Source organism: Paracoccus sp. Arc7-R13 (assembly GCF_004010775.1).
Classification (GTDB): Bacteria; Pseudomonadota; Alphaproteobacteria; order Rhodobacterales; family Rhodobacteraceae; genus Paracoccus; species Paracoccus marcusii.
In genome coordinates this window covers 1,793,140-2,236,443 of the sequence record NZ_CP034810.1, presented here as the reverse complement: position 1 = coordinate 2,236,443, position 443,304 = coordinate 1,793,140, and the positions used below count along the sequence as shown (strand labels likewise).

449 protein-coding genes, 10 tRNA genes and 1 pseudogene (2 of these 460 cut by a window edge) are annotated in these 443,304 nt (G+C 67.1%); 187 read left to right on the top strand and 273 right to left on the bottom strand.

Annotated features, from left to right (window positions below; translation table 11 throughout):
* From EOJ32_RS11180 to EOJ32_RS11165, 4 genes are all read right to left on the bottom strand, one after another.
* Window positions 1–540, bottom strand: partial view of a cell wall hydrolase gene (locus EOJ32_RS11180; protein WP_127898611.1) — the 5' portion only. The gene continues 111 nt to the left of window position 1, outside the view; the window shows 540 of its 651 coding nt (coding positions 1–540); it begins with the start codon at window positions 538–540; its stop codon lies off the left edge, out of view.
* 270 nt (window positions 541–810) lie between these two features.
* The gene (locus tag EOJ32_RS11175; RefSeq protein ID WP_127898610.1) at window positions 811–3,354 is read right to left on the bottom strand and encodes a putative PEP-binding protein; all 2,544 of its coding nucleotides are present in this window, start codon (window positions 3,352–3,354) and stop codon (window positions 811–813) included.
* 174 nt (window positions 3,355–3,528) lie between these two features.
* Window positions 3,529–4,206, bottom strand: coding sequence for a peptidylprolyl isomerase (locus EOJ32_RS11170; protein WP_127898609.1), 678 nt, complete (start codon window positions 4,204–4,206; stop codon window positions 3,529–3,531).
* Window positions 4,199–4,705 carry a peptidylprolyl isomerase gene (locus EOJ32_RS11165; protein ID WP_042251774.1) on the bottom strand — a complete coding sequence of 169 codons (507 nt, stop codon included), beginning with the start codon at window positions 4,703–4,705 and terminating at the stop codon, window positions 4,199–4,201. The genes EOJ32_RS11170 and EOJ32_RS11165 overlap by 8 nt, the downstream gene beginning before the upstream one ends.
* Before the next feature lie 176 nt (window positions 4,706–4,881).
* On the opposite strand from EOJ32_RS11165, the gene pgk reads away from it, so the two are divergent.
* Window positions 4,882–6,084 (top strand): phosphoglycerate kinase, encoded by a 1,203-nt coding sequence (gene pgk / locus EOJ32_RS11160; protein ID WP_127898608.1) that lies wholly within the window; start codon window positions 4,882–4,884, stop codon window positions 6,082–6,084.
* Window positions 6,085–6,098: 14 nt separating this feature from the next.
* On the opposite strand, the gene EOJ32_RS11155 is transcribed toward pgk, so the two are convergent.
* Window positions 6,099–6,359 carry a hypothetical protein gene (locus EOJ32_RS11155; RefSeq protein ID WP_127898607.1) on the bottom strand — a complete coding sequence of 87 codons (261 nt, stop codon included), beginning with the start codon at window positions 6,357–6,359 and terminating at the stop codon, window positions 6,099–6,101.
* A 204-nt stretch (window positions 6,360–6,563) separates the two neighbouring features.
* Between EOJ32_RS11155 and EOJ32_RS11150 the strand changes: the two genes are divergently transcribed.
* Window positions 6,564–7,496, top strand: a complete 933-nt coding sequence (locus EOJ32_RS11150; protein ID WP_045999101.1) for a class I fructose-bisphosphate aldolase — start codon at window positions 6,564–6,566, stop codon at window positions 7,494–7,496.
* 83 nt (window positions 7,497–7,579) lie between these two features.
* Here EOJ32_RS11150 and EOJ32_RS11145 read toward each other — a convergent pair whose 3' ends face one another.
* From EOJ32_RS11145 to scpA, 4 genes are all read right to left on the bottom strand, one after another.
* Window positions 7,580–8,869 (bottom strand): homoserine dehydrogenase, encoded by a 1,290-nt coding sequence (locus EOJ32_RS11145; protein ID WP_127898606.1) that lies wholly within the window; start codon window positions 8,867–8,869, stop codon window positions 7,580–7,582.
* Window positions 8,870–8,976: 107 nt separating this feature from the next.
* A complete protein-coding gene (locus tag EOJ32_RS11140) occupies window positions 8,977–9,495 on the bottom strand; it encodes a hypothetical protein (RefSeq protein WP_127898605.1) in 519 nt (172 codons plus the stop codon).
* The gene (locus EOJ32_RS11135; protein ID WP_127898604.1) at window positions 9,492–10,316 is read right to left on the bottom strand and encodes a glycosyl transferase; all 825 of its coding nucleotides are present in this window, start codon (window positions 10,314–10,316) and stop codon (window positions 9,492–9,494) included. Before EOJ32_RS11135 ends, EOJ32_RS11140 begins: the two co-directional genes overlap by 4 nt.
* 126 nt (window positions 10,317–10,442) lie before the next feature.
* On the bottom strand, window positions 10,443–12,575 hold the full coding sequence (scpA, locus tag EOJ32_RS11130) for a methylmalonyl-CoA mutase (RefSeq protein WP_127898603.1): 2,133 nt from the start codon (window positions 12,573–12,575) through the stop codon (window positions 10,443–10,445).
* 57 nt (window positions 12,576–12,632) lie between these two features.
* On the opposite strand from scpA, the gene EOJ32_RS11125 reads away from it, so the two are divergent.
* A complete protein-coding gene (locus tag EOJ32_RS11125; protein ID WP_240542412.1) occupies window positions 12,633–13,220 on the top strand; it encodes a DUF4174 domain-containing protein in 588 nt (195 codons plus the stop codon).
* Window positions 13,221–13,313: 93 nt separating this feature from the next.
* On the top strand, window positions 13,314–13,505 hold the full coding sequence (locus EOJ32_RS11120; RefSeq protein ID WP_045984253.1) for a hypothetical protein: 192 nt from the start codon (window positions 13,314–13,316) through the stop codon (window positions 13,503–13,505).
* On the opposite strand, the gene EOJ32_RS11115 is transcribed toward EOJ32_RS11120, so the two are convergent.
* A complete protein-coding gene (locus EOJ32_RS11115) occupies window positions 13,471–14,148 on the bottom strand; it encodes a hypothetical protein (RefSeq protein WP_127898602.1) in 678 nt (225 codons plus the stop codon). The two genes, EOJ32_RS11120 and EOJ32_RS11115, sit on opposite strands and share 35 nt — an antisense overlap.
* Before the next feature lie 47 nt (window positions 14,149–14,195).
* On the opposite strand from EOJ32_RS11115, the gene EOJ32_RS11110 reads away from it, so the two are divergent.
* Window positions 14,196–14,582, top strand: a complete 387-nt coding sequence (locus EOJ32_RS11110) for a DUF4174 domain-containing protein (protein ID WP_127898601.1) — start codon at window positions 14,196–14,198, stop codon at window positions 14,580–14,582.
* A gap of 10 nt (window positions 14,583–14,592) precedes the next feature.
* Here the strand turns inward: EOJ32_RS11110 and EOJ32_RS11105 are convergent, their stop codons facing one another.
* The 7 genes from EOJ32_RS11105 to EOJ32_RS11080 form a co-directional block, all read right to left on the bottom strand.
* Window positions 14,593–14,961 (bottom strand): hypothetical protein, encoded by a 369-nt coding sequence (locus EOJ32_RS11105; protein ID WP_127898600.1) that lies wholly within the window; start codon window positions 14,959–14,961, stop codon window positions 14,593–14,595.
* A complete protein-coding gene (locus tag EOJ32_RS11100; protein ID WP_127898599.1) occupies window positions 14,958–17,003 on the bottom strand; it encodes an acetyl/propionyl/methylcrotonyl-CoA carboxylase subunit alpha in 2,046 nt (681 codons plus the stop codon). Before EOJ32_RS11100 ends, EOJ32_RS11105 begins: the two co-directional genes overlap by 4 nt.
* 99 nt (window positions 17,004–17,102) lie before the next feature.
* The gene (locus tag EOJ32_RS11095) at window positions 17,103–17,315 is read right to left on the bottom strand and encodes a hypothetical protein (RefSeq protein ID WP_042246739.1); all 213 of its coding nucleotides are present in this window, start codon (window positions 17,313–17,315) and stop codon (window positions 17,103–17,105) included.
* 75 nt (window positions 17,316–17,390) lie between these two features.
* A complete protein-coding gene (locus EOJ32_RS11090; RefSeq protein ID WP_045999109.1) occupies window positions 17,391–17,633 on the bottom strand; it encodes a hypothetical protein in 243 nt (80 codons plus the stop codon).
* A 127-nt stretch (window positions 17,634–17,760) separates the two neighbouring features.
* Window positions 17,761–18,174 (bottom strand): hypothetical protein, encoded by a 414-nt coding sequence (locus tag EOJ32_RS11085; protein WP_045983965.1) that lies wholly within the window; start codon window positions 18,172–18,174, stop codon window positions 17,761–17,763.
* Window positions 18,175–18,261: 87 nt separating this feature from the next.
* Window positions 18,262–18,417, bottom strand: coding sequence for a hypothetical protein (locus EOJ32_RS20145; protein WP_157001723.1), 156 nt, complete (start codon window positions 18,415–18,417; stop codon window positions 18,262–18,264).
* A 205-nt stretch (window positions 18,418–18,622) separates the two neighbouring features.
* Window positions 18,623–20,155, bottom strand: coding sequence for an acyl-CoA carboxylase subunit beta (locus EOJ32_RS11080; protein WP_127898598.1), 1,533 nt, complete (start codon window positions 20,153–20,155; stop codon window positions 18,623–18,625).
* A gap of 119 nt (window positions 20,156–20,274) precedes the next feature.
* Between EOJ32_RS11080 and alr the strand changes: the two genes are divergently transcribed.
* The 6 genes from alr (at window position 20,275) to EOJ32_RS11050 (ending at window position 25,444) form a co-directional block, all read left to right on the top strand.
* Window positions 20,275–21,342 carry an alanine racemase gene (alr, locus tag EOJ32_RS11075; protein ID WP_240542411.1) on the top strand — a complete coding sequence of 356 codons (1,068 nt, stop codon included), beginning with the start codon at window positions 20,275–20,277 and terminating at the stop codon, window positions 21,340–21,342.
* Window positions 21,339–22,097 carry an ABC transporter permease gene (locus EOJ32_RS11070; protein WP_127898596.1) on the top strand — a complete coding sequence of 253 codons (759 nt, stop codon included), beginning with the start codon at window positions 21,339–21,341 and terminating at the stop codon, window positions 22,095–22,097. The genes alr and EOJ32_RS11070 overlap by 4 nt, the downstream gene beginning before the upstream one ends.
* Entirely contained in the window at window positions 22,094–22,816 is a 723-nt protein-coding gene (locus EOJ32_RS11065) for an ABC transporter ATP-binding protein (protein WP_127898595.1), read from the top strand. The genes EOJ32_RS11070 and EOJ32_RS11065 overlap by 4 nt, the downstream gene beginning before the upstream one ends.
* Before the next feature lie 135 nt (window positions 22,817–22,951).
* Window positions 22,952–24,028: a PhoH family protein gene (locus tag EOJ32_RS11060; protein WP_127898594.1), complete on the top strand. Its 1,077-nt coding sequence runs from the start codon at window positions 22,952–22,954 to the stop codon at window positions 24,026–24,028.
* Window positions 24,021–24,518 carry an rRNA maturation RNase YbeY gene (gene ybeY, locus EOJ32_RS11055; RefSeq protein WP_045983969.1) on the top strand — a complete coding sequence of 166 codons (498 nt, stop codon included), beginning with the start codon at window positions 24,021–24,023 and terminating at the stop codon, window positions 24,516–24,518. The genes EOJ32_RS11060 and ybeY overlap by 8 nt, the downstream gene beginning before the upstream one ends.
* Entirely contained in the window at window positions 24,515–25,444 is a 930-nt protein-coding gene (locus EOJ32_RS11050) for a hemolysin family protein (protein WP_084693645.1), read from the top strand. Before ybeY ends, EOJ32_RS11050 begins: the two co-directional genes overlap by 4 nt.
* Before the next feature lie 37 nt (window positions 25,445–25,481).
* Here EOJ32_RS11050 and EOJ32_RS11045 read toward each other — a convergent pair whose 3' ends face one another.
* Entirely contained in the window at window positions 25,482–26,420 is a 939-nt protein-coding gene (locus EOJ32_RS11045; RefSeq protein WP_127898593.1) for an alpha/beta fold hydrolase, read from the bottom strand.
* Window positions 26,421–26,428: 8 nt separating this feature from the next.
* Window positions 26,429–26,713 (bottom strand): SCP2 sterol-binding domain-containing protein, encoded by a 285-nt coding sequence (locus tag EOJ32_RS11040; RefSeq protein WP_042246766.1) that lies wholly within the window; start codon window positions 26,711–26,713, stop codon window positions 26,429–26,431.
* A gap of 130 nt (window positions 26,714–26,843) precedes the next feature.
* On the opposite strand from EOJ32_RS11040, the gene EOJ32_RS11035 reads away from it, so the two are divergent.
* From EOJ32_RS11035 to EOJ32_RS10985, 11 genes are all read left to right on the top strand, one after another.
* Complete coding sequence (locus tag EOJ32_RS11035) at window positions 26,844–27,356, top strand: tetratricopeptide repeat protein (protein WP_232303246.1); 513 nt, start codon at window positions 26,844–26,846, stop codon at window positions 27,354–27,356.
* 9 nt (window positions 27,357–27,365) lie between these two features.
* Window positions 27,366–30,296, top strand: coding sequence for a helicase-related protein (locus EOJ32_RS11030; protein ID WP_127898592.1), 2,931 nt, complete (start codon window positions 27,366–27,368; stop codon window positions 30,294–30,296).
* Window position 30,297: 1 nt separating this feature from the next.
* Window positions 30,298–30,591 carry an RNA-binding S4 domain-containing protein gene (locus EOJ32_RS11025; protein ID WP_127898591.1) on the top strand — a complete coding sequence of 98 codons (294 nt, stop codon included), beginning with the start codon at window positions 30,298–30,300 and terminating at the stop codon, window positions 30,589–30,591.
* 31 nt (window positions 30,592–30,622) lie between these two features.
* Window positions 30,623–30,961 (top strand): ferredoxin FdxA, encoded by a 339-nt coding sequence (gene fdxA, locus EOJ32_RS11020; RefSeq protein WP_045999118.1) that lies wholly within the window; start codon window positions 30,623–30,625, stop codon window positions 30,959–30,961.
* Between the two features lie 294 nt (window positions 30,962–31,255).
* Window positions 31,256–31,765 carry a CarD family transcriptional regulator gene (locus EOJ32_RS11015; protein ID WP_042246772.1) on the top strand — a complete coding sequence of 170 codons (510 nt, stop codon included), beginning with the start codon at window positions 31,256–31,258 and terminating at the stop codon, window positions 31,763–31,765.
* 138 nt (window positions 31,766–31,903) lie between these two features.
* On the top strand, window positions 31,904–32,821 hold the full coding sequence (locus EOJ32_RS11010; RefSeq protein WP_127898590.1) for a manganese-dependent inorganic pyrophosphatase: 918 nt from the start codon (window positions 31,904–31,906) through the stop codon (window positions 32,819–32,821).
* Window positions 32,821–33,690, top strand: coding sequence for a TIGR01459 family HAD-type hydrolase (locus EOJ32_RS11005; protein WP_127898589.1), 870 nt, complete (start codon window positions 32,821–32,823; stop codon window positions 33,688–33,690). The genes EOJ32_RS11010 and EOJ32_RS11005 overlap by 1 nt, the downstream gene beginning before the upstream one ends.
* Window positions 33,691–33,831: 141 nt before the next feature.
* The gene (locus EOJ32_RS11000; RefSeq protein ID WP_127898588.1) at window positions 33,832–34,275 is read left to right on the top strand and encodes a MaoC family dehydratase; all 444 of its coding nucleotides are present in this window, start codon (window positions 33,832–33,834) and stop codon (window positions 34,273–34,275) included.
* 29 nt (window positions 34,276–34,304) lie between these two features.
* A complete protein-coding gene (locus EOJ32_RS10995) occupies window positions 34,305–35,234 on the top strand; it encodes a bifunctional riboflavin kinase/FAD synthetase (protein ID WP_127898587.1) in 930 nt (309 codons plus the stop codon).
* Complete coding sequence (locus EOJ32_RS10990) at window positions 35,234–35,674, top strand: YcgN family cysteine cluster protein (RefSeq protein ID WP_045984124.1); 441 nt, start codon at window positions 35,234–35,236, stop codon at window positions 35,672–35,674. The genes EOJ32_RS10995 and EOJ32_RS10990 overlap by 1 nt, the downstream gene beginning before the upstream one ends.
* The gene (locus tag EOJ32_RS10985) at window positions 35,671–36,711 is read left to right on the top strand and encodes a low specificity L-threonine aldolase (RefSeq protein ID WP_127898586.1); all 1,041 of its coding nucleotides are present in this window, start codon (window positions 35,671–35,673) and stop codon (window positions 36,709–36,711) included. Before EOJ32_RS10990 ends, EOJ32_RS10985 begins: the two co-directional genes overlap by 4 nt.
* Here the strand turns inward: EOJ32_RS10985 and EOJ32_RS10980 are convergent.
* The 5 genes from EOJ32_RS10980 to EOJ32_RS10960 all read right to left on the bottom strand — a co-directional run bounded on the left by EOJ32_RS10980 (window position 36,708) and on the right by EOJ32_RS10960 (window position 42,197).
* Complete coding sequence (locus EOJ32_RS10980; protein WP_045983962.1) at window positions 36,708–37,130, bottom strand: CinA family protein; 423 nt, start codon at window positions 37,128–37,130, stop codon at window positions 36,708–36,710. The two genes, EOJ32_RS10985 and EOJ32_RS10980, sit on opposite strands and share 4 nt — an antisense overlap.
* A gap of 44 nt (window positions 37,131–37,174) precedes the next feature.
* The gene (locus EOJ32_RS10975; RefSeq protein WP_127898585.1) at window positions 37,175–37,672 is read right to left on the bottom strand and encodes a phosphatidylglycerophosphatase A; all 498 of its coding nucleotides are present in this window, start codon (window positions 37,670–37,672) and stop codon (window positions 37,175–37,177) included.
* On the bottom strand, window positions 37,669–38,811 hold the full coding sequence (locus EOJ32_RS10970) for a bifunctional 2-C-methyl-D-erythritol 4-phosphate cytidylyltransferase/2-C-methyl-D-erythritol 2,4-cyclodiphosphate synthase (RefSeq protein ID WP_127898584.1): 1,143 nt from the start codon (window positions 38,809–38,811) through the stop codon (window positions 37,669–37,671). The genes EOJ32_RS10975 and EOJ32_RS10970 overlap by 4 nt, the downstream gene beginning before the upstream one ends.
* Window positions 38,808–40,988, bottom strand: a complete 2,181-nt coding sequence (gene purL / locus EOJ32_RS10965; protein ID WP_127898583.1) for a phosphoribosylformylglycinamidine synthase subunit PurL — start codon at window positions 40,986–40,988, stop codon at window positions 38,808–38,810. Before purL ends, EOJ32_RS10970 begins: the two co-directional genes overlap by 4 nt.
* 303 nt (window positions 40,989–41,291) lie before the next feature.
* Complete coding sequence (locus EOJ32_RS10960) at window positions 41,292–42,197, bottom strand: LysR family transcriptional regulator (RefSeq protein WP_127898582.1); 906 nt, start codon at window positions 42,195–42,197, stop codon at window positions 41,292–41,294.
* A gap of 161 nt (window positions 42,198–42,358) precedes the next feature.
* Here EOJ32_RS10960 and EOJ32_RS10955 point away from each other — a divergent pair, with 161 nt between their 5' ends.
* From EOJ32_RS10955 to EOJ32_RS10920, 8 genes are all read left to right on the top strand, one after another.
* Complete coding sequence (locus EOJ32_RS10955; protein WP_127898581.1) at window positions 42,359–45,748, top strand: indolepyruvate ferredoxin oxidoreductase family protein; 3,390 nt, start codon at window positions 42,359–42,361, stop codon at window positions 45,746–45,748.
* A 67-nt stretch (window positions 45,749–45,815) separates the two neighbouring features.
* On the top strand, window positions 45,816–46,628 hold the full coding sequence (locus EOJ32_RS10950; protein WP_127898580.1) for a glutamate racemase: 813 nt from the start codon (window positions 45,816–45,818) through the stop codon (window positions 46,626–46,628).
* A gap of 18 nt (window positions 46,629–46,646) precedes the next feature.
* Window positions 46,647–47,096, top strand: coding sequence for a cytochrome c maturation protein CcmE (gene ccmE, locus EOJ32_RS10945; protein WP_045999619.1), 450 nt, complete (start codon window positions 46,647–46,649; stop codon window positions 47,094–47,096).
* Between the two features lie 96 nt (window positions 47,097–47,192).
* On the top strand, window positions 47,193–47,804 hold the full coding sequence (locus tag EOJ32_RS10940; protein WP_127898579.1) for a holin-associated N-acetylmuramidase: 612 nt from the start codon (window positions 47,193–47,195) through the stop codon (window positions 47,802–47,804).
* Window positions 47,795–48,322, top strand: coding sequence for a holin family protein (locus tag EOJ32_RS10935; protein WP_045984010.1), 528 nt, complete (start codon window positions 47,795–47,797; stop codon window positions 48,320–48,322). The genes EOJ32_RS10940 and EOJ32_RS10935 overlap by 10 nt, the downstream gene beginning before the upstream one ends.
* Before the next feature lie 102 nt (window positions 48,323–48,424).
* Window positions 48,425–50,389, top strand: coding sequence for a heme lyase CcmF/NrfE family subunit (locus EOJ32_RS10930; protein ID WP_127898578.1), 1,965 nt, complete (start codon window positions 48,425–48,427; stop codon window positions 50,387–50,389).
* Window positions 50,386–50,844, top strand: coding sequence for a cytochrome c-type biogenesis protein (locus EOJ32_RS10925; RefSeq protein ID WP_127898577.1), 459 nt, complete (start codon window positions 50,386–50,388; stop codon window positions 50,842–50,844). Before EOJ32_RS10930 ends, EOJ32_RS10925 begins: the two co-directional genes overlap by 4 nt.
* Before the next feature lie 62 nt (window positions 50,845–50,906).
* Complete coding sequence (locus tag EOJ32_RS10920; RefSeq protein WP_127898576.1) at window positions 50,907–51,677, top strand: enoyl-CoA hydratase-related protein; 771 nt, start codon at window positions 50,907–50,909, stop codon at window positions 51,675–51,677.
* Here the strand turns inward: EOJ32_RS10920 and EOJ32_RS10915 are convergent.
* The 3 genes from EOJ32_RS10915 to EOJ32_RS10905 form a co-directional block, all read right to left on the bottom strand.
* Window positions 51,674–52,345 carry a DNA mismatch repair protein MutT gene (locus EOJ32_RS10915; RefSeq protein ID WP_127898575.1) on the bottom strand — a complete coding sequence of 224 codons (672 nt, stop codon included), beginning with the start codon at window positions 52,343–52,345 and terminating at the stop codon, window positions 51,674–51,676. The two genes, EOJ32_RS10920 and EOJ32_RS10915, sit on opposite strands and share 4 nt — an antisense overlap.
* Window positions 52,342–52,740, bottom strand: a complete 399-nt coding sequence (locus EOJ32_RS10910; RefSeq protein WP_045984140.1) for a DUF983 domain-containing protein — start codon at window positions 52,738–52,740, stop codon at window positions 52,342–52,344. The genes EOJ32_RS10915 and EOJ32_RS10910 overlap by 4 nt, the downstream gene beginning before the upstream one ends.
* A gap of 63 nt (window positions 52,741–52,803) precedes the next feature.
* On the bottom strand, window positions 52,804–54,189 hold the full coding sequence (locus tag EOJ32_RS10905) for a diguanylate cyclase (protein WP_045999134.1): 1,386 nt from the start codon (window positions 54,187–54,189) through the stop codon (window positions 52,804–52,806).
* Between the two features lie 105 nt (window positions 54,190–54,294).
* Between EOJ32_RS10905 and EOJ32_RS10900 the strand changes: the two genes are divergently transcribed.
* From EOJ32_RS10900 to EOJ32_RS10875, 6 genes are all read left to right on the top strand, one after another.
* Window positions 54,295–54,585, top strand: a complete 291-nt coding sequence (locus EOJ32_RS10900) for a DUF3572 family protein (protein WP_045999135.1) — start codon at window positions 54,295–54,297, stop codon at window positions 54,583–54,585.
* Between the two features lie 70 nt (window positions 54,586–54,655).
* Window positions 54,656–55,225: a hypothetical protein gene (locus tag EOJ32_RS10895; RefSeq protein ID WP_052715087.1), complete on the top strand. Its 570-nt coding sequence runs from the start codon at window positions 54,656–54,658 to the stop codon at window positions 55,223–55,225.
* Window positions 55,226–55,236: 11 nt separating this feature from the next.
* The gene (locus EOJ32_RS10890) at window positions 55,237–56,208 is read left to right on the top strand and encodes a GGDEF domain-containing protein (RefSeq protein ID WP_127898574.1); all 972 of its coding nucleotides are present in this window, start codon (window positions 55,237–55,239) and stop codon (window positions 56,206–56,208) included.
* A gap of 276 nt (window positions 56,209–56,484) precedes the next feature.
* The gene (locus tag EOJ32_RS10885) at window positions 56,485–57,282 is read left to right on the top strand and encodes a Crp/Fnr family transcriptional regulator (RefSeq protein ID WP_127898573.1); all 798 of its coding nucleotides are present in this window, start codon (window positions 56,485–56,487) and stop codon (window positions 57,280–57,282) included.
* 83 nt (window positions 57,283–57,365) lie between these two features.
* Window positions 57,366–58,646, top strand: coding sequence for a hypothetical protein (locus EOJ32_RS10880; RefSeq protein ID WP_127898572.1), 1,281 nt, complete (start codon window positions 57,366–57,368; stop codon window positions 58,644–58,646).
* 3 nt (window positions 58,647–58,649) lie between these two features.
* A complete protein-coding gene (locus tag EOJ32_RS10875) occupies window positions 58,650–59,384 on the top strand; it encodes a hypothetical protein (protein ID WP_127898571.1) in 735 nt (244 codons plus the stop codon).
* 15 nt (window positions 59,385–59,399) lie between these two features.
* Here the strand turns inward: EOJ32_RS10875 and EOJ32_RS10870 are convergent.
* Both EOJ32_RS10870 and EOJ32_RS10865 read right to left on the bottom strand, forming a co-directional pair.
* A tRNA-Leu gene (locus EOJ32_RS10870) sits at window positions 59,400–59,484 on the bottom strand.
* Window positions 59,485–59,531: 47 nt separating this feature from the next.
* Window positions 59,532–61,121, bottom strand: a complete 1,590-nt coding sequence (locus EOJ32_RS10865) for an NAD(P)H-hydrate dehydratase (RefSeq protein ID WP_127898570.1) — start codon at window positions 61,119–61,121, stop codon at window positions 59,532–59,534.
* A 155-nt stretch (window positions 61,122–61,276) separates the two neighbouring features.
* Between EOJ32_RS10865 and EOJ32_RS10860 the strand changes: the two genes are divergently transcribed.
* From EOJ32_RS10860 to EOJ32_RS10850, 3 genes are all read left to right on the top strand, one after another.
* A complete protein-coding gene (locus tag EOJ32_RS10860; RefSeq protein ID WP_042248864.1) occupies window positions 61,277–61,615 on the top strand; it encodes a P-II family nitrogen regulator in 339 nt (112 codons plus the stop codon).
* Between the two features lie 75 nt (window positions 61,616–61,690).
* A complete protein-coding gene (gene glnA / locus EOJ32_RS10855; protein WP_127898569.1) occupies window positions 61,691–63,097 on the top strand; it encodes a type I glutamate--ammonia ligase in 1,407 nt (468 codons plus the stop codon).
* A 174-nt stretch (window positions 63,098–63,271) separates the two neighbouring features.
* On the top strand, window positions 63,272–63,541 hold the full coding sequence (locus EOJ32_RS10850; protein WP_127898568.1) for a hypothetical protein: 270 nt from the start codon (window positions 63,272–63,274) through the stop codon (window positions 63,539–63,541).
* 272 nt (window positions 63,542–63,813) lie between these two features.
* On the opposite strand, the gene EOJ32_RS10845 is transcribed toward EOJ32_RS10850, so the two are convergent.
* Both EOJ32_RS10845 and EOJ32_RS10840 read right to left on the bottom strand, forming a co-directional pair.
* A complete protein-coding gene (locus tag EOJ32_RS10845; RefSeq protein ID WP_127898567.1) occupies window positions 63,814–64,842 on the bottom strand; it encodes an IS110 family transposase in 1,029 nt (342 codons plus the stop codon).
* 118 nt (window positions 64,843–64,960) lie between these two features.
* The gene (locus EOJ32_RS10840) at window positions 64,961–66,028 is read right to left on the bottom strand and encodes an alkene reductase (RefSeq protein WP_127898566.1); all 1,068 of its coding nucleotides are present in this window, start codon (window positions 66,026–66,028) and stop codon (window positions 64,961–64,963) included.
* Between the two features lie 217 nt (window positions 66,029–66,245).
* Between EOJ32_RS10840 and EOJ32_RS10835 the strand changes: the two genes are divergently transcribed.
* The 5 genes from EOJ32_RS10835 to EOJ32_RS10815 all read left to right on the top strand — a co-directional run bounded on the left by EOJ32_RS10835 (window position 66,246) and on the right by EOJ32_RS10815 (window position 74,420).
* Window positions 66,246–68,795 carry a cation:proton antiporter gene (locus EOJ32_RS10835; RefSeq protein WP_127898565.1) on the top strand — a complete coding sequence of 850 codons (2,550 nt, stop codon included), beginning with the start codon at window positions 66,246–66,248 and terminating at the stop codon, window positions 68,793–68,795.
* Between the two features lie 40 nt (window positions 68,796–68,835).
* A complete protein-coding gene (locus EOJ32_RS10830) occupies window positions 68,836–71,127 on the top strand; it encodes a Tex family protein (RefSeq protein WP_127898564.1) in 2,292 nt (763 codons plus the stop codon).
* A gap of 10 nt (window positions 71,128–71,137) precedes the next feature.
* Complete coding sequence (locus EOJ32_RS10825) at window positions 71,138–72,361, top strand: AGE family epimerase/isomerase (protein WP_371705432.1); 1,224 nt, start codon at window positions 71,138–71,140, stop codon at window positions 72,359–72,361.
* Between the two features lie 106 nt (window positions 72,362–72,467).
* Window positions 72,468–73,541: a sensor histidine kinase gene (locus EOJ32_RS10820; protein WP_164871433.1), complete on the top strand. Its 1,074-nt coding sequence runs from the start codon at window positions 72,468–72,470 to the stop codon at window positions 73,539–73,541.
* 102 nt (window positions 73,542–73,643) lie between these two features.
* Window positions 73,644–74,420, top strand: a complete 777-nt coding sequence (locus tag EOJ32_RS10815) for a transglutaminase family protein (RefSeq protein ID WP_127898561.1) — start codon at window positions 73,644–73,646, stop codon at window positions 74,418–74,420.
* Between the two features lie 4 nt (window positions 74,421–74,424).
* Here the strand turns inward: EOJ32_RS10815 and cbiB are convergent, their stop codons facing one another.
* Together cbiB and EOJ32_RS10805 are read right to left on the bottom strand one after the other, a co-directional pair.
* Window positions 74,425–75,336 (bottom strand): adenosylcobinamide-phosphate synthase CbiB, encoded by a 912-nt coding sequence (cbiB, locus tag EOJ32_RS10810; RefSeq protein WP_127898560.1) that lies wholly within the window; start codon window positions 75,334–75,336, stop codon window positions 74,425–74,427.
* 1 nt (window position 75,337) lies between these two features.
* The gene (locus tag EOJ32_RS10805) at window positions 75,338–75,877 is read right to left on the bottom strand and encodes a histidine phosphatase family protein (RefSeq protein ID WP_127898559.1); all 540 of its coding nucleotides are present in this window, start codon (window positions 75,875–75,877) and stop codon (window positions 75,338–75,340) included.
* 144 nt (window positions 75,878–76,021) lie between these two features.
* Here EOJ32_RS10805 and EOJ32_RS10800 point away from each other — a divergent pair, with 144 nt between their 5' ends.
* Genes EOJ32_RS10800 through EOJ32_RS10770 form a run of 7 tightly spaced genes read left to right on the top strand, consistent with a single transcriptional unit; the run spans window position 76,022 to window position 84,387 of the window.
* Window positions 76,022–77,182: an isovaleryl-CoA dehydrogenase gene (locus EOJ32_RS10800; protein ID WP_045983020.1), complete on the top strand. Its 1,161-nt coding sequence runs from the start codon at window positions 76,022–76,024 to the stop codon at window positions 77,180–77,182.
* Window positions 77,182–77,670 carry a lysozyme inhibitor LprI family protein gene (locus EOJ32_RS10795; RefSeq protein ID WP_127898558.1) on the top strand — a complete coding sequence of 163 codons (489 nt, stop codon included), beginning with the start codon at window positions 77,182–77,184 and terminating at the stop codon, window positions 77,668–77,670. Before EOJ32_RS10800 ends, EOJ32_RS10795 begins: the two co-directional genes overlap by 1 nt.
* Before the next feature lies 1 nt (window position 77,671).
* A complete protein-coding gene (locus tag EOJ32_RS10790; RefSeq protein ID WP_127898557.1) occupies window positions 77,672–79,219 on the top strand; it encodes an AMP-binding protein in 1,548 nt (515 codons plus the stop codon).
* The gene (locus tag EOJ32_RS10785; RefSeq protein WP_045983023.1) at window positions 79,216–80,820 is read left to right on the top strand and encodes a carboxyl transferase domain-containing protein; all 1,605 of its coding nucleotides are present in this window, start codon (window positions 79,216–79,218) and stop codon (window positions 80,818–80,820) included. The genes EOJ32_RS10790 and EOJ32_RS10785 overlap by 4 nt, the downstream gene beginning before the upstream one ends.
* Before the next feature lie 10 nt (window positions 80,821–80,830).
* A complete protein-coding gene (locus EOJ32_RS10780) occupies window positions 80,831–82,756 on the top strand; it encodes a biotin carboxylase N-terminal domain-containing protein (RefSeq protein ID WP_127898556.1) in 1,926 nt (641 codons plus the stop codon).
* Window positions 82,749–83,612, top strand: a complete 864-nt coding sequence (locus EOJ32_RS10775; protein ID WP_127898555.1) for a hydroxymethylglutaryl-CoA lyase — start codon at window positions 82,749–82,751, stop codon at window positions 83,610–83,612. The genes EOJ32_RS10780 and EOJ32_RS10775 overlap by 8 nt, the downstream gene beginning before the upstream one ends.
* On the top strand, window positions 83,605–84,387 hold the full coding sequence (locus EOJ32_RS10770) for a crotonase/enoyl-CoA hydratase family protein (RefSeq protein WP_127898554.1): 783 nt from the start codon (window positions 83,605–83,607) through the stop codon (window positions 84,385–84,387). Before EOJ32_RS10775 ends, EOJ32_RS10770 begins: the two co-directional genes overlap by 8 nt.
* On the opposite strand, the gene EOJ32_RS10765 is transcribed toward EOJ32_RS10770, so the two are convergent.
* Window positions 84,384–85,640 (bottom strand): Nramp family divalent metal transporter, encoded by a 1,257-nt coding sequence (locus EOJ32_RS10765; protein ID WP_127898553.1) that lies wholly within the window; start codon window positions 85,638–85,640, stop codon window positions 84,384–84,386. The genes EOJ32_RS10770 and EOJ32_RS10765 overlap by 4 nt on opposite strands.
* 125 nt (window positions 85,641–85,765) lie before the next feature.
* Entirely contained in the window at window positions 85,766–87,061 is a 1,296-nt protein-coding gene (gene glyA / locus EOJ32_RS10760) for a serine hydroxymethyltransferase (RefSeq protein ID WP_045983028.1), read from the bottom strand.
* 146 nt (window positions 87,062–87,207) lie between these two features.
* On the opposite strand from glyA, the gene EOJ32_RS10755 reads away from it, so the two are divergent.
* Window positions 87,208–88,002, top strand: coding sequence for an NAD kinase (locus EOJ32_RS10755; protein ID WP_337960280.1), 795 nt, complete (start codon window positions 87,208–87,210; stop codon window positions 88,000–88,002).
* A 7-nt stretch (window positions 88,003–88,009) separates the two neighbouring features.
* On the opposite strand, the gene EOJ32_RS10750 is transcribed toward EOJ32_RS10755, so the two are convergent.
* The 3 genes from EOJ32_RS10750 to EOJ32_RS10740 all read right to left on the bottom strand — a co-directional run bounded on the left by EOJ32_RS10750 (window position 88,010) and on the right by EOJ32_RS10740 (window position 91,154).
* On the bottom strand, window positions 88,010–89,044 hold the full coding sequence (locus tag EOJ32_RS10750) for a hypothetical protein (RefSeq protein ID WP_240542409.1): 1,035 nt from the start codon (window positions 89,042–89,044) through the stop codon (window positions 88,010–88,012).
* A gap of 68 nt (window positions 89,045–89,112) precedes the next feature.
* Entirely contained in the window at window positions 89,113–90,021 is a 909-nt protein-coding gene (gene rpoH / locus EOJ32_RS10745; protein ID WP_127898551.1) for an RNA polymerase sigma factor RpoH, read from the bottom strand.
* 110 nt (window positions 90,022–90,131) lie between these two features.
* On the bottom strand, window positions 90,132–91,154 hold the full coding sequence (locus tag EOJ32_RS10740; RefSeq protein WP_127898550.1) for an RluA family pseudouridine synthase: 1,023 nt from the start codon (window positions 91,152–91,154) through the stop codon (window positions 90,132–90,134).
* Between EOJ32_RS10740 and EOJ32_RS10735 the strand changes: the two genes are divergently transcribed.
* Window positions 91,153–91,464, top strand: coding sequence for a DUF6476 family protein (locus EOJ32_RS10735; protein ID WP_127898549.1), 312 nt, complete (start codon window positions 91,153–91,155; stop codon window positions 91,462–91,464). The genes EOJ32_RS10740 and EOJ32_RS10735 overlap by 2 nt on opposite strands.
* Here the strand turns inward: EOJ32_RS10735 and EOJ32_RS10730 are convergent.
* Window positions 91,455–91,712 carry an accessory factor UbiK family protein gene (locus EOJ32_RS10730; protein WP_045983033.1) on the bottom strand — a complete coding sequence of 86 codons (258 nt, stop codon included), beginning with the start codon at window positions 91,710–91,712 and terminating at the stop codon, window positions 91,455–91,457. The two genes, EOJ32_RS10735 and EOJ32_RS10730, sit on opposite strands and share 10 nt — an antisense overlap.
* A gap of 119 nt (window positions 91,713–91,831) precedes the next feature.
* Between EOJ32_RS10730 and lgt the strand changes: the two genes are divergently transcribed.
* Genes lgt through pgeF form a run of 3 tightly spaced genes read left to right on the top strand, consistent with a single transcriptional unit; the run spans window position 91,832 to window position 94,522 of the window.
* On the top strand, window positions 91,832–92,713 hold the full coding sequence (lgt, locus tag EOJ32_RS10725) for a prolipoprotein diacylglyceryl transferase (RefSeq protein WP_045983034.1): 882 nt from the start codon (window positions 91,832–91,834) through the stop codon (window positions 92,711–92,713).
* Window positions 92,710–93,768, top strand: coding sequence for a class I SAM-dependent methyltransferase (locus EOJ32_RS10720; RefSeq protein WP_127898548.1), 1,059 nt, complete (start codon window positions 92,710–92,712; stop codon window positions 93,766–93,768). The genes lgt and EOJ32_RS10720 overlap by 4 nt, the downstream gene beginning before the upstream one ends.
* On the top strand, window positions 93,752–94,522 hold the full coding sequence (gene pgeF, locus EOJ32_RS10715) for a peptidoglycan editing factor PgeF (RefSeq protein WP_127898547.1): 771 nt from the start codon (window positions 93,752–93,754) through the stop codon (window positions 94,520–94,522). Before EOJ32_RS10720 ends, pgeF begins: the two co-directional genes overlap by 17 nt.
* On the opposite strand, the gene EOJ32_RS10710 is transcribed toward pgeF, so the two are convergent.
* Complete coding sequence (locus EOJ32_RS10710; RefSeq protein WP_127898546.1) at window positions 94,502–95,527, bottom strand: hypothetical protein; 1,026 nt, start codon at window positions 95,525–95,527, stop codon at window positions 94,502–94,504. The genes pgeF and EOJ32_RS10710 overlap by 21 nt on opposite strands.
* A gap of 3 nt (window positions 95,528–95,530) precedes the next feature.
* Entirely contained in the window at window positions 95,531–96,031 is a 501-nt protein-coding gene (locus EOJ32_RS10705) for an Lrp/AsnC family transcriptional regulator (RefSeq protein WP_045999164.1), read from the bottom strand.
* A 156-nt stretch (window positions 96,032–96,187) separates the two neighbouring features.
* Between EOJ32_RS10705 and trxB the strand changes: the two genes are divergently transcribed.
* Window positions 96,188–97,171: a thioredoxin-disulfide reductase gene (trxB, locus tag EOJ32_RS10700; protein ID WP_127899367.1), complete on the top strand. Its 984-nt coding sequence runs from the start codon at window positions 96,188–96,190 to the stop codon at window positions 97,169–97,171.
* Window positions 97,172–97,175: 4 nt separating this feature from the next.
* Here the strand turns inward: trxB and EOJ32_RS10695 are convergent, their stop codons facing one another.
* Window positions 97,176–97,718 carry a hypothetical protein gene (locus EOJ32_RS10695; protein WP_127898545.1) on the bottom strand — a complete coding sequence of 181 codons (543 nt, stop codon included), beginning with the start codon at window positions 97,716–97,718 and terminating at the stop codon, window positions 97,176–97,178.
* A gap of 191 nt (window positions 97,719–97,909) precedes the next feature.
* On the opposite strand from EOJ32_RS10695, the gene EOJ32_RS10690 reads away from it, so the two are divergent.
* The 3 genes from EOJ32_RS10690 (at window position 97,910) to EOJ32_RS10680 (ending at window position 101,954) form a co-directional block, all read left to right on the top strand.
* The gene (locus EOJ32_RS10690; protein WP_127898544.1) at window positions 97,910–99,619 is read left to right on the top strand and encodes a bifunctional sulfate adenylyltransferase/adenylylsulfate kinase; all 1,710 of its coding nucleotides are present in this window, start codon (window positions 97,910–97,912) and stop codon (window positions 99,617–99,619) included.
* Between the two features lie 110 nt (window positions 99,620–99,729).
* Complete coding sequence (locus tag EOJ32_RS10685) at window positions 99,730–101,157, top strand: MFS transporter (RefSeq protein WP_127898543.1); 1,428 nt, start codon at window positions 99,730–99,732, stop codon at window positions 101,155–101,157.
* A complete protein-coding gene (locus EOJ32_RS10680) occupies window positions 101,154–101,954 on the top strand; it encodes a hypothetical protein (protein WP_127898542.1) in 801 nt (266 codons plus the stop codon). Before EOJ32_RS10685 ends, EOJ32_RS10680 begins: the two co-directional genes overlap by 4 nt.
* Here EOJ32_RS10680 and EOJ32_RS10675 read toward each other — a convergent pair.
* From EOJ32_RS10675 to EOJ32_RS10665, 3 genes are all read right to left on the bottom strand, one after another.
* A complete protein-coding gene (locus tag EOJ32_RS10675) occupies window positions 101,951–102,178 on the bottom strand; it encodes a DUF1150 family protein (RefSeq protein WP_045999169.1) in 228 nt (75 codons plus the stop codon). The two genes, EOJ32_RS10680 and EOJ32_RS10675, sit on opposite strands and share 4 nt — an antisense overlap.
* A complete protein-coding gene (locus tag EOJ32_RS10670) occupies window positions 102,171–102,599 on the bottom strand; it encodes an Hsp20 family protein (protein ID WP_045983045.1) in 429 nt (142 codons plus the stop codon). The genes EOJ32_RS10675 and EOJ32_RS10670 overlap by 8 nt, the downstream gene beginning before the upstream one ends.
* Window positions 102,600–102,706: 107 nt before the next feature.
* Window positions 102,707–103,138, bottom strand: coding sequence for a hypothetical protein (locus EOJ32_RS10665; protein ID WP_045983046.1), 432 nt, complete (start codon window positions 103,136–103,138; stop codon window positions 102,707–102,709).
* A gap of 122 nt (window positions 103,139–103,260) precedes the next feature.
* Here EOJ32_RS10665 and EOJ32_RS10660 point away from each other — a divergent pair, with 122 nt between their 5' ends.
* The 4 genes from EOJ32_RS10660 to EOJ32_RS10645 are packed head-to-tail and all read left to right on the top strand — an operon-like array spanning window position 103,261 to window position 105,480.
* Window positions 103,261–103,476 (top strand): YdcH family protein, encoded by a 216-nt coding sequence (locus EOJ32_RS10660; protein ID WP_045983047.1) that lies wholly within the window; start codon window positions 103,261–103,263, stop codon window positions 103,474–103,476.
* A gap of 60 nt (window positions 103,477–103,536) precedes the next feature.
* Window positions 103,537–104,022, top strand: coding sequence for a 5-(carboxyamino)imidazole ribonucleotide mutase (gene purE / locus EOJ32_RS10655; RefSeq protein ID WP_127898541.1), 486 nt, complete (start codon window positions 103,537–103,539; stop codon window positions 104,020–104,022).
* Window positions 104,015–105,049, top strand: a complete 1,035-nt coding sequence (locus EOJ32_RS10650) for a 5-(carboxyamino)imidazole ribonucleotide synthase (protein ID WP_127898540.1) — start codon at window positions 104,015–104,017, stop codon at window positions 105,047–105,049. Before purE ends, EOJ32_RS10650 begins: the two co-directional genes overlap by 8 nt.
* Window positions 105,046–105,480: an NUDIX domain-containing protein gene (locus EOJ32_RS10645; RefSeq protein ID WP_045983050.1), complete on the top strand. Its 435-nt coding sequence runs from the start codon at window positions 105,046–105,048 to the stop codon at window positions 105,478–105,480. Before EOJ32_RS10650 ends, EOJ32_RS10645 begins: the two co-directional genes overlap by 4 nt.
* A 57-nt stretch (window positions 105,481–105,537) precedes the next feature.
* Here the strand turns inward: EOJ32_RS10645 and purF are convergent, their stop codons facing one another.
* From purF to radA, 3 genes are all read right to left on the bottom strand, one after another.
* Window positions 105,538–107,028 (bottom strand): amidophosphoribosyltransferase, encoded by a 1,491-nt coding sequence (gene purF, locus EOJ32_RS10640; RefSeq protein ID WP_045980781.1) that lies wholly within the window; start codon window positions 107,026–107,028, stop codon window positions 105,538–105,540.
* Window positions 107,029–107,158: 130 nt separating this feature from the next.
* Window positions 107,159–107,752, bottom strand: coding sequence for a CvpA family protein (locus EOJ32_RS10635; protein WP_127898539.1), 594 nt, complete (start codon window positions 107,750–107,752; stop codon window positions 107,159–107,161).
* 42 nt (window positions 107,753–107,794) lie between these two features.
* A complete protein-coding gene (radA, locus tag EOJ32_RS10630) occupies window positions 107,795–109,159 on the bottom strand; it encodes a DNA repair protein RadA (RefSeq protein WP_045999173.1) in 1,365 nt (454 codons plus the stop codon).
* A 135-nt stretch (window positions 109,160–109,294) separates the two neighbouring features.
* Here radA and EOJ32_RS10625 point away from each other — a divergent pair, with 135 nt between their 5' ends.
* From EOJ32_RS10625 to EOJ32_RS10610, 4 genes are all read left to right on the top strand, one after another.
* Entirely contained in the window at window positions 109,295–110,590 is a 1,296-nt protein-coding gene (locus EOJ32_RS10625; protein WP_240542408.1) for a lipoprotein-releasing ABC transporter permease subunit, read from the top strand.
* Window positions 110,583–111,248 carry an ABC transporter ATP-binding protein gene (locus EOJ32_RS10620; RefSeq protein ID WP_127898538.1) on the top strand — a complete coding sequence of 222 codons (666 nt, stop codon included), beginning with the start codon at window positions 110,583–110,585 and terminating at the stop codon, window positions 111,246–111,248. Before EOJ32_RS10625 ends, EOJ32_RS10620 begins: the two co-directional genes overlap by 8 nt.
* 64 nt (window positions 111,249–111,312) lie before the next feature.
* Window positions 111,313–111,720 (top strand): c-type cytochrome, encoded by a 408-nt coding sequence (locus EOJ32_RS10615; protein ID WP_045980776.1) that lies wholly within the window; start codon window positions 111,313–111,315, stop codon window positions 111,718–111,720.
* 4 nt (window positions 111,721–111,724) lie between these two features.
* On the top strand, window positions 111,725–112,222 hold the full coding sequence (locus EOJ32_RS10610) for a phosphatase PAP2 family protein (RefSeq protein WP_240542407.1): 498 nt from the start codon (window positions 111,725–111,727) through the stop codon (window positions 112,220–112,222).
* On the opposite strand, the gene selD is transcribed toward EOJ32_RS10610, so the two are convergent.
* A complete protein-coding gene (gene selD / locus EOJ32_RS10605; RefSeq protein ID WP_127898537.1) occupies window positions 112,219–113,280 on the bottom strand; it encodes a selenide, water dikinase SelD in 1,062 nt (353 codons plus the stop codon). The genes EOJ32_RS10610 and selD overlap by 4 nt on opposite strands.
* 156 nt (window positions 113,281–113,436) lie before the next feature.
* On the opposite strand from selD, the gene tig reads away from it, so the two are divergent.
* The 5 genes from tig (at window position 113,437) to EOJ32_RS10580 (ending at window position 116,088) form a co-directional block, all read left to right on the top strand.
* Entirely contained in the window at window positions 113,437–114,771 is a 1,335-nt protein-coding gene (gene tig / locus EOJ32_RS10600) for a trigger factor (protein WP_127899364.1), read from the top strand.
* Window positions 114,772–114,867: 96 nt separating this feature from the next.
* Window positions 114,868–115,287 carry a DUF1489 family protein gene (locus EOJ32_RS10595; protein WP_045980796.1) on the top strand — a complete coding sequence of 140 codons (420 nt, stop codon included), beginning with the start codon at window positions 114,868–114,870 and terminating at the stop codon, window positions 115,285–115,287.
* A 42-nt stretch (window positions 115,288–115,329) separates the two neighbouring features.
* A tRNA-Gly gene (locus EOJ32_RS10590) sits at window positions 115,330–115,403 on the top strand.
* 18 nt (window positions 115,404–115,421) lie between these two features.
* On the top strand, window positions 115,422–115,964 hold the full coding sequence (locus EOJ32_RS10585; protein WP_127898536.1) for a histidine phosphatase family protein: 543 nt from the start codon (window positions 115,422–115,424) through the stop codon (window positions 115,962–115,964).
* 49 nt (window positions 115,965–116,013) lie between these two features.
* Window positions 116,014–116,088: transfer RNA gene (locus EOJ32_RS10580), tRNA-Val, on the top strand.
* Window positions 116,089–116,287: 199 nt separating this feature from the next.
* Here the strand turns inward: EOJ32_RS10580 and EOJ32_RS10575 are convergent.
* The 4 genes from EOJ32_RS10575 to EOJ32_RS10560 all read right to left on the bottom strand — a co-directional run bounded on the left by EOJ32_RS10575 (window position 116,288) and on the right by EOJ32_RS10560 (window position 118,793).
* Window positions 116,288–117,220: a cation diffusion facilitator family transporter gene (locus EOJ32_RS10575; protein WP_089389211.1), complete on the bottom strand. Its 933-nt coding sequence runs from the start codon at window positions 117,218–117,220 to the stop codon at window positions 116,288–116,290.
* Window positions 117,221–117,231: 11 nt separating this feature from the next.
* Window positions 117,232–117,852 (bottom strand): cation transporter, encoded by a 621-nt coding sequence (locus tag EOJ32_RS10570; RefSeq protein WP_089389210.1) that lies wholly within the window; start codon window positions 117,850–117,852, stop codon window positions 117,232–117,234.
* Window positions 117,853–118,026: 174 nt separating this feature from the next.
* Window positions 118,027–118,362 carry a YnfA family protein gene (locus EOJ32_RS10565; RefSeq protein WP_127898535.1) on the bottom strand — a complete coding sequence of 112 codons (336 nt, stop codon included), beginning with the start codon at window positions 118,360–118,362 and terminating at the stop codon, window positions 118,027–118,029.
* A complete protein-coding gene (locus EOJ32_RS10560) occupies window positions 118,359–118,793 on the bottom strand; it encodes a helix-turn-helix domain-containing protein (protein WP_127898534.1) in 435 nt (144 codons plus the stop codon). The genes EOJ32_RS10565 and EOJ32_RS10560 overlap by 4 nt, the downstream gene beginning before the upstream one ends.
* Window positions 118,794–118,884: 91 nt before the next feature.
* Between EOJ32_RS10560 and EOJ32_RS10555 the strand changes: the two genes are divergently transcribed.
* The 6 genes from EOJ32_RS10555 (at window position 118,885) to EOJ32_RS10530 (ending at window position 124,026) form a co-directional block, all read left to right on the top strand.
* On the top strand, window positions 118,885–121,113 hold the full coding sequence (locus EOJ32_RS10555) for a heavy metal translocating P-type ATPase (RefSeq protein ID WP_240542406.1): 2,229 nt from the start codon (window positions 118,885–118,887) through the stop codon (window positions 121,111–121,113).
* 1 nt (window position 121,114) lies between these two features.
* Window positions 121,115–121,786 (top strand): isoprenylcysteine carboxylmethyltransferase family protein, encoded by a 672-nt coding sequence (locus tag EOJ32_RS10550; RefSeq protein WP_127898533.1) that lies wholly within the window; start codon window positions 121,115–121,117, stop codon window positions 121,784–121,786.
* A gap of 73 nt (window positions 121,787–121,859) precedes the next feature.
* Complete coding sequence (locus EOJ32_RS10545; RefSeq protein WP_127898532.1) at window positions 121,860–122,450, top strand: SCO family protein; 591 nt, start codon at window positions 121,860–121,862, stop codon at window positions 122,448–122,450.
* 8 nt (window positions 122,451–122,458) lie between these two features.
* Window positions 122,459–122,929, top strand: coding sequence for a copper chaperone PCu(A)C (locus EOJ32_RS10540; protein WP_127898531.1), 471 nt, complete (start codon window positions 122,459–122,461; stop codon window positions 122,927–122,929).
* Entirely contained in the window at window positions 122,911–123,516 is a 606-nt protein-coding gene (locus tag EOJ32_RS10535) for an SCO family protein (protein WP_127898530.1), read from the top strand. The genes EOJ32_RS10540 and EOJ32_RS10535 overlap by 19 nt, the downstream gene beginning before the upstream one ends.
* Window positions 123,517–123,552: 36 nt before the next feature.
* Entirely contained in the window at window positions 123,553–124,026 is a 474-nt protein-coding gene (locus tag EOJ32_RS10530; RefSeq protein ID WP_127898529.1) for a DUF411 domain-containing protein, read from the top strand.
* A gap of 74 nt (window positions 124,027–124,100) precedes the next feature.
* Here EOJ32_RS10530 and arsH read toward each other — a convergent pair whose 3' ends face one another.
* From arsH to EOJ32_RS10440, 18 genes are all read right to left on the bottom strand, one after another.
* Window positions 124,101–124,832: an arsenical resistance protein ArsH gene (arsH, locus tag EOJ32_RS10525; protein ID WP_127898528.1), complete on the bottom strand. Its 732-nt coding sequence runs from the start codon at window positions 124,830–124,832 to the stop codon at window positions 124,101–124,103.
* Complete coding sequence (arsB, locus tag EOJ32_RS10520) at window positions 124,825–125,937, bottom strand: ACR3 family arsenite efflux transporter (protein ID WP_127898527.1); 1,113 nt, start codon at window positions 125,935–125,937, stop codon at window positions 124,825–124,827. The genes arsH and arsB overlap by 8 nt, the downstream gene beginning before the upstream one ends.
* Window positions 125,934–126,371 carry an arsenate reductase (glutaredoxin) gene (arsC, locus tag EOJ32_RS10515; RefSeq protein WP_127898526.1) on the bottom strand — a complete coding sequence of 146 codons (438 nt, stop codon included), beginning with the start codon at window positions 126,369–126,371 and terminating at the stop codon, window positions 125,934–125,936. Before arsC ends, arsB begins: the two co-directional genes overlap by 4 nt.
* On the bottom strand, window positions 126,368–126,709 hold the full coding sequence (locus tag EOJ32_RS10510; RefSeq protein WP_127898525.1) for a helix-turn-helix transcriptional regulator: 342 nt from the start codon (window positions 126,707–126,709) through the stop codon (window positions 126,368–126,370). The genes arsC and EOJ32_RS10510 overlap by 4 nt, the downstream gene beginning before the upstream one ends.
* A 231-nt stretch (window positions 126,710–126,940) precedes the next feature.
* Window positions 126,941–127,198, bottom strand: a complete 258-nt coding sequence (locus EOJ32_RS10500; protein ID WP_127898523.1) for a hypothetical protein — start codon at window positions 127,196–127,198, stop codon at window positions 126,941–126,943.
* Window positions 127,195–127,869 (bottom strand): D-Ala-D-Ala carboxypeptidase family metallohydrolase, encoded by a 675-nt coding sequence (locus EOJ32_RS10495; RefSeq protein WP_127898522.1) that lies wholly within the window; start codon window positions 127,867–127,869, stop codon window positions 127,195–127,197. The genes EOJ32_RS10500 and EOJ32_RS10495 overlap by 4 nt, the downstream gene beginning before the upstream one ends.
* Before the next feature lie 160 nt (window positions 127,870–128,029).
* Window positions 128,030–128,317, bottom strand: a complete 288-nt coding sequence (locus EOJ32_RS10490; RefSeq protein ID WP_085378178.1) for a DUF6127 family protein — start codon at window positions 128,315–128,317, stop codon at window positions 128,030–128,032.
* A 19-nt stretch (window positions 128,318–128,336) separates the two neighbouring features.
* The gene (locus EOJ32_RS10485; RefSeq protein WP_127898521.1) at window positions 128,337–129,413 is read right to left on the bottom strand and encodes a DUF2793 domain-containing protein; all 1,077 of its coding nucleotides are present in this window, start codon (window positions 129,411–129,413) and stop codon (window positions 128,337–128,339) included.
* A 10-nt stretch (window positions 129,414–129,423) separates the two neighbouring features.
* Window positions 129,424–133,389: a glycoside hydrolase TIM-barrel-like domain-containing protein gene (locus EOJ32_RS10480; protein WP_127898520.1), complete on the bottom strand. Its 3,966-nt coding sequence runs from the start codon at window positions 133,387–133,389 to the stop codon at window positions 129,424–129,426.
* Window positions 133,390–133,398: 9 nt separating this feature from the next.
* Entirely contained in the window at window positions 133,399–133,845 is a 447-nt protein-coding gene (locus EOJ32_RS10475) for an NlpC/P60 family protein (RefSeq protein WP_093359544.1), read from the bottom strand.
* Complete coding sequence (locus tag EOJ32_RS10470; RefSeq protein WP_093359545.1) at window positions 133,842–134,726, bottom strand: DUF2163 domain-containing protein; 885 nt, start codon at window positions 134,724–134,726, stop codon at window positions 133,842–133,844. Before EOJ32_RS10470 ends, EOJ32_RS10475 begins: the two co-directional genes overlap by 4 nt.
* Window positions 134,723–135,349, bottom strand: coding sequence for a DUF2460 domain-containing protein (locus tag EOJ32_RS10465; RefSeq protein WP_083548837.1), 627 nt, complete (start codon window positions 135,347–135,349; stop codon window positions 134,723–134,725). The genes EOJ32_RS10470 and EOJ32_RS10465 overlap by 4 nt, the downstream gene beginning before the upstream one ends.
* Complete coding sequence (locus EOJ32_RS10460; protein ID WP_127898519.1) at window positions 135,349–137,766, bottom strand: phage tail tape measure C-terminal domain-containing protein; 2,418 nt, start codon at window positions 137,764–137,766, stop codon at window positions 135,349–135,351. The genes EOJ32_RS10465 and EOJ32_RS10460 overlap by 1 nt, the downstream gene beginning before the upstream one ends.
* Entirely contained in the window at window positions 137,759–137,923 is a 165-nt protein-coding gene (locus EOJ32_RS20140) for a hypothetical protein (protein ID WP_163464830.1), read from the bottom strand. Before EOJ32_RS20140 ends, EOJ32_RS10460 begins: the two co-directional genes overlap by 8 nt.
* 62 nt (window positions 137,924–137,985) lie before the next feature.
* Window positions 137,986–138,423, bottom strand: coding sequence for a hypothetical protein (locus EOJ32_RS10455; RefSeq protein ID WP_127898518.1), 438 nt, complete (start codon window positions 138,421–138,423; stop codon window positions 137,986–137,988).
* Window positions 138,423–139,364, bottom strand: coding sequence for a phage tail tube protein (locus EOJ32_RS10450; protein ID WP_083548834.1), 942 nt, complete (start codon window positions 139,362–139,364; stop codon window positions 138,423–138,425). Before EOJ32_RS10450 ends, EOJ32_RS10455 begins: the two co-directional genes overlap by 1 nt.
* 24 nt (window positions 139,365–139,388) lie before the next feature.
* A complete protein-coding gene (locus tag EOJ32_RS10445) occupies window positions 139,389–139,805 on the bottom strand; it encodes an acyl-CoA transferase (RefSeq protein WP_083548833.1) in 417 nt (138 codons plus the stop codon).
* Window positions 139,802–140,227: a helix-turn-helix domain-containing protein gene (locus EOJ32_RS10440; RefSeq protein ID WP_062563550.1), complete on the bottom strand. Its 426-nt coding sequence runs from the start codon at window positions 140,225–140,227 to the stop codon at window positions 139,802–139,804. The genes EOJ32_RS10445 and EOJ32_RS10440 overlap by 4 nt, the downstream gene beginning before the upstream one ends.
* Window positions 140,228–140,303: 76 nt before the next feature.
* Between EOJ32_RS10440 and EOJ32_RS10435 the strand changes: the two genes are divergently transcribed.
* Genes EOJ32_RS10435 through merA form a run of 4 tightly spaced genes read left to right on the top strand, consistent with a single transcriptional unit; the run spans window position 140,304 to window position 142,684 of the window.
* On the top strand, window positions 140,304–140,693 hold the full coding sequence (locus EOJ32_RS10435; protein ID WP_062563549.1) for a mercuric transporter MerT family protein: 390 nt from the start codon (window positions 140,304–140,306) through the stop codon (window positions 140,691–140,693).
* A gap of 18 nt (window positions 140,694–140,711) precedes the next feature.
* Window positions 140,712–141,017 carry a heavy-metal-associated domain-containing protein gene (locus tag EOJ32_RS10430; protein WP_062563548.1) on the top strand — a complete coding sequence of 102 codons (306 nt, stop codon included), beginning with the start codon at window positions 140,712–140,714 and terminating at the stop codon, window positions 141,015–141,017.
* Window positions 141,018–141,021: 4 nt separating this feature from the next.
* Entirely contained in the window at window positions 141,022–141,255 is a 234-nt protein-coding gene (merF, locus tag EOJ32_RS10425) for a mercury resistance system transport protein MerF (RefSeq protein ID WP_123644184.1), read from the top strand.
* Window positions 141,248–142,684: a mercury(II) reductase gene (gene merA, locus EOJ32_RS10420; protein ID WP_127898517.1), complete on the top strand. Its 1,437-nt coding sequence runs from the start codon at window positions 141,248–141,250 to the stop codon at window positions 142,682–142,684. Before merF ends, merA begins: the two co-directional genes overlap by 8 nt.
* Window positions 142,685–142,734: 50 nt before the next feature.
* Here merA and EOJ32_RS10415 read toward each other — a convergent pair whose 3' ends face one another.
* From EOJ32_RS10415 to EOJ32_RS10380, 8 genes are all read right to left on the bottom strand, one after another.
* Window positions 142,735–143,364, bottom strand: a complete 630-nt coding sequence (locus EOJ32_RS10415) for a DUF6441 family protein (RefSeq protein ID WP_062563545.1) — start codon at window positions 143,362–143,364, stop codon at window positions 142,735–142,737.
* Window positions 143,361–143,672 (bottom strand): hypothetical protein, encoded by a 312-nt coding sequence (locus tag EOJ32_RS10410; protein ID WP_062563544.1) that lies wholly within the window; start codon window positions 143,670–143,672, stop codon window positions 143,361–143,363. The genes EOJ32_RS10415 and EOJ32_RS10410 overlap by 4 nt, the downstream gene beginning before the upstream one ends.
* The gene (locus tag EOJ32_RS10405) at window positions 143,672–144,007 is read right to left on the bottom strand and encodes a DUF2190 family protein (RefSeq protein ID WP_062563543.1); all 336 of its coding nucleotides are present in this window, start codon (window positions 144,005–144,007) and stop codon (window positions 143,672–143,674) included. The genes EOJ32_RS10410 and EOJ32_RS10405 overlap by 1 nt, the downstream gene beginning before the upstream one ends.
* A 74-nt stretch (window positions 144,008–144,081) precedes the next feature.
* A complete protein-coding gene (locus tag EOJ32_RS10400) occupies window positions 144,082–146,136 on the bottom strand; it encodes a prohead protease/major capsid protein fusion protein (protein WP_127898516.1) in 2,055 nt (684 codons plus the stop codon).
* A 5-nt stretch (window positions 146,137–146,141) separates the two neighbouring features.
* Window positions 146,142–147,710 (bottom strand): phage portal protein, encoded by a 1,569-nt coding sequence (locus EOJ32_RS10395; RefSeq protein ID WP_127898515.1) that lies wholly within the window; start codon window positions 147,708–147,710, stop codon window positions 146,142–146,144.
* Window positions 147,710–147,931, bottom strand: a complete 222-nt coding sequence (locus EOJ32_RS10390; protein ID WP_221288083.1) for a phage head-tail joining protein — start codon at window positions 147,929–147,931, stop codon at window positions 147,710–147,712. The genes EOJ32_RS10395 and EOJ32_RS10390 overlap by 1 nt, the downstream gene beginning before the upstream one ends.
* Window positions 147,922–149,925 carry a phage terminase large subunit family protein gene (locus tag EOJ32_RS10385; protein WP_083548831.1) on the bottom strand — a complete coding sequence of 668 codons (2,004 nt, stop codon included), beginning with the start codon at window positions 149,923–149,925 and terminating at the stop codon, window positions 147,922–147,924. The genes EOJ32_RS10390 and EOJ32_RS10385 overlap by 10 nt, the downstream gene beginning before the upstream one ends.
* Entirely contained in the window at window positions 149,873–150,469 is a 597-nt protein-coding gene (locus EOJ32_RS10380) for a hypothetical protein (protein WP_028720223.1), read from the bottom strand. The genes EOJ32_RS10385 and EOJ32_RS10380 overlap by 53 nt, the downstream gene beginning before the upstream one ends.
* A 111-nt stretch (window positions 150,470–150,580) precedes the next feature.
* Here EOJ32_RS10380 and EOJ32_RS10375 point away from each other — a divergent pair, with 111 nt between their 5' ends.
* Window positions 150,581–150,853: a hypothetical protein gene (locus EOJ32_RS10375; protein WP_028720222.1), complete on the top strand. Its 273-nt coding sequence runs from the start codon at window positions 150,581–150,583 to the stop codon at window positions 150,851–150,853.
* A 95-nt stretch (window positions 150,854–150,948) separates the two neighbouring features.
* Entirely contained in the window at window positions 150,949–151,521 is a 573-nt protein-coding gene (locus EOJ32_RS10370) for a DUF3489 domain-containing protein (RefSeq protein WP_028720221.1), read from the top strand.
* A 53-nt stretch (window positions 151,522–151,574) separates the two neighbouring features.
* Here the strand turns inward: EOJ32_RS10370 and EOJ32_RS10365 are convergent, their stop codons facing one another.
* From EOJ32_RS10365 to EOJ32_RS10285, 18 genes and pseudogenes are all read right to left on the bottom strand, one after another.
* Window positions 151,575–151,799 carry a hypothetical protein gene (locus EOJ32_RS10365; protein ID WP_127898514.1) on the bottom strand — a complete coding sequence of 75 codons (225 nt, stop codon included), beginning with the start codon at window positions 151,797–151,799 and terminating at the stop codon, window positions 151,575–151,577.
* Complete coding sequence (locus EOJ32_RS20420; protein ID WP_240542558.1) at window positions 151,796–152,278, bottom strand: hypothetical protein; 483 nt, start codon at window positions 152,276–152,278, stop codon at window positions 151,796–151,798. Before EOJ32_RS20420 ends, EOJ32_RS10365 begins: the two co-directional genes overlap by 4 nt.
* 202 nt (window positions 152,279–152,480) lie before the next feature.
* Window positions 152,481–152,990: pseudogene (locus EOJ32_RS20415) on the bottom strand (DNA cytosine methyltransferase); the annotation flags it as partial.
* A gap of 1 nt (window position 152,991) precedes the next feature.
* Window positions 152,992–154,356 (bottom strand): site-specific DNA-methyltransferase, encoded by a 1,365-nt coding sequence (locus EOJ32_RS10355; protein ID WP_093359550.1) that lies wholly within the window; start codon window positions 154,354–154,356, stop codon window positions 152,992–152,994.
* A 416-nt stretch (window positions 154,357–154,772) separates the two neighbouring features.
* Window positions 154,773–155,153 carry a DUF6362 family protein gene (locus tag EOJ32_RS10350; protein ID WP_127898512.1) on the bottom strand — a complete coding sequence of 127 codons (381 nt, stop codon included), beginning with the start codon at window positions 155,151–155,153 and terminating at the stop codon, window positions 154,773–154,775.
* A complete protein-coding gene (locus tag EOJ32_RS10345) occupies window positions 155,146–155,346 on the bottom strand; it encodes a hypothetical protein (RefSeq protein ID WP_127898511.1) in 201 nt (66 codons plus the stop codon). Before EOJ32_RS10345 ends, EOJ32_RS10350 begins: the two co-directional genes overlap by 8 nt.
* Window positions 155,343–155,882 (bottom strand): hypothetical protein, encoded by a 540-nt coding sequence (locus EOJ32_RS10340; RefSeq protein WP_127898510.1) that lies wholly within the window; start codon window positions 155,880–155,882, stop codon window positions 155,343–155,345. Before EOJ32_RS10340 ends, EOJ32_RS10345 begins: the two co-directional genes overlap by 4 nt.
* Window positions 155,883–156,222: 340 nt before the next feature.
* Complete coding sequence (locus EOJ32_RS10335) at window positions 156,223–158,544, bottom strand: AAA family ATPase (protein WP_240542405.1); 2,322 nt, start codon at window positions 158,542–158,544, stop codon at window positions 156,223–156,225.
* Window positions 158,541–159,311 (bottom strand): hypothetical protein, encoded by a 771-nt coding sequence (locus EOJ32_RS10330; protein WP_127898508.1) that lies wholly within the window; start codon window positions 159,309–159,311, stop codon window positions 158,541–158,543. The genes EOJ32_RS10335 and EOJ32_RS10330 overlap by 4 nt, the downstream gene beginning before the upstream one ends.
* Entirely contained in the window at window positions 159,308–159,718 is a 411-nt protein-coding gene (locus EOJ32_RS20410) for a DUF6511 domain-containing protein (protein WP_240542404.1), read from the bottom strand. The genes EOJ32_RS10330 and EOJ32_RS20410 overlap by 4 nt, the downstream gene beginning before the upstream one ends.
* 3 nt (window positions 159,719–159,721) lie before the next feature.
* A complete protein-coding gene (locus EOJ32_RS10320) occupies window positions 159,722–161,410 on the bottom strand; it encodes a DEAD/DEAH box helicase (RefSeq protein WP_127898507.1) in 1,689 nt (562 codons plus the stop codon).
* Between the two features lie 13 nt (window positions 161,411–161,423).
* Window positions 161,424–162,047, bottom strand: coding sequence for a hypothetical protein (locus tag EOJ32_RS10315; protein ID WP_127898506.1), 624 nt, complete (start codon window positions 162,045–162,047; stop codon window positions 161,424–161,426).
* Window positions 162,048–162,148: 101 nt separating this feature from the next.
* Complete coding sequence (locus EOJ32_RS10310) at window positions 162,149–163,024, bottom strand: ATP-binding protein (RefSeq protein ID WP_127898505.1); 876 nt, start codon at window positions 163,022–163,024, stop codon at window positions 162,149–162,151.
* Window positions 163,024–163,359, bottom strand: a complete 336-nt coding sequence (locus EOJ32_RS10305) for a hypothetical protein (protein WP_127898504.1) — start codon at window positions 163,357–163,359, stop codon at window positions 163,024–163,026. The genes EOJ32_RS10310 and EOJ32_RS10305 overlap by 1 nt, the downstream gene beginning before the upstream one ends.
* Window positions 163,359–163,553: a hypothetical protein gene (locus EOJ32_RS10300; protein WP_018303655.1), complete on the bottom strand. Its 195-nt coding sequence runs from the start codon at window positions 163,551–163,553 to the stop codon at window positions 163,359–163,361. Before EOJ32_RS10300 ends, EOJ32_RS10305 begins: the two co-directional genes overlap by 1 nt.
* Before the next feature lie 84 nt (window positions 163,554–163,637).
* A complete protein-coding gene (locus tag EOJ32_RS10295; protein WP_127898503.1) occupies window positions 163,638–164,360 on the bottom strand; it encodes an RNA polymerase sigma factor in 723 nt (240 codons plus the stop codon).
* Between the two features lie 99 nt (window positions 164,361–164,459).
* Window positions 164,460–164,705 carry a hypothetical protein gene (locus EOJ32_RS10290; RefSeq protein ID WP_127898502.1) on the bottom strand — a complete coding sequence of 82 codons (246 nt, stop codon included), beginning with the start codon at window positions 164,703–164,705 and terminating at the stop codon, window positions 164,460–164,462.
* 93 nt (window positions 164,706–164,798) lie between these two features.
* Window positions 164,799–167,006 carry a hypothetical protein gene (locus EOJ32_RS10285; RefSeq protein ID WP_127898501.1) on the bottom strand — a complete coding sequence of 736 codons (2,208 nt, stop codon included), beginning with the start codon at window positions 167,004–167,006 and terminating at the stop codon, window positions 164,799–164,801.
* A gap of 592 nt (window positions 167,007–167,598) precedes the next feature.
* On the opposite strand from EOJ32_RS10285, the gene EOJ32_RS10275 reads away from it, so the two are divergent.
* The 6 genes from EOJ32_RS10275 (at window position 167,599) to EOJ32_RS10250 (ending at window position 175,038) form a co-directional block, all read left to right on the top strand.
* Window positions 167,599–168,054 (top strand): DUF2924 domain-containing protein, encoded by a 456-nt coding sequence (locus tag EOJ32_RS10275; RefSeq protein ID WP_127898499.1) that lies wholly within the window; start codon window positions 167,599–167,601, stop codon window positions 168,052–168,054.
* The gene (locus EOJ32_RS10270) at window positions 168,051–169,376 is read left to right on the top strand and encodes a recombinase family protein (RefSeq protein ID WP_127898498.1); all 1,326 of its coding nucleotides are present in this window, start codon (window positions 168,051–168,053) and stop codon (window positions 169,374–169,376) included. The genes EOJ32_RS10275 and EOJ32_RS10270 overlap by 4 nt, the downstream gene beginning before the upstream one ends.
* The gene (locus EOJ32_RS10265; protein ID WP_127898497.1) at window positions 169,373–169,768 is read left to right on the top strand and encodes a hypothetical protein; all 396 of its coding nucleotides are present in this window, start codon (window positions 169,373–169,375) and stop codon (window positions 169,766–169,768) included. The genes EOJ32_RS10270 and EOJ32_RS10265 overlap by 4 nt, the downstream gene beginning before the upstream one ends.
* Before the next feature lie 157 nt (window positions 169,769–169,925).
* Complete coding sequence (gene hsdR / locus EOJ32_RS10260) at window positions 169,926–172,304, top strand: EcoAI/FtnUII family type I restriction enzme subunit R (protein WP_205963146.1); 2,379 nt, start codon at window positions 169,926–169,928, stop codon at window positions 172,302–172,304.
* Window positions 172,305–172,321: 17 nt separating this feature from the next.
* Complete coding sequence (locus EOJ32_RS10255) at window positions 172,322–173,887, top strand: class I SAM-dependent DNA methyltransferase (RefSeq protein WP_205963145.1); 1,566 nt, start codon at window positions 172,322–172,324, stop codon at window positions 173,885–173,887.
* Entirely contained in the window at window positions 173,887–175,038 is a 1,152-nt protein-coding gene (locus EOJ32_RS10250) for a restriction endonuclease subunit S (protein WP_127898495.1), read from the top strand. The genes EOJ32_RS10255 and EOJ32_RS10250 overlap by 1 nt, the downstream gene beginning before the upstream one ends.
* A 12-nt stretch (window positions 175,039–175,050) precedes the next feature.
* Here EOJ32_RS10250 and tcmP read toward each other — a convergent pair whose 3' ends face one another.
* From tcmP to EOJ32_RS10235, 3 genes are all read right to left on the bottom strand, one after another.
* The gene (tcmP, locus tag EOJ32_RS10245; protein ID WP_127898494.1) at window positions 175,051–176,202 is read right to left on the bottom strand and encodes a three-Cys-motif partner protein TcmP; all 1,152 of its coding nucleotides are present in this window, start codon (window positions 176,200–176,202) and stop codon (window positions 175,051–175,053) included.
* Window positions 176,202–176,969 (bottom strand): DUF5131 family protein, encoded by a 768-nt coding sequence (locus EOJ32_RS10240; protein ID WP_127898493.1) that lies wholly within the window; start codon window positions 176,967–176,969, stop codon window positions 176,202–176,204. Before EOJ32_RS10240 ends, tcmP begins: the two co-directional genes overlap by 1 nt.
* Before the next feature lie 381 nt (window positions 176,970–177,350).
* Window positions 177,351–177,440: transfer RNA gene (locus EOJ32_RS10235), tRNA-Ser, on the bottom strand.
* A 108-nt stretch (window positions 177,441–177,548) separates the two neighbouring features.
* On the opposite strand from EOJ32_RS10235, the gene EOJ32_RS10230 reads away from it, so the two are divergent.
* The 4 genes from EOJ32_RS10230 (at window position 177,549) to EOJ32_RS10215 (ending at window position 183,051) form a co-directional block, all read left to right on the top strand.
* Entirely contained in the window at window positions 177,549–178,406 is an 858-nt protein-coding gene (locus EOJ32_RS10230; protein ID WP_127898492.1) for a hypothetical protein, read from the top strand.
* Window positions 178,403–179,464: an NUDIX domain-containing protein gene (locus EOJ32_RS10225; RefSeq protein WP_127898491.1), complete on the top strand. Its 1,062-nt coding sequence runs from the start codon at window positions 178,403–178,405 to the stop codon at window positions 179,462–179,464. Before EOJ32_RS10230 ends, EOJ32_RS10225 begins: the two co-directional genes overlap by 4 nt.
* Before the next feature lie 84 nt (window positions 179,465–179,548).
* Entirely contained in the window at window positions 179,549–180,580 is a 1,032-nt protein-coding gene (locus tag EOJ32_RS10220) for a cysteine synthase A (protein ID WP_127898490.1), read from the top strand.
* Between the two features lie 8 nt (window positions 180,581–180,588).
* A complete protein-coding gene (locus tag EOJ32_RS10215; RefSeq protein ID WP_127898489.1) occupies window positions 180,589–183,051 on the top strand; it encodes a DUF3772 domain-containing protein in 2,463 nt (820 codons plus the stop codon).
* Between the two features lie 42 nt (window positions 183,052–183,093).
* Here the strand turns inward: EOJ32_RS10215 and EOJ32_RS10210 are convergent, their stop codons facing one another.
* From EOJ32_RS10210 to EOJ32_RS10195, 4 genes are all read right to left on the bottom strand, one after another.
* A complete protein-coding gene (locus EOJ32_RS10210; RefSeq protein ID WP_240542403.1) occupies window positions 183,094–184,182 on the bottom strand; it encodes an AI-2E family transporter in 1,089 nt (362 codons plus the stop codon).
* Between the two features lie 59 nt (window positions 184,183–184,241).
* The gene (gene gyrA / locus EOJ32_RS10205; RefSeq protein ID WP_371705397.1) at window positions 184,242–187,019 is read right to left on the bottom strand and encodes a DNA gyrase subunit A; all 2,778 of its coding nucleotides are present in this window, start codon (window positions 187,017–187,019) and stop codon (window positions 184,242–184,244) included.
* A 103-nt stretch (window positions 187,020–187,122) separates the two neighbouring features.
* Window positions 187,123–187,590: a disulfide bond formation protein B gene (locus tag EOJ32_RS10200; protein ID WP_045980734.1), complete on the bottom strand. Its 468-nt coding sequence runs from the start codon at window positions 187,588–187,590 to the stop codon at window positions 187,123–187,125.
* Window positions 187,587–188,165, bottom strand: a complete 579-nt coding sequence (locus EOJ32_RS10195; RefSeq protein WP_045980733.1) for a YqaA family protein — start codon at window positions 188,163–188,165, stop codon at window positions 187,587–187,589. Before EOJ32_RS10195 ends, EOJ32_RS10200 begins: the two co-directional genes overlap by 4 nt.
* 147 nt (window positions 188,166–188,312) lie before the next feature.
* Between EOJ32_RS10195 and EOJ32_RS10190 the strand changes: the two genes are divergently transcribed.
* Complete coding sequence (locus EOJ32_RS10190; RefSeq protein WP_127898488.1) at window positions 188,313–189,149, top strand: neutral zinc metallopeptidase; 837 nt, start codon at window positions 188,313–188,315, stop codon at window positions 189,147–189,149.
* A 137-nt stretch (window positions 189,150–189,286) separates the two neighbouring features.
* On the opposite strand, the gene EOJ32_RS10185 is transcribed toward EOJ32_RS10190, so the two are convergent.
* Window positions 189,287–189,466, bottom strand: a complete 180-nt coding sequence (locus EOJ32_RS10185; RefSeq protein ID WP_127898487.1) for a hypothetical protein — start codon at window positions 189,464–189,466, stop codon at window positions 189,287–189,289.
* Window positions 189,467–189,537: 71 nt separating this feature from the next.
* Between EOJ32_RS10185 and EOJ32_RS10180 the strand changes: the two genes are divergently transcribed.
* Complete coding sequence (locus EOJ32_RS10180; protein ID WP_127898486.1) at window positions 189,538–189,996, top strand: type II toxin-antitoxin system RatA family toxin; 459 nt, start codon at window positions 189,538–189,540, stop codon at window positions 189,994–189,996.
* 38 nt (window positions 189,997–190,034) lie between these two features.
* Here EOJ32_RS10180 and metK read toward each other — a convergent pair whose 3' ends face one another.
* The 7 genes from metK to EOJ32_RS10145 all read right to left on the bottom strand — a co-directional run bounded on the left by metK (window position 190,035) and on the right by EOJ32_RS10145 (window position 198,190).
* Window positions 190,035–191,213: a methionine adenosyltransferase gene (gene metK, locus EOJ32_RS10175; protein ID WP_127898485.1), complete on the bottom strand. Its 1,179-nt coding sequence runs from the start codon at window positions 191,211–191,213 to the stop codon at window positions 190,035–190,037.
* Between the two features lie 4 nt (window positions 191,214–191,217).
* Window positions 191,218–192,603, bottom strand: coding sequence for an adenosylhomocysteinase (ahcY, locus tag EOJ32_RS10170; protein WP_127898484.1), 1,386 nt, complete (start codon window positions 192,601–192,603; stop codon window positions 191,218–191,220).
* A 75-nt stretch (window positions 192,604–192,678) separates the two neighbouring features.
* Complete coding sequence (locus EOJ32_RS10165; protein ID WP_167550349.1) at window positions 192,679–193,323, bottom strand: TetR/AcrR family transcriptional regulator; 645 nt, start codon at window positions 193,321–193,323, stop codon at window positions 192,679–192,681.
* Between the two features lie 257 nt (window positions 193,324–193,580).
* Complete coding sequence (gene typA, locus EOJ32_RS10160; RefSeq protein ID WP_045980726.1) at window positions 193,581–195,401, bottom strand: translational GTPase TypA; 1,821 nt, start codon at window positions 195,399–195,401, stop codon at window positions 193,581–193,583.
* A 141-nt stretch (window positions 195,402–195,542) separates the two neighbouring features.
* Window positions 195,543–196,667 (bottom strand): hypothetical protein, encoded by a 1,125-nt coding sequence (locus tag EOJ32_RS10155; RefSeq protein ID WP_240542402.1) that lies wholly within the window; start codon window positions 196,665–196,667, stop codon window positions 195,543–195,545.
* A 218-nt stretch (window positions 196,668–196,885) separates the two neighbouring features.
* Entirely contained in the window at window positions 196,886–197,644 is a 759-nt protein-coding gene (locus EOJ32_RS10150) for a hydroxypyruvate isomerase family protein (RefSeq protein ID WP_045980724.1), read from the bottom strand.
* A complete protein-coding gene (locus tag EOJ32_RS10145; protein WP_127898482.1) occupies window positions 197,645–198,190 on the bottom strand; it encodes a DUF1285 domain-containing protein in 546 nt (181 codons plus the stop codon).
* 63 nt (window positions 198,191–198,253) lie between these two features.
* On the opposite strand from EOJ32_RS10145, the gene EOJ32_RS10140 reads away from it, so the two are divergent.
* The 8 genes from EOJ32_RS10140 (at window position 198,254) to lpxB (ending at window position 208,297) form a co-directional block, all read left to right on the top strand.
* Entirely contained in the window at window positions 198,254–199,261 is a 1,008-nt protein-coding gene (locus tag EOJ32_RS10140; protein ID WP_045980722.1) for a MoxR family ATPase, read from the top strand.
* A complete protein-coding gene (locus EOJ32_RS10135; RefSeq protein ID WP_127898481.1) occupies window positions 199,258–200,121 on the top strand; it encodes a DUF58 domain-containing protein in 864 nt (287 codons plus the stop codon). Before EOJ32_RS10140 ends, EOJ32_RS10135 begins: the two co-directional genes overlap by 4 nt.
* A complete protein-coding gene (locus tag EOJ32_RS10130) occupies window positions 200,121–202,868 on the top strand; it encodes a DUF4159 domain-containing protein (RefSeq protein WP_127898480.1) in 2,748 nt (915 codons plus the stop codon). The genes EOJ32_RS10135 and EOJ32_RS10130 overlap by 1 nt, the downstream gene beginning before the upstream one ends.
* A complete protein-coding gene (locus EOJ32_RS10125; RefSeq protein ID WP_164871431.1) occupies window positions 202,865–204,955 on the top strand; it encodes a hypothetical protein in 2,091 nt (696 codons plus the stop codon). The genes EOJ32_RS10130 and EOJ32_RS10125 overlap by 4 nt, the downstream gene beginning before the upstream one ends.
* A gap of 60 nt (window positions 204,956–205,015) precedes the next feature.
* Window positions 205,016–205,492, top strand: a complete 477-nt coding sequence (gene fabZ, locus EOJ32_RS10120; protein WP_045981419.1) for a 3-hydroxyacyl-ACP dehydratase FabZ — start codon at window positions 205,016–205,018, stop codon at window positions 205,490–205,492.
* On the top strand, window positions 205,485–206,273 hold the full coding sequence (gene lpxA / locus EOJ32_RS10115; RefSeq protein ID WP_127898479.1) for an acyl-ACP--UDP-N-acetylglucosamine O-acyltransferase: 789 nt from the start codon (window positions 205,485–205,487) through the stop codon (window positions 206,271–206,273). Before fabZ ends, lpxA begins: the two co-directional genes overlap by 8 nt.
* Window positions 206,270–207,079, top strand: a complete 810-nt coding sequence (locus EOJ32_RS10110) for an LpxI family protein (RefSeq protein ID WP_127898478.1) — start codon at window positions 206,270–206,272, stop codon at window positions 207,077–207,079. Before lpxA ends, EOJ32_RS10110 begins: the two co-directional genes overlap by 4 nt.
* Before the next feature lie 63 nt (window positions 207,080–207,142).
* On the top strand, window positions 207,143–208,297 hold the full coding sequence (lpxB, locus tag EOJ32_RS10105; protein WP_127898477.1) for a lipid-A-disaccharide synthase: 1,155 nt from the start codon (window positions 207,143–207,145) through the stop codon (window positions 208,295–208,297).
* Here the strand turns inward: lpxB and EOJ32_RS10100 are convergent.
* Window positions 208,281–208,628 (bottom strand): RidA family protein, encoded by a 348-nt coding sequence (locus EOJ32_RS10100; protein WP_127898476.1) that lies wholly within the window; start codon window positions 208,626–208,628, stop codon window positions 208,281–208,283. The two genes, lpxB and EOJ32_RS10100, sit on opposite strands and share 17 nt — an antisense overlap.
* A 99-nt stretch (window positions 208,629–208,727) precedes the next feature.
* Between EOJ32_RS10100 and EOJ32_RS10095 the strand changes: the two genes are divergently transcribed.
* The gene (locus EOJ32_RS10095; RefSeq protein WP_127898475.1) at window positions 208,728–209,189 is read left to right on the top strand and encodes an MmcB family DNA repair protein; all 462 of its coding nucleotides are present in this window, start codon (window positions 208,728–208,730) and stop codon (window positions 209,187–209,189) included.
* On the opposite strand, the gene EOJ32_RS10090 is transcribed toward EOJ32_RS10095, so the two are convergent.
* Complete coding sequence (locus tag EOJ32_RS10090; RefSeq protein ID WP_045999198.1) at window positions 209,170–209,385, bottom strand: DUF6324 family protein; 216 nt, start codon at window positions 209,383–209,385, stop codon at window positions 209,170–209,172. The genes EOJ32_RS10095 and EOJ32_RS10090 overlap by 20 nt on opposite strands.
* A 100-nt stretch (window positions 209,386–209,485) precedes the next feature.
* On the opposite strand from EOJ32_RS10090, the gene EOJ32_RS10085 reads away from it, so the two are divergent.
* A tRNA-His gene (locus EOJ32_RS10085) sits at window positions 209,486–209,562 on the top strand.
* A gap of 97 nt (window positions 209,563–209,659) precedes the next feature.
* Here the strand turns inward: EOJ32_RS10085 and EOJ32_RS10080 are convergent.
* The 7 genes from EOJ32_RS10080 to EOJ32_RS10050 form a co-directional block, all read right to left on the bottom strand.
* Window positions 209,660–210,112, bottom strand: a complete 453-nt coding sequence (locus EOJ32_RS10080; protein WP_127898474.1) for a hypothetical protein — start codon at window positions 210,110–210,112, stop codon at window positions 209,660–209,662.
* The gene (locus EOJ32_RS10075) at window positions 210,112–211,173 is read right to left on the bottom strand and encodes a hypothetical protein (protein ID WP_127898473.1); all 1,062 of its coding nucleotides are present in this window, start codon (window positions 211,171–211,173) and stop codon (window positions 210,112–210,114) included. The genes EOJ32_RS10080 and EOJ32_RS10075 overlap by 1 nt, the downstream gene beginning before the upstream one ends.
* Window positions 211,170–211,733: a hypothetical protein gene (locus EOJ32_RS10070; protein ID WP_127898472.1), complete on the bottom strand. Its 564-nt coding sequence runs from the start codon at window positions 211,731–211,733 to the stop codon at window positions 211,170–211,172. The genes EOJ32_RS10075 and EOJ32_RS10070 overlap by 4 nt, the downstream gene beginning before the upstream one ends.
* Window positions 211,730–212,320 carry an HK97 family phage prohead protease gene (locus EOJ32_RS10065; RefSeq protein WP_127898471.1) on the bottom strand — a complete coding sequence of 197 codons (591 nt, stop codon included), beginning with the start codon at window positions 212,318–212,320 and terminating at the stop codon, window positions 211,730–211,732. Before EOJ32_RS10065 ends, EOJ32_RS10070 begins: the two co-directional genes overlap by 4 nt.
* 3 nt (window positions 212,321–212,323) lie before the next feature.
* Entirely contained in the window at window positions 212,324–213,553 is a 1,230-nt protein-coding gene (locus tag EOJ32_RS10060; protein ID WP_127898470.1) for a phage major capsid protein, read from the bottom strand.
* A 117-nt stretch (window positions 213,554–213,670) separates the two neighbouring features.
* Entirely contained in the window at window positions 213,671–214,075 is a 405-nt protein-coding gene (locus EOJ32_RS10055; protein ID WP_127898469.1) for an HNH endonuclease, read from the bottom strand.
* On the bottom strand, window positions 214,075–215,577 hold the full coding sequence (locus EOJ32_RS10050; RefSeq protein WP_164871430.1) for a hypothetical protein: 1,503 nt from the start codon (window positions 215,575–215,577) through the stop codon (window positions 214,075–214,077). Before EOJ32_RS10050 ends, EOJ32_RS10055 begins: the two co-directional genes overlap by 1 nt.
* A 579-nt stretch (window positions 215,578–216,156) precedes the next feature.
* On the opposite strand from EOJ32_RS10050, the gene EOJ32_RS10040 reads away from it, so the two are divergent.
* Window positions 216,157–216,735: an excalibur calcium-binding domain-containing protein gene (locus tag EOJ32_RS10040; RefSeq protein WP_127899356.1), complete on the top strand. Its 579-nt coding sequence runs from the start codon at window positions 216,157–216,159 to the stop codon at window positions 216,733–216,735.
* A 280-nt stretch (window positions 216,736–217,015) separates the two neighbouring features.
* Here the strand turns inward: EOJ32_RS10040 and EOJ32_RS10035 are convergent, their stop codons facing one another.
* The 3 genes from EOJ32_RS10035 to EOJ32_RS10025 form a co-directional block, all read right to left on the bottom strand.
* On the bottom strand, window positions 217,016–218,020 hold the full coding sequence (locus tag EOJ32_RS10035; RefSeq protein ID WP_127898466.1) for a hypothetical protein: 1,005 nt from the start codon (window positions 218,018–218,020) through the stop codon (window positions 217,016–217,018).
* Entirely contained in the window at window positions 218,017–218,634 is a 618-nt protein-coding gene (locus EOJ32_RS10030) for a hypothetical protein (RefSeq protein ID WP_127898465.1), read from the bottom strand. Before EOJ32_RS10030 ends, EOJ32_RS10035 begins: the two co-directional genes overlap by 4 nt.
* A gap of 328 nt (window positions 218,635–218,962) precedes the next feature.
* Window positions 218,963–220,216 (bottom strand): integrase family protein, encoded by a 1,254-nt coding sequence (locus EOJ32_RS10025; RefSeq protein WP_127898464.1) that lies wholly within the window; start codon window positions 220,214–220,216, stop codon window positions 218,963–218,965.
* 288 nt (window positions 220,217–220,504) lie between these two features.
* Here EOJ32_RS10025 and EOJ32_RS10020 point away from each other — a divergent pair, with 288 nt between their 5' ends.
* Window positions 220,505–221,881, top strand: coding sequence for a GntP family permease (locus EOJ32_RS10020; protein WP_127898463.1), 1,377 nt, complete (start codon window positions 220,505–220,507; stop codon window positions 221,879–221,881).
* On the opposite strand, the gene EOJ32_RS10015 is transcribed toward EOJ32_RS10020, so the two are convergent.
* From EOJ32_RS10015 to EOJ32_RS09990, 6 genes are all read right to left on the bottom strand, one after another.
* Window positions 221,878–223,728 (bottom strand): ABC transporter ATP-binding protein, encoded by a 1,851-nt coding sequence (locus EOJ32_RS10015; protein WP_127898462.1) that lies wholly within the window; start codon window positions 223,726–223,728, stop codon window positions 221,878–221,880. The two genes, EOJ32_RS10020 and EOJ32_RS10015, sit on opposite strands and share 4 nt — an antisense overlap.
* 1 nt (window position 223,729) lies before the next feature.
* A complete protein-coding gene (locus EOJ32_RS10010) occupies window positions 223,730–224,752 on the bottom strand; it encodes an oligopeptide/dipeptide ABC transporter ATP-binding protein (RefSeq protein ID WP_127898461.1) in 1,023 nt (340 codons plus the stop codon).
* Complete coding sequence (locus tag EOJ32_RS10005; protein ID WP_240542401.1) at window positions 224,749–225,861, bottom strand: oligopeptide/dipeptide ABC transporter ATP-binding protein; 1,113 nt, start codon at window positions 225,859–225,861, stop codon at window positions 224,749–224,751. Before EOJ32_RS10005 ends, EOJ32_RS10010 begins: the two co-directional genes overlap by 4 nt.
* 1 nt (window position 225,862) lies before the next feature.
* Entirely contained in the window at window positions 225,863–226,789 is a 927-nt protein-coding gene (locus EOJ32_RS10000) for an ABC transporter permease subunit (RefSeq protein WP_240542400.1), read from the bottom strand.
* A 3-nt stretch (window positions 226,790–226,792) separates the two neighbouring features.
* Entirely contained in the window at window positions 226,793–227,716 is a 924-nt protein-coding gene (gene oppB, locus EOJ32_RS09995) for an oligopeptide ABC transporter permease OppB (RefSeq protein WP_045981409.1), read from the bottom strand.
* Window positions 227,717–227,801: 85 nt separating this feature from the next.
* Complete coding sequence (locus tag EOJ32_RS09990; protein WP_045981408.1) at window positions 227,802–229,403, bottom strand: peptide ABC transporter substrate-binding protein; 1,602 nt, start codon at window positions 229,401–229,403, stop codon at window positions 227,802–227,804.
* 130 nt (window positions 229,404–229,533) lie between these two features.
* On the opposite strand from EOJ32_RS09990, the gene cobU reads away from it, so the two are divergent.
* The 5 genes from cobU (at window position 229,534) to EOJ32_RS09965 (ending at window position 234,337) form a co-directional block, all read left to right on the top strand.
* Window positions 229,534–230,064, top strand: a complete 531-nt coding sequence (gene cobU, locus EOJ32_RS09985) for a bifunctional adenosylcobinamide kinase/adenosylcobinamide-phosphate guanylyltransferase (RefSeq protein ID WP_045981407.1) — start codon at window positions 229,534–229,536, stop codon at window positions 230,062–230,064.
* On the top strand, window positions 230,051–231,004 hold the full coding sequence (cobT, locus tag EOJ32_RS09980; protein WP_127898459.1) for a nicotinate-nucleotide--dimethylbenzimidazole phosphoribosyltransferase: 954 nt from the start codon (window positions 230,051–230,053) through the stop codon (window positions 231,002–231,004). The genes cobU and cobT overlap by 14 nt, the downstream gene beginning before the upstream one ends.
* A complete protein-coding gene (cobS, locus tag EOJ32_RS09975) occupies window positions 230,997–231,719 on the top strand; it encodes an adenosylcobinamide-GDP ribazoletransferase (protein ID WP_052714609.1) in 723 nt (240 codons plus the stop codon). The genes cobT and cobS overlap by 8 nt, the downstream gene beginning before the upstream one ends.
* A gap of 117 nt (window positions 231,720–231,836) precedes the next feature.
* Window positions 231,837–232,448, top strand: coding sequence for a TRAP transporter small permease subunit (locus EOJ32_RS09970; protein ID WP_045981404.1), 612 nt, complete (start codon window positions 231,837–231,839; stop codon window positions 232,446–232,448).
* Window positions 232,445–234,337, top strand: a complete 1,893-nt coding sequence (locus EOJ32_RS09965) for a TRAP transporter large permease subunit (RefSeq protein WP_127898458.1) — start codon at window positions 232,445–232,447, stop codon at window positions 234,335–234,337. The genes EOJ32_RS09970 and EOJ32_RS09965 overlap by 4 nt, the downstream gene beginning before the upstream one ends.
* A 93-nt stretch (window positions 234,338–234,430) precedes the next feature.
* On the opposite strand, the gene EOJ32_RS09960 is transcribed toward EOJ32_RS09965, so the two are convergent.
* A complete protein-coding gene (locus tag EOJ32_RS09960) occupies window positions 234,431–235,549 on the bottom strand; it encodes a TRAP transporter substrate-binding protein (RefSeq protein WP_127899354.1) in 1,119 nt (372 codons plus the stop codon).
* Window positions 235,550–235,788: 239 nt separating this feature from the next.
* Here EOJ32_RS09960 and EOJ32_RS09955 point away from each other — a divergent pair, with 239 nt between their 5' ends.
* Window positions 235,789–237,204 carry a PLP-dependent aminotransferase family protein gene (locus EOJ32_RS09955; RefSeq protein ID WP_164871429.1) on the top strand — a complete coding sequence of 472 codons (1,416 nt, stop codon included), beginning with the start codon at window positions 235,789–235,791 and terminating at the stop codon, window positions 237,202–237,204.
* Window positions 237,205–237,207: 3 nt separating this feature from the next.
* Here EOJ32_RS09955 and eno read toward each other — a convergent pair whose 3' ends face one another.
* The 3 genes from eno to EOJ32_RS09940 all read right to left on the bottom strand — a co-directional run bounded on the left by eno (window position 237,208) and on the right by EOJ32_RS09940 (window position 240,690).
* The gene (gene eno, locus EOJ32_RS09950) at window positions 237,208–238,482 is read right to left on the bottom strand and encodes a phosphopyruvate hydratase (RefSeq protein WP_127898456.1); all 1,275 of its coding nucleotides are present in this window, start codon (window positions 238,480–238,482) and stop codon (window positions 237,208–237,210) included.
* A 60-nt stretch (window positions 238,483–238,542) separates the two neighbouring features.
* Window positions 238,543–239,223, bottom strand: coding sequence for an endonuclease/exonuclease/phosphatase family protein (locus tag EOJ32_RS09945; RefSeq protein WP_045981399.1), 681 nt, complete (start codon window positions 239,221–239,223; stop codon window positions 238,543–238,545).
* 78 nt (window positions 239,224–239,301) lie between these two features.
* Window positions 239,302–240,690 carry a YdiU family protein gene (locus tag EOJ32_RS09940; protein ID WP_127898455.1) on the bottom strand — a complete coding sequence of 463 codons (1,389 nt, stop codon included), beginning with the start codon at window positions 240,688–240,690 and terminating at the stop codon, window positions 239,302–239,304.
* 110 nt (window positions 240,691–240,800) lie between these two features.
* Between EOJ32_RS09940 and obgE the strand changes: the two genes are divergently transcribed.
* Together obgE and proB are read left to right on the top strand one after the other, a co-directional pair.
* Window positions 240,801–241,835 (top strand): GTPase ObgE, encoded by a 1,035-nt coding sequence (gene obgE, locus EOJ32_RS09935; protein WP_127898454.1) that lies wholly within the window; start codon window positions 240,801–240,803, stop codon window positions 241,833–241,835.
* Window positions 241,823–242,938, top strand: a complete 1,116-nt coding sequence (gene proB, locus EOJ32_RS09930; RefSeq protein WP_127898453.1) for a glutamate 5-kinase — start codon at window positions 241,823–241,825, stop codon at window positions 242,936–242,938. Before obgE ends, proB begins: the two co-directional genes overlap by 13 nt.
* Before the next feature lie 80 nt (window positions 242,939–243,018).
* Here the strand turns inward: proB and EOJ32_RS09925 are convergent, their stop codons facing one another.
* Together EOJ32_RS09925 and pepN are read right to left on the bottom strand one after the other, a co-directional pair.
* A complete protein-coding gene (locus EOJ32_RS09925) occupies window positions 243,019–243,930 on the bottom strand; it encodes a 1-acyl-sn-glycerol-3-phosphate acyltransferase (protein ID WP_240542399.1) in 912 nt (303 codons plus the stop codon).
* A gap of 10 nt (window positions 243,931–243,940) precedes the next feature.
* Entirely contained in the window at window positions 243,941–246,514 is a 2,574-nt protein-coding gene (gene pepN / locus EOJ32_RS09920) for an aminopeptidase N (protein WP_127898452.1), read from the bottom strand.
* Window positions 246,515–246,696: 182 nt separating this feature from the next.
* On the opposite strand from pepN, the gene EOJ32_RS09915 reads away from it, so the two are divergent.
* The 5 genes from EOJ32_RS09915 to EOJ32_RS09895 all read left to right on the top strand — a co-directional run bounded on the left by EOJ32_RS09915 (window position 246,697) and on the right by EOJ32_RS09895 (window position 252,493).
* Entirely contained in the window at window positions 246,697–247,350 is a 654-nt protein-coding gene (locus EOJ32_RS09915) for a hypothetical protein (RefSeq protein WP_127898451.1), read from the top strand.
* Window positions 247,351–247,545: 195 nt separating this feature from the next.
* Window positions 247,546–249,120 carry a Re/Si-specific NAD(P)(+) transhydrogenase subunit alpha gene (locus EOJ32_RS09910; RefSeq protein WP_127898450.1) on the top strand — a complete coding sequence of 525 codons (1,575 nt, stop codon included), beginning with the start codon at window positions 247,546–247,548 and terminating at the stop codon, window positions 249,118–249,120.
* Window positions 249,121–249,132: 12 nt separating this feature from the next.
* On the top strand, window positions 249,133–250,575 hold the full coding sequence (locus EOJ32_RS09905; RefSeq protein ID WP_127898449.1) for an NAD(P)(+) transhydrogenase (Re/Si-specific) subunit beta: 1,443 nt from the start codon (window positions 249,133–249,135) through the stop codon (window positions 250,573–250,575).
* Between the two features lie 123 nt (window positions 250,576–250,698).
* On the top strand, window positions 250,699–252,003 hold the full coding sequence (locus EOJ32_RS09900; RefSeq protein ID WP_045999217.1) for a DUF3422 family protein: 1,305 nt from the start codon (window positions 250,699–250,701) through the stop codon (window positions 252,001–252,003).
* A gap of 145 nt (window positions 252,004–252,148) precedes the next feature.
* On the top strand, window positions 252,149–252,493 hold the full coding sequence (locus tag EOJ32_RS09895; protein WP_240542398.1) for an arsenate reductase family protein: 345 nt from the start codon (window positions 252,149–252,151) through the stop codon (window positions 252,491–252,493).
* 38 nt (window positions 252,494–252,531) lie between these two features.
* On the opposite strand, the gene EOJ32_RS09890 is transcribed toward EOJ32_RS09895, so the two are convergent.
* From EOJ32_RS09890 to EOJ32_RS09880, 3 genes are all read right to left on the bottom strand, one after another.
* A complete protein-coding gene (locus EOJ32_RS09890) occupies window positions 252,532–252,963 on the bottom strand; it encodes a TIGR01244 family sulfur transferase (protein ID WP_337960259.1) in 432 nt (143 codons plus the stop codon).
* Between the two features lie 66 nt (window positions 252,964–253,029).
* Window positions 253,030–253,707, bottom strand: coding sequence for a phosphoglycolate phosphatase (gene gph, locus EOJ32_RS09885; RefSeq protein WP_164871428.1), 678 nt, complete (start codon window positions 253,705–253,707; stop codon window positions 253,030–253,032).
* Window positions 253,704–254,258 (bottom strand): thioredoxin family protein, encoded by a 555-nt coding sequence (locus tag EOJ32_RS09880; RefSeq protein WP_127898448.1) that lies wholly within the window; start codon window positions 254,256–254,258, stop codon window positions 253,704–253,706. The genes gph and EOJ32_RS09880 overlap by 4 nt, the downstream gene beginning before the upstream one ends.
* 222 nt (window positions 254,259–254,480) lie before the next feature.
* On the opposite strand from EOJ32_RS09880, the gene EOJ32_RS20135 reads away from it, so the two are divergent.
* The 3 genes from EOJ32_RS20135 (at window position 254,481) to grxD (ending at window position 255,405) form a co-directional block, all read left to right on the top strand.
* Window positions 254,481–254,648: a hypothetical protein gene (locus EOJ32_RS20135; RefSeq protein WP_164871427.1), complete on the top strand. Its 168-nt coding sequence runs from the start codon at window positions 254,481–254,483 to the stop codon at window positions 254,646–254,648.
* Window positions 254,649–254,767: 119 nt separating this feature from the next.
* Window positions 254,768–255,010: a BolA/IbaG family iron-sulfur metabolism protein gene (locus EOJ32_RS09875; RefSeq protein ID WP_045999221.1), complete on the top strand. Its 243-nt coding sequence runs from the start codon at window positions 254,768–254,770 to the stop codon at window positions 255,008–255,010.
* Window positions 255,011–255,042: 32 nt separating this feature from the next.
* Entirely contained in the window at window positions 255,043–255,405 is a 363-nt protein-coding gene (gene grxD, locus EOJ32_RS09870) for a Grx4 family monothiol glutaredoxin (protein ID WP_127898447.1), read from the top strand.
* A gap of 36 nt (window positions 255,406–255,441) precedes the next feature.
* On the opposite strand, the gene EOJ32_RS09865 is transcribed toward grxD, so the two are convergent.
* The 7 genes from EOJ32_RS09865 to EOJ32_RS09840 all read right to left on the bottom strand — a co-directional run bounded on the left by EOJ32_RS09865 (window position 255,442) and on the right by EOJ32_RS09840 (window position 259,666).
* On the bottom strand, window positions 255,442–256,101 hold the full coding sequence (locus EOJ32_RS09865) for a hypothetical protein (protein ID WP_127898446.1): 660 nt from the start codon (window positions 256,099–256,101) through the stop codon (window positions 255,442–255,444).
* A 10-nt stretch (window positions 256,102–256,111) separates the two neighbouring features.
* Window positions 256,112–256,543, bottom strand: a complete 432-nt coding sequence (locus tag EOJ32_RS09860) for a YqjD family protein (protein WP_045980861.1) — start codon at window positions 256,541–256,543, stop codon at window positions 256,112–256,114.
* Window positions 256,544–256,918: 375 nt separating this feature from the next.
* Entirely contained in the window at window positions 256,919–257,254 is a 336-nt protein-coding gene (locus tag EOJ32_RS09855; protein ID WP_164871426.1) for a hypothetical protein, read from the bottom strand.
* A 136-nt stretch (window positions 257,255–257,390) separates the two neighbouring features.
* Complete coding sequence (locus EOJ32_RS09850) at window positions 257,391–257,723, bottom strand: STAS-like domain-containing protein (RefSeq protein ID WP_164871425.1); 333 nt, start codon at window positions 257,721–257,723, stop codon at window positions 257,391–257,393.
* Window positions 257,716–258,927 carry an ATP-binding protein gene (locus EOJ32_RS20130; protein WP_164871424.1) on the bottom strand — a complete coding sequence of 404 codons (1,212 nt, stop codon included), beginning with the start codon at window positions 258,925–258,927 and terminating at the stop codon, window positions 257,716–257,718. Before EOJ32_RS20130 ends, EOJ32_RS09850 begins: the two co-directional genes overlap by 8 nt.
* Window positions 258,928–259,256: 329 nt before the next feature.
* Window positions 259,257–259,454 carry a hypothetical protein gene (locus EOJ32_RS09845; protein ID WP_127898443.1) on the bottom strand — a complete coding sequence of 66 codons (198 nt, stop codon included), beginning with the start codon at window positions 259,452–259,454 and terminating at the stop codon, window positions 259,257–259,259.
* Entirely contained in the window at window positions 259,451–259,666 is a 216-nt protein-coding gene (locus tag EOJ32_RS09840; RefSeq protein WP_127898442.1) for a hypothetical protein, read from the bottom strand. Before EOJ32_RS09840 ends, EOJ32_RS09845 begins: the two co-directional genes overlap by 4 nt.
* 144 nt (window positions 259,667–259,810) lie before the next feature.
* Here EOJ32_RS09840 and EOJ32_RS09835 point away from each other — a divergent pair, with 144 nt between their 5' ends.
* The 3 genes from EOJ32_RS09835 (at window position 259,811) to EOJ32_RS09825 (ending at window position 262,218) form a co-directional block, all read left to right on the top strand.
* Window positions 259,811–260,230 carry a transposase gene (locus EOJ32_RS09835; protein ID WP_205963144.1) on the top strand — a complete coding sequence of 140 codons (420 nt, stop codon included), beginning with the start codon at window positions 259,811–259,813 and terminating at the stop codon, window positions 260,228–260,230.
* Window positions 260,227–260,583, top strand: coding sequence for an IS66 family insertion sequence element accessory protein TnpB (tnpB, locus tag EOJ32_RS09830; protein ID WP_071209476.1), 357 nt, complete (start codon window positions 260,227–260,229; stop codon window positions 260,581–260,583). The genes EOJ32_RS09835 and tnpB overlap by 4 nt, the downstream gene beginning before the upstream one ends.
* 69 nt (window positions 260,584–260,652) lie before the next feature.
* Window positions 260,653–262,218, top strand: a complete 1,566-nt coding sequence (locus EOJ32_RS09825; protein ID WP_127897300.1) for an IS66 family transposase — start codon at window positions 260,653–260,655, stop codon at window positions 262,216–262,218.
* Between the two features lie 43 nt (window positions 262,219–262,261).
* On the opposite strand, the gene EOJ32_RS09820 is transcribed toward EOJ32_RS09825, so the two are convergent.
* The 12 genes from EOJ32_RS09820 to EOJ32_RS09765 form a co-directional block, all read right to left on the bottom strand.
* Window positions 262,262–262,639: a hypothetical protein gene (locus EOJ32_RS09820; RefSeq protein WP_127898441.1), complete on the bottom strand. Its 378-nt coding sequence runs from the start codon at window positions 262,637–262,639 to the stop codon at window positions 262,262–262,264.
* 2 nt (window positions 262,640–262,641) lie between these two features.
* The gene (locus EOJ32_RS09815) at window positions 262,642–263,208 is read right to left on the bottom strand and encodes an N-acetylmuramoyl-L-alanine amidase (RefSeq protein ID WP_127898440.1); all 567 of its coding nucleotides are present in this window, start codon (window positions 263,206–263,208) and stop codon (window positions 262,642–262,644) included.
* 278 nt (window positions 263,209–263,486) lie between these two features.
* Window positions 263,487–263,882, bottom strand: a complete 396-nt coding sequence (locus tag EOJ32_RS09810) for a hypothetical protein (RefSeq protein WP_127898439.1) — start codon at window positions 263,880–263,882, stop codon at window positions 263,487–263,489.
* Entirely contained in the window at window positions 263,873–264,052 is a 180-nt protein-coding gene (locus EOJ32_RS09805; protein ID WP_127898438.1) for a hypothetical protein, read from the bottom strand. Before EOJ32_RS09805 ends, EOJ32_RS09810 begins: the two co-directional genes overlap by 10 nt.
* Entirely contained in the window at window positions 264,049–264,282 is a 234-nt protein-coding gene (locus EOJ32_RS09800; protein ID WP_127898437.1) for a hypothetical protein, read from the bottom strand. The genes EOJ32_RS09805 and EOJ32_RS09800 overlap by 4 nt, the downstream gene beginning before the upstream one ends.
* Before the next feature lie 543 nt (window positions 264,283–264,825).
* Entirely contained in the window at window positions 264,826–267,351 is a 2,526-nt protein-coding gene (locus EOJ32_RS09795; protein WP_127898436.1) for a hypothetical protein, read from the bottom strand.
* A gap of 49 nt (window positions 267,352–267,400) precedes the next feature.
* The gene (locus EOJ32_RS09790; protein WP_127898435.1) at window positions 267,401–270,436 is read right to left on the bottom strand and encodes a putative Ig domain-containing protein; all 3,036 of its coding nucleotides are present in this window, start codon (window positions 270,434–270,436) and stop codon (window positions 267,401–267,403) included.
* 61 nt (window positions 270,437–270,497) lie between these two features.
* Window positions 270,498–270,875, bottom strand: coding sequence for a DUF4376 domain-containing protein (locus EOJ32_RS09785; protein WP_127898434.1), 378 nt, complete (start codon window positions 270,873–270,875; stop codon window positions 270,498–270,500).
* Complete coding sequence (locus EOJ32_RS09780) at window positions 270,872–271,186, bottom strand: hypothetical protein (protein WP_127898433.1); 315 nt, start codon at window positions 271,184–271,186, stop codon at window positions 270,872–270,874. The genes EOJ32_RS09785 and EOJ32_RS09780 overlap by 4 nt, the downstream gene beginning before the upstream one ends.
* 11 nt (window positions 271,187–271,197) lie before the next feature.
* Window positions 271,198–271,899 carry a hypothetical protein gene (locus EOJ32_RS09775; protein WP_127898432.1) on the bottom strand — a complete coding sequence of 234 codons (702 nt, stop codon included), beginning with the start codon at window positions 271,897–271,899 and terminating at the stop codon, window positions 271,198–271,200.
* Between the two features lie 48 nt (window positions 271,900–271,947).
* Entirely contained in the window at window positions 271,948–272,841 is an 894-nt protein-coding gene (locus EOJ32_RS09770; RefSeq protein ID WP_127898431.1) for a hypothetical protein, read from the bottom strand.
* On the bottom strand, window positions 272,838–277,550 hold the full coding sequence (locus EOJ32_RS09765; RefSeq protein ID WP_127898430.1) for a tape measure protein: 4,713 nt from the start codon (window positions 277,548–277,550) through the stop codon (window positions 272,838–272,840). The genes EOJ32_RS09770 and EOJ32_RS09765 overlap by 4 nt, the downstream gene beginning before the upstream one ends.
* A gap of 66 nt (window positions 277,551–277,616) precedes the next feature.
* Between EOJ32_RS09765 and EOJ32_RS09760 the strand changes: the two genes are divergently transcribed.
* Entirely contained in the window at window positions 277,617–277,979 is a 363-nt protein-coding gene (locus tag EOJ32_RS09760) for a hypothetical protein (RefSeq protein ID WP_127898429.1), read from the top strand.
* Window positions 277,980–278,007: 28 nt separating this feature from the next.
* Here the strand turns inward: EOJ32_RS09760 and EOJ32_RS09755 are convergent, their stop codons facing one another.
* The 7 genes from EOJ32_RS09755 to EOJ32_RS20125 all read right to left on the bottom strand — a co-directional run bounded on the left by EOJ32_RS09755 (window position 278,008) and on the right by EOJ32_RS20125 (window position 280,924).
* Complete coding sequence (locus EOJ32_RS09755; protein ID WP_127898428.1) at window positions 278,008–278,259, bottom strand: hypothetical protein; 252 nt, start codon at window positions 278,257–278,259, stop codon at window positions 278,008–278,010.
* 98 nt (window positions 278,260–278,357) lie between these two features.
* Window positions 278,358–278,858 carry a hypothetical protein gene (locus EOJ32_RS09750; protein ID WP_127898427.1) on the bottom strand — a complete coding sequence of 167 codons (501 nt, stop codon included), beginning with the start codon at window positions 278,856–278,858 and terminating at the stop codon, window positions 278,358–278,360.
* A gap of 92 nt (window positions 278,859–278,950) precedes the next feature.
* The gene (locus EOJ32_RS09745; protein ID WP_127898426.1) at window positions 278,951–279,388 is read right to left on the bottom strand and encodes a hypothetical protein; all 438 of its coding nucleotides are present in this window, start codon (window positions 279,386–279,388) and stop codon (window positions 278,951–278,953) included.
* Window positions 279,389–279,390: 2 nt separating this feature from the next.
* Window positions 279,391–279,693, bottom strand: coding sequence for a hypothetical protein (locus EOJ32_RS09740; protein WP_127898425.1), 303 nt, complete (start codon window positions 279,691–279,693; stop codon window positions 279,391–279,393).
* Between the two features lie 2 nt (window positions 279,694–279,695).
* Entirely contained in the window at window positions 279,696–280,040 is a 345-nt protein-coding gene (locus tag EOJ32_RS09735) for a hypothetical protein (RefSeq protein WP_127898424.1), read from the bottom strand.
* Between the two features lie 90 nt (window positions 280,041–280,130).
* Entirely contained in the window at window positions 280,131–280,508 is a 378-nt protein-coding gene (locus EOJ32_RS09730; protein ID WP_164871423.1) for a phage tail terminator-like protein, read from the bottom strand.
* The gene (locus tag EOJ32_RS20125) at window positions 280,505–280,924 is read right to left on the bottom strand and encodes a hypothetical protein (protein WP_164871422.1); all 420 of its coding nucleotides are present in this window, start codon (window positions 280,922–280,924) and stop codon (window positions 280,505–280,507) included. The genes EOJ32_RS09730 and EOJ32_RS20125 overlap by 4 nt, the downstream gene beginning before the upstream one ends.
* A 362-nt stretch (window positions 280,925–281,286) precedes the next feature.
* Between EOJ32_RS20125 and EOJ32_RS09725 the strand changes: the two genes are divergently transcribed.
* Complete coding sequence (locus tag EOJ32_RS09725) at window positions 281,287–282,138, top strand: tyrosine-type recombinase/integrase (RefSeq protein WP_240542544.1); 852 nt, start codon at window positions 281,287–281,289, stop codon at window positions 282,136–282,138.
* 51 nt (window positions 282,139–282,189) lie between these two features.
* On the opposite strand, the gene EOJ32_RS09720 is transcribed toward EOJ32_RS09725, so the two are convergent.
* The 4 genes from EOJ32_RS09720 to EOJ32_RS09705 form a co-directional block, all read right to left on the bottom strand.
* A tRNA-Leu gene (locus EOJ32_RS09720) sits at window positions 282,190–282,273 on the bottom strand.
* A gap of 110 nt (window positions 282,274–282,383) precedes the next feature.
* Window positions 282,384–283,340, bottom strand: a complete 957-nt coding sequence (gene lipA / locus EOJ32_RS09715) for a lipoyl synthase (RefSeq protein ID WP_127898421.1) — start codon at window positions 283,338–283,340, stop codon at window positions 282,384–282,386.
* A 93-nt stretch (window positions 283,341–283,433) separates the two neighbouring features.
* Entirely contained in the window at window positions 283,434–284,342 is a 909-nt protein-coding gene (locus EOJ32_RS09710) for a hydrogen peroxide-inducible genes activator (protein ID WP_127898420.1), read from the bottom strand.
* 74 nt (window positions 284,343–284,416) lie between these two features.
* The gene (locus EOJ32_RS09705; protein ID WP_127898419.1) at window positions 284,417–285,562 is read right to left on the bottom strand and encodes a DUF6456 domain-containing protein; all 1,146 of its coding nucleotides are present in this window, start codon (window positions 285,560–285,562) and stop codon (window positions 284,417–284,419) included.
* A gap of 216 nt (window positions 285,563–285,778) precedes the next feature.
* Between EOJ32_RS09705 and EOJ32_RS09700 the strand changes: the two genes are divergently transcribed.
* On the top strand, window positions 285,779–286,114 hold the full coding sequence (locus EOJ32_RS09700; protein WP_045980859.1) for a DUF6477 family protein: 336 nt from the start codon (window positions 285,779–285,781) through the stop codon (window positions 286,112–286,114).
* 3 nt (window positions 286,115–286,117) lie between these two features.
* Here EOJ32_RS09700 and EOJ32_RS09695 read toward each other — a convergent pair whose 3' ends face one another.
* On the bottom strand, window positions 286,118–287,668 hold the full coding sequence (locus EOJ32_RS09695; protein ID WP_127898418.1) for a helicase HerA-like domain-containing protein: 1,551 nt from the start codon (window positions 287,666–287,668) through the stop codon (window positions 286,118–286,120).
* Between the two features lie 465 nt (window positions 287,669–288,133).
* Between EOJ32_RS09695 and EOJ32_RS09690 the strand changes: the two genes are divergently transcribed.
* The gene (locus EOJ32_RS09690; protein ID WP_127898417.1) at window positions 288,134–288,934 is read left to right on the top strand and encodes an invasion associated locus B family protein; all 801 of its coding nucleotides are present in this window, start codon (window positions 288,134–288,136) and stop codon (window positions 288,932–288,934) included.
* 75 nt (window positions 288,935–289,009) lie between these two features.
* On the opposite strand, the gene EOJ32_RS09685 is transcribed toward EOJ32_RS09690, so the two are convergent.
* The 4 genes from EOJ32_RS09685 to EOJ32_RS09670 form a co-directional block, all read right to left on the bottom strand.
* Window positions 289,010–290,218: a beta-ketoacyl synthase gene (locus tag EOJ32_RS09685; RefSeq protein WP_045980892.1), complete on the bottom strand. Its 1,209-nt coding sequence runs from the start codon at window positions 290,216–290,218 to the stop codon at window positions 289,010–289,012.
* Window positions 290,219–290,304: 86 nt separating this feature from the next.
* Window positions 290,305–290,571 carry an acyl carrier protein gene (locus EOJ32_RS09680; protein WP_045980857.1) on the bottom strand — a complete coding sequence of 89 codons (267 nt, stop codon included), beginning with the start codon at window positions 290,569–290,571 and terminating at the stop codon, window positions 290,305–290,307.
* Between the two features lie 12 nt (window positions 290,572–290,583).
* Window positions 290,584–291,684, bottom strand: coding sequence for a UDP-3-O-(3-hydroxymyristoyl)glucosamine N-acyltransferase (lpxD, locus tag EOJ32_RS09675; RefSeq protein WP_045980856.1), 1,101 nt, complete (start codon window positions 291,682–291,684; stop codon window positions 290,584–290,586).
* Window positions 291,685–291,754: 70 nt separating this feature from the next.
* Window positions 291,755–293,410, bottom strand: coding sequence for a murein L,D-transpeptidase (locus EOJ32_RS09670; protein WP_240542397.1), 1,656 nt, complete (start codon window positions 293,408–293,410; stop codon window positions 291,755–291,757).
* 303 nt (window positions 293,411–293,713) lie between these two features.
* On the opposite strand from EOJ32_RS09670, the gene EOJ32_RS09665 reads away from it, so the two are divergent.
* The gene (locus EOJ32_RS09665; protein ID WP_045980855.1) at window positions 293,714–294,277 is read left to right on the top strand and encodes a DUF882 domain-containing protein; all 564 of its coding nucleotides are present in this window, start codon (window positions 293,714–293,716) and stop codon (window positions 294,275–294,277) included.
* Between the two features lie 133 nt (window positions 294,278–294,410).
* Entirely contained in the window at window positions 294,411–294,995 is a 585-nt protein-coding gene (locus EOJ32_RS09660; RefSeq protein ID WP_127898416.1) for a TetR/AcrR family transcriptional regulator, read from the top strand.
* Here the strand turns inward: EOJ32_RS09660 and EOJ32_RS09655 are convergent.
* Window positions 294,992–295,594: a TetR family transcriptional regulator C-terminal domain-containing protein gene (locus tag EOJ32_RS09655; RefSeq protein WP_127898415.1), complete on the bottom strand. Its 603-nt coding sequence runs from the start codon at window positions 295,592–295,594 to the stop codon at window positions 294,992–294,994. The two genes, EOJ32_RS09660 and EOJ32_RS09655, sit on opposite strands and share 4 nt — an antisense overlap.
* A 156-nt stretch (window positions 295,595–295,750) precedes the next feature.
* Between EOJ32_RS09655 and EOJ32_RS09650 the strand changes: the two genes are divergently transcribed.
* The 7 genes from EOJ32_RS09650 (at window position 295,751) to EOJ32_RS09620 (ending at window position 303,528) form a co-directional block, all read left to right on the top strand.
* On the top strand, window positions 295,751–297,076 hold the full coding sequence (locus tag EOJ32_RS09650; RefSeq protein ID WP_045980854.1) for an aspartate aminotransferase family protein: 1,326 nt from the start codon (window positions 295,751–295,753) through the stop codon (window positions 297,074–297,076).
* Between the two features lie 63 nt (window positions 297,077–297,139).
* On the top strand, window positions 297,140–298,405 hold the full coding sequence (locus tag EOJ32_RS09645; protein WP_371705367.1) for a Zn-dependent hydrolase: 1,266 nt from the start codon (window positions 297,140–297,142) through the stop codon (window positions 298,403–298,405).
* A 69-nt stretch (window positions 298,406–298,474) separates the two neighbouring features.
* On the top strand, window positions 298,475–299,926 hold the full coding sequence (gene hydA, locus EOJ32_RS09640; protein ID WP_127898414.1) for a dihydropyrimidinase: 1,452 nt from the start codon (window positions 298,475–298,477) through the stop codon (window positions 299,924–299,926).
* Between the two features lies 1 nt (window position 299,927).
* Entirely contained in the window at window positions 299,928–300,701 is a 774-nt protein-coding gene (locus EOJ32_RS09635; RefSeq protein ID WP_127898413.1) for an ABC transporter ATP-binding protein, read from the top strand.
* Window positions 300,694–301,563 (top strand): ABC transporter permease, encoded by an 870-nt coding sequence (locus tag EOJ32_RS09630; protein ID WP_127898412.1) that lies wholly within the window; start codon window positions 300,694–300,696, stop codon window positions 301,561–301,563. The genes EOJ32_RS09635 and EOJ32_RS09630 overlap by 8 nt, the downstream gene beginning before the upstream one ends.
* Complete coding sequence (locus EOJ32_RS09625) at window positions 301,560–302,492, top strand: ABC transporter permease (protein ID WP_127898411.1); 933 nt, start codon at window positions 301,560–301,562, stop codon at window positions 302,490–302,492. Before EOJ32_RS09630 ends, EOJ32_RS09625 begins: the two co-directional genes overlap by 4 nt.
* 52 nt (window positions 302,493–302,544) lie before the next feature.
* Complete coding sequence (locus EOJ32_RS09620) at window positions 302,545–303,528, top strand: ABC transporter substrate-binding protein (protein ID WP_127898410.1); 984 nt, start codon at window positions 302,545–302,547, stop codon at window positions 303,526–303,528.
* A gap of 34 nt (window positions 303,529–303,562) precedes the next feature.
* Here EOJ32_RS09620 and EOJ32_RS09615 read toward each other — a convergent pair whose 3' ends face one another.
* Together EOJ32_RS09615 and EOJ32_RS09610 are read right to left on the bottom strand one after the other, a co-directional pair.
* The gene (locus EOJ32_RS09615) at window positions 303,563–306,673 is read right to left on the bottom strand and encodes an efflux RND transporter permease subunit (RefSeq protein WP_127898409.1); all 3,111 of its coding nucleotides are present in this window, start codon (window positions 306,671–306,673) and stop codon (window positions 303,563–303,565) included.
* Window positions 306,670–307,821, bottom strand: a complete 1,152-nt coding sequence (locus EOJ32_RS09610; protein WP_127898408.1) for an efflux RND transporter periplasmic adaptor subunit — start codon at window positions 307,819–307,821, stop codon at window positions 306,670–306,672. The genes EOJ32_RS09615 and EOJ32_RS09610 overlap by 4 nt, the downstream gene beginning before the upstream one ends.
* A gap of 548 nt (window positions 307,822–308,369) precedes the next feature.
* Here EOJ32_RS09610 and EOJ32_RS09605 point away from each other — a divergent pair.
* The 3 genes from EOJ32_RS09605 (at window position 308,370) to EOJ32_RS20530 (ending at window position 309,643) form a co-directional block, all read left to right on the top strand.
* On the top strand, window positions 308,370–308,570 hold the full coding sequence (locus EOJ32_RS09605; RefSeq protein WP_127898407.1) for a hypothetical protein: 201 nt from the start codon (window positions 308,370–308,372) through the stop codon (window positions 308,568–308,570).
* Between the two features lie 91 nt (window positions 308,571–308,661).
* The gene (locus EOJ32_RS09600; protein ID WP_127898406.1) at window positions 308,662–309,204 is read left to right on the top strand and encodes a CAP domain-containing protein; all 543 of its coding nucleotides are present in this window, start codon (window positions 308,662–308,664) and stop codon (window positions 309,202–309,204) included.
* Window positions 309,205–309,514: 310 nt separating this feature from the next.
* Complete coding sequence (locus tag EOJ32_RS20530) at window positions 309,515–309,643, top strand: hypothetical protein (RefSeq protein ID WP_255352761.1); 129 nt, start codon at window positions 309,515–309,517, stop codon at window positions 309,641–309,643.
* A gap of 266 nt (window positions 309,644–309,909) precedes the next feature.
* On the opposite strand, the gene EOJ32_RS09595 is transcribed toward EOJ32_RS20530, so the two are convergent.
* From EOJ32_RS09595 to EOJ32_RS09580, 4 genes are all read right to left on the bottom strand, one after another.
* Window positions 309,910–312,174, bottom strand: coding sequence for an adenosylcobalamin-dependent ribonucleoside-diphosphate reductase (locus tag EOJ32_RS09595; RefSeq protein ID WP_127898405.1), 2,265 nt, complete (start codon window positions 312,172–312,174; stop codon window positions 309,910–309,912).
* A 93-nt stretch (window positions 312,175–312,267) separates the two neighbouring features.
* A complete protein-coding gene (locus EOJ32_RS09590) occupies window positions 312,268–313,101 on the bottom strand; it encodes a 1-acyl-sn-glycerol-3-phosphate acyltransferase (protein WP_127898404.1) in 834 nt (277 codons plus the stop codon).
* Window positions 313,098–313,823 carry a GNAT family N-acetyltransferase gene (locus tag EOJ32_RS09585; RefSeq protein WP_045999653.1) on the bottom strand — a complete coding sequence of 242 codons (726 nt, stop codon included), beginning with the start codon at window positions 313,821–313,823 and terminating at the stop codon, window positions 313,098–313,100. The genes EOJ32_RS09590 and EOJ32_RS09585 overlap by 4 nt, the downstream gene beginning before the upstream one ends.
* A 187-nt stretch (window positions 313,824–314,010) precedes the next feature.
* Complete coding sequence (locus EOJ32_RS09580) at window positions 314,011–314,190, bottom strand: DUF3553 domain-containing protein (protein WP_042249936.1); 180 nt, start codon at window positions 314,188–314,190, stop codon at window positions 314,011–314,013.
* A gap of 42 nt (window positions 314,191–314,232) precedes the next feature.
* Here EOJ32_RS09580 and EOJ32_RS09575 point away from each other — a divergent pair, with 42 nt between their 5' ends.
* Window positions 314,233–314,856, top strand: a complete 624-nt coding sequence (locus tag EOJ32_RS09575) for a histidine phosphotransferase family protein (RefSeq protein WP_127898403.1) — start codon at window positions 314,233–314,235, stop codon at window positions 314,854–314,856.
* Here EOJ32_RS09575 and EOJ32_RS09570 read toward each other — a convergent pair.
* The 5 genes from EOJ32_RS09570 to EOJ32_RS09550 form a co-directional block, all read right to left on the bottom strand.
* Complete coding sequence (locus EOJ32_RS09570) at window positions 314,853–316,109, bottom strand: glutamate-5-semialdehyde dehydrogenase (protein WP_371706138.1); 1,257 nt, start codon at window positions 316,107–316,109, stop codon at window positions 314,853–314,855. The genes EOJ32_RS09575 and EOJ32_RS09570 overlap by 4 nt on opposite strands.
* A 77-nt stretch (window positions 316,110–316,186) precedes the next feature.
* A tRNA-Asp gene (locus EOJ32_RS09565) sits at window positions 316,187–316,263 on the bottom strand.
* Window positions 316,264–316,291: 28 nt separating this feature from the next.
* Window positions 316,292–316,368 (bottom strand) — tRNA-Asp (locus EOJ32_RS09560).
* A gap of 194 nt (window positions 316,369–316,562) precedes the next feature.
* Window positions 316,563–317,117, bottom strand: coding sequence for a PRC-barrel domain-containing protein (locus tag EOJ32_RS09555; RefSeq protein ID WP_164871420.1), 555 nt, complete (start codon window positions 317,115–317,117; stop codon window positions 316,563–316,565).
* Window positions 317,118–317,232: 115 nt separating this feature from the next.
* Window positions 317,233–318,339, bottom strand: coding sequence for an anhydro-N-acetylmuramic acid kinase (locus EOJ32_RS09550; protein ID WP_127898400.1), 1,107 nt, complete (start codon window positions 318,337–318,339; stop codon window positions 317,233–317,235).
* Between the two features lie 57 nt (window positions 318,340–318,396).
* Here EOJ32_RS09550 and tyrS point away from each other — a divergent pair, with 57 nt between their 5' ends.
* The 3 genes from tyrS (at window position 318,397) to EOJ32_RS09540 (ending at window position 321,068) form a co-directional block, all read left to right on the top strand.
* On the top strand, window positions 318,397–319,638 hold the full coding sequence (gene tyrS / locus EOJ32_RS09545; protein WP_127898399.1) for a tyrosine--tRNA ligase: 1,242 nt from the start codon (window positions 318,397–318,399) through the stop codon (window positions 319,636–319,638).
* A gap of 121 nt (window positions 319,639–319,759) precedes the next feature.
* Entirely contained in the window at window positions 319,760–319,912 is a 153-nt protein-coding gene (locus EOJ32_RS20120) for a hypothetical protein (RefSeq protein ID WP_157001283.1), read from the top strand.
* 208 nt (window positions 319,913–320,120) lie between these two features.
* Window positions 320,121–321,068: a hypothetical protein gene (locus EOJ32_RS09540; protein WP_127898398.1), complete on the top strand. Its 948-nt coding sequence runs from the start codon at window positions 320,121–320,123 to the stop codon at window positions 321,066–321,068.
* Window positions 321,069–321,156: 88 nt separating this feature from the next.
* Here the strand turns inward: EOJ32_RS09540 and EOJ32_RS09535 are convergent.
* The 4 genes from EOJ32_RS09535 to pdxH all read right to left on the bottom strand — a co-directional run bounded on the left by EOJ32_RS09535 (window position 321,157) and on the right by pdxH (window position 323,120).
* Window positions 321,157–321,233 (bottom strand) — tRNA-Pro (locus EOJ32_RS09535).
* A 40-nt stretch (window positions 321,234–321,273) separates the two neighbouring features.
* On the bottom strand, window positions 321,274–321,600 hold the full coding sequence (locus EOJ32_RS20685) for a DUF192 domain-containing protein (protein ID WP_371706136.1): 327 nt from the start codon (window positions 321,598–321,600) through the stop codon (window positions 321,274–321,276).
* A 175-nt stretch (window positions 321,601–321,775) separates the two neighbouring features.
* The gene (locus EOJ32_RS09525) at window positions 321,776–322,357 is read right to left on the bottom strand and encodes a cold-shock protein (protein ID WP_127898397.1); all 582 of its coding nucleotides are present in this window, start codon (window positions 322,355–322,357) and stop codon (window positions 321,776–321,778) included.
* A 148-nt stretch (window positions 322,358–322,505) separates the two neighbouring features.
* Window positions 322,506–323,120, bottom strand: a complete 615-nt coding sequence (pdxH, locus tag EOJ32_RS09520; RefSeq protein ID WP_127898396.1) for a pyridoxamine 5'-phosphate oxidase — start codon at window positions 323,118–323,120, stop codon at window positions 322,506–322,508.
* Window positions 323,121–323,199: 79 nt separating this feature from the next.
* Between pdxH and fabI the strand changes: the two genes are divergently transcribed.
* From fabI to EOJ32_RS09500, 4 genes are all read left to right on the top strand, one after another.
* Window positions 323,200–324,027: an enoyl-ACP reductase FabI gene (gene fabI, locus EOJ32_RS09515; RefSeq protein ID WP_127898395.1), complete on the top strand. Its 828-nt coding sequence runs from the start codon at window positions 323,200–323,202 to the stop codon at window positions 324,025–324,027.
* Between the two features lie 16 nt (window positions 324,028–324,043).
* Window positions 324,044–324,652: a LysE family translocator gene (locus tag EOJ32_RS09510; protein ID WP_206692642.1), complete on the top strand. Its 609-nt coding sequence runs from the start codon at window positions 324,044–324,046 to the stop codon at window positions 324,650–324,652.
* 11 nt (window positions 324,653–324,663) lie between these two features.
* Window positions 324,664–325,164 (top strand): xanthine phosphoribosyltransferase, encoded by a 501-nt coding sequence (gene gpt / locus EOJ32_RS09505; RefSeq protein WP_045980835.1) that lies wholly within the window; start codon window positions 324,664–324,666, stop codon window positions 325,162–325,164.
* Window positions 325,165–325,301: 137 nt separating this feature from the next.
* Complete coding sequence (locus EOJ32_RS09500) at window positions 325,302–326,069, top strand: PRC-barrel domain-containing protein (RefSeq protein ID WP_127898394.1); 768 nt, start codon at window positions 325,302–325,304, stop codon at window positions 326,067–326,069.
* 54 nt (window positions 326,070–326,123) lie between these two features.
* On the opposite strand, the gene trpE is transcribed toward EOJ32_RS09500, so the two are convergent.
* The 4 genes from trpE to EOJ32_RS09480 all read right to left on the bottom strand — a co-directional run bounded on the left by trpE (window position 326,124) and on the right by EOJ32_RS09480 (window position 331,290).
* Entirely contained in the window at window positions 326,124–327,629 is a 1,506-nt protein-coding gene (trpE, locus tag EOJ32_RS09495; protein WP_127898393.1) for an anthranilate synthase component I, read from the bottom strand.
* Window positions 327,629–329,506, bottom strand: coding sequence for a SurA N-terminal domain-containing protein (locus tag EOJ32_RS09490; RefSeq protein ID WP_045980832.1), 1,878 nt, complete (start codon window positions 329,504–329,506; stop codon window positions 327,629–327,631). Before EOJ32_RS09490 ends, trpE begins: the two co-directional genes overlap by 1 nt.
* 67 nt (window positions 329,507–329,573) lie before the next feature.
* A complete protein-coding gene (locus tag EOJ32_RS09485) occupies window positions 329,574–330,749 on the bottom strand; it encodes an aminotransferase (RefSeq protein ID WP_045980831.1) in 1,176 nt (391 codons plus the stop codon).
* A gap of 1 nt (window position 330,750) precedes the next feature.
* Window positions 330,751–331,290: a hypothetical protein gene (locus tag EOJ32_RS09480; protein ID WP_127898392.1), complete on the bottom strand. Its 540-nt coding sequence runs from the start codon at window positions 331,288–331,290 to the stop codon at window positions 330,751–330,753.
* Between the two features lie 122 nt (window positions 331,291–331,412).
* Between EOJ32_RS09480 and EOJ32_RS09475 the strand changes: the two genes are divergently transcribed.
* The 7 genes from EOJ32_RS09475 (at window position 331,413) to lexA (ending at window position 336,945) form a co-directional block, all read left to right on the top strand.
* A complete protein-coding gene (locus tag EOJ32_RS09475; RefSeq protein ID WP_045980829.1) occupies window positions 331,413–332,003 on the top strand; it encodes an aminodeoxychorismate/anthranilate synthase component II in 591 nt (196 codons plus the stop codon).
* Entirely contained in the window at window positions 332,000–333,019 is a 1,020-nt protein-coding gene (trpD, locus tag EOJ32_RS09470) for an anthranilate phosphoribosyltransferase (RefSeq protein WP_127898391.1), read from the top strand. The genes EOJ32_RS09475 and trpD overlap by 4 nt, the downstream gene beginning before the upstream one ends.
* Window positions 333,016–333,651, top strand: a complete 636-nt coding sequence (locus EOJ32_RS09465) for a uracil-DNA glycosylase (protein WP_127898390.1) — start codon at window positions 333,016–333,018, stop codon at window positions 333,649–333,651. The genes trpD and EOJ32_RS09465 overlap by 4 nt, the downstream gene beginning before the upstream one ends.
* Before the next feature lie 48 nt (window positions 333,652–333,699).
* Window positions 333,700–334,491: an indole-3-glycerol phosphate synthase TrpC gene (gene trpC, locus EOJ32_RS09460; protein WP_127898389.1), complete on the top strand. Its 792-nt coding sequence runs from the start codon at window positions 333,700–333,702 to the stop codon at window positions 334,489–334,491.
* Complete coding sequence (gene moaC, locus EOJ32_RS09455) at window positions 334,488–334,961, top strand: cyclic pyranopterin monophosphate synthase MoaC (RefSeq protein ID WP_127898388.1); 474 nt, start codon at window positions 334,488–334,490, stop codon at window positions 334,959–334,961. Before trpC ends, moaC begins: the two co-directional genes overlap by 4 nt.
* Window positions 334,958–336,139: a gephyrin-like molybdotransferase Glp gene (gene glp / locus EOJ32_RS09450; protein ID WP_127898387.1), complete on the top strand. Its 1,182-nt coding sequence runs from the start codon at window positions 334,958–334,960 to the stop codon at window positions 336,137–336,139. The genes moaC and glp overlap by 4 nt, the downstream gene beginning before the upstream one ends.
* An 89-nt stretch (window positions 336,140–336,228) precedes the next feature.
* Complete coding sequence (gene lexA, locus EOJ32_RS09445; RefSeq protein ID WP_045980823.1) at window positions 336,229–336,945, top strand: transcriptional repressor LexA; 717 nt, start codon at window positions 336,229–336,231, stop codon at window positions 336,943–336,945.
* 32 nt (window positions 336,946–336,977) lie between these two features.
* On the opposite strand, the gene hemC is transcribed toward lexA, so the two are convergent.
* Window positions 336,978–337,916 (bottom strand): hydroxymethylbilane synthase, encoded by a 939-nt coding sequence (gene hemC, locus EOJ32_RS09440; RefSeq protein ID WP_127898386.1) that lies wholly within the window; start codon window positions 337,914–337,916, stop codon window positions 336,978–336,980.
* A 74-nt stretch (window positions 337,917–337,990) separates the two neighbouring features.
* Here hemC and hemE point away from each other — a divergent pair, with 74 nt between their 5' ends.
* Window positions 337,991–339,019: a uroporphyrinogen decarboxylase gene (gene hemE, locus EOJ32_RS09435; protein WP_127898385.1), complete on the top strand. Its 1,029-nt coding sequence runs from the start codon at window positions 337,991–337,993 to the stop codon at window positions 339,017–339,019.
* Here the strand turns inward: hemE and EOJ32_RS09430 are convergent.
* The 6 genes from EOJ32_RS09430 to EOJ32_RS09405 form a co-directional block, all read right to left on the bottom strand.
* Window positions 339,016–339,996, bottom strand: coding sequence for an SPOR domain-containing protein (locus EOJ32_RS09430; RefSeq protein ID WP_127898384.1), 981 nt, complete (start codon window positions 339,994–339,996; stop codon window positions 339,016–339,018). The two genes, hemE and EOJ32_RS09430, sit on opposite strands and share 4 nt — an antisense overlap.
* A 69-nt stretch (window positions 339,997–340,065) precedes the next feature.
* Window positions 340,066–340,695 carry a uracil phosphoribosyltransferase gene (gene upp / locus EOJ32_RS09425; RefSeq protein ID WP_176695016.1) on the bottom strand — a complete coding sequence of 210 codons (630 nt, stop codon included), beginning with the start codon at window positions 340,693–340,695 and terminating at the stop codon, window positions 340,066–340,068.
* Window positions 340,695–341,660: an adenosine deaminase gene (locus tag EOJ32_RS09420; RefSeq protein WP_205963214.1), complete on the bottom strand. Its 966-nt coding sequence runs from the start codon at window positions 341,658–341,660 to the stop codon at window positions 340,695–340,697. Before EOJ32_RS09420 ends, upp begins: the two co-directional genes overlap by 1 nt.
* The gene (locus EOJ32_RS09415) at window positions 341,651–342,829 is read right to left on the bottom strand and encodes a phosphopentomutase (protein WP_127898382.1); all 1,179 of its coding nucleotides are present in this window, start codon (window positions 342,827–342,829) and stop codon (window positions 341,651–341,653) included. The genes EOJ32_RS09420 and EOJ32_RS09415 overlap by 10 nt, the downstream gene beginning before the upstream one ends.
* Window positions 342,826–344,109 carry a thymidine phosphorylase gene (locus EOJ32_RS09410; protein WP_127898381.1) on the bottom strand — a complete coding sequence of 428 codons (1,284 nt, stop codon included), beginning with the start codon at window positions 344,107–344,109 and terminating at the stop codon, window positions 342,826–342,828. Before EOJ32_RS09410 ends, EOJ32_RS09415 begins: the two co-directional genes overlap by 4 nt.
* Complete coding sequence (locus EOJ32_RS09405) at window positions 344,106–344,504, bottom strand: cytidine deaminase (protein WP_045980818.1); 399 nt, start codon at window positions 344,502–344,504, stop codon at window positions 344,106–344,108. The genes EOJ32_RS09410 and EOJ32_RS09405 overlap by 4 nt, the downstream gene beginning before the upstream one ends.
* Window positions 344,505–344,646: 142 nt before the next feature.
* On the opposite strand from EOJ32_RS09405, the gene EOJ32_RS09400 reads away from it, so the two are divergent.
* Entirely contained in the window at window positions 344,647–346,926 is a 2,280-nt protein-coding gene (locus tag EOJ32_RS09400; RefSeq protein ID WP_127898380.1) for an NADP-dependent malic enzyme, read from the top strand.
* 174 nt (window positions 346,927–347,100) lie between these two features.
* Entirely contained in the window at window positions 347,101–348,987 is a 1,887-nt protein-coding gene (locus EOJ32_RS09395) for a propionyl-CoA synthetase (RefSeq protein WP_127898379.1), read from the top strand.
* Here EOJ32_RS09395 and aroA read toward each other — a convergent pair.
* A complete protein-coding gene (aroA, locus tag EOJ32_RS09390; RefSeq protein WP_127898378.1) occupies window positions 348,984–350,315 on the bottom strand; it encodes a 3-phosphoshikimate 1-carboxyvinyltransferase in 1,332 nt (443 codons plus the stop codon). The genes EOJ32_RS09395 and aroA overlap by 4 nt on opposite strands.
* Window positions 350,316–350,434: 119 nt before the next feature.
* Here aroA and EOJ32_RS09385 point away from each other — a divergent pair, with 119 nt between their 5' ends.
* On the top strand, window positions 350,435–351,148 hold the full coding sequence (locus EOJ32_RS09385) for a DNA alkylation repair protein (protein WP_127898377.1): 714 nt from the start codon (window positions 350,435–350,437) through the stop codon (window positions 351,146–351,148).
* Here the strand turns inward: EOJ32_RS09385 and EOJ32_RS09380 are convergent.
* Window positions 351,136–351,615 carry a hypothetical protein gene (locus EOJ32_RS09380; RefSeq protein ID WP_045999307.1) on the bottom strand — a complete coding sequence of 160 codons (480 nt, stop codon included), beginning with the start codon at window positions 351,613–351,615 and terminating at the stop codon, window positions 351,136–351,138. The genes EOJ32_RS09385 and EOJ32_RS09380 overlap by 13 nt on opposite strands.
* 117 nt (window positions 351,616–351,732) lie before the next feature.
* Between EOJ32_RS09380 and moaA the strand changes: the two genes are divergently transcribed.
* The gene (moaA, locus tag EOJ32_RS09375; RefSeq protein ID WP_127898376.1) at window positions 351,733–352,740 is read left to right on the top strand and encodes a GTP 3',8-cyclase MoaA; all 1,008 of its coding nucleotides are present in this window, start codon (window positions 351,733–351,735) and stop codon (window positions 352,738–352,740) included.
* 62 nt (window positions 352,741–352,802) lie between these two features.
* On the opposite strand, the gene ispG is transcribed toward moaA, so the two are convergent.
* The 5 genes from ispG to EOJ32_RS09350 form a co-directional block, all read right to left on the bottom strand.
* Window positions 352,803–353,936: a flavodoxin-dependent (E)-4-hydroxy-3-methylbut-2-enyl-diphosphate synthase gene (gene ispG / locus EOJ32_RS09370; protein ID WP_045980812.1), complete on the bottom strand. Its 1,134-nt coding sequence runs from the start codon at window positions 353,934–353,936 to the stop codon at window positions 352,803–352,805.
* Window positions 353,937–353,998: 62 nt separating this feature from the next.
* Complete coding sequence (locus EOJ32_RS09365; protein ID WP_045980811.1) at window positions 353,999–354,661, bottom strand: thiamine diphosphokinase; 663 nt, start codon at window positions 354,659–354,661, stop codon at window positions 353,999–354,001.
* Between the two features lie 8 nt (window positions 354,662–354,669).
* A complete protein-coding gene (locus tag EOJ32_RS09360) occupies window positions 354,670–354,879 on the bottom strand; it encodes a DUF2842 domain-containing protein (protein WP_045980810.1) in 210 nt (69 codons plus the stop codon).
* A gap of 87 nt (window positions 354,880–354,966) precedes the next feature.
* On the bottom strand, window positions 354,967–356,259 hold the full coding sequence (locus tag EOJ32_RS09355) for an adenylosuccinate synthase (protein ID WP_127898375.1): 1,293 nt from the start codon (window positions 356,257–356,259) through the stop codon (window positions 354,967–354,969).
* 163 nt (window positions 356,260–356,422) lie between these two features.
* Window positions 356,423–356,638, bottom strand: coding sequence for a SlyX family protein (locus EOJ32_RS09350; protein WP_127898374.1), 216 nt, complete (start codon window positions 356,636–356,638; stop codon window positions 356,423–356,425).
* 58 nt (window positions 356,639–356,696) lie between these two features.
* On the opposite strand from EOJ32_RS09350, the gene hisS reads away from it, so the two are divergent.
* The 3 genes from hisS to hisG are packed head-to-tail and all read left to right on the top strand — an operon-like array spanning window position 356,697 to window position 359,928.
* Window positions 356,697–358,178 (top strand): histidine--tRNA ligase, encoded by a 1,482-nt coding sequence (gene hisS, locus EOJ32_RS09345; RefSeq protein WP_127898373.1) that lies wholly within the window; start codon window positions 356,697–356,699, stop codon window positions 358,176–358,178.
* Window positions 358,175–359,236, top strand: a complete 1,062-nt coding sequence (locus tag EOJ32_RS09340; protein WP_371705350.1) for an ATP phosphoribosyltransferase regulatory subunit — start codon at window positions 358,175–358,177, stop codon at window positions 359,234–359,236. The genes hisS and EOJ32_RS09340 overlap by 4 nt, the downstream gene beginning before the upstream one ends.
* Entirely contained in the window at window positions 359,233–359,928 is a 696-nt protein-coding gene (gene hisG, locus EOJ32_RS09335; RefSeq protein ID WP_127898372.1) for an ATP phosphoribosyltransferase, read from the top strand. The genes EOJ32_RS09340 and hisG overlap by 4 nt, the downstream gene beginning before the upstream one ends.
* A gap of 16 nt (window positions 359,929–359,944) precedes the next feature.
* Here hisG and EOJ32_RS09330 read toward each other — a convergent pair whose 3' ends face one another.
* Window positions 359,945–360,853, bottom strand: coding sequence for a nickel/cobalt transporter (locus EOJ32_RS09330; RefSeq protein WP_127898371.1), 909 nt, complete (start codon window positions 360,851–360,853; stop codon window positions 359,945–359,947).
* Window positions 360,850–361,515: a DUF1007 family protein gene (locus EOJ32_RS09325; protein ID WP_240542396.1), complete on the bottom strand. Its 666-nt coding sequence runs from the start codon at window positions 361,513–361,515 to the stop codon at window positions 360,850–360,852. Before EOJ32_RS09325 ends, EOJ32_RS09330 begins: the two co-directional genes overlap by 4 nt.
* Before the next feature lie 154 nt (window positions 361,516–361,669).
* Between EOJ32_RS09325 and EOJ32_RS09320 the strand changes: the two genes are divergently transcribed.
* The 4 genes from EOJ32_RS09320 (at window position 361,670) to EOJ32_RS09305 (ending at window position 365,737) form a co-directional block, all read left to right on the top strand.
* Entirely contained in the window at window positions 361,670–362,629 is a 960-nt protein-coding gene (locus tag EOJ32_RS09320) for an alpha/beta fold hydrolase (RefSeq protein ID WP_127898370.1), read from the top strand.
* 63 nt (window positions 362,630–362,692) lie between these two features.
* Window positions 362,693–363,352 (top strand): glutathione S-transferase family protein, encoded by a 660-nt coding sequence (locus EOJ32_RS09315; protein ID WP_127898369.1) that lies wholly within the window; start codon window positions 362,693–362,695, stop codon window positions 363,350–363,352.
* A gap of 100 nt (window positions 363,353–363,452) precedes the next feature.
* Window positions 363,453–365,414 (top strand): DNA topoisomerase IV subunit B, encoded by a 1,962-nt coding sequence (gene parE / locus EOJ32_RS09310; protein WP_127898368.1) that lies wholly within the window; start codon window positions 363,453–363,455, stop codon window positions 365,412–365,414.
* A 32-nt stretch (window positions 365,415–365,446) separates the two neighbouring features.
* On the top strand, window positions 365,447–365,737 hold the full coding sequence (locus EOJ32_RS09305) for a YnfA family protein (RefSeq protein WP_232303272.1): 291 nt from the start codon (window positions 365,447–365,449) through the stop codon (window positions 365,735–365,737).
* Between the two features lie 11 nt (window positions 365,738–365,748).
* On the opposite strand, the gene hemF is transcribed toward EOJ32_RS09305, so the two are convergent.
* A complete protein-coding gene (hemF, locus tag EOJ32_RS09300) occupies window positions 365,749–366,615 on the bottom strand; it encodes an oxygen-dependent coproporphyrinogen oxidase (protein WP_127898367.1) in 867 nt (288 codons plus the stop codon).
* A gap of 62 nt (window positions 366,616–366,677) precedes the next feature.
* Here hemF and EOJ32_RS09295 point away from each other — a divergent pair, with 62 nt between their 5' ends.
* On the top strand, window positions 366,678–367,094 hold the full coding sequence (locus EOJ32_RS09295; protein ID WP_127898366.1) for a hypothetical protein: 417 nt from the start codon (window positions 366,678–366,680) through the stop codon (window positions 367,092–367,094).
* Here EOJ32_RS09295 and EOJ32_RS09290 read toward each other — a convergent pair.
* From EOJ32_RS09290 to clpS, 3 genes are read right to left on the bottom strand one after another with little or no spacing between them, the layout of a single operon-like run.
* Window positions 367,091–367,897 (bottom strand): SDR family NAD(P)-dependent oxidoreductase, encoded by an 807-nt coding sequence (locus EOJ32_RS09290; RefSeq protein ID WP_127898365.1) that lies wholly within the window; start codon window positions 367,895–367,897, stop codon window positions 367,091–367,093. The two genes, EOJ32_RS09295 and EOJ32_RS09290, sit on opposite strands and share 4 nt — an antisense overlap.
* A complete protein-coding gene (locus EOJ32_RS09285; protein WP_127898364.1) occupies window positions 367,894–368,907 on the bottom strand; it encodes a class I SAM-dependent methyltransferase in 1,014 nt (337 codons plus the stop codon). The genes EOJ32_RS09290 and EOJ32_RS09285 overlap by 4 nt, the downstream gene beginning before the upstream one ends.
* Before the next feature lie 4 nt (window positions 368,908–368,911).
* Window positions 368,912–369,229, bottom strand: a complete 318-nt coding sequence (gene clpS / locus EOJ32_RS09280; protein ID WP_045980873.1) for an ATP-dependent Clp protease adapter ClpS — start codon at window positions 369,227–369,229, stop codon at window positions 368,912–368,914.
* 271 nt (window positions 369,230–369,500) lie between these two features.
* Between clpS and EOJ32_RS09275 the strand changes: the two genes are divergently transcribed.
* From EOJ32_RS09275 to EOJ32_RS09260, 4 genes are all read left to right on the top strand, one after another.
* Entirely contained in the window at window positions 369,501–371,183 is a 1,683-nt protein-coding gene (locus EOJ32_RS09275) for a D-alanyl-D-alanine carboxypeptidase family protein (RefSeq protein WP_240542395.1), read from the top strand.
* A gap of 143 nt (window positions 371,184–371,326) precedes the next feature.
* Complete coding sequence (locus EOJ32_RS09270) at window positions 371,327–371,893, top strand: GbsR/MarR family transcriptional regulator (protein WP_127898363.1); 567 nt, start codon at window positions 371,327–371,329, stop codon at window positions 371,891–371,893.
* 5 nt (window positions 371,894–371,898) lie between these two features.
* On the top strand, window positions 371,899–373,284 hold the full coding sequence (locus EOJ32_RS09265) for a cytochrome ubiquinol oxidase subunit I (protein WP_127898362.1): 1,386 nt from the start codon (window positions 371,899–371,901) through the stop codon (window positions 373,282–373,284).
* A gap of 3 nt (window positions 373,285–373,287) precedes the next feature.
* Complete coding sequence (locus tag EOJ32_RS09260; protein ID WP_127898361.1) at window positions 373,288–374,298, top strand: cytochrome d ubiquinol oxidase subunit II; 1,011 nt, start codon at window positions 373,288–373,290, stop codon at window positions 374,296–374,298.
* 36 nt (window positions 374,299–374,334) lie between these two features.
* Here the strand turns inward: EOJ32_RS09260 and ychF are convergent, their stop codons facing one another.
* Complete coding sequence (gene ychF, locus EOJ32_RS09255) at window positions 374,335–375,432, bottom strand: redox-regulated ATPase YchF (protein WP_045999324.1); 1,098 nt, start codon at window positions 375,430–375,432, stop codon at window positions 374,335–374,337.
* A 154-nt stretch (window positions 375,433–375,586) separates the two neighbouring features.
* Between ychF and trpA the strand changes: the two genes are divergently transcribed.
* The 5 genes from trpA (at window position 375,587) to EOJ32_RS09230 (ending at window position 378,778) form a co-directional block, all read left to right on the top strand.
* Window positions 375,587–376,384 (top strand): tryptophan synthase subunit alpha, encoded by a 798-nt coding sequence (gene trpA, locus EOJ32_RS09250; RefSeq protein WP_045983790.1) that lies wholly within the window; start codon window positions 375,587–375,589, stop codon window positions 376,382–376,384.
* 2 nt (window positions 376,385–376,386) lie between these two features.
* The gene (locus tag EOJ32_RS09245) at window positions 376,387–377,061 is read left to right on the top strand and encodes a VOC family protein (RefSeq protein WP_164871419.1); all 675 of its coding nucleotides are present in this window, start codon (window positions 376,387–376,389) and stop codon (window positions 377,059–377,061) included.
* A complete protein-coding gene (locus tag EOJ32_RS09240) occupies window positions 377,058–377,552 on the top strand; it encodes a GNAT family N-acetyltransferase (protein ID WP_240542394.1) in 495 nt (164 codons plus the stop codon). Before EOJ32_RS09245 ends, EOJ32_RS09240 begins: the two co-directional genes overlap by 4 nt.
* A 140-nt stretch (window positions 377,553–377,692) precedes the next feature.
* A complete protein-coding gene (locus EOJ32_RS09235; RefSeq protein WP_045999326.1) occupies window positions 377,693–378,358 on the top strand; it encodes a molecular chaperone DjiA in 666 nt (221 codons plus the stop codon).
* Window positions 378,359–378,397: 39 nt separating this feature from the next.
* Window positions 378,398–378,778, top strand: coding sequence for an AAA+ family ATPase (locus tag EOJ32_RS09230; protein WP_127898360.1), 381 nt, complete (start codon window positions 378,398–378,400; stop codon window positions 378,776–378,778).
* Here EOJ32_RS09230 and EOJ32_RS09225 read toward each other — a convergent pair.
* The 10 genes from EOJ32_RS09225 to EOJ32_RS09180 all read right to left on the bottom strand — a co-directional run bounded on the left by EOJ32_RS09225 (window position 378,775) and on the right by EOJ32_RS09180 (window position 393,424).
* Window positions 378,775–380,649 carry a 3'-5' exonuclease gene (locus EOJ32_RS09225; protein ID WP_127898359.1) on the bottom strand — a complete coding sequence of 625 codons (1,875 nt, stop codon included), beginning with the start codon at window positions 380,647–380,649 and terminating at the stop codon, window positions 378,775–378,777. The two genes, EOJ32_RS09230 and EOJ32_RS09225, sit on opposite strands and share 4 nt — an antisense overlap.
* Window positions 380,649–381,011, bottom strand: a complete 363-nt coding sequence (locus EOJ32_RS09220) for a response regulator transcription factor (protein ID WP_127898358.1) — start codon at window positions 381,009–381,011, stop codon at window positions 380,649–380,651. The genes EOJ32_RS09225 and EOJ32_RS09220 overlap by 1 nt, the downstream gene beginning before the upstream one ends.
* Window positions 381,004–381,507, bottom strand: coding sequence for a hypothetical protein (locus tag EOJ32_RS09215; protein ID WP_127898357.1), 504 nt, complete (start codon window positions 381,505–381,507; stop codon window positions 381,004–381,006). The genes EOJ32_RS09220 and EOJ32_RS09215 overlap by 8 nt, the downstream gene beginning before the upstream one ends.
* Entirely contained in the window at window positions 381,504–383,318 is a 1,815-nt protein-coding gene (locus EOJ32_RS09210; protein WP_127898356.1) for a DUF294 nucleotidyltransferase-like domain-containing protein, read from the bottom strand. Before EOJ32_RS09210 ends, EOJ32_RS09215 begins: the two co-directional genes overlap by 4 nt.
* A gap of 60 nt (window positions 383,319–383,378) precedes the next feature.
* Window positions 383,379–385,286: a sodium:solute symporter family protein gene (locus tag EOJ32_RS09205; RefSeq protein ID WP_127898355.1), complete on the bottom strand. Its 1,908-nt coding sequence runs from the start codon at window positions 385,284–385,286 to the stop codon at window positions 383,379–383,381.
* 10 nt (window positions 385,287–385,296) lie between these two features.
* Window positions 385,297–385,554: a DUF4212 domain-containing protein gene (locus tag EOJ32_RS09200; RefSeq protein ID WP_042244402.1), complete on the bottom strand. Its 258-nt coding sequence runs from the start codon at window positions 385,552–385,554 to the stop codon at window positions 385,297–385,299.
* Window positions 385,555–385,673: 119 nt separating this feature from the next.
* Window positions 385,674–387,629 carry an acetate--CoA ligase gene (gene acs / locus EOJ32_RS09195; RefSeq protein ID WP_127898354.1) on the bottom strand — a complete coding sequence of 652 codons (1,956 nt, stop codon included), beginning with the start codon at window positions 387,627–387,629 and terminating at the stop codon, window positions 385,674–385,676.
* A 121-nt stretch (window positions 387,630–387,750) separates the two neighbouring features.
* Window positions 387,751–389,343: a SulP family inorganic anion transporter gene (locus EOJ32_RS09190; RefSeq protein WP_240542393.1), complete on the bottom strand. Its 1,593-nt coding sequence runs from the start codon at window positions 389,341–389,343 to the stop codon at window positions 387,751–387,753.
* 70 nt (window positions 389,344–389,413) lie between these two features.
* Window positions 389,414–391,708, bottom strand: coding sequence for a glycosyl hydrolase family 28-related protein (locus EOJ32_RS09185; protein WP_127898353.1), 2,295 nt, complete (start codon window positions 391,706–391,708; stop codon window positions 389,414–389,416).
* A gap of 129 nt (window positions 391,709–391,837) precedes the next feature.
* A complete protein-coding gene (locus EOJ32_RS09180) occupies window positions 391,838–393,424 on the bottom strand; it encodes a lysine--tRNA ligase (RefSeq protein ID WP_127898352.1) in 1,587 nt (528 codons plus the stop codon).
* Between the two features lie 87 nt (window positions 393,425–393,511).
* On the opposite strand from EOJ32_RS09180, the gene EOJ32_RS09175 reads away from it, so the two are divergent.
* Complete coding sequence (locus tag EOJ32_RS09175) at window positions 393,512–393,934, top strand: tellurite resistance TerB family protein (protein ID WP_045999336.1); 423 nt, start codon at window positions 393,512–393,514, stop codon at window positions 393,932–393,934.
* On the opposite strand, the gene EOJ32_RS09170 is transcribed toward EOJ32_RS09175, so the two are convergent.
* From EOJ32_RS09170 to EOJ32_RS09160, 3 genes are all read right to left on the bottom strand, one after another.
* Window positions 393,931–395,316 carry a D-alanyl-D-alanine carboxypeptidase gene (locus EOJ32_RS09170; RefSeq protein ID WP_127898351.1) on the bottom strand — a complete coding sequence of 462 codons (1,386 nt, stop codon included), beginning with the start codon at window positions 395,314–395,316 and terminating at the stop codon, window positions 393,931–393,933. The genes EOJ32_RS09175 and EOJ32_RS09170 overlap by 4 nt on opposite strands.
* Window positions 395,313–395,906, bottom strand: coding sequence for a nicotinate-nucleotide adenylyltransferase (locus EOJ32_RS09165; protein WP_127898350.1), 594 nt, complete (start codon window positions 395,904–395,906; stop codon window positions 395,313–395,315). Before EOJ32_RS09165 ends, EOJ32_RS09170 begins: the two co-directional genes overlap by 4 nt.
* Before the next feature lie 89 nt (window positions 395,907–395,995).
* Complete coding sequence (locus EOJ32_RS09160) at window positions 395,996–397,597, bottom strand: bifunctional UDP-sugar hydrolase/5'-nucleotidase (RefSeq protein WP_127898349.1); 1,602 nt, start codon at window positions 397,595–397,597, stop codon at window positions 395,996–395,998.
* 141 nt (window positions 397,598–397,738) lie between these two features.
* Here EOJ32_RS09160 and EOJ32_RS09155 point away from each other — a divergent pair, with 141 nt between their 5' ends.
* On the top strand, window positions 397,739–398,074 hold the full coding sequence (locus EOJ32_RS09155) for a DUF952 domain-containing protein (protein ID WP_127898348.1): 336 nt from the start codon (window positions 397,739–397,741) through the stop codon (window positions 398,072–398,074).
* Window positions 398,071–399,123, top strand: coding sequence for a quinone-dependent dihydroorotate dehydrogenase (locus EOJ32_RS09150; protein ID WP_127898347.1), 1,053 nt, complete (start codon window positions 398,071–398,073; stop codon window positions 399,121–399,123). The genes EOJ32_RS09155 and EOJ32_RS09150 overlap by 4 nt, the downstream gene beginning before the upstream one ends.
* A gap of 2 nt (window positions 399,124–399,125) precedes the next feature.
* Here EOJ32_RS09150 and cysE read toward each other — a convergent pair whose 3' ends face one another.
* From cysE to EOJ32_RS08995, 30 genes are all read right to left on the bottom strand, one after another.
* Window positions 399,126–399,953, bottom strand: coding sequence for a serine O-acetyltransferase (gene cysE, locus EOJ32_RS09145; protein WP_127898346.1), 828 nt, complete (start codon window positions 399,951–399,953; stop codon window positions 399,126–399,128).
* A 77-nt stretch (window positions 399,954–400,030) separates the two neighbouring features.
* Window positions 400,031–404,575, bottom strand: coding sequence for a glycoside hydrolase TIM-barrel-like domain-containing protein (locus EOJ32_RS09135; RefSeq protein WP_240542391.1), 4,545 nt, complete (start codon window positions 404,573–404,575; stop codon window positions 400,031–400,033).
* A 61-nt stretch (window positions 404,576–404,636) separates the two neighbouring features.
* Complete coding sequence (locus EOJ32_RS09130) at window positions 404,637–405,062, bottom strand: NlpC/P60 family protein (RefSeq protein ID WP_127898344.1); 426 nt, start codon at window positions 405,060–405,062, stop codon at window positions 404,637–404,639.
* Window positions 405,055–405,888: a DUF2163 domain-containing protein gene (locus tag EOJ32_RS09125; protein WP_127898343.1), complete on the bottom strand. Its 834-nt coding sequence runs from the start codon at window positions 405,886–405,888 to the stop codon at window positions 405,055–405,057. The genes EOJ32_RS09130 and EOJ32_RS09125 overlap by 8 nt, the downstream gene beginning before the upstream one ends.
* On the bottom strand, window positions 405,885–406,517 hold the full coding sequence (locus EOJ32_RS09120; protein WP_127898342.1) for a DUF2460 domain-containing protein: 633 nt from the start codon (window positions 406,515–406,517) through the stop codon (window positions 405,885–405,887). Before EOJ32_RS09120 ends, EOJ32_RS09125 begins: the two co-directional genes overlap by 4 nt.
* 13 nt (window positions 406,518–406,530) lie before the next feature.
* On the bottom strand, window positions 406,531–407,175 hold the full coding sequence (locus EOJ32_RS09115; RefSeq protein WP_127898341.1) for a phage tail tape measure protein: 645 nt from the start codon (window positions 407,173–407,175) through the stop codon (window positions 406,531–406,533).
* Window positions 407,162–407,416, bottom strand: a complete 255-nt coding sequence (locus tag EOJ32_RS09110) for a rcc01693 family protein (protein ID WP_127898340.1) — start codon at window positions 407,414–407,416, stop codon at window positions 407,162–407,164. Before EOJ32_RS09110 ends, EOJ32_RS09115 begins: the two co-directional genes overlap by 14 nt.
* Entirely contained in the window at window positions 407,413–407,727 is a 315-nt protein-coding gene (locus EOJ32_RS09105; RefSeq protein ID WP_127898339.1) for a gene transfer agent family protein, read from the bottom strand. The genes EOJ32_RS09110 and EOJ32_RS09105 overlap by 4 nt, the downstream gene beginning before the upstream one ends.
* Window positions 407,727–408,140, bottom strand: a complete 414-nt coding sequence (locus EOJ32_RS09100; RefSeq protein WP_127898338.1) for a phage major tail protein, TP901-1 family — start codon at window positions 408,138–408,140, stop codon at window positions 407,727–407,729. The genes EOJ32_RS09105 and EOJ32_RS09100 overlap by 1 nt, the downstream gene beginning before the upstream one ends.
* Window positions 408,141–408,152: 12 nt before the next feature.
* Complete coding sequence (locus EOJ32_RS09095) at window positions 408,153–408,572, bottom strand: DUF3168 domain-containing protein (RefSeq protein WP_045999352.1); 420 nt, start codon at window positions 408,570–408,572, stop codon at window positions 408,153–408,155.
* Complete coding sequence (locus tag EOJ32_RS09090) at window positions 408,569–408,907, bottom strand: head-tail adaptor protein (RefSeq protein WP_127898337.1); 339 nt, start codon at window positions 408,905–408,907, stop codon at window positions 408,569–408,571. The genes EOJ32_RS09095 and EOJ32_RS09090 overlap by 4 nt, the downstream gene beginning before the upstream one ends.
* Window positions 408,907–409,521, bottom strand: a complete 615-nt coding sequence (locus tag EOJ32_RS09085; RefSeq protein ID WP_127898336.1) for a hypothetical protein — start codon at window positions 409,519–409,521, stop codon at window positions 408,907–408,909. The genes EOJ32_RS09090 and EOJ32_RS09085 overlap by 1 nt, the downstream gene beginning before the upstream one ends.
* 190 nt (window positions 409,522–409,711) lie before the next feature.
* On the bottom strand, window positions 409,712–410,875 hold the full coding sequence (locus tag EOJ32_RS09080) for a phage major capsid protein (protein ID WP_127898335.1): 1,164 nt from the start codon (window positions 410,873–410,875) through the stop codon (window positions 409,712–409,714).
* Between the two features lie 108 nt (window positions 410,876–410,983).
* Entirely contained in the window at window positions 410,984–411,514 is a 531-nt protein-coding gene (locus EOJ32_RS09075; RefSeq protein ID WP_240542390.1) for an HK97 family phage prohead protease, read from the bottom strand.
* A gap of 3 nt (window positions 411,515–411,517) precedes the next feature.
* Window positions 411,518–411,748, bottom strand: a complete 231-nt coding sequence (locus EOJ32_RS09070; protein ID WP_045999356.1) for a hypothetical protein — start codon at window positions 411,746–411,748, stop codon at window positions 411,518–411,520.
* A gap of 3 nt (window positions 411,749–411,751) precedes the next feature.
* Window positions 411,752–412,936, bottom strand: coding sequence for a phage portal protein (locus EOJ32_RS09065; protein ID WP_127898334.1), 1,185 nt, complete (start codon window positions 412,934–412,936; stop codon window positions 411,752–411,754).
* Between the two features lie 80 nt (window positions 412,937–413,016).
* Window positions 413,017–414,276, bottom strand: a complete 1,260-nt coding sequence (locus tag EOJ32_RS09060; RefSeq protein WP_127899341.1) for a DNA-packaging protein — start codon at window positions 414,274–414,276, stop codon at window positions 413,017–413,019.
* 34 nt (window positions 414,277–414,310) lie between these two features.
* Window positions 414,311–414,718: a permease gene (locus EOJ32_RS09055; RefSeq protein WP_127898333.1), complete on the bottom strand. Its 408-nt coding sequence runs from the start codon at window positions 414,716–414,718 to the stop codon at window positions 414,311–414,313.
* A gap of 235 nt (window positions 414,719–414,953) precedes the next feature.
* The gene (locus EOJ32_RS09050) at window positions 414,954–415,589 is read right to left on the bottom strand and encodes a phosphoribosylanthranilate isomerase (protein WP_127898332.1); all 636 of its coding nucleotides are present in this window, start codon (window positions 415,587–415,589) and stop codon (window positions 414,954–414,956) included.
* Between the two features lie 3 nt (window positions 415,590–415,592).
* Window positions 415,593–415,976: a LapA family protein gene (locus EOJ32_RS09045; protein ID WP_127898331.1), complete on the bottom strand. Its 384-nt coding sequence runs from the start codon at window positions 415,974–415,976 to the stop codon at window positions 415,593–415,595.
* Window positions 415,977–416,026: 50 nt separating this feature from the next.
* Window positions 416,027–416,311, bottom strand: coding sequence for an integration host factor subunit beta (gene ihfB, locus EOJ32_RS09040; protein ID WP_045999360.1), 285 nt, complete (start codon window positions 416,309–416,311; stop codon window positions 416,027–416,029).
* 239 nt (window positions 416,312–416,550) lie between these two features.
* A complete protein-coding gene (gene rpsA, locus EOJ32_RS09035; protein WP_084693668.1) occupies window positions 416,551–418,230 on the bottom strand; it encodes a 30S ribosomal protein S1 in 1,680 nt (559 codons plus the stop codon).
* A 187-nt stretch (window positions 418,231–418,417) separates the two neighbouring features.
* Entirely contained in the window at window positions 418,418–419,209 is a 792-nt protein-coding gene (locus EOJ32_RS09030) for a metallophosphoesterase (protein WP_127898330.1), read from the bottom strand.
* A gap of 6 nt (window positions 419,210–419,215) precedes the next feature.
* The gene (locus EOJ32_RS09025) at window positions 419,216–420,172 is read right to left on the bottom strand and encodes a diacylglycerol kinase family protein (RefSeq protein WP_240542389.1); all 957 of its coding nucleotides are present in this window, start codon (window positions 420,170–420,172) and stop codon (window positions 419,216–419,218) included.
* 71 nt (window positions 420,173–420,243) lie between these two features.
* Complete coding sequence (locus EOJ32_RS09020) at window positions 420,244–420,447, bottom strand: formate dehydrogenase subunit delta (protein WP_127898328.1); 204 nt, start codon at window positions 420,445–420,447, stop codon at window positions 420,244–420,246.
* A complete protein-coding gene (gene fdhD / locus EOJ32_RS09015; protein WP_084693669.1) occupies window positions 420,437–421,261 on the bottom strand; it encodes a formate dehydrogenase accessory sulfurtransferase FdhD in 825 nt (274 codons plus the stop codon). Before fdhD ends, EOJ32_RS09020 begins: the two co-directional genes overlap by 11 nt.
* 2 nt (window positions 421,262–421,263) lie before the next feature.
* The gene (fdhF, locus tag EOJ32_RS09010) at window positions 421,264–424,191 is read right to left on the bottom strand and encodes a formate dehydrogenase subunit alpha (RefSeq protein ID WP_127898327.1); all 2,928 of its coding nucleotides are present in this window, start codon (window positions 424,189–424,191) and stop codon (window positions 421,264–421,266) included.
* A complete protein-coding gene (locus EOJ32_RS09005) occupies window positions 424,188–425,705 on the bottom strand; it encodes an NADH-quinone oxidoreductase subunit NuoF (protein WP_127898326.1) in 1,518 nt (505 codons plus the stop codon). The genes fdhF and EOJ32_RS09005 overlap by 4 nt, the downstream gene beginning before the upstream one ends.
* Entirely contained in the window at window positions 425,702–426,175 is a 474-nt protein-coding gene (locus EOJ32_RS09000; RefSeq protein ID WP_045999367.1) for a formate dehydrogenase subunit gamma, read from the bottom strand. The genes EOJ32_RS09005 and EOJ32_RS09000 overlap by 4 nt, the downstream gene beginning before the upstream one ends.
* 90 nt (window positions 426,176–426,265) lie before the next feature.
* Window positions 426,266–427,144 (bottom strand): LysR family transcriptional regulator, encoded by an 879-nt coding sequence (locus EOJ32_RS08995; RefSeq protein WP_127898325.1) that lies wholly within the window; start codon window positions 427,142–427,144, stop codon window positions 426,266–426,268.
* A gap of 90 nt (window positions 427,145–427,234) precedes the next feature.
* Here EOJ32_RS08995 and EOJ32_RS08990 point away from each other — a divergent pair, with 90 nt between their 5' ends.
* Window positions 427,235–427,861, top strand: coding sequence for an alpha/beta fold hydrolase (locus EOJ32_RS08990; RefSeq protein ID WP_164871417.1), 627 nt, complete (start codon window positions 427,235–427,237; stop codon window positions 427,859–427,861).
* Here the strand turns inward: EOJ32_RS08990 and doeB are convergent.
* The 7 genes from doeB to EOJ32_RS08955 form a co-directional block, all read right to left on the bottom strand.
* Window positions 427,858–428,847 (bottom strand): N(2)-acetyl-L-2,4-diaminobutanoate deacetylase DoeB, encoded by a 990-nt coding sequence (gene doeB / locus EOJ32_RS08985; RefSeq protein ID WP_127898323.1) that lies wholly within the window; start codon window positions 428,845–428,847, stop codon window positions 427,858–427,860. The two genes, EOJ32_RS08990 and doeB, sit on opposite strands and share 4 nt — an antisense overlap.
* On the bottom strand, window positions 428,844–430,040 hold the full coding sequence (gene doeA / locus EOJ32_RS08980) for an ectoine hydrolase DoeA (protein ID WP_045999371.1): 1,197 nt from the start codon (window positions 430,038–430,040) through the stop codon (window positions 428,844–428,846). Before doeA ends, doeB begins: the two co-directional genes overlap by 4 nt.
* Before the next feature lie 27 nt (window positions 430,041–430,067).
* Window positions 430,068–430,769, bottom strand: a complete 702-nt coding sequence (locus tag EOJ32_RS08975; RefSeq protein WP_127898322.1) for an aspartate/glutamate racemase family protein — start codon at window positions 430,767–430,769, stop codon at window positions 430,068–430,070.
* Window positions 430,770–430,779: 10 nt separating this feature from the next.
* A complete protein-coding gene (locus tag EOJ32_RS08970) occupies window positions 430,780–432,066 on the bottom strand; it encodes a TRAP transporter large permease (protein WP_127898321.1) in 1,287 nt (428 codons plus the stop codon).
* A complete protein-coding gene (locus EOJ32_RS08965) occupies window positions 432,063–432,728 on the bottom strand; it encodes a TRAP transporter small permease (protein ID WP_127898320.1) in 666 nt (221 codons plus the stop codon). The genes EOJ32_RS08970 and EOJ32_RS08965 overlap by 4 nt, the downstream gene beginning before the upstream one ends.
* Before the next feature lie 64 nt (window positions 432,729–432,792).
* Window positions 432,793–433,818 carry a TRAP transporter substrate-binding protein DctP gene (gene dctP, locus EOJ32_RS08960; RefSeq protein ID WP_127898319.1) on the bottom strand — a complete coding sequence of 342 codons (1,026 nt, stop codon included), beginning with the start codon at window positions 433,816–433,818 and terminating at the stop codon, window positions 432,793–432,795.
* Window positions 433,819–434,005: 187 nt separating this feature from the next.
* The gene (locus EOJ32_RS08955; protein ID WP_164871416.1) at window positions 434,006–435,433 is read right to left on the bottom strand and encodes a PLP-dependent aminotransferase family protein; all 1,428 of its coding nucleotides are present in this window, start codon (window positions 435,431–435,433) and stop codon (window positions 434,006–434,008) included.
* On the opposite strand from EOJ32_RS08955, the gene EOJ32_RS08950 reads away from it, so the two are divergent.
* Window positions 435,432–435,935, top strand: coding sequence for an Lrp/AsnC family transcriptional regulator (locus tag EOJ32_RS08950; protein WP_127898317.1), 504 nt, complete (start codon window positions 435,432–435,434; stop codon window positions 435,933–435,935). The two genes, EOJ32_RS08955 and EOJ32_RS08950, sit on opposite strands and share 2 nt — an antisense overlap.
* A 93-nt stretch (window positions 435,936–436,028) precedes the next feature.
* The gene (locus EOJ32_RS08945) at window positions 436,029–437,399 is read left to right on the top strand and encodes an aspartate aminotransferase family protein (protein ID WP_127899340.1); all 1,371 of its coding nucleotides are present in this window, start codon (window positions 436,029–436,031) and stop codon (window positions 437,397–437,399) included.
* A 27-nt stretch (window positions 437,400–437,426) separates the two neighbouring features.
* Here EOJ32_RS08945 and EOJ32_RS08940 read toward each other — a convergent pair whose 3' ends face one another.
* The 8 genes from EOJ32_RS08940 to EOJ32_RS08905 form a co-directional block, all read right to left on the bottom strand.
* Window positions 437,427–438,014 (bottom strand): NTP transferase domain-containing protein, encoded by a 588-nt coding sequence (locus tag EOJ32_RS08940; protein ID WP_127898316.1) that lies wholly within the window; start codon window positions 438,012–438,014, stop codon window positions 437,427–437,429.
* Window positions 438,011–438,844: an XdhC family protein gene (locus EOJ32_RS08935; RefSeq protein ID WP_127898315.1), complete on the bottom strand. Its 834-nt coding sequence runs from the start codon at window positions 438,842–438,844 to the stop codon at window positions 438,011–438,013. Before EOJ32_RS08935 ends, EOJ32_RS08940 begins: the two co-directional genes overlap by 4 nt.
* 79 nt (window positions 438,845–438,923) lie before the next feature.
* On the bottom strand, window positions 438,924–439,538 hold the full coding sequence (locus EOJ32_RS08930; RefSeq protein WP_127898314.1) for a hypothetical protein: 615 nt from the start codon (window positions 439,536–439,538) through the stop codon (window positions 438,924–438,926).
* Window positions 439,535–441,832 carry a molybdopterin cofactor-binding domain-containing protein gene (locus EOJ32_RS08925; protein ID WP_371705326.1) on the bottom strand — a complete coding sequence of 766 codons (2,298 nt, stop codon included), beginning with the start codon at window positions 441,830–441,832 and terminating at the stop codon, window positions 439,535–439,537. Before EOJ32_RS08925 ends, EOJ32_RS08930 begins: the two co-directional genes overlap by 4 nt.
* Entirely contained in the window at window positions 441,760–442,218 is a 459-nt protein-coding gene (locus tag EOJ32_RS08920) for a (2Fe-2S)-binding protein (RefSeq protein WP_127898313.1), read from the bottom strand. Before EOJ32_RS08920 ends, EOJ32_RS08925 begins: the two co-directional genes overlap by 73 nt.
* Window positions 442,219–442,325: 107 nt before the next feature.
* On the bottom strand, window positions 442,326–442,493 hold the full coding sequence (rpmG, locus tag EOJ32_RS08915) for a 50S ribosomal protein L33 (RefSeq protein WP_042244479.1): 168 nt from the start codon (window positions 442,491–442,493) through the stop codon (window positions 442,326–442,328).
* Window positions 442,494–442,727: 234 nt separating this feature from the next.
* A tRNA-Glu gene (locus tag EOJ32_RS08910) sits at window positions 442,728–442,802 on the bottom strand.
* 113 nt (window positions 442,803–442,915) lie between these two features.
* Window positions 442,916–443,304: the 3' portion of an AEC family transporter gene (locus tag EOJ32_RS08905; protein ID WP_127898312.1), read on the bottom strand. The gene runs 541 nt beyond the window's last position; the window shows 389 of its 930 coding nt (coding positions 542–930); its start codon lies off the right edge, out of view; it ends in the stop codon at window positions 442,916–442,918.

Here is a 443,304-nt window from a genome sequence, read left to right as displayed (position 1 = left end):
GGTGGCGCCACCGGTCAGCTGGCGCGGTGCGCCGGCCAGCGCTTCGGCCGCGATGTCCTGGGCACGCAGATAGGCGGCCTTGTTGCGGATCGGCTTGGCGCCGCCGATGGTATAGCTGAACTGGCTGGGCTGGTTGATCACGCCGCAGACGGTGCGGGGAAAGGCGCCGCTGTCAACGCGGTTCAGGATGACCTCGGCCACGGCCATCTGACCCTGACGACCTTCGCCGCGGGCCTCGTGGTAGAGGGCCTCTGCCATGCAGTCCAGATCGGCGCGGGAAATCACCTTGCGCGTGTTGGCCAGATGCAGGGTTTCGACGGGCTCATCGGGAGTGATCTCGACCGTGACGGGCATCACGTCGGTATAAAGCAACGGCGTGGGCCGCGGAGCGTTCGCGGCGGCTTGCAAAGCGCCGAACATGCCGGTATCGGCGGAAAAAAGCGATCCGTTTCCCCCGGCAAGGGCAGTGGTCGTCAGAAGGGGCATGGCTGTTGCCGCACATAAAAGAGCGTGCGCCAGCCGTTTCGACAGCTTGGGCATGTACAGTCCTATACAAGGTCCCGTGTTGACGGGGCATTAATGCCCGGTCGACAGGGATGGTCTGTCACGCCGGGCGGGCTGACGATGTGATTAGGATTTTCGGCATCTGTTGTGCCATCCCACTTCGGCGTGAGGCCCGGAACCGGCCCGTTCGGGGCAGTTTTGGGCAGCAATCCGCCACGCCGTTGCGCGGAAACCGGCAACTTCCGGCACATGGGTGTAAGGGTCAGATGTTATGTCCAGCCAAATCAGCAACTTGCAGTTGCAGAATCACGACCGGGGCACAGGCGGGCGGTTTCTGATGGCCGATTGCGCCGCCGCAAGCCGCGCGACCGGCACGCGGAAGGGTGAACAGGACACGTAGTCCACGCCCGCCTGATGGCAGAACGCGATGGATTCGGGGTTGCCGCCATGCTCTCCGCAGACGCTCAGGGTGATGCCCGGAGCCTGCGCGCGGGCCCGCTGCACGCCGATCAGCAACAGCTCTCCGACCCCGTCCTGATCCAGGACATGGAAGGGATCCTCGGCATAGACCCCCTGGCCCACATAGGTCCCCATGAAGCGCCCGGCATCGTCGCGCGACAGGCCATAGGTCATCTGCGTCAGATCGTTCGTGCCGAAGGACAGGAAGGCGCTGTGGGCCGCGATGTCGCCGGCACGCAGGGCGGCACGCGGCGTTTCCACCATCACGCCAAGGCGATAGGTGAAATCGGTGCGCATCTCGTTCCTGACGGCGGCCGCGACGGCGTCGATGCGGGTCTTGACCAGCTCGACCTCGCGCATGGCGCTGACCAGCGGGATCATGATCTCGGGGACGACGGGGTCGCCCTTGCGGCTGGCTTGGACGGTCGCCTCGAAGATCGCGCGGGCCTGCATGTCATAGATTTCGGGAACGGTGATCCCAAGACGGACCCCCCGCATGCCCAGCATCGGGTTGAATTCGGTCAGGGCCTCCACGCGCCGGGTCACGTCCGACAGCGGCAGGTCCAGCGATTCGGCCAGTTCGCGCAGCCCCTCGCGGTCATGGGGCAGGAATTCGTGCAGTGGCGGGTCGAACAGCCGGATGGTGACGGGAAGGCCGGCCATGATCTCGAACAGGCTGGCGAAATCCTGGCGCTGCATGGGCAGGATGCGGTCCAGGGACAGGCGCCGGTCCTCGGGCGTGTCGGCAAAGATCATCTCGCGCATGGCGGGCAGGCGTTCGGCGTCGAAGAACATGTGCTCCGTGCGGCACAGGCCGATGCCCTGGGCCTGGAACCGCCGGGCGGCGCGGGCGTCCTCGGGGGTGTCGGCATTGGCGCGCACGCCCATGCCGCCCGCATCCGCGGCCCAGTCCATCAGCTGCGTGAACGCATCGTCCAGCGCGGGGGGCAGCAGGACGGCCGCGCCCGCCAGAACCTCGCCAGAGCTGCCGTCGATGGTGATCTCGTCGCCCTCGTGCAGGATGCGGGATCCGGCACGCACGGTGCGGGCGCGGGCGTCGATGGTCAGGCCGCTGGCGCCCACGATGCAGGGCAGGCCCAGGCCGCGGGCGATCACCGCCGCATGGCTGGTCGTGCCGCCCCGCTCGGTCAGCACCGCGACCGAGGCGTGCATGCCGCGGATGTCCTCGGGCACGGTTTCGCGCCGCACCAGGATGCAGGGTTCTCCCCGTGCATGGGCGGATTGCGCGCTGGCGGCGGAAAAGACGATGCGCCCGGTGGCGGCGCCGGGGCTGGCATCGATGCCGCGCGCGATCACGTCGCGGGGCGCGCGTGGGTCGACCTGATGGTGCAGCAGGTCGGCCAGGGCACGCGGCTCGACGCGCATCAGCGCCTCCTCGGGGGGGATGATACCGTCGCGCGCCAGGCTCACCGCGATGCGGACGCCGGCGCGGCTGCCACGGGCCACGCGGGTGGCGTCGATGACGCTGATCCGGCCCTCGGTCACGACGAACTCGATCTGCATCTCCTCGCGCAGGCGCTCGCGGGCGGCAATGCCGAAGCGGACCAGGTCGGCAAAGATCTCGGGCGCGGTGTCCTCCAGCGCGGGGCCGCGGTCGTCGCGGGTCAGGAACAGCGTCTCGGCGCCCGCCCCGACGGTCGCGCCATGGCGCTGGCCGCGAAAGCGTCCGGTGACGCGCGGGGTACCGGTGACGGGGTCGATGAACTGGATCGTGCCCGATCCGCAGATGCCCGGACCAAGCGCCAGCGCCATTTCCTGCACCACCAGACCCAAGGGCGCATCCGCGGGCGCACCCTTGGCCTGACGCAGCAGGCGGGCGGTCGGCCCGTCCCATGCACGCGCCATGCTGCGCAGCACCTCGGACAGCTGTTCGGTGGGGTCCTGGGGGAAGGGCTGGTCCATCTCGTCCTGGTAGTGCCGCAGGCTGGCCGCCAGGGCATCGGGGCCGTCCTGCGTGAACAGGTCAGGGTCCAGCCGCGCGATATGGATCGCATAGCTTTGGACGAAGGACAGATAGACCGCGTCCGCATTGTCGCGCCCGATCACCTCGGCCAGCCGCGCGTGCAGCGCATCGTTGATGCCGACGTTCAGGACGGTTCCGGGCCCGCCCCATTCCGGCATCGCGGCCGAGGGGCGCACGCTGACCAAGCCGCTGCCCGCAAAGATGTCCAACAGGGCGTCGGGCTGGATGCGCCGTCCCTGGGCGATCATGCGGACGGTGTCGGCAGGGATCGCAAAGCTGCGCGGGACGGGAAGCTGCATCCGGACCAGCCGCTGCAGGCATTTCGCACGCCACCCATGCAGCTCGCGGCTGATCGGGGCCGAGGGCGTGATCTGCAATGCGGTGGCGGGTGGGGGTGCGCTGGTCATGACCCCGGCATCCTAGGGGCGGCGACCGCAGTCCCGCAAGGCCATTATGCGGCAGTGCAGCAGAGGACCATGCGGCGCGTCCGCGCATGGCGCCGGATCGTCGATGAAAGAAGGGATATCCCCGCAGGGAGGGGGATCAGGGGACCGTGGCCCCCTGATCGGATCGCATGGGGATCAGCCCTCGGCGTCTTCCGCCGGGGCTTCCTCGGCCGGGGCGTCGGCAGCGGGTGCCTTCTCCGCGGGGGCGGCCGTGTCACCGTCCGCGATGGTCACGGTCATCATGTAGTCGGGCTCAGACACCGATCCATTGGTGGCGGCGTCGCCCTTCTTGATGGAGTCCAGCACGTCCCAGCCTTCGATCAGCTGACCCACGACGGTATATTCACCGTCCAGGAACGGCGCCGGGGCCAGGTCGATGAAGAACTGGCTGTTGGCACTGTTGGGGTCCATGGCACGGGCCATGCCAACCGTTCCGCGGTCGAAGGTCTGTTCGGTGAACTCGGCCTCCAGGTCTGGCAGGTCGGAACCGCCCATCCCGGCCATCGCCGTGTCGCCGTCCTGACGGCCGTTCTCGACGTCGCCGGTCTGCGCCATGAAGCCGTCGATGACGCGGTGGAACACCACGCCGTCATAGGCACCCGAATTCGTCAGCTCGACCAGGCGGGCGACGTGGTTGGGCGCCAGATCCTCGCGCAGGTCCAGCACGATCGTGCCCTTGGACGTGCCTTCGGCATCGGCAACCTCGATGACCATGTTCGGGCCGTCGGTATCCTCGACCTGCGGGTTGGTCCCCTGCGCGGTCGCGGCGGTGCCCAGCATCAGCAGGGCCGGAATCAGAGCGGCCTTACGCATCGGCGGCCACCTTGACGCTGATCATGCGGTCCGGGTTCACTGGCGGCTCGCCACGGGCGATCTTGTCGACATGCTCCATCCCCTCGATGACGCGGCCATAGACGGTGTACTGGCCGTTCAGGAAATGGTTGTCCTTGAAGTTGATGAAGAACTGGCTGTTCGCGCTGTTCGGGTTCTGCGACCGCGCGGCGCCGATGGTGCCACGGTCATGGGGCAGCTTGGAGAACTCGGCCGGCAGGTCCGGCTTGTCCGATCCGCCCGTGCCGGCGCGGCCGGGGTTGTAGTCCTTTTCCATGTTCGCATGGGCCACGTCGCCCGTCTGGGCCATGAAGCCCTCGATGACGCGGTGGAAGGCCACGTTGTCATAAGCGCCGGCGCGGGCCAGTTCCTTCATGCGCTCGGCATGCTTGGGGGCCACGTCGGACAGCAGCTCGATGACGACGGGGCCGTCCTTGAGCTGGATGACGATGGTGTTTTCAGGGTCCTTGATCTCGGCCATGAGGCCCTCCTTTGTCAGGTGCGACCCCTGATCTAGGGTCTGTCGCTGCCCTGCGCAACGCGCGAAACCGTTATGGGGTCCGACCGGCAGGGCGGCGCGCATCCACCGGGCGCGGTTGACGCCGCGCCTGCCATGCGGGACAAGTTCGCCAACTCTTGGACCCTGAAGGATGCGACATGGCAAAGTTCAACACCATCGACGACATGGATCTTGACGGAAAGGTCGTGCTGACCCGGGTCGACGTGAACGTCCCCGTCGAGGACGGCCAGGTCACCGACACCACCCGCATCGACAAGATCGTGCCAACGGTCAAGGACATCCAGGCCAAGGGCGGCATCCCCGTGCTGCTGGCGCATTTCGACCGCCCCAAGGGACAGCGCGTCGAGGGCATGAGCCTGCGCCAGATCGTTCCCGCGCTGGAGGCGGCGCTGGGCCAGCCGGTCGTCTTCGCCGACGACTGCATCGGCGGTCCCGCAAAGCGCGTCGTCGCGGCGCTGCAGCCGGGGCAGGTGGCCCTGATGGAGAACACCCGCTTTCACGCAGGCGAGGAACAGAACGACGGCACCTTCGCCGCATCGCTGGCGGCGCTGGGCGGTGCCTATGTGAACGATGCCTTCTCGGCGGCCCATCGCGCCCATGCCTCGACCGAGGGGCTGGTGCGGCTGATGTATGCAGGTGCGGGTCGCCTGATGGAGGCAGAGCTGAAGGCGCTGGACGCGGCGCTGGGCGATCCGCAACGGCCGGTGATGGCGGTCGTGGGTGGTGCCAAGGTCTCGACCAAGCTGGATCTGCTGACGAACCTGGTCGAGAAGGTCGACCATCTGGTGATCGGCGGGGGAATGGCCAACACCTTCCTGGTGGCCAAGGGCGTCGAGGTCGGCAAGTCGCTGGCCGAACGCGACATGGCCGATACCGCCCTTGCCATCCTGGAGAAGGCCGATGCCACCGGCTGCAAGATCCACCTGCCGGTGGACATCGTCGTGGCACGCGAGTTCAAGGCAGGCGCGGCATCCGAGACGCTGCCCGTCGATCAGTGCCCGGCCGATGCGATGATCCTGGATGCCGGTCCCGAGACGGTCGAGGCGTTGCGTCAGGCGATGACCGCCTGCAAGACGCTGATCTGGAACGGCCCGCTGGGGGCCTTCGAGATCGAGCCCTTCGACGCGGCTACCAACGCCGCCGCGCGCGCCGCGGCCGAACTGACCGCGCAGGGACAGCTTGTGTCGGTCGCGGGTGGGGGCGACACCGTCGCGGCGCTGAACAAGGCGGGTGCGGCGGAGGAGTTCACCTTCATCTCGACCGCGGGAGGCGCGTTCCTGGAATGGATGGAGGGCAAGACCCTGCCGGGCGTTGCAGCACTGGAAGCCGCCAAGCGCTGAGCGAACGGCGCGCCCTAGCCTCCGGTCTGAGCGGCCTTGGCGCCGTCCTCATAGGCCCAAAGCATCTTGAGCCACTGGGCATAGGCCATCGGCGGGGTGACGCGTTCCGCCGATTGCACCGTGGACGCGGGCAGCAGTTCGGTCTGGCTGGCACCCGCCGTGATGGGGCGCATCCAGACCGTCCGCTGGTCCGCGCCGATGCGGGTTTCCAGCGCGCTGGACCCGATGCCGAAGATCGGCAGCTGATAATGCGCCAGGGTCGTGGTCATGAACATGGCATCCTCCTGTCGGGGTCTGTCCCTGCCATGCAGGATGCGGACAATTCGTCAGAAAATCGATTCATCTGTGATTAAGCTTTTAGGGATCGCCCGCGCCGCGACGCAGCGGAAAACCGCATCTGGCTGAATTTGTTAGCGTAACCAGCATTGCTGCGGGTCCGGCGCATGCTATCCAGCAGCCGACAATGATAGGAGAGACCCATGCAGATGACCGATACGGTGCGCCGCATCCTGGCCAATTACGAGGGCGAGACGCCGGGCGTGAAGGCGCAGCTGGCCCGCATGATGATGACCGGAAAGCTGGCCGGCACCGGCAAGATGATCATCCTGCCCGTGGACCAGGGGTTCGAGCATGGTCCCGCACGGTCCTTTGCGCCGAACCCGGCCGGCTATGACCCGCATTACCATTATCAGCTGGCGATCGATGCCGGGCTGAACGCCTATGCCGCGCCGTTGGGCATGATCGAGGCGGGTGCGGACACCTTTGCAGGCCAGATCCCCACCATCCTGAAGGTGAACAGCGCCAACAGCCTGATGTCGGGCACGGCGGGCAAGAACCAGGCGATCACCGCATCGGTGGATGACGCGCTGCGGCTGGGCTGCGCGGCGATCGGCTTTACGATCTATCCGGGGTCGGACATGGCGCTGGACATGTTCGAGGAGATCGTGGCCATGCGCAAGGAAGCCGCCGCCAAGGGCGTGGCGACCGTCATCTGGTCCTATCCGCGCGGCGAGGCGATCACCAAGGACGGCGAGACCGCGATCGACGTGGCCGCCTATGCCGCCCAGATCGCGGCGCTGATCGGCGCGCATATCATCAAGATCAAGCTGTCGACCGACCACCTGATGCTGCCCGAGGCCAAGAAGGTCTACGAGGAGAAGGCGATCGACGTGTCCAGCCAGGCCAAGCGGGTCGAGCATTGCATGCAGGCCAGCTTTGGCGGACGCCGCATCGTGGTGTTCTCGGGCGGGGCGGCCAAGGGGACCGATGCGGTCTATGACGACGCGCGCGCGATCCGCGACGGCGGCGGCAACGGCTCGATCATCGGGCGCAACAGCTTTCAGCGGTCGCGCGAGGATGCGCTGGCGATGCTGGGCAAGCTGGTCGACATCTATCTGGGCAAGGACGCCTGACCAAACGGACGCGCCCCCGAAAACGGGGGCGCGACGCGATCAGCGCCTTGCGGCGCGGGACGGGGGCCGGTGGCCCCCTTTTTTCATACTTCCTCGATGCGCAGCTCGACCGGGTCGCTGACCAGGACTCCGGTGCGGGGCAGGGCCTCGATGGCGTAGTCGATGGCTTCGGGCGTGGTCTTGTGGGTCACGACCAGGACCGGGACGCTGGCCGGGCTGTGCTGGCCGTACTGGCGCATCCGGTCGATCGAGATGCCGGCATCGCCCAGGACCGTCGCGACCTTGGCCAAGGCACCGGGTTTGTCCTGCAGCTCCAGACGGATGTAATAGGCTGCGGGCACGGCCGTGCGGGCGGGCTGGGCCGCGGTCAACGATCCGGCAGGCTGTCCGAAGACCGGCATGCGGACGCCGCGCGCGATCTCGACGATGTCGGACATGACCGCGCTGGCGGTCGGGCCTTCGCCCGCGCCCGCGCCGCGCAGGACGATCTGGCCCACGCTGTCGCCCTCGATCACGACCATGTTGGTGCCGCCCACCAATTGCCCCAGCGGGCTGTCGGCGGGCACCAGGCAGGGCGACATCCGCTGTTCCAGCCCGCGGGCGGTCATCTGCGCGACGCCCAGCAGCTTGATGCGGTAGCCCATGTCGCGGGCGCGGTGGATGTCGTCGATGCTGACGCGTTCGATGCCTTCGATCTCGACCGCGTCGAAGTTGACCTGGGTGCCGAAGGCGATCGACGACAGGATCGCCAGCTTGTGGCCCGCATCGATGCCGCCCACGTCCAGCGTCGGGTCGGCCTCCAGATAGCCAAGCTGGCGGGCCTCTTCGAAGACGGCGTCATAGGGCAGGCCCGCGCTTTCCATCCGGGTCAGGATGTAGTTGCAGGTGCCGTTCATCACGCCCATCACGCGGGTGATGCGGTTGCCGGCCATGCTCTCGGTCATCGACTTGATCACCGGGATGCCGCCCGCGACGGCGGCCTCGAACCGGATCACGCGGCCCAGATCCTCGGCCAGCTTGGCCAGGTGCTGACCGTGCATGGCCAGCAGCGCCTTGTTGGCGGTCACGACATCCTTGCCGGACCGCAGTGCAGCCTCGATGCTGTCGCGCGCGACGCCCGCATCCCCGCCGACCAGTTCGATGAAAACATCGACGTCATCGGCGGTGGCGACCGCCATCGGGTCCGCCTCCCACCGATAGGACGACAGGTCCGCGTCGCGGTTCTTCATGCGGTCGCGTGCGCTGACGGCGGTGATCGCCACCGGGCGACCCGACCGCATCGCCAGCAGGTCGGCGTGTTTCTGAACGATCTTGACGACACCGATCCCGACGGTGCCAAGCCCGGCGATGCCGAGGCGGAGGGGGGACGACATGAGTGCCTCTCATCCTTGATTTTGCGGGTGTTAGCGCGCCGGGCCGCGTGTTGCAACGCGCGATGCGGTCGCGGCGCGGTCCTGTGGCATGCGTGCCGACGAACCGATCACGGGTCGGCGCCCGCCCATTCCCCATCGATCCCGGTCCGCCGCATCACCGACACGACCTGGCGCGCCGCCTGCAGGGTCAGGTCGCGGACCTGCAGGACGTCTTCCGCGCCCATGTCATGAGGATGGCGTTCCCCGCGGGTGTTGATGAAGGTCGGGTGCCACATGCCGGGCCGTGCCCCCGGCCGCCAGGACGCATGGCACAGCAGGTTGCGCATCCGCCGCAGGTCGGTCAGCGTCGGTGGCAGCGCGCCCAGCTCGACCCCCTCGCTGCGGCGGGCGGCGGCCAGAAAGCTGTCGATCAGCGTGCCCAGGGTGTCGTCGGCGATCTCCTCCATGCGGCGCAGCCAGGCCTCCAGGGCGTGGTCCTGCGCATCTTGGCCCAGACCCTTGCGGGTCAGTGAAAAGATCGCGCGCTTCAGCGCCTCCTCAAGAAAGCCGAAGGCCGCGACGGCATGGCCCAATGCCGCGGCCATCTTATCGGGCAGACGATCGGGCGCGCGGGGCAGGGGCATCATTCACGCCAAAGCTGCGCCACCCACGGGGTCGGCCGGACATAATGGCGCAGATGCTTCAGGAAGCCCTCGCGCCGCTGGCCGGTGAAGGCCGCGCGCAGGTGATCCAGCGGCGCGCGGGCCTCGTCGGCCTCGTCCCATCGGCCAAGGATCGCGTCGGGCGGGTTCAGGCTGCCGGGGAACATCACGATGCGCGTCCCGCGCGGGATCTTGGGATCGCGCAGATAGTTCAGGGGGAATATCGGCACGCAGTGAAAGCGGAAATGGGCCAGCCACCCGCGCGGCCAGAACTTGACCCCGCCCGGGGCATTGCGGGTGACAAAGCGCTGTTCGTACTTGTACTTGTCAGCGGCGGCCTGTGGGTCAGCGGCAAAGATCTTCTGCAGCGGCGCCAGATTGCCGACCCGCATCCGATAGACCGAGGTCTGGCCCATCTTCTCGAACGGCGTGTTGGGGTTCAGGCCAAGGATCGTGTCGTCCGGATCGCCATGTTCGAAGAACGCGTCAAGGCTGCCGGTGACGATCACGTCCAAGTCCAGGAACAGCACCACCCCCGTGACGTCGCCCAGATCCCCCCACAGCCGCGACTTGGGCCACTTGCCGCGGGTGTTGACCGGGGCCTGATAAGCGAAATCGGGCAGCGGGCGCACAGCGACATCTGGATGCAGGCCGGTCCCGTCATCGGTGAAACAGAACAGCCGGAAGGGCGGCGTGATGTTGCGGGCGATCATCGCATGCAGGCGGTTGACATATTCGGGACCGAACTTGGCACCCCACTTGATGCAGATGATCTGCTTGATCGATCCGTTGCGCCCGTCGTCCATGTCTCACCCATTCGCTTTGGGTGCAGGGTTTCACAGCCCGCACCGCGAGGCAAGCAGGCCTCACGGTTCCGCGCAGGCCACGGGGGGTGCGGGGGGCTGGCCCCCCGCCGTCGCGGGACGCAAATCTCAGGGTCGCGTCTCGCGGATCAGCCGCAGGATGTCCGCGGCTGCGGATGGGATGTTCGTGCCGGGGCCGAAGATCGCCTTGACCCCCGCACGGCGCAGGAAGTCGTAATCCTGCTGCGGGATCACGCCGCCGCAGATGACCAGGATATCGCCGGCGCCCGCATGCTGCAGGGCCTGGATCAGCTTGGGTGCCAGCGTCTTGTGGCCGGCGGCCTGGCTGCTGATTCCGATCACGTGGACGTCGTTGTCGATGGCGTCCTGCGCGGCCTCTTCGGGCGTCTGGAACAGCGGTCCCACGTCCACGTCGAACCCGATATCGGCAAAGGCGGTGGCGATCACCTTGGCACCGCGGTCATGACCGTCCTGGCCCATCTTGACGACCAGCATGCGCGGGCGTCGGCCTTCCTCCACGGCGAATGTCTCGACGTCGCGCTGGATCTGGGCAAAGCCCTCGTCCCCCTCATAGGCCGCGCCATAGACGCCGGCCAAGGTGCGCACCTCGGCGCGGTGGCGTCCGAATTCGTCTTCCATGGCCATGCTGATCTCTCCGACGGTGGCGCGGGCACGGGCGGCCTCGACGGCGGCCTCCAGCAGGTTGCCGCCCTCCCGGGCGCGGCGGGTCAGGTCGGCCAGCGTCCCGGTGACGCGGCCCTCGTCCCGCGTGGCGCGGATGCGGGTCAGGCGGGCGATCTGGCTGTCCCGGACGGCGACGTTGTCGATGTCCAGGATGTCGATCGGATCCTCGGCCTCCTTGCGGTACTTGTTGACGCCGACGATCACGTCCTCGCCCCTGTCGATCAGGGCCTGACGCCGGGCCGCCGTCTCCTCGATGCGCAGCTTGGGCATGCCGCTGGCCACGGCCTTGGTCATGCCGCCCATCTCCTCGACCTCCTCGATCAGGGCCCAGGCCTTTTCCGCCAGTTCCGCCGTCAGGCTCTCGATGTAATAGGACCCTGCCAGCGGATCGACGACATGGGTGATGCCCGTCTCCTCCTGCAGGATCAGCTGGGTGTTCCGCGCGATGCGGGCACTGAAATCCGTAGGCAGGGCGATCGCCTCGTCCAGCGCGTTCGTGTGCAGCGATTGCGTGCCGCCAAGCGCCGCCGACATCGCCTCATAGGCGGTGCGGATGACGTTGTTGTAAGGGTCCTGCTCCTGCAGGGACACGCCGGACGTCTGGCAATGCGTGCGCAGCATCAGGCTGCCCTGTTTCTTGGGCTCAAATTCCGACATGATCCGGTGCCACAGCAGACGCGCGGCGCGCAGCTTGGCGATCTCCATGAAGAAGTTCATGCCGATGGCAAAGAAGAACGATAGCCGCCCCGCAAAGGCATCGACATCCATGCCCGCCGCGATGGCCGCGCGCACATATTCGCGTCCGTCGGCCAGGGTATAGGCCAGCTCCTGGACCAGGTTCGCCCCGGCCTCCTGCATGTGATAGCCCGAGATCGAGATCGAGTTGAACTTGGGCATCTCGGCCGAGGTGTACTCGATGATGTCCGCGATGATCCGCATGCTGGGTTCGGGCGGATAGATATAGGTGTTGCGGACCATGAACTCCTTGAGGATGTCGTTCTGGATGGTCCCGGACAGCACGGCGCGTGAATGGCCCTGCTCCTCTCCGGTGACGATGAAGTTCGCCAGGATCGGGATTACCGCGCCGTTCATGGTCATCGACACCGAAACGCGGTCCAACGGGATGCCGTCGAACAGGATCTTCATGTCCTCGACCGAATCGATGGCGACGCCGGCCTTGCCCACATCGCCCTCGACCCGCGGATGGTCGCTGTCATAGCCCCTGTGGGTGGCCAGATCGAAGGCCACCGACACTCCCTGCTGCCCCGCGGCGAGCGCGCGGCGATAGAAGGCGTTCGATTCCTCGGCCGTGGAAAATCCAGCATATTGCCGGATGGTCCAGGGGCGGCCTGCATACATCGTGGCGCGCGGGCCGCGGGTGAACGGCGCGATGCCGGGCAGGCCGTCCAGGTGGTCCATCCCCTCCAGGTCGTCGCGGGTATAGACCGGCTTGACGGCGATCCCCTCCAGCGTGTCCCAGGTCAGGCTGTCGGGGTCGCGCCCCTTCAGTTCGCCCTGTGCCAGCTTGCGCCAGTCCTCCAGCGTGGGTTTTGTCATGATCCATCCTTTCCTGCCGACGGTCCTGCCCTATATTCAAGACATGACGAGGTGCCGATGAAGTTGAAATTTATGATATTCGTGATGGCGCTCGCGGCGATGGGCCCCGCGCGCGACGCGCCCCCGCCGGATGGCGCCTCCGTGCGGACACCGGACGGGGCGACGGCCGCGACGCAGCCGCGCGACACGGTGCCGCAACGCAACCCTGCTCGTCTGCCGCCGGTCGCGCAGCGCGTCGAGCCCGACCCGCTGCCGGACGCGTCCCCCCTGGACGACGGCTCTCCGCAGGTGCTGGACGCCGCTACGGTCGACCCGGACCAGTTCCTGTGGACGGCGCGCCCCGTGGTGATCTTTGCCGACACTGCGGACGACCCGGCCTTTGTCGACCAGGTGGCATCGCTGCGCCGTGACGGTCGGGCGCTGGCGTCGCGCGACGTGGTGCTTGTCCTCGACAGTGACCCGTCGGCCAACAGCACGTGGCGACAGCAGCTGCGCCCGCAGGGGTTCTCGCTGGTGCTGATCGACAAGGACGGACAGGTCAAGATCCGCCGCCCCGTCCCATGGGATGCCAGAGAGATCGGCCGCGCCATCGACCGTCTGCCCCTGCGCCGGCAGGAGATCGGGCGCGGCAGCGTGATGCGATAAGGCGCAGTGCCGCGAAACTTGTGGATTTGCGGCGCGTTCCCTATATCATGACCGGTATCCGGCACGGTTGCCGGATCAGCAGGAGGGTTGATCATGGCCAATTCGCGTTCCGACCGCAGCCTGTCGCAACCGCGCGCGCCCAAGGCGTCCGCCCGACCCGACGCACCCGTGCTGCGCAGCGAAGCCAAGCCGAAACCGACCGCCGTCAGCCGTGCGAACGAAATCGTGCGCGCCATCGGATTGCGTCCCATCACCGGCCTCTCGGGTCCGAAGATAGGTTACTGACCTCGGTCGCCGACAGACGCTCGCGCATCTGCGCCAGTTCCTGCGGCAGGCGCGCACCGATCTGTGCCGCGGCCTGCGCCTCGTCCTCGTCCAGCATCGCCTCGACCGCTTCGGCGCCGCCGCGCAGGCATTCGGTCAGCACCCGCATCGCCTGCAGGCCGGTATCGCGGGTTTCCTCCATCAGCTCCAGGTAATCGGCCATCATCTGCGCCGCCCGCTTGCCGTCGCTGCGGGCGATCCGGCGCAGGTCCGTGGCCAGCGCGCCCATGATCGACAACAGCCGATAGTAGAGCACGATCGGGTCGATGACCGGCGCGGGCAGGATGTGTATGTCGGAAATCACGGCCGCAAAGATGCGGTCGTTGGCCTGCTGCGGCAGGGTCGGCACGAAATCTCCCGACTCGATGCGCGACACCAGCAGGGCCGCGTCCTGCGGCGACGGCACCTGCTGCTCCAAGGCAAAGACATGCGCCCGGATCTCTGCCAGCAGGGCGCGCTGCAGGTCGGTCTCGCGCGCGCGGCGCAGCGTGGCGTCGCGGCGGCGGGTCTGGGACGCGACGACGATCCAACCGATGGCCACGAAAAGGCCGGTGACGACCGCCTGCTGCAGCTGCGGGCTGAGCCATTGGTCAAGCGGAGCCATGGGAACCTGTCTCGCGCCATGCGCGTCCTGTTTCGGAAGGAGCGATCATGCACCGATTCTGCCTGTCTACCGTCTTGGCCCTGTGGCCTGCCATGGCACCCGCCGACACTGCCCGCGGCCCCGCGCCGCTGCAGGCGGACACGCTTGCCGCACTGCGTTGGCAGGCGCGCCCTGTCGTTGTCCTTGGACCCGAGGCGCAGGTCGCACGGCAGATCGCAGACCTGCAGGCACATGCGGAGCAGTTGGCAGAACGCGAGGTGGTCATCCTGACCGACGGACCCGGTGCAGACGCACTGCGCGATGGGCAGGGGTTCCAGGTTCTGCTAATCGGCAAGGATGGCGGGATCAAGATGCGGTCGGCCAGGCCCGTCGCGGCAGAGGACATCCTGTCCCTGATCGACAGCATGCCGATGCGCCAGCAGGAGATGCGATAGCGCCCGCGCATCATGCCACGCGCCCCCGTGTCAGCGACAGCGCCGCCAGACCTGCGGCGACATGACCGAAAGCCGCCACGCCAAGCGCGGCCTGCCACGACGCATGACCGCCCAGCAGCGCCATCAATGCCGCGCCCCAGATGACCGCCGACAGCGGGATGGCCGCCGCCCAGAACCGCCACCCGCGCCAGCGTCCGGTGCATGCCCCGAAAACCAGCTGGAAGAACGCCAGCCCGACGATCGGCGGCAGCAGATAGGCCAGCGGCACCTGCGTGCCGAGCAAGGGCACGGTCTGCGCCGCCACCGCCGACAGGATGCCCGCCGCGCCCGCCAGCCCAAGTCCGGCCGACAGCAGATAGGCGGGCAGGGCGGGGATCATTCGAACTCCATGATCACGTCGTCGACCTTCAGGCTTTCGCCCGGCGCGGCATTGACGGATTTCACGATGCCCCGGCGTTCGGCGCGCAGGATGTTCTCCATCTTCATGGCCTCGACGGTGGCCAGCGCCTGACCCTCCTGAACCTCGTCCCCCTGGGCGACATTGATCGTCACGATCAGGCCGGGCATCGGGCACAGCAGGAACTTGGACGTGTCGGGCGGAAGTTTTTCGGGCATCAGCCGTGCCAGCTCCGCCGCACGGGGCCGACGCACATGCACGCGCAGGTCAGCCCCGCGCGCACGCAGGCGCAGCCCGGCGGCGATCTTGTCCACCTTCAGCACCAGGGGGCGTCCGTCCACCTCCAGCCGCGCCAGCGACTGGCCGGGGCGCCAATCACCCTCGACCCGGATCGTGCGCCCCGCGATGGCGACGTCGGCACCATGGGCATCGGCGGTGATGCGGACGGACCAGTCCTGCTTGTCCGCGAACACCACCCAATCGTCGCCCACATGGCGTTCGTGGTTGTTCAGGCGGCCGCTGATACGGGTGCGCCGGATCTCGGCCACGCGGTGCATGGCGGCGGCGGCGGCAGCGATGCGGAGCATCTCGTCCTCGGGCAGGGCCGCGCCGTGGAACCCGTCGGGATACTCCTCGGCGATGAAGGCGGTGGTGATGTCGCCCGCGACGAATTTCGGGTGATCCATCACCGCCGACAGGAAGGGCAGGTTATGCCCGATTCCCTCGACCTCGAAGGCGTCCAGCGCGGTGCGCATGGCCTCGATCGCCTCGCCGCGGGTCGGGGCCCAGGTGCACAGCTTGGCGATCATCGGGTCATAGAACATGCTGATCTCGCCGCCCTCATAGACGCCGGTGTCGTTCCTGACCGCGGCCGCACCCGTCGGCGCGCCATGGGCCAGCCACTTGCCCCCGGTCAGCATCGGCCCTGCGGCCACCTCGACCGGCGGGCGATAGCGGGTCAGGCGCCCGATGGAAGGCAGAAAACCGCGATAGGGGTCCTCGGCGTACAGCCGGCTCTCCATCGCCCACCCGGTGATCGTCAAGTCGGACTGCGCGAAGGGCAGCGGCTCTCCGGCCGCGACGCGGATCATCTGCTCGACCAGGTCGACGCCGGTGATCAGCTCGGTCACAGGGTGTTCCACCTGCAGGCGGGTGTTCATCTCCAGGAAATAGAAGTTGCGGCTTCCGTCGACGATGAATTCGACCGTGCCCGCGCTGGTGTATCCGACGGCCTTGGCCAGGGCCACGGCCTGCTGACCCATCGCCGCGCGGGTGGCCTCGTCCAGGAACGGCGACGGCGCCTCCTCGATGACCTTCTGGTTGCGGCGCTGGATCGAGCATTCGCGCTCGTGCAGATAGACTGCGTTGCCGTGCTGATCGGCCAGGACCTGGATCTCGATGTGGCGCGGCTGCGTCACGAATTTCTCGATGAAGATCCGGTCGTCGCCAAAGCTGTTGGCGGCCTCGTTTCTGGAGGACTGGAAACCCTCGCGCGCCTCCTCGTCGGACCAGGCGATGCGCATGCCCTTGCCGCCGCCGCCCGCGCTGGCCTTGATCATCACCGGATAGCCGATCTGGGCACTGATGGCCGCGGCCTCGTCCGCGTCCGCGATCAGGCCCATGTGTCCCGGAACCGTGCTGACCCCCGCGGCCTGCGCCAGCTTCTTCGAGGTGATCTTGTCGCCCATCTGCTCGATCGCGCCGGACGGGGGGCCGATGAAGACGACGCCCTCGGCCTCCAGCGCCTCTGCGAATTTCATGTTCTCGGACAGGAAGCCGTATCCGGGATGGACGGCCTCAACGCCGGTCCGGCGGATCGCATCCATGATCTTGTCGATCACGATATAGGACTGGTTGGCGGGGGCCGGGCCGATATGGACGGCCTCGTCCGCCATGCGCACATGCAGCGCATGGCGGTCGGCGTCGGAATAGACGGCGACGGTGGCGATGCCCATCTTGCGGGCGGTCTTGATGACACGGCAGGCGATCTCGCCCCGGTTGGCGATCAGGATCTTCTTGAACATGGGCTCCCCCCCAGGACGGAACGTGAAAAAGCCGCCCGAAGCGCAGGGCTCCGGACGGCTTTGCAGACGGTCGGCGCGCCGGGCGCGCCGATCAGCAGGTCACTGGCACAGACGGAAGTCGTTGCACAGCGCGCCAGCCGCGCCGCCGATGGCCGCGCCCTTGACGACGTTGGTGCCGCCGACCGATGCGACGGTCGCGCCGACGCCGGCGCCGATGAGCGCGCGGTCAGTGTCGGTCGGGTTGATGCCTTGGGTGCAGCCGGCGATGGCCGTGGTGCCGACCAGGGCAGCGATGGCAAGGAATTTGGACATGGTGAAGATCCCGTGGGTTGGGCGGCAGCCGCGTCAGGCGCGAGCTGCCGATAGGGTGAGAGGTTGCCGCAGCGATCAGTAACGACGCTGGCAGACACCGGCGTCGTCGCACAGCGCGCCGCCGACGGCACCGATCGCGGCGCCGGTTGCCAGGTCTTCGTCCAGGGCCTTCGCGATGACGGCACCGGCAACGGCACCGCCTGCGGCGCGCTGCGCGTCGGGCGAGATGCCGCCGCCCTGATAGCCGGGGGCGCAAGCCGAAAGACCGGCGGCAACCAGGGCCAGGCCGGCAACGCGAAGCGAGAAGAATTTCTGCATGATAGGAAACCTGTCGTAATGGGCCCGTCGGGGGCCGATGGGAGGTGGTAAGGGGTTATCGCATAGCTGATGCCTGCGTCAAACTGACATGCGTGTGACTTCAAGGGGTTCAGCATCAACCTGCGCATCAGTCGTCGTCGGCCTCGTCGTCGTCCCAGCCGTCCTGGTCGTCCCAGTCGAACTCCTGGGGAGCATCCTTGACGAACAGCTCGGGGAAGGCGGCCTCCGCCTCGGCCATGTCGACCTGCAGCAATTGGTCGTAATCGGCAGGGTCGAACTGGCCCACCGGCTTGACCTCGCGGCCGATCAGCCAGGACAGCCGACCGGCATCAAGATTGCCGCGGGGAAAGGGTTCGTCGCCGAAATGCGCGATCAGCGCCGAAAGAAAGCCCGCATCGGCGCGCTTGTCGGCGGGCCTGCGGTCCTTGAACCGCTCGCGGCGCGTGATGGGCGTTGCGCCCTTCTTGCGATTCTCGCGCCGGATGACGAATTGGAAATCGGTGCCGGGCAGACGCCCGGGAAAGCCGCGATGCTTCAGCATGGCAGGGCCCCTGTGCTGGGGCGCGCGGGCCGGATCGCTGCGCACGGGCAGGCTGGCCGCCCGCGCGCAATTGTCGGACGTCTCGTCTTAGCCGAATTTGCTGTTGTAGACAGGCTCGGTCGTGACGGGGTTGACCATGGGTGCGGCCGGGGCGGTCGGGACATAGACGTCGGCAGGCTGCTGGCGCTGGCACGCGGCGAAGGCGGAAACCAGCACGAGGCCGAGGATGATCTTTTTCGACATGGAAACATGCTCCTGTAGGGCGGGCGGTGTTGCGCCCGGCTGCTCGGGTTGTGGTCGGCTTGTTGATCTGCCGGCCTGCGCGGCATGATAGAGAAGCCCGCCGCGATCAGACAGGGACGCAGGAGGGCGGGCGCCAAAGCGCCGCCCCCCTGTGGCCCGGCTGCATCATTCACGACCTTGTGCATCGCGCGCCCGTCCCCGTCAGTCACAGCGGAATGTTGTCGTGCTTTTTCCACGGGTTCGTCAGCCGCTTGCCGCGCAGGCTGGCAAAGGCGCGGGCCACCCGGCGACGCGTCGACCGGGGCTGGATCACCTCGTCGATAAAGCCCTTTTCAGCGGCCACGAAGGGGTTGGCAAAGCGGTCCTCGTAATCCTTGGTGCGGGCGGCGATCTTGTCGGCATCGCCCAGTTCGCTGCGATACAGGATCTCGACCGCGCCCTTGACGCCCATCACCGCGATCTCGGCGGTGGGCCAGGCATAATTGAAATCGCCGCGCAGATGCTTCGACGCCATCACGTCATAGGCGCCGCCATAGGCCTTGCGGGTGATGACCGTGACCTTGGGCACCGTCGCCTCGCCATAGGCGAACAGCAGCTTTGCCCCATGCTTGATGACGCCGCCATATTCCTGGCCGGTCCCCGGCAGAAAGCCCGGAACGTCGACCAGCGTCAGGATCGGGATTTCGAACGCGTCGCAGAACCGCACGAAGCGCGCGGCCTTGCGCGAGCTGTCGATGTCCAGGCAACCGGCCAGCACCATCGGCTGGTTGGCGACGACCCCCACCGTTTGTCCCTCGATGCGGATGAAGCCGATGATGATGTTGCCCGCGAAATCCTTCTGGATCTCGTAGAAATCGCCCTCGTCCGCGACCTTGGCGATCAGCTCCTTCATGTCATAGGGCTGGTTCGGGTTGTCGGGGATCAGGGTGTCCAGGCTGGGCTCGATCCGCGCGGGGTCGTCGAAGAAGGGCCGGGTCGGGGCCTTTTCGCGGTTGTTCAGCGGCAGGAAGTCGAACAGCCGGCGGATCTCCGACAGCGCCTCGACGTCGTCTTGGAACGCGCCGTCCGCGACGGAGGATTTCCGGGTATGCGTGGACGCACCGCCCAGCTGTTCGGCGGTCACGACCTCGTTCGTGACCGTCTTGACCACGTCGGGCCCGGTCACGAACATGTAGGACGTGTCGCGCACCATGAAGATGAAGTCGGTCATCGCGGGCGAATAGACCGCGCCACCCGCACAGGGGCCCATGATCACGCTGATCTGCGGCACGACGCCCGATGCCAGCACGTTGCGCTGGAACACGTCGGCATAACCCGCAAGGCTGGCCACGCCCTCCTGGATGCGCGCGCCCCCCGAATCGTTCAGCCCGATCACCGGCGCGCCGTTCTGCATCGCCATGTCCATGATCTTGCAGATCTTCTGGGCATGAGTTTCCGACAGCGATCCGCCGAAGACGGTGAAGTCCTGAGAGAAGACATAGACCATGCGGCCGTTGATGGTGCCCCATCCGGTCACCACCCCGTCGCCTGCCGGGCGGTCGTCCTGCATGCCGAAATCGGTGCTGCGATGGGCGACGAACATGTCGAACTCCTCGAAGCTGTCCTCGTCCAGCAGCAGGTCGATGCGTTCGCGGGCGGTCAGCTTGCCGCGGGCGTGCTGGGCGTCGATGCGCCGCTGGCCGCCGCCAAGCCGGGCCTGCTGTCGGCGTTCTTCCAGCTGCTGCAGAATGTCCTTCATCGCGCCCTCCTGATCCGGTGCCCTAGGCTAGACTGCGATGCAGGTGCAGCAAAGACAATTCGGGGGAATTTGCAAAATATAGAAGCGAATGTTCATGCTAATTGCATATGTGCAAACACATGCTGCGGCAGCCTCTTGACGCGGGCCGGGCAGGGGGGCAAGCCACGCATATGGGATTGCAGATCGACATCGCGGCCATCGTGGCCAATCACGCGGCACTGGCCGCACTGGCCCCCGGCGCGCGTGCCGCCGCCGTGGTCAAAGCTGACGCCTATGGCCTGGGCGCCGACCGCGTCGCCCCGGCCCTCTATGCCGCCGGCGTGCGCGATTTCTTCGTGGCCCTGGCGCATGAGGGACGGGCGATCCGGCCGCTGCTGCCGCAGGACGCGCGCATCAACGTGCTGTCGGGGAACATGGAGGGTGCGGACCTGACCGGGCTGACCCCGGTCCTGAACAGCCCTGCGCAGTTCTTTCGTGATCGCGCCATGCGCCCCGGTCAGCCCTTCGCCATCCAGCTGGACACCGGGATGAACCGCCTTGGCATGGAGGCCGCTGAATGGGGCGCCATCCGGGACGAGGCGCTGGCCGCCGGACCGGCCTTCATCATGTCGCACCTGGCCTGCGCGGACGAGCCCGACCACCCCGCCAATGCGGCGCAGCTGTCCGCGTTCCGCGCAATGACCGATGGCTGTGACGTGCCGCGGTCGCTGGCCGCGACCGGGGGGATCCTGCTGGGACCGGATTACCATTTCGACATGGTGCGCCCCGGCGTGGGTCTGTACGGCGGGCTGCCCTTTGCGCAGGCCCGCGGCGTCGTCACACTGTCACTGCGCGTGATCCAGACCCGTGACGTGCGGAGGGGAGAGATGGTCGGTTATGGCGCCAGTTGGCACGCGCCGCGCGACTGTCGCATCGCCACCGTCGATGCGGGCTATGCCGACGGCATCCTGCGTTCGCTGTCGGGTAAGGGTGCGCAGCTGTTCGCCGCCGATGTGGCCTGTCCGGTCGTCGGGCGCGTGTCGATGGACCTGATCACGGTGGACGTCAGCGATCTGGATGCGGTGCCAGACCGGCTTGACCTGATCTGCGCGCATCAACCCATCGACCGTCTGGCCGACATCGCCGGCACCATCGGATACGAGGTGCTGACCTCGCTTGGGCTGCGCTACCAGCGGACCTATCTGTGACGCCCATCCGGGCGATCGGACGACCCGCCCTGCGCGCCACCCGGACCATCGGGGCGGTGGCGCTGTTCGCGATGCGGGGGCTGTCGGGGTTCGGGACACCCCGTGCAATCGTGCGCCAGGTGATGCAGATCGGCTGGCTGTCGCTGCCGGTCGTAGGGCTGACGGCGTTGTTCACCGGGGCGGCGCTGGCCCTGCAGATCCATTCGGGCGGAGAGCGGTTTCAGGCCGGCGACGTCGTCCCGGCAATCGTGGCCATCGGCATGGTTCGCGAACTGGGGCCCGTCCTGGGCGGCCTGATGGTCGCCGCCCGCGTCGCCAGCAGCATCGCCGCCGAGATCGGGACCATGCGCGTCACCGAACAGATCGACGCGTTGGTGACTCTGTCGACCGACCCGGTCCGCTGGCTGGTCACGCCCCGGCTGTGGGCGGCGATCCTGTGCATGCCGGTGCTGGTGGCCACGGGCGACATCATCGGCATCATGGGCGGCTGGCTGGTGGGCACGACGTCGCTTGGGTTCAATTCGGCCAGCTACATCGCGAACAGCTGGGCATATCTGGAGCCGTGGGACGTTACCTCTGGCCTGATCAAGGGGGCGGTCTTCGGACTGGTCATCGCGTTGTCGGGATGCTGGTTCGGCATGCGGTCGGGGCGCGGCGCGGCAGGCGTCGGACGGGCCACGACCAATGCGGTCGTCGCCGCCGCCGTCGGCATCCTGGCTGCGAACTTTGCGCTGACCGGGCTGTTCTTCGAATGATCCGGACCTTCGGCCTCAGCAAATCCTTTGGCGCCAAGCGGGTCCTCGACAGCGTCGATCTGAGCGTCGCCACGGGCGAGAGCCTGTGCGTGATCGGCCAGTCCGGCACCGGCAAGTCGGTCCTGCTGAAATGCATCCTGGGGCTGGAACGCCCCGATGCGGGGCAGGTGCTGTGGAACGGCCAGCCGCTGGACCGGGCACGCTTCATGGCGCGGTTCGGGATGCTGTTTCAGGGGGCGGCCCTGTTCGACAGCCTGTCGGTCTGGCAGAACGTCGCCTTCCGCCTGCGCCAGCGGATGGACGACCGCCGCGCCCGCGCTATCGCGCTGGACAAGCTGGCGCGCGTGGGGCTGGCTTCGGACATCGCCGACCTGATGCCCGCGCAGCTGTCGGGCGGCATGGCCAAGCGCGTCGGCCTGGCCCGCGCCATTGCCGACGACCCGGCGGTGATCTTCTTCGACGAACCGACTACCGGGTTGGACCCGATCCGCGCGCGGGCCATCGATGCGCTGATCCGCGGCATCGTGACCGAAACAGGGGCCACCGCGATCACCATCACGCATGACATGGCCAGCTGCCGGATCATCGGCGACCGTGTCGCGCTGTTGGCGGATGGTCGCATCGCGCATGACGGCCCGGTGGCGGACATGGACCGCGCGCCCGCCTTGGCCGGTTTTCTGGGAATCCCGTCTGCCGGGGTCAGTGATCATGCGCGATAAGGATGCAACTTTTGCACATGCTTGGCCGTTCTGCCACAAACGGGGGCAGTTGCGCCCAATTTACCACGAACATGAACTTGTGCGAATCCGACTGGCTTGCCACCATGGACCGACCAGATTGACCAGGAGAGACATTTGGGCCTGACCCCGACGCCACCCGTCACCGCGGCTTCTGCCGAAACCCTGCTTGAATTCCCCGACAACCGGCTGTTGATCGACCTGTGCGGTCCCAACGACCGCCATCTGGCCCGGATCGAGGAGGCACTTGGCGTCCATATCTTGCGTCGCGGCAACCAGATTGCCGTGGTCGGCGGCCCCGAGGCCCAGTCCGAGGCCGCGAACCTGCTTCGTGGCCTATATGCGCGGCTAGAACAGCACCGCCCCGTCGGCCCCGACGAGGTCGAGGCCGCATTGCGCATGGGGGTCGAACCCGCCACCGACGTGACCCCGGCCGAACAGCTGGAGATGTTCGCGCAGGGCAACTACGAACTGCGAACCCGCAAGAAGTCGGTCGAGCCGCGCACGGATGCGCAGAAATCGTATGTCCGGTCGCTGTTCCAGAACGAGCTGGCCTTTGGCATCGGGCCTGCGGGCACCGGCAAGACCTATCTGGCGGTGGCCGTGGGTGTGACGATGCTGATCGGCGGCCATGTCGACAAGATCATCCTGTCGCGCCCCGCCGTCGAGGCCGGGGAGCGGTTGGGCTTCCTGCCGGGCGACATGAAGGAGAAGGTCGATCCGTACATGCAGCCGCTCTACGACGCGCTAAACGACTTTCTTCCCGGAAAGCAGATGCAGAAGCTGATGGAGGAGAAGCGCATCGAGATCGCGCCCCTGGCCTTCATGCGCGGGCGCACCCTGTCGCGCGCCTTCGTCGTGCTGGACGAGGCTCAGAACGCCAGCAGCATGCAGATGAAGATGTTCCTGACCCGTCTTGGCGAAGGCTCGCGGATGGTCATTACCGGCGACCGCACCCAGATCGACCTGCCGCGCGGCATGATGTCGGGTCTGATGGACGCCGAGCGCATCCTGAAGGACGTCAAGGGCATCAGCTTCAGCTATTTCACCGCCGATGACGTCGTGCGCCACCCGCTTGTCGCGCGCATCATCAAGGCGTATGAGGTCGAGGACAACGCCGCCCTTGCCCGCGGTGAAACAGAGGAGCCGCGCGGCCAGTACGTTCCCCGCCGCGCATTCAGAAAAGATGCCTGACGAGATTTCCGTCGACTGCGTCATCGAGGATGACCGATGGCAGGCCGCCGGTCTTGAGGACCTGGCGGCCCTTGCCGTCACTGCCGCGCTGGACCACCACCGCTTGGGCGGGGAGGTGGTCGTCATGGGCTGCGACGACGCCCGCATCGCCGCGCTGAACGCCGATTTCCGCGGCAAGCCCCGGGCCACGAACGTGCTGTCATGGCCGTCGGTCGAGCATCTGCCGCATGATCCCGGTCAGGCGCCCGAGATGCCGGACGAGGAGGAACTGGGCGACATCGCGATCGCCTATGATACCTGCGCGGCCGAGGCCGAGGATCAGGGCAAGCCCTTCGACCATCACGTCCAGCACCTGCTGGTCCATGCGACCCTGCATCTGCTGGGTTACGACCATCTAAACGATCCCGATGCCGAACTGATGGAGGCGACCGAGCGCGCCATCCTGTCCCGGCTTGGCATTCCAGACCCTTACCAGGAGAAAGACCGATGAATTCCGAAAGCCGATTATCCGAGCCCGCTCCTCAGCCGGCCATCGAGGAGGTCACGGCGATCGCCGTCGACGGTGGCGCCACCGAGGAGAAGGAGGCCGGTAATGGCAAAGGATTCTTTGGCCGCGTGCTGTCGGCCCTGACAGGGTCCGAAAGCGGCGCGGACGACGATCATCAGGACCGCCATGTCGTGGGCACCCCCGGCTTGGTCAATCTGCGCCGCATGCGAGTCGATGACGTCGCCATCCCCAAGGTCGAGATCGTGGCCGCCCCCGCGAACCTGTCGCTGGAGGATCTGGTCGAGATGTTCCGTGAGCACGGGTTTTCACGGATGCCGGTCTTTCGCGGCACGCTGGACAGCCCGCTTGGCCTGATCCATCTCAAGGACCTGGCGCTGAAGCACGGGTTCGGTGCGGGGGGCAAATTTACCATGCGCCCGATGCTGCGGCCGTTGCTGTACGTTCCGCCCTCGATGCCCATCGGGGTGCTGCTGCAGCAGATGCAGACCAAGCGCATCCACATGGCGCTGGTCATCGACGAATACGGGGGCGTCGACGGGTTGGTCACCATCGAGGACCTGATCGAACAGGTGATCGGCGAGATCGAGGATGAGCATGACGAGGTCGAGGGCGGCTTGTGGGTGCATGAGAAGACCGGCCAGTGGCTGATCCAGGCCCGTGCCGCGCTGGACGATGTCGAGGCTGAGACCGGCCTGCGCTTGATCGGCGACGAGGACGAGGATATCGACACGCTTGGCGGTCTGATCTTCATGCTGGCGGGGCGCGTGCCGCTGCGTGGAGAGGTGATCGCCCATCCCTCGGGCGCCGAGTTCGAGGTCGTGGATGCCGATCCCCGTCGCCTGAAGCGGATCCGCCTGCGCATGCCCAGCATCAGCACGCCGTCCGATCGGAAAAGCGCCCAGTCCTGACGGGGCGGGGGGCGTACCGCCCCCGGTCCGTGTCGCGTCAGCTGGCCTCGAACCGGGCCAGCATCGCCTCGTAGAACAGGTCGCGCAGCGCATCCGTTTCCATCAGGATTTCGTGCTTGGCCCCCGGAATGGTCAGCAGCTCCGATTGCGGCCAGCGTGCGGCACGGTCCCGGATGGCCTGCGGCGACACGACCTTTTCCTCGCTGCCGACAGACACCAGCATCGGCATGTCGGGCGATGGAATGCGCGACAGGCGGGCGCATTCGTTCAGTGCCCTGCCAACCCAATCGAAGGTGGCGCCGCCGATGGTCAGGTCGGGCCAGGCCACGGCCTCGCGCACCAGCCGCGCCCATTCGTCACCATTGCTGGTCAGAAGGTTGGCGTTGAAGCTTTCGTCCAGAGGATAGGTGGTCGCCGCCCCGCCGCTGCCCGGTGCCGTCAGGCCGCCACGCCCCACGCGTCCGGCCAGATATGCGATGCCCAAGGCCACGCCCTGCTGCATCCGACGAAGATTGATGCCCCACATGGGCGCGGAGAACACCGCGCTCTGCACGGCCATGCCGCCCTCCAGCGCGGCCAACCCGATGCAGCCGCCCATCGAATGCGCCAGCAGATGCCACGGCCGGGGCAGGTCAAGCTGTTCCGCCGCCACGATCATCTCGACCACGTCGTGCTGGTAATCCGCGAAATCGCGGATATGGCCGGGGCGGGGATTGGGCTGCAGGCGGTCCGACATGCCCTGACCACGCCAGTCGATCGACAGGACGTCGTAACCCTCGGCCATCATGCGATGGGCGACAGGGGCGTATTTCTCGATATATTCGGTCCGCCCGGGGAACAGCAGTACGCTGCCGCGTGCCGCATCCGCGGGCCAATGCGCCATGCGCAGGCGGACCCCATCGCCCGCCTGCGCCCAGAAGGCGCGGGCGGGCTGCGACCGGTCATCCGGAAGCTGATGGAAGGGTGCCTGTTGCACGCGGGCGCTTAGGACAGCTTCTGGCCCAGCTGCATCGCGACGCCCATCGAGCCATCGATCTTCAGCTTGCCCATCATGAAGGCGGTGGCAGGGTTCACGTCGCCGTTCAGGATGCCCTCGAACGTCTCGCGGCTGGCCGTCAGGGTCACCTCGGCATCCTCGTCGCCGGCGCGCACGCCGTCTTCGTCGATCATGATCGCGCCTTCGCCGGTGATGACGAACTTTGCGACAGAATCGAAGCTGTCGATCTTTTCGCCCAGCTTCTGGACGGCCTTGGTCACGACTTCGCTCATTTCACGTCTCCTGGTGCGCTTTGTCTGGCGCCAGACCTGCGGCCTGGGCTACACCAGACATATGAACGCGGTCCGCCTGAATTTCCACTCTGCCGTCACGGCATTGCGTCACAAAGTTCTGACGATTTTCGTGGTTATTGCAAGCGTGGTACCGATCGCGGCCGCGGGCCAGGGGCTGGACGACGCCTTCGCGCGCCTGGCCCAGCCCGAGGGCGAGGGCTGGCGCATCGCGGAAAGCGACATCCTGCGTGAATGGTCGCGGTCCGGATCCCCGGCGATGGACCTGCTGCTGCAGCGGGGAGAGGCGGCGCTGGACATGGGGGACATCCCGTCGGCCATCGGTCATCTGACCGCGTTGACCGACCATGCCCCCGACTTTGCGGCAGGCTTCCAGACGCGGGCCGCGGCCTATGCGACGGCAGGTCAGTTCGGGCCCGCGCTGGCCGACCTGCGCCGCACGCTGGAGCTGGAGCCGCGCCACTTTGCGGCGCTGACCCAGCTGGGCGCCATGCTGGAGGAGATGGGCGACGACGCCCGCGCCCTGGCGGCCTATCGCGCCAGCCTGGCGATCCATCCCCACCAGCAGGAAGCCATCGATGGCCAGGCACGTCTGGAACACAAGCGCATCGGCACCGATATCTAAGGCATGAACATGACGACGCGCGGGCGGATCACCGCCATCCTGGGCCCGACCAATACGGGCAAGACCCACTACGCCATCCAGCGGATGCTGAACCACCGGTCGGGGGTGATCGGCCTGCCACTGCGCCTGCTGGCGCGCGAGGTCTATGACCGGATCGTGGCCGCGCGCGGCCCCTCGGTCGTGGCCCTGGTCACCGGAGAGGAGCGGATCGTTCCCGACCGCGTCCAGTACTGGGTCGCCACCACCGAGGCGATGCCCGACATCGCCACCGATTTCGTGGCCATCGACGAGATCCAACTGTGCGCCGATCCCGGACGCGGGCACGTGTTCACCGACCGACTGCTGCACATGCGCGGCACTGTCGAGACGCTGTTCCTGGGCAGCAGCACCATGCGCCCGACCATCGCGGCCCTGGTTCCCGAAACCCAGTTCGAGCGCAAGGAGCGGTTCTCGACCCTGTCATGGGCAGGATCGAAAAAGCTGTCCCGGATGCCGCCACGCAGCGCGATCGTGGGCTTCAGCGTCGACGACGTCTATGCGATGGCCGAGCTGATCCGTCGGCAGAAGGGGGGCTGCGCGGTCGTGATGGGGGCGCTGTCGCCCCGCACGCGCAATGCCCAGGTCGAGATGTACCAGAACGGCGAGGTCGACTATCTGGTGGCCACCGACGCCATTGGCATGGGTCTGAACCTGGACATCAAGCATGTTACCTTCAGCGCCACGCACAAGTTCGACGGCAAGCGGGTCCGCCCGCTTTTCCCCCACGAGATGGGCCAGATCGCAGGCCGGGCAGGGCGGCACACCGAATCCGGCACCTTCGGCGTCACTGGAGAGGCCGAGCCCCTGGACGAGGGACTGATCGACGCGCTGGAGAACCATCGGTTCGCCCCCATCAGCCGGCTGGTCTGGCGCAACGGCAAGCTGGATTTCGGCAGCATGGACCGGCTGGTGGAAAGCCTGGAGACCGGCCCCGGCCACGAGCTGCTGGCCCGCGGGCGCGAGGCCGACGACGTGGCGACGCTGAAGATCCTGCGCGACTTTCCCGAGATCAAGGACCGCATCCGCGGCGGCAAGGACGTGCGCCTGCTTTGGGACGTGTGCCGGGTGCCCGATTTCCGGGGAATCTCGACCATGGAACATGCGACTTTGCTGGCGCGGATCTTCGGTTTCCTGCAGGATGGACATATCCCGGCGGATTGGCTTGGCCGGGCCATCGAACGCATCGACCGGACCGCCGGCGACATCGACGCCATCTCGAAGCGGTTGGCATATATCCGCACCTGGACCTATGTCGCGCAAAGAACGGGCTGGGTGGCGGACGAAAAGCATTGGCGCGGGGAAACGCGCGCTGTAGAAGACCGCCTGTCGGACGCGCTGCACGCGGCCCTGACCCAACGATTTGTGGACCGGCGCACATCCGTGCTTCTGCGCCGGCTCAAGCAGAAGGAGAGCCTGGTGGCCGAAGTGAATGACAAGGGCGAAGTGACGGTCGAGGGCGAATTCGCCGGCCGCCTGGAGGGCTTCCGCTTCCGCCCCGACCAGACCGCATCGGCGGACGAGGCCAGGATGCTGAGCCGCGCCAGCTATGACGCGCTCAAGCCCGAATTCCATCTGCGTGCGGACCGTTTCTACAACGCGCCCGACACCGAGATGGACTATACCGAACAGGGCGGCCTGATGTGGGGCAGCCAGGCGGTCGGCAAGCTGGTTAAGGGCGCCGATCCGCTGCTTCCCGGCGTCGAGGTCTTCGTCGACGAGGATGCCGGTCCCGAGATCGCCGACAAGGTCCGCCGCCGGGCCCAGCATTTCATCGACCGCAAGATCGCCGCGCTGTACGAGCCGCTGCTGACTTTGCAGAAGGACGAGGCGCTGACCGGTCTGGCCCGCGGCTTTGCCTTCCGGCTGGTCGAGGCGCTTGGGATTCTGCCCCGCGACGGCATCGCCGCCGAGGTCAAGGAACTGGACCAGGAATCGCGCGGCATGCTGCGCAAGCATGGCGTCCGCTTTGGCCAGTTCACCATCTTCCTGCCCGCGCTGCTGAAGCCCGCGCCGACGCGGCTGCGTCTGGTCCTGTGGTCGCTGCACGAGGGGCTGTCCGAATTCCCGGAAAGCCCGCCGCCAGGTTTGGTCACCATCCCGCATCTGCCGGTCGTGCCCGATCAGGTCTATGCGCTGTCGGGCTATCGCCCCGCGGGCGACCGGGCGATCCGCATCGACATGCTGGAGCGGCTGGCCGACCTGCTGCGCGCCCAGGACACCCGCGGCGGGTTCGAGGCCAATACCGACATGCTGTCGATCACCGGCATGACGCTGGAGCAGTTTTCGGGCCTGATGCAGGGCCTGGGCTATTCTGCCGACAGGGGCGAGCGTGCCAAGGTCAAGGCGACCGAGACCCCGGCCGTCGTGTCCACCCCCGAGGCTGACGGCTCTGACGCGCCGATGACCGAGGAGGAATCGGTCCTGGCCGCCGAGACCCGCGCCAAGTGGGAGGCCGAGCAAGCCGAAAAGCGGAAGGCGGACGCCCCTGAGGTCGATGCTGTCGACGCGGAGCCCGAGACCGCCGCCGAGGTCGCACCCCCGGAGATGGAGGTGTTCTATACCTTCAAATGGGCGCCCAAGCCGCGCGGCAACCGTCGCCCGCAGGGGGACCGCGGCCAGGCCGAGCGTCCCCAGGGTGATCGCCCGCAGGGCCAGCGCCGCGGCCCGCGCCGCGATGGCGCCCCGCGCGACGGTCAGTCCAAGGATGCGGCCCCGGCAGGGGATCGCCCACAGGGCGAACGTCGCGATCGCAACGGCAAGCCCAGCGGCAAGTTCGGTGGCCCCAAGAAGGGCGGCAAGCCGTCGCACCAGGCTCCCCAGACCTTCTCCTCGCGTCCCGAGAAGAAGGCCGATCCGGACAGCCCCTTTGCGATCCTAGCCCAGCTGAAGGACAAGACCTGACTTGACCGAGGCCGCCGCCGGCCTTCGGCTGGACAAATGGCTGTGCCATGCGCGGATCTTCAAGACGCGCGGCCTGGCCGCCGCCCGCATCGAGGCGGGCGGCATCCGGGTCAACACCCAGCCCTGCCGCAAGCCGGGGCGCGCCGTGCGGCCCGGCGACGTGCTGACGGTATCCGCCTATCAGCGTGTGCGGGTGCTGACCGTGCTGGGCCTGTCGGACCGGCGCGGCCCGGCCCCCGAGGCGCAGCTGCTGTATCGCGAAGACTTGATTGATCCCCCGGGAATGTCTAGGTGAGAGCCCGAACAGACCAGACGAAAGCGCCCCGATGACCTATGTCGTGACTGACAACTGCATCATGTGCAAATACACTGATTGCGTCGAAGTGTGCCCCGTGGACTGCTTCTACGAGGGCGAGAACACGTTGGTCATCCATCCCGACGAATGCATCGACTGTGGCGTCTGCGAACCGGAATGCCCCGCAGACGCGATCCGCCCGGATACCGAGCCGGCGATGGAAAGCTGGGTCGAGTTCAACCGCAAATATTCCGAGCTGTGGCCGGTGATCACCCGGAAGAAGGATCCCCTGCCGACCGCCGCCGAGATGGACGGTCAGGAAGGCAAGCTGGAAAAGTATTTCTCGGAAACGCCCGGCGAAGGCGATTGATTCGACAGGGCAGGACCTGCAAGGTCCTGTTTCGCCGCCATTAAAGGCCCAGACAATGCCGATGTGCCGCCCGAAAGGCGGTGCTTTTTTTGGCGTCATTTTTGTGTTATAGTCCCTTATGTCGCGCCTTGTGCTGCTGCTTGTCAACAGGACTGTGTCGCATCCCAAACTGCCGGATCCGTGCCGACTGCAGGCAGGGGTCGTCAAACATGATCGAAAACGGACCGAGGGTGGCCTTGCCCCCCCCTGCGGCCCTTTGTGCCCGTCTCGCGGGCACATGTCAGAGGAAGCCAGATGTCGAAATCGAAGAAGAACGAATTCCGCCCCGATGACTTTGTTGTCTATCCGGCCCATGGGGTCGGTCGTATCGTATCGATCGAGGAACAGGAGGTCGCGGGCCTGCGGCTGGAGATGTTCGTGATCTCGTTCGACAAGGACAAGATGACCCTGCGCGTGCCCACTGCCCGCGCCAGCGAGATCGGCATGCGCAGCCTGTCGACCCCCGACCTGATCGACCGCGCGCTGGAGACCCTGAAGGGCAAGGCCCGCGTCAAGCGCGCGATGTGGTCGCGCCGGGCGCAGGAGTATGAGCAGAAGATCCATTCCGGCGACCTGCTGTCCATCGCCGAGGTCGTGCGCGACCTGCACCGCTGCGACGATCAGCGCGAACAGTCCTATTCCGAGCGTCAGCTGTACGAGGCCGCCCTCGACCGCCTGACTCGCGAAGTCGCGGCCGTCGGCGGTCTTGACGAAGGCGGCGCGCAGAAGCGGGTGGGCGAAGTCCTGCTGACCCGCGCTGCCTGACCGCTGACCACGACGACCCCAAGGGCGCCCCGACCGGGCGCCCTTTCGCTTTGGTGGACCGTTGTGCCGAACGTGGACAACGCTGCCCCGCCTGCCTATAAGGCGGCCATCCATACCTAACACCCTTCGAGGCGCATCATGATCAAGGTCTTCGGCCACACTTCCCCCGACACGGATTCCACCGGCTCGCCCATCATCTGGGCCTGGTATCTGAACGAGTGCCGCAAGACCCCGGCCGAGGCCGTGCTGCAGGGAGAGCCGAATACCGAGGCGTTGTGGATGCTGGACCGCTGGAACCTGTCCAAGCCGCGCATCATCGACGACGTGACCGCCGACGACGTCTGCGTGATCGTTGACACCAACAACCCCGCCGAACTGCCCGCCAACCTGGAGCATGCCGAGGTGATCGAGATCATCGACCACCACCTGCTCGCCGGCGGCATCAAGACCCGTGCGCCGATCAACATCACGATCCGCCCGCTGGCCTGCACCGCGACGATCATGCACGACCTGATCGGCGACGATCTGGCGCAGGCCCCCGAAGGGATCAAGGGCGCGATGCTGACCTGTATCCTGTCGGACACGCTGGAATTCCGCAGCCCGACCACCACGCAGTATGACCGCGCCGTGGCCGAGAAGCTGGCTGCCGATCTGGGCGTGGACATCGCCGAGTTCGCCGCCGAGATGTTTGCCGCGAAATCCGATGTCAGCGCCTTCAGCGAGGCTGCGCTGCTGAAGATGGACAGCAAGGAATACGAACTGGGCGGCAAGCAGCTGCGCATCTCGGTCCTCGAGACGACCGCGCCGCAGGTGATCCTGGACCGCAAGGATGCCCTGATCGCCGCCATGCCCGCCGTCGCCGCCGAAGACGGTGCGGACGAGGTCATGCTGTTCGTGGTCGACATCCTGCGCGAACAGGCGACGCTGCTGGTGCCCAACGACTATGTCAAGTTCGTGGCCGAGCGCAGCTTTGGCGTCACTGTCACCGGTGACACCGTCGTCCTGCCCGGCGTCATGAGCCGCAAGAAGCAGATCATTCCGGTCTTGGCCGTCTGATGACCCGCATCATTTCGTCGCTGGCCGAGGTCTCGGCCAGCTATGACGCGCTGTTCTGCGATCTGTGGGGCTGCCTGCACAACGGCAAGCAGCCCTTTCCGGCTGCGGTCGCGGCGCTGCAGGCGTTCCGCGCGCAGGGTGGCCAGGTCTGCCTGATGACCAACGCCCCGCGCCCGAACCAGTACGTGATCGCTCAGCTGGACCGCATGGGCGTGCCGCGCGATGCCTGGGATCTGGTCGTCAGTTCCGGCGACGCGGCGCAGGACGCGATGTTCGCAGGCGCCGTCGGGCGGAACGTCTGGCATATCGGGATCGAGAAGGACCATGGGTTCTTTACCGACATTCCTGACGCCCATCGCGATGCGGCGCCCATCCGGCGCGTGCCGCTGGAGCAGGCCGAGGGGATCATCGCCTCGGGTCCGTTCGACGAGCTGAACGAGACGCCCGAAGATTACCGCGACCGGTTCCAGGGGGCGGTTGACCGCGGTCTGCCGATGCTGTGCGCGAACCCCGACATCGTCGTCGACATGGGCGAGACCCGCATCTATTGCGCGGGCGCATTGGCCGATTTCTATCAGTCGCTTGGCGGGACGGCGCTGTATTACGGCAAGCCGCATGCGCCGATCTATGACCGGGCGCGGGCGCTGATGGGGTTGGGCCCCGACGCGCGGTATCTTGCGGTGGGCGATGGCATCGCCACCGACATCGCGGGTGCCGAGGCGCAGGGGATCGATTCGATCTTCGTCACCGGAGGTCTGGCCGCGGATGCCTTTGGCCCGGACGTCGAACAGCCCGATGTCGGGATGCTGCCTGAATGGCTGGGATCGCAGGGACGGGCGCCGACCTTCGCGATCGGGCGGCTGCGCTGAGGCGACGCGGCCCGCGATTCGCGGGCCGCGGCGCAACAATGGAACGCATACCGAAGGCATTCGGAAATATTGTTGCCATCCATGCTTTGTGCTGCTATGCAGCATGAGGCATGGATCATGGCATTCCGGATGAGCAGCAAGATGTTGGACAATCTTCCACGCGGAACCATCGTCATCGAGGATCTGGAGATCGGCATGGTCCGGCACCTGCAAAAGCAGGTGACCGATCGCGACATCGAGCTGTTCGCCGAGGTGTCGACCGACCGGAACCCGGTCCATCTGGACGACGCTTATGCGCAGGATACGATCTTCGAGGGCCGGATCGCCCACGGCATGCTGACCGCGGGGCTGATTTCTGCGGTGATCGGCGAACAGCTGCCCGGTCACGGTACCGTCTATCTGGGCCAGACGCTGAAGTTCATGGCCCCAGTGCGCCCCGGCGACATGGTCCGCGCCGAGGTCGAGGTTCAGGCCATTGACCATGCGAAACGGCGGGTCACGCTTGCAACCCGCTGCCTCGTCGGCGATACGGTCGTCTTGAAAGGCGAGGCGGTCGTGCTGGCCCCAAGCCGCAAGTTCGACTGAGGGGTGCGTGGCGCCCTGTTGGGGGCGCATTGCAGATCCATCGCGACTGGACCGGGCTGAAGGCCGAGGCACGCGGCGCATCGGTTGCCATGGGCAATTTCGATGGCGTCCACAAGGGTCACCGCGCGGTCATCGACGCCGCCCGCGCCGCCAGCGATGCGCCCTTGGGCATCCTGACCTTCGAGCCGCACCCGCGCGAGTATTTCGCCCCCGACGCGCCGCCCTTTCGCCTGATGAACTCCGAGGCACGGGCCAACCGCCTGTCCCGCCTTGGCGTTCAGCACCTCTACGAACTGCCCTTTGGCCCGGTGCTGGCGGGCCTGACCCCGCAGGCCTTCGCGCAGGAGGTTCTGGCCGACGGGCTGGGCATCGCGCATGTCACCGTGGGCGCGGATTTCTGTTTCGGCAAGAACCGCGCGGGCACGGCGCAGACGCTGCAGGATCTGGGCCGGACATACGGTTTTGGCGTGACCATCGTCCCGCTGATCGGCGCGGGAGAGGCCGAATACAGCTCGACGGCGATCCGCACGGCGCTGGCGCAGGGGCTGACCCACGAGGCCGAGCGCATGCTGGGCCATTGGCACCGCATCGAGGGTGAGGTCATCCACGGCGAAAAGCGGGGCCGGGAACTGGGTTGGCCCACCGCGAACTTGGCGATGGACGGGCTGCACCTCCCGCGCCTTGGCGTCTATGCGGTGTTGGTCGATATCCTGACCGGCCCGGACCGCGGCCCGTGCAGGGGCGTGGCCTCGCTTGGGGTGCGGCCGATGTTCGGGGTCAACACCCCGAACCTGGAGGTGAACCTGTTCGATTTTTCGGGCGATCTGTACGGGCAGCACCTGTCGGTCGCCCTGGTCGATTTCCTGCGCGACGAGGCCAGGTTCGACAGCCTGCAGGCGTTGATCGACCAGATGGAGCAGGACGGCGCCCAGGCCCGCGCCCTGCTGTCGGGCCGCTGATGCGCGAGCGTTTCTGGGAACTGCCGCTGCCCCGCCTGGCCCCCGACGAGTGGGAGGCGCTGTGCGACGGCTGCGGCAAGTGCTGCCTGAACAAGATCGAGTTCGAGGACACGAACGAGCTGGCCTTCACGCGCGTCGCCTGCAAACTGCTGGACGGGGACGCCTGCCGGTGCAGCAGCTACCCGAACCGCCATGACTATGTCCCGGACTGCGTCGTGCTGACCCCCGCCAAGATCAAGGAGGTCGCCTGGTGGCTGCCCGTTACATGCGCCTATCGCCTGCGCCATGAGGGGCGGCCGCTGTATGACTGGCACCACCTGATCTCGGGTTCGACCGAGACGGTGCACGAAGCAGGCGTCAGCGTCCGTGGCTGGACCGTCAGCGAGCTGTCGGTCACCGAGGACGATTGGGAGGACCACATCATCGAGGATCTGTCATGAATTTTGCTTCGGACAATTCGTATGCTGCGCATCCCGCCGTCCTGACCGCGATGGCCGACGCCAATTCCGGCGCGGTCATGGGCTATGGCGCCGATCCGGTCACCGCGCGGGCCGAGGCCGCGATCCGCGATCTGCTGGAGGCACCCGAGGCCGTCGTCCGCTTTGTCGCCACCGGGACGGCCGCGAATGCGCTGGTCTGTGCGCAGCTGTCGCCGTCCTTCGGGCGCATCTACTGCCACGACGACGCGCATATCGAGACCAGCGAATGTGCCGCGCCCGAGTTCTTCACTCACGGGGCAAAGCTGGTGACCCTGCCGGGCGAGGGCGGTCGGATCGATGCGGCCACCTTGGCGCAGACGCTGCAGGTCGGTGCCGGGGTGGGCCTGAACGGCGGGCGCAGCGCGCTGGTGTCGATCACGAATGCCACCGAATGGGGCACGGTCTATGACCCGGACCAGGTCGCGGCGCTGGCCTCCGTCGCCCATGCGGCGGGATTGCCGCTGCACATGGACGGGGCGCGGTTCGCCAATGCGGTCGCGACGCTTGGCTGTTCGCCTGCCGATCTGACCTGGCGCGCCGGTGTCGACGCGCTGTGCCTGGGCGGCACCAAGAACGGCGCGATGGGGGCCGAGGCGATGGTGTTCTTCGACCCCGCCCGTGCCGAGGGGTTCGATTACCGTCGCAAGCAGTCCGGCCATGTGATGTCCAAGAACCGCTATCTTGCGGCACAGATGCTGGCCTTGGCGACCGATGGGTTGTGGCTGGACCTCGCGCATCGCGCAAACACCAAGGCGCAGGTTTTGGGACAGGCGGTCGCGGATGGCGGGGGTCGGCTGCTGCAGCCGGTCCAGTCAAACGGCGTCTTTGCCGCGATCCCTAAGGCGGCCCATGACCGGGCGCAGGCGACTGGCGTGCTGTATCACCTGTGGCCCGACAAGACGGTGCAGGGGGCCGACCCCGTGCCGCTGCGCCTGGTCACCGCGTGGGATACGCCCGATGCGGACGTCACGGCGATGGCCGCGATCCTGCGCGGCTAGTTTCGCAGCGCGTCCAGCAACAGTTGCAGCGCATGTTCGATGGTTGCCGCACGCACGCGGTGACGGCCGATCGCACCGAATTCGACGGTTTGGGTGAAGGTGCCAAAGGGCTGGCTGATGCCAAAGCAGACCCGCCCCTCGGGCTTGTGCTCGGATCCGCCGGGGCCCGCGATGCCGGTGACCGAGACGGCGATCCCGGCATCGGACTGGCGCAGCGCACCCTGGGCCATCTCGGCCGCGACCTGTTCGCTGACTGCGCCATGCGTATCCAGGGTTTCGGCCCGGACGCCCAGCATCTGCATCTTGGCCGCGTTCGAATAGGTGACAAAGCCCCGGTCGAATCCGTCGGACGATCCCGCAACCTCTGTCAGGGCGCCGGCGATCAGGCCGCCGGTGCAGCTTTCGGCCGTCGCGATCATGACGCGCCGGGCGCGGGCGGCGTCAAGGACCTGCGCCGCCTGGCTCACATCAGCACCGTATGGGCAAAGGCCGCGGCGGCCATCGTGGCCAGCGCCGCAAAGATCCCCGCCCACAGATCGTCCAGCATCACGCCGGCACTGTCATGGCGGCGGTCGGCGCGGCCGACCAGCCACGGCTTCCAGATGTCGAACAGCCGGAAGAACAGGAAGGCCGCGACCCAGCCCGGATAGGGAAAGCTGTCGGCGGGCAGCCCGGCGTGCCAGAACCCGAAGGACGGCGCCATCAGCGCCAGCCACTGGCCAGCGACCTCATCGATGACGATCTCGCTGCGATCGGGGTCGTCCATGCCGACGGTGTAGCGCGGCACGACCCAGAACCCCAGCAGGATCACCAGCCCAGTAGCCAGCGCCAGCAGCGGAAAATGCCCGATGCGGTGCAGGATCAGCCCCATCGCAACGGCGACGGCCGACCCCCAGGTGCCGGGGGCGGGGCGCAGCAGGCCTGCGCCGAACCAGGTGGCCAGCATGCGATCCATGGTCATTCCTTGATCAGGGTGGCGGTCGCGATGGCGGCGATCCCCTCGCGCCGGCCGGTAAAGCCAAGGCGTTCGGACGTGGTGGCCTTGACGCTGATGCGCGCTTCCTCAACGCCCATGATTTCGGACAGGCGGTGAGCCATCGCCAGCGCATGGGGCCCGATCTTGGGCGCCTCGCAGATCAGGGTCACGTCGGCATTGCCGATGCGGAACCCCTTGTCGCGGGCCATGCTGGCCGCATGGGCCAGAAAGATCGCGCTGTCGGCACCCTTCCATTGCGGGTCCGAGGGCGGGAAATGCCGCCCGATGTCGCCCTGCGCCAAGGCGCCATAGATGGCGTCGGTCAGCGCGTGCATGCCCACATCGGCATCGGAATGGCCCAGCAGGCCCACGTCATGCGGCACCTGCACGCCGCACAGGGTGACGTGGTCCCCGGGTCCAAAGGCGTGCACGTCATAGCCATTGCCAAGGCGGATATCCATGTCGGTCCCCAGAATGCGTTCGGCCCGCGCGAAATCGGCGGGAAAGGTGATCTTCAGATTGTCTTCCGAACCTTGGGTGATGGCAACCTCCATCCCCGCGGCAAGTGCCAGCTGGACGTCGTCGGCCGCATCTCCCGGATGATCGCGATGCGCCTGCAGGATCCTGTCCAGAACGAAACCCTGCGGCGTCTGCGCCCGGAACAGCCCGTCACGCGGCGCGATGGCCGCGACCCGCGCGCCATCCCCCCGCCACAGCGCGTCCGACACGGGCAACGCGGGTGCGGCGGCGTCCGCGCCCTCTTGCAGCGCGCGGATCACGTCGTCGATGACCGATGGCGCGACCAGCGGGCGTGCCCCGTCATGGATCAGGACATGGCTTGCCTGGCCCTGCAGGGCGGTCAGGCCGGCGCGGACGCTGGCGGCGCGGGTCTCGGCGCCCGCGACGATGGTGATGCCGCCGGCATAGCGGGCGATGGCCTGCCCCATGTCATCGGGGTGAACGACCAGAACGATCCGTTCAAAGCCTTCAAAGGCCGCCAGGGTTCGGTCCAAGACAGGACGCCCGGCAAGATCGCGCCACTGCTTGGGCAGGCCGTCCCCGGCCCGCGTGCCCCGTCCCGCCGCCGTGATCAGCGCGGCAAAGCCCGCAGGCGCGCGGATCATGCGTGATCGGGCATGTCGCCCTGGATCGCAGCCGCAAAGGACGTCCGATACAGGCTCGACAGTTCGGCCAGCGGCGCGCTGTCGTCGCCCAGGGTCACGCTGTCGCCACCAAAGCGGCCCACGGTGGCGATGGTCACGCCCGCGGCCTGGGCCGCGGCGGTCAAGGCTTCTGCAGCGTCGGGGCGGCAGGCGACCAGATAGCGGGCCTGATCCTCGCCGAACAGGTGGGCGATGTCACCGCTGTCCAGAATGACGCCCAGGCCCGCGGCCTCGGCCATCTCGAAGGCGGCAAGCGCCAGGCCGCCGTCCGACAGGTCGGTCGCCGATGCCAGGTGGCCCCGGTTGGCGCGCAGGAATTCGCCGTTGCGGCGTTCGTCGTCCAGATCGACATGCGGCGCGTCGCCGGATTCGATGCGGAACGCCTCCCACGCCAGGGCCGACTGTTCAAGGTGGCCGCGCGTGGCACCGATCACCAGGGCCAAGTCACCCTCGGCGGGAAGGCCAGCGATCAGATCGTCCAGATCCGCGATCAGGCCGACGCCGCCGATGGTCGGCGTGGGCAGGATGCCCTTGCCGTCGGTTTCGTTGTAAAGCGACACGTTGCCCGACACGATGGGAAAGTCCAGTGCGCGGCAGGCCTCTCCGATGCCCTTGATGGCACCGACCAGCTGGCCCATGATCTCGGGCTTTTCGGGGTTGCCGAAGTTCAGGTTGTCGGTCGTGGCCAGGGGCAGGGCACCCACCGCGGTCAGGTTGCGATAGGCCTCGGCCACGGCTTGCTTGCCGCCCTCGAACGGGTTCGCCTTGACATATCGCGGGGTGACGTCACTGGTGAAGGCCAGCGCCTTGCGGGTTCCGTGCACGCGAACGATGCCTGCGCCCATGCCGGGACGGCGGATCGTGTCGGCCCCGACCTGCGTGTCGTACTGTTCCCATACCCAGGCACGGTGCGCATGGTTCGGGCTGCCGACAAGCGCGCGCAGGCCGGCGATGGGCGCGATCGGGGGCAGGGCCGGCGCGGGCGTGGCCGCAGGCGTCTCGACCCAGGGGCGGTCATATTCCGGCGCGCTGGAGGACAGCTTGGACAGCGGCAGGTCGGCCATGACCACATCGCGATGAACGATCAGGAAGCGGTCCTCGGCGATGGTCTCTCCGACGATGGCGAAGTCCAGGTCCCATTTCTGGAAGATCGCCCGCGCCTCGGCCTCCTTCTCGGGCTTCAGCACCATCAGCATTCGCTCCTGGGATTCCGACAGCATCATCTCGTAGGCGGTCATGTTGGTTTCGCGTTGGGGCACGTCGTCCAGCACCAGCTTGATTCCCAGACCGCCCTTGTCGCCCATCTCGACCGCCGAACAGGTCAGGCCCGCGGCCCCCATGTCCTGGATCGAGATCACCGACCCCGACGCCATCAGCTCAAGGCACGCCTCCAGCAGGCATTTCTCGGTGAAGGGGTCACCGACCTGCACGGTGGGACGTTTGTCCTCGATCGTGTCATCGAACTCGGCGCTGGCCATGGTCGCGCCGCCGACGCCGTCGCGCCCGGTCTTGGCGCCCAGATAGACGACGGGCATGCCCACGCCCGAGGCCGCCGAATAGAAGATCTTGTCGGCATCCGCCAAGCCCGCCGCGAAGGCGTTGACCAGGCAGTTGCCGTCATAGCTGGGGTGGAAACGGACCTCTCCGCCGACGTTCGGCACGCCGAAGGCGTTGCCATAGGCGCCAATCCCCTCGACCACGCCCTTGACCAGATGCGGGGTCTTCGGGTGATCGGTGCGCCCGAAGGACAGCGCGTCCATCGCCGCGATCGGGCGCGCGCCCATGGTGAAGACGTCACGCAGGATGCCGCCCACGCCGGTCGCGGCCCCCTGATGGGGTTCGATATAGCTGGGATGGTTGTGGCTCTCCATCTTGAAGACCACCGCCTGACCGTCGCCGATATCGACCACGCCCGCGTTCTCTCCGGGACCGCAGATCACCTGGGGGCCGTCGACGGGCAGGGTACGCAGCCATTTCTTGGACGACTTGTAGGAACAGTGCTCGTTCCACATGGCGCTGAAGATTCCCAGTTCGGTGAAGGTCGGTTCGCGCCCGATGATCTGCAGGATGCTGGCATACTCGTCCGGCTTCAGCCCGTGGGCCGCGATCAGTTCCGGGGTAAGCTGTGGTTCCTGCATGACACGACCCTTCCTGCGCATGAAATCACGCGTCTTCTAGGCGCTGGCGGCGTCCATGGAAAGGCCGCAGAACCCGCGCGCGGGACAAAAAAAAGCCGGGCACAAGGCCCGGCCTAAGTCCAACAGGGAGGTAGAAGGTGATGAGCGATTACGCTGATCATCGCCTTCTAAGCCCGATCTATGTGCAGTCTGTGAACTCTTCAAGACAAATGGCGCTGCGGCTGCAGCATAGCCGCCATGCGCTGGCGTAATGGCTGCACGCGGCGCGTGCATCATCCCGGTTTTGCCTGCGGTTTGAGCAGGTCAGACCTGCCCGGCCTCGCTTTGATGGCGCCGATAGGCCTGGATCTCTTCCAGGACAAAGTCGCGGAACACCGCGACGCGGCGCGTCTGGCGCATTTCCTCGGGATAGGCAAGGAAGACCGGCACCTCTCCCGACTCGGTGTCCGGGAACACGCGGATCAGGTTCGGGTGGTCGGCGGTCAGATAGTCGGGCAGGACGCCGATGCCCAGATTGGCCAGTACCGCCTGCAGCACGCCGAAATAGTTGTTCACCGTCAGGGTCGATCCGACGTTCTGGGACATCAGCTCCTGCACCAGGCGCGCGCCGGCCGCCACCTGAGGCTGGTCGGGCTTCTGGCAGATCAGACGGTGGTTGGACAGGTCGGCCAGCGATTCCGGCGCCCCATGCGCCGCGATGTAATTCGGGCTGGCGTACAGGCGCATCCGGATGTTCAGCAACCGGCGGCGGATCAGGTCGGACTGGCTGGGCTCCTTCATGCGGATGGCCACGTCGGCCTCGCGCATGGGCAGGTCAAGGACGCGCTCCTCCAGCAGCAGGTCGATGCGCAGGTCGGGATACTTTTCGTACAGCTTGACCAGGCGGGGTGCCAGCCACAGCGTGCCAAAGCCCACGGTGGCCGTCACCTTGAGTTCGCCGAAGACGTTTTCCTCGCTGTCGCGGATGCGGGCCGAGGCGCTGTCCAGCTTGCGCGACATAGAAGAGGTTGCCTCGAACAGCAGCTCTCCCTGTTCGGTCAGAATCAACCCCCGCGCGTGCCGGTGGAACAGCGTCGTGCCAAGCGACTCCTCCAGCGCGCGGATCTGGCGGCTGACCGCCGATTGCGACAGGTGCAGCACGTCGCCCGCATGCGTCAGGCTGCCGGCATCAGCCACAGCGTGAAATATTCTAAGCTTGTCCCAGTCCATCCCTGTTACAATCCTGTCATGACAGCCATGCGAATTTTGCAGACCTAACCTTCCCCTGCGATTCCGGCAAGGTCACGTCAAGGAAAGAATTTCCGCTTCGTTGGTCAGCATTTCTGACCTATAATGACCGCGGAGGCCTTTGGTCATGGGAGGAGAGGGTGATGAGCAAGCAGGAATTTTCGCTAGCCGATCGGTTCGATCTGTCGAAACGTCACGTGTTGTTGAACGGGACGCAGGCACTTGTGCGGCTGATGCTGATGCAATCAGCACGCGACAAAGCCGCGGGGCTTGATACGGCGGGACTGGTCACCGGGTATCGCGGCTCTCCCCTAGGCAGTGTCGATCTGCAGATGACGCGCGAGGCCAAGCGCCTGGCGGCGGCGCAGGTCCTGTTCCAGCCCGGTCTGAACGAGGATCTGGCCGCGACCGCAATCTGGGGCAGTCAGCAGGCCGAACTGCGCGGCGAGGGGCGTCACGACGGCGTCTTTGCGCTGTGGTACGGCAAGGGTCCGGGGGTGGACCGGTCGGGCGACGTCATGCGCCATGGCAACATGGCCGGATCGTCGCGCCATGGCGGCGTCGTGATGGCGATGGGCGACGATCACACGGGCGAAAGCTCGACCGTGCTGCATCAGTCTGACTGGGCGATGATCGACGCCTATATCCCCGTGCTGTCGCCTGCCGGGGTGCAGGAGATCCTGGATTACGGCCTGTATGGGTTCGCGCTGTCGCGATATGCAGGGGTCTGGACGGGTCTGAAGACGATGAAGGACACGGTCGAGGCGACATCGGTTGTCGACGGCGATCCGCATCGGATGGTGTTCACCCTTCCGGATCGCGTGCTGCCCGAGGGGGGGCTGAACATTCGCCTTGGCGACACGCCCGTCGCGCAGGAAGCCCGGATGATCGACCACAAGCGGTGGGCGGCCGAGGCGTTCAGTCGTGCAAACCGCATCGACCGCAAGGTCTGGGGCAAGTCCGGCGCGCGGATCGGATTTGTCGCCGCGGGCAAGAACTGGCTGGATCTGGTCCACGCCCTGTCCCTGCTGGGCATCGACGAGGCCGAGGCCGAGCGGTTGGGCCTGACCACCTACAAGGTCGGGCAGACATGGCCCATGGACATGAAGTCGATCCAGGAATGGTCCGAGAACCTGGAACTGATCGTCTGCGTCGAGGAGAAACGCAAGCTGATCGAGGTGCAGCTGAAGGAGGCGATCTTTGACAACCGCCATGGGCGTCGCGTCCATGGCTGGAAGCACGACCGCACCGGAGAGGAACTGTTCCCGACCCGCTATGCACTGGACCCTGTGATGATCGCCCAGAAGATCGGCGGCATCCTGATCGAGGAGGGTCGCGGCACCGAGCGTCTGCGCGCCGGGCTGGAGCGGCTGAATGAGGTGCGCCGCAACGACAACGCCCCCGAGATTGCGACCAGAACCCCTTGGTTCTGTTCGGGTTGTCCGCATAACAGCTCGACCAGGCTGCCGGAGGGCAGCCGCGCCTATGCCGGCATCGGTTGCCATTACATGGTGCAATGGATGGGCCGTGAGACCGAGGGTTTCACCCATATGGGCGGCGAGGGTGCGAACTGGATCGGAGAGGCGCCGTTCAGCAACAGAGTCCATGTTTTTCAAAACCTTGGCGACGGAACCTATAATCATTCCGGGTCTTTGGCGATCCGTGCGGCCTTGGCGGCCGGTACGAACATTACCTACAAGATCCTGTACAACGACGCCGTCGCCATGACCGGCGGGCAGCCGAACGAGGGCGGCCTGACCGCCCCGCAGATCGCCCGCGAACTGGTGGCGATGGGCGTCGGCACGGTCGTCGTGGTTCACGATGAAAAGGAGGACGTCGATCAGGCGCAGTTCCCCAAGGGCCTGCGGTTCGAGGAACGTGCGCAGATGATGACCGTCCAGCGCGATCTGGAAAAGGTCGCGGGCGTCAGCGCCATCCTGTATGTCCAGACCTGCGCGGCCGAGAAGCGCAGGCGGCGCAAGAAGGGACAGTTCCCCGACCCGGACCGCCGGATCTTCATCAATCCCGACGTCTGCGAGGGCTGCGGGGATTGTTCCGTCCAGTCGAACTGCGTCTCGATCGTGCCGTTGGACACGGAACTGGGCCGCAAGCGGCAGATCGACCAGTCGAGCTGCAACAAGGATTACAGCTGCGTCAACGGGTTCTGCCCCAGCTTCGTGTCGGTCAAGGGCGGCAAGCTGCGCAAGCCCAAGGCCGAGGCGTTCGACCTGCCCGATCTGCCACAGCCCACGCTGCCTACGATCAACGGAACGCATAACGTCGTCATCACGGGCGTCGGCGGCACCGGTGTCGTGACAATCGGCGCCGTGCTGGCGCAGGCCGCCCACATGGACGGCAAAGGCGCCGGCATGATGGAGATGGCGGGCCTGGCGCAGAAGGGCGGCGCGGTGCATATCCACCTGCGCCTGGCTGAACGCCCCGCCGACATCAGCGCGATCCGCGTTGCCGTGGGCGAGGCGGACTGTGTCATCGGCGGCGATCTGGTGGTGACGGCGGGGGCCAAGACCGTGGGCCTGATGACCCAGGGCCGCACCGGCGCAGTCGTGAACGACCACGAGATCATCACCGGCGACTTTACCCGGTTCCGCGATTTCCAGGTACCGTCGGACCGGCTGCGCCTGTCGCTGCAGGCCCGTTTGGGCGACCGGGTGGCGTTCTTCGATGCAAACGATCTGGCGCTGCGGCTGCTGGGGGATTCGATCTATTCGAACATGCTGGTGCTTGGTGCGTGCTGGCAGCGTGGGCTGATCCCGCTGTCGCTGGAGGCGATCATGGAGGCGATCCGCCTGAACGGCGCGCAGGTCGACGCCAACCAGCGGGCATTCCAGATCGGCCGTTGGGCGGTTGTCTATCCCGAACAGACGCGCAAGCCCGCCGAGGTCACGCAGTTGCCGGTCGAACCCGTAGCCTATCGCGCTGAACGGTTGGTCGGCTATCAGAACAAGCGGCTTGCCGCCCGGTACCGCAAGCTGGTCGATGCCGCGCCCGCACAGCTTCGCGACAGCGTCGCAAGAAGCTATTACAAGCTGTTGGCGTATAAGGATGAATACGAGGTTGCACGGTTGCATCTGACCACCGCCGAACAGGTTGCGGCGCGGTGGGAGGGGGACGTGACCCTGTCCCTTCATCTGGCGCCGCCGATGCTGACCGGCAAGGACGCGAACGGCCGCCCCAGAAAGCGGGAGTTCGGTCCGTGGATGCTGCGCGCGTTTCGGGTTCTAGCCGGGATGAAGGGGCTGCGGGGGACGCCGCTGGACCCCTTCGGCTACAGCGCCGAACGCCGGCGCGAACGGGCGATGATCCGCGAATACGAGGCCGACATGACCCGCGTCTTCGCCTCGGTCACGGATGCGATGATGCCGGTGGCGATCGAACTGGCGGAATTGCCTTTGGGCGTGCGCGGCTTTGGTCCCGTCAAGGACAAGGCTGCCGATCTTGCCGCGACCCGGCGGGCCGAGCTGCTGGCGCAGCTGCAGGCGGGGCACCCACCCATCCGTGAAGCGGCGGAATGATCCAGGTCATTTCCAAAAGCGGCGTGTCGCCCTATGAAGGGCGGCACGCGACGCGGGAGGTTCTGGGATGGCGATTGGGGTGTTCGATTCGGGTCTGGGCGGGCTGACGGTCCATCAGGCCATTGCCGCGCGCCTGCCTGACCTGCCGCTGGTCTATCTGGGCGACAACGCCCATGCGCCCTATGGGGTGCGCACCGCCGACGACATTTTCGATCTGACCTGCAAGGGCGTCGAGCGCCTGTGGGACGAGGGCTGCGATCTGGTAATCCTGGCCTGCAACACCGCCAGTGCCGCTGCGCTGAAGCGGATGCAGGAAACCTGGCTGCCGGCGGACAAGCGCGTCCTGGGCGTGTTCGTTCCCATGATCGAGGCGCTGACCGAACGGGCCTGGGGCGATAATTCGCCGCCGCGCCGGGTGGCGGTCAACAACGTCGCGCTGTTTGCCACACCCGCGACCGTCGCCAGCCGCGCGTTCCAGCGCGAACTGGCGTTCCGCGCGGTGGGCGTCGATGTCGAGGCCCAGCCTTGCGCCGGCGTGGTCGATGCGATCGAGATGGGCGACGAGCAGCTGGCGGAGGCCCTGGTCACCAGCCATGTCGAGGCGCTGAAGCGCCGCATGCCGTACCCGGAGGCCGCGGTGCTGGGCTGCACCCATTACCCGCTGATGCAGGACGCGTTCCAGCGCGCCCTGGGGCCGCAGGTCAAGGTCTTCAGCCAGGCGGGGCTGGTCGCCGAAAGCCTGGCCGACTATCTGACGCGCAGGCCCGAATTCGTTGGGTCGGGCACGACGTCGATGTATCTGACGACCGGCGATCCGGTGCGGGTGGGCGGCAAGGCCACGCAGTTCCTGCGCCGCGCCATCAGCTTTGATCCCGCCTGAGGAGGACCCATGGCCGGCATGAAATCCCTGAAGAAGCAGCGCCGCGTCCAGGTTCTGGCGGCGGCAAGCCTGGCCCTGGTCGTGGCGGTGGGGCTGATCGGATACGGCTTCAGCGACGGCATCAACCTCTATCGCTCTCCCAGCCAGGTGGCCGAGACGGCGCCCGAGCCCGACGAGTTCTTTCAGCTGGGCGGGCTGGTCAAGGACGGATCCATCGTCAATGGCACCGGCATGGCGTTCGATTTCGTGATCACCGACGGCGCGGTCGAGATCCCGGTGACCTATGTCGGCAACGACCCTCGCCCGGACCTGTTCAGCGAAGGGCAGGGCACCATCGCCAAGGGTCACTACCGCGACGGCCGGTTCGAGGCGCGCGACCTGCTGGCCAAGCATGACGAGACCTATATGCCCCGCGAGGTGGTGGATACGCTGAAGGCGACCGGCGTCTATCAGGAACCCGGCACCTGAGGCAACGCGCGCAGGGTTAACGACAGGTTAACCGCATCGCCCCAGCATCCCCCGATGCGGCCCCGATCCGGGGTGCGCGTCAGACATGGGGGTGTCATGCCAAGCGTCGAACAGATTGCCCGTCAGATCGTTGCCCGCGAAGGCGGGTACGTGAACGACCCCGACGATCCGGGCGGGGCCACCAACTTTGGCGTCACCATCGGCACGATGCAGTCCCTGGGGATGGACCTGAACCGCGATGGCCGCATCGACGCCGCCGATGTGCGCGCCCTGACGCGGGCGCAGGCCGAACAGATCTTCGTCGAGCATTATTTTCGCAAGCCACGCCTTGCCGAACTGCCCGAACCGCTGCAGGCCAGCGTCTTTGACATGTATGTCAACGCAGGCGGGAATGCGGTAAAGATCCTGCAGCGCCTGGTCAGCCGGATGGGCTTTCGCACCGCCGATGACGGGGTCGTCGGGCCGATGACCATCGCGGCCGTGGCCGACGCGGCCGAGGCCGCGCCGGATCATCTGGTTGACGCCTATGGGATCGCGCGGCGCAACTATTACTATGCGCTGGCCGATCAGCGCCCGGCCAGCCGCAAGTACGCGCGCAGCAAGGCGGGCGGCAAGGGCGGCTGGATCACCCGCGCCGAGGAGTTCATGGCCCCCCGCTATCGCCTCAGCGAGGCTGAGCACCGCCAGAGGACATCCGCATGGGCCTGATCGACCGATTCATCGGGATCGCCCCGACCGTCACCGCCCTGGGCAGCGCCGCGACCGGCATGGCCGAGGTCTTTACCCAGAACGCGACCCGCCGGATGGAACTGGACGAGGAGGCCTATGCCCGCGCCATCGCCCAGCACGGCCAGGAATTCGCGGTGCCGCGCCAGGGCTGGTTCGACGGGTTCGTGAACGGACTGAACCGCCTGCCGCGTCCGCTGCTGGCTTTGGGGACGATGGCGCTGTTCATCTATGCGATGGTCGAGCCGATCGGATTCGGCATCCGCATGGAGGGGCTGCAGCGCGTTCCCGAACCCCTGTGGTGGCTACTGGGCGCCATCGTGGGGTTCTATTTCGGCGCGCGCGAGGCGCATCATTTCCGCCACCGCGTCTGGCCCGCCCCCGTGACCGAGGAGACGACCATCGTCCCCGGCACCGTCACAACGCCAGTCGCCATTCCCGCGGACGACTTTGCCGACAATGCGGCCCTGCGCGACTGGCTGACGACCCTGCGCGAATAGGCCGCAAGGCCCGCACGCAAAACTGAGCGACCGGGACCAAGGGGGGGCTTTTCCCCCCTTGGCCGCATCCCTATGCTGTCGGGAAACAAAGGATGCCCGCAGATGATCGCTGAACTTGGCCATTTCGCCCTGATCCTGGCCTTCATGGTCGCGATCTATCAGATGACCGTGCCGATGATCGGCGCCGCAAAGGGATGGCACGGCTGGATGGACAGCGCCCGGCCGGCGGCCATGGCCCAGTTGCTGCTGATGGTCATCAGCTTCGGCGCGCTGACAATTGCCTTCGTCACGTCCGACTTCTCGGTCCTGCTGGTCTACGAGAACTCGCACACGCTCAAGCCGATGCTCTACAAGATCAGCGGGGTCTGGGGCAACCACGAGGGCTCGATGCTGCTGTGGGTGTTGATCCTGGCGCTGTTCGGCGCGGCGGCGGCGCTGTTTGGGGGCAACCTGCCGCCCAGCCTGCGGGCGCGGGTGCTGGGGGTCCAGGCATCGGTCAGCGTGGCGTTCTATGCGTTCATCATCTTCACGTCGAACCCGTTCTGGCGCATGGGCAATCCGCCTTTCGACGGGCGCGACCTGAACCCGCTGCTGCAGGACCCAGGTTTGGCTTTCCACCCGCCGTTCCTGTATCTGGGTTATGTCGGCCTTTCGATGGCCTTCAGCTTTGCCGTCGCCGCCCTGATCGAGGGTCGCGTGGACGCGGCCTGGGCGCGGTGGGTGCGGCCCTGGACCCTGGCGGCCTGGGTGTTCCTGACCATCGGCATCGCGCTTGGCTCCTGGTGGGCCTATTACGAGCTGGGCTGGGGCGGCTTCTGGTTCTGGGATCCGGTCGAGAACGCCAGCTTCATGCCCTGGTTGCTGGCCGCCGCCCTGCTGCATTCCGCCATCGTCGTCGAAAAGCGCGAGGCGTTGAAAAGCTGGACGATCCTTCTGGCGATCATGGCGTTCGGTTTCTCGCTGATCGGCACGTTCATCGTCCGATCGGGGGTCATCACCTCTGTCCACAGCTTCGCAAACGACCCTGAACGTGGCGTCTTCATCCTGGCGATCCTGGCGGTGTTCATCGGCGGTGCCCTGACGCTGTTCGCGGCCCGTGCGTCCGAGATGACCGCCAAGGGCGTCTTCGCCCCCCTGTCGCGCGAGGGCGCGTTGGTGCTGAACAACGTGCTGTTGGCCGTGTCGGCCTTTGTCGTGTTCATCGGCACGATCTGGCCGCTGGTGGCCGAGATGGTCTGGGGGCGGGTGCTTTCCGTGGGCCCACCCTTCTTCAACCAGGCCTTCACGCCGTTCATGATCGTGCTGGCGATCGCCCTGCCCATCGGGTCACTGATGCCTTGGAAACGTGCGATGCTGGCCCGCAGCCTGCGCCCGCTGCGCGGGCCGCTGATCCTTTCGGCGGCGATCATGATGCTGGTCTTTGCGGTATCAACCGGACATTCGGCGCTGGCCGTGATCGGGGCCGGGCTGGGATCCTGGCTGATCTTCGGCGCGCTGGCCGATCTGTGGCTGCGGACCGGCAGTTCCGGCGCGTCGCGCCTGTTGCGCCTGCCGCGTGCCGATTGGGGCAAGGCGGTCGCGCATTCCGGGCTGGGCGTCACCTTCGTGGCCGTGTCCCTGATCCAGGCCTGGCAGGTCGAGGATGTGCGCGTGGCGCAGATCGACCAGCCCTTTGCGGTCGGCAGCTATGACTTGGTCCTGCGCGACGTGCGCCGGGCGGACGGACCAAACTATCTGGCCCAGAAGGCCGTGATCGAGGCCAGCCGCGACGGCAGCCCGGTCGCGACCCTCTCTCCGGAAAAGCGCGTCTATCCCGTCCAGGGGATGCCCACGACCGAGGCCGCGATCGATTACGGCCTCTGGCGCGATCTGTATGTCGTTCTGGGTGACGAACAGCCCGGCGGCGGATGGGCGGTGCGGACCTATATCAAGCCCTTTGCCAACTGGATCTGGGCGGGCTGTCTGATGATGGCTATCGGCGGGCTGATCAGCCTGACCGACCGGCGCTATCGCGTAGCGGCGGGTGCGGCCCGGCAGGCGCGCCCCGGCGCGGTCCCCGCGGAATGAGGGTCCGGGCCGCCGCACTGGCGCTGATCCTGACCGCCTGTCCGGTCCTGGCCGTCCAGCCCGACGAGGTCCTGCCCGACGCCGCGATGGAGGCACGCGCCCGCGAGATTTCGCAACAGCTGCGTTGCCCCGTCTGCCAGGGAGAGAACATCGACGAGTCCAACGCGCCGATCAGCCGCGACCTGCGCCTCTATGTACGCGAACGGTTGGTGGAGGGCGACACCAACGACCAGGTGATCGACGCGGTCGCCGACCGCTTTGGCGAATTTGTGCTGTTCAATCCGCGGCCCGATGGGGCTAACATGATCCTGTGGCTGGCCGCGCCCCTGATGGCGCTGGTCGCATTGCTGACGGCGGCCGGTTTCCTGCGCGCCCGCAACCGCCCGGCGCCCGAGGTCGAGGCCCTGGACCCAGACGAACGTCGGCGCCTGGCCGAGATCATGCGCGATCCCTGACGCCGGGTCGCGCTTTCACCGCCCGCGAATTTCGGCATGATCCCCGGAAACGGGAGGATGACATGAGCTTCGAGACCATTCAGTTCGCGGCAGCCGACGGCGTCGCCACGCTGACGCTGAACCGCCCCGCGGTGATGAATGCGCTGAACACCCGCATGCGGGCCGAGATCACACAGGTGCTGACGACGCTGGCGCCCGATGTGCGTGCCGTGGTGATGACCGGGGCAGGCCGGGGGTTCTGTTCCGGGCAGGACCTGACCGATGCGGGTGCCGCCGCCGATCTGGAGCGCACCCTGCGCGAGGAGTACGAACCGATGCTGGCCGCGGTCACCACCTGTCCCGTGCCGGTCATCGCCGCGGTGAACGGGGTGGCGGCCGGGGCCGGGGCGAACCTGGCGCTGGCCGCCGACGTGGTGATCGCCGCCGAAAGCGCCAGCTTCATCCAAGCCTTCACCCGGATCGGGCTGATCCCGGATGCGGGCGGGACATGGATCATCCCGCGGGCGGTCGGCATGGCGCGCGCGATGGGAATGATGCTGTTCGCCGAACCCGTGTCCGCGCGGCAGGCGGCGGACTGGGGGATGATCTGGCAGGCGCTGCCCGACGCCGATTTCGCCGCAGGGGTCACGGCCCGGGCGCAGGCGCTGGCCAAGGGGCCGACCGGCGCGTTTCTGGCCATCAGGCAGGCACTGACGGCCTCTTTCAGGAACGACATGCAGGCGCAACTGGCGCTGGAGGCACGTCTGCAGGGGCAGGCCGGACGCAGTCACGATTTCGCCGAGGGAGTGACGGCGTTCCTGAAAAAGCGGCCGGCGGTCTTTACCGGCCGCTAGGCAATCTGGCGAAAGACCGGCGCGGGCCCGCGATTGTCGAAGAAGGGCACCGTGTCCGGCGCGGCCAGCGGCTGGTCATGCGGCAGGTCGCGGATCAGCGCCGTCAGTTCGGCCAGCACGACCTCGGTGATGAACGGCAGGTCCAGCGCGCCTGCCTGATCCAGCGGCACCCAGTGCAGATGAGACAGCTCGTCGCAGGCGGCGCCGAAGTCATCGGGGTCGCCGGCGATGCCGGCCGCATCCGCGACGAAGAAATGCGCATCGAACCGGCGGGGTCGTCCCGGTGGCGTGATCGCCCGGAACAGATAGATCAGCGGGCTCGCATCAGGAGTCAGACCTGCCTTGACATGGCCGGGCCAGCCGCAGGGTGCGCCCCCCGGACGGCCGATCAGCAGGCCGGTTTCTTCGGCCAGTTCGCGCAGGGCCGCGGCAGCGATGGCGTCGGGGGACAGGCCATCCTCCTGCAGCAGGCGCGCGCGGCAGGTCGGGCCAAGGGGACGGGCCAAGGCAACCTGCGCGTCCTCGGGGTCGACGGCCCCGCCGGGAAAGACGAATTTCGACGGCATGAAGGCCGCGCCGGCGCCGCGCATGCCCATCAGGACCGACGCACCGCCCGCGTCGCGGCGCACGACCAGGACCGTTGCGGCATCGCGGATGGCGACGCTCATGCCCGGCCGAACCCGTGCATGCGCCGTGCCCACTGCAACCCGACCATTGCACCCTTGATCACCGGCAGCATCGCCAGCGACAGCACGATCGCCCCTAGGCCAAAGGACAGGATCATCGTCATGGCACTGGGGCGCCACGCGATGAAGGAAGCCAGCAACAATGGCGCACCCAGATGCGACACGATCAGGATGGTCAGGTAGGCCGGGCCGTCGTCGGCCCGCTGGTGGTGCAGATCCTCGTGGCAGTGGGGACAGGCATCCGCCACCTTGAGGTAGCTGGAGAACATCCGCCCCTCTCCGCAGGCCGGGCAGCGACCCCGCGCGCCACGCAGCATGGCCTGGCCCGTCGGGCGTTCGGGGGTCAGGGATGGGGTGATCTTGGCAGCATCTGTCATGACTGGGTCCTCTGCAGGCTTGGACCAAATCTAGGCGGCGGGGCGGCACATTGAAAGTCCCTCCTATGCCGCACGTTCTGCGCGCGAACAGACGACCTGGTTGCGCCCCGCAGCCTTGGCGGCCAGCAGTGCCCGGTCCGCGCGCTCAAGCGCCACGCGCGCCAGCTGATCCGGCCAGATGTCGTCCGCGGGCGCGACCATTGCGACCCCGACCGACGCCGTCACCCGGATCGCGCCGCCGCCGGACAGGCCCGGCAGGCGTACGGGCCGCGCCTGCACGGCCAGCCGCAGCGCCTCGGCGATGCGGGCCGCGCGTACCGGGGGGCAGTTGCCCTGCACCGCCAGGAACTCCTCTCCGCCCATGCGGGCCGTCATGCCGTCCACGCCGATGGTATCGCGCAGGCGCTGCGCGACCTCGGCCAGGACGGCGTCGCCTGCGGTGTGACCATGGCAGTCATTTACCGCCTTGAAATGGTCCAGGTCGATGGCAAAGACCGCGAATCCCTGATGCGCCAGCATCGCGTCGCGCGCGATGTCGGCCAGCTTGGGGAGGGCATAGCGGCGGTTGTACAGCCCGGTCAGCGGATCGGTCATCGCCCACAACATATGGCGCTGAACTTCGGCCCGACGCTGGTCGCTCTTGGATTTGCGCGACAGCAGCATCTGCAGCGACACTGCCGCGGCCTCGGCCGTCGCAGCGGTGCACAGCGCGTCCGGCATCACGTCACCCGCCCCAAGATCCAGGGCGATGGCCGACAGCTCGGCCCGGTCAGGCCCGATGGCGATGACGAAGCCCGCATCCCGAGACCCCTGACGAGACCGCAGTTCGGACAGCAGGCGCAGCCCGTCACCACGCTCGCGGATATCGGCCGAGATCAAGTACAAGTCCGCCGTCCGCCCCGCGGATGCGGCGCCCAGCGCCTCGTCAGGATCGCGGATCTCGAACCGGCAGGGCATACGTTCGGACAGCATCTGCCGCCAGCGCCGCGCACGGGTCTGGCTGTCCGCGATGAGCACGATCAATGGACGATCGGCATGGACGAAACCGGCCGGTGCCTCGGCCATGCCCATCCGGCTGGCCTGCGGGGCATCCGACTGGCGCAGAATGTTTCGGATCCGCGCCATCAGCATCTGGTCGTCGACGTCGGGTTCAAGCGTCGCGGTTGCTCCCGCCTGCAGCGCGGCCAGCCGCTGTTCGGGCCGGACCAGCATCAGCACCGGGATATCCGCCAGCCGCGGATCGCGCGACAGCCGCCCGCAGATGTCGATGGCCGATCCGTCGGGGAAATTTCCCAGGATGATCAGGTCGGGCAGGGCCGCGTCCAGTTCCTGCATCAGCTGCGCAGCCGACGCGACCGCGGCAACGTCATAGCGCACGGCGGACAGCCGGACCTTCAACGTGATCCGCGCCGTCGCTATGCCATCTGCAACCATGATACGTGCCGTCATCGATCTATCCAGAAATCCGACATCTTCATTTCAATTTCACCTAAAATGCTTAACAAAGAGTTTCTGGTGCAGGCCAGCTCACGAAATTGCGATACGGATGGAAAAATGGCGTATTCGGCCCAGCAGGCCGCCGATCTGGCGACGCAGACGCTGATCCTGTTGGCCGATCGGCCGCAGGATCTGGCGCAGTTCATGGAGGCCGCCGGCCTGCAGCCCGCCGATATCCGCAATTTCGCCAGCCGTCCTGACATCGCCCTGTTCCTGCTTGATTTTCTGGTCGAGGACGATGACCGCCTGTGCAGCTTTGCCGACAGCCTTGGCGTGCGTCCGGGCGACATCATGACGGCCCGCACGGCCCTGTCGGGGCCGGGCAGCTATGGCTGGGAGGCCGACTAGACCTTTTTCCATCGGCGCTTTCCGATTTGTTTACGCCCTGCCGCTAGTTTCGGTTCGAATCGAGGTGGGCATGAAAAGTCTGATCAATCGCGCGATCGAAGAATTCCTCCGCGCCACGTATGGTGAAGACCTGGTCCAGTCCGTCGCCGACGAGGAGGCCGTGGCCGTCGGTCGACTGGCGCCGCTTGGTGCCGGGTTCGGGACGGGTGCGCTGGAACGCGCCGCGTTCCGCCTGTCGAAACCGCTGCCCGAGATGTTCGAGGATCTGGGCGGATGGATGACGCGCATCGAGCCTGTGCGGCGCCTGCTGCGGTTTTCGGGCCGCGACTTCAAGGATTTCCTGCTGCGTCTTGAGGAGCTGCCCGGTCGCGCGCATCTGGTCCTGCCCGACCTGGAGGTTCCGCGCCTGCAGGTCGAGGCGGAGGATCAGTCCGTCTGGCTGGTCATGCTGGAACCCGACCCGGTGTGGCAGCATCTTCTGGTCGGGCTGATCCGCGGTATGGCTGACGATTACGGCGCGCTGTGCCTCATTTCAGTCGAGGGGCTGTCCATCCGCATCGACATCTGGGACGAACAGTTCTTCGAGGGCCGCATCTTCAGCCTGCAGGGGGCGCAGCTGAGCGGCGCGGTGTCGTCGTGACGGGCCCGACCATGTCCGCCCAGGCGCTTGGGCAGCTGCTGCCCATGCACCTGTGGCTGTCGGCCTGCGGCAAGGTCCTGTCCGTCGGGCCGACGCTGTCCAAGCTGATCCCCGACCTGGCAGACGGGCTGGCGGACAGGTTGGTCAGTGGGCGCGCGGGGCAGGGTCCCTGTCCGCTGCAGGCGATCCGCACCGCAGTCGAACACCGCCGCCGCCTGTTCCTGCGCGTGGTCCAGTCGCGCGACCTGGTGTTGCGCGGCCATGGCGTGCAGGTCGATGATGGGACGCTGCTGGTCAATCTGGGTTTCGGGATCGGCCTTCATCGTGCGATTCGTGCTGCGGGGCTGACGGATGACGACTTTGCGCCCTCAGAACTGGCAATGGAACTGCTGTTCCTGCACGAGGCCAACCGCGGCGTCCTGACCGAACTGTCGCGCTTCAACACCCAACTGGCACAATCGCGGGAACTGGCCCTTCTGCAGGCGCAGACCGATCCGCTGACCGGCCTGCAGAATCGCCGCGGGCTGGAGATCGCGCTGTCCCTATCGCTGCGCACGGCCGACTTCGCGGACGAGGTCGCGCATCCCTTTGCCATCGCGCATCTGGATCTGGACCATTTCAAGCAGGTCAACGACCAGCTGGGGCACCAGGCGGGGGACGACCTGCTGCGGTCGGTCGGTGCGGTCCTGCGCAGCCATATCCGCAAGGCCGACACGGCGGCGCGGATAGGGGGTGACGAATTCGTCCTGATCCTGCGGGGCATGACATCGCGGGCCGCCCTGCAGCAGCTTGCCGACCGGATCATCGTGGCGATCCGGGCGCTGTCGCCGCCGGAACTGACCGATCTGCAGGTTTCGGCCAGCCTGGGCATCCTGGTCTGGCATCCCGGCGGTCCGGACCAGCCGGAGCAGGTCCTGGCGATGGCGGACAAGGCCCTCTACCTGTCCAAGGGGGCGGGGCGCGGGCGGGCGACGATCATCTAGGGTCAAGCAGCATCCCGTCGCCTGTTTGCTGTGCATTCCCCAAATTTTTCCTGCGCTAACATGACTTGTGTCGCCCTGCCGACAGTTCCGGAATGAACTGTCCAATAGACCGGTGATGCGGGTCGAGAGTGTGGTACCTCGTGGACTGTAACCAGTGATGGCACACTTGATCCGCCACCGCCGCGTGCGGGGACCTTGGTTGACCTGACGAAAACCTTTGTTCCTGCGCGGTCATGTCGATATACTTGGTCCTGCATCGATCATCGGGCAGGGGACATGCAGGCAGTTACCCCACGGACGACTTCGGCCAAGGGCAGGGCACCTGTCCAGATCCCCGACCTGCTGTCGATCCTGACGCGCCTGAAGCCTGCGCTGATCGCCGATCTGGACAAGCCTCAGCTGGCGGCCCTGGTGGCTGAAGCTGCCCTCGTTCATCTCCGTCGCCCCAGGGACATCCTGCGCCAAGGCGAGCCTGCCGACTGGATCTATCTGATCATCAAGGGCCGGATCGAGGTCAACTATCTGGACATCAACGGAAATCGCGTGATGGCCCATCTTGCCGTTCCCGGCGAGGTGCTGGGAGAGGTCGAGCAGTTTTCCGGCCGGACCTGCGCGGCAAGCTGCACCACGCTGCCGGACACGACGGTGATGCTGCTGGATGCGGCAATGATCCTGCGGCACGTTCCGGCCGACCTGCTGATGCGCAACTTTGCCAAGATCTTTCACGACCGCCTGACGCGGGACAACCGCCAGCACTCTGTCGCGATGTTCTACGCCGCCGAAGATCGCATCCGGATCAACCTGTTGACCATGACCAGCGCCGAATCTCCGCAGATCCAGCTGAGCCAGACCGATCTGGCGGCGATCGCCGGATGCTCGCGCCAGACCGTCAACAAGACGCTGTCGCAACTGCGCGCCGAAGGCATCGTCGAGATGGGGCGCGGAGAGATCCGGGTCCTGGACCGCGCCCGGCTCAAGTCCGCACGCCCCGGCTGCGATCAGGTCCTGCCCGACGAGGGGTTCGCCCGCATCCCCGATGCCGCCATGCCCATCGTGGTCATGCCGAAAGCGTGACCGGCAATCGGCCGCAAGGGGCTGAGAATGCGGGCAATCTGCGGTTATCTGGGGCCAGTCCCTCAGCGCCACCCGGAGACCGCATGGCCCACGACCCCAACGCCGCCCCCGTCCCAGACCGCAGCCATGACCGCGTCGGCGACCGCTATGCCCGAGAGTTGGAGCGGCACCTGGACTGGCTGGACAGTTTCACCTCGACCGCGCTTGGGGTGCTGTCGGCCGCATCGGGCATCTATACCTATCTTGGGGTGCGGACGCTGCTGGACGATCCGGGCCTGTGGACGACCTTTGCGGCGCTGGCCTATTCCATCGCGGTGTCGGTGGGCATCTTCGTCTTCTGGTCCTACATGCTGCGGCTGTTGCCGGCGGTGCGCTCGGCGGCATCAAGGGTCGGCCTGCTGCTGACGATGGCGCTTGGTTCGGTGGCGATCGTCGCGATGTCGTCCTGGCTGAACGCCGCCGCGCTGGCAGGGACGGCCGCGGTCGAGACACACATGGCGGCCACCGTGCAGACCTATCAGACCTCGCTGGAACGCGCGCATGCGAACGCCGTGGCGGGGCAGGCACTGTCGCGCGACGTGGCCCGGGTGCGGCAAAGCTTTGCGGATCTGTCCGAGCAGGAGGCGGGCGGCACCCTGTCGGGCTTTTCCGGTCGCGGCGCGGTCTTTCGGGTGCTGACTCAGAAGGGCGCCGAACTGCAGGCGCTGGAGGACCAGCTGCTGGCCGCCGAAGCCCCCATCGAGGAAACCTTCGCGCAGGGGAACACCATCCTGTCCCGGATGCGCGGCACCTCGGTCGAGCCGGGACCGCTGGAGGATCGCACGGTCCGCTTTTCCGAAGACGCCGTCCAGCTGGCCGGTCTGATCACGCAGCTGCGCCAGTTGAACCCGGCGCCGTTGGTCGGACGCGCCGCGCAGGACCTGGCCGATGCGGTCGTGCTGCCCGAACTGGACGGCAGCACCGAGGCCACGCGCGCGGGCCAGTCCAGCACCATCACCTCTGTCCTGTCCCTGGTCGAACAGCGCGCCACCACCCTGGCGCAGGCCGCGACCGAGGTGATGTCCCTGCCGCAGGTGGACGAGGCCCTCTATACGCCCATGTCGGCCGCGGACGCGGTCATCGCCTATGCCGGCAACTTCGTTCCCGCATGGGCAGGCGCCATCGCCATCGACCTGCTGCCCGCGGTGCTGGTCTTCATCATCATGGTCGTGCAGGCCGCGATCCGATCCGGCCGCGGAGAGGGGCACAGCGACGAACGCATGACGGTCGGAGAGCTGCGTGCGGCGCTTGCGGCCTCTGACCTGCTGCGTCAGATCGATGCCGCACCGCCGCCCGCCGCCGACACCTCGCGGCGCGAGGGCTAGCTGATGGGGCTGTTCTCCTCCCCGCACAAGGTGGTGCGGGCCGTATTGGTGTCGCAGGTGCTGCTGGCGGGTGCCATCGTCGGCCTGGACCTGATGCGCGCACCGGGATCGGCCGCGCCGGGGTTGTACGCCCCGCCCGCACAGGGGCCAAGCGTGCGCCCCTATCGCCCCGACCTGCGGCCGTCGGACCCGTCGCATCCGGGCGGCCCCGCCATGCGCGCCATGCCAGAGGCGCTGGAATTCGATCAGGCCGATGACGCGATCACCATCGCGGGCCAGATCGCGCCGGGCGATGCGGACCGCTTTGCCGCCTGGCTGGACCGGACACGCCCGACGGCGACGCAGGTGACGTTGGACAGTTCGGGCGGATCGGTGTCCGACGCGCTGGCCATCGGGCGCACGATCCGCGCGGCGGGCTATGCGACCCGCGTGGGCGACGGGGCGGTCTGCCTGTCGGCCTGCCCCTATATCCTGGCGGGCGGCGCCACGCGGCAGGTGGCAGCAGGCGGCGTGGTGGGGGTCCACCAGCATTATTTCGGCCAGAACACCATCCTGCCCGCCTTCATGGCGGTCAGCGACCTGCAGCGCGCGCAGGCGGGGGTGATGGATTATCTGGTGCAGATGGGGGTCGATCTGCGGCTGATGACCTATGCCCTGCGCACCCCCCCGGCCGAGATCAACGTGCTGGAACCGGAGCTGATGGCGGAACTGGGCCTGACCACGCCGGCCGAAAGGTGAACGATCGATCGGTGGTGGTGCGGGTAGAGGGACTTGAACCCCCACGCCTTGCGGCGCCAGAACCTAAATCTGGTGCGTCTGCCAATTTCGCCATACCCGCGCTGTCCGCGATCTAGCAAATGGCTGCGGGCAGTGCGAGGGGAAAAATCACCAGTCCCATTCGGCGATGACGGGGGCCAGCCCGTCGATCAGATCGTCCGCGATCAGTCCCGGCCCATGCTGTCTTGCGACCGCCCCGTGCAGGCGTACCCCAAGGCAGGCCGCATCGAATGCCGGCAGGCCGCGCGCCAACAGGCCAGTGATGATCCCCGCCAGAACATCCCCCGATCCGGCGGTGGCAAGCCAGGGAATATGCGGGTCCGAATGGATCGCCACCCGTCCTTGCGGATCGGAGATGACCGTGTCCGGCCCCTTGAGCAGGATGACCGCGCCAAGCCGCGCCGCCGCCTCGCGCAGCAGGGTGGGCTTGGGGCGGGGGGGACCCTCGTGCGTCAGCGCCAGGGCCAGATCGGGGCAGAGGCGCGCGAACTCTCCGCCATGCGGGCTCAGCATCCAGCCTGGCGGCAGGGGGCGGGGCGCCTGCGCCAGCGCGGTCAGGCCATCGGCATCCAGGACCGTGGGACGGCCCGCCGCCACCGCCGCGGGCAGCAGGGCGGCCGCACGCGCCACCCCGCAGCCCGGCCCCAGGCACAGCGCCATGGGGCGGCGGTCCGCCAGCGCCAGCGCCAGATCATCGGAATGATCCACCGCCCGCCGCATCAGCGCATCGGGCGGCAGGGCGTGGTCGGACAGCGCGTCATGCGGCGGGGCCAGCGTCACCAGCCCCGCCCCCACCCGCAGCGCGGCGCGTGCCGCGAGCCGCGCCGCGCCGCCCGACCCCGCGCCCCCCGCCACGATCAGCGCCGCGCCATGCGCATATTTGTGCCCGCCTTCGGACTGCTGCTTGCGCAGCCAGGGCCCTTCGCCGCCCGGCCCCTGCGCGCGGCGCCGGTCGGCCAGCTCGAAGCGCGGCCAGAGCGCGGTCATCAGCGCCGGGCGCAGGCCGCGCCCGCCCTGGACGCGGAACGGCTCCAACCCGATATCGGCCACGACCAGTTGCCCGCAGGTCAGGGGGCCATGCTCCAGCAGGTGACCGGGCTTGGGGCTGTCGAAGGTCACCGTCATCGCGACGCGCAGCGCGTGCCAGGGCAGGGCGCCGCGCCCAGAGCCCAGGATCACGCCGCTGTCCAGGCACAGTCCGCTTGGCGCATCCACCGCGACCAGGCGCGGGCGATAGAAGGCGCCGTCGCCGCCCTCGCCGCCCAGATGGCGCAGCAGGGCCGCGATCTCGCCCTCGGGCGGGCGGGTTAGGCCGGTGCCGAAGATCGCGTCGACATAGACATCGGCATCGGGCAGGGCGCGCAGCGCCGCGCGGGTTAGCGGCAGGACCGGCCCAGGCCATTGCGCCCGCGCCGCCGCCGCGTCGGAGCCCGGTCGCGGGGCCGCGCCCAGCACATCGACCCGCCAGCCCGCCTGCGCCAGCGCGCGCGCCACGACAAAGCCGTCGCTGCCATTCGCGCCCGGCCCGCACAGGACGACCGCCCGCCCCGGACGCGGCCAGCGCAGGCGGATCTGGCCCGCGACGGCACGTCCCGCGCGGGTCATCAGGTTCAGCCCGGACGTCACGCCGCTGCCTATCGCCGCGGATTCGATGGCGCGCATTTGAGCGACGGTGACGATTTCACTGCCTTCCATCATGGTCGATGATTAATCCTTGGGCTGAATGGTGAAATATTAGGCATACGAGCCGGACAAACGGCTTGGGGGCTTCCAAGATCATGCTGCTGCATTTACGCGGTTCATCAAACGCGCCAATCAGTCTTCAGGCAAGCCGCGAGGAAGGGTCTATTGCGATGAAGAAGATCGAGGCGATCATCAAGCCGTTCAAGCTGGACGATGTCAAAGAGGCGCTGCAGGAAGTCGGCGTGCAGGGTCTTTCCGTGACCGAGGTCAAGGGTTTCGGTCGTCAGAAGGGCCATACCGAACTGTATCGCGGCGCTGAATATGTCGTCGACTTCCTGCCCAAGGTGAAGATCGAGATGGTGCTGCCCGACGATCAGGTCGATGCCGCCATCGAGGCGATCGTCGCCGCCGCGCGCACCGAGAAGATCGGCGACGGCAAGATCTTCGTCTTGCCCGTCGAACAGGCGATCCGCATCCGGACCGGAGAGACGGGCGACGACGCCGTCTGATCGACCGAAGTTACACAGGCCTTCGCGCCCGGCAGGCCCAGGCCGCCGGGCCGCATCTACGAAGAAAGGGAAGAGATGCAAATCAAGGATGTCTTGAAGCTGATCGAGGACGAGGATGTCGCCTATGTCGACGTTCGCTTCACCGACCCCAAAGGCAAGCTGCAGCACGTGACGCTGGACCGCGACCTGGTCGACGAGGACTTCTTCGAGGAAGGCTTTATGTTTGACGGCAGCTCGATCGCGGGCTGGAAGTCGATCGACCAGTCGGACATGAAGCTGATCCTGGACCCCGCCTCGGTCTATATCGATCCGTTCTATGCCGAAAAGACGCTGTGCGTGCATTGCAACGTGGTCGAGCCCGACACGAACGAGCCCTATTCGCGCGACCCGCGCGGCACCGCCGCCAAGGCCGAGGCCTATCTGAAGGCGTCGGGCATCGGTGATGCGGCCTATTTCGGACCCGAGGCCGAATTCTTCATCTTCGACGACGTGCGCTATTCGGTGACGCCGCAGAAGGTGTCGTTCCAGATCGACGCGGTCGACGCCGCTTGGAACACCGACACCGAATACGAGATGGGCAACACCGGTCACCGCGCGGCCCACAAGGGCGGCTATTTCCCGGTCAACCCCGTCGACACCGCCCAGGACATCCGCGGCGAGATGCTGTCCACCATGAAGCGCATGGGCATGCGCGTCGACAAGCATCACCACGAGGTCGCGACCTGCCAGCACGAGCTGGGCCTGATCTTCGGTGGTCTGGTCGAGCAGGCCGACAACATCCAGAAATACAAGTACGTCATCCACAACGTGGCCCATGCCTATGGCAAGTCGGTCACCTTCATGCCCAAGCCCATGAAGGGCGACAACGGGTCGGGGATGCACGTCAACATGTCGATCTGGAAGGACGGCAAGCCGCTGTTCTCGGGTGACAAATATGCGGACCTGTCGCAGGAGGCGCTGTACTTCATCGGCGGCATCCTGAAGCATGCCAAGGCGCTGAACGCGCTGACCAACCCGTCGACCAACAGCTACAAGCGCCTGATCCCGGGCTTCGAGGCCCCCGTGCTGCGCGCGTTCTCGGCCCGCAACCGCTCGGGCTGCGTCCGGATCCCGTGGACGGAGAGCCCCAAGGCCAAGCGCGTCGAAGCGCGTTTCCCCGACCCCTCGGCCAACCCGTACCTGTGCTTTGCGGCGCTGCTGATGGCGGGCCTGGACGGCATCAAGAACAAGATCGATCCGGGCCCGGCCTCGGACAAGGATCTCTACGATCTGCCGCCCGAGGAGCTGGCCGAGATCCCGACCGTCTGCGGGTCCCTGCGCGAGGCGCTGGAGGAGCTGGAGAAGGACATGGACTTCCTGCTGCAGGGCGACGTGTTCACCCGCGACCAGCTGGAAGGCTATATCGCGCTGAAATGGGAAGAGGTCTATGCCTACGAGCATACCCCCCATCCCATCGAATACGCGATGTATTACAGCTGCTGATCCCGTCCGCGGATCAGATCGGAGGGCGGTCCTGCGGGGCCGCCCCTTTCTCATGCGATCACGACGTCCACACGGAACGACACGGTTTGGTGAGTGGGTGTCACGAAAGTCGGTTTCCGGCGTGTCTGTAAGCATGGATCGACACGGTCCACCCACATGACACCCAGGAGAGACATGATGAAACGTCTTGTTGCCGCCGCCACCACCGCCGCCCTGATGGCGCTGTCCGCACTGCCCGCCGCCGCCGGCCTGGCGGGCATGAGCGAACGCCCCGATTTCGCGCCCGCGCCCATGGCGCAGGTCATGGTCGAACGTCGCGCAGGTGATCTGTTCACCGCCCGCGAACTGGGCCAGCGCAACCTGATGGCCGACGATGTCGTGTCCGTCACGCTGCTGCCGTCGGCCGGTGACGCAGCCATGCGGTCCAGCCGTCACGACAGCTGATCGTCGTCAGCGTTGCAAAACGTATGGTCCGCCCCGTCTGCAAGCGGCAATTTTTGATAACATGATCAGTCTGCACAAACGTATCCGGCATGTCGGCACAAAGGCCGCCGCCAAGATGGAGATCCGCGCGTCACAATCCTCATAAAGGGGCCGGCCTCGGTGGGCCATTTTGCGCCGGAGGTTTTTGCAACGCCGATCAACTGTCAGGCCATCTTCCTTTCACCACTCGCAGCTCGTTGCGCCCGGCTGTGTTCAAGACGGGCGCGTGTTCCTCAACCGGCCGCCTGCGGCACGGCTTCATAATTTCGCCCGTGCCGCAGAAGCGCCCAGACAGTGCGGGCCATCTTCGCCGCAAGGGCGACAACAGCGATGTTGGGATGGGTGCGCACAAGCAGCGCACGCAGCCAGGCGCCTATTGCTGTATTCGCCTTCGCCAATGTTGGCATGGCAGATCGCGCGCCTTGGATCAGCATCTTGCGCAGGTATCGACTGCCGCGCTTTGTGATCCCGAGCAGCTTTGGTTTGCCGCCTGTTGTCGCCTGCCTCGGCACCAGACCCAGCCAGGCGGCCAGATCGCGTCCTTTCGTGAATGTCGCGGCGTTGCCGACAGCGGCGACCAATGCGGTGGCGTTCAGCGCACCGATGCCCGGAATGCTTGTCAGCCGCCGTGCTCGCTCATCGGTCCGAGCCATGGCCGAGAACTCGGCGTCAAAAGCGGCAATGCGGCGGCCAAGCTCGTCCCACCGCGTGCGCATGTCGCCGAGCAGGAAAGCCATGCGGGCACTGAGGCTGCACGTGGCGGGGTCCAGCAGGTCAGCGAGCAAGTGACGCAACCGGGCATGGCCCTGTGCCGCAACATGTCCCCGTTCCAGCAGAAGGCTCCTGATTTGGTTGGTCAGCGACGTGCGTTCTCCGACCAGCCGATCCCGCACCCGATGCAGCGTCTGGACGTCGAGCTGCTCCTCGCTCTTGAGTTCGACAAAGCGCATGGTGGGACGGGTTGCCGCTTCGGCAATTGCCTCAGCGTCGCGATCATCATTCTTCTGCGCCTTTACGTAAGGCCGGACATATTCCGGCGACATCAGCCGGACCTCATGCCCCAGTGCTGCCAGCGACCGTCCCATGTGATGAGCGCCGCAACACGCCTCCATGGCCATGATGCAGGCCGGCAGCTTCGACGCGAACGCGATGACGCTGTCACGACGCAATCGCCGTCGAACCACCACTGTCCCCAGGCTGTCGAGACCGACGATGCTGCAGCTGTTCTTGCCCAGGTCGATGCCAACGATCACAATGATCATGGTCCGCTCCTTCCTCCATTGAACACCGACATCCTACACGGAGATCGGCGGGAGGGGCGGACCATCCATAAAGGGGGCGGACCCATGGGCCGCCCCCTTTGTCATGCGTGACGCCGGCTCATTCCGCGGCGATGTCGGTGGCGGTGGGATAGTCGGTGTATCCCTCGGCGCCGCCTGCATAGAATGTGGCCGGGTCCTGGTCGTTCAGCGGCAGGCCGCGGCGGAACCGTTCGGGCAGGTCCGGCGTCGCGATGAAATCGCGCCCGAAGGCCACGGCATCGGCGCGACCCTCGGCTAGCAGGGCCTCGGCGCTTTCGCGGGTCAGACTCTCGTTTGCGATGACCGGGCCGCCGAAGGCGTCGCGGATGGCGTCCAGCAGGCTGTCCTCGGCCACGCGTTCGCGCAGGCACAGGAAGGCCACGCCGCGCGCGCGCATGTCGCGGGCGACCTGCGTGAACAGCGCGCGGGCATCGCTGTCGCCCATGTCATGGCTGTCGCCGCGGGGCGCCAGGTGGACACCGACCCGGTCGCCGCCCCAGACGCCGACCACCGCATCGGTGATCTCGTTCAGGAAGCGGACGCGGTTCTGGATGTCGCCGCCATACTGGTCGGTGCGGGTGTTGCTGCGGTCCTGCAGGAACTGGTCGATCAGATAGCCGTTCGCGGCGTGGATCTCGACCCCGTCAAAGCCCGCGTGGCGCGCGTTCTCGGCCGCCTGACGATAGGCCTCGACGATGCCGGGGATCTCCTCGGTGGTCAGGGCGCGGGGCGTGACATAGGCACGCTTGGGACGCAGCAGGCTGACATGCCCGCCCGGCTGGATCGACGACGGCGCCACCGGCAGCTGCCCGCCCAGCAGCTGCGGGTCGGAAATGCGGCCCACATGCCACAGCTGCAGGTAGATCAGGCCGTCGCGTTCGTGCACGGCCTGGGTCACCTTCGACCAGCCGGCGATCTGGTCGTCGTTCCAGATGCCGGGCGTCGCCTCGTATCCCACGCCCATCGGCATGATGCTGGTCGCTTCGGACAGGATCAGGCCGGCGCCGGCGCGCTGGCGATAGTATTCGACCATCAGGTCGTTGGGCACGCGTGCATCGCCCGCCCGCGACCGGGTCAGCGGGGCCATCACGATCCGGTTGCGCAGCGTCACCGCCCCCAGGGTCACGGGTTCGAACATCGAGGACATGCGGGTCCTCCTTTCTTGATCTTGCTTGTGGGGCCGTCCGGCCCGGAATGTCAGTGCGGGGCGCCCTGCGCCCCACGGGCCTTCAGCTGTGCGTGACGCGACCCGATTTCAAGGGCGCCTGCCGCGTCGTCACATCGCCGTCACCGGCGCGAAAAAACGCGCGCGGGCGGCGGGGTTGGCCTTCCATGTCGGTCGGTCCGCGACTATCCAGAAAGCCATGGATATCATGTTGCTGACTGCCTTTACCGCGGTGCTGTTCCTGCTGATCGCAGCGGCGGAACCCCTGGCCGCACGCCTGCGCCTTCCGTTCAGCGTGATGCTGGCGGCGGTGGGTATCCTGATCGGCGGCGGCGCCCTGTTCCTGCTGCGCACCAACGTGACAGAGACGCTGAATCCGGTGGCGGTCGGCATCCTGTCGCTGCCGATCCGGTCCAGCGTGTTCATGTACGTCTTCCTGCCGACGCTGATCTTTCAGGCGACGCTGGAGATGAACATCCGGCGGATGATGGATGACTGGGTGCCGATCCTGACGCTGGCCGTGGTGGCCGTCGTGGCGGCGACCCTGACCATCGGTTTCGCGCTGCACTGGATCGGGGGGCTGCCGCTGATGGTGGGCCTGCTGATCGGGGCGATCGTGTCGACCACCGACCCCTCGGCGGTCGTCAGCATCTTCCGCAGCCTGTCCGCGCCCAAGCGCCTGTCCCGCATCGTCGAGGGCGAGTCGCTGTTGAACGACGCCGCCGCCATCGCGCTGTTCGGCCTGTTCCTGACCTATGTCATGCTGGGCGTCCCGAACCCGCAACTGGGCGAGGCCCTGGGCCAGTTCCCCGGCCTGATCGTGGGCGGCGTGCTGGCCGGGTGGCTGGTCGCGCGGATCGCGCTGGCGTTGATGAGCCTGTTCGGGCGGTTCGAGACGGCGCAGATATCCGTTTCGGTCGCGGTCCCTTACCTGGCCTATATCGGCGCGGAACAGCTGCTGGGCGCGTCGGGCGTGATTGCCGTCGTCGTGTCCGGCCTGACGCTGAACCTGATGGGTCCGGGCCGCCTGGCGCCTGCATTCTGGGTCAACCTCAAGGAGGTCTGGGGCTTGCTGGCGCATTGGGCCGGGGCGCTGATCTTCATCCTGGCGGCGCTGCTGATCCCGCGCCTGCTGGGCGAGGTGCGGCTGAACGACCTGTTCCTGGTCGGCGTGGTGGTGATCGCGGCCTTCGTCGCGCGGGCGCTGATCCTGTTCGTGCTGCTGCCGATGCTGACCACGCTGCGCCTGTCGCCCAAGATCCAGCGCCCCTATCGCGTGGCGATCATGTGGGGCGGGCTGCGCGGCGCAGTCACCCTGGCGCTCGCCCTGGCGGTGACCGAGAACCTGCGCGTGCCGGTCGAGACGAAGCGCATCGTCGGCATCCTGGCCACCGGCTTCACCCTGTTCACGCTGATCGTGCAGGGCACCACGCTGCGCGGTGTCATCGCCCTTCTGGGGCTGGACAAGCTGTCGCCGCTGGACCGGGCGCTGTCGAACCAGGTCGTCGCCGTGGCGCTGCAGTCGGTGCGCGAGGGCGTCGCCTCGGTCACCGAGAACTATGACCTGACCCGAGAGACGGTGCGCTCCGAAGCCAAGCGCTTTGCCGCCCGGCTGGACAATGCCGTCGAGGCCGCCGAGGCCGAGGACAATGCCGAGATCCTGGACCGCGACCGCATCACCCTGGGCCTGATCGCCCTGGCCGCGCACGAGCGCGAGATGATAGTCCAGCGGTTCCGCGAACGGGCGATCTCGGCGCGGCTGTCGGAGCAGGCGCTGTTCGACGCCGACCGGGTGATCGAGGGCGCGCGTTCCGGCGGCCGCACAGGCTATCAGCGCGCGGCACGGCGCAATCTGCGCTATGGCCCGGCGTTCCGGTTCGCGGCCTTCCTGCGCAACCGCATCGGCGTGGCCGGCCCGCTGGCCCGCATGACCGCGGACAGGTTCGAGATGTTGCTGGGCAAGCGTTTGATCCTGCGGGATCTTCACGGGTTCATCGACCGCCGCATCCGCCGCATTCACGGTCGGCGCGTGGCCGAACTGCTGCACGAATTGCTGCAGCGGCGGATCGAGGCGGTGGAGACCGCCCTGGAGGGTCTGCGCCTGCAGTTTCCCGGCTATGCCGAAGAGCTGGAGCGCCGCTTCATCCGGCGCACCGCCCTGCGGTTGGAGGAGCGCGAGTACAACGCCCTGCGCGACGACGGCCTGATCGGCGCCGAGGTGCACATCCAGCTGATGGACGATGTCCGCCAACGGCGCCAGCAGTCCGAAGGCCGCCCCAAGCTGGACCTGGCCCTGCGCAAGAACCAGGTCGTGCGGCAATTCCCGCTGTTCGCCGATCTGGACGATGCCGAACTGAAGCGCCTGAGCCGAGAGATCCGCACGCGTTACGTCAATGCGGGCCATGTGATCACTCGCAAGGACACGCCCGCGCGGTCGGTCTTCTTCGTGGCTTCGGGCGCGGTCGAACAGGAGGTCGCGGGCCAGACCGCGCGCCTTGGCCGCGGAGAGATGTTCGGCCAGATGGGCGTGCTGACCCGCCGCATCCGCAAGGCGGAGGTCCGCGCGATCACCCCCAGCACGCTGTTGGTGCTGGACGAGGCCGGGTTCCGCCGCCTGCTGAAACGGTCCGCCGCGCTGCGCAAGGCGGTGCGCGACAGCGTCGTCGGCAAGACCGTCGCCGGAGAGGTCCTGCGCATGCCTGAACTGGCCCAGGACGCCCCGCTTGGCGAGACCGCCGCAAGCGGCTAGACCGGGGCGCAAGACCCACGGACGACAAGGCCCCCCACGCATGGACAACTCTGCCCAGACCGCCACCCGCATCGCCCGCCAGATCGCGACAGAGATCGGCGCCAGCCCCGCGCAGGTCACGGCCGCCTCCGACCTGCTGGACGGGGGCGCGACGGTTCCCTTTGTCGCACGTTACCGCAAGGAGGTGACGGGGGGCCTGGACGACACGCAGCTGCGGACCCTGGCCGACCGCCTGTCCTATCTGCGAGAGATGGAGGCGCGGCGCACGGCGATCCTGGGATCGATCCGCGACCAGGGCAAGCTGACCGACGATCTGTCCCGTGCCATCGGCGCGGCCGAGACCAAGGCCGCGCTGGAGGACATCTATCTGCCCTTCAAGCCCAAGCGCCGGACCAAGGCAATGATCGCGCGCGAGAACGGTCTGGAGCCGCTGCTGCGCGCGATCCAGGCCGATCCGTCGCGCGATCCGGCGACCCTTGCGCCCACCTATGTGACGGGCGCGGTCGAGACGGCCAAGGCCGCGCTGGACGGCGCCCGCGACATCCTGGTCGAGGAGCTGTCGGAAAATGCCGAGGTTCTGGGGCCGCTGCGCGAGTTCATGCGCGGCAATGCGGTGATCGCCGCCCGCGTGGTGGCCGGCAAGGAGGAGGCGGGCGCCAAGTTCAGCGACTATTTCGCGCATTCGGAAACCTGGTCGGGCATTCCGGGCCACCGCGCGCTGGCCATCCTGCGCGCCGCCAAGGAGGAGGTCGTGACCATCGACATCGCCCCCGAACCGGACACCGGCACGGCGCGGGCCGAGGGGATCGTGGCGCGGGGTCTGGGCGCGGTCGGGCAGGGGCCGGGCGCCGACTGGCTGCGCGGCGTCGCGGGCTGGGCCTGGCGCGTGCGGCTGTCGAACACGATGTATATCGATCTGCTGACCGAATTGCGCGCCCGTGCCCATGCCGAGGCGATCCAGGTCTTTGCCCGCAACCTGCGCGACCTGCTGCTGGCGGCACCCGCCGGGCCGCGCGCGACCCTGGGGCTGGACCCGGGCATCCGCACGGGGTGCAAGATCGCGGTCGTGGACGGCACCGGCAAGCTGTTGGACACCGCGACCATCTATCCGTTCCAGCCCAAGAACGACCTGCGCGGGGCCGAGGCCACGCTGGCGGCGCTGATCGCCAGGCATGGCGTCGACCTGATCGCCATCGGCAACGGCACCGCCAGCCGCGAGAGCGAGCGTCTGGTCGCCGATGTGCTGAAGCGCCTGCCCAAGGGGGTGAAGACGCCGACCAAGGTGATCGTCTCCGAGGCCGGGGCCTCGGTCTATTCCGCGTCCGAACTGGCCGCGAAGGAGTTTCCCGGCCTGGACGTCTCCCTGCGCGGCGCGGTCAGCATCGCGCGCCGGTTGCAGGACCCGCTGGCCGAACTGGTCAAGGTGCCGCCGCAGTCCATCGGTGTGGGGCAATACCAGCATGACGTGGACCAACGGCAGCTGGCAAAATCGCTGGAGGCCGTGGTCGAGGATGCCGTGAACGCGGTAGGCGTCGATCTGAACACGGCCTCTGCGGCGCTGCTCACCCATGTCGCGGGGCTGGGGCCGTCGCTGGCGCAGGCCATCGTCGCGCATCGGGATGCCACCGGCGCCTTCCCGTCCCGCGCCGCGCTGAAGAAGGTCGCGGGTCTGGGCCCCAAGGCGTTCCAGCAATGCGCGGGGTTCCTGCGCGTCCAAGGGTCCGAACCGCTGGACGCATCGGCCGTCCATCCCGAAGCTTACGGCGTCGCGCGCAAGATCGTGGCCGCCTGCGGGCGTGATCTGCGGTCGCTGATGGGCGACAGCACGACGCTGAAGTCGGTGCGGGCGCAGGATTTCGTCACCGAGGATTTCGGCCTGCCCACCGTGCGCGACATCCTGTCGGAGCTTGAGAAGCCCGGCCGCGACCCGCGCCCCGGTTTCGTCACCGCGACCTTTGCCGACGGCGTCGAGGCGATCGGCGACCTGCGCCCGGGCATGTCGCTGGAGGGGACGGTGACGAACGTCGCGGCCTTTGGCGCCTTCGTCGATATCGGGGTGCATCAGGACGGGCTGGTCCATGTCAGCCAACTGGCCGACCGCTTCGTGAAGGACCCCCACGAAGTGGTCAAGGCCGGCGACGTGGTCCGCGTCCGCGTGACCGAGGTGGACGTGGCCCGCAAGCGCATCGGCCTTACCATGCGCAAGGACAACGCCCCCACCGACCGCCCGGCGCGCGAGACCGCGAAGCCCGCGCCCCGTGCGGCGCAGGCCGCGCCCAAGGGGGCGGGCGCATTCGGTTCGGCCCTGGCCGACGCGCTGCGCAAACGCTGAGGGGATGGCCATGAGCGTGCTTGACGACACCGATCACCGCGCTTTTCTGGCGCGCGACGCGCGCCGGGCGCTGGATTTCTTCGATGCCAGCATCCGGCCCGAGGGCGGCTTTCATGTGCTGGACCTGGACGGCACGCCTCTGCCGGGCACGGTGCAGGAGCTGCATACGACCACGCGGCTGGTCCATTCCTATGCGCTGGCGCAGATGGCCGGGCGGCCGGACCGCGCGGGGATCGTGGATCAGGGCATGGACTGGCTGTGGCGCGCGCATCGCGACACCGATCACGGCGGCTATCTGTGGGCCGTGGACGGCACCGCGCCGGTCGAGGGGCCCAAGCTGGCTTATGGCCATGTCTTCGTGCTGCTGGCCGCGTCCAGTGCCAAGATGATCGGGCACCCGGATGCGGATCGCCTGCTGGCCGACATCACGCAGGTGCTGGACCGCCACTATTGGGACCACGACGCGGGACTGTTCCGCGACGAGTTCACGCGCGACTGGCAGGCGTTCTCGACCTATCGCGGCATGAACGCCAACATGCACGGGGTCGAGGCGCTGCTGGCCGCGTTCGAGGCGACCGGCGCGCCTATCCATCTGGACCGTGCCGGGCAAATCCTGGATTTCTTCATTGCGGGGCAGGCGGCGGCGCATGGCTGGCGCATCCCGGAACATTACGACGACCGCTGGCGGCCCGACCATGCCTATGCCGGCAACCCGATGTTCCGCCCCGCCGGCACCACGCCGGGCCACAGCTTCGAGATGGCGCGCCTGCTGCTGCACTGGTGGGATCTGGCCGGGCGCCCCGACACAGGCGCGGTCGCGCAGGCGCGTGCGCTGGTCGATACGGCGCTGGCGGATGCCTGGGCCGACCGGGGCGGGCTGGCCTATACGCTGCGCGACGGGCGCGTGGACAATCCGGCGCGCTATTGGTGGCCGGTGACCGAGGCGATAGGCGCGCTGGCGGCCCTGATCAAGCTGGACCCCCGACCCGGCGACGGCGACTGGTACCGCCGCCTGTGGGCCTTTGCGGACGGGCATCTGATCGACCATGCCCGCGGCGGGTGGTTCCCCGAACTGGGCGATGACGACCGCCCGGCCGCGACGCAGTTCAGGGGCAAACCCGACATCTATCACGCGCTGCAGGCGGACCTGCTGCCGCTGGCGCGGGGCGTGTCGCAACAGGCGCGCGATCTGGCCCGCACATGTCCCTTGCGTGACGCGGCGGGCCTTGGCTAACCTTTCCGTGCCGTCCGGATTGGTCCTTGACGTGACCGGGCCGGAGGGCCAAGCGGGACGTCAAGCGGCGGGCCGGGATAGGCCCGCGTCACTGTCGGGTTCATCCATGGTTCCAACCGATCCGAATTTGCGCGCGATCGACCTGCTGGCCGGGTCCGAAGCGGGATTCGCGCTGTCGGTTCTGGATGCCTCGCCGGATTGCATCAAGCTGCTGGACCCCGAGGGGCGGCTGATCTTCATGAACGGCAACGGGTTGTGCGCGATGGAGATCGACGATTTCGCCAGCGTCGATCAGCGGCCTTGGCCGTCGATGTGGCCGCCCGAGGCGGACCGGATGCTGAACGACGCGATGCAGGCGGCGCTGACCGGCGCCGTGACCCGGTTCGAGGCCTTCTGCCCAACCGCGCGCGGCACACCGCGCTGGTGGCACGTCACGGTATCGGGGGTCCGGGACGCGGCGGCCCGCGTGGTGCGCATCCTGGCGTCGTCGCGCGACGTGACCGACAGCGTGACCATCCGACAGCAGCTGCAGCAGGAGGTCGCCCGCAAGGACGAGGCCATCGCCCGTCAGCACATCCTGATGGGAGAGATCGACCACCGTGTGAAGAACAGCTTTGCCGCGGTCATCGCCCTTCTGCGGATGCAGGCGCGCCAGCAGGCCGGTGGCCCGGCAGGCGCGCAGCTGTCCGATGCGGCGAACCGCATCTCGACCCTGGCGCGGGTGCACGACCAGCTGCACCTGGACCCGGGCAGCCGCGATGTCAGCCTGCGCGATTATGTCGGGGCGCTGGCGACCGACCTCGCGCAGGCCCTGGAGGTGACGATCACCGTGGACGACGCGCTGGCGGGCGATCTGCGGGTGACGGCGGGGCAGGCGGCGGCGATCGGCCAGATCCTGGCCGAACTGATCGGCAATGCCGTCAAGCACGCGCATCCGGGCCGGCGGCCGGGTCTGTGGCTGGACCTGGCGCAGAACGCGGGCGCGTTGAGCGTTACGCTGTCGGATGACGGGCCGGGCCTGCCTGCCGGGTTCGACCCGGATGCGGCGCGCGGGCTGGGCATGCAGATCTGCCTGATCTATGCCCGCCAGATGGGCGGTGGGCTGGATCACGGTGCCTCTGACCGGGGCGGTGCCCGGTTCCGCGTCACCGTGATGCTGGATGCGGCTGCGTCATCCTGACGCCCGCGGAACCAAGCCGCCGCTTGACGATTGACAATGGCCCCGCAAGCGGGCACGGCTCTGCCCCTTTCCCGACCCACCCCAACCTGACAGGAGCCGCCGATGCGGATGAAGATCGACGTGACGCTTGACTATGCGCTGGAATCGCCCGGGCCCGCGCTGCTGCTGATCGAGGCGGCGGGCGTTCACGGACAGATCCTGAACCGCACCAACATCGACCTGGGCCAGCCCCTGAAGCTGGCCCGCGTTCCGGCCGAGGAGGGCATCGGCGAACGCATCGTCATGCGCCTGCAGGATCGGCTGACCTGCCGTTATTCGGCCGAGGTCCAGGTGACCCGCCCGCGTCCCGATCTGGCCAGCCTGCAGGCCGTCGAGGTCGAGGACATGCCCGGCGACGCGCTGCGCTATCTTCTGCCGTCGCGCTATTGCCAGTCGGAACGGTTCGGGCACTTCACCGGCTCTCGGTTCGAGGGGCTGACGGGCGGCCCGCTGGTGGCCGCGATACGCGATTGGGTGGAACGCAACCTGGACTATGTCGCCGGAACCAGCGACGGGGACACAACGGCTGCGGACACCTTCCTGGACCGGCGCGGCGTCTGCCGGGACTATGCGCATCTGCTGATCGCGCTGTGCCGCGCGCAGCAGATCCCCGCGCGCATCGCCAGCGTCTACGCCCCCCATGTCCAGCCGCAGGATTTCCACGCCGTCGTGCAGGTCTATCTGGGCGGCGACTGGCACCTGGTCGATCCAACCGGCATGGCCGATGCGGACCAGATGGCCCTGGTCGCGGTCGGGCGCGACGCGGCGGACGTGGCGTTTCTGACCACCAACTCGGTCGCGGAACTGCGCACGCAAAGCGTCGAGGTCATGCTGTTCTGATCCGTCAGAGCAGCGCCGCCGTGGCCAGCAGCAGCGCCGCGACCATCGTGGCGCGACGGATCAGTGCGATGCCACGGCGCAGGTCCGCCGCATCCGGGTCGGGCGCAGCGGCATTCAGCCACGGCTCGTCCGCGACCCGGTCGGCATAGACGCGCGGACCCGACAACCGGCAGTCCAGGGCCCCGGCCATCGCGCCCTCGGGCCAGCCGGCGTTGGGCGACCGGTGGGCAGACGCGTCGCGCAGCGCCACCCGCAGCGCCGCCGTCGCGCGCCGACCGGACGCGATCGCGATCAGCCCCGCCGACAGCCGCGCGGGGATCAGGTTCGCCACGTCGTCCAGGCGCGCGGCGATCATGCCGAACGCCTCGTGCCGTGGGGTGCGGTGGCCGATCATCGAATCCATCGTGTTGATCGCCTTGTAGGCCGCGATGCCCGGCAGCCCGCCGACCGCCGCCCAGAACAGCGGCGCGATGACGCCATCGCTGAAATTCTCGGCCAGGCTTTCAAGGCTGGCGCGGGACAGGGCGGGCGTATCGGCCTGGGTGACGTCGCGCCCCACGATCATCGCGGTCGCACCGCGAGCGACGGCCAGATCGCCCGCCGCCAGGGGGACGGCCACCGCGCGCAGGTGCTGGTCCAGCGACCGCGCCGCGACCAGCGGCCACGCCAGTACGGCCGCGACCCACGGGCCCAGCCATGCCTGGATCAGGACCGCGGGCATCATGGCCGCCAGCAGGACCACGACCACGGTCAGCGCGCCCCTGGCGCGCCGCGCCCGGCCTTGGTTCAGCGTGCGGTCCAGCGCCGCGATCAGACGCCCGGCCCAGGTCACCGGATGCCCGACCCGGCGATAGACCGCATCGGGCCAACCGATCAGCACATCCAGCACCAGCGCCAGCAGGGCGATCACGGCCATCCTAGTCTCCTGCGCAGAGGTTGACGGTCTGCACCGCCCAATCGGCACCGGCGCGCTGCAGCACGGTCAGCGACAGGGGCGCCACCGCGAAGGACAGGGCGGCAGGCCCAACCACCATGGACAGTGCCGCGCGCACAGTGCCCGCATGCGCCACGATCACCGTGTCCCGCTGCAGTGCCTGCAGGACCGGGATCACCCGCGCGGCCATGTCATCGAAGCTTTCACCGCCGTCGGGGCGGTGGCGGGCCAAGGCATCGAGGGGCAGGGGACCAAGGTCGGGCAGGCGCGACGGGTCCATCCCCTCCCACGCGCCCAGGTCCTGTTCCCACAGCGCGGGCTCCAGCCTGTCGGCCACAAGCCCCAGGGCGGTGGCCGTCTGACGGCAGCGCAGCGCCGGGCTGGCGATGACCTGGGCGGGACGCAGGCGGGCCGCCTGGCGCGCGAATGCGGCAGAATCGCCGCAATCGGCAGGCACATCGCGCCGGCCGGCCAGCAGGCCGTCGGCAAGACTGGGGGCATGGCGCAGGATCATCAGTCGCATCGCCCACCTTTGGCGCGTCGGGCGGGCAGGGACAAGGCCCGCGCTTGACGCATCGGCCCAACCGGCGCAGCCTGCTTGACGGGCGGGCGCGGCCTGCGCTATGGAAATGAACAAGCGTTCAATAACCGGGGAGGGGGGATCGCGATGTTCACGCGGGGCATGGAATTCGATCTGGGCGAGGATGTGAACGCGCTGCGCGAGATGGTCCACGGATGGGCCACCGATCGCGTCGCGCCCCTGGCGGCCGAGACCGACCGCACCAACGCCTTTCCCAACCAGCTGTGGACCGAGATGGGCGATCTGGGCCTGCTGGGCATCACGGTGGATGAACAGTACGGCGGGTCGGGCATGGGCTATCTGGCGCATGTGATCGCGGTCGAGGAGATCGCGCGGGCCAGCGCATCGATCAGCCTGTCCTATGGCGCGCATTCGAACCTGTGCGTGAACCAGATCAAGCTGAACGGCACCGATGCGCAGCGTGCGAAATACCTGCCCGACCTGTGCAGCGGCAAGGCCGTCGGTGCCCTGGCCATGTCCGAGGAAAGCGCGGGCAGCGATGTCGTCGCGATGCGCCTGCGCGCCGAGAAGAAGAACGATCGTTACGTGCTGAACGGCAGCAAGTACTGGATCACCAATGCGCCCGACGCGCAGACGCTGGTGGTCTATGCCAAGACCGACCCGGAGGCCGGGTCGAAGGGCATCACGGCATTCATCGTCGAGCGCGACATGGCCGGTTTCACCACCAGCCCGCATTTCGACAAGCTGGGGATGCGCGGATCGAACACGGGCGAGTTGATCTTCGACAATGTCGAGATCCCGTTCGAGAACGTCCTGGGCGAGGAGGGCCGGGGCGTTCGGGTGCTGATGTCGGGCCTGGACTACGAGAGGGTGGTTCTGGCCGGCATCGGCACCGGTATCATGGCGGCCTGCCTGGATCAGGTCCTGCCCTATGTGGCGGAACGCAAGCAGTTCGGTCAGCCGGTGGGGTCGTTCCAGCTGATGCAGGGCAAGATCGCCGACATGTATGTCGCGCTGAACACCGCCCGCGCCTATGTCTACGAGGTCGCGCGGGCCTGCGACGCGGGCAAGGTCACGCGGCAGGACGCGGCGGGTGCGGTTCTGTATGCCAGCGAACAGGCGATGGTGCAGGCGCATCAGGCCGTGCAGGCGCTTGGCGGGGCCGGGTTCCTGTCCGACAGCGTCGTCAGCCGCCTGTTCCGCGACGCCAAGCTGATGGAGATCGGGGCCGGCACCAGCGAGATCCGCCGCATGCTGATCGGGCGCGAACTGATGGGGCTGGTCTGATGCGCATCCTGGTCGTGTTGGCGCTGATGGCCGCCCCGGCGATGGCGCAGGACGCGCCGTCCTTTGATCCCGCGCCGGTGCTGGCCTGCCTTGACAGCGATGCGGCGCCCGACAGCTGCGCGGGCCTGGCCGCGAATGCCTGCATGGAGGGCGAGGGCGGGTCCAGCACGGTCGGCATGGGGTTCTGCCTGGGCGCCGAACGCGACTGGTGGGACGATCGCCTGAACACCGCCTATGGCGAGGTGATGACGCGGGCCGAGGCTGGCGATGCGGAACTGGACAGCTTGGACGCCGCGGGTCCGCGTCAGGCGGGTGCCCTGCGTGACATGCAGCGCGCCTGGATCGCCTTCCGCGACGCGGCCTGCGAATACGAGGCGACGCGATGGGGCGGCGGCACCGGCGCGGGGCCCGCGGCCGCGCAATGCGCGCTGACCCTGACCGCGCGTCAGGCGAACCAGCTGGACGGCTATCTGCGCGAAGGCCCCTGAGATGGCACGCCTGCTGCATCACGCGGACCACGCGCGGCTGTGCCGGGATTTCCGCTGGCAGTACCCCGCGCGGCTGAACATGGCCGAGCAGTGCCTGGCCCATGCCGCGGACCGGGTGGCGATCATCGACCATGACGGCGCCCCGCACCCGGTGACCTTCGCCACGCTGGCGGCAATGACCGATGCGCTGGCCCACGCGCTTGGTGCCGATCGCGGCGACCGGATCGGCATCCTGTGCACGCAATCGTCCTGGACGGCGGCCGCGCATCTGGCGGTGTGGAAATCGGCCGCGATCTCTGTCCCGCTGTTCAAGCTGTTCGGCCCGGATGCGCTGGACCTGCGTCTGCGCGATGCAGGTATCTCGACCGTCATCACCGACACCCAAGGGCGCCGGATGCTGGCCCCGTTCCCCCATCTGCGGGTGATCGTCCCCGAGGACGGCCTGCCCGATGCCGGGCCCTTCGCCACGCGCGACACCGGGCCGGAAGACCCGGCGGTGATCATCTATACCTCGGGGACGACAGGCACGCCCAAGGGCGCGTTGCACGGGCATCGCATGCTGACCGGTCACCTGCCGGGGGTCGAGATGAGCCACGACCTGCTGGGCCAGCCGGGCGACGTCATCTGGACGCCCGCGGACTGGGCCTGGATCGGCGGTCTGTTCGACGTGGCGATGCCGGGGCTTGCGCTTGGCGTGCCCGTGGTCGCCACCCCGATGGCCAAGTTCGATCCACATGCCGTCGCGGGCCTGATCCGCGACTGCGGCATCCGCAACGTGTTTCTGCCGCCCACCGCGCTGAGGATGCTCAAGGTCGCGGGGGTTCGCCTGCCCGGCCTGCGCAGCGTCGCATCGGGCGGAGAGAAGCTTGGCGCCCCCATGCTGGACTGGGGCCGGGAGGCATTCGGCCTGCAGATCAACGAATTCTATGGCCAGACCGAATGCAACATGGTCGCATCGGGCAGCGGCGTGATGTTTCCGGCCCGTCCCGGCGCCATCGGGCGCGCGGTGCCCGGGTTTGACTTGGCGGTGATCGACGCGCAGGGCCGGCCCACCGATGCAGAGGGCGACATCGCCATCCGCCGCGGGGCCGGCAGCATGATGCTGGAATACTGGCGGAACCCGCAGGCCACCGCAGCCAAGTTCCGCGGCGACTGGCTGGTGACCGGCGACCGGGGCGTCATCCGGGACGGCCATGTCCAGTTCGTCGGACGCGACGACGACGTCATCACCTCGGCCGGGTACCGCATCGGGCCGTCCGAGGTCGAGGACTGCCTGCTGCGCCATCCCGCCGTGGCGCAGGTCGCCGTGGTCGGCAAGCCCTGTGCGCTGCGCACCGAAATCGTCAAGGCCTATGTCGTGCTGCGGCCCGGCCATGAACCGTCGCCCGACCTTGCCGCCGACCTGCAGGCCCATGCCCGCAGCCGGTCGGCCGTCCATTCCTATCCCCGAGAGATCGCCTTTCTGGATGCCCTGCCCATGACCGTGACCGGCAAGGTCATGCGTCGCGCGCTGCGCGATCTGGACCTGGCCGAGGAGACCACACGATGAAACTGACCTCGACCGCGCTGCCTTCGTCCGAGGGGTTCCGCGCCAACCGCACCGCGCATCTGGCCTTGCTGGAGACCGCCCGCGAGGCTGCGGAGGCTGCCATCGCCGGCGGTGGCCCCAAGGCCCTGGAGCGTCACGTCAGCCGCGGCAAGATGCCCCCGCGCGAACGGGTGGCGAACCTTCTGGACCCCGGCAGCCCGTTCCTGGAGATCGGCGCGCTGGCTGCACATGGCCTGTACGACGGGGCCGCGCCCTGTGCGGGGGTCATCGCCGGGGTCGGGCGGGTGCATGGCCAGGACGTGATGGTCGTGGCCAATGACGCGACGGTCAAGGGCGGCACCTATTATCCGATGACGGTCAAGAAGCACCTGCGCGCCCAGGAGATCGCAGAGGAATGCGGGCTGCCCTGCGTCTATCTGGTCGACAGCGGCGGCGCGAACCTGCCCAACCAGGACGAGGTGTTTCCCGACCGCGACCATTTCGGCCGCATCTTCTTCAACCAGGCCCGGATGAGCGCCAAGGGCATCCCGCAGATCGCCGTCGTCATGGGGTCCTGCACCGCGGGCGGCGCCTATGTTCCCGCCATGTCCGACGTGACGATCATCGTGCGCGGCCAGGGGACGATCTTTCTGGCCGGTCCGCCGCTGGTCAAGGCAGCCACCGGCGAGGTGGTCACGTCCGAGGATCTGGGCGGCGGCGACGTGCACACCCGCCTGTCCGGCGTGGCCGATTACCTGGCCGAGGACGACGCCCACGCGCTGGCCCAGGCCCGCCGCGCCATCGCCAACCTGAACCGCCGCCGTCCCGACACCGTCGTCTGGCAGTCCCCGGAACCGCCCGCCTATGACCCCGAGGAGATCCTGGGCGTGGTGCCGGCAGACCTGCGCACCCCCTATGACATCCGCGAGGTCATCGCCCGCATCGTCGACGGCAGCCGCTTTGACGAGTTCAAGGCCCGCTTCGGCGAGACGCTGGTCACGGGCTTTGCCCATGTCGACGGCTGCCCGGTGGGCATCATCGCCAACAACGGCGTGCTGTTTTCAGAGGCGGCACAGAAGGGCGCGCATTTTATCGAACTGTGCAGCACCCGCAACATTCCGCTGGTGTTCCTGCAGAACATCACCGGCTTCATGGTCGGCCGCAAATACGAGAACGAGGGCATCGCCCGCCACGGCGCCAAGATGGTTACAGCGGTCGCCACCACCAATGTGCCCAAGATCACCATGCTGGTCGGCGGCAGCTTTGGCGCGGGCAATTACGGCATGGCGGGGCGGGCCTATTCCCCGCGCTTCCTGTGGACCTGGCCCAACAGCCGCATCAGCGTGATGGGCGGCGAACAGGCCGCGGGCGTCCTGGCCACCGTCCGCCGCGACGGGATCGAACGTGCCGGCGGCCAGTGGTCGCCCGAGGACGAGGCCGAGTTCAAGCGCCCCACGGTCGAGATGTTCGAGCGCCAGTCCCATCCCCTCTATGCCTCCGCGAGGCTGTGGGACGACGGGATCATCGATCCGCGCCAATCGCGTGACATCCTGGCCCTGTCACTGCGCGCCAGCCTGAACGCACCCATCCAGCCGACGCGGTTCGGCCTGTTCCGCATGTGAGGGGCACGACATGTTCGACAAGATCCTGATCGCCAACCGGGGCGAGATCGCCTGCCGCGTCATCGACACCTGCCGCCGCTTGGGCGTGGCGACGGTCGCGGTCTATTCCGACGCCGACCGCGATGCGCGCCATGTCCAGATGGCCGATGAGGCCGTGCATCTGGGCGGGCCTGCGCCCGCCGACAGCTATCTGCGGGGCGACAGGGTCATCGCGGCGGCCCAGGCCACCGGCGCGCAGGCGATCCATCCGGGCTATGGCTTCCTGTCCGAGAACCCCGACTTCGTCGACGCGGTGGTGGCGGCGGGGCTGGTCTTCATCGGGCCGTCGGCGGCGGCGATCCGGGCGATGGGCCTCAAGGACGCGGCCAAGGCGCTGATGGAGAAGGCGGGCGTGCCGGTCGTGCCCGGCTATCACGGCGCGGAGCAGGACCCGGACCATCTGGCCGCCGAGGCCGCGCGGATCGGCTATCCGGTGCTGATCAAGGCCGTGGCGGGTGGCGGTGGCAAGGGCATGCGGCGCGTGGACGACCCCTCGGCCTTTGCCGATGCGCTGGAAAGCGCCCGGTCCGAGGCGCAGGGCGCCTTCGGCAACCCCGCCGTGCTGATCGAGAAATACATCCTGCAGCCGCGCCATATCGAGGTGCAGGTGTTCGGCGACGGCGCCCGCGCCGTGCATCTTTATGAACGCGACTGCAGTCTGCAGCGCCGCCACCAGAAGGTCATCGAGGAGGCCCCGGCCCCCGGCATGACGCCCGCGATGCGGGCCGCGATGGGCGGTGCGGCGGTGCGCGCGGCCGAGGCCATCGGCTATGCCGGGGCGGGCACGATCGAGTTCATCGTGGACGGCGCGGACGGGCTGCGGCCCGACGGGTTCTGGTTCATGGAGATGAACACCCGCCTGCAGGTCGAGCATCCGGTGACCGAGGCCGTGACCGGCATCGATCTGGTCGAATGGCAGCTGCGCGTGGCCAGCGGAGAAGCTCTGCCCGCGCGGCAGGAGGACATTGCCCTGACCGGCCACGCCTTCGAGGCGCGGCTTTACGCCGAGGACGTGCCTGCCGGGTTCCTGCCCGCGACCGGGCGACTGGCGCATCTGGGCTTTGCCGATCACGCCCGGATCGAGACCGGTGTGCGTTCTGGCGACGCGATCAGCCCGTGGTACGACCCGATGATCGCCAAGGTCGTGACACATGGCGCCACGCGCGCCATCGCGCTGCGCGCGCTGGAACAGGCGCTGGTCGATACCGAGGTCGCGGGTTCGGTCACGAACCTGGACTTTCTGATCGCGCTGACCCGTCATGCCGGGTTCAAACGCGGTGAGGTCGACACCGGCCTGATCGCCCGCGACCTGCCGTCGCTGCTGGACGGCGGGGCCGAGGATCGCGCCGCCCTGGTTCTGGGCGTCATCGGGCTAGCGGGGCTGGCCGATCCCGACATTCGCGGCGGCGCGACCCTGTGGCAGCCGCTGCGCCGCACCATCGCATGGGAGGGCGGTCAGGCGGTGCTGGAGGTGACCGGGCCGGGTGCGGCGCGGGTCATGCTGGACCGCGCGCATGAGGTGCGCTGGCAGTCGGGGCGCTGGTGGGTGGACGGGCAGCCCTGCCGCCACCGCGTAGTGACCCATCCGGCAGGCGTCGGAGTCTTTGGCGGCCGCGTCGTGCACCTGACGCCACTGGACCCGCTGGCGCGCAAAGCGGCCGACGGGGCGGGGGACGGGGTGACGCGGTCACCCATGCCGGGGCTGGTCAAGGCGGTGCATGTGACGGCCGGACAGGCCGTTTCGGCGGGCGACCGGCTGGCCGTGCTGGAGGCCATGAAGATGGAGCACAGCCTGACCGCCGCCGCCGATGGCGTGGTGGCCGAGGTTCTGGCCCGGGCCGGCGACCAAGTCGAGGCCGGGGCACCGCTGATCCGGCTGGAGCCAGTCGATGGCTGAGCGCGTCCAGATATTCGAGATGGGCCCCCGCGACGGCTTGCAGAACGAGAAGCGGCTGATCCCCACCGCCGACAAGATCGCCCTGGTCGACCTGCTGAGTCAGGCGGGCTTTGCGGATATCGAGGTCACCAGTTTCGTCCCCGCAGCCTGGGTGCCCCAGATGGCGGACGGGGCCGAGGTCATGGCGGGCATCACCCGCCGCCCCGGCACGCGCTATGCGGTGCTGACGCCGAACCTGCGCGGCTATCAGGCGGCGCGGGCGGCGCGGGCCGACACGGTCGCGGTCTTTGCCAGCGCCTCGGAGGGATTCAGCCGGGCGAACCTAAACGCCAGCATCGCCGACAGCTTGGCACGCATGGCGCCTGTCGCGGCGCACGCGCAGGCTGATGGCGTGGCGCTGCGCGGCTATGTGAGCGTGGTGACCGACTGCCCGTTCGACGGGCCGGTGGCGCCGGCCGCCGTAGCCCGCGTGGCCGCCGCCCTGCGTGACATGGGCTGTCAGCAGATCAGCCTGGGCGACACGATCGGGCAGGGCCGCCCCGAAACCATCGACGCCATGCTGGCCGCCGTGCTGGAGGAGCTGCCCGCCGACCGTCTGGCAGGGCATTACCACGATACTGCCGGGCGGGCGCTGCAGAATGTGGATGTCAGCCTGGAGCGCGGGTTGCGGGTCTTCGACGCCGCGGTCGGCGGCCTGGGCGGTTGCCCCTATGCACCGGGTGCGGCAGGCAATGTCGCGACAGAGGCGCTGGCCCGCCATCTGGACAGGCGCGGTTTCGCGCATGGGCTGGACATGGACATCATCACCCGCGCCGCCGCCATGGCCCGCGCCCTGAGGGAGACCCCCGATGCTTGAGACCATCCGCATCGACCGCGACGACCGTGGCGTGGCGACCCTGTGGCTGACGCGTGCGGAAAAGCACAACGCCCTGTCCCGCCCGATGATGGACGAGCTGACCCAGGCCGCCGCCGATCTGGGTGCGGACCCGGCCGTGCGCGTCGTGATCCTGGCGGCCGAGGGCGGCAGCTTCTGCGCGGGCGGCGATCTGGGCTGGATGCGCGAGCAGATGGCCGCGGATGACGCCACGCGGCGCGAGGGGGCGCAAGCGCTGGCCGGGATGCTCTCGGCGCTGAACCTGCTGCCCAAGCCGCTGATCGCACGGGTTCAGGGCAATGCCTTTGGTGGGGGCGTGGGCATGATGGCGGTCAGCGACATCGTCGTGGCCGCCGACACGGCGCGGTTCGGGCTAACCGAGGTCAGGCTGGGCCTGATACCCGCGACGATCGGCCCCTATGTGCTGGCCCGCATGGGCGAGCCCGCGGCGCGGCGGGTGTTCTTTTCGGCCCGTCTGTTCGATGCCGGGGAGGCCGTGGACCTGAACCTGGTGTCGCGCCGGGTCGCAGCGGCGGATCTGGATGCGGCGGTGGAGGCCGACGTGGCCCCCTTCCTGCAGGCGGCACCGGGGGCGGTCGCGGCGGCCAAGGCGCAGTGCCGCGCGCTTGGTCCGCGCATCGACGCCGCCGTCATCGAGGACAGCATCGACCGCCTGGTCGCTGTCTGGCAAGGCGCCGAAGCCCCCGAGGGGATCTCGGCCTTCTTCGACAGGCGCAAGCCCGCCTGGCAGTCCTAGAACAGCCGCATGATGGAGCTGCGCAGCTGATCGACCGCCAGTGCGGCAAAGGCCAGCGTGCACAGCACCAGCAGGATGTTGGTCAGCGGCTTGTTGCGCCATTCGGCGGGTACGCGGTCGGTGTTCAGGATCCACAGCAGCGTGACCGACATGAACGGCATGAACAGCGCGCCCAGCACGCCATAGGCCAGGATCAGCAGCACCGGCTGGCCCAGGAACAGCATCGCCATGGGCGGGATGGTCAGCCAGACGATGTAGGCGCGATAGTAGCGGCCGCCCGCCAAGCGGTCGGGATGGGCGTGCGGCTTGCCCTGCACATGGCCCATGAAGTCCGCAAACATCAGGCTGACCCCGTTCCACACCCCGATCAGCGAGCTGAATGATGCCGCGAAAAACCCGATCAGGAACAGCTTGCTGAGCCAAGGGCCATAGCGTTCACCCAGGACGCGGGACAGGTCGACCATGCCCTGATCACCGCCGCCGATGGCGATGCCCGCTGAGTAGAGCAGTTCCGCCCCAACGATCAGCGTCGCCACGACGAACAGGCCGGTCACCAGATAGGCGACCGCGTTGTCGATGCGCATGACCGACATGAAGCGCGGGCTGTCCCAGCCCTTCTCGCGCAGCCAGTAGCCATAGGCCGCCAGCGTGATCGTGCCACCGACGCCGCCCGCGACGGACAGGACGTTGATCATCGCGCCATCCGGGATCATCGGGGCAAGGCCGGTCAGGACCTCGCCAAGGTTGGGCAGGGTGGCTGCGGCCGCCAGGACCATGGCGATGAACATCAGGATGACCATCGCGGTCAGCACCCGTTCGAACAGGTCGTAGCGGCCCGACCAGACCAGCGCCAGGCCCAGCAGGCCCGACAGGATGCCCCAGGCCGGAACGCCTAGGAACGGCATCAGCGAGGTCAGCGCCAGTCCCGTCCCGGCCATTGCCGCCGCGCCATAGACAAAGCCCCAGATCACGATGTAGGGGCCGAAATACCAGCTGGTCCATTTGCCAAGCGTGCTCCATCCCTCGAAGATGGTGTTGCCGGTGGCCAGGCTGTAGCGGCCGGCACCCTCGACCAGCACGATCTTCATGATGCAGCCCGCAACGACGGCCCACAGCAGGGCATAGCCGTATTTGCTGCCCGCGACAGTCGTGGCGATCAGGTCGGCCGCGCCGACGCCGGTTGCGGCCACGACCAAGCCTGGGCCGACCAGGCTCCAGCGCGGTTCGGCTTGGGGGCGATTGGGTGGTGTCATCTGTCCTCATCCCTAAATGTCCGCGCAAACCATGACGCGAAACTGCAGGATGCGCAAATGGCACAAACGGAAAACCCCGCCGCGCGGGGGCGCGGCGGGGCGTACAGGTCACCGATGTCGGGCGATCACATGCCCTGGTACAGCGGGAAGCGGGTGCAGAGCTGGCTGACCTCGGCGCGGACCTTTTCCTCGACCGCGGCATTGCCCTCCTCGCCATTGGCAGCCAGGCCGTCGACGACCTCGACGATCCAGCGGGCGATCTGGCGGAACTCGGGCTCGGCGAAGCCGCGGGTGGTGCCTGCGGGCGCGCCAAGACGGATGCCCGAGGTCACGAACGGTTTTTCAGGGTCGAACGGCACGCCGTTCTTGTTGCAGGTGATGTGCGCACGGCCCAAGGCGGCCTCGGTCGCCTTGCCGGTCACGCCCTTGGGGCGCAAGTCGGCCAGGCACAGGTGGTTGTCGGTGCCGCCCGACACGATGTCGATGCCGCCCTTCATCAGCTCGTCCGCCATGGCGGCGGCGTTCTTGACGACCTGCTGGGCATAGGTCTTGAACTCGGGGCGCAGCGCTTCGCCAAAGGCCACCGCCTTGGCGGCGATCACGTGCATCAGCGGGCCGCCCTGCAGGCCGGGGAACACGGCGCTGTTGATCTTCTTGGCGATGTCCGCGTCGTTGGTCAGGATCAGGCCGCCCCGGGGACCGCGCAGCGACTTGTGCGTGGTCGAGGTGACGACATGGGCATGCGGGACGGGCGAGGCATGTGCGCCGCCCGCGACCAAGCCCGCGATGTGGGCCATGTCCACCATCAGATAGGCGCCGACCTCATCCGCGATGGCGCGGAAGGCGGCCCAGTCCCAGCTACGGCTGTAGGCCGTGCCGCCCGCGATGATCAGCTTGGGTTTGTGCTGGCGGGCGCTTTCGGCGATCGCGTCCATGTCCAGCTGATGGTCCTGCGCACGCACGCCATAGCTGACGACGTTGAACCACTTGCCCGACATGTTGACCGGCGATCCGTGGGTCAGGTGACCGCCCGAATTCAGGTCCAGGCCCATGAAGGTGTCGCCCGGCTGCAGCAGCGCCAGGAACACGGCCTGGTTCATCTGGCTGCCGCTGTTGGGCTGGACGTTGGCGTATTCGCAGCCGAACAGCTGCTTGGCGCGCTCGATCGCCAGGTTCTCGGCGATGTCGACATACTGGCAGCCGCCGTAATAGCGCTTGCCCGGATAGCCCTCGGCATACTTGTTGGTCAGGACGGACCCCTGAGCCTCCATCACGGCGCGGCTGACGATGTTCTCGGAGGCGATCAGCTCGATCTCGTCGCGCTGGCGGCCCAGTTCCTGGGTGATCGCCTTGGCAATGTCGGGGTCACGGCTGGCCAGGGTTTCGGTGAAGAAGCCGTTGTCGCGGGTCGGTGCGTTCATCGGTCTTTCGTCCTTTTTGGGCTGGGGCGGCTTGAGTTTGCGTCTTTTAACGCAACGTCGCGCATGCCGAAAGTGACAAAACGACCCGCATCCCGCCCGTTGCGACGCGCTGCGGAATGCGCTTGTCATCATGTCTGTCGCGCGTGATGGTGCGGGTCCATCAGGGGACAGGACGGCCGATGACGCGCAACGTGCATTTCACCGCAAGCCACGCCGAGACCGCCCGGGCGGCCCTGTCCGTGCTGACGGCGCGCTATGGCCAGGCCCCGCTGGCGGAGGCCGACGTCGTGGTGGCCCTGGGCGGGGACGGGTTCATGCTGCAGACCCTGCACGCGACGCAGGGTCGGGGGCTGCCGGTCTATGGCATGAACCGTGGCACGGTGGGGTTCCTGATGAACGCCTATGCCGAGGACGACCTGACCGACCGCCTTGCCTTGGCCGAGGAGACGGTCATCAACCCGCTGCGCATGCGCGCCACCTGTGCCGACGGCACCTGCACCGAGGCCCTGGCGATCAACGAGGTCAGCCTGCTGCGCGAGGGGCCGCAGGCCGCCAAGCTGCGCATCCATGTCGACGGGCGGTTGCGGATGGAGGAACTGGTCTGCGACGGTGCGCTGGTCTCCACTCCGGCGGGATCCACGGCCTACAACTACTCCGCGCACGGGCCGATCCTGCCGATCGGGTCGGAGGTGCTGGCCCTGACCGCCATTGCGCCTTTCCGTCCGCGCCGTTGGCGGGGGGCGCTGCTGCCCAAGGGCGCATCCGTGGTGATCGAGGTGCTGAATGCTGACCGCCGCCCCGTCATGGCCGATGCCGACAGCCGTTCTGTTCGCCACGTGACGCAGGTCGAAATCCGCAGCGCCGACGACATCCGTCACCGCCTGCTGTTCGATCCGGGCCACGGGCTGGATGAACGCCTGCTGCGCGAACAGTTCGTCTAAGGGGGCGTCAGCCCGCGCAGATCTGCTGCAGCGCCAGCCACTGTTCGTCGGTCAGCAGGCGGGCAGGCGTGGTTCCCTGACGGATGGGGTCGGCCTCGATCAGCGGCAGGACGGCGGCGCCGGTCGGATCGATGCTGCGCGCATAGGGTTCGGTCGACAGCCCGCGTTCCGCAAAGGCCGGGGGCAGGGCGGCCAGGTCGGGTCGCGGCAACGATTGCGACAGCAGCGTCTCTCCATAGCCCTGCATCGCGTCGCGCGAGAGCGTCCCAAGCGTCATCAGGCGCAGTGCGTTCATCAGGCCCGCATGCCGCAGCGCATCCAGCGTCGCCTGCTTGTCCTCGACCGCCAGACGGGCGGCGATCAGGTGACCGGCAGAGGCTTCGGGCCCGGGGGTGGTGGCCAGCAGGTCGTTGCCCAGCACGTAAAGATCACCCGGCAGGCGACGCGCCCCGTTCAGCGGCGCAGGCACGACCTGCACCAGCGCCTGGTCGCCGATCAGCTGGGGTGCGATCCAGTCCAGCACCTGCTGGCCCGACCGCCGACGGCAGACGGCACCGGCGCTGTGCTCCAGATCGGCCAGCACGGCCAAGCCGATTGTTCGCGCCTGCGCGGGGGGTGCAATCCGAGCCGCATGGCGGATCAGCGCGTCGGGCAGCCAGAAGGTCAGGGCAGCCAGCATGGCGACCGCGCCCAGCACCGTGACGACGCCCCGCAAGCGGCCCGGCACGGCACGGTGGATGGCGATGGCCCGTTGGACGCGTTCGATCCCCTCGATCATCAGCGGATCGTCGATCTCGACGGTCTCGTCAGGTGCCTGACCGTTCGGAGTATAGATTGCGGGCAGTTGACCCGGATTGATCCGCGTCACCGCCGGCAGCGACCAGTGCGACAGAGGCCGGTCCGATTTCGGGTCCATCATCGTCAGCGTCGCGGCGCCCACGGAGACGATGACCTCGCGCAGCCGTGATTCGGGCGTCTCGCGCCACGAGCCCTGCGCCTCAAGGCGCTGGAATTCAGTCAGGGCAGTCACGGGGGCGGGCATGGTCTAGGGTCGTCCTGCAGGATGCCCAGACCATAGCGACGCGCCGCGTTGCGTCAATGCGGCGCGGGTCACTCGACCGTATCGGCGATCCGCATGCCCTTGTCACGGGCCAAGGTGCGCATCCGTTCCTGCAGCTTCTCGAACGCGCGCACCTCGATCTGGCGAATGCGTTCACGCGACACGCTGTAGCGGCTGGACAGATCCTCCAGTGTCATCGGATCGTCGCGCAGACGACGCTCCATCAGGATGTCCTTCTCACGCTCGTTGAGCGCGTCCATCGCGTCGATCAGCATCTGCCGCCGTGTGTCCAGTTCCTCGGATTCCGCATAGGCTTCGGCCTGGTTGGCGTTCGTGTCCTCCAGCCAGTCCTGCCATTGTGCCGACGATTCGCCATCGCCCGACCCGACCTGCGCATTCAATGAGGCGTCACCACCGGAAAGCCGGCGGTTCATGTCGACGACCTCTTTTTCGGTGACGTTCAGTTCGGTGGCAATCTGGGCGACGTTCTCGGGACGAAGATCGCCTTCCTCCAGAGCACCGATCTTGGATTTGGCCTTGCGGAGGTTGAAGAACAACTTCTTCTGCGCGCTTGTGGTGCCCATCTTGACCAGGGACCAAGACCGCAGGATGTATTCCTGGATCGATGCACGGATCCACCACATCGCATAGGTGGCAAGGCGGAAGCCGCGTTCCGGGTCAAACCGCTTGACCGCCTGCATCAGGCCGACATTCGCCTCGCTGATCACCTCTGCCTGCGGCAGGCCATAGCCGCGATATCCCATCGCGATCTTGGCGGCCAGACGCAGGTGACTGGTGACCAGCTGATGCGCGGCGTCGCTGTCTTCGTGATCGGCCCATGCCTTGGCCAGCATGTATTCCTGTTCGAGTTCCAGCAGCGGAAACTTGCGGATCTCCTGCAGATAGCGGTTCAGACCCTGTTCCGGGCTTGGGGCGGGAAGATTTCCATAAGTCGCCATGATGTTCGCCTTTCGCAGAGACCGGTTAACGCAGCGTCGAACAGCCCGGTTCCGGGACAGAATGCCGCATCCGCGCGGGCAGTGTCATGTGTGGTCGGCTCACGCTTTCGTCAAGGGGCGGTGCGAAGGGCGTCCAGAAGCTCCTGCATGTCGTCTGGCAGAGGACTGTCGAACCCCATCTCGACCCCGGTGACCGGATGGACGAACCCCAGATGCGCGGCGTGCAACGCCTGTCGGGAAAACCCCTGGACCGCTGCCGCGGCGGTGCCAAGCGCCTTGGCAGAGGCGCGTCGCGACCCGCCATAGACCGGATCGCCGATCAGCCCCAGGCCGCAATGGGCCATGTGCACCCGGATCTGGTGAGTGCGCCCCGTTTCCAGCCGGCACTCCACCAGCATGGCGGAAGGCGGCGTGCCGAACCGTTCCAGCAGCCGCGCGCGGGTCACGGCGTGACGGCCCTTGTCGGCAAAGACCGCCTGACGTTGGCGGTCGGTCGGGTGGCGCGACAGGTGCGTGGCGATCCGCAGCACCAGCCCTTCCTCGAACGAGACGCCTGGCGTGCCACGCAGACGCGGATCGGCCGCGTCGATCGCCCCATGCGCCAGCGCAAGATAGCGCCGGTTGGCGGTATGCGCCTCGAACTGGGTGGCAAGGCCGTGATGCGCGCGGTCCGACTTGGCGACGACCAGCAGGCCCGACGTGTCCTTGTCGATGCGGTGCACGATGCCGGGGCGCTTTTCGCCCCCGATGCCCGACAGCGAATCGCCGCAATGCGCCAGCAGCGCGTTGACCAGCGTGCCGGAAGGGCTGCCCGGCGCGGGATGGACGACCATCCCGGCGGGCTTGTCGATCACGATCAGGTCATCATCCTCATGCGCGATGACCAGCGGAATGGCCTCGGCCCGCGTCTCGACAGGCTCGGGCGGGGCCAGGGTGATGCGGTATTCCTGACCCTCGGCGACGCGCGCCTTGACGTCGCGTGCGGGGCCATCCGGACCGGTTACCGCACCGTCGGCGATCAGCCGCGCCAGACGCGACCGCGACAGGGCCGCATTGTCTGGCACCGCCATGGCAAGCGCCTTATCAAGTCGGTCGGGCGGGTTGGCCGGAATGGTCACGGAAAGGATCGACATGGCGCAGGATGATACCGATTGGAAGGTGGCGGCGAAAGCCGTCCCGGAACTGCGCTTTCTAAAGACGCTGGTGACGGGGCTGACGCTGGTCATGGGGGTGGGGATGATCGCGGTCGTGGCGCTGCTGTGGGTGCGGCTGAACCAGCCCGTGTTGCCCGAACTGCCCGATGCGATCACGCTGCCCCAGGATGCGCAAACCCGCGCGGTGACCTTTGCGACCGATCGGATCGTCGTGCTGACGACGGACGACCGGGTGCTGGTCTATGACCGCGCGGGAACGCTGAGGGGACAAACGGCGCTTCAGCCCTGAGGCTTGTCGGCACCCGCGGACAGGGCGTCCAGCCGCGCCTTGAGTTCGGCATTCTCGGTGCGGGCCTTGATCGCCATCTCGCGCACGGCCTCGAACTCCTCGCGGGTGACAAAGTCGCGGTCGGCCAGCCAGCGGTCGATCCAGCCCTTCATGGCCGTCTCGGCCTCGCTGCGGGCGCCCTGGGCCACGCCCATCGCGTTGGTCATCAGCTTGGACATGTCGTCGAAGAAACGGTTCTGGGTGGTCATCTGGCGGTGCCCTTCTGTCTTGCGTTGCGTCCTATATGGTCCGGTGCGGTCCAGGGTTCAATGTTGACAGTGCGGCTTTTGCGACTAGCGTGCGCGGCAAATCGCAGACCCGAGGTTCCATGATCCCGTTTCCCGACATCGCCCCCGAAATCTTCACGATCACCCTGGGCGGGTTCTCGTTCTCGCTGCGCTGGTATGCGCTGGCCTATCTGGCCGGCCTGATCCTGGGTTGGCGGCTGATCGTCGCGATGATGCGCCGTCCCGCGCTGTGGGGCGGCACGCCGCCCACCGCGCCCGACCGGGTCGACGACCTGCTGACCTGGGTCATCCTGGGGGTGATCCTGGGCGGGCGTCTGGGGTTCGTGCTGTTCTACGAGCCCGCCTACTATCTGTCGAACCCCGGGCAGATCCTGCAGGTCTGGCAGGGCGGGATGAGCTTTCACGGCGGCTTTGCCGGCGTGATCGTCGCGACCTGGGCCTGGTCGCGAAGCCAGGGCGTGCCTGTCCTGCGGCTGGCCGACGCGATGGCCGTCGTGGCACCGATCGGCATCTTCTTCGGGCGCATTGCCAACTTCATCAACGCCGAACTGTGGGGCCGCCCCACCGACCTGCCTTGGGGCGTGGTCTTTCCCGGCGAGGCGGCGCAGACCTGTCCCGGCATCGTCGGACCATGCGCCCGCCACCCCAGCCAGCTGTACGAGGCGGGACTTGAGGGCCTGCTGCTGGGGCTGATCCTGCTGGTCCTGGTCCGCGCCGGGGGGCTGCGCCGCCCGGGCCTTGCGTTCGGGGTTTTCCTTGCCGGCTATGGGCTTGCGCGCATGTTCGTCGAACTGTTTCGCGTTGCCGATGCCCAGTTCATCACGCCGGACAACCCGCTTGGCCACGTCCTGGGCGGCCCTGTGATCGGTCTGACGATGGGGCAGACACTGTCGCTGCCGATGGTCCTGATCGGGCTGGCGCTGGTGGCTTATGCGCGGCGCCGCCCGCCCGTCGCCGCATGACGCCCCTGGCCGCGATCATCGCGGCGCGCATCCGCGCGACGGGGCCGATCAGCCTGGCCGAGTACATGCAGGTCTGCCTGATGGACAGTCGTCACGGCTATTACGCGACGCGCGATCCCTTCGGCACCGCGGGTGATTTCACGACCGCGCCGGAGATCCACCAGATGTTCGGCGAACTGTGCGGCCTTGCGCTGGCGCAGACCTGGCTGGACCAGGGTGCCCCGGCCCCGTTCGCCTTGGTAGAGCCGGGACCGGGTCGCGGGACGCTGATGGCCGACATGCTGCGCGCGATGCGGCAGGTGCCCGGCCTGCACCAGGCCGCCGACGTCGCCCTGATCGAGGCCTCGCCGCATCTGCGCGGCGTTCAGCGCGATCGTCTTGGACCCGTCACGCATCTCGACCGGATCGAGGATATAGGATCCAAACCACTGTTCCTGATCGGGAACGAGTTCATCGACGCCCTCCCGATCCGTCAGTACCAGCGAACCGACGATGGCTGGAGAGAGCGTCTGGTCGGGCTGTCGGAAAACGGTCTGCACATGGGGCTTGGCCCCGTCGTGCCGCTGGCCCGGACGGGGTCCGTGGGCGACATCGTCGAGGAATGTCCCGAAGGCGCGGCCTTTGTCGAGGCCGCGGCCCGCCACATCGCGAATCACGGCGGCTGCGCGATCCTGATCGATTATGGCGGGTGGAACGGGTTCGGCGACACGTTCCAGGCCCTGCGCAACCATGCCCCCGAAGATCCGCTGGCGCATCCGGGGCAGGCGGACCTGACTACGCATGTTGATTTCGCGCCCTTGGCCGCCGCGGCCATCCGGGGCGGGGCGGTGGCGTCGCGTCCTGTTCGGCAGGGCGATTGGCTGCGCGCCCTGGGGGCCGAGGCACGGGCCGCCCGGCTTGCCGCCGCGGGCGACGGGGGCGCGATGGCCGCGCTTCGGCGCTTGACCCACCCCGACGAAATGGGTCACTTGTTCAAGGTAATCGCGATCTGGCCCAAGGGCGCGCCGCCCGTCCCCGGATTTGTCGCGCTGGAGGCCCATGCAGACCACGCTTGAGATCCTGACCCACCCGTTGCTTTCCGACGTAAGGCACGGATTCTTCACGCGAAAGGGTGGGGCATCCTCCGGGCTGTTCGCCGGTCTGAACTGTGGGCGCCGCTCTTCGGACCAAAGCGAGATGGTGCTGGTCAACCGTGCCCGCGTTGCGGGCGCGATGGGCCTGCCGCTGGCCACCGTCAAGCAGATCCATTCGGCGGACGTGGTCACCTTGACGGACGATCACGATGTCGATGTGGTCAAGGACATCAAGGCCGACGGGCTGGTCACCGCCCGGCGCGACGTGGCCTTGGCCGTGCTGACCGCCGATTGCCAGCCCGTGCTGCTGGCCGATTCCGCGGCTGGCGTCGTCGGCGCCTGTCACGCCGGGTGGCGCGGCGCCATCGCCGGCGTGATCGAGGCGACGGTGGCCGCCATGCGCGATCTGGGTGCGACCGACATCCGCGCGGTGATCGGCCCCACGATCAGCCAGCGCGCCTATGAGGTCAGTCCCGAATTCATGGATGAGTTTCTGGCCGACGATACTGCCAATGACCGGTTCTTTTCCGGCGGTCCGAATGGTCGGCCGATGTTCGACCTTCCCGCGTTCGGGCTGTCACGGCTGCGCGCGGCTGGCGTGCAGGCGGAATGGTCGCGGCACTGCACCTATTCCGACCCCGACCGCTTCTTCAGCTATCGCCGGTCCACGCATGAAGGCCAGGCCGATTACGGTCGGCTGATCAGCGCCATCTCGCTAGCCGCCGAACGCAACTGAACGCAGGGGCGGCGGTATCCGCCGCGCAGGGGCCGGGCGCAGGCCGCGGCGCAGGGCCATCTGAACCCCGGCGCCCAGCAACGCCGCCATCTGTCCCAGGACCAACGTGATCAGGGCGGCTGCGGCCATGGCGGCGTCGGCCAGGCGCCGCATCAGGCGCAGGCTGTCGGATTTGCCCAGCACTGTCAGCACACGGGTCGTGTCCGGCCCCGCGGCTTCTGACAGACGCGCCAGGCGGCGCAGGTCGTCCGGATCGTCGGCCAGCCGCAGGATCGGCAGCAGTTCGGGAACCGAAGCCTGTCGCCCGATCGTCCGCAGATCACCGGCGATGCCGGACAGGGCCCGGGCGGGCGCGGAGCTGCGCGCCGCGGCTGACAGCGCGCGTGTCATGCCGGGTGACAACGCATCGGCGCGACGCGCGACGCGCAGCGTGGTGGCGGCACCCTTGATCGACAGACTGCTGCCCGCCGTGACCAAGGTTCCGGCGGTCGCGGCAAGGCCTAGGGTCGCCAGCGCAGCCTCGATGCCGTCGGGGTCGCCTCCGGCAGCCCAGGTGCCGCCCTGCCGGATCAGCGCCGCGGCATCGCCTGCAGGAGACAGCTCGAACGGCAGGGTGCAGGCGGCGATCAGGGACAGGCTGGGACAGGCGGTCACGTCGCGCATGCAGGTGCCGCAATCGGACAGCGTGTCCAGCATGCCAACCGCCAGCGCGGCGTCGGCACGGGCGCGCAGGTCGGGTGGCAGCGGCGTGCCCTGATCGCGGGCCAGATCCATCAGCATCTGCACCTGCTGGCGGTCGCCTGCATCCAGCGCGGCGGTCAGGCGGGGAATCAGCCAGTCCGGGGTCGCGCGGTCGGTCACGGCGCGCATCAGGGCCGCACGGGCCTGATCCAGGCCGCGATCGACAAGCGGTGCGGCGAAGGGGTTCTGCGACAGCATCCAGCCCGTCACCGCGACCGTCGCCAGCGACCAGATCAGCAGCGTCAGGCGGGCCAGCCTGCGCAAGGATCAGCCTGCTTCGCGGACGCGTTCCTCGACGATCTCGAAGGGGACGGCGGGTTCGTCCTTGGCGCCCCGGATCACCAGCGACGTCTTGACCGATGCCACGTTCGGCGCGGCGGTCAGGCTGTTGGTCAGGAAGCGCTGGAAGGTCGACAGGTCCGGAGAGATGCATTTCAGGATGAAATCGATCTCTCCGTTCAGCATGTGGCATTCGCGGACCAGCGGCCATTCCTGAACCAGCGCCTCGAAGGCCGACAGGTCGCGTTCGGATTGCGACGCCAGGCGCACCATGGCAAACACCTGCACCTCGAATCCCAGTTCGCGGGCGTCGATGTCGGCATGGTATCCGCGGATATAGCCCAGCTCCTCCAGCGTGCGGACGCGGCGCAGGCAGGGCGGCGCCGAGATGCCCACCCGGCGGGCCAGTTCGACATTGGTCATGCGCCCGTCGGCCTGAAGTTCGGCCAGGATCTTGCGGTCGATGTCGTCCAGTTTGGCGCCGGCCATAGTTGTCTTTCTTCTGTCAGGTCTTGGCGTTGCCGGAAACTACAATGCCGCCCCGTCCGGCGCAACAATCTTATCGACGTCGGTCCGTGGCGGGGATGCGTTGCAGTCCGGCGCATGAGGGACTACCTCATGCACAAACCGCGAAAGGGGCGCAAGATGACCGAACGCAGCCATGTGAAACTTTTGATCGTGGGATCGGGCCCGGCGGGATACACCGCCGCCGTCTACGCCTCCCGCGCCATGCTGGGGCCGATGCTGATCCAGGGGATGCAGCCCGGCGGGCAGCTGACCATCACCACCGAAGTCGAGAACTGGCCCGGCGACACCGAGATCCAGGGCCCCGACCTGATGGTCAAGATGGAGACCCACGCTCGTGCGATGGGTGCCGAGATCGTTACCGATCTCGTGACCGCGCTGGACCTGCAGAAGCGTCCCTTCACGGCGACGTGCGACAGCGGTCGGGTGGTCACCGCAGACGCGGTGATCCTTGCCACGGGGGCGCAGGCGCGCTGGCTTGGCCTGCCGTCCGAGGAGAAGTTCAAGGGTTTCGGCGTCAGTGCCTGTGCCACCTGTGACGGGTTCTTCTATCGCAATCGCGAGGTCGTGGTGATCGGCGGCGGGAACACCGCGGTCGAGGAGGCGCTGTTCCTGACCAAATTCGCCAGCAAGGTGACGCTGGTGCACCGCCGCGACAGCCTGCGGGCCGAGAAGATCCTGCAGAACCGCCTGTTCGCCCACCCCAAGGTCGAGGTGATCTGGAACAGCGAACTGGCAGAGGTCACCGGCACCGAGACGCCGGTCGGCGTCAGCGGCGCCACGCTGCGCAACCTTGTCGATGGAACGACGCAGACGATCAAGGCTGACGGCGTGTTCGTGGCAATCGGTCATGCACCTGCCAGCGAACTGGTCAAGGATCAGCTGGAACTGCACAACGGCGGTTACGTCAAGGTCGAGGCGGGCAGCACGCGCACTTCGATCCCGGGCGTGTTCGCGGCGGGCGACCTGACCGATCACATCTATCGTCAGGCTGTAACCAGCGCGGGCATGGGATGCATGGCCGCGCTGGATGCCGCACATTTCCTCGAGGCTCAGGGCGAGGTCGAGCTGGAGCCTGAGCAGCGGGTTGCCGTCATCTACTGACGGCTCAGCCGCGCTCGCGCGAGCGTTCGCGGGCCGGCAACTCACCCGCGTGATCCAAGGCACCCGACGGTGCGGCGTCACGCTGCGTCTCTTCCAGCCCGGCCTTGCCGGGATCGGCATCGGGGTCGTTCGGGTGCAGCGGTCCACCGGTCTCCATCATCGCGTTGATGGCGTCGTCCTTCAGTGCGGCAACTTTCTGGGCCAGATCCTTCTGGCTGGGATCGGCATCGCCTTCGCGCCGTTCGCGTTCTGCCGTCGCCCGGTCCAAGGCGACGGTCAGGAACTCGGCCTTGCTGCGCGTGCCTGCGTTGCCGGCCGCAGGGTTTGTGCCCTTGGGCCCGGCCTTTCCGCGCGCCTCGCGCCCTTGGCGGGCTGCAATGTCGCGCGCGCGGTTGCGACGGACACGCAGCAGCCCCACCAGATCGGACAATTCCTTGTCGGACAAACGGCCCAAGGCCGGTTGTCGGGTCTGGTTCGCCAGCTCCAGTTCATCCTGGGACAAGGCGCGCTGCTCTTCCTGGCTTGCTGTGGTCTGGTCGGTCATCATGCGCTCCTGTCGTTGCGGTTCGCGGACCCAACGTGACGCGTGTGGTCGGGTTCCCCGCGGCACGCCCGAAGCGAAAAGCGTTTTCCCAGACTTGAATATCGCTTTCATGGGGGCTATGCGTCGCTTCGAGTCGCGCGATCCCCGCAGGGTCGCGTGTTGATCCGTTTCTGCGCAACCCACGAGTCGTGACCATGACCCTGCCCAAGTATGCCCCCATTCCCGAACTCTATGTCTCCGAGGCGTCGGCCGCCGCGCTCAAGGACGATGCCGGGCGGATGCCCAGCTGGGACCTGACGCCGCGCCAGATCTGCGATCTGGAGCTTCTGATGAACGGCGGCTTCAACCCGCTGAAGGGCTTTCTGACCCAAGCCGACTATGACGGCGTCGTCAGCGACATGCGCCTGACCTCGGGCGCGCTGTGGCCGATGCCCATCACGCTGGACGTGTCCGAAAAGTTCGCCGAAGGGCTGGAGCCGGGCACCGACATCGCCCTGCGCGACCAGGAGGGCGTGATCCTGGCGATCATGTCGCTGACCGACAAATGGGTGCCGAACAAGGCGCTGGAGGCCGAGAAGGTGTTCGGCGCCGACGACTTGGCGCATCCGGCGGTGAACTATCTGCACAATGTCGCGGGCCCGGTCTATCTGGGCGGCCCGGTCAAGGGCCTGCAGGCACCGACGCATTACGATTTCCGCGCCCGCCGCAACACGCCCAACGAACTGCGCACCATGTTCAAGAAGCTCGGCTGGAGCCGCGTCGTCGCGTTCCAGACCCGCAACCCGCTGCACCGCGCGCACCAGGAGCTGACCTTCCGTGCCGCCCGCGAGGCTCAGGCGAACCTGCTGATCCATCCGGTCGTCGGCATGACCAAGCCGGGCGATGTCGACCACTTCACCCGCGTCCGCTGCTACGAGGCGGTGCTGGACAAGTATCCGGCGGCCACCACCAGCCTGTCGCTGCTGAACCTGGCGATGCGCATGGCCGGCCCGCGCGAGGCTGTATGGCACGGCCTGATCCGGGCCAACCACGGCGTAACCCACTTCATCGTCGGCCGCGACCATGCCGGACCCGGCAAGAACAGCCAGGGCCAGAACTTCTATGGCCCCTATGACGCGCAGGAGCTGTTCAAGGCCCACCAGTCGGAAATCGGCGTCGAGATGGTCGACTTCAAGCACATGGTCTATGTGCAGGAAAAGGCGCAGTATTTCCCCGCGAACGAGATCCCCGAGGGCAGCACCGTCCTGGACATCAGCGGCACCGAACTGCGCCGGCGCCTGCGCGAGGGTCTGGACATCCCGGAATGGTTCAGCTTTCCCGAGGTCGTGCAGCAGCTGCGCCGCACCTCGCCCCCGCGCGCCAACCAAGGCTTCACCGTGTTCTTCACCGGCCTGTCGGGGTCGGGCAAGTCGACGGTCGCCAACGCGCTGATGGTCAAGCTGATGGAGATGGGCGGTCGTCCCGTGTCGCTGCTGGACGGTGACGTGGTCCGCAAGCACCTGTCGTCGGAGCTGGGGTTCAGCAAGGAGCATCGCGACATCAACATCAAGCGCATCGGCTATGTCGCCTCCGAGATCACCAAGAACGGCGGCATCGCGATCTGTGCGCCGATCGCACCCTATACCGCGACGCGCCGCGCCGTGCGCGAGATGGTCGAGGCCGGCGGCGCCTTCGTCGAGGTCCATGTCGCCACACCCCTGGAGGAGTGCGAACGCCGCGACCGCAAGGGCCTCTACAAGCTGGCGCGGGAGGGCAAGATCAAGGAGTTCACCGGGATTTCAGATCCCTATGAAGAACCGGCCAACCCCGAACTGCGCGTCGACACGACCGACATCGACGTGGACAGCGCCGCGCATCAGGTGCTGCTGAAGCTGGAGAGCATGGGCCTGATCGGCCTGTCCTGATCCCTGCCGCAGTGATACGAACGGCCCCGGTGCGACACCGGGGCCGTTTGGCGTCCGGAACCTTGCGCGCCTGCGGATGGTTCCGCGCTGACCGTCAACGGAGTTGCCCGATGCCCCATTCCGCCAGCCCGCCCAAGGGCGTCAACCCCTGGGCCGCAACCGTGCTGTTGCTGATGGGCAATTTCATGAACCTGATCGATGTCAGCATCGTCAACGTCGCGCTGCCCTCGATCCGCACCGATCTTGGCGCCAGCGAGACGCAGATCGAATGGATATCGGCGGCCTATGTGCTGGCCTTTGCGGTGGGCCTGCTGCCCTGCGGACGCTTCGGGGACAAGCTGGGACGCAAGCGGCTGTTCCTGTCGGGCGTGGGGCTGTTCACGCTGGCATCCGTCCTGTGCGGGCTGGCGCCCGATATCAACGTTTTGATCGGCGCGCGTGCGCTGCAGGGCATCGGTGGGGCGATGATGGTGCCGCAGGTCATGGCGATCATGCACGTGATCTTTCCCCCCGAACAGAAGGCCAAGGCATTCGCGCTGGCGGGCGTGGTCATCAGCCTGGGCGCGGTCACGGGGCCGCTGCTGGGCGGCGTGCTGATCAGCGGGAACCTCTATGGGCTTGAATGGCGGCCCATCTTCCTGGTCAACCTGCCGGTGGGGTTGCTTGTCGTATTGGCGGGGTTCTGGCTGATCCCGCGGCTGGAATCGTCGCGCGACATGGCGATCGACTGGTGGGGCGTGGGCCTGTTCGGTCTGGCCATCACACTGGTCGTCCTGCCGATGATCGAGGGACCGCTGCTGGGCTGGCCGTGGTGGACGCTGGTCACGCTGGTTGCGGCGATCCCCGTCGGGGCGCTGTTCCTGCGACGCCAGCACGCACTGGAGGCGGAGGGCCGGGAACAGCTGCTGCCGATGGTGCTGCTGCGGGATCGGGGCTTTCTGTCCGGGGTGACCGTGGTGATGCTGCATTTCTCGGCCATTCCGGGAATGTTTCTGGTCCTGGCCATCTATTTCCAGACCGGCTTTGGCCTGACGCCGCTGGAGTCGGGCATCGCCACGGCGCCGTTCCCATTGGGCATCATGCTGGGCAGCTATGTCACGGGGCGGTTCGGGACGCGGGCGCTGGTGGGGCGGGTCGCCCTGGGCGCGGCGGTCATGCTGGCCGGGATGATCTGGTTGCGCCACGCGGCGGCCCACCCGCCTGCCGATCTTGGCCCCGGTACGCTGGTCGGGCCTTTGGCGATGAACGGCCTGGGGATGGGTCTGGCGATCTCTCCGCTGTTCCAACTGGTGCTGCGTGACGTGCCGGGGCGCATCGCGGGGGCCGCGACGGGGGGGATGCAGGCGTTCCAGCAGATCGGCGCGGCCATCGGCATCGCCATCGTCAGCAGCCTGTTCTTTGTCCGCCTGCGCGTTGATCAGGACCATGCCGCGGCCACCGGCCACGCGCTGTCCTATCAGATCTGCGTCTTTGCGGCGATCCTGACGGTACTGGCGCTGCGCCAATGGCGCGGTGACCGCCGGGCGGTGACGCCATGAGCTGGCGGTCGTCCCTGGAGGTCTGGGATGTCGCCACCGGGCAGTCCCGCGTGATCCTGCGCACCCCGATGCTGATCGAGGCGCCGAACTGGCACCCTGACGGCTGGTTTCTTGTGAACGGAGAGGGGCGCCTGTGGCGCGCCGATGCCGACGGCCTGCAGCTGCTGCAGACCGGCTGCGCCGAACGGTGCAACAACGACCACGGCTTTCTGCCCGACGGGCGGGTGATCTTTTCCGCGCATGACGGGACCGGGGCCGGGATGCATGTCTGGGACGGCGAAGCCACCCAACCGGTGGGCGCGCAGCGCCCAAGCTGGTGGCACGGCGCGCACGGCGACCGGCTGGTCTATGCCTGCGCGCGGGGCGACCGCGTGGTACGGATCGCCACCTGCGCCGTGGATGGCAGCGGCGAACGGGTGCTGACCCAGGACGTCGCCCATCACGACGGTCCCGATTTCAGTGCGTGTGGCACTTGGATCTGGTTCAACAGCGACGCGACCGGTCATGCGCAGATCTGGAAGATGCGCGTCGATGGATTGGACGCCGCGCCGGTCTTTCGCGACGATTCGGTGAACTGGTTCCCGCATCCGTCGCCCTGCGGGCGCCATGTCGTCTATCTGGCCTATGCGCCCGAAACGCTGGAACATCCGCGCGACCGGGACGTATCCCTGTGGATCATGGCGCCGGACGGGACGGAACGGCGCAAGCTGTGCGACCTGTTCGGTGGGCAGGGCACGCTGAACGTGCCCTGCTGGTCGCCCGATGGGCGGGCTTTCGCGTTTATGCGCTATGCCTAATGGACGCTGACGGGCCGCAGCTCGTTCTCGCGCGCCAAGGTGAAGGCCAGGGCGCGGTCCTGGACCAGGGCCAGCCGTTCACCATCGGTGTCGTGGACGGCGTACAGGGTCTGAACGCCGGGCAGTTGGTCTTGGACGTCGCGGGGCAGGGTCGCAGCGGCGACCTGCCGGATGTAGACGGTCTGGGCGGACGTACCGCCTCCGAAATCGAATTTGCTATCCATGATGATCCCCTTGCTTGCGGCTGATCGGAATGGTCTTGACGACCTGCTGCGGGTTCACCCGGCGCAGGTCGATATGCAGAAGCCCGTTTTCCATCGCGGCGGACGTCACCTCTACCCCGTCGGCCAGCACGAAGCTGCGCTGAAAGGCACGGGCGGCGATGCCGCGATGCAGATAGACGCGGGCGTCGTCCGGTTCGGGTTGCCGGCCGCGGATCACCAGCTGGCGGTCCTCGGTCGTGATGGCCAGGTCGTCCTCGGCAAAGCCGGCGACGGCCAAGGTGATGCGGAAGGCATCGGGCGGCAGGTGTTCGATGTTATAGGGCGGATAGCCCTCGGCCCCCTTGGAGGCCCGCTCCACCAGGCGTTCAAGCTGGTCGAACCCCAGCAGATAGGGATGCGCCCCTAAGGAAATCTTCGTCATCTCAGCCCTTTGCGTTGCAGCGACTGCAGGTCCTGGGCCCCGTTGCGGCGGCCTCCGTCCTGCGCAAGATATGGAAAGGACGGCATCGTTTTGCAAGATCCGCGCTGTCAGGGCCGAAGGTCGCAGGCCTCCATCGCCTGTCCGATCGCGCGCCGAGACCCCTCCAACGGCAGGCTGAGGGTCACCGGCCCGGCCAGCAGGGTGACCTGCCGCCCCCCGGTCAGCGCCGACAACAGCTGCGATCCGGGATCGGCGGCGATCGAATGGACGCCGTTCGTCATGTCGGACGGCACGGCGATCCGCTGTCCGTCGACCAGGACGACGATCGGATCATCGGTCTGTCCCATCCCGTCGATCACCAGACGTCCCGCATCGCCGGGCCGGCAGACATAGCTGAGCCTGCGTCCCTCATAGGCGATCTCGGCAGCGTGGCCGGGCCCGTCGGGCAGGCGCCCCGTGTTCCAGGTGACATCGCCATCGGACTGGCCCGCGGCGGGGCCGGCGATCATCAGCGCAAGGATGGTGGCAAGCCGCGACATGGCAACCCTCCGGGACACACCCTCACGATGGCGTGAGCCGTGTGGTTTGTCGATGCCAGCTTAACAGATGCCGCGCGACGCGCTATAAGTCGGAACCACGGCATTTCCCAAGAGCCCGCCCGATGAACATGCAGCATTCGATGAACCACGACGAGATCAGCCGCGCCCGTCTTGCGGCCCTGCGCTGCGAGCATCGCGACCTGGACGAGGCCATCGCCGCCCTTCAGGGCCAGCTGACCGCCTCCGTCGCCTTGCAGCGGCTGAAGAAGCAGAAACTGTCGCTGAAGGATCGCATCGCCCGACTGGAGGATGAGCTGACCCCCGACATCATCGCCTGATTGCGACCCGCGCGGACCCGCGCTAGGACAGGCACGCGGCGCACAATACGGGGACGATAGATGACCGAAGCGGTGGGAATCATCATGGGCAGCCAGTCCGACTGGCCGACCATGCGCGAGGCGGCACAGATCCTGGACGAACTGGGCGTGCCCTATCACACCCGCATCGTCAGCGCGCACCGCACCCCGGACCGGCTGTGGGACTATGGCAAGTCGGCGGTCGGGCGTGGTTTGCACGTGATCATTGCGGGGGCAGGGGGCGCGGCCCATCTGCCCGGCATGATGGCGTCCAAGACCCGCGTCCCGGTGATCGGGGTGCCGATTCAGACCAAGGCGCTGTCCGGTGTCGATTCGCTGTATTCGATCGTGCAGATGCCCAAGGGCTATCCGGTCGCCACGATGGCGATCGGAGCGGCGGGTGCCGCCAATGCGGGGCTGATGGCCGCGGGCATCCTGGCGCTGAACGACCCGGCGCTGGCGCAGCGGCTGGACGACTGGCGCATGGCGCTGTCGGCCTCGATACCCGAGGAGCCCGTCGATGACTGAGGTCCGCACCATCGGGATCCTGGGCGGCGGCCAGCTGGGCCGGATGCTGTCGGCGGCCGCAAGCCGCCTTGGCCTGCGCTGTCACATCTTCGAACCGGGCGCCGCCCCTGCGGGTGACGTCGCCTGGCGCGTGACGACCGCTCCCTATGAGGACGAGGCCGCGCTGCGGGCCTTTGCGGACAGCGTCGACGTCATCACCTATGAATTCGAGAATGTGCCGACCAGCGCACTGGATCTGCTGGAAAGTCTGCGCCCCATCCGCCCGGCGCGGCGCGCGCTGGCCGTGTCGCAGGACCGGTTGACCGAAAAGACCTTCCTGACCGACATCGGCCTGACCGTCGCGCCCTTTGCCGACGTGCCGGATCAGGGCGCGCTGGACGACGCCATCGCGCGGATCGGTCGCCCGTCGATCCTCAAGACCCGGCGCATGGGCTATGACGGCAAGGGGCAGGTGCGCATCGGAGAGGGTCCGGCCGACTGGACCGGCGCACCGTCGGTCCTGGAGGGGTTCGTGAACTTCACTGCCGAGATCAGCGTGATCATCGCACGCGGCACCGATGGCCAGGTGGCGGCCTTCGATCCGGGCCTGAACGTCCATGAGGGCGGCATCCTGCGCACCACCACGGTGCCCTGCGGCCTGCCCGGGCGGGTGACCACCGACGCGGTGCTGATCGCCGCGCGCATCGCCAACGCGCTGGATTATGTCGGCGTGCTGGGGGTCGAGCTGTTCGTGACCCCGGAGGGACTGATCGTGAACGAGATCGCGCCCCGCGTGCACAATTCCGGCCACTGGACGCAGGCCGGCTGCGCGGTCGATCAGTTCGAACAGCATATCCGCGCCGTGGCAGGACTGCCCTTGGGCGACGGCAAGCGTCATGTGGACGTGGTGATGGAGAACCTGATCGGCGACGACATGGACCGTGTGCCCGCGCTGCTGGCACAGCCGCGGACGCAGGTTCACCTCTATGGCAAGGGGCAGGCGCGGCCGGGCCGCAAGATGGGCCATGTGAACCGGATCGCCGGATGATCCGACTGGCGGTGCGTGCCGCGATCCTGCATCGCGATCGCGTGCTGGTGGTGAATGCCTATCCGGGGCAGCAGTCCGACCTGTGGTGCCTGCCGGGCGGCGGGGTCGAACCGCAAGCCTCGCTGCCCGACAATCTGGCGCGCGAGGTTTTGGAGGAGACGGGCCTGAGCATCGCCGTCGGTGATCCCTTCCTGGTGAACGAATTCCACGACCCCTCCCGGCGGTTTCACCAGGTCGAGGTGCATTTCCGCGCCACGCTGACAGGGCCCGACGTGTTGACGCTGACCGATCCCGAAGGCGTCGTGAACCGTGCGCGATGGGTCACCCGTGCCGAACTGACCACGCTTAGGCACAAGCCCGATATGCTGGGCGATGCGATCTGGGGAGATGGCACGGCACGATACGACCCGCTGGAGCGGATCGTCGGCTGATGCGGAACCACGGCGGGGGGTCCGGGGGGCTGGCCCCCCGGCCGTCGCGGGACGCAACTACTCGGCGGCTTGCTTGACCGCGGTCTCGGATCCGACCTTCATGCGGAAGCCGCGCTCCAGCTGATCGAAGGGCGCCACCGGATAGTCGCCCGAAAAACAGGCGTCGCAATAGCGAGGCGCCTGCGGGTCGCGGCCCGCAGCCTCGCCCGCCGCGCGGTACAGCCCGTCCAGCGACACGAAGGACAGGCTGTCGACGCCGATCCATTCGCGCATCTGTTCCGGCGACATGTTCGCCGCCAGCAGCTTGTCGCGGTCTGGCGTGTCCACGCCATAGAAGCACGGCCAGGCCGTCGGGGGCGACGCGATCCGGAAATGCACCTCGGCCGCGCCCGCATCGAGGATCATGTCCTTTATCTTCCGGCTGGTGGTGCCGCGGACCACGCTGTCGTCGACCAGCACGACCCGCTTGCCGCGGATCAGTGCCCGGTTCACGTTCAGCTTCAACCGGACGCCCATATTGCGGATCTGGTCGGTGGGCTCGATGAAGGTGCGGCCCATGTACTGGTTGCGGATGATCCCCATGCCATAGGGAATGCCCGATTCTTGCGCAAAGCCGATCGCCGCGGGCGTGCCGCTGTCGGGAACCGGGCAGACCAGATCGGCCTCGACCGGTGCCTCGCGGGCCAGTTCCACGCCGATCTGGCGGCGGGTCTCATAGACCGACCGCCCGCCAATGATCGAATCGGGGCGCGAGAAATACACGTGTTCGAAGATGCAAAAGCGCCCGGTCGACGGGCCGAAGGGCCGCGACGATTCGATCTGGCCCTTGGAGATGACAACCATCTCTCCGGGCTCGATCTCGCGCAGGAATTCGGCGCCGATGATGTCCAGCGCGCAGGTCTCTGACGCCAGGACGTACCCATCCTCACCCACGCGGCCCAGCACCAGCGGACGCACGCCCAAGGCGTCGCGGACGCCGATCAGCTTGGTGCGGGTCATGGCGATGACGCTGAACGCGCCCTCGACCCGGCGCAGTGCGTCCTTCATCCGCTCGGGGATGTTGCGCTGGATCGACCGGGCCATCAGGTGGATGATGCATTCGCTGTCCGACGACGACTGGAAGATCGAGCCGCGCTCGATCAGTTCGCGGCGCAGGGCAGCGGCATTGGTGATATTGCCGTTATGCGCGATCGCGCAGCCGCCCATGTGGAATTCGCCGAAGAACGGCTGCACGTCGCGGATTGCGGTGTTTGCCTTGGTCCCGGCGGTGGAATAGCGGACATGGCCGATGGCCAGCTGTCCCGGCAGCGTCGCCATCAGGTCGGGCTTCGTGAAATTGTCACGGACATAGCCGAACCGGTGGGCGCTGTTGAAGCCGAAGTCGGGATGGTGGGCGACGATGCCGCCCGCTTCCTGTCCGCGGTGCTGCAGCGCGTGCAGCCCCAGGGCCACGAAGTTCGAGGCATCGACTACGCCGATCGCGCCAAAGATGCCGCACTCCTCGTGCAGACGGTCCGAATCGAACGGATGGGCCAGGAAAGGTTGCATCGCGCGGGCCTCGATCTGTGGGGGCTGATGTCGTCGTGCTGTCGGGGGACATGTAGTGCCGACGGCCGACAAAGTCACGCCCCCGCGGTTCCGCAGGGGCGCTTTTTCGTCATCTGCCTGTCATGGCGGATCAGTTCGCGGCGGGCGCTTCGGTCGTGACGGGGGTGCCGGTGGCGGTGCAGCCCATGACCATCTGTTCATAGCGGGTCACGATCCAGCCCGGCGCGTCGGTGGGGATCTGGTCGTCCATCTGGCCGCGCATGCGCTCGAAGACCTGGGCAGACCGCGAATTCTCGACCATCGGGACGTCCTGCGTGGTCATCACGCGGTCATAGACGATGAAGGCGATCGCGACCAGCAGGATGCCGCGCGCCACGCCGAACAGGAAACCCATCCCCTGGTCCACGCCACCCAGGGCCGAGCGTTGTACGACCGAGGAGAATAGCGGCGTGATGATCGAGAAGATCACCAGCGCCAGCGCGAAGACGACGGCAAAGCCCGCGATCGTCGCCAGCTCGCAGCTGTCGCCCATGAAGCGGTCCAGCACCGGCAGCTGCGCCACCATTGGCCGCACCGTCGGCGCGAACAGGAAGGCCAGTACGGCCGCCCCGATCCAGCCCAGGATCGCCAGCGATTCGCGCACGAAACCGCGCGACCACGCCAGGATGGCCGACAGGATGATGACAGCCGCCACCACCGCATCAATGATCGTAAATCCGTCCATAAAACCGCCCCTTGCGCCGGTTGTCGTTCAGTATCAGGCGGTTCAGCCGGCGCCGAAGACCTCGCCCACAAATGCGGTCAGATCGGTGATGCGCCGAAGGGCCATCCCCGACTGGCCCTCGACCTTGGAGGCGTCGGGCAGGATAGCCTGTGAAAAACCAAGTTTCTGCGCCTCTTTCAACCTGTTTTCGGTCTGCGACACGGGGCGCAGCGCCCCCGACAGGCTGATTTCGCCGAAAAGCACGGCCTCCGGAGGCAGGGCGTTATCCTCGCGCGCCGACAGAAGCGCGCCGGCGATCGCCAAGTCTGCCGCGGGTTCCGCGACCTTCATGCCGCCCGCGACGTTCAGGAACACGTCCAGCCCCGCGAATGGTATCCCGCAGCGTGCCTCGAGGACCGCCAGGATCGTGCTGACGCGGCCGCTGTCCAGGCCCACGACGGTGCGCCGGGGGCTGGCAAGCGTCGATGGCGCCACCAGCGCCTGAACCTCTGTCAGGACCGGGCGGGTGCCCTCGATGCCTGCAAAGACCGCGCTGCCGGCGATGGGCTGCCCGCGTTCCGACAGGAACAGCGCAGACGGGTTCGTGACCTCGGCCAGGCCGCTGCCGGTCATCTCGAACACGCCGATCTCTCCGGACGGGCCAAAGCGGTTCTTGACGCTGCGCAGGATGCGGAACTGGTGGCCGCGTTCGCCCTCGAAATACAGGACGCAATCGACCATGTGCTCGACCACGCGGGGGCCCGCGATCTGGCCGTCCTTGGTGACATGCCCCACCAGGATCACCGCAACGCCGCGGCTTTTGGCGAATGTCACAAGCTCGTGGGCGGCGGCGCGGACCTGGGCCACGCTGCCCGGTGCGGCTTCGACGGTGTCGGACCACAGGGTCTGGATCGAATCGATCACCGCCACGTCGGGGCGTTCGGCGTCCAGCGTGGTCAGGATGTTCCTGAGGTTCGTCTCGGCCCCCAGGCGCATCGGTGCCTCGGCCAGCCCGAGGCGCACGGCGCGCATCCGGACCTGTGCGCTGGCCTCCTCGCCCGAGAAATAGATCGCCTGATAGTTCGCGCGCGAAAACGCCGCGGCTGCCTGCAGCAGGATCGTCGACTTGCCGATGCCCGGATCGCCGCCGACCAGCAGTGCCGAGCCGGGAACCAGGCCGCCGCCCAGCACGCGGTCCAGCTCGTCGATGCCCGACAGGAAGCGGGGCGGGGGCGGTTCGCTGGTCGACAGGCCCGACAGGGGTACGGCCCGACCCTTGGCCGCGCCCAGTCCCCGGCCGGGGCCCTGGGACAGGGGCGCTTCCTCAATGATGGTGTTCCAGGCGCCACAGGCGTCGCAGCGCCCGGCCCATTTCTTGTGGGCGGCGCCGCAGGCGGTGCAGGTGAAGGCTGTTGTCGCTTTTGCCATGCCCCTCATGTCGCACCGGGGGACGGGCGTCGCAAGGTGGGTATTAGCACGAATGCAAGGCATTCACGCCTTTGTCGGGTTGAATTTCGGGGTCGGCGGGGGCAGGGTCCGGGCGGAAATTCAGGGGCTTGGACCATGGCGATAGGCTTTTCGCGTTTCGAATTCATGATCGCCTGGCGGTACCTGCGGGCGCGGCGCGCCGAGGGCGGCGTCAGCGTCATGACCTGGATCAGCCTGATCGGCATCGCCATGGGCGTCATGGCGCTGATCGCCACGCTGGCCGTCCGCGCGGGCTTCCGGGCCGAGTTCGTGGACACGATCCTGGGCGCGAACGCGCACACGACCGTCTACATGGCGCCGCAGACCATCACCAACGAGTTCACCGACGACGTCTATGTCGTACCCGGTCGGATCGCCGACTATGAGGCCATGGCCGCGCGGCTGGCCGAGGTTCCGGGCGTCACCCGCACCGCGGCGATCATCAAGGGTCAGGTGATGGCCAGCGCCAACGACTCCTCCAATGTGGCCGAGGTCTTCGGCGTGACGCGGGCCGACCTGGAGGCGATGCCCCGGATCGTCGACCCCGCCACGTCCGAGGGTGACCTTGCGCGGTTCGATCAGGGCATCGCCATCGGGTCGGGCATCGCGCGCGAATTGGGCGTGGGGGTGGGCGACCGCATCCGCCTGATCGCGCCGGAGGGCGCGCGCACCGCAATGGGCACGACCCCGCGGGTGAACGCCTATGAGGTGACCTATATCTTCAGCGCCGGGCGCTATGACATCGACCGCACGCGGGTCTACATGCCCCTTGCCGAGGCGCAGTCCTATTTCAACCGAGAGGGTGTCGCGGACGAGATCGAGGTCTTCGTCGACGACCCCGAACGCGTGGACGACTGGACGCTGCCCCTGATGCGCGCCGCCGGAGAGGGCGCGCAGACCTGGTCCTGGCGCGACAGTTCCGGGTCGTTCCTGTCCGCGCTGGACATGGAGGACGACGTGATGTTCGTGATCCTGTCGGTGCTGGTCCTGATCGCGTCGATGAACATCACCAGCGGGCTGATCATGCTGGTCAAGAACAAGGGCCGCGACATCGGCATCCTGCGCACGATGGGCCTGACCGAAGGGTCGATCCTGCGCGTCTTCTTCCTGTGCGGGGCCTTCACCGGCATCATCGGCACGATCGCGGGGGTGATCCTGGGCGTGGCGCTGGCGCTGAACGTGGACAACATCATGGCGGCCCTGAACGCGCTGACCGGGGGCGGCGCGTGGCAGCCCGAGGTGCGCGGCATCTATCGTCTGCCCGCCGACCTGCGGGCCTGGGACATCTTCCGCGCGGTGGCGCTGTCGCTGACGCTGTCCTTCGTCGTGACGATCTTTCCCGCGCGCCGCGCCGCGCGCATGAACCCGGTGGAGGCCCTGCGCTATGAGTGACGTGTTGCGGCTGGAGGGCGTGGGCAAGACATATGCCAAGGACGGTCCCGCGCCTGTGACGGTGCTGGACGGGCTGGACCTGACCGTCGCGCGCGGAGAAGTCGTGGCGCTGGTCGCCCCGTCGGGGGCGGGGAAATCGACGTTGCTGCACATCGCGGGGCTGCTGGACACGCCCGATACGGGGCGGGTGTGGTTGGCCGGCCGCGACATGACCGGCCTGCCGGACCGCACGCGGACCGAGGCGCGGCGGCAGGAGCTGGGCTTTGTCTATCAGTTCCACCACCTGCTGCCCGAATTCAGCGCGGCCGAGAACATCGTCCTGCCGCAGCTTGCCAATGGCACAGCCCCCCGTGACGCGCAGGCCCGGGCCGCCGACCTGCTGAACCGCGTCGGCCTGGCGCATCGCGCGGATCACCGCCCCGCGCAGATGTCGGGCGGAGAGCAGCAGCGCGTGGCCTTTTGCCGGGCGCTGGCGAACCAGCCCGCGTTGCTGCTGGCGGACGAACCCACGGGCAACCTAGACCCCGAGACGTCGGACAGGGTCTTTGACGTGCTGATGGGTCTGGTGCGCGATACCGGCCTGTCGGCGCTGATCGCCACGCACAACCATGCCCTGGCCGCACGGATGGACCGTGTGGTGCGCCTGACCGCCGCCTGATCGTTGCACCGCCCCGCGCGCGGGTGCATGCTGGACAAAACGACAACCGACGGGGGCACGGACGATGCGGGCAGTGATGATGGCAGGGGTGGCGGGATTGGCGCTGGCGGGGCTGGTCGCCGCCTGCGCGCCCGAGGCGCAACCGACGGGCGCGGCGCGCGATTACGCGGATTACTGCGCAAGCTGTCACGGGCCGGGCGGACGGGGTAACGGGCCCGCCGCCGTGGGCATGGTGCCCGCGCCCGCGGACTTGACCATGCTGGCCGCACAGGATGGGGGCGTGTTCCCCAAGACCCGCGTGATGGGCCAGCTAGTCGGATACACGATGGGACGCAGCGAATCGCACATGCCGATCTTTGAGGTCCTGCGCGAGGGGCCGGTCGTCATGTATGACGACGGCTCGGGACAGCGCGTCGCCACGCCGGCGCGGTTGGTCGCGCTGGCGGATTACCTCCAGACCCTGCAGCGCTAAAGCCATGCGCGCGGCGATTGTCGGGCTGACCTGCATGCTGGCCTTGCCTGCGGGTGCTGACGGGCTGGAACGGTTCGGGACCACGATGAAATATGCGCTGCCGCTGGCGGCAGCCGTCTGCGCGGCCGATCAGGATCGGCTGGAGGATTTCGCCGTGCGCGGTGCCCTGCAGGCGGCGGTGGTGCTGGGCCTCAAGGCGGTGTTCGACGGATCGCCCCTGGGCACCCGTCCGACCGGAGAGGGGCGGGGTTTCCCGTCGGGGCATTCCGCCGCCGCGGGGTTCGGGGCCGCGGATCTGGCCGGCAAGTGCTGGGAGGACGATCCCGCTTTGGGCGCCGCCGCCTATGGCGCCGCGGGGCTGACCGCTTTCAGCCGTGTGCAGGCCGGCGAACATACGGCCGATCAGGCGCTGGCCGGTGCGCTGATCGGGATCAGCTTCGGCGCGGCCAGCTTTGGCATCGGCTCCGAAGGGGCCGCGATCAGCTTCGGCCTGCGCTTCTAGCGCAGAATGACGCGCGGCGCGTCGCTGTGCGGGCCGACCTCGCCGATGACGTCGGCATCCGCGAAACCGTGGCGCGCAAAGGCCGCCTGCACCGCCTCCAGCGCGTCCGGCGCGCAGGCGACCATCAGCCCGCCGCTGGTCTGCGGATCGGTCAGCAGCGCGCGTTCGGCATCGCCGAAGCCCTGCGGCAGGGCCACGCCCTCGCCGTAGCTGGCCCAGTTGCGGCCCGAGGCGCCGGTGACATGGCCCGCCGCGATCAGCGCGTCGATGCCCGGCAGACGCGGCACGGCGGACCAGTCGATCATCAGATCGCAGCCCGATCCGCGCGCCATCTCCAACCCGTGCCCCCCCAGACCAAAGCCGGTGACATCGGTCATCGCATGCACGCCCTCGATGGCGGCGAGGTCCGGACCGGGGCGGTTCAGCTTGGTCGTGACCTCGATCATGCGGGCATAGCCTTCGTCGTCAAGTTGACCCTTCTTCAGCGCGGCCGACATGACGCCCACGCCCAAGGGCTTGCCCAGCACCAACAGGTCGCCCGGCTGTGCCTCGGCATTGCGCTTCAGCAGGGCAGGGTCGATCAGGCCCAAGGCCACCAAGCCATAGATCGGCTCGACCGAATCGATGGTGTGGCCGCCGGCGATGGGGATGCCCGCCTCGCGACAGATCGAAGCGCCGCCATCCAGGATCGCCGCGATCGTCGCATGAGAGATCGCGTTGATCGGCATGCCCACCACCGCCAGCGCCAAGATGGGTGTCGCGCCCATCGCATAGACGTCGCTGATGGCGTTGGTCGCCGCGATGCGACCGAAATCATGCGGATCGTCCACCACGGGCATGAAGAAGTCGGTCGTCGCCACCAGCGCCTGCCGGTCGTTCAGCTTGTAGACGGCCGCATCGTCCGACGTCTCGATCCCCACCAGCAGTTCGGGCGGGACGGGCAGGGCGGCGCTGCCCCGCAGCAGGTTCGACAGGACGCCCGGCGCGATCTTGCAGCCGCAGCCGCCGCCATGGGTCAGGGATGTCAGGCGCGGTTCTTGCATGTCGGTGGCGGTCATGGGGACTCCTGTCGGTTGGACGCAGCATAGCGCGGCGGCGGGGATGTTCCAGCGCCGGGTGACCGCAATCTGCTTGCAGGCCAGCGGCACGGCGACTAGAACGGCTCAAATTTTCAGGCCGCCGGATCGGTGGCCCTTCTTTCTATGAGGACGATGATGCAGGTCAAGGAAACGCAGAACGACGGTCTTCAGCGCGGGTATCAGTTCACGCTGCCCGCAGCAGACCTGGCCAAAGCCGTCGACGCCAAGCTGAAAGAAGCTCAGCCGGAAGTCGAGATGAAGGGCTTTCGCAAGGGCAAGGTGCCCATGGCGATGCTGAAGAAGCAGTTCGGCCCGCGCATCCTGGGCGAGGCCATGCAGGACGCCATCGACGGCGCGCTGAAGGACCACCTGGAGAAGTCGGGCGACCGCCCCGCCGCCCAGCCCAAGGTCGAGATGGAGAACGGCGAAACCTGGAAAGAGGGCAACGACGTCGTGGTCAACGTGACCTACGAGACGCTGCCCGCGATCCCCGAGGTCGACCTGACCGCGCTGTCGCTGGAAAAGCTGACCGTGCCCGCCGAAGACGCGGCCGTCACCGAGGCGCTGGAGAACCTGGCCAAGTCGTCGCAGTCCTTCGAGGACCGCAAGAAAGGCTCCAAAGCCAAGGACGGTGACCAGGTCACCATCGACTTCAAGGGTTTCGTCGACGGCGAGGCCTTTGAGGGCGGCGCGGCCGAGGACTATCCGCTGGTCCTGGGTTCAAACAGCTTCATCCCCGGCTTCGAGGACCAGCTGGTCGGTGTGAAGGCCGGTGACGAGGTCAAGGTCGAGGTGAAGTTCCCCGAGGAATACGGCGCACCGCACCTGGCCGGCAAGGACGCCACCTTCGAATGCACGGTCAAGGCGGTCAAGGCCCCGAAAGAGGCCGAGATCGACGACGAGCTGGCCAAGAAGTTCGGCGCCGACGACCTGGACGGTCTGAAGAAGCAGATCACCGAGCGTCTGGAGGCGGAATACGCCGGCGCCGCCCGCGCCATCATGAAGCGTTCGCTGCTGGACCAGCTGGATGCGGCGGTCAAGTTCGACCTGCCCAAGTCGCTGGTCGAGGCCGAGGCCGCCCAGATCGCGCACCAGCTGTGGCACGAAGAGAACCCCGAGGTTAAGGGCCACAACCACGATGCCATCGAGCCGACCGAAGAGCACAAGACCCTGGCCGAGCGCCGCGTGCGTCTTGGCCTGCTGCTGGCCGAGATCGGCCAGAAGGCCGAGGTCACTGTGACCGACCAGGAGATGACCCAGGCCGTGCTGCGCGCCGCCCGTCAGTATCCGGGCCAGGAGCGTCAGTTCTTCGAGTTCATCCAGCAGAACCAGGCCGCCCAGCAGCAGCTGCGCGCGCCGATCTTCGAGGACAAGGTCGTCGACCTGATCGCCGAAAAGGCCAAGGTCGAAGAGAAGACCGTGACCAAGGCAGAGCTGGAAAAGGCCGTCGAGGCGCTGGACGAGCTGTGATTTCGGTCCACTGACCGCGCAGGGGCCGCATCTTCGGATGCGGCCCTTTTGCGTTCGGGGCTTGATGGACGGGTCGGGCGCGACTAGGTGATCGCCATGACGACAAGCCTTCACCTGATGAAACTGTGCGTGGGTGCCGAAGGCCCCGATGAGCTGGCTGCGTGGCAGACCCGGTTCGGGTCCGGCCCGGCGCGTCACGTCACGCGCATGTGGCCCAAGCGCGAGGCGGAGCTGCTGGAAGGCGGGTCGATCTTCTGGGTCTTCAAGGGCGTCATGATGGCCCGCCAGCGCATCCTGACCCTGGAACGGGTCGAGGGTGCCGACGGTATCCAGCGCTGCGGCATCGTGCTGGACCGCGACCTGGTTCGGGTTGCGGCCGTTCCGCGCCGTCCGTTCCAAGGCTGGCGTTATCTGGCCGCTGCGGATGCGCCACCGGACCTGCCCGCAGGCCGCGCGCTGGAGGAGGCCTTGCCCCCCGCCATCGCTGCCGCCTTGGCTGACATGGGCCTGCGCTGAGGCTTGACGGGACTGCGGCCAGCCGCTATCCGGACGAACGATGCGGGTGTAGCTCAATGGTAGAGCAGAAGCTTCCCAAGCTTACGACGAGGGTTCGATTCCCTTCACCCGCTCCACTTCCCGATCTGTATCTGATGCGCCATGGCGAGACGCTCTGGAACGTCGAAGGCCGCCTGCAGGGCCGCGGGGATTCCCCCTTGTCCGACCGCGGGATACGTCAGGCCGGATGGCTGGCGCATCTGACGCGCGGGATCGACGGCTTTCGCGTCTCCAGCCCGCTTGGACGGGCCGACCAGACGGCGCGGATCGTGTTTGGCGACAGGTTCCGGCATGATGCGCGCCTGTCCGAAATCTGCGTGGGTGAATTTGCGGGGCACCTGGAGCGTGATCTTCGCGGCCGCCATCCCGACCTGTTCCGCGGTGGCGAATTAGCGTGGTACGACTGCTGCCCGGGCGGCGAAGGGTTCGCCGCACTGGAGGTACGGTGCCGGGCATTCCTGATGGACCTGACCGGCCCCACGCTGGTCGTGACCCATGGCATCACCCTGCGCATGCTGCGATGCCTTGCGTTGGGCCAAGCCCCCGCTCATCTGGCCCATGGGGTGATTCACCAAGGCGGCATCCACGTGATCCGCAACGGTGCAGAAACCGTCATGCGCCACGTGGATGATGTCTGATCCGCCCTTGCCAAGCGGTACCCAAATCGGTTTTATGCGCGGCGAGCGTGGCCCGTTAGCTCAGTGGTAGAGCGTCCCGTTTACACCGGGCCGGTCGGGAGTTCGAATCTCTCACGGGCCACCATGCATCAATTCGGACATCACGACAGCATGGCCCTAAAATGGGACATTGGCACTATTCTGTTGAAAAATGCCACATTGGCCATCGGAACTGAACTGATGGAAAATGGCGGAGGGGATGGGCCTGATATCCAACCTTCTCCACCCTAAGTCATTGTTTCCGTTATAGCGATCTTGGGATCGTTACCACACTGCAGCTCGCATCAGTCCGCATCCTCCTTTCCTCCATGTCCATAGAGGCTAGCATTCTGGTGGGCCCGATCTTGTCGCTCGAACTCGAGCGTCGAGTGCGTGATGCCAAATTCGCTCTCAAGCGCCCGCTTTATCGCGTGCTTGATGTCCTCGAGGCGATCCCATGCATTCACCTCGACCACCACATGTGTGTCGAGCGCAGCAGCATGCTCTTCCATCTGCCAGAAATGGGCGTGGTGGATGTCAGCCACCCCGTCGATGCCACGCATCGCGGCGACAACCGCGTCGTTGTCGATGTCCGGCGGGCTGCCGAGCATCAGGGTCCGGATCGGCCCACCGATCTCGGTCAAAGCCAAGTAGAGGATATAGAGCGCGATGCCGATGGTGATCGCCGGATCGACCCACCGCATGTCGTAAAGGATGATCAGCGCGCCACCCACGATCACGGCGACCGATGCCAGGGCGTCCGACAGGTTGTGCAGGAAAAGGGCACGGATGTTCACGCTGCCCTTCTGCATCGAATAGGTGAGCAGCGCCGTCAGCGTGTCCACCACCAGCGCGACACCGCCGAGGATGACCACAGTCCAGCCAGCGACCTGGGGCGGGTCGATCATCCGCATGCCGCCCTCGTAGATGAGATAGAAGCCAACGAGGATCAGCGTGGTGTAGTTGATCAGAGCGGCGACGATTTCGATGCGGCCGTAACCGAAGGTCATCCTCTCGTCAGCGGGCCGCCGCGCGATCTTGCGCGCAGCGAAGGCGATCACGAGGGACGCCATGTCGGAGAAGTTGTGCAGCGCATCGGCGATCAGGGCGAGGCTGCCGGACAGGATGCCACCGACGATCTGGGCGACCGTCAAAAGCGCGTTCGCCCAGATCGCAATGGAAACCCGTCGGTCGCCGGACTTGGGGTCGATATGTGCGTGGCCATGGTCGTGAGACATCGTGTTCTCGCTTAAGTCTTGCCGTCATCTTGATGGACCGCCTTGTGGTGCTCGCCATGCGCGTCGCGCAGGATTTCGATACCGCCCCAGGCGGCGACGCCGGCGACCGCGATACCGACCACCAGATCGGGCCAATTGCTGCCCAGCAACCAGACCAGACCGCCTGCGACGAGAATCCCGCCGTTCGAAATGAAGTCATTGAGACTAAATGTGTTAGCCGCTCGGACGTTCACGTCGGGATCCTCGAGCCGACCAAGGAGCCAGATGCAGATGCCATTAACGACCGCGGCAATGAGCGCCATGGAGATCATGAGCGGGCCGAGTGGTTCGGAACCGGTGTAGAAACGGCGGACGGCATCAATCAGGATACCGGCCGCGAAGATCAGCAGCAGCCCCCCCGACACGTTAGCGGCCGCACGCTTCCATTTGTCCGAACGAGACAGGGCGAAAAGGCTGATGGCGTACACGAAGCTGTCGGAGGTGTTGTCCAGACCGTTGGCGATCAGCGCACTGGAGTCGCCCAATGCACCTGTCGCAAAAAAGCCGATGGCGATGGCCGCATTCAGCAGCAGAACCGTCCAGAGCGTACGGCGCTGACGTTCATCCGGATCCTTTGGCAGTTCTTTGGTCATCAGGTTCGCCTCCGTTCGTGCTGGCCGTCGGATCAAGGCGGCCTCATTTGCCCTGCATGCGCAAGCCACTCGATCCCCGCCAGAAAAGAGGCAGCTTGCTGCCCAAGAATCGGCCGAGAGGCAGTTCTAGTTCCTCTAGTCACTAAGATTCAAGGGCTGCGCGTGGATTTATGTCTAGACGCCGCGCGGGGCGAGCAGGATCAGGGCCGCGCCCGCAAGGCAAACGACGCCGCCTGTGAGATCCCAGCGGTCGGGTCGCTCGCCTTCGGCCAGCCACATCCAGAGCACGGACGCCACGATGTAGACGCCCCCGTAGGCTGCGTAGGCGCGCCCGGCGAAGGCCGAGTCGATCTGCGCCAGGAGCCAGCCAAAGGCGATCAGGCTCGCAACGCCTGGAACCAGCCAAACCGCTGAGGCGCCGAGGCGCCACCAAGCCCAGATCGCGAAACAGCCCGCAATTTCCGCCAGAGCCGCGGCGGCATAGATCGCCAGGGTCGGCAGCGCCGTCATTCGGCGGCCCCGGACGTCCTGTGGTCTTGCGCGCAATGTGAATGATCGCTCAGCACCTCGATCACGCGGCAGTCGGCCACGGTGCCCTGTGCGCACTGCGCGATCATGCGCTCGAGCTCTGCCTTCAGCGCCGTGAGCCGCGCGATCCGGGCCTTGACGGCGGTGAGCTGTTTCTTCGCGATGACGTCGGCGGCTGCGCAGGATTGATCGGGCTCATCGGAGAGGCTCAGAAGGTCCCGGATAGCGTCCAGCGGAAACCCAAGCTCGCGCGCGTGGCGGATGAACGCCAGCCGATCCAGCGCCGAATCCCCATAGAGCCGCTGGTTTCCGGCGCTGCGCTCCGGCTCCGGCAGGAGCCCGATCTGCTCGTAGTAGCGGATCGTCGGAACCTTTACGCCGGCCGCCTCACCCAATTTTCCGATGGTGAGCATCAGATTGCCTCTTGAAGCTATAGCTACTAGAGACCTTACATTCCCGACTCAGTAAATACAACGTCGCCCGCTGGGCGGGTGGAAGGGCGTGATGACAGCGAGCGACAGTGCAACCTACGAGTGGACGGTTTCCGGGATGGACTGTGCGTCCTGCGCCAACAAGGTCCGGGGTGCGGTCGAACGCTTGCCGGGCGTGAGGGACGTCGACGTGGCGCTTATGACTGAGCGGCTTCGGCTAACCCTCGACGACGGGCAGACGCCGCGCGATCAGATCGAGGCGACCGTCAAGCGGCTCGGCTACGGGATCGCAGCGAAAGGATCGAGCCCCGACCGAAAACGCTTCGTGCTGCCGGAGGGCGAGCAAGCGTCCCGTGCGGACCGCTCGCGGGATGGCGCAGGACTCGAGCCCGACACTGCATCGACAGAGCCCGAGACCGGCCCTGCGCCCGGTTCGCGTTGGTATCGAACTGCGAAGGGCAGACTGGTGATCGGCACCGGGCTCCTCCTCGCGGCGGCATGGGCCGTGAAACTGCTCGCTTCCCAGGACGTGGCGACCTGGGCATTCGTCCTCGCCACGCTCATCGGGGTTGCGCCAATCGCGCGCCGCGCCGTGGCGTCCGCCCGAGCGGGTATGCCGTTCACGATCGAGATGCTGATGACCATCGCCGCCACCGGCGCGCTCGTCATCAATGCAGCAGAAGAAGCGGCGCTGGTCGTCTTCCTCTTCGCTGTTGGGGAGGTTCTCGAAGGCGTGGCGGCGAACAAGGCGCGCGACGGGATCCGGGCGCTCGCTCGCCTGGTGCCGAAGACTGCGCTCCTCGAGATCGGCGGCAGGACACGGGTGATACCGGCCGACCAGTTGCAAGTGGACCAGATCGTTCTGGTGCGCCCGGGGGACCGGGTCCCGGCAGACGGCGAGGTGATCGAGGGCACTTCGGGCGTCGACGAGAGCGCCGTCACGGGGGAGAGTGTGCCGAAGCTGAAGGAGCCGGGGTCCCCGGTTTTTGCAGGCTCGATCAATTCCGAGGCGGCGCTGCGTGTCCGGGTCACCAAGTCGGCCGAGGACAACACCATTGCCCGTATCATTCGGCTGGTCGAGGAAGCGGAAAGCGCCCGGGCGCCGGTCGAGCGCTTCATCGATCGTTTCAGCCGTATCTACATGCCCGCAGTCGTCGGGGTTGCGGTGCTGGTGGCGATCACTCCGCCCCTCGCGTTCGCGCAAGCCTGGGATACCTGGATCTACCGCGCGCTCGCGTTGCTCTTGATCGGATGTCCCTGCGCGCTGGTGATTTCGGTGCCGGCTTCCATCGCCTCTGCGCTTTCTTCCGGCGCGCGGCGCGGACTCCTGATGAAGGGAGGCGCCGTGATCGAGGCCGCGGCGGCCACCACGCATGTCGCATTCGACAAGACGGGGACCCTGACCTACGGGCGGCCGCGCGTCACGGACGTGGTGCCGATCTCGGGATCGGGAACGGAGGTGCTGGCGCTGGCTGCCGCCGTCGAAGCGGGGTCGAGCCATCCTCTGGCGGAAGCGATCTTGACCCGCGCGGAAGCTGCGGGAGCGCCGTCCCTGGCCGCGACCGCCGCCAGAGCACTCCCGGGCAAAGGGGCAGAGGCAGTCGTTGAGGGTGAACCCGCCTGGGTAGGCTCTCCACGGTTCGCCGAGGAGCGCGGTGTGTTGGACGACAGCACGCGTGGGGCGGTGGTCGGCATGGAGGATGAAGGCAAGACCGTCGTCGCGGTCTTCCGCCGGAGCCAGCTTGTCGGACTCGTCGCGCTCCGGGACGAACCCCGAGAGGATGCCGCCCGCGCGGTGCAGCAACTCAAGGCGCTTGGCATCGCGTCGGTGATGCTGACCGGCGACAACCGGCGCACGGCAGCAGCCATTTCCGCTGGGCTGGGCATTGAGCATCGCGCCGAACTGATGCCTGAAGACAAGGTCGCGGCGGTCCGCGAGATGACGGCCACGGGCCATGTCATGATGGTGGGCGACGGCATCAATGATGCCCCTGCGCTCGCCACCGCCCACATCGGCGTGGCCATGGGCTCGGGAACGGATGTCGCGCTCGAAACCGCGGACGCCGCGATCCTGCGCAATCGGGTGACCGACGTGGCCGGCAAGATACGCCTTGCTCGCGCAGCCATGGCGAACATCAGGCAGAACGTGGCGATCGCGCTCGGCCTCAAGGCGGTGTTTCTGGTGACCACCATCCTTGGCATTACCGGGCTCTGGATCGCCATCCTCGCCGATACCGGGGCGACGGTGCTCGTCACGCTGAACGCGCTGCGGCTTCTCGCTTTCGATCCGGAGGAGACCTGAGATGCTGTCTCCGTTCGGCTGGTCGGCGCTCGCCGTCTTTGCGCTCTACCTCGCGCTCTTCTTCTGGGGCGGCGTATCGGCGGCCCGGGCCGCGGGGCGGCCGATATGGCTGTTCGGGCGGGCGACCGGCCGCGACCGGCTAGCCGCTGCGGGCTTCCGCGCCGCCTTCGCTATCGCCTTTCTCGGGCCACTGATCTGGCTGGCATCTCCGCAAGTCCAGAACGCCGACCCGTTCTGGGCCGACGGTGGGCTGCCTCTTCTGAGCTTCGCCGGACACCTTCTCGCCATTCTGGGCGCGATGGTCGCCTTTGCCGCTCAGATGTCGATGGGGGCGTCCTGGCGTGTGGGTGTCGATCCGGCCGCAATCGGTGAACTTGTTTCCGGTGGCCTCTATCGGATCAGCCGCAACCCGACGTTTCTGGGCCAATTGCTGCTGCTCGTCGGAATCGCCCTTGCCATTCCTTCTGTCCCGACGGTGTTGGCAGCTCTCCTGTTCTGGGCATCGGCGAGCACTCAAATACGGAGTGAGGAACGTCTGCTCTCCCAGGAGCTCGGCAGGCCATACGACGAATTCAGGGAGCGCGTCCCTCGGTGGGCCGCTTTTCGGCACTGGGGCGAAGGATCAAAATCAGCATCCACTCGCAATTCCCATATCGCCGAGATCAACGGGTAGTGAGCCGGCAGAACTTGAATCCCGACAGGCCGAAGCCTCTAAGGCTTCCGATGGCATCGAGGCGAAGGAATAGATGACGTTGAGAAAACTGCAGATCGCACTTTGGGCAGCGGTAGCGCTGGTCCTGATCGGCACTGCCGGCTTCATGCTCGGCGCGCGAAACGAAGAGCCTGTCGCAGCGGCGACCTTTCAGCCGAGCTTTGCCTTGGCCGATGCTGCGGGACGGGAGCGCACGGGCGAGGAATTCAGGGGCAAGTATCTTCTCGTCTTCTTCGGCTTTACCAACTGCCCGGATGTCTGCCCGACGACGCTGGCCGAGGTGGCGCAGGTGATGGACGGGCTCGGCGAGGACGCGGCGCAGGTGCAGCCGCTGTTCATTTCGATCGATCCCGAGCGCGATCGGCAGATGGGGCTTTCCGAATTCACGGAGGCGTTCCATCCCTCGATCCTCGGGCTTGCCGGCACTGCGGATGAAACGCGGGCCGCCGCCGAGAGCTTCAAGATTTTCTACGAGCGTCAGGAGGCCGAGGCCTCCCCCGACGGCTACAGCATGTCGCACAGTTCGGCCCTTTACCTGATCGGGCCAGAAGGCCACTGGATCAGGCAGTATAGCTACGGGACGCCAGCATCGGAAATTCTGGCCGATCTCCAGACGAGATTGTGAGGCAAACAATGAAAAGATTGGCGATCATCCTGGCCCTTCTCATCGCCGCACCCCCTGCCATAGCATGCGAGACCTTCACGATAGGCGATATCACGGTGGAGCAAGTCTGGTCGCGTGCCTCTATCGGGACGCAGCGGCCGGGTGTGCTGTACGTGATGATCCGCAATGAGGGGGCAGCCGACGACGCATTGGTCTCGATCTCAACGCCGATCGCGGAACAACCGATGCTGCACGAGACAACGGTCGAGGATGGCGTCGCTTCGATGCCGCACGCCATGCGAGTCCCCGTGCCTGCCGGGCAGACGGTCGAGCTCCGCCCCGGCGGCTATCACGGCATGCTGATGGGCCTGACCCGGACGCTGGAAGAAGGCGCGTCCTTTCCTGTCACCCTGACATTCGAGCAGGCCGGAGAGCTGACGGTTTCGGCCGAGGTGCTGTCGATGCGGGCGGAGGCGCCGGCATGCGACGCCGCACAGTGATCGCCGGCCTCGGTGCCGTGGCCGGAGGCCTCGCGTTCACGCTCGGGCTCGGCGCGTGGCGAACCCGTGATCGGGAGATCGTTCAACAAGATCCACGTCTGCCGCTGCCGCTCTCGTCGATGGACTGGCGTCTGGTCGATCACCGCGGCGAGCCCGTTGTGCCGGCCGACTGGGTCGGGCGACCGGCGCTGGTGTTCTTTGGCTTTACCTGGTGCCCCGATGTCTGCCCGATGACCTTGGTCGATATATCGGGCTGGCTCGAGGATCTCGGTCCCGACGCCGACCGCCTGACGGTCGCGCTCATCACCGTCGATCCGGAGCGCGATACGCCGGAAGTGCTGGCGGAGTATCTCGGCAACTTCGATCCCCGCATCACCGGACTGACCGGCGACCCAGAGCAGATCAGGGCGGCCGCGGAGGATTTTCGCGTGCGCTATGAGAAGATCCCGCGAGAGGATGCAGACTACACGATGAATCACACGGCCGGCGTGTTCCTGTTCCATCCCGAAGGACGCTTTGCGAGCATCATCGACTTTCACGAGGACAGGCGGCACGCCGTTCCCAAAATCCGGCGCGCCCTGAGCTGAGAACCAGAGCGAATGCCGTACGCCGAAGGAGAACCAATGACGTTCAATCTATCTCGACGTGACCTGGTGTTGGGCGCCTGCGCTGCATCTCTGGTGGCTCCCTTCGCTGCGCGGGCTGAAGCCGCGCTGGCCGTGCACGTGGTCAAGGGCACTGGCTGCGCCTGCTGCACCGCGTGGGCCGAGTACCTGCAGGCGGAAGGATTCGATGTCACCGAGGAGGAACTTTACGGAACCCTGCTCATCCGCCACAAGCTCGACCATGGCGTCCCCCAGAAGATGATGTCCTGCCACACCGGACACGCTGGGGGGTATGTCCTTGAAGGCCATGTGCCGGCTGCCGACATCCGCCGCCTCATTGAGGAGCGGCCTGACGCCGTGGGTCTGGCAGTTCCCGGCATGCCCTACGGTTCACCGGGCATGGGTCCGGAGGATAAGCGCGAGGCCTATGACGTCTTTCTGATCCGCCGCGACGGATCGACAGAGGTGTTCTCCAGCTACGAGGCAGCCTGACCAGAAATTTACCCGGCCAGAGAACGATTCCGCTGCAGTCCAAGGAGCCCGCTAGCCTTCCATAGCCCACGCGGTCAGATCGAGCGCTGGTTGACGCGCTTCGACAGCTCTGCAGCGCTTTCCACCCGCTCCGAGTATCGATCGGTCAGATAGGCCGAGCGGTCGCGCGTGAGATGGGTGAACTTCACGAGTTCCTCCATCACGTCGACGATGCGGTTGTAGTAGGGCGAGGGGCGCATCCGGCCGGCCTCGTCGAACTCGCCCCAGGCCTTCGCCACCGAGGACTGGTTCGGGATCGTCACCATGCGCATCCAGCGGCCGAGGATGCGCATCTGGTTGACCGCGTTGAAGCTCTGCGAGCCGCCTGAGACCTGCATGACGGCGAGCGTCTTACCCTGCGTCGGCCGCACACCGCCGAGCGACAGCGGCAGCCAGTCGATCTGCGCCTTCATGACGCCTGTCATCGCGCCATGCCGCTCCGGCGAGCACCAGACCATGCCCTCAGCCCAAATCGCGAGGTCGCGGAGCTCCTTGACCCTCGGGTGGTCGGGACCTTCCGCGTCCGGCAGTGGCAGGCCCGAAGGGTTGAAGGTGCGGGTCTCGGCGCCGAACCAGCGCAGCAGGCGCGCCGCCTCCTCCGAGGCGAAGCGCGAGTAGGAGCGTTCCCGCAGCGAGCCATAAAGCATCAGGATGCGCGGCGGATGCGTGGGCGCGCCCGGCCCGGCGAGCGCGGCCACGTCGATCGGCCTGAGCGACGCGGGATCGACGTTCGGCAGATCCTCGATCGGGAAAGGATGATCAGCCATGACGTGCGCCTCCGTCATCGCCAGGAAAATGGTGCCGCGTCCGGTTGGCGAAGGCGACGAGCGATAGCATCACCGGAACCTCGACGAGAACGCCAACCACCGTGGCGAGCGCAGCACCGGATTGAAGTCCGAAGAGGCTGATCGCGACGGCGACCGCCAGCTCGAAGAAGTTCGACGTGCCGATCAGCGCGCAGGGCGCCGCGACGGTGAAGGGCACGCGCCAGGCCCATGCCGCAGCATAGGCGAGCGCGAAGATGCCGTAGGATTGGATGAGCAGCGGCACCGCGATCAGCGCGATCAGCAGCGGCTGGTCGAGGATGATCTGCCCCTGAAAGCCGAAGAGGAGCACGACCGTCGCCAGAAGGCCGACCACCGAAAAGGGTTTCACCGCTGCCGTGAAGCGCGCGACCGCCGCCTCGGCGCCCGCGCCCCGCCGTCCCCGCGCGAGCCACTGGCGCGTGGCGGCGCCGGCAGCGAGCGGGATCAGGATGTAGAGTCCGACCGAAAGGATCAGCGTCTCCCACGGCACGACGATGTCGGTGACGCCGAGGAGCAGCGCCACGATCGGCGCGAAGGCAAAGATCATGATGACGTCATTCACCGACACCTGCACCAGCGTGTAGGTGGCGTCGCCCCGAGTGAGCTGCGACCACACGAATACCATCGCCGTGCAGGGAGCGGCCCCCAGCAGGATCAGACCGGCGATGTATTGCTGGGCATCGGCCGGTGCAATCAGATCCGCGAACAGGACCTCGAAGAACAGAACGGCGAGCCCTGCCATGGTGAAGGGCTTGATCAGCCAGTTCACCGCGATCGTCAGCACAAGCCCTTTCGGCCGATCGCCGATATGGCGCAGGCTCGCGAAATCGACCGCCACCATCATCGGATAGACCATCGCCCAGATCAGGACGGCGACGACGAGGTTGACGGAAGCGATCTCCAGCCCGGCCAGCACCTCGAACAGCCCTGGAAACACGTTGCCGAGCAGCAGGCCAGTGGCGATGCAGAGCGCCACCCAGACCGAGAGCCACTTTTCGAAGAAGCCGATCCCGGCAGGCGGCGCCGCGATGGCCTCGGCCGTGGGCGCATAGGTGTCGTTGCTCATCGGGCGGCGCTCTCGTTTACGCGACGTCCGTTGGCGTCCACCACGAGCTCGCCATCCTCCTTGCGGAATTCGCCCTGCTGCGGATTCGGCAGGATCTCCAGCACGGCCTCGGACGGACGGCAGAGCCGGGTCCCGAGCGATGTCTCGACGATCGGTCGGTTGATCAGGATTGGATGCGCCAACATCAGATCTATCAACTCGTCGTTGGAGAACTTCGGGTCGTCGAGCCCGAGCTCGTCGAAGGGCGTGCCCTTCCGGCGCAGGAGATCGCGCACGGAAATGCCCATTGCGGCGATCAGGGCCACGAGCCGCTCGCGGCCCGGCGGCGTCTTCAGGTATTCGATGACCTCCGGCTCCTCGCCGGAGTTACGGATCAGCGCCAGCACGTTGCGCGACGTGCCGCAGTTTGGATTGTGATAGATCGTGGTGGTCATGCGGTCTCCTTCCGGGCGGCGGCAGTCGGGGGAGCGATCCCGCAGGCTGCCGGATCGCCAGCGCAGCAGTGACGGGTCAGGTAATCGATCAGGCCTGTCATGGTGTCGAAGCTGGCCGCGTAGATGAGCGAGCGCCCTTCGCGCCGGACGGTCACCAGCCCGGCATGCTTCAGCTCCTTGAGGTGGAACGACAGGGTCGCCGAGGGAAGATCGAGCGCCTCGCCAATCCGGCCCACTGCTCGGCCCTCCGGGCCGGCCTCCACCAGCAGGCGGAAGATGTCGAGACGCGTCTCCTGCGAGAGCGCGGCCAGCGCCGCTAAGGTATTTTTCTTCTCCATATCTCCACAATATTGGAGATGTAAGGGACAATCAATCCCCCGAGTGCGGCAGCTCAGCGCCGATCGTCGCTGGCCCTGCACGCCCATGCCTGCTCGCGCAGTACGACGTAGTCGCTCATCATCTCCGCCAGCACCGAGCGCTCCGGCAGCAGCAAGAGCTCGTCGGCCGCACGCGCCTGGAGACCGCGACTGTACTCCACGACCGGCGGGCATGCAGAGATGCCGCCCGTCTCAGAACCGGCCGTCGCGCAGCCGCTTAGCAAGCTCGTCGCGATCACGAGGGCGGCGCGCCGCCGCTTCCAGCATCTGGCGTTGGACATCATTGGCTTTCTCCGCGGTCGCAAGGCGTTCGGCGAGGCGTCCCGCTCGCTCGCCGGACCGCCGAAGCGCAAGCAGGAACAGGAGCACGGCGAGGACGATGGCGCCGTAGCGCGGCGCTGCCCGCATCCACGGGCCGGCGGCGAACCCGCTCAGGAGCGCGGCGATCACCGCCGCCCCCGCTTCCAGTCGTCGAGCCGGGCGTAGATCGTGACCGCGATCCCGAAAAGCGCCACGGCAATGAACACCCAGCGCAGCGTGTCGAGATACGGGACCAGCGGCAGGATTGCGGATTGGGTCTCGGCCAACACGGTCTTCGCCACCTCGACCCCGGCCGCGCCCAGCGTCGCGACACCAGCAGCGCCGCCACCCTTCATGGTGCGGCTGTCGGCCAGCACTTCGCGGGCGGGCGGCGTCTCGGCGGCGAAGACCGTCTCCCGGACCGGGAACCTCTCACCCCACTGGCGCGCGGGGCCGAGGTCGACATGCATGAACCCCGAGCGGGGGTAGAAGCCGAAGCCGAGGAACCCGACCTCTCGCGCCGCCGCCTCGAAGGCCACGGGATCGTGGTTCGCCATGGCGATGTCGAAGGCGGCGCCGTCCATGTGCTTTGACCGGGTCGCGCCGCCGACGGCACGGTTGTGCTCGGGGCTGCGATAGGCCGAGCGGACGATCAGCGGCTTGCCCAGCCGGTCACGCAGCGCCTGCAGCTTGTCGAGCGCAGCTTCGTTGACCAGCAGCTTGCCCGTCCCTCGGCAGGCGATCTCGGCGGGTGAGAAATTCGGCCAGCGCCAGGCGCTCTCCGGCACGTCGCGCCAATGATTGTGGAATGTCGTCGTCATGGGGTCCTCCGAAAACGAGTTTCCGGCCCCTCGCAGGGCTCGGTGCGTTCGCCGCTCGGGAAGGTCCACTGGACCTTCCCGTCTGCCTGTCAGGCAGACCACGGCTCACCCCGCCACGAGGGCGGGTCATTGCGGGCCGATGAATGGGGATGGTGCGCGGCTACGGGCTGCCGCCGAAGATCTTCAGCTTGATGGCGATGCCGGCGAGCAGCGCCAGCATGACGCCAGTGGTGATCATGCGAACGGCGGTCTGCATGGCGGTGCGGCGCACCAGCCGGATGCAGTCGACCAGCGAGCGCAGATCGCGGATGTCGAGGGCCGCCTCGTCGCCGTCGAGGCCGACATCGGCCAGCGCGCGCTTCGCGCCTTCCTCGGCCGCCCGGGTCAGGATCGCCTCGAACTCGGCGTCAGGCATACGCACGAAGCCCTCGGATCGGGGTGGTGTCATCGGATCCTCCTTCCGCGGCTCAGCCGATCTTGCAGCCCCAGAAGGACGTGTGGTCGGCGGCGAAGTAGCCGTCCGCGACCCGGAAATACCCCTGCAACTCGACGGTATCGCCCGCGATGAGCGGCACCATGGTCTGCAGCCAGATCGCGGTGGCGAGCGAGACATGGGTGGCGGAGATTTCGCCGAGGGAGCCGCGGATTTCCGTCGTGCCGTTCAGCACGAGCCGCCCGCGCATGCGCGCCGTGGCACTGGCGTTGATCTTGTAGAGGAGCGTCGCGCCGAAGAGGTAGGTGCCGTCCACCGGCGCCACGAAGTGGTTGTTCGCGGCGTCAAAGGCGCCCTGGTCGTTGTAGTCGGTGTTGTTCAGGCCGATCTTCGTCCAGGTCCCGACGCCGACATAGTTGTCGTAGTTGGTGTACGCCTTGAACCGCGGCAGGCGCGGCTGGTCGACGATGCCGGTCGCGTTGTCGACGCTCAGCCCATCGAAAAATGTGCTGCCGTCTGCCGAGACCGCGAGGCGGAAGCGGTCGGAGCCGAACAGCCCCACCAGCGCCTTGGTCACGAAGCCGGTCTGCAGCGTCAGGCCGAGATCGTCGCCCGCAGCCTCCTTGTTCATGGTGTAGAACAGATCGCCGGTGCCACCCTCGGCCACGGTCTTCGCGGTCCAGAGCGCGGCGTTGAGCTTGGCCGAGAACGGGTTCGACGCGTCGGCCGTTGTACCCAGCCCCAACAGTGCGAGGTTCTGCAGCGTCGCAGGCGTGGTCCCGATCCAACCCGCGCCATCATAGACCAGCAGCAGTCCTTCGTCCTCGACCCATGCCCGCCAGCCGGTCCGCGGCGGCAGGCGCAGCCAGGCGCCGTCCGTCCAGAGCGCGACATTCAGATCCCAGCCGGCCCAATCGCCGGTGGCGCTGGAGGCGACGATGTAGCGGTCGCCGTCGGCGGGGCTGCCGGGCGGCGCAGTCAGATCCCGGTCGAGCACCGAGAGCTGGACGAGCCCGTCGAGGATCCGCAGCGCCTCGTTGTGGGTGACGTGCTTCTGGGCCTGCGCCGCCAGAATGTAGGGCAGCAGAAGATGGGTCGTGGCGTCGGACATGGAATGGCCTTCAGAACGTGAGGGTGACGGTCTTGGGCGCGCCCCGCCCGACGAGGGCGGAGAGCTGGTGGATGCGGATGGCGAGCGTGTTGCCCGGCCCAAGCGGCGCGCCCCAGTCAGCGATCTGGTCGGCGGCCGCGTAGATCGCGCTCGTCGAAGTCGCGCTCAACACCCGCTTCACGGTCGCACCTCCGAGGATCTCGACCTCATAGGCTTCGAGCTCTTCTCCGAGCGGCACCTCAACCGCGCCCCAGCTGTCGGCCGCGAGCGCGCGGGTCCTGCGCGTCCAGCGGATGGTCAGATCGCCGGGGCTGCGCGGCGTGCGCCATGGCTGCTCGACATGAGCGACCGAGAACGGCCGCAGTCCCACGCCCTTGGGCGCGAAGGGCTGCGCGACGTAGGTCTCGTCGCTGACGGGGCGGCTCGCCGGGCCAATGCGCCAGTTCCACGGGATACCGAGATCGGCCTCAGCGATCGGCAGCGATGCGAGGCTGTCGTCGAGTACCACGACGCGGGCGCCAGCAGGCGCATGATTGCCCATCGTACTCTCGGTCCCGCGCTGGCCACGCAGGAGCCGGGTGAGCCGGTACCGGCCCGGCGCCAGCAGCTCGGCCGCACCCGCCTGCACGATTTCCCAGACGCCGGGCGCGCTCTCGATGGCCAGCGCGTTCGCCCCGCCGAACAGGGTCAGGTCCGTGACGCTTTCCAGCGTGCCGGTCAGCAGATCGACCACCAGCGCATTGCCGAGATCGAAGCGCGACGTCGGCCCCGCGAAGAAGTCGGAGACCAGCGCCCCGATCCGGGCGCGGCTGCCAAGCGTCGTCAGCAGCTCGAAGCCATCGGTCGAAGGGCTGCGGAACACCGCCATCTCGCCGGGCCAGGGAACCGCGTGCGCGGCTACCAGCGGCCGATGCGCGGGCTGATCTTCGGTCAGCTGCGGCAGGTCCATCAGCACGGCATCCGGCGCGCCGAACACGACGGCCCGCGTCAGCGACGCCGCGCGGGGATCGCCGGGCGGCAGATCGTAGGTCGCGCGGTCCTGGCGGACCGCCTCAATGCCGCGCGCCTCGGCGTCGGCGATGGCGACGAGTCGCAGATCGTCCAGTCGCCCGTCATGGGCGAGCCGGATCGCGTCGGCCGGATCGAGCGCGAGGCGCGAGGGCGGCAATCGGAACGCCGCCGTCTCGCGCCCCACCCACGCCTCCATCAGCGCGCGGCGGCAGCGCCGCTCGGCCTCCTCGGGCGGCACCGCCATCGGGAAGGACTCGGAGGCGATGCGCGTCGTGTCCACGGTGATGCGCCGCGCCTCGACGAGGGCCGCATCGTAATCCTCGTCGGCGCGGGCGACTTGCCACTTCAGTGCCTGCGGCAGTTCGGTTTCTTGGCCGCGCGTCAGCTCCAGCACATCGCCCTCGCGGGCGGCCACCAGGTCGTCGGGCGCGAGGGTGGCGACGGAGGCTCGGCCGCGCATCACGAAGCGGATCACGCCCTCGGTCTCCACCGCGTCGAAGCCGAAGTGACGCGACAGCGTGGTGATCGAGGCGCGCGGGCTTTCCAGCGCGGTGATGGCGTAGCCCTCGACCGCGCCCCAAAGCCCGGTGACGTCGATCCGGGACTCTTGCAGCCCGGCGCGTAGGCAGAGGTGGCGGACGAGCGCCGCGAGCGACACCGCGCCGAGACGGCCCGTCAGCCAGTGACCCAGCCGCCAGTTCGCCCCGTCCGTCCAGACGTCGGTCAGCGCCGGGAAGAACGGATAGGGCCGCGCGTCCCAGGTCCAGGCGGCGCATTCCGGCACATGCACCATGCGTGCGCCATAGACCGATGACACCGGGTTGTTCGCAGCCTCGCCCCACCAGAGGTACGTCGCCTCGAGATAGGCGCGCTGGATGGCGTCATCGCGCCAGCCCCGCGAGAAATGCGGCGTGAAGCTCTCGGACGATTTCGGGTCGAAGAAGACGTTGGGCTGGTTGGTGCCCCGGTCGATGGCCGGGCAGCCGAGTTCGGTGAACCAGATCGGCTTGGACTGCGGCGCCCATGCCGTCGCCGCTGCGCTCTCGACCCCGCCCGAGCGGTCGTAGTGCGGGTTCGACCACCAGGCGCGCAGATCCTTGTAGCGGAACACCCACGGCTTGGCCGCCGCACCGTCTGTGATCGGCGTGCGGACCTGCGCCAAGCGATCCGCCGCGCTGGCATAGAACCAGTCGAAGCCTTCCCCGCCCGCGATGTTGCCCTGCAGGTAGGCCCGGTCGTAGATCGCGGGCCAGCCCTCCTGTGCATCGGCATGCTCGAAGCCGTCCCGCCAGTCGGATAGCGTCATGTAGTTGTCGATGCCGACGAAATCGATCTCGGGATCGGCCCAGAGGGGGTCGAGGTGGAAGAACACGTCACCGCTGCCGTCGCCCGGCTGGTGCCCGAAATACTCCGACCAGTCCGCCGCATATCCGATCTTCGTCCCCGACCCGAGGATCGAGCGGACATCCGCAAGGAGGTCCCGATAGGCCTGCACCGCCGGATAGGTGCTGTCGCCCGAGCGGATGGTGGTCAGCCCCGGCATCTCGGTGCCGATCAGGAAGGCGTCGACCCCGCCCGCCGCGGCACAGAGATGGGCGTAGTGCAGCACCATGCGCCGCAGGCCCCAGTCGCCGGGCGTGCCGGTCCACGAAACCGACTGACCCGAGACGCTGAAGCTCGCGGGCGTGGCCGCGCCGAACAGCGCCGCGACCTGCGCGGCCGCCGTAGCGGTCTTGTCCACGGTCCCGGCGAAACCGGCGGCCGGGGAACAGGTGATCCTGCCCCGCCAGGGGAACGCGGGCTGGCCGGTCTCGGCGGCGTTGTCGGAATAGGGGTTCGGCAGCGCGTTGCCGGGCGGCACGTCCATCAGGATGAACGGGTAGAAGGTGACGCGCAGCCCGCGCGCCTTCATCTCCTGGATCGCCTGCACCACGGCGAAGTCAGACGGCGTGCCGCCATAGACCGGGCGATCCTCTGCATCCCGGCTGACGAGGAAGGCGCTGGCGCGGCTGACGCCATTGACCGACCAGGTGGCGGGCGTGGTCGATTTGGCCGACACCTCGACTCCCGGCCGCACCTTGCAGGACCCTGCGCGCAGATCGTCGCCGAACCAGGCGACGACGAGACTGACGCTCTCGACTGCCGGCGCCATCGCCTGCAGCCGGTCCAGCGCCTCCACCATGTCGGTGGAGTCGGCCAGCGCGTTCAGGTTCTCTGCCTGCGTCGCGCCGCCATCGGTCTTGCGGATCGCCTGCGTGGCATAGGTGAATTCGCCCGAGGCCGGGATCATGGTGACCGCGCGGGTCAGCCCTTCGGCGGTGTCGGGATCGGCGAGCGGGCGGAACACCTCGAAGGAGAGCTGCGGCAGGCGGCTGCCAAAGGTCGAGAGCGCCAGTTCCTCGAAGACGACATACGCCGTGCCGCGATAGGCGGGCGTGCTGGCCGCGCCCATCTTCGCGGCGATGAACGGATCAGCGATCTGGGTTTCGTCGCCGGGATACCAGCGCCAGGTGACGCCGGAGAGGTCCATCGGCTTGCCGTCGGCCCAGATGCGGCCGATGCCGGTGATCGGACCTTCGCAGAGCGCCACGGCGAAACTTGCGTAGTACAGATACTCGGTGGTCTTGACCTTGCCGCCCCCGCCGCCCTTGCCGCCGCCCTGCGTGGTGGTCTTCGTCTCCTCTCGGAAATCGGTCGCCCAGATGATGTTGCCGCCCATCCGCATCCGACCATAGAGCCGCGGGATCACCGCGCCCTCGGTGGCCGAGGTGATGCGCAAGGTGTCGAGCCGCGCGCCCTCGATGCGCTGGGTGGGCGCCAGCGACGAGATGATCCAGCTGTCGACGACCGACCCGATGGTGGAGCCGATGAAGCCGCCGATCGTCGCGGCGCTGACACCGAGGATCGCGCCGCCGATGCTGCCGCCAATGGCGGCGCCGGCGGCACCGAGAACAAGCGTTGCTATGTCGGGGTCTCAGCGTTGCGGGAAGAGGAAGGCGAAGGCGATGCGCCGCCGCCAGGCATTGGTGAGCGGTTCCTCGATCACGCCGAGCCGCTCATAGGCGTGGAGGAAGGTGGCAGGACCGGTGAGGATCCCGACATGCTTGGCGATGGCGCGGGGCCTCATGCAGAAGAGGACCAGCGCGCCGGGACCGGCCTCGGCAGGCGACACCTCGATCATCATGCGCCGCGCGCCTTCGGCCAGAACCTCGCGCGGGCCGGTCTCGCCCCAGTCGCGGCTGTAAGGCAGAATCGGGAACGGCTCCGGCCCCACCACGTCGCGCCAGACCCCCCGCGCGAGCCCGAGGCAATCGCAACCGACGCCGCGCAGGCTGGCCTGGTCGTGGTACGGCGTGCCGAGCCAGGAGCGTGCGACGGCGACGACACGCGCGGGGTCGGCCGATGCGAGAGGTTGCGTCACAGCACGCCTCCCTCGTGGCCGCCATCCTTGGTGGCGTAGCGCAGCACGGCATCCTGGCCGGGGATGTGCGGGAACCCCCGGAAGTTGGCCGTGTTGGCGAACCTGGCGCCGCAGGTCTCGATCCGCTTATCGCAGCCCGCACGGATGGTGAAGGCATTGCCCTCGGAGATCTCGCGCACCGGCGCCTCGAGAAGGGTCAGCACGGCGATGCCGTCCGTCACATCATGGCCGAGAACCTCGGCCCGACGCCCCGCGTTGGAGCCACTGGTCCATTCGATGGTCCCGAAGGTGAACCAGCCGGAGGCGAAGCCGCCGAGGCCCGAAGCGGTGAAGGCGCGGTCGCGTAGAAGGTCGATCACGACGCTCGTGCCCTTGAACGCCGGGTTCTCCAGATCGACGCCGCAGCGCGCATCGCCGAGCGCGGCATCGCAGGTCGCCTGGAACGTCCGCCCGATCGTCTGGCCAAGCACATGCGCGAGCGAGCGGACTTCGGCGACGAAGGCCAGCCGCCCGCGCCGGATCTGGCCGATGGCCCCGCGCCGCATCAGCACGCGCTGGTTCGTGTCGGCCCAGTTCACCCGCCAGACTTCGACCTCGGCGTTATCCCAGCGGCCGTCGAGGATGTCGGTCTCGGTAATCCGGTCCGAGGTCAGCACGCCCTCGGCGTCCTGCGCATCGACCGAGAGGTCCGAGCCGGAACGGACCTCGGAGGCCGTCAGCCCGCTCTCGGGCTCGAAATCCGTCCCCTCGAAGCTGAGCGTCCGATCGTGGTCGGTGAAGCCGAAACTCGTGCCGTCGGCGCGCACGATCCGCCAGCACCAGGCGAGCGTCGTCGTTCCCTCGTCGAGATGGGCCTGCAGGTCGGGGTCGAGGGACTTCATCGGCGCAGTTCCAGAAGCGGGATGGAGGTGATCGAGCCGAGCCGCTCGAGGTCGAGCGTCACGTCGAGCGCGTCGGTGTCGAAACGGACCGGCACGTCGAACTCGAAGCCCGCGGTGATGGCGGCGCCAGCGCCCGGCGCGGTGCTGAAGGTGACGACGCCGGTGGCGGTGTCGACCGACCAGCCGGAAGGCTGCTCGACCCCGCCGAGCGCGATGCGCGCGGTTCCGGTCACCGGCTTCGCGACGGCGCGCGTCCAGGATTGCGCACCCGAGGCGTAGCGCTTGACCAGCTGGAAGGCGGTCGTCGCGCCGTCGCCCGTGCCGATAGACTGATCGGTGGGCGACGGCGTGCCCGAAGGCAGGCAGGACTTGTGGTCACCCCAGTCCTTGAACCGGAAGCCATGCAGGCGGCCATTGCGCGCCTCGAAGAAGGCGACGACGGCGGCCAGATCGTCGGCGCGGCGGATGCCATAGGCGACATCGTAGCGGCGGCGCGAATTGGCCCAGCTGGCGTTGCGCTCCTCGTCGCCCGAGGCGAGCTCGACGATCTGCGTGCGCCGCTCCGGTCCGCCCCGCGCACCTCGGCTGATGTTGTCGGGAAACCGGACCTCGTGAAACGCCATCACATGCCCCTCCGACCGAGCGACACGGCGCGGGCGATATCCGCGGCGACCTGCGTTCGCGATTGCCGGAAGCTCTCGGCGTCGCGGGCCATGATGGTCACGTTGACCCCGCCGCCCGCGCCGTAGCTCTGTGCCTCCCGCCGCGACAGCACGCGTTCCCCGCGCTGCAGGATCGCGGGCACCTCGTCGTGACGAAGCCCGGCCATGCCGCCACCATGCATCCGCGGCGCGGCGGCGAAGGCCATGGCCGGGACCATCCGCGAGGGTCCAGCCGATCCGACCATCCCGCCCGCATGCAGGACGTTGGCGAAGATGCCGCCCACCCCGGAGAAGACGCCGGAGAGCGCATTGGCGATCGGCCCGAGGATGAACCGCCGCGCCGCCAGTTGGGCGAGATCGGCCAGCAGCGACGTCACCAGATCGCGGAAGTCGAGCTTGCCGGTCTTCACGAACTGGCCCACCGCGTTCTCGGCCGACTGGAAGGCGCCGACGAGGCTCTGGCCGATGTCGCCACCGATCTCGCGGGCCTTGCTGGCGTAGTCGGAGAGCGCGGCGGTGACCGCCCGCCAGCCGGTGACGGCCGCATCGGTCGCGGGCTCCGCTACCGCAGCAGCAGCTCCGGCCGCCACACCTGCATCTGTTGCGGCGCGCCCGGCGTCGCCGAGGGACGTCTCCAGGCGCTCCGCCGCAGCGGTGGTCTCGGCCAGTGCGTCGGCGCCGTCCTCGTCGGTGCCGCGTACGGCATCGCGCAGCGCCTGCCAGCTTTCGAGGGGCGCACGGGCCCCCTCCGCCAGGTCGCGCGCCGCGCCGCGGTAAAGGTTGGCGGACTCGAGCGCCCTGTTCGCCGCCTCGGTCAGACCGAGATCGGGCGCGGAGAGCGGATTGTCCTCGAAGGCCCGATCGAAGGCCGCCTGAGCTGCCGTGGTTGCGGCAGTCGCCGCTCCCTCGAAGCGGTTCTCGATCTCGCCGAGGTCGAGGTCCGGAACCAGCGATATGCGCCGCTCCGACCCGAGCGCTTCGAGCCCCTGGTTGATGCCGCCGATAAAGCCGTTGATCCGCGAGACCACCCCGTTCAGCATCGCCTCGACGCCATCGACCAGGCTGTTGGCCGCCTGGAACGCGAGATCGCCGATGGCGGCGGGCAGCAGGCCCCAGATCGCCTTGATCGCCTCGTAGGCGCCTTCGAAGGTGTTCGCGGCCGTGTTGCCGAAGCCCACCACGCTCTCGATGGCGCTCTGCATGCCCGATGCGGCATCCGCCTTCAGGTCGAAGAACATCGCCGTGGCGGCCGCGCCCGCCGCCGCCGCGCCCATACTGATGCGTTCCCAGACCTCGACCGCGAGGTCCTTCAGGAGCGACATCGCTTCTCCGAAACCGCCGGCGCCGGAGACGAGCCGGGTGAACTGGTAGACGAGCTCGCCCGCGCCGACGATCAGCGCGCCGATGCCGGTGCGGATCAGCGCCCCGCGCAGGACAACGAGCGCCGTGGCGAGGCCCCGGACCGAGAGCGCCGCAGCCGCCATGCCGGCGACCCAACGTCCCGCGAGGAACGCCGCGAAGGTGGCGGCATAGGTGGTCAGGCGGCCGATGTTGTCCAAGAGACCGCGGATCGCGATGCCGAGCGGCCCGGTGCGGCTGGCCACCGCCGCCATGGCATCGGCGACGGCTTCCAGCGCAGGTGCCGCTGCGACCGCCAACTGGTTCGAGAGCCCGCGCCAGACCAACCCGAGCCGCGAGATGGCGTCGTTCGTCCGCTCGATCTGGTCGGCGTCCTGCTCGGAGACGACAACCCCGAAGGCGAGGACGTCCTCTGTCGCCTGGCGCAGCGTCGCGGTGTCGATCCGGCTCATCGCGATGGAGCCTTCCTCGCCGAAGAGCTGGCCCGCGACCGCCGCGCGCTCGGCGGCAGGCACGAAGCTCTCGATCGCCGCGTTGATCGCGCCCACGCGCTGGTCCAGCGGCAAGGCGATCAGCTCATTTGCTGAAAGCCCCAGCCGGTCGAGCGCGTCGGCAGCAGGGCCGGTCCCGGCGGCCGCCTGACTGAGACGGCGCGTCAGATCCTTGGTGGCCTGCTCGATGCCGGACATGGAGACGCCCGCCAGATCGCCCGCGCGCTCCAGCGTCTGGATCGAGGCGACGGTGGTGCCGAGCGACTGCGCCAGCTTCGCCTGCGCATCGACCGTCTGCAGGCTGGACCGGATCATCGCCACGCCAGCAGCGGCTGCGGCGGCCACGGCAGCGGCAGCCGCGACCCGCACCCGCCGCGAGAAGGCCGCGAGCCGGGCGTTCGCGGCTTCCATCTCCCGGCTCAGCCGTCCGAAGCCGCGCGACCCGGCCTCGCCCACGCCTTCGAGTTCGGCGCGCACCTGCCGTCCGCCCACGGCCGCGAGGCGGACGCTGACCCTCTTCTCAGCCATGGGAATGATCCATCTTTTCGTTGAGCTTGGCCACCATCACCGCTTCGATGACGGGCAAGAGTTCACCCGCAGCAGCGGGCGGGACGCCGAGCGCATTTCCCAGAGCGAGGGCCGCGGACAGGTCCCAGCCGACCACCGCGCCGGGCAGCACGCGCAACTGACCGCCGAGGCGGCCGACGAGATCCCAGACCTGCCAGCCCTCATGGGTAAGCGGCCGGTTCAGGCGCGTCGGGCAGTCTTCGCACGCTTGCGCGCAGGCTTCGCAGTAGCGCTCGCCCCCGCCGAAGGACCACTCGGCGAGAGCGCGGAGGCGTTTTTTTCCTGTTCCAGCAGCAGGCCTTTGGACACGTAGGTCAATTGGAAGGCCTCGAAGATCGGCCAGACGTCGAGCAGCGTGTCGATGGCCTCGGGGGTGGGATCGATCGGGTTGCCGTCGGCATCGCCGATGCCCTCCCAGCCGAGCACAGCCCGTCGCGCCAGCGCCTTGGCGAAGGCGACGGCGCGCTCCTCGTCGGAAGCCTCCTCGGGCACCGCCTCGACGGCGGGGTCGCTGCGCGTCGCGACCATCAGGGCGGTCGTCAGCGGGCGCAGTTGCACCCGGACGCCGGGGGCGAGGTCATGCCAGCGCGGCGCGTTGGTCAGGTCGAGCGTCAGCATCAATACGTCTCCACGTCATTCACGAGGGTGGCGGTGCACATCCGGCCGACGACGCTGTCGCGCGCGGCCTGCCAGTCGAATGTCGCCTGGACGCCCTGCGGCCCGGAAATCTCGATCCGTGGACGCGGCAGGTAGACGGCGTGCACGGTGAAGGAGAAGCTTTCGCCTGAAGGCAGGACGTAGGCGAATTCCATCTCGCAGGCCTCGCCGTTGATCGCCTGCGTCACCAGCGTCTGGTCGGCGAAGCGCACCTCGATCCGGCCCGTCAGCGCGGCAATGGATGGATCCGCGCCATCGATGCGGCCGTCCGAGCGGATGGTCTCGATCCGGTCGAGGTTGTTGGCGTAGGTGATCTCGGCCGAGACCACATTGCCGAGGGCGGTGCCGTTCCGGGTGATCGCCCCGTTGAAATGGCCGAAGCGCTTCAACTCCAGTGCGGCGGGCGTTCCGGCACTGGTCGTGGTGCCGACCGTCTCGCCCTGCGCCACCAGCCGCGCGGTCGCGGTGAGCAGGCCCGAGCGCTGCATCTGCCAGGTGATCTGGTCGAGCACGCAGCCCGAGTACATCGCATAGCGGGGCACCTCGGGCATGCCGGTCTCGATCGACATCGAGGGCAACGTCCAGGACCCCGACTGAAATTCGTGGCTGTACGGGGCCTCCGCGCCCGTGGTCGTGGGCGCGCCGAAGGCTGCCTTCAGCCAGAAGCCGAACGCCTCGGCGTCCAGCGGCACGACGACGTCGCCGTCGGCCGTCACGGCGTCCTTGATCGGCGCTAGCGGATCGCGGCCGTAGCCGAGAAGCTCCGAATTCAGCAGCGGCTGCTCCGCGCCGAGCGACGTGCTGGCGAAGGGCATGCGGGTGAAGCCGCTGACGGGCGGCGTTCCATAGGTCGTCTCGAACGCAAGCGCCATCAGCGCTCGCGCCCCTTGGGCTCGTGCCATGTTCGTCTCCTGTGGTCGGTTGGGTCAGGCCAGCGGGTCGGCCGTGGAATAGTGCAGCACGACCGGGATAACGGCGGCCTTCAGACTCGCCGCGCCCTCGACCGGCAGATCGACCGGGCGCGGGGCTTCGGCCTCGACCCAGTCGCAGAACCCGCCCAGCGTCCGGTCGGCGGCGAGCGCTGCGCCGATGCTGGCGGTCAGCGTGTCAAAGGCGGCGTCGCGATCGGCACCCTGAACGACCGCCTCGATCTCGGCTCGGTGCTGGTAGTGATAGCGCAGCGGCGACAGCGTGACTTCGGGCGCACCTGGTTCGCCATCGCGCAGGATCATCAGGCCCTCGACCGGCATGCGCTCGGGCAGCACGTCCCCGCGCAGAGCGGTGGCGGGCAGCGCCGAGAGCCGCGCGTGCAGCGCGACGAGGATGGTTTCGCGAGGTGTCATGGGTCGGCCGAGTTGGAAATCGCGTCGAGCACCGGACAATCGGGGACTTCGGCGCCCGAACACCTGGATGCAGTTGTAGCGAGGACGGATTCGATACGCCGAAGATCCGCGATCCTCGCGCGGACATCGGCAAGGTGCCGCTCCGTCCGTTCCTTGACCTCGGCGCAGGTCGGCGCGGCGCCGTCGCCGAGCCCCATCAGCCCGCGGATGTCCTCCATCGAGAACCCGAGTTCGCGGGCGCGCAGGATGAAGCGGAGGCGTGTGGCGTGTGCGGCGGAATAGACCCGGTAGCCGGCGTCCGTGCGGGGCGGGTCGGGCAGCAGGCCGGTCTTCTCGTAATAGCGGATCGTCTCGATGTTGCAGCCGGTCGCCCGGGCCAGGTCGCCGCGTGTGAAGCCGCTCTCGCGCTCGTGATCGGTCATGGGCAAGTTTCCTCTTGAGCCTGTAGTTGCTACAGACCCTACACCCATCGTCAATCACAGACGAGAGGTGCGCGACATGGCGCTGACAGACGACAGAACGGACAGCACGGGCGCGGATCGCCCCGCCCGAAAGGGCTGGCTCGCGGCGGGCGGTGTGGTGGGCGCCTTTCTCGCCTCGGCCTGCTGCATCGGGCCGCTGGTGCTTCTGACTCTCGGCATCTCGGGCGCCTGGATCGGCAACCTGACGGCTCTGGAGCCTTACAAGCCGATCTTCGCCGTGATCGCGCTCGGCTTCATCGCGGCGGGTTTCTGGCAGGTCTATTTCCGCAAGCCAACCGTCTGCGAACCCGGTTCCTACTGCGCAAGGCCAGCATCGGCGCGCATCACCAAGTCGGCTCTCTGGGCCTCCCTGATCCTCGTTCTCGCAGCCCTCACCATCGACTGGTGGGCCCCGCTTCTCTACTGACCCCGAAAGGACATCCACATGAAGAAGATCCTTGCACTCGCCTTGTTCGGCCTGACCGCCGTTGTGCCGATCACCGCCATCCCTGTTGCCGCGCAGACCGTCGCCGCCGAGCAGACCGTCACCTTCGCGGTGGACAACATGACCTGCGCGCTCTGCCCAGTCACCGTGAAGCGTGCGATGGAGGGCGTCGCGGGCGTGCGCGCCGTCGAGATCGACTTCGATGCCCGCACCGCCACGGTGATCTTCGACACCGCCGCGACGAGCGCCGACGCCATCGCGACCGCGTCGGCCAATGCAGGCTACCCGGCGCGTGTCGCGGGCTGACGAGATGACCGAGCAGTCCGACCGCAAGCTGATCGCGACAGGGATCGTCGGCACCGTCATCGCGGCGCTCTGCTGCTTCACTCCGGTGCTGGTGGTGCTTCTGGGTGCCGTGGGCCTGTCGGCCTGGCTGGGTTGGCTCGACTACGTTCTGCTGCCCGCGCTCGCCTTTTTCGTCGCGCTGACCGTGTACGCGGTCTGGAGACGGCAGCGGCGCCAGACCACTCGAACGGATGGATGACTTGATGAAAGACGATTGCTGCGCGCCCAAGGGCGATTTCGACCTTGCCGTGATCGGCGCCGGATCGGCCGGGTTCTCGGCCGCGATCACCGCCGCCGAGGGAGGCAAGCGCGTCGCGCTGATCGGCCATGGCACCATCGGCGGGACCTGCGTGAACGTGGGCTGTGTGCCCTCCAAGACGATGATCCGGGCCGCGGAAGCCCTGCACGGTGCGCAGACAGCACATCGGTTCCCGGGCCTGAACAGCGAGGCGCAGGTCGCCGACTGGTCGGCGCTGATTGCGGCCAAGGACGATCTTGTCGCGACACTGCGCCAGAAGAAGTACGCCGATCTGCTGCCGGGCTACGGCGGTGTGACCTATCTCGACGAGGGTCCGGCGCGTCTCGTCCTCGGCGGGGTCGAGGTCGGCGGGCGCAGGATCACGGCTCCCAAGGTGATCGTCGCGACCGGTGGCCGACCCGCCGTGCCCGACATCCCTGGGATCCAGGACGCACCAACGCTCGACAGCACGTCGCTGCTGGAGCTGGACCGGTTGCCCGAAAGCCTGATCTTCCTCGGCGGCGGCTACATCGGCGTGGAGCTGGCGCAGATGATGGCGCGGATGGGCACCCGCGTCACCATTGTCTGCCGCTCGCGCCTGCTGCCGCGCACAGAGCCGGAGGTGTCCCGGGCGCTGACGGAGACGCTGCGCGCCGAGGGCGTCGCGGTTGTCGATGGCGCGACCTACGACGCCGCACGGCGCGACGGGGTCCGTGCGGTCCTGACGGTGACGGTGGACGGCGCAGACCGCGATCTGACGGCCGACCGCCTCGTCCTGACGACGGGACGCGCAGCCAACACCGAGGGGCTGGGCCTCGCGGAGATGGGCGTCGAGACCGACGCGCGTGGCGCGATCCGGGTGGGCGACGACATGCAGACCACGAAGGCCGGCATCTTCGCGGCGGGCGATGTGACCGACCGCGACCAGTTCGTCTACATGGCCGCCTATGGCGCCAAGCTCGCGTCCCGCAACGCCGTTCTGGGCGGGGCGGAGCGCTACGACAACGCCGCGATGCCGTGGGTGGTGTTCACCGATCCGCAGGTCGCCGGCGTCGGGCTGACCGAGGCGCAGGCGCGCGCCGCGGGTCATGACGTCAAGACCAGTGTGCTGACGCTCGACAACGTGCCCCGCGCGCTCGCCGCCCGCGACACGCGCGGCCTGATCAAGCTCGTCGCGGACCGGGCGACCGACCGCCTCCTGGGCGGCGTGATCATGGCGCCGGAGGGAGCCGACAGTGTCCAGACGCTCGCCATGGCGCTCAAGTTCGGCATGACGACAAAGGCGCTCGGCGAGACGATCTTCCCCTATCTGACCACGGTAGAGGGGCTGAAGCTCGCCGCGCAGACCTTCGACAAGGATGTCGCGAAGCTGTCGTGCTGCGCGGGGTAACCCGAGCCGTCGGTTTCGTGGCTGCCGAGCAAGATTGCGCATCGATGCGATCACAACCTACCCCCCACCCAGTTCGCCACGATCAGCCCCGGCACGCTGTCCAACGCCCGGTCTGCATCCCGCGCCAGATCCAGCCGCTTCGGCAGCTTGACCTGTGGCACCAGCAGGAAGATCGGCGCAGTGACCTTTCCGCGCCCGGTCTTCGACCGCGACACCACCGCCTGGCCTTTCGTGTTCAGCCGCCCCTCGGCGACCAGCAGGCTGGGGCCCGTCCGGCGATAGACGAAACGCAGGCGGAGGCCGCGTCGCCGCTCCCATTCACCGGGGGTGATCCGGCCGCCGCGCAGGGATTTGCCCGCCGCGGGCAGCGGGATCGCCAGCCAGAACCCGTTCTTCGATCGGATCAGCGGCCCGGTGTCATGCGCACCGACGATTACCGGCGCCTTCGACCAGACCAGCGCCGCAGCCTCAAGGCTCTCGCCCGACCTCGGGAAGTTCTGGCTCCGGATCGAGTTGGCGAGCCGTGTACCAAGCCCCGCGCCGGTGATCTGCAACCGCCACGCCGTCTTCAGCCCAGTCCCGGCCTCGCGAATGGCGGCGGTGACGGCCCGTTCACCCGCCGCGACCTCGGCCGCCATCATCGCGACGATGTCGGGATCGATGTCGAGCTTCAGTTTCACGCGGGCCTCAGGTCGACGGTCCAGACCAGCCGCTCGCGGTCGCGGACCGGCTCGCCCTGTATGAGGAAGGCGTCGCCGTCGATCTCGATGCGGTCGCCGGGACGCGGGTTCGCCACCTCGGCCACGCGCAGGTCGATCCGGGTGGTTTCGGACCAGAGCCGCGCGTCGCCGAAGTCGGTGACCGCGTCGGCGCGACGGGCGACGGCACGCACCAGCACGGGTGTACCGCCGTCGGCGATGTAGACCGCGTCCCGGCCGATGTTCGGATCGGCGAAGAGCGCGCCGATGGCGGCGGCGAAGGCCGACATCAGAACGTCGCGTTCAGGCGCACCCGGCCGATGGTGTCGCCGGCGCCGCTCGCCACCGCCTCGACGGCCGCGCCGATGAGGGTGTTGTCGGTCGCGACGGTCGTGGTGCGCTTGTTGGTGTCGTCCCAATAGACCTTGGCGCCAACCGTCCACGCCTGGGAGCCGACCTTGGTGATGTCGAACACGCCGACGAGCGCGGTCTCGACGGGCTCGCCAATGGCGGCGGCACCCGCGGCGATGCCGAAGATGGAGCCGACGAGCAGGCCATCGCCGGAGGCGACGGCATAGGGCGCGGTCAGGGTGATGGTGTTGCCGGGCTGGACGTAGGTTTTCATGATGGGGATCCTCGTGGAAAGACGAAGGGCGGCCCGTCAGGACCGCCCGTGTGTCAGGGTTCAGGAAGCGCGCCTTACGCGCCCGGGTTCTTGTAGAGGCCGCGCCAGTCGATGGCCTTGGCTCCGAAGTCGAGGCGGCACTTGATCTCGACCCCGTCGACGTCGAAGCCGTTGCGCGTCTCGATATAGGCGCCCTGCTGGCCCTCGAGATAGGCGTACTCGATGGTGTCGATCTGGTTCGGGCTGGCCGCCAGATACCAGGCGGTCTCGCTGGCGGCGTCGAGCCGGGGCTCGCTGATCGGCGCCAGCGTCCTGATCGACTGCGGCACCACGCTGGACGTCGCGGCGGGCACGAGGTTCTGGGCCACCAGCTGTTCGGCTTTCAGTTCCAGTGAGGCCGGCACGATCAGGAAGGCAGGCCGGACGTTCAGCACCGTCTTCTTGTCGAGGCCGGTCTGCTTGGCCATCGCCGCGCGCGCCGCTCCGACGCTGCTGACATCGAGCGCCGCGCCGGTGCCTGCCAGGTTCTTGTGGGTGGTGTGGAAGAGCGCATTGCCGTCGGCCATCGCCGGGTTGGCGGTGATGATGCCCCAGACCACGTCCGACTCCAGCTGGGCGATGGAGTTGCCGTACATCGCCGGGATGCGGGTGAAGGCGTCGAGATCGTCGTTGATCAGCGTCTGACGGGTGATGGCGACCACCCGGCCATAGGTCTTGACCTTGTAGCTCTCCTTGCTCTCGCCCAGCGTGCCGCGCTTGAACTCGCCGCTTTCGCCGACCTCGAGCAGCTGCGGGGCTTCGCCGAGCTGGACGCGATGCATCGCCTTGAAGTCGGTCGCCAGCACCTGGCGACAGAACAGCATGAAGGTGCGGGGATAGGCCTCGTAGGCCTGCCGCAGCGTCTTGTTGGTGACGGCCGACAGGATCTCGGGGAAGTCCGAGGTCGAGTGCAGCGCGCGCGTCGCCACCTCGTCACGCGACAGGCCGCGCGTGTTGACCCCGGCATTGCCGAGGCTTTCGCGGGCGAGCTCCAGCAGCGTCATGCCGCGATACTGGCGCGCGGCGTCCTCGAGCTGGAACAGCGTTGGGCTGTAGCGGTGCAGCAGTGCGTTCGCCACCGCGTCACGGCGGGTGATGCACTCGTCTCGGCCGCCGAGCGGGACGGAGACATGGGGGAAGTTCCGGGTCTCGTCGGATTTCGCGGCGACCTGGTCGAGGATCAGTCGGCGGGACTCGTCGATGCTGACGCCGCGCTTGACCAGATCCTCGGCGAAGCCGCGCTCGAGGTTCAGCCGCCCGGCCAGATCGTAAATGGTGGAGACGCGGTCGCGCTCGGCCTCGCGGGCGCGGGTGGCGACCACTTCGGTATCGGGCGCGGGAGTTACCTGCGTCTTCTGGCTGCGCGTCTCGCTGGCCGCGACCTTCGGGTCGGGCGCAGCCGGTTTCGGCTCGGTCATGGGGGTGTCCTCGGTATCATTCGGCTCGGTCGGCTGGGTGTTGGCGGGGGTTGCGGCGTCGCTCGCCGGGGTCTGGGTCGTGTCCGTCATCGGGATCGGTCCTTTCGTGGTGGAAGGGGCGTCCCGGCGGTGGAGGACGCAGTCGTGAAGGGGGTGCTGGGCGCGGAAGCCCGCTGCTGGGTCGGCTCCGACCGCGACGGCGGAGACCTCGAAGGGCGTCCAGTCCACCGCGCGCCAGAGCTCGCGGGCGCCATCAGGCTTCGAGATATCAAACCGGTGGACCTGGTAGCCGATGGAGACGGCGCGGATGTGCCCCGCCTGGATGTCGCGCCAGATCGGCTCGACATCGGCACGCTCGCTGATCCGGACCAAGGCGATGCCGCGACCGTTCTCGATCCGGGCCGAGCCCGGCACGACCGAGCCGATCACCGCGTCGAGCGTGTCGAGCTCGTGCACCTTCAGGAACGGCGCGCCCGCGTTCAGCCGGTCGAGCCGGACATGGGCCGGGTCGAGGCTGAGTTCCTCGTCATAAGGCTCGCCGAAGAAGGTGGCACGGCGGACGCGAGCCCCGGCCGACCAGACCACCTCGACGGTGCGGTTGTCGGCATCGGCCGTGTTCGGCGCAAGCTCCGCCGACCGGCGCATGGCCGGCAGTTCGATCATCGTGTCCATGAAGGTCAGTCCTGTTGGTCGGCCTGCGCCGGGTCTGTATCCGCGTCGGCGGAGGGGTCGTCGGCGTCTGGTTCGTCGGCGGCCGGATCGTTCGCCGGATCGCTGGCCCCGTCTTTGGATTGTGCGCTGCCGGTCTTGGTGACGCGGCGAGGGTCGCTGTCGAGGACCAACCCCAGCGCGTCGAGCTTGGCGTTGGTCGCCGCGATCTCGGCCAGCACGGCGTCGGGGTTGCGGCCCTGCCGGGCGATCACCTCGGCCAGCGTCATGGTGCCCGAGCGGATGGACAGCAGGTTCGCCATCGCGTCCTTCTGCGGATCGACCGCCTCGAACTTCGGCGGCGACCATTCCACAGGCACGATCGGCGACGGGATCTGCCCCGCCGCCCATGCGGCTTCCGTGAACCACCGCCACACCGGGGCGCAGAACATCGGGATGAACAGCTGCCATTGGACGGCGTCGATCTGGCGGCGGAACTCCACGAGACCCGCCCGGATCGAGGAGTAGTTCACTTGGGACAGGTCCCCCGTCAGCAGCTCGTAGGGCACGCGGAAGCCTGCCGAGATCGTGTGCAGGCTCGCGCGCTTGTATTCGCCGTAGCCGCCCGTCGCCGAGGGCTGGTTGAAGCGGATGTCCTTGCCGCCGCGGGCATAGGCGATCAGCCCCGGCTCGAACTGTTCCACCCGGTTGCCGTCGGCATCGACCACGGAGGGCGCGATGCCCTGTTGCGCCTCGTCGTCGCCGAAGACGATGGCGGTGACGCAGGCCTCGGTCTTCTTGCGAACCAGTTCGGCCACTTCATAGTCGTCGAGATCACGCAACGACCGGATCACCGGCGCGCCCCAGGGGACGCCGCGCGCTTGCGTGCGCTGCTTCTCGTAGACATGGGCGATCTCGGTCGCGGGGACCGGGCGGCTCTGCAACCCGTTCTGCAAGGCCCCGTAGGCGTCGCCCGGATGCTCGGCATGCAGCCAGTAAGCCCGGCGCTTCCCGACCGGGTCGAACTCGATCCCCTGCACGAGGCGCCCTGCGCCGAGGGCTCCGGACTTGGTGGCGTCGAGGAAGTCGGCTTCCAGCACCTGCAATTGCAGCGGCACCGGCAGGCCGTCGCTCGCGCGCCGCAGGCGGCGGCGCACCAGAACCTCGCCCGCCTCGACCATCTCCCGGCAGATCAGCGTCTGCAGGCCATAGAAGTCAAGCTGGCCATCGGCGTCGCAGTCCGCCGTCCAGCGTTCGAAGAGCGCATCGACCTTCCGGTCCAGCTTGTCGTCGCCGCTAGCGGCGCGGGGCATGATGCCCGCGCCGATGATGTTGTTGACCAGCACCGCCACGGCCTTGGCCGCATGCGGGTTGTTGCGCACCAGATCGCGCATGCGGTCGCGCAGCAGCGCCCCGGCGACGCCGATTTCGGTGTCGGCCGAGGATCCCGGCGCGCGCCAGCCGTCCGTCCGTCGCCCGCGCGCCGCGCCGTCATAGCCACGCGTCAGCGTCTCGAATGCCTGACGCGCCATCACGCGCCGAGCCGCCATGCGCGGCGCCACCGTGGCGATGGCGTGGTCGAACCAGGTCGCCGACATCAGCGATCCCCGCGCGAGAAGCCAGCGAGCCCCGCCACGGGCAGCGGGCGGCTGAAGCCCGCGATGGCGCGCTCGATGGTCCGGATGCGGGCGAGCAGATCCTCGGCCGAGCCGTAATCCACCGACTTGCCGTCATAGCTGACGCGCGTCGTGCCGCTGGCATAGGCCCGGCGCAGCGCCGAAAGCTCGGTTTCCGTCCAGTCGATCATGTTCAGAACCATCCCTCCCGCCGCCCGAGCCAGTCGGAGCGGCGCTTGCCCTGCGGGGCCTGTCCCGGCCGGTTGATCTGCCCGGCGGGATCGGTGTCGGTGGGGGCGGCCCCGAGCTGATCCTCGAGGTCGCGCCATTTCTCGTCGGGCCAGCGGTCCGCGCCCGCGATCCAGGCGGCTGCGCGGGCGTAGACCCGGCAATCCAGCGCCTCGTTGCGCTCGCGCAGCTTCTGCCATTCCAGCCGGGCGAAGCCGCGCTTGGTGCGCACCGTCACCAGCTGCTCGGCCACGAACTGCTTCAGCCATTCGTTCTCGACCCAGTGCGGCAGGTGCACCGAGCCGGGCGGGAACGCCGCCCCGTCGGCCATCTCCTCCTCGGTCGGGCGTGCCAGCCGCAGGAAGCGGTAGGTTTCGGCCTTGAAGGTCGAGACCGCCACGGTCCAGAGCCGCGCCCCGCGCCGCAGGCGTTTGCCGCCCTCGGTCGCGTCGACAAAGGTCGGCCCCGACACCGGGCTCGAGCGGTTGAACCCCTCGACGCCCTTGACCGGCGACACCTGCGCGAAGCCTTGCGCCCGCGACCAGGAATAGACCGCCGGGGCCTCGTAGCCGGTGTCGATGGCGAGCCGCGCGATCCTGAGATGCGCGCGGCGTTCATGCGGCCAGGACCTGTCCAGCAGCGCGGTCAGCTCCGACCAGGCGTCGTGCCGGTCGGGCCCGCCCTCGATGACGACGTGATCGACGAGCCAGCTTTCCAAGCCGCGACCCCAGGCCCAGACATCGACCTCGATCCGGTCCTTCTGCACGTCGGCTCCGGCTGTCAGGAACAACCCGCCTGCTGGCACCGTGCCGGATTTCCAGCGTTCGCGCCGGTCGTAGAGCCGCTGCCAGTCGGGCGCTTCCCCGGTCTCGACCCATGTCTCGCCGAGGATCGTGTTGCGGAACGCCTTGATCGCCTCGTCCGACCCTTGGGCTGCTTCCCATGACCGCACGATCCGCTCCCAGCTCAGCCAGCCGATCGGCGAATAGAGCGCCGAAAGGTGATACCCGACCGTGGTCGGATCGGCGGCCGTGGCGGTCGCCCGCCATTCGCCGCCCTCCAGCATCGCCGTCTTGTGGTGTTCCGCGATTGCCGCGTCGCAGCCCTCGCAGTGATACTCGGCCGTCTCCGGGCGGCCCTTTTGCCAGCGCAGCCGGTCGAACTTCAGCCATTGTGCGTGGCCGCATTGTGGGCACGGCACGAAGAACCGACGCTGGTCGCTGGCCTCGTACTCGCGCTCGATGCGCGACAGCCCCCGGATCGTGGGCGTCGAGACCAGCAGCACCTTGCGCCGGTGGGCGAAGGTCAGGGAGCGCGCCTCGGCGAGCGTGACCGGATCGCCTTCCTCGTCGGCCGAGGCGGGATAGGCGTCGACCTCGTCGAGGAAGATGTAGCGCGCCGGGGTGGACCGAAGCCCGACCGCCGAGTTCGCGCCCGTCATGATCAGGATGCCGCCCGCGAACTCCTTCGAGAGCATCGTGTTGCCCGCATCGCGGGATCGCGCGGGCTTCACCCGCTCCCGCAGCTCTGGGCTTTCATCGATCAGCGGGTCGATGCGCTGGCGCGAGTTGCGCTTGGCCAGTTCCACGGTCGGCTGGACCGCCAGCATCGGACCCGGCGCCTGGTGGATCGCGAACCCGATCCAGTTGTTGCCCGCCTCGGTCGCGCCGACCTGCGCCGCCTTCATGAACACGATCCGCTGCGTGGGATCCCCCGGCGACAGCCGGTCCATGATCTCGCGCATGTAGGGCGTGCGCACGGTGCGATACCGCCCCGGTTCGGCTGAAGCCCGCCCCGAGAGCATCCGGTGCCGGTCCGCCCATTCCGAAACGGTCAGGTCCGGGTCGGGCCGCAACCCGTTGCCCCAGGCGCGGAGGATCTCGCCCGCGCCGTCGAAGTCGATCAGGCCATCATCGTCACCGGAAGTCGGGCCGGACCTCGGCGAGTTCGTCGAGGTGGGCGCGTACATGTTTCTCCAGGACCTTCTGCATCGCGGCTGGCTCCACGGTGATCTGCTGGCCGGTCACGTCGGCGCACGAGGCTGACAGTTCGGCCGCCATCAGCGCCGCCGCGCGTGCAGGCCAGTTCACCCACGCGTCCCGTTCCTCCCGCGCCAGCCGGAACACCAGCGCCAGCGCGCGGGCCCGCTCGATCAACTCCCCCTTCAGCTTCTGGAGCCGGATGCGCCGCTCCTGCGCTTTCAGCACCTCGTTCGCGGTCTTCGCCTGCAGGAAGGTCGTGCCGCCGCCGACGGCCGGGACTGCCAGCCCCTGTTCACGCAGCGTGTCGCCAACAGCGGCCACGGCCGCCTCGGGGACGGGCTTCAGCTTCGGCGTGGGCGGCTTGCGGGTCTTGGACGGGTCGGTCGTCTCGGCACGTCTGGCGTCGCTGGCGGCCGCGTTGATGCTGCCGTCGGGATAGAGGACCAGCCGCTCGGCGGCCTTGGCCTTCTGGATCGCGCCCCGCGACAGCCCGACATGCGCGGCGTACTGGCGCTCGCTCATGCCCTGCATCGACGGCTCCGATTATCTATCGAAATTATGTTCTTATCGAGTTGATAAGCAGCGCGACCGGAGCGAACGTCCGTTCAGAAGGACGATGCAACTCACCAAGGAGCCATCACGATGACCACGCGCCTGAACCCGATCACCACCCCGCGCCACGAACTCCGCGCCGAGAAGGCGCGCCGGAATAAGGAAGCCGCGCTCGCGGCCTTCATCGGCAAGAAGGCCGAGATCGACGAGATGCTCGCCCGGCTGCAGACGCTGAGCGACGACCACTTCAACGCCCACCCCGACGAGATCAACTGGGGCCATGTCGGCACCCTCGAACACTACGCCAGCCTCCTGAAGCGCATCACCGACAGCGCCTTCGGCGAGGGCGAGCACGCCCGCTGATCTCCGGCACTGCCGGAACTCCCGCCGCGCGCCCTGCGCGGCTCGGGGTCGTAGGAGGCGCCGCATGACGCGGGCCCGAATACGGAGACGATCCCATGACCAAGCTTTCTGACACCCAAGCCATCATCCTCAGCGCCGCCGCACAGCGCGAGGACCGCATCGCACTGCCGCTGCCCGAGAGCCTGCGCGGCGGCGCCGCTGCCAAGGTGGTCGGCGCGATGCTCGCGAAGAACTTCCTGCAGGAGGTCGACGCCGACACGCGCAAGGGCGAGCTTATGTGGCGCGAGACCGGAGACGGCCACGGCGTCACGCTGGTTGCCACCGACGCGGGCCTTGCCGCCATCGGGATCGAGACCGAGGACGCGAACCCCGCGCCTGCGGGCGCGACGGACGCGCCTACCGAGGAGGCCGCGCCGGACACCCCCACCGTAGCCGAAACCGCGCCCAAGACGCGCACACCGCGCGAGGGCACCAAGCAGGCCACGCTGATCGCCATGCTGCGCGCACCGGACGGCGCGACCATCGAGGAGATCATGGCCGCGACGGGCTGGCAGTCGCACACGGTGCGCGGCGCGATGGCGGGGGCGCTGAAGAAGAAGCTCGGGCTCGAGGTGACCTCGGAGAAGGTCGAGGATCGGGGGCGCGTGTACAAACTCCCCGCCGCCTGACGCGCCGGACCCCGACAAGCTGATGACCGCCGTCCCTACGGGGCGGCGGTCGATCATTTGGCGCTCCGCATCCGGGTCGCCTCGAACACCCGCCGCAAGGCGAAGGAACGGGCGATCGAGACGACGGTGAAAATGGCGCCCATCTTCAGGTTCTGCGCCAGCGTCGTGTGCAGCCCGAAGATCGGGAAGATCAGGATCTGCGTCACGACCGCGACGCCGTAGCCGACGATCACGTTGGCGACGGACTCGACCAGCGACATGAGGCGGGTCTGCTTCATGCCGCTGCCTCATCCATCGGCCAGCAGTTCAGCCGCGAGAGTTCGCAGCGCATGCGCCGCAACCAAGGGGACCACGCCGTTGCCACAGAGGCGAAGCCGGTCCACCCGGTGGGCCAACCCACCAGTGCCTCGACGAACAGCGGGTTCAAGGTCCGGCGCGGCTCGGAGGTATCGCTCCCAGCCATCGGCGTCACCAGGACCTGGCGGCCAAGCAGGCCGTTCACCGGCGTGTTCGCGAGTGTCGTCGCCCCGTCCTTGTGATCCCGCGCCGTCGGCGTCATCCACAATCCCACCGCATGGGTCAGATCGGCCGTCTTGCGGTTGCCCGCGCTCGGCTTGCAGCCGTCGTTCGCCATCGGCGTCGGCCAGTCCCGCGCCATGCGGTCCAGACCCTTCTCGTCTCGTCGTTCGCCGCCCCGGCTGCGGAAACTGTCGGTCTGCGGCGTGGGCCACATCGCAGCCGTGGTCGCCAGGTTCATGCCGTGCTGGCCCGCTTTCTGCGACGGCGTCGGTATTGTCTGCCTGTTCTCGTTGGCGCTGGCCCTTGGCGTCGGCCAGAGCCGCAGCAGTTCCGTCCGGTTCCCGCCACTCGACCGGGTGCCAGAGCAGGCGCGCGGGGTCGGCCAGCTCGTCCCCTTCGCGGATGGCGAGGATGAAGAGCCGCTCGCGCTTGTGGGGCGCGCCGACTTCCGCCGCCGTGAAGAGGCCTGCCGCAAGGCGGTAGCCCATGCCGACCAGTCCTGCGGCGACTTCGGGGAAGCCGAGGCGGAGATGATGGGCGACATTCTCGAGGAAGACGAAGGGCGGTTCGACCTCGCCGATGATGCGGGCGACATGCGGCCAGAGGTGGCGCGGGTCGTCGGCGCCCCGGCGTTTGCCCGCGACGGAGAACGGCTGGCACGGATAGCCCGCAGTGACGATGTCCACCGCGCCGCGCCACGGGCGGCCGTCGAAAGTTGCAACATCGTCCCAGACAACAGCCTGATCCAGGGACGCGTCTTCCATCCGCGCCACGAGAGTGGCTGCGGCGAAGGTTTCCCGTTCGACATGGCCCACAGCACGATATCCGGGGATGGCGATGGTGAGCCCGAGGTCGATACCGCCCGCGCCGGAGCAGAGGGAGAGGCCGAACAGACATGCGTCTCCGGCTCCGGAAGCGTCTCCGGAGGAAGGTAGAGCCAGGTCATGCATGTCACGCGGCGGTCTGGCGCTTTCGCGCGGGTTCGGGTTCGGCGTCCGTGTCCGGCGTATCGGTGACGTCGCCCAGCCGCTCCGCCTTCACCTGCGCGAAGGTCCGGCCGTCGCCGTCGAGGATCGCGTCCTTGTCGGTTTCGGCCTGCCAACGCTCCACGGCGACATCGACATACGCCGCGCTGATCTCCATTGCGAAGACGCGGCGGCCATTGGCCTCGCCCGCCATGATCTGCGACCCGGAGCCGGAGAACGGCTCATAGCAGAGGCCGCCCCGCGCCACATGCTGGCGCATCGGGATCCCGAAGGCGTCGAGCGGCTTCGGCGTCGGATGGTCAGGCCGGTCATCCTTGGCGAAGCTGGGAAGCGCCCATGTCGATGGCAGCGTTTCCTCGGCCACCTTCGGCGGGCGGTTCGGGCGACGCCAGCCCATGAAACAGGGCTCGTGCTTCCAGAGGTAATGCGACCGGGTCAGGACGCCCCGGTCTTTCACCCAGATGATTTGCTGATGCACAAAGGCGCCTGCCTTCTCCCAGCAGGCTTCCAGCATCGCCTGGCGGCGCGAGGCGTGCCAGCAGTACCAGGCAGCATCCTCGGCGATGGCTTCCGCCACGGCTGCAGCGATGAACCCGTCATAGAGTTCCGCGCCCTGCGAACTGTCGTCCCAAGTCGTGCCGTAGGACGCCGACCAGTCCTTGTTGCGGGTCGGATGGTTCGAGCCGTCGTAGTCGACGAGATACGGTGGATCGGTCGCGAAAAGGATCGCGCGCTCACCGTTCATCAGGCGGCGCACATCGGCCGCGCTGGTGCTGTCGCCGCAGAGCAGCCGGTGATCGCCGAGGATCCAGAGATCGCCCGTCCGCGACGCCGGATTGCGTGGGGGTTCGGGGATGGTCACCGGCGGCACGGAGCCCCCGGCGCCCTCTTCCTCGCCGCCACCGTCGAGATCGAAGGCCAGCAGCTTGTCGAGTTCGCCATCGGAAAACCCGACCAGCGACAGGTCGAAGTCTTCGGCCAGCAGGTCGTTCAGTTCCGCCGACAGCAGCGCCTCGTCCCAGGTGCCGAGTTCCGTCAGCTTGTTGTCCGCAATCCGGTACGCCCGGCGCTGCGCTTCGGTCAGGTGCCCGAGCACGATCACCGGCGCCTCGGTCAGCCCGAGCTGCGTCGCGGCCAGCACGCGCCCGTGGCCTGCTATCAGTTCGCCGTCCTCGCCGACGAGGCAGGGCACGGTCCAGCCGAACTCGGCCATGCTGGCGGCGATCTTCGCGACCTGATCCGCGCCATGCGCCTTCGCGTTCTTCGCGTAGGGCTGGAGGCGCGACAGCGGCCACGTCTCGATCGCGTCCGGGGCGAAGCTCAACGTCATGATGGGCACGGTTCCTCGGTCGGGTGGATGCCGGTGGCTTCCGGACTCCGGATGCCGGGCCGGACTCCACACGGGGTCCAGCGGCCACCAGCGGTGTCCGGTCGGAAGGCCAGCGTTCATTGGTGTTTGCGCGGGGCGCGCGTGGCTCCGGCTTCCGGGTGGCTTCCCAAAAATCCGGCCCTGTCGCTGGCGATGTTCCGCGCTTCGCCCGCCAGCATACGAATATCGCCAGGAAGGAACCGGAAACTGCCGTGGGCTGGACCCCGGCCGGACCCTCGCTGGATGCCGGGGTCCAGAAGGCCCCCGTCAACGCAAAGGGGAGAGCGAGCTTTCCAGCGCACTCTCCCCATCTTGCCTTCGGAATAGCACGATCATGTTGCAGATGTCGAAGGAAAAAGTGTTGCAACACATTGGAGTCACTGCGCATTCAGGCGCGCAGCGATCTTGGTCAGGGCCAATTGCCAGCGCCGCCATGCGGTCGTGCGGTCGCAGCCAAGCTCGCCGCTGATCTGCTTCCACGGCACACGGGCCGCGCGGGACCAGACCAGCTTTCGCTCCGCCTCCTCGATCCAGAGCACCCAGTCGAAGGTCTGCTCGAGCCGGGTGATCGCGGCGGCCGAGGGCCAGACCCGCATCGGCTGCGGTTCCATCGCCGCGATCTCGCGGCTGGTCCGCACGATGTCGGGCCAAAGGTTGAAGTAGCCCTGCGCCTTCACCGGCGGCAGCTTGCGCAGGGTGCGGAACGCTTCCTCGAAATGATCGGCGACGCAGTCGGCGGTCCATTCGCGATCAGCCATGGCGCGCCTCACTGTCGGAAGGGCGCGGGCCGTAGAGCTTCTCGCCGAGCTGGCGGACCAGTTCACGTTCGGGCCAGGTGAGGCGGTCGTCATCGGCGGAGACCGCCAGGACGCCCTGTTCCCGCCAGCCCTCGCGCTTGACCTGTTCAGGATCCCGGCGTCGGCCGCCGTAGCCACGGGGATGCCATCTCATGCGACACCTCCCTTCGTCTCGATCGCCCAGAGCAGGATAGCGATGGCGTCGGCCTCGTTGTCGTCGGCCGGGCTGAAGCCGCGGGCGCGGACGGCGGCGACCATGGCGGCCTTGTCGGCGTTGCCCTTGCCCGAGGCGTGGCGCTTGATCGTGCCGACCGGGACGCCCTCGTAGGGCACGCCGCGCAGTTCCGCCCATGCGGTCAGCGTGGCCATGAGCCCGCCGTAGATATGGCTCGCGTCGGTGCCCGCGTGGCGGCGGACTTCCTCGAACCAGATCGCGGCGACTGGACCGGACAGCCGGTCGATCTCGGTCAGCCAGTTGGTGAAGCGCAGGTAGCGCATACCGCCGCCATCGAAGCGGCCCGGGCGCAGCGAGACGGTGCCGCTGGTGATCAGACCGTCATGGCCACGGATCGCCCAGCCGGTCGAGGTGCCGAGGTCGAGCGCGAGGATGCAGCGGTTGCGGGGGGTGTCGAGCGGCGGCGATTCAAACCTTGCGCCGTCGGATTTCGGGATCAGAGTCGGCTGAGCCATGATGGGTCTCCTTTGCCGGGGGCCTGTGGTGGTGGAAGACGACGGCGGTCTGGTGCTTGGCGGTACGGGGCCGGCGTCGTCGGATCGGAAAGCACAACACACCGTCACGGCGGCGCGCGCGGCTGGCCCGGACGTATGGGAGGAGTGGCCACCCCCGCGGGGTGGCCCTCCCATACGTAGTATGGGGGTTTGACACCTAACTGTTCCGGGGTGTTCAAGTGGCTGAAATCATTGCGGAATAAGACTTCATGAAGTCTTCGGGCATGAGTCAGGGACCTAACTCTTATTTTCCCGTAACCCGTTGATTTCATTGAGTGCACAGTTGGCGCTGTCATATGAGTCAGGCCTCACTCATATGAGTTAGGTCGTCCTCGAGCCCCTCCGGGTAGACCCAGACGGCGGGGTTTTCGACCTGCAGGCAGAGCCCGGATTGGGGGCATTTGAAGTGGCTGGGCAGGACCGGACGGGCGGTTGTGGTGACCTCGCCGGTGTCCGGATCGACCTCCTCGAAGGGCGCGCCGAACTGCATGCCCTCGACGCAGAGGTAGCCGAACCGCGACCGGGTGATAGGGAAGCCGAACCCCGAGGGGTCGCGCAGGAACTTCACGAAGCCCTTGGTCGCCAGCACGCTCAGGCGCTCGCGGATGGTGTGCTTGCTGCCCAGACCGCCACGGTTCTCGAAGGTCTCGGCGAACTGCATGGCGGTGTAGAGGCGCTCGCTCGCCGCCTCATCCAGCAGCATGCCGAGGATGACATCGTGCTTGCGCAGCCGTTCGGCATCGAGCTTGGCGCCGACCTCCTTGCGCACCAGGCGCTCGTTCAGCGGGTTCAGCTCGACCCACTCTCCCTTCACCTTGTCGATCAGCTTCCCCGGCAGCGCGGGGCCGTTCCGAAGCTCGATCTCCAGCCTGCGGACGGTGCTGTCCTCGTCGGGTCGGTGCATGAGCAGCCCGGAGGTGTAGAAACCCCGCAGCGCGCTGGCGCCGGAGAGCGCGAGGAAGGGATCGTCCTTGACCTGGTGCTTGGTGACCTTGCGGGTGTGGTGAGCGAGGATGACGCCCGCATCCGGATTGACCGCCTCGCGCAGGAGCTCCACCCGGTCCTTCAGGAAGAACATCATGGCGGTGTTGTCGTTTTCGCCGCCACCCTCGGGTCCGCCGTCGAAGAGATTGCGGATGGGGTCGATGACGATGATGTCGGGTGGCGCGTCGGGAAATGCGGCCCGGATCGCCTCGGCCACTCGGGCGACGCCCTCCGCGTCCAGCAGCAGCTTCAACTTCGGCGTAGCGATGAAGGTGTCGCGCGCGGCGGCGATCACGGCGGCGGGCAGCGCGATCTGCTGCATGCGTTCGCGCAGGTAGTGATACTGGATCTCCGCCTGCAGGTAGAACACGCGCAGCGGCCGGGGCGGCATGAAGCCGAGGAACGGCACGCCAGCGGCCATGTGCACGAGCCATGAGATCAGGAAGTCGCTCTTGCCGACCTTGGGCGCGCCGCCCAGCACCAGCAGCCCGCCCGGCGTCAGCACGCGCGGCCCGATGACGTCCTCGGGCATCGGGCTCGTGTCGTCGAGCAGCGAGCCGAGGCTGAAGGTCGGTAATGGGCTGGCCGGGGCATCGGCGTGCGCTGCGCGCAGGAGCGGCGGACCGTTGCGCTTCACATGCAGCGCCCAGAGCCGTTCGGACTCGGCCTGCAGCCGATCGAGCGGCCAGGACGGGCGCAACATGGCGGCGTTGTAGCCGCAGATCGCCTCCCAGCCCGCGAAGGGATCGAGGCGGCCCTCGTGCACCAGGCGAACGTAGTGGCCGATGGCGGCGCTGGCCCCCTGGAAGCGCGACCAGTCGTCGACCGCGCCTTCGCGCACCGGCGTGGTGAGCACCGCGTCGATGCCGGGCTTCGCGGTCGGCGCGGCAACGTCGCTGGCGAAGCCCACGCCAGGCAGCGGCGGCATCTCGGCGACCTTCTCGGTGAAGTCCGCAAGGTCCACCTCGACGTCGCGATGTTCGCGGATCTGCACGAGGCGTTGATGGCCGTGCTTGTGATAGACCGTGCCGGGCACCCGGATCGGCTGGTGGGCCGAGCGGAAATGCGTGTCGCCGCCGACCTTCACGGCGATCTCGCCGCGCACGCGGCAGAGGGTGGCCAGCTCTTCGCCCTCGGCCGGCTCGGTCAGTTTCCACCAGACATGGAGCTTCGCAGCACCCTCGGGCGTACGCCCGCCGCTTTCGATGATGAGCGTGGGCGCGCCGAGGTGGCGGATAACGTGGTCCAGCTTCGCCGGGATGTCGCCCGCGTCGAGATCGACGACGATGGCCTGCATCTGCAGCACATCGGCGGCGCGGGCCTGACCCTGCTCGGCGACCGTGCCGGGGATGACATACACGGCCGCGCCCTCGCGGTTCGCCCATGCGGCGAAGGTCGTGAGTTTCCCCGGCGCGGTGTCATCGGCGGGGATCCAGATGTTGTGCGGCTTGCCGTCCCGGCCCTGACCCTTGTCGACGAAGCCGCGCAGCGGGATCAGCCCCTCGCACCAGCTGAACACTGTATCGAGGAAGACGGCGATCTGCTCGGGGCCCGGGTCGCAGCCGAACGGGTTCTCGGACGGCGGCCCATCGTTGAAGTCCATCCACGGGTTGAAATGCAGGATGCCGTCGTCGCTCATGCCGGCAGCCTCCAGCAGCGCTCGGACCACGGGCAGAAACGGCATTCGAAGAAGTCGGGTGTGGTCGCGACGCGCGGCAGCAACTCGCCCGCATCGGTCGCCTGCAGGATCCGCACGCCCCGGTCGGACATGCGCTGCGCGAGATCGGCGTCGAAGGCGACCAGCTCGTGGTGAAGCTCGGCGGTGTCCTTGTTGATCGCGGTGAAGAGCGCGGGCGCGACCGAGATGCTTGGGACCGTCCCTTCCATGTAGGCCTGGTAGACCGCGATCTGGGCGGCGTAGACAGGCTTCGACATGGTCACGCCATCCTTGACGCAGGCCCGCCAGTTCTTCGCGTTCATGGTCTTGCATTCCCAGAGCGCGGGAACGGTCAGACCGAAGCCCTCGGGCCCGGCGGCGATGATGCCGTCGACATGACCGCGAATGCGCCCGCCCGCGACCGAGAACCCGAACTGGCCGCCATCGGGCCGGTTGCCCTTCCGGGTGTAGAGGTCGAAACCCGCGCCGCGAAGCCAGGCGACGGCCAGATCCTCGAGCGCGTGGCCGATGGCGAAGATGCGCAGCGACTGGCCGCTGAACTCCTGGCCCTCGTCCTTCGGCGTCGCCGTGAACTCGAACTGCAGGGCCCGCTCGCAAGGGTGCCCGAGACGCGAGCCGCCGAGGTAGTCGCGGGGCGGCCGCGTCGCCTGATCGGCGGTCAGCGCGCGATCGATGGCGGCGTTGACCCGGTCGGCGAAACTGGGCCGATGATTGTAATCGAGGGTCAAAACGGCACCTCCGGCGTCTGCGTCCGGGCGATGTCGGACATGGCCTCCCGGAAGCCCTCGACGGCTTCCTCGATCAGCGCGCGCACCTGCGCCTCGGTCAGTTCGCCGAGCTGGGTGGCCCAGCCGATCTCGTCCATCAGCAGGGCGACGCGTTTCATGGTGGCGGTGATCGCGGCGCGCTCTTCCTCGGTCAGATCAACCATGGCGAAACGCTCCCGCGCCAAGCGCGTCCAGAAGGACTGGCAGGGCATCGAGCAGAACCAGACCGATGGCCGGGGTCGCTTCGACTGGTGCGGATCGAACCAGCCAAAACCACGAGTGGGTTGCCGGCAGACAGCACAGAGCGTTCCACGCGGATGCCAGAGCCGCCGCCGGTCCGCGGCCGTGATGGGGGTGGATGTGGACATGGGTCATGCCGCCCTCCGCTCGGGGCTGGCCGCTCTGTCGATCAGCTGGCGGATGGCGCGCTTGTTGAAGCCGAAGGTCATCAGCGCCGAGGCGCGGTAGCGTGTCAGGCCGAAGTCATGGCGGCACTCGGGCGGCAGGTACTGGAGCTGCTTCTCGGTCGGCGGCTGGCGCAGCCAGGAGCGGGTCTTGAAGGCGCTCTCGTCGGTCTCGTGCGTGTTCAGCCAGTCGTCGGCCTGCGCAAGGCAAACGGTGCGCTCGCCGACGCCCAACAGGTGGGGGCGTTCGCCCTTCGCCCCGCCGATGGCGTACCAGACCCCGTCCAGCCAGAAGATGCCGCCCCAGGCTGCGAAGCCCGTGGCCATCAGCGCATCGTCCATGCCGTAGAGGTCGACCCACGCGAAGCTGGACCGCTTCAGAAGGTCGATCTCGGTCATCATGAAGCCCGAGAGCGGCGCGGCGGCCCCACCTTCGCCTGCATCCAGCTCCTCGCGCGGAAATGCCTCGCCGCAGAGCGGGCATTCGGTGGCGGCCAGCGGGATCTCTGCCTCGCAGGCCGGACAGGTCTTGGTCGGCGCCTCGCCGGTCTCGGTCTTGCCGTCGAGATCGACATCCTGTTCCAGCGTGCCGTGGATCAGGCTCGACGTCCCGAAATCCAGCACGATGCAGTCGGTCTTGACGATGCCGGGGTGTTCCTCGGGATCGACGGTGCGCAGCCCGCGCCCGACCATCTGGATCATGGTGGACTTGTAGGAGCTGGGCCGCAGCAGCACGACGCAGGATGTGGGCGGGTGGTCCCAGCCCTCGGTCAGCACCGCCACGTTGACGACGACGCGGATGTCGCCCGCCGCGTAGTCGGCGAGGATCGCCTTGCGGGTCTCGACCGCCAGATCGCCATGGATCAGCGCGGCGGAAACACCCGCCGCCCTGAACGCCTCGGTGACATGCTCGGCATGCGCGACGGTGGAGCAGAACACGACGGTCTGCCGGTCGCCCGCCTTCTCCTTCCAGTGGCGGATCACCTCGTCGGTGACGGGCGCGCGGTCCATGATGCCCGCCACCTCCGCCATGTCGAAATCCGACATGGTCTTGCGGACCGAGCGCAACTCGTCCTGCACGCCCACGTCGATGACGAAGGTGCGGGGCGGTACCAGGTGGCCCGAGGCGATCAGTTCGCCCAGACGGACCTGATCGGCGACATTGTCGAAAACCTCGCGCAGGCCCTTCTTGTCGCCCCGGTTCGGCGTCGCCGTGACCCCGAAGATGCGGGCGTCGGGATTGGCTTCGCGCACCCGGTCGATGATCCGGCGATAGCTGTCTGCCACCGCATGGTGCGCCTCGTCGACAACCAGCAGGTCGAGGCGTGGCATGTCGGCGAGGTTCGAGGCGCGCGCCAGCGTCGGCACCATGGCGAAGGCGACCTGGCCGCCCCAGGACTTCTCGGTGGCGTCGATGACCGAGGTGGCGACGCCCGACACCACGCGCTGAAACTTGGCGCGGTTCTGCGCGGTCAGTTCATCACGATGGGCCAGCACGCAGGCCTTGGCGCCGTCGCCGATCATCTCGCCGGTGACCGCCGAGAGCATGATGGTCTTGCCCGCGCCGGTGGGCGCCACACCCAGCGTGTTGCCTCGGGAAGCGAGCGCAGCCACGCTGCGCTCGACGAAGGTCTTCTGGCGGGGGCGCAGGCGCATGGCCGATCCCCCCTTACTGCGCCCAGCTCGGCCGACCGGCGGCGCCGGGGGCGGACGCGGGCGGGCTGGGCTGAGTGGTCGTGTGGGGCTGCTGCGGGGCGTGGCCCTGCGCCGGGGCGGCGGTGAATTGCGGCGCGACCGCGCCCATCAGTGCGGCGTAGTCGCGATGATCGGGGGTGACGGCGGCGCGGATTTCGTTCTTGTCCTCGCCGTTGGTGTCTGTGCCGATGTCGATGCGGGCGACGAATTCGACCCCATCGAGATCGCCGAACCCGTTGATGCGGCGGCGGGCCTGCGCCTCGGGCGAGTTGTCCTTGTCCGACACGCCGCGCGCCGAGTTGAGGATGCCGCGGATCAGGCCGCGCCCCATGTTCGCCCAGTCCGGGCCCTTCGGGCTGTAGAGGCCGATTAGCGACCAGATCTTGCGCCGGGCATAGGGCCCCTCGAGCACCGTGTATTCGGCGTCGAGATAGACGGCGCCCGTGGCGGCGCGGCGCGCCCAGCCACCGGTCCAGCCCTGCGAGGGGTCGTCGAAGCCGCCGGGGCGGAGCGTCAGACGCACCTTGGCGAGCGTGCCCTTCGGGATGACGTTGGTGTTGGATTGGGCGGAGTTGAAGTCGTTCCAGGGTCCGGACATTGCGCGGCTCCTTTCAGTTGGAGGATGGGACGCGCAGTGGCGTCAGAGGGGAAAAGCCACCCCGGCGACCGGATCGGGACACCGGGCGTCGCGAGATGCGCTCAGCCATGGCCGGGCTCCTGCGCGGGCGCGGGATCGGCCGGGGTCACCGGCGGCCATGTCAGGCGTTCGGAGACCGGCGCCGCGGGACGCTGGATCTTCTCCATCAGGCGGCCCAGATGCGGGGCCTCGACCCTGTCGAGGCGGCCCGAGCGGTCCTTGGCCGGATAGCCCCAGGGGTTCAGCGTCTGGCAGACGAAGGCGCGCTGCGTCGGGCCGTTGGCATCGGCGATGTCGGCCATGGTGATGACCTGATCGACGATGCCCGGCAGCTCGAGCCCGGTCTTCGAGCCGTCGATCTGCGGCTGGAAGACCTTGCGGTTGAAGTCATCGAGCCGCTCGTCGAGGATGCCGACGAACCAGACATGCTTTCCGCGCGTGTGCTGCAGATGGGTCAGCCAGCCGATCATCTCGCGGCCATGCAGCCCGTAGGCGCCGCGGATGTCGGGCTTGCCGGTCTTCTCGGAGAACGCCTCGGGTTGGCCGCGGCACCACTGGAAGCAGAGCCGCCCGGCCACGGTGATCGAGTCGATGAAGACGGTCTCGTACTTCCCGATCACCGTGGGATCGCCGTAGCGGCCGCAGACCTCGTCGAAATGCGCCTGGCTGTAAGGCTGGTCCTCGCGCAGCGCCGGGTTTGGCCCGCCGATGAACACCGCGAAGTCCCGGCATTCCTTCCAGGTGCGGGGTCGGAGCGTGTCGATCTCCAGCCCCTCGACCGCCAGGTCGCCAGCCTCGAGGTCGAGGAAGAGCGTGGTCGAGGCGTTCAGCGTCCAGAGCAGGCTGGTCTTGCCGATGCCGGACCGGCCAAAGATGACGCCCTTGATCCCCTTGCGCTGCGCGAGCCGCTCGTCGGCGCCGTTGATGGGAAGGGCCATCACTGGCCCTCCTTCTTCATCACCGCCGTGGCGGCGCGGTCGGCGCCGATGCACCCGGCCTCGCGGGCGAGCTTGTAGAGCCGCTTCAGCGCATCGGCGCGGCGATAGGCGGCCGTGCTCTCGCTTTCCGCCTCCACGATCGCGAAGGCGATCTCGTCGACGGTCGCCTCGACGACCGGCAGCGGCTCGCGCGGCTCGTCACCGGTGCGCTGCGGGAAGGCGATGGTTTCGGGGAGTTCTTCGAGGGCGTAGCTCGCGGCGCGAAGACGGGTGATGTCGTCCGGCTGGTCCGGCATGGCTTTTCTCCGTGAGATGAGGTGATCGAGGAGTCGCATCACGCGGCCTCCCGGACGTCGGGCGCGGGCTCGGCGACGTAGATCGCCAAGAGCGGCGTCCCGTCGGCATGGGCGCCGGCGTCCTCGATCTGATAGTTGCGGTTGGGCTCGCAGACCTCGGTCAGCTCCCAGCGGCGATAGAGCCCCGGAAGACGCCTGAAATCCTCGAGCGACAGATCGGCAGTGCGGTTCATGCGTGTCTGCTTTCGGTTGGAGGAAAGGCGCTCGGGGCGCTCGACTTGGAAAAGCCACCGGCGGGACCGGATCGGGACATCGGTTCAGGGGATTTCCTCGAGGGCGTCGTGCAGCCGGCGCATCGCGCGCTGGTAGCGCTTGCGGGCGGCGGCCTCGGTCAGGCCCAGCTCGACGGCGACCTCGGCCTGGGAGAAGCCCTCGATCGCGACGCGGATCACCAGCAGGGCGTCGTCGCCGAGCAGCTTCCGCACGGCGCCGTTCAGCCGTGTGTACCCGGCCGCGCCGATCCCGCTGTCGCCGCTGTCTGCCACCTCGTCAGGTTCGGCGCTGCTGGCGAGATGTTCGCGCGCCTGGTCGCGCTGGCGCACGCGGATCATGTCGCGCTCGACATTCCGCAGCACCGTGGCCGCGATCCAGTTGACGCGCCCGAGGTCGAGGCCGCGGACCGCCTCCGTGGTGCGCGCCAGTACGTCTGATGCGACCTCGTCGGCGGTGCCGAGCCTGCGCCAGAGCGACCGGCGACGGATGGCGTCGAGGCCGGGCCAGAGCGCCAGCAACAGCAGCGTCAGGGCGCAGTCGGACGCGGGCCCGTCGCCGTGCGCCGCCCTGACCAGCGCAGAGAGGATCATGTTCTTCCGGGCCGGATCGCCGGGCGTGCGGTGCAGCCCGTCCAGCAGGGCCGCCGGATCGCGGAACGGCGCGAGGGCCGCCTGCGCACGCCGGACGGCGTCGAAACTGCGCTGGAAGTGAAGGTTGGAGGATGAATGCATGAGGTGATCACGGATCTCGTGCCACGCGAAGGACATCGGACGCCTGCCTTGCGGCCAGGCGTCCGGCGCCTTCTCGTGGCCAGGTCAGGACGTCGCGCGTCTCTGCGATTTCAGGGGGGTGGGTGAATGCGCGCGTCAGCGCGCGGGTGCGGTCGCGTTGTTCAGCGTGCCGCAGCCCCGACAGGTGGCCTGCACCGGGAAGCCCACGAGATACTCGTGCCCCCGCGCGAAGCGCAGGTGCATGCGGCCGTCCCGGCAGACGCCGAGCAGCTTGTCACAGCGCGTGCAGCGCCATTCCGAGTTCGAGGTGGTGGGCTTGGTCGTCGCGGCGCCGGACCAGCTCGTCGGGGCTGCCTGGCGCGGGGGGAAGGGAGTCGGCATGGAAGTGCTCCTCTGATCGATGGAGCACTCCCATTGGCCTGAAGAATCGGAGCCCGTCAGACCCCCCAATCGGAGCCGGATCGGAGCCAGCTGTCAGATAGCGATCTCCCAAGGCCCTTTGGCGCCGAGACTTCTCAGAAAGTTGGCCTTCAGCTTGTCCCACAGCGGCTGCTTGAAGATGTTCGACAGGGACTGGTCTTCTGCGATTCCTTTGACAAGATCCTTGGTCGCCACTGGCATCGGGCCATTGTTGTGGGCATCGACCAGCCGCTGAATGACCTGGATGCGGTTTTCGCCCTTGATGTCGATGGTGCCTTTCCCTGGCACGAAGAGGGTCGCGATCTCATCGCCGCTACGGGTGAGTCCGACCGTCATGCCTCCACGGGCCAATATCCGATGTCGCCGAAACACGGACCGGAGCTTGTCTGCGACCAACGCGATTTCGGACTGGTTATCGTCGATCTGATCGGCAAGCGGCGCCAGGACGTTTGCCGCCAAACACGGCCCGGAAGCCTTGCCGGCCTGAAGGACCAGTCCAATGCCGAGGTTGTGGCGCGCCCGAAGTTCCGTATCGACGGCCGACCGGACCCTCTCCCGGTCGAGACCACGCGCAAGGTAGATCGGAACATCGCCGCCATCGACACTGAGCGTTCCAAGGTAGAGGAGATAATCGGTCAGCTTCTCGATTGCAGGCGCATCCAGCACTTGTTCGAGACGTGCCTTCAGGTGTTGCGCGACCCAGCCGTCGCGCACCCGATATATCCTGTAGCGATCGGGGTCGCCCGCAGACGTCGCCTGTGCCTCGGTGACCTTGAGGTCGGCCACCTTTCGGTCGCCTTCCTCCGCATCTCCCTTGTCGACCCGAACGACCACTTCGGCCGCGACCGGACCGACCTCGTCTTCATCGTCGATCAGATCGTCCCCTTCCCAGCCGGCCGGCACGAGGAAGCCCAGATCGGTCAGGAGGCCGGGATCGACACCGCGAGCTTGGAGCCATGCGCCGGTAACCCTGTCAGCTCCGATGTCCCAGATGGCCAGCAAGGCGGGCATGACCGCCATGCTCTCCTCATCGCCCGGTGCGCGACCATCACGGAGGATGTTCCAGTTTCTGAGCAAGCGATGCCCCAGAATGCGCTCGAACGGGTCGTCGATGCTGAGAAGGCTGCTCGTGTTGCGGTCGGTGAGCGTGAAGTTGAGGGTCTGCGCCTCATCTCGTCCCGCGCGGAAATACCGGACCGCAATCTCGACGAAACGGATTGCGAGGGCCCGCTCGAAAATCCTCGGAAGGCCCGGCTGGCTGTCGATGATCTCCGAGATGTCCTGGTCGATTGTGGTGGAAAGCGAGAGGCGGTTGGCGAGATTGCCGATGCTGATGTCGGCCCGGATCACCTGCGCGCGGTCGATCACCACGTCGTCGAGTTCCGGCGGTTCAAGATCGAGCCCCTGCAGGAACTGCGAAATGTCGTACGCCTGAAAATCGACGGGCTGGTTGGAGTAGGTCTGCTCGAGAGCAGTCTCGATGAAGCGTTCGGCGACTGTGTGCCTGAGCTTTCGGTTGCCGGCACGGACATGGACCCGCCCGGTCGATGGCGTGTAGACGATCATCGCCTCTCCGGGCGGCCGAAAATAGATGCTCGACCGATTGCCATCGTCATCGATCTCCCGAACGCTCGTGGGGGGATCGGGATGGAACAGCAGGTACATCTCCGCCGCCGGTTCATCTCCGTCCTCGGGAATGTCGAACTTGTCGATGCTGTAGCCGTCGCCGCGATCGAGACGCTTGTTGAGGTCGACCAGAAGCTCGTCGAGCAATGCACTGCCGGCGTCGGGGCCCCCGTCGACCGAAGGCTCGGCCATGAAGGTCTGGTAGTGCTTGTCGTAGCGCCGGTAGAGACGCAGGTGCAGGCTGTTCTCCGCCGCTTCAAATAAGCCGTGTTCGTTGGCGTAAGCCCACAGGCTTCGCGCGAGCTTGTCCCGCCGGTTCAGAAGTTCCTTGGCGCGGTCCGGTTCAAGCGTAGTCGTGGCGAGACCTTGGAGGACATATTCGCCGCGGTCGCTCGCAATTGTGACGATCCGGGCTGCTTCCGCTTCGAGCGGGCCCAGCCGGTCTTTCTTTTCCTTCGGCAGCATATTCCTCGCTGCTGTCGGACCGTCCGGATCGTCGGGGTCGAACTTGTAGGTCGCAAGCCAGGCCAACCTCTCGAAAGCCTTGCTGTTGAGAAATCCGGACAGCAATTCGGGCTCTGCATCATCGAAAAGCCGAGAAAGATTGGGGCAGGTTTTAGCCGGGACGCGTACCATTGAAGTCTCCGAGAATTTTGACTTGCGCTACTGATGGCGATCGTGGCGCCGTGCTCGGAGCTTGATACCGCGATGTCGCCTCTGGAGACCGAGGGCGACGTCGCCATTTCGCCGGAAAGTTACGTCCACAGAGGCGAGAACCACGCGCGCGTCCTCGATCTGCTCCAGGAGATGGGGACCGATCGGAGTTGCTTTGCGCGGCATGAACTTACCTCAATGAACTACTGCTCTCGACTGCTTCAACTCGCGATTGTCGCGGACAAATCGGTGATCGGCAAGTCCCGATGTTCTCTACCTGTTCGCAACCCTGAATCCTGTAACGAGTGATGTCCCGTTACGGCCAGTGGGGTGGCTTTTGATCGGTAAGTACCACCGATCACGGCTACCGAAACATGAAGCGCCCGAATCCGCTGCCGCCCGACCAGATGACGCCCGCAGAGCGCCGCACTGAGCTGTGCGGCCTGCTGGCGCTCGGGCTGGCTCGGTTGCGGATGCGAAAGACGGACGAAGTATCTGACGATACTGGAGAACGTTGCCTACACTATCCGCCCGACCAATGCCGTCATGCAACTCCAACTCACCGGAGAAATGCATGAACAAGCTCGATCCCATCCCCGCGCGCCTGGCCGCGCTGAAGACCACGTCGACGCCCGACCTGAAGAATCAGTGGCGCGACCTGTTCGACAGCGAGCCGCCGCCGTTCAACCGCCGCTATCTCGAAAGCCGCATCGCCTATCGCATCCAGGAACTCGCCTATGGCGGGCTGAAACCGGAGACGATCCGGCGGTTGGAACGGCTCGGCGAGGAACTGGACGGCGGGGACAAAAAGAAGCGCGGAATGCGCCTCGACCGCGACCGCCCGATCACCGGCACCCGGCTGCTGCGCGAATGGCAGGGCGTCGAACAGATCGTCACAGTCACCGCGGACGGCTTTGAGTGGCAGGGGCGGCCCTACAAGTCGCTGTCCGCCATCGCGCGCGCGATCACCGGCACGCGCTGGAACGGCTGGGTCTTCTTCGGGCTCAAGAACCACAGGGGGCGGACATGACAAAGCCGCCCGAAAAAACCAAGGTCGTCCGCAAGCTGCGCTGCGCGGTCTACACCCGCAAATCCTCGGAGGAAGGGCTGGAGCAGGAGTTCAACTCGCTGCATGCCCAGCGTGAGGCCTGCGAGGCCTACATCGCCAGCCAACGCTCCGAGGGCTGGGTTCTGGTCCGCGACCAGTATGACGACGGCGGCATTTCGGGCGGCACGCTGGAGCGGCCCGGTCTGCGGCGGCTGCTGGAGGACATCGAGGACGGGCTGATCGACGTGGTGGTCGTCTACAAGATCGACCGCCTGTCGCGCTCGCTCGCCGACTTCGCCAAGCTGGTCGAGGTGTTCGACCGGAACAACGTGACGTTCGTCTCGGTCACACAGTCGTTCAACACCACCACTTCCATGGGGCGGCTGACGCTGAACATCCTGCTCTCGTTCGCCCAGTTCGAACGCGAGGTGACGGCCGAGCGGATCCGCGACAAGGTCGCCGCCAGCCGCAAGAAAGGCTTGTGGATGGGCGGGGTGCCGCCCTACGGCTATCGCGTCGAGAACCGCAAGCTGGTCATCGACGACGAGCGCGCCGACCACGTCCGCTGGATCTTCGCCCGGTTCGTCGAGATCGGCTCCGCCACGGAGCTTGCGCGGGAGGTCGGCACTCTCGGCATCCGGACGCCGCGCGGCAACCGGATCGACAAGAAGTACATCTACCGCATGCTCAGCAACCGCGCCTACATCGGCGAGGCGGTGCACAAGGGCGAGAGCTATCCCGGCGAGCATGACGCCATCATCGACCGCGAGACGTGGGACCGCGTCCACGCCATTCTGCACGAAAGCCCCCGCAAGCGAGCAGCCCGCACCCGCGCCGACACACCCGCGCTGCTGAAGGGGCTGCTGTTCGGGCCCGATGGCGCGGCCTTCTCGCCAACGCACACCCGCAAGGGCGACAGGCTTTACCGCTACTACGTCAGCCAGACCGTCCTGAAGCACGGGGCCGGATCATGCCCGGTCGGTCGCGTGCCGGCGGGGGAGATCGAGGCCGCGGTCATCGACCAACTCCGTGTCGTGTTCCGACAGCCAGAGATTGTTGCGGGGACTTGGAAGGCGGCGCGTGCCCACGCCGACGGCGTCTCCGAGGCCGACGCCCGCGCGGCATTGCAGCAGCTCGACCCGCTGTGGGACGAACTCTTCCCTGCCGAGCAGGCACGCATCGTGACATTGCTGGTCGAGCGTGCCGACATCGGCACAGGCGGGTTAAACGTCCGGCTCCGGATGGACGGCCTCGGAGGGCTCGCGCGCGAGATGCTATCTGGCAGCATCGGAGCAGCGGCATGACCCGCGCGACGGCGGTCCCCGAGACAGTGACAATCCACGTGCCATTCCGCATCGTGAAGCGCGGCGGGCGCAAGGAGATGCAGCGACCCTCAGACACCCAAGCGCGCGGGAGGCCGGACGATACGCTCATCAAGGCGCTTGCGCGCGCGTTCCGCTGGAAAAGCATGCTCGACAACGGTGACTTTGCCACGGTAGCCGACCTCGCCGCACACGAAGGCATCGCTGTCTCCTACCTCACGCGCGTGCTTCGGCTGACGCAGCTTGCACCCGATCTCGTCGAGGCGATACTCGACGCACGGCATCCACCGGGCCTGACGCTTCAGTCGCTGAGAGTGCAGATCCCTGATGACTGGTCGAGGCAGCGCGAGTCCTTGCTGCCAGGGACGGAATAAGGCTTGCGGCATCAGTCGGCCACGCTGTAGCTTCTCCGAGCCGTTGTCAGGCGAAAGAGCTGCCCAACCAAAGAATTGCGCGTTGATCTGAGCCGAGTTCTTTGACAAGCCGTTTGCTGCGCGATGGCATGTCGAAACCGGGCGAAGTAGATTGCGCATGAACGAAGCCGATACCTGCAGAAAGTTCGTCGTCCCGAAACTGCAGGAAGCAGGCTGGGATGATCGCCCGCACGCGATAAACGAGCAGAGGACTTTCACCGACGGCCGGGTCGTGTTTGTCGGTGGCAAGGCTCGCCGCGGAAAACAGAAGCGTTCAGACTATCTTCTCCGATATAATCCGGATTTCCCGATCGCCGTCGTTGAGGCCAAATCCCGCTACCGGCACGCCGCGGAGGGGCTCCAACAAGCCAAGGAATATGCCGAAATACTTGGTCTTCAATTCGCGTATTCGACCAACGGGATCGAGATCGTCGAGTTCGACTACACGACCGGCATCGAGCGAACTATTGCTGATTTCCCAGCGCCTGATGACCTCTGGGCTCGGCTCCGCCGTGCCGAGGGCATTGTCGACGACCAGGTGGCCGAACGGCTGCTGACGCCCACCTTTCCAGATCGAGCCAAACCGCTTCGCTACTATCAGGAGATCGCCGTGAACCGCGCCGTACAGGCGGCGCTTCAGGGCAGGAAGCGGGCATTGCTCACACTGTGCACCGGAGCGGGCAAGACTGCCGTCGCCTTCCAGATCTGCTGGAAGCTGTGGTCGGCACGCTGGAATTCCAAAGGGGTGAACCGGAACCCGAAGATCCTGTTTCTCGCTGATCGCAACGTCCTGGTCGACGATCCGATGGCAAAGGATTTCAGCCCGTTTGGCGACGCCCGTCACAAGATAGCTGGCGGCGTGGCGGTCAAGAGCCGCGACATGTATTTCGCGATCTACCAGTCCATCGCGCGTGACGAGAACCGTCCCGGCCTCTACCGAGAGTATGCGCGCGACTTCTTCGATCTCATCATCATTGACGAATGCCATCGTGGCAGCGCCCGGGACGACAGCAACTGGCGAGAAATCCTCGAGTGGTTCGAGCATGCGACCCAGATCGGGATGACAGCGACGCCGCGGCGAGAGGATAACGTCGACACTTACAACTATTTCGGCGATCCGCTCTATGAGTACAGCCTCGCGCAGGGCATCGCTGACGGCTTCCTGGCCCCGTATCGCGTCCACCGCGTCATCTCGGACTACGACGCCGCCGGATGGCGACCGACGCGGGGTGAACTTGATCGTTATGGGCGCGAAATCCCCGACGCCGAATACTCCACGCGGGACTTCGAGCGGGTCGTGGCGCTGCGTGCACGAACGCAGGCCATTGCGAGACATCTCGCGGGCTTCATGGCCGAGACCGACCGCTTCGCCAAGACCATCGTCTTCTGCGTCGACCAGGAACACGCGCTCGAGATGCGGCAGGCGCTCGCCGCCCTGAACACCGATCTCGTGAAGGACCATCCCGACTACGTTTGCCGCGTGACGTCCGACGAAGGCGATGTAGGAAGCGCGCACAGGGCGAAGTTTCAGGATGTCGAGACCCAGACGCCGGTCATCCTCACCACGTCGCAGCTACTCACGACCGGCGTGGACGCCCCGACCTGCAAGAACGTGGTGCTCGCGCGGGTCGTGGGCTCCATGCCCGAGTTCAAGCAGATCATCGGGCGAGGCACCCGTCTCAGGCCCGACTACGGCAAGCTCGCCTTCAACATCATCGACTACACCGGGACCGCGACGCGCATGTTCGCCGATCCCGCCTTTGACGGCGATCCCGTCCGCGAGGACGAAGCGGTCATCAATTCAGACGGCGACATCGTGGAAGAGCGCGAGATCGAAGAAGTGGCACTGGATCCCGACGATTTTCCAGAAGGGCCCGATATGCCGGATGGACCCGTCGATCTGGGGGACGAGGGCGAGAACGGGCCCCGCAAGTTCTATGTTGATGGCGGCGAGGTCTCGATCGTCCGGCACCTCGTCTACGAACTCGATTCTGACGGGCGGCAGCTCGCCTGCCGCCAGCTTACCGATTACACCGGCGACAAAGTTCGCACGCTCTATCCCAATGCGTCGGAACTGCGCACGGACTGGCTTGACCCCGAACGCCGGGCGGAGATCGTCGAGCGGCTCGAGGAGAAGGGCATCGACCTCGATTCCCTGGCTGATGCAGTCGGAAAGCCGGAGGCCGATCCGTTCGATCTCCTTTGCCATCTGGCATATAACGCGCCGCTGCGAACCCGGCGCGAGCGTGCTGACCGTCTGCTGAGAGAGCAGGACGAGTTTCTGGACCGCTTCGGGTCGGATGCCCGCGAGGTCTTGGATGCCGTGCTTGAAAAGTATGCCGAACATGGCAGTGCCCAGTTCAAGCTTCCGGACATCCTGGAAGTGCCCCCGTTCAACGAGTGGGGCAACGTCATCGAAATCGCCGCCCGCTTCGGCGGGGGCAAGGAGCTGCGCAGCGCCGTCACCGAGCTGCAGCGTTTGCTCTACACCGCTTGAATTGAAGGAGATCCAACTTGGCCAGAACCGCCCGTAAGAAGGCTGCGCCGAAGCAACTGACCACTGCCCAGCGTCTCGACAGCATCATCAAGTCCGCCCGCAAGATCATGCGAAAGGACAAGGGGCTGAACGGCGACCTCGATCGGTTGCCGATGCTGACCTGGATCATGTTCCTGAAGTTCCTCGACGACATGGAACGGATCGAGGAAGGACGCGCGGAGCTCGCAGGCAAGGACTATCGCCCGATTATCGAAGCCCCTTATCGTTGGCGCGACTGGGCGGCAGATGCGGATGGCATCACCGGCCCCGACCTCCTGTCGTTTCTCGTTTCCGAAATGACCGAGCGCCCGGACGACACGCGCGGCCCGGGGCTCTTCGCCTATCTCCGCGCCCTGCGCGGCGACAATGGCCGGCGCGAGCGGCGCGACGTGATCGCCACGGTCTTCCAGGGCTTCGCCAACCGCATGGAAAGCGGCTATCTGCTGCGCGACGTGGTCAACCTGATCGACGGCATCCATTTCGACTCGTCGGAGGAAGTCCATACCCTCGGCCGCCTCTACGAGACGCTGCTGCGAGAGATGCGCGACGCTGCAGGAGACTCGGGCGAGTTCTACACGCCTCGGCCTGTCGTGCGGTTTATGGTCGAAGTGACCGACCCGAAGCTGGGCGAGACCATCCTCGACCCGGCATGCGGAACCGGGGGATTTCTGACCGAGGCCTTCCAGCATCTCGAGCGCCAGGCCGATACAGTCGAGAAGCGGCGTATCCTGCAGGAGGACAGCTTCTTCGGCGGCGAGGCCAAGTCGCTGCCGTTCCTTCTGTCCCAGCTCAACCTTCTGCTGCACGGCCTGCATGCCCCGCGCATCGACCCCGGCAACGCCCTTCGCTTCCGCCTGGCGGAGATCGGCGAGGATCAGCGGGTCAATGTCATCCTGACCAATCCGCCGTTCGGCGGCGAGGAGGAGACAGGCATCCTCAACAACTTTCCCGAGGACCGGCGCACGGCCGAGACGGCACTGCTGTTCCTGCAACTGATCATGCGGCGGCTGAAGCGCGCTGGGCGCGGGCGGGCCGCAGTCGTCGTTCCGCACGGCACGCTGTTCGGCGATGGCATCTCGGCGCGGATCAAGGCGGACCTGCTCGAGAAATTCAACCTGCACACAGTGGTCCGGTTGCGTGAAGGGGTGTTCGCGCCCTACACGGACATCCCGGCGAACCTGATCTTCTTCGACACGACCGGACCGACGAAGGATATCTGGTACTACGAGATGCCGCTGCCTGAGGGCCGCAAGAAGTACTCGAAGACCGCGCCCATGGCCTACGAGGAGTTTGCGGACTGCCTCGCCTGGTGGAGGAAGCGCGAGCCGAACGAGCGCGCCTGGAAGGTCTCTGCCGGTGAGCTGATCCAGCGCGACGATCAGGATCGTGTTGTCGCCTGCAACCTGGACATCAAGAACCCGCATTCCGGCGAGGTCGTCGATCACCGTGCGCCGGCCGAGATCGTGGACGCGATCATCGCACAGGAACAGCGGATCATTGGCATCATGGACGAGATCAAGGCCGTGCTGGCGGAGCGCGTGTGATGTGGGGATCGATTGCCATCTCCGACTTCCTCACCAAGTCCGAAAGCTGGGTAAATGTCGAACCTGACGGTCAGTACAAGCAGATCACGGCGCGACTCTGGGGAAAAGGCCTGACGCTTCGCGGTGAAGTTCCGGGCAGCGCAATAGCCGCTGCGCGACAGTACTGTGCCAAGGCCGGCCAATTTCTGCTCTCGCGGATCGATGCTCGCCACGGCGCCTACGGGATCGTTCCCGAGGAATTGGACGGCGCCTTGGTCAGCAACGATTTCCCTTGCTTCGACATCGACGCCTCAAAAGTACTGCCGCACTACTTCGAGTGGTACTCACGCACTCCCGAGTTCATCGACCTGTGCCGTCGGGCAAGCGAAGGATCAACGAACCGGGTGCGCATGAAGGAAGACAAGTTCCTGAGAATGATGGTCCCGCTTCCGTCCCTCGACGAACAGCGTCGCATCGTCGTAAAGCTCGACCGGGTCGCGGCGCTGGTGGACGCACGCCGCAACGCCATCGAGGCGGCCGAGCAGGAAACGCAGGCACTGCTGCTGAAAGCCTTCCAGCGCGCGATCGACGGCGCCCCCCTGCGCCCCATGGCCGAGGTTGCGCCGCTGGTGCGCAGGCCGGTCGAGATCGATCTTGACGCGAGCTATCCCGAGCTCGGCGTCCGTTCGTTCGGCCGCGGTACTTTTCACAAACCCGATCTGCTGGGCGCGGAACTGAGCTGGCAAAAACTCTTCCTTGTTCAGCAAGGCGACCTCGTATTCAGCAACATCAAGGCTTGGGAGGGGGCGTTCGCGGTGGCTGGCCGCGATGACCATGGGCGGGTCGGCTCGCACCGCTACCTGACATGCGTTCCCACTCAGGGGCTCGCGACAGCCGAGTTCATCTGGTTCTACCTCCAGACCTCTGAAGGTCTCGGCAAGGTGCAATCCGCATCACCCGGAAGTGCCGACAGGAACCGCACTCTGGGGCAAGGAGCGCTGGAGGCAATCTCAGTTCCGACGCCACCGATCGACCGCCAGCAATGGTTCGACCGTCTGCATGCGAAGGCTCGCGAAGCCCGCACCATCCGCGTTAGCACTGCGCAGGATGTCGAGGCCCTGATCCCAGCCATGCTGCACGAGACATTTGGCAGGCAGCATCAGGCGGCGTGAGAATCGACCGGCCTATTTATCCGACGCCGTTCCAGCCCAGATTCGTGTATCTGGGCTCGGCGTCCGTTTGCCATTTGGGAGGTCGAAACGCAGCAAGCCGGCTTTTCGGTTAGCCGTCGCGATCTTGTTGAGGTGTGTGGTCCGCACCGGCACTAACTCCATCACCTCACTGGCAAGTGGCCCGAACGCGATCCCCGGTCTCTTTGAAACCGTCTGCAACAGGAGTTCGGTCGCCCAACCGACATGAGCAGAGCATCCGACCCCGTCGCGATCTGTCTCGAACGCGATGATCTGGTCCTCTGGAAACAGCTGCGACTGCCTGCTTTCCTCGGTCTGGATGGCGTGGCGCGTGCGGACAGCTTCCTTCTCCACCTTTTCCTGAACGGTCCGGAAAACCTCGACGCCGATCCCACTATGAGTGCCAAGTATGAGCCGCATCTTGATGCGATCCTCACGCGGCTTTCGGATAGCCATATCGGTCAGGTAGGTGGCGACCCGGGCCTCCTTCATCTTGGCCTTCAGGAGCTGCAGGATCTTGGTCTCGTTCGAGCCCTCCGGCATCGCCTCGAATGCATCCTTCCAAGCAGGATCCGCCAGGAACCGACCGACGGATGCCGCAACTCCATCCCAGCCAGCGTGCCTGTTCACCTCTTCAGCCATGAAGTTGAAAAGGAATTCGCCGTTCAGGCTCCGCAGGAACTCAAAAACCTTGGCGGATTCAACATTCCAGCCGGTTGGATCGATGAATGTGAAGGTGAAGCCGTCCCGGCAGGCAGTGCGTATGCCGTCGAGGTTGTCTTCGAACTGGCCTGAGAACACCTGAATGTCGAACTCCGGCTTCTGGGCTGCGAACTCCCGCAATTTCGCGACGGATACAGGGTTCCGTTCGCAGAACCGAAAACGGACCTGGAGGCCGGGACGTCCCATATCGAGCAAAGATCGCCGAACCGTTTCCAATGTTTCGATGGCCTGAGAAAACGAGGCGTCGGAATACCTGTTAGTGTCAGATACCCGCCAAGGGCCCGCGAAGGCGTCCACGAAGTTGAAGACCGGCGATCTGCCTTGGAACAGCTTGTAGGCTGCGGACTCGAGATACTTGTTGAGAAACAGATGCTTGATGAAGGACTGTTCGCGCCCGTGATAGTTTTCTATCCTGGGCGGCATCAGGCATCCTCGGGCTGCAGGGCGCGAATGATAGGTTCGGGAACGATCTGCCAGGGAAAACCATTCCACTCTTCACCGTCGAGAAGGCGCCCGCCGGATTTCGGTCTTGCACCGCCCCACTGCTTGAAGAAGAACGCGACGTCGTCACGTCCGCACATGTCCCGGATCTGGCGGACCCAGCTTTCGTCCATGGGCCGAGCCCTGGGGCCGCTCTCCCCCCCGACGATGGCCCAAGCGACGCCCTGCAGATCGAAATCCCCGACCGGTCCGAGCAGCGGCTCGAACGAGATGAAGCGCGCGTCGGAATTGATCTGCTTCAGGTGCTCGATCCGGCTCGCGTGCGCGGCGTCCTCGACAGAAACGCCGAGCCAGATGTGCCGAGGGATCGGCCCTCCATCATACCGCTTCCGAACGTAGTTGCGCATGAGCGAGCTGCGCTTGGTCAGCACCTGGTAGACGTGCCAGTCCGCCTGCTCCATGGCGTCAAACACCGCGTCGATGAATGTACGGTCGATGTCCTTGTGGAAGAGGTCGCTCATCGAGTTCACGAAGATCATCCGCGGCTTTTTCCAGAGCACGGGCTGCTTCAGCCTCGACGGCCAGAGTGTCAGGTCAAAGCCCTGCTCGTAGGGGTGTCTAGGGATCCCACGCCAGCGCTCTGCGAACCGCTCGGCGTAGCAGTTGTCACAACCGGGACCGACCTTGGTGCAGCCCGTCACCGGGTTCCACGTCGCGTCCGTCCATTCGATGTCTGACTTCTGGGCCAACTGCTCGCCTCACACTTTTTCACAACGGTAACACGCGGTTGACTCAGCACAAAGCACGAACAGCGGCTGAGGTGAGATTGGTCCCAGCCGCAGCCGAACCAGCGCGCAACGGGCGGCGTTCGATCTCTGTTCCATCCGCCATCCAGATGAATTTTCCAAATCGCGTGCATCACGGACTTCGAAAGATCACTTTAAAGCAATGATTTAAAGCTGTTCACCGAAAGCGCGGCGGTTAACAGGTCCGGAGAATATCGGCCCGGAGAGAACGCGTGTCCGCCCTTCGGGGCGTAGGCCGGTTAACAGTCCAACCCGCATAACCCTCGAAAACAACGAGAAAATCCAGCCGCGGCCGGATCGGGAGAACGCTTTCGCGGGGGCAAGTGGCGGAGAGGGTGGGATTCGAACCCACGGAACCCTTGCAGGCTCAACGGTTTTCGAGACCGCCCCGTTCGACCACTCCGGCACCTCTCCGCGCTTCTTGGTGTGGTGACGCGGAATTAGAGGGGTGGGGGTTGAAGCGCAAGAGGGTTTGGACGAAAAAATCCCGACCGTCGAAATTTTTCGCGAAAGGTGCGGGACATGCTGACCATTCTGGGATTGCTTGCCGTTCTGGCACCTCCCGTTCCGGCGGTGCCGCCGCCTGCGGACATCCATCTGGTGCAGATGCAGCAGGACCCGGCCGACCGCATGTGGCGCACCCTGGACCTGGCCGCACTGATGCCGATCCTGCAGGAGGAGGCCGTGACCGAGGCCGCCCGGATGGAGGGCGAGGGGCTGATCGCCGGGGGCGGCCTGCCGTGGGCCCGTGTCGTCGCGCGAATCCACGACACCCCGCGGATGGAGGCGCTGTTCCGGGCGGGCGTCCGCGACGCCGCCGCGCGCATGGACCCGCAGCTGGTGGATCGGGCACTGGCCTTTCACGGGTCCGGCCTGGGCCAGCGGGTCATCCGCCTGGAGGGGTCCGCGCGGCGCGCCCTGCTGGAGGAGGGGGTCGAGGATCAGGCACGGGCGGACTTTGCCCGCGCCCTGCGCAACGGTGATCCGCGTGCGGAACAGATCGTCCAGTTGATCGACGGAGCAGACCTGATCGCACCCAATGTCGCGGGTGGCCTGAACGCGGCCATCGCCTTTTCCCGCGGCTATGCCGAAGGGGGCGGGTTCGACATGGCCCCGGATCAACAGCAGCTGATGGCCGATGCTTGGGCGCAGCGCGACCAGATCGAGGCGGAGGCGACGGTCTGGCTGCAGGGTTTCCTGATGCTGGCCTATGGCCCGCTGAGCGACGCCGAACTTGCGGATTATGCCCAGCACGCCGCATCGGCCGAGGGGCAGGCGCTGTCGCAGCTGCTGTTTGCGGGGTTCGACCGGGTTTTCGGACAGACCTCGTATGACATGGGCATGGCCGCGGCGCTTCGCGGTCAGGGACAGCAGCTTTGATCGTCGTCGTCGGCGCATTGGCGCAGCCGCAGCTGCGCGCGGTGCTGGGCCTTGACGGAACGCCCGTCGAGGTACCGGGTGTCCTGACCGGCGGCCACCGGGCGGGGGTCGTGCTTGACGGCTGGCCCGCGCTGCTGCCTGCGCCGGGGTCGGTCCCGGGGTTGGCCATACAGCCGACGCCGCAGCTGGATCGCTATGCCGCGGTGATGGGCCTGACGGTGCAGGAGGTGGGCAGGATGCAGGTCATGGGCATCGGACCCGGACCCGCCCCGGATCACGCGCCGATCGTCGACCGTGACGCGATCGCCGCCGAAATCGCGGTCCAGATCCTGCAGGCACCCAGCGGGACGGAGGCGGACCTGTTGGCATGGCGGCTGCCGATGATGGGAATCTGGGCGGGCAGCCGGCTGCGCGCCCGCGCATCGGCGCCGTCGGGGCAGGGAATCGTCCCGCAGCGTCTGGCCGATGCGTTGCGCGTTCAGCAGCGCAGTCAGCCGTTCCTGGGGTTCTTCGGGGTCGAGCGGCAGGTGCTGACCCATGCCCTGCATCAGGGCGGCGAGACCGCCCCCATGACCCGCGAGGCGTTCCTGTCGGGCGATGCTGCCGTCATGCTGCCTTGGGACCCGGTCCGCGACCGCGTTCTGGTGATCGAGCAGTTCCGCATGGCCCCCGCCCTTCGCGGCGATCCGCAGCCATGGCTGCTGGAGCCGGTCGCCGGTCGCGTGGACGCCGGTGAGACCCCCGAGGCCGCGATCCTGCGCGAGGCGCAGGAGGAAGCGGGGCTGCAAGTCACGCGGCTGATCCCGGCCTTCAACACCTATCCCAGCCCCGGCGCGCTGTGCGAGTTTCTGTATCACTATGTCGGCATCGCGGACTTGCCGGACGGCTGCGCCGGTGTCCACGGGCTGGATTCAGAGGCGGAGGATATTCGCGGCCACCTGATGGACCGCGAAACGCTGTCCGCGCTGGTGGATGCGGGACAGATCGCCAATGGGCCGCTGGCCACCCTGTCCCTGTGGCTGGACGCGCGGCGGGACCGGCTGCGGGCGCAGGTCTGAGGGGCAGGGCGGGGTTGCCCCTCCAACCCGGGGGCGTATAGGTAAATGGAAAGTCCTGCACCTGTGAACAAAGGGTCGATCGCCATGCGAATCTATTCTGATCTGGCCGACGCGATCGGCAACACCCCGTTGATCCGCCTGAACCGCGCCAGCGAGGAGACCGGCTGCGAGATCCTCGGCAAGGCCGAATTCATGAACCCCGGCCAGTCGGTCAAGGACCGCGCGGCGCTGTACATCATCAAGGATGCGGTCGCGCGCGGCGCGCTGCGCCCCGGCGGCACCATCGTCGAGGGGACGGCAGGCAATACCGGCATCGGCCTGGCCCTGGTCGGCGCATCGATGGGGTTCAAGTCGGTGATCGTCATCCCCGAGACCCAAAGCCAGGAAAAGAAGGACATGCTGCGGCTGGCCGGCGCGACCCTGGTCGAGGTTCCGGCCGCCCCCTACAAGAACCCCAACAACTATGTCCGATATTCCGGCCGTCTGGCCGAGGCGCTGGCGCGCACCGAGCCGAACGGGGCCATCTGGGCCAACCAGTTCGACAACGTGGCCAACCGCCAGGCCCATGTCGAGACGACCGGACCCGAGATCTGGAAGCAGACCGACGGCAAGGTCGACGGGTTCATCTGCGCGGTGGGCTCCGGCGGCACGCTGGCGGGCGTGGCCGACGCGCTGCAGCCCAAGGGCGTCAAGATCGGCCTTGCCGATCCCGAAGGCGCGGCCCTGCATTCGTTCTACACCACCGGAGAGTTCGACAGCCCCGGCAGTTCGATCACCGAAGGCATCGGCCAGGGCCGCATCACGGCCAACCTGGAGGGGTTCACCCCCGATTACAGCTGGCGCATCCCCGACGAGGAAGCGCTGCCCATCGTCTTCGACCTGCTGAAGGACGAGGGGCTGTGCCTGGGCGGATCGTCCGGCATCAACATCGCGGGCGCCATCCGCATGGCGCGCGAGATGGGGCCAGGCCATACGATCGTCACCATCCTGTGCGATTACGGAACCCGCTATCAGACAAAGCTGTTCAACCCCGACTTTCTGCGCGCCAAGGGCCTTCCCGTACCGGAATGGCTGACCCGTCCGGCGCCGGATCTGCCGCAGGTATACGAAGACTGAAAGGTTTCATGCGACATCTGATTGCAACGTTCCTGGTGGCGCTGCTGGCCCTGACAGCCGCGCCCGCCATCGCCCAATCCGTAAACTATGACACCTGGAACCAGGTCGCCGAACGCGCCGAGTCGCTGACCGCGAACCCCCAGGCCACCAACGAGGAGCTGGCCCGCACGCGGGCGCGGATCGTCGACTGGCGGGATCGGCTGCAGGAGGGTCAGAACGCCAACGGCGACCGCATCGCCACCCTGCGCAACCAGATCGAGGCCCTTGGCCCCGCGCCCGCAGAAGGTGCGACCGAGGACGAGGAGGTCGCCAACCGGCGGACCGAGCTGAACCAGCAGCTGTCCACCGCCCAGGCCCCCCGCATCGCCGCGACCGAGGCCACCAGCCGCGCCAACTCCATCATCGGCCAGATCGACGAGATCGTGCGGCAACGTCAGGCGCTGGAACTGGCCAAGCAGACGCCGTCTCCGGTGCTGCCCGCATCGTGGGCCGCGGCGGCGACGGACGGCCTTGCGCTGCTGGAGGGTGTCGGAGGAGAGGTGTCGGGCCAGAACGCGACGCCCGAAATCTGGGCCGACCTGCGTCCCCGGCTGCCCTATGTGGCGGGCTACCTGATCGCGGCGCTGCTGATCCTGACCTATGGCCGGGCATGGATCGTGGCGCTGCCCACCCGCCTGTCCAGCCGGGCGTCCGAATATTCCAAGGCCGTGCTGGCCTTCGTCGTGTCCCTGGGCCAGATCGCCGTGCCGATGGCAGGTGTCTATCTGGGCATCAGCGCCATCCAGGCCACCGGTCTGCCCGGACCCTGGACGACGCCGTTCCTGAATGCCCTGCCGGTGGCAGCGGTGATCCTGTTCGGCGGGATCTGGATGGCCCGTGCGCTGTTCCCGCGCACCGCCATCGCCTATACCTCGCTGCAGATGACCGAGGAGGCTCGCGTCTCAGCAGGTCGCATGGTCCAGACGCTGGCCCTGCTGATGGCCATCCACCACATCCTGTCACGCGCCATGCTGCCGCTGTCGGGCCTATATGAACAGGGCGAGGCGCAGGTCGGCCGCGTCCCCGTCCAGTTCGGAGAGGCCTCGGCCGGCGTCTGGCACCTGGTGCTGATCGTGCTGGCCGCGCTGGCGATGTTCCGGCTTGGCAACATCCTGCGGCGGCTGACGCGCGATGCCGTGACGCAGGACCTGTCCTATCGCCACTGGATCGCGGCCTGGGCGGGGCGTCTGACGCGCATCATCGCGCCGATCGCAGTGCTGCTGACAGCGGCCGGTTTCGTCAACCTGGGCAACCTTCTGGTCTGGCCGTGGCTGTTCTCGCTGGCGCTGGTGGGGCTGCTGATCCTGCTGCAGGACTTCACCGCCGACCTGTTCAACATGATGCAGCGCGGGGCCGAAGGCGCACGCGAGGGGCTGGCCCCGCTGCTGACCGGGTTCGGCCTGGTCCTGGCGTCGATCCCGATCTTTCTGATCATCTGGGGGTCGTCCGGCGCCGAGCTTGCCGAATACTGGGTCCGGTTCCGCCAAGGCATCAGCCTGGGCGGGGTGAACCTGTCGCCGGGCGCGATCCTGACCTTCCTGATCATCTTCGCCATCGGCTATGCGCTGACGCGCGGGGTACAGGGGATGCTGCGCACCTCGATCCTGCCCAAGACGCGGCTGGATGCGGGCGGACAGAATGCCGTGGTGTCGGGTCTGGGCTATGTCGGGATCTTCCTAGCGGCGCTGTTGGCCATCACCTCGGCCGGGATCGACATGTCGTCCTTTGCGATCGTCGCGGGTGCGCTGTCGGTCGGTATCGGTTTCGGCCTGCAGAACATCGTGTCTAACTTCGTCAGCGGGATCATCCTGCTGATCGAGCGTCCGGTCAGCGTCGGCGACTGGATCAGCGCTGGCGGCCAGCAGGGCATCGTCAAGAAGATCTCGGTCCGCGCCACGCTGGTCGAGACCTTCGACAAGACCGAGGTGATCGTCCCGAACAGCGACCTGATCAGCCAGCCGGTGACCAACTGGACGCGTCACAACAAGGTCGGCCGGATCATCATCCCCGTCGGCGTTGCGTACGGCAGCGACACGAAGAAGGTCGAGAATGTCCTGCGCGAGATCGTCGAGGATCACCCGTTGGTTTCCATCGACCCGGCACCGGCGATCCTGTTCCGGGGCCTTGGGGCAGATGCCCTGAACTTCGAGATCCGGGCGATCCTGGCGGATGTCGGCACGGGGCTGGGCGTGACGTCGGACCTGCTGCACTCCATCGTCCAGCGCTTTGGCGCAGAGGGAATCGAGATCCCCTTCGCCCAACGCGACATCTGGTTGCGCAACCCCGAGGCGCTGCCCGGTCAGTCGCACGGGCCCGCGTCGCGGAGCGCGCAGCCTGGTGCCCTGACGGCACCCACGACCGTCAGCCCCGAACTGACCCGCGATGACGCCGATGAGGCGCCGGGCCTGCCGGACGACGGTGACAGCCGCTGATCAACCCTCCGGGGCATGGGGCTAGGCGCCGCATGCCCCGGATCAGGCCACAATCCGGTCGGATTGGACGTCGTTGTCACCGTCGTCGGGCAACCCTTCGCGCGACAGCATCACGGCAACGCCCCGCAGCCAGGGGATATGGGCGCAGATGATCATCAGCGCGACCATGATCGGAACCGCCAGGAACATCCCCGGCACCCCCCAGATCGCCCCCCAGAAGGCAAGCGACAGAATGATGCCGAAACTGGACAGCCGCAGCGTCTGGCCCAGCAGCATCGGATCGATGATGTTCCCGATCAGGAACTGCGTGACCGCGCACAGCACGCCCACGATCACCGTGGCCGTCGGATCGCCGGTCAGCACGAAGGCCAGAAGGACCGCGATCAGCGTCGCGATGATCGACCCGACCGACGGGATGAAGTTCAGGACGAAGGTCAGAAGGGCCACTGCGGTAGCCAGCTCCAGCCCCATCGTCCAGAAGATCAGCCAGACGATCGAGGCCGTGACCGCGCTGACCCCGGTCTTGACCACCAGATAGCGGTTCACGCGGTGCATGATCGACGCGATGATGCGGCGGATCTGGCGCGCGTGGTCGGCGTCATTGGCCAGACGCTCGATCTTCAGCGGGAACCACACCTGTTCGGCGAACATGAATCCGACGAACAGGATCACCAGCACGCTGCCCGACAGCAGCCCGGAGGCCTGTCCCGCCAACGACCGGATCCAGCCGGTGATGTTGAAGTTGGTCAGCGCCGTGATGATGCGTTCCTGTGCCTCGGGGCCAAGACGCTCGGTCAGGGCGGGCAGGGCGGCCTGCGCCCGTTCGGCATAGCTGATCGCCAGGAACACCACCTCGTTCACCTGCGCGACGATGGTGGTCGACACCCACAGCAGCCCAAGCGCGATCCCGATCAGCGCCAGCGTGGTCGCCAACCAGTTCGGCACCCGAAGCCGGGTCGAGATGGCATGAATCGCATCCGACGTCAGCGAGAACAGGATGATCGCGATCGCCAGAGAGATCAGGATGAACTTGGCCTGTACCAGCATGAACATCAGCAGCGAGAATGCGATCAGCCCCAGAAACCCCGTCTGCAGGCGCTCTCTCAGCACGGTCTCGTTCGAATGGTCCAAATGACGCCCCTGCGGATCGGAAAAACCCGACCCCGGCGGCCGGGGTCGGGTCGATGATGTCAGTCCTGCGCGGGCGCGGTCTGGCCGGGATCGCCCTCGTCCAGGTCGACCGCGTCGCCCTGTTCGGCAATCCGCGCGACCGAGACGACGACCTCTCCGGCGGCTGTGTTGAAGACCCGCACCCCGCCCGCGCTGCGCGAGCGGAAGCTGATGCCCTGCACCGGGACCCGGATCGACTGTCCAGTCGATGTCGCCAGCATGATCTGATCAAAGCTTTCGACCGGGAAGCTGGCGACCAGCGGGCCGCCCCGCATGGCGCGGTCCATCGCCATCACGCCCTGCCCCCCACGGCCACGGACCGGATAGTCGTGGCTGCTGCTGATCTTGCCCGATCCCTTGGCGGTGATGGTCAGGATCAGATCTTCGGCCGCCGACATCTCGATGTAGCGTTCCTGGGTGACGGTGCCCTCGGGGGTGTCGTCATCCTCGTCCGCTTCGGCGCCGTCGTCCAACGCACCGGCAACCGCACGGCGCATCTTCAGATAGGCCACGCGTTCGGACGGGTCCGCCTCGAAATGGCGGATGACCGACATGCTGACGACCTTGTCGCCCTCGGCCAGACGGATGCCCCGGACGCCGGTAGAATCGCGGCCCTTGAAGACCCGCACCGCCGTGGTCGGAAAGCGGATCGCGCGGCCCTGCGCGGTGACCAGCATCACGTCATCCTGCTCGGTCGCCATCCGCACGTTCACCAGCGTGACGCCCTCGGGCAGCTTCATCGCGATCTTGCCGTTCGCGCGCACGCTGCCGAAATCGGACAGCGCGTTGCGACGCACGTCGCCGTCATCCGTGGCAAAGACCACCTGATAGTTGTCCCATTCCGTTTCCGGCGCATCCATCGGCAGCAGCGCCGCGATGCTGACGCCCGCGCCGATGGGCAGGATGTTGACCATCGCCTTGCCCTTGGAGGTGCGGCCCGCCAGCGGCAGGCGCCAGGTCTTCATCCGATAGACCATGCCGTCGGTCGTGAAGAACAGCAGCTCGGTATGGGTGTTGGCCACGAACAGCGTGGTGACCACGTCGTCTTCCTTGGTGGCCATGCTGGACAGACCCTTGCCACCGCGCCGCTGCGCGCGGAATTCGGCCAGCGCGGTCCGCTTGATGTAGCCGCCAGAGGTGATGGTGACGACCATGTCCTCGCGCTCGATCAGGTCCTCGTCCATCATGTCGCCGGACCAGTCGACGATCTCGGTGCGGCGCGGAACGGCGAACAGATTGCGGACCTCGCGCAGCTCGTCCGCGATGATCGCCATGATCCGTTCGCGCGACGCCAGGATCGCCAGATAGTCGCGGATGCTGTCGGCCAGCGACTGCAGCTCGTCCGTGATCTCCTTGACGCCCAGCTGGGTCAGACGCTGCAGGCGCAGCTCCAGGATGGCGCGGGCCTGCGTCTCCGACAGGTTGTAGGTCCCGTCCTCGTTCACCGGATGCAGCGGATCGTCGATCAGGCGCAGGTATTCGACGATGTCATGGGCGGGCCAGCGCCGCTCCATCAGCTTCTCGCGGGCCTCGGCGGCATCGGCGCTGCCGCGGATGGTGGCCACGACCTCGTCGACATTGCTGACCGCGACGGCCAGGCCGCACAGCACATGGCTGCGTTCACGGGCGCGGCGCAGCTCGTAGGCGGTGCGGCGGGCGACGACCTCCTCGCGGAAGCTGATGAAGTAGGTCAGGAAGTCGCGCAGCGCCAACTGTTCGGGCTTGCCGCCGTTCAGCGCCAGCATGTTGCAGCCAAAAGTCGTCTGCAGCTGGGTAAAGCGGAACAGCTGGTTCAGCACCACGTCGGGGGTCGCATCACGCTTCAGTTCGACCACGACGCGCACGCCGTGGCGGTCGGATTCGTCCTGGACGGTGGCGATGCCCTCGACCTTCTTCTCCTTGGCCAGTTCGGCGATCCGCTCGATCAGGGTCGATTTGTTCACCTGATACGGGATCTCGTCGATGACGATGGCAAAGCGGTCCTTGCGCGGTTCCTCGATATGGGTCTTGGCACGGATCATGACGCTGCCGCGACCTTCCAGATAGGCCTTGCGCGCCCCGGACCGGCCCAGGATCGTGGCGCCCGTGGGAAAGTCGGGGCCCGGGATGATCTCCAGCATGCGCTCGGTGGGCAGGTCGGGATCGGCGATCAGCTCCAGCGTGGCGTCGATGACCTCGCCCAGGTTGTGCGGCGGGATGTTGGTCGCCATGCCGACGGCGATGCCGCCCGCGCCGTTGACCAGCATGTTCGGGAACCGCGCCGGAAGGACGGTCGGCTCGCGGTCCTTGCCGTCATAGTTGTCCTGGAAATCGACGGTGTCCTTGTCGATGTCCATCAGCAGGAAGTTGGCGGGCTTGTCCATCCGTACTTCGGTATAGCGCATGGCCGCGGCCGGATCGCCGTCCATCGACCCGAAGTTGCCCTGGCCGTCCAGCAGTGGCAGCGACATCGAGAACGTCTGCGCCATCCGCACCAGCGCGTCATAGATCGCGCTGTCGCCATGAGGGTGATACTTGCCCATCACGTCGCCCACGGACCGCGCGGACTTGCGATAGGGCTTATCGGCGGTGTTGCCGCTTTCGTCCATCGCATAGAGGATGCGGCGGTGAACCGGCTTCAGGCCGTCGCGCAGGTCGGGGATCGCCCGGCTGACGATCACCGACATGGCATAGTCCAGATACGAGGTCCGCATCTCGGCGCTGATGTCGATCATGGGGCCGTCGTGATGCATCACGACGCGGCCCGCGGCACCGTCTTCGGGGGTTTCGGGCAGATCGTCTTCTGGGGTGTCGGCCACGGGTATTCCTCAACATCTAGTTGGGGTTCGGTATAGCCGAGCCTGCCGCAGGGGGCAATCGCGCCCCGCCTCCAAGGTCAGGAAATCACGCCTTGCGGGGGTCTCAGGCGCCCTTGCGCGCGGCCACTGCCCACAGGCCCGCCAGACCCGCCGACAGGATCGCGTTCCAGCCCGCCATCGACACGCCCATGAACTGCCACGCGATCTCGTCGCAGCGGACCACGGGGGCGGATTGCAGGCGGGCCATCAGGTCCTGCGTGGTCATCCGCGACAGATCGCCCACGCCGCCCGAACAATGCGCCGGTCCGGCCCACCACGTCATCTCGACCCCGACGTGATAGATCGCAAGCCCCATCGCCGCACCCGCCGCGATCATCCCCAGAACCGCCAGCGCCCGCACCCGGCCGGTCAGCCAGATCAGCGCCGCGATGCCAGCCGCCGCCACATGCGGCCAGCGCTGCAGGATGCACAGCTCGCACGGGGCATAGCCCGCCGCCTGGAAGCCAAGCGCCGCGATCAGCAGCAGCGCGGACCCCGCGCCCGCCAGAAGGGAAAGCCTGATGCCCGTCACAGGTACCTCACCGTCGCAAAGCCGCCTATCAGGCAGGCCATGAAGATGGAGAACATCAGCCCAAGCCGACGTTCGATGAAATCGCGAATCGGCGGCCCGAACCGCCACAGCAGCCCGGCCACGACATAGAACCGCCCTGCGCGGCCGATAATGCTGGTCAGCACGAACAGGGGCAACGAAAAGCCCACGGCGCCGGAAAAGATGGTGATGACCTTGAAGGGAAAGGGCGTCAGCGCCGCGACCAGCACGGCCCAACCGCCAAACTCGGCAAAGCGCGCGGCCAGGTCGTCGAACGCGGCCTCCTTGCCGTACATGGTCAGAACCCACATGCCGACGCTGTCCATCAGGACCGCGCCGATCGCGTATCCCAGCAGCGCGCCCAGAACCGACCCCGCCGTGGCGATGAAGGCAATGGCCCAGGCCCGCGCCCGCTGCGCCAGCACCATCGGGATCATCAGCACGTCGGGCGGGATCGGAAAGACCGAACTTTCGATGAAGCTGACCGTGAACAGCGACGCGTTCGCGTGGCGATGCGACGCCAGCCCCATGGTCCAGTCGTATAGCCTGCGCAGCATGTCCGCCCCTTTGTCCGTGCCCCGTGCATCCCCCCGCAGGGCCGTCGCGTCAAGCGCCTTGCACGCCCGTCGCGGCGCTGTGATGCTTGGCGGGAACCCCCGGCGGGGCGGGGCGTTCGGGGCGACAGCCAGCAGGGGGACCAGGGCATGCAGTGGCGCGGACGACGGGGCAGCGGAAATGTCGAGGATCGGCGGGGCATGGGCCGCGCCGGGGTCGGCGGATTGGGCGTGGCGGGCACGCTGGTGGTGCTGGCGGTCGGCTATTTCTTCGGGATCGACGTGACGCCGCTGGTCCAGGGCCTGGATCAGGGCGGCGGGCAGTCCACCGAACTGAGCCAGCGCGACCAGGAATGGGGCGAATTCGTCAGCGTGGTTCTGGCCGACACCGAAGAGGTCTGGCAACCCGTGCTGCAGCAGCAGGCTGGCGTCGCCTATCAAGACCCGACCCTGGTCCTGTTCAGCGGCGTGGTGCAATCGGCCTGCGGTGGTGCGTCGTCGGCCATGGGTCCGTTCTACTGCCCCGGCGATCAGCGCGTCTATCTGGACACCGACTTCTTCGACATGATGGCGGATCGCATGGGCGCGGGGGGAGATTTCGCCGCAGCCTATGTCATCGCGCACGAGGTGGGGCATCACGTCCAGAACCTGACCGGCACCCTTGGCGCCGCGCAGCAGCCGGGTCTTTCGGAAACGCAGGCCAACCAGTTGTCCGTCGCGACCGAACTGCAGGCCGACTGCTATGCCGGCATCTGGGCACGCCAGGCGCAGGAACGTTTCGGCACCCTGGACGTTGGCGATCTGGACGAGGCGATGCGCGCAGCAGAGGCCGTCGGCGATGACGTGATCCAGGCCAGTGCGGGCCGGACCCCCATGCCCGACAGCTTCACCCACGGCAGCGCGGCGCAGCGTCAGGAATGGCTGATGCGCGGGTTCGACTCGGGCGACATGAGACAATGTGACACGTTCGGTGCCGGGGCCCTGTGATCCCGACACCAAACAGACCGGAGGAAATGATGACCCTGATCCTGACTTTCGCGGGCCTTCTGACCGCTTTCGCCATCACCTTGGCCTTGGGTGCGCCCAAGCCACGTCCGGTCGCCATTCGCGATCGCGACTGACCGTCAGCGGGGCAGGCGGTGCGGTCGTTGGTCCTGCGTGGCCCAGTCCGGCCACCAGCCCAGCTTTTCCAGCGCCAGCAGCGCAAGCCCGATCGCGATCACGGCGATCACCAGCTTGACCATCTTGGCACTGGGAGGGTTGCGCGCCCATTTTGCCGCACGCAGCAGCCATATCATGTTCATCGCGCGTCCTGCCTGTTAAATCGGTGCCGAATCGAAACAGACGCCGCGACGAAACTCAAGAGCGATAGCCCGTGCCGAACCACCGCGACAGCCGCAACCTTCCCTACAGTGCCCGCCAGATGTACGATCTGGTGGCCGATATCGAAAGCTATCCCCAGTTCCTGCCTTGGAACAGCGCGGCCCGCATCCGGACGCGCACCACCCGCCCCGACGGCGCGGAGGAGATCGCCGCCGATCTGGTCATCAGTTTCAAAGTCTTTCGCGAACGCTTTGGAAGCCGGGTCGTCCTGTGGCCCGAGCAGGGCGGCGTCTGGAAGATCGACACGGAATATCTGGACGGCCCGTTCAAGTACATGCGCAGCGGCTGGTCCTTCAAGGATCGCCCGGAAGGGGGCTGTCAGGTCGAGTTCTTCGTCGATTTCGAATTCAAGAACGCGATCCTGCAACGCCTGATCGGCGTCGTCTTCCACGAGGCGATGTCCCGCATCGTCCGTGCTTTCGAGGATCGAGCCCGCAAGCTGTATGGATGACAAGGAAAAAGGCCGCCCGGTAGGGCGGCCTTCGTCATTCAGCTCAGCGCCGCTTTCAGCGCTTCCGCCTTGTCGGTGCGTTCCCAGCTGAACGCGGTCGCCCCGTTCAACGCATAGGGTTCGCGACCGAAATGACCATAGCTGGCCGTCGGGCGATAGATCGGATGCAGCAGGTCCAGTTCGCGGATGATCGCGAACGGGCGCAGGTCGAACACCTCGCGCACAGCCGCGACGATCCGGTCGACCGGCACGGTTTCGGTCCCGAAGCAGTTCAGGCTGATCGAGGTGGGCTCGGCCACGCCGATCGCATAGCTGACCTGGATCTCGCAGCGCTTGGCAAGACCGGCCGCCACGATGTTCTTGGCAACCCAACGGCCGGCATAGGCCGCCGAGCGGTCGACCTTGGACGGATCCTTGCCCGAGAACGCACCACCGCCATGACGGGCCATGCCGCCATAGCTGTCGACGATGATCTTGCGCCCGGTCAAGCCGCAATCGCCGACGGGACCGCCGATGACGAACTTGCCGGTGGGGTTGATGAAGAACTTGGTCGCATCCGACAGCCATTCCGCAGGCAGGACCGGGCGGATGATCTCCTCGATCACCGCCTCGCGCAGGTCGGCCAGGCTGATCTCGGGGTTGTGCTGGGTGGACAGCACGACCGCGTCGATCCCCTCGGGGCGGCCGTCGGCGTCATAGCGCAGCGTCAGCTGCGATTTGGCATCTGGGCGCAGCCAGGGCAGGGTGCCGTCGCGCCGCACCGCCGCCTGGCGTTCGACCAGACGATGGGCATAGGTGATCGCGGCGGGCATCAGCACGTCGGTCTCGTCGCTGGCATAGCCGAACATCAGCCCCTGGTCGCCTGCGCCCTGCTCCTCAAGGCTCTCGCGGTCGACGCCCTGGTTGATCTCGGGGGACTGCTTGCCGATGATGTTGATCACCGAACAGGTCGCCCCGTCAAACCCCACATCCGACGAATTATAGCCGATGTCGGTGATCACCCCGCGCACGATGGATTCCAGATCCACCCAGGCACTGGTGGTGATCTCTCCCGAGATGATGGCGACGCCGGTCTTGACCATGGTCTCGCACGCAACGCGGGCGCGCGCGTCCTCGGCCAGGATGGCGTCCAAGATCGCGTCCGAAATCTGGTCGGCGATCTTGTCGGGATGGCCCTCGGACACGGATTCCGAGGTGAAGGTCGAATATTCTGTCATGACATCAATACCGGTAATGGTCGGATTTGAAGGGGCCCTCGGGCGTCACGCCGATATAGGCGGCCTGTTCGGACGACAGCACGGACAGTTTCGCACCGATCTTGTCCAGGTGCAGCCGCGCGACCTTTTCGTCCAGCGCCTTGGGCAGGATGTAGACGCCGGGCTTGTAGTCGTCGCCCTTGGTCCACAGTTCGATCTGCGCCAGCACCTGGTTGGTGAAGCTTGCCGACATCACGAAGGACGGGTGGCCCGTGGCATTGCCCAGGTTCAGCAGGCGCCCCTGCGACAGCAGGATGATGCGATTGCCCGAAGGCATCTCGATCATGTCCACCTGGTCCTTGATATTGGTCCATTTGTGGTTGCGCAGCGCCGCGACCTGGATCTCGTTGTCGAAATGGCCGATGTTGCCGACGATCGCCATGTCCTTCATGGCACGCATGTGCTCCAACCGGATCACGTCGCGGTTGCCGGTGGTCGTGATGAAGATGTCGGCGCTGTCGGCCACATCCTCCAGGGTCACGACCTCGAACCCGTCCATCGCGGCCTGCAGCGCGCAGATCGGATCGACCTCGGTCACCTTCACGCGGGCGCCGGCGCCCTGAAGGCTGGCGGCCGAGCCCTTGCCCACGTCGCCATAGCCGCAGACGACGGCAACCTTGCCCGCCATCATCACGTCGGTGGCACGGCGGATGCCGTCGACCAGCGATTCCTTGCAGCCGTACTTGTTGTCGAATTTCGACTTGGTCACGCTGTCGTTCACGTTGATCGCGGGGAAGGGCAGCTGGCCGTTCTTCTGCAGATCGTACAGGCGGTGGACGCCGGTTGTCGTCTCCTCGGACACGCCGACGATCTGGTCGCGCATCTTGGTGAACCAGCCGGGCGACTGCGCCAGACGCTTGGCGATCTGCGCCTTGATGACGGTTTCTTCGTCCGACTGCGGCACGGGGATCACGTCCTCGCCGGCCTCGGCGCGGGCACCCAGCAGGATGTACAGCGTCGCATCGCCGCCATCATCCAGGATCAGGTTCGGGCCCTCGGGGAACTGGAACGAGCGATCAAGGTAATCCCAATGCTCGGCCAGGCTCTGCCCCTTGATGGCAAAGACCGGAACGCCCGCGGCGGCGATGGCGGCAGCGGCGTGATCCTGGGTCGAATAGATGTTGCAGGACGCCCAGCGGACATCCGCGCCCAGATGGGTCAGCGTCTCGATCAGGACGGCGGTCTGGATGGTCATGTGCAGGCTGCCGACGATCCGGGCACCCGCCAGCGGCTTGGCCTCGCCGTATTCGGAACGCAGCGCCATCAGGCCGGGCATTTCCGTCTCGGCGATGTCCAGTTCCTTGCGGCCGTATTCGGCCAGCGCAATGTCCTTGATGATGTAATCGGTCACGGCTGCTCTCTTCGGTCATTCACAGGTTGCAACCGGGATACCGCAAGCACCATGGGTCCGAAAGGGGCTAATCCGTCACATGCCGGCCATATGGGGTTGGCTGCTGCGCGCCATCCGATGCACGAAATCATGGGTAAGATGCTTGGCGGTGGTCAGGGAATCGCGTTCCTCGGTCCAATCCTTCAGGCGACCGTCCAGAACCAGCCGCGCAAGCCCCACCACATAGCAGCGCGCGGACAGGGCCAGCATCGCGATATCCTCGCGCGGGTGCAGGCGACCGGTATCGCGGGCCCGTGCCAGCATGCGCAGCGTCAGATCGGCGATGCTGTCGGTATAGCGGCGCAGGATGGGTTCGTGCCGCGCGTTGGTCAGATCGCAGTCCTGCAGCAGCCTGAACTGCGCGGGATAGCGGCAGGCCCAATCCAGATAGGTGTCGCCCAGGCTCAGGAACTGCGCGACGGGGTCGTCGGGATCGACGCGGACCACCGCGCGGGTGCAGCTGTCGATCAGCACGACCAGCGCCTGTTCGACACTGGCCACCAGCAGGGTGCGTTCATCGGCGAACAAGGCACGGACCCGTTCGACGGGTTCGCCGACGGCTTCGGCGATATCGGCAATCGTGGGGGGCTGGCGGCGTTGGTCCAAGACAAGCGTCATCGCGGCACTGATGGCGCGGTCGTGCAGACCCCTGGGGTCACGGCGTTCCGACAGGTGTTTCATCACGATGCAATCCGATCCGTTGCGGGGTGGGCCAAACGAAAACAGATGACTTGAATGTGATTTAGGGCCAGAATGCCCCAGAAAAGCAGCCGTGGAATCAGTGTAGCAACCAAATTTGTGCATCTTAAACGGGTGCGCAATTCGGATAATACAATCATAGCACGAAGTGTCGCCTTGGCGACATATCTAAATGGACAGGTCCGCGTGCCGGGGGGCACGCGGACCTGTGATTTCAGCAACCTCGCGGTGGATGCGTATCAGGCGCCGGACCGTGCGACGCGCTTGCGTTCGTGCGGATCCAGGTGCCGCTTGCGCAGGCGGATGTTCTTCGGCGTGACCTCGACCAGTTCGTCGTCGTTGATATAGGCGATCGCCTCTTCCAGCGACTGGCGGACCGGGGGCGTCAGGCGGACGGCCTCGTCGGTGCCGGAGGCACGGACGTTGGTCAGCTGCTTGCCCTTCAGCGGGTTCACCTCAAGGTCGTTGTCCCGGCTGTGTTCGCCGATGATCATGCCCTGATACAGCTCTTCCTGGGCGCCGATAAAGAACTTGCCGCGATCTTCCAGTTTCCAAAGCGCATAGGACACGGACACGCCGTTCTCCATGCTGATCAGCACGCCCTGGCGACGGCCCTGGATGGCGCCCTTGTGCGGCGCCCAACCGTGGAAGATGCGGTTCAGCACGCCGTTGCCGCGCGTATCGGTCATGAACTCGCCCTGATAGCCGATCAGGCCACGCGACGGGACATGGGCCACGATGCGCGTCTTGCCGACGCCGGCGGGACGCATCTCGACCAGGTCGCCCTTGCGGTCGCCGGTCAGCTTCTCGATCACCACGCCGGTGTATTCATCATCGACGTCGATGATGACTTCCTCGATCGGCTCCAGGCGCTGGCCGTCCTCTTCCTTGTAGATCACGCGCGGGCGGCTGATCGACAGCTCGAACCCTTCGCGGCGCATGTTCTCGATCAGGACGCCCATCTGCAGTTCGCCGCGACCCGAGACAACGAAGGCCTCGCCCCCGGGGGTGTCCTCGACCTTGATGGCGACGTTGATCTCGGCTTCCTTCATCAGGCGCTCGCGGATCACGCGGCTCTGGACCTTCTTGCCGTCCTTGCCGGCCAGCGGGCTGTCGTTGATGCCGAAGGTGACGCTGATGGTCGGGGGATCGATCGGCTGCGAGGGCAGGGCCTCCATCACGTCCGGGTGGCACAGCGTGTCGGCCACGGTGGCCTTGGCCATGCCCGCGATCGTCACGATGTCACCGGCCTCGGCCACGTCGATCGGGGTCTGGGTCAGGCCGCGGAACGCCATGATCTTGCTGATGCGGAACTGCTCCAGCCGCTCGCCGTCGCGCGACAGCGCCTTCAGCGTGTCGCCGGCCCTGGCGGTGCCCGCCTCGACGCGACCGGTCAGCAGACGGCCCAGGAAGGCGTCGGCGCCAAGCGTGGTCGCCAGCATCTGGAACGGCTCGTCCGCGCGGGTGATCTGCTTGGGCGGCTGCACGTGCTTCAGGATCAGGTCGAACAGCGCGTCCATGTTCTTGCGCTCGCCGTCCAGCGTCGCGTCGGCCCAACCGCCGATGCCCGAGGCATAGACATGCGGAAAGTCCAGCTGCTCGTCGCTGGCGCCCAGGTTGGCGAACAGGTCGAACACATCGTTCAGCGTCTCGTCGGGCTCGGCTGCGGGCTTGTCGACCTTGTTCAGCACGACGATCGGGCGCAGGCCTAGGGCCAGTGCCTTGGAGGTCACGAACTTGGTCTGGGGCATCGGGCCTTCCGCCGCGTCGACCAGCAGGCAGACGCCGTCCACCATCGATAGGATGCGTTCGACCTCGCCGCCGAAATCGGCGTGGCCGGGCGTGTCGACGATGTTGATGCGGGTGCCCTTCCATTCGACCGAGGTTGCCTTGGCCAGAATGGTGATGCCGCGTTCACGTTCGATGTCGTTGCTGTCCATCGCGCGTTCCGCGACGGCCTGGTTGTCGCGGAAGGAGCCCGACTGACGCAGCAGCTGGTCCACCAGGGTGGTTTTGCCGTGGTCGACGTGAGCGATGATGGCGATGTTGCGGATATCCATGACGGCCTTAATCTGTAGGTTTCGCGGCTGCCCTAGCCGATAAGGGCCGCGAATGCCAGCCCGCAAATGCGTGTGGCCCCCGACACGGGGGTCGGGGGCCATGCTTGTCACAGTTCCGTCGCGTCGGACGGAGACGTCCCGTCAGGTGCGGCGACGCGACAGGCCGCCCCAGACGCGACCGGCATCGCGGTCCGAACCGCCCTTGATGGCGCCCATCCAGGCGGCCAGACCAGAGACCAGCGACGACACGGCCAGGAACAGCGCGCTCCACACCGCACCGCGGCGGGCGGATTCGGCAGCGGCGATGGCGGCATCCTGTGCCTCCTGCAGCTGCTGTTCGGCCTGCGCCTGCAGTTCCTGGGCGCGCTGTTCGGCAGCGGCCACGGCTTCCTCAGCCTGGGTCCGCGCTTCTTCGATGCGGGCTTCGGCTTCGGCACGCAGGTCCTGGACTTGGGTCACGGCTTCCTCGACGCGGGCGTCGATCTGGGCCGGGGTCAGGTCGGTACGGGCAGCAAGCGCGTCGCGCAGATAGTCCAGATCGTCATCGGCCACCTCGCCCGTGCGCAGCACGGTGCCCAGGATGCCGGTGACCTCGTTGCGGATCGCCTCGTTCGAGAACTGATCCGGTGCCGCAGCCTCGCTGCGCAGCAGACGGTCGGTCACATAGTCCAGCGGATTGCCGCCCATGTCCTGACCACCAGCGGCCTCACCGGCGCCCGAAATCGCACCGCTGGCGAGCTGACCGACGCCACTGACGGCACCGCCAGCGATTTGGCCAACGCCACCGACGACGCCGCCGGCCAGCTGGCCGGCGCCCTGAACGGCACCACCCACGGCGGAACCTGCGGCCTCGACCGCGGTCGAAGCCGCATTGCCGGCCGCGCGAACGCCGCTGGAGACCGCGCCTGCGGCCAGGATGCCCGTCAGGATCATGCCGATTGCCCAAACGGTCAGGCCATGGATGCCGTCACGTGCATCCGTTTGGTCCTCACCGGAATGGGTGCGACGGCGCATCCGCCCCGACACGTATCCACCCAGACCATAGACGGCCACCATGGACGCGAAGGCGAACAGGCCGACCAGGATCAGGGCGAACGTCCCCAAACCTTCGCCCGGCTCTGCCGAGACGGAACCAAGACCGATGGCAGCCGTGAAGCCCGTGAAGACGACCGAGGCGCCCGCGGCGATGGCCGCACCGGCAAGGATGGATGCCCAGTCGACATGGGGGCGCGAGCCGGTGCCGGCTGCTTCGAGGTTTTCGTTCATGCTGTTAACCCTCAACGCAGGCCGAGGAACGACAGGACGAACAGGACGACGACAACCAGGCCGACAATGTAGATGATCGAGTTCATGGCATTTTCCCTTTGCTTTCGGCGTCTGCCGCGCCCGGGGGCGCGACACGGCGACGCATCTGTCAGCAAACGGACCACGCTGCGCGCAAGTTCCCTGTTGCACAGGAAAATCCGACCGGATGTTGCGCGGGTTCAACCGGCGGCGTGCAGCCAGCCCAATCCGGACTGGGTGGTTCGGACGGGGGCGTATTCCGCCGATACCCAGCCACGGTACCCCCAGTCGTCCAACTCCGCGAACAGGGCGGGATAATCCAGGGTGCCGACGTCAGGCTCGTTCCGGCCGGGATGGCCCGCGATCTGGATGTGGCGCACCAGCGGGGCGACCTTGCGCCAGCAGGCCTGCATGTCGCCCGTGATGACCTGCGCATGATAGGTGTCCAGCTGCAGCCCAAGGTTCGGCGCGGCGATGCGGTCGATGACGTCGATGGCCATGCCGTAATCGGTCAGAAAATAGCCCGGCATGTCGGTGTCGTTCACGGGTTCGATCGTCAGGCTGGCATGGGGGGCGCGGTCCGCGGCCCAGGACAGGTTCGCGACAAGGGTCTCCAGCGCCTGAGCACCCTCGGCGCGACCGGCCATGATGTGGATGTGACGCGCGCGCAGCGCCTGCGCCACGCGCAGGCTGCGTTCGAAATCGCGACGAAAGCGATCCTCCAGCCCCGGAACGGCGGCAAACCCGCGTGGCCCGCCGGCCCAGTTCGGCGGCGGCGCGTTGATAAGCACGATCGGCAGCGCCGTCTTGACCGACGCGCGATAGAGGTCCTGCGCCGCGATGTCATAGGGGAACAGGATCTCGACCCCGGTGAACCCGGCCTCGGCCGCGGCGGCAAAGCGGTCGATCATCTGCAGTTCGGTGAACAGCGTCGTCAGATTGGCTGCGAACTGCGGCATTCAGGGCTCCAGCGCGAAGGACTGTCCGCCGGACCGCACCGCCGCGCGCCCGTCGGGCCCGGGATCGGCCGCGGCCGCCAGACGGTAGAAGGTCTTGCGGTCGATCAGCGCCTCCAGCCCGCCGCGCACATGGACATAGGGCCGCGGAACCTCGGCCGTGCCGCGGATGATGATTGCGTGATCCGGGCCCGCCGTCACCCGTTCGCCCATGTTGGTGACGAAGGTGATCGCGTCCTGAGCGATGTCGGCATCGGTGACCAGAAAGGGCGCATCCTCGACCCGGATGCCGATCTTCTCGACCGGAGAGACCAGGTAAAATCGGTCGCCCTCACGCTTCAGGATGCTGGCGAACAGTCGCACCATCGCGGGGCGTCCGATGGGCGTGCCTTCGTGCAGCCAGGTGCCGTCCGCGCAGACGGTCAGGTCCATCTCTCCGCAATAGGGCGGGTTCCACAGATGCACGGGCGCAGGCCCGTCCTTGGCCGCGATCGCCGCGGCCTGGGCCAGCCCGTCGGGGTTCACGCTTTTGTCACCGTTTTCCGCCATTCGATCTGGTCGCCTGTGTCTGGACTGCCTATGCTTTCCTTAAACCAGCGCGGGGGCAATGTCATGACGTCGGACGAATTTCTGGTGCAAGAGGTCCAGGCCCTGGCCGCCCGCCTGTCGGACGCCCGCGCCAGCGTCGAACGCCGTTTCGTGGGCCAGCACGAGGTGGTCGAACAGGTTCTTGCATCGATCCTGTCCGGGGGGCACGCGCTGCTGATCGGGCAGCCGGGCCTGGGCAAGACGATGCTGGTCGACACGCTGTCGACGGTTCTGGGCCTGGACAGCGCCCGCATCCAGTTCACGCCCGACCTGATGCCCGCCGACATCCTGGGGTCCGAGGTCCTGGACGCGCGGCCCGACGGAAGCCGGGCGTTCCGCTTCATCGAGGGGCCGGTCTTCACGCAACTCCTGATGGCCGACGAAATCAACCGCGCCAGCCCCCGTACCCAATCCGCCCTGCTGCAGGCCATGCAGGAGCGCGAGGTCACCATCAGCGGCCAGCACCGCCCCCTGGGCCGTCCGTTCCACGTCCTGGCCACCCAGAACCCGATCGAGCAGGAGGGCACCTATCCGCTGCCCGAGGCGCAGCTGGACCGGTTCCTGCTGCAGATCGACGTCGATTACCCGGACCGCGACACCGAACGCCAGATCCTGATCGCCACCACGGGGCTGGAGGATGACACCCCGCACGCGGCCTTCACCCCTGACCAGCTGATCGCGGCACAGCGCCTGATCCGCCAGATGCCCGTGGGAGAGACCGTGGTCGAGGCGATCCTGGACCTTGTCCGCGCCGCCCGCCCCGGCGCACCCGAGGCCGCGTCCTTCGTCACCGATGCGCTGACCTGGGGGCCGGGTCCGCGCGCCGCGCAGGCGCTGATGCTGGTCAGCCGCGCGCGTGCCGTGCTGAACGGCCGCTATGCGCCGACGCTGGACGACGTGGCCGCGATGGCGGCGCCCGTGCTGCGGCACCGCATGGCGCTGTCCTTCGCTGCCCGGGCACGCGGAGAGACGGTCGACGCGGTGATCGGCCGCCTGCTGGACGACCGCATCGGCACCCGTCGCGCCGCATGAGCGTGACGCCCACCGATCTGCGCGCGCGGGCCGAAGGGGTCGCCGGGCATCTGCCCGGCCTGATCCTGTCGGCCGAACGGCTGGCCGCGATGGTAGCCCCGGGCGCCCATGGCCTGCGCCGCGCCGGTCCCGGAGAGGATTTCTGGCAGTACCGCCCCGCGGGCGCGGGCGACGGGGCGCGCAGCATCGACTGGCGGCGGTCCGGCCGGTCGGACAGCCAGTTCGTGCGCGACCGCGAGGCGCAGACGGCGCAATCCGCCGCCCTGTGGCTGTCGCGCGCGCCCGGCATGGATTTCACCGGCGGGCCCGACCGCCCGACCAAGGCCGAACGCGGTCAGATCCTGACGCTGGCGCTTGGCATGCTGATGCTGCGCGGGGGGGAAAAGGTCGGGCTGCTGGGCCAACCCGCACGGGCCGGCCGCATCCAGGCCGACCGCCTGGCAGAACAGCTGGCCACGGGTACCGCCGCCGAGGATGCCGCCCCGGCCCACGCCCTGCGACCGAACCTGCGGGTGGTGATCCTGTCGGATTTCCTGACCGATCCGGGCTGGGTTGCGGACCTGCTGGGGCAGGCGGCGGGCCTGGGCCTGTCGGGCCTGCTGTTCCAGATCCTGGACCCGCACGAGGCGCATTTCCCCTATGACGGCGCGGTCGAGTTCCGCTCTGGCAGCCTGCGGCATGACAGCCGCGATGCCGGCGGGCTGCGCGCGGCCTATCTGGCCCGGCTGGCCGAACGACAGGCCTGGCTGGAGGGGCAGGCGCGGCGGGCAGGCTGGCAGTTCGGCACGCATCTGACGGACGCCGACCCCGCACAGGCGCTGAACTGGCTGTGGCAGGCACTGGGGCAGGGGGCGCGCTGATGCTGCTGCTGGGGCCCTTGGGTTTCGCCGCGCCATGGCTGCTGGGCGCGCTGATCGCGCTGCCGGTCTTGTGGGTGATCCTGCGCGCCATGCCGCCCGCGCCGCGGCGGGTGATCTTTCCGGGCGTCGCCCTGTTGGCAGGGCTTGTCGATCGCGCGCCCATCGCCAGCCGCACGCCATGGTGGCTGCTGCTGATCCGTTTGGCGGCGGTGGCGGCGGCGATCCTGGCCTTTGCGGGGCCCGTCTGGCGCCCCGTGGTGCAGCCCGCGGCCGACGGGCCATTGCTGATCGTGATGGATGCAGGCTTTGCCGCCGCGCCCGATTGGGCGGCCCGCCAGACACGCGTCGAAACCGCCCTGACGGATGCCGCCGCCGCGGGTCGGCCCGCGGCATTGCTGATGGCCGACGGACGGGGTCAGGGCGCACTGGCGTTCCAGCCCGCCGATGCCCTGCTGTCCGGCCTGCGCGCGGCGCAGCCGCAACCCTGGTCGACGCGTCTGCCCGACGATCCGGGCGCCACGCTGGCCGATGCGCCGGAGGGGTCGCTGTCGACGCTGTGGATCGCGGACGGGACCGATCATCCGAACCGCGCGGCTTGGCTGGCGGCCCTGGCGGATCGCGGCACGGTGACGGTCGTGCCGCCCGCGCGTCCGCTGCGGACGCTGGCGCTGGCTGCGGGCGACACGCCGTCGCTGACGCTGACCTCGGTCGATGATGCCGCCCCGGCGATCCAGGCCATCGGCCCCGATCCGCAGGGGATCGAGCGTGCGCTGGCCAGCCTCACGCCCGGCGACGCGACGGATGCCGACGGGTTGACCGTCCGCCCCGTGGCCATCGACCTGCCGCCCGAACTGCGCAACCGGATCACTCGCTTTCAGATCGAGGCCGAGACCCATGCCGGCGCGGTCGTTCTGGCGGATGACCGCGTGCGCCGCCGCAAGGTGGCCCTGGTTGGCGATCCGCTGGCCGAAGGCCAGCAGCTGTTGGCCCAAACCCACTACCTGCGCCAGGCGCTGGCCCCCACGACCGACTTGGTCGAAGGCGCCTTGGGCGATGTCCTGGACACCGCGCCCGACGTGATCGTGCTGGCAGATCAGGTGCAGCTGGCCGAGACGCTGGACCTGACTCAATGGGTGGCCGAAGGTGGGCTGCTGATCCGCTTTGCGGGGCCGCGCATGGCCGGTTACGACCGCCTGGCCGAAGAACCGCTGCTGCCCGTGGCGCTGCGCCAAGGCGGGCGCGACATCGGCGGTGCGCTGTCCTGGGGCGACCCGCGCGGGCTCGCGCCGTTCCCCGATGACGGTCCCTTTGCGGGCCTGCCCGTGCCGGATGATGTGTCCGTCCGCGCGCAGCTGATGGCCCAGCCCGCGCCCGATCTGGCGGGGCGCACGATCGCGTCGCTGTCCGACAACACGCCGCTGATCACCCGCGACCGGCTTGGCCAGGGGCAGGTCGTGCTGGTCCATGTGACGGCCAATGCCGAATGGTCGAACCTGCCGCTGTCGAGCCTGTTCCCGCAGATGATGGAGCGCCTTGTCGCTACCGCCCGCCTGTCACCCTCCGAGGCTGCGACCGAGGACCTGACTCAACCCTTTTGGACGCCCGAGGCCGTGCTGGACGGGTTCGGGCGTCCCGCCGAGGCCCAGGGCCTGACCCCGGTGCCCGCCGCCGATCTGGCGCAGGGGACGGGCCCCGACCGCCCCGCGGGCATCTATGCGGCGGGCGAGCGGCGCCGGGCGCTGAACGCGGGCGGTCCCTTCGTGCGGGCGACCTGGCCCGGCGCCACGGTCGAGGCCGTCGCCGCCACGCCGGGACGCGACCTGAAGGGCGCGCTGCTGGCCGCGGTGGCGCTGCTGCTGGCGTTGGATGCCATCGGGTCGGCTTGGCTGGGGCGCGGACGCAGGCGAGGGGCCATGGCGGCGGTCGCGCTTGTTTTGGCGACGCTGCCGGGCCCGCGGGCGCAGGCGCAGGACCTGGACCCCGATCTGATGCGGGCCGCGGCCGACGTGGCGCTGGCCTATGTCGTGACGGGCGACGCGCGGATCGATCAGGCTTCCGAACAGGGTCTGACCGGGCTGTCGCAGGCGCTGCGCAGCCGCACCTCGGTCGAGCCGGGACAGCCGATCGGGATCGATTTGGACCAGGACGACCTGTCGCTGCTGACGTTCCTGTATTGGCCCATCACCGATGCACAGCCCGCGCCCGGACCGCAGGCCTATCTGCGGCTGAACGCCTTTCTGCGGTCGGGGGGAATGATCCTGTTCGACACCCGCGACGGCGACATCGCGGGTGTCGGCGGCCCCGACATGTCGCAGGCGCTGCGCCGCCTGGCCGCGCCGCTGGACATCCCACCCCTGGCGCCCATTCCCGATGATCACGTGCTGACGCGGACATTCTACCTGCTGGACGACTTTCCAGGCCGCTGGCAGGGCAATCCGGTCTGGGCCGAGGCCCCGACCGTCTCGTCCCAGGCCGAGGCCGGCGTGCCGTTCCGCCAGCTGAACGACGGCGTCAGCCCGGTCATCATCGGCGGCAATTCCTGGGCCGAGGCCTGGGCGGTCAACGCCGACGGCTATGCCGCCTATCCCATCGGACAGGGCTGGGAGGGTGACCGCCAGAGAGAGATGGCGGCCCGGTTCGGCGTGAACCTGGTGATGTACGTGCTGACCGGAAACTACAAATCCGACCAGGTGCATGTGCCCGCCCTGCTGGACCGCCTGCGAACCGAGGAGATCCTGGCACCATGACATCCCTGACCCAGCTGCGGTTCGACCCGGCCCTGCCGTGGTGGGCCATCGGCATGCTGGCCGCGCTGGCGGTGCTGGTCGCGGCCTTCGCGCTGTGGCGCGGGCTGCGGGGCTGGGCATGGCGCGGCTTGGCGGGGCTGGCGGCTGCGCTGGCTCTGGCCGGGCCGGCGTTGGAACTGGGCACGCGTGCGGCCCTGTCCGACATCGTGATCCTGCTGGATGACCGCTCTGCCAGCCAGGCCCTGCCGGGGCGCGCCGCGCAGGTCGATCAGGCGGTGGACGACCTGTCCGCGGGCATCGCCGCATTGCCCGGCACCGACCTGCGTCGCGTGACCGTGGGCGACAGCGATGACGGCACGGCGCTGGCCACCGCCCTGTCGCGCGCCATCGCCGCTGAACCCGAGGCTCGGCTGGCCGGGGTGATCGCCGTCACCGATGGCCGCCTGCACGACCCGCAGATGCTGCCGCAGGGGATGGCGGCGCCGCTGCACGTGCTGCTGACCGGTCAGCCGCAGGACTGGGACCGCCGCCTGGTGATCGAGGAGGCCCCGGCCTTTGGCCTGATCGGGCAGGAGGTCACCATCCGCCTGCGCGTCGAGGATCAGGGCCTGGTCCCCGAGGCCAGCCGCACCGGCAGCGTCACCCTGCGACTGTCCGTGGACGGCGAGGACGAGCAGACCGTCGCCGTGCCCCTGAACACCAGCCTGTCCCTGCCGGTGACGCCCGGCCATGCCGGCCAGAACGTCGTGCAGATCGCGCTGGACGACGCACCCGGAGAGCTGACCGACCGCAACAATGCCGCCGCCATCAGCATCAACGGCGTGCGTGACCGCCTGCGTGTGCTGCTGGTATCCGGAGAGCCCCATGCGGGTGAGCGTACCTGGCGCAACCTGCTGAAATCGGACGCCGCGGTCGACCTGATCCATTTCACCATCCTGCGACCGCCCGACAAGTTCGACGGCGTCCCGGTGGACGAGCTGTCGCTGATCGCGTTTCCGACACGAGAGCTGTTCCTGGAACGGATCGATGATTTCGACCTGATCATCTTTGACCGCTATAGCGTGCGGGGCATTCTGCCGCCCGAATACTACATGAACATCGCCCGATACGTCGAGGAAGGCGGCGCGATCCTGGTGTCGGCCGGCCCCGAAATGGCGTCGGTCGAAAGCCTGAACCTGTCGCCTCTGGGGCCGATCCTGCCTGCGCGGCCCACCGGTCGCGTCATCGACCAGCCGTTCACGCCGCGCCTGACCGATGACGGGCGGCGCCATCCGGTGACCGCGGGCCTGGGCGGCCCCGATCCCGACGCTCCCGATTGGGGCCGCTGGCTGCGCCTGTCCGAGGTCACGCCCACAAGCGACGCCCAGGTCGCCATGACCGGGGCCGAGGACAAGCCGCTGCTGATCCTGGACCGGGTCGGAGAGGGGCGCGTCGCGTTGTTGACGTCGGACCAGGTCTGGCTGTGGGGGCGCGGGTTCGAGGGGGGCGGCCCGCAGCTGGAGTTGCTGCGCCGCATCGCCCACTGGTCGATGAAAGAGCCCGAGCTGGAGGAGGAAGCCCTGCTGGCGGATGTCCGCGACGGTCTGGCCGTCCGGTTCACCCGCCGCACGATGCAGGACAGTGCCGGGCCGCTGCAGGTCACCGCCCCCGACGGAAGCATCAGCCAGGTCCCGTTGGCCGCCGACGGGCCGGGCCGGTTCGTCGCGGACTGGACCGCGCCCGAACCCGGCCTGTACCGCCTTGCGGATGGCGACATGCGCCGCGTGCTGGCGCTTGGCCCCGCGGCGCCCCGCGAATTCGAGGAGACGGTGGCCGACGCGCCCCTGCTGACACCCTTGGTCGAGGCCAGCGGCGGTTCGGTCCAGCGCCTGTCGGACGGCGTGCCGGACCTGCGCCAGACGCGTGCGGGCCGGGCGGCCAGCGGCGATGGCTTGGGCGGCCCCTGGATCGGCGTCACCCCGCGCGATGCCGCGACCGTCACCGGCCTGGACCGCAGGCCGCTGCTGCCCGGATGGGCATGGCTGGCGCTGATCGCGGGGTTGATCCTGACCGGCTGGCTGGCCGAGGGGCGGCGCCGTCCCGCCTGACCCGCTTGCCATCCGGCCCCCCGGTTGGTAACCCCGACGAAACCGTCTCAAGGAACGCAAATGGCTGACGACACGCGCAATCCCGCCCCCTATACCGAGGCCGACCTGTCGCTGATCAAGCGGATCATCCCCCACCGCTATCCCTTCCTGTTCATCGACAAGGTGCGCGACATCGTCCCGTTCGAGAGTGCGGTGGGCATCAAGAACGTGACCAGCAACGAGCCGCATTTCCAGGGGCATTTCCCCAACCACCCGATCATGCCCGGCGTGACCATCATCGAGGCGATGGCCCAGACCGCGGCCGTCGTGGTGGGCATCAGCATGAACGTCATCGACGAGGAAATGCAGACCTATTTCATGGGCATCGACAACTGCAAGTTCCGCCGCATGGTCGTGCCGGGCGACGTTCTGGAACTGCATTGCCGCGCCATCCGCGGCGGCGGCAAGATCTGGAAGTTCGAGGGCAAGGCCATGGTCGACGGCCAGCTGTGCGCGTCGGCGGAATACACCGCGATGATGGCCCGTAAGGATGGCTGATGCCCTGATCCACCCTTCGGCCGTGATCGAACCCGGCGCCCAGATCGGCGCAGGGGTGCGCATCGGCCCGTTCTGCGTGGTCGGACCCAAGGTCCGGCTGGCGGACGGGGTGGAGCTGAAATCCCATGTCGTCGTGACCGGCGACACCTCGGTGGGCGAGGGGACGGTGATCTTTCCCTTCGCAAGCATCGGAGAGGTTCCCCAGGACCTGAAGTTCAAGGGCGAGGACGTCCGCCTGCAGATCGGCGCCCGCAACCGCATCCGCGAATACGTGACGATGAACCCCGGCACCGCCGGCGGCGGCAGCGTCACCACCGTGGGCGATGACGGGCTGTTCATGGCGTCCAGCCATGTGGGCCACGACTGCCGGATCGGCGACCGGGTGATCCTCGCCAACAGCGTGGCCATAGCGGGCCATTGCGTGCTGGAGGATGACGTGATCGTGGGCGGGTTGTCGGGCGTGCATCAATGGGTCCGCATCGGCCGCGGCGCGATGATCGGGGCGGTGACGATGGTGACTGCCGACGTGATCCCCTATGGCCTGGTCCAAGGACCGCGCGGGCACCTGGACGGCCTGAACCTGATCGGGCTGAAGCGTCGCGGCGCGACCCGGTCCGACATCACGGCGCTGCGGTCCCTGCTGGGCGACCTGGGTCGCGGATCCTTCCGCGATACGGCCCGTACGCGTGCCGAGGCGCAGGTGACCGGCATGGAGCGCGACGTGCTGGACTTCATCCTTGGGCCGTCCGACCGCAGCTTTCTGGCGCCCAAACCCGAATGAGCCGGATCGCCATCATTGCGGGGCAGGGCGCCCTGGCCCCGGCTGTTGCCGACTGCCTGGACGATCCGTTGGTCTTCGCCTTGCCGGGCTTTGCCCCGGACGGCCTGGCCGCCACGACGTTCCAGCTGGAACGTCTGGTACCGTTTCTGGATGATCTGCATGCCAAAGGGGTGACCCGCGTGGTCTTTGCCGGCGCGATCCGCCGGCCGCGGCTGGACCCCGAGGCGTTCGACCCGCGCACCGCGCAGCTTGTCCCCCGCATCCTGACCGCCATGCAGTCGGGCGATGACGCGGCGTTGCGAACAGTCCTCGACATTTTCGAAGAGAATGACCTTACGGTTTGTTCCGTCAGCGAAATTGCGCCTGATCTTATCCCGGAGGAAGGCATCCTGACCGGAGAGCCGACCGATGCTGACCGCAGGGACGCGGGCCGGGCCGCGCGGATTCTGGCCCAGACCGGGCCGCTGGATCTGGGTCAAGGGGCGGTCGTCGCGCAGGGCCTGTGTCTGGCATTGGAAACGCTGCCTGGCACTGCCGCGATGCTTGATTTCGCTGCGCGTCATGCCGAGCTGCGCCCCAATCCCAAAGGCGCCCGCGGTGTCCTCTACAAGGCGCCGAAGCCGGGACAGGATCTGCGCATCGACCTGCCGACCCTTGGGCCCGACACGGTGGATCAGGCCGTATCGGCGGGACTTGCCGGCATTGCCTGGGCGGGGGGACAGGTGATCCTGCTGGACCGCCCCGAAATGGTGCGCCGTGCACAGGCGGCGGGCCTGTTCCTGTGGGCGGCAGGCGGGCTGGACTGAAAAGGCTGGCCCTTTCGCGTCGGTCCCAATACCCATGACTTGGCAGTAACAAGGCGGCACGGCATGCGTTATTTCCTGATCGCGGGCGAGGCTTCGGGCGACCAGTTGGGCGCCGCGCTGATGGCGGGACTGCGGCAGCTTGATCCGCAGGCGGAGTTCCTGGGCGTCGGCGGCCCCGCGATGACACCCCTTGGCCTGACTAGCCTGTTCCCCATGGACGAGCTGTCGATCATGGGCATCTGGGAGGTCCTTCCGAAATACCGCCACCTGAAACGCCGCATCGCGCAGACCGCACAGGCGGTCATCGATGCCGCCCCCGACGTCCTGATCACCATCGACAGCCCCGATTTCGGCCTGCGCGTCGCACGTCTGGTCCGTGCGCAGCGTCCCGACCTGCGGACGGTGCATTACGTCGCGCCTTCGGTCTGGGCCTGGCGGCCGGGGCGGGCGCTGAAGATGGCGCAGGTGATCGATCACGTGCTGGCGATCCTGCCGTTCGAACCGCCGCTGATGCAGGCCGCGGGCATGACCTGCGATTTCGTGGGTCATCCCGTCGCCACCGCCGACGTGGCCGGCCCGGACGAGGCGCAGCTGTTCCGCAACGCCCATGGCATCGCGCCCGACGCGCCGGTGGTCCTGTGCCTGCCCGGTTCGCGCCGCGGAGAGGTCACCCGCCTTGGCCCGCGCTTCGACGAGGCGCTGATCCGCCTGCGGGACCGCGTGCCCGAGGTCCGCGTTGTCCTGCCGACGGTTCCGGGCGTGTCCGGGATGGTCCGCGACATGATCCGCCGCTGGCCCACAGCCCCCATCGTGATCGAGGAGCCGGATGAGAAGCGCGCCGCCTTTGCCGCCGCCGATCTGGCGCTGGCGGCGTCGGGGACCGTCAGCCTGGAACTGGCGGCCAACCGCATCCCGATGGTCATCGGCTATGACATGGCGCCGCTGTCGCGCCTGATCGTGGGGGCGCTGCTGCGCACCGACACCGTCACGCTGGTCAACCTGGTCAGCGAGACGCGCGCCGTGCCAGAGTTCCTTGGCAGCCGCTGCCAGCCGGGCCCCATGGCGCAGGCGCTGCAGGACGCGCTGGAGAACCGTGCAAAGCGGGGTGCCCAACTGGACGCCATGGACCTGACCATGGACCGCTTGGGCAAGGGGGGAGAGGCGCCGGGCCTGCGCGCGGCGCGCTCTGTCCTTCAGGCGATCACAGGACCGCGGTGACGATGATCTCGACCGCGTAGTCGGGGGTCGCCAGCGCGGATTCGCCGGTGGCGCGGGCGGGCGTGTGGCCCTGGGGCACCCAGGTATCCCAGACGGCGTTCATCTCGGCGAATTTCGCCATGTCGGCCATCCAGATCTGGGCAGAGACGATGCGGGTCTTGTCGGTCCCGGCCTGCGCCAGCAGCGCGTCGATCTGGTTCAGGATCGCGGTGGTCTGGTCCGTGACCGAGGTGCCCGGCTCTCCGACCTGGCCTGCCAGAAAGACGAAGCCGTTGGCGATGACCGCCTGGCTCATCCGCGGGCCGGTTTCCAGACGCTTGATATCGGTCATGATGCTCTCCTTTGGCGATATGCGCGCGGACGCTATACGGGGGGCGCGGGGGCGGCAAGGCGGGTTGCGGACGTTCCGGTTGCGTTCTATCCTGCGCCCATGTCCGACCTGTCCCCCTTGCCCGCCATGCCCGGCCAGCGCCTTGCGCGTGGCACTGGGCGGCTGCTGCGCAGCCTCGATCACGCGGTGCTGACCGAGTTCACCCCCGCCCGGGGCCTGCGCGTCGACCTGATCAGCCTTGGCTCTAAGGGAGAGCTTTGGGTCGTCGAATGCAAAAGCTGTCGCGCCGATTTTCAGGCCGACCGCAAGTGGCAGGGGTACCTTGACTGGTGCGACCGGTATTTCTGGGCGGTCGACTGCGACTTTCCGACCGATCTGCTGCCCGATGACACCGGCCTGATCCATGCCGATGCCTTCGGCGCCGAGATCACCCGCATGGCCCCCGAACATCGCCTGTCGGGTCCGCGCCGCACCAAGGTGCAGCGCGACTTTGCGCGGGCCGCAGCCCTGCGGTTGCAGGTGATGTGCGACCCGGGCGCGCTTATCGCCGGGGCTTCTTAGGCTTGCCGCCCTGTGCCATGGCGCGGGCGGCCTCGGCCGCGGCCATCAGCTCTTCGGCGATCTCGGTCGCCTCCTCGGGGTCGAAGTCCATCGGCAGGTCCACGCCCTCTCCCTGCACATAGATCCGCACCATCCCAAGGTCGGTCGGGCCGATCTGGATGTTCGCGGTGATGTCGCTTTCGCTGTTGATGCCCATGGCTTGTCCTTTTGCGGTGAAACTTTCTGTATCGCGGACGCAATTTCACGGCAAGCGGGGCTTGCAACCCTGCGGACACGGGGCTAAAGAACCGCCCTGTGCCGCCTTAGCTCAGTTGGTTAGAGCGCTAGATTGTGGATCTAGAGGTCCCCCGTTCAAGCCGGGGAGGCGGTACCATTAAATCAGTGACTTAGCCAATTTTACAGGCCAGCTTTGATGGTCATGTAGAAGCTGTGTAGAACCATCCAGCACTCACGCCTGTTGCCGATAGGACTCAGGCCACATCGAAAGTGGTCGGGTCCACGTCCTTGGGGTCAGGTTCTTGAGCATCGAAGGTCTGCGACAGGCCCATGGCATCCCCGCCTGCTTTCGTCATGGCTAGGATGATCTCGGGGGTTGGATCACCGATGAATGAGGGAAACCGCCTGACGTAGAACGCTTGCCCCATCTGAGGCAGGACAAGCGGGTTCAACATGACAGCATCGGGCAGGATGGTCAGCCGAAAGCCCCCGGCAAAATCCCCCGTCACGCCCTCAAAAGCGCCATCCTTGCGAAAGTCAAAAGTCACCCACGCAAGGCATAGCTGCCGCCACAGGTATGAACCCGAGGGCAGCACTATTTCCGCCCCTTCGGGGTCCTTGGCAACCGTCCAGACGGACGCGCGCCGGGCCACGGGGTTGGACTTCATCGCGCGTTGCAAGGTGCTGTAGAATTGTCGGGCCTGCATCACTCACCCCCGTTCGGGATCGGCACAGCCGCACCGGCTGGCAACGATACATTGTCCCAGCCCGAAAGGGCCATGGCCGTGGCCAAGGGCACCCCAGACTGCACAAGAGACGACACGGCACGGGCACGGCCCGCCACGTCAGCCGTCATCAGGTCCTGCATGCCAAGGCGGGACACGCCGATCTTGGACAGTTCCGGGGTGATCATGCGGGACAGTGGATCAAGGGTCCCCAGGACAAACAGGCGGTAGGTTTCACGCAAGGCCCCGGCATTGCCCCCGGCATCATACAGGCTAGGCGGAATTCCAGCTGCCGCCAGAATACGGGCATGAACGTCCCGGCCAACCTCGGGCAGGCCCGCCTTTTGCAGGTCGGGGGTCAGGTCCACCCGTTTGAATTCGGCACGGACGCCCCCGGTATGGTGGCTGATTTCCTCTTTCGAGGTGACAGCCACTAGGCTGGACCCCGACCGCAGGCCAGCTAGGGCCGCGTTCTTCTGTTCCTCGGGTATGGTCGCAGGCACAGGCAACAGGCCCTTGCCCACGTAGGGCAGAGAACCCGCCAAGGTGCTTTCCACATCTGCCATGAGTGACGGCGACAGGCCCATGAAGGACAGCGGGGATCGGCCCAGCCACGGGGTATCCGGGGCCGAATTGATCCGCAGGGATAGTACTTCATCATCCAGACAGCGCACCGTGTCCGTGCCATTGGGCTGGGGAATGGTCAGATTCCACCGGCCCCCGTTGTACTGGTCCCAGAATGCGGCGCGGTGCAGGGTGATCCGGGACCCGTCCAAGCGGATTTGCCACGTAGACTGGCCCCGCCAGAACAGATCGGACCCGATGCAGCCCAGAATGTCAGGGGTCAGCACGTCCGAGGGTTCGGGTACTAGCTGGGCGAAGGATCGGGACCAGACGCCCGCACAGAGGCCCAGACTGGCCGACAGGACCGCTTGGCCCTCCGACTGTGCGGAACGTCTCTTTCCGTCAAGGTAGACTTGCGACACGCCAGCCGCGTGGGCACGGGCTTCGGTGCGGTTGAACAGCCATCGAAGCGGGTTCATTTGCGGACCTCCGATGCCAGCAAGGCCCCAGCCCCCGAGCCGTACAGAACGCCCATCATGGCCTCGCGGGTGACGGTGGTGTCCTGCATGGTCTGGGACTTGAATTCGCGCCGGGCCGGTTGCTGAATCAGCTGATAGACGGCCAGATTGAACACGGCCTGCACCACGTGCTGGGGCATGGGGTCAACCGGGGGCGTGGGGGCTTGCACAAGGCGGTACATCTGCCCCGCGCACAGGTCCAGATAGCCGCCACGATAGGCCACCTGCACAGGGTCCCAGCCCCTAAGGTGATCAGACCAGACTTCCGCCGTGATGGTGTCCGGGAACGGATAGCGGGGCCACCGGTACTCATGGGGATCATGGGCACGGACCAGCACTTCCCCGGATGCAATGCCGCGATAGGCCCGCCCGGTGAAGGTCTCAGCCATGTTCCAGCTGGCCGCGATGAACACCGCCGCTTGCTGTTCGGATGCCCCGGCCTCTAGGGCAACATCAGATGCCGAAATAAGCCCCACGGGGGCCGGATTCGGGGTGAAGGTGGCCTCTAGGAATTCGATCACGGCAGGAACCTCCGCATGGGGCGCGTGGGGCGGGTTTCGACATTGCGAAGGGACCGCAGCTCGGCTTGGCTGGCCTCATAGGCGGGCCGGGTCACGAAACTCAGTTCATAAAGCAGCAGCTGGGCCAGAACCCGGATCATCACGCCCGCATTGCCCGGTTCGGGGATCAGCTTTTCCGCATTGGGCACCACGTCCTTGGGGGGCACCCGAAAGCCGGGGGAAATGCCCTTGATCAGGCCCGACCCCAGCATGATCAGCAGGTCCGTGATATGGGTGGCCCGTTCCGCGCCCTCGGGGATCGTGGCAATAAACTCCAGAAAATCCTCGGTGTCGTTGAATCCGAGGGTGCCCGACAGCTTGGACGCAACAGGCTTGTCGAAGCTGTGGCCGACCAGCAAGTTCACGTCGCGGGCGGGGTCCTTCAAGGCATAGTCAAACGCCCCCGGCTTGATCGTCTCTTTCCGAACGGTGCCCCGGTCAGACAGGACGGCCAGTGCGTTGTAGGGGAAGCGCCCCACGATGGTGGGACGCTTGTTCTGTTGACGGACTTCCAGCCCGTCGAGGGAATAGACAGGCTGAAAATCCATGGATCACACCCGGTCTTGAACGCCGGTCAGGGCATAGAAATGGGTGTTCAGACGCTGCATCAGCACGTCCACGAAGGTGAACACGGTAAGGGCAACCTTACCCGTGCGGCTTTCCGAATACGGGTCCACGATCAGTTCCGGGGGACCCCAGGTCGGAATGAGGGCCAGCCCCTCGGGGGCACCGATGAACACGTTGGACGCGCCCTCTTCGGTCGCATCACGGGCGCCGGTCGGGCTGATTTGCGGCGACGTGATGGGCATGCCGACAGCCGCTTTCAGGCGTTCCAGCTGGGAAACAGCCGTGCCGCCAACCAGATCATCGGCCAGCGTCTGGAACAGGACGGGGGCACCGGCAATCTTCACCTTGTCCGTGCTGGCCAGCTTGCCGCTTTCCATGATGGACACGACAGCGGCCAGCAGCGTCGAGAACGTGGCTTTTTCGCCCAACTCTTGCACCCGGCCAGCATCCTCCAGCTGGGTCAGCAGGCCAGCGGGTTCATAGGTCAGGCCACCAGCGCCGTTGAACGCAGCATAGTCCACGGCCTCGCGGATCACGCCCGCCAGATCGCGGCGCAGGACACTTTCAAGGGCCGGGTTTTCCTTCATCGACTGCCGCGACAGCAGATAGCGGGCCGTTGCGGTGTGGATTTCCGGGGTTTTCGTAGTGGTCTGGATGGGTTCGGCATCCACGCCCTGACCTTCCCCAACCCAATGGGCGCGGGCACCAGCAACCATCTCGGGCCAGCTGGGACGCCCGGTCACCGCGACAGTGCGAAAGCCAAAGCGTTCTGCCGCGCTATCCGCGAACAGCCGTTCCAGTGCGGACATGACGGGGCGGGATGCCAGATTGCCCGCCTCGGGGGTGGCCGTGGTCACCAGCGCATCGGCCCGCTGTTCCATCGGTGCAAGAGCTTCCCACGGGATCAGGGTGCCCTTCCGCTGGCCAGCACCGTTCCGCTGTTCCAGTTCTTGGATCACTTCCGCCTCGCGGCCCGTGATCAGCTTCCCATCGGTCAGTGCCGACACAACGGACGCCAGTTCGAAGGACCGGCACTCGCGTTCAAAATCGGTGCCCGCCTTGTCCGTGGTCTGGATCGTGGCGCGTTCGGCATCCTCCAGCAGCACAGCCGCCCGGAATTCGACTTCCCCGCCTTCATAAGCGGTGGTGAGGGACCGCAGTTCGGTCACAGCCTCGGGGGACAGGTCGCCATCCGTGTTCTGGATTGCGGCCATGCGTTCGCGTTTCTTGGATTGTTCGATTTGGATTTTCTGTGATTTAAGCACGGTTCTAGTCCTTCGGTTTGCGTTAGATCGTACGCGATTAAATCGCGTGCAACATGTTGCACGGGATCAGCGGATGATGTCGTCGGGGGATAGACCGGCAGCCATCAGGAACGCCTTGCGGCCCTTGACGCGGGATCGCGCTTTGAGCCGTTCGGAACGGGTGTTTTTCGGGGGTGTTGCGTGGTGTTGCGCCTGCCGTGCCGCGTGTCCCTCAAGGACGGATTTGCGAGCGTGGCATGGCTGGCAAAGCCATTGCAGGTTATCGAGGGCGAACACGTCGCCCCCGGTTTCGGTCAGCTGACGTCGGGGGATTTTGTGATCGGCCTCCCCCGTTCTGGGGCCAGTCAGAAAGCACAGGACGCCGCACTTCTGGCACCGGAAAGCGGCCCGCATGGCGCAGGCTTGGCGGGTTTTCTGCCAGCGCGTCAGGTGAAGGATTTGGCCCGCCTTGGGCATGGGGGTCCGTGCCATCACAGGACCTCCACTTCATATTCGGTGGGGATCGCCTCGCGATCCTCAAGCATGGCGGAACAGCCCAGCACGAGGGCTTGGGCTAGGTCGATCCGGGACATGCGGGATGATTTGTCCAGCTGAGTGGCCCCGGTGAAGGAAACCCGGCAATCGGTTTCCCCAAGGGCCAATTCCAGCAGCTGGGACCGGTGCAGCTTCATGGCCCCGGCAAGGAACAGCTTGCGGGTGGCCAGAATGTCCGCATTCCCGTCCTTGGGGCCTTGGCCACGGAAACGGGGCCGCCATGGAATGCCCGCCCGCGACAGGGCCGTCAGCAGTTCCGCCGCGCGATACCGGTCGCAGGACACGCTTGCCACGGGGTGCGGCCCGATCTTTGCCGTCAGGGCCTCTAGGAATTCGGGCAGGTCCGTCACTTGGCCAGACGTGGTGATCAGGTCACCGGCATCATGGGCGGCACGATAGGCCCCGCCGCAGCCGTCCCGGTGGCCGCGTTCCTCTAGGGTGATGGGCTGGTCTGGAAAGGCCGCAATCAGGCGGATGAAACCCGACTGATACACGATCACAGCCGCCGTTTGGGCAGCTGGCCCGCCAAGGTCCAAGCCGATGAAACAGGGTTCGCCCGGCACCGGCCCGGCCTTTTCGTCATAGGCCGCTTGCAGCTGGGGCAGTTCGATCAGCAGTTCCTTGGCCGGGGTCTGCCGCACGTTCAAATTCCACGCCGCAAATTCGCGTTCCGTGCCAGCGGACTTGGCCTTTTCCCATTGGTCACGCATGAATTTAACGGACTTGATCGGGCCAAGGCCGGGGTTCGCCCGGTGCCATGTCTCGGGGGACCCGTAATCGTCGCCCGGCTGTGCCCCGTAGATCGTGACCGCCACGCCCTTAGGCGGGTTGTCGATCAGGTCATTATAGGCCCGGTTGGTGCCCCGCGTTCCGGTGGCCAGCATTTGGCCGTTCTCAATGGCCAGCGCGTCAACAAAGTTGTCGATCAGGGGGCGGTTGTCGGGCAGCAAGCCCGCTTCATCTATCATCGCCAAATGCAGGGACGCCCCGTGCCCGCTGTTCTTGGACCCGCTGTAGATGTCGCAACGTGCCCCGCCTTTGGTGCGGAAAAAGCCGGGGCTGGGGTGCTGGATTACTTTGGCTTCATCATCGCGCCCCACAGCTGCCAGCAATTCAATGGCGGCTTGAAAGATGAACATCGCATGCCGACCCGTGGGGGCCGCGATACCTGCCCGGCACATGGGAATGCAGATCGGGCTATCGGGCAGCATGAAGCCAAGCAGCAAGCAGGACAGGACTGCCGTCTTGCCTTGCTTCCGGGGGGTGCTGAAAATGCAGATACGGTGCGCAGGATCGTCACCGTCGCGGGCCAGAACCTGCCGCACATAAGCCTGTTGGAACGGGTCTAGCCGTAGGGGCTGGCCGCGCTTGGGTCCTGCCGTGAATACAAACCGGGCCTCCAGCCATGCAAAGAAAGCATCAGCCGGGGCCAGTTGCACCGGGGGGACAGCCGCACCCGCAGCCGTGTTCTTCTTTGGCAGACGCAAAAGCGCCATAGGTTCCTAGTCCTTTCGGACCGCTAGGAACCTCCATGTTCGGGTGCGGTGTGTTGCTGTGCGCTGAATCTAGGTCAGGTCGGGGTGATTTGGGAAGCCCCCCCCCGACGCAAATTGCACCAGCCCCCAAAAACGCCACCCCCAGGACGCCGCCAAAAACCGCCATCCAAAACGCCGCCAAGCAAGAGGGTCCCCCGCTCCTGCTTCGTTAGATGCTGGCCCTTCATCCTCCCCCGGCAGGGTTCCCTTAGCCGCCTGGCCGATGAGGGATGGGTTCTGGCAACCTGTGCAACAAATTGCGCCTGTCCGTGAGTTGCTGCGGTCCCGATGGGTGTTGTTCAACAGGACCGCAGCGCACAGCAACATAGGAGACGGTTGTCCAAGACCGTCACGGTTAGAATCCCAGAAGACCCCGAACGGTTCAACAGCAAAGCGCGGCGGTGGGCACAGCGTGGCACCAGAAGAAATGCATAGGCATTAGGGCGTTATGTGTATTGTAAAGGACGAACAGAGGAGTTCATTATGATTCGTCGTATTACATACGCAGTTGCTTGCCTTGCGGGTCTTTCTGCCTGCGCACCGACAAATGCACCGGTTGGCTATCAGTACTTATCAGCGCCTACACTCTGGAGTCGGCTGGAAGGTACAACCGATACTAAAGAAATACTCTTGCTAGAAGCTGAGCTAGCGTCTCGTGGTGAAACTCAATCGTCATCGGGGTCTGAGTATCTAGGTCGGCGGACAAGTGGGACAGTCGGAAGATCGGTCTATGCCCGCACAGCGCCTCGCACCGGCGACAGGAATTGTTCGGATTTTGCGTCGGGCGCAGCGGCGCAAAAGTTCTTTCTTGAGCAGGGTGGGCCGACAAGTGATCTGCATAATCTAGATGGCGACGGCGACGGAAACGCGTGTGATTGGGGATCAACTTTGAGAAGCAGCGTTCGGCAGAACCGTCAATACGTGGCAGCGCAGGCCGCAGCCACTCGTCGCGCTCAAGCCACCACTCGTCGGGTGCAAAGTTCAGGTCGTTGCTACGTAGGGCCGCGTGGGGGAACATACACCATTACGGCTAGTGGGAATAAGAACTATAGCGGCTGCTAAACACCGGTCGCGTCTAGCAGCGGGGGGCTATGGGGGGTTCTTCCTTCCCCGAGAGCCTTTCCCTTCCTTTCTCGAATCCTCGGGGGTCGCGTCCCTCTGCTAGTTCTTTGAACGAGGTTCTTATGTAATGTTCTCTGTATAAGAGATGGTGAGATTTCTCACCCACCAGCTGAGTGAGGTTTCTCACCCACGGGGTGGGGGGTGGGTGAGTTTTCTCACTGTCCAGCTGAGTGAGTTTTCTCACCCAGCACGTGGGGGACTTTTCTCACCCACCGGGACATCACCAGCCCGCCTTTATGACTTGCTTTGGGGTGGCATCATCGGACCCAAAGGCCAGCTGTGTGGCGATAGACAGGTGCCATGCCATCGCGTCTAGATCGGGTGTGTCGGGCAGCGTTTTGCCCGTGGCCGTCTTTACCCGGGATTGAAATTCCGGCCAGCTTGAAGCCAACCGCTGCATAAGGTGGGCCAGCTGGTCACCTGTGTACTTGAACGCTGCCCCCGGGTCTGCCGCGGCTTGCTTCAGGTCCTTCAGGATCACGGCCAGCCGCTTCCGCTGATTAGTCCCGAACGTGCCCGGATCGCTTGCGGGGTGATGAGCCTTCACAGTCTTGCGCCACGCTTCATAGGTGACCCGTGGAAGGGCCTTAAAGCCCTCGGGCTGTACCCGTTCCACCCCAGCCGTAATTGCCGCCTGCATAGCGTCCACAGCCTCGGGGGTCTTGATCGCCTGCCAGCCTTTCAGCACATCGCGCAAGGGCTTGGCCTCGGGGTCCGTGGGCGAGACGAGATCAAGCCATTCAGCATCGGTTAGATCGGAGATGCCCGACAGCGTCAGCAGGCCCAGGATCACGTGGGCCTCGTCAGTCAACCGGTAATGCGTGACGGTGACATTGGTACCGGGCGCAAAGGCTTTGCGAGTGTCGATCAGATCATGCTTGCGCAGTTCGGCAGTGGTTTTCTTGATCGTGTCCGTTGCCGCACAGCATAGCGCACGGGCTAGGCGTTCGTGCGTGTCATAGCGCCAATGCCATCCGTCCTTGCGGTATCGGGTTTTGACCCGCCCAAGCCAGTGCAGGTGTTCTGCCATCAGTCGGGGCGTGTCGCGGTGGTGCTTTTCTGGCAGCAAAGCAAACGCCACCTGTTCGGCCCGCTGCCGATGCAGGCCCGCATACCATGCCGGGTTCGCCGCATCCGTGGCCAGATCGTGGCCCGCTGCCGTTAGCTTGCCGTTTACAGCGGCCACGGCGGGGCTGTCGGAATTAAAAGGAACGGTCATGATCATTCACCCTCATGCTGGAACAGGACTTCCGCAGCCTTGATCACGGCTGACAGGCGAAAGCCCACAAACTGCATGGCACCCGAGGGTGTGTCTTCAAAAGGCAGGTCCAGCATTGTGGGAAAGCCTTCCCGCACGTTGGTCACGTGATCGGCCAGCCGTTGCGGGGTGGTGTCCAGCGCCCGCGCGGTCTGATTGAAGGTCAACAGGCGGTCAAGCTTGCCCTTGAGACGGGCTTTGATGCCGTCTAGCGGATAAAACGGGGTGCCCCGCTGGCCCCAAACTGGGATTACACGCTCGTGTGCTAAATCGTAATTTAGGACGCTTACGCTTAGACCCAAAAGGATCGCAGCTTGCCGCTGTGACACGTGACCAGCAAGACGCTTAGCCTTCTGACGGGCGGGGAAATACACGGTTTTCCCCTTGCGCAGGACTGGCCTCAGCTTCAAAAGTTCGCTTGTTAGATAAACGGCCCGGCCATTTTCGATAATAAAAGGCGGAATGCAGGGTTTGCCCTCGCGTGTGCTCCTTTTCCGTCGCCATGCCAGCGTTTGCCGGGTTAGACCAAGGGCCTCTGCCGCATTTCCTTCATTCAGTTTCGGGTCCAGATCGTCCATCATGATACCACCACAGTATTTGCGGCCATCACGTCTGCCAGCATTACTCGATCATATTTGATTGTGCGGCCCAATCGAATGAATGGGACTTTAGGTGCGGTACCCGTTGCTTTGGAATAGTAACGGTCCTGATTAAGGTATGACACGCTCATACCAATCAGATCAGCAGCCTCGGGGGTCGACAGATAGCGTTTTTCCTGTGCCATAATAGGGCACTCCAGAGAGGGTAAACACAAAACCGCCCCAGATCATTCCGGAACGACTAGGCGTATACCCTCCATGGTCTGCATACGAACGCTCGCCAGCTTAACTCGTATCAGCACGGAAGAATCTAGGAGAGCGTGGAAATAAGTGCAAGAGGGATAGTGCCCGAATGCGGCTTGTCCTTTTTGGCACTGTTGGCAGATGGGGCATGGGTCTCTGCCATCAGCTGGTCAATTGAATCTGAAATTCGCTGCATCGCCGTTCTAAGGCGCGATACGTCCGAAACAATGTAGCCTGCTGTAACGTCTGTTCCCATTGCGTGATTTAATAGTCGCTTGATTGTATACCCAGAGAGGTCGCAGGCATCTGCCACAGTTGCAAATGTCCGGCGCAGATCATGCGCGCTTATATCGGTACCAATTAAGCGCGATAACCTTTCAAAGGATTTTCGCGGATCGACACAGAGAGGAAAAACTACATCATCCTCGGCCATGTCATGGCGACGTTGCAGCATGGCTTGAAGCTGGTGGGACAGGGGCAGGGTGTGCGACTTGTGGTTCTTAGTATCGTGAACCGTCAGCGTCTGGTTCGAAAGTGATATATCCTCCCAGCGCAGCCCAGATGCTTCCGACCGCCGCAGGCCAGTTCTGACCAGCAGTTCCACGAAGTCAGCATAGCTAGCATTCGTGCTTTCGACCCGCATTGCAGACAGGGCCTTTCCGAATGCAGGAAACAGATCATCGGTCAGATGCCGGGTTCGCCGCTGTAGCTTGGACCACTGGCGCAGATCAGTCAGCCGCTGCGTCGGGCTTTCGGGTAGCGTTTTTGACCCGTCAGCCGCCGCCGTCAGGGCGCGGGTATAGTTCCAGATCGAACGGAACACGCGGGCCGAACCGTTCGCCGCGCCGGGTCCGGCTGTGGCTGCGATCTTGCTGTGCCGCTGCACCATCATCAGGGGGCTGATACTTACCAACTCGCGCTTGAACCAGTCTGCGAAGTGCTGCCGCATGCAGATGCTATAGGTGGCCCGCGTCGTGTCTTTCAGCTTACGAGCCTGCATGAATTCCTCATACGCCTCGCCTAGCGTGATCGACTTTACACGCGCCGCAGCCTTGGTGGCGTTTGGGTCCTCACCTGCCGCCATTCGCCCAAGGACCTTCTTTGCCTCACGGCGGGCATCCTCTGGCGTGTAGGTGGTCGAGGGTCCTAGCGTGACGCGACGATTTCGCCCATTCACTGATGCCTCTACAAAGTAGGTTTTTGCGCCGGGGGTGACACGCAATCCTAGACCCGGCAAACCGGCATCTAGATAAAGGACTTGCCCTTTTTGCGGGTGCAGCATTTCCCGAACGAGCGCGGCAGTTAGTTTGATCTTGGCCATGGTGTGTAGAGCCTGTGTAGAAGGTGACAGGCTAAGACTAAGAAACAGGATAGATTAGCATGCAAGTCTAACGCATTGTCTTAGAACATTTTTGCAAGATCATGAAAAAGCGTGGAAGACAAAGAAAGTCGTTTCGGACGATTGTGGATCTAGAGGTCCCCCGTTCAAGCCGGGGAGGCGGTACCACCTTTCCCCAGCATCCGGCCACTTTCTGCACTGCAGCATCTTGCGCAGCGCGTCCTGCGCGTGAGACCATGCGCGCCATTGCAACCGGGAGAGGGACGCCGCATGGGACTGCTGGGAATATTTCTGTCGCTGATACTACTGATGTATCTGGCCTATCGCGGGATCAACGTGCTGATCCTGGCGCCACTGCTGGCGCTACTGGCAGTTGTGATGTCCGGGGACCTGCCGATTCTGGCGACCTATACCCAAGTCTTCATGAATTCGCTTGGCGGCTATGTCATCACCTACTTCCCGCTGTTCCTGTTGGGCGCGATCTTCGGCAAGGTCATGGCCGACAGCGGTGCCGCGCGATCGATCGCGGAATGGATCGTCGACAGGCTGGGCGCTCAGCGCGCCGTGCTGGCGGTCGTCCTGTCCTGCGGCGTGCTGACCTTCGGCGGGGTGTCGCTGTTCGTGGTGGCCTTTGCCGTCTATCCCATCGCCAATGCGCTGTTCCGCCGCGCCGACATCCCCAAGCGCCTGCTGCCCGCGGCCATCGCGCTCGGGTCGTTCACCTTCACCATGACCGCATTCCCGGGCACGCCCGCGATCCAGAACGCCATTCCGATGCCGTTCTTCGGCACGAACGTGTTTGCGGCGCCGCTGCTGGGCACGTTGGCCGGGGTCATCATGCTGGCGGGCGGCACGATGTGGCTGAACCGCCGCGCCCGCGCCGCAGGAGCCGAGGGCTATGGCGATCACCCCGTCACTGCCGCAGACGCGACCCTGCCCGAGGATGCGGACCTGCCGCCCTTCGCGCTGGCGATCCTGCCTGTGGTGTCGGTGATCGTCCTGAACGCGGTCCTGACCTGGTTCGTCTTCCCGAACATGTCCGCGGACTATCTGGCTGAACCGCGCTATGGAGAGACGACCCTGTCCTCGGTCGCAGGCATCTGGGCGATCATCGTGTCGCTGGTCGCGTTGATCCTGCTGGCCGTCGGCCTGAACCTGCGCCGCTTTGCCAACCTGCGCGAGAGTGTCAATTCCGGCACGATGGGGTCGCTGCTGCCGATCTTCAACACCGCATCCGAAGTGGGCTATGGCGCGGTCATCGCATCCTTGCCGGCCTTCGCGCTGATCCGCGACGGGGTGCTGGGCCTGTTCCCGAACAACCCCGTGGCGTCGCTGTCTGTGGCGGTGAACGTGCTGGCGGGCATCACCGGGTCGGCCTCGGGCGGCATGTCGATCGCGCTGAACACGCTTGGCGAACAGTTCGCCACGATGGGCCAGGAACAGGGGATCAGCATGGAGCTGATGCACCGCGTCACGGCGCTGTCCTCGGGCGGGTTCGACGCGCTGCCGCATAACGGCGCGGTCATCACCCTGCTGGCCATCACCGGGCTGACGCACAGGAAAAGCTATCCCGACATCTTCGTGGTCGCGGTGCTGATCCCGGTCATCGCCCTGATCACGGTGATCGTGCTGGGGACCGTGCTCTAACGGTACCCCTGGGCCTGCAGCTCGAACAGTTCGCGATAGCGGCCGGGCCGGGCGACCAGCTCCGCATGGCTGCCTTGGTCCTGGACGCGTCCGCCCTCCAGCACGATGATCCGGTCGGCCATCCGCACCGATGAGAAGCGGTGAGAGATCAGCAGCGCCGTCCGCCCCTGCGTCAGGTCGCGGAACCGCAGAAAGACCTCGTATTCCGCCCGCGCGTCCAGTGCGGCGGTGGGTTCGTCCAGCACCAGCAGCTGCGCATCGCGCATATAGGCGCGCGCGATGGCCAGCTTCTGCCACTCGCCACCCGACAGGTCCAAGCCGCGGGCGAACCGCTTGCCGACCATCTGGTCATAGCCCTTGGGCAGCTTGGTGATGACCTGATCGGCCAGGGACCGTTCGGCCGCCGTCACGATGCGGGGGCGGTCGTCGCGCGCCTCGATCCGGCCGATGGCGATGTTCTCGGCCGCCGTCACCGCATAGCGCACGAAATCCTGAAAGATCACCCCCACGGTGGCGCGCAGCTGGTCCAGGTCATAGTCGCGCAGGTCGCGCCCATCCAGCGTGATGCGGCCTTCGTCCGGGTCATACAGACGCGCTAGCAGCTTGACGATGGTGGTCTTGCCCGCGCCGTTCTCTCCGACCAGGGCGACCGTCTCTCCGGCGCGCAGGTCCAGCGTCATGCCGCGGATCGCCCAATCGTCGCGGCCCGGATAGCGGAAGCCCACATTCTCGAAGCGGAACCCCTGCGCGATGGGCACCGGCACCGGCAGCGGATCGGCGGGGCTGGCGATGGCCGGGCGGGCGGTGAAGAAATCAAACAGGTCGTCCAGGTACATGGCCTGACCCGCCATGCTGGAGAACCCCGACAGCAGCCCCTCCAGCAAACCGCGCAGGCGCAGGAAGCTGCCCGACAGGAACGTCAGATCGCCGATCGACAGCTGCCCCGTCAGCGTGCGCGCGATGATCCACAGAAAGGCCGCGTAATAGGCCAGCGTGCCAAGCGCGGTCAGCACCGCCATCACCGACAGCTGGCGGCGCTGGATCACCCGGTTCTCCAGGTAGAACCGCCGGGCCAGGGTCAGATATCTGTCGCGCAGCCAAGGGCTTAGGCTGAAGATCTTAACCTCTTTCGCGGTCTCGGCCGTGGCTGCGATCATGCGCAGATAGTCGCGTTCGCGCCGGTCCGCCGCGCGGGCGTGGTTCAGCGCATAGGTGCGGGCGTTGAAATGCATCTCTCCCATCAGGGACGGGATCAGCGCCAGCGCGAGCAGCACCACCAGCCACGGGTTATAGACCACCAGACCCACGCCAAAGCTGATGACGGTGACGCTGTCCTGCATCTGCTGCATCAGCTGGTTCAGCAAGGGGATACGCCCCATCGTCTGGCGCCGCGCGCGGTCCAGGCGGTCCTGAAAGCTGGCATCCTCGAAGGAGGCCAGGTCCAGATCCGCCGCGTGGTCCATCAGCCGGATCGAGATGTCGATGACCAGCTTCTCCTGCAGCAGCGCGTCGACATAGGCGACCAGACGCCCCAGCACGTCCTGCGCGATCGCCAGCGCCAGTTCCAGCGCCACCAGCCCGATCAGCGGATGCGCCAGACCGCTTTCCCACCAGCCCGCCAGCGTGTCCGGACCACCCGCGGCCGACAGGGCCACGACCTGGTCGATGATCAGCTTGCCCACCCACAGCATCGCGACCGGCATCAGCGCCCGCATCAGGCGCAGCGCCACCATGGCCAACGTCAGCGCGGGGCTGGCCCGCCAGACCATTACCAGAAAGGGCGGGATGTTCTTCAGCGCCGCCCAACGCGCCGCATAATCGGGGGATGCGGGCGCGTCGGGCGGCATCTCAGGCGGCCTCGGTCCGGCGGGCGTGGGCGATCTCGGCCTCGGTCAGGGGGCCGGGGAAATGGCACGCGACCTGATGGTCGCCGACCGTCAGCTGCGGCACCGACGCCGCGCATTCAGCCTTCGCCCGCGGACAGCGCGTCCGGAACACGCAGCCCGAGGGCGGGTTCATGGGCGAGGGCAGGTCGCCCGCCAGCGGCACGATGGTCTTGGCGGTCTCGATCGTCGGATCGGGGACCGGCACGGCCGACAGCAGCGCCTGCGTATAGGGGTGCTGGGGGTTGGCATACAGCGCCTGCACCGGACCCATCTCCATCACCTTGCCCAGATACAGCACCATCACCCGGTCGCTGATATGTTTCACCACCGACAGGTCATGCGCAATGAAGATCAGCGCCAGTCCCAGATCCTTTTGCAGCCGGATCAGCAGGTTGATCACCTGTGCCTGGATCGACACGTCCAGCGCGGACACCGGCTCATCGCAGATGATCAGCTTGGGCTCAACGATCAGGGCGCGCGCGATGCCGATGCGCTGGCACTGGCCGCCGCTGAATTCATGGGGATAGCGGTTGATCTGGTTGGGCAGCAGCCCGACCTTTTCCATCATCGCCTTGACGCGCTCGCGCACCTGGGCGCGGGGCATGTCGGGACGGTGCGTGGTCAGGGGTTCGGCGATGATCTGGCCCACGGTCATGCGCGGGTTCAGGCTGGCCAGAGGGTCCTGGAACACCATCTGGATGTCCTGGCGATAGGCCATCATCTGCCGGGGTGTCAGCGCCAGAAGGTCCTTGCCGTCGATCCATTCAGCCTGTCCCGTGGCCGGGACCAGCCCGATCAGGGCGCGGGCCAAGGTCGATTTCCCGCAGCCGGATTCGCCCACCACGCCCAGGGTCTCTCCGGGCGCCAGGGCGAAATCGACGCCGTTCACGGCGCGCAGCGGGTTGGGTCGCGTCCAGGGCATCGCGCCCTCGGGGCGGATCTGGAAGGTCACGCGCAGGTCGCGCACGCTCAGAAAATCGCTCATGGCTTGGCCTCCGATCCGGGGGTCTGGGTGGCGCCGGCCGCACCGGCACCGGCGACGGCGCCCTCGGGCAGGTGGTCGTCCGGCGGCAGGGTGTCACCAGCGGCGACCAGGTCGGGCTGCGGGTCGTCGATCATGCGCCGGGACAGCACCTCTGCCACGGGGGCGTGGCAGGCGCGGGCGCGGCCGGGGGCAAAGACCTCCAGGGCTGGGTCGACGCTGGCGCAGCCTTCGCGGCGATAGGGGCAGCGCGGCTCGAACGCGCAGCCCGAGGGCGGGCGGCTCATGTTCGGGGGCTGGCCGGGGATGGCGCGCAGGTCCTCATCGTCCTGATCGACACGCGGGATCGCGTCCAGAAGGCCCTGGGTATAGGGATGCGTGGGTTCGGCAAAGATCGGGCGCACTGGCCCGGTTTCCCGGATGCGGCCGCCATACATGACCGCGACCCGTTCGCATGACCCCGCGACCACGCCCAGATCATGGGTGATCAGGATCATCGCCATGCCGAAATCGCGTTGCAGGTCCGACAGCAGGGCCATGATCTGCGCCTGCACCGTCACGTCCAGCGCGGTCGTGGGTTCGTCCGCGATCAAAAGCTTGGGTCGGCACAGCAGCGCCATGGCGATCATCACCCGCTGCCGCATGCCGCCCGAAAATTCGTGCGGATAAAGCCGCACGCGCCCCTTGGCGTCGGGGATCTTGACGGCGTCCAGCATCTGCACGGCCTGCGCGACGGCATCGCGTTTCGACAGGCCCTTGTGCAGCGTCAGCACCTCGGCCATCTGGTCGGCCACCCGCATATAGGGGTTCAGGGAGGTCATCGGGTCCTGAAAGATCATCGCGATCTGTTCGGCCCGGATGCGGTTCAGCACCTTGGGCGGGGCGTTCAGGATCTGCTGCCCGTCGAACAGGACGCTGCCCGAGGCGCGGCCGTTGCGCGCCAGCAGCCCCATGATCGCGAAGGACAGCTGCGACTTGCCGCTGCCGGATTCGCCTACGATGCCCAGGGTTTCGCCCGCATCGACGGACAGGGTCACGTCGTTGACGGCCCGCACCTCGGCATCGTTGGTCTGGAAGCGGACCGAAAGGTCGCGCAATTCGAGAAGGGCCATCTCAGCGCTCCTTTGGGTCGAGGGCATCGCGCAGGCCGTCGCCCACGAAGAAGAAGCCGAACAGGGTGATCACGAAGAAGAACAGCGGAAAGGCCAGCTGCCACAACGTGCCATAGTTCATCGTCCCGGCCCCTTCCGAGATCAACGCCCCCCAGCTGGTCAGGGGTTCCTGCACGCCCAGACCAAGGAAGCTGATGAAGCTTTCCGTCAGGATCATCAGCGGCACCAGCAGAGTCGCATAGACCGCCACCACGCCCAGCAGGTTCGGCACGATATGGCGGACGATGATGCGGAAGGACGACACGCCGGTGGCGCGCGCGGCCTCGATGAATTCTCGGTTCTTGAGGCTAAGGGTCTGACCGCGAACGATTCGGCTCATGTCCAGCCAGGAGATCAGGCCGATGCCCAGGAACAGCATCGACATCGACCGCCCGAACATGACCAGCAGCAGGATCAGCACGAACATGTAGGGGATCGACATCAGGATATCGACCGTCCGCATCATGATCTGGTCGGTGCGCCCGCCGACATATCCCGCCGTCGCGCCATAGAGCGTGCCGACGATGACGGCGATGGCAGCACCCACGACACCGACCATCAGGCTGATGCGCGTGCCCTGCACGACGCGGGCATAGAGGTCGCGGCCCAGGTTGTCGGTGCCGAAGAAGTGCCCGTTTTCCATGGACGGCTGACCCATCTGGGCGACCTGACCCATGACGCTGAAATCCAGCTCCTCGTTCGACCATTGGGCGAGATAGCCGCCGAAGATCGCGAACAGTGACACCAGCACCAGGATCGTCAGGCCCAGCATCGCGGCCTTGTTGCGGAAGAAGCGGCGGCGCGCGTCGGCCCAGGGGCTGCGGCCGCGGACCTCTGCCTCGACGAAGCGGTCGGACAGGGACTGCATCTTGGATTGATCGATGACCATGACCTAGTACCTGATCTTGGGGTCGATCCATGCGTAGAGCACGTCGACGATGAGGTTGAAGAGGATGGTCAGCGCGCCCACCAGGATGGTGACGCCCATCATCACGGCATAATCGCGGTTCAGCGCGCTATCGACGAAGGCCTTGCCGATGCCGCCGGTCGAGAAATAGATGTCGATCACCACCGACCCGGTGATCATCGACACGAAGACCGGCCCCAGATAGCTGATCACCGGCAGCATCGCGGGTTTCAGCGCGTGGCGGATGATAACGCGGTGTTCGGGCATCCCCTTGGCCCGCGCCGTGCGGATGTGGTTCGAGCCCAGCACCTCCAGCATCGACGACCGGGTGATCCGCGCGATCGACGCCATGTAGCTGGTCGACAGCGCGATCACCGGCATGATCCAGAAGCTGGGATTGCTGAAGCTCCAGCCGCCGCCCGGCAGCAGCCCGTACCACAGGGTCAGGACCAGCACCAAAAGCGGTGCCATCACGAAGTTCGGCAGCACCTGCGCGCCGATTGAGACACCGACGGCCAGATAGTCGACCCAGCTGTTGTGCCAGATCGCCGCCACCACCCCCAGGGCCACGCCCACGACGACGGCGGCCACGAAGGACAGCCCGCCATAGGTCAGCGTCACCGGGAATCCGCTGGCGATCAGCTGGTTCACGGTGCGGTCGGGATAGACGAAGCTGGGACCGAAGTCGAAATGCACGACCACGTTGACCAGATAGTTCCAGATCTGCAGCCACAGTGGGTCGTTCAGACCGTACTGCGCCTCCAGGTTGGCAAGGACGGCCGGGGGCAGGGCGCGTTCGCCCGTGAAAGGTCCGCCCGGCGCGATCTGCATCAGGACGAAGGAGAAGACGATCAGCAGAAGCAGCGTGGGTATCGCCACCGCCAGCCGTCGCAGGATGAATGCGAACATCGCGTGGGGCCTTCCCTGCGGGATGGTTGAAAAATGACAGGGCCGGGGCGGTCGTGCCGCCCCGGCCCCCGGTCAGGATGGCTGCTTATTCCGCGACGCGGTACAGGTCCTTGGCGTACCAGGTGTTCAGCAGGTTCTCGCGCGGCAGGCCCTTGATGGCCGGGTTGATCATGTCGACCTTGGCATAGTGATAGACGAAGACCGCCGGGTTCTCATCGGCCAGGATCTCCTCGGCGCGCTGATAGAGGGGCGTGGTGTCCTCTGCCGTGCGGGCCTCGACCAGCAGCTTGTCGTATTCCTCGTTCGACCACTTGCCGCTGTTGTAGCCGTCGGTGCGGAACCAGTCCAGGAAGGTCGTCGCCTCGTTGTAGTCGGCGCACCAGGCATAGCGTGCGATCTCGAAGTCCTGGTTCTGCAGGCGGTCGGTGTGGACGGCCCATTCGACGTTGTTCAGCTCGATCTCGATGCCAAGGGGGCGCCAAAACTGCTGGGCCGCGATGGCCAGCAGGCGGTGGCTGTCGTCGGTGTTGTACTGCAGCTGCAGGCGCACCGGGTTGTCGGGACCGTAACCGGCCTCGGCCAGCAGCTCGGCGGCGCGGGCCATGCGATCTTCCTGCGACATGTCCTTCATGCCGCCCTCGGGCGCGGCAAAGCCGTTGATGGCCCAGTGCGTCCAAGTATAGGCGGGCTCCTGTCCGCCCTGCAGGACCTGATCCACGATGACCTCGCGGTTCAGCGACAGGGCCAGTGCCTCGCGGACACGTTCGTCCTTCAGCGCCTCGGGGCCCTTCTCCGACAGGTTGAACACATAGGCGTAAGAGCAGCCGTAGGGCACAGACACGGCTTCTTCGGGGGACGCCTCGGACAGGCGCGGATACTGGCCGGCGGGGATCTGGACGCGGTCCAGCTCTCCGGCCTGATAGCGGGTCAGGGCCACGTTGTTGTCGTTGACGGTCACGCCGCGCACGGTCTGCATCACGACGTTCTCGGCATCCCAGTATTCCGGGTTCTTCTCGAAGACAATCTCGACGCCCAGGTTGTGGCTGGCCAGGGTATAGGCCCCGTTGCCGACCAGGTTGGCGGGCTGCACCCAAGCATCGCCATGCTCCTCGACCACCGCGCGGGGCACGGGATAGGTCGTGGTGTGCGACAGGGTGTTCAGGAAATAGGGGGTGGGCGTGGTCAGCGTGACCTGCAGCGTCTTGTCGTCCAGCGCGACGACGCCCAGCTGGTCGGGCTCCATCTCGCCCGCGATGATCTGCGTGGCGTTCTGCAGGTTCATCAGCTCCATGTACCAGGCGTATTCCGACGCGGTCTCGGGCGTGACGACGCGCTGCCAGGCATAGACGAAGTCGTCCGCCGTCACCGGGTCGCCGTTCGACCACTTGGCGTCGCGCAGCGTGAACGTGTAGGTCAGGCCGTCCTCGGACATCTCGTGGCTTTCGGCGACGCCGGGGATCATGTTGCCCGCGGCATCCTCGATCATCAAGCCCTCGAACAGCGAGCGCAGCGCGTCCGAACCCTCGACGTCGGTGTTCTTGGCCGGGTCAAGCGACTTGATCGCGTCCAGCAGCCAATAGGTATAGGTCTGGTTCTCGGCCAGGGTCTCGCCTTCGGCAGGCTGCACGGCCCAAGCGGGCATCGCCAGCGCGGTCAGCAGGGCGGTCGTCGCGAAAAGCTTGGTCATCCCAACTCCTCCAAGTTGTCTGTCGGTGTCGTGTCGCACCGGAATGGCGCGAGGTTTAGTGAAAGCACGGGTGTGGGCAAGCGGCGTTTCGCGCTTTCCAACCCGACCGCCCTGTGGAAAACAGGCCCGCATGACGCAACGGGGACATATCACGCTGGTGACGGGCGGCGCGCGGTCAGGCAAGTCGGCCCTGGCCGAACGGCTGGTCCTGCGCCATGCGATGCCGCGCATCTATATCGCCACGGCCCAGGCCCGCGACGCCGAGATGGGTGAAAGAATCAAGGCGCATCAACAGGATCGCGGACAGGGTTGGCGCACCATTGAAGAACCGCTGGATCTGGCCGGCACGCTGCGCGCGACCGACGGTCAGGGCGTGCGCCTTGTGGATTGCCTGACGCTGTGGATGTCGAACTGCATGGGTTCGGCGGATATCGGCGCATTGACGGTGACGTTACGTCAGCAATGCTGTCCTGTCGTGCTGGTCAGCAACGAATTGGGGCAGGGGATCGTGCCGGACAACGCCCTGGCCCGCCGGTTCCGTGACGATCACGGCCGGATGAACCAAGCGGTGGCGGCGCTGGCCGACCAGGTCTGGATGGCCGTCAGCGGCATGCCCCTGCGCCTGAAACCCATGGCAGAGAACCCCGATGACCCGATTTGACCAGACCGCCGCCGACCGTGCCGCCGCGCGCCAGGCCACGCTGACGAAACCCGCCGGATCGCTTGGTCGGCTGGAGGCGCTGGCCGTGTTCATGGCAGGCTGGCAGGGGACCGACCGCCCCACGCTGGACCGCGCGCAGGCGCTGGTCTTTGCGGGCAATCACGGGATCACGGTGCAGGGCGTCACGCCCTTTCCACCCGCGGTGACGGCGGCGATGGTCGCGAACTTTCGTGAAGGCGGCGCGGCGATCAATCAGCTGTGCCGTGTGGCGGGGGCCGATCTGGGAATCGTCGCGCTGGATCTGGACCGGCCCACGTCCGATTTCACCCAAGGCCCCGCGATGACGTCGGCCGAGGTCGATGATGCGATGGCGCAGGGTGCCGCCGCCGTCGATCCCACCGTCCAGGTCCTGCTGCTGGGAGAGATGGGGATCGGCAATTCCACCACCTCGGCCGCACTGGCGGCGGCGACCTTTGGCGGTCGGGCCGAGGACTGGGTCGGCCCCGGCACCGGCGCGCAGGGCGCGATGCTGGCCGCCAAGGTCCGCGTCGTGACGGAAGGGCTGGCCCGCCACGCCGTGACCGGCACCCACGACACGCTGGCCGCGTTCGGCGGTCGCGAACAGGCGGCCATCTGCGGCGCGGTACGCCGTGCACGGGACCTGCGCATTCCGGTGATCCTGGACGGGTTCATCTGCACCGCCGCTGCCGCCGTGCTGACCCGCGATGATCCCGACGCGCTGGCCCATTGCCTGATCGGCCATGAAAGCGCCGAACCGGGGCACCGACGCCTGATCGCGTCGCTGGCGATGCAGCCCGTCCTGTCGCTGGACATGCGCTTGGGCGAGGGGTCCGGCGCCGCCGTGGCCCTTCTGGTGCTGCGCGCCGCGCTGGAATGCCACAACGGCATGGCGACCTTTGCCGAGGCCGGGATTGTCTAGGTCGCACCAGATCGTCCTGGCGCTGGTCTTCCTGACACGGCTGCCGCTTGGGCGCCTGCTGCCGCCCGAGGTTCTGCCGCTGTCCCGCGCGGCCTGGGCCTTTCCGCTGGCGGGGGCTGTGCTGGGACTGCTGGCCGGGGTGCCCCTGTGGATCATGGGGACGGGCCTGCTGCCGGCGGCGCTGTCCGTTGCCCTGACCGTCTGGCTGACCGGTGCGCTGCACGAGGATGCGCTGGCCGATTTCGCCGATGCGGGCGGCGGACGGGACCGCGCCGACCGGCTGAGGATCATGCGCGAATCGACCATCGGCAGCTATGGCGCCGCCGCGCTGGTGTCGACGGGCGTGATCCGCGTGGCGGCGCTGGCGGCGCTTGGACCGCTGGCGCTGATCGCGGCGGCCGCGGCGGGGCGGGTGGCACCGGTGATGCTGATGCGTGCTCTGCCGCCGGCGCGGACCGATGGGCTGGGTCAGGGGGCCGGGCAGCCCTCGCGCCGGGCGGTGGTGGCGGCCACGCTGACGGGCGTTCTGGCACTGCTGCTGGGTGCGCCGGAACCGGGGGCCGCGGCCTTGGCGATGGCGCTGATCGGGCTGTCGGTCGTGGCGGTCTCGCGCCGCGCCTGCCGCCTGCTGGGCGGGCAGACGGGCGATGTGCTGGGCGCGTCGGTGCTGCTTGCGGAATGTGCGGCGCTGGTCGGGATGGCCGCGCTGACCTAGGGTCAACTGGCGGAAAACCTTGACCCGCGCAGGCCGCTTGCCGCATATCCTGCCAGCCAGAACGACCGGGTCAACCGGACCGCGGCCGAAGGCCGTACCTTGAGGGAGGAGCATATCATGAGCGGCCTGTTGGCCCTTTCGCGCGGCATCGACCGCGTCACGACGCTGATCGGGCGCAGCGTCGCCTGGCTGATCCTGCTGGCCGTCGTCATCAGCGCCGTCAACGCGGTCGTCCGCAAGGTGTTCAGCATGTCGTCGAACGCTTGGCTGGAGGCGCAGTGGTACCTGTTCGGCGCGGCCTTCATGCTGGCCTCGGCCTGGACGCTGCTCGAGAACGAACATATCCGCATCGACGTGATCTATGGCCGCTGGTCGCGTCGGGTGCAGCATTGGATCGACCTTCTGGGCACGATCCTGTTCCTGATGCCCTTCACCACGGTCATGCTGTGGCTGACCTGGCCCGCGCTGATGGGCAGCATCCGCACCGGAGAGATCTCGATGAACGCGGGCGGCCTGCCGCTCTGGCCGGCGCGGGGCGTGCTGGTGGTGGGCTTTGGCCTGCTGTTCGCCCAGGGCCTGTCCGAGATCGTCAAGAAGATCGCCGTCATGCGCGGCATCATTCCCGATCCGCACCAGAACACCGGCCCGAACGAGGCCGCCAATCACGAGGCCGGGCTGATGCTGACGGGCCGCACCGACCAGACCGATGAACCGGAGCGCCGCCCGTGATCGACCTTATCGCCCACAACCTTGCCCCCATCATGTTCTTCTCGATGGTGGCGTTCCTGCTGTTCGGCTATCCGATCGCCTTTGCGCTGGCGGCCAACGGGCTGCTGTTCTTCTTCTTCGGGGTGTTCCTGACGCCCCTGTCCGACCAGGTGAACCTGGGCTGGAACCTGCTGGGGGCGCTTGGGGACCGCGTCTTCGGCGTGATGCGCAATGACACGCTGCTGGCCATCCCGTTCTTCACGCTGATGGGGATCGTGCTGGAACGGTCGCGCATGGCCGAGGAGCTTCTGGACACCATCGGTCAGCTGTTCGGCCCGGTCCGCGGCGGCCTTGCCTATGCCGTGATCCTGGTCGGCGCGCTGCTGGCGGCAACGACCGGCGTGGTCGCGGCCTCGGTCATCTCGATGGGCCTGATCTCTCTGCCGATTATGATGCGCTACGGCTATGACAAAAGCCTGTCGACGGGCGTGATCGCGGCGTCGGGGACGCTGGCGCAGATCATCCCGCCGTCGCTGGTGCTGATCGTGCTGGCCGACCAGCTGGGCCGTTCCGTCGGCGACATGTACAAGGCGGCGATGGTCCCGGCGCTGGCGCTGGTCGGCGTCTACATCGTCTATGTCCTGATCCTGTCGATCCTGCGCCCCAAGGCCATGCCCGCCCTGCCGCTGGAGGCGCGCAGCCTGGGCGGCGGCGGCTGGTCGCTGGCCGTGGTGATCGTGCTGGCCGTCGCGATCTTCCAGCTGGCCAGCCGCTGGATGGACGCCAACGGCGTCACGAACGCGCCCATCTGGGCGGCGACCCTGGCGGTCGTGGTCCTGCTGATCCTGGCGGTCGCCGACCGTGCCACGGGCGGACGTTGGCTGTCGCCGATGACGCGGCAGGTCATCATCGTGATGATCCCGCCCCTGGCGCTGGTCTTCCTGGTGCTGGGCACGATCTTCCTGGGCATCGCCACGCCCACCGAGGGCGGCGCGATGGGTGCGATGGGCGCGCTGATCCTCTCGGCGATCAAGCGCCGCCTCAGCTTCGACGTGCTGAACCAGGCGCTGCTGTCGACAGTCAAGCTGTCGGCCTTCGTGATGTTCATCCTGCTGGGCGCGACCGTCTTCTCGCTGACCTACTATTCGGTCAACGGCCATATCTGGGTGCGCGACCTGCTGACCGCGCTTCCCGGCGGGGTCACGGGCTTCCTGATCGTGTCCTGCATCATCATCTTCATCCTTGGCTTCTTCCTGGACTTCTTCGAACTGGCCTTCGTCATCGTTCCGCTGCTGATCCCGGCGGCAAATGCGCTTGGCGTCGATCTGGTCTGGTTCGGGGTGATACTCGCGGTGACGATGCAGACATCGTTCCTGACGCCACCCGTGGGCTTTGCGCTGTTCTATCTGCGCTCGGTCGCGCCGCGGAAATCCTATCGTGACAAGATCACCGGTCTGATGATGGACCCGATCACCACCCTGAACATCTATCGCGGCGCGGTTCCCTTCGTGGGGCTTCAGGTCCTGATGATCGCGGCGGTGATCGCGTTCCCGGGCATGGTCATGCATTACAAAGGACCGGTCGTGGACACGTCGAACATGCGGATCGAGATCCCCATGGGCGGGGGGCTTGGCGGCGGTCTCGGTGGCGGCCTCGGTGGTGGGCTGGGCGGCGGCGCCGCGGCCCCGCAGGGTGGCAGCGGCGGGTTCGGCACGCTTGGCGGATTGGGCGGATCGCCCTTCGGCCAGCAACAGCCGGCTCCGGCGACGCCGACCCCGGACGCACCCGTCCCGGATGCACCCGCACCGACCAGCCCCGAACCGGAAGCCGCGACCCCCGAGGCGGCGGCACCCTCCGGCGGGGTGAGCTTGGGCTTAGGCGGGCCTCCTCCGGGCCTGTCGGGGAATTGACGGGCGGGCCCGTCACCGCGGGCCCGATGCACCAACGAAAAACCCCCGCGCAGCATCTGCGCGGGGGTTTCGCATTCCGGTCGGGTCGACCGATCAGCCGCCGACGGCCAGGGTGCCGTTGCGCTGCTGGATCATCATGAACGTGTCGAACGTGTATTCGGCGGTCTGCTGGTACAGGTACCAGTCGTCGCGGAACTGCAGCATCGCCTCGTACTGCGTCTTGAAGGACTCGTTCTCTGCAGAAACTTCGGCATAGACCTCGTTCGAAGCGGCAAACGATGCTGCCAGAATTTCCTCGCTGAACGAGCGCAACTGGGCGCCGGAACCGACCAGTTCCTTGAGAGCTGTCGGGTTCAGATAGTCGTACTTGGCAAGCATGTTCTGGTCGGTGGCCTGAGCCGCGGTGCGGAACAGCGACTGATAGTTCGCGGGCAACTGGTCCCACTGTCCCTTGTTCACAAAGAAGCAGACAGTCGGGCCACCCTCCCAGAAACCGGGATAATAATAGTAGGGCGCAACCTTCTGGAAGCCCAACTTGGCGTCGTCATACGGGCCGACCCATTCGGCCGCATCGATCGTCCCGCGCTCCAGCGACGGATAGATGTCCCCGCCGGCGATCTGCTGAGGCACCACGCCCAGTTTTTCGACCACGCGACCGGCCAGACCCGAAATCCGCATCTTTAGGCCCTGCAGGTCGGCCAGGCTGTTGATTTCCTTCCGGTACCAACCGCCCATCTGGACACCGGTGTTGCCGCCCGGATAAGCGACCAGATTGTACTGTTCCAGGAAGGTATTATAGTTCTCGATCCCGCCGCCGTGATAGTTGTAGGCGTTCTTGGCACGCGCCGAGAAGGTGAAGGGTAGGTCCGCGCCACAGGCGAAGGCCGGGTCTTTGCCCCAGTTGTAGTATCCCACGGACGCCGAACATTCGACCGTACCGTCGGTGGTGGCGTTGATCGCGTCAAGGCCCGGCACGATCTCTCCGGCCGAAAACACCTGGATCTGAAAACGGCCATCAGTTGCTTCGGACAAGCGCTTCGCGAGTTCCTCGCCCCCGCCATAGATGGTGTCCAGCGACTTGGGGAAACTGGAGGCCAGGCGCCAGTTGATCTGCGGTGCCTCTTGCGCGATGGCGGGCGCGGCCAGCACGCTGCCGGCTGCCGCCGCAGCACCGCCGATGGACGCCCGCGCGATGAAGGACCGCCGGTCCAACGCTTTGGAATCTTTCATTCTGTCTCCTCCGCTTGGGTCGGTGGGCCCCCTCGGCCCGCAACTTCCCACCCTGCATGGCCGACAGTTTAGCCCCGCTTTCGGGCCTGTCGAGTGTTCTGAGACCGATCCCCCAAAGTTATTTCACGCCGTCGGCCCTGATGCGGTCGCGCAACCGCACGCAGGCGATTGTGCCCGCAAAAACGGCGCATTATCAGGGATGTCGCGGCAAGGAGGCTCAGATGCGCATCGAGGATTGGCAGCCCGACCTGACCGGCCAGCCCGGACCCAAGTTCCGCGCCCTGGCCAACGCCCTGCGCGAGGCCGCGCGGTCGGGCCAGTTGGCGCCCGGCACGCGCCTGCCGCCGATGCGCGACCTGGCCTGGCGGCTGAAGGTCACGACCGGAACCGTCGCCCGGGCCTATCAGGTGGCCGCCGCCGAAGGTGTCGTGGAAAGCCATGTGGGACGCGGCAGCTTCATCGCCGCGGCGCGCCCCCGTCGCCCGGTGCCGCAGCCGCTGCTGTACGAAAGCCTGGACCACCCCGCATCGCCGCAGGGCCCGGCCGACCTGCGCATCCCGCAGCTGCCTGATTGCGGCCAGGCGCGGGTCTTGGCCACGCATCTGGCGGCGATGGCGGCGGACATGGACGCGTCGGTCCTGGATTACACCCCGCTCAGCCGCGACCAGGATTGCCGGGGCGCGGCATTGGACTGGATGTCCGTCCGACCCCTGGGGACGGTGGCCGACCACGACATGGTCCTGACGCACGGCGGTCAACACGCGATCACGCTGGTCATGGCGCTGTGCCTGGCGGATCAGACTGCGCAGGTCATGGTCGAGGCGCTGACCTATCCCGGCATCACCCACGCGGCACGCCTGATGCGCGCCCAGACACAGGCGGTGGCGCTGGACGATCAGGGCATGATCCCCGAGGATCTGGACCGCGTCGCCCGCGCCACGGGGGCGCGGCTGGTGTGCCTGACGCCCTCGGCGCAGAACCCGACGCTGGCGTCGATGGGGGCCGCCCGGCGCGACCGCATCGTCGAAGTGGCCCGCCGCCACGACCTGCAGATCATCGAGGATGAATGCTATGCGCCCAGCCCGCGTCCCGATGCGCCCCCCAGCCTGCGCGCCTTGGCGCCGGAGCGGGTCTGGCATGTCAGCAGCCTGTCGAAGATCATCGCCGCGGGCCTGCGCTTCGGCGTGCTGATCTGCCCCGAGGGGATGGGCCAGGCGGGGCGCGTCGCCGCGCAGCACAGTCATATGGGCCTGTCACAGCCGATCACCGGGCTTGTGACGCGGCTGCTGCGGTCCGGCGATGGCGATCGGATCGCCCGCGAGGTTCAGGCGCAGGTGGCGGATCGGCTGGCCTTGGCGCAGGAGGCGTTGGCGGGTCTGGATGCGCGGGGTCAGGCCGGCGTGCCGATGGTCTGGCTGCCGCTGCCCGCGCCCTGGACGGCCGCCGATTTCGCGTCTCGCGCGGCGGCGGCGGGGGTGATCGTGCGCCCGTCGTCGGATTTCTGCGGACCGGCACAGGCGCCGGTGCAGGGAGTGCGCATCGCGCTGAACTGTCGGATGCCGCGCGACAGGCTGGCCGCCGCGCTGCAGACCCTGGGCCAGATGGCAAGGTCCGGCCCCGACGCGGGGCCGGACTGAGGGTCAGCGCAGGATGCTGCGGCCGGCGTATTCGGCGGTGGCGCCCAGCATTTCCTCGATGCGGATCAGCTGGTTGTATTTCGCCAACCGGTCGGAACGGGCCAGTGAACCGGTCTTGATCTGACCACAGTTGGTGGCGACGGCCAGGTCGGCGATGGTCGCGTCCTCGGTCTCGCCCGAACGGTGCGACATGACGCTGGTATAGCCCGCGCGGTCGGCCATGCGCACGGCGTCCAGCGTTTCCGACAACGTGCCGATCTGGTTGACCTTGACCAGCAGACTGTTGCCGCAACCACGCTCGATCCCTTGGGCCAGGCGCACGGGGTTGGTCACGAACAGGTCGTCGCCGACCAGCTGCACGCGGTCGCCCAGACGGTCGGTCAGCTGCTTCCAGCCGTCCCAGTCATCCTCGGCGCAGCCATCCTCGATAGACAGGATCGGATAGGCGTCGCAGAGCGCGGCCAGGTAATCGACGTTCTCGCCGGGGGTCAGGGACTTGCCCTCGCCCTTCATCTCGTACTTGCCGCCCTTGAAGTATTCGGTGGACGCGCAGTCCAGCGCCAGCATGATGTCGTCGCCAGGACGATAGCCGGCCTTCTCGATGGCCTTCAGGATGAAATCCAGGGCGTCGCGGGTCGAGGACAGGTTCGGGGCAAAGCCGCCCTCGTCGCCGATGCCCGTGGACAGGCCCGCCGCCGACAGCTCCTTCTTCAGCGTGTGGAAGATCTCCGAGCCCATGCGCACGGCGTCGCGGATGTTCTCCGCGGCGACGGGCATGATCATGAATTCCTGAATGTCGATCGGGTTGTCTGCATGTTCGCCGCCGTTGATGATGTTCATCATCGGGACCGGCAGGATGTGCGCGCTGGTGCCGCCGACATAGCGGTACAGCGGCTGGTTGGTCGCATCCGCCGCCGCCTTGGCCACTGCCATCGACACGCCCAGGATCGCGTTGGCGCCCAGGCGGCCCTTGTTGGGCGTCCCGTCCAGCTCGCACATCATCATGTCGATGGCGCGCTGTTCGGTCGAATCCTCGCCCACCAGATTCTCGGCGATCTCGCCGTTGACGGCGGCCACCGCCTCCAGCACGCCCTTGCCCATATAGCGGGACTTGTCGCCGTCGCGCTTTTCGACCGCCTCGTGCGCGCCGGTCGACGCGCCGGAGGGAACGGCCGCGCGGCCCATGGTTCCGTCTTCCAGGGTCACGTCGACCTCGACGGTCGGGTTGCCGCGGCTGTCCAGGATTTCACGGGCGAAGATGTCGATGATGGCGGTCATAAGCGCACTCCGGTTGATGCTTGGCGCCTTGTTAGCGCCGCAAGCCCGGTTTCGCAATCTTCACGGAAAGCGGATGCGCGCCCAGATCGGCAGGTGGTCGGACGCGTCGCGCGCCCCGGCCTCGTTGAAGACGCCGGTTTCCAGGACGTGCAGGTTCGTGGACAGGGCCATCCGGTCCAGCCGCAGCCGGGGCAGGGGCGCGGGCCAGGACGGTCCCGGCGCCACGACCCGGAACCCGGCCAGCGATTCAAGACCCCGGTCGTCGCGCCATTCGTTGAAATCGCCCATCATCACGATGTGGTCGTCCGCGATCCGAGAGGCCTGCGCGGTGATCCGGGCCAGCTGCGCGCGCCGCGACGACCGCGCCAGCCCCAGATGCGCGCCGATCAGCGTCAGGCCCGGCAGGCGCAGGGCCACCGCGCCGCGCGGCTCCAGACCCGGCAGGGGCAGCCGGCGCAGCACCGCCTGTTCGGCCAGATGCGGGCGCATCAGGATCGTCTGGCCATGCCAGCCCAGGCTGCTTTCGGTCGTGCCGTAGATGTCGGCAGGCACCAGCCCCGTTTCCGACTGGATCAGGTTGCGCGGCAGGGCCTCGGGGCGTGCGCCAAGGCGAAAATCTACCTCCTGCAGCGCGATGATGTCCGGGTCCAGCGACCGGATCACCGCCAGGTTGCGCAGCGGCGCATGCGGGCCGGTCATCCCACGGCACTTGTGCAGGTTGTAGCTTGCGATCTTCAGCATCAATCCGTCCGAACTGGCGTTGCGGGTGATCTTGGCGGGGTCCGCGTCACGCGCAAGGGGCAGGCGCGCACAACCCCGTCAGGTGCCGCAGAACGTCTGGCGAACCGCCTGCGCAGGTGTCGGTGCCTGCGCCAGATCTGCCCAATCGGTGCGCAGGTCGCGCGGATGGGTGATCGCGTCGAACAGTCGTTCGAATGGCGCCATGTCGCCCGCCACGGCGGATGCGATCGCCTGTTCGACCCGGTGGTTGCGCGGAATGCGCCGCGGGTTGGCCCGGGCCATCACGGTCGTGTCGGGCGACAGCGCCTTCCAGTCGCGGGCCCAGGTGTCGAAGGCCGCGGGGTCGGCGAATTCGTCACGCGCGGTCCCCTCCGACAGGCCCGCGAAGACACGGGTGAAATCGGCCCGCTGTTCGGCCATCATCTGCAGCAGGCTCTCGATCAGCGACTGGTTCGCGGCACCGTCGATGCCCAGCTTGTCGCCGAACCGGCGCAGCCACGCGGCCTGATACAGCGGTGCAAAGCGATGGACGGCGGTGGTCGCGGCCTCGACCGCGGCCTCCTCCTCTCCCATCAGGGGGATCAGGCAGGTCGCGAACTGGGCCAGGTTCCAGACCGCGATCTGGGGCTGGTTCGCCCAGGCATAGCGGCCTTGGCGATCGATAGAGGAAAAGACCGTGTCGGGGTGATAGACGTCCATGAAGGCACAGGGCCCGTAGTCGATCGTCTCGCCCGAGATCGCCATGTTGTCGGTGTTCATCACCCCGTGGATGAAGCCCAGCGCCATCCATTGCGCGATGGTTTCGGCCTGCGCGGCAACCACCCGGTCAAGCAGGGCCAAGGGGCCGTCCGTGTCGGGATAGTGGCGCACGATCACGTGGTCGGTCAGGGCCGCCAGTGCATCCTTGCGGTCGCGCACGGCAAAGTACTGGAACGTGCCGACGCGGATGTGGCTGGCGGCGACGCGGGTCAGGACGGCACCGGGCAGGCCGCCTTGTTCTCGCCACACCTGATCGCCCGTGGCGACGGCGGCCAGCGCGCGGGTCGTGGGCACGCCCATCGCCGCCATGAACTCGCTGACCAGGTATTCGCGCAGCACCGGCCCCATCCAGGCCCGCCCGTCGCCGCGACGAGAGAAGGGCGTCGGCCCCGATCCCTTCAGCTGGATGTCAAAACGCGCCCCGTCGGGGGCCACGATCTCTCCCAGAAGGACGGCGCGCCCGTCGCCCAGCTGCGGCACGAAGCCGCCGAACTGGTGCCCGGCATAGGCTTGGGCCAGCGGCGCCGCACCCTGCGGGACGGCATTGCCCGACAGCATCTCGACCGTCAGCGCGTCGCGGTCCAGCCCCAGTCGATCCGCCAACGGTCCGTTCAGCGCAAGCAGGCTGGGGGCGGTCACGGGGGTGGGGTCCACGCGGGCAAAGAACCCTTGCGGCATCCGGGCATAGCTGTTGTCGAAACGGATCATCGCGGTCTCCTTTGACCATTACATAGGCGCGCATCCCGGCATTGCCAGCCCGGAACCCTTGCGCCACAGGCGTCAAGGGCGTATCGGCATCCGGCAAAAGGAGCTGTCCCATGAAATTTCTCGACCTCGCCAAAGTCTATATCCGCTCGGGCGGGGGTGGCGCGGGCTGCGTGTCGTTCCGCCGCGAGAAGTTCATCGAATACGGCGGTCCCGATGGCGGCGACGGCGGCCGCGGCGGCGATGTCTGGGCCGAGGCGGTCGATGGGCTGAATACCCTGATCGACTTCCGCTATCAGCAGCATTTCTTTGCCAAGTCCGGCCAGCACGGCATGGGCAGCCAGATGACCGGCAAGTCCGCCGACGACGTCGTGCTGCGGGTGCCCGTCGGCACCGAGATCCTGGACGAGGACGAGGAGACCGTGATCGCGGACATGACCGAGGTCGGACAGCGCGTGCTGTTGGCCAAGGGCGGCAACGGGGGCTGGGGGAACCTGCATTTCAAGTCCTCGACCAACCGCAGCCCGCGCACTGCCAATCCTGGGCTGGAGGGGGTCGAGCGGACCATCTGGCTGCGGCTGAAGCTGATCGCGGATGCGGGCCTGGTGGGTCTGCCCAATGCCGGCAAGTCAACCTTCCTGGCCGCCGTGTCGAACGCGCGCCCCAAGATCGCCGACTACCCCTTTACCACGCTGCACCCGAACCTGGGCGTTGTCGGCGTGGACGGGCGCGAATTCGTGATGGCCGACATTCCGGGTCTGATCGAGGGCGCGAGCGAGGGCCGGGGCCTAGGCGATCAGTTCCTGGGCCATGTCGAACGGTCGAACGTGCTGCTGCATCTGGTGGACGGTACATCCGAGACCGTGGCCGAGGATGCGCGCACCATCCTGACCGAGCTGGAGGCTTATTCGCCGGTGCTGATGAATAAGCCTCGCGTAACCGCGCTGAACAAGATCGATGCGCTGGAGGAGGAGGAGATCGCCAAGCGCCGCGCCGCGTTGGAGGCAGAGCTGGGCCATCCGGTCATGCTGATGTCGGGCGTGGCCCGGACCGGCGTGACCGACGTGCTGCGCGCGCTGTGGACCCAGATCGAGCCCTCGCGCGCCCCCGCCGCCCCCGAAACGCCCGAGGGGACATGGCAGCCGTGAGCGTGCCGCAGCTTGGCGGGGCCCGCAGGCTGGTCGTCAAGATCGGCTCGGCGCTGCTGGTCGGCCCCGAGGGCCTGCGCGGCGACTGGCTGCGCGGTCTGTGCGATGACGTAGCCGCATGGCGGGCGCAAGGCTGCGACGTCGTGCTGGTCAGTTCGGGATCGATCGCGCTTGGGCGGCGGGTGCTGGGCCTGCCTTCCGGCGCGCTGCCGCTGGAACAGGCTCAGGCCGCGGCGGCCGTCGGCCAGATCCGCTTGGCCCGTGCCTATGAAGAGGCCCTGGCACCCCACGGCGTCATCACCGCACAGGTGCTGCTGACGCTGGAGGACAGCGCAGATCGTCGCCGCTATCTGAACAGCCGCGCGACGATGCAGACCCTGCTGGGCCTGGGCGTCGTGCCCATCGTGAACGAGAACGACACCGTCGCCACCGACGAGATCCGCTTTGGTGACAACGATCGCCTGGCCGCGCAGATCGCCGTGACCTGCGGCGCGGACCAGCTGCTGCTGCTGTCGGATGTCGACGGGCTCTATACGGCAAACCCCAAGACCGATCCGACGGCCCGCCATCTGCCGGTGATCGAGACGATCACCCCCGAGATCGAGGCGATGGGCGGCGACCCCGTGTCGGGCCTGTCCAAGGGCGGCATGAAGACCAAGCTGATGGCCGCGCGCACCGCGGTGGCGGGCGGGTGTGCGATGGCGATTGCCGAGGGGTCGGTCCTCCGCCCGCTGTCGGCCGTTGCACAGGGCGCCCGGACTACGTGGTTCCTGCCCGAGGCGGATCCGCAGCTTGCCCGAAAGCGCTGGATCGCCGCGATGAAGCCCAAGGGCACGGTCATCGTGGACGATGGCGCGCGCCTGGCGCTTGGCCGCGGCAAATCGCTGCTCCCCGCGGGCGTGACGCAGGTGCAGGGCGATTTCGGGCGCGGCGATCCGGTGGCGATCACCGACCACGCCGGCCAGCGTCTGGCGACCGGGCTGATCCGCTATACCGCAACGGAAGTGCGCGCCATCGCCGGTCATCACTCTGCACAGATCGAGACGATCCTGGGCTATCCCGGTCGGGCGGCATTGATCCATCGTGATGACATGGTGACGTGACGGGCCTCTGACGTCCCATCGGGCACAGGCACCGGGCGGGGGGTCCGGGGGGCTGGCCCCCAGGCCGTCGCGGGACGCAATCAGCCGCCGACGGGGCGCCGTGCTCCGGTCAGGCGGGCGACGCCGCGGCTGCGGGTTAGGCGGATCGCGGTGCTGCCCGGCGTGGGCAGGGACAGGACGGCCTGCCGCAACGCCAGGATCGCCTCGTCGCTGCTGCGCGGCAGATCCGCGGGCATGATCGGTGCGCCGATGGTCACGCGATAGGGTTGGCCGGTCTTGTTCAGCACCTCGTTGAACAGCGTCACGTCGCGCAGCGTCGGATGGATCTTGTCGAACAAATAGAACAGCGCGGAATTGCGCGCACGGATGCGCAGCGGGATCACCGGCAGATCGAACTTGCGGGCGATCATTGCGGCGCTTGCCATCCAAGGACGCTCGTTCAGGGTCAGGCCGGTGCGCTTGGCAAGGCGGCCCGACGGAAATATCAGGCCGATCCGGCCCGCCGCAATCGCGTCGCGGGTATAGTCCATCGTCGCGCGGGTCTTGGCATGGCTGCGCTTTTCGACCCGCCATTCGACGGGGGCGATCATGTCGATCATCTGCGGCAAGACGCGGATCATGTCGTGGTTGGCATAGATGAACACGTCGTCGCGCAGCTGCGAGATCACCGCATTCAGGAAGATCCCATCTGCGATGCCGGTGGGATGGTTGGCCACGATCAGGGCAGGGCCGGTGGCAGGGATATGCTCCAACCCTTCGACCTGCAGATCGCGGACGATCAGGTCGCTCATCCGGCGGAAGATCTCGGCCGGGGGCAGGTCGCGAAACTCGGCACCCAAATCGACGGTGCGGGGATAGCGCAGAAGATGCATCATCGCCCACCGCGCCACGCGGTCGCGGGGACGTCCGGAAAACAGCCAAGGCGCCCGCTCCGCGATCAGCGGGTCCAGGCGCGCCTGCATCTCGGCGCGGGCCTCCTCATGCTTGCCCATCGCGTCCCCCTCAGCGTCCCGCAGCGATCATGCGCGAGACCATCTCGCGTGTATTGCGGCTCAAACCCGCGAGAGATGCGATCCGTTCCAATGCATTGCGCGCGTGATCGCGGCGCGCGGCGTCATAGCGGGGCCATGTCTCGAACGCGGTGGACATGCGCGCGGCGATCTGGGGATTGACCGCATCCATGCGCATCAGCCAATTCGCCGTGAATGCATAGCCCGACCCGTCGGCCGCGTGAAACCCCGCATGGTTCGCCGCCAGACCGCCCAGCAGCGCGCGAAAGCGGTTAGGATTCTTCCAGTCGAAATCGGGGCGCGCGGCCAGCCGTTCCGCGATGGCGACGGTGTAAGACGGGGGCGCGGCCATGACCTGGATGCCGAACCATTTGTCCATGACCAACCGGTTGTCGGCGAACTCGTCGTGCAGCATCCGCAACGCGCTGTCGCCGCGGCCAAGGCGCAGCAGCACGGCCAGTGCGGCCATGCGTTCGGTCATGTTGCCCGCGATGCCGAACAGCACCTCGGCCCGGTCGCCGCCGTCGATCCGCCCCAGCAACCCCAGCGCCGCGATGCGCAGCGACCGGCGCGCAGCCGCGTCCGCATCGGGGGAATAGGCGCCCGGCACGGTCATCGTGTCGTACAGTTCTGCCAGCAGATCCTGATGCGCCATGGCAATGCGGCGGGCCAGCCCCGCACGCGCCTGGTGGATCGCATCGGGGTCGGGCGTGGTGCCGGTGGCGGCCAGACGGGTCGCGATCTCCTCCTCGCCGGGCAGGTTCAGGCACAGCGCACGGAATGCCGGATCGGCCCCGGCATCGCCGGCCAGCGCGCCGATTGCGGTGATGTAGTCGCCGCCCGCATCCTCTCCGCGCGCCAGCTGGGTCAAGGCGGACAGGGCCAGTTCGCGCCCCGCCTCCCACCGGGCAAAGGGGTCGGTGTCATGGGCCAGCAGGAAGGCCCGCGTCGCATCGTCCATCTGCCGCTGCAGCATCACGGGGGCCGAGAACCCGCGCAGGACCGAGGCGACGGGCCGTGCGCCCAGACCTTCGAAGCTGAAGCTTTGCCGATCTTCGGTCATCTCCAGGACGCGGGTCGGCGCGACCTCGTCGCCGTTCGGGCCGATCAGGCCGACCGCGATCGGAATGACGCGGGCGGGCTTGTCGGGTTGGCCGGGAGTGGGCGGCGTCTGCTGCGCGAAGTCCAGCGTCAGCGTGCCGTCCTGCCAGGTTTCCTGCAGGGTCAGGACAGGGGTCCCGGCGTCGGTGTACCAGCGCTTGAACTGGGCAAGGTCACGGCCGGTGGCATCCTCGAAGACCTTCAGCCAATCCTCGATGGTGGCGGCATCGCCGTCGTGACGGTCGAAGTACAGGTCCAGCGCGCGGGCATAACCGTCGTCGCCGACCAGCCGCTTCAGCATGCCGATGACCTCGGCGCCTTTCTCATAGACCGTCGCGGTATAGAAGTTGTTGATCTCCTCGTACCGGTCGGGACGCGGGGGATGGGCCAGCGGACCCTGATCCTCGCGGAACTGCCGCGCGCGCAGGGTCTGCACATCCTCGATCCGCTTGACCGCGGCCGAGCGCAGGTCGCTGGTGAACTGCTGGTCGCGAAAGACCGTCAGCCCTTCCTTGAGGCACAGCTGGAACCAGTCGCGGCAGGTGATGCGGTTGCCGGTCCAGTTGTGGAAATACTCATGCGCGATCACCGCCTCGATCCGCTCGTAGTCGCCATCGGTCGCGGTATCCGGAGATGCCAGCACCAGTTTCGAGTTGAAGATGTTCAACCCCTTGTTTTCCATGGCGCCCATATTGAAATCGTCGACTGCGACGATGTTAAAGACGTCCAGGTCATATTCGCGGCCATAGACGTCCTCGTCCCAGCGCATCGACTTGATCAGGCTCTCCATCGCAAAGCCCGCGCGGTCCTGATCGCCGGGACGGACCCAGACGTTCAGATCGACCGCGCGCCCCGACCGGGTGGTAAAGCTGTCGCTGACCGCCACCAGATCGCCCGCTACCAGCGCGAACAGATAGGCAGGCTTGGGCCAGGGATCGTTCCATTCCGCGACCCCGTCCTGGGCGCGCACGGGGTTGCCATTCGACAGCAGCACCGCCAGGTCGCTGCGCAGCGTCACGCGGAACGTGGTCATCACGTCCGGGCGGTCGGGATAGAAGGTGATGTGGCGAAACCCCTCGGCCTCGCACTGGGTGCAGAAGATGCCGCCCGACAGATACAGGCCCTCGAAGGCGGTGTTGTCCTGCGGATCGATGCGCACGTCGGTCGCCAGCGTGAAGGGCACGCGGGGCAGGGCGGCGGCGCGGATGGTCAGCGTCTCGTCGTCGCGAAGGACGTGGGCCGGGTCCACGGTCAGCCCGTCGATGCGCAGCGACTGCAACCGCAGCCCCGCGCCGCCATCCAGCACCAGATCGACCGGCTGGTCCGACGGTTCCAGGTCCAGTTCGGTCAGAACGACCGTGTCGCGCGGGGCCAGGGTCACGTCCAGCCGGGTCTGTGACAGGGTGAACGGCCAGGGACGGTAATCGGCAAGGTGCTGGACAGGCTGCGGTTTCTCGACGGACATGGTCAGCGGCCTTTCGTAAAAATGCGGCCGCAAGCGGAACCCCGGCCTTTAGTCGGTGTTAATCGCCTGAACGCCGGCTCGCAAGGCGTGGCGTCGGGCGTTGGCGGTTGACAGCCGAACGGTCACACGCCACAGCTTCGCGACCTAACCCGGTCAAAATACAGTCTGAATCGGAGACCTGCATGAGCTATGATCCCAACGATCCGAACCGCGTGAAACCCGGCACCACCCCCAAGGAAACCTATGTCGAGCCGGTGGAGCGCAAGTCGTCCGCGCTGCCGCTGATCATCGGTGTCCTGCTGGCGCTGGCGCTGGCCTATTTCGTGCTGCAGCGTTTCATGGCTGACGACACGACCGTCGTCGAAGGTGACACCACCACCGTGACGACCACCGAACCCGCCCCCGAGACGACCACGGCCCCTGCCGTTGTCGAAGAACCCGAAGTCGATGCTGCGGCCTCCGAGGCCGAAGCCGCTGCCGACAACGCGGCAGCCGAAGCAGAGGCTGCAGCCGAGAGCGCGTCCGAGGCCGCCGATGATGCCGCCGCCGGTGCCGCCAGTGCAGCCGACGACGCCGCCGATGCCGCCGGCGCCGCTGCTGACAGCGCGGTCGAAGCTGCAGGCAACGCAGCCGACGCAGCCGGCACCGCGATCGACAACGCCGTTGACGGTGCAGGCGAGGCCGCATCGAACGCAGCGGATGCCGCAGCAGAGGCAGCAGACAGTGCGGCTGACGCTGTTGACGACGCCGTCAGCGTCGAAGAACCCGCGACCACCCCTGCGCCGCCTGCGACCACCGCGCCGGCGACCACCACGACGCCGGCCCCGGCCAACTGATCCGACCGGTCAGGTCACGGAACGGCCCGGATGCATCCGCATCCGGGCCGTTTTCACATGCGCTGGACCGGTTGTTCCCAAGCCGCCGCAATGGTCTTTCCGAGCCGGTCGCGACAGCGCAGCCTTGTGAAACAATATTTCGCGATGCTATGACGTTTGCGACGAAAGATCACCAGACCGGGGGGCATCAGAGCCATGAAGATTGGCGCAACGAGGGAAAGCTTCGAGGGCGAGGCGCGGGTGGCGATCACGCCATCCACCGCCGCGCATCTGGGCAAGCTGGGACATGACGTGTTCGTGGAAAGCGGCGCGGGCGCGCGCGCAGGTTTCGCTGACGACGACTATCGCAGTGCCGGCGTGACAGTCTGCCAGACCGCGGCGGAGCTGATCGATGCGGTGGACGTGGTGGCCAAGGTACGCCAGCCGACCACAGCCGAGATCGGCCAGATGAAGGCGGGGCAGACTCTGATCTCGTTCTTCTATCCGGCGCAGAACGCCGAACTGCTGGCGCAGGCCAAAGACCAGGGCATCACCGCGATCGCCATGGACATGGTGCCGCGCATCAGCCGCGCGCAGAAGATGGACGCGCTGTCGTCGATGGCCAACATCGCAGGCTATCGCGCCGTCATCGAGGCGGCGAACAACTTCGGCCGCTTCTTCACCGGACAGGTGACGGCGGCAGGCAAGGTTCCGCCGGCCAAGGTGCTGGTCGTGGGGGCAGGGGTTGCGGGTCTTGCGGCCATCGGCACCTCGGTCAGCCTTGGCGCGCAGGTCCATGCCTTTGACGTGCGCCCCGAAGTGGCCGAACAGATCGAATCGATGGGTGCCGAGTTCGTCTATCTGGACTTCGACGCGCCCGCGCAGGACGGCGCCGCCACCGGCGGTTATGCCGCGCCGTCGAGCCCCGAGTTCCGCGAGAAGCAGCTGGCCCGGTTCCGCGAGCTGGCGCCCCAGATGGACATCGTCATCACCACGGCGCTGATCCCCGGACGCGACGCGCCCAAGCTGTGGACCGCCGACATGGTGGCCATGATGAAGCAGGGCAGCGTCATCATCGATCTGGCGGCCGAAAAGGGCGGCAACTGCGACCTGACCGTGCCGGACGAACGCATCGTCACCGACAACGGCGTGGTCATCGTCGGCTATACCGACTTTCCGTCGCGCATGGGCGCGCAGGCCTCCGAGCTGTACGGCAACAACATCCGCCATTTCGTGGCCGACCTGACGCCCAAGAAGGATGGCGTCATCGTCCACAACATGGAGGACGACGTCATCCGCGGTGCGACGGTCGTGCATGACCACGACGTCACCTGGCCGCCCCCGCCGCCCAAGGTCGCCGCCATTGCCGCGCAGAAGCCCAAGGAGAAGAAGAAGGAGCTGACCCCCGACGAACGCCGCGCCGCCGACGCCGCGGCCTTCAAGGCCGAGACCGCCAGCCAGATCAAGCTTCTGCTGGGCGGTGGTCTGGTCGTGCTGCTGATCGGACTGATCGCGCCCGCCAGCTTCATGTCGCATTTCATCGTCTTCGTGCTGGCCTGTTTCGTGGGCTTCCGGGTGATCTGGAACGTGGCGCATTCGCTGCACACGCCGCTGATGGCCATCACGAATGCGATCAGTTCGATCATCATCCTGGGCGCGCTGATGCAGATCGGGTCGGGATCGGCCTGGGTCGTGATCCTGGGCGCGCTGGCCGTGCTGATGGCATCGGTCAACATCTTTGGTGGCTTCATGGTCACCCGGCGCATGCTTGCCATGTTCCAGAAGTCGTAAGGGGTCGGGACAATGGAATACGGATTCACCACTGCGGCCTATGTGGTCGCCTCGGTCCTGTTCATCCTGTCGCTTGGCGGGCTGTCGGGACAGGAAAGCGCCAAGCGCGCGATCTGGTACGGCATCGTCGGCATGGGCCTTGCGGTCGTGGCGACGCTGTTCGGGCCGGGCGCAGGCAACTGGCTGCTGTCGCTGATCATGATCGCCATCGGCGGCACCGGCGGCTGGCTGGTCGCCAAGCGCGTGCAGATGACCGAGATGCCCCAGCTGGTCGCGGCGATGCATTCGCTGGTCGGTCTGGCTGCGGTCTTTGTCGGCTTCAATGCCCAGATCGAACTGTCGCGCGTCCTGCGCCTGCGTGCCGAAGGGTTCGAGGCCGAACTGACCGGTTTTGCGGCCCTGCTGGCCCACAAGACCGCCCCCGAGATCGCCATGCTGAAGATCGAGGTCTTCCTGGGCATCTTCATCGGCGCGGTGACCTTCACCGGGTCGGTCGTGGCCTTCGGCAAGCTGGCGGGCCGCGTCGACGGCAAGCCCAAGAAGCTGCCGGGCGGCCACATGCTGAATGCGGGCGCGCTGGCGCTGTCGCTGCTGATCGGGGTGCTGTATTTCACCGGCGTCGGTCCGGCAGTGTTCTGGCTGATCCTGGTGACGCTGCTGGCGTTCTTCATCGGCTATCACCTGATCATGGGCATCGGCGGCGCGGACATGCCGGTCGTGGTGTCGATGCTGAACAGCTATTCCGGTTGGGCGGCGGCGATGATCGGCTTTACCCTGTCGAACGATCTGCTGATCGTGACGGGCGCGCTGGTCGGATCGTCGGGCGCGATCCTGTCCTACATCATGTGCAAGGCGATGAACCGGAACTTCGTCAGCGTGATCCTGGGCGGTTTCGGCGGAGAGACCGGCCCCGCAGCCGAGATCGAGGGCGAGCAGATCGCCATCGATGCGGACGGCGTGGCATCCGCGCTGAACGAGGCGGACAGCGTCGTGATCGTGCCGGGCTATGGCATGGCAGTGGCGCAGGCGCAGGGCGCAGTCAGCGAACTGACGCGCAAGCTGCGCGCGGTGGGCAAGACGGTGCGTTTTGCCATCCACCCCGTCGCGGGGCGTCTGCCGGGCCACATGAACGTGCTGCTGGCCGAGGCCAAGGTCCCCTATGACATCGTGCTGGAGATGGACGAGATCAACGAGGATTTCCCCTCGACCGACGTCGTCATCATCATCGGGTCGAATGACATCGTGAACCCCGCAGCCCAAGACGATCCGAACAGCCCCATCGCCGGCATGCCGGTGCTGGAGGTGTGGCGCGCCAAGCAGGTCTTCGTGTCCAAGCGCGGGCAGGGCACCGGCTATAGCGGCATCGAGAACCCGCTGTTCTTCAAGGAGAACACCCGGATGTTCTATGGCGACGCCAAGGACAGCATCAACAAGCTGCTGCCCATGATCGACTGATCCGGCGCAATCGTGCCACGGACGCCCGCCGGTTCGCAGCCGGCGGGCGTTCCCACTTGTGCCGCCTGTCGCGGTGGTCTTGAAATGGGGCAGGGGCCGTTGCCCCGTCTTCAGGAGCGGCAGATGAACCCGGCCACAGAACATCCCCTGCGCTATGCGCTGGTCAACGAACTGCATGCCCGGCCCTCGCCGCGGATCACCGCGCCGGCGACCGCGGTCTTCGTGGCGTTCAAGGAACCGCGCGACGCCGCCAACCGCGACCGGGCGCAGGATCTGGCGCATCTGGGCGAGCTGGTCAGCCGCCATGGCGGTCCACGCCCCGATCCCGATGACAGCCACTATCAGGGCCAGCTTGGCCGTCACGAACTGAAATGGGAGAGCCACACCGAGTTCGTGACCTATATGGCGATGACGCCGGGTCTTCCGATCCGTCCGTTCGACCCGTCGGCGGCGGCGATCTTTCCCGATGCCTGGCAGCACGCCGCGCCGGGCAAGCGCGTCGCGGCGGTGATGATCCAGGTCGACCTGCTGCCCGATGACCCGGCCGAGGCGCTGGCCCGCATCGACGGCTGGTTCGCGCGCGACAGCCTGGCCGCGATCTGGGTGCTGGACGAGACCGCGATGGTCGCGGGTGATTTCCGCATCGATGCGGATGGCTGGATGCGGTTCGCGATCTTCGTGCGGCCCGGCACGTCGGACGGCCGCATCGGGCGCCTGGTGCATCGCCTGGTCGAGCTGGAGACCTATCGCGCCATGTCGATGCTGGGCCTTGGGCGCGCGCGCGGTCTGGGCAACCGCCTGAACGAGCTGGAGCCGCGCCTGACCGCGATCCTGGAATCGATGACCGACGACGCGCAGCCCGCGGAACAGCTGCTGCATGACCTGCTGGCGGTCTCGACCCAGCTGGAGGCGCAGGCCGTCCTGCATTCCTTCCGGTTCGGCGCCAACAGCGCCTATGAGGCGATCGTGCATGACCGGATCGCCGCCCTGCGGGAGACGCGGTTTCTGGACCGCCAGATGCTGACCGAATTCATGCGCAGGCGGTACCAGCCGGCCATGCGCACGGCGAAATCGGCGGAACGGCGGCTGGCCACGATGCTTGAACGCACAGCCCGCGCGGCCGAGCTGCTGCGCACGCGTGTCGACGTGGAACGTAGCGCCCAGAACCAGAAGATCATGCACCGCATGGACCGCCGCGCCGACATGCAGCTGCGGCTGCAGCACACGGTCGAGGGGCTGTCGGTCGTCGCCATCAGCTATTACGCGGTGGGCCTGCTGAGCTATGCGCTGGCGCCGCTGGCGGGGCGCGCGGGGCTGGACAAGACGCTGGTCGTCGCCGTGCTGACGCCCCTGACGGTGCTTGGCGTCTGGTGGGCGATGCGCCGGGTGCGCGCGCAGTTCCACGACCCCGGCAGCGACGATTTGTGACTTGTGGCACCTGCTGCGGGGGGCGATACATCAGGCCTGACCCATGAAGGACCACGACCGATGCGCCTGACCCTTGCCCTGCTGGCAACCCTGACCCTGACCGCCTGCGGCGTGCCCTTCGTTCCCCTGATCTGACGAGGTATCCATGTCCAAGACGCTGACGATGTACGGCCTTGCCCATTGTTCGACCTGCCAGAAGGCGCAGGCCGACCTGCAGGACAACGGATGGACGGTACAGTTTCGCGATGTCCAGAAGGAGCCGCTGTCCGCTGACGAGCGTGCAGCCCTTGTCGCGCAGTTCGGTGACAAGATCATCAACCGCGCAAGCCTGACATGGCGCGGCATGTCCGAGGACGAGCGCGCGGCAGATCCGGTCGCCATGATGGGCGAAAAGCCGAGCGTGATGAAGCGCCCGGCGATTCGCGCCGATGATCTTTCCGGACTTGGTTGGACTGCAAATGTCAAGCGGTCATTTGGCGTACCTGCCTGACGACACGGGGCAGGGCAGGGGGCATTGCCCTGCCCGGTCTATCCCTTGCGGCTGGCCAGCGAGGCGATCAGCGGCCGCACGCCGCTGAGGTCGTACCCGGCGGCGTCGGCCGTCTTCAGGATCTCATCCTCGGGCATGCGCCCGGCCTGCGTCAGAGCCCAGAGGACCGTGCTGCGGTTGCCGGACCGACAATATGCGATCACCGGCCCCTGTCCCACGGTCGCCGTCCCAAAATCCGCGATCAGCTGCGGCGTGATCTGGCCCGGGTGGAACGGCAGGTAATGATAGCGCATTCCGGCAGCCTCTGCCGCCTGTGCCATCGCATCGTGATCGATCTCGGCCTCGACCTCCTCGTCGGGGCGGTTGTTGACCAGGACCTTGAACCCCGCATCGGCCAAGGCCGGGACATCCTCAGGCAGGATCTGCGGAGAGACGGCGAGGTTGGGGCTGATTTGGCGCAGATCCATCATGGGGCCTTTCGTGCACGGGTCCGCCCCGAAGTGGCGTCTTTCGTCGACGGTTGTCAAGCCGGCTGCCTAGAGCGCCATCGCCTGATCCACCAGACCCGGCAGATCGTCAAAGCGATCGAAGGCCGCGTGATGCGGCAGATCGGCGATGGCCGTCATGCGATAGCCGCCCGAATAGATCAGGAACGGCACCGGCACCGCCGCCGCGCAATTGGCGTCAAATTCACTGTCACCCACATAGAGCGCACGGGGTGCATTCCCTTCCACGCCCAGCATCTGCAGTGCCAGGCGCAAGGGCGCGGGGTCGGGCTTGCGCTGCGGCAGGCTGTCCCCTCCGACAACGACAGGGAACAGACGATCCAACGCGAAATGTTGCAGCACGCTGCGCGTCGGTCCCATCGGCTTGTTGGTGCAGATGCCCAGGGGATGACCCGCATCGGCCAGCCGTCCCACAGCCTCGATCACGCCCGGAAACAGACGCGTCAGCGCCGTGGCATCATGATAGCGCGCCATGAAGGCCGCGATCAGCGCGGGCCGATGCACCGGCTCGATACCGCAGGCGGCGATGATCCGGGTCCACAGCAGCTCGACCCCGCCACCGATGAAGCTGCGCACCCGCGCCAAGGGCAGCGGTGCGATCTGATGCTGGCGCAGGACCGCGTTCACGCAGGCATGGATGTCGGGCGCGCTGTCGATCAGCGTGCCGTCCAAGTCGAATACGATCGGGCAGGGTCTGTCCATGGTCATGCGGCCTTCCATTTGATCGAGCATCCCATTGATGCGACCTGATCGCGCGGACCTTGCCCGGTTTCCGCGATCTGCACCATGGCCAGATAAAGGTCGCGGCGGGCGTCCGTCGCCGCCGCCGTGCGGGTCGAGGCATCCAGTCGACCGCGATACTGCAGCCGACCGTCGGCGGAATAGCCAAAAAAGTCGGGCGTGCATTCGGCGCCATAGGCCCGTGCGACCGACTGATACGCATCATACAGGTAGGGAAAGCGAAAACCGTTCCGCTGCGCCAAGTCTCTCATATGCGCCGGGCTATCCTCCGGATAGGCCGCGACGTCGTTCGAAGATATGGCAACGACGCCGATGCCGTGGTCCATCAGCGCATGCGCATCGCGGATGATGCGGTCCAGGATCGACCTGACATAGGGGCAATGGTTGCAGATGAACATCACCAGCGTCCCGCGCGATCCGGCGACCTGCGAAAGCGTGACGACGTTTCCTTCCGTATCGCGCAGCGCAAAGTCGTGCCAAGGCGCATCGAAATCGCAGACGGGTGGCGATACGGCCATGTGATCCTCCGATCCATTTTCCAGAACCTTGAAAGATACGTGCCATAGGGACAAGTGGTGAAAAGGATGAAAGGCTAACCAGAAAGACTTTTATGGTACATAATACAGATTATCATCAAAACGCTTCCCCCTCCTTTCGATCGCCTTTCTACGGCAATCCCGGAACCTGTGACCCTTGGTTTGCGTCTGTTTGACAGAACCTGACATCGAAGGACATTCATCATGAAATATGTGGCTTTAGGACTGTGCGGCGCGATGCTGGCGCTTTCGGCATGCGGGACGACGGTTGGCGAGCGCGCTGCGACCGGCGGTCTTGGCGGTGCGGCCGTGGCGGGTCCGGCCGGCGCGGTTGTCGGCGGAACCGTGGGTGCGGTCAGCGCGACGCAGTAACCCTTGATAAGAGTAATCGTGGCGGCCGCGTTTCTCTGGAACGCGGCCGTTTTCGTGCCGGTCTTGCAGCCTTTGCCGGCATCCCCTACATCATGTGTGACAAAGACAAGGATCCGCCCATGGCCATGGAAGCGCATGATATCGAGGCCCTTCTGCGGGTCTCTTTTCCCCAGGCAAAGATCACGATCACTGATCTGGCCGGTGATGGAAACCACTATGCCGCCGAAGTTATCGACGAAAGCTTTCGCGGGCTGAACCGCGTGCAGCAACAGCGCGCCGTCTATGCCGCCCTTCAGGGCAAGATGGACGGCCCTGCCGGAGAGTTGCATGCGCTTGCCCTGACCACCAAGGCGCCCGACTGACGCGCCCCCTGCCCCATTACAAGGATTGCCATATGAGCGACGCGAACACGCGCATCCAGGACATGATCGACCGCAACGACGTGGTCCTGTTCATGAAAGGCACGCCCGAGATGCCCCAATGCGGCTTTTCGAGCAGAGTTGCCGGCGTTCTGAACTATATGGGCGTGCCCTACGAGGGCGTGAACGTATTATCGGACGCTAACATTCGCCAAGGGATCAAGGATTTCTCCGACTGGCCCACCATTCCCCAGCTTTACGTCAAGGGTGAGTTCGTAGGTGGCTGCGACATCATCACCGAGATGACATTGTCAGGAGAACTTGATCAGCTGCTGGAAAAAAAGGGCGTCGCGTTCGACAAGGATGCAGCCAACAAGATCCGCGAGGCAAATGCCTGATCTGGAACAAAAAAAAGGGCGCCGAGGCGCCCTTTTTCACATCATGTCGTCGGGATCGTAATCCATCCTGTCGTGTCGACGTTCCTGCATTGCTGCGGCCAACGTGACACCGACAGCGAACGCTCCAACCAACTTGGTCATCGTTCCAGCATTGCTGTCGGTCGCTTGGCGTAACTGATGCGCGCCGTTTTGGAACGACTGCTTTGCAGCAGTAACGTTGGAAGACGTCAGACCCGCAGCTCGAGCGGTATTGCGGACGCTGCCGAACAGCTTTTCTTCGGCATCAGAAGCAAGTTTGGTCGCGCGAGAGCCAGCCTGATCCATCAGCGAATGTGCCTTCGCTTCGGCCAGTTCGACAATTCGCGTCGCTTCCGCCCGCGCGCGCGTCGCCGCCGCATCGGTCGCCAAAGAAACCCGAGCTTCAACCTCACGTTTCAGATCATCGGTTGTCGGCATGGTGTGCTTGCGCGTTGCCGACATGGCCAGAAGGATGATCATCAGCAGGATCAAACCTGCGCCGATGGTCAACGACGCCAAAGCCGAGCCCCAATCCAGATCGTTGGCAAGCCACGACCACAGGGCAGCTGTCAAGAACCCGCCAGCCATCAGCCCGACCATTCCGGCGACCGCCTTCATGGCCGTGCGCCGGACCGTGTCGCCGACAGCTTCCTGAACGCGTCGGGCGAAATCGAACATATGCCCGACCTCAGCGACGCGAGATCAGCAGACCGACCAGGAAGCCGACACCGGCTGCGATACCCAAGGCCTGCGCCGGGTTGCGGCGAACCATCTCGGACACTTCGTCATAACGCTCTTCGGCATAATGTGCGACTTCGGTCGCCTTCTGCTGGCCTGCTTCGTACAGGCGCTCTGCTTCAAGACGCGCACGGTCGGCGTATTCCTGACCGGTCTCACGGGCACGCTCGGCATAGTACTTGCCCGTTTCGACGGCATCATCGGCCAGTGCTGCGCCACGCTCTTTCAGGCGTGCCGCACCCGAATTGTCGGACAGTTCGCGCGCGGTGTCACGGACGTCGTCCGCGATCTTGCGGGCACCATCCTTCAGGTCGCCGTGGGCTTCGTTTGCAGCCGAACGGGCGTCGCGTTTGATGTCGTCAGCAGTGGGGTTATGTGCCATGGTAATGTCCTTTCATCGGCGTCTTGTCACCGTCGATGGACAAACCGTCACAGGGTCTGGATTGTTCCCGCACTGCAGCAAAATCTTTGCCGGTACTGAACGCGAAAGGGCGTGGTAGGGGCGGCCGGACTCGAACCGGCACTCATTGCTGAAACGGATTTTGAATCCGAACATAAGGTCTTGTATTCTCTTAGGATTATGCTGAGAGCACCGTTGGACAAAGGGAGAACTAAAGAAGAATGTTGAGACGTGCGCCCTACTCTTTCGTGACGGTCATCGCGGGGCTTGCACCATGCCAAGTTTAGTCCTTTATCGTGACCGCGAACGAAGAATAAAGTCACATTGCCAATCTCAGCGATAGCTCCAGCTCATGGTTTAGTGAGCGCCGTACAAGGCTTTAGCTTGATTTCGTAATATTGTCCGCATCTGCGCGGATATTCGTGCAGCATCAATTGCGCGTTGCCGTTCCGAAACCCGTTCGTCTTCTTCGAAGCTACCTCCGGTTACAGCATCATACAGAGCTCCATCACGCTCTAAGTAATTATGCTTTTGACTGGTTAGTTTTGCAGCGATAAAACCTTCATATTCCCCCGTTGCAGCGAATAGCGCAAGAATTCTTACTCTTAGTTCCTCCGCACGCTGTAAGTTTTCTGCTGAGCGACTCCAAAAATCGACAGCGGCAACTTCGAGAGCACTGATCTCTAATATCAAACTATTTATTGTTTCCACATCACGACCAGTTCGCGAAAACCAGACCTGCGTAAAAAATGTTGCAAGAGCCCCGACAAGTGCTCCCGCGAGACCTCCTAAGATAGCTGAGGCTACCGATTCAGAAATGATATGCCTCTTATTTCGGTCTAGCTTTACTGATATAACGCTCTACAGCACGAATATATCTTTGAAGAGACGGCGACTCCGCTTCAAAAATCATTAATTTTTTAAGTTGTGATGCGGAATATGAATTATTAGCAACGAGTCCACCAAACGCCTCTTCCAGGAATGACGACCCGACTGATTTTAGGCCATCAAAAACCACAATGAGCTTTTGGCCATCCGCTTCTGCTTTTCGGAGCTCACGCAGAAGTATTTCTTCACGGAATTTACTCCCATTGTAGGGCCCAGTAGCGTCAGAGCGTCCAGCAGGATAAGCTGAGAAATCAGCAATTCGGATTTTACGCACTACTCGCTCCCGGGAGTTCGATAGTCCATTCAATGAGCGTCCCGCCGATGGAGTTTGGGTATGAGAAGTTTGTATAGCCTGAGCTATCATATTTGCACATTCCTCCGCGACTGAAGACTTTAATGGATCCCGCACCACATACATCCACTACATCCTTCATTTGCGGCAATCCATAACCACGGTTATTTTCACCGGTGCTGCTGGTTCCTAGCCGCATGGCACCTTCAATATATGCTCCATCGAGCTTAAACTCTGGCCCATCAGGAAGGCCAAGCATTTGGGTGGCATACTGCCTTATGGAATGCCATAACATTCGGCGAGGCAAAGTTACGGGGATAGTTGCGCCTTGATCATATATTATTACAGTGATCGTATGATTTTCCCGGTTAGCTTCGGCCGTCACCCACCATCTACCTACATGCTTATATAGAAAGCGATACCCTTCACTATATGCATGTTCTGCAACGTTGATCATAGCCTCACCGAGCGCGCTGTTAAGTGCCAGCTCAACATCTTCACTCAGACCGTTACTACCCTCTTGGATGAATCGCGGCATATCCTGAAGTCTTTCCGCAATTTCGCCAAGCTCTGCAGCGTTTGTCCCAGTCATGATTGGAAGAACACGAATCCTGCCCCCATCCCTTTCAGAGTAATAAGCCCCCATTTCTTCGGTCATGCCCACAACGCTAAAGAAGCCTATCTCAAAAAGCTTACGAAAGACAGGTGTTGACCACTCGTCTATATTCACTGCCGGGGGAACCGAGGCTCCCAGTTTCGCCAAACGCATATAGTCGGCTGTCAAAACAACAGCGGCTGCAGTAGACAGGTAGCTGATACCGCTGAAATCTATATATCCTAGAATGCGTCTTAGCTCGCCCTTAGACGGATCGCCGTACCGTCTCTTCACATACCATGCATCGTCTCCGGTCTTTTTAGACCCCGCAAGCAGCGGACTACGCCGCCGCAGGTTTTCAAAAAATTCAAGCGTATCATCTGCATTTTGATCAAAGCAGAGGCACGCCGGCGGCATAGTGGCTGGACGAAGGCTAAATGCCTTCTTGATCCCCTCGGCGGTCCAAAGTTCGACCTCGTGAGGACCTGTCTTAACCCCTGAAATCGGCACCCGCTTATCTCGTCGGCGACGAAACTGGTTGCTAGCACGGGTCCTGAGCCATCTGCGGCGGCGTAGGTCTAACTTTTTCATCAGGTCGCAGCTCCGCTTCGCATTTTACCGGGTAAACTGAGGTATGCCCGATGTTTGGGTTACGCAACACCGTTTATCGCACCTCTACGCAGCCGTCACGAATGGACATTTTTGCTCCCAATCGCAGATCATCAAGCGCTAGTCAGTACATATCCAACCATGAACTGAACTCTGCAACGGTCGGAGTAAGCAAGCAATGGTCATGTTGGAAACGCACAGGGCGGTCGCGCGTCAGTCGTCTATCACTGGCTACGAAGCTGTCCAGCACGGTAGACTCACTTCTCTGAACGAAGCGGATGCGCTGCCTACGTTGACACCCCTTCCCTAACCTAGTTCAGTGCTTTTAACTCGCTTGAGCTCGCCCTGATATGGTTAGGCCGAATGTTGAACCGTAACTGCTTCGTTACGGAAAGGCCGTTCAGCGCCTCATCCGTATATAAGCGGCCTGCAACTGGTCCATCACGAGGAACGATCCAATCATTGGCATCACCCTCGAAGGTGATCTTGCGGGTCCAGTGCGCGCTCATCTCGGCTCTCTCAACCGGAGAACCCGGCTGCCGAACTGAAGGAGGAGCTGATCGCGCGGTGAGTAATCGGCCATCGCGTCCCAGGCTGCCAGCATCGCTCTCAGGTTCCCGGCCGCCAGCGAGTACCGATCACCCTGCCACTCCTCGCACCAGATGATGTAGAGTGCCCGGTTCTCCGGGAAGATCGGCTCGTGAATACGATGGCGGGGCATAGCTGTCTCCTTCCGGTTCGATTAGAACGAAAGGAGAACTCTACGTAAGCGCGACGCGGCCCCCCTCCTGCCGCTTCTGATCTGACCGGGCCATTTTCTGTACGCATGAGCGTTGGAGGTGTTGGTTTGGAACGAGACGGCAAAGTGGGCGTCCATTTGGACGGCCCAGGGGACGGCAGGGTTTCTCGGCTAGAGGTGATCGAGGGGCCGAGCGGGCGTCGGCGGCGCACGAAGGCGGAGCGGGCGCGGGTCGCTGCGGAGAGCCTGGTGCCGGGGGCCTCGGTAACGGATGTCGCGCGGCAGCACGGGACGACGCGCTGGCAGGTCTACGACTGGCGGAAGAAGTTGCGGACGGGGCAGCTTGTCGTGCCCGAGAGCGTGGCGGCCCTGCCGATGTTTGCAGAGTTGGTCGTCGAGGGTCCCGCAGCGGCGATGCCGGCAGAGACGGAGGTCGCCACCGGCGTGGAGATCGTTGTCGGCGATGTCGTGATCCGCGTCGGGGCCGACGCCGATGAGATCCTGCTGACCAGGTCCATCCGGGCGGCGCGGACGGCGACATCATGATGCTCGGTCAGGGAGGGCCAACAAAGGTCTATGTGGCGACGCGCCCGGTGGACTTCCGCAAGGGGATCGATGGCCTCGCGCTGGCGGTGCAGGAGATGTCCGGGCTCGATCCATTCTGTGGGGCGGTCTTCGTCTTCCGCTCGAAACGGGCGGACAGGATCAAGCTGCTGGTTTGGGATCAGACCGGAATGGTGCTCGTTCACAAGCGCCTTGAGGGAGGCAAGTTCGTCTGGCCGCAGATGCGGGACGGAGTGATGCGGATCTCCTCGGCGCAGCTGGCGGCTCTGTTCGAAGGGTTGGATTGGCGGCTGGTGCGGCCGGAACGGGCGCGGCGTCCGCTGGTCGCAGGGTGAGCGGGCGGACGCACGGGAATTCCCTGTTTTTGCTAGCCAGAACCGCGTTTGCGTGATTCACTCCGAGGCATGGATGCCGATGCCCTCAGCCGTGAGAACGCTCATCTGAAGGCCCGCCTGACCGAGGTCGAGGCGGCGCTCGTGGAGGTGCAGGAGGCCAATCGTCGGCTGGAGGGCATCCTGCGGGCATCGCAGCGCGAGCGCTTCGGCAAGAGTTCCGAGAAGCTGTCACCCGACCAGTTCAATCTGCCGCTCGAGGATGCCGAACTGGCCCAAGGCGTCCTCGCGGCCGCGCAGGAAAAGGCAGAGGCCGCGCTTGCCCAAACGCGCGGGGAAGAACCTCGCAAGCCCGCGCGCAACCGCGGGCATCTGCCGGCGCACCTGCCCAGGGTCGAGCGCGTGATCGAGCCCGCCAGCATCCAATGCCCCTGCGGCTGCGGTGAGATGGCCCGGATCGGGGAAGATATATCCGAGCGGCTCGACGTAATCCCGGCGCAGTTCCAGGTGCTGGTGACGCGGCGCCCGAGATACGCCTGTCGCCGCTGCTCGCAGGCCGTCGTGCAGGCGCATGCCCCTGAGCATGTCGTCCCTGGCGGGCTGCCGACCGAACGGCTGATCGCGTGGATCATCGTCTCGAAGTTCGGCGACCACCTTCCGTTCTACCGCCAAGCGGGGATCTTCGAGCGGCAAGGTCTCCACCTCGACCGTGGCACACTCGGCAACTGGACGGGGCGCGCCTGCTTCCACCTGATGCCTGTCATCGACCACATGAAGGCTCATCTGCGCAGCGCCGACCGGATCTTCGTGGACGAGACCCGCGCGCCGGTGCTCGATCCGGGCCGGAAGGCTACCAAGAGCGGCTACTTCTGGGCCGTCGTGTCCGACGATCGCGGCCATGGCGGTGTCGGTCCGCCCATCGTGCTGTTCCACTACGCCCCCGGCCGAGGACGGGAGCATCCGCTAAAGTTCCTCGCCGGATACCGCGGCCGGTTCCTGCAATGTGACGCCTACCAGTCCTACAACGCGCTGACCGAGATCACGCGCGATGAGGGGCCGTGGCAGTTGGTCAATTGCTGGACCCATGTCCGCCGTCGCTTCGTGAAGCGCTTTGAAAGCGAGGGCTCGCCCATCGCCGAGGAGATGCTGCGCCAGATCGCATTGCTGTATCAGATCGAGAAGACCGTGCGCGGCCAGGCTCCCGCCGACCGTCTCGCCGTCCGGAGCGCCCAGGCCGCCCCGATCATCGCCGCGCTCAAGCCCTGGCTTGGAACTCAGCTGTCGCGCATCCCGCAGAAATCCCTTCTGGCCGAGGATATCCGCTATACCCTCGCGCATTGGCCCGGCCTGATCCGCTTCCTCGACGACGGCACCCTCGAGCTCGACACCAACCCGGTCGAAAACCAGATCCGTCCGATCGCGCTGACCCGCAAGAACGCCCTCTTCGCCGGCAACGAGGTCGGCGCCGAGAACTGGGCCATGCTCGCCTCGCTCGTCGCCACCTGCAAAATGGCCGGCGTGAACCCCGTCGACTATCTCGCCGACACCCTCCGCGCCATCCTCGACGGACACCCCAAATCCCGCATCGAAGACCTCATGCCCTGGCGGCACGCACAGCCGTCAAGCCTCACCGCATAGGGCCGCGACGTCGCGCTTACAACTCTACGCAAGACTTTCTGGTTCAGCCGGGCGGCTGTGCGGATACCCCGGGCACCTTGTTCAGCGCTGCAGTCAGTGCATCGGCCTCCGTCAAGGCCTCCCGGCCCTGCTTTCTGTTCCAGATGGCACGCGTCTTACCGAACTTACGTTCGATGAACGCCCACAGCAGCGCGACCAACGTGATGATCGCGTAGACAGTCTCGGCCGCCAGATCCACCGGGAAGGGCAGCGGGAAACCGAACGCAAGCGCGACCTGCGCGACCGTTGCAATGACCAGGGCAATGAAGCTCCGGTTCATGAAGGCGTTCGACCAGCGGCGATCCGATCCGGCCAGAGCATTCGCCTGATCGACCAGCGCATTAAGGTCGCGGAAAGCCTTGAAGAGCATCATCGGGTTCATGGTCATTTCACTCCGAAATAGGCCAGCGCGGTAGCAGCCAGCGCAGCGAGGATGTAGATGGCACCCTTTGCAGGGCCGGTGGTGACATGTGCAGATGGGGACGGCAGGGGCTTCGCCGGGATGCTGTCCACGACAGGCGGCCGGCCGTTGGCCGCGGCCCACCAGGTGCGCACGTCAAAGCCGGGGCATTGCGTTGCACCCAGATCGCGGTGTCCGACGACCTGTGCACTGGGATGCTTGGCCAGCAGCTCGCGGACCAGCTTCACCGTCGCGGCTTTCTGCGCCTGGGTGCGGTTGTCGACGCCGACGTTCGGGCCGGTCGTCCCCTCGATGCCGCCGATGCAGCAGATGCCCAGGCTGCCCGTGTTGTGGCCCGCGACGTGCGCGCCAACGGTGGTATCCACCCTGCCCTTCTCAACGGCGCCGCTGCGCCGGATCACGTAGTGATAGCCGACATCGTTGAACCCGCGGGCGAGGTGCATCTTGCGGATGTCGGCCACGCCGTAATCTTGGTCGGGATAGGTCGCGCTGTAGTGCAGCACGATGTACTTGATGGGGAAGTGCGGCATGGCTGCCTCCTCGTAGGCATGGACATGAAAAAGCCCGCCGGTAAGGGCGGGCGAGCTTGGCTTTCATTTGCGGGCGATTAATGTGCGCGTAGCCGAAACGTGCTTATTCGTTGTCGTTCGGTCAGGCGGTCCCTGTCTTGCCCGATCTGGGACCGCCGCTAGTTTCTCGAGGAAACTTACGACGGAACGATCTGGGATGGGGCCCGTTCAGTCGGGGTAGACAGTGGGATATTTATCCCTGCTTCTGTTCTCGCCACGCCTGCCAGCGGGGCAATTTTTTATCGCCAAGGCAGCAGCCTAATCTTTGTGGGGTGCAGCCAAGCGCGCCACAGCGGCCAGTGATGCCGCTCATTCTCCGGGATCAGCAGTTGGCGGCATTTCAGGGCGCAGAAGAACGACGCCATCTTCATCAGCCCGAAGACGATGTTGATTAGCCGCCCGCGGGTCGCATCGGTCCACTGCTCGGCGAACCCCGGCACCCACATCCGAAGCAGTGGCATGCCCACATCCCAATAGAGGCCGCGCAGGATGATGGCGCCGGCGAGGATCATAAAGCCGGTGGCGAACCACCAGGTCGCGGACCGCAGCTCTCGGAAGCTGGCACGGAATGCCCAGATCACGGCAAAATAGCCGAGCGCGTTGATGACGGCGATCAGCCCGATAGTTAGTGCCATGTCTGCGTGTCCTTCTCCAGCTGCTCCACGAGGCGTTCGATTGCCCGCACCCGCGCCTTGATGGCCCGCTTCTCCGGGGCCGAGTCTGTCATGTGTTCGCGCATGATCGTGTCGGCCTTCTCGGCCCTGCGCCCGTGGCCGGTCAGCTGTCGAATGAGCCGCCCCATCATCGCCGGTCCTCCAGAAGCCGGACCGCCCGGCCCATGATTTCGGTGTTCGCCGCCGTGGTCTTGTTCGTGTCGGTGATCAGGTCGCGGCTTTCCTTCACCATCGCCTGCGCCATCTCCAGCATCTTGTCCTGCAGCTCGCCGTTGCGCTTGTACTGGATCCAGTTGGCCCAGCCCTGAACGACGATCACGACACCGGCGAGGCCGCCGCCCACCTCCCGGACGAGAGTCATCAGCTCATTCATGGTATCGGCCCGGCCGTGCGACGGCGGGTGGTGTCTTCAGCCATCGCGGCCTCCGTGAAATGGGGTGGGGTTCACGCCCGGCGACCGGGCATAAGAAGCCCGCGCGATGGCGGGTTAGGGTTAATAAACAAATCAGTGCAGACAGCCCGAAAAATCGTGCTACCTTCACAGATGCGCGATGTGCAAATTCAAACGCCAAGCGTGCCCGATAGGCAGGGTTATCCCTCTCTCAGCCTATACTAGGCGGGTGTATCGGCGCTTTGCGCAGGCCCCCGGAGCCTCCTCCGGGGGCCGTTATTTCGCCGATAAACATGTACCAATTTAGCCAGGCGCGCAGGGCTGCAAATGGCGCTACGCTTGCCTTCGGTCGGGCAGTGGTTCTGGGAGGGGTGGCTGCCTGACCGACCAAACATCTTAGAGCAAAATGTACGGAACGGTTCTGCAATGCAGCAAGTTGTGCAGACGTATTCGTAACCAGTGCCGCAAGTGCCAAACAGGGTCTCGCCGGAAGGCGAGGCCCTTTTCTTTGCCTCAAGGCATCGAGGGCAGCAGGAAGCCGTGAACGGTCATGCTGCTCGGTTCAGCGTAGTCGGCAGCGGACCACCCTGCCCACGAGCGATGCCGCTCGATCGTCGCCATGGCATAGGCATCGGTGGTCGTATCCCAGATGAAGCCGTCGGCCATGTCGACTGGGCGGATCGTCTCGAACAGCACGCCGTCGATGTAGAAGTCGCATTTGTCGGCGAACAGTTCCGTGACAAGCCGCTGCTGAACGCCAGGCGTAAACGGCCCCACGGCCATCTGCCGCTTGTCCGACGAGGCACGACCGCCGCCCCGACGCGGCATGTGGACGGCGGGTGCCCACCCGATCACGCCGTTACGTTTCACCAGTTCGAAGTCCAGTTCCTTGCCGTTGCCTGCATGGATGAAGAACGCGTTGACCGCCTTGTTGGTGTGGCTGGTGACCACAGCGCCCCACTTGCCGCGAGGTGCTTGACGACGGTTCACCTGCAGCGCTCCGGTGCGCCAGCGTCCATCGACCATACCGGCCCGCAGGGTCACGGACTTGTCGGCGTTGTAGTCGATCATGGCAGGAGTGCCGACGCTGCCTCCAACGCCGTTTTCTTCATCACCGCCCGCCCAGTTCGGCAGGTAGATGTGCATGTTCGGGTTGTTCCAGTCGAAGTCCAGCGCGCGGTCGACCCCGAAGTCCTGCACATGACGGAAGCTGGGCAGCATTTTGCTCGGCGCAGGGACCGGCTCCGGTTTAGGCGCAGGCGCAGGGGTCGGCTCCGGATCTGGCGCCGGGGCCGGGGTCGCAGGTTCGGCGGACAGATAGGCTTCCAGCAGGCTCACACCCTCCTTCAGCAGGCTCAGAAGGGCAGTCAGCATTTGGCGTTCGGCCATGTCGCGTTCCTCGGGGGCTGGTTCCGGATCGGGGTCCGGGGTGGGCGTCGGCACCGGGTCAGGCTCCGGAGCCGGCACAGGCGCGGGCTCAGGCACCGTAACAGGCGCATCCTCGATCAGCGCCCGCACGGCGGCCCAGGCCGGGTTACGGTCACCCAGCCAGCGCTGCAGGCCGTGGCAGATGTTCTGGTCGGGCATCCGGCATTCGACCGACATGGCAAGCGGCCCGTCGAAGCCTGCGGCATTGAGGGCGGCGAAGGTCGCGGCGTAGACCTCACCCATCTGCGGACTGACCGCGAAGGCGTGGACGAAGGCACGATAGGCCGGGCTGCCACCGATACCGTTGATGTGGTTGCCGACCTCGTAGGCCGCCAGCTCCATGCCATGCTCCTTAGTCGCCCGGCGGAAGTACTGCCACTTGGGCGTCAGGCCGCGCACGGTTCGGCCGCCACCGGACAGCAGCAGGTCGCGCATCCGGCTGAAGGCCTCGGTCTGGCTCAGGGTCGTGCGCCAGCCCTCGATCTGTGCCGCCCGCCCGCCATAGGCCATGCCGCCGTCGATCTGCGCATGGACCGCCAGCACGTCGAAGACGCTATGTGGCGCGACGTAGGGGGGCACGCCTTGGCGGCCAACAGCCGCCCGCCATTGCGGCGCGTTGAGGATGTCCACCACGACGCCCTCGTTGTCGGTCTGCGTCTGGATGGCCAGCTTGAGGCGCGCATCATCGCCCCAGACCTCGCGCCAGATCTGCGCCATGCGGGTGGCCCGCATTGCGTACCCGTTCAGATACTCCTGGCCGGTGTTGGTGCCGAAGGTGTCGCGGCCCAGCTTGGCGAAGTAATGGGCCTGCGGCGTCCCGGAGTGGTCCCACGTCTTGGTGCTCAGCTCGCAGATCACCTTGCGCGGCGCCGGCATCAAATCGCGGATAAGAGCCGCGCACTGGCGCATGTGATCGTCGGTAGCTGCGGTCGGCAGGCACAGCCACATATCGGCGCCCGTCTCGCGGCACAGCGCCGCCATCCACTCGTAGGGTACGAAGCGGTGGAAGATCTCGTCGGTCGGTCGAGCCCGGCTGGCCCAATCCGTGATCCGCAGCCCGCCCTGGTTCTCCGAAGTCAGGATGCCGATCCACTCGTCGAACCGCAGGGCGTGATAGGGCGCGACCTCGGTCAGATACTGCCGGCGGAAGATCTGACCCCGGTCGGCGTCGGCCCAGTCATCCCGATGCACCAGCGCGATGTTCTCGATCGGGCCACCTGCCGGGTCGATCGTTCGGACGATCAGGTCAATCCAGGACGCACCATTGGCAGTGAAGTCGAACTGGATCTCGTTCGGCGACACGCGCGTGATGTTGCGGGCCCCGTGCAGATCGATGGTGCAGGTCCCGTCCCACCGCAGGCGATGACGGCCGGAGCCACCCGACTCCGCCGGCATGTTGTGGAACAGGCGGGTGCGGAACCCGCCCGACCCCGGCGGGATCGAGATCAGCTGGCCGCCGGGGGTCATGTGACCGGCCGCGACCAGCTGATCCCATTGCGCGCCGCCCCGGTCGGCCTGCCAGGACCAGGCCTGCTTGAAGGCGTTGATGAAGGGGCGCGCGGACTCGCCATTGATGACGCCGAGGCGCGCCGCGATTTCAGCGGTGTGCATGAAGTGTCCTTTCTGGACGGTTTTCAGGATGCGTGGTTTCGCGAAGGGCTCAGACGATGGTGAAAGCGGAGATCGCTTCCGTCCTGTAATCCTCGAGTGTCATCGCGGTGGTGCGCAGGCTCAGGCCCTGGCGCGTGGAGGACGGAAGATCCGTGCCGGGAATGGTCTCGGTGCCGAAGGTCGTGGTGACCCTTGTCCCGTTGACCGCAACCCTGAACTGGCTTCCGATCACCTCGAGGCGGATGGTCATGCCGGCGACGTAGGTGACGTTGTAGTCGGCGATCAGCGTGAACTCCCCGTTGACCAGCTTCCAGACGCTGAGAACGTTGCCGGCGATGCGAATGCCGATACCGGTCAGCAGTGCAGTCAGGCGGCACATGACATAAGGCCCGGCACCGTTCGATCGCGTCGAGAACTCGACGGCATGATCGGCGGAGCCGATGTCGGGCGACAGGTAGCACGCCGTCACGCTTGCGGTCCCAGACCCGACCATCCTGTTGGAGACGACCTTACCGGTGCCTGCGGTGCCCGAAAGCAGCGCCCACGACGGAGACGCCTCCAGGTTCTCGTTGGGCCTGTCGAAGGTATCGGTGAAGGTGGTGATCGCCGAACCGGCCGCGCTCACCGTCAAGGTGAAATTGCGGGTCGCGGTCTGTCCGCGTGCGTTGGTCACCGTCACGGCGATGCTGTATGAGCCCAGAACGGGTGTTCCGGTCAGCAGGCCGGTGCTTGCGTTGTAGGACAGTCCCGACCCTGCAAGGCCGGTCACCGCGACAGTCTTGCCGATGTGCAGATCCCCACAGTCACAGAGCGCATACAGGTCGACGCTCACCGCGCTGCCCTCGGTGAAGGTCTGGTCCGCCCATCGAATGGTCGGGCCGACTGCGATCGTGATCGGCTGCGGCACACAGCCATCGCCGAGCGCAGGCGTCGCCGACCGGGCGAGGACCAGCTGCCCCGGATTGTCCCCGATCGTCCCGGCCAGCGTGTTCCCGGTTCGCGTGACCGAAGGCGGCAGCAGGCCGCGCACCCAGGGTTGCGCCGGGGTGTTGTCCTCGTTCGGGATCATTTCGATCACGTCGGCGGTGACATCGCTGCCCCAGACCTGCTGAGGGGTCGACAGCGCGAAGGAGAACGCCGTGTTGAACGGGGTCTCCAGCACGGCCGCCGGGACCAGCGGCTGGCGGAACGTGCCGGTGCTGGGTCGCCATGCCCGCCACCAGTCGCACTCGATGTCGGCGCCGGCATCCCCGGCCGCATCGAAGATCGCCTGGTTGATCCCGGACTGCAGGATGTGGTTCGTCATCATCAGGTGGAACGGCCGCGACGGATCGAACGCGTTTCCGCCGTAGTCGGGCGAGCCTTCTTCCACCAGCGATCCGTTCTCCCACAGCCGCACGCGCCAGACGCCGCCCACCTGCAGGATCTCGAAGGCATAGTCCCGAAACTCGGTCTCGCTGACCGGCGCGGTGTTGCCCAGGGTCGGACCGTAGGAGCCGACCCCGTTGTTCCAGGTGTTGCGGTTGAACTGCAGCGCGGGTGCGAAGCCCTCACAGTCCAGCTCCAGGCCGTCCCATCCGTTGCCCGGTTGCGACTGGATCAGCCAGAACGTCGGGTGCCACTGGTTCCAGGACGACAGCTCGGAAGGGAAGCGCAGGCGCATCTCCATCAGGCACGGCGCGCGCATCATGTTGCGGCGTCCCATGTGGATCATGGACGACAGGTTCAGCTTGCCGTTCAGCGCGCCCATCAGCGCCCGCTCCGCCGTCGTCGCGCGCCGCGACTTCGCCCGCAGGATGCCGTTCTCGAACGTGATCATGTCGGCGTAGCTGGCCGGCACGACGCCGCGGTTCGCGTCCAGAAAGCCTGTATGCCACGGGTCGGCCTCGTAGCCCCCGAGGCTCGCGGCCCCGCGCAGGTAGCGCGGCGCGGTCGACTGGATGCCGTAGTGCCGGGTGGTCATGTAGGCGCCGTCCGCGCTGGTCGGCGTCAGGAAGTCGGCGGCGGTCATGTCGTCGAAGTCGTCGCCGTCCGCCAACACGTAGCCGTTGTAGATCGTGCCGGATGCGCCCGCCTGACCGATGGATGCGCCGCCGATCATGGGGGCAGCGGCGCCGCTGGTGGCGGTCTTCGTGTCGCCGGGCGTGCTGTTTCCCACTGCGTTCACCGCACGCAGGCGGATCGAATAGCTCGTGGCGGCTGCGGGCATGGTCAGCGTGCGGGGGCCGGTTCCAGCACCACCAGGCAGCGCCGTCCACGTGCCGCCGTTGGCGGAGTACTGGATCGCGGTGATCGGCGACCCGCCGTTGGCCGGCAGCGATGCAATGTTCACGACCAGCTGGTTCGCTTCCAGACCTGTGGCGAGGGACCAGTCGCCTGACACGAACGGAACGGGGGCGGTCGCAGCGGCCACGATGGCGATGGCATTGGACGTTGCGACGGCCGGGCTTCCGATGCCGTTGGACCAGGTCACGCGCAGGCTGATGGACTGGCCGGCACGGCCCGTGGTGTCTAGCATAGCACCGGTTGCGCCAGCGATGGCCACACCGTCAGCCAGCCATTGCCGCGTCGCGTTTGGCGCAGGATTGCCGCTGGCGGTTCCAAGCGTCGATGACAGCGTGCCGCCTGCAACCGTGCTGCCGGTGATCACGGGGTTGGTCACGATGGCCGGGTCGGCAGCCGGGATCTCGCCCGATACGACCGCCGGGGGATCGTTGAAGATGGACCTGGCACCCCGCCCGTTCACTGCGCGCATCAGCACCGCGACCAGACCTGCACCGGTGACGGTCACGGGACCCTTCAGATAGGCGGCCACGGTGTCGAGCGGGATGGCGCGGACGGCACCGGTCGGGACGGGGGTGGAGTAGCCGCCGGCGACGGAGATGAACGGCGCGCCGGGGAAGTTGACGGTCGTGCTGTCCGCGCCGCGCAGCACGCAGTCGATCGATGCCGCGGTCGGGTTGCGCAGGATCAGCACGTGCCCCGCCCCCGGCTCATAGGTCAGGTCGTTGGTGGCGGTCAGGACGATCTCCGTGACGGGCCGCGTACCGGCCCCCCCGACGGAGGTCTTGATGATGTTGGCCATGGCCCCTCTCGGTGATTGTGCCCCTCGCAGGGGGGTGGTCGCGATGGTTGGACGGGCTGCTCTAGCCGGGCCAGCCTGCGTCCGGATCGACGGCTTCGCCCGCGTCCAGTGCCGCCAGCAGGTCGGCCTCGCGGTCGTAGCAAGCCTGCACATGGGCCCGGACGGCGGTGGCGATCGCGATGATCTCGGCACCGGACAAAAGCCGGAACGAGCCGTCGCCTGTCTTCCATCGGACGGCATAGTCGGGATCCAGCATGGCGCTGACGGCGGCCCCGGCGAAACGGGTCTGGCTGACGTCGTCAGTCGCGACCGACATCCCCGAGATGCTGATCCCGGCGCACATCGCCTCGTGGCGGCGGGTCGCGATCTGATCGCGCAGCGCCTGGCGATCCGTCTCCTGCTGCTGCTCGGCGGTGACGACCTGGCTCCAATCGATCATTCGGGCGTCTCCTCGGCATAGGTCACGGGCACCGGGATGGGCCCGGTCTGGGTGACGGTGATGGGCTGGGGGAACCGGGCCTCCTCCGGCGCGTCGCTGCCGTGTGGCAGGATCAGCGTCAGCGTGATGTGACCGCCCTCACGGGTGACGTCAGAGGCCAGGAGCGGGCAGCCGACAGCCTCACGGGGCAGCGTGCCGCCCTCGGCCAGCGGGTCGAAGTCGTAGGCGGTGCCGTTGACGGTCAGCACGTCGCCGTCGAGGGACAGCGACAGGGCATCGGCCCGCAGTTGCGGGGTGAACATGATCTTCATGGAAGTGATCCTCAGTACCAGCGGCCAACGGCGATGAAGGTGACGCGCACGGAGATGCGTGCCTCGGTAAGGGCGCGGAACGCGGATACGCTCATGCCGGTGGTGGTCATGCCGGTGAAGCGCGCGGTGATCGCAAAGGTCTCGCTGCTCGAGTTGACACCCAGTGACACCATGATCTCGCTGGCAGCGTTTGACGCCACGAAGGCCGCAGGGAAGGTCGCCGCAGTTTCGGCGGTTGAGCTGCTTGTCACGAAGCCCCAGCACAGCAACGTGCCGTCCGCGGTGCGCTGGAACGCCCCGTTGGCATTGATCCCGCTCTCGATCTGGCGGTCGACGATCCAGCGCGTCCCGTCATAGGTCGCGACCGTGTCGGCATCGGTGCGGATGTAGCCGGCGGGCAGTGCAACGTTGGTGATGGTCCGCGCCTCCATCGCGCCCTGCCCGTCGACGTTGATCGTGACCGGACCGGTGTTCGCCGCCGACGCCCGCCACCGGACCTGCATTCCCGTCGCAAGCTCCACGCCCCCGGTACTCAGCGTGATCGCGTTCGCCGTCCCGCCGCGGGTGGCATAGGTCTTCCCGCGCAGCAGGGGCAGGTCGCCGTTATAGTCCGCGACGAATGTCGGAAACCAGCCGAAGAACGCGTCTGCCCGCTCCTCCAGCTGCGCAGGGTTGCCGGTGTTCGGCGGCGTAGGCGGTGGGGTAATTGCCATGCGAAATCACCCGGGTGACGGGCGCTCCTGAGATAATGGATGAAGCTGTTAGACAAGGCTTTCCGCGTCGATCGTGCCGAAGGACTTGCCCGCGCCGATCGTCAGGTCGTAGTCGCGCAGGATGCCCGCAATGGTCATCCCGAACCGGTCCTCGCCCTCGATGGCGTAGAAGACGCAGATCTTGGACGTGATCCGCCGGATGACCTGCTGCACGCGGGCCTCCCCGCCGGAGGGCACAGAGAAGCGGAACCGGACGGTCTCGCTGACAGGCCTGGGGACGATGAACACGCCCCCGAACTCGTCCCGGTCCTTCCGGGAATAGTCCACGATGCCCAGGCTCGATCCCATCAGCGTGATGCCGATGTCGATCTGGTTGCCGATCATGATCTCGCCGACCTCGGCCGAGCCGGTCGAGGCGACGGTGATCTCGATCGAGGACCCGGACGGCAGCGACAGACCTGTCAGGATCAGGTCCGACCGAACCGTGAAGGGCGTGTAGATGTATTCCCAGAACGTCCCTACCTGGTCGCGCGCGGCGAGCTGGAAGGTCTGGTCGTAGATCAGCACGGCGCCCGGGGTGGTGACCCTGATCCGGACGCTCTGCGCATCGAGCCCGAAGAACGCGATGCTGTTGAGGGTCCGGGGCGGGCGGATCGTGTAGGTGATGTTGCCAGGCTGGCGGGTGACCCCGCCAAGCCGGTTGTCGAAGGCGCGCCAGCGGTTGGTCGCCCCGATCCGGAACCACCACTCCGACGCCACGTCCGTGAGAGGGTCGTGCCCGACATTGGCCGCCTGGAGGCTTTCCCAGATGGCGTTCTGCCGGATCACCCGCGCGCCGTTCGCATAGCTCGTCCCGGCGGCCCACGCGAGGTGGTCGGTCTCCGGGACATTGCTGGCCAGCATCATGGCGGGGGTGACGTCGTACGGCTCGATGATCTTCACGTCGCTACCTTGTTCTGGTCGGGATCGATCTTCACGCCTACGGAATTGATCTCCCGCAGCGTCTTGAACGTGTCCCTCGTGCTCTCGGCCGTGCCGCGGGCGTGCGCCTTCATCTCCGCAAGCTCGGCGCGGACCGCGCGCAGTTCCCGCACCACTTCGCTGTTGTCCAGCATGGCGCGGCTCTGGCGGTGGCTGAAGATGCGGCTCGGACCGGTGGCTTCCAGTTCCGGACCGTTCTCGCCCACGATGCGGAGGCCCCCGAGGTGAGTGCCGCCCGTCGCGAAGCCCGGCGTGTTGCGCAGCGCCGTCTCGGCGGACGTGAACCGCGCCCACAGCCCGCCCGAACCCCAGAGGGTGTTCCAGAACGGGTGGTTGTGGTCGGTGATGTGCCTCCCGTTGATGAAGAAGTGCCCGGTGTGCGGGTTGGACCGCACGCCCTTGTCGTTCAGCACGAACGGGTTGGCCGTGGTCACCCCGTACTGGGTCATCATCTGCCGGATGGTGCCGTAGATGCCGCTGACCTCCTGCTTCAGGCGCTCCTTCTCGAGGTAGTTGCGCTCCAGGTTGCCCGTGGGATCGTAGACCGTCCCGCGCAGCAGGTCGCCGCCGTCGAAGGCCGCCAGCCGGTTGCGGATCTGGCTGGTGTTGAGCCCGGCCGTGTTGATCCCCGCGGCCCGCGACATCGCCGTGAGATCGGCATCGTCCACGAAGTGGTTGCCCGCTGCATTGGCCGTGAGGCCTCCGACATACGTGTTCAGGGCCGCGACCTTCCGCTGCCGTTCGCTCCGCGCCGTTTCGGCCGCGATGGCCTGACGCAGATCCACCAGCGAGGTGCGCAGCGTGCCCATGCTGGTGCGCAGCCCGTCCGCGCCCGTGAGCGATGCCGTGACGTTGGCATTGCCCAAGGCGTCGCTGACGCCCGCGACGATGGTGCGGGCATCGCCGGCCCGCAGCGCGATGCGATCATCCAGGCTGCCCAGCTGCCCCAGAAGCCGCGTGATCCCCGCCTGCGTCAGGGTGTTGCCTGCCGCCAGGTGGTTCTGCACGCCGGTCAGGATGTCGACCTGCCGCTGCTGCAGCGCCGCGACCCGTTCCAGTGCCGTCGCGGTGGTGTCGGTCCTGACCGCGACCTTGCTCAGCGCCACGGCCACGCGGGCCTGTGCCAGCGCGGACTCGGTCCTGGACCGTGCCATGCCGTTGACGCTGGACAGGTAGCTGTCGGCCACGCCGGGCAGACGCCCCGCCGCCTCCACATCACCGCTGTTGGCCTGCCTCAAGGTGCGCTGGTAGAGCGCCTGGTTGTAGGCGCGCGCCTGCTGAGGACTGAACAGTGCCGAGGCCGTGCCCCGGAGCTTGTCCAGGTAATCGCGGATGCCGTCGCCCGCCTTGCGCCAGTCGGCCGCGGCGGACGTGTTCAGACGGATCGCTTCGGACAGCCCGCCGATGACGGTGCCGATCGAGGCGACGACCCGATCCTGTAGTGCCGCCATCTCCCGGGTGAAGCCCGAGATCTGCGGCAGGATCAGGTCGAAGGCACCCGACAGGCCGATCAGCGCGGCATAGGCCTCGCGGCCCGCTTCCGTGGTCAGGTCCAGGGACGCAATCATGCGGCGGTACTCCTGGCGGGTCTGCGGCATGGCGATGCCCAACTTCGCCAAAGCGGCCGAGGTCTGGCGGGTGGTGACGGTCAGTCGTTCGGCATCGGTATAGAACGCCTGGTAGTACTGCTGCGTGGCACTCACCATCGCGTCCAGGCCGCCGAATGCCTCGGCGATCTTGGACGCCGCATCTGCACCGGCAAGGCCCACGGCATGGAAGCGGTGCCCCAGGGTGTCCATGATGCCGTTGACCCCGGTCAGCGACGTGGACAGGCGGTTCAGCGCCTCCGTGGTGCTCTCGCCATCCTTGCGGAGGGCATTGAGGCCGGGGATCATGCCGGCGAACCCATCGCCGAGACCCGCAAGGGCCTGCTCGACGGCGCGCTGCGCATCCTCCTTGCTCATGCCCTTGGTGCTGATGGTCATCTGGTGGGCGAAACCCGCGAAGGTCTCTGCACCGAAGCCGAGCGCCGCGGCGGCATCCATGACACCGGTCTGGATGTTGCCCACGATGCTGGACAGCGCGTCCTGGGTCTCCTGATCGGCGCGGTCGTAGCTGGTGCGGGTCTTCTTCGACAGGCCCCAGAACCGGCGCGTCTCGGTTTTGCGGAAGGTGTCGACCGCGGTGTTCAAGCCATCGACGGTGATGCGCAGACCGGCATCCAGTTCCTTGGTCTTCTTCCTGAAGAAGGAGAACACCGCGGCGACCGCCAGCAGGGGAACGGCGATGGCCCCAGCAGCCGAGGCGAGCCCGGCAAGGCTCGTCGTCGCGCCACCCATCATCAGAGACGTGTACTGGGTGATCGACCCGATGCCGCCCATGGCCGCCTGCAGGCCGCCGGTGAAGGCGGACATGGCTGCGGTGCCGAGCGACGCGATGCCTTCCAGAACCCCACCGACGCCGGTCAGACCGCCCACGGGCGCCCCGGCCGCGCCCGGCATGCCTGCCATGGCACTCCCGGCGGCACCAATACCACTCCCGCTGAAGCCCATGGACAGCATGATGCGGTTTCGGGCAGCCATGGCGATCATCTGGGAGATCATGTTCTTGAAGCTGCCTAGGATGCTGTCGAACGCGCCCTTGGCATCGCGCAGGCCGCCCGCGATGAAGTCGCCGAACGCCTTGGAGACGTCACCGACCATGGGCAGTCCGTCAGCCAGCTCACCCGTGACCAACGCCTGCGCCTTGGCATAGTCGGCCGCGTTCAGCGCACCCGCCTTATGCAGAGACGCCAGCTCAGCCGTGTCGCGGTTGTAGCTGGCCATGGGGCCGAGGGCGCCCTGCAACTTCTGGCGCCAACGATCAGCGGCTTGGGACAGTTCGTTCACGCCCTTGGCCGCACCCGATGCGGCTTTGCCAGCTCCGGTGGCTGCACCTCCGAGGTTGAGGGTCGGAATGACTGCGTCTTCGACAGTTGCCTCAGCCTCTTTGACAGTTGGGATGAGGCCCTGGATCGCGAGCTTCATGTTCGCGATGGGCGTGGGCGTCATCATCCGGTCGAAGGCGGCCGCGGTAGAGATGGCTCCTTCCGCGATGGTATCCAAGGCGCTGGAGGCGTCGATTGCCATCTGCCCAGCAGTCGCCTGGATTGCAAAACCGGCTTCGTTCATGCCTTCGATGAGGTCGGTCGCCCAAGGGAGCTTCGCGACATTCCGCGACGATAGATCCTGTGCGATCTTGGTCATGGCCTGTCCCCAATCGGTCAGCATGCCCGAAAGCATGACGTTCCAATTGGCGCGAATGGTCCCGAAGAACCCCTGCAAGCTACCGACGAGCCAGGATCCGCCAGCGTTGATGCGCTGCCACACGTCCGTGGCTACCATCCCCATGAGCTTCCAGACACCATTGAGGCCGCCAAGCTCGTCGGAGAGGTCCAGAACCGCCTTCACGCCAAGACCGACGATCACGGCTATGGCCCCGATGCCCGAGGCGATCAGCGCGCCGCGCATGGCAACCAGAGCGGCCACGGAGCCCCAGATCCCGCCATTCAGCAGGATGAACGCGCCTGTCTGTGCAGCGAGTGCTGTGACAGCCCCGTATGCCGCAGGAATGAACGACGCGACAAGTGCTGCGGTGATTCCGGAAAGCGCGCCGATGACAATGTTCGAGTTCGCGGCAAGATACTTGATGCCGTCCGACACCTTGATGATGCCCGTGGCCATGGCGGCACTTGCCCCCGTCACCTGATCGAACGACCCGACGAACGTCAGGATGGAGTTGCCCATCAGAGTGAAGGCGTCGCCCATCGTGGCAGGCATGGATGCGGCCTCATCACGAAGCGCGCCCATTGACCCGACGAGGGCATTGTAGATCACATCGGAGGTGATCTTGCCGTCGGTTGCCATCTGCCGCAGGCCGTTCGTGGTCGTGCCCAGTTCAGCGGCCAGGACCTGTGCGACGCGACCGCCGGACGTCAGCACGGTGTTAAGCTGATCGCCCTGCATCTTGCCCATTGCCATCGATGCGGCCAGCGCACGGTTCACGCTCTCAGCGCGTTGCCCGCGGGCGCCGGACACCACCAGGGCGTTGTTCAGCGCTTCAGTGTAATCCAGCTGCTGCTGAGTGTTCAGGCCCAGCTCGCGCAAGCTGACGCTATTGGCGATGAAGCCCTCGGCCGTCAGGTTCAGAGACGAATAGGTCTGCCGCGCCATGTCAGAGAGGCGGGCCATCGTCGGGGCCGCGTTATCCATGTCACCGACAGCCAGGCCGACACGCGCAGAAATGTCGGACCAGGTATCCGCGTAATTGACCAGTTGGTGGACGCCCAAGGCTGCGCCGAGGCCTCCCAGCATCAGGCGGATCTTCCCGGTCATGCCTGCGAATGCTCCGCCGGCTTTGTTGGCGGCGCGCCCGGTCTCATCAAGCTCACGGTTCAGAGGACGCAGATCACCCGTCGCCTGAACAAGAGCCTTGTCGAGCTGGCCCATTCCAGCGCCGAAACGACCCGTCGCGACCCCGGACTTCGCCATCGCACGCTCGATATCAGACATGCTGGCAGTGATCTTCTGCTCGGTCTGCTCACCCTTGCGCGCAAGGCTGTCCAGAGCCTTTTCGCCCGGTGCCATGCGGGTGGTGTCGACGATGAGCTGGAGCGTCGGACCTGCGGTCATTTGTTTATCCTTGGCGCATATGCAAAAGCCACGTAGCCTTTTGAGCGACGAGGTAAGGGAGTGGCGATGAAGTATTTCTATATTACGGCGGCTATTATGGTCGGAGGATCGACCGCATATGCACAGTCAGATACGCTTCCTAAGATATCGGAAGTGATTGGCGAATTGTCAGGCGTAGAAGCTAGAGCATCAGGTTTTTTTGTAGGATCCCTTAGTTCTTCAGGTCCGTTTTTAAGAACCGAAGATGGATTATACTCCACTGAGCTTGCCGTTGATCGGGATACCCTACGAAAAATAACTGACTGCGTTGCCAAAGACGACGTTTGGGCCGACCCGGACGAGCAATGTCGTGCTGAGGTGTCGGCTGAACTGCAGATTGATGGCGGTACGGTCACGTTGCTGGTGTTCGAAGCAACGTTTCCCGAATAGCACACTCCCTTGACTGATGCGCTAGTAACTAAATCCACCACGACCCGGCCAGCGGCGGATCCCGCAGCGAGTCCTCCGCCTCTGCCTGTTCGGCTGCATAGGCATCGCACATCGCGTGCAGTGCCTCCGCCTCCCACGGCTCGCTGATCGCCCGTGTCAGGCGCGCGAAGGCGTCCAGCTCGGTCCAGTCCACGCCTCGGGTGCCGTTAACGTCCGCGCGCACCGGGCCGAGCCGGAACATGGCGTCGATCAGGTACGCCCCCGCCGCGACGGGGGGCATCTTGACGTCACGGCCCTTCTTGCGGGCGTACTGCAGCCTCGTCTCCTTCCAGCTCTTTGGCGTCCCGTGCAGGAATGCTAGCTGCCGGGCGTAGAGGACTAGGGCTTCGTGGACGCCGCCAAAAAATCCGCATCATCCTGGGCGAAGTCCAGGACCTGCTGGGCAAAGCTCGGCTTGGTCCAGTGCTCAGCGTCCTTCTCGCGCATCAGGTGCGCCATGCTGATGAAGTTCAGGTCCAGCAGCGCCGGCGCATCCTCGACGGTCAGGTCGCGTGCCTTACCGTCCTCGCCGGTGGTTTGCATGTTGCCGAAGCCCACGATCAGGCGCAGCGCGGCCTTCACGGTCGCCTCGTGCATATCCTGCGCGGTGTTCGTGTCGATCTGCGTGCCGGTCTTGGCGGCGGCCTTGGCTTTCTTCGCCCGCTCCAGCTCGTCGCGGCGCAGCTCGGCCTGCACGGCCCGGCTGGAGGCGCCCTTGACCATGACGATGCAAGGCTTGCCGTTGTTCTCGATCACCTCGCCGGTGGCCTGGTCGCGCAGCTCCAGCGGGCGGGCGGTCTCGGCCGCGCCGCGCGCGTCGTATTGCTTCAGAAAATCCATGGTGTGTCCTTTGCATGGGGTGTGTGAGGTGATGGGGCGGCGGTCCACACCCGAAGCCGCCGCCCCTTACCGATCAGCCGAAGCCGACCGGATTAGCCGACGCGGACCGTCCCGGAATTGACGCGGAACTCGCCGCTCAGACCCTTCATGGTCGACGCGTTGCGGGCACGGTCGCGCAGGTTGGCGACCTTGCCGTGGTAGTAGATGATCTGGCCGTCGGGATCGGTGATCCGGACCGAGACCTCGTCGTTGGTGTTGTTGGCGGTTTTCAGGATCGTCTGCCCGGCATCGGGGCCGTCGATCAGGAAGGTGAAGGGGATCGACCCGCCGTCTAGGGCGCCGTTGGCGTGATAGGTCCGCCCGGCCAGGGTGGTTTCGGTCACGTCCTCGGACTGGTCGCCCGTCTCGCCCCACTCGGTGATCTTGCCGACCGTGGAATAGGTCCGGGCGGCAAAGCCTGCCGCGTCGACGGTTGCGGGAACGCCCGCGGATACGGCGACCAGAGCGCCGATATAGGTGATGAGTGCCATGATCAGGCGTCCTTCTTGGGTTCAGCGAGCGCGGCGGCCCGTTCGGTGGGGGAGAGCGGGATCTGAGGAGACGGCTTGCGGTCCGGCGCATCGATCACCGACGTGACGGCCTCAGCGGCTTCCTTGATCGGGTCCGGGTCGTATTCGACGTCGATCATCCTGACCGCGACCATGGTGGTGATCGTACGGACATTGTCCGGGCTGCGCAGGACCGCGTTTGTGGTCTCGAGGCGGTCCAGCCGGGCCACGGTGTGGCCAGTCGGCAGGATCACGGCCTCGCGGGTGTTGTTGGTGATGCTCGCCATGATCAGTTCCCCAGGAGTACGGCGACGAGGCCGGTGCCGGTCACGTTGATGGCGCCCTGCAGGTAGGCCGAGATGGTATCGAGCGGGACGGCCACGACGCCCCCTGCCGGGATCGCACCGACCGCAAAGCCCGCTGCGACGGAGATGTTCGGTGCACCGGGGTAGCTGACGGTGGTCCCGTCCGCTCCGTCGATGACAGACGACACCGCGCCCGCCGTGGGGTTGCGCAGGATCAGCACCTGGCCGGTGCCGGGCTCGTAGGTCAGCACGTTCGTTGCGGTCAGGGTGACCTCCGTCACGGGCCGCTGACCGGGGCCGCCCATGGACGTTTTGACAATAGTGGCCATGAGCGGCCCCTTTCGCTGGTTGGGCCCTTGTCAGGGCGGTCTGGTGGGGTGCCTCTGCTGCCCGTGGGCATCCCGAGGCAGGGAATGGATTCAGGCGATCCAGTCGATCTGCACGGGCACGCGCCACGACACGGCGTCCGGATAGCCGGTGAGGACAGACGACTGTCGGACCGTCACGCCTTCGAAGCGTGCGGCCTTCGGGAAAGCGGCCTTGATCTTCGCTGCGAGATCATCGGCAGCCGTGGTGCGGCTGTTGAGCGCCACCACGACCATCACGATGGTGCTGCCCTCGGTATAGCCATCGCTTCCTGCGAGCGTCGGGTCCAGATCGGCCCGGCTGCGTGGTTGCAGGATCAGATAGGGTACAGCCGGAGCCGTGGTCGTCTCGTTCGGCACCACGATGACGGGCGCGCCGGGGATCGCCGCCAGCCGCCGCCCGATCGCGTGCTGGATCGCTGATGGCTTCACTTGCGCACCTCTGCCGCGCGGGCTTCCACGAACTGCGGGAACTTGGCGGCGTTGGTCCCGACGAAGAAGCGGCCGGGGACGATGGTTCCTGCGCTGGTGGTCCAGCCGTACTCGATCGGCATTGCGTGGGGCGCGGTCCATTCGAACGTCAGCACGTCGCCGAGCTCCATTCCGGCGATGGCAGTGACGTAGGCCTCCGGGCCGGTCGAACCGTCTATGGACAGGCTGTTGACCAGGTCCGATGTAAGGCCGACCGGGATCTTGCCGACCTCGAAGCTCTCCGCCCCTTGGGTGATGCCCCGCTGCGTGGTCTGAGCCCCTTCCAGAACGTCCTGAATGGCCTGCTTCGCCACATACCGCAGATCTTCCTTCGCCAGATCCACCATCGCTCTCAGGTCTGCTGAAAAGCTCGCCATCTCATGACCTCCTGGGGATTGCTCGATAGAAGGCGGTGCACCGGCACGAGGCGCTGTGCCGCACACCGCCAGCCGGATCGTGCGGGTATTGCATGACCGTCCCGTCATCCATGACGAAGCCCTCGTCGAAGTTGCGGACCTCGCCATCCATGCGCTTGTGATCGGGCCTGGCATCCCGGCTGAATCCATGGATCCATTTGCAGGTCACAGCCTCTATGTCGGGGCGGTCCAGCATCTGGCGATACAAGACCACCCGGATCCAAGCTGAGGCTGGAACAGCAGCCTTCGCCCTCGAGTACGCGGCGCTTCTGAATGGAGCACTGATACCGCCCGCTGCGCCAGCCAGGACCTTCTCGGCCTTGGTGAAGGATTACCTTACTAGCAACCGCTACAAGCGCTTGGCGCCACGGACGGCAAGAGACTACGAGAAGGTGCTGGCGTGGGTTACGGCCAAGCTCGGCCACCTGCAGGTTGGCGGCATCCAGCGGAAGGACATCATCCGCGCGCGCGAGACGAACGCCGACAAGATGCGCTTTGCGAACTATATCGTCCAGGTTGTCCGCATCTTGTTGGAGCATGCCATCGACCTCGGCTGGAGGTCAGACAATCCCGCCAAGGGCGTGGAACTCCTTCGCAGTGATGCGCCTGCCCGCGAAGCATGGCCGCAGGATATGATCGACGCATACCGTGCGGAGGCTTCCGGCCGGGCGCTACTGATCTTCGAGCTGTGCCTAGGAACCGGACAGCGGATCGGTGACGTGCTGCGCATGAGATGGTCGGACATCGACGGAGAGGGCATCGCCATCCGTCAGGGCAAGACCAAGGCTAAGCTCTGGATCCCGATCACGCCGCGCCTGAGGGTGATCCTGGAAGAGACACCCCGCATCGGACTGACAATTTGTGCCTATGGGCCGCACGGCAAGCAGCTCAGCTATTCATCTGCGTCTCAGGACGTCCGAACCGTGAGAGACGCAATCGGCGCGCGTGCCTATGACATTCACGGGCTTCGCTACGCCGCGACTGCCGAGCTGGCCGCCGCGGGGTGCAGCGACGAGGTGATTGCCGCCATCACGGGCCACAAGACAACTGCGATGATCGCGAAATATGCGGGCCCGGCACGCCAACGCGCTCGCGCCAGCGAGGCGAACGCAAAGCGTGGAACGAACGCAGCACGAACGGAGAATGTTGAGAAGAGTGTTGAGAGCGACGAGTAAGGCACGCGCGGTGCCATGTCTCCATCGCGGAAAAAGTCAGCAGAAAGGGCGTGGTAGGGGCGGCCGGACTCGAACCGGCACTCATTGCTGAAACGGATTTTGAATCCGTCGCGTCTACCATTCCGCCACGCCCCCGGACTGGTCCCGGCGCCCTTTCGGCGACGGTCCGTGCGGACCGTTGGGCTTGGCGTAAATCCAGTCGCGGCGATTTGCAAGGGGCGGCGTGCGCCCCCTGCCCCGCGGCCTCAGCCGCGACCCAACTTGACCAGTCGTGCGTCGCGAAGCTGCGCGAAGTCATCGCCCGCATGATACGACGACCGGGTCAGCGGCGTCGCCGAGACCATCAGGAAACCCTTACCATAGGCGGCTTTCTCATAGCCCGCAAATTCTTCGGGCGTGACGAAGCGGTCGACGCGATGGTGCTTGGGGCTGGGCTGCAGATATTGGCCGATGGTGATGAAGTCGATGTCAGCCGCGCGCATGTCGTCCATGACCTGCAGCACGCCTTGGCGATCCTCTCCCAATCCGACCATGATGCCGGATTTGGTGAACATCGACGGGTCCAGTTCCTTGACCCGCTGCAGCAGACGCAGCGAATGGAAATAGCGGGCGCCGGGACGGACCTCCGGGTACAGGCCCGGCACCGTTTCAAGGTTGTGGTTGAACACATCGGGACGCGCCTCGACCACGGTCTCCAAGGCGCCAGGCTTTGACTTCAGAAAGTCGGGCACCAGCACTTCGATCGTGGAGGTCGGAGAGCGGTGGCGGATAGCCCGGATGGTCTGGGCAAAATGCTCGGCCCCGCCATCGTCCAGGTCGTCGCGATCGACGCTGGTGATCACGACGTGGTTCAGGCCCAGCTTCTGCACCGCATGGGCGACGCGGCCGGGTTCGAACGTGTCCAGCGCCTGCGGCTTACCCGTCGCGACGTTGCAGAAGGTGCAGCCGCGGGTGCAGATCTCGCCCATGATCATCATGGTGGCGTGGCCCTGGCTCCAGCATTCGCCGACATTGGGACAGCCGGCCTCCTCGCAGACGGTCGACAGGCGGTTCTCGCGCAGCAGGTCGCGCGTCTGCTTGTACCCCGCAGAGGTGGGCGCCTTGACGCGAATCCAGTCCGGCTTCTTGGGCTGGGCCTGATCGGGTCGGTGCGCCTTTTCCGGGTGGCGCTGATCCGGGATCCTGAGGTCGCGCAAGGTCATGGTCCTTTCGGTCGCGGTTCGGGCAGAAATAGGGGCTTTGCAACGATTTGGCAACGCATCCCCTGCCCCTGCGTCCACATGGCTGCCTTGCGGTCAGCCCAGATCCAGCAGCGGTCGCGCCGCCGCGGTCAGCAGGCGGGCCAGATCGTCGAACCAGCCCTGCCCCGGAGTCGATGCGCGGCGCATCAGCATGACCTGCCGCGCGGGCTGGGGGTCGGGAAACCTGACGGCCGTCAGGCCGGGTGCCGCGGCCAGCTCCTGCCGGCGGGCGATCTCGGGCAGGAAGGTCAGGCCCATGCCCTGCGCGGCAAGGCGGCACAGGGTCGACAGCGACGCGGCCCCCAGGTCCAGCCGCGCCGCGCGACGGTTCAGCCCGCAGACCTCAAGGGCCTGGTCGCCAAGGCAATGCCCCTCGTCCAGCAACAGAAGCTGGCCGGGATCCAGCGCGTCCGGGGACAGCGGTCGGCTGCGCAGATCGGCGATTCGCGCCGCGCTGCCGGCTAGCAGAAAGCGGTCGGCGAACAGCGGTATGGCCTGCAGGCCCGGCCCTTCGGGCGGGCTGGCGACGACGATGGCATCCAGCCGCCCCGCCTGCAGTTCGTCCAGCAGGCGGTCGGTCTGCGCCTCGCGCAGATGCAGGTCGCGCCCGATGTCGCGCGCCCGCAAAAGGGGCAGCGCCTCGGGCAGCAGATAGGGCGCGACGGTGGGAATCATGCCCAGCATCAACCGGCCGCCCTGCCCCGGCTGCCGCAAGTCCTGTTCCAGATCGGTCATCGCGGCCATGACCCGTTGGGCGTGGTCCTGCAGCGCGCGGCCCTGCGGGGTCAGGACGACACCCTGCGGGGTGCGTTCGACCAGGCGGGCGCCGATCTCCTCCTCCAGCGCGCGGATCTGCATGGACAGCGCGGGTTGCGTGACGTTGATCGATTCGGCGGCGCGTGTGAAATGGGTGTGCTGCGCCAAGGACAGGAAATAGCGCAGCTGGCGCAGAGTGACATTCATAAGGGGGCCTGATCAACGACGCGCGGTCAACGCCCACCATCTTATCGACCAGCCCCCGTCTGCGGCAATGACCTTCAACCGATCAGCCGCGATCCCTTGCCGTAGGTTTCCTCATAGTGCCGCTCAAGCCGCATCAGGGCCAGACGCAGGACGATCTTTCCAGACCGTGCGGACCAGCCAAGACGCCGTTCCGTCATCTCGATCCCCTCCAGAAAGCAGCACACCCGCAGGACGATGTCGCCCATGCCCGGGCCCAGGTCGCGCAGCGCGACGGCCACCCGGTCGCGCGCCGATTCCGATCCGCCGCGATAACCGCCGCCGCCACGCGACACGTCGATCCCCGAGGTCATGAAGCCGTCCCAGTTCTGGGTGACGCGCGGACCCATCTGAGCGAGCTCGAAATCCTCGCGCAGGCGTTCGCCCGCGGTGACCATGCCCGGCGTCAGGAATGCCTGTCCATCATGGTCACGCCGCCGCGCCAGCACCAGAAGCGGGCTTTCCGCGATGTTCACCCGGGTCTGGCGGCGGCGACCATCCTCGGGATCGTCGATGACGCAATCCTCCCACACCCGGTGACGGTCGCCGTGGTCAAACGCCGCCTGGGCCTCGGCCATGCCGTGGACGGGCTGGGCGCCCTCGTGGACCGGGTGGGCGTCCGCAAACGACGATGGCCCCGGCACGGCGCTGCGCTGGCGGGGCGACCGCAGCATCTGGCGCAGGGCCTCGCGCCCTGCCGGCGCGATGACATAGCGCTGGATGCGCCCCCCGCCCCGCGTCTGCACGACCCATCCCTTCAGCGCCATCATTTCTGCCAGGGCGCGTTCCAGAACGGCGGTACGGATGTCGTCGCGCGTGACGATCGCCTTGTCCATGCCGGGGGCCGATGCCATGCACGCACCCGGCTCTGCCAACCGGCGCAGCACGCGCAGGGCCTGACGCTCATCAGGCGCATTGGCCCCCTCGGGCCGCGGTGCCAGCGCGGCATCCACCAGCGGATCGTCGCGGCGCGCCTCGAACCGGCGGATACGGCGCAGGATGGTTGAGGCATGAACACCGGCCTCGCGCGCCAGGGCACGGATCGTCACCCCCTGGTCGACGTGGCGCAGGTAAAGGCGCGCGTCCTCGCTCAGGTCGTCTTGCGCGCAGGTCTGCCCTTGCACCTGCGCACGGTGCTCCGCGATGCCCGTGTGGATTGCGAAATCACCGGTCAATATGGTCATGTCAGGTCCCTTGTCGTCCTCGGGCAGCCCGGCAGTAGACTACCCTGGGTTGAAATATTTCCCTGTGGTTAACAGGGTGTTTCTGCACATAGCCGCAACATTCCCTAACAATTCCTAAAGAAACCTTGCTCCACCGCGCGCTGCGGCAGGGCTTTTGGCAACACACCTCAAGGTTGTGTGAAGGTGACCCCGTGGCAAACGCAAAGGATCAGCCCCATGACCGCAGTCTCGAACGTGATCGTTTTTCGCCCCCGCCCGACGAATCAGGGCCTGCGCCGTCCCGGAACGCTGATCCGGGCCGCCCGCGAAGGTCAGAAGACCTGGAAGCGCGATCGCGACCTGCCCCGCCTGCTGCGCAGCGACCGCTGCCCCGCGCCGGGCGCCGTCCTGTCCCGCCTGCGGGCCGAGGAGCAGATCCAGAACGACATGCGCGTGACCCAGGCTGCCGAATACGACTTGCGCCGCCACGTCCTGCTGGTCATCGCCATCCTGGCAGAGATGCGTGCCGCGATCGACGCCGCGCCGATGCCGGCCACGGCCATCGCGCTGTGACCATCAGCGTTTCTTGATCAGGGAACCCAGAACGCCCCGGACCAGCGCCTGCCCGGTCCGGGTCCCCAACTGCCGGGCAAGGCTCTTGCCAAAGGTCTGCACGATGCTGTCGGACCGCCCGCGCGGCACAGCCTTCTCGCGTGCCGGCGCCTGATATGGTCGCCCCCGTCCCGGACCGGCGGGCATGTCGAACAACCCGTCGTCATCCTTCTTCACACTGGCCGCCTGGGCTGCGGCCTGGGTCTTGCGTGCCAGCATCTCATGCGCGGAATCGCGATCCAGGGCGGTGTCGTATTTCGGCCCCATCGGGGACGTGGCCCGGATCGCTGCGCGCTCATGGTCCGTGATCGGGCCAACCTGACTGAACGGCGGTCGGATCAGCGTCCGCTGCGCGATGCCCGGCACACCCTTCGGCTGCAGGAAAGAGGTCACGGCCTCGCCCGTCCCCACCTGCTGGATCGTCTTAGCGATGTCGAAATCGGGGTTGGTCCGATAGTTCTGCGCCGCATCGCGCAAGGCTTTCTGATCCTTGGCGGTGAACGCCCGCAGCGCGTGCTGAACCCGGTTGCCCAATTGGCCAAGCACCGATTCGGGAATGTCGGCGGGGTTCTGGGTGACGAACCAGATGCTGACGCCTTTCGACCGGATCAACCGTGCCACCCGCTCGACCTTTTCGATCAGGGCCTTCGGCGCGTCGTCGAACAGCAGATGCGCCTCGTCAAAGAAGAACGCGACGCGGGGCTTGTCCGGATCGCCCACTTCGGGCAGCTGCTCGAACAACTCCGACAGCAGCCACAGCAGGAATGTCGCGTACAGCCGGGGTGCGTTCATCAGGCGCTCTGCCGACAGGATGCTGATGACGCCGCGCCCGTCCGCGTCCTGGCGGATGATATCGGCCAGGGCCAGCGCCGGCTCGCCGAACAGGTTCGCTCCGCCCTCGGTCTCCAGCACCAGCAGCGCGCGCTGGATCGCGCCTACGCTGGCGGTGCTGACATTGCCATAGCGCGTCGACAGGTCGGCGGCGTTCTGTGCGACCCAGACAAGCATCGACTGCAGGTCCTTGAGGTCCAGAAGCGGCAGCCCCTCCTCGTCGGCGACGCGGAACGCGATCGCCATGACGCCCTCCTGCGCTTCCGTCAGGTCCAGCAGGCGCGACAGCAGCAGCGGTCCCATCTCGGCCGGCGTGGTGCGGACGGGATGGCCCTGCTGTCCCCAGACATCCCAGAATGTCACCGGATAGGATGCATAGGTCAGATCGATCCCGATCTGACCGGCCCTCGCAAGGAAAGGCTCGTGCAGCTTGCCTTGATCCGATCCCGCCTTGGCCAGCCCCGCCAGGTCGCCCTTCACATCCGCCAGGAACACCGGAACGCCCGCCGCCGACAGGCTTTCGGCCAGGGTCTGCAGGGTGACGGTCTTGCCCGTCCCCGTCGCACCCGCGACCAGCCCGTGTCGGTTTGCCAGCTTCAGCAGCATCGTCTCGGGGGTCGCGTATCCGGCGCCGGCGCCGCCCACGAAGATCGTTCCCGCATCCAGGTCCAGAACCGAGCCCATCGCATCCCCCACCAACAAATTGCGCAACGCATGCCTTGAAAAGACAATTTTAACGCTTTCATGGCAAGGTGAAGTTGTCCGGATCGCAGCCGTGACCCGGACCTTCCTCCCTGTTGGACTGCCGCGCCCTCGGGCGCGGCTTTTTTTATGTGATCGGGGGAAAATCCATAGACCGTTGACGGATCACGCCAACGCGATTAGCGTGCGTCTCAATGATGACCGGCCAGTCCGGCAGGGAGAATAACGCAACGCGTCGGGGGCCGTGGTGGAAGCCACGGCCTTTCGCGTCAATTCATGACGCGTGTCCGGCCGGTTCGGTTCCCACGCAACTTCTTCAATGCGCAATACTGTGCAATGTCCCGACCTCAAGGGTTGGTGACAACGCGTGTCTTGGCAGGGGACTGACAAGGCGCCGGCGCCGTGCTAGATCAGCCGCAATGCGTTGAGCAAAAGAAAGAAAGATTGATGTTCATTAGACATTCGCACGCGCTGTTGGCCGCCGTCGCCCTGATCACCGGGCCCGCATTCGCCCAGGACACCCCGGCGCCGGCCACCCCCGAAACCCCCGCGGCGGAAGCCCCCGCCGCCGATGCGCCTGCAACCGCCGCACCGGCCGCAGATGCCCCTGCCGCAGACGCGCCGGCCACCACACCTGCCGATGGAGAGACGCCAGCCGCGCCCGCCGATGCCCCCGCGGCCGAGAACGCGCCCGCAGGTCAGCCCGCGCGCGATCCGAACGGACCGGGCAGCTATTACGCCAAGTCCGAGCATGGCGATTGGACCATCCGCTGCATCCGCGCCGATCAGGGCAAGGATCCGTGCGAGATGTACAAGCTGCTGACCGATGCCGACGACAACCCGGTTGCCGAACTGACCATGGTTCCGCTGTCGAATGGCGACGTCGCTGCCGGCGCCACCCTGGTCGCACCGCTGGAGACGGACCTGATCGACGGCCTGGGCTTCCAGATCGGATCGGGCGAGATGCGCGGCTATCCGTTCAGCTTCTGCGCGCCGGTCGGCTGCGTCGCGCGTCTTGGCTTCACCAATCAGGAACTGGCAAGCATGAAGGCCGGCAGCACCGCGGCCGTGCAGCTGCTGCCCTTCGGCGGCGACCCGGATTCGCCGGTCCAGCTGAGCATGTCGCTGACCGGCTTCACCGCCGCGTTCGATGAACTGGCCGCCTATGCCGCCGCACCCGCGCCCGCCCCGGCCGCCGATGCAGAACCGGCAGAGGATACCCCCGCCGAGGACGCACCGGCCGAGTGATCGCCCCTGCCATCGCATGAACGGAAAAGGCCGCGTCCCCTAGACGCGGCCTTTTTCATGTGTCCCGCATGACGATCAGACGCGGCGCAGGGCGATGACCGCGTTCAGTCCGCCAAAGGCGAAGGCATTGGACAGGACGGCATCGACCCGCGCCTCACGGGCCTCGTTGGGAACGACGTCCAGCGCACATTCGGGGTCGGCCTCCTGATAGCCGATCGTGGGCGCGATCACCCCGTCGCGCAGCGCCATGATGCAGGCCAGCAGTTCGACCGCGCCGGTGCCGCCGATCAGATGGCCGTGCATCGACTTGGTCGACGACATCATCAACCGGTCCGCGTGATGGCCAAAGGCATGTGCCACCGCCGCACATTCCGTCTTGTCATTCGCGGCAGTGCCCGTTCCGTGGGCATTGATATAGCCGATATCCTCGCGGTTCAGGCCGGCATCGACCATCGCCCCGGTGATCGCGCGCTCGGCCCCCTGGGCCGATGGCATGACGATGTCCTGCGCATCCGACGACATGGCAAAGCCCACGACCTCGGCCAAAATCTCGGCGCCGCGCGCCCGGGCGTGTTCGAAATCCTCGAAGACGAAGACGCCCGCGCCTTCGCCCTGGACCATGCCGTTACGGTTGGCACTGAAGGGGCGGCAGGCGTCCTTGGACATCACGCGCAGCCCCTCCCATGCCTTGACGCCGCCAAAGCACAGCATCGCATCGGACCCGCCCGACAGCATGACGTCGGCCGCGCCCGACCGCACCATCTGGAACGCCAGGCCCATCGCATGATTGCTGCTGGCGCAGGCGGTGGCGACGGTGAAGGCGGGGCCGCGTAGGCCGAATTCCATGCTGACATGGCTGGCCGCGGCATTGTTCATCAGCTTGGGGACCACGAAGGGATGGACGCGGTTCTTCCCCTCCTCATAGACGGCGCGATAGTTCTCGTCCCAGGTGTTCAGGCCACCGCCGGCCGTGCCCAGGATGACCCCCGACCGCAGGCCAAGCGCGCCCTGAAAGTGCAGGCCCGACTGCTCGACCGCCTGCTTGGCGGCCAGCAGGGTGAACTGGGTGAACTTGTCATAGAGCAGGATCTGCTGGCGGTTGAAATAGGTCTCGGGCGTCCAGTCGTGGACCTGTCCGCCGATCTGGATCGACAAGCGATCGACATCGCGAAAATCTAGCTGCGTGATCCCGCAGCGACCCTCGCGGAACGCCTCCAGGGTGGTGGCGACATCGTGGCCAAGCGCGTTGATCGTGCCGGCGCCGGTGATCACCACACGGCGCAGCCCGCCGCGGCCGGTCGTCTCGGCCGCAGGCCGGATCGCGGGTGCCGCGCGGCCTGCGTCGATCAGCGCTTCGTCCACGGGGGCGGTCATTCCGCCTTTTCCGCGACCAGCCGATGCACCGCGGCGATGATCGTGCCCATGTTCGAGATGTCGAAGTCGGACTTCTCGGGCTCGTTCGCGTTGAACGGGATCGAGATGTCGAACTCTTCCTCGATGGCAAAGATCGATTCGACCAGGCCCAGGCTGTCGATGCCCAGTTCGGCGGGGGTCGCGTCATCGGTGATCTGGTCGGGTTCCAGCATCGCCTGCTCCGCGATGATGGCCCGAATGCGCTGCGTGATGTCGTCTGTCATGTCGCCTCCTGTTCAGCCCTTTTCCAACAGGCGTGTAACGGTTTCCTGAAGCTTGGACAGCTGTTGTGCGAAACGCGGCAGCCGCCGCATGGCCTTCTGGATCTCCAGCTGGGTCTCCATCTTGACCGCGGGGTTGCCCAGGATCACCCGGCCTGCCGGCACGCGGGTGAAGATCTTGGCGGCACCGCCCGCAATGACGTCGTCCCCGATCTGGATGTTGTCGTTGACGCCCACCTGCCCGGCCAGCACGACCCTGTCGCCGATCACCGACGATCCGGCCACGCCCACCTGGCTGCACAGCAGGCAGTCACGGCCCACGACGACGTTGTGGCCCAGCATCACAAGGTTGTCGATCTTGGTGCCGTCGCCCACGCGGGTCGACCGGATCGTGCCGCGGTCGATGGTGGCGTTCGCGCCGATCTCGACGTCGTGACCCAGCTCGACCGCGCCAAGCGAATGGATGCGCGTCCAGTGCTGCTGGTTGACCGCGGCACGGGCACCCAGGGTGCGGCGGATCTCCTCGATCCCCGACTCCTCGGGGGTGACGAAGGAAAACCCGTCGCCGCCGATGGACGCGCCCGGCTGCACGATCAGACGGTCGCCCGCGGTCACGTCATGGCCGATCCGCACGCCCGGATGGATCAATGCCTGATCGCCGATGCGGGCGCCGCGACCGATGCTGACATGCGCCCCGATGCGGGCGCCCTGTCCGATCCGCACATGCGCGCCGATGACGACAAAGGGCGCGATCGCCGCGCCGTCGCCGATCGTGGCCGTGGGGTCGATGACCGCGGTCGGATGGATGCCCGGCGCGATGTCCGGGCCGCGGTCGAAAGCCCGCGTCAGACCGGCCATGACCAGCCGCGGGCGGGGGGCAAAGATGGCGGCCTTCAGGCCATAGGCCTCGGGGTCCATCCCCTCGGCCAGAATGGCGATGCTGCCGGGCTTCAACGCCGCGGCGTATTTGGGCGCCATGGCCATGGCCAGCGTGCCGCCACCCGCGTCGACCGGACCGACCGCCGCGGGTTCCGCCGCACCCGTCACGCGGATCGACTGGTCGCCCCAGCATTGCGCGTCCAGAGCCCGCGCCAGTTCACCCATTGTCAGGACCATGGCCCCCCCTTTCGCGCAAGGACTTAGCCTGTTTGCAAGGCTGCTTCCAGTGCCCGCGTTCCGGGGCGGGTCACAACCCCGGGTTCAGGTCCGCGACCATGGCGGGCGCCGCCGCGCCAAAGCCCTGGGCCTGCAGCGCCTCCCAGATGCGGGCGTCGCGGCCATAGATGTCGTCGAACAGCCGGATGCGCCCGTCCGGGCCGGGCCAGGCGGTGAAATAGACCAGATGCACGGGAACCGGCGGCGTCAGCTTCAGCCAGGTCTCGCGTGCCCGGTCGCGGGCGCGCTGGAACATCGCCGCCGGATCATCGGTCTGGCGCGACAGCAGCGCGCGGGCCAGATCGACCGGATCGCCGATGCGGATGCAGCCATTCGATTCCGCCCGCACCCGGTTCGCAAACAGGTGCTTGGACGGCGTGTCGTGCAGATAGATGTTCCAGGGGTTGGGGAAGATGAACTTGACCACGCCAAGGGCATTGTCGTCGCTTGGCTTCTGGCGCAGCCTGAACGGAAAGCTGGCGGCGCTATAGCGGCCAAAATCGATGCCGTCCCGCGCCAGCACCCGCCCCGCGCCATCCACCACGTCCAGATGCGACAGCGCATGGCGGTTCGCCTGCAGGCGGGGCAGATAGTCGCGAACGGCGATGGACCGCGGCACGTTCCAGCTGGGATTGACCACGACATTGGCCATCATCTCGGAAAATTCCGGCGTGCGCATGTCGGGCGTGTCCTTGCCCATGACGCTGCGGGTGCGGAACACCTCGGCCCCGTCTTCCACGATGGTCGTGCTGAATTCCGGGATGTTCACCCAGACATGGCGGCTGTCCAGATCCTCGGACGCCATCCAGCGCATCCGCTCCATCGCCACCAGGATCGCGCGTTGCCGCGCGTCCTGTCCGGTGCCGCCATCGCCGTTCAGCGCCGCGATGGTCCGCGGGCCCGCGACGCCGTCATCCGGCAGGCCGGCCGCACGCTGATAATCGGAGACCGCCCGCGCAAGGGCATCGTCATACAGCGTGGCATCCGGCGCATCGGCGGCAAACCCGATGGCCACCAGGCGCGTGCGCAGGTCGGCGATCGCCGCGGCCCTTTGGCCGGGCCGCCAGACACCGGTCGCGATACGCGGCAGGCCTTGTGGGACGGCTAGGTCGGCCGGCCCGGACAGCGCCTGTTGCAGCGCAAGATAGGCCGGATGGTCCGGTCCGGCCCCGGCAAGGACCGCCGCAGGATCCGCCGCCGCCTCGAACCGCGCCAGCAGCGGGACGACCGCGGTCCGCACGGGCTGTCGCTTGATCTCGGGGTCGACGCGCGTCGGGTTCAGCACGCCGCCGGTCAGATCGCGCAGCAGGCGTGACAGGGCATGGGCATGGGCGATCTCGGCCGCAAGGCCTTCGGTCGCCGTCAGACGGTCGGGCTGGTATCGGGCAACGGGGATGCCATGGCGCGGGGCGTTCCCGATCGCGTCCCGCAAGGCGAGTCGCCGGGCCTCTCCCTCGGGGCCAAGGAAGATCGCGCGCAACCCGTTGCTGCCATAGAACGAGGCAAGATCGGCGTCGTCCGACACTGCCAGCGCCAAGGCCATCTGTTGCGGCGTGAAATCCAGCCGTGGCGCCGCGGCCACGCTCACGGCAGCGAGAGGTTCGCGTGCGCCGGACACAACGGGAAGCCAGCCGACGACCCCCGCCAGTGTCAGCGCCAGCACGCCCCGGACCATTCGAACCGCCATCTGAACCTCCGAAATTCTGCCCGTATTGTCCCACGGCCGCCGTGCGCGCGCCACACCCCACGCATCTGTTTGTGCAGTGGAAAAGCAGTGGTTGCCAAAACGCCACAGCGCCGCCGCCGATGTGCAACATTACCCGTTTTAGGCGAAATCTTGCCGAAATTCGGATTAGGATCGGCCATCCCGGCAGAATCCGTTTCGTCGCGCACGCGCTTTTGACATATTGTTAATCAGGTCGGGGATAAACCACGACAGGCCGCGACGTGTCGCCGGCTTAAAAAAACGAAGCAGGACAGGCGATCTGACATGACAATGGACATTATCTCCCGTCGCGGCATCTTGGGTGTGTTCGCGGCAACCAGTGTTGCGGCGACTCCGGTGATGGCGAATGCCTTCGGATTTTTGCGCGGCAATGCGGGCGACATGCGGCGGGTCAAGATGTACAACGGCCGGACCGGCGAGAGCATCGACACGGTCTATTGGGTCGACGGAAAATACATCCGCGAGGCCCTGAACGAGATCAACGTGTTCATGCGCGACTGGCGCACCGGCGAGGTGATCGGCATCGACCCGCGGATGATCGACGTGGCGGCCGCGTCCTCGCGCCTGCTGCAGACCAACGAACCTTACATGATGCTGTCGGGATACCGCTCGCCCCGCACCAACGCGATGCTGCGGCGCCAGTCCAGCGGCGTGGCGCAGAACTCGCTGCACCTGACGGGCAAGGCGGCCGACCTGCGGTTGAAGTCGCGCTCGGTCGGGCAGATGTACCAGGCTGCCGTAGCCTGCCGCGCCGGTGGCGTTGGACGCTACAGCCGGTCGAACTTCGTGCACATGGATTGCGGTCCCGTCCGCACCTGGGGCAGCTGATTTCAGACGACCTTTTCGCAAGGCGCAAACGCCCTCTGCCACCCGCAGACGGCGTTTTCCGCATTTTTCGGGCTTGCCGCCGCAACGCTGGCTTGCGACGCTGGCCGGAACAACAAGACAAGATCGGACCTGCATGAGCCCCCTCGAGACGCGCCGTTTCAAAACCGCCAAGAAAATTCAGGCCGCAGCCATCGAACTGGCCGTCCACGACGGTCTTCCCAATGTCACGACCGAGGCGATCGCCCGACATGCGGGCATCAGCACGCGGACCTTCTTCAACTACTACCCCTACAAGGAGGCGGCCCTGATGGGTCCGCCGCCCGACTATCCGCCGGAGGCGTCCGAGATCTTCATCGCGGGCAAGGGTCGCCTGATCGAGGATCTGGGCCTGCTGATCGAGGCGCATCTGGCCCGATATCTGAACGAACGCGAGCTGATCGGCGCGATGCTGGCCCTTTCCGACAAGGACCCCAAGCTGGAGGCGCTGCGCAACAGCGCCATGTTGGCGCGCCGTGCGCAGATGCGTACGCTGCTGCATCGGCGGATGCCCGGGTCGGACGAACGCGTGATCGAGATCCTGGCCGCCGCGATCATCGCCGCGACGAACGCCGCGACCAAGGATTGGGTGTCGGGCGCGCGCGAGGATTTCATCGCCGCAGCGCATGAGAACCTGTCGCTGATCCTGACGGCGGCCGAAATGCTGGACAAGCCCAGCTAGGGCGTCAGCAGCTTTCGGTACAGATCGTCCAGGAATGCCGCGCCCTCGGCCACGGGGTCGCGGCCGTCTCCCAAGACGGCGCGGACCTGCGTCTCGAAATCGGCATAGTGCTGGGTCATTGACCAGATCGAGAAGATCAGGTGGCGCGGCTCGACCCGCGCCAGCAGACCTTGGTCCATCCAGCCTTCCAGAACCGCGACCGTCCGGTCGACGATTTGTCGCAGATCGCCGCCCAGGATTTCGGTCAGATGCGGCGCGCCCTGCAGGATCTCATGGGCGAACAGGCGGCTTTCGCGGGGATAGTCCTGCGACATCGACAGCTTGGCCTGCACATAGCGCAGCACCTCGGCCAGCGGCTCTCCGTCGGCGTCGATCTGGCGCATCGGCGCCAGCCACATCTCCAGCAGGGTCGTCAGCAGCGCCTTGTGGATTTCGTCCTTGGAGCCGAAATAGTACAGCACGTTCGGCTTGGACAGGCCCGCCGCCCGCGCGATCTGGTCGATGGTCGCACCGCGCAGTCCGTTGGCCGAAAACGCCTCCAACGCCCCGTTCAGGATCAGCTCCCTGTTTTTCTGCTGAATCCGGGTCATCTGGGGCATGCAGGTCTCTGTCATCGAAGCTCCGGCTCTGGCATGATCCGATTTTGGGCAGATCGGTCGGAATTGTCATCCGGCTTGTCAGGACGCTTGACTGCCCCCTGCCCCGTGCTAGCCTGATCCTGACCGTTTGGTCAATAATCCGTGAGGACGATGCCAATGCCGCTTGACCGCAAGCCCGCCCCGAATGACCTGCGCGCCTTCTGGATGCCCTATACCGCGAACCGTCAGTTCAAGTCGGCGCCGCGGATGTTGGTTGCGTCCAAGGACATGCATTACACGGCCGCAGACGGTCGCCAGATCCTGGACGGGACGGCAGGCCTGTGGTGCTGCAACGCCGGCCACTGCCGCCCCAGGATCACCGAGGCCGTGCAGGCCCAGGTCGGAGAGCTGGATTATGCCCCCGCCTTCCAGATGGGCCATCCGCTGGCGTTCGAGCTGGCCAACCGCATCGTGGACATCGCGCCCGACGGGATGGACCATGTCTTCTACACAAATTCGGGCAGCGAGGCCGTCGATACCGCGCTGAAGATCGCGCTGGCCTATCACCGGGCGCGGGGCGACGCGGCCCGCACGCGGCTGATCGGGCGCGAGCGGGGCTATCACGGCGTGGGCTTCGGCGGAATCTCGGTCGGGGGCATCGTGAACAACCGCCGCCATTTCGGCACCTTGCTGGCGGGCGTCGACCACATGCCCCACACCCATCTGCCCGAGAACGTCTTCACCAAGGGGCAGCCGGAACACGGCGCCAACCTGGCCGACGAGCTGGAGCGCATCGTGGCCCTGCACGGGGCCGAGACGATCGCCGCCGTCATCGTCGAACCGATGGCCGGTTCGACCGGCGTCCTGATGCCGCCCAAGGGCTATCTGGAAAAGCTGCGCGCGATCACGAAAAAGCACGGCATCCTGCTGATCTTCGACGAGGTGATCACCGGTTTCGGGCGCCTGGGCAGCCCCTTCGCGGCCCAGCATTTCGGCGTTGTCCCCGACATGATCACCTGCGCCAAGGGCCTGACCAACGGCGTGATCCCGATGGGCGCGGTCTTGGCCACCGCGGAGATCTATGACGCGTTCATGCAGGGCCCTGAGCACATCATCGAACTGTTCCACGGCTATACCTATTCCGGGAACCCGATCAGCTGTGCGGCGGCCATCGCCACGCTGGACACCTATGCCGAAGAAGGTCTGTTGACGCGCGCCGCGTCGCTGGAAACCTATTGGCAAGAGGCGATCCACGGGCTGCGGGACCATCCGAACGTGATCGACATCCGCAACATGGGCCTGATCGGCGCCGTGGAACTGGCGCCGATCGAGGGTCAGCCGGGCAAGCGCGCCTTCGACATCTTCGTGCGCGCGTTCGAGGCCGGCATCCTGATCCGCGTGACGGGCGACATCATCGCCATGTCGCCGCCCCTGATCATCAGCGAGGCGCAGATCGATCATCTGATCGGCACGCTTGGCGAGGTGCTGAAGACCGCCGCGTAAGCGGCCAAACCCATCCAGCCGACCCCGCGACAGAATGGGGCGGCCCGACAGGAAGGACTGCGAATGAGCGACGCAAGTGGCGTGATGACGGCTGCGAACATGACCGTCGATGGCGACAGGCTGTGGGACAGTCTGGACCAGATGGCCCAGATCGGCCCCGGCATCGCGGGGGGTTGCAACCGCCAGACCCTGACCGATGCCGATGCCGAGGGACGTAGCCTCTTCCAGCGCTGGTGCGAAGAAGCCGGCATGACGATGGGCGTCGACCGGATGGGCAGCATGTTCATGCGCCATGAGGGGGTCGAGCCCGATCTGGACCCCGTCTATATCGGCAGCCACCTGGACACGCAGCCGACCGGCGGGCGTTATGACGGGGTACTGGGCGTCCTTGCCGGGCTGGAGGTCATCCGGTCGATCCGGGACCTGGGCATCCGCACGCGCCGCCCCATCGTGGTGACGAACTGGACCAACGAGGAAGGCGCGCGTTTCGCGCCCGCCATGTTGGCGTCGGGCGTCTTTGCGGGCGTCTTGACAGAGGATTACGCCAACAGCCGGCAGGATGCCGATGGCAAGCGTTTCGGCGACGAGTTGGACAGGATCGGCTGGCGCGGAACCGAAGCGCCGGGCGACCGCAAGATCCACGCGATGTTCGAACTGCATATCGAACAGGGCCCGATCCTTGAGGCAGAGGGCAAGCAGATCGGCGTGGTCACCCATGGCCAGGGACTGTGGTGGCTGCAGGTGACGCTGACCGGTAAGGACGCCCATACGGGCAGCACGCCCATGGCGATGCGCGTGAATGCGGGCCTTGGCATGGCGCGGATCATAGAGGCGGTGCATTGCATCGCGATGGACCACCAGCCGGATGCGGTCGGTGCCGTCGGCCAAGCCAACCTTTTCCCGAACAGCCGCAATGTCATTCCGGGAAAGGCGGTGTTCTGCATTGATTTCCGGTCGCCCGATCTGGAGAAGCTGACGTCGATGCGGTCGAGGTTGGAAGCGGAGGCTGCTGAAATTGCCGCGGAACTGGGGCTGGGGATCGAGATCGAGCCGGTCGGGCATTTCGACCCGGTGACCTTTGATCCCGACCTGGTCGGCAAGGTGCGCGGCGCGGCCGAGAAGCTGGGATATAGCCACATGGATATCGTGTCGGGCGCGGGGCATGACGCCTGCTGGATCGCCAAGGTTGCGCCGACAGTGATGATCATGTGCCCCTGCGAAGGCGGGCTGAGCCACAACGAGGCCGAGGCGATCACGCCGGACTGGGCGCGTGCGGGATGCGACGTGCTGCTGCACGCGGTGCTGGACGCCGCCGAGATCGTCCGCTGACGCGGACAGCGGCCGGGGGTTTCACCCCCGGACCCCCAGGGTATTTGGACAAAGAAGAAGAGGGATGCCATGAGCACGGTCATCAGGGGCGGAACCATCGTCACGGCGGATCTGAGCTATCAGGCCGACGTGCTGATCGAGGGGGGGCGTATTGCCGCGATCGGTCAGGGGCTGGTCGGTGACACCGTCCTGGACGCGGGCGGCTGCCTGGTCATGCCGGGCGGGATCGACCCGCACACGCATCTGGAGATGCCCTTCATGGGCACCTATTCGGCCGACGATTTCGAGAGCGGGACGCGGGCGGCACTGGCGGGAGGCACGACGATGGTCGTGGATTTCGCGCTGCCGTCGCCGGGCCAAGGACTGCTGGATGCGCTGCAGATGTGGGACAACAAGTCCGGGCGCGCGCATTGCGATTACAGCTATCACATGGCGGTCACGTGGTGGGGCCAGCAGGTGTTCGACGAGATGCAGGCGGTCGTGGACCGCGGCATCACCAGCTTCAAGCATTTCATGGCCTACAAGGGCGCGCTGATGGTGAATGACGACGAGTTGTTCGCGTCGTTCCGCCGGGTTGGAGATCTGGGCGGCGTGGCGATGGTCCATGCCGAGAACGGCGACGTGGTAGCCGAGCTGTCGGCGCGTCTGCTCGCCGAGGGGAACACCGGCCCGGAGGCCCACGCCTATTCCCGCCCGCCCCAGGTCGAGGGCGAGGCCACGAACCGCGCGATCATGGTGGCCGACATGGCAGGCGTGCCGCTGTACGTGGTCCATGTCAGCTGCGAGGACAGCCATGAGGCGATCCGCCGGGCGCGCGCCCAAGGCAAGCGGGTCTGGGGCGAGCCGCTGATCCAGCACCTGACGCTGGACGAATCCGAGTATTTCAACGCGGATTGGGATCATGCCGCACGCCGGGTCATGTCGCCGCCGTTCCGCAACAAGCAGCATCAGGACAGCCTGTGGGCCGGTCTGCAGTCGGGCAGCCTGTCGGTCGTGGCGACCGACCATTGCGCCTTCACAACCGATCAGAAACGTACCGGCATCGGCGATTTCACCAGGATCCCGAACGGCACCGGGGGTCTTGAGGATCGGATGCCGATGCTGTGGACGCATGGGGTCGGCACGGGGCGGCTGACGCCGAACGAGTTCGTGGCCGTCACCTCGACCAACATCGCCAAGATCCTGGGGATGTACCCGAAAAAGGGCGCGGTCCTGGTCGGCAGCGACGCGGACCTGGTGGTCTGGGACCCCGAGGCGACCAAGAAGATCACCGCCTGCGCCCAGCAATCCGCGATTGATTACAACGTGTTCGAGGGGCAGACCGTCAAGGGCCTGCCGCGGTTCACCCTGACCCGCGGCGTCGTTGCCGTGACCGAGGGCAAGGTCGACAGCCGCGAGGGGCACGGCGAATTCGTGGCCCGCGAGCCGCGCGGTCAGGTAAACCGCGCGCTGTCCGCCTGGAAGGACCTGACCGCGCCGCGCCCGGTCCAGCGCGGCGGCATTCCCGCAAGCGGGGTGTGACTTGACCGTCATCGAGGCAAGCGGCGTCAGCCTGACCTTCCAGACCGCCGACGGGCCGGTGCACGCCCTCAAGGACGTGGACCTGTCCATCGCGCCCGGCGAATTCGTCAGCTTCATCGGGCCGTCGGGATGCGGCAAGACCACGTTCCTGCGCAGCATCGCCGCGCTGGAGACGCCCACCGACGGCACCCTGCGCGTCAACGGGATGGAGCCGGACGCGGCCCGACGGGCGCGCGCCTATGGGTACGTGTTCCAGGCGCCGGGGCTTTATCCGTGGCGAACGATCGCGGGGAACATCTCTCTGCCGCTGGAGATCATGGGGTTTTCCAAGGCTGATCGCGCGGAACGCATTGCCCGGGTCATGGACCTGGTCGAACTGTCGGGCTTTGGCGGCAAGTTTCCGTGGCAGCTGTCGGGCGGCATGCAGCAACGCGCCAGCATCGCCCGCGCGCTGGCCTTCGACGCCAACATCCTGCTGATGGACGAACCTTTCGGCGCCTTGGACGAGATCGTGCGCGACCGCCTGAACGAGGCGCTGCTGGCCCTGTGGCGCAAGACCGGCAAGACCATCGGCTTTGTCACGCATTCGATCCCCGAGGCGGTCTATCTGTCGACCAAGATCGTCGTCATGTCGCCGCGTCCGGGCCGCATCACCCGCGTGATCGAAAGCACCCTGCCCCCGGACCGTCCGCTGGACATCCGCGACACGCCCGAATTCATCGCCCTGGCCCATGAGGTCCGCGAGGGGCTGCGCGACGGACACAGCCATGACTAGGGGACGGCTTGTGCCCGTGATGACGGTGCTGCTGGCCATCGTCGCCGTCTGGTACCTGGCCGCGATCCGCATGAACGCCCAATGGGAGCGTGACCAGGCCGCCCGGGCCGAGGTGACGCTGACCCTGCCCGACCTTGTCGCGCGCACCCTGGTGCAGGAACGCCCCGTGCTGCCCGCCCCCCACCAGGTGGCTGTCGGCCTGTGGGAGGGGCTGGCCGGTCAGGCCATCACCTCGCGCCGCAGCCTGGTCTGGCATGCTTGGGTGACCCTGTCCGCGACGCTGGCAGGCTTTGCCATCGGCACCGGCGCGGGCATCCTGCTGGCGGTCGGCATCGTCCACAGCCGCAGCATGGACCAGTCGGTCATGCCCTGGGCCGTGGCCAGCCAGACCGTTCCGATCCTGGCCATCGCGCCGATGGTCATCGTGGTCCTGTCCAGCATGGGTGTCACGGGTCTTTTGCCCAAGGCGATCATCGCCGCATGGCTGTCGTTCTTTCCGGTGCTGGTCGGCATGGTCAAAGGCCTGCGCACCCCCGATGCGATGCAGCTGGACCAGATGCGCAGCTGGAGCGCCAGCAACGCCCAGGTCTTCTGGCGGCTGCGGCTGCCGTCGTCGCTGCCCTACCTGTTCGCCAGCCTCAAGGTCGCGATCGCCGCGGCGCTGGTCGGCACCATCGTGGGCGAACTGCCCGCCGGGGCGACCGCGGGCCTGGGCGCGCGCCTGCTGTCAGGCAGCTATTACGGCCAGACCGTCCAGATCTGGTCGGCGCTGTTCGTCGCGGCCCTGCTGGCCGCGGGCCTTGTGGCCATCGTCGGATGGCTGGAGCGACGCACCCTCAGCCGCATGGGGTTGGCACGATGACAGAGCTGCGCCTTGGTCGGACCTATTGGTTCCTGCAGAACATCCAGGTGGTCGCGGGGGGCATCGTCGCCTTGGTCGCCGCGCATTGGCTGGCGCCGACGGCCGCGCCGCTGGTGGCGGTATGGCTGATCGCGTGGCTGTTCAACGCGTGGCTGGCCGGGTTCGACACGCCCGCCACGCGCGCCGTCGTGCCGATCATCTTTGGCGGCACGATCATCCTGCTGTGGGAGATGGCGGTCCGCGCCTATGCGATCCCGACCGTGATCCTGCCCGCACCCAGCCAGATCGCGGCCAGTTTCGCGGCCAATACCGGCATTCTGTGGACCGATTTCGTCCAGACGATCCTCAAGGGGGCGCTGACCGGCTGGCTGATCGGTGCGGCGGCGGCGGTCCTGACCGCCATCGCCATCGACCGCAGCCCCTTCCTGCAGCGCGGGCTGCTGCCCATCGGCAATTTCGTCGCCGCCCTGCCCATCGTCGGCATCGCCCCGATCCTGGTGATGTGGTTCGGCTTCGACTGGCAGTCCAAGGCCGCGGTCGTGGTGGTGATGGTCTTCTTCCCGATTCTGGTGAACATGGTCGCGGGCCTGCGCGCCACCGATGCGATGCAGCGCGACCTGATGGCCAGCTGGGCCGCCCCCTATGGCGCGGCGCTGTGGAAGCTGCGCCTGCCCGCCGCGATGCCCTTTCTGTTCAACGGGTTGAAGATCACCACCACGCTGGCCCTGATCGGGGCGATCGTTGCCGAATTCTTCGGCAGCCCGACGCGCGGCATGGGTTTCCGCATCTCGACCGCGGTGGGGCGTCTGGACCTGCCGTTGGTCTGGGCCGAAATTGTCGTGGCGGCGCTGGCGGGAACGCTGTTCTATGGCATCGTTGCGCTGATCGAGAAGAAGGTGACGTTCTGGCACCCGTCGCAGCGCAACTAACCGGGGCCGCATCCCCATCCGGGGCGGATCCCACCAACAGGAGAGACGGGAAATGACACGACTGATGACCGGGGCCGCGGCCCTTGCGCTGATGGCCGGAGGGGCGCAGGCGGGCGATCTGACGCTGCAGCTGAAATGGGTCACGCAGGCCCAGTTCGCGGGCTATTACGTCGCGCAGGAAAAGGGTTTCTACGAGGAAGAGGGCGTCAACCTGACCATCCTGCCGGGCGGTCCCGACATCGCCCCGACCCAGGTCCTGGCCGGCGGCGGCGCGGACGTTATCGTCGAATGGATGCCTGCGGCGCTGGCCGCGCGCGAAAAGGGCCTGCCGATGGTGAACATTGCCCAGCCCTTCAAGGCGTCGGGCATGATGCTGACCTGTCTGAAGGAAAGCGGCATCAGCGATCCGGCTACCGATTTCGCGGGCAAGACCCTGGGCGTCTGGTTCGCGGGCAACGAATACCCGTTCCTGTCCTGGATGAACACGCTTGGCCTGTCGACCGAGGGCGGCCCCGAGGGTGTGACCGTGCTGAAGCAGGGCTTCAATGTCGATCCCCTGCTGCAGAAACAGGCGGCCTGCATCAGCACGATGACCTACAACGAGTACTGGCAGGTGATCGACGCCGGCATCGCCGAGGACGACCTGGTGACCTTCAAGTACGAGGACCAGGGCGTGGCCACCCTTGAGGACGGCCTCTACGTGCTGGAGGAGACGCTGGAGGACAGCGAGAAGGTGACCGACCTGGTGGGCTTTGTCCGCGCCAGCATGCGCGGCTGGCAATACGCGGCCGAGAACCCCGAGGAGGCCGCCCAGATCGTCCTGGACAACGACGAGACCGGCGCCCAGACCCTGGAGCATCAGACCCGCATGATGACCGAGATCGCCAAGCTCCTGGAAGGTTCGGACGGCACCCTGGCCGAGGCCGATTACCAGCGCACCGTCGATATCCTGCTGTCGGGCGGGTCCGACCCGGTGATCCAGGCCGCCCCCGAAGGGGCGTGGGTGTCGACCATCACCGACCGCGCCTTCGACTGAACGACGGGCGGGCCGCCCCATCGGGCGGCCCGCCTTATTCCGCGGGCTGCGCCGCCGCGCGTCGCGCCTGCCTGCGGACGCGCCTGCGTCCGTCCCATGCCAGTAGCGTCGGCGTCAGGATCAGCGTGACCGCAGTCGCCACCACCAGCCCCCCTGCGATCCCCGTCGACAGCTGGATCCAGAACTGGCCCGAAGGCGCGCCCAGGAACAGGTCGCGGCCGGTGAAATCGATGGTCATGCCCAGCACCATCGGCACCAGGCCGATGACCGTCGTGCCGGCCGTCAACAGCACCGGACGCACCCGTTCCGACGCCGCACGCCGCGCCGCGCGGTCCGGATCGTCGCCGGCCCCGCGATATTCGTTATAGGCGTCGATCAGCACGATGTTGTTGTTCACCACGACGCCCGCCAGGGCCATGATGCCGATGCCGCTCATCACGATCGAGAATGCTTCCTGCCGGATCATCAGCCCAAGGAACACTCCCGAGATAGAGAACACGATCGCCGTCAGCACCAGCAGCGCCTGATAAAAGCTGTTCATCTGGATCAGCAGGATGGTGAACATCAGGAAGATCGCCGCGACGAACGCCCCCATCAGGAAGGTCATCGCCTCCTGTTGGTCCTCGATCTCTCCTCCGAACGTGACCTCGACGTCGTCGGGCAGATCGGCCTGGTCGATGCTGGCTTGGATGAGCGCCAACTCGGCCTGCAGCGTGGCGCCCGGGGCCAGGTCCGCGGTCAGGGTCTGGGTTTCTCTCGCGGCGATGCGGGTGATGGCAGAGGGTGCAGGCGCCGGGATCATCTGCACCATGTTGGAAATGGGCACCTGCGCGCCGGACGGACCGGCGACACGCAATGACGACAGGTTCTCCAGATTGCGCTGATGTGACGGATAGCGCAGGGCGATGTCGACCTCGTCATCGGCGAAATCGGGAAGGTAGGTGCCTAAGTTCACCCCCGTCGTCAGCAGCTGGACCGCGGTGCCGATGGTGTTCATGTCGATGCCGAAGCGCGCCGATTCCTCTCGGTCGACGACCAGCCGGATCTCGGGGTTGGGTCGGGGCGTGTCGTTGGCGATGTCAACGAAGCGGCCCTGTGCCTGCATCAGCTGTTCGATCTTGGCCGACGCCTGCTGCAGTGCCGGGCGATTGGAGGCCGATATCTCGATCTGGACCGGGCGGGACGCACCGGGCCCGGATGCCGCGGCCTCGATCTGGATGCCCAGGCCCGGCACCTCCGCCGTGGCGGCGCGCAGCTGGTCGATCACCTCGGTCGAGGGGGCGCGGGTGCGCCAGTCGGTGAACTCGACCTGAATCTGGCCGATCACGTCGCTGGAGAGGCTGGAGCGGACACGCTCCTCGACGCTGCCGATGGTGCGGGAATAGACGCGCTCGATGCCCTCGAAACCCAGGACCTGTTCCTCGATCAGGCGCACCAATCGGTCGCTCTCCTGGACGGAGAGGTTGCCGTTCGCGGTGATCTGGACCTGCGCGCGCTCGGCGTCGGTCTCGGGAAAGAACTCGACCCCGCGGTTCAGGTGCGAATAGGCATAGAGGATCACCAGCACCGTCAGGATCGACAGCCCCAACGTGGCGCCGGGCCGTGCGATGGTCCAGATCGACAGGCGCGCCATCGCGCCCGACGTGTCGTCGGCATCTGGTTCGGGCGGCAGCGCCTGCCCCCCGCCCACGACGCTGCCCGTCACCGGCACGAAGACCAGCGCCATCAGCAGCGACATCAGCAGCGTGGCGATCATTGTGGCGGGCAGATAGAACATGAACTGTCCGGCCAGCCCCGGCCAGAACAGCAGCGGAAAGAACACCGCCAGCGTGGTCGCGGTGGACGAGGTGATCGGCCATGCCATCCGCTGCGCCGCCAGCAGGTAGGCCTCGGCCTTGCCATGACCCTTGGCGATCAGGCGTTCGCCCATCTCGACCACCACGATGGCGCCGTCGACCAGCATGCCGACCACCAGGATCAGCGCGAACAGCACGATCACGTTCAGCGTGAAACCAAGCGCCCAGATGATCAGGATGCCGCCCAGGAACGATCCTGGGATGGCCACCGCCACCAGCAGCGATGCACGCAAGCCCAGAAACAGCACGGTGACCAGCATCACCAACACCACCGCCGCGATCACGTTGTTCTGCAGGTCCGACAGAAGGGTGCGCATCTCCTTGGACTGGTCGTTCATGAAGACGACGCCAACCTGTTCGGGCCAGTCGGCGCGGGTCTGCGCCACCACGTCGCGGACCGCGGCGACGGTGTTGATCACGTTCGCGCCCACCGTCTTGCGCACGTCGATGGCCAGGGCGGGCTGTCCGTCGATGCGGGCAAAGCTGACCGGGTCTTTAAAGGTCTGACGCACCTCGGCCACGTCCTGGACGCGCAGCACGGTGGCCCCGTCGACCAGCACCGGGATCGACATGATTTCATCCAGGCGGACGACAGTGCCGGGGATCGACACCCCGATGCGGCCCGCCCCGGTATCGAAGGAGCCCGCCGCGATCAGCTGGTTGTTGGCTTGGATCGCCTGCGACAGCTGCCCCGGAGAGATGCCATAGGTCTCCAGCGCCAGCGGATCGATCAGGATCTCCAGCTGGTCCTCGCGCTCTCCGGTCAGGTCGGCCTGCAGGACGCCGCTGACGGTCTCGATCTCGTCGCTCAACGCGCGGCCAAGGCGGATCAGCTCGCGTTCCGGGACGGGGCCGGACAGCGCCACCGTCAGGATCGGGAACAGCGCCATGTCGATCTCGCGCACGAAGGGGCCGTCGGCCTCGGGCGGAATGTCCGGGCCCGCGTCGTCGACGGCATCCTTGACCGACTGCAACGCCTGTGCCTGATCGAAGCCGGGGCGGAACTCCAGCGTGACCGAGGCGAAACCCTCGCTGGCCACGGTCTCCATCCGCCGCAGCCCCTCCAGCGCGTTCACCTGCCGCTCGATCGGTTCGGCCAGCAGGGTGGCGGCATCCTCGGCGCTGACGCCGCTATAGGTGACGTTCACGATGAAGATCGGGATGTCGACCTCGGGCATCGATTCCTTGGGGATGGTGACATAGGCCGTAAAGCCCGCCAGCAGCAGGCCCACCATCACCATCATCACCGTGCGGGCGCGGGAAAAGCCCGCCGCGATGATCCCGTTCATGGGCCGGCCACGGCGTCAGATGCCTGGGCCGTGCCCAGCAGCGCCGCCGCATCGGTCGCCCCGTCGCCCACGACGTCGCGATAGGGTTCGGGCGTGTCGCTGACGCGGGCCTGCTGCCCGTCGCTCAGCGCGCCTTGAGAAATGGTGACGACCCGCGCGCGGTCCTCCAGCCCGGTGACCCAGATCGCCTCGGCGCGGGCCTGCACGATCTGGACCGGCGCGAAACGCAGGGTCTGGCCGTCTTCGGCCACAACGAACACGCCGATCCGCCCGGCGTCATCCAGCCGGATCAGCGCCGGCGACAGCCGATGCGCGCGCACCGCGTCCATCGCCAGCGATATCTGCGCGCTGAGGCCTGCGGGCACGGCATTGTCGGGGTTCGGAACCTCGACCTCGACGCGGAAGGTGCGCGTCTCGGCCGTGGCGACCGGCGCGATGAAGCGCACGCGGCCCTCGGCCTCGCGGCCGCCCTGGAACACGACCTGTGCGGACTGGCCAAGCGCGACCGAGGTGATCTCGGACTGGCGGACCTCGATCTGGGCGATCAGGGGATCGTTGCGCACGATCTCAAGGACCTCTCCGCCGGCATCCACGAAGCTGCCCAGTTCGGCCATGACGTTGCTGACGGTGCCGCTGATCGGGGCGGTCAGACGGGTGTTCTGCAGTTCCAACTGGGCCGCGCGCAGTTCGGCCCGGGCCGATTCCAGCTGTGCGAAGCGCGACTGCAGCTCCGCCTCCGAGGTCACGCCCCGTTCCCGCAACTGCCGCGCGGCGTCATAGTCGCGCTCGGCCGACCCCACGGCCGCCTCGGCGCGCGCCACGCCGGCTTCGCGGTCGTCGGCCGACAGCAGCGCCAATTGCTCGCCCTGTTCGGCGACGTGGCCCTGGCGCACGACCTCCTCGACGATCCCTGCGGTGCGCGCCCGCAGGATCGACGTCTGGTCCGGTACGACATTCCCGAACAGCACCGTCCGCGGCACGATCTCCTCGGCGACGAACATGCTGGCCGCGACATGGGGAACCGCCACCTCGACCGGGGCGGCCTCGGCGGGAGGTTCACGGTTCAGCATGCCGCCACCGATCCAGAAGGCCAGAAAGCCCAGGATCGCCAGAAAGGCGAGCGTCGAGGAGGACAGATACCGCGTCATCGTCAATCCATGTCAGGGGCCCCGCCCCGGCCATGGCACCGGGCGGTCTTGTCATCCTAGATGGTTTCTTGGAACGCGCAGGTCAACAGTCGTGACCCTTGTCCCCTGCGTCAAGGCGTCCGCCCCTGCCAAGACCCATGCCCGCCCCCGCGCGTTCCCCTGCCGGAACCACGGCCAGAGAGGATTGATGACACGATGCGCCGCAGCGATCCTGATCACCTTGGCCCACCCTGCCTGGGCGGGCTGACCAGCAGTAAACAACGAACGGACCGGCGCGCAATTGCCGCGTGATCGACCGGTCGCTACCGGATGAGGGCAGTTGGGCGGATCTGTCCCGCCCCGGCACCGCCGGATATTCTTACCAGCTGCGCCAGACCGACGGCCGCAAGGCGGTGACCTATGGCCATTGCCGACGGGCCGGGCACGCCGACATTCGGTGCCTCCAATCATGCGGGTCCCACCGTCGAATGGCGCATGGCACAGGTCGGCGGACGGCCCGTCCCCGTCGCGGCCATCCAGCACTTTCACCTGGCCGATGCCGATGGCGGGTGGAGCACGCGATCCTGGTCGTCTCCAAGGTCAGTCAGCCGGACGACCGCGGCGCATGCATGATGGGCTGCGTGCCCGACCATGATGGTGCCGCAGCGAACAGACGCGCCCGCCGGATCGCCGATGGCACCGCGACCCATGATTGCGCCCATGACCGCACGGTGGTGGAGCCGTCTGCCGCCAAAGTTCCGCCGCGCTGACGGTTTCGGCCAAGGTCTGCACAAAACAGGTGACAGGGCATGCCTTATGCGTGTCAAATGGCACATAATGCAATCATGACGGGAGCTCCTGATGTCGGCATCTGGTCCCTACGGTCGTTGCGGGGTGCTGACCTTGGCGCTGCTGACGGCTGCCTGTGCATCGGCCCCGACCGGGCCGGCATCGACGATCGACGTCCAGGCCTCGGCGCCCGGTCCCGCCACCTGCCCTGCCACGACGGCGGACCAGCAGGCGGCCGGGGTGCGGGCGACCAACGCGCTCCGGCAGCGATCCGGCCTGCCTCCGGTGCAGGCGAACGATCTGCTGGCGCGCGCCGCGGCACGGCATGCCTGCGACATGGCGCAACGCGGCCGCATGACCCATGCGGGCAGCCGCAGCTCGGGCCCGTCGCAGCGGGTCAAGGCGCTTGGCTATGCGCCCACCGTCACGGCAGAAAACATCGCCGCGGGGCCGTTCGGCCTAGATCGGGTGCTGGCGGAATGGAACGCCTCTGCGGGCCATGTCTCGAACATCATGATCCCGCAGGTCAGCAACTTCGGCATCGGGCAGGCGCTTGGCGCGGATGGGCGCACGCGCTATTGGGCGGCGGTCTATGCGGCGCCACGCGGCAGATAGGGGCGATGCCTGTCCTGGCCGGAAAGACAGGTTAGCAAATTGAACAAATGACCTATATATGGCTTCGATAGTATCGGAGTCAGTATCATGTTTCGCCTGTCCCTCTGCGCCATCCTGGCGCTGTCTGCCTGCGCCGCCCCGAAGGACCCCTGCGCCGATCTGTGCATGAGCGCCTTCGTCGAGTACGAGCCAGGCTTCGAGCCCTGATCACCCCGAAACGGCGGTGATGCCGCCGACGTGTCTGTCCTTTTTCCTGCAAAGGCGTATCGTTTCCACCCGCCGGTCCCCGGCGGCTATTGGAGAGACGAACATGGCCAAGGGCATGGACAAACGCAAACGCGACGAGAAGAAGCCGAAGAAGCAGAAGCCCAAGACGAACGCTTCGGCGCCCAGCACCAAGGATGTCGTCTCGGCGGCCGTTGCTGCCAAGGGCAAATGACCATCGCGGTGAGGCAGCGCGTCTGACGGTGTCGGTGGCTGATCATAAACGCGCGTGACGCATTGGCATGCCCGTGAAGCGGGATGTGGATCAGCGGAGCTGCACCCATCTCCGGTGGTCCATGTTCGCCGACCCCTGCCCCCTCATAGCGCCTCATCCCGCGACGATATCAATCGCCAGACGCGTAGGGCTGTGCCGATCATGAACAAAAGGCGGCCCAGATGGACCGCCTTTTTCACTTATGATCGCTTGGGGACCGCTTCAGATCATCCGCATTTGGAATGGCCGCAGCTGGGGCAGGTCATGCAGCCCTCGACCATTCGCATACCGTACTGACCGCAGCTGGAGCAGGCGGGGCCGCGCGGCGTCTCGCCCACGGCCATCACTTCGGCCTGCGGGTCGGACTTGAGGCCCAGCCCTTCGCCCGCCAGGAAGCCCGTCTCGATCAGGTGGCGTTCGATCACGCCGCCAATGGCCGCCAGGATCGAGGGGACATAGCGGCCCTGCATCCAGGCCCCGCCGCGCGGATCGAAGACCGCCTTCAGCTCCTCGACCACGAAGGACACGTCGCCCCCGCGGCGGAACACGGCCGAGACCATGCGCGTCAGCGCGACCGTCCAGGCATAATGCTCCATGTTCTTGGAGTTGATGAAGATCTCGAACGGGCGGCGGTGGTTGCCGTGGATGATGTCGTTGATCGTGATGTAGATCGCGTGCTCCGACCCCGGCCATTTCAGCTTGTATGTCGCGCCTTCCAGCGCCGCGGGACGGTCCAGCGGCTCGGTCAGATAGACGACATCCGCGCCCTTGTCGGCCTCCGGCGCCTTTTCGGTCGTCTCGCTGACAGACAGCACCGAGCCGGTCACATCGTTCGGCCGATAGGTCGTGCAGCCCTTGCAGCCCAGATCCCAGGCCGCCATGTAGACGTCCTTGAACGCCTCGAAGCTGATGTCCTCGGGGCAGTTGATGGTTTTCGAGATCGAGCTGTCGACCCATTCCTGCGCCGCGGCCTGCATGGCGACGTGGTCCTTGGGAGCCAGCGTCTGCGCGTTCACGAAGTAATCGGGCAGCGCCGCGTCGCCCTTCAGGTCGCGCCACATCTGCACGGCGTAATCGACGACCTCCTCCTCGGTCCGCGAGCCGTCTTTCTGCAGGACCTTGCGCTTGTAGGCATAGGCGAAGACCGGCTCGATCCCCGACGACACATTGCCCGCATAGAGGCTGATCGTGCCCGTCGGCGCGATCGAGGTCAGCAGGGCGTTGCGGATGCCGTGCTTGCCGATCGCGTCGCGGACATCGGCGTCCATCTTGGACATGAAGCCCGAGGCCAGGTATTTCTTGGCGTCGAACAGCGGGAATGCGCCCTTCTCCTTGGCCAGTTCGACGGATGCCAGATAGGCCGACCGGGCGATGGCCTTCATCCAGACGCGGGTCTGCGCAACCGCGTCATCGGCGCCGTAGCGCAGGCCTAGCATCAGCAGCGCGTCCGCCAGACCGGTCACGCCCAGGCCGATGCGACGCTTGTTGCGGGCTTCCTCGGCCTGCGCGTCCAGCGGGAATTTCGATGCGTCGACCACGTTGTCCATCATCCGGACAGCCGTGCGGACCAGATCGTCCAGGCCTTCGGGGTCCAGTTCGGCCGTCTCGGTGAACGGGTTCTTGACCAGCCGGGCCAGGTTGATCGAGCCCAGCAGGCAGGCGCCATAGGGCGGCAGGGGCTGCTCGCCGCAGGGGTTGGTGGCCGCGATCGTCTCGACATAGGACAGGTTGTTGGCCTTGTTGATCCGGTCGATGAAGATCACGCCCGGCTCGGCGAAATCATAGGTCGCCTTCATGATCCGGTTCCACAGGTCCAGCGCCTGGACGGTGCTGTAGACCCGACCCTCGAACTTCAGGTCCCAAGGCGCATCGGCGCGCACGGCATCCATGAAATCGTCGGTGATCAGCACCGACAGGTTGAACATTCGCAGGCGCGCACTGTCCTGCTTGGCCACGATGAACTGTTCCACGTCCGGGTGGTCGCAGCGCATCGTCGCCATCATCGCGCCACGGCGCGAGCCGGCCGACATGATCGTGCGGCACATCGCGTCCCAGACATCCATGAAGGACAGCGGACCCGACGCATCGGCCGCCACGCCCTTGACCACCGCGCCCCGCGGGCGGATCGTGCTGAAGTCGTAACCGATGCCGCCGCCTTGCTGCATGGTCAGCGCGGCCTCCTTCAGCATGTCGAAGATGCCGCCCATGCTGTCGGGGATGGTGCCCATGACGAAGCAGTTGAACAGCGTGACCGACCGGCCCGTTCCGGCACCGGCCAGGATGCGGCCCGCGGGCAGGTACTTGAAGTCCTCCAGCGCGGAATAGAACTTGTCCTCCCACTTGGCCGGGTCGCTTTCCACGCGCGCCAGGTCGCGCGCGACGCGACGCCAGCTGTCCTCGACCGACCCGTCGACGGCCTGCCCCTCGGAATCCTTCATCCGGTACTTCATGTCCCAGATCTGTTCTGCGATGGGGGCGGCAAAGCGGGTCATACGCTCATTCCTTGGTGGTTTGTTCAGGGTTGGACACCAGATATAGCGTCAAAACGCGGCTGGCAAGGTCTTGACAGGGTCGGCCCGTCGGTTTCAGGCAGGTGTGACAAGACCACGAAAATCGGCTTCTATCGCAGAATAGCATGCTGCCGAAAGGGTCTTGCGGTCGTTTCCTGCGACGGGAATCGGGGGGTGCAGCCGGACGGTCACATGCCCGTGGCGTCTTGCCGCAAGAATCGACAGCAGGTGCGGCCCCAGATCCATGTCCGCCCACCAGCCATAGAATCGCGGGTCCTGCCCCGGCGGCGCTTGATAGACAGCACTGACCGGCTGGATCGCCAGACCGGCGGGCAGGTCGTCGGCCAGAAACCCCTGGAACAGGGTCGGCTTGAACGGCAGGACGCGGCGTCCGTCGCTGGACGTGCCTTCGGGGAAGAACAGCAGGCGATGCCCGGCGCGGATGCGTTCGGCGAATTCCAGCGCCTGCGCGCGGGCCAGTTTCGGATCGCGTGTCACGAAATGCGTGTCGGTCACGCGCGTCAGGACGTTGATGCCGGGCCAGCGGGCGACCTCGGCCTTGCTGACGAAGAAGACCGGCAGGGCGGCGTTCAGCGTCAGGATGTCCAGCCAGCTGGAATGGTTCGCCACGACCGCGCCGGGGCCCCGCAGGGGCGTCCCCTCGCGCCGCCAGCGCAGGCCGATGCAGGCCAGGACCAGACGGCAGACGATCTGGACATGCGGTTCGGTCCAGGGGCGGCGGCGTCCATGCACCAGTCGCTCGATCCCGCGCAGCGGCAGGATCAGCAGCACGCCCAGCATCAGCACCAGAACCGCCGGCACGCCGCGGCGGATCACCCGCAGCCAGTCGCGCAGCCCGCGCGGGGGGGCCGGCACAGGCGGTTCGGCATCGCGCCAGGTCGGGCTCATGTCGGCTGCCAGCGGCTTTCGTAGAATTGCTTGTGCTTGGCGGACATCGCGCCCGTGTCCATCAGCAGGAACACATCGGTCGTGTTGAAGGCACGGTCGATGAACGCCCCCTCGCCCACCAGACCGCCAAGGCGCAGATAGGCCTTGATCAGCGCAGGCATCCCGACCAGCGCCTCGCGCCGGTCCAGGCGGTCGGGGGCGATCAGGTCCATGGTCTGGAACCCGTCGGGCCGCGCCCGGGGCCGCAGGTCCGGCGGGGCCAGGTGATGGTGGTGCAGCCACGACAGCGACGGTGCCAGCAGCGTCGGGTCTGTGCCGTGAAAGCTGGCCACGCCGAACAGGATCTGGATGCCGTGGTCCAGCACATAGTCGGCCAGCGCGTTCCACATCAGGAACATCGCCGCCCCGCCCCGGTGATCGGGATCGACACAGGATCGCCCCAGTTCCAGCAGCGGTCGGCCGCTGTCGCGCAGCGGTGCCAGGTCGTATTCGCCGTCGCAGTAGAACCGCCCGAAATCGGCCGCCACATCGCTGCGCAGCAGGCGATAGACGCCGACCACGTGATCCAGCGCCTCCGCATCGCGGCGCGTGTCGATCAGGCACAGGTGGTCGACGACGGGGTCGAACTCGTCCCGTTCCAGCCGGGCGTCGTGATCGACCAGCGGGCCTGTGCCGCCCAGCTCCTCGACGAACACGCGATAGCGCAGGCGCTGCGCGGCCATCAGGTCGCGGGGCGTCGTGGCAAGGCGGATCTGGAAAAAGGCAGGGTCGGCGCGGTTCACGATGGCCTCGGTGCTTGGGCTGCGGCCTGTCTAGGAAAGCCGCGCGGCCAATGCAACACGTGCGGCCCAAGTTCCGCTTGCATCGCGCAACCTTCAGTTGCATCGTCGCGCAAGCAATATCAGGAGTTTACATGTCGCCCATACGCAGGATCTGCAACGCCACGCGGCGTCCGTCGATGACCTGCTTGCCGGCCTCGGTAAAGTTCACGGTGATGCGGTCGCCGATCCGGGACTGGACCTGCCCCTCGCCCCATTCGGGCGCGCCGGGATGACGCACGATCATGCCGGGTTCAAGGATATCGTTCACCGCGAAAACTCCATTTCTCTGCACTTTGGAAGGTAATCATACATGACGGTCGATACAACGCGGATCGCTGCGGGCGATCTGGCCGCACTGCTGGGATCGCGGCTGTGCCATGACCTGGTGTCGCCCCTTGGGGCCATCGGCAACGGGGTCGAGCTGCTGGAGATGTCGCCTGATTTTCCGGGCCTGGCCCAATCTCCCGAACTGCGCCTGATCTCCGAAGCGGTGGGTGCGGCACGCGCACGCATCCAGGCCTATCGCATGGCGTTCGGCATGGCGCAGGGCGAACAGCGGATCGGCCTGGCCGAGTTGCGCCGTCTGCTGGACGGGATCGCCGCACAGGGCCGCCTGACGATCACCCTGGACGCCGCAGGCGATTTCGCGCGGCCCGAGATCCGCATGCTGGTATTGGCGGTGATGTGCATGGAAAGCGCGATGCCCTGGGGCGGCCGGGTGATCGTGCTGCGCGACGGTCCGCGATGGCGGCTGGTCGCGGAATGCGACCGCAGCAAAGTCGACCCGACCCTGTGGGGCTGGCTGGACGGCCCGCAACCCCGCACCCTCGCCCCGTCCGAGGTGCATTTCGCCCTGCTGGCCGAGGCCGCGCGGGCCGAGAACCGCCCCCTGCGCCATGAATTCGACGACACCGGGGGCGAGATCGCGTTCTAGGCGCGGATCGTCCCGTCGCCCGTGACCAGATATTTGAAGCTGGTCAACTGTTCCGCCCCCACCGGCCCGCGGGCATGCATCTTGCCCGTGGCGATGCCGATCTCGGCGCCCATGCCGAACTCTCCACCGTCCGCGAACTGGGTCGAGGCGTTCCGCATCAGGATCGCGCTGTCCAACCCGGCAAAGAACCGTTCGGCGGTCGCGTCATCCTCGGTCAGGATCGATTCGGTGTGCTGGCTGCCATGGCGGCGGATATGGGCGATGGCCTCCTCGACCCCGTCCACCAGCTTGGCGGCGATGATCATGTCCAGGAACTCGCGCCCGAAATCGTCGGGCTTGGCCGGCACGGTGCCGGGGATGCGCGCCAGATCGCCATCCGCACGCACCTCGACCCCCGCCTCCAGCAGGTCGCGGATCAGGACGTCGCCATGGCGGTCATGGAACGCCCTGTCGATCAGCAGGCATTCGGCCGACCCGCAGACACCGGTGCGCCGCGTCTTGGCGTTCAGCACCACGCGCCGCGCCTTTTCCAGATCGGCCGCGGCGTCGGCATAGATGTGGCAGATCCCCTCCAGATGCGCAAAGACCGGCACGCGGGCCTGGTCCTGCACCAGCCCGACCAGCCCCTTGCCGCCACGCGGGATGATCACGTCGATCAGCCCCTGTGCGCCCAGCATGGCGCTGACCGCCGTGCGGTCGCGCGTGGGCACCATCTGGATGGCGGTTTCCGGCAGGCCCGCCGCGCGAAGACCCTCGACCATGCAGGCATGGATCGCGCTGCTGGAATGCAGGCTTTCCGAACCGCCGCGCAGGATCACCGCATTTCCGGACTTCAACGCCAGCGCCCCCGCATCGGCGGTCACGTTCGGCCGGCTTTCATAGATGACCCCGATCACGCCGATGGGCGTGCGCACGCGGCGGATATGCAGACCGGTGGGCCGGTCCCATTCCGCGATGACCTGCCCGACCGGATCATCCTGTTCGGCAACTTCGCGCAGGCTTTGCGCGATCGCGGCGATGCGTGCGCCGTCCAGACGCAGCCGGTCCAGCATCGCATCCGACAGCCCCTTTTCGCGCGCGAAGTCCAGATCACGGGCGTTGGCCGCCAGGATATCAGGGGTACGGGCGGTGATGGCGTCGGCGGCGGACAGTAGGGCCATGCGTTTCGGTCCGGCTGGCGTCTGCGCCAGAACCACCGCGGCCTCTCGGGCGGCGGCGCCAAGGGCGTCGATCAGTTGCCGGGCTTGGACCATGTCCGTCATCGCTTCCTCCGATACGCAAAATCGACGCCGTCTTAGCGTGATCCTGCCGAGAAGGGGAAGGGAAGAAATGGCGCGGTTGACGGGGCTCGAACCCGCGACCCCCGGCGTGACAGGCCGGTACTCTAACCAACTGAGCTACAACCGCGCATTTCCTTCGGGCGAATGATGAGTTGTGGCGCGGTTGACGGGGCTCGAACCCGCGACCCCCGGCGTGACAGGCCGGTACTCTAACCAACTGAGCTACAACCGCCCAACTCATCCCCCGGACGATCGCCCGCCGGAGTAGGCCGGGGTTTACGCAGACCGCCGCGCGGCGTCAAGGGCGCGTTGAACGAATTTTGCCACATTCGGGCAAATCTTTGAAATTACGGTGCAAAGAACGCGAACGGGGCGCCCGATGGGCGCCCCGATGAACCAAGCAACTTGTAAACAAACAGGGTGGGATCAGTCGCGGACGGTTTCCATGTCGAATTCCGGCAGCGCTTCCAGTTCTTCCTGGCTGTAGTTGGTCGCCAGAACCGTGTCGTCACCGAACATCGCCATGTTCAGGACATCACGATCCAGCAGCACGGTGTGCGTGCCCATGCCCAGAAAACCGCCGATGTCGGCGATGTAGCCCATGACCTGACCGTCCGGCGACATCACGATGTCGGACACAGTCGCGATCTCGTTCCAGTCACCCGGAACCGCATCGCCCGTTGCATCGGTCCATTCGGTGGTCGACGGTTGGTTGGTCGTATAGATCGCGCGGCCCTGCAGCCACGATGCGGTGATGCCGGGATTCTCGGCCGACAGCGTCACTTCCATGTCGCTCATGTCGGTCGCCATCTCGTCGGCGGGCATCGTCTCGGCAGGCCTGGCATTCGCCGGCATGGTCTCTGCGGGCATTGTCTCTGCGGGCATCGTCTCGGCCGGCATGGCGTCGGTGGCCGGGGGCGTCGCCGCGTCCTGTGCGAACACCGGAGCCGCAAATGCCAGAGCAGCAGCCGTCGTCATCATGAGGGTTTTCATTCTAGATCTCCGCATCAATTCTTTGTTTCGATGACGTCTTTTCGTCATCTTCACGGCATCAACGCGGGCATTTCGACGACCGTTCCCTAAACATTTGTATGATCTAGTCACGTGATCGTGGGTGACTGATCCGTCCGCCGCAGACCGGTGCCGGAACGCCCGTGGTCATCGGCCCCGATATTGGCAGCCCCCGCAGCACGCGTACCGCCAGCCAGCCGAAGGCCTGCGCCTCCAGCATGTCGCCATTCAGGCCGATCGCCTCGACCGGCCGGACGGGCACGGGCAACGCTGCTGCCAGCGCATCCATGATGGCTGCATTGTGGCGCCCCCCGCCGCAGACCAGAACTTGCGCAGGCATCGCGGGCAGCCACGCGATGCCTGCCGCAACAGATCCGGCCAGTGCCGACACCATCGTCGCCGCCGCATCGGCATCGGACAGCGGGGCAACCGCGCGGGTCAGGCCGGCGAACTGATCGCGATCCAAGGATTTGGGGGCGGGTCGCCGGAACCACGGATCATCCAGGAACGCCGCGACGATGTCCTGATCGGCGGTGCCGCTGGCCGCCAGTGCGCCGCCTTCGTCCCGCGACTGACGGCGGCGCCGGCGCATCAGGTCGTTCAAGGGCGCGTTCGCAGGCCCCGTGTCGAAGGCGACGCAGGCACCGGCGGTCTCGGGTGCGGGGGCCGTGGGGTCCACCCAGCTGATGTTGCCGACGCCGCCCAGATTCAGGAACGCCACGGGGGCCGCGGGCAGGCGCCCCTGCCCCACGGCCCAGTTCGCGCAGGCCCAATGAAAGAACGGCACCAAAGGCGCGCCCTCGCCTCCCTGACGCACATCCTCGGACCGGAAATCCCAGACCACGGGGCGATCCGTCATGCGCGCCAGCGCCGCGCCGTCACCCGCCTGATGCGTGCCGCGCCCGCGCGGATCGTGGGCCAGCGTCTGGCCGTGAAACCCGATCAGCTGCGCATCTGGAAACTGCCGTGCCAGATCGGCATGGGCCGCCTGGACCAGTTGCGCCAGCTCCGCCACCTCCGGCGCGTCGGGCCACAGGCCCAGCCCCGCATGCAGCACGGCCGATTCGTTGTCGCCGAACGCACGAAAGGCGCTGTCCCCAAAGCCGCCGATCCGCACCCCGTCGGTTTCGATCATCGCCGCGTCGACACCGTCCAGCGACGTGCCCGACATCATCCCCAAAGCCCGGATCATCGCTTTTCCTTCGCTGCTCCTGCCTGTATATCGCCCGGATACACAAGGATGAAGCCCATGACATACCAGCCCAAATCCGACTTCCTGCGCATCATGTCCGAACGCGGCTATCTGGCCGACTGCACGGATTACGCCGGGCTGGATCAGGCGCTGCTGGCAGGACCGATCACGGCCTATATCGGCTATGACGCGACGGCGGCCAGCCTGCATGTCGGGCACCTGCTGAACATCATGATGCTGCGCTGGTTCCAGAAGACCGGCAACAAGCCCCTGACCCTGATGGGCGGCGGCACGACCAAGGTGGGCGATCCGTCCTTCCGCAGCGACGAGCGCCCGCTTCTGGACGATCCCGCGATCCAGGCCAATATCGACGGGATGGGCCGGGTCTTTGCCCGCTATCTGGATTACGGCCCCGACGGGGCGGTGATGCTGAACAACGCCGAATGGCTGGACGGCCTGAACTACCTGACCTTCCTGCGCGACATCGGCCGGCATTTCAGCGTCAACCGGATGCTGTCCTTCGAATCGGTCAAGTCCCGGCTGGACCGGGAACAGTCGCTGAGCTTCCTGGAATTTAACTACATGATCCTGCAGGCCTACGACTTCCTGGAGCTGAACCGCCGCCACGGCTGTGTTCTGCAGATGGGCGGGTCGGACCAGTGGGGCAACATCGTCAACGGGATCGACCTGACGCGGCGGGTGGACGACCGGCAGGTCTGGGGCCTGACCTCTCCGCTGCTGACGACCAGCGACGGGCGCAAGATGGGCAAGTCGGCGGGCGGGGCGACCTGGCTGTCGGCGGACATGCTGTCGCCCTATGAGTTCTGGCAGTTCTGGCGCAACACCACCGATGCCGATGTGGGCCGGTTCCTGAAGCTGTACACCGAACTGCCGGTGGACGAATGCGACCGCATGGGCGCGCTGCAGGGGTCCGAGATCAACGAGGCCAAGGTCCGTCTGGCCAACGAAGTGACGACCCTGTTGCATGGCGCCGATGCCGCCGCCAGCGCCGAGGCGACCGCGCGCAGCGTCTTTCAGGACGGCGGCGCGGGCGGCGATCTGGAGGTCGCGGTGCTGCCCGCCGATCAGGCGCAAGGCGTCACCATCGCGCAGGCCCTAGTCCAGTCGGGCATCGTCGCCAGCGGCAAGGAGGTCAAGCGTCTGGTGGCCGAAGGCGGCCTGCGCGCCGACAACGCGCCTGTCACCGATCCGCAGATGCCCTTGGACCAGGCCGTACTGGAGCGCGGCATCAAGATCTCGGTCGGCAAGAAAAAGCATCGGATGCTGCGCATCGGCTGAGTTGACCGCATTGCATGGCTGCCCTGCAACCGCCCTGACCTTGCGTCAGGGCGGTTTCATTTTGACTGGGCAGTCAATATCTGACGGTCACGGGAGGAAACGCCCTGATCGGAGAATGACAATGTCGAACCAGACCCAGAAGCCGCTGAGCATCGCGGACCGCAAACGCAGCCAGCAGGCAGATGCCGCACTGGATCAGATGTACGGATACTATGCCCGCGAAGACGGCACCCGTCCCGTCGTCAGCGAACTGGACGCCCAGAAGGCTGCATGACACCGGAAAGATCGCCGAAAGCAAGGGGCCCACGCGGCCCCTTTTCCATGTCCTGACCGCGGAAGAACCGCGGCTGCCACCCGTCGCCTCTGCACGGGTTCGGTTGGGCGTCGCGGTGCGGCCCGCCATGCGGTTCTGTCACAACTTGAAACGTCCGGCTGCGGAACGGTACTGAGAGGGGCATGACAGTCGAAAAGGACACATCCCGATGATTGCGCAACCCGACGTGACGGTGCCGCCCAATATACGTCGCCTGGAGGACGGGCGGCTTGTGCTTGTCGGCGGAAATCACGGGGTCGCGCAGATGTTCGAACGCGGCAGTTCCACGGTGCCGGAGGAGCGCATCGAGATTTTCAGACGCAATCATCGCGCGCGGAAACAGTGGGCGGATGAGAACGGCTGTACCTATTCCCAATGGGTGTTTCCCGATCCGATCGTTCTGAACGCCGTCACGGCAGGGCTCGGGTATCGATCGATATTCGAACGCTCGATGCCATCTGACGCGCGGCCCAACGATCTGCTTTATCCGATCGACCATCTGTTCGGGCGGAATGATCGGCTGAGCATGACCGACAGTCACTACACTCCCGTCGCGAACATGCATCTGGCCGCCGAGGTGGCCGAACGGACTTTGCATATCGATGCAAGCAAGGTTCTGGATGATCTTACATCCAGCATGGGTCCGGAAAGAGAATACGTGGGCGACCTGGGTGTGCAATGCACGCCGAAAATCAGCGAGATCAGGCGTTCGCCGATGGCACACCCCCAGATTGCCTCGGCTGCCAATGGGGTTCAGGCCGGGAACATGGGAATCATGCACCTGATATCATCCCCGAAATCGGTAACGCCGCGGACGCTAATGATCTTTGGCGACTCGTTCTTTCGCTCGCTGTTGACAGAGTTGGCACGTTACTGGCGCAAGATCGTCTTCTGCCGCACGCCGTTCTTTCATCAGGAGATGATGGCGGCGGTCAAGCCGGACGACGTTCTGTGCGGGCTGGCGGAACGCTATTTCGCCTCCACCCGGCCCGACACCGAACGACCGCACTTTCTTGCCTATCCCCTGATGCACGGCCGAAGCACCGCTCCCGATGCGATGTTCGCCACGCTTTGGGACGAGATGATCGATGCCAACGCCTTGGCATTGAACAGATGATCGTTTGATCGCGACAGGTTCTGAACAAAGATCGAGAGAATACCGCGTAAGCGGGCGCGCAACGCATCAATAGAATCGCGGTGTTCAGTGGTCGGGGCGATAGGATTCGAACCTACGGCCTACGGTTCCCAAAACCGTCGCGCTACCAGGCTGCGCTACGCCCCGACACCCGCGCTTTAGCGCAAGGAGGCGGCGGTGGAAAGCCCTAGCGGCACGGCCAAGCTGCGCCAGCTCGATCCAGCGCGGGATGAGCCAGTTGCTGGCCGGCGGCAAGACCCAGCCTTGCTGCCTCGCCTCCTGCGATTTCCAGGACCATCAGGCGGTCCGGCCGCGGATCGCCGACGGCGGCGCCGGGGATTGGCGTTTCGTCCAAGGGGCGGGCGTTGCGGTGAATATGACGGATCACGCCGGTTTCGTCGAAGAAGATCAGGTCAAGCGGGATCAGCGTGTTACGCATCCAGAAACTGACCGGCTGGGGTTCGGGATAGACGAACAGCATCCCCTCTCCCGCAGGTAGGTTTCTGCGGAACATCAGGCCTTGGGCCCGTGATTCGGGTGTGTCGGCAACCTCTATCTGAAAGGACAGAGCCGTGTCGCCAGTTGTGCGAATCAGCGCCGCATCAGACCTGCATTGCGCATCCGCTGCCGGGACGATGGGTTGGGCCGCAAGCGGCGCAGCCAGCGCCAGCAACAGGGCGACTGCAAGGCTACTCCGCAACATGGGGAAGCGAGTTGTGAAGCGATTCGGCCTGCGCCTTTTCGTCATGGGCCGTCTGCGCCGCATCCCATGCTGCGATCTGTGCCGCCATGAGGCCACGCGGGCCCTCGACGATGCGCAGGCAAAGCGCCTCCCCGATGGCAAGGTCTGCAAAACCGGAATGGCGCAGGACCTCGATATGGATGAAGACATCCTCAGAGTAACCGAAGATGTTGGCGAACCCGAAGCCCTTGGATTTGTCGAACCATTTCACACGCGCCGGCCGCAGCGGCAGGCTGTCGAGGTTTTCGATGATGTCGATGTCCAGGTCGGCGATGGGGGCCTGTCCGTCGGTGGCGGGTGGCTCGATCGAAACGACCTCGGCGGCCTGCACGCCGCGGCTGGTATGCTGCACTAGCACCTGCACGCGTGACTGATCGGCGACGGAACTGCGGCCGAAATTGCGCAACACGTTGCCATGCAACAGAATATCGCTGCCGCCGTTTTCGTCCAGAATGAAGCCATAGCCCTTCGAGGGGTCAAACCACTTGACCAACCCTGTCACCAGCTTGAGGCTGCCGTCTTCTGTCATCGCATTTCCGTATTCACGCTAGCCAATTGTCCTAGGACAGTAATGACCCCCTCCACTGACTACAACACAACAGTGGCTTGGAGGCGAGACTGTGCCAACGAGGTTAACAAAAGTTGGTTCCGTTCCTGCGACGACATATCGCGGCGGGTCATGGATAGAGTCGTTCGACCGACCATCCGGCATCCGCGTCGCGGGTCCACCGGAACCGGTCGTGCAGGCGAAACGCGCCGTCCGCCCAGAATTCCAGATGCGACGGAGTGATGCGATAGCCGCCCCAGAATGGCGGCCGCGCGGGGCGCGGACCGTGGCGCAGCCCGGCCTTGGCGGCCTCGGCCACCAGCGTCGCGCGGGCATCCAGCGGTTGCGATTGGCGCGAGGCCCAAGCCCCCAACCTGCTCTGCAGCGCGCGGCTGTCGTAATAGGCGTCGGCCTGGGGTCCGTCCTCTCGGGTGACGGTGCCGCGCACGCGGATCTGCCGGTGCAGCGATTTCCAGTGCATCACGAAGGCCGCCTTGCCCGAGGCCTCGATCTGGCGGCCCTTGGCGCTGTCATAGTTGGTATAGAAGACGAAGGATCCGTCCAGCCCCTGCCCGTCGATATCCTTGAGCAGGACCATCCGCACATCCGGCAGCCCGTCTGCATCGACGCTGGCCAGCGCGACGGCATTCGGGTCGTTGGGCTCGGACGCCCGCGCCTCTTCCAGCCAGGCGCGGGCAATGTCGAACGGGTCGTCGCCCGCAAAGATTCCGGTCCGATCACTCATCGCGCACTCCTTGTGCTTGCTGCGACAGGACACTTGCCCTAATCACCTTTGAAACGGTTGAAAGCGTGAGGGACAGGACATGTCAAGCGAGCAGAGGCCCGGCCTGATGGCCGGCAAGCGCGGTCTCATCATGGGATTGGCCAACGACAAGTCGATCGCCTGGGGTATCGCCAAGGCCTTGGCGGCCGAGGGTGCGGAACTGGCGTTCAGCTATCAGGGCGATGCGCTGAAGAAGCGCGTCGATCCGCTGGCGGCGCAGCTGGAGTCGGACACGGTGCTGCCCTGCGACGTGTCGAACGAGGCATCGATCGACACCCTGTTCGCGGATCTGGGCGCGAAATGGGACGGGCTGGATTTCGTCGTCCATGCCATCGGCTTTTCGGACAAGGACCAGCTGCGCGGCCGCTATGCGGAGACGACACGCGACAACTTCCTGATGACGATGGACATTTCGGTCTATTCCTTCACCGCCGTCGCGCGCCGCGCGGCCGCGATGATGAAGGATGGCGGGTCGATGCTGACGCTGACCTATTACGGCGCCGAACGCGTCATGCCGCATTACAACGTGATGGGCGTCGCCAAGGCCGCGCTGGAGGCCTCGGTCCGCTATCTGGCCGAGGATTTCGGCAAGGACAACATCCGCGTCAACGCGATCAGCGCCGGTCCGATCAAGACGCTGGCCGCCAGCGGCATCGGCGACTTCCGCTACATCATGAAGTGGAACGAACTGAACTCTCCGCTGCGTCGCAATGTCACGCAGGAAGATGTCGGCAATTCCGCCCTGTACCTTCTGTCGCGCCTTGGCGCCGGCGTGACCGGCGAAACGCATCACGTCGATGCCGGCTATCACGTCGTGGGCATGAAGGCTGTCGACGCCCCCGACATCGCGACCGTCAAGAAGGACTGACGGACACGCAGCCCCCATGATCCAGATCACGGCCGAACAGATGGGCATCTTCGTGGCCACGCTGTCGGCCGCGATCCTGTCGCCCGGACCCGGCGTGATCGCCGTCAGCCAGGGCGCCTTTGCCTTGGGGCGCAGACGTGCGCTGACCTATGGGTGGGGTTTGGCGATCGGCGCGTCGGTCTGGTGCCTGGTCGCACTGCTGGGACTGACAGCCCTGTTCCGCGTCGCCCCCTGGACCCTGATCCTGCTTAAACTGTTGGGCGGGGCCTATCTGATCCGCATCGGCATCCTGATGTGGATCCATGCCCGCGACCCGATGCCCGACGCCGCGGCGGGCGGGATGAGCCTGTGGTCCGGCATGGCACTGAACCTGTCGAACCCGAAACCGGCGCTGTTTTACTCCGCCGTGCTGCTGTCGATTTTTCCCGCCGCGCTGAGTGTCGCCGACAAGGGCGCCATCTATGCCGTGGCCTTGTCGGTCGAGCTGTTCTTCTATACCGCACTGGCCAGCCTGATGGCCCTGCCGCTGTTGCGGCGGCGCTATGCGGCCCTGAAATTCTGGATCGACCGGGGGGCCGGGCTGGCGATCGCCGCCCTCGGCCTGTCCCTGGTCCTGCGCCCGTGAAGGAGACAACGATGAACGACCGCCTGCCGCACGAAAAAGGCTTCCATGTCAGCTGGGACCAGCTGCACCGCGACGCGCGCGCCCTGGCATGGCGCATGGACGGCACCGAATGGCGGGCCGTGGTCGCCGTGACGCGCGGCGGGCTTGTCCCCGCGATGATCGTCGCGCGGGAACTGGACATCCGGACCATCGACACGATCTCGATCCGCTCATACAAGGGCGTCGGCACGGAAGCGGGCCAGGGCCAGCTGGAGGTCCTCAAGCGCCCCGACCCCGAACTGATGGGCGATGGCGAGGGCATCCTGGTCGTGGACGACTTGGTTGATTCGGGACGCACGCTGGAACTGATCCGCGAGATGTATCCCAAGGCACATCTAGCCACCGTCTATGCCAAGCCCAAGGGCAAGCCGATGGTCGCCAGCTATGTGACCGAGGTCAGCCAGGACACCTGGATCTTCTTCCCGTGGGACATGGCATTGCAGTACGTGCAACCTTTCCGCGGCGAAGACTGAAACGATATCAGGGGCTTGGCGAACCCCTGACATTTCTGTCACCGACAGGGCGGGAACCTGACGTGATGCCGGTGCATTAAGCACCCAATGGCGGGCTGCCCAAGCAACCCGCAAGGCACACACAGGAGACCAAAGACATGCGTAAGCTGCTTTTGACCACCACCCTTGCTCTGCCTCTGACTCTTGGCGCGGCATTCGCGCAGGACACGGCACCCGCCGCCGATCCCGCGATGGAGCCTGCCGAAACCGCCCCCATGACCGACGCCGGAACCGGTGACATGGCGACGGGTGACATGGCCACGGACGACATGGCCACCGAAGACGCCGATGAAGCCGCCGCCGCCGCATCCGCCGCGGACAAGGTCGAGGTTCAGCAGGCCGAGAACGAATGGCGCATCGACTGGATCACCGGCGCCAGCGTGACGTCGCCTGATGGCACCGATATCGGCTCGATCAGCGACCTGATCGTCGATGGCGACACCGGTGAGATGAAGGCCGCGATCATCGGCGTGGGTGGTTTCCTTGGCATCGGCCAGAAGCAGATCGCCCTGCCGTGGGCCGACCTGACCATCAACTCGGACGCGCAAGAGATCACCAGTGATCTGACCCGCGAAGAGGCCGAGGCCGCACCTGAATACGTGTTCCGCGACCAGGAGGCCCCGGCTGGCGACATGATGAGCGACCCGGCCGCTGACCCTGCAGCCGCACCTGCCGCGGACCCGATGGCTACCGGCACCGCGACCCCGCCTGCCGATACGATGGCGACCGAACCTGCAGGTGACATGGCGGCCGAACCCGCCGATGGTATGGCTGAACCCGCCGACACGATGGCGACCGAGCCGGCGGACACGATGGCAACGGAACCGGCAGACGGTACGACGACCGAGACCGCACCCGCCAACTGATCTGTGATCCTGACGAAAGAACGGCGGCCCTTTGGCCGCCGTTTTTTGTTACGCTCAGCTGTTTCCGCGGACGAACCGCGACGCGCCTTCTGCGGCGCGCTGCAGGGCACGGCTTTTGTTCACCGTTTCCTCGAACTCCGCTTCGGGGTCGCTGTCGTAGACGACGCCCCCGCCAGCCTGAATATACAGCGCCTTGTCCTTGACCACGCCGGTGCGCAGCGCGATGCACATGTCCATCTCGCCATTGGCCGCGAAATAGCCGACCGCACCGCCATATACGCCCCGCTTCTCAGGCTCCAACTCGTCGATGATCTGCATCGCGCGGACCTTGGGCGCGCCCGACACCGTCCCGGCAGGCAGGCCCGCCAACAGCGCGGACAATGCGTCCTCGCCCTCCCGCAACTCTCCGACCACGTTGGACACGATGTGCATGACGTGGCTGTAGCGTTCGATCACGAACTGCTCGGTCGGGCGGACGGTGCCGGGTTTGGCCACGCGACCCACGTCGTTGCGGCCCAGATCCAGCAGCATCAGGTGTTCGGCCAATTCCTTCTGGTCGGACAGAAGATCGGCTTCCAGCGCACGATCCTGCGCCTCGTCCGCGCCGCGGGGCCGCGTTCCGGCGATGGGGCGGATCGTCACCTCTCCGTCGCGCAGGCGGACCAGGATCTCGGGGCTTGCACCGACAATCTGGAAACCGCCCATGTTCAGGAAGAACATGAAGGGCGACGGGTTGGTCCGCCGCAGGCTGCGGTAAAGCGCGAAGGGCGGCAGCGGAAAGTCCATCCGCCACCGCTGGCTGGGAACGACCTGAAAGATGTCGCCCGCGCGGATGTAATCCTTGGCGGTCTCGATCGCGGCCAGATAATCGGGTTTGGCGAAATTGGACACCGGCGCGCCGATCTGCGTGTCGTCGCCCATCACCCGCGGCTCTGACGGCTGCCGGTCAAGCGAGCGCAGCGCGTCCATGACCCGTTCCGCGGCGCGCGCATAGGCCGCGCGCGCATTGTCGGTACCGTCATGCCAAGCCGGGGCGCACAGGGTCACCTCCCCCTTCACGCCGTCCAGCACGGCCACGACCGAAGGGCGCATCATCATCGCGTCCGGCAGGTCCAGCGGATCGGGGTTCACACCCGGCAGATCCTCGACCAGCCGGATCATGTCATAGCCCAGATAGCCGAACAGGCCCGCCGCGACCGGCGGCACGCCCTCGGGCATCGCGTCGATCCGGCTTTCCGCGATCAAGGCCCGAAGGCTGTCCAGCGCCGGGCGGGGATCATCCTCGAAGTCTTGAGAGAACCGCGCCTGCCGGTTGATCCGCGCCTGACCGTCGCGGCATTCCCAGACCAGATCCGGCTTCATGCCGACGATCGAATAGCGGCCGCGCAGTTCTCCGCCCGTGACCGATTCCAGCATGAAGCTCTGCGGTGCGGCCTCGGCCAGCTTCAGCATCAGGCTGACCGGGGTGTCCAGGTCCGCGGCCAGCCGGATGGTCACCAGCTGGTTGCGGCCTGCGGCCCATTCGGCCTCGAACTGCGGAAATTCCGGCGTCAGCTGCATCACTGGACCTGGGCGTTGATGGCGTTGATCGCGGACTGGTTCAATTCGACCGCGGACTGGCGCTGCGCATAGCGGGCGTAATAGTCGAACAGGTCGACCTGCAGCGACTGATCCAGACGCGACCGCACCCCGTCCAGCACCTGTGCGGCATCGGGCTGGGACAGGTCGGCATCGTTGATCTGGTCAAGCCGCACGACGAACACCCGGTCGCCCGCATCGACGACCTCGGCCTGACCGGGTTCGGTCACGGCAAAGGCCTGGGACAGCAGCTGCGGGGGCAGTCCGTCCATCCAGTCGCTGCGCGCCAGGCCGGTTTCGGTCGTCCAGGCGGAGGCGTCGTCGGCCTGCGCCTCGTCCGGGGTCGCCTCGGTCTGGGCGACCTCGGCCAGGCTCAGATCGGCGGCCAGTTCCAGCAGCTGGCGCTGGACCTCGGCGCGGCGCCAATCGGCCAGAACCTCGTCGCGGACCTCCTCGAAGGGGCGCAGGGTCGGGGGCACGATCTCGTCCAGGCGCATCGCAAAGACGCCGCCATCCGCCAGTTCGGCCAGTTCGGGGAAATCGGTGCTTTCCATCTGGGCGGCACGTTCGCGAAACGCCTCGTATCCGGCGATGCTGCCCTCGGCCGGCACCGCGTCGGCGGTCCAGTCGACCTGGCCCAGTTCCAGCTCGGTATCCTCGGCCAGCTCCTCCAGCGTCGCGCCGCTTGCCAGCGCGTCCTCCAAATCCGCGATGCGGTCCTGGATCTGGCGCGCGGCGGCGGACAGCGCCGCCTCTCCGCGCAGGCCTTCGCGCGCTTCCTCGAAGGGAATGTCGACGGGGTCCAGGATCGCGTTCACCGAAAACAGCGCAGGGCCCAGATCGGTCGGCAGCGGACCCACGACCCCCGGCTGGTCCAGCGCGAACACGGCCTCGGCCGCCGAACCCAGCTGCGCCTCGGTCACCTCGCCCAGATCAACGTCATCCAGCGTCAGTCCGCGCTGCAGGACGAAGGATTCGAACGGCGCGGTGTTGGCGTCGATCTGCTCGCGGGCGGCCTGCGCCTGTGCCTCGTCGGGGAAGACCAGGCGGCTGACCATCCGGCGCGCGGGGCGCTGGAACTGGTCGATGTTCAGCTGATAGGTGTCGCGCAGCGCGGCCTCGTCCAGCTGCACCTCGGAGGACAGCATGTCGGGCGTCACCCAGGCATAGGTGATCGCGCGCGTCTCGGGTGCGGTGAAGCGGTCCCCATTGGCAGCATGCCAGGCGCGCAGCGTCGCGTCGTCAGGCTCGGCCACGGGCGCGGGCAACTCGTCCTCGGTCAGTTCGCGCCAGCTGAAATCGCGCGTCTCCAGCAGCCAGCGCGCGGTCTGGTCGACCATCGGCGCCGGCGCGGTCACGCCGCCCACGACGGCGCGCTGCAGCAGCAGGCGCGCCTCGTCGTCGCGCACGGTCGCCTCGAAATCGGCCTCGGTCAGATTCTCGCGGCGCAGCACCTCGGCATAGGCGGCACGGTCGAACGACCCGTTCGGGCCCTGGAACGCGCCCGCCTGCATGATCGTCTGCGCGACCTGCGCATCGCCCACCGACACGCCGATGGCGCGCGCCTGTTCCGCCAGCGCTGCCGCCGCGATCAGGTTGGCCTGCACCGACTGCGCCAGCCCCATCTGCTGGGCCTGCTGCATGGTGATCTGCTGGCCGGTCTGCTGGGAAAAGGCGCGCATTTCCGATTGCAGGGCGCGGGCATAGTCGTCGGCGGTGATCTTGGTGTCGCCGACCGATCCGATCTCGGTCGTGCCGCCCGAAAAGCTGGTGATGCCAAAGCCTCCCAGCCCCAGCACCATCAGACCCATCAGGATCCAGACGATGGTCGATTTGCCCTTGGTACGCAGCTGTGACATGGCGCGGCCTTCCTCGTGGTCGTGTCCCGCCCGTCTTTAGGGCGCGGGCGGGTCAGCCACAAGTGGATCAGGCCGAAAGGCCGGCCAGCCGGTCCGCCAGCGCCGCGATTCCGGCCGCGTCGGCATTGGCGAACGCAATGCGCAGGTGGCGCGGGCCCGTGGCGTCGCCCTCGGGCGTGAACATCGTTCCGGGCAGCGCCAGGACGCCTGCGTCCCGCACCATCCGCCGCGCCAGATCGGCCGAGCCTTCGGCGAACGGGTGTTCGACCCATGCGAAATACGCCCCCGCGCTTTTCAACCGCCAGCCGGGCAAGGCGCCAAGGGCGGCCGCGGCGGCGGCACGGCGCGCCAGGATCTCAGCCCGCTCTCCGGCCAGCCAGTCCTGCAGGTGCTCCATCCCCCAGACCGCGCCGATCTGACCCAGTTGCGACGGAGAGATGGCCACGGTGTCCAGGAACTTCTCGACCTGCTGCAACCGCTCGATGCCGGCGACGATGGCGCCGACACGATGCCCGGTCAGGCGATAGGCCTTGGAAAAGCTGTAGAGCTGGATCAGCGTCCCGTCCCAGTCAGGCCGGGTCAGCAGGTCATGCGGTGCCCCGTCGCGGCTGTCGAAATCGCGATAGGTCTCGTCCACCACCAGCGCGATCCCGTGCGCCTGCGCCAGATCGAAGAACCGCCCCACAAGATCGGCCGGGTACTCCGCGCCCGACGGGTTGTTCGGCGTGACCAGCACGATCGCCCGCGTGGCGGGCGTGATCAACGCCGCTGCGTGATCGGGGTCGGGCAGCATGTCGGCCCCGCAGGGCAGCGGGACCGTGGCGACGCCCGCCATGTCCAGCCACATCTTGTGATTGAAGTACCACGGCGTCGGCACGATCACTTGATCGCCCTGCCCGGCCAGCGTCGCCATGACCGCGCAGAACGCCTGGTTGCACCCTTGGGTGATCGCGACGTTGGTCCCCGTCAGAGCACCACCATAGGCGGCAGAAAACTGCGCCGCCACGGCATCGCGCAGATCGCTGTTGCCCAGGACGGGGCCGTACAGATGCGCCTCGGGTCGGTGCAGGGCCGCCTCGGCGATGGCCCGGCGCAGCCCTTCGGGCGGCGGATCGACGGGGGCGGCCTGGCTGACATTGATCAGGGGTCGGTCGACGGGAAAGCTGACGCCGCTCAGCCAGCGGCGCGCCTCCATCACCGGGGGGGCAAAGGTCGCGGCGAGGGCGGGGTTCAGCGGGCGCATGTCAGTTTCGTTCCATTCTGCGAAGGTCGGTCAGGTCCGGTGGCAGCGACAGGTCCAGCGCCGGGGCGGGCATCGCGGGCGCCCGGTCCATGGGCACATCGTCCGACGGCGCGATCCGCGGCAATCCGTCCTGCGCCGCGCGGATCGCGGGCTGGGGCGCGGGGCCGGTCACCGTCACCGGCGTATCGCCGCGCAGGGTCAGGCCGGGCGCATCGGCGGCCATGTCGGGCGCGGGTTGCGCAGGCATCCGGTCCGTGGGCTGCAGGCTGGGACGCATCGTGTCATTCGTCACGGGGGCCGGTTCATCCTGGGGTGCGGGCACCGCGGCGGGCGTGGCCGCATCGCGCAGGCTGGCCGCACTGGGCGCGGGCAAGGTCGGCGAGACGTCGCCCCCGCGTCCGAATTCGGACCCGATCGGCATGCCGATCGACAGCGCGTCGCGCCCCGGCGGTGCCAGCGGCACCGCCAGCGACAGCCCGGCCAGCGCCAGGACCCCAACCAGCCCGCCCGTCGCCGCCCCCGCCAGAAATCCCCGTGCCATCCATGCCCCGTCCGTGCTGTGCGTCCGCCCGGTCTTGACCCCCGGTGGCGCTTTGGCCCATCTATAGCGGACGCTTTTTCCGGGGGAAACCGCCCCCCTTCTTCTGGCCGCAAGGTGCATCGATGATCCTTCTGATCGACAATTACGACAGCTTCACCTGGAACCTTGTCCATTACATGGGCGAGGCCGGGGCCGAGGTCGTCGTGCGCCGCAACGACCAGATCACCGTGGACGAGGCCCTGGCGATGGCGCCGGACGGGATCGTGATCTCTCCGGGTCCGTGCGATCCGGCGCAGGCCGGGATCTGCCTGGACCTGATCCGCGCGGCCGCGGACCGGGCCGTGCCGCTGTTCGGGGTCTGCCTGGGCCACCAGGCGATCGGAGAGGCGTTCGGCGGTCGCGTCGTGCGCGCCAACCGCATCCTGCACGGCAAGGTCGACGCGATCAGCCATGACGGCACGGGCGTCTTTTCGGGGCTGCAATCGCCGCTGAACGCCACCCGCTATCATTCGCTGACCGTCGAACCCGAGACCCTGCCGAACTGCCTGCGCGTCACCGCGACGTCGGACGACGGCACGATCATGGGTCTGATCCATTCCGACCTGCCGATCGAGGGCGTCCAGTTCCACCCCGAATCCATCGCCTCGCAGTTCGGACACGAGATGATCCGCAACTTCCTGGACCGCTGCACCGTCCGCAAGGACGCCGCATGACGGACATCCGCCCCCTGATCGGCCTTGCCGCCGAACGCCCCCTGACGGGATCCGAGGCCGAAGCCGCGTTCTCTGCGCTGTTCGACGGTGCGGCGACCCCCGCCCAGATCGGCGGCCTGCTGATGGCCTTGCGCGTGCGCGGCGAAACCGTGGACGAGATCGCGGCCGCCGCCCGCGCCATGCGCGCCCGCATGAACCGCGTCACCGCGCCCGACGGCGCGATGGACATCGTGGGCACTGGCGGCGACGGCAAGGGGACGCTGAACATCTCGACCGCGACGGCCTTTGTCGTGGCGGGGGCCGGCGTACCCGTGGCCAAGCACGGCAACCGAAACCTGTCGTCGAAGTCCGGGGCGGCCGATGCGCTGACCCAGATGGGCATCAACGTGCTGGGCGGCCCCGCCGTGGCGCAGCGCGCGCTGGACCAGGCGGGCATCTGCTTCATGATGGCGCCGATGCACCACCCGGCGATGCGCCATGTCGGTCCGCCCCGGACCGAACTGGGCACGCGCACCGTCTTCAACCTTTTGGGACCGCTGACCAATCCGGCCGGGGTCCGCCGACAGCTGACCGGCGCGTTCAGTGCCGACTGGCTGCGCCCCATGGCCGAGGTGCTGCGCGACCTGGGGTCGACATCGGCCTGGCTGGTGCATGGCGGCGACGGCACGGACGAGCTGTCGATCGCCGAGGACAGCCACGTGGCCGCGCTGCAGGACGGCCAGATCACCGAATTCACCATCGCCCCCGAGGATGCGGGCCTTTCCCGCCATCCCTTCGCCGCAATCGTGGGCGGAGAGCCGTCGCACAATGCCGCGGCATTCCGGGCCCTGCTGGACGGAGAACGGGGCGCCTATCGCGACGCGGTGCTGCTGAACGCGGCCGCTGCCCTGCTGATCGCGGGGCGGGTTTCCGACCTGCGCGACGGGGCCCGGATGGCCGCCGAATCGCTGGACAGCGGCGCGGCAAAGGCGCGGCTGGTGGCGCTGGCGCAGGTCACCGGCGCACCCGAATCGTGACGCCCCCGTCGGACTGGGCGCATCTGCCGTTCTTTCGGGACGACTGGCCGGCGATCCGCGACCGGCTGGCGGACACGGCGTTCCTGCCCGGGCCTGATCGGATCTTCGCGGCCCTGCAGGCGACATCGCCGCGGGATGTGCGCGTCGTGATCCTGGGTCAGGATCCCTATCCGACACCGGGCCATGCGAACGGGTTGGCATTCTCGGTCACGCCCGACACGCCGCTGCCCCGGTCGCTGCGCAATATCTTTGCCGAACTGCGCGACGACCTGGGCGACGCGCCCACCACGGGTGATCTGTCGCATTGGGCGCATCAGGGCGTGCTGTTGCTGAACACCGCGCTGTCGGTCGTGCCGGGACAGGCCGGGGCCCATGCGGGCTGGGGCTGGGAACGGCTGGCCCGACAGGCCGTTGCCGAGGCGCAGGCGCACGGTCCGCTGGCCTTCGTGCTGTGGGGCAATCACGCGCGGAAAGCGGTGGCGGGCCTGCCGCGCGCGCAGGATCTGGTGATCGCCACGGCCCATCCCTCGCCCCTGTCGGCCCGGCGCGGGTTCTTTGGATCGCGGCCCTTCAGCCGCATCAACGACTGGCTGACGGACCAGGGGCGTGCGGCCATCGACTGGACCGGCTGACCGCCGCGCCCCCTTTCCCCGCCCGCGCGGTGGGGATAGAACGGGGGCATGGATATTCTGGACAAGATCAAGGCCTACAAGCTGGAAGAGATCGCCGCCGCCAAGGCCGCGCGTCCGCTGGCCGACCTCGACGCGCAGGCCCGTGCGGCCGACGCCCCCCGCGGCTTTGCCCGCGCGCTGGACCGGGCCGCAGCCGGCGGCCCCGCCCTGATCGCCGAGATCAAGAAGGCCAGCCCGTCCAAGGGCCTGATCCGGCCCGATTTCGATCCGCCGTCGCTGGCCCGTGCCTATCAGGCGGGTGGCGCGGCCTGCCTGTCGGTACTGACCGACGGCCCCAGCTTTCAGGGCGCGCCCGCGTTTCTGACGGCCGCACGCGCCGCGTGCGACCTGCCGGCGCTGCGCAAGGATTTCCTCTATGACACCTATCAGGTGACCGAGGCCAGGGCCTGGGGCGCGGATTGCATCCTGATCATCATGGCCTCGGTCGACGACGCCCAGGCCCACGACCTGGAGGATGCGGCTATGGGCTGGGGCATGGACGTCCTGATCGAGGTGCATGACGCGCCCGAACTGGACCGCGCCCTGCGCCTGAAATCGCCGTTGATCGGCGTGAACAACCGCAATCTCAAGACCTTCGAGGTCACACTTGACGTAACGCGCGACCTTGCACCGCGCATCCCGGACGACCGCCAGCTGGTCTGCGAAAGCGGGCTGTTCACCCCGGCGGACCTGGGCGCGATGATGCAGACCGGCGCGCGGCGCTTCCTGATCGGGGAAAGCCTGATGCGTCAGGCCGACGTGACCGCCGCCACCCGCGCCATCCTGGACGTCGCCGCATGACCCTGACGCATTTCGACGCCGCCGGTCAGGCGCATATGGTCGACATCTCGGCCAAGTCCGAAACCGCGCGCGAGGCCGTGGCCACGGGCTGCGTGATCATGACACCCGAGACGTTGACCCTGGCGCAGGGGGGTGTGGCCAAGGGCGACGTACTGGGCGTGGCGCGCCTGGCGGGAATCATGGGCGCAAAGCGCACCGCCGATCTGATCCCGCTCTGCCATCCGCTGGCGCTGGCCAAGGTCGCGGTCGACCTTGTGGCCGATCCAGACCTGCCCGGTATCCGCGTCACCGCGACCGTCCGCACCACCGGCCGCACCGGGGTCGAGATGGAGGCGCTGACCGCCGTCATGACCGCCTGCCTGACCGTATACGACATGCTGAAGGCGGCGCAGAAGTCGATGGAAATTCAGGACATCCGCCTGCTGCGCAAGGATGGCGGCAAGTCCGGCCCCTACGAGGCGCCGCGATGATCTCGGTCACCGAGGCTCTTGAACGCGTTCTGGCCCTTGCCAACCCGCCGCGCCCCGAGGTTGTGTCCCTGGCCGACGCCCATGGCCGCGCTCTGCTGCAGCCCGCCGTGTCCCGGCTGACCCAGCCACCCTTCGACGCGTCCGCGATGGACGGCTATGCGATGCGGGCGGCCGATCTGGACGACGCCCTGACCGTGATCGGCACCAGCGCGGCAGGCCATCCGTGGGGCGGCACTGCCCGCCCAGGCACCGCCATCCGCATCTTCACCGGTGCACCGGTGCCGCAAGGCTTTGACCATGTCGAACTGCAGGAGAACGTGGACCGCGACGGCGACGTGATCCGCGTTGTGACGCGATCCGGGGGCAGCAACATCCGGGCGCGCGGCAACGACTTTGCGCAAGGCGATACCGTCGCGCCGGGGATCATCCTGGGCGCCGCTCATATCGGTCTGCTGGCCGCGATGAACGTCAACAATGTCACGGTCGCCGCCCGCCCCCGCGTCGCCATCCTGGCGGGCGGAGACGAGCTGGTTTCCCCCGGCACGGACCCTGCGGAGGGTCAGATCATCAGCTCGAACGACCTGGCCATTGCGGCCATGGTCCATGAAGCGGGCGGTGAGCCGCACATCCTGCCGATCGCGCGCGACACCGAGGACAGCCTGCGTGCCAGTTTTCGCGCGGCGGCGGACGCGGATCTGCTGGTCACCATCGGCGGCGCATCGGTCGGCGACCACGACCTGATCGGCAAGATCGCGCAGGAACACGGTATCGACCAGGCCTTCTACAAGGTCGCGCTGCGTCCCGGAAAGCCGCTGATGGCGGGCCGGATGGCGAAAGGCGCCATGCTGGGCCTGCCGGGAAATCCCGTATCGGCAATGGTTTGCGCGGTTCTGTTCATGCAGCCGCTGATCCGCGCGATGCAGGGGCTTCCGGCGGATGCGCCGTTGCGCAAGGCAAGGCTGGCCCATGACCTGCCGGCTGAAGGACCCCGTCAGCACTACCTGCGGGCGACATTGGCTGCGGGCGAGGACCTGCCCCTGATCGCGCCCTTTGCGGATCAGGATTCGGCACGGCTGGCGCTGATGGCACAGGCGAATGCACTGCTGGTTCGTCCGCCGCATGATCCGGCCAGGCCGGCGGGCGATCTGGTCGATTACATCCCCCTTGCCGCTAGTTAACTGTTTTTTCACCCTTTCACGGTCAACTGATTGACGCGATTCTGTGGATAAGCTAGAACAGACGCGGAACACGAAGAGAAGGGCGGGCCATGTTGACGAAAAAGCAGATCCAACTGCTTGAGTTCATCCAGAGGCGGATGGCACGGGACGGCGTGCCGCCTTCCTTCGACGAGATGAAGGATGCTTTGGACCTGCGGTCCAAGTCCGGCATCCACAGGCTTGTGACCGCGCTGGAGGAGCGAGGCTTCATCCGGCGCCTGCCGCATCGCGCCCGCGCGCTCGAGGTGCTTCGCCTGCCCGACGCCCTGTCCCACCTGACCGACGCCGCCCCCGAGGAGACGCGTCCGGCCTTCACGCCGCGCGTCATCTCGAACACGCGCCCCGCCCGCCCGCGCGGCGCCATGACGGTCGTCGACAGCCCTGCGGTTCAGTTGCCCCTGATGGGCCGTATCGCCGCCGGCGTGCCGATCGAGGCGATTTCCGAAGTGTCGCACCATGTGGCAGTGCCGGGAACGATGCTGTCGGGCCGTGAACATCACTACGCGCTTGAGGTGACCGGCGATTCGATGATCGAGGCCGGCATCAACGATGGCGACGTCGTGGTGATCCGCGAACAGGACACTGCGGAGACGGGCGACATCATCGTGGCCTTGGTGGACAATCAGGAAGCCACGCTGAAACGCTATCGCCGCAAAGGATCGATGATCGCGCTGGAGGCCGCCAATCCGGCCTACGAGACGCGTCTTCTTCCCGAAGACCGCGTGCGCATCCAGGGCCGGCTGGTCGGACTGATCCGCAGCTATTGACTCGCTTGCCGGGGCTGTGCCCCGGCATATCCTCAGGCGATCAGAAAGCCGGGTCCGGCGCGGGACAGCAGCTCCTCCGCCAGATCCGTTCCCATGGCCGCACCATCCGATGTCAGACCATCACGGACACCGGCGACGACCTCGCTGCCATCCGGGCGCAAGATTTCGCCGCGCAGCGTCATGCGGTCGCCATCCAGCGTAGCAAGCCCCGCGATGGGCGTCTGGCAGGATCCGTCCAAACGGCGCAGGAACGCGCGCTCTGCCTCGATCCGCAGTGCCGTCAGCGGATCGTTGATCGACGACAGCAGCATCGCACAGCCCTGATCGTCGGCACGGCGCTCGATGCCGATGGCCCCCTGTGCGACAGCGGGCAGCATCTCGTCCGGATCGATGGCGCTTTGGGCGACATGACGCATGTCCAGCCGCGACAGTCCTGCCATTGCCAGGAAGGTCGCCACGGCCACCCCGTCTGCAAGCTTCTGCAGGCGCGTCTGCACATTCCCCCGGAATTCCACCAACTGCAGATCGGGACGACGGTGTGCCAATTGGGCGCGCCGCCGCAGGCTGGAGGAACCAACGACCGCGCCCTGCGGCAGCGCGGTGATCGAGGCTACGTGCGGGCTGACGAAGGCGTCCCGAACATCCTCCCGCGGCAGCAGGCAGTCGATGACCAAGCCGTCCGGTTGCAGCGTGGGCATGTCCTTCATTGAATGCACGGCGATGTCGATCGCGCCCTCGGTCAAGGCCTCCTCGATCTCGCGGGTGAACAGGCCCTTGCCGCCGATCTGCGACAGGGGGCGGTCCAGGACGCGGTCGCCGGTGGTCTTGATCGGAACGATCTGGAACACGTCCTGCGGAAGGCCATGCGCAGCCATCAGGCGATCACGCGTCTCATGGGCCTGTGCCAAGGCCAGGACCGATCCGCGCGTGCCGATCCGAAGCGGTCGGGTGGGGGTGGGCATCTGTGTCATGCGCCACGGCATAGCCGCCGGGGCTGCGCTTGACAACGCCTGTCGCCTGACCTTCAAGGGGCGCAGGAGGCCCCATGACCAAACTTCTGCTGCGCGCCCTGGCCGGCGAGACACTGCCCACCCCGCCGATCTGGATGATGCGCCAAGCCGGGCGTTATCTGCCGGAATACCGTGCGACGCGCGCGCAGGCGGGCGATTTCCTGTCGCTCTGCTACAATCCCGACCTTGCCGCCGAGGTCACGCTGCAGCCGATCCGCCGCTTTGGCTTTGATGCCGCGATCCTTTTTGCCGACATCCTGCTGATCCCCCAGGCCCTGGGCGCCGACCTGTGGTTCGTCACCGGAGAGGGACCGCGGCTGTCCACCGTGACCAGGGCATCGGATTTGGCGCGGCTGAAACCGGCGGATCAGGTCGATGCGCAGCTGGCACCCGTCTATGAGACGCTGCGGATCCTGTCACGCGAACTGCCGCGGGAAACCGCCCTGATCGGCTTTGCCGGCGCGCCATGGACGGTCGCAACTTATATGGTCGCCGGCCGCGGCACCAAGGATCAGGGACCGGCGCATCTGCTGAAGGATCAGGACCGCGCGACATTCGCCGCGTTGATCGACCTGATCACGGATGCGACGATCCATTACCTGTCACGCCAGATCGAGGCCGGGGCCGAAGTCGTCAAGCTGTTCGACAGCTGGGCCGGCAGCCTGAAGGGCCAAGATTTCGACGACTTCGCGATCGCTCCGGTCAAGCGGATCATCGCCGCGCTGAAGGCGCGTCATCCCGGCGTGCCTGTCATCGCATTCCCCCGTGAGGCGGGCGAGCGTTATGTCGGGTTTCGGGCGGCGGTCGGAGCCGACTGCGTCGCGCTGGACAATTCGGTGTCGACCGATTGGGCCGCCCGCCACGTCCAGACCGAGGGCTGCGTCCAAGGCAACATGGACCCGCGGCACATGGTCATGGGCGGGCCCGAACTTGTCGCCGAGGCGCAGCGGATCACCCGCGCCCTACGCGGCGGTCCGCATGTCTTCAACCTGGGTCACGGGATCACGCCTGACGCCGATCCCGACAACGTCGCCCGGATGATCGAGGCGGTGCGCAGCGCCTAGCGCGCCACCGCCTTGGGATAGCCGTTCGCCCGCAGATCGTTCAGCGCGGCGATCAGGGCCTGCCGGTCGGTGAAGGGTCCCGCCATGATCAGCCGCAGCGATTTCGTCCTATCCGTTGTTCGCCCCTGCCCCGTCGGATAGCCGCGCGCGGCCAGCGCCCGCAGCACGATCATCGCGTTCCCCTCGTCGCCATAGGCACCGACCTGAACATACCGCGCCGACGCCGGGATCATCTCGGGTCCCGGCACAGCCACCGGCTTGGGCGCGGCGGCGACGGGCGCCGCAGGGGTCCGTGAGGTCGCACGACGGGCGGTGGCGCGCGGGGTCGCGGCAACCGTCGGCCGCGCCGCCGGGGCCGTCCTGACGGCTGCCGGGTCTGGCCGTGGCGGTGCCGCGGTCACTCCCGTGGTCAACGACGCCGTCGCGGTGGCCGCGCGCATGCCGGGACACAGCCCCAAGGTAGAGCCCTGCGCGGATGCCGACGGGTCCGGCTTGTAGCCAAGGCGCGCGCACAGCTCCGGGCTGCCCGAAAGGCCGGTGGCCTCGCGCAGCGTCGGCGCCATGGTCAGGGCATCCTGCAGCGCGGTGTGGATCGGATCGGGCACCCGCGACGCGGCCGGTTCCGCGCGGGTTTCGGCCGGGGCCGGGTCCGCGGTCCATTCGCCGGGGCGCAGGTCGCGCGACAGCTGTTCCAGCAGCATGGTTTCGACATCGGGCGGCGGTGCCTGGGTCAGTGGCAGCGCCCGTTCGGTCAGCGGGTCCGTGCGCCGGACGTCCAGACTGGGGGGAAAGCCGCACAGCGCCTGCCCTTGCCCATCCTGGCGCGCGGTCCAGTCGGTGCCGCTGCGGGTGAAGACGCAGCCGTTGCCGTCTATATACTGCGTCCCCGCGAAATCGGCGGGGGGCGGTGGCGTCGGAGCGGCCTGCGCCGCCCCGCCCAGCAAAAGCATCGCCAAGACCCGCAAGTGCCCGATCATCTGCCATCCATTCCGTTGTCCTGCCCCAGACCTAGCGCAGAACCGTGAAACGGCGGTTAACGGGCGGCCTTATTTCGTGCCGAACATCCGGTCGCCGGCATCGCCCAGACCCGGGACGATATAGCCGTGATCGTCCAGTCGTTCGTCCAGCGCCGCCGTGAAGATCGGCACGTCCGGATGCGCCTCGCGCATGCGTTCGACGCCTTCGGGCGCAGCCAACAGGCACAGGAAGCGCATGTTCTTGGCGCCGCGCTCTTTCAGCATGTCGATGGCCGCGACCGACGAATTGCCCGTGGCCAGCATCGGGTCCACCACGATGGTCATCCGCGCGTCCAGTTCGCGCGGCACCTTGCAGTAGTATTCGACCGGCTTCAGCGTCTCGGGGTCGCGATAGAGGCCGACAAAGCCCACGCGCGCGCCGGGGATCAGCTCCAGGATGCCGTCCATCAGCCCATTTCCGGCCCGCAGGATCGAGATCAGGGCCAGCTTCTTGCCCTCCAGCGTTGGGGCCTCCATCTCGCACATGGGCGTCTCGATGTGCATGGTGGTCAGCTCCAGCTCTCGCGTGACCTCATAGGCCAGAAGCAGGCTGATCTCGCGCAGAAGGCGGCGGAAACCGGCGGTGGACACCTCTTTTTGGCGCATGATCGACAGCTTGTGCTGAACCAGCGGGTGGTCGACGACGGTCAGGTGTTGCATCAGGCGAATTCCTTTTTCAGGCAGTCGCGGGTGGACGCATCGCAGAACGCGGCGTCGGCAGCCCACTGGTTGATCTGTCGGAACTCGGTATCGCCCCAGCCAAAGGTCGACGCAAGCCGATCGTATTCATGGCGCATCGTCGTGTGGAAGAACGGCGGATCGTCGGTGGACACGGTGACCCGAACCCCGGTATCGGCCAGCCGCGCGATGGGATGGGCGCCCCAGGACGGATAGACCCCAAGCGCGATGTTCGATCCCGGACACACCTCCAGCGTCACGCCGCGCTCGACCAGGTCGCGCACCAGCGCAGGGTCGTCGATCGCCTGCACGCCATGCCCGATGCGGGTGCAGCCCAGGTCCAGCGCCTGCCGGACGCTGTCGGGGCCGCCCCATTCGCCTGCATGGCAGGTCAGGCCCAACCCGGCCTCTGCCGCGCAGTCAAAGCTCCAGGCGTAATCGGTGGCCCGGCCGACCTGTTCGGCCCCGCCCATGCCAAAGCCGGTGATCCAGCCGCCCGCGGTCTCGGCAGCACAGCGCGCGGTTTTGCGCGCACGATCCGCGCCGAAGTGACGAATCGCGGTGACGATGCCGCGGCTGTCGATGCCATCCGCCCGGGCGCGGTCCGCGACCTCGGTCATCGCGGCCAGATGATCGCGCCAGGCCGACAGGTCCGCACCGCCGCAGAACTCCGGCGAGACGAACAGTTCCGCATAGACCACGCCCTCCTCGGCGCAGCGGTCCAGCACCTCGGCCAGCAGGCGGGCGTAGTCGCGCGGGCCGTTGATGACGCTGGTCGCGGCCTCGTAGCAGCGCAGGAAGCCCGGAAAGTCGTCATAGGCGTAATGCCCGCGCTCGTCGAAGACGCCGGACAGGTCGGCGCGTTTTTCCTTGGCCAGACCGCGGATGAAATCGGGTGGCGCGGCGCCCTCCAGATGCAGGTGCAGTTCGATCTTCTTCATAGGAATGATGTCCCGTGTCGGGGGGCGGGCAGCCCCAGATGCGCAACGATCGAGGCGCCGATATCCGCAAAACCCACCTGCCCCACGCCGCGCACGCCCGCGCCCCAGCCCAGCACGGGGGCGCGCTCGCGGGTGTGATCGGTGCCGGACCAGGACGGGTCATTGCCGTGATCGGCGGTGAAGATCGCCAGATCGCCGGGCGACAGCGTCGCCAGGAACCGGCCCGCGACACCGTCGAACCATTCCAGTTGCGTGGCATAGCCGGGAATGTCCCGCCTGTGGCCGAAATTGGTGTCGAATTCGACGAAGTTCGCGAATGTCAGGCTGCCGGGTTCGGCCTGGGTGCCAAGCCGGACCAGGTGTTCGGCCAGGGCCGCGTCATCGGCGCCCTTGTGCAGGCGGGTGATGCCGCGATGGCTGAAGATGTCGCCGATCTTGCCGATGGCATGGGTGACCCGCCCCGCACCCTGCGCGATGTCCAGGATGGTGTCGCCCGGCGGCGCGATCGCGAAATCGCGGCGGTTGCCGGTGCGACGGAACGCGCCGGGCTGGCCGACAAAGGGGCGCGCGATGACCCGGCCCACGCGCATCGCGTGCAGTATCGGTGACAGGTCGCGGCACAGCGCGATCAGGCGGTCCAGGCCGAACGCCTCCTCATGCGCCGCGATCTGCAGCACGCTGTCGGCCGAGGTATAGCAGATCGGCCAGCCGGTCTGCAGATGCCGGGCGCCGAAGTCGTCGATGACCTGCGTGCCAGATGCGTGGCAATTGCCCAGGATGCCGTCGGTCCCTGCCAGCTGGCAGATCCGCGCGGTCACGTCGGCAGGAAAGGCGGGGTCGGCGTCGGGGAAATAAGTCCAATCCCACGGCACGGGGACGCCCGCGATCTCCCAGTGGCCGGAGGGGGTGTCCTTGCCGTGCGACACCTCTGATGCCGCGCCCCACAGGCCGCGGGGTTCGGCGCCCAGACCCGGTGCATCCGCGCCCGAGGCCAGCCGCACCGCCGCCCCAAGCCCCAGCCCGTCCAGCACCGGCATCCGCAGCGGACGCGCCTGCGCGATATGCCCGACGGTGTTCGTACCGGTATCGGGGCGACCGTCGTTGAAGAAGGCGTGGGCATCGGGCGCGCCGCCGATGCCCACGCTGTCCATGACGATCAGGAACGCCCGGCTCATGCGCCGATCCGGTCGCGGATCAGTGGGCCGGGCTGGCCGTCGCCCAGGACATAGGCGGCCTGCACGGCGGCGATGGCTACCTGTGCCGCCGTGTCGTCGGCGGCGTGGACCATGCCCAGGGGGCGGTCGGGGCCGACCTCCTCTCCCAGCTTGGCCAGGCGGTCCAGGCCCACGCGGTGGTCGATCGCCTCGGCCGCGCGCACGCGTCCACCGCCAAGCGCCAGGACCGCGTGGCCAAGCGCGGTCACGTCGATGCGCCCCACGCGCCCGGCGTCTGGCGCGGGAATGGACAGGATCAGCGGCGCGCGGGCCAGATGCGCCTCGGGGCGGTCCAGCAGGTCGCGCGGTCCGCCCTGGGCCGCGACCATGCGGCCGAACACCTCGGCTGCGGCACCGCTGTCCAGCGTGTCGGCCAGACCGTCCGCGGACCGTCCCGCCAGCGTCAGGCATTCCGCCGCCAGCGCCAGCGTCAGGTCGCGCAGCGCCCCGGCCTCGCCCCGCAGGGCGCGGATCGCCTCTGCCACCTCCAGCGCATTGCCGGCGCTGCGGGCCAGCGGCTGATCCATGTCGGTGATGAAAGCAGAGGTGCGGCAGCCCGCCCCGTTCGCGGTCTCGACCAGGGCCTGGGCCAGCCGGCCGGCGCTGTCGGCCTTCTTCAGGATGGCGCCCGACCCCGCCTTGACGTCCAGGACCAGCGCATCCAGCCCCGCCGCCAGCTTCTTCGACAGGATCGATGCGGTGATCAGGTCGATCGATTCCACCGTCCCCGATTCGTCACGGATCGCGTACAGGCGACGGTCCGCAGGGGCCACGTCGCCCGTGGCCGCGACGATCGCGCAGCCGACGGTGCGCACGATGCGGCGGAAGTCATCCTCCGGCTGGTCGCACAGATAGCCGGGGATCGCCTCCAGCTTGTCCAGCGTGCCACCCGTATGGCCCAGGCCGCGACCCGAGATCATCGGCACGAACACCCCGCGCGCGGCCAGAAGCGGCGCCAGCACCAGCGACACCGTATCGCCGATGCCGCCGGTCGAATGCTTGTCCACCACCGGGCCCGACAGGTCCCATTGCAGGACATGCCCCGAATCGCGCATGGCGCGCGTCAGCGCCACGCGGCCCGCAGGTCCGACGCCCTTGGTCAGTACCGCCATCGCAAAGGCACCCGCCTGCGCGTCGCTGACCGACCCGTCGGCCAGCCCCTGCGCGATCAGCGCCGCGCCCGGCCCGTCCAGGCCCCGCCCGTCGCGGATCGCCGATATGACAGGACGCGGATCCGTCATGTGCGCGCCATGTGGCCCGCGTCGAACCGGCCGGGCAGCAGGTCGCCCACGGTCGTGTGCATCTGCGCGCCGTCGGTCGTGGCCAGCAGGACCGACACCTCTGCGGATGCGAATTCAGCCAGTTTCTGGCGGCAGCCGCCGCAGGGCGGCACGGGGGTCGGGCTGTCGGCGATGACGGCGACCTCGATCAACTCCGTCTCTCCGGCGGCGACCATCGCGGCGATGGCCCCGGCCTCGGCGCAGGTGCCTTCGGGATAGGCCACGTTCTCGACGTTGCAGCCGCGATAGACGGTGCCCGACGCGCCGCGGATGGCCGCGCCGACCTTGAATTTCGAATAGGGCACATAGGCCCGTTCGCGCACGTCGCGCGCCGCATCCAGCAATGACGTCGTCATGGTTCACCCCGTTCGATCTGGCCGCCAATCTGCGCCCGCGGGCGGGGTTGTGCAAGACGCGCGCGGGCGCGCAGAACCCCGCTGTTCCCCGACGTCAGAATGGTTTAACGGTAAACCAATTCCGAAACCGGAGGGGCGAAAGATGGAAGACCGCAGGCAGGACAGCGCAAGACAGGCCGCGCTGGATTATCACGAGTTCCCGCGACCGGGCAAACTGGAGATCCGCGCGACCAAGCCGATGGCCAATGGCCGCGACCTGGCCCGCGCCTATTCCCCCGGCGTCGCCGAAGCCTGCCTGGAGATCAAGGCCGATCCCGCAACCGCCGCACGCTATACCACCAAGGGCAACCTGGTGGCCGTCATCTCGAACGGCACGGCCGTCCTGGGCCTGGGCAACATCGGCGCGCTGGCCTCCAAGCCGGTGATGGAGGGCAAGGCGGTCCTGTTCAAGAAATTCGCCAACATCGACTGCTTCGACATCGAGGTGAACGAGCCCGATCCGGTCAAGCTGGCCGAGATCGTCTGCGCGCTGGAGCCGACCTTCGGCGCGGTGAACCTTGAGGACATCAAGGCCCCCGACTGCTTCATCGTCGAACAGATCTGCCGCGAGCGGATGAACATCCCGGTCTTTCACGACGACCAGCACGGCACCGCCATCGTGGTGGGCGCGGCCGCGACCAATGCGCTGCGCATCGCCGGCAAGCGGTTCGAGGACATCAAGATCGTCTCGACCGGCGGCGGGGCGGCGGGCATCGCCTGCCTGAACATGCTGCTGAAACTGGGCGTCAAGCGCGAGAACGTCTGGCTGTGCGACATCCACGGGCTGGTCCATGAGAGCCGCGACATCGACATGAACCCGCAGAAGGCCGCCTATGCCCAAGCCTCGGACAAGCGCAGCCTGACCGAGGTGATCGACGGCGCCGACCTGTTCCTGGGCCTGTCCGGTCCGGGCGTTCTGACGCCCGAGATGGTCGGCCGCATGGCCCCGCGCCCGATCATCTTCGCGCTGGCGAACCCGAACCCGGAAATCGACCCCGACGCGGCCCGCGCCGTTGCCCCCGACGCGATCATCGCCACCGGGCGCAGCGATTTCCCGAACCAGGTCAACAACGTCCTGTGCTTCCCCTTCATCTTCCGCGGCGCGCTGGACGTCGGCGCGACCACCATCAACGACGAGATGAAGATCGCCTGCATCGAGGGCATCGCCGCCCTGGCCCGCGCGACCACCGCGGCCGAGGCCGCCGCGGCCTATCGCGGCGAGACGCTGACCTTCGGCGCCGACTATCTGATCCCCAAACCCTTCGATCCGCGCCTGATGGGCGTCGTGTCATCCGCCGTGGCCCGCGCCGCGATGGAGACGGGCGTTGCGACCCGGCCCCTGGACGACATGGCCGCCTACAAGCAGAAGCTGGACGGATCGGTCTTCCGATCGGCGCTGATCATGCGCCCGGTCTTCGAGGCCGCGGCCACCGCCACGCGCCGCATCGTCTTTGCCGAGGGCGAGGACGAACGTGTCCTGCGCGCCGCCAATGCCATGCTGGAGGAGACGACCGATGTCCCGATCCTGATCGGCCGCCCCGACGTGATCGCCACCCGCGCCGAACGCGCGGGCCTGCCGATCCGTCCGGATGTCGACTTCGAGATCGTGAACCCCGAGAACGACCCCCGCTATCGCGACTATTGGGAAACGTATCACGGCATCATGGCGCGGCGCGGGGTCAGCCCCGACATCGCCCGCGCGATCATGCGCACCAACACCACCGCCATCGGCGCCGTCATGGTGCACCGGGCCGAGGCCGACAGCCTGATCTGCGGCACGTTCGGACAGTACAGCTGGCACCTGCAATACGTGCGCCAGATCCTCGCCCGCGACGGGCTGCACCCGGTCGGCGCACTGTCGATGATCATCCTGGAAGACGGGCCGCTGTTCATCGCGGACACCCAGTGCCACAACGACCCCACGCCCCAGCAGGTCATGGAGACGGTGATGGGCGCCGCGCGTCACGTCCGCCGGTTTGGCCTGACGCCCAAGATCGCCCTGTGCAGCCATTCGCAGTTCGGCAACACCGACAGCTATTCCGGCCGCAAGATGCGCGACGCCCTGGCGCTGCTGGACGCACGCGAGCCCGACTTCATGTATGACGGCGAGATGCATGTGGACGCGGCGCTGGACCCCGAGCTGCGCGAACGCATCTTCCCGACCTCGCGGCTGCAGGGTGTGGCGAACGTGCTGGTCTTTGCGGGCACCGACGCCGCATCGGGCGTCCGCAACGCGCTGAAGATGCGCGCGGGCGGCCTGGAGGTCGGGCCGATCCTGATGGGCATGGGCAACCGCGCCCATATCGTGACACCCTCGATCACCACGCGCGGCCTGCTGAACATGTCTGTGCTGGCCGGCACTCCGGTCACGCATTACGGCTGATTCGGCGACATTTTTGCAAATACTGCGGCGCGGCAAAGGAGGATTTGCTGCGCCGTTCTGTTTGCAAACACGATCGCCGGATTTCTGCTAATCAGCGCATGGTCACGCCGCTAACAAGGTTGCGCGACGCCCCCCTTCCTGCGTAACAAAACCCAGGTTCAGGGAGGGGAGTCCATGTCCTATCAAGATCTCTACGCGCGCTGGAAGGCCGATCCCGAGGCGTTCTGGATGCAGGCCGCCGATGCCATCGACTGGACCCAGCCCCCAAGCCGCGCGCATTTCGACCAGGGCCCCGCCGGGGAATGGTTCGCCGACGGCATGGTGAACACCTGCTGGAACGCCATCGACCGCCATGTCGCGGGCGGTCACGGCGACCGCCTGGCGGTGATCCACGACAGCCCGATGACCGGCAGCGTCAGTCGCCTGACCTATGCCCAGCTGCAGGACCAGGTGGCCCGGCTGGCGGGTGTGCTGGCCGCGCGCGGCATCGGCAAGGGCGACCGGGTCATCATCTACATGCCGATGATCCCCGAGGCGCTGCAGGCGATGCTGGCGTGCGCCCGGATCGGGGCTATCCATTCGGTCGTCTTCGGCGGGTTCGCCGCGCATGAACTGGCGGTGCGCATCGACGACGCCAAGCCCCGCGCGATCATCGCCGCAAGCTGCGGGCTAGAGCCGGGTCGCGTCGTCCCCTACAAGCCGCTGATGGACCGCGCCATCGACGAGGCCGCCCACAAGCCGGACTTCACAATCGTGTTCCAGCGCCCCGTATGCGCGGCCGACATGGTGGCGGGCCGCGATCTGGACTGGCGCCAGGCGGTAGCGGACGCGCAGCCTGCCGACTGCGTCCCGGTCGAGGGGAACCACCCGGCCTATATCCTCTACACCTCGGGGACGACGGGCCAGCCAAAGGGCGTCGTGCGCCATACTGCGGGGCATCTGGTCGCCCTGGCGTGGAGCGTGCCGAACATCTATGGCATCGGGCCGGGCGACGTGTTCTGGGTCGCGTCCGACGTGGGCTGGGTCGTGGGGCACAGCTATATCGTCTATGGGCCGCTGATCGCGGGCGCGACGACCGTGGTGTTCGAAGGCAAGCCCGTCGGCACCCCCGACGCGGGTACGTTCTGGCGGGTGATCGCGGATCACAAGGTCAAGTCCTTCTTCACCGCGCCCACCGCCATCCGTGCGGTCAAGCGCGACGACCCGGACGGCAGGTTGGTAGGAAAGTACGACCTGTCCGGCCTGCAGGCCCTGTTCCTGGCGGGCGAGCGCGCCGACCCCGACACCGTCACCTGGGCCGAGGATCGGGTCAAGGTGCCGGTGATCGACCACTGGTGGCAGACGGAGACCGGCTGGCCCATCGCCGCGAACCCCTTCGGTGCGGGGCTGATGCCCGTGAAAAAAGGCAGCCCGACCCTGCCCATGCCCGGCTACGACGTGCAGGTCCTGGACGAGGCCGGGCACCCGGTCGCACCCGGCACCCTGGGCGCGATCGCGATCAAGCTGCCCCTGCCGCCCGGCACCCTGCCCACGCTCTGGAATGCCGAGGATCGGTTCAACCGCGCCTATCTGCAGCATTTCCCCGGCTTCTATGAGACCGGGGATGCGGGTTACGTCGACGATGACGGCTATGTCTGGATCATGGCGCGCACCGACGACGTCATCAACGTCGCGGGCCACCGCCTGTCCACGGGCAGCATGGAAGAGGTTCTGTCCAGCCATCCTGCCGTCGCGGAATGCGCGGTGATCGGGGTCGCCGATCCGCTGAAGGGACAGGCACCCCTGGGCCTTTTGTGCCTGAAGAAGGGGGTCGAGACCGAGCATGCCCAGGTCGTGGCCGAGGTGGTGCGCATGGTCCGCGACCGCATCGGGCCCGTCGCGGCCTTCAAGACCGCCTGCGTCGTCGACCGCCTGCCCAAGACGCGGTCGGGCAAGATCCTGCGCGCGACCATGGCCAAGATCGCGGACGGTGAGACGGTCAAGGCGCCCGCCACCATCGACGACCCCGCCATCCTGGACGAGATCCGCCGATCCCTGGCCGGGATCGGCTATCCCGCCTAGTCCAGCGTCGCGCCCAAGCGGGTCATCAGCGGCACGAAGTCGGGAAAGGACGTGGTGATCGGCCCCGCGTCGTCGATGGTGACGGGCTGCTGGGTCGCAAGGCCCAGGATCAGGAAGCTCATGGCAATGCGGTGGTCCAGATGGGTCACCGCATGGCCGCCGCCCGCCACCTGCGCCGCGCCGTGAACGGTCATGGTGTCGCGCGTGTCCTCGACCGTGACGCCGTTCGCGCGCAGGCCCACGGCCATCGCGTCGATCCGGTCGCTTTCCTTGACGCGCAGTTCCGCGACGCCGTTCATCACCGTGGTGCCTTCGGCGAACGCGGCGATCACCGACAGGATCGGGAATTCGTCGATCATGCTGGCCGCACGATCGGCCGGGACGGTCACGCCCTTCAGCGGGCCGTGGCGCACCAGCAGGTCGGCCACGGGCTCTCCGCCCTCCTCGCGCGGGTTCTCGAAGGTGATGTCGGCGCCCATCTCTAGCAGGGTCACGTACAGGCCGTCCCGCGTCGGGTTCCGGCTGACGCCCGGCACGCGAATTTCGGACCCCGGCACGATCAGCGCCGCAGCCACCGGAAAGGCCGCACTGGACGGATCGCGCGGCACGGCCACGGGCTGCGGGCGCAGTTCGGGGCGGCCGGTCAGGGTGATCTTGTGGCCGTCAGGCGTGGTCTCGGTCCGGATCTGCGCGCCGAACCCGGCCAGCATGCGTTCGGAATGATCGCGCGTCGGTTCGGATTCGATCACCACCGTGTCCCCTGGCGCATTCAGCCCGGCCAGCAGGATCGCCGACTTGATCTGGGCGCTGGCCACGGGGGTGCGATAGGTGACGGGCACCGGATCGGCCGCGCCCTGGATGGTGATGGGCAGACGCCCGCCCTCGCGCGCGGTGATCTGGGTGCCGAATTGCGACAGCGGGTCCGTCACCCGCGCCATCGGACGACGCGACAGGCTGGCGTCGCCGGTGAAGGTCACGCTGATCGGCGTGGTCGCGACCGCACCCATGATCAGACGCACGCCGGTGCCCGAATTGCCGCAATCGATCACCTCGGCCGGGCTGGAGAAGCCGCCCACGCCCACACCATGCACCGACCATTCCCCCGGCCCGTGCTGCGTCACCTGCGCACCAAGCGCCTGCATGGCGCGGGCGGTGTCCAGCACGTCCTGGCCCTCCAGCAGACCGGTGATGCGCGTCTCTCCGACGGCCATCGCGCCCAGGATCAAGGCGCGGTGGCTGATCGACTTGTCCCCCGGCACCAGCGCCTCGCCCGTCAGGGGGCCGGTGCGGCGGGCGGTCATCGGACGGGGGTCTGCGGAATGCGACATGGGCCTACCTCGTGGTTTTGCCGCGCCTTTTAGCCCGCCCGGCGCGCCCCTGCCACCATCATCTTGAGGCCGGCGCCCCTGCGCCCTAGAAGGGGGCCAATCACGGATTGGAGAATCCCATGCAGGAACTGGACCGGCTGCGCGACCTGGCCGACCCCGAACGCGCCGCCCGCGCCAGTGCACGCCACAAGCGTGATCGAGAGACCCTGGGCATCACCCCCGCCGCCCTGGAGGAGGTCGTCGCCGAATGGCGCGCGGAACGCGATCTGGACGCGCGCATCGCGCTGGCCGAGGCGCTGTGGGACAGCGACGTCCACGAGGCCCGCCTGGCCGCCGCCCGCCTGCTGGTGCAGGCCCGGATGCGGCCCGACGACGCGGCCTGGGCCGCGATCATGGACTGGGCGCCGCAGATTGACGGGGCCGAGATCGACGATGCGGTGATGACCGCCGCCGCGCGTCGCGTGGTCGCCGATCCGACCCGCCTGGATCAGATCACGGCATGGGCCGGCAGCCGGAACCCGTGGCTGCGCCGGGGCGTGATGCTGGCCACGCTACCCTGGGCCAAGATGAACAACCCCAAACCCGAGGACCTGGAGATTCGGGAAAAGGTTCTGCAGCTGATGCTGCGCCTGGCGTCCGACCGTCACGGCGGCGTGCGTCAGGCGGCCAAGCTGTGGCTGCGCAACCTGGAAAAGCGCGACCCGGACCGCGTCGCCGTCTGGCACAGCGCCCATGAGGCGATGGCCGCGCCCGAACCGCAGCCTGAACCCCTGGCCGAGGACGCGCCGCAATCCGACGACGCGCCCCGCCCCGACGGCGATCAGGAGCGGTAGACTTCCAGCGTCGGCAGGTCGGTCAGCGGCACGCCCAGCAGCTGCAGTGCCGGCAGCGAGACCTGGCTGCCCGTGCCCGATCCCGACAGGGGCCGCAACTCGACCTGCGCCGACTTGCCCGTGGCGGGGTTCACGATGCGCCCCTGCACGGGCGCATCGACCAGGGGCGTCTTCATCCAGAACCCACCCTCGGACGGGTTGCCAAGCGATCCGACGGTCGTGCCAAGCCGCGTCTCGGCCGTGGCCGGGGCCTGGGCGGCGGCCACGCGCTGTTCTGGCGTCGTGGTGTCCAGCTGTGCGGGTGTCGCGCGTGCCGCGGGCCGGGGGCTGGGCGCGCGCGTCACGGCCGTCGCGGCCGCGGTCTGGGCCGCCGTCGCCTTGGGCGCTTCGGGCCGGTTCATCGTCGCAGCCATCTGGGTGCATCCGGCCAGCGACAGGCCCAGGACGGCAAGGGGGATCAGGCGCATCGGCGTCTCCTTCAATCATCGTTGCCGCAGATTAGTCACGCCAGCGTGGCAAGGTCCACCACCCGACCCACGAATCCCCGCCTTGTGACCGCAGTCCGGCGCGCCTAGATAAGGGGGATGGACATGCACCCGCCCCTGATCGACCCGTTTGCCCGGCCCATCACCTATCTGCGGGTGTCGGTCACCGACCGCTGCGATTTCCGATGCGTCTATTGCATGGCGGAACACATGCAGTTCCTGCCCAAGGCCGACCTACTGACGCTGGAGGAGCTGGACCGCCTGTCCACCGCCTTTATTGGCCTAGGCGTGCGCAAGCTGCGCATCACCGGCGGAGAGCCTCTGGTCCGTCGTGGCATCATGGGCTTTTTCCGCAACGTGTCGCGTCACCTGGGGAACGGCCTGGACGAGCTGACCCTGACCACCAACGGCAGCCAGCTGGCCCGCCATGCGGCGGAACTGGCCGATATCGGTGTCCGGCGCGTGAACGTGTCGCTGGACACGCTGGACGCCGACAAGTTCTCGGCAATCACCCGGTGGGGCCGCCTGCCCCAGGTGCTGGAGGGGATCCGGGCCGCGACCGCTGCCGGCCTGCGCGTCAAGATCAACGCCGTAGCCCTCAAGGGCGTCAACGACAGCGAGCTGTTCGATCTGGTGCAATGGTGCGGCGACGAGGGTCACGACCTGACCTTCATCGAGGTGATGCCTATGGGCGAGATGGGAGAGGAGGACCGGCTGGACCAGTACTGGCCCCTGTCCGACCTGCGCGCCCGGCTGGCCGAACGCTTTACGCTGCTGGATCTTGCCGAACGCACGGGTGGCCCGGCCCGTTATGTCAGGCTGGCGCAGACCGGACAAAGGATCGGCTTCATCACGCCCCTGACCCATAATTTCTGCGAAAGCTGCAACCGCGTGCGCGTCACCTGCACCGGAGAGCTGTTCATGTGCCTGGGCCAAGAGGACAACGCCGACCTGCGCGCGCCCCTGCGCGCCAGCGCCGACGACGAGGCCCTGCGCCAGACGATCCGCGCGGCCATCGCGCGCAAACCCAAGGGTCACGACTTCGACTATTCCCGCCAAGGCGTCGCAGGCCAGATGACCCGCCACATGAGCCATACCGGCGGCTGACAGGGCGCGCCTGCGGGGGGTCCGGAGGGCGCCAGCGCCCCCGGCCCTCGCGGGACGCAACCCTACTCGGCGGCGGCTTCCGCGGCGCGTGCCTCGGCGTCCAGGACCTCGGCCCGTTCCTCGACCAGCCGGACGATGTGATCGACCATCTGGTCGTTCGACAGCTTGTGGCTCTGCTTGCCGGCCATGTAGACCATGCCCGACCCGGCCCCGCCGCCGGTGAATCCCAGATCGGTCATCAGCGCCTCGCCCGGTCCGTTCACCACGCAACCGATGATCGACAGGCTCATCGGCGTCTTGATGTGCTCCAGCCGCTTTTCCAGCGCCTCGACCGTGCGGATCACGTCAAAGCCCTGCCGTGCGCAGCTGGGACAGCTGATGATCTGCACCCCGCGCGTCCGCAGGCCAAGCGATTTCAGGATCTCGAAGCCGACCTTGACCTCCTCGACCGGATCGGCTGACAGGCTGACGCGGATCGTGTCGCCGATCCCCATCCACAGAAGGTTGCCCAGGCCCACCGCCGACTTGACGGTGCCGCCGACGAACCCGCCCGCCTCGGTGATGCCCAGATGGATCGGCGCGTCCGTCGCCTCTGACAGCTGCTGATAGGCCGCAGCCGACAGGAACACGTCGCTGGCCTTCACGCTGATCTTGAATTCATGGAAGTCGTTGTCCTGCAGGATCTTGATATGGTCCAGCCCGCTCTCGACCATCGCGTCGGGACAGGGCTCGCCATATTTCTCCAGCAGGTGCTTTTCCAAACTGCCTGCATTCACGCCGATGCGGATCGAACAGCCGTGGTCCTTGGCCGCCTTGATGACCTCGCGCACGCGGCTTTCGTCCCCGATGTTGCCGGGGTTGATGCGCAGACAGGCGGCGCCCGCCTCGGCAGCCTCGATGGCGCGCTTGTAGTGGAAATGGATGTCGGCGACGATCGGCACAGGGCTCTCGCGGCAGATCTCGCGCAGCGCGCGCGTGGTCTCCTGGTCCGGGGCGCTGATGCGCACGATGTCGGCGCCGGCATCTGCGGCGGCGATGACCTGGGCCAGGGTCGCCTTGACGTCGTGGCCGTTGGTGTTGGTCATGGTCTGCACGCTGATCGGGGCATCGCCGCCGACGGGGACCTTGCCCACCATGATCTGGCGCGACTTGCGGCGCTCGATGTTGCGCCAGGGACGGATCGGGTTCAGCGACATGGCAGGCCTCCGGGGGTTCGCCCCTCAGATAAGCCATGCAGGCCGCAACGACAACCGCCCCCTCAGCGCTGCATCGCCGTCAGCACCGTTCCAAGACAGTCTCGGGGCAGCATCAGCAGCATCGGCCCCTGCACCCGCAGGCTGACCAGCCCCGTCGCCCGGTTCGAGGTGCCGACCCGCTGGCCCGGTGCGAAATCGATCCCGTCGATGGGCCATTCCAGGCCCTGGCTGCTGCCGCGCGCCGGTCCCATCGGGTACAGCGACACCCGCGTCCCGGGCATCAGCGGCAGGGTCAGGCGCGGCGGGCACAGCACGATCACGTCATCGCTGGCCAGCATGACGACGCGCGGAACGCCGGGCTGGACCATCACCGTCAGCGCGGCCAGCGTATGGTCCAGGCGCAGCCCCGCAAAACCCACCGCCATGACCAGCGGCGCGTCGATTCGTCCTAGGCATTTGGCGAAATCCGTGCTGTCCTGCTCGGCTACCTCCAGCACGCGGGCGGCCGGAACCGACCGCCGCGCCGGGTCCGAGATGCTGTCCAGGTCCCCGATCACCCAGTCCGGCGCGTGCCCCAGGGCCAGCGCCCGGTCCGCACCCCCATCCGCGGCGACCAGCAGGGGCGCGACCGACAGCGCCACCGACAGATCGGCGGGCGTCACCATGCCGCCGCCGATCACGGTGACCCCGCGCAGGTGGCGGACCGGTCGGGGCTGGTCCACCATTCCCGCCCTCAGCCCTTGCCGACGCCGCTGAAGACGCGCTTGAACGGCAGCGCCCACAGTACGCCAAGCGCGACATAGATCAGCAGCTCGATCCAGATCGGCTGGCGTCCGAACCGCCCGTCCAGCCAGTTCATCAGCGACACCGCCGCGACGACATAGGCGGGCATGCCGATCACCAGGATCAGGATGGACAGCCGCTTGCGGGTCTTCAGTTCCATGTCGTCTGGCTCTTTCCTCGGTATCCCCGAACGCGCCCCAAGGGGGTCCGGGGGACAGGATGTCCCCCGGCACGTCGCGGGACGCAATCAGTCGGCGAAGGGATCGGTCACCAGGATCGTGTCGTCACGCTCCGGGCTGGTCGACAGCATCGCCACGGGGCACTGGATCAACTCCTCGACGCGGCGCACGTACTTGATCGCGGCGGCTGGCAGGTCGGCCCAGCTGCGCGCCCCGGCGGTCGATTCGTGCCAGCCTTCCATCTCCTCGTAGATCGGGCGCACCTTGGCCTGCAGCGCGGCCGCCGTCGGCAGATAGTCATACGTCACGCCGTCGATCTCGTAGCCGGTGCAGATCTTCAGCGTGTCGAACCCGTCCAGCACGTCTAGCTTGGTCAACGCGATCCCGTTCACGCCGCTGATCGCGCAGGTCTGGCGCACCAGCACCGCGTCGAACCAGCCGCAGCGGCGCTTGCGGCCCGTGACGGTGCCGAACTCGTGGCCCCGCTCGCCAAGGCGCTGGCCGTCTGCGTCATCGAGTTCCGACGGGAACGGACCTTCGCCCACGCGGGTGGTGTATGCCTTGACGATGCCAAGGACAAAGCCGATCGCGCCCGGCCCCATGCCGGTGCCACTGGCCGCCGCCCCCGACGTCGTCGTGGACGAGGTGACATAGGGATAGGTGCCAAAATCGATGTCCAGCAGCGATCCCTGCGCACCCTCGAACAGAATCCGTTTTCCGGCCTTGCGGGCGTCGCCCATGATCTTCCAGACGGGCTGGGCATAGGGCAGCAGCTTGGGCGCCACCTCCATCAGCTTGGCCTTCAGCTCGGCGCGGTCGATCGGCGTGGCGCCAAGACCCGCGCGCAGCGCGTCGTGGTGGGCCAGCAGGCGGTCCAGACGGCTGTCCAGCGTCTCCTCGTCGGCCAGGTCGGCGACGCGGATCGTGCGGCGGCCGACCTTGTCCTCATAGGCGGGGCCGATGCCGCGGCCGGTCGTGCCGATCTTGGCCTTGCCGGCGGCCTCCTCGCGCAGCTTGTCTAGGTCCTGATGCAGCGGCAGGATCAGCGGCGTGTTCTCTGCGATCATCAGGTTCTCGGTCGAGATGGCGACGCCCTGCCCCGCCAGCTTGTCGATCTCCGAGAAAAGCGCCCAGGGGTCCAGCACGACACCGTTGCCGATCACGGCCAGCTTGTTCTCGCGCACGATCCCCGAGGGCAGCAGCGAGAGCTTGAAGACCTTGTCGCCGATGACCAGCGTGTGGCCGGCATTGTGACCGCCCTGAAAGCGCGCGATGACATCGGCGCGTTCCGAAAGCCAGTCGACGATCTTGCCCTTGCCCTCGTCGCCCCACTGGGCTCCGACAACCACAACATTGGCCATGAGCGATCCTTTTCGTTGTCCGAAGTTCTTTTCAGCCCGGCATTAGCGCATCGGGCACGGCGGGGAAAGCCGCTTTGTCGGGACCCTGCCGGGGGCGGCCGCCGGGGGCGCTTCGCCCCCCGGACCCCCGGAGGGTATTTGGTCAAAGAAGAAGCGGACGGTCTCAGTAATGCGGCGGGCGCTGGTCGGCCATCGCGACACTGCCCGCCGCATCAGCCTGACGCTCGGCCTCGGCCAGCAGCAGTTGATCCAGGCGGCGGGTGACGCGGGCAAGGTCGCGGTCCTGTCGGGCGATGACCTCGGACAGCTCATCCGTCAGCCGCGTCAGATGGGCCAAGGCCTCCTCCAGCTGATGCAGGCGGTCCTGCTGCTTGTCCATGTCGTCACCTTCCGTTACAGCGGCGCCTGAATATGGGCCCGAAAAGGCGACTGATACCATGGCAAAAGACAAGAAGCAGCCCCGTCCCAAGGCCGAGACGCCCAAGGGGTTCCGCGACTATTTCGGGCAGGACGTGACCGAACGGCGCGACATGCTGGACCGCATCGCGCAGGTCTATCACCGCCATGGCTTCGATCCGCTGGAGACGAGCGCCGTCGAGACGGTCGAGGCCCTGGGCAAGTTCCTGCCCGACGTGGACCGGCCCAATGCCGGCGTCTTTGCCTGGCAGGAGGAGGCGGTGCCCGGCGGCGGCACGGCGGGCGACTGGCTGGCACTGCGCTATGACCTGACGGCGCCCCTGGCGCGCGTCGCGGCGCAGTACCGCAACGACCTGCCCAGCCCGTACCGCCGCTTTGCGATGGGACCCGTCTGGCGCAACGAGAAACCGGGGCCGGGTCGGTTCCGCCAGTTCTATCAGTGCGACGCGGACACGGTCGGGTCGGCTTCGGTGGCGGCGGATGCCGAGATCTGCGGCATGCTGGCCGATGCGCTGGAGGCCGTGGGCATCGACCGCGGCGACTATCTGGTGCGGATCAACAACCGCAAGGTTCTGAACGGCGTCCTGGAGGCGGCCCAGGTTCGCGAGGATCAGGCCGAGGATGTGCTGCGCCAGATCGACAAGTTCGACAAGGTCGGTCGCGAGGGCGTGCTGGCCCTGCTGACCACGGGCCGCCTGGACGATAGCGGCGCGCGCATCGATGGCGTGGGCCTGTCCGAGGCGCAGGCGGGGCCGGTGCTTGCCTTCCTGGAGGCCAAGGGTGCGGACAACGCCGCGACACTGGACAACCTGTCGACCGCCGTCGGCGGATCGGCCATCGGCGCCGAGGGCGTGGACGAACTGCGCCAGATCGCCGCGATGCTGGCCGCGATGGGCGTGGCCGAGGATCGCGCCGTGATCGATCCGGCCGTGGTCCGGGGCCTGGGCTATTACACCGGCCCGGTCTTCGAGGCCGAGCTGACCTTCGAGATTCTTGACGAAAAGGGCCGCAAGCGGCAGTTCGGATCGGTCGCGGGCGGTGGCCGCTATGACGGGCTGGTGGAGCGTTTCACCGGGCAGAAGGTCCCGGCAACCGGGGTCAGCATCGGCGTCGACCGTCTGCTGGCCGCTTTGCGCGCCAAGGGTCTGGCCGGGGCCCAGGTCGCCGGTCCCGTGGTCGTGACCGTGATGGACCGCGACCGGATGTCGGATTACCAGGCCATGGCCGCCGATCTGCGCGCCGCCGGCATCCGTGCCGAGGTCTATCTGGGCAACCCCAAGAACTTTGGCAACCAGCTGAAATACGCGGACAAGCGCGGCGCACCCGTCGCGATCATCCAGGGCGGGGATGAGGCGGAACGCGGCGTGGTGCAGGTCAAGGACCTGATCCTGGGCGCGAAGATTGCCGCAGAAGCCTCTGTCGAGGAATGGAAATCCCAGCCCGCCCAGACCGAGGTCGCGCGCGCCGACCTGGTTGCCGAAGTCCGCAGGATCATCGGATGATCCCGAAGCAGGCCAAGCAGGCGGTCGGACAGCGGCTGCTGTCGCGGTTCCGCGACGCTGGTGCGACCGAGATCGCGCCCGACATCCTGCTGCCCGCGGGCGACCTTCTGGACCTGTACGGAGAGGACATCCGCGCCCGCGCCTATGTCACCCAGGACCCGATCCGTGGAGAGATGATGCTGCGCCCCGATTTCACCGTGCCGGTGGTCCAGGCGCACATGCAGAACGGCGCCGATCCGGCCCGCTACTGCTATCTGGGAGAGGTGTTCCGCAAGCAGGACACGGGCGACACCCGCCCCGCCACGCCGCGCGACCACGAATACCTGCAATGCGGGTTCGAGCTGTTCACCCGCGACCCCCAGGCCGATGCCGAGGTCTTTGCGCTGTTCCACGATGCGCTGGCGCCCTTGGGCCTGCAGGCGCGCATGGGCGACATGGGCCTGCTGCTGGATGCGGTGCGCGGCCTGCCCCTGACCGAGGCGCGTTCGGTGGCGCTGTTGCACCACATCTGGCGGCCGGGCCGCTTCGCGCGCCTGCTGGCTCGGTTCTCGGCCCCGTCGATCGCGCGGGAGTTTCCCGACGTCACCACGTCCTGGGCCGGGATGCGGACCGAGGACGAGATGATCCGCCGCATCGCCCGCCTGCAGTCGGACGTGGCGGTGCCGCCCCTGGCCCCGGTCTGGACCGACCGGCTGGAGCGTCTGTTCGCACTGCGCGCCCCGGCGCCGCAGGCGCTGTCGACGCTGGCCGACCTGGCCCGCGACATGCCCGCCATCGCGCCGGCGGTGGCCCGCATCCGCGACCGCCTGGACGCCATCGCCGCGCGCGGCATCGACCTGCAGACGGTGATCTTCGACGCCAGCCACGGGCGCACCACGATGGAATATTACGACGGCTTCACCTTCACGTTCCAGGCCGACCGGGCCGGATGGCCGCCGGTCGCGTCGGGCGGGCGCTATGACGCGCTGACCCGCGTGCTGGGCCGCGGCCGCGAGATCCCCGCCGTGGGTGGCATCATCCGCCCCGGCCTTGTTGCCGAACTGGAGGCGCAGGCATGATCCGTCTTGGCGTGCCGTCCAAGGGGCGGCTGATGGAACAGACCTTCGACTGGTTCGCCGACCGCGGCGTGCGTCTGTCGCGGGCCGGGTCCGACCGCGAATATGCGGGCCGGGTCGAGGGGGTCGAGGGCGTGTCGCTGGTCCTGCTGTCGGCCGGAGAGATCCCGCGCGAACTGGCCGCCGGCCGGATCGAGCTGGGCGTGACCGGCACCGACCTGGTGCGCGAAAAGCTGGCCGGATGGTCAAGCGACCTGGTCGAGGTCACGCCGATGGGCTTTGGACATGCCGACCTGATCCTGGCCGTGCCGGATTGCTGGCGCGACTGCACGGACCTGGACGATTTCGCAGCCATCGCGCGCGATTTCCGGGCCGAACATGGGTTCCGTTTGCGCATCGCCACGAAATATCACCGCCTGGTTCGCGCCTGGCTGTCCGCCCACGAGGTCGCGGATTACCAACTGGTCGACAGCCAGGGCGCGACCGAGGGCACGGTCGCCAACCTGACCGCCGAAGCGATCGCCGACATCACCTCGTCGGGCGAGACGCTGCGCGCGAACAACCTGCGCATCCTGGACGAGGCGCCGATCCTGCGGTCGCAGGCGACGCTGTTCGCCAGCCGCGCGGCGATGGGCCCGGCGATGGACGCGCTGATCGCCCGGCTGGTGCCGCCGCAGGCAGACCAGTCAGCCTAACCCCGCAGCACCCGCGTCAAAGCCACGGCAGCAGCACCGCGACCGAGATCGCGGCGATCAGCACCCCTGCGCCCAGTTGCAGCGTTCCGGGCAGCCAGCGCGCGGCGCCCGCCCAGGGGCCGTGTTCGGGCAGCAGGGCAAAGCTGCCGCGTCGCGCCCAGACCGCCAGGCAGGCGACCGCGACCGTCACCACCGCAGTGCCCAGGCCCATCGCTAGCGTCCCCAGGATGCCCATCCCGAAGATGCCCATCCGCCAGGTCAGGATCAGCAGAAACAGCGCTCCGGTGCAGGGTCGCAGCGCGATGCCCGCCACGACCAGCACCCCGTCGCGCAGCGACCGCGTCTGCGCTACCTGCTGCGGCGTGGGGCCATGCGCATGGCCACAGCCGCAGGCGTCGCCGTGGTGGTGATGGTGGTGGCGATCCGCCCGCGCCTGCGCGCGCAGCATCGACAGGCCGCGCCATGCCAGCCACAGGCCGACCGACGCGACCAGGACCGTGCTGGCCTGCACCATCGCGACCTCCGACAGGTCGGTCAGGGTCTGGCGCCCCAGGTCCAAAATGGTGATCCCGCCCCAGACCAAGGCTATGGCCGTGCCTGCCTGCGCCAGCGAGGACGCGACCGACAGCCCGGCCAGCCGGGCCAGCGGAACCTGGGCGCCGAACCCATAGCTGCCGATGATCACCTTGCCATGCCCTGGCCCGACCGCATGGGCGACGCCATAGGCAAAGCACAACCCCAGCAGCGACGCGACCGCCCCCGGCTGGCCCGACCGCAGCGCCCGCAAGGCCCCGGCCATCGCGTTCTGGACGGCGCGCTGCTGGTCGGTGGCCCACCGCTCGATCCCGGCCAGACCGCCGCCCAGCCACAGCGCCACCAGCGTCAGGGCGACGACCAGCCCCGTCAGGGCGACGGCGCGCCTCATGACCCTGGGCCGCAGCGGACCTGCACCGAATCCGCGCCGGTGGCGCCGATGTCCACGGTGATCAGGTCCGCCTCCTCGGCGCTTTGGCCGTCGCCCAGGGCCTCGCCCACTGCGCGGGCATAGGCATCGGCGGCGGCATAGGGATCGCCCATGCGCAGATCGACAGCGCAATCGTCCCGCGCGATGGCCGGGGGTTCGGGGATGCTGAACTGGACATAGTATTCGGGGTCATAGACCTGGATCGTCAGCGGCCGGTCCCCGTCCAGCGGCTCGGCCAGGGGTCGCACATGGGCCGAGATCACCCGCCCGTCCTCATAGCGCGCGGCGAAATCCTGCGGGCCGTCCAGCGCCAGCCTGCGGCCGTCCGCGTCCAGAAACAGCCGCCCGTCAAAGCCCGGCTCCCAGTCCGCGTCGAAGCCCTGCAGGGCCGCCTGTTCGTCGGTGGTCAGGACGCCGTCGCCATCGGGGTCCAGACCCAGATCCTCGATGATCAGCAGGGAATAGAATTCGTCATAGGCCCATTCGACACCCACATGGGTCAGCGCCCCCGCCGCGTCGTGACGCAAGGACAGGCCCGCGTCGATGAACACATGCGGATGGGCCAACGCGCCAAGCGGCGCGACGATCAGCAGGGCGGACAGGCAGGACACGCGCGGCGACATCGGCAGGACACCTTGGCAAGGACGGCGGTTCCAGTTACCCGCGTGCGGCGCGGCTTGCAAATCACCGCTTTGCCAGCCCGGCGGAAAACCACGCGGGCGCCGCTACCCCAGGCCGGGTTCGGACGTGTCTGGATGCAGAGGAACAGGGGACGGCATGAAACGACGGGCATTCACGATGGCGGGGCTGGCCCTGGCGCTGACCGGTTGCGGGCGGATCGTCGATGCCCGCGCCACCGCGCGCGAAACCGCGTTCGAGGCCGAATTCCCCCCCACCGGACAACTGATCCAGGTGCAGGGCCGCACCGTGCATGTCGACATCCGCGGCAGCGGTCCCGACCTGATCCTGCTGCATGGGGCCAGCGGGAACAGCCGCGATTTCACCTTTTCCCTGGCCGACCGCCTGGCGACCCGGTACCGCGTCCTGGCCTTCGACCGGCCGGGGCTGGGCTGGACGGACGCGATCGGCGCGCAGACCGACAACCCCATCGCCCAGGCCGAACTGCTGCGCGCCGCCGCCGACCAGTTGGGCGTGCGCCGACCCGTGGTGCTGGGCCACAGCTATGGTGGCGCGGTCGCGATGGCTTGGGGTCTGCGCGCACCGGGCGACACGGCGGCGCTGGTGATCGTGTCCGGGGCGACGATGCCCTGGCCCGGCACGCTGACCGGATGGTACGCATTCCTGGAGACTCCCCTGGGCGATCGTGTGGGGCCACCGCTGCTGACCGCCCTGGCGCCGGTGTCCCTGGGCAACCGGATCATGGCGGGCATCTTCGCGCCCCAGCCCGTACCCCCGGGATATGCCGACTATATCGGCGTGGGGCTGGCCGCGCGGCGCGGCAACTATCGCGCGAATGCGTCACAGATCAACGGGTTGCGCGCCTATCTTCAAGTGATGGCGCCGCAGTATCCGCGCCTGACGATGCCGGTCGAGGTCATCCATGGCGGTCAAGACAGCATCGTGCCCGCCGACATTCACGCCCTGCCCCTGGCAGAGGCGCTGCCCAACGCCGCGCTGACGATCCTGCCCGATCAGGGCCACATGCCTCAGCATGGCGATCCGCAGGCGATCATCGACGCCGTCGACCGCGCCAGCGTCCGCGCGGGCCTCCGCTGACGAGGGCTTGCAGCGCCCGCGCCCGCGTCCCAAGGTGGCCGCCAAACCAAACCGGGGGCCATCATGCTGACCATCCACGGCGTCACCCGCTCGCGTGCATCGCGTGTCGTGTGGCTTTGTCACGAACTGGACCTGCCCTTCCGGCAGGTGCCCGTCATCCAGGCCTATCGCATCGGCAATGCCGACGCGCCCGATGCACCGCCCAACACCCGCAGCCCCGATTTCCTGGCGCTGTCCCCCGCAGGCGCCATCCCGGTGATCGAGGACGAAGGGCTGGTCCTGTCCGAATCGCTGGCGATCACGCTGCATCTGGCGCGCAAGCATGGCGGCCCCGCAGGCCCGCAGGATTACGCCGAAGACGCGCTGATGACCCAGTGGTCGATCTATGGCGCCACCGCGATCGAGCCCGATGCACTGACCATCCTGATGCTGCACAACCGCGGCACGCTGCAATCGGCCGATGACGTGGGGATCGTGGCGGACGCGGCCGAACGGCTGGTCCGGCCGCTGAAGGTGCTGGAGGACCATCTGGCAACGCACGCCTATCTGGTGGGCGGCCGATTCACCGTGGCCGACCTGAACCTGGCCGAGATCGTGCGCTATGCCCAGGGGCACGGCGCGCTGATGGAGGGGTTTCCCGCGATCCGCGCCTGGCTGTCGGCCTGCCAGGACCGCCCGGCGTTCCAGGCAATGTGGACCGCCCGCATGGCGGAGCCGGAATAGGCGCAATCCTTTGGGGCGGGCCGCGCAGGGGACACAACCCCTTGCCGCCCGCCCCCGCGCCATGAGATAAGCGCCGCGATCCAAATCAGTGAGCGACCCCATGGCCGACGACCTTCTCTCCGGCAACGCCGCCAGCGACGCCTATTCCGCATCCTCGATCGAGGTGCTGGAGGGGCTGGAGCCGGTGCGCAAGCGTCCCGGCATGTATATCGGCGGTACCGACGAACGCGCGCTGCATCACCTGGTCGCGGAAATCCTGGACAACTCGATGGACGAGGCCGTGGCAGGCCACGCCACGCGCATCGAGGTCGAGCTGCTGGCCGATTTCAGCGTCATCGTGCGCGACAACGGCCGCGGCATTCCCATCGATCCGCACCCCAAGTTCCCCGGCAAGTCCGCGCTGGAGGTGATCCTGTGCACGCTGCATGCGGGGGGCAAGTTCTCGGGCGACACCTATCAGACCTCGGGCGGTCTCCACGGCGTGGGTGCGTCGGTCGTGAACGCGCTGTCCGACCTGATGGTCGTGCAGGTCGCGCGCAACAAGGAGCTGTTCGAGCAGCGCTTTTCCCGCGGCATCCCGCAGGGGCCGGTCGCCAAGATCGGGGCGGCCCCGAACCGGCGCGGCACCACCGTGACCTTCCATGCCGACGAGGAGATCTTTGGCCATCACCGCTTCAAGCCCGCGCGGCTGATGAAGATGGTGAAATCCAAGGCCTACTTGTTCAGCGGCGTCGAGATCCGCTGGAAGACCGAGATCGACGACGGAGAGACCCCGCGCGAGGCCACGTTCCATTTCCCCGGCGGCCTGGCCGATTACCTGACCGAGACCCTGACCGGGACCAGCACCTATGCAGACCGCCCGTTTTCCGGCAGCATCGACTTCAACGCCAAGTTCGGCGTTCCGGGCAAGGTGGACTGGGCGATCAACTGGACGCCCGCGCGCGACGGCTTCATCCAGTCCTATTGCAACACCGTCCCCACCCCCGAGGGCGGCACCCACGAGATGGGCTTCTGGGCTGCGATCCTGAAGGGCATCCGCAGCTATGGCGAACGCGTCAGCAACAAGAAGGCGGCCCAGATCACGCGTGAGGATCTGATCATCGGCGGTTGCGCGCTGGTAAGCTGCTTCATCCGTGAACCGGAATTCGTGGGCCAGACCAAGGACCGCCTGGCCACGACCGAGGCTGCGCGCCTGGTCGAGGGCGCGGTGCGCGACCATTTCGACACTTGGTTGGCGTCCGACACCAAATCCGCGGGCGCGATCCTGGATTTCCTGGTACTGCGCGCCGAGGAGCGTCTGCGTCGCCGCCAGGAAAAGGAGACCGCACGCAAGACGGCCACGAAAAAGCTGCGCCTGCCCGGCAAGCTGGTCGATTGCAGCGCCACCAACCGCGACGGGACCGAACTGTTCATCGTCGAGGGCGACAGCGCCGGCGGTTCCGCCAAGATGGCCCGCGACCGCACCAAGCAGGCCCTGCTGCCCCTGCGCGGCAAGATCCTGAACGTGCTGGGCGCGGCATCGTCCAAGATGGGTGCCAACCAGGAGATCAACGACCTGTGCCAGGCGCTTGGCGTCAACATGGGCACGCGTTTCAACGTCGACGACCTGCGCTATGACAAGGTCATCATCATGACCGACGCCGATGTCGACGGCGCGCATATCGCGTCGCTGCTGATGACGTTCTTCTTCACGCAGATGCGGCCGATGATCGACAAGGGGCACCTGTATCTGGCCTGCCCGCCGCTGTACCGTCTGACGCAGGGGGCCCACCGCCTGTACGTGGCCGACGACGCCGAAAAGGATCGGATGATGGCCAAGGGCCTGGGCGGCCGTGGCAAGATCGACGTCCAGCGCTTCAAGGGTCTGGGAGAGATGGACGCCAAGGACCTCAAGGACACGACCATGAACCCCGCCACCCGCAAGCTGATCCGCGTCAGCATCGACGACGACGAAGGCGGCGAGACCGGCGATCTGGTCGAACGCCTGATGGGCAAGAAGCCCGAGCTGCGGTTCGAGTACATCCAGGAAAACGCCCGCTTCGTCGAGGAACTGGACGTGTGATCCCCACGATCGGCCTGTATGTCACGGCCGCCATGGCCGAGATCGCGGGCTGTTTCGCCTTCTGGGCGTGGCTTCGGTTGGACCGGTCGGCGCTGTGGCTGGTGCCGGGCGTGGTCGCGCTGGCGCTGTTCGCTTGGGCGCTGACGCGTGTTCAGGTCGATTTCGCGGGGCGCGCCTATGCAGCCTATGGCGGCATCTATATCGCCACGTCGCTGGCATGGCTGTGGCTGGTCGAGGGTCAGACCCCCGGCAGGCTGGACCTGCTGGGGGCCGGGCTGTGCATCGTCGGGGCCGCGGTGATCCTGGCAGGCGCCCGCCCGTAGGCCGTCGGGCCTTAGACCCACTTGGCCAGCGGCGGCAGGCTCATCAGGACGGCGTCGGCGTTATGGCCGGTCTCGAGCCCGAATTTCGTGCCGCGGTCATAGACCAGGTTGTATTCCGCATAGAGACCCCGGTGGATCAGCTGCGTGTCGCTGTCGACATCGTCGAACGCCTGCGTCATCCGCGCCTCTGCCAGCGGCAGGAACGCCGGCAGGAACGCCGCGCCCACGTCGCGGGTGAAGGCGAAATCCGCCTCCCAGTCCCCGGTGTTCAGATCGTCATAGAAGATGCCGCCGACGCCCCGCGCCCGCCCGCGATGGGGGATGAAGAAATACTCGTCCGCCCAGGCCTTGAAGCGGTCATAGTAGTCCGCCCCGTGCGGCAGGCAGGCATCGCGCAGCGTGTTGTGGAAATGCGCGGTGTCATCCGCGTATTCGATGCAGGGGTTCAGGTCTGACCCGCCGCCGAACCACCACGCCCCCGGGGTCCAGAACATGCGCGTGTTCATGTGCACGGCCGGCGCGTGCGGGTTCCGCATATGCGCGACCAGGCTGATGCCCGATGCCCAGAACCGCGGGTCATCCTCCATGCCCGGCACGCCGCGGGCGGCCATCGCGGCCTGGGCGCGGGGGGCCAGGGTGCCATGCACCTCGGACCAGTTCACGCCGACCTTCTCGAAGGCGCGGCCGCCGCGCATCACCGACATGATGCCGCCGCCGCCGTTGTCGGCGCGTTCCGTGGGCGTCACCTCGAACCGGCCCGCGGGGGCGTTGCCCGGGGCGCGGTCCTCCAGCGCCTCGAAGGCGGCGGTGATGCGGTCGCGCAGCTCGCGGAACCAAAGCGCGGCGCGGTGGCGTTGTTCATCCATGGCGGGCCTCATTCGTGATTTGCCAGCCCCAGGCATCGCGACTAGCATCGCCTGCGTCCATAAAGAGAGCCGCCATGCGCCGCAACACCGCCCTTGCCCTTTGCCTTGCACCGGTCCTGGCCCTTGCCGCCTGCGGCACGCCGCAGGAACGCTGCATCAGCCGGAACACCAGCGAATACCGCACCGTCAGCAGCCTGCTGGCCGAGGTCGAGGGCAATCTGTCGCGGGGCTATGCCTGGGACGAACGCCAGGTCGTGCGCACGCGGTTCGCGCAATGCGAACGCGTAATCCGCGACCACGAGGGCAAGGCGCAGATCAGCACCTATGGCTGCTGGCGCGATTATGTCGATGTCGAACGGTTCCGCGTGCCCATCGACCCCGCGGCCGAGACGCGCAAGCGCGACGGCCTGGTAGAGCGTCAGGCGGCCCTGACGCGCGGCGCGAATGCCGCCGTGGCCGCCTGCCGCGCCGCCTATCCCGAGGAAGCCTAAAGCACCTGTGACGTCACCGGGTCGGCCAGGCTGCGTCCGCCGTCGACGGTGACGATCTGGCCGGTGACAAAGCGCGCGCCGTCGCTGACCAGGTAATGCACCGTCTCGGCCAGTTCTTCGGCCGGGGCGATGCGGCCCAGGGGTGTGCCAGCGATGATCTGCGCCCGCTGGTCGGGATTGTCCTTCAGCGCGCATTGCAGTTCATGCGACATGACACTGCTGAAGCTGACACCGTTCACGCGGATGCGGTGCGGCGCCAAGGCCAGCGCCAGCCCGCGCGTGGCCTGTTCCTGCGCCGCACAGGCGATGGAATAGCCCAGCATCGACGGAATCGGCCGCCGCGCCGCCAAGGTCGAGATGTTGACGATCGCCCCGGTCTGGGCGCTTGACCCTTCGCCGTCGGCCTGACGGATCATGCGCTTTGCGACCATCTGCGACAGACGCAGGCTGGCCAGCATGTTCTGGCGCAGCATCTCCTCCAGCGCGTCCATGTCGGTGTCCAGCGGATCGCTGCCCCGAACGAAACGATGGGCGTTCACCAGGATGTCGACGCGGTCGAACGCATCCAACGTGGCCGACAGCAGGTTCGCCATCGCCAGCTTTTCCGACATGTTCCCGACGAAATGGCGCACCTGGCTTTCGTCGTCGGCATAATCCGACACCGCCGACTGAAGCGCCTGTTCGTCGCCATCCGCGAACATGACCGATGCGCCGCGTTCGACCAGGTGCCGCGCGATGGCCAGGCCCACGCCGCGCCCGGCCCCGGTGACGATGGCCGTCTTGCCCTGGATCGACAGCGTCACCGCCGTGCCCCCCGGGCCCGGACCGTGGCGGTACCCTTGCCCGCCGCGGTCGCTTCGATCACCTTGAAGCGCGTGTCGCCCGCAATCTCATGGACCTGGCCGAAATGCTGCGCCAGGACCGATTCGTAGGGCAGATGCCGGTTGGCGACCATCCACAGCCGACCCGCGCCCGTCAGGATGCGCGCCGCGGTGGCGATGAAGTCGGCCCCAAGCCGGGGGTCGGCCTGTCGCCCCTCGTGGAACGGGGGGTTCATGATGACGCCGTTGACCGGCTCCCGCAGGGTGAAGTTGCGCGCGTCCGCCCAGTGGAACTGTGCCCGCGGATCGGTGACATTGCGCTTGGCCGAGGTCAGGGCGGCGTGGTCGGCCTCGACCAGGTGCAGCTCGGCGATGCCCGGTCGGGCCAGCGCCTGCGCGGAAAGCCAGCCCCATCCCGCGCCCAGGTCGACCACGCGAGTGGGCATCTTGGGCGGCAGGTTATCGGCCAGCATCCGCGACCCCGGGTCGATCCCGTCGGCCGAGAAGACGCCCGGAAGGGTCACGAAGCCCGGCTCGACCTGACGCTCGGTCGCGGTCCAGTCGGCGGGCAGTCCCGCGTCGGGCAGCGTCACCTGAAAGATCTTGCCATGGGCCTTGCTGATGACATCGCGCACCTCGGCATGGCCGCGCAGTTCCTTCAGCAGGGAATCGACGCCGTCGGTCTTCTGCCCATCGACCCAAAGGGCCGCGCCAGGCGCCAGATACGCCGCGGCCAGCGCAAGGCGCGCGCGTGCGGCGGCCTTGGCGCGCGGCAGGCGGACGACGGCCGCGTCGAAACGGCCCTCCGGCTCCGTCCGGACATCGAATCCGCGGGCGGTCAGTCCGTCATGATCGGGAAAATTTCCCTGGACGATGGTCAGCTGTGCGGGGTCGAGGGGGGACAGGTCATCGGCGGCAGTGGCGCCGATGAACAGCACCCGGCCCCCGGGATGGCCGTCCGGAAAGGCCAGGTCCAGTCGTGATTGGGTCACGCGATTACTCTTTTTCCATGGTGCATTGCAGGGGATGCTGCTGGCGGCGGGCCAGCTCCATCACCTGGGCGACCTTCGTCTCGGCCACCTCGTGTGAAAAGACGCCGACGACGGCCAGACCGCGGCGGTGCACGGTCAACATGATCTCGATCGCCTGGGCGTGGGTCATGTGGAACAGCCGCTCCAGCACGTGGACGACGAACTCCATCGGGGTGAAGTCGTCGTTCAGCAACAGGACCTTGTACATCGGCGGCCGCTGCGATTTCGCGCGCGGCTTGACCGCCAGATCGGATTGGTCGTCGGGATTGTCGGGTGCGGTCATCCAGTGCGTCATCGGGCTGCGGTCGTTCCTGAATGCTGAGGCGAGGGGGTGGGCGCTGTCGCCATCCCCGGAAATATAGCGCAATCGCGCCCGGATGAAAGCCCCCCGCGCGGATGCGCCGCGATCCGGGTCCGGACGGCGTCGCCTACAGTGCAGACAAAATAAGCGTGATTGCCCGGTTTCAAGGTGAAAAGAGCCGTGCTATTATAGGTTGATTAACGACGGACGTGCGACAAACGACGCGCCCGCTTGAGGCAGAGAGACAGCGACAGTGACCCGATTTACCCATGCCTTCCGGCTGCTTTGTCATGCCGTCCTGGCCGTTGCCCTGTTGGGGCTTCCGGCTGCCGCGGCACCTTTCGCGGCCTATGTGATGGACGCCCGGACCGGGCAACCCATCTATCGCCAGAATTCGGATACGCGACTGCATCCTGCCTCGCTGACCAAGATGATGACGCTCTACATGGCGTTCTCGGCCATCGAACGCGGTCAGGTGCGGCTGGATTCGAAATTCACCGTGTCCTCCAAGGCCGCGAACGAGCCCCCCTCCAAGCTGGGCCTGCGCGCGGGTCAGCAGATCGAGCTGCGCTATCTTCTGCGCGCGGCCGCGATCAAGTCGGCCAACGATGCCGCGACCACCATCGGCGAGGGGCTGGCAGGCTCCGAACAGGCCTTCACCCAGCAGATGACCCAGATGGCGCGGGCGCTTGGCATGAACAACAGCCAGTTCCGCAACGCTCATGGCCTGACGACCGAGGGGCATTATTCGACCGCCCATGACATGAGCGTTCTGGGACGCCACCTGTTCTACGACTTCCCCCAGTACTACAACCTGTTCTCGCGCCGGTCGGCCGATGCGGGCATCGCGCAGGTCGCGTCGACGAACCGCCGCTTCCTGGATGCCTATGCCGGTGCCGACGGGATCAAGACGGGGTATACGCGGGCTGCGGGCTTCAACCTGACGGCCTCGGCACAGCGCGGCAACCGTCGCCTGATCGCCACCGTCTTCGGCGGCACGTCCACGGCGCATCGCAACCAGGTGATGACCGAGCTGCTGGACAGCAGCTTCACCCGCATCCCCGACCGCGTGCGCGAGGTCCGTCCGCAGCCTCCGCGCCTGCTGGTGCAGGCCACGACGCGCCGCGCGCAGGTCGCCGCCAGCCCCGCCGCGACCCAGGCAGAACCGCAGCGCCTGGTGCTGCAGGCATTGCCGCCCCCCGCGACCCGCCCTGCCGCCGCCGCGTCGACCCTTGTCGCCGCAGCGCCCAAGGTCGACCTGACCGAGGCGTTGCGTCTGGCTGGTGCGACCGCGGCGCCCGCCGCACCGCCGGGCGTCGCCTTGGCCAGCAGCCAGCGTCCGCGCGCCCGCCCCGGATCCGCGGCCCCCGCGGCCGACGCGATCCAGCAGGCGCTTGCCACCGCCGTCGCATCGGACGACGCACCGGCGCAGCAGGCCAGCCTTGCGGCCCCCGTGCTGGCCGGATCGGCGCGCCCTGCACCCTCGCCCCGGCGCACGGCCAGCATCGCCGCCGTTGCCCAGCCCGAGCCTGCAGCCGCGCCCGCCCCGGAACCGCAGATGCAGGCGGCCCCCGGCACCCTGTCGCTGGACAGTTCCAGGGCGCCCAAGCCGCGGTCCGAAACCGTGATCCTGGCCGCGATGGGCGAAGGCGACCTGAGCGCACCCGAGGCACTGGAGGTCGTGCGCCGTCCCACCGACAGCGGCCGCAACTGGGGCGTCAGCCTGGGCCGCTACACCTCTCAGGCCGAGGCTGACCGGCTGCTGCTGCGTCTGGCCCTACAGGACGGCAACCTGTTCGGCGCGGCGCGCCGGCACGTCGCCAACACCAATCGCGGGTTCGAGCCGCAGTTCGGAAACCTCTCCAAGGGCCATGCCGAACTGGCCTGCGAGCGGATGCAAAGCCGGTCGCAGCCCTGCCAGGTCATCGCCAACTGACGACCCGGTCAGACTGACTTGACGCCCCCGCCCGAAAAGGCGGGGGCTTTTTCATATGCGGATGCGACAACCTGCCCGCTATGCCGGCGCGCCGCTTGCTCTATGTTATTTTCAGTAATTTCTGAAATGACGGGAACAAGCGAATGTCAGTGTCGGCCTTGCGTCAGGAGTTCATCCTGCATTTCGGTGAAATGGGATCGCGGTGGGGCATCAACCGCACCGTCGGTCAGGTCTATGCCCTGCTGTTCCTGGCGGATGAGCCGCTGTGTGCGGACGACATCGTCGCCGCCCTGGGCTTCTCCCGTTCGAACGTGTCGATGGCGCTCAAGGAGTTGCAAAGCTGGAACCTGGTGCGCCTGCGCCATCAGCAGGACGACCGGCGCGAATTCTTCACCACGCCCGACGACCTGTGGGAGATCGTGCGCACGCTGATCAACGAACGGCGCAAGCGCGAGATCGACCCGACGCTGACCAAGCTTCGCGAACTGTCGATGGCCGAACCCAACCCGGCTGACCGCGCAGCCCACGCCCGCATCGCCGAACTGCGCCAGCTGATCGAACAGATGACGCGGTTCCACGATGACCTGGCCCGGTTCGAGACCGAGCGCCTGGTCGCGCTGATGAACATGGGCGCCCGTCTTGGCCGCCTTGTCGACGGCGCGGGCAAGCTGATCCCGATCCGCCGCAGCAAACCTCAATCGAAAGGCTGAAACCCATGGACCCGCTGATTCTGTCGCGGATTCAATTTGCCGCGAACATCTCGTTCCATATCCTGTTCCCGACCATCACGATCGCGCTTGGCTGGGTGCTGCTGTTCTTCAAGCTGCGCTTCAACCGCACGGGCGACGAAAAATGGATGGACGCCTATCGCTTCTGGGTGAAGGTGTTTGCCCTGTCCTTCGCGCTTGGCGTCGTGTCGGGCATCACCATGTCGTTCCAGTTCGGCACCAACTGGCCCGGTTTCATGGAAAGCGTCGGCAACATCGCGGGTCCGCTTCTGGCCTATGAGGTGCTGACCGCCTTCTTCCTCGAGGCCGCCTTCCTGGGCATCATGCTGTTCGGCTTTCGCCGCGTGCCGGGCTGGCTGCACACGACCGCGACCTTTCTGGTGGCGTTCGGCACCACCCTGTCGGCCTTCTGGATCCTGGTCCTGAACAGCTGGATGCACACGCCCGCGGGCTATGAGGTGATCGACGGCGTGGTCCACGCGACCGACTGGATGGCGATCATCTTCAACCCGTCGCTGCCCTACCGCCTGACGCACATGCTGCTGGCCTCGGGGCTGACGGTGGCCTTCCTCATCGCGGGCATCTCGGCGCTGCGCTGGATCTGGGGCGACCGGGGGGACGAGGTGCGTGCCACGCTGCGCTTTGGTGCGACGCTTGGCGCGGTGCTGATCCCGCTGCAGATCTATGCCGGCGACATGCACGGCCTGAACACGCTGGAACACCAGCCCGCCAAGGTCGCCGCGATGGAGGGCAACTGGGAGACGCAGGGCAACGTGCCGCTGGTCCTCTTCGCCCTGCCCGATCAGGAGGCGCGCGAGAACCGGATGGAGATCGCCATCCCCAACGTCGCATCCCTGATCCTGACGCACAGCCTGGACGGCGAGGTGCCGGGCCTGAACGATTTCGTGGCCGCCGACGGCACCCCCGAACACCCGCCCGTGGCCCCGGTCTTCTTCAGCTTCCGGATCATGGTGGGCATGGGCATGGCGATGCTGGCGCTGTCCTGGTCTGCCTTGTGGTTCATGCGCCGCGGTCGCGGGGTCGAAGGCCTGCCGCGCCCCTGGATCTATGCCTTTGCCGCGATGGGCTTCTCGGGCTGGATCGCCACGCTGGCGGGCTGGTACGTGACCGAGATCGGGCGTCAGCCCTGGCTGGTCACGGGCGTCCTGACCACCAAGGAGGCGGTCGGCCCGGTCACCGGCGGCATGGTCGCCTCCAGCCTGGTCGCCTACCTTCTGGTCTATGCGGTCCTGATGGCGGCCTACCTGGGCACGCTGACCTATCTGGCGCGCCGCGCCGCACGCCACGACCCGCTGACCCCAGACCTGCCCACCCCCGACGCAGGCGTGCACGCCCTGCAACCTGCGGAGTAGATCATGCACCTCTTCGGTGATCCGTTCATCTGGCTGCCCTTCGTCTTCGCGATGCTGATGGGCATCTCTATCCTGGTCTATGTCGTCCTGGACGGCTTCGACCTGGGGGTGGGCCTGCTGTTCCCCTTCGCCACCCCGTCGGAACGCGACCGCATGGTCGCCTCGATCGGTCCCTTCTGGGACGCGAACGAGACCTGGCTGGTCCTGGCCATCGGCCTGCTGCTGGTGGCCTTCCCGGTGGCGCACGGGGTGATCCTGACTGCCCTTTACCTGCCGGTGACGGTCATGCTGATCGGCCTGATCCTGCGCGGCGTCGCGTTCGAGTTCCGCGCCAAGGCCCCGACCCGTCACCGCGCCGCGTGGAACCGGGCGTTCTTCGCGGGCAGCCTGGCCTCAACCCTGGCGCAGGGGTTCATGCTGGGCCTCTATGTCACCGGGCTGCAGCTCAGCTGGACCAACATCGCGTTTGCGCTGCTGACGGCGGTGTTCCTGACGGTGGGGTTCAGCGTCATCGGTGCGACCTGGCTGATCGGCAAGGCCGAGGGCGTTCTGCAGGCCAAGGCGATCCTGTGGGCACGGCGCGGCATCTGGGGGCTGGTGGCGGGCATCGCCGCGATTTCGGCCGCATCGCCCCTGGTCAGTGCCCGCATCTGGGACAAGTGGTTCAGCTGGCCCGAATTTGCGATCCTGGCCCCCCTGCCGATCCTGTCGGTGGTGCTGATCGCCACCCTGTGGCGGGTGCTGCACGTGCTGCCGATGGAGAACGACCGCATGGCCTGGACGCCCTTCGCCCTGACCACGGCGCTGTTCGTCCTGGCCTTCGGGGGGCTGGCCTACAGCTTCTACCCCTATGTCGTCCCCGAACAGATGACGATCTATCAGGCCGCGGCCGCACCCGAGGCGCTGATCATCATCCTGGTGGGCGCGCTGGTCGTCCTGCCGGTCATCATAGCCTATTCGGTGCTGGCCTACACGGTCTTCCGCGGCAAGGCGACCGAACTGACCTATTCCTGAACGAACAAGGTGGGCCGCCTGGCCCGCCTTTCCTCATCAGCCGCTGAACAGGAAGTGGAGGACGTCGCCGTCCTTGACCTCATAGGTCTTGCCCTCGACGCGCAGCTTGCCCGCCTCGCGCGCTCCGGCCTCGCCCTTGCCGGCGACATAGTCGTCATAGGCGATGGTTTCCGACCGGATGAAGCCCTTCTCGAAATCGCCATGGATCACGCCCGCCGCCTGCGGGGCCAGGGTGCCCTTGGTGATGGTCCAGGCGCGGGCCTCCTTGGGGCCCACGGTGAAATAGGTCTGCAGACCAAGCAGGCTGTATCCGGCGCGGATCAGCCGGTCCAGGCCCGGCTCCTCCAGCCCCATCTCGCCCAGGAACATCTGCGCCTCCTCGGCGTCCAGCTGGCTGATCTCCTCCTCGATCCGGGCCGAGATCACGACATGGCCCGCGCCCTGCGCCTCGGCCATCTCGCGGACCTTCTCGGACAGGGCATTGCCGTTGGCAGCCTCGTCCTCGGCCACGTTGCAGACGAACAGCACGGGCTTTGCAGTCAGCAGCTGCAGCATGTCCCACGCGCGGCGGTCGTCGTCGGACACGGCGATGGTGCGCGCCGGGCGGCCCTCGTTCAGCACGGCCAGAGCCTGGCGCAGCAGGCGGTCCTGATCCAGCGCGTCCTTGTCCCCGCCCTTTAGCTTGCGCGACAGGTTGGCCAGGCGACGCTCGATCGATTCCATGTCGGCGATCATCAGCTCGGTCTCGATCACGTCGGCATCGGCCAGCGGGTCGACGCGGCCCTCGACATGGGTGATGTCGCCATCCTCGAAGCAGCGCAGCACATGGGCGATGGCGTCCGTCTCGCGGATGTTGGCCAGGAACTGGTTGCCCAGGCCTTCGCCCTTGCTGGCGCCCTTCACCAGGCCCGCGATGTCCACGAAGGTGATGCGCGTCGGGATGATCTGCTTGCTGCCTGCGATGGCGGCCAGGGTGTCCAGCCGCGGGTCGGGGACCGCGACCTCGCCCACGTTGGGCTCGATGGTGCAGAACGGGAAGTTCGCGGCCTGTGCGGCGGCGGTTTTCGTCAATGCGTTGAACAGCGTCGACTTGCCCACGTTCGGCAAGCCCACGATCCCCATGCGAAAGCCCATGACAGCACCCTTTCCCGTCTGAATATCCCGCGCCTGTTACGCGCCCCGCGCGGCCAAGTCCAGCCTTGGCCCGGCCCGCGCCCGACCCGCGCCCGGAGATTGCACCCACCCCCCATGCGCGCTAGGGATTGTGCCAAAGAATGCAGGGACGGACATGACCAGAATCGACGACAGGTTTGCGGCGCTCAAGGCCCAGGGCAAGAAGGCCTTCGTGGCCTACATGATGGCATCCGACCCCGACGATGCGACCGCGCTGCAGATCATGCGCGGCCTGCCCGACGCGGGGGTGGACATCATCGAACTTGGCATGCCCTTCACCGACCCGATGGCCGATGGCAGCACGATCCAGGCGGCAGGTCAGCGCGCCCTGGCCCAGGGCGGCAGCGTCAGCCGCACGCTGGACATCGTGCGCGAATTCCGGCGCGACGACACCACGACGCCCATCGTGCTGATGGGCTATTACAATCCGATCTATGCCCGAAAGGGCGGCGTCACCCAGTTCCTGACCGATGCGGTCGAGGCGGGGATCGACGGCCTGATCGTCGTCGACCTGCCCCCCGAGGAGGATTCCGAACTCTGCGTGCCAGCTACGGCCGCGGGGCTGAACTTCATCCGCCTGGCGACGCCGACGACCGACGACCGCCGCCTGCCTGCGGTGGTCAGGAACATCACGGGCTTCGTCTATTACGTCAGCGTCACGGGGATCACCGGCGCGGCCGCAGCCAATGCCGCCGACGTCGCCCCCGAGGTCGCGCGCATCCGCGCCGCCGCCGGCCTGCCGGTGGTCGTGGGCTTTGGCATCTCGACCCCCGAGGCCGCCGAGGCGATCGCATCCGTCGCCGACGGCTGCGTCGTCGGCAGCGCCATCGTCAAGCAGATCGGCGAGGGTCGCCCCGTCCCGGAAATCCTGGCCTTCGTCCGCGACCTGGCCGCGGGCGCCCATCGCGGGTGAGCTTGGCCTTCGATCACGTGGCCATCGCCGCCCGCACCCTGGACGAAGGGGCGGCGTGGCTGGCCGGCCACGGCCTGACGCTGGAACCGGGCGGGCGCCATCCGGGCATGGGCACCCACAACCGCCTGATGTCGCTTGGGCCGGGGGAATACCTGGAACTGATCGCGCCCGATCCGGAGGCCGATGTTCGGCCCTGCTGGTTCGGGCTGGACGGGTTCGACGGCCCGCCGCGGGTGGCGGGCTGGGTGATGCGCGCGACGCCGCTGCGCGCACCCGCCGGCACGCGCGTCGTGCAGGCGCGCCGCGGCGACCTGTCTTGGCAGATCACCCTGCCGCTGGCCGGCCAGATGCCGCGCGACGGGGCGCAGCCCATGCTGATCGACTGGGGTGACGGGCCGCACCCGTCCGACCGCCTGCCCGATCGCGGCGTGCGCCTGACGCGGCTGACCCTGCCGCTGGCCGGCCAGATGCCGCGCGACGGGGCGCAGCCCATGCTGATCGACTGGGGTGACGGGCCGCACCCGTCCGACCGCCTGCCCGATCGCGGCGTGCGCCTGACGCGGCTGACCCTGCCGCTGGACCGGCTTGAGCTGGACGACCGCCGGCTGATGCTGACCGGGGCGGGGACGCCCCTGACCGCGACCCTGGCAACCCCGGACGGAGAGGTGACGCTGTGATCCTGCGCGACGCGACCGCCGCCGATGTGCCCGCCATCGCGGCCATCTGGAACCCCATCGTCCGCGACACCGCCATCACCTTCTGGCCCGATGAGCGCAGCGATGACCAGATCGCGGCCCTGATCGCGGAGCGGCAGGCGGCCAAACAGGCCTTCATCGTGGCGGCCGATGGCGACCGGCTTCTGGGCTTTTCCACCTATTCCCAGTTTCGCGGCGGTGCGGGCTATGCGCGCAGCATGGAACACACGATCCACGCGGCTCCGGATGCGCGGGGACGCGGGGTCGGCCGGGCCATGCTGACCGCCGTTCAGGACCACGCCCGCCAGCGCGGCCACCGCATCCTGATCGGCGGGATCACCGGGTCGAACGACGGCTCGATCGCCTTTCACCGGGCCATGGGCTATGCCGAATGGGGCCGCATCCCGGCGGCGGGATGGAAATTCGGGCAGTTTCACGACCTTGTGCTGATGGGGCGCGATCTTTCGGCCTAGCATGCCGCCACGGCGGCAATGCGCCCCTATCGCTTGGCCGGTTTCAGCGCTAACCTTGGGGCATGGATTGCTGCACCACCCCCGAGACTTGCACGGGCCCCTGCCCTGACCTGCCAAGGCCCCGCAGCTTCTGGCAGCGGATGGCCGACCGCATCACCGTGTTCCTGTGGACGAATCGTCCGGCGACGCCGCCGGAACGGTCGGTCGCCTTCACCATTGCGGTGATCGCGCTTGGGGCGAAGCTGGCCAAGGTCGACGGCACCGTCGAACGCTCCGAGGTCGCGGCCTTTCGCCGGGTGTTCATCATCCCCCGCTCCGAGGAGAAGAACGCCGCCCGCGTCTTCGATCTGGCCCGCAAGGACGTGGCCGGCTTCGATGCCTGGGCGCGCAAGATGGCGTCGATGTTCCAGCCCGGCGATCCGGTCCTTCTGGACGTGATGGAGGGGCTGTTCGTCATCGCCGTTGCCGACGGCGCGCTGCAGCCCGCCGAGATTGCGTTCCTGGACGAGGTCGGTCGCATCTTCGGGCTGGCGCCCGCGCAGATCGCCGCGATCCGGCGGCGGCATGACAAGGGCGCCGGCTGCCCGCCCTGCGAGGTTCTAGGCGTCGCCCCCGACACCCCGCTGCCCGAGGTCAAGCGCCGCTGGCGCCAGCTGCTGCGCGAGAACCACCCCGACCACGCCATCGGCCGCGGCCTGCCCCCCGAAGCCATCCGCCTGGCCGAGGCCCGCACCCGTCGCCTGAACGAGGCCTGGGACAGCTATCGCAACCTCTATCGCGGCAATCTGCAGGCCGGGGCCGCCTGAACCTTGCGCGGCGGGCCGGCACTGCCCATCTCATGGCCCATGACACGCATCCTGACCCCCGCCGCCCTGTGCCTTGCCCTGATGTCCGCCCCCGCCTTTGCGCAAGAGGCGCCGGAGGAACCGGGGTTCCTGGAACGCGGCCTGGGCGCGATCATGGGGCAGTTATGGGGCGAGGAGGAGCCCGGCGCCACGTCGCCCCTGGCCCAGGACCTCGCCGGCGCTCTACGCCAGATGGGCCCCGTTCTGCAGGATCTGGCGGCGCAGGTCGACGACATCCGCAACTATCAGGCGCCGGAACGTCTGCCCAACGGCGACATCCTGATCCGACGCCGTGAGGACGCGCCCGCGCCGCCCCCCTTGGGCCACACGCTGCGCCCCGACGAAGACCCCGCCACGGACGAGCCGCAGATCGCGCTTTAGCGGTTCGCGTCGGCGATCAGCGCGCGGTGGTCGCGGGCCTTGGCCACAACCTCCTCGAACCGGGTGATGCCCTTGGCCTCCAGCGCGGGGATGAGCGCCAGATAGGCCTGCGCGGTGGCGATGGTGTCGCCCATCGCGGTATGCCGGGCTTCGGGCGGAATGGCGATGCCAAGACGCTCGGTCAGCGCATCCAGCGTATGGACCTCTGACTGACCCCAGACCATCGCCGACAGCAGCACCGTGTCCAGCACCCGGTTGTCGAACCGCGTGCCGGTCTGCGCCTCGGCGCGCCGCAGAAAGCCCATATCGAAGGGCGCGTTATGCGCGATCAGCACGCTGTCGTCGCAGAAATGCCGGAACGCCGTCAGCGCCGCGGTCAGATCCGGGGCGTCGGCCACCATTGCGTCGGTGATGTGATGGATCGCGGTCGAGGCCGGGGGAATGGAACAGCCGGGGTTCACCAGCGTCTCGAACCGTTCCCCGGTCAGGCGGCCGCGCGCCAGGCGCAGACCGGCGATCTGGACGATCCGGTCGCGATCGGTCAGTCCCGTGGTCTCGGTGTCGAAGACCACGCAGGTCAGGTCCGCCAGCCGCGACGACGCCGCCCCCCGCGTCGCCAAGGCGAAATCATAGGTCACGCCCGATCCGTCCGCGACGCCCTGCGCCAAGGCCAGCGGCATGACCAGCCGCGCCCTTGCGCCGTCCGTTTCCGGCCAGATGCCGGTGCCGTGGCGGGCCAATATCTCCGCCCCCGTCACATCGGGCTGGCCGGGATCGGGGGCGGCGGTCAGCCAACCCTCCAGCAGGTCGATAGGCACCGGCGACCCGCGCCAATCCAGCACCAGCCGCATCTGGTCGTCGGGGTCCGGCCGGACCGACAGCACCGGGGTGTGCCCCAGGGCGCGCAGCTTGGCGTCCAGCAGCAGCAGCAGGGCGTTCAGGCTGGCCGCCTCTGCACGGAACGCCAGCGGCGGCAGATCCGCGGCCTCCAGCCCCGCGGCCAGTTCCGTCAGCGCAGCCACCGTGGCGGGCGCATCGCTGGCCATGATCTGGGACAGGCTGCGGGTGGCGTTGGCCAAGCCCTGCCCCTCTGCGCGGATCGCCTGAGCCAGCGCGGGCGGGATCGGCCCGTCCAGCGCGTCCAGCATCGGAACCAGGGTGGAGGCATGGCGGCGCAGCGCCTCAAGCGTGTCGCGAGGCGCGGGGCGTTGGACCACGCCATCGCGCAGGATCAGCAGCAGCCCATCGTCAATCGCGCGCAACCGACCCGACAAGCGGACACCGCCGACCGTCAGGCAGGTCAGGTCCGTCGCGGCGGCCCCCGCCGACAGCCGCATCTGTGCCGCCCGCAACGCGCCCGACGTCAAAAGCGTGTCCAGCGCACGGTCCAACGCCAGTCCCGGCAGCAGCCGCGCCGCGCTGGCGTTATAGAAGACCACCCGCCCCCGTGCGTCGGCCATGACCGCGCCCGCGCCGAAATCGGCCAGGATCGCCTCCAGGCTGGCCTTTTCGCGCAGGGTTTCGGCGGCGTGATCCTGCAGCGCCTGCGCCAGCGCCTGATCGGACCGTTCGCGCGCCAAGGCCGCGTCCCGGGCGGCCGGGCCCAGATCGGCAAGGTGACGGGCCTGCGCCAGGTCGGGAACTCGCCCGGTCCGCAACGCCCCGGCCAGCGATTCCAGCGGCCGGGCCAGGTGCCGGTCGAACAGGAACCACAGTGCGGTCATCAGCCCTAGCAGGCCAAGGCCCGCGATCATCGCGGCCTGGATCACCGCATCCTGCCCGCCCTGCACCACCCGCCACAGCGCCAACCCCGCCAGGACCAGCGCCGCGACCAGCGCGGCCAGGAACAGCATCAGGATGCGCCGGCGCATCAGGACAGCAGACGGGCCATCTCGGCCCGCAACTCGGCCAATTCGAAGGGCTTTGTGATAAAGCCGTCGGCGCCGAGCGCCAGTCCCTTGCGCCGCTCGACCACGGAGCCGCGCGCGGTCATCATCAGCACCCGCACCCCCGCCAGGTCGGGATCGGCGCGCACGTCCTGGACGATCTGATACCCCGATACCTCGGGCAGCATCACGTCCAGCAGGACCAGGTCCGGCCGCGTCTGGCGGATGCGATCCACGGCGCCGCGGCCCGTGGCGATGCGGTCATGGCGATGGCCGTCGCGGGTCAGCAGGAAATCAAGCGCGGTGGCGATGTTGTCCTCATCCTCGATGACCAGGATGTCAGCCATTGGTCCCTCCATCCGGGCAGACGGTGGCAAAGGCCGCATCATCGCCCGCGGGCATCCAGTCGGCACGTCCCGGACGGATCCGCGCGCCCGCGCAGTCGAAGTCCTGCGGCACGATCACGGTCTGGCCGCGGCGTTCCACCAGCATGATCGGCGCACGGCGCGTGCCGTCCGCGCCCTGCGTGATCTGCGCGGGGTCCAAGGCCGCAAACCGCGTCTCGACCGGGAACAGATAGGTCCAGGGCGCCCAGGGCTGGCTGTCATGCCCCACGACCAGTACCTGCGAACCGGCAGGCAGGCTGGCCTGCGCGCGGTCGAACCACGCATAGTCGTTCCACACCGAATAGGCGACCATCGACAGCCCGATGCCCGCCGGCAGCAGCCAGGCGGCGGGCGACAGACCCAGCTTGCGCGCCAGATGCATCCCGGCATACAGCACCGCCGCCGCCCCGACCGCCGCGGCGATCACCCCGATCAGATCGCTTCCGATCCCTGTCATCCCAGCATCCCCTTGCCATGTCCCACCGCCGACTGCATTCCGCGCACGACGACGAAGGCGTCGCGCAGGTGGCTGCGTTCGAAATCCGACAGATCCGCCGGCGAGAGGTAATTGTCGGGCCTGCGCCCCGCCCTGACCAGATGCGCCTGATTCTCAAGCCGCACGGTCTGGATCATGTCATAGGCCGCGATCAGGTCGCGCCCGCCCGTGGCCGAGATCACGCCCCGCGCCTCGCCCTCCTCCAGCCGGGCACGTGTGTTGACCGCGCCGATGCGTCCCTGCAGGGCATAGACCCGCGCCAGATCGGTCACCGGGACGACGCCGTTATGCTTCATGTCGATATGGTGGCGATGCTCTCCGGACCGGATCGTGGCAAAGCCGCCGATCAGGCCAAGCGGAGGCCGATGTTTCAGTGAATTTCCAACCATATGCGCAATGAAAATCGAATTCTTCGAGGCCGCGTCCAGGGTCCCGTCCTGCAGGTCGCCCAACAACGTGACGTCGCCGCCGATGGCGCGCAGGTCGAACATGACCGAGGCCAGCATCTGCGCCTCAGGGCTGGGATGGGTCATCCAGTCGCGGAAATAGCCCTGCCAGACGTCCAGCGGCTGACACCAGCGCGGGTTGGTCGCCATCATGTCGCCCGGGCAATGCACATAGCCGCAGGCATGCAGCCCATCGCTGACCCGCCGCGCCAAGGTGGTGAACCACGGGTCCTTCGGATCGGCGCCGGGTGCTAGGATCAGGCAGTTGTCCTGATCGCTGGTGCCGGTCTGTTCCTGGCGGCCCTGGCTGCCGCAGGCGGCCCAGCACCAGGCGGCGGGCGCAGGCCCAAGGTCGGCGGCCGTCAGGTCCAGCAGGCGGCGCGTGACCGCGTCGGCGATGTCGGTGATCATGCGAGTGATGATCTCGTGCCGCTGGCGGGCCTGAACCAGCTGCGTCAGCAGTTCGGGAATGCGGGCCGTGATGGCGGCCATCTGTGCGGTGTCGCGCGCCTTGGCGACCTGTCGGATCAGCCCCGCGGCGGAAATCGCCTGGACCCGCGTCAGGTCGGTCTGGCTGATCATGCCGACGAAACGGCCGTCATCGACCACCGGCAGATGCCCGATGCGCCGTTCCAGCATGATGTTCAGCACGTCATAGCCCAGGGCCGTGGGGGCCAAGGTCACCGGGTCGGGCGTCATCACGGCGCTGACCGGCTGACGCATGTCACGCCCTTCGGCCACGACGCGGTTCGACATGTCGCGGATGGTGACCAGCCCGATCAGGCGGCCGCCTTGGGTGATGCCCAAGCTGCTGACGCGGGCGTCGCGCATCTGGCGGGCGGCCTCGATGATCGGGGTCTCGGGGGTGCAGCTGACGGGTTTGCCCGACAGCAGCTCCCCCACCTTGAGCCGGGCCAGGTCGCCCCCGCGGTCGGAGGGCCCCCTTCCCCGGTCGAAGAACCGGGCGACTGCGCGATGGTCGGCGATCAGGCGCGTCACCTCTGCCCGGGGCAACATAAGGATCACCGCCGGCCGGTCCATGACCCGCGCCGACGTGACCGCCACGCCGTCGCGCAGCAGGCCGCGTTCGCCGAAGGAATTGCGTGGTCCCAGCTGGGATACGCTGTCGCCGTTGCGGTCGGTGACCGCGACCTGGCCGCTTTCGATCAGGTACAGGCCCGGCAGGCGGTCTCCGAACTGATAGATCAGGTCGCCGGGGGCGAATGTCCTGCGGCTGAAGGAGGTGGCGACGCGCGCCAGCTCGTCCCGCTTCAGGCTGTCATAGGGATGCACGGTGGCGATGAAATCGACAATGCTGTCGGGCATCCGGGGTGACCTTGTGGGAAGGAGGGTGCCGCGCCCCCGGTCGGGGACGCGGCAGGATGATCAGTGCGCGACGGCACCGCCCGCGCCGCGCGGGACACGGATCGATTCGACCAGTTCCTGCACATGGGCGGGGGGACGCTTGCTGACGGCCGAGACGCCGAAGGCGACCGCAAAGTTGATCACCGCGCCCACGGTGCCGAAGGATGCCGGCGAGATGCCGAACAGCCAGGCGTCGGGCGTATCGGGGAACATGTTGGTGCCCGCGATGAAGAACCAGCCCTTGTAGGCGAAGATGTAGAGGATCGTGGACAGCATGCCCGCGATCATGCCGGCGATCGCGCCTTCCTTGCCGACACGCTTGGAGAAGATCCCCATCATCAGCACCGGGAAGATCGAGCTGGCGGCAAGGCCGAAGGCCAGTGCCACGGTCTGGGCCGCAAAGCCCGGCGGGTTCAGGCCCAGCAGGGTCGCGACCAGGATCGACAGCGCCATCGAGACGCGCGCGGCCATCAGTTCGCCCTTTTCGCTGATGTTCGGGCGCAGCGTGCCCTTGATCAGGTCGTGGGACACGGCGCCCGAGATCGCCAGCAACAGACCCGCCGCGGTCGACAGGGCGGCGGCCAGGCCGCCGGCGGCGACGATGGCGATGACCCAGCCCGGCAGGTTGGCGATTTCGGGGTTGGCCAGCACCATGATGTCGTTGTTCACGGTGGTCAGCTCGTTCCCGACCCAGTTCTGCTCGGCCGCGGGGGCGCCCGGCAGGGCGGCATGGGTCTCGGCCAGACGGGCGTCATAGGCGGCCTGGGCCGCGTCGATCGCCGCCTGGTCGCCGCTGGTGCGGGCCGCGGCCAGCGCGGTCGCCTGTGCGGCGGCACCGTCGTTGTAGTACTGGATCAGGCCGTCGCCGTTCTTGTCCTCCCAGTTCAGCAGGCCGGTGGTCTGCCAGTTGCGCATCCAGGCCAGGTCCTCGCTGGTCTCGATGTCGGCCAGCGACACGGCGGGCTGGCTGAAGGTCTCGCCCTGCGCGGCGCCCGGCCACATGGTCGCGGTCAGGTTGAAGCGCGCCATCGAACCCACCGCCGGAGCGACGGTATAGAGAAGCGCGATGAAGACCAGCGCCCAGCCTGCCGACTTGCGGGCATCGGAGACCTTGGGCACGGTGAAGAAGCGGATGATCACGTGCGGCAGACCCGCGGTGCCGATCATCAGCGCCATCGTGAACAGGACCATGTCCAGGGTCGAGTTGTGGTGCTCGGTATAGGCGCGGAAGCCCAGGTCGGTCACCAGACCGTCCAGCTGCGCCAGGAACGCCACGCCCGATCCCTCATGGGTGCCGAACAGGCCCAGGGGCGGCAGGAAGTTGCCCGTCAGCTGCAGCGAGATGAACACCGCCGGGATCGTGTAGGCGATGATCAGCACGACGTACTGCGCGACCTGCGTGTAGGTGATGCCCTTCATGCCGCCAAGAACGGCATAGCAGAACACCAGCGCCGCGCCGATCCACAGGCCGGTCGCGTTCGACACCTCGAGATAGCGCGAGAAGGTGACGCCCACGCCGGTCATCTGGCCGATGACGTAGGTGATCGAGACGATCAGCAGGCAGATCACGCCGATGATCCGCGCGGTGCGCGAATAGAAGCGGTCGCCGATGAATTCCGGCACGGTGAACTTGCCGAACTTGCGCAGATAGGGCGCCAGCAGCAGGGCCAGCAGCACGTAGCCGCCCGTCCAGCCCATCAGGTAGGTCGAGTTGTCATAGCCCGTGAAGGCGATCAGGCCCGCCATCGAGATGAAGGATGCGGCCGACATCCAGTCGGCGGCCGTCGCCATGCCGTTCATGACCGGTCCGACGCCACGGTTGGCGGCATAGAATTCGGCCGTGGATTTCGCCCGGCAATAGATGGCGATGCCGATATACAGCGCGAACGAGGCGCAGATGACCAGCAGGTTCAGGGTGAATTGGCTCATGGCTGGGTCCTCACTCGTCCACGCCGTGTTCGGCGTCAAGGCGGTTCATGCGCCAGGTGTAGAAGAAGATCAGCGCGATGAAGCACAGGATCGACCCCTGTTGCGCGAACCAGAATCCCAGATCCGTTCCGCCCACCGAAATGCCCGACAGCAGCGGCCGCAGGATGATGCCGAAGCCGTAGGACACCAGCGCCCAGATCGCGAGGCAGATGTAGATGATGCGTAGATTGGCCTGCCAATAGGCATTCGAGGATTGTCTGTCACTCATGTCCCTAGGTCCCTCCCTGTTCAGACATGTCTGTCACTCCGCCCTAGTGTTCTTCCAAGCCCGTCCCCGGCGATGGGCGCGGGCAGGTTTGCGGGGACGCCAAGGCCCCCGGCCGGTCGTCAGCCGCGGTTCATGCGGTTGGCGATCAGATCGTCCACGACCTCGGGTTCGGCCAGGGTCGAGGTGTCGCCCAGGGTGCCGTGGTCGTTTTCCGCGATCTTGCGCAGAATGCGGCGCATGATCTTGCCCGACCGCGTCTTGGGCAGGCCCGGCGCCCACTGGATCAGGTCCGGCTTGGCAATCGGGCCGATCTCGGTGCGGACCCATTTCTCCAGGTCGGCGCGCAGCTCCTCCGAGGGGTCCACGCCGTTCATAAGCGTGACATAGGCATAGATGCCCTGCCCCTTCATCGGGTGCGGATAGCCAACGACCGCGGCCTCGGCGACCTTCTCATGGGCGACCAGTGCGGATTCGACCTCGGCCGTGCCCATGCGGTGGCCGCTGACGTTGATGACGTCATCGACGCGGCCGGTGATCCAGTAATAGCCGTCCTCGTCCCGCCGGCATCCGTCGCCGGTGAAATAATAGCCGGGATACTGCTGGAAATACGCCTCCTCGAAGCGGGCGTGATCGCCCCACAGGGTCCGCATCTGGCCGGGCCAGCTGTCGCCGATGCACAGCACGCCCTCGGCCGGGTTGCCCTGCTGCACCTCGGCCGAGGCCGCATCCAGGATAACCGGGACCACGCCGAAGAACGGCACCGTGGCCGATCCGGGCTTCGTCTCGATCGCACCGGGCAGCGGCGTGATCAGGTGGCCGCCGGTCTCGGTCTGCCACCAGGTGTCGACGATGGGGCAGCGGCCCTTGCCGACATGTTCGTTGTACCAGTTCCAGGCCTCGGGGTTGATCGGCTCTCCGACGGTACCCAGGATGCGCAGCGACGACAGATCATGTGCCTCGACCGGCTCGGGCCCCTTGGCCATCAGCGCGCGGATGGCGGTCGGTGCGGTATAGAACTGGGTGACCTTGTGCTTGGCGCAGACCTGCCAGAAGCGTCCGGCGTCGGGCCAGGTCGGGACACCCTCGAACATCACGGTCGTGGCGCCGTTGGCCAGCGGGCCATAGACGATATAGCTGTGGCCGGTGACCCAGCCCACATCCGCCGTGCACCAGAAGACGTCGCCGTCCTTGTAGTCGAACGTGTACTGATGCGTCATCGCGGCATAGACCAGATAGCCGCCGGTCGTATGCACGACGCCCTTCGGCTTGCCGGTCGATCCCGACGTATACAGGATGAACAGCGGATCCTCGGCGCCCATGGGGCGGGGCGGACAGTCGGGGGCGACCTGCTCCATCTGCGCCTTGACGTCGATGTCGCGTCCCTCGACCCAGGTGGTCTGGTCGCCGGTATGCTTGACCACAAGGCAGCGCACCTTGTCCGAACAATGCAGCAGCGCCGCGTCGGCGTTCGATTTCAGGTTCGTGCGCCGGCCGCCACGCGGCGCGGTGTCGGCGGTGACCAGAACCTTGGCGCCGCTGTCGTTGATCCGGTTGGCCAGCGCATCGGGCGAAAAGCCCGCGAAGACGATCGAATGGATCGCCCCGATGCGCGCACAGGCCAGCATCGCATAGGCGGCCTCGGGGATCATCGGCAGATAGATCACCACGCGGTCGCCGCGCATCACGCCCTGGCTCAGCAGGACGTTCGCGAACCGGTTCACCTTTTCGGACAGCTGAGCATAGGTGATGTGCTGGGCGGGCGTCTGCGGATCGTCGGGTTCGAAGATGATCGCGGTCTGGTTGGCACGGGTCGGCAGGTGGCGATCGATGCAGTTGACCGAGGCGTTCAGGACCCCGTCCTCGAACCACTTGATGCTGACCTGCCCCAGGGTGAAGTCGGTGTTCTTGACCTTGGTATAGGGCGTCATCCAGTCCAGCCGCTGCCCCTCGCGGGACCAGAAGCCCTGCGGGTCGCGGATCGATTCGTCATACAGCCGCGCATAGTCCTCGGGGCCGGCATGAGCGTCCTCCAGGCCGGCCGGAATGGCGTGTTTGCGAATGTTTTCAGCGGTCATGACTTTCCCCCTCGTCGTCGCCATGCTGCAGCCCGGCCGCGACGACCCCTGTCAGGGTGTGGGCGCAACGCTGCGTCGCCACCATGTTAATCACAGATGAGGGAACAAGTTAACTTGTTTTTTATAAAAGGAAATTTTGTAAATGAATTGACTTGAGGATCACCGATCCTGTCAATGCTTCACAAACGGGCAGGGTCGTCCGCAACCGTGACGCTGCCATGCAGTCCCGCCCGCAGCACCGGCCGCGCATGAACCGCCACGACCCGGGTTCCGCGGCGCGCCGCCGGTCGGACAGGTCGCGGATCATCTGGGCGCCACTTCGGTCGATCAGCATGACCTGTGACATGTCCAGAAGCAGCAGGCGGGGATGCGCGTCGATCCGGGCCAGCGCCCCCTCGATCCGCGCGACGGAGCCGAAGAAGACCGGCCCGGACAGATGGATCACCATCCGGTCCGCCGGGCCATCGGGGTCGGTTGCGGGAGCATGGGCGGTCCCCTCGCGCGACATCCGCGCGATGAACAGCATCCCGGTCAGCGCCATGCCGATCAGGATGCCGGTCGTCAGATCATGCAGGATCACGCCCAGGAAGGTCGCGACCATCACCCCCGCCTCGGCCCGGTCGATGCGGGTCAGGCTGATCATCGCGTGCCATTCGATCATTTTCCAAGCGACGACCATCAGAAGCCCCGCCAGGCCGGCCAGGGGAATGGCCCCGACCAGCGGCGCGGCGACGATCAGGAAGCCCAGCAGCAGCGCGGCGTGGATCATCCCCGATGCCGGGCCGCGGCTGCCGGCCTTCACGTTGGTCGCCGTCCGCGCGATGGTGCCGGTGACGCAAAAGCCGCCGAACAGACCCGCCCCGATATTGGCAAGCCCCTGCCCGATCAGCTCGTCATCGGGACGCATGCGGGTCCCGGCCATCTGGTCGGCGACCATCGCCGACAGGAGCGACTCGATCGCCCCCAGCAAGGTGAAGCCCACCGCGAAGGGCAGCGCCGCCTGAACGGACGCCCAGTCCAGCGCGGGCAGCATCGGCATCGGCAGACCGGCCGGCAGCGCGCCGAAGCGATCAAAGACCGATGGCGCGTCCAGCACCTGTGCGGCAAGGGTGGCGGCGACGATCCCCAGCAGCAGCGCCGGCAGTCGGGGCGCCAGGCGCTGTGCGAACACGATCACCGCGACCGCGGTCAGCGCGACGCCGATGACCTGCGGATCAGCCGTGGCACGGGCCTGCCACAGGGCGGACAGCTTGGGCAGCAGCGCGGCAGGTTCGGGCACGGACAGCGTCAGGCCCAACAGGTCGCGCAGCTGGCTTGCGGCGATGATCACCGCAATCCCGGCAGTGAACCCCAGGATCACCGGATAGGGCACCAGTCGCATCGTGCCGCCAAGACGCAGCAGGCCCAGCACCGCCAGCATGGCACCGGACAGCATCGTGGCCACGATCAGGCCGTCGATGCCGATCGCCGCGACGCAGCCCGCGACCAGCACGATGAACGCGCCCGCCGGGCCGCCGATCTGGTGGCGTGACCCGCCCATGGCGCTGACCAGAAACCCGCCAACGATGGCCGTGACCAGCCCGCGGTCGGGACCGACGCCACTGGCGATGGCGATCGCCAGAGACAGCGGCAGCGCCACGATGGCGACCGTAAGTCCTGCCTGCAGGTCCTTGAGATCGAATGAAAGATCCAGAAAGGCGGGGCGATAGCCCATGGATCCTCCAAACATGGCCTTGGGCCGAGGTTGCCCCCGGCCCAAGGCGCCTGTCAACAGCATGATCGTGCTATTGCGGGCGATCCATCCGCGCATAGATGCAGACCCGGCCGCGCAGGGGCTGTGACCAGGTCAGCCGGATCTGGCGCTTTGACGTGCCCGAATCCGGCACGACCGTCGGCGTCGCATCGACACGGGCGCCGCTGGTCGACTGCAGCGCGACCTCGGTCACGACGGACTGGACGGACCGCGCCCAGCCCTGGAATGGCAGGCCGGTCAGGACCGGCGTGGTCCAGGTCGCCGTGGCGGTGTTCTGGGTCAGCTGGATCATCAGCGGGTTCGACACATAGGTGTTGATGCCGTTGAAGGTGTTGGCCTCGAACTGCAGGTTACGCATGCTGTTGTAGTTCAGGTCGGCGATCGAGGTGTCGACCCGGTCGATCCGCTCCACGTTGCCGTAAAGCGCCTTGAAGACGTTCCCCACGACGTTCAGCCCCTGGATGAAATGCCCCGAGCCATAGGGCTTGACGGTGATCCAGGTGAACCACGCAACGGTGTTCGAACACAGGAAGGTGTTGCCCGTCAGGGTCAGGCCGCCAAAGCTGAACTCGGACCCAGTGAAGTTCGGGATGGCGCTGTGTTCGTTGGTCCATTCGATCGAGGCGTTGTCGATATAGTTGCCCGACACCGTCGTCTGCACGTTGGGCTGGGTCAGCACCAGGCCCGCATAGCGCAGCCCCTGCCCCGACCCGTCGCCCTGGAACCAGTGGTTGCCGCTGATGATGTGGCCGCCGCCGTTCGCCACCATGAAATGCGCGAACCGCACGAAGCGGTTGTTGCGGATCTTGATGTCGTTGGCGTTCACGTTGATCGCGACCGTGGTGCGCTGTTGCGCCGGCAGGTCGAGGTCGTTCGAGATGAACTGGCAGTTGTCGACCAGCAGGTCCTGGCAGCCGCGCCCGATCGAGGTGATCGCCCGGTCCATCGGACGGGTGAAGTAGCAATCGGCGAACTGGATCATCTCTCCCTGCTGGGGCAGCATCACGCCACTGGAGATGCGGTCGCAGCCGAAATCGACCTTGGAGAAGTTCAGGCGGCTCAGTTCGCGCACGCCCGAAAAGTCGAACAGATAGCGATAGCGTTCAAAACTGTACTGCCGCGTCCCCGCGCCGCCATAAAGCGGCTGCGACAGGGTCAGCGTGCCCTGGGCGACGTTCTTGGCGTTCACATAGACCTCGCGGCCGACGCCGCTGCCGATGATGCGGCTGCCGACCTCGATGGCCGCGACATTGGCGACGTTGCTCAGCAGATAGGGCTGGGCCGGGTTGTACGTGCCGGGGCTGGTCGCGCGGCCGGTCTGCCATGCGGGGCCGGGCTTTGCCTGGATCGAGCCGTTCTGGATCACCCGGCGGTTCGCGAACCCCTCCAGCGTGGGCGCCAGTTCGGCCAGCATCAGCGGTTCGCCCAGGTCCACGCGGCGCCCGCCAAGGTCCAGAGAGATGTGGTCGGTATAGCCCAGCAGCGCCTGCAGCGCCTTTTTCATGCCAAGCGTCTCGTCGCCGAAGGCGTCCGCATAGGTCGGAAAATCAAAGCTGCGCAGCAGCGACACGCGTGTCGAGGGCGGGGTGATGAGGCGGCCCTTGAAACGGATGCGGCTGTTGATCGACAGGTCGCCCGAAATGAAGAACGTCCCTGCGGGCACCACGATCGATCCGCCCGCCGCCGCCTGGTCCGCCGCCAGGAACGCAGCCCGGTCGTTCGTGACGCCATCGCCGACCGCGCCGAAATCGCGCACGTCCACCCAGTCCAGCAACGACGGCACGAACGCCGCGGTGATATCGTCGATACGGATCGATTCAACCCGGAACGCCCCGCCATTGGCGCCCACCAGGTCCAGACCGAAATGCCCATAGACCGCGCGCGTGCCCCACGGCAGATCGACGCCCGGCCGGTTGCCGACGCCGACGATGGCGCTGACCTCGACCACCTCGCCGTAGTTGCGCAGCGCGACAGTCGTCCCCGCGGTGACCAGGCCCGCGACCGCGTTGCGCGACCCGTCGCCCGCCCAGCCCGCGATGCGCACGCTGGCCAGCGGGCCGGCGACGATCTTGACCCGCGCCGACACGCGCAGATAGACGCCGGGGATCATCGGCGTCTCTCCCATGAAGCGCAGGCTGGTCGTGGTCTGCTGCTTGACGACCTCGAAGCAGGGACCGAAATCCTGGTCGGCGGGAACGATGCCGGCATTGCCCGCATCGGCCCAGGTAGGACTGCCCGATGTGCCGTCGCTGCGCGACCAGACGCCCAAGCCCGCCCTGAAGGCGGGTGGGGTCAGCAAAAGCCCGTTGGTGATCGCTATGTTCATCGGCTATCCCTTCCGTATCGGCATGGCGGGCGGGTCCGGGAAGACCCGCCGTGATGCGGACAGAAATAGTTGATGAAAGGTTAACGGGGCCTGAACGCAGCGTGCGCTGCAACGGCCCCGTCCGCAACGTCAGCCGTGGTTCAGGACCAGCTTGCCGTCAAGCGCGTCCCGGATCAGGTCACGGGTCTCATCCACGCCGTAAAGCGCGATGAAGCCGCCGAACCGGGGCCCCTGGTCCGCGCCCAGCAGCACCTGGTACAGGGCCGCGAACCAGTCGCGCAGCGGCTCGAACCCGTGCTCCTTGCCGACGGCGAAGACCATCGACTGCAGCGTCTCGGGGTCGGCGGGCTGGTCCCATGCGGCCAGGCGATCGGCCAGGTCCTGCATCGCGGCACGCTCGACTTCGGTGGGTTCGCGGAACTGGCGCGAGGGGGCCACGAAATCGGTGAAATAGCGCAGTGCGAAGCCCGCAGCCTGATCCAGACCGGGATGCGTCTCGGGGCTGGCCTCGGGGGCATAGCGGCGGATGAACCCCCACAGTCCCTCCTTGTCCGCGGCGCCCGCGACGGATGCCAGGTTCAGCAGCATCTGGAACGGGATCGCCATGTCGGACGCGGGCACGTTGCCGCCGTGGATGTGCCAGACAGGGTTCGCCAGCTGCTGTTCGGGGGTCTGGTCGGGAAAGGCGCGCAGCTGCTGGTGGTATTCGTCCACCGCCTTTGGGATCACGTCCAGATGCATCCGCTTGGCCGTCTTGGGCTTGAGATACATGAAATAGGACAGGCTTTCCGTGGACGCATAGGTCAGCCAGTCGTCGATCGACAGGCCGTTGCCCTTGGATTTGCTGATCTTCTGGCCGTCCTGATCCAGGAACAGCTCATAGGTGAAATGCTCGGGCTTTTTGCCGCCCAGGATCTCGCAGATGCGGTCATAGATCGGCGTGTTGGTGCTGTGATCCTTGCCATACATCTCGAAGTCGACGTCCAGCGCGGCCCAACGTGCACCGAAATCGGGCTTCCACTGCAGCTTCACATTGCCGCCGGTGACCGGCAGGGTGATCTCCTCGCCGTCCTCGTCAAACGTGATGGTCCCGGCCTTGGCGTCGACATGCTTGATCGGCACATACAGCACGCGGCCCGTCTTGGGGCTGATCGGCAGGAAGCAGGAATAGGTCTGCTGACGCTCTTCGCGCAGGGATGCCAGCATCACCGCCATGATGTCGTCATAGCGTTCGGCGGCGCGCAGCAGCACCGCATCGAACTGGCCGGACTTGTAGAACTCGGTCGCGCTGACGAATTCGTAGTCGAACCCGAACGTGTCCAGAAAGCGGCGCAGCATGGCGTTGTTGTGACCGCCAAAGCTGTCATATTCGCCGAACGGATCGGGGACCGAGGTCAGGGGAAGCTGCAGGTGCTCCTTCAGCATCTCCTGGTCGGGGACGTTCTCGGGGACCTTGCGCATGCCGTCCAGATCGTCCGAGAAACAGATCAGCCGCGTCGGGATGTCGCTGATCTCCTGAAAGGCGCGGCGGATCATCGTCGTGCGCGCGACCTCTCCGAAGGTGCCGATATGGGGCAGGCCCGAGGGGCCATAGCCCGTCTCGAACAGGACATAGCCCTTTTCGGGGGGCTGCTTCTCGTACCGTTTCAGCACCCGGCGCGCTTCTTCGAACGGCCAGGCCTTCGATTGCATCGCGGCGTCGCGCAGGGTGGTCATGGTCGGATCTCCTGTTGAGGTCCGGAACGCTTATTGAAAGCGCCGCAGATCGTCAATAATTTGCACCCGAACGAAGCGGAGTGTACCATGACCATCGACCTGCCTTCCCTGTCCCCCTGCGATGCGCTTGTCGCGGTGATGGTGGCGGTGTCCTGCTCGGACAGCACCATCCGCACATCCGAACTGGTGGCGATCCAGCGGATGGTCGACCATGCGCCGGTCTTTGCGGCCTATGACGACGACCGCATCCGGCCGATCAGCCAGACCGTGATGACGCTGTTCGACGAAGAGGATGGCGTGGACGCGCTGTTCGGCCTGATCCGCGACGCGCTGCCCGAGAAGCTCTATGAGACGGCCTATGCGCTTGCCTGCGATGTGGGCGCGGCCGACGGACGCCTGTACGAGGGCGAGGTCATGATGCTGGCCGAGATCCGCGACCAGTTGAACATCAGCCGCCTGCACGCCGCGGCGATCGAGCTGTCGGCCCGCGTGCGCCACATGACCGTCTAGGCCAGACGACCCGCGAAACTGTTCAGCAGATCGGCCTGCAGCGCCTTGGCCTGCCGTGTCCAGGTGCTGACCCCTGCGGGCAGTTCCTCTCCGATGGTGGCCCGGCGACGCACGGCATCGGCGCAAAAGATGGTGAACACGCCTTCGGTTCCCGACGTCCCGGTGACATATCCGGCCAGGTTCGACACAAAGTTCAGCGTCCCGGTCTTGGCCGCGACCGGCGCGTTGACTAGGTGGTCGTCATCGGCCAGCGGATTGCGCCGCATCAGGCGCGACAACAGCAGATCGCGCCCCGGCCCCGCCAGCACGCGCGTCATCGCATAGGGGCTGATCCGGCTGGCATCCGACAGGCCCGAATGATCGGCAAGACGCATCCCCTGCCCCAGCCCGTCCAGCCAGCCGCGCATCGCCTGTCCCGACTGCACCAGATCGGGCGCACCGCTGGCATGCAGTCCAAGCGCCTCGGCCGTCAGGTTCGTGGAATATTCCAGCATGTCGCGGACCAGCGCCTCGACCGGGGGGCTGTCATGATGCGCGATGTCCTGGCCCGCTGGCAGGCGGTCGATGACGTCTGGCGCGGGCAGGACCAGACCGCGGGCGCGGCACAGCGTCTGGAACACGTCCGCCGCATAAAGTTCGGGCAGGCGTACCGGCAGCCACCGGCTGCCCGTTCGACGCATCGCAGCGCGCGACACCGTCCAATATTCGCGTTCCAGATCATGGTGATAGGAGAACAGGTCGGACTGGTCGCCCGGCATCGCGGTGACGGTATAGGCGCGGGGGGAATTGTCGGCCGCCCGCGCCTCGACGCTGATCTGATGATCGACGCCCACGCGGGTCCAGCCCAGATGGACGCGGTTGAAGTTCAGCATCAGCCCCGAGATGGCGGGGTTGTAAGGCAGATGATCGTCCTGTTCGGGGGCGATTTCGGCGATGCCGGGCAAGGCGCCGCCCCAGACCGCAAAGCGCGCGGGGCTTGGGGTCTTCAGCCCGACAAGATCGTCGGCCAGACGCGCCAGGTCATCGGTGGTCAGCACAGGGTCGCCGCCGCCCGCCAGGATCAGCGTGTCCCCTGCCCTGATCACCCGCGTGCGGAACCGATGGGCCGGGCCAAGCCGGTCCAGCGCATAAAGCGCGGTGATCGCCTTCATCGTGCTCGCCGGCGCCAGCAGCGCCCCCGCCTGGCGCAGGGCCAGCGGTTCGGTCCCGTCGGTCAGCGCAAAGGCCACCCGCCCGGGCAGACCAGACCGCACGACAAGATCGCCGGGTTCCGGAACAGGTCGCGGCCGGGGGCGCAGGTCCAGCCCTTGCGCGGATAAGGTACCGGGGGCCAGGGTCGCGGCCGCAATCATGGTCAGCATTCGGCGTCGGTTCAGCGTCATCGCAGCCCTTTCCGCAGTTCGGTGGAGGACAGGCCCGACATCGGCAGGTTCAAAAGCACCCAGGCCGGCGGCCGTGCCTGTGCCAGCAAAGCGGCCCGCGCTTCCGGCAGGCGCGCGCGGCGCAGGATGGTGGACGCAACGGCATGACGCGCCGCCAGCCGCGATCCGGGCCGGGCCATCACGGCAATGGGCACCTGGTCGGCGATTACGCGCCAGCGGTCCCAATGGTGAAACTGCACCATGTTGTCGGACCCCATCAGCCAGACGAACCGCACCCCTGGATAAAGCCGCGCAAGCGCGTGCAGGGTATCCGCCGTCTTGCGCAAGCCAAGCTTGGCCTCGATGTCGGTGACAAGGATTCGGGGATCGCGGGCGTTGGCACGGGCGGCGGCCATGCGCGTCGCCAACGGCGCGGGGCCGTGCGCCTTGAGCGGGTTTCCGGGAGAGACCAGCCACCAGACCCGGTCAAGACCCAGCCTGCGCAGGGCGACCTGGCTGATCAGCAGGTGCCCCTGATGGGCCGGATCGAAGGACCCGCCCAGAATGCCGATGCGCTGGCCTGGCCGCGCGAGGGGAAAGCCCGTTCGCATCCGGCCCGATTAGCGCAAGGCGGCGCCCGCGCCAAGCACGCGGACCGCAAAAAGGGGGTGCCGGACCCACGGCCCGGCACCCCTTGGCGTCATTTCACGGTGATGCGGCCATCGACATAGGGGGCATAGCCCTCCTGACGCGCGCCCAGATAATCCGCCACCACTTCGGCCAGGTCGGGTCCGAAATCATAGGCGTTCTGGCCGCCCGTCGCGAAGACCTCGTACCCGTCGCCGCCCCCGCGCATGTAGTTGTTGGTGGCGACGCCATAGGTCGCCGCAGGATCGATGGGCACCCATTCGCCATCCTGTTGCACCATCACCTCGCTGATGCGCGCGCCCGATTCAGCAGCAGGATCGACGGTATATTTCAGTCCTGCCACCTGCGCGAAACGGCCTGCGGCCTCCTCGTACTGGCTGGCGCCGTTCTCCAGTGCGGCGACGATATCGGCACCGGTCAGCTGAAAGGTCGACAGGACGTTCTGGAACGGCAGGACGGTATAGACCTCGCCCATCGTCACCTCGCCTTCGTCGATAGACGCGCGCAGTCCGCCACCGTTCTGGATGGCGATGGTGACGCCCTGATCCGCTACGCGGTCCAGCATGGCGTCGGCCACAAGATTGCCCATCTCGCATTCCCGCGCACGACAGACGTCCCGGTCGCCGTTGATCGGCGCCGAGGTGCTGGCCACCACCTCCTCGCGCAGCGCGGCGATGGGTTCGGCCATCTCGGCCACGCGCGCAGCGATCGCCTCGTCCTCGGGAACCGAGGCGTCCAGCAGAATGGGCTCGCCCTCGACCGACGTCAGAACGCCCGCATCATCGAAGGTCAGCGTCAGATGGCCCAGATACTTGCCATAGGCATAGACCTGCGCCACCGGCACCTTCGCGCCGTCAGCCCCGTCCACCATGGTGGGATAGGCCGCCGTCGCGCCCTCCATGTCACCCAGCAGGGTGTGAGAGTGGCCACCGATAACCGCATCGATCCCCGGCACCTCGGCTGCCAGTTCCAGATCGCGCAGATAGCCGACATGGGTCAGGGCGATGACCTTGTCGACGCCCTGATCGGCCAGTTCCGCCGCTGCCGCAGCAAGGCTGTCGGCGTCATCCTGAAAGATGACATTAGGCCCGGGCGACGCCGTTTCAGGCGTGTCCATGGCCAGGGCCGAGACGATGCCGATCTTGTGGTCGCCGACCTCCAGGATGGTGTGCTTGGCGACCTTGTCGGCCAGCACGTTCGACTGGGAAACGTCGATGTTGCTGGACAGGACCGGAAAGTCGACGCCGTCGGTCAGTACCGCCAGACCCTCGGGTCCGTCGTCGAACTCATGGTTTCCGACCGCCATCGCGTCATATCCGATGGCGTTCATGAACTCGACCACCTCCGTGCCCTTGTAGGTCGTGTAGAACAACGATCCCTGGTACTGATCGCCTGCATCCAGCACGATAACGTTCCCGCCCTCGGCCGTGATCCGGTCGCGCAGTTCCTTGATCTTGGTGGCGATGCGGGCCATCCCGCCAAAGCATTCGCCCGCGGCGGTCTGTTCCGCATCGCATGTGCTGTCGCGGTCGCTGATCGGCTCGATCCGGCTGTGGACGTCATTCGTGTGAAGAATGTGCAGAACGGTTTCGGCCTGCGCGGTTCCTGCGAACAGCGCGATGGCGGATGCGGCGGCAAGAAGGCGTCGTGTCATCCCTGATTCCCTATGTGGCCCTGTTGGTTGGCCCCGGCAGCTTGGCGCAGCCGACGGGGGGGGTCAAACCTTCAGGTCCCTGGGCGGCATGGAGGCCGATGACGTCTTGACCCGCAGCCCCGGGCGGAGGCAAATGCCGCCATGCAGATCTTCAAGGTATTTCGCGCGGCCGAATGGGCCCAGATGCAGCAGGACGGCCGCACCCTCGGGGCGCCCGTCGATCTGGCCGACGGCTATATCCACTTTTCAACGGCCCAGCAGCTGTCGGTGACATTGTCCAAGCATTTTGCGAATGAGGACGGGCTGATCCTGCTGTCATGCGATCCGGACGCCCTGGCGCCCGATCTGCGGTGGGAGCCGTCGCGCGGCGGGGCGCTGTTCCCGCATCTGTACCGGGCATTGACGCTGGCGGATGTGCAATGGTCGCGACCCATTGGCCTGACCGACGCGGGTCACGACACCGGGATCGTGCCATGAGCGTGGTCGAAAAGCTGGGACTTGCCGCGCTGCACCGCATTGACCCCGAACGGGCGCACGACCTGTCGATCGCGGCGCTGGCACGCGGTGTGGTGCCGCTGCACGGTCGAGCCGTGACATCCGACAGGTTGCAGGTGTCTCTGGCGGGAATGACGTTGCCCAACCCGATTGGCCTTGCTGCGGGATACGACAAGAACGCGCGCGTCATCGCCCCCCTGATGCGGTCCGGCTTCGGCTTTCTGGAGGTCGGGGCCGCCACACCGCGATCGCAACCGGGCAATCCCAAACCGCGCCTGTTCCGACTGACGGAACAACAAGCCATCATCAACCGGTTCGGCTTCAACAACGAAGGTGCGGACGTGATCGGCCGGCGCCTGGCGGCGCGTCCCGCGGGCGTGCCGGTCGGATTGAACCTAGGCGCCAACAAGGACAGCACGGACCGGGCCGAGGACTTTGCCCAGGTCCTGCGCGTCGCGGGACAATCAGCGGATTTCGTGACCGTCAACGTCTCGTCGCCGAACACGGAACGCCTGCGCGACTTGCAGGGGGCAGAGGCACTGTCTGCCTTGCTGGACCGGGTTCTGACAACGCGGGACGGCCTGGCGAAGCGCGTGCCGGTTTTCGTCAAGATCGCCCCGGATCTGACCGACACTGAAATCGCGCAGGTCGCGTCGGTCGCCATGAATGCGAAGCTGGACGGCATCATCGCCACGAACACGACGCTGTCGCGTGACGGCATCACCGGACCGCATGCCGGACAGGCAGGTGGGCTTTCAGGTCGCCCCTTGTTCGCCCGGTCCACCCGCGTCCTTTCCCTGCTGTATCGGGAAACGAAAGGCGCTTTGCCGCTTGTCGGCGTCGGCGGTATTACCAGCGTGGACGATGTGTGGGAGAAGCTGCGAGCCGGCGCCACGGCGGTGCAGATCTATTCGGCCATGATCTATCAGGGACTGTCGATTGCGCCCCGCCTGGCAGAGGCGCTGGACGACCGGCTGACCCGCCAGCGCATCACCCTCGACGAGTTGAGAGGCAGCGCCAGCGCCGACTGACCCTAGCTGTAGTCGTCGGCGCCCAGCAGCTGGTTCATGCTGTGCGACGGTTCAGGGCAACCTGCGTCGCCAATGACGCGGGCGGGGACGCCCGCGACGGTCTTGCAGGACGGGACCTCGTGCAGCACGACCGACCCGGCCGCGATCCGCGAATGGTGCCCGACGCGGATGTTGCCCAGAACCTTGGCGCCCGCGCCGATCAGCACGCCGTCGCCGATCTTGGGATGACGGTCGCCATCCTCCTTGCCGGTCCCTCCAAGCGTCACGGAATGCAGCATCGACACGTCGTTGCCGACAGTCGCCGTCTCACCGATGACGATGGAATGGGCGTGATCCATCATGATGCCCGTGCCGATGCGCGCTGCGGGATGGATGTCCACCCCAAAGCATTCCGAACACCGCATCTGGACGAAGTACGACAGATCCTTGCGATCCTGCTGCCACAGCCAATGCGCCATCCGATAGGCCTGCAGCGCCTGGAACCCCTTGAAGAACAGCAGCGGCTGGATCAGCCGATGTGTCGCCGGATCGCGGTCATAGACCGCCATCAGGTCGGCCCGCGCGGCGTCCCCCAGTTCGGGGGCATTGGCATAGGCATGATCGGCGATCTCGCGCAGGATCTGTTCGCTCATCTCGCCCGATGCCAGCTTCAGCGACAGCCGATAGGCCAGTGCTGCCTCAAGGCTCTTGTGATGCAAAAGCCCCGCATGGATCAGCGCACCCAACAGCGGCTCGGCGGCGGCTGCCGCCCGCCCCTCGTCGCGCAGCTGCGCCCAGATCGCATCACGGTCCAGGGACAGCGGTGTCTTTTCGGTATGCAGCATGTTCATCTTGGGCCCGCCCGGTCTGTCAGACCTCCTACATAGGACAGAATGCGGTCCGGGAAAAGACGGGCGGGCCCGGTCGATCAGTTCGGTAGCCGCATTTCCAGCCAATGCACCGCCAGAGAGATGCGCCCGCCCGTGAACGTGCCGCCCTCGGCCGTGACGATCAGCGGATCGGCCTGGTAATAGGCCATGGGCGAACCAAGCATCCCCCTTGCCCATGAATCCTGCTGCTTGCCGAGGCCCTGACCGAAGCGGTTCAACGCCCCCGCCGTACCAAGACGCCAGCCGGTCAGCGAACCGGTCAGGGTGGCCGTGACCCGTCCGACAGCTCCGATCACCAGCGCACCCGCCGGGATGAAGACCCCGGTCACCGTGCTGCTGCCCGTGCCCAGGATGACCTCGCCCTCGGCCATCCCGGTGACTAGGCCCGACCCGCGGCTGCCCATGCTCATCGCGCCGACGATCCAGGCAGTGCCGTCATGGATGGCCTCCACCCCCCTGTCGGCGACGAAACAGCGCATGCCGCGGGACGGCGGCAGAAAGACCCACCCGCCGTTCGATCCGACGGCGATGCGCCCCGTCTGCCCCACCCATGCCCCCGTGGGCGCCGCGGGAACGCCCCAGCACTGGCCATCCAGAACCGTTGCCGGGGGCGTCTGCGTCGACATGCTCTGCAGCACAAGGTTCACCATGCCGTCCAGCCGCATCAGCGCCTCGTTGACGGTGACGTGCTTCTGGGCCTGCGCGGGCTGCAACAGGGCCATCTGAAGGCGCGCGGTTTCACTGGGCATTGAAGTCTCTCCTTGCAAAGGGGCCGCGCCCGAAGGTCTGCGACAATTGGGCCACCTCGATCGTGACCTGTCCGGGCTGCAACTGGTCGCGGACCGCCGCGGGGATGGTCCATGACGGGTCTGCGTCTGGGCTTCGGCGACGACTTGCCCCGCCTGGATCAAGCGCAGCAGGTAGCGTTCCGATTCCTCGCCAAGCGGAACGTCGGCGCCGTCCCAGCCATCACCCTCGATCCGGCTGCGCCTGATCCAGGTGATGTCATTGCCCTGCTTGCGCAGGTGGCAGGGTGCATAGGGCCGCAGCCCGATCCCCGGCGCGACCGTCGTACGGCTGCGGTAGCTGGTGTCGTCCGGCGCCCGCAGGGCCGGACCCACCCGCCAGAACCGCTCCTGGCCGCGAGTGGAGGGTGGCAGGGCGACCTGGCGCGGGCTGCCATCCAGCAGCACGACCAGACTGCCAGCGGGCCAGACATCCGGCATGATCGCATCCGTGCCGGCCTGCCCACGCAGGCGGCGGCTGATCTGCCAGGTGTCCGGCGCCACCAGCTCTGCGTTCGCGAACTGCATGATCTCCCATCGGGTCAGGCTGCCGTCCCCGATCGCAATCGCGTTCGCACCCGACAGCAACGCGCGTTCATTCACGGACCGCAACGGATCGCGAAGCATCCGCAGATGCAGCGGTTCGCCCCGGTCGATCAGACCCGGGCTTGCACGCCCCAATGGCGTCAGCGTCCGACCGATCAGGGCGCGGCGTTGCAGCATCAGGTTCAGGTCGAACCCGCCCTCGGCCTCGGCGGAGCCATAGACCGCGACCGATCCCGGCCAGGGATGGGCCGCGACCGCCAGCCACGGGGCATGCGGAACCTCGTCGCCCCGCAGCAGGGGCAGGTCCATGAACACCGGGAACACGGGCATCGGCGGCAGATAGCGGCCGATACCGCCCTGATCCTGATGCGCCAGACGCGGCGTGTAGAGGCCGGGGTCGACCCTGACGGCATCGACCGTGATGGCGCCCGCACGCTCGACCCGGTCGATCCGCCAGCGGCGGCTCTCCTGCCCCGGCATATGCGTCACGACAACGTCGCCAGGGCCAAGATCCGCACGTGATGGCGAAAGCGCGAACCGTGCCGTATCGCGCGCCACCTCGGCCTCAGCGATCCAGCGGTCGGTGATGGCGCGCCCTTCCGGGCGGGTCAGCACCATGTCCAGTTCGCTTTCGGACACGGCGCGACGGTCGATATCCGTCAAGCTGGCCTCGGCCGTCGCGACCGCATAGTCGCCCCCTGCCGCGACATGGCTGAGGCGCAACTGACCGATGTTCGCAGATTCCATCTGACGGACGGTTTCGAACCCGGTCACGTCGCCGGTGATGGCCAGGTCATCGGGTCCGATCTGCGCGCGTGCCAGTCCGTCACGCGAGACGAACTTCAGCACGCCGTCGCGCTCTACCGCGTCGAAACCATGTGCCAGCATCAGGGGCTGCAATGCGGCCCGCCCGGATTCGGAACCCTGCAGGGCATAGCCCCGCACCACGCCTGATACTCTCGACACATCAACGGCCGTCACACCCGCACCCTTGCAGATGTCCGTGACCACCGCGCGCAGCGTGACGGCGCCCGCACGCCCATTCAGCCAGTGTCCGCGATCCCACGCAGGACCGTCCGACCACAGATCACCACGCCCCGGAAAGGCCGGATAGGGCCGCGCGTCCCAGCACCAGACATGCGCACGGTCCACGTCCAGCATCCGCATGCCATCGGCATTGACCGGGTTGTTGGCGGGGTCGCACCAATGCGCCATCGTCGCCTCGACATAGGCAGCTTGGATCGCATCGTTCCGCGTACCGTTGGAGAAATGCGGCAGCATGCTCTCGGAAGACATCGCGTCCAGGAACTTGTTCGGCTGGTTCGTCGCCTTGTCCAGCGCGGCGCAGCCGAACTCGGTGAACCAGATCGGCTTCGACCCGGGCACCCATGCGGTCGCTTCCCTCTGCCGCACACCACCGGGGCGGTTGTAGTGCAGGTTCTGCCACCAGCCCGTCAAGTCCTTGTAACGCCAGACCCAGGCCTCGTCATAGGCACCGTCCGTAATGGGCGTACGGTTCTGTGTCAGACGGTCGGCGTCGCTGGCATAGAACCAATCGTACCCCTCTCCTCCCGCGACATTGGCGCGCAGATAGTCGATATTGTCGATCCGACCCCAGGACGCATCCAGATGGTCGTCGCCATCGCGCCAGTCGGACAGCGGCATATAGTTGTCGATGCCGATGAAATCGATGTTCGGGTCTGCCCACAGCGGGTCCAGATGAAAGAACAGCTCTCCATTTCCGGGGTGATGGCCAAAATATTCCGACCAGTCACTGGCATAGCCGATCTTGACGTTCGGCCCAAGGATGCCGCGGACGTCCGCAGCCAAGCGGCGCAGGGCCGCCACGGCGGGATAGGTGTTTCCCGGACCGCGGATCTGGGTCATCGCGACCATCTCGGACCCGATCAAAAAGGCATCGATGCCGCCCGCCGCCGCGCAGACATGGGCATAGTGCAAAATGAACCGCCGGTACGACCATTCGGCCGGACCGGAATAGGTAACGGCCTCACCGATGCGCGCGAAATCGGTCGGAGCAGCCGATCCGAAGAACGCGGCCACCTGATCGACGGCGGCCAACGTGCCGTCGGTGGTGCCGGTCCGGCCGGGGGCGACGCTGGTCGTGATGCGGCCGCGCCAGGGCATGGCAGGCTGTTCGGTCGCGCCGTAAGGGTCGGTCAATCCGTTGCCGCCCAGTTGCTCCATCAGGATGAACGGATAGAAGATCGCCTTGCGCCCCGACGCCGACAGCGCCCTGAGCCCCTCGATCACCGAGCGGTCAGACGGCGTGCCGCCATAGATCGGACGTCCATCCTTGCGCGCGACCTCGGCCGCGTCCGCACGGCCGATGCCACCCGCGCGCCACGGCATCTCCGCCCCGTCGACCTGACGGTATTCGACCTTGGGCTGCACGCGGCACTGACCGATGCGCAGATCGCTGCCGAACCAGGACACGATCAACGACACCGAACCCACATTCGGCAGTTCGCGCCCCAGGACATCCAGCGATGCGCGAAAGTCGGTCCCGCCCATCGGCGTGTTCGTGTTGAAGCTGCGGCTTTCGCCCAGGTCACCGCTTTCGGTCACAGGCGTCGTGGCCAGCGAATACTCCCCCGTGCCGGGGATCAGGGCGACGGCCCGGACGTCGCGCGACAGGCCGCTGCCGTCACGTGCCGGGCATGTCACCTCAAAGCTAAGCTGCGGCATGCGGTTGCCCCACCGCTCCAGGCTCAGGTTCTCCAAAACGACATAGGCCGTCCCGCGATAGGCAGGGGCCGCGTCGCCTTCGATGGCGGCGATCACGGGGTCCGGCATCTGCGCCTCGCCACCACGATAGATCCGCATGTTCAGATCCGCCTGTGCAATCTCCTCGCCATCGGCCCAGACCCGGCCCACTGACAGGATCGGACCTTCGGCCAACGCCAATGCGACAGACAGACGATAGCTGATCTGGGTCACCTGGGTGCTGGGCGCGCCCTTGCCACCACCCGCATTCTCGGACCGCGTGACCTCTTCAAGGTCGGATGCCCAGATGACATGCCCAGGCAGGCGCATCTGTCCCCAGATCCGGGGGATGGCCATGCCCTCTCCGGCTGTCTGGATGCGAAGGCGGTCGATCCGGCCCGTCTCGACGGCCTTCGCCCCACCGCCCAGCAGGCGCTGATCGATGGCACGACCCAGGACGGCTCCTGCCGCACGGCCCAGAACGGCACCCGACAGCCCAAGGACCGCCCCCCCCGAAACCTCCGCCAAGCGACGCACCCACGGCAGACAGGACAATCGTGGCCATAAGGGCCTCCTTCGTTCGAATTGGTCAGGGAAAGCGGAACCGTGCCACGATTCTGGATTGCCACGGAGGGGTCAGCGGACTGTCGATGACACCGTGGCCGGTATAGGCATGCAGAAACCGGGGGGCATCGCCCGCGGCCGACAGGATGCCCAAGTGCTTGGCGATGGCGCCCTGCCGCATCCGAAACAACAGCACCTGCCCTGGCTGCCAGTCCGCATCATCGACCGGACGCAGGTGCCGCATGGCCGCGGACAGCAGCACTTCGGTGCTGCCGCATTCGGCCCAATCGGCGGTATAGGCCGGGGGCGCCTCAGGCTCCGCCCCATACAGGTCGCGCCAGACGCCGCGGATCAGCCCGAGGCAATCCGAGCCACTGCCCCGGACGCTGGCCTGATGGACATAAGGCGTGCCCAGCCACAGCCGGGCGGCATCGACGACCGGGCTATCCATTCCGGCGTCCTGCCTGAGGCGCCATCAGCCAATCCTCGGACGGCAGATGAGGAAACCCGCGGAAGTTCAGATGATTGCGAAACTTCAGCCGGCACGTATCCGCAGCCTTGTTGCATCCTGCCGTCAGTCGGATCTGGTCGCCGGTGGCGGGCAGAATGCCCAGACTGGACCACAGCTCGATAATCCTCTGGCCACCGGGGCGTGCAGTGTCGTTCTTGATCGCACCATGCAGACCTTGCGCTGCTCCGGACAGAACCTCCAGCCGCCCATGATCGAACCACGCCGCGTCAAAGGCCGGAAATGCGGTGAACGTGAAGACGCGTCCATCGTCCATAACCTGAACCTGGCGCAGCATGCTCAGACTTTCCGCGCTCAGGTCGACCCTGCACGCCCCATCGCCAAGGCGCGCGCTGCACCGGGGATGATAGACGCGCCCCTGCGGCGCGTTCAGCGCCTCTGACAGGCCGCGAAGCTCGGCGCGGAAGGCCCCGTTCGCACGCGAGACCTCGCCCAAAGACCCGCGAAACACCAGCTTTCGACTGGTGACATCGCTCCAGTCGACCTCCCACATGCGCAGTTCTGCCTGGTCCCACCGACCGGTCATGAGGTCGCGCTCGGTGATCGCATCATCGTTCAGCGCCCCGACCGCCTCGGAGTTGTCGACCGACAGGCCGGTTCCCTGAACCAACGCCCGCGCGGTCAGGCCGCGGTCAGGGCGAAAGGTCACCCCGCCAAAGACCAGTCGCTGGTCATGATCGGTAAAGCCAAGCGTAAGACCATCGGTGCGCCGCACCGACCAAGCGCGTGCAACTGTCGTCGTCGTCATACCCGAACCTCCACGACCGGAATGTCGGGAACCTGCCCGGCCTGGAACGACGCGACGGACACTGCGATCCGGTCCGTGTCGAAGCGCACCGGAACGTCGAATTCGAACCCGGCAGAGATGTCCGCGCCCGCCTCCGGGGCCTCGTCAAAGATGATGCGCCCGGCAACATGGTCTACGGCATAGTTGATGCCGACGAACACCTCTGCCCCCCCGATCCCGGCGCGCACGGAACCCTGGACCGGCTTGGTCACGGGCCGACGATAGACCGTCGCCCCGGATCGATAGGCCTTCGACAACGGAAAGACGCGCGTTTGCCCGTCCCCGACCGCGATCACCTGATCGCCGAATGCCGGGGCCGCTGACGGTAGACAACTCTTGTAGTCGGACCAATCCTTCCACCGAAACCCGTGCAGCTGCCCCGCACGCGCCTCGAAAAAGGCGATGACCTCCGACAGGTCGTCCAACGACCTCAGGCCCATGCCCGCGTCAAAGCGGCGAAGCGCATGCGTCCAGGGTGTGTTGCGCTCCTCGAACCCGCTGGCCAGCGCCACGATCTCGGTGCGCCGCTCGGGACCGCCGATGGCGCCAAAGGACAGGTTCGTCGGAAATCTTACGTCGTGAAACGCCATCGTTTGCCTCCTTTCAGCTGTTTCGCTCGCCGCGGGCCAGCACGCGCGACATCTGCGCCGCGATCTGCGACTGGCTGCGCTGGAACCCGGCCACGTCGGGGGTCTGGATGTTGAACGTCACGTTCACCGATCCCCCTCCCCCGGCTGCGGCAACGCCCAGCTTGCCGTCGGGACCGCGCCGCAGCGGCATGATCGCCTCTGGCCCGGCCTCGCCCATCAGCCCCTGACCGCCGCGCATCGGAAATGCCGTTGGTCCGGAGACGACATCTCCGGCCATGGTGCGTCCGTTGGCGAATGCCCCGCCCTTGGCAAAGGGCATCACCCCGCCCAGCATCCCGCCGATGCCGCCCGCGATCGACCCTGCCAAAGCGTTCTCGACGGGCTTCATGGCGATGCCATAGACGGTATCGGCCAGCGACTGCCCAATCGATTTCAACGCGTCCGACAGCTTGCCGCCGTCCAGGACCAAGCCGTCGATGGCGCGGCCCAAGCCACGCTCAAGCCCCGAGGACAGGGTACCGACCTCGCGCGTGGTGAACATCATCGACTGGCGCAACCTGCCCAGTTCGGCCTGGAACTCCTGCGTCATGCGGGAATTGCGGCCCAGGTCGTCGTCCAGTTGGTCCAGCGCAGTGCCGGTCCCGTCACGTGTGGTCATCTTGATGATCCCCCGTCGTTTCAGCCAAGACCACGCCCGCCGGTGCAGGCGCGTCGGGATATCGAGCTGCCAGATCGGCCAGCCGGTCACGGGTCATGCGGGGCGCCGTCGGACCCATGCCCAGCATCAGGCCCAATTCGGCGGGGGTCAGTGCCCAGAACTGATCGGGATGCAGACGCAGCCCCTGCAGGCCCGCCCGCATCAGGCCCGCCCAGTCCAGCCCCCCGGCGCGCCCGGTCATGCAGGCGCCCGAAAGGCCAAGGCCAGCAGGCGGGCGGCAACGCGGGCGGCCTCCAGCGGACCCCCGTCGATCTGCACCGCCGTCAGATCACCCGCCTGCCCCGTCCAGCCGCCGCCGCGCAGCCCGGCCACCAGCACGGCCAGGATCTCGCGGCTGGAGAAATGCCCGGCGTCAAGACGGGCGACCAGCCCGGTCAACCCGTCCGCCTCAAGCTGCGCCTCCAGTTCGGCCAGGGCGCCCAAGGTTAGGCGCGCGACATGCGGCCGGCCATCCAGCATCAGCGACACCTCGCCGCGCATCGGATTGGCCATCACAGCGCCACGAAGGTCAGCGCCCCCGCCGAAGCCAGCGACATCTCATAGGTCGCCTCTCCGTCGTAGCTGCCCGCGTACTCCAGGCCGGTGATCTGGAACCGGCCCTCCACGGTGCCGAAATCGGGGATGATGACCTGGAACAACGGGATTTCGCTGTCAAAGAACGCCTGGCGGGCGCGCCCGTCGGTGGCCGCGTCGCGGAACACGCCGGATCCGGCGATCGACGCGCTGCGCACGCCGGCACCGCCCAACAGCTCGCGCCAGCCACCGGCGCTGTCCATGCTGGTCACGTCGACGGTGTCGGCGTTGAAGGACAGGCGAGTCGCACGCAGGCCCGCCACGGTCTCGAACGTGCCGTTGCCCGACATATCCATCTTGATCAGCAGATCACGTCCGCTTTGCACTGCCATTGTCCCATCTCCTCAGTTCAGATCGATGCGCGCGCGAAAGGTCAGGTCGACCTGACGAGCCGCGCCGCTTTTCACCCGCCGCGCGGTTGCGCGCAGGAACCACAAACCCGCCAGCTGTCCGCGCGACAGCACCAGTCCGCCCGCCTCCAGCGCATCGGCCACGGCGACCGCTGCGGCCTTGACCGCGCCGAAGCCCGCCCCACTGTCGCTGCCCGCCATGACCGAGATCACGAAATCATGCCGCGATCCGCGTGCCGTGGAATCGCTGGCGTCACGCACCTCCTCGGGACCAAGCGAGACATAGATCCCGCTTGGCGCCGTCACAGGCATCGCGTCGAAAATCGCATCGCCCACCAAATCCGCCAGCGCCTCGTTCGTGCGCAGCTGCTGATAGACGGCCGCCTGCAAGGCGACCCCTGCCCCATAGCTCATGTCAGATCCTCCTCGCGCGCAAAGCAGTCCAGATACCGACCGGACGGATCGCTCTCCGCGACCGCCTCGATCTGGAACAACCGTGTTCCCTGGCGCAGCCGCTGCCCCGGCCGCGGGCGTCGCGCATCACCCACAGGCGCGGCGCGCAGCGTGATGCGCCATTGGACCACGCTGATCATTCCCGCGCCGGTCCCCTGTTCGCGACCCGACCGCGCCTCCATCTGCGCCCACAGCCAGCCCAGTTGACGCCACCGCGTCTCATAGCCGCCCAAGCCGTCCGCGATCCGGTCGGATGTCTCCAGCGCCAGCCGCGTCGACAGGTTCGGGGCGGCCATCAGCGCCACTCCCGGCTGCCGCGCCCGGCCAGGGTGCGGACCGCGCGCCAGCGCTCGATCAGCGCGCTGACACCAAAGGGCAGTGCATGACGCAAACCATCCTGGCTGCGATCGTCGTAATAACGCGCGGCCAACAGGATGACCGCCTGCGCCAGATCCGCCGGAACCTGGGACCAGGCATCCCCGAAGCCCGCCAGAAACGTGATCGTCACCGTCCCCCGCCGCGGAATCGACGGCAGCACGACCCCGGTCGGCAGGATCACGGGGCGCTGTCCGTCCGGGACCAGCCGCCACCCCTCGGGGGGCAGGTGGGTCAGCGTGCCGTTCCCGTCGTCGATCTCGATGCGCTCGACCGAATGCACGGGCGCCAGCGGCAGCGACTGGCCAAGCCGGTCGCGCCAATCGTCCAGCTGCATGCGGAACCGCCGCTTCAGCAGCACCTTGCCGGTGCGCCCCTCGATTGTGGCGATCGCTGCACGCAGAAAGCCCGCCAGTGCCGCCGTCTCAGCGGCGTCGTCGGGCCCTTCGAAACCTTGGGCCAGACGCAAATGCGCGCGCAGGGCGGCCACCGGCAGCGCCTCCGCCGCGGGCGCCGTTTCCTCTATCAGCATCATGTTGCGAACCTCCCGTCGTGCCGTCCGCATGTTCCACCAAAGCCGGGGCCCCCGAACGGGGCCCCGGCTGTCTTGCAGGCAAAAGGGAAGCGGGGCGCGCCGCACGCCGGCCATCAGCGCGCGCGGACAGTTGCTAAACCGGAATGCCCGGCACCAGGCGCGCCCCTCCCTCATCCGATCCCTCGGGGGATCAGATGAAGCGCAGCAGCCTGACGGCGCGGAAATCGGTGATCCCGCCGCCGACACGCTTGGTGGCATAGAACAGCACGTGCGGCTTGGCGCTGAACGGGTCGCGCAGCACGCGCAGGTCGGGACGCTCGACGATCGTGTAGGCCGCGCGGAAATCACCGAACGCGATCGAGAACGAGCTCGTCGTCATGTCGGGCATGTCCTCGCTGATCATCACCGGATAACCCAGCAGCTGGGGCACCTGGCCCACGCTCAGCGCATCGGTCCAAAGGAAGCGGCCGTCGGCATCCTTCATCTTGCGCACCCGCGCTGCCGTCTTCGAGTTCATCAGGAACGAGGCGTTCGAGCGATACTCCGCGCCCAGAGAGTAGATCAGGTCGATCAGGCAATCCATCGGCGCAGCGGCCGGGAAATCGCCAGCCGCGGTGGTGGCGACGAAGCCGATCTGGGCCGTGGTCGCGGTCGCCGCAGGCGCGGTGGGATAGCTCAGCAGGCCGCGCGGCTTGTCGACGCCGTCGCCGCGCAGAAAGGCGTTGGCCTCGGACCGGGCGAACTTCTCGGCGATGCGCTCGGCCAGCCAGCCCTCGACATCAAAGGCCGCATCGTCCAGCAGGCGCTGGCTGGCACGCGGCATCGCGGACAGCTCGTGGACCGGGATGGCGATGCGGTCCAGGGCCGAGTTCGCGGTCTCGACCGTGGCGGCCTCGGTCGCCCAACCGGCGCCCATGTCGCCACGCTCGACCAGTGCCTCATAGACGCTGCCCTCGATGGTCACCACGTTGGCCAGACGGCGCAGCGACAAGGTGGAATGCAGCGTGTTCTGCACGGTCTCGGCAACCTTGGGTGCGGCCAGAAAACCGCCGTCGCTGGCCACCGACAGCGCCTTCTCCTCGATGGCCAGACCGCGCAGGCCGTCATCGTCGCCGCTGCGCAAATAGGCGTTGAACGCCTTCTGGTGGGGCACCTCGACCTCTGCGGTGGCGGACAGGGGCGCGCGGCCCCGCAGGGCGGTCTTGCGGTCGATCATGGTCATACGCTGTTCCTGTGCGTTGAGCTTGGATTGAATATCTTCACGAAAGCCTTTGAGTTCGCTGACGAACCCCATCATGGCCCCCTTCAGGTCGGCGGGCATGTCGCCGCCGCCCGCGGCCTTCACCTCGGTCATGGTCTTCTCCTCGTCACGGTGATCGGGGCCGCGCCCCTGTCGTCGGACCTCCCGCACGGGACCGGTCCGAACCTGGTTGACGGACCGGGATGCACCCGGTCCGAAATCTCATGCGCCGCGCAGGGCCTGTGCCGCCTGCACGAACAGCGCCGCGACGTCGCGCATCTCGTCGCTGTCCTTGCGGTCCACCTTGGCCTCGGCCAGCATCGGGAAGGTCACCAGCGACACCTCCCACAGCTCGACCTCGGCCAGCACGCGCCGACCGGCCTTGTCGCGTTCGGCCCGCAGGGTGCGATAGCCGATGGACAGCCCGTCGATCGCACCCGCCTGGATCAGCGCCGCCGCCTCGCGGGCCTGCGCCACGTCGGGCAGCAGGCGGCCCTTGACCCACAGGCCCTTGCCGTCCTCCCGGACCTCGTCCCAGACCCCAATGGGGCGGGTCGGGTCGTGCTGCCACAGCATCCGCACCTTGTCGCCGCGCGCCGCGATCCGCGCCAGCGACGCGGCAAACGCGCCGGGCAGCACCGCATCGCCGCCCTGATCGGTCAGACCGAACAGGCTGGCATAACCTTCGATCACCTGACCGTCGGTCAGCACGGGCGGACCGCCCGCGAACTTCATCTCCAGACCCGGAACCATCCCTCAGCCTCCTTTCGGCGCATAATCTAGAATACCCTGGACGGCCTGCGTCAGGATCACGGCGACCACGCCGTAGACCGTCATCCACAGCCGCCGCTCCAGCCCTTCGATCATCGCCTCGATCCGCTCCAGGCGCTTCTCGACCTGGCCGAACTGCAGCGCCATGATCCGTTCCTGCGCCTCAAGACGCGTGTCGTGCCACAGCCCGTCCTTGACGAAACGCGACCCTTCCATGCCTCACGCCCCGTCCAGGGGCGGCAGGCCCAGCAGGGCGCGCTTTTCCGCATCCGTCAGGAAGCTCGCACCGCTGATGCGGGCCCATTGCTGGTTGCGCTCCTCGGCCAGGGCCGGGATCTGGTCCAGATCGGGCCGCAGCTCGATCTCGGCGCCCAGATGCTCGGACAGCCACCAGGCGACAGCCGCCGACACCCGCGTCGCCAGCGGCAGCACCGTCAGGCGAAAGAACGCACGGTGCGCCTCGGCATAATTCGCATAGGTCGCGTCCCCCGGAATTCCCAGCAGCATGGGCGGCACGCCAAAAGCCAACGCGATCTCGCGCGCCGCCGACAGCTTGGTCTCGTGGAACTCCATGTCGGACGGGCTGAAACCCATCGGACGCCAGTCCAGCCCGCCTTCCAGCAGCATCGGACGGCCCGCATTGCGCGCGCCCTGATGGTTCATCTCGATCTCGCCCACCAGGCGGTCATACTGCTCGGGGCTAAGCACCCCCTGCCCGTCGACTCCCTTGTAGATGATCGCCCCACTGGGCCGCGCCGCATTGTCCAGCAGCGCCTTGGACCAGGCACTGGCGCTGTTGTGCACGTCCAGCGCGACGGCGGCCGCCTGCATCGGCGACAGACCGTAATGGTCGTCCTGCGGGTGGAACGCCTTGACGTGGCAGATCGGATCGGGGCTGCCGGTCATGTCGAACCGGTGCTTGCGCCCGCCCACCGCATATTCATAGGCGACGGGCCAGCCATCCGCACCGGGCACCACGCTCATGCGGTCGGACCGCAGCACGTGCAGCTCCTCCGGGATGCCCGTGGCGTCCGCGCCCACAGCCTCCAGATAGCCGTTGCCCGACAGCAGGATCTGCCCGAACAGCGCCTCGAACAGCTCGGCCCGACCTTGGCCCGGATTGGGCCTGCGCAGTAGATCCAGAACCGGATGCACCTCATAGCGGTGGTCGCGATCCGCGCAGATCATCGGCACGGCCGCCGCGGCCTCGGCGATCAGGCGCACGCTGCGAAAGCCCACCGGGTTCCCCATGAACCCGCCGCGCGTCAGCGTGCCCGTATCCCTGGCCGACCAGACAGGGCGCCCGGACCCGCTGGCGAATGCCACGACCCGGCCCGTCGCACTGGCCTTCCTCTCTGGCGGGGGGGATGATTTCTCCTCCCGCGAAAACAATCGAAACGCCATGCTCGCCTCCATGCCTCAGCCATGCGAAAGGGCCGCCCCCTGCGGGACGGCCCTTCGTCGGTCCGACCTCTCGGACCCGGTTACAATCGCCGCATCTGCGGCCTGCGCCAGCCTGCGGCGGGCTCGATCATCAGCTCATGGACCGCCCAGACCAGGGCATCCAGCCGGTCGGGACTGCCCCGCCCCTCGAACCCGCGCACCGTCATCTGGCACATCTGATCCTCCAGCGTGCCCAGGGCGCCCTTCAGATGCTTGACGCGCCCCTGCTCGTACAGCGCGGCGACGGGCTCTGCCCGCAACCCCTTGCCCCGCGACGCCCGCAGCGCCTTGAACGGGACCAGCGGGTCGATCTGGCGCACGACGCTCTCGACCAGATCGCCGCCCTGGTTCACCTCGGCCACCAGCTTCTCGGCACCGTGGCGGTCCATCGCGGCAATCGCGGCGCGGGCCCAATCCGTGGGCCCGCCCCGGACGCTGGCATCCTCCAGCACATAGGCGCGCCAATCCTTGGGTTCGCCCTGCGTAACGACGCCCGCCACCACGATCCCGCATTCGTCGCTGGCCCGCCCGCCGGTGACCGACGGGTCGACCGCGACGACGATCCGGTCCAGCTTAGGCGCCTCGGCCACCCGCGCGCCTTCCAGCATCGCGGTCGTCCACAGCGCCCCCTCGACATCGTCCAGAAGCACGCCGTCCAGCTCCTGGCGCCCCAACCGCGTCCCGCCATAGCGGCTCTCGACCTCCGCCAGGAAACTCTCCGCCAGATAGGCGCGGTTCGCATCCGTCGGCGCATGGGTCACCACAGTGCTGGCATTGCCCAGGATGCGCTTCAGCACGCCCACATTGCGCGGCGTCGTGGTGACGACCTGCTGGGGATGTTCGCCAAGCCGCAGCGCGAACTGCAGCATGTCCCAGACATCCTCGGCCTTCTTCCACTTGGCGAGCTCATCGACCCAGGCCGCATCAAATTGCGGCCCGCGCAAAGCCTCCGGCTCATGCGCGGAATAGACCGTGGCGGTCGCCCCGTTTGCCCAGACCAGCCGCTTGCGGCCCGCCTCCCAGACCGGACGACGGTCGGGGGGCGAACAGGCCAGGATGCCGCTCTCGCCGAACACCATCACCTCGCGCACCTGGTCGAAGGTCTCCCCGACCAGCGCCACGCGATGACACTTCCCGGGCGCCGCAGCCGTGGGCCCCTCGACCAGGCTGCGCACCCATTCCGACCCGGCGCGGGTCTTGCCCGCCCCGCGCCCGCCCATGATCACCCAGGATTTCCAGTCGCCCTCCGGGGGCAACTGGTGCGGCAAAGCCCAGAACTCGAACAGCCAGGGCAGGCTCATCAGCGCGTTCTGCGACAGCCCGCCCAAGAATTCCTCAACCTCCTCCGGCCCGGCGGAGGCAAGCCAGGCGGCGCCCGATCTCGTCTCGTGCGGCGCCGAGGTCAAGGCTGCCCCCTCCGACGCCGCCCGCGATGTCCTTGCGAAGTTTGTCAACCTTGATCCCTTCCGCCATCAGCAGCTGGACGGCCTCGCGGACCGTCTTCGCCGTCTCCATGGCCTTTTTCAGCTTGGCCGGGTCAAGCTCCCCGGACTTGAGCGCTTCAAGCTCGGCCTGGTGCCCCCGCAAGTCCTTGACGTAATCCCAGAACAGCCAGCGAAGGACGTCGATCTCGTCCTCGCCCTCGGCGATCTCGGGCATCGCGAACCCGGCCTTCTCAGGCTGGGTTCCAGTCACGAAAGGTCCGTCGGTTTTCCCGGCCCCGCCCCATTCCATATCGTTCATGCACTCTGCCCCGCCTCGTGTTCCTGTCCGCACGAGCCAAGAGACGAAAAAAGCGGCCCAAGGGTTTCCCCCGGCCGCTTGCCCACCTCTTCCAGCATGTAAAAGTTCTACCTTAGGGCGTTCGCCAAGTCAATGGATAAACCCATACGTGCAAAATGTGGCGCATAAACCCTGCGATTACAATGTTATACACTATGCAACACCCCCGGCGTACGCCGCGCAACACGCCCCGGAATCAACTCCGCGCGGCCTCGACGAATGCGCGGATCAGCGCAACATCCTTGATGCCCGGTGCACATTCCACGCCCGAACTGACGTCCACGACAGGCGCCCCTGTCAGGCGCACGGCCTCGGCGACGTTGTCCGGTGTCAGTCCCCCGGCCAGCATCCAGGGTCGCAACCAATGCCGCCCGACCAGCAGCCGCCAATCGAAGGCCAGCCCGTTCCCGCCCGGCAGATCGGCCCCCGCCGGCGGCTTGGCATCCACCAGCAGCATGTCCGCCGCCACGCCGTAATCCATCAGCTGTGGCAGGTCCGCCGGACCCGACAGACCGACCGCCTTCATCACAGGCAGCCCCGTAAACGCCTTGACCTCGGCCACCCGCCCGGCGCTCTCATGGCCGTGGAGCTGGATAACGTCCAGCGCCGCGTGGTCCAGCACCTCTCGCAGCAAATCGTCCGACGGATCGACGAACAGTCCCACGCGGGCGACCCCAACGGGAACCTCCGCCGTCAGCGCTGCGGCTTGGGTCGGGGTCACTGCACGCGGCGACTTGGGAAAGAATACGAACCCCAAAAAGCGCGCACCAGCATCGACGGCCGCCGCGACATGGCGTTCCTCGGACAGCCCGCAGATCTTGACCTCGGCCACGCCTCAGCGAACCGCAGGCAGGGCCGCGCCCTTGGCCGGGGCAGGCTCGTCCAAGATCGCCAGAACTTCGTCACGCGGGGCGGCATGGCGGTCGCGCAGATGCCCGACCTCGCTCTCAAGACGCACGACCTCGGCGTTGCGCTGCCGCGCCTCGCGGCGGAAATGCGCCTCGCGCAGCCACTCCCAGACCAGACCGGCCAGCATGCCCAGGGCAAAGGCCACGAAGATCACCAGGAACAGCGGCACCGTCAGCGACCACGTGCCGCCCAGATACTGTCCGAAATTGGCCGGGAACGCCGACAGGGTGACCATGTCACGGTTGGCCAAGGCGACCGCCACCAGCACAAGCGCCAGTGCTGCGACAAAGATCAGACGGATGAAGCGCATTGAATTTCCTCGATATCGCAGACGGGCGGGATGCCCGGTAAACAGGGGCCTCAAGCGTCGCCGTTCAGGCGGTCGCGCAGCAGCTTACCGGTCTTGAAGAACGGAACGTGCTTTTCGTCAACCTCGACCGATTCCCCGGTGCGCGGATTGCGCCCCGTCCGGGAATCGCGCTTCTTGACAGAGAAGGCGCCAAAGCCGCGCAACTCGACCCGGTCGCCCCGCGCCATCGCGTCGATGACCTCCTCGAAGATCGTGTTCACGATCCTCTCGACGTCGCGGCGGAATAGGTGGGGGTTTTCATCTGAGATCTTCTGGATCAGTTCGGACCGGATCATATTTTCCCCCAATTGGACGGGTCTTCCTGCCGTCAAAGTCGGCACGTCAAACCGCAAGGCCGGTGCAATACCGCCCTTCATGTTTCCGTTCAACGCCCGACAGAAGTCACTGGTTTCATAGCGTTGCCAGCTTTGCCCCAAACGCGCAAGCGGGATGGCGCGCATCCGCCCGGCCGTGGGCAAGAAAAAGCCCGCCCCGGACGAACCGGGGCGGGCAAGGATCGATCGGGTTGGGCCGATCAGCTGTTGCGGTTCAGTGCCGCACCCAGGATGTCGCCCAGGGACGCGCCCGAATCCGAGCTGCCATAGGTGTCGATGGCTTCCTTTTCCTCGGCGATCTCGCGGGCCTTGATCGACAGGCCAAGACGGCGGGTCTTGGTGTCGACGTTGGTCACGCGGGCGTCGACCTTGTCGCCGACGCTGAAACGCTCGGGGCGCTGGTCGGCACGGTCGCGGGCCAGGTCGCTGCGGCGGATGAACGACTTGACGCCGTTGTACTCGACCTCGATGCCACCCTCTTCGATCGCGGTGACTTCGGCGGTGACGATGGTGCCACGCTTCACGCCATCAACGGCCTCGGCCATGTTCTCGTTTTCCAACGACTTGATGGACAGGCTGATGCGCTCCTTCTCGACGTCCACGTCCTGGACGACCGCCTTGACGACGTCGCCCTTGCGGAAGTCCTGGATCGCGTCTTCGCCGCGGGCATCCCAGCTGATGTCCGACAGGTGGACCATGCCGTCGATGTCGCCTTCCAGGCCGATGAACAGACCGAACTCGGTGATGTTCTTGACCTCGCCCTCGATGACGGTGCCGGTCGGGTGGGTTTCGGCGAACACTTCCCACGGGTTGCGCATCGTCTGCTTCAGGCCCAGGGACACGCGGCGCTTGGCCTCGTCGATCTCCAGAACCATCACTTCGACTTCCTGCGAGGTCGAGACGATCTTGCCCGGGTGGACGTTCTTCTTGGTCCAGCTCATTTCCGAAACGTGGACCAGACCCTCGACACCGGCTTCCAGCTCCACGAAGGCGCCGTAATCGGTGATGTTGGTCACGCGGCCCTGGTGGACCGACTCGATCGGGAACTTGTCGGCGACCGTATCCCACGGATCGGCCTGCAGCTGCTTCATGCCCAGGCTGATGCGGTGGCTGTCCTTGTTGATCTTGATGACCTGGACCTTGACGGTCTCGCCGATCGCCAGGATCTCGGACGGGTGGTTGACGCGACGCCAGGCCATGTCGGTGACGTGCAGCAGGCCGTCGACGCCGCCCAGGTCAACGAACGCACCGTATTCGGTGATGTTCTTGACCACGCCGTCGATCGACTGACCTTCGGTCAGGTTCGCGATGACTTCGGCGCGCTGTTCGGCGCGGCTCTCTTCCAGGATGGCGCGGCGCGACACGACGATGTTGCCGCGGCGACGGTCCATCTTCAGGATCTGGAACGGCTGCTTCAGACCCATCAGCGGGCCGGCATCGCGCACGGGGCGCACATCGACCTGCGAACCGGGCAGGAAGGCGACGGCACCGCCCAGGTCGACCGTGAAGCCGCCCTTGACGCGACCGAAGATGGCGCCCTCGACGCGCTCTTCGCTTTCGTAGGCCTTCTCCAGACGATCCCAGGCTTCCTCGCGGCGGGCCTTCTCACGGCTGATCGACGCTTCGCCGCGGGCGTTCTCGACGCGGTCCAGATAGACCTCGACCTCGTCGCCGACCTTGATGCTGGGCTCTTCGCCGGGATTGGCAAATTCCTTCAGATCGACGCGGCCTTCCATCTTGTAGCCGACGTCGATGATGGCCTGGCCTGCCTCGATGGCAATGACGCGGCCTTTGACAACGCTGCCCTCGTCGGGGGTGTCAATCTCGAGGCTTTCATTCAGAAGGGCCTCGAACTCCTCCATGGTCGCTTTAGCGCACATACGTATTCAGTATCCTTTGTGTCTGTTTTCCGGCCTGACGGTTGGCTCCGCCGGTCTTTATGGTGCCGTTGGGGCAACGCCAAAGGGTCGCGGCATGACGCCCGACCCGTTGGAATGCGGTCTGTTCTGACCATGTCGCCCGTGTGACTGCGGCCCCAATACCCGTGTTTGACGCCAATTTCAACGCCTAAACGCGTTTCCACACGCCCGACGCGCGGCTGTAATCCGCGATCTCGGGGGCGCCGAAATCGCCCGCGTCCATCGGCGCGTCATGCCGCTCCAGCCGCAGGTCGGGTCCGTCGATCTCCAGCAGCACGAACTCGTTCTGCCTGTCGGTGATACGCGCACACAGCGCCGTGCCGGTCTGGATCTGCAGCACGCGCGGATGGCGGCCCGTCGCCAGCAACGCGTCCGTCGCCCACCGGTGCAGATGCCCCGACAGGACCACCTGCACCCCCGACGCCTCCAGCCGGTACAGCGCCTCTGACGCGCGCCGTGCCAGCGCCTTGTCGACCCGCGGCAGCTGCTGCAGCGGATGATGCAGCGCCACGATATTCGTGCCCATCGCGTCGACATTGCCGATGACGCGGCCGATCTCGCCCTCGCGGATCTTGCCGCGCTGCCAGGCATAGGGATCGGCGCTGTTCAGCGCCATGACCCGCACGTCGCCCGCCCGCCCCACCGGGGTCAGCACGGGACCGAAATGCCGCCGGAACCCCGCAAAGGGCCAGAACATCCGCGCCACAAGGTTCCATGCCGGTACGTCGTGATTGCCCGGCATGCACATCAAGGGCGCCTCGATGCGGTCAAGAAAGGCGCGTGCCTGCCGCATCTGCGCAGGCAGCGCGCGATGCGTGATGTCGCCGCCGATGACCACCAGGTCGGGGCGCAGCGCCGCAATCCGCGCCAGCAGCGGCTCCTCCAACGCGGCACGGTGAAATCCGAAATGCAGGTCGGTCAGGTGAAGAATGCGCGTCACCGGTGGTCAGCCCTTCGGCTGCTCGGTCTTGCTGACCCCATCGCGGGGCAGCAGGACCTTGAGCCCGTCATGGCGCACCTTCAGCCGGAAGGGGCTCTCCAACGCCGTCTTCTCGCCGTCGTGGGCGATCAGCTGGCGCCGCTTGGGCGTCTCGATGGTTAGCTCGTCCGTCAGGATCAGGTCGAAATCGTCGTTCTTGGCGCTCTTGCCCATCGCCATGCGCAGGGCGGACCGCATCAGCGGCAGGGGGTGCTTCGCCTTGGCGATCAGCACCGCGAATTCGCCGCGCCGGATCTCCTCCGCCCCTTCCAGCCCAAAGCTGTCCAGCTGATAGGCGCTGCGCGCGACAAAGACCAAGGCACTGGTATAGCGGCTCTCCTGCCCGTCGACGCGGGCGACCAGCTGCATCGGGCGGCGCAGACGCCGCAGCGCCACCAGCACCGACCAATAGGCCGCCATCCGCGACCGCCCCCACCGCTTGTAGATCCCCTCGCGCGTCTTCAGGATCTGCGGATAGGCGCCCAGACTGACATTGTTTAGAAAGATCAGCCCGTTGACGTCTCCGACATCGACCGCCTCGACCCGCGCGTCCAAAATCGTGTCCAGCGCCTCCTCGACGGTCTCTCCGACGCCCAGGTCGCGGGCAAAATAGTTGAACGTCCCGCCCGGCAGGACGCCCATCACGACGTCGCGATCAACCAGCGCCCCGGCCACCGCCGATTGCGTGCCGTCGCCACCCGCGGCGATCACCAGGTCGAACCCCTCGGTCGCGACCTTGCGCGCCAGCGCGGGCAGGTCGCTCCCCTTCCGGCTCTCGCGCAGCTCGAAGCTGCCGCAGGCCGGAGCGAGCCGTTCGTTCAGCATCTCACGCAGCTCGACATGCTTCTTCTTGCCCGATCCGCGGTTCATCACAACACAAACCTTGGCACTGGCCAGGTCGAACCCATCGGTCTTGTGCTGCATCGCTGGACTGTCCCCGGCCGTGATTGTCATCTGCTGGGCACCGAACACCCGACCCCGCCGCAGGGTTGCATCTACAGCAGCCGGGCCGCCGCCTCGGCCGACGGTTTCAGCCCCTGCCCGCCGCCGCCGACAAAGGCGACCAGCTGTTCGCGCATCCGCGGCTCCCAGAAATCGCGCAGATGGGCGGCGATCTTTTCAGGTGCTGCGCCGCCGGGCTGGGTGTCAAAGAAACCGGCGATCTGGTTGACCATCAGGACCATCTTGTCAGGCGACATCGGACACCTCGGCGCGCAGCCGTTCGGGGTGGGAAAACAGATCAAAGCCCTCGCCGCGGGCAAAGGCCGCCAGGGTGATGCCCGCGCCCTGCGCCAGGCGCAGCGCATGGGCGGTGGGGGCGGACACGGCGATCAGCACCGCGCCCCCGGCCAGGGCGCATTTCTGCACCATCTCGACGGACACGCGGCTGGTCAGCACAAAGGCGCCCTGCCCTGCATCCATGCCCTGCCGCGCCATCGCGCCGATCAGCTTGTCCAAGGCGTTGTGGCGGCCCACATCCTCGCGCGCCAGCACGATCCCCCGTCCGGGAATCATGAAGCCCGCCGCATGGACCGCGCGGGTCCGGTCATGCAATGGCTGCCAGCCGCGCAGATCGTCAGTCGCCCGCGCGATCTGGCTCGCATCCAGCACCGGCCCAGCGCCCGACAGGTCGGGCAACGCGCGCACCGCCTCCTCAAGGCTGTCGATCCCGCACAGCCCGCAGCCCACCGGCCCCGCCATGAAGCGGCGCCGCGCCGCCAGCGCGTCGGTGCGGTCATCCGCGATCCACATCTGCGCCTCGACGCCGCGGGGATGGGCCAGAACCTCCAGCCGCTCGATCTGGGCCGGGTCGGTCACGATCCCCTCGGTCAGGGAAAAGCCCACGGCGAAATCCTCCAGATCCGCGGGCGTGGCCATCATGACGGCCTGGGTGGACCCGCCATAGACCATCGCCACGGCCGTCTCCTCCGGCAGGGTCCGGGTGACATCCGCGCGGCTGGCCGCGCGGACATGGGTGGCGGGGGCTTGGGTCGTGGGGTCGGGCAGGTTCATCGTCACTCCGCGGCTGACAGGATCCGCCGCGACCTTTCGGCCTGTGCAGTATAGCGTTCCTGCCAGTCCGACGGACCGTTCGAGGGGCTGACCTGCACCGCGGTGACCTTGTATTCCGGGCAATTCGTCGCCCAGTCCGAAAAATCGGTCGTCACCACGTTAGCCTGCGTCGCCGGATGGTGGAAGGTCGTATAGACCACCCCCGGCGACACCCGTTCGGTCAGCGTCACCATCAGCGTGGTTTCCCCCGCCCGGCTGGCCAGCCGGACCCAGTCGCCGTCGCGGATGCCGCGGGTCTCGGCGTCATGCGGATGGATCTCCAGCACGTCCTGGCCGTGCCAGGCGGTGTTCTCGGTCCGCCGGGTCTGAGCGCCCACATTGTATTGCGACAGGATGCGCCCGGTGGTCAGCAGCAGCGGGAACCGCGGTCCGGTGCGTTCGTCGGTCGGGATGTATTCGGTGATCACGAAATGCCCGCGCCCCGACTGGAACCCGTCGACATGCATCAGCGGCGTGCCCGTGGGCGCGGCCTCGTTGCAGGGCCACTGCACCGAGCCCAGCTCCTCCAGCCGATCATAGCTGACGCCCGCAAAGCTGGGCGTGGTCGCGGCGATCTCGTCCATGATCTGGGACGGGTGGGTGTAATGCCACCCCGCCCCCATCGCGTTGGCCAGCATCTGGGTGATCTCCCAGTCCTCATAACCATTGCGGGGCGCCATGACCTTGCGCACGCGGTTGATACGGCGTTCGGCATTGGTGAAGGTCCCGTCCTTCTCCAGGAAGGACGACCCGGGCAAAAAGACATGCGCGTAATTCGCCGTCTCGTTCAGGAACAGGTCGTGGACGATCACGCATTCCATCGCGGCAAGGCCCGCCGCCACGTGATGCGTGTCGGGATCGGATTGCAGGATGTCCTCCCCCTGGCAGTAAAGACCCTTGAACGTCCCCTCGACCGCGGCATCCAGCATGTTGGGAATGCGCAGGCCCGGCTCGGGGTCGATCTGGACCCCCCAGGCGTTCTCGAAGATCGCGCGCACGTCAGGCATCTTGACGTGGCGGTATCCCGGCAGCTCGTGCGGGAACGACCCCATGTCGCAGGCGCCCTGCACGTTGTTCTGACCGCGCAGCGGGTTCACGCCCACGCCGGGCCGCCCGATATTGCCGGTCAGCATCGCAAGGTTCGCGATCGCCATCACGGTCGTCGACCCCTGGCTGTGCTCGGTCACGCCCAGCCCATAATAGATCGCGCCGTTCCCGCCCGTCGCGAACAGCCGTGCGGCGGCGCGCAACTCTGCGGCGGGCACGCCGGTCAGGGTCTCGGTCGCCTCGGGGGCGTGGCGGGGATCGGCGATGAACTCGGCGTAATGCTGGAACTCGTCCCAATCACAGCGGTCGCGGATATAGGCCTCGTCCATCAGCCCCTCGGTCACGATCACATGCGCCATGGCGCTGATGACGGCGACGTTGGTGCCGGGGCGCAGTGGCAGGTGATGGGATGCCTCGACATGCGCGGACCGCACGATGTCGGTGCGGCGCGGATCGACGACGATCAGCTTGGCCCCCTGGCGCAGGCGCTTCTTCAGACGGCTGGCAAAGACCGGGTGGCCGTCCGTCGGGTTGGCCCCGATGATCAGCACCACGTCGGTCTGTTCCACGCTGTCGAAATCCTGCGTCCCGGCCGAGGTGCCGAAGGTCTTGCCCAACCCGTATCCCGTGGGCGAATGGCACACCCGCGCGCAGGTGTCGGTGTTGTTGTTCAGGAACACCGCACGGGTCAGCTTCTGGACCAGATAGGTCTCCTCGTTCGTGCAGCGGCTGGAGGTGATGACCCCCACCGACCGCCGCCCATGCCGTTCCTGGATCCCGCGCATCCGATCGGCGGCAAAGGCCAGCGCCTCGTCCCAGGCGACCTCGCGCCACGGGTCCTCGATCCGCTCGCGGATCATCGGTTTCAGGATGCGGTCCTGGTGAGCGGCATAGCCATAGGCGAACCGCCCCTTGACGCAGCTGTGCCCGCGGTTCGCCTTGCCGTGCTTGTAGGGCACCATGCGCACCAGCTGGTCGCCGTTCATCTCGGCCTTGAAGCTGCAGCCGACGCCGCAATAGGCGCAGGTGGTGATGACCGACCGCGTGGGCGTGCCCAGTTCGGCCACCGACTTTTCCTGCAGGGTCGCGGTCGGGCAGGCCTGTACGCAGGCACCGCAGCTGACGCAATCGCTGGAGAAGAAATCGTCGGCGCTGGTCCCGGCGCTGACGCGGCTGTCAAAGCCCCGGCCCTCGATGGTCAGGGCGAACGTCCCCTGCACCTCGTCGCACGCCCGCACGCAGCGCGAACAGACGATGCACTTGCTGGGATCATAGGTGAAATAGGGGTTGGAGTTGTCCTTGGGAATGAACTGCGGGTTGTCATGCCCCCCGCGCAGCCGGGCCTCGGCCTGCGACCGCGCGCCCGTTCCCGACGGATCGAAATGGTTGTCGCCCGGCGCATAGCGGACGTCGCGCAGGCCCACCTGCCCGGCCGTGTCCTGCAACTCGCAATCGCCATTGGCCGAACAGGTCAGGCAGTCCAGCGGGTGGTCGCTGATATACAGCTCCATCACGCCCTTGCGCAGCTTGCGGATCTTGGCGGACTGCGTGTGAACCACCATCCCCTCGGCCACGGGGGTCGTGCAGGATGCGGGCGTGCCGCGCCGCCCCTCGATCTCGACCACGCACAGGCGACACGACCCGAAGGCCTCCATGTTGTCGCTGGCGCACAACTTGGGGATCTGCACGTCGACCATCATGGCGGCGCGCATCACCGACGTTCCCTCGGGCACGATCACCGCAATGCCGTCGATGGTCAGGGCGACCGGGGCGCCGCTGCGCGCAGGCGTGCCCATGTCGCGGTCGTCGCCGGGCGCGAATTCCGGGATGATGAAGTCTTTCATTCCGCGGCCTCCTTATGGGTGGCGAAATCGTCGGGAAATTGCGTCAGCGCGGACATGACCGGATAGGGCGTGAAGCCGCCCAGGGCGCACAGCGACCCATCCTTCATCGTCTCGCACAGATCGGTCAGCAGGGCGGCGGCACCCGGATCGCCCGCGGCGATGCGGTCGATCGTCTCGACCCCGCGCACCGCACCGATCCGGCAGGGCGTGCACTTGCCGCAGGATTCGACGGCGCAGAACTCCATCGCGAAACGCGCCATCTGCAGCATGTCGGCGCTGTCGTCGAACACGACCAGACCGGCATGGCCGATCAGCCCGCCCGCGGCATCGAAATCCTCGTATCCCATGGGCGTGTCGAACTTGCTGACGGGCATATAGGCGCCCAGCGGCCCGCCGACCTGCACGGCCTTGACCGGACGCCCGGTCGCGGTGCCGCCGCCGATGTCGTTGACGACCTCACCCAGCGGCATCCCGAAGGCGGTCTCGAACAGGCCGCCGCGCGCGACGTTGCCGGCGATCTGCAGGGTCACGGTGCCCCGCGACCGCCCCAGCCCGAAATCGGCATAGGCCTGCGCGCCCCGTTCGAAGATCACCGGGACGGTGGCCAGGCTGATGACGTTGTTGACGACCGTCGGCTTGCCCAGGAACCCCTCCAGCGCGGGCAGCGGGGGCTTGGCGCGCACCGTGCCGCGCTTGCCCTCCAGGCTGTTCAGCAGGCTGGTCTCCTCTCCGCAGACATAGGCGCCGGCGCCGACCCGCACCTGCATGTCGAAGGCCCGCCCGGAGCCTAGCACATCCGCACCCAGCATGCCGCGCTGGCGGGCGATGACGACCGCGCGTTCCAGCACGTCGATCGCCACGGGGTATTCCGACCGCATGTAGACATAGCCGCGCGTCGCCCCGACCCCCAGGGCGGCGATCGCCATCCCCTCGATTAGGGTGAAGGGATCGCCCTCCATGATCATCCGGTCGGCGAAGGTGCCGCTGTCGCCCTCGTCGGCATTGCAGACGATGTATTTCTGATCGGCGACCGCATCGGCCACGGTCTTCCACTTGATGCCGGTCGGAAAGCCTGCGCCGCCGCGCCCGCGCAGCCCGCTGGCCGTGACCTCGGCCACGATGGCCGCACCGTCCATGCCGATCGCGCGGCGCAGCCCCGCCAGACCGCCATGGCGTTCGTATTCGTCCAGGTCCAGCGGGTCGATCAGCCCGCAGCGCGCAAAAGTCAGCCGCGTCTGGCGGGCGAAGAAGGGAATGTCCTCGACCCGGCCAAGGCAGGGCAACGTGCCATCCAGCATCGCGCCCACATCGGCGGGCGTCACTGGGCCATAGGCCAGGCGCCGGCCGTCGGCCTCGATCTCGACCAGGGGCTCCAGCCAGACCATGCCGCGCGACCCATTGCGCACGACCTGGGCATCCAGACCCCGCGCGGCGATCTGCTGCGTCAGGGCGTCGGCCACGGCATCGGCACACAGCGCCTTGGCGGCACTGTCCAGGGGAACAAAGATCCTCATCGTGCGGCCTCCAGAGCGGTGACCAGCCGGTCGCCGTCGACCCGCCCCATCAGCTGCCCGTCCAGCATCGCGGCCGGACCGCAGGCGCACAGGCCCAGGCAATAGACCGGCTCGACCGTCACAGCCCCGTCGGCGGTGGTCCCGTGCCAGTCCACGCCCAGCCGGTCCAGAACGCCCGCGGCCATCGCGGCGCCGCCCATCGACTGGCAGGCCTCGGCGCGGCAGATCTTCAGGATGTGACGCCCGGCGGGATGGTCGCGGAAATCGTGATAGAAGCTGATGACGCCATGAACCTCGGCCCGGCCCAGGTTCAGCACGTCGGCCAGCACCGGCACGGCGGCCTGCGGCACGTGCCCCCATTCCGCCTGGATGGCATGCAGCATCGGCAGCAGCGGCCCCTCCAGCGCGGTCAGGGGGGTGACGACATCGCGGATCTCGTCTGCGGTCGGGGCTGGCGCGTCGTTCAGCATGGCTGGCCTTTCAGATATCCGTTCCCCAGAAGACAGCGGGGACCATCTGAAATCAATATCGCAGTTCCGTTGAACGATAGAGTGTTTCTATCAAACCATACGCCGCGCCTCGCTCAGCAGCGCCTCCAGAACCGGGGTATGCGGCTCTCTCCAAGGGGCGATCAGGCCCACGGCGTGGCCCGGTGCCGACCCCTCCAGCGCGATGAGGCGCAAGGGTTTGCCCTGCGCCAGGAAACCGGCGATATCCTCGGGCAGGATGGTCAGCCAGCCACCGGCCATCACATGCGACACCAGCACCACGGTCGAATTCGATTCCACCGTGGCCTGCGGCACCACGCCTGCGGCGGTCAGGGTGCGGTTGATGATGCGGCGGTTCTGCATGTCCTGGGACAGAAGGCACAGCCGCTGCCCGTCCAGATCAGACCACGCGACCTGCGCCTGCGCCGCCAGCGGGTGATCCTGATGCGCGACCAGCAGATAGCGTTCGTCGTACAGCGCCACGCTGCTGACCCGGCCCAGCGGTTCGTTGTCCAGATACGAGATGCCGGCATCCACCTCGAGGTCGTCGATCATCTGCAGGATCTCGGCCGAGGTGCGCGACAGGATGGTGAAGCCCACGTTCGGATGCGCCGCCCCGAACCGGGCGCTGATCCGTGCGGCCCAGGTCAGCGCGGTGGGAATGACCGCGATGCGCAGCCGACCCGACAGGCCGTGGCGGACGGCCCGCATTTCGTCGCGCAGCTGACGGGTATCGCCCACGATGCGCCGTGCCCAGACCAGGGCCTGCTGCCCCTCGGGCGTCAGCCCGCCATAGCGCGATCCGCGAAAGATCAGCAGGACGCCCAGGCTCTCCTCCAGCTGCTTGATCCCGGCGGATAGGGTGGGCTGGGTCACGCCGATGGTCGCGGCGGCACGGCCAAAATGGCCCTCCTTGGCCACGGCCAGGAACATCTCCAGCTTGTCGATCATGCGTGGTCCCCCTTTGGCCGCCATCAGGCGCGTCCGGGCAGGCGCGGTCAAGGACTTGCCGCGCGGGCCGTCGCGGGTGAGGGTCGGCGCATGACCGATATCCTGCTGATCCACGGGGCATGGCACGGCGGCTGGTGCTGGGACCGGACCGCAGCCCTGCTGCGGGCGCAAGGCTGGCGCGTGGCCTGTCCCGATGTCGCGGGCGACACCCTGGCCACCTGCGCCGCGGCCCTGCCCTGGGCGCCCGTGGTCGTGGGTCATTCCCTGGGCGGCATGCTGGCCGAGGCGATGGACCCGGCACCGCGGGTGCTAATCCACCTGTGTTCCTATCTACAGCTGCCGGGCGACAGCGTGGCGTCGCTGGACCGGCTGATCCCCGCACCGCCCAGGAACTGGCCGCGCGACGACCTGGGGCGGCTGGTTCTGTCGCCACACGCCGCGCGGGCGATGCTGTATGACGATTGCGCCGACGCCGATCTGTCCCGCCTGCGGCCCCAGCCGGTCGGCCCGCTGCGCGACCCGCTGCCCGGACCGCGCAAGCAGACCACCCGCCACTATGTCCTGTGCGACCGGGACCGCGCCATCCTGCCTGCCGCGCAGCGCGCGATGCTGGACCGCGCGCCGGTCGATCACCTGCACCACCAGCCCTGGGGGCATTCGCCCTTCCAGTCCGACCCGCAGGGGCTGGCCGACCTGATCGACGCAATCGCGCGCTAGGGTGCGGGAACGGCCACCACCGCCAGGCAGTCGCCGGTCTGCACCAGCCCCGGAAAGTGCCGCGCAGCCAGCAGGCCGGGGCGGTTCGCGCAGACCGTCACGGGCGCGATGCCGGTGCGGTCCACGGGCCAGATGCAGGCCAGCGGCTGCCCCTCGGCCACGTCCTGACCCAGATCGACCAGGGGGTGCAGCAGCCCGCCCTGGGGCGCGAAGTGGAAGCAGGCATCGTCGGGCATGTCCAGCATGCGACTGTCGTCCACCCCCTCGACCGGGCCGGACAGGATGCCCGCATGGCGCAGCACGTTGCGCGCCCCGCGCAGCGCGATGGACACGGTCGCCGCAGTGGCCGTGCCGCCGCCGCCCAGTTCCGTGGTGACGAAGACCTTGCCCTGCTGTTCCACGGTCGTGTCGAACATGCCAACCGCGTCGATTTCCCGCATCATCATCGACCAGGGCGCGCCAAAGGCCCGCATGGCGGCCACGCAGGCCGCCTGCTGATCCGCGTCGTCCAGGTAATGCGCCGCGGCATAGGGCAGAAAGTCCAGCGTCTTGCCCCCCGAATGGTAATCCAGCACCAGGTCGGCGGCGGGCACCAGGACCGTCGCCAGGTAATCCGCGATCTTCTGCGTGACCGAACCGTCGGGGCGCCCCGGAAAGGCGCGGTTCATGTTCACCCCGTCGATGGGGCTGACCCGTGTGCCCGCCGCGACCGCGGGCGCGTTCATCGCGGGCAGGATGATCACGCGGCCCATCACCTGCGCGGGCTCCAGCTCCCATGCCAGCTGCTGCAGCGCCAGGGGGCCTTCGTATTCGTCGCCGTGATTGCCCCCGGTCAGCAGGGCGGTGGGCCCGTCGCCGCCGCGGATCACCGTCAGCGGGATCATCACGCTGCCCCAGGCGCTGTCGTTGCGGCTGTAGGGCAGGCGCAGAAAGCCGTGATGCTTGCCCGGCGCGTCCAGCGGGATGGTGGGCGTGATCGCGGTCATCCCTTCACCAGCATCCGGCGCGGCAGGGTGCAGAACAGGTCGGGCGCACCATCGGTGATGATGATCGATTCCGTCGTCTCGTACCCCCAGTCGTCCATCCACAGCCCGGTCATGAAATGAAACGTCATGCCCGGCTTCAGCACGGTCTTGTCGCCCCGGCGCAGCGACATGGTGCGTTCGCCCCAGTCGGGCGGATAGGACAGGCCGATCGGGTATCCGGTGCGGTTGTCCTTGACGATGCCGTGGCGGTCCAGCACCCGGAAGAAGGCGTTGGCGACATCCTCGCAGGTGTTGCCGGCGCGGGCGGCCTCCAGCCCCTCGTCCATGCCCTCCAGGACGGCCTTCTCGGCCTCCAGCATGGCGTCGGGGGGCGTGCCCAGAAAGATCGTGCGCGACAGCGGCACGTGATAGCGCTGATAGCAGCCGGCGATTTCAAAGAACGTGCCCTCCTCGGGCTTCATCGGCTGGTCGTCCCAGGTCAGGTGCGGCGCGCCCGCATCGGGACCCGACGGCAGCAGCGGCACGATGGCCGGATAGTCGCCGCCATGGCCGGACCATTCGTCATAGCGCAGGCCCGCGTCATAGATCTCGGCCACCAGGTCGCATTTGCGCATGCCGACCTCGACCTTGTCGGCGATGCGGCGGTGCATGCGCTCGACGATGCGCGCGGCCTTGCGCATGTATTCCAGTTCCTTCTCGGTCTTGACGGCGCGCTGCCAGTTGACCAGCGACGCGGCATCCGTCAACCGCGCATCGGGCAGGCCCGCCGCCAGGCAGGCATGGGCCTTGGCCGAATACCAGTAGTTGTCCATCTCGACCCCGATGGTGCCGCGGTTCCAGCCCAGATCGGTCAGACGGGCGGCCAGGTATTCCATCGGGTGACGCTCGGTCGATTGGACGTAATGGTCGGGATAGCCGATGATCGCGTCCTCGGGCATCCAGACGGTGCGCAGCGCGCCCTGCGCGTCCTGCCCGCGCCCGAACCAGACGGGCGGGCCCGACGGCCCGACGATCACGCATTGATGCACATAGAACGACCAGCCGTCATAGCCGGTCAGCCAGGCCATGTTGGACGGGTCGCTGACGATCAGCGCGTCCAGGCCCTGGCGCGCCATGCGGGCGCGGGTACCGGCCAGCCGGGCCTCGTATTCCTCGGTCGCGAAACGTTCGGGCGTGCGTTGCAGTTCAGGCATGGGACGGACCTTGCGTCGGGGGGTGAATTACCAGCTGCGGGTACGGAACAGCGCGCCCGGCCCGCGACCCGGGATGCGCGCGCGGTCCAGCATCGCCCAGAACAGCGCCTGGTTCGAGGTGACGACCGGTTTGCCCAGTAGCCCCTCCAGCGTGTCGATCAGATCCAGCGCGGGCAGCGCGGTGCAGGACATGAATAGCGCCTGCGCGTCGGGATGGTCGCTGGCCAGCGCCATCTCGGTGATCTCGGTCGGGTTCAGCATGGCCATGTCGCGGTCGTCGGCATGGCCCATCGACGACCGGCGGACGACGTCGATGCCATTGGACGCGAAATGATCGCCGACCAGGTCGGTCGTCGCCGCCAGATAGGGCGTCATCAGCGCGACCCGCGCCACGCCCAGCGCCGCGAACGCCCGCAGCGCCGCGCCCGCGGGCGTGGTCACCGGCGCGCGACCCCCGGCCAGCGCATCCATCGTGTCGCCCAGCACCGCCGCAGCGGAGGTGCAGCCGAAGCCGATGCCCGACAGCGTCACGCCCGGCACCAGCAGGTCCACCGCGTCACACAGGCGCGGGCCGGTGGCGCGCAGGTTGTCCTCGGTCGTGGGGTTGTCAAAGGCGATGCGCGTGACGTGCAGCCGGGTTCCGGGCGGCATCAGGCTGGCCGCGTCACCCTCGATCGTCAGGTCGGTGGCCAGGGCCACCAGCCCGAACCGGTTCAGATTGTCCTGCATGCGGCTCCCCTTACCCGTCGATGGACAGGTCGCGCAGGAACAACGCGATCTGCGGGAAAAAGATCAGCAGGACCGATACCGTCAGCAGCATGATCACGAAGGGCGGCGTGCCGCGGATGACCTCCCAATAGGGCCGGCGGAACACCGCGATGGCCGTGAAGATGTCGCAGCCGAAGGGCGGCGTGGCGCTGCCGATGGCGACCTGCAGGGTGATGATCGTGCCGACCAGCACCGGGTCCAGCCCCGTCGCCTGCACCACCGGCGCAAAGATCGGCACCAGCACCAGGATCACCACGATCGGGTCCACGAACATGCAGCCGATGAAGAACGCGATGGAGATGGTGAACAGCACGCCATAGGGGCCCATGCCGTCGATGCCGATGACGGCCAGGATCTCCTGCGGGATCTGGGCGAAGCTGATGACATAGCTGAAGGCCGCGCCGGCGCCGACCAGGATGAACACCACCGCGGTGATCAGCCCGGTCGATTTGGCGGTCGCAAACAGCTGGCGGGGCGACACCTGTCGAAAGACCAGCATCTCCAGCACCAGGGCATAGAGGACGCAGGCGGCCGCGGCCTCGGTCGGAGAGAAGACCCCGCCATAGATGCCGCCGATGATCAGCACCGGAAAGCCCATCGGCCAGATGGCCCGGCGCACGGCGCGCAGCCGGTCGGGCCAGGGCATCCGCGGTTCGGTCGGCACATTGTGGCGCACCGCATAGATATACGAATAGATCGAGAACATCACCAGGATCAGCAGCCCCGGCCCGATCCCCGCCAGGAACAGCTCTGCGATCGATGTCCCCGACACCACGCCATAGATGATCATGCCGATCGATGGCGGGATCAGAAAGGCGATGTCGGAGGCGTTGATGATCAGCGCCAGCGTGAAGCGGTCGCTGTAGCCCGCCTTGAGCAGGCGCGGCCGCATCGGGCCGCCAACCGCCACGACCGTGGCCTGCGTCGACCCCGACACCGCGCCGAACATCGTGCAGGCCCCCGCGGTCGAGATGGCCAGCCCGCCCTTGATGTGACCCAGGAACGCCATGACCACGTCGATCAGGCGGCCCGCGGACTGGCCGCGGGTCATGATCTCGGCCGCGAAGATGAACATCGGGACGGCGATCAGGCTGGCGGGCTGAATGCCCGCGATGACCTGCTGAACCAGCGTCTCCAAGTGGCCGATGCCGCCGAAGATCGCGACGAAGCCCACGACCGACGCGACGATCAGCGGGACCATCATCGGAAAGCCCAGCAGCAGCAGCACGATCATCGTGCCAAGGATGGCGGTGGTCATGCGTCGGCGTCCTTCTGCGGCAGGTCGTACCCGTCGCGCACGGCGGTCGACAGCCAGATGTCGGGGTCCCTGAGGTTCTTCAGCGCGGTCAGCGCGTATTGCAGGCCGGTCAGGAAGAAGCCGGCGGGAACCCAGACGATGATCCACCATTGCGGGATGCGCAGCGCGGGCAGAACCCTGCCCCGGCCCGCCTGGCTCATGACATAGGACAGCGCGAACCACGCCAGCACCAGCAGCAGCACCGCCGTCAGCGCCGATATCGCCACCAGCATCGCCTTGCGCGCCTTGGGCGGCAGCGCGTCGGTGATGGCCGACATGCGGATGTGGCGCCCGTGCCGCGCGGCATAGGACATGCCCGTGAAGGTCACCAGGACGATCAGCGCCTGGTTGACCTCCTCGGCGAAATAGAGCGAGCGGCCAAAGACGAAACGGCCGACGACATTGGCGACGGTGTTGAACGCCATCGCCAGCACGCCGATCGCCAGGGCCACGGCCTCCAGCCGGGCGATGGCGCGGTCGGCCACGCCCAGGATGCCGGGCAGACCGGATTCGTACAGCGCATCGTCGATGTCGTCCTGCGCCTGCGTCGCCTCGGCCGCGGCAAGGATGTCCGGGTCGTCGGCCGGGCCTGGGGGCCGGTCACCTTTGGTCTCTGGCGTCATGGCCACCTGTCCATCATCGTTCGCTCGGGCGCCCCGCCCCGCAGGGCGGGACGGGGCACCGGGATCAGCCCTGGGCCGCGGCGGACAGGTCCGCCTTCATCTGGTCCAGGACCTCCTGGGCGCGGGGACCGCCGATCTCCAGGAAGGTCTCCTCGACCTGGGCGGCGGTGTCGCGGAAGGGCGCGCGCTGCTCCTCGGTCAGGGTGGTCACGGTGACCTCGGGGCGGTCGGCAGTGATCTTCTCCAGCGACGCCTCGGTCAGGCCCTGCTGATATTCGATGATGTGGTCGAATGCCGTCTGGGCCGCGTCGCGGACCACCTGCTGGTCCTCGGCGGACAGGCCATCAAAGAACTCCTGGTTGGCCATCAGCGCGGTGGTGAAGTTGTTGTGGCCCAGCCGGGTGATGTGGTCCTGGACCTCGTACATGCGGGTGGATTCGATGAAGAAGGCCGGGTTCTCCTGCGCATCGACGATGCCGGTCTGCAGGCCGCCATAAACCTCACCCCAGGGCAGCGGCGTCGGCGTGGCGCCAAAGGCCTGATAGCTGCTGACCAGCAGCGGGTTGGTCATCACCCGCACCTTGACGTCGTCGAAATCGGCAGGCGCCGCGATGGGCCGGTTCGAGGTGACCATCACCTCGCCCTCGGGGTACATGCTCAGCAGCTCCAGCCCCTGCTGGGCGTACAGCTCGGGGAAGATCGTATTGATCGCCTCGGAATTGCGGAAGAAGGCGAACAGCTGGTCGTCATCCTCGGGCAGCAGATAGGGCACGAAGAACACCTGCGCCTCGGGGATCAGCGATCCGGTGAAGCCGGGCGACTGGTTCACGAACTGCAGGATGCCCGACTGGGTCTGTTCCATGATGTTGTCGGATTCGCCCAGCGTGCCAAAGGGGAACAGCTGGACCTCGTGGTCGGAATTGGCCTCGACCTCCTCCTTGAACTTCTGGGCATAGACGCCCTGGACCTCGTCCAGCGCCTCCTCGAAGGCATAGCGCCAGGTGTCGGCAATGGCGGCCCCGGATCCCAGGATCAGGGCGGTCAGGCTGGCGGTGGCAAGGCGGAATGCGGGGCGGGTGGTGATGGTCATGATACCTCCTGTTGGGGCGGGCCCTGCGCGCGGATCGCACGGGCCCTTCTGCGGCAGGATTCGGACCTTTCGGACCGTTCCGATTGGACCCGATGGTTCGGGACAAGCGGAATCCAAGTCAATTGATGTATTAAATCATGACAATTATGACCGCGAAAGTCAAACAGGTCGCCCGATTGTCCTGCCCTCAGCCCGGAAGAACTGCCGAGACGATGCGCAGCGCCTGTTCAAGATCGCGCGTCGTGGCCCCGCCCAGCGACACGCGCAGCGCCGGCCCCTGGGGCAGGATCGCAAAGCCCGCGCCGGGCGCCAGCGCGACCTGGTGGGACAGCGCGGTGGCCAGGGCCGCGCCTTCGTCGGTGCCGGGGTCCAGCGGCATCCAGCGGTGCAAACCGTGCAGGAACCCCTGCGCACGCTGGCCCAGGACGCGCACCGCCAGCCGGTTCCTTGCGGCCAGTTCGCTGCGCTGCGCCGCCAGCAGCGCGTCGGCCGTGCCGCCGGTGATCCAGTCATGCGCGATCTCGGCCATCAGGGGCGTGGCCATCCAGGCCATCGACAGGTGCCGGTTCAGCGCGGCCTCTGCCATTTTCTCGGGCATCGCCAGAAAACCCAGGCGCAGCCCCGGCGACAGGCATTTCGACAGGCCCGTGAAATAGAAGCTGCGCTCCGGCGCGAATCCCGACAGGGCGGGCGGGCGGCGCGGCGGCATCGGCCCCGTGGGGTCGCTTTCCAGGATCATCAGCCCGGCTTGGGTCGCGGCGCGGGCCAGGGTCTCGCGCCGGTCTCGGTCCATCACCCGCGCCCGCGGCCCCCCGCCCGAGGGCAGCAGGAACACCGCCTTCATCCGCCCGCCCGCCGCCCGCGCGGCCCGGATCAGCGCGTCGGGGTCCATGCCGTGTTCGTCATCGGGGATGCCCTGCAGGCGCAGGTGCAGATGCTGGGCCGCGGGCCGCAGCGTGTGGCAGGTGGCGGATTCGGTCGCGATGATGTCACCCGGCAACGCCACGCATTGCAGCGCGACGAACATCGCAGGCGTGGTCCCGTTGGTGATCAGAATCCGCTGCGCCGGGACCACCATCCCGCAGCGCGCCAGCCACGCCGCGGCCATGCCGCCATACAGCGACATCGTCTGGCGCGGGCGGAAGGACAGCATCGCCGGGTCGGGCAGACGGTCCGACAGGCGCAGCAACGTCTCGCTCCAGGCCGTGCGGATCTGGGGCAGCGCCACGGGGGTCATCATCGACAGGTCGATCGGCGGGCGGTCGGTGGGCGCGCGGAACCACGGCACCTCGATCGTCTCGCGCGGGCCGGATCGCACGAAGCTGCCGCGCCCGACCTCTCCCGAGATCAGGTCGGCGCGGATGAGCTCCTCGTACGCGCGGCTGACGGTCTGGACGCTGACGCCCAGCTGCCAAGCCAGGTCGCGATGCGGCGGCAGGCGCGTGCCGGGCGGCAGGCTGCCCGCGTCGATCGCCGCGGCGATGCCCTGGGCCAGGCTGCGATAGGCGGGGCGGGTGATGTCGGTGCGTCTCAGGGGCCAGTGGGACATGGGGTGCAGGATCGCCCGCCGCGCGCGGATTGACAAGCGGGCCGCGCGCGGGAACATGCGCGCCATGATCCCGCCCCGCAGCCTGCGACTGGACGACCGCGACATCGCCATCCTGGCGGTGCTGTCGCGCGAGGGGCGCATCACCAAGACCGACCTGGCCGCCCGCGTGAACCTGTCGCCCACCCCCTGCTGGGACCGGATGCGGCGGCTGGAACAGGCGGGCCTGATCCGGGGATACCGCGCCCAGATCGACCTTTCCACCCTGGGGCCGCATGTGCAGGTCTTCGTCACGGTCGAGCTGGACCAGCACCGCAGCGAAAGCTTTCAGCGGTTCGAGGCGGTGATCGCGCGCATGGACGCCGTCACCGGCTGCTGGGCGATCGGCGGGGGGTTCGATTACCTGATGTCGGTGATCGCCCCCGACGTGGCGGCGTTCCAGGGGGTCATGGACGGGCTGCTGGACAGCGGCGCAGGGGTGCGGCGCTATTTCAGCTATATCGTGACCAAGCCGGTCAAGGATCAGCCCGCCTTGGGCGCCATGCTGGAACATCATCGGCTTGAGGGCTGAAGTTCAGGGATTTCCTCGGGCAGAGCCCATCGGATCAGAGAAATCTTCGGGCCCCACCGCCCTATCCTGCCCCCAGCAGGAACAGGAGCGATGATGCTGACGAATGATGAACTGGCCCGTTGGGACCGCGAGAGCTTTTTCCACCCCTCGACCCATCTGGGCCAATTCGCGCGGGGCGAGGCGCCGCAGCGCATCGTCACCGGGGGCGAGGGCTGTCACATCACCGACCGCGACGGCAACCGCCTGCTGGACGCCTTTGCGGGCCTCTATTGCGTGAACGTGGGCTATGGCCGCCCCGAAATCGCGCAGGCCATCGCCGATCAGGCGCATCAGCTGGCCTATTACCACGCCTATGCTGGCCACGGGTCCGAGGCCGCGATCACGCTGGCGCAGATGGTCATGGACCGCGCGCCCCAGGGCATGGCGCGGGTCTATTTCGGCCTGTCGGGGTCGGATGCGAACGAGACGAACATCAAGCTGGTCTGGTATTACAACAACATCCTGGGCCGTCCGAAAAAAAAGAAGATCATCAGCCGGTGGCGGGGTTATCACGGGTCGGGCCTGATGACCGGATCGCTGACAGGGTTGCAGCTGTTTCACGCCAAGTTCGACCTGCCGCTGGACCAGGTGATCCATACCGAGGCGCCGTACTATTTCCGCCGCCCCGACGCGGCCATGTCGGAGGCGGACTTCGTCGGCCATTGCGTGGCGCAACTGGAGGCGCTGATCGCGGAACACGGCTCCGACACCATTGCGGCCTTCATCGGAGAGCCGGTGCTGGGCACGGGGGGCATCGTGCCGCCGCCCGCGGGTTACTGGCCCGCCATCCAGGAGGTTCTGGACCGCCACGACATCCTGCTGATCGCGGATGAGGTGGTGACGGGCCTTGGCCGGTTGGGAACGATGTTCGGGTCGGACCATTACGGCATGCGCCCCGACCTGATCACCAGCGCCAAGGGCCTGACCAGCGCCTATGCGCCCCTGTCGGCCAGCATCGTGGGCCAGCGCGTCTGGGACGTGCTGGCGCGCGGCACGGACGAGAACGGCGTGATGGGGCATGGCTGGACCTATTCCGCCCATCCCATCGGCGCGGCGGCCGGGGTGGCGAACCTGAAGCTGATCGACAGCCTGGGGCTGGTCGGGAATGCGGGCACCGTCGGCGCCTATCTGAACGACCGGATGCAGGCGGCCCTGGGCGATCACCCCCATGTCGGAGAGGTGCGCGGCGAAGGGATGCTCTGCGCCGTGGAACTGGTCGCGGACCGCGATGCCCGGCGCTTTTTCGACGCGTCCGAGGGCAAGGGCGCCAAGGTCGTGGCGGCGATGCTGAAGCGCGGCGTGATCGCGCGGGCGATGCCGCAGGGCGACATCCTGGGCTTTGCCCCGCCCCTGTGCCTGACGCGCGAGGAGGCCGACCGGATCGTCGCCGTCACGACCGAGGCGGTCGCCGAGGTGTTGGGCTGAATTGCGTCCCGCGACGGCGGGGGGATTTCACATCCCCCCGCACCCCCCTGCGGCGTCATGCGGCCGCCCCGATGGCGGCGGGCTGATCTGTTCGGGCAGGTCGATGTCGCGCAAAAGGCCCGGCGCGGGAACCTGTCTGGACGGCGCAAGATCGCGCAGCAGCCGACCCGCGCCCTGATCCCCGGTCAGCTGCGCCAGCCGGGGCAGCCAGTCGCGCGGAAAGCAGGCGGGGGGCAGGGGCGCGATGCCGTCATGGCTGCAGGACGGCAGACCATCCGCGGCCAGGCTGACGATCTGCGTCAGATGCGCCGCAGTGACGTCGGGCATGTCGCCCAGCGCGATCAGCAGGCGGTCAGGAGTGCCGGCCGCGGACAGGCCCGCGCGCAGGCTGTCGTACTGCTGGCCCTGCGCGATCAGGACGATGCGGAAACCATCTAGCAACGGTGCCAGTGCGGGATTGGCGATGACGGCGATGCGGTCGTCCAAGGGAATGGCCCGCATCGCCTGCGCGGCATGCGCCACAAGCGGCATCCCCGCAACCGTCGCCAGCAGCTTGTCCGACGGACCGAAACGGCGCGAGGCGCCAGCCGCTAGCAGCAGGCCGGTGCAGGTCACGCTGTCAGCACCTCGTAGGCGGCCAGGATCTGGGTCAGGGCCGAGGCCGCGATCAGGCGCGGATCGCGGGCCGGGCTGACGACGCCGATAGGCCCGGTGATCCGGTCCAGCGTCACCAGGTCGAACCCCTGTTCGGTCAGCGCGGCCAACCGTGCCGCCTGCGCCCGCCGCGACCCCAGCGCGCCGATGTAGAACGCCTCTGACCGCAGTGCGCGGGCCAGCGCGGGCAGTTCGCGGTCGTGGTCGTGAAACAGCGTCACCACGGCGGTATGGGCATCCGGCGTCGCGTCCTGTCCCATCACGGGCATGTCCATCGCCGTGACCAGGGTGGTCAGGGCCTGCGCCTCGTCCCCCTCTCCGTGGATCTGGAACGCGGGAGGCGGCGGCAGGACCAGGGAAAAGTCGTCGGGGTCGGGATCGCCCGCGCGGCAGGGCGCACCGGTGCGCAGGTTCAGGCACCATCTGCCGGTCCGCCGGCGGATGCGGTCGTCCCAGATGGCGCCCAGCCAGTCGGGGTCGGGCTTATGGATCAGCGCGATCTGCACCGTGCCGCCGCAGGGCAGCGGCAGATCGACGGGGCCGCCCACGCCATAGGTCAGCCGCGTCACCGGGCCGGGCGCGTCCAGATGCGCCGCGATGTCCGCATCGATGCAGCCCGCGCCAAGACGGCCCACGCGACCGCCATCGGGCCACAGTGCCATCATCGCGCCGGGGTGGCGGGGAAAGCCGCCCTTGGCATCGGTCAGCATGGCCAGCGACCCGCCGGGACGGCGCAGCAGCGCCTTGACGGGACAGTCGGCGGTGGCGGTGATGGGGGCGGAAATCGACATGGCGCAGGCTTTCGGCAATCGGTGCTGGCAGCCTAACGCAGTCGGCCCGATTTGGATGCCGAAAAAGCGACCAGGATGGTCATTCCGGACAGGGTTGTCCGGCTGCCCCCCATTTCACCACGTCGTCGATATGCGCCTGCAGGCCGAAGGGCGCGGGTTCGCGGCCACCGCCGGGCGCGAAACCCCAAGCGACAAAGCCGCCGTGGCTGGCATCGTCGCGCAGGTGTTCGGCCAGCTCGACCCAGTCGCGCCCGCCGTTCCGCTGCGGGTCGCGCAGCTGGCGGCACAGGGCGGGACCGTCCAGGCCGAACCATGCCATCTCGACCGGGGGCAGCTGCCAGGGGATCATCGCGTTCGGTGCCTGATGCGGATCCGATTCCAGCGTCGAAGCGGTGACGTGGCAGGTGGCGCAGGGCAGCGTCTCGACCCCCATGCGGCTGTCGCCGCCGCTGACATGCATGCCGTGCGGGCGGGGTTCGGGATATTCGGGGCCGGACCACATGGGCAGGTGATCGGGCCCGACATGGCAGTTGGCGCAGCGCGGATGCGACACGACCTGCCGCACGCGGTCCCATGCCGCCAGACCGTCGGCGGTGCTGACCGATCCCGCCGCAGGCGGAGCGACGATCGAGGGCATGACACCCTCGGCCCAGGCCGGGCCGGTCATCAGCAGCAGGGCCAGCAGACGCATCATGCGAACCGCACCCCCCGGGCAAAGGGCAGGTCGCGCAGGCGCAGGCCCGTCGCGGCGAAGATCGCATTGCCCAAGGCCGCGGCGGCGGGCGGAACGCCGGGTTCGCCCAGGCCCCGCAGGGGGCCGTTCTCCAGCAGGCGGACCTGAACGGCGGGGGCCTGGTGCATGCGCAACCCCTCGTAGGCATGGAAATTGGTCTGATCGGGGCGGTGGTCGCGATAGGTCAGTTCGCAGTTCATCGCATGGCCCAGCCCGAACAGCATGCCGCCCGACAGCTGCGCATCGGCGTTCACCGGGTCCAGCACGATGCCCACATCGGCCACGGCAAAGGCCTGGGTCAGGCGGATGCCCTGCGGTGTGTCCTGAACCTCGACCACCTGGGCGCAGGGCACGCCGAAGGACAGGCAGAACGCCACCCCCCGCCCGCGCCCCTGCCCCGCGTCGCGGCCGGTCCAGCCCGACAGGTCGCGGACCCCCTCCAGCACCGCGCGCGAGGGGGCGTGGTCGCACAGGCGCAACAGCCCCTCCAGCGGGTCGATGCCGGCCTGCGCGAACATCTCGTCCAAGGCGGTGCCCAGGAAGAAGCCGTTCGACGATGCGCCCACCGACCGCCAGCTGCTGACCGGCACCGATTCGGGCGCGCGCAGGCCCGTCACGCGGAAATGCGGGATCGCGAAGGGCTGGTCCCATGCGCCGGTGGTGATGCTGAGGTCAGGTCCGGGCGGCGCGCTGGCCACGCGCCCGAACCAGGAGGCGATGACCGACGGGCTGGCCACCGCCAGGTCCAGCGCCTGCACGCCATCGGCGGTCACGCGGCCCCGGACGCGGGCGATCTGCGCGGGGCGGGGCTGGTCATAGGCGAAATCCTCCTCGCGCGACCAGGTCAGCTTGACCGGACGACCGGGGACGGCCATCGCGATCTGGACAGCCTGGGCGATGAAGTCGATCTCCAGCCGGCGGCCGAAGCTGCCGCCGATCATCTGGTTCTCCAGCCGGATCGCGGTCTTGGGCAGACCGGTCAGGGCGGCGGCGCGGGCGACCGCGAAATCGGGGACCTGCGTGCCGGCCCAGATGGTGCAGGCATCGTCCGTCACCAGCACGGTGGCGTTCATCGGCTCCAACGGCGCATGGGCCAGGAAGGGCACGCGGTATTCGGCGGTGAAATCGCCGGGGCCGATGGCCGCATCCACGTCGCCATCGTCCCGCTTGCGGCTGTCGATGTCGCCCGCGTCATGGGCGGCCTGCAGCGCGGCCCAGATCGCCTGCTGATCGCCCGCCGTATCGGGGGCCGCAAATTCGACGTCCAGCGCCTGCGCGGCCCGCATCGCGGACCAGGTGTCGCGCGCCAGAACCGCGACGCCCCCCGTGATCGGCAGCACGCGCAGGACGCCGGGCAGGCCTTCGGCCGCGACGGGGTCCAGCCGTGCGACCGTCCCGCCCCAGGGCGCCATCCGCACCGTCGCGTGCAGCATGTCGGGCAGGACCAGATCGATCCCATAGACCTGCGTGCCGGTCGATTTCGCGACCACGTCAGCGCGCGACATCGGCTTGCCCAGCCAGCGCCACTGCGACCGGTCGCGCAGCACGACCTGGGTCACGGGGGGCGTCGCGGCGGCGTCGCGGGCCAGGTCGGGATAGGGGATGCGCGTGCCGTCGGGCAGGATCACCGCGCCCTCCGCGGTGTCCAGATCGGCGCGGTCCAGCCCGTGGCGCAAGGCGGCGGCCTGCTTCAGCGTCTCGCGCGCGACGGCGCCCGCCTGGCGCAGCTTGTCGAAGCCGTCGGTGGTCGAGCTGGACCCACCGGTCATCTGCCAGCCCAGCAGGCGCGCGGGAATGTCGGCAGCGCCCCGTGCGGTTTCTGCCAGCCAACCGGTATCGGTCGGCGCAAAGGGCATGAAATCCGAGATCAACGCGCGGTTATAGTACGTGGCGCTGACCGGGCCCGGCACGATACGGGCGGTGGCGGGGTCGATGTCCAATTCCTCGGCGATCAGGGCGGCTTGCAGCCAGCGGGCGCCCTGCCCCTTGTCGGCGCGCGGCGCGACCAGCGTGACGCCATCCACGTCGATCAAGACATAGGGGTTCAGCGCGCCTGCATCCGTCCCCGCAAAGGGATCCGGCAGCGGGCGCGCATAGCGCCAGGCGCCAAAGGCCACGCCCCCGGCCACGGCGACCGACCCGATCAGGAAACCCCGCCGCGCGATCCGCCCCGCGCGCGGCATCAGGCAGACCCGATGCGGATCGCCGCCGACCGGATCGCCGCGCGGATGCGGGGATAGGTCGCGCAGCGGCACAGGTTGCCCGACATCGCGTGGTCGATGTCCGCGTCTGACGGGTCTGCATTCAGCGCCAGCAGGGACGCGGCCTGCATGATCTGGCCGGACTGGCAATAGCCGCATTGGGCGACCTGCTGCTCGATCCAGGCGGCCTGGACCGGATGCGGGTCGTCGGGCGTGCCCAGCCCCTCGATCGTGGTGACCACTCCGACCACGTCGGCCAGGCGGATCTGGCAGGCGCGCACCGCCATGCCGTCCATGTGCACCGTGCAGGCCCCGCATTGCGCGATGCCGCAACCGTATTTCGTGCCGGTCAGGCCCAGCAGATCGCGCAGCGCCCACAGCAGCGGCATCTGCGGGTCGGCGTCCAGGTCATGGGTGTTTCCGTTGACGATCAGTCGCATGGACGCAATCTGCCGCAGCCCGCCGCGTCGCGCAAGCGGGCGCGTCCATGGCAAAAGGCCGCCAATCCTTGCGGATGGCGGCCCCTGCGCAGTCGGACAGACAGATCTTACTTGATCTTGCCTTCCTTGTATTCGACGTGCTGACGCACGACCGGGTCGTATTTCCGGACGGACATCTTTTCGGTCATCGTGCGGGCATTCTTCTTGGTCACATAGAAGTGGCCGGTGCCGGCGGTCGAGTTCAGCCGGATCTTGATGGTGGTCGGCTTCGCCATGGTTGTTGCTCCTGCTTCGGGGCAATCGCGCGCCGCAAACCCCGTGGAATTCTTATCGAAGCCGCCTTTTAGCCCCGCAGGTGGCGGAGTCAACCGCCAAAGCCGCGGATTGGCACGAAAACATGGGTCTTGGTCGCAGAAAACGGCGCGCCGACGATAAACGCCCTGCACCATGCGAAACGCCCCTGGCAGGAAGCCGAGGCGTTGGTCAGTCCGTCGATGTGGGGAAAGAAGTGGCAGCCCGTAGGGGAGTCGAACCCCTCTTTTCAGGTTGAAAACCTGACGTCCTAACCGATAGACGAACGGGCCACTTTCTGTCCGCTGCCAGTCTTCCCTGGCGGCGTGAGGCGGTGTTTAGGCAAAGCCGCGAGAGGCTGCAAGCCAAAAAAACGGACCTGCCCGAAAAAAATCGCACGCGGCCCTCAGGCCCCAAGAAATCCTGCGAAAATAAGCCACAAGGGCAAGGTCAGTGCCGCAAGGACAGTCTGCCAGGTGAAGATCGCGGCATAGAAATCGGCGTCTCCGCCCATCTGGCGCGCCAGGATATAGCCGACGGGCGCCCCCGGTGCGGCCGTGGCCAGCACGCCCGACGCGACCTGCCCTGCAGGCAGGCCGATGACCAGCGCGGCGGCCAAAAAGATCACCGGGCACAGCGCCAGCCGCAACCACACCCCCAGCCATAGCGCCGGGTCGCGCTGCCACAGGCGCGCGGGATCGATCCCCGCCCCCACCGCCAGAAGGCCCACGGCCAGCGCCCCCTGCCCCAGCCAGTCCAGCGGCGACAGCACGACCGCGGGCAGCGCGACGCCCG

What these genes read in the sequence shown, in the direction of transcription:
- EOJ32_RS09750 (WP_127898427.1), bottom strand. Translation starts at nt 278,858, where the DNA reads ATGGATTTTCTGAAGCAATACGACGCGCGCGGCGCGGCCGAGACCGCC.
- EOJ32_RS10060 (WP_127898470.1), bottom strand. Translation starts at nt 213,553, where the DNA reads ATGGCCGCAATCCAGAACACGGATGGCGACCTGTCCCCCGAGGCTGTG.
- EOJ32_RS10140 (WP_045980722.1), top strand. Translation starts at nt 198,254, where the DNA reads ATGACGTCGGACGAATTTCTGGTGCAAGAGGTCCAGGCCCTGGCCGCC.
- EOJ32_RS09095 (WP_045999352.1), bottom strand. Translation starts at nt 408,572, where the DNA reads ATGAGCTATGGGGCAGGGGTCGCCTTGCAGGCGGCCGTCTATCAGCAG.
- EOJ32_RS09080 (WP_127898335.1), bottom strand. Translation starts at nt 410,875, where the DNA reads ATGACCGAGGTGAAGGCCGCGGGCGGCGGCGACATGCCCGCCGACCTG.
- pgeF (WP_127898547.1), top strand. Translation starts at nt 93,752, where the DNA reads ATGCAGACCACGCTTGAGATCCTGACCCACCCGTTGCTTTCCGACGTA.
- EOJ32_RS09740 (WP_127898425.1), bottom strand. Translation starts at nt 279,693, where the DNA reads ATGGCGAGCATCACCAACAACACCCGCGAGGCCGTGATCCTGCCGACT.
- EOJ32_RS10560 (WP_127898534.1), bottom strand. Translation starts at nt 118,793, where the DNA reads ATGCTCACCATCGGAAAATTGGGTGAGGCGGCCGGCGTAAAGGTTCCG.
- EOJ32_RS10450 (WP_083548834.1), bottom strand. Translation starts at nt 139,364, where the DNA reads ATGGCACGAGCCCAAGGGGCGCGAGCGCTGATGGCGCTTGCGTTCGAG.
- EOJ32_RS09555 (WP_164871420.1), bottom strand. Translation starts at nt 317,117, where the DNA reads ATGATGACGACGGCTGCTGCTCTGGCATTTGCGGCTCCGGTGTTCGCA.
- EOJ32_RS09105 (WP_127898339.1), bottom strand. Translation starts at nt 407,727, where the DNA reads ATGGCCAATCCGATGCGCGGCGAGGTGTCGCTGATGCTGGATGGCCGG.
- EOJ32_RS10615 (WP_045980776.1), top strand. Translation starts at nt 111,313, where the DNA reads ATGCGGGCAGTGATGATGGCAGGGGTGGCGGGATTGGCGCTGGCGGGG.
- EOJ32_RS10850 (WP_127898568.1), top strand. Translation starts at nt 63,272, where the DNA reads ATGATGAAACGTCTTGTTGCCGCCGCCACCACCGCCGCCCTGATGGCG.
- EOJ32_RS10145 (WP_127898482.1), bottom strand. Translation starts at nt 198,190, where the DNA reads ATGGCGGAAAACGGTGACAAAAGCGTGAACCCCGACGGGCTGGCCCAG.
- EOJ32_RS08920 (WP_127898313.1), bottom strand. Translation starts at nt 442,218, where the DNA reads ATGCGACTGATCGTCAACGGAAACACCCATGACCTGGACGCCGACCCG.
- pgk (WP_127898608.1), top strand. Translation starts at nt 4,882, where the DNA reads ATGGCAAAGTTCAACACCATCGACGACATGGATCTTGACGGAAAGGTC.
- EOJ32_RS10455 (WP_127898518.1), bottom strand. Translation starts at nt 138,423, where the DNA reads ATGCTGACGCTCGACCTGACCAACGCGCCGCGCTGGCATGACCTCGCC.
- EOJ32_RS09525 (WP_127898397.1), bottom strand. Translation starts at nt 322,357, where the DNA reads ATGACAGAAGACGGCAGCCTCAAGCTGGTGACAGGGTTGGTCAAGTGG.
- lipA (WP_127898421.1), bottom strand. Translation starts at nt 283,340, where the DNA reads ATGACCTTGCGCGACCTCAGGATCCCGGATCAGCGCCACCCGGAAAAG.
- EOJ32_RS09330 (WP_127898371.1), bottom strand. Translation starts at nt 360,853, where the DNA reads ATGAGGCGCGCCGTCGCCCTGACGGGGCTGGTCGTCGCCCTGACGCTG.
- EOJ32_RS09065 (WP_127898334.1), bottom strand. Translation starts at nt 412,936, where the DNA reads ATGGCGTTTCGATTGTTTTCGCGGGAGGAGAAATCATCCCCCCCGCCA.
- EOJ32_RS09415 (WP_127898382.1), bottom strand. Translation starts at nt 342,829, where the DNA reads ATGAGCCGGGCGTTCCTGATCGTCATGGACAGCGTGGGCATCGGCGGC.
- EOJ32_RS10165 (WP_167550349.1), bottom strand. Translation starts at nt 193,323, where the DNA reads ATGAAACACCTGTCGGAACGCCGTGACCCCAGGGGTCTGCACGACCGC.
- EOJ32_RS10705 (WP_045999164.1), bottom strand. Translation starts at nt 96,031, where the DNA reads ATGGCCGGCGCCAAACTGGACGACATCGACCGCAAGATCCTGGCCGAA.
- EOJ32_RS10660 (WP_045983047.1), top strand. Translation starts at nt 103,261, where the DNA reads ATGAACATGCAGCATTCGATGAACCACGACGAGATCAGCCGCGCCCGT.
- EOJ32_RS11165 (WP_042251774.1), bottom strand. Translation starts at nt 4,705, where the DNA reads ATGGCCGAGATCAAGGACCCTGAAAACACCATCGTCATCCAGCTCAAG.
- EOJ32_RS10915 (WP_127898575.1), bottom strand. Translation starts at nt 52,345, where the DNA reads ATGAGCGTCGCCATCCGCGATGCCGCAACGGTCCTGGTCGTGCGCCGC.
- EOJ32_RS10670 (WP_045983045.1), bottom strand. Translation starts at nt 102,599, where the DNA reads ATGACGAAGATTTCCTTAGGGGCGCATCCCTATCTGCTGGGGTTCGAC.
- EOJ32_RS09125 (WP_127898343.1), bottom strand. Translation starts at nt 405,888, where the DNA reads ATGACGACGACGACAGTTGCACGCGCTTGGTCGGTGCGGCGCACCGAT.
- lexA (WP_045980823.1), top strand. Translation starts at nt 336,229, where the DNA reads ATGTTGACGAAAAAGCAGATCCAACTGCTTGAGTTCATCCAGAGGCGG.
- EOJ32_RS20135 (WP_164871427.1), top strand. Translation starts at nt 254,481, where the DNA reads ATGAAATATGTGGCTTTAGGACTGTGCGGCGCGATGCTGGCGCTTTCG.
- EOJ32_RS20125 (WP_164871422.1), bottom strand. Translation starts at nt 280,924, where the DNA reads ATGGCGAGCTTTTCAGCAGACCTGAGAGCGATGGTGGATCTGGCGAAG.
- EOJ32_RS09475 (WP_045980829.1), top strand. Translation starts at nt 331,413, where the DNA reads ATGATCCTTCTGATCGACAATTACGACAGCTTCACCTGGAACCTTGTC.
- EOJ32_RS10555 (WP_240542406.1), top strand. Translation starts at nt 118,885, where the DNA reads ATGACAGCGAGCGACAGTGCAACCTACGAGTGGACGGTTTCCGGGATG.
- EOJ32_RS10875 (WP_127898571.1), top strand. Translation starts at nt 58,650, where the DNA reads ATGGGGCTGTTCTCCTCCCCGCACAAGGTGGTGCGGGCCGTATTGGTG.
- EOJ32_RS10315 (WP_127898506.1), bottom strand. Translation starts at nt 162,047, where the DNA reads ATGTCCGGACCCTGGAACGACTTCAACTCCGCCCAATCCAACACCAAC.
- cysE (WP_127898346.1), bottom strand. Translation starts at nt 399,953, where the DNA reads ATGAACATGCTGCATACCGAAAAGACACCGCTGTCCCTGGACCGTGAT.
- EOJ32_RS09805 (WP_127898438.1), bottom strand. Translation starts at nt 264,052, where the DNA reads ATGATGGGGCGGCTCATTCGACAGCTGACCGGCCACGGGCGCAGGGCC.
- EOJ32_RS10025 (WP_127898464.1), bottom strand. Translation starts at nt 220,216, where the DNA reads ATGGCCAAGATCAAACTAACTGCCGCGCTCGTTCGGGAAATGCTGCAC.
- EOJ32_RS08935 (WP_127898315.1), bottom strand. Translation starts at nt 438,844, where the DNA reads ATGTCGATTTCCGCCCCCATCACCGCCACCGCCGACTGTCCCGTCAAG.
- EOJ32_RS10955 (WP_127898581.1), top strand. Translation starts at nt 42,359, where the DNA reads ATGAGCAAGCAGGAATTTTCGCTAGCCGATCGGTTCGATCTGTCGAAA.
- tnpB (WP_071209476.1), top strand. Translation starts at nt 260,227, where the DNA reads ATGATGCTCGGTCAGGGAGGGCCAACAAAGGTCTATGTGGCGACGCGC.
- EOJ32_RS11115 (WP_127898602.1), bottom strand. Translation starts at nt 14,148, where the DNA reads ATGGCTCCGCTTGACCAATGGCTCAGCCCGCAGCTGCAGCAGGCGGTC.
- EOJ32_RS09910 (WP_127898450.1), top strand. Translation starts at nt 247,546, where the DNA reads ATGAAGATTGGCGCAACGAGGGAAAGCTTCGAGGGCGAGGCGCGGGTG.
- EOJ32_RS10075 (WP_127898473.1), bottom strand. Translation starts at nt 211,173, where the DNA reads ATGAACCCGCTTCGATGGCTGTTCAACCGCACCGAAGCCCGTGCCCAC.
- EOJ32_RS09180 (WP_127898352.1), bottom strand. Translation starts at nt 393,424, where the DNA reads ATGACCACCCTGCGCGACGCCGCGATGCAATCGAAGGCCTGGCCGTTC.
- parE (WP_127898368.1), top strand. Translation starts at nt 363,453, where the DNA reads ATGGCCGACGACCTTCTCTCCGGCAACGCCGCCAGCGACGCCTATTCC.
- EOJ32_RS10230 (WP_127898492.1), top strand. Translation starts at nt 177,549, where the DNA reads ATGCTGACCATTCTGGGATTGCTTGCCGTTCTGGCACCTCCCGTTCCG.
- tcmP (WP_127898494.1), bottom strand. Translation starts at nt 176,202, where the DNA reads ATGCCGCCCAGGATAGAAAACTATCACGGGCGCGAACAGTCCTTCATC.
- EOJ32_RS11005 (WP_127898589.1), top strand. Translation starts at nt 32,821, where the DNA reads ATGACCCGCATCATTTCGTCGCTGGCCGAGGTCTCGGCCAGCTATGAC.
- hsdR (WP_205963146.1), top strand. Translation starts at nt 169,926, where the DNA reads ATGAACGAAGCCGATACCTGCAGAAAGTTCGTCGTCCCGAAACTGCAG.
- EOJ32_RS09660 (WP_127898416.1), top strand. Translation starts at nt 294,411, where the DNA reads ATGAGCCCCCTCGAGACGCGCCGTTTCAAAACCGCCAAGAAAATTCAG.
- EOJ32_RS10470 (WP_093359545.1), bottom strand. Translation starts at nt 134,726, where the DNA reads ATGAAGTCCCTCGACCCCGACCTGCAGGCCCATCTCGACGAGGGAACG.
- EOJ32_RS11015 (WP_042246772.1), top strand. Translation starts at nt 31,256, where the DNA reads ATGTCGAAATCGAAGAAGAACGAATTCCGCCCCGATGACTTTGTTGTC.
- trpD (WP_127898391.1), top strand. Translation starts at nt 332,000, where the DNA reads ATGACGGACATCCGCCCCCTGATCGGCCTTGCCGCCGAACGCCCCCTG.
- EOJ32_RS09585 (WP_045999653.1), bottom strand. Translation starts at nt 313,823, where the DNA reads ATGGCCGCGCAGCGCCTGCGCTATCGCGTGTTCGTCGAGGAGCTGGGC.
- EOJ32_RS10845 (WP_127898567.1), bottom strand. Translation starts at nt 64,842, where the DNA reads ATGATCATTGTGATCGTTGGCATCGACCTGGGCAAGAACAGCTGCAGC.
- EOJ32_RS09905 (WP_127898449.1), top strand. Translation starts at nt 249,133, where the DNA reads ATGGAATACGGATTCACCACTGCGGCCTATGTGGTCGCCTCGGTCCTG.
- EOJ32_RS10625 (WP_240542408.1), top strand. Translation starts at nt 109,295, where the DNA reads ATGGCGATAGGCTTTTCGCGTTTCGAATTCATGATCGCCTGGCGGTAC.
- trpC (WP_127898389.1), top strand. Translation starts at nt 333,700, where the DNA reads ATGGATATTCTGGACAAGATCAAGGCCTACAAGCTGGAAGAGATCGCC.
- EOJ32_RS10310 (WP_127898505.1), bottom strand. Translation starts at nt 163,024, where the DNA reads ATGGCCCTTCCCATCAACGGCGCCGACGAGCGGCTCGCGCAGCGCAAG.
- EOJ32_RS09060 (WP_127899341.1), bottom strand. Translation starts at nt 414,276, where the DNA reads ATGAGCCTGCCCTGGCTGTTCGAGTTCTGGGCTTTGCCGCACCAGTTG.
- EOJ32_RS09625 (WP_127898411.1), top strand. Translation starts at nt 301,560, where the DNA reads ATGACAGAGCTGCGCCTTGGTCGGACCTATTGGTTCCTGCAGAACATC.
- EOJ32_RS10540 (WP_127898531.1), top strand. Translation starts at nt 122,459, where the DNA reads ATGAAAAGATTGGCGATCATCCTGGCCCTTCTCATCGCCGCACCCCCT.
- EOJ32_RS09825 (WP_127897300.1), top strand. Translation starts at nt 260,653, where the DNA reads ATGGATGCCGATGCCCTCAGCCGTGAGAACGCTCATCTGAAGGCCCGC.
- EOJ32_RS10460 (WP_127898519.1), bottom strand. Translation starts at nt 137,766, where the DNA reads ATGGCTGAGAAGAGGGTCAGCGTCCGCCTCGCGGCCGTGGGCGGACGG.
- EOJ32_RS10825 (WP_371705432.1), top strand. Translation starts at nt 71,138, where the DNA reads ATGAGCGTGCTTGACGACACCGATCACCGCGCTTTTCTGGCGCGCGAC.
- EOJ32_RS10110 (WP_127898478.1), top strand. Translation starts at nt 206,270, where the DNA reads ATGAGCCGGATCGCCATCATTGCGGGGCAGGGCGCCCTGGCCCCGGCT.
- EOJ32_RS09810 (WP_127898439.1), bottom strand. Translation starts at nt 263,882, where the DNA reads ATGGCACTAACTATCGGGCTGATCGCCGTCATCAACGCGCTCGGCTAT.
- EOJ32_RS09380 (WP_045999307.1), bottom strand. Translation starts at nt 351,615, where the DNA reads ATGCGCCTGATCCCCCTTGCCGTCCTGGGCCTGTCGCTGGCCGGATGC.
- EOJ32_RS10270 (WP_127898498.1), top strand. Translation starts at nt 168,051, where the DNA reads ATGACAAAGCCGCCCGAAAAAACCAAGGTCGTCCGCAAGCTGCGCTGC.
- EOJ32_RS10290 (WP_127898502.1), bottom strand. Translation starts at nt 164,705, where the DNA reads ATGCCGACTCCCTTCCCCCCGCGCCAGGCAGCCCCGACGAGCTGGTCC.
- EOJ32_RS10675 (WP_045999169.1), bottom strand. Translation starts at nt 102,178, where the DNA reads ATGGATAGCAAATTCGATTTCGGAGGCGGTACGTCCGCCCAGACCGTC.
- EOJ32_RS10185 (WP_127898487.1), bottom strand. Translation starts at nt 189,466, where the DNA reads ATGAACATGATATGGCTGCTGCGTGCGGCAAAATGGGCGCGCAACCCT.
- EOJ32_RS09355 (WP_127898375.1), bottom strand. Translation starts at nt 356,259, where the DNA reads ATGGCCAATGTTGTGGTTGTCGGAGCCCAGTGGGGCGACGAGGGCAAG.
- gph (WP_164871428.1), bottom strand. Translation starts at nt 253,707, where the DNA reads ATGACCATGGACAGACCCTGCCCGATCGTATTCGACTTGGACGGCACG.
- EOJ32_RS10215 (WP_127898489.1), top strand. Translation starts at nt 180,589, where the DNA reads ATGCGACATCTGATTGCAACGTTCCTGGTGGCGCTGCTGGCCCTGACA.
- trpA (WP_045983790.1), top strand. Translation starts at nt 375,587, where the DNA reads ATGACCAGAATCGACGACAGGTTTGCGGCGCTCAAGGCCCAGGGCAAG.
- hemE (WP_127898385.1), top strand. Translation starts at nt 337,991, where the DNA reads ATGACCAAACTTCTGCTGCGCGCCCTGGCCGGCGAGACACTGCCCACC.
- EOJ32_RS09615 (WP_127898409.1), bottom strand. Translation starts at nt 306,673, where the DNA reads ATGAACGGGATCATCGCGGCGGGCTTTTCCCGCGCCCGCACGGTGATG.
- EOJ32_RS11155 (WP_127898607.1), bottom strand. Translation starts at nt 6,359, where the DNA reads ATGTTCATGACCACGACCCTGGCGCATTATCAGCTGCCGATCTTCGGC.
- EOJ32_RS09205 (WP_127898355.1), bottom strand. Translation starts at nt 385,286, where the DNA reads ATGAGCCAATTCACCCTGAACCTGCTGGTCATCTGCGCCTCGTTCGCG.
- EOJ32_RS10375 (WP_028720222.1), top strand. Translation starts at nt 150,581, where the DNA reads ATGACCACGCGCCTGAACCCGATCACCACCCCGCGCCACGAACTCCGC.
- EOJ32_RS09480 (WP_127898392.1), bottom strand. Translation starts at nt 331,290, where the DNA reads ATGGCACGGGGATTTCTGGCGGGGGCGGCGACGGGCGGGCTGGTTGGG.
- EOJ32_RS10130 (WP_127898480.1), top strand. Translation starts at nt 200,121, where the DNA reads ATGCTGCTGCTGGGGCCCTTGGGTTTCGCCGCGCCATGGCTGCTGGGC.
- pepN (WP_127898452.1), bottom strand. Translation starts at nt 246,514, where the DNA reads ATGTCCGTCGAGAAACCGCAGCCTGTCCAGCACCTTGCCGATTACCGT.
- EOJ32_RS10650 (WP_127898540.1), top strand. Translation starts at nt 104,015, where the DNA reads ATGACTGAGGTCCGCACCATCGGGATCCTGGGCGGCGGCCAGCTGGGC.
- EOJ32_RS08950 (WP_127898317.1), top strand. Translation starts at nt 435,432, where the DNA reads ATGATCCCGCCCCGCAGCCTGCGACTGGACGACCGCGACATCGCCATC.
- EOJ32_RS11000 (WP_127898588.1), top strand. Translation starts at nt 33,832, where the DNA reads ATGTTGGACAATCTTCCACGCGGAACCATCGTCATCGAGGATCTGGAG.
- EOJ32_RS09795 (WP_127898436.1), bottom strand. Translation starts at nt 267,351, where the DNA reads ATGCACACCGCTGAAATCGCGGCGCGCCTCGGCGTCATCAATGGCGAG.
- merF (WP_123644184.1), top strand. Translation starts at nt 141,022, where the DNA reads ATGACCGAGCAGTCCGACCGCAAGCTGATCGCGACAGGGATCGTCGGC.
- EOJ32_RS09695 (WP_127898418.1), bottom strand. Translation starts at nt 287,668, where the DNA reads ATGGGCTCGGTTCTGGACCTGGATGCGGGAACGATCTTCGTGGGCGGC.
- EOJ32_RS09655 (WP_127898415.1), bottom strand. Translation starts at nt 295,594, where the DNA reads ATGCCCCAGATGACCCGGATTCAGCAGAAAAACAGGGAGCTGATCCTG.
- EOJ32_RS08955 (WP_164871416.1), bottom strand. Translation starts at nt 435,433, where the DNA reads ATGGCGCGCATGTTCCCGCGCGCGGCCCGCTTGTCAATCCGCGCGCGG.
- rpoH (WP_127898551.1), bottom strand. Translation starts at nt 90,021, where the DNA reads ATGGCGACTTATGGAAATCTTCCCGCCCCAAGCCCGGAACAGGGTCTG.
- EOJ32_RS10010 (WP_127898461.1), bottom strand. Translation starts at nt 224,752, where the DNA reads ATGAGCGATTTTCTGAGCGTGCGCGACCTGCGCGTGACCTTCCAGATC.
- EOJ32_RS10645 (WP_045983050.1), top strand. Translation starts at nt 105,046, where the DNA reads ATGATCCGACTGGCGGTGCGTGCCGCGATCCTGCATCGCGATCGCGTG.
- EOJ32_RS10300 (WP_018303655.1), bottom strand. Translation starts at nt 163,553, where the DNA reads ATGAACCGCACTGCCGATCTGTCGCTCGAGGATTTCAGGCGTCTTCCG.
- EOJ32_RS09235 (WP_045999326.1), top strand. Translation starts at nt 377,693, where the DNA reads ATGGCCGACCGCATCACCGTGTTCCTGTGGACGAATCGTCCGGCGACG.
- ybeY (WP_045983969.1), top strand. Translation starts at nt 24,021, where the DNA reads ATGCCTGACGAGATTTCCGTCGACTGCGTCATCGAGGATGACCGATGG.
- trpE (WP_127898393.1), bottom strand. Translation starts at nt 327,629, where the DNA reads ATGCAGCTGACGCCGGAATTTCCGCAGTTCGAGGCCGAATGGGCCGCA.
- EOJ32_RS09085 (WP_127898336.1), bottom strand. Translation starts at nt 409,521, where the DNA reads ATGATGCTGATAGAGGAAACGGCGCCCGCGGCGGAGGCGCTGCCGGTG.
- tig (WP_127899364.1), top strand. Translation starts at nt 113,437, where the DNA reads ATGCAGGTCAAGGAAACGCAGAACGACGGTCTTCAGCGCGGGTATCAG.
- ihfB (WP_045999360.1), bottom strand. Translation starts at nt 416,311, where the DNA reads ATGATCCGGTCCGAACTGATCCAGAAGATCTCAGATGAAAACCCCCAC.
- scpA (WP_127898603.1), bottom strand. Translation starts at nt 12,575, where the DNA reads ATGACAAAACCCACGCTGGAGGACTGGCGCAAGCTGGCACAGGGCGAA.
- lpxD (WP_045980856.1), bottom strand. Translation starts at nt 291,684, where the DNA reads ATGGTCCTGACAATGGGTGAACTGGCGCGGGCTCTGGACGCGCAATGC.
- EOJ32_RS09025 (WP_240542389.1), bottom strand. Translation starts at nt 420,172, where the DNA reads ATGCAGCACAAGACCGATGGGTTCGACCTGGCCAGTGCCAAGGTTTGT.
- tyrS (WP_127898399.1), top strand. Translation starts at nt 318,397, where the DNA reads ATGACATACCAGCCCAAATCCGACTTCCTGCGCATCATGTCCGAACGC.
- EOJ32_RS09190 (WP_240542393.1), bottom strand. Translation starts at nt 389,343, where the DNA reads ATGGGCTATCGCCCCGCCTTTCTGGATCTTTCATTCGATCTCAAGGAC.
- EOJ32_RS10320 (WP_127898507.1), bottom strand. Translation starts at nt 161,410, where the DNA reads ATGCGCCTGCGCCCCCGCCAGAAGACCTTCGTCGAGCGCAGCGTGGCT.
- EOJ32_RS10030 (WP_127898465.1), bottom strand. Translation starts at nt 218,634, where the DNA reads ATGATGGACGATCTGGACCCGAAACTGAATGAAGGAAATGCGGCAGAG.
- EOJ32_RS10150 (WP_045980724.1), bottom strand. Translation starts at nt 197,644, where the DNA reads ATGCCGCAGTTCGCAGCCAATCTGACGACGCTGTTCACCGAACTGCAG.
- EOJ32_RS09610 (WP_127898408.1), bottom strand. Translation starts at nt 307,821, where the DNA reads ATGACGCGGTATCTGTCCTCCTCGACGCTCGCCTTTCTGGCGATCCTG.
- EOJ32_RS10095 (WP_127898475.1), top strand. Translation starts at nt 208,728, where the DNA reads ATGTCCGACCTGTCCCCCTTGCCCGCCATGCCCGGCCAGCGCCTTGCG.
- purF (WP_045980781.1), bottom strand. Translation starts at nt 107,028, where the DNA reads ATGCAACCTTTCCTGGCCCATCCGTTCGATTCGGACCGTCTGCACGAG.
- EOJ32_RS09785 (WP_127898434.1), bottom strand. Translation starts at nt 270,875, where the DNA reads ATGATCGATTGGAGCCAGGTCGTCACCGCCGAGCAGCAGCAGGAGACG.
- upp (WP_176695016.1), bottom strand. Translation starts at nt 340,695, where the DNA reads ATGCAACACCTGACCGTCGTCGACCACCCGCTGGTTCAGCACAAGCTG.
- EOJ32_RS09775 (WP_127898432.1), bottom strand. Translation starts at nt 271,899, where the DNA reads ATGGCAATTACCCCACCGCCTACGCCGCCGAACACCGGCAACCCTGCG.
- EOJ32_RS09945 (WP_045981399.1), bottom strand. Translation starts at nt 239,223, where the DNA reads ATGCTGAAGATCGCAAGCTACAACCTGCACAAGTGCCGTGGGATGACC.
- EOJ32_RS10780 (WP_127898556.1), top strand. Translation starts at nt 80,831, where the DNA reads ATGTTCGACAAGATCCTGATCGCCAACCGGGGCGAGATCGCCTGCCGC.
- EOJ32_RS11145 (WP_127898606.1), bottom strand. Translation starts at nt 8,869, where the DNA reads ATGTCGTCCCCCCTCCGCCTCGGCATCGCCGGGCTTGGCACCGTCGGG.
- ychF (WP_045999324.1), bottom strand. Translation starts at nt 375,432, where the DNA reads ATGGGCTTTCGCATGGGGATCGTGGGCTTGCCGAACGTGGGCAAGTCG.
- EOJ32_RS09865 (WP_127898446.1), bottom strand. Translation starts at nt 256,101, where the DNA reads ATGTTCGATTTCGCCCGACGCGTTCAGGAAGCTGTCGGCGACACGGTC.
- EOJ32_RS10785 (WP_045983023.1), top strand. Translation starts at nt 79,216, where the DNA reads ATGAAACTGACCTCGACCGCGCTGCCTTCGTCCGAGGGGTTCCGCGCC.
- EOJ32_RS10345 (WP_127898511.1), bottom strand. Translation starts at nt 155,346, where the DNA reads ATGAGATGGCATCCCCGTGGCTACGGCGGCCGACGCCGGGATCCTGAA.
- EOJ32_RS09055 (WP_127898333.1), bottom strand. Translation starts at nt 414,718, where the DNA reads ATGAACGATATGGAATGGGGCGGGGCCGGGAAAACCGACGGACCTTTC.
- EOJ32_RS11135 (WP_127898604.1), bottom strand. Translation starts at nt 10,316, where the DNA reads ATGGACGACGGGCGCAACGGATCGATCAAGCAGATCATCTGCATCAAG.
- EOJ32_RS11095 (WP_042246739.1), bottom strand. Translation starts at nt 17,315, where the DNA reads ATGTCCAAATTCCTTGCCATCGCTGCCCTGGTCGGCACCACGGCCATC.
- EOJ32_RS09215 (WP_127898357.1), bottom strand. Translation starts at nt 381,507, where the DNA reads ATGACAGGGATCGGAAGCGATCTGATCGGGGTGATCGCCGCGGCGGTC.
- EOJ32_RS09295 (WP_127898366.1), top strand. Translation starts at nt 366,678, where the DNA reads ATGCGCCGCAACACCGCCCTTGCCCTTTGCCTTGCACCGGTCCTGGCC.
- EOJ32_RS20420 (WP_240542558.1), bottom strand. Translation starts at nt 152,278, where the DNA reads ATGAACCTGGCGACCACGGCTGCGATGTGGCCCACGCCGCAGACCGAC.
- EOJ32_RS09670 (WP_240542397.1), bottom strand. Translation starts at nt 293,410, where the DNA reads ATGGCGGTTCGAATGGTCCGGGGCGTGCTGGCGCTGACACTGGCGGGG.
- EOJ32_RS09540 (WP_127898398.1), top strand. Translation starts at nt 320,121, where the DNA reads ATGATTGCGCAACCCGACGTGACGGTGCCGCCCAATATACGTCGCCTG.
- EOJ32_RS10155 (WP_240542402.1), bottom strand. Translation starts at nt 196,667, where the DNA reads ATGAACGAAAACCTCGAAGCAGCCGGCACCGGCTCGCGCCCCCATGTC.
- aroA (WP_127898378.1), bottom strand. Translation starts at nt 350,315, where the DNA reads ATGTCGCATTCCGCAGACCCCCGTCCGATGACCGCCCGCCGCACCGGC.
- EOJ32_RS20130 (WP_164871424.1), bottom strand. Translation starts at nt 258,927, where the DNA reads ATGAAAAAGTTAGACCTACGCCGCCGCAGATGGCTCAGGACCCGTGCT.
- EOJ32_RS10400 (WP_127898516.1), bottom strand. Translation starts at nt 146,136, where the DNA reads ATGGACACGATGATCGAACTGCCGGCCATGCGCCGGTCGGCGGAGCTT.
- EOJ32_RS10275 (WP_127898499.1), top strand. Translation starts at nt 167,599, where the DNA reads ATGAACAAGCTCGATCCCATCCCCGCGCGCCTGGCCGCGCTGAAGACC.
- EOJ32_RS10495 (WP_127898522.1), bottom strand. Translation starts at nt 127,869, where the DNA reads ATGACGACGACATTCCACAATCATTGGCGCGACGTGCCGGAGAGCGCC.
- EOJ32_RS20410 (WP_240542404.1), bottom strand. Translation starts at nt 159,718, where the DNA reads ATGTCCACATCCACCCCCATCACGGCCGCGGACCGGCGGCGGCTCTGG.
- EOJ32_RS09790 (WP_127898435.1), bottom strand. Translation starts at nt 270,436, where the DNA reads ATGGCCAACATCATCAAGACCTCCGTCGGGGGGGCCGGTACGCGGCCC.
- glnA (WP_127898569.1), top strand. Translation starts at nt 61,691, where the DNA reads ATGCAAATCAAGGATGTCTTGAAGCTGATCGAGGACGAGGATGTCGCC.
- EOJ32_RS09170 (WP_127898351.1), bottom strand. Translation starts at nt 395,316, where the DNA reads ATGACGCTGAACCGACGCCGAATGCTGACCATGATTGCGGCCGCGACC.
- purL (WP_127898583.1), bottom strand. Translation starts at nt 40,988, where the DNA reads ATGCAGGAACCACAGCTTACCCCGGAACTGATCGCGGCCCACGGGCTG.
- EOJ32_RS09620 (WP_127898410.1), top strand. Translation starts at nt 302,545, where the DNA reads ATGACACGACTGATGACCGGGGCCGCGGCCCTTGCGCTGATGGCCGGA.
- arsC (WP_127898526.1), bottom strand. Translation starts at nt 126,371, where the DNA reads ATGACCACCACGATCTATCACAATCCAAACTGCGGCACGTCGCGCAAC.
- EOJ32_RS10065 (WP_127898471.1), bottom strand. Translation starts at nt 212,320, where the DNA reads ATGGATTTTCAGCCTGTCTATTCCCTCGACGGGCTGGAAGTCCGTCAA.
- EOJ32_RS09200 (WP_042244402.1), bottom strand. Translation starts at nt 385,554, where the DNA reads ATGAGTGACAGACAATCCTCGAATGCCTATTGGCAGGCCAATCTACGC.
- EOJ32_RS10805 (WP_127898559.1), bottom strand. Translation starts at nt 75,877, where the DNA reads ATGCGACTGATGATCCTGCGCCATGCCCCCAGTCTTGCCGACGGCCTG.
- EOJ32_RS11090 (WP_045999109.1), bottom strand. Translation starts at nt 17,633, where the DNA reads ATGCAGAAATTCTTCTCGCTTCGCGTTGCCGGCCTGGCCCTGGTTGCC.
- EOJ32_RS10395 (WP_127898515.1), bottom strand. Translation starts at nt 147,710, where the DNA reads ATGTCGGCGACCTGGTTCGACCACGCCATCGCCACGGTGGCGCCGCGC.
- trxB (WP_127899367.1), top strand. Translation starts at nt 96,188, where the DNA reads ATGACCGAACGCAGCCATGTGAAACTTTTGATCGTGGGATCGGGCCCG.
- EOJ32_RS09175 (WP_045999336.1), top strand. Translation starts at nt 393,512, where the DNA reads ATGACCATCGACCTGCCTTCCCTGTCCCCCTGCGATGCGCTTGTCGCG.
- EOJ32_RS20685 (WP_371706136.1), bottom strand. Translation starts at nt 321,600, where the DNA reads ATGTTCCGCAGAAACCTACCTGCGGGAGAGGGGATGCTGTTCGTCTAT.
- EOJ32_RS10685 (WP_127898543.1), top strand. Translation starts at nt 99,730, where the DNA reads ATGCCCCATTCCGCCAGCCCGCCCAAGGGCGTCAACCCCTGGGCCGCA.
- EOJ32_RS10970 (WP_127898584.1), bottom strand. Translation starts at nt 38,811, where the DNA reads ATGATCCGCGCGCCTGCGGGCTTTGCCGCGCTGATCACGGCGGCGGGA.
- EOJ32_RS10830 (WP_127898564.1), top strand. Translation starts at nt 68,836, where the DNA reads ATGGACAACTCTGCCCAGACCGCCACCCGCATCGCCCGCCAGATCGCG.
- EOJ32_RS11010 (WP_127898590.1), top strand. Translation starts at nt 31,904, where the DNA reads ATGATCAAGGTCTTCGGCCACACTTCCCCCGACACGGATTCCACCGGC.
- EOJ32_RS09940 (WP_127898455.1), bottom strand. Translation starts at nt 240,690, where the DNA reads ATGATCCGTTTCGACAACAGCTATGCCCGGATGCCGCAAGGGTTCTTT.
- EOJ32_RS09225 (WP_127898359.1), bottom strand. Translation starts at nt 380,649, where the DNA reads ATGCGCCGGCGCATCCTGATGCTGTTCCTGGCCGCGCTGGTCGCGGCG.
- EOJ32_RS10220 (WP_127898490.1), top strand. Translation starts at nt 179,549, where the DNA reads ATGCGAATCTATTCTGATCTGGCCGACGCGATCGGCAACACCCCGTTG.
- doeB (WP_127898323.1), bottom strand. Translation starts at nt 428,847, where the DNA reads ATGACCGCGATCACGCCCACCATCCCGCTGGACGCGCCGGGCAAGCAT.
- EOJ32_RS09070 (WP_045999356.1), bottom strand. Translation starts at nt 411,748, where the DNA reads ATGGAAGGGTCGCGTTTCGTCAAGGACGGGCTGTGGCACGACACGCGT.
- arsH (WP_127898528.1), bottom strand. Translation starts at nt 124,832, where the DNA reads ATGGCTGATCATCCTTTCCCGATCGAGGATCTGCCGAACGTCGATCCC.
- EOJ32_RS08995 (WP_127898325.1), bottom strand. Translation starts at nt 427,144, where the DNA reads ATGATCGACAAGCTGGAGATGTTCCTGGCCGTGGCCAAGGAGGGCCAT.
- EOJ32_RS10565 (WP_127898535.1), bottom strand. Translation starts at nt 118,362, where the DNA reads ATGACGGCGCTGCCGACCCTGGCGATCTATGCCGCCGCGGCTCTGGCG.
- EOJ32_RS10510 (WP_127898525.1), bottom strand. Translation starts at nt 126,709, where the DNA reads ATGGAGAAGAAAAATACCTTAGCGGCGCTGGCCGCGCTCTCGCAGGAG.
- EOJ32_RS09845 (WP_127898443.1), bottom strand. Translation starts at nt 259,454, where the DNA reads ATGAGCGCGCACTGGACCCGCAAGATCACCTTCGAGGGTGATGCCAAT.
- EOJ32_RS10905 (WP_045999134.1), bottom strand. Translation starts at nt 54,189, where the DNA reads ATGACGGCACGTATCATGGTTGCAGATGGCATAGCGACGGCGCGGATC.
- EOJ32_RS10990 (WP_045984124.1), top strand. Translation starts at nt 35,234, where the DNA reads ATGCGCGAGCGTTTCTGGGAACTGCCGCTGCCCCGCCTGGCCCCCGAC.
- purE (WP_127898541.1), top strand. Translation starts at nt 103,537, where the DNA reads ATGACCGAAGCGGTGGGAATCATCATGGGCAGCCAGTCCGACTGGCCG.
- EOJ32_RS10950 (WP_127898580.1), top strand. Translation starts at nt 45,816, where the DNA reads ATGGCGATTGGGGTGTTCGATTCGGGTCTGGGCGGGCTGACGGTCCAT.
- EOJ32_RS10620 (WP_127898538.1), top strand. Translation starts at nt 110,583, where the DNA reads ATGAGTGACGTGTTGCGGCTGGAGGGCGTGGGCAAGACATATGCCAAG.
- selD (WP_127898537.1), bottom strand. Translation starts at nt 113,280, where the DNA reads ATGACCGCCACCGACATGCAAGAACCGCGCCTGACATCCCTGACCCAT.
- EOJ32_RS11100 (WP_127898599.1), bottom strand. Translation starts at nt 17,003, where the DNA reads ATGTTCAAGAAGATCCTGATCGCCAACCGGGGCGAGATCGCCTGCCGT.
- EOJ32_RS09925 (WP_240542399.1), bottom strand. Translation starts at nt 243,930, where the DNA reads ATGGGCAAGCATGAGGAGGCCCGCGCCGAGATGCAGGCGCGCCTGGAC.
- doeA (WP_045999371.1), bottom strand. Translation starts at nt 430,040, where the DNA reads ATGCCTGAACTGCAACGCACGCCCGAACGTTTCGCGACCGAGGAATAC.
- EOJ32_RS09265 (WP_127898362.1), top strand. Translation starts at nt 371,899, where the DNA reads ATGGACCCGCTGATTCTGTCGCGGATTCAATTTGCCGCGAACATCTCG.
- EOJ32_RS10250 (WP_127898495.1), top strand. Translation starts at nt 173,887, where the DNA reads ATGTGGGGATCGATTGCCATCTCCGACTTCCTCACCAAGTCCGAAAGC.
- EOJ32_RS08990 (WP_164871417.1), top strand. Translation starts at nt 427,235, where the DNA reads ATGACCGATATCCTGCTGATCCACGGGGCATGGCACGGCGGCTGGTGC.
- EOJ32_RS09430 (WP_127898384.1), bottom strand. Translation starts at nt 339,996, where the DNA reads ATGATCGGGCACTTGCGGGTCTTGGCGATGCTTTTGCTGGGCGGGGCG.
- hemC (WP_127898386.1), bottom strand. Translation starts at nt 337,916, where the DNA reads ATGACACAGATGCCCACCCCCACCCGACCGCTTCGGATCGGCACGCGC.
- EOJ32_RS11105 (WP_127898600.1), bottom strand. Translation starts at nt 14,961, where the DNA reads ATGATCCCCGCCCTGCCCGCCTATCTGCTGTCGGCCGGACTTGGGCTG.
- EOJ32_RS10695 (WP_127898545.1), bottom strand. Translation starts at nt 97,718, where the DNA reads ATGATGACCGACCAGACCACAGCAAGCCAGGAAGAGCAGCGCGCCTTG.
- EOJ32_RS10530 (WP_127898529.1), top strand. Translation starts at nt 123,553, where the DNA reads ATGACGTTCAATCTATCTCGACGTGACCTGGTGTTGGGCGCCTGCGCT.
- EOJ32_RS11080 (WP_127898598.1), bottom strand. Translation starts at nt 20,155, where the DNA reads ATGAAGGACATTCTGCAGCAGCTGGAAGAACGCCGACAGCAGGCCCGG.
- cobT (WP_127898459.1), top strand. Translation starts at nt 230,051, where the DNA reads ATGACCCGATTTGACCAGACCGCCGCCGACCGTGCCGCCGCGCGCCAG.
- EOJ32_RS10465 (WP_083548837.1), bottom strand. Translation starts at nt 135,349, where the DNA reads ATGGCGTTTCACGAGGTCCGGTTTCCCGACAACATCAGCCGAGGTGCG.
- EOJ32_RS10815 (WP_127898561.1), top strand. Translation starts at nt 73,644, where the DNA reads ATGCGGATGAAGATCGACGTGACGCTTGACTATGCGCTGGAATCGCCC.
- glp (WP_127898387.1), top strand. Translation starts at nt 334,958, where the DNA reads ATGATCTCGGTCACCGAGGCTCTTGAACGCGTTCTGGCCCTTGCCAAC.
- EOJ32_RS09570 (WP_371706138.1), bottom strand. Translation starts at nt 316,109, where the DNA reads ATGGTCCAAGCCCGGCAACTGATCGACGCCCTTGGCGCCGCCGCCCGA.
- EOJ32_RS09745 (WP_127898426.1), bottom strand. Translation starts at nt 279,388, where the DNA reads ATGGCACTCATCACCTATATCGGCGCTCTGGTCGCCGTATCCGCGGGC.
- EOJ32_RS10665 (WP_045983046.1), bottom strand. Translation starts at nt 103,138, where the DNA reads ATGTCGCGGCTTGCCACCATCCTTGCGCTGATGATCGCCGGCCCCGCC.
- EOJ32_RS10920 (WP_127898576.1), top strand. Translation starts at nt 50,907, where the DNA reads ATGAGCTTCGAGACCATTCAGTTCGCGGCAGCCGACGGCGTCGCCACG.
- fabZ (WP_045981419.1), top strand. Translation starts at nt 205,016, where the DNA reads ATGGCTGACGACACGCGCAATCCCGCCCCCTATACCGAGGCCGACCTG.
- EOJ32_RS09765 (WP_127898430.1), bottom strand. Translation starts at nt 277,550, where the DNA reads ATGACCGCAGGTCCGACGCTCCAGCTCATCGTCGACACCACCCGCATG.
- grxD (WP_127898447.1), top strand. Translation starts at nt 255,043, where the DNA reads ATGAGCGACGCGAACACGCGCATCCAGGACATGATCGACCGCAACGAC.
- EOJ32_RS09890 (WP_337960259.1), bottom strand. Translation starts at nt 252,963, where the DNA reads ATGATGGATCTGCGCCAAATCAGCCCCAACCTCGCCGTCTCTCCGCAG.
- EOJ32_RS09490 (WP_045980832.1), bottom strand. Translation starts at nt 329,506, where the DNA reads ATGTCACAGCTGCGTACCAAGGGCAAATCGACCATCGTCTGGATCCTG.
- EOJ32_RS09350 (WP_127898374.1), bottom strand. Translation starts at nt 356,638, where the DNA reads ATGGACAAGCAGCAGGACCGCCTGCATCAGCTGGAGGAGGCCTTGGCC.
- EOJ32_RS09395 (WP_127898379.1), top strand. Translation starts at nt 347,101, where the DNA reads ATGTCCTATCAAGATCTCTACGCGCGCTGGAAGGCCGATCCCGAGGCG.
- EOJ32_RS09365 (WP_045980811.1), bottom strand. Translation starts at nt 354,661, where the DNA reads ATGGTGGACCAGCCCCGACCGGTCCGCCACCTGCGCGGGGTCACCGTG.
- EOJ32_RS10365 (WP_127898514.1), bottom strand. Translation starts at nt 151,799, where the DNA reads ATGAAGCAGACCCGCCTCATGTCGCTGGTCGAGTCCGTCGCCAACGTG.
- EOJ32_RS09305 (WP_232303272.1), top strand. Translation starts at nt 365,447, where the DNA reads ATGGCCGAGATCGCGGGCTGTTTCGCCTTCTGGGCGTGGCTTCGGTTG.
- EOJ32_RS10485 (WP_127898521.1), bottom strand. Translation starts at nt 129,413, where the DNA reads ATGTCCGACGCCACGACCCATCTTCTGCTGCCCTACATTCTGGCGGCG.
- obgE (WP_127898454.1), top strand. Translation starts at nt 240,801, where the DNA reads ATGAAATTTCTCGACCTCGCCAAAGTCTATATCCGCTCGGGCGGGGGT.
- EOJ32_RS10750 (WP_240542409.1), bottom strand. Translation starts at nt 89,044, where the DNA reads ATGCCCGCCCCCGTGACTGCCCTGACTGAATTCCAGCGCCTTGAGGCG.
- EOJ32_RS11175 (WP_127898610.1), bottom strand. Translation starts at nt 3,354, where the DNA reads ATGACCAGCGCACCCCCACCCGCCACCGCATTGCAGATCACGCCCTCG.
- EOJ32_RS10430 (WP_062563548.1), top strand. Translation starts at nt 140,712, where the DNA reads ATGAAGAAGATCCTTGCACTCGCCTTGTTCGGCCTGACCGCCGTTGTG.
- EOJ32_RS10775 (WP_127898555.1), top strand. Translation starts at nt 82,749, where the DNA reads ATGGCTGAGCGCGTCCAGATATTCGAGATGGGCCCCCGCGACGGCTTG.
- EOJ32_RS09130 (WP_127898344.1), bottom strand. Translation starts at nt 405,062, where the DNA reads ATGGATAGCCCGGTCGTCGATGCCGCCCGGCTGTGGCTGGGCACGCCT.
- EOJ32_RS10385 (WP_083548831.1), bottom strand. Translation starts at nt 149,925, where the DNA reads ATGTACGCGCCCACCTCGACGAACTCGCCGAGGTCCGGCCCGACTTCC.
- EOJ32_RS10090 (WP_045999198.1), bottom strand. Translation starts at nt 209,385, where the DNA reads ATGGGCATCAACAGCGAAAGCGACATCACCGCGAACATCCAGATCGGC.
- cbiB (WP_127898560.1), bottom strand. Translation starts at nt 75,336, where the DNA reads ATGGCCGTGATCGCCCTGCTGGCGCTGGTGCTGGATGTGCTGATCGGT.
- EOJ32_RS10770 (WP_127898554.1), top strand. Translation starts at nt 83,605, where the DNA reads ATGCTTGAGACCATCCGCATCGACCGCGACGACCGTGGCGTGGCGACC.
- EOJ32_RS09595 (WP_127898405.1), bottom strand. Translation starts at nt 312,174, where the DNA reads ATGACCCGCTTTGCCGCCCCCATCGCAGAACAGATCTGGGACATGAAG.
- lgt (WP_045983034.1), top strand. Translation starts at nt 91,832, where the DNA reads ATGATCCCGTTTCCCGACATCGCCCCCGAAATCTTCACGATCACCCTG.
- ccmE (WP_045999619.1), top strand. Translation starts at nt 46,647, where the DNA reads ATGAAATCCCTGAAGAAGCAGCGCCGCGTCCAGGTTCTGGCGGCGGCA.
- EOJ32_RS10890 (WP_127898574.1), top strand. Translation starts at nt 55,237, where the DNA reads ATGTCCGCCCAGGCGCTTGGGCAGCTGCTGCCCATGCACCTGTGGCTG.
- EOJ32_RS10545 (WP_127898532.1), top strand. Translation starts at nt 121,860, where the DNA reads ATGACGTTGAGAAAACTGCAGATCGCACTTTGGGCAGCGGTAGCGCTG.
- typA (WP_045980726.1), bottom strand. Translation starts at nt 195,401, where the DNA reads ATGGATATCCGCAACATCGCCATCATCGCTCACGTCGACCACGGCAAA.
- EOJ32_RS09325 (WP_240542396.1), bottom strand. Translation starts at nt 361,515, where the DNA reads ATGTCGCCGCGCGTGTCCTGCCTGTCCGCCCTGCTGATCGTCGCGCCG.
- fabI (WP_127898395.1), top strand. Translation starts at nt 323,200, where the DNA reads ATGTCAAGCGAGCAGAGGCCCGGCCTGATGGCCGGCAAGCGCGGTCTC.
- EOJ32_RS09045 (WP_127898331.1), bottom strand. Translation starts at nt 415,976, where the DNA reads ATGCGCTTCATCCGTCTGATCTTTGTCGCAGCACTGGCGCTTGTGCTG.
- EOJ32_RS09815 (WP_127898440.1), bottom strand. Translation starts at nt 263,208, where the DNA reads ATGCCGCACTTCCCCATCAAGTACATCGTGCTGCACTACAGCGCGACC.
- EOJ32_RS10795 (WP_127898558.1), top strand. Translation starts at nt 77,182, where the DNA reads ATGCGCATCCTGGTCGTGTTGGCGCTGATGGCCGCCCCGGCGATGGCG.
- EOJ32_RS09210 (WP_127898356.1), bottom strand. Translation starts at nt 383,318, where the DNA reads ATGCCCGACAGCATTGTCGATTTCATCGCCACCGTGCATCCCTATGAC.
- EOJ32_RS10335 (WP_240542405.1), bottom strand. Translation starts at nt 158,544, where the DNA reads ATGAGCGACGACGGCATCCTGCATTTCAACCCGTGGATGGACTTCAAC.
- EOJ32_RS09880 (WP_127898448.1), bottom strand. Translation starts at nt 254,258, where the DNA reads ATGGCCGTATCGCCACCCGTCTGCGATTTCGATGCGCCTTGGCACGAC.
- EOJ32_RS09185 (WP_127898353.1), bottom strand. Translation starts at nt 391,708, where the DNA reads ATGAACATAGCGATCACCAACGGGCTTTTGCTGACCCCACCCGCCTTC.
- EOJ32_RS09575 (WP_127898403.1), top strand. Translation starts at nt 314,233, where the DNA reads ATGACGGTCGATACAACGCGGATCGCTGCGGGCGATCTGGCCGCACTG.
- EOJ32_RS09840 (WP_127898442.1), bottom strand. Translation starts at nt 259,666, where the DNA reads ATGCCCCGCCATCGTATTCACGAGCCGATCTTCCCGGAGAACCGGGCA.
- EOJ32_RS09220 (WP_127898358.1), bottom strand. Translation starts at nt 381,011, where the DNA reads ATGGCTGACATCCTGGTCATCGAGGATGAGGACAACATCGCCACCGCG.
- EOJ32_RS09405 (WP_045980818.1), bottom strand. Translation starts at nt 344,504, where the DNA reads ATGACGACGTCATTGCTGGATGCGGCGCGCGACGTGCGCGAACGGGCC.
- EOJ32_RS10960 (WP_127898582.1), bottom strand. Translation starts at nt 42,197, where the DNA reads ATGGACTGGGACAAGCTTAGAATATTTCACGCTGTGGCTGATGCCGGC.
- EOJ32_RS09100 (WP_127898338.1), bottom strand. Translation starts at nt 408,140, where the DNA reads ATGGCAGTGCAAAGCGGACGTGATCTGCTGATCAAGATGGATATGTCG.
- hisG (WP_127898372.1), top strand. Translation starts at nt 359,233, where the DNA reads ATGATCCGTCTTGGCGTGCCGTCCAAGGGGCGGCTGATGGAACAGACC.
- EOJ32_RS09705 (WP_127898419.1), bottom strand. Translation starts at nt 285,562, where the DNA reads ATGACCATATTGACCGGTGATTTCGCAATCCACACGGGCATCGCGGAG.
- radA (WP_045999173.1), bottom strand. Translation starts at nt 109,159, where the DNA reads ATGGCAAAAGCGACAACAGCCTTCACCTGCACCGCCTGCGGCGCCGCC.
- EOJ32_RS09875 (WP_045999221.1), top strand. Translation starts at nt 254,768, where the DNA reads ATGGCCATGGAAGCGCATGATATCGAGGCCCTTCTGCGGGTCTCTTTT.
- fdhF (WP_127898327.1), bottom strand. Translation starts at nt 424,191, where the DNA reads ATGAAAGACTTCATCATCCCGGAATTCGCGCCCGGCGACGACCGCGAC.
- EOJ32_RS10035 (WP_127898466.1), bottom strand. Translation starts at nt 218,020, where the DNA reads ATGATCATGACCGTTCCTTTTAATTCCGACAGCCCCGCCGTGGCCGCT.
- EOJ32_RS10350 (WP_127898512.1), bottom strand. Translation starts at nt 155,153, where the DNA reads ATGGCTGATCGCGAATGGACCGCCGACTGCGTCGCCGATCATTTCGAG.
- EOJ32_RS09645 (WP_371705367.1), top strand. Translation starts at nt 297,140, where the DNA reads ATGAGCGACGCAAGTGGCGTGATGACGGCTGCGAACATGACCGTCGAT.
- EOJ32_RS09155 (WP_127898348.1), top strand. Translation starts at nt 397,739, where the DNA reads ATGCAGATCTTCAAGGTATTTCGCGCGGCCGAATGGGCCCAGATGCAG.
- EOJ32_RS09990 (WP_045981408.1), bottom strand. Translation starts at nt 229,403, where the DNA reads ATGACCAAGCTTTTCGCGACGACCGCCCTGCTGACCGCGCTGGCGATG.
- EOJ32_RS09780 (WP_127898433.1), bottom strand. Translation starts at nt 271,186, where the DNA reads ATGAAGATCATGTTCACCCCGCAACTGCGGGCCGATGCCCTGTCGCTG.
- EOJ32_RS10405 (WP_062563543.1), bottom strand. Translation starts at nt 144,007, where the DNA reads ATGAAAACCTACGTCCAGCCCGGCAACACCATCACCCTGACCGCGCCC.
- EOJ32_RS09385 (WP_127898377.1), top strand. Translation starts at nt 350,435, where the DNA reads ATGCAGGAACTGGACCGGCTGCGCGACCTGGCCGACCCCGAACGCGCC.
- arsB (WP_127898527.1), bottom strand. Translation starts at nt 125,937, where the DNA reads ATGAGCAACGACACCTATGCGCCCACGGCCGAGGCCATCGCGGCGCCG.
- EOJ32_RS10585 (WP_127898536.1), top strand. Translation starts at nt 115,422, where the DNA reads ATGCGCCATGGCGAGACGCTCTGGAACGTCGAAGGCCGCCTGCAGGGC.
- EOJ32_RS10340 (WP_127898510.1), bottom strand. Translation starts at nt 155,882, where the DNA reads ATGGCTCAGCCGACTCTGATCCCGAAATCCGACGGCGCAAGGTTTGAA.
- EOJ32_RS10840 (WP_127898566.1), bottom strand. Translation starts at nt 66,028, where the DNA reads ATGTCCTCGATGTTCGAACCCGTGACCCTGGGGGCGGTGACGCTGCGC.
- EOJ32_RS10610 (WP_240542407.1), top strand. Translation starts at nt 111,725, where the DNA reads ATGCGCGCGGCGATTGTCGGGCTGACCTGCATGCTGGCCTTGCCTGCG.
- EOJ32_RS20145 (WP_157001723.1), bottom strand. Translation starts at nt 18,417, where the DNA reads ATGTCGAAAAAGATCATCCTCGGCCTCGTGCTGGTTTCCGCCTTCGCC.
- EOJ32_RS10380 (WP_028720223.1), bottom strand. Translation starts at nt 150,469, where the DNA reads ATGCAGGGCATGAGCGAGCGCCAGTACGCCGCGCATGTCGGGCTGTCG.
- EOJ32_RS09260 (WP_127898361.1), top strand. Translation starts at nt 373,288, where the DNA reads ATGCACCTCTTCGGTGATCCGTTCATCTGGCTGCCCTTCGTCTTCGCG.
- EOJ32_RS10900 (WP_045999135.1), top strand. Translation starts at nt 54,295, where the DNA reads ATGGCGTATTCGGCCCAGCAGGCCGCCGATCTGGCGACGCAGACGCTG.
- EOJ32_RS10305 (WP_127898504.1), bottom strand. Translation starts at nt 163,359, where the DNA reads ATGCGACTCCTCGATCACCTCATCTCACGGAGAAAAGCCATGCCGGAC.
- cobU (WP_045981407.1), top strand. Translation starts at nt 229,534, where the DNA reads ATGACGCAACGGGGACATATCACGCTGGTGACGGGCGGCGCGCGGTCA.
- lpxA (WP_127898479.1), top strand. Translation starts at nt 205,485, where the DNA reads ATGGCTGATGCCCTGATCCACCCTTCGGCCGTGATCGAACCCGGCGCC.
- lpxB (WP_127898477.1), top strand. Translation starts at nt 207,143, where the DNA reads ATGCGTTATTTCCTGATCGCGGGCGAGGCTTCGGGCGACCAGTTGGGC.
- EOJ32_RS10885 (WP_127898573.1), top strand. Translation starts at nt 56,485, where the DNA reads ATGCAGGCAGTTACCCCACGGACGACTTCGGCCAAGGGCAGGGCACCT.
- EOJ32_RS09755 (WP_127898428.1), bottom strand. Translation starts at nt 278,259, where the DNA reads ATGCCCCCCGTCGCGGCGGGGGCGTACCTGATCGACGCCATGTTCCGG.
- EOJ32_RS09680 (WP_045980857.1), bottom strand. Translation starts at nt 290,571, where the DNA reads ATGACAGACGACATCACGCAGCGCATTCGGGCCATCATCGCGGAGCAG.
- EOJ32_RS10930 (WP_127898578.1), top strand. Translation starts at nt 48,425, where the DNA reads ATGATCGCTGAACTTGGCCATTTCGCCCTGATCCTGGCCTTCATGGTC.
- EOJ32_RS09690 (WP_127898417.1), top strand. Translation starts at nt 288,134, where the DNA reads ATGTTCATTAGACATTCGCACGCGCTGTTGGCCGCCGTCGCCCTGATC.
- fdxA (WP_045999118.1), top strand. Translation starts at nt 30,623, where the DNA reads ATGACCTATGTCGTGACTGACAACTGCATCATGTGCAAATACACTGAT.
- eno (WP_127898456.1), bottom strand. Translation starts at nt 238,482, where the DNA reads ATGACCGCCATCATCGACATCTTCGCCCGTGAAATCCTGGACAGCCGC.
- EOJ32_RS10055 (WP_127898469.1), bottom strand. Translation starts at nt 214,075, where the DNA reads ATGGCACGGACCCCCATGCCCAAGGCGGGCCAAATCCTTCACCTGACG.
- EOJ32_RS08970 (WP_127898321.1), bottom strand. Translation starts at nt 432,066, where the DNA reads ATGACCACCGCCATCCTTGGCACGATGATCGTGCTGCTGCTGCTGGGC.
- acs (WP_127898354.1), bottom strand. Translation starts at nt 387,629, where the DNA reads ATGACCGCTGAAAACATTCGCAAACACGCCATTCCGGCCGGCCTGGAG.
- EOJ32_RS10390 (WP_221288083.1), bottom strand. Translation starts at nt 147,931, where the DNA reads ATGGTTCTGAACATGATCGACTGGACGGAAACCGAGCTTTCGGCGCTG.
- gpt (WP_045980835.1), top strand. Translation starts at nt 324,664, where the DNA reads ATGAACGACCGCCTGCCGCACGAAAAAGGCTTCCATGTCAGCTGGGAC.
- EOJ32_RS20120 (WP_157001283.1), top strand. Translation starts at nt 319,760, where the DNA reads ATGTCGAACCAGACCCAGAAGCCGCTGAGCATCGCGGACCGCAAACGC.
- hisS (WP_127898373.1), top strand. Translation starts at nt 356,697, where the DNA reads ATGGCAAAAGACAAGAAGCAGCCCCGTCCCAAGGCCGAGACGCCCAAG.
- EOJ32_RS10440 (WP_062563550.1), bottom strand. Translation starts at nt 140,227, where the DNA reads ATGACCGATCACGAGCGCGAGAGCGGCTTCACACGCGGCGACCTGGCC.
- EOJ32_RS10910 (WP_045984140.1), bottom strand. Translation starts at nt 52,740, where the DNA reads ATGACAGATGCTGCCAAGATCACCCCATCCCTGACCCCCGAACGCCCG.
- rpmG (WP_042244479.1), bottom strand. Translation starts at nt 442,493, where the DNA reads ATGGCGAAGCCGACCACCATCAAGATCCGGCTGAACTCGACCGCCGGC.
- EOJ32_RS11030 (WP_127898592.1), top strand. Translation starts at nt 27,366, where the DNA reads ATGACGACGCGCGGGCGGATCACCGCCATCCTGGGCCCGACCAATACG.
- EOJ32_RS10800 (WP_045983020.1), top strand. Translation starts at nt 76,022, where the DNA reads ATGTTCACGCGGGGCATGGAATTCGATCTGGGCGAGGATGTGAACGCG.
- EOJ32_RS09230 (WP_127898360.1), top strand. Translation starts at nt 378,398, where the DNA reads ATGACACGCATCCTGACCCCCGCCGCCCTGTGCCTTGCCCTGATGTCC.
- EOJ32_RS09735 (WP_127898424.1), bottom strand. Translation starts at nt 280,040, where the DNA reads ATGGCCACTATTGTCAAAACGTCCATGGGCGGCCCCGGTCAGCGGCCC.
- EOJ32_RS09760 (WP_127898429.1), top strand. Translation starts at nt 277,617, where the DNA reads ATGAAGTATTTCTATATTACGGCGGCTATTATGGTCGGAGGATCGACC.
- moaC (WP_127898388.1), top strand. Translation starts at nt 334,488, where the DNA reads ATGACCCTGACGCATTTCGACGCCGCCGGTCAGGCGCATATGGTCGAC.
- EOJ32_RS11110 (WP_127898601.1), top strand. Translation starts at nt 14,196, where the DNA reads ATGCACCGATTCTGCCTGTCTACCGTCTTGGCCCTGTGGCCTGCCATG.
- EOJ32_RS10635 (WP_127898539.1), bottom strand. Translation starts at nt 107,752, where the DNA reads ATGGACGGATTTACGATCATTGATGCGGTGGTGGCGGCTGTCATCATC.
- EOJ32_RS10535 (WP_127898530.1), top strand. Translation starts at nt 122,911, where the DNA reads ATGCGACGCCGCACAGTGATCGCCGGCCTCGGTGCCGTGGCCGGAGGC.
- EOJ32_RS11050 (WP_084693645.1), top strand. Translation starts at nt 24,515, where the DNA reads ATGAATTCCGAAAGCCGATTATCCGAGCCCGCTCCTCAGCCGGCCATC.
- EOJ32_RS10445 (WP_083548833.1), bottom strand. Translation starts at nt 139,805, where the DNA reads ATGACACCTCGCGAAACCATCCTCGTCGCGCTGCACGCGCGGCTCTCG.
- EOJ32_RS09110 (WP_127898340.1), bottom strand. Translation starts at nt 407,416, where the DNA reads ATGACCGGGCGCGCCGGGGGGCTGGACTGGGCGGGCCTGATGCGGGCG.
- EOJ32_RS10370 (WP_028720221.1), top strand. Translation starts at nt 150,949, where the DNA reads ATGACCAAGCTTTCTGACACCCAAGCCATCATCCTCAGCGCCGCCGCA.
- EOJ32_RS08945 (WP_127899340.1), top strand. Translation starts at nt 436,029, where the DNA reads ATGCTGACGAATGATGAACTGGCCCGTTGGGACCGCGAGAGCTTTTTC.
- merA (WP_127898517.1), top strand. Translation starts at nt 141,248, where the DNA reads ATGGATGACTTGATGAAAGACGATTGCTGCGCGCCCAAGGGCGATTTC.
- EOJ32_RS10195 (WP_045980733.1), bottom strand. Translation starts at nt 188,165, where the DNA reads ATGCTGCGCAGGCTATACGACTGGACCATGGGGCTGGCGTCGCATCGC.
- EOJ32_RS08930 (WP_127898314.1), bottom strand. Translation starts at nt 439,538, where the DNA reads ATGATGCGTCTGCTGGCCCTGCTGCTGATGACCGGCCCGGCCTGGGCC.
- EOJ32_RS10980 (WP_045983962.1), bottom strand. Translation starts at nt 37,130, where the DNA reads ATGATCGCGACGGCCGAAAGCTGCACCGGCGGCCTGATCGCCGGCGCC.
- EOJ32_RS09315 (WP_127898369.1), top strand. Translation starts at nt 362,693, where the DNA reads ATGCTGACCATCCACGGCGTCACCCGCTCGCGTGCATCGCGTGTCGTG.
- EOJ32_RS10690 (WP_127898544.1), top strand. Translation starts at nt 97,910, where the DNA reads ATGACCCTGCCCAAGTATGCCCCCATTCCCGAACTCTATGTCTCCGAG.
- EOJ32_RS09915 (WP_127898451.1), top strand. Translation starts at nt 246,697, where the DNA reads ATGAGCTATGATCCCAACGATCCGAACCGCGTGAAACCCGGCACCACC.
- EOJ32_RS09270 (WP_127898363.1), top strand. Translation starts at nt 371,327, where the DNA reads ATGTCAGTGTCGGCCTTGCGTCAGGAGTTCATCCTGCATTTCGGTGAA.
- EOJ32_RS10015 (WP_127898462.1), bottom strand. Translation starts at nt 223,728, where the DNA reads ATGCCGCCCGACGCGCCCGCATCCCCCGATTATGCGGCGCGTTGGGCG.
- EOJ32_RS09000 (WP_045999367.1), bottom strand. Translation starts at nt 426,175, where the DNA reads ATGCTGAACGACGCGCCAGCCCCGACCGCAGACGAGATCCGCGATGTC.
- EOJ32_RS09510 (WP_206692642.1), top strand. Translation starts at nt 324,044, where the DNA reads ATGATCCAGATCACGGCCGAACAGATGGGCATCTTCGTGGCCACGCTG.
- alr (WP_240542411.1), top strand. Translation starts at nt 20,275, where the DNA reads ATGCTGCGGCAGCCTCTTGACGCGGGCCGGGCAGGGGGGCAAGCCACG.
- EOJ32_RS10895 (WP_052715087.1), top strand. Translation starts at nt 54,656, where the DNA reads ATGAAAAGTCTGATCAATCGCGCGATCGAAGAATTCCTCCGCGCCACG.
- EOJ32_RS09700 (WP_045980859.1), top strand. Translation starts at nt 285,779, where the DNA reads ATGACCGCAGTCTCGAACGTGATCGTTTTTCGCCCCCGCCCGACGAAT.
- EOJ32_RS10935 (WP_045984010.1), top strand. Translation starts at nt 47,795, where the DNA reads ATGGGCCTGATCGACCGATTCATCGGGATCGCCCCGACCGTCACCGCC.
- EOJ32_RS09955 (WP_164871429.1), top strand. Translation starts at nt 235,789, where the DNA reads ATGCGCATCGAGGATTGGCAGCCCGACCTGACCGGCCAGCCCGGACCC.
- EOJ32_RS09165 (WP_127898350.1), bottom strand. Translation starts at nt 395,906, where the DNA reads ATGCGAACGGGCTTTCCCCTCGCGCGGCCAGGCCAGCGCATCGGCATT.
- clpS (WP_045980873.1), bottom strand. Translation starts at nt 369,229, where the DNA reads ATGACCGCACCCGACAATCCCGACGACCAATCCGATCTGGCGGTCAAG.
- EOJ32_RS09970 (WP_045981404.1), top strand. Translation starts at nt 231,837, where the DNA reads ATGAGCGGCCTGTTGGCCCTTTCGCGCGGCATCGACCGCGTCACGACG.
- ispG (WP_045980812.1), bottom strand. Translation starts at nt 353,936, where the DNA reads ATGTCGCTGAACCCGATCCGTCCCTGGCGCAACATCGAGCGCCGCAAG.
- EOJ32_RS10680 (WP_127898542.1), top strand. Translation starts at nt 101,154, where the DNA reads ATGAGCTGGCGGTCGTCCCTGGAGGTCTGGGATGTCGCCACCGGGCAG.
- EOJ32_RS11125 (WP_240542412.1), top strand. Translation starts at nt 12,633, where the DNA reads ATGAAGTTGAAATTTATGATATTCGTGATGGCGCTCGCGGCGATGGGC.
- EOJ32_RS09590 (WP_127898404.1), bottom strand. Translation starts at nt 313,101, where the DNA reads ATGAGCCCGACCTGGCGCGATGCCGAACCGCCTGTGCCGGCCCCCCCG.
- EOJ32_RS09710 (WP_127898420.1), bottom strand. Translation starts at nt 284,342, where the DNA reads ATGAATGTCACTCTGCGCCAGCTGCGCTATTTCCTGTCCTTGGCGCAG.
- EOJ32_RS11065 (WP_127898595.1), top strand. Translation starts at nt 22,094, where the DNA reads ATGATCCGGACCTTCGGCCTCAGCAAATCCTTTGGCGCCAAGCGGGTC.
- EOJ32_RS20530 (WP_255352761.1), top strand. Translation starts at nt 309,515, where the DNA reads ATGGCCAAGGGCATGGACAAACGCAAACGCGACGAGAAGAAGCCGAAG.
- EOJ32_RS10940 (WP_127898579.1), top strand. Translation starts at nt 47,193, where the DNA reads ATGCCAAGCGTCGAACAGATTGCCCGTCAGATCGTTGCCCGCGAAGGC.
- EOJ32_RS09650 (WP_045980854.1), top strand. Translation starts at nt 295,751, where the DNA reads ATGCCGCTTGACCGCAAGCCCGCCCCGAATGACCTGCGCGCCTTCTGG.
- EOJ32_RS10295 (WP_127898503.1), bottom strand. Translation starts at nt 164,360, where the DNA reads ATGTCCTTCGCGTGGCACGAGATCCGTGATCACCTCATGCATTCATCC.
- oppB (WP_045981409.1), bottom strand. Translation starts at nt 227,716, where the DNA reads ATGTTCGCATTCATCCTGCGACGGCTGGCGGTGGCGATACCCACGCTG.
- EOJ32_RS10755 (WP_337960280.1), top strand. Translation starts at nt 87,208, where the DNA reads ATGGTGCGGGTCCATCAGGGGACAGGACGGCCGATGACGCGCAACGTG.
- EOJ32_RS09860 (WP_045980861.1), bottom strand. Translation starts at nt 256,543, where the DNA reads ATGGCACATAACCCCACTGCTGACGACATCAAACGCGACGCCCGTTCG.
- EOJ32_RS11140 (WP_127898605.1), bottom strand. Translation starts at nt 9,495, where the DNA reads ATGATGCCCCTGCCCCGCGCGCCCGATCGTCTGCCCGATAAGATGGCC.
- EOJ32_RS10490 (WP_085378178.1), bottom strand. Translation starts at nt 128,317, where the DNA reads ATGACACCACCCCGATCCGAGGGCTTCGTGCGTATGCCTGACGCCGAG.
- EOJ32_RS09160 (WP_127898349.1), bottom strand. Translation starts at nt 397,597, where the DNA reads ATGACACGACGCCTTCTTGCCGCCGCATCCGCCATCGCGCTGTTCGCA.
- EOJ32_RS10125 (WP_164871431.1), top strand. Translation starts at nt 202,865, where the DNA reads ATGACATCCCTGACCCAGCTGCGGTTCGACCCGGCCCTGCCGTGGTGG.
- rpsA (WP_084693668.1), bottom strand. Translation starts at nt 418,230, where the DNA reads ATGTGCGCTAAAGCGACCATGGAGGAGTTCGAGGCCCTTCTGAATGAA.
- EOJ32_RS10720 (WP_127898548.1), top strand. Translation starts at nt 92,710, where the DNA reads ATGACGCCCCTGGCCGCGATCATCGCGGCGCGCATCCGCGCGACGGGG.
- EOJ32_RS09900 (WP_045999217.1), top strand. Translation starts at nt 250,699, where the DNA reads ATGAACCCGGCCACAGAACATCCCCTGCGCTATGCGCTGGTCAACGAA.
- EOJ32_RS09500 (WP_127898394.1), top strand. Translation starts at nt 325,302, where the DNA reads ATGCGTAAGCTGCTTTTGACCACCACCCTTGCTCTGCCTCTGACTCTT.
- EOJ32_RS10985 (WP_127898586.1), top strand. Translation starts at nt 35,671, where the DNA reads ATGAATTTTGCTTCGGACAATTCGTATGCTGCGCATCCCGCCGTCCTG.
- EOJ32_RS09115 (WP_127898341.1), bottom strand. Translation starts at nt 407,175, where the DNA reads ATGACCACACGTGACGGGACCGGCACTGCGCTGGACCAACTGGACGAC.
- EOJ32_RS10595 (WP_045980796.1), top strand. Translation starts at nt 114,868, where the DNA reads ATGACGACAAGCCTTCACCTGATGAAACTGTGCGTGGGTGCCGAAGGC.
- EOJ32_RS10790 (WP_127898557.1), top strand. Translation starts at nt 77,672, where the DNA reads ATGGCACGCCTGCTGCATCACGCGGACCACGCGCGGCTGTGCCGGGAT.
- EOJ32_RS10730 (WP_045983033.1), bottom strand. Translation starts at nt 91,712, where the DNA reads ATGACCACCCAGAACCGTTTCTTCGACGACATGTCCAAGCTGATGACC.
- EOJ32_RS10285 (WP_127898501.1), bottom strand. Translation starts at nt 167,006, where the DNA reads ATGGTACGCGTCCCGGCTAAAACCTGCCCCAATCTTTCTCGGCTTTTC.
- EOJ32_RS11150 (WP_045999101.1), top strand. Translation starts at nt 6,564, where the DNA reads ATGCAGATGACCGATACGGTGCGCCGCATCCTGGCCAATTACGAGGGC.
- EOJ32_RS11170 (WP_127898609.1), bottom strand. Translation starts at nt 4,206, where the DNA reads ATGCGTAAGGCCGCTCTGATTCCGGCCCTGCTGATGCTGGGCACCGCC.
- EOJ32_RS10100 (WP_127898476.1), bottom strand. Translation starts at nt 208,628, where the DNA reads ATGACCGATATCAAGCGTCTGGAAACCGGCCCGCGGATGAGCCAGGCG.
- EOJ32_RS10860 (WP_042248864.1), top strand. Translation starts at nt 61,277, where the DNA reads ATGAAGAAGATCGAGGCGATCATCAAGCCGTTCAAGCTGGACGATGTC.
- EOJ32_RS10740 (WP_127898550.1), bottom strand. Translation starts at nt 91,154, where the DNA reads ATGTCGATCCTTTCCGTGACCATTCCGGCCAACCCGCCCGACCGACTT.
- glyA (WP_045983028.1), bottom strand. Translation starts at nt 87,061, where the DNA reads ATGAACGCACCGACCCGCGACAACGGCTTCTTCACCGAAACCCTGGCC.
- hydA (WP_127898414.1), top strand. Translation starts at nt 298,475, where the DNA reads ATGAGCACGGTCATCAGGGGCGGAACCATCGTCACGGCGGATCTGAGC.
- EOJ32_RS10765 (WP_127898553.1), bottom strand. Translation starts at nt 85,640, where the DNA reads ATGACACCACCCAATCGCCCCCAAGCCGAACCGCGCTGGAGCCTGGTC.
- EOJ32_RS10080 (WP_127898474.1), bottom strand. Translation starts at nt 210,112, where the DNA reads ATGCAGGCCCGACAATTCTACAGCACCTTGCAACGCGCGATGAAGTCC.
- pdxH (WP_127898396.1), bottom strand. Translation starts at nt 323,120, where the DNA reads ATGAGTGATCGGACCGGAATCTTTGCGGGCGACGACCCGTTCGACATT.
- moaA (WP_127898376.1), top strand. Translation starts at nt 351,733, where the DNA reads ATGGACATGCACCCGCCCCTGATCGACCCGTTTGCCCGGCCCATCACC.
- EOJ32_RS11040 (WP_042246766.1), bottom strand. Translation starts at nt 26,713, where the DNA reads ATGAGCGAAGTCGTGACCAAGGCCGTCCAGAAGCTGGGCGAAAAGATC.
- EOJ32_RS11085 (WP_045983965.1), bottom strand. Translation starts at nt 18,174, where the DNA reads ATGCTGAAGCATCGCGGCTTTCCCGGGCGTCTGCCCGGCACCGATTTC.
- metK (WP_127898485.1), bottom strand. Translation starts at nt 191,213, where the DNA reads ATGACAGAATATTCGACCTTCACCTCGGAATCCGTGTCCGAGGGCCAT.
- EOJ32_RS10000 (WP_240542400.1), bottom strand. Translation starts at nt 226,789, where the DNA reads ATGGTCATCGATCAATCCAAGATGCAGTCCCTGTCCGACCGCTTCGTC.
- EOJ32_RS09005 (WP_127898326.1), bottom strand. Translation starts at nt 425,705, where the DNA reads ATGAGGATCTTTGTTCCCCTGGACAGTGCCGCCAAGGCGCTGTGTGCC.
- EOJ32_RS10435 (WP_062563549.1), top strand. Translation starts at nt 140,304, where the DNA reads ATGGCGCTGACAGACGACAGAACGGACAGCACGGGCGCGGATCGCCCC.
- EOJ32_RS10410 (WP_062563544.1), bottom strand. Translation starts at nt 143,672, where the DNA reads ATGTCGGCCTTCGCCGCCGCCATCGGCGCGCTCTTCGCCGATCCGAAC.
- EOJ32_RS10820 (WP_164871433.1), top strand. Translation starts at nt 72,468, where the DNA reads ATGGTTCCAACCGATCCGAATTTGCGCGCGATCGACCTGCTGGCCGGG.
- EOJ32_RS10835 (WP_127898565.1), top strand. Translation starts at nt 66,246, where the DNA reads ATGGATATCATGTTGCTGACTGCCTTTACCGCGGTGCTGTTCCTGCTG.
- EOJ32_RS10040 (WP_127899356.1), top strand. Translation starts at nt 216,157, where the DNA reads ATGATTCGTCGTATTACATACGCAGTTGCTTGCCTTGCGGGTCTTTCT.
- proB (WP_127898453.1), top strand. Translation starts at nt 241,823, where the DNA reads ATGGCAGCCGTGAGCGTGCCGCAGCTTGGCGGGGCCCGCAGGCTGGTC.
- EOJ32_RS09550 (WP_127898400.1), bottom strand. Translation starts at nt 318,339, where the DNA reads ATGATCCGGGCTTTGGGGATGATGTCGGGCACGTCGCTGGACGGTGTC.
- EOJ32_RS10925 (WP_127898577.1), top strand. Translation starts at nt 50,386, where the DNA reads ATGAGGGTCCGGGCCGCCGCACTGGCGCTGATCCTGACCGCCTGTCCG.
- EOJ32_RS10550 (WP_127898533.1), top strand. Translation starts at nt 121,115, where the DNA reads ATGCTGTCTCCGTTCGGCTGGTCGGCGCTCGCCGTCTTTGCGCTCTAC.
- EOJ32_RS09120 (WP_127898342.1), bottom strand. Translation starts at nt 406,517, where the DNA reads ATGGCGTTTCACGACGTAAGATTTCCGACGAACCTGTCCTTTGGCGCC.
- EOJ32_RS09360 (WP_045980810.1), bottom strand. Translation starts at nt 354,879, where the DNA reads ATGGAACTGAAGACCCGCAAGCGGCTGTCCATCCTGATCCTGGTGATC.
- EOJ32_RS09400 (WP_127898380.1), top strand. Translation starts at nt 344,647, where the DNA reads ATGGAAGACCGCAGGCAGGACAGCGCAAGACAGGCCGCGCTGGATTAT.
- EOJ32_RS09820 (WP_127898441.1), bottom strand. Translation starts at nt 262,639, where the DNA reads ATGAACCCGATGATGCTCTTCAAGGCTTTCCGCGACCTTAATGCGCTG.
- EOJ32_RS09340 (WP_371705350.1), top strand. Translation starts at nt 358,175, where the DNA reads ATGATCCCGAAGCAGGCCAAGCAGGCGGTCGGACAGCGGCTGCTGTCG.
- EOJ32_RS10570 (WP_089389210.1), bottom strand. Translation starts at nt 117,852, where the DNA reads ATGACCAAAGAACTGCCAAAGGATCCGGATGAACGTCAGCGCCGTACG.
- EOJ32_RS09800 (WP_127898437.1), bottom strand. Translation starts at nt 264,282, where the DNA reads ATGACTCTCGTCCGGGAGGTGGGCGGCGGCCTCGCCGGTGTCGTGATC.
- EOJ32_RS10020 (WP_127898463.1), top strand. Translation starts at nt 220,505, where the DNA reads ATGGGACTGCTGGGAATATTTCTGTCGCTGATACTACTGATGTATCTG.
- EOJ32_RS09895 (WP_240542398.1), top strand. Translation starts at nt 252,149, where the DNA reads ATGTCCAAGACGCTGACGATGTACGGCCTTGCCCATTGTTCGACCTGC.
- EOJ32_RS08965 (WP_127898320.1), bottom strand. Translation starts at nt 432,728, where the DNA reads ATGACGCCAGAGACCAAAGGTGACCGGCCCCCAGGCCCGGCCGACGAC.
- EOJ32_RS10880 (WP_127898572.1), top strand. Translation starts at nt 57,366, where the DNA reads ATGGCCCACGACCCCAACGCCGCCCCCGTCCCAGACCGCAGCCATGAC.
- EOJ32_RS09410 (WP_127898381.1), bottom strand. Translation starts at nt 344,109, where the DNA reads ATGACGGATCCGCGTCCTGTCATATCGGCGATCCGCGACGGGCGGGGC.
- EOJ32_RS09320 (WP_127898370.1), top strand. Translation starts at nt 361,670, where the DNA reads ATGAAACGACGGGCATTCACGATGGCGGGGCTGGCCCTGGCGCTGACC.
- EOJ32_RS10865 (WP_127898570.1), bottom strand. Translation starts at nt 61,121, where the DNA reads ATGATGGAAGGCAGTGAAATCGTCACCGTCGCTCAAATGCGCGCCATC.
- EOJ32_RS09090 (WP_127898337.1), bottom strand. Translation starts at nt 408,907, where the DNA reads ATGGCCGCCCCGAACCTGTCGACGCGGCTGGCGCTGGAGACATCCGAC.
- EOJ32_RS09665 (WP_045980855.1), top strand. Translation starts at nt 293,714, where the DNA reads ATGACAATGGACATTATCTCCCGTCGCGGCATCTTGGGTGTGTTCGCG.
- EOJ32_RS10735 (WP_127898549.1), top strand. Translation starts at nt 91,153, where the DNA reads ATGGCGCAGGATGATACCGATTGGAAGGTGGCGGCGAAAGCCGTCCCG.
- EOJ32_RS09630 (WP_127898412.1), top strand. Translation starts at nt 300,694, where the DNA reads ATGACTAGGGGACGGCTTGTGCCCGTGATGACGGTGCTGCTGGCCATC.
- EOJ32_RS11120 (WP_045984253.1), top strand. Translation starts at nt 13,314, where the DNA reads ATGGCCAATTCGCGTTCCGACCGCAGCCTGTCGCAACCGCGCGCGCCC.
- EOJ32_RS09075 (WP_240542390.1), bottom strand. Translation starts at nt 411,514, where the DNA reads ATGGTTCCGGGTCTGGAGATGAAGTTCGCGGGCGGTCCGCCCGTGCTG.
- EOJ32_RS10135 (WP_127898481.1), top strand. Translation starts at nt 199,258, where the DNA reads ATGAGCGTGACGCCCACCGATCTGCGCGCGCGGGCCGAAGGGGTCGCC.
- EOJ32_RS10005 (WP_240542401.1), bottom strand. Translation starts at nt 225,861, where the DNA reads ATGGCCCTTCTCGAATTGCGCGACCTTTCGGTCCGCTTCCAGACCAAC.
- dctP (WP_127898319.1), bottom strand. Translation starts at nt 433,818, where the DNA reads ATGACCATCACCACCCGCCCCGCATTCCGCCTTGCCACCGCCAGCCTG.
- EOJ32_RS10355 (WP_093359550.1), bottom strand. Translation starts at nt 154,356, where the DNA reads ATGACGTTGAGCTTCGCCCCGGACGCGATCGAGACGTGGCCGCTGTCG.
- EOJ32_RS10265 (WP_127898497.1), top strand. Translation starts at nt 169,373, where the DNA reads ATGACCCGCGCGACGGCGGTCCCCGAGACAGTGACAATCCACGTGCCA.
- EOJ32_RS09485 (WP_045980831.1), bottom strand. Translation starts at nt 330,749, where the DNA reads ATGCGCCCGCTGAACCCCGCCCTCGCCGCGACCTTTGCCCCCCCGGTG.
- fdhD (WP_084693669.1), bottom strand. Translation starts at nt 421,261, where the DNA reads ATGAACCTGCCCGACCCCACGACCCAAGCCCCCGCCACCCATGTCCGC.
- hemF (WP_127898367.1), bottom strand. Translation starts at nt 366,615, where the DNA reads ATGAGGCCCGCCATGGATGAACAACGCCACCGCGCCGCGCTTTGGTTC.
- EOJ32_RS09150 (WP_127898347.1), top strand. Translation starts at nt 398,071, where the DNA reads ATGAGCGTGGTCGAAAAGCTGGGACTTGCCGCGCTGCACCGCATTGAC.
- EOJ32_RS10190 (WP_127898488.1), top strand. Translation starts at nt 188,313, where the DNA reads ATGCAGTGGCGCGGACGACGGGGCAGCGGAAATGTCGAGGATCGGCGG.
- EOJ32_RS10975 (WP_127898585.1), bottom strand. Translation starts at nt 37,672, where the DNA reads ATGACCATGGATCGCATGCTGGCCACCTGGTTCGGCGCAGGCCTGCTG.
- EOJ32_RS09600 (WP_127898406.1), top strand. Translation starts at nt 308,662, where the DNA reads ATGTCGGCATCTGGTCCCTACGGTCGTTGCGGGGTGCTGACCTTGGCG.
- EOJ32_RS10575 (WP_089389211.1), bottom strand. Translation starts at nt 117,220, where the DNA reads ATGTCTCACGACCATGGCCACGCACATATCGACCCCAAGTCCGGCGAC.
- EOJ32_RS08975 (WP_127898322.1), bottom strand. Translation starts at nt 430,769, where the DNA reads ATGCAGGACAATCTGAACCGGTTCGGGCTGGTGGCCCTGGCCACCGAC.
- EOJ32_RS09020 (WP_127898328.1), bottom strand. Translation starts at nt 420,447, where the DNA reads ATGTCGCCTGACAAGATGGTCCTGATGGTCAACCAGATCGCCGGTTTC.